This window comes from Eubacterium limosum (assembly GCF_000807675.2).
GTDB lineage: Bacteria > Bacillota > Clostridia > Eubacteriales > Eubacteriaceae > Eubacterium > Eubacterium limosum.
Genome location: NZ_CP019962.1, coordinates 1,787,386 through 2,248,758, shown reverse-complemented (window position 1 = coordinate 2,248,758; position 461,373 = coordinate 1,787,386). Strand labels below are relative to the sequence as shown.

Sequence of the window (461,373 nt, the reverse complement as noted above, 5' to 3'; positions counted from 1 at the left end):
TAAAGACTGGTGATCAAAAAGCTTGTTTTCATTCAAATCAATATATTTAAAAACAACACTGACCTGCTCATAATACCTTTTCAGCAGTACCAGCTTCTTTCTGTAGCCGATAATATTGTTCACATAGTTTTTATTTCTCTTGTCATCAATGATCTTTTTCTCAAGAGCCATAACTTTCTCTTCAAATTTATCCAGATAGCTGTTGTCATCCTCCAGAAGTTTATCGAAAAGATGAAACAGCAAACGGCCAAAGCTCACCTCGAGCTTATCGTACGCTGAAATCCGCTTAAGAATTCTGCTGACAAATTTCCTATCCTCACAGACTATAAAAAAAGCATTTTCCCGGATAAACAAATGCATTGTCGGGACATCCAGCTTCATTACCGCCAGATCGACCACAGCAATACAGAGCATATCCAGCCGGTCATAGCTTTCAAAGCGGATCGAGTCATTGGACAGTGTCCGCTTTAGAAGCCCGGAGTGAAGTCCAAATTTATCCCCCAGCGCGCCGGCCGCCTCGTAGGTGTAGACACCAATATATTTCTTATCGGGTTCCAGCGCTGTTTCATCTTCGATAGGGTAAATCCCTGATTTTTCCATCAAATATAACATTTCATCATCCATTCCTGATTCTGTATTTTTATGGGAGATTAATCATTAGCACACCGTAAGCTCGCTCGTTGACCCAAACGGACAGGGCGGCCAGCGAAACCTTAAAAATACCATAGCCCTCTGTATCTATGACAACCGGCTCTGAAAAGTGACGGGTACAGTCCCTGAAAGACTGGCCCGCGCAGGCTGCTCCAATATACATCCGTTTTTCCCCCTCCGGGCCGTTGGACAGTAAAACACCAATGCCGGAATCCGGATGCTCAACGTCCCCTTCTCTGGTCCATCCCACAATATTCGCATCGTCAAAATAATCATGCTGCTGTCCGTAGGCGTAAAGGCTCCGGACCCTCAAAAGCATTTCCAGTCCAATGACTGCTGGCAGATTGTCGTGGGGCATGGCATAATAATCCCCGTAAAAAATACAGGGATAGCCGCTTTCCCTCAGCAGGATCACCGCGTAGGCCTGGGGCTTGAACCATTCCTGCACCCAGGATTCCAGGGATTGTCCTGGCTGTGTGTCATGGTTATCCACAAAGGTTACGGCCTTATCCGGAAAGGCGGCAACCAGCGTGTTTTCCAGCAGGCTGCCCATATCAAAGGCCTGCCCCTCACAGGAGGCCTGATGAAACTTAAAATGCAGCGGCACATCAAAGAGTGACATACTCCAGTTACAGACTTTAAAGTAATGCTCCAGCGTTTCGACCTCCGCACTCCAGTATTCGCCCACTGAAAAAAGCTCTTTACCCGTTGTCTCTCTGAGATAGGAGAGCCATTCATCAAAAAACTCGAAACGGATATGCTTAACCGCATCCAGGCGGAAACCGTCCATATTGGCAGTTTCGAGGTACCATTTTCCCCACTGCTTAAGCTCCTCGACCACCTCCCGATTGGTCATATCAACATCTGCGCCCATCAGGTAATCATAATTACCATTTTCCGGGTCCACTTCGCTGTCCCATCCCTTGTCATGAAACCTGTAAATACCGCCTCTGTTGCTTTTATTATCCCAGTCTGTCCCGTCAAAATAACGCCAATTCCAGGTAAAATCCGAATATTTTCCGTTTCTTCCCGGAAAGGTAAACCTTGTCCAGGCTGTAATGACACTCTTTTCGCCGATTTGCTCATTGCGGTCCGTTTCCCTGTTCTGGATTGCTTCCGTTTCCTCACATTCATCCGCTCCGATCCGGTGGTTTAACACAATATCGGCTAAAACCTGAATTCCCTCATTGTGAAAAGCGTCAATGGCCATTAAATATTCTTCACGGGTGCCGTATTTGGTGGCAATGTCGCCTTTCTGGTCAAATTCTCCCAGGTCATATGTATCATAAACCGCGTAACCCACATCGTAAATACCATCCGCGCCCTTATAAGCGGGAGGGAGCCACACAGCGGTAATTCCAGCTTTTTTCAGATTTCCCGCCTGAGCGGCGCACCGCTTCCACAACAGCTTATCTGCCGGAAGGTACCATTCAAAATACTGCATCATTGTTCCGTTATTCATTTTATCACCTTCTCATAACGATTATAGGTATTGGTTTTTATTATATCACGCAGAGATTATAAAAACATTAAACCATAATGAAAACGACGCTACATTTTCACAAAATAAAAGACACGCCCTCAGACGTGCCCGGATTTGCTTAATCGTGTTTATTCAACATCTGCCGCTGCATCGGGCTTCGGTGATTCCGAATCAATACATCCCTGCGGAAATTCGGCGGAGCAAATGGTTTCCTCGTAGACATACTCACCGCACTTGCCTGTGTTATCAGCTGTCAAGGCGGCACCTCTTTTATCCTTTAAAAATGCGCTTGTATCTTTTTCCATCATAAATACCTCCTTTTAGTGTTATTTAGTTTTTACCCAAAGACCTGTTGAAAATAACACTTCCCCCTAAATTTCAGAAAAACATAAAATCAGTGGTTCAATGTTGTATTTTTTTATTTGAACAAGTATAATAGCACTGAGCCAAAACGTTCAACTAACAAAAGAAAAGGAGAAAAATATGGGCTTTCAATTTGGTAAGAGAGGCTATACCTTTGGCGTGATAGCCATTATTCTGTGGGCGCTTAATATTCTCTTAAGCTTCCAAAACAACACCAATCCGATTTCACTTGTTTTAAGCGGCATCATCATCATCTGCGGCGCTGTAGCCTTTTTTATGGGGAAAAAGGAGCTGGCGGCCGACCCGAAAAATGATAACGCAAAAACCGGACGGACCATTGGCCTTATGGTGGTCGTCTTTAAGGTGGCCAGCCTGCTGTTCTTTATATTCGGCGGCGGACGTCTTTTCTAATTACCTTATGCCTGGTTTACCAGGCTTTTTTTAATACAAAAAGAGGCTTCCGCCAAAACAGCGGAAGTCTCAGAGAGAAATGAAAAGTTTTCTGGTGTCTAATTTAATTATAGCTGTTTTCTGCCCAGAGCACCAGTTAAAAGCTTGTTAAATTATATTGACATTAAGCTTTCGATTTCGTCGTCTGAGCAGCCCAGTGCTTTCAGCACCTCTTTGGTGTGATAACCGACCGGATAACCGCCGAACCGGTATTGGGCAGGGCTTTCGGACAGCTTGACCGCAGTGCCGTACTGGGGGATCTTCTTCCCATCCGACAGCGGCAGCTCTACCTCTACCACCATTTCACGCGCGCGAATATGCGCATCCTCTGCCAGAGCCTCCTGCACTGACAGCACTGGCTCCACACACACATCGTGGCTGTCAAAAACAGCCATCCACTCATCCCTTGTTTTTTCCTTGAGAATCCCTCTTATGACCTCCTTGACTGTCTTTACGTCCTCAGGCCATACTGATCCCTCGATCAAATCCTCACGCCCGATACAACGGCAAAATTCTGCCCAGAATTTTGGTTCAAGGGCGCCAACGCTCAGGTACTGCCCATCTTTTGTCTCATAAAAATCATACATACAGCCGCCATTCAGGCGTTCACCCTCGCGCTTCGGAACTTTTCCATCCGCCAGAAAAGCTGTGCCGTCCATACCGTTAAAAGGAATAAGACCGTCCAGCATGGCAATATCCACACGCTGTCCCTTCCCTGTCCGATTCCGGTACTGGACCGCTGACAGAATCCCAATGACTGAATTCATTGAGCCCACCGCCACATCGGCAACCTGCATATTGGTCAGAACCGGTCCTGTTTCTGTACGGCCAGCCTGGGCCATGTTGCCGCTTCTTGCCAGGTAATTAATATCATGTCCTGCCCTATGACTCAGAGGCCCAGTCTGTCCATAGCCGGTTAAGGAACAGTAGATCAGGCGCGGGTTGATCTCGGCAAGGGTTTCATAGCCCAGCCCAAGCTTCTCCATAACCCCAGGCCTGAACTGTTCCATAACAATATCATATTCCATGATCAGCCTTTTAACGATACCGATGGCTTCCGGCTTTTTCAAGTTCAGCAGCATGGTCTTTTTATTTCGCCCAAGCCAGGCCTGGTTCGCCGATACCGTGGTCCCCTCAACAAAGGGCGGATAGTCTAAAACAATATCTGGCTTGCCTGGTCCGCTTATTTTCAACACCTCTGCCCCTAAATCTGCCAGCATGGTTGTGGCAAAGGGGCCTGGTAAAAGTGTTGAGAAATCCAGTATTTTCAGGCCCTCCAGAGCTCCTTCTTTTCTTTTATCTGCCATTGTCATGATTCCTCCCCATTTTTTAGCTTCATTTTAACAGAATGACCGCTATTATGCAAAAAACAAAAATGCCTCCGGCGAACCGGAGACAAAAAATGAGGGGAAAAGAATCGTTCAATTCTTTTCATTTGCTTTTGCGTTTAAAGGCAAAAGCTCTTTGGAATTCCTCATTATTTTATTCTTTTAGCGTTAATGTTTCAATGCATTTTGTCTCTGTTTACTGCTAAAATCTTGACAGAAAAAAGTCCAATCGAATCTAAAACTGACAACTATTTTTAGCTAAAGCCCGTTTTAAACTCTAAAAGAGTAAAATTTTGTCTTTTTTTATGCTTTCTCTTTCATTGCTTTAAATAAAGGCTCAAAAAGCTCTCGAATAATGACCTCAACAGAAAAATATTCATCAATAGCACTAAAGGCTTCGATCATACTCTCTGGAATTGACTGTCTTTGAAGCTTTATGCCGCAACACTGATCTACTCCCTCGGCAACCTCTCTCGCCAACCCATCGGCATTCTCTATCTTACCTGTCAGATATTTTAAACAACAACGGTGGATAAGCCTGAGGGTTTTATACCAAAGGGGACGCTCGGGCACTAAGTCCATTCTTAATCCCAGACGCTCAACTCTTTTTCCAATGTCAAATCCAAAATTACACAAAATATGGTTTACTGCAATTTCCTTTTTAAGCACAGTCTTACGGATATCCAGATCTACACTGATACCATCTGTATAGTTTAAGATTAAAATTCCTTTTGGTTTTTCCGTATAATTAGTCATGGCTAAAGAACCATAGCCTGATATTATTTTTTCCAGTTGTCTTGCCGTTATATTTCCTGTTAAGATCAAGTCAATATCCGAAAAACAGCCTGCCTTTCCTGCCGCCAGAGACCCCTCTAAAACAAGGGAAAGTCGCTGTTCATTGCATATAGACTGCATATAATCGATATACTTTCTGTGTTTTGGTGTCGGATAATTTATTCTTTACTCTCTCAATTTTTAAATAAAACCGATTTTTCTTAAGGGTTTATTACTACTCCAGCAGGTATCCGCTAAAAGCGTTATTCGTTATGCCCTTTGGATATATTTGTTCTATACAAAATACAAAGACCTTTAATCTTGAAAGGAGTGATTTCTATGATGTCAGAACTCGTAAACCCTGGTACAGACAACCAGACACCGGGTACCTATAAGGAAGTAGGCCCACGCGGCGGCGAAATTAAAAACGGCCGCGTTGTCACAATCGCCAAGGGCGACCGGCTTCCCCCTACTCAGGAAGCCGGCCATAAATGGAAAAAGCAATAATCCTACAAGCCACTGCCAGTGATCTGAACCCAAAAAGTTAGACAAAAGAATTAAATCAAGCAACTTCGAGGGCTTGCTTCCTGTGAACAGCAGGAGGTAAGCCCTTTAGCTTGGGTTTGATACGACGGTTATTGTAGTAGTCAAGGTACTCGATCAGCTCGGCTTTGAACTGATCCATAGAGTCAAACTCTTTCATGTATAGGAGCTCGCTCTTCACTAGTCCAAAGAAGTTCTCTATCACAGCATTGTCAAGACAGTTGCTCTTTCTGCTCATGCTCTGCTTGATACTATGATCTTTAAGCAACTTCTGATACTGCTTGTGTTGGTACTGCCAGCCCTGATCGGAGTGGAGGATCGGTGAGAGATAGAGTTTCCGTCCGAAGAGAGAGAACTTCGTGACGTCCGTTACCCACTTCTCGTTCGGCGCCGAGGTGCTGAAATCTCTCTCAAGCAGGTTCGGTGCTACCTTCCCGACTTCGCCCTTGTAGGAGCGATATTTCTTAATGCGTACCATGCATTTTATCTTCTCTTCATTCATCAATCGCAAAACGGTTTTGTGATTGATGACGTAACCACGGTTGTGCATTTCCATGGTTATCCTTCGATAGCCATATCGTCCCTTGTTCTCATGGAATATGTCACTGATCTGTTTCCTTATCTCGTTGTCCTTGTCCTCGTCCTTCATGTGCTTGATTTAGTAATAGTACGTAGAACGGGGAAGCTCTGCTATCTCCAACAGCAGCGACAGCTTGAATTCATGCCTTAATTCCCAGATCACTTGCGCCCTTTGCCTTGGCGTTCCTCTTCCTGAATTAAGGCTCGCAATTTTTTTAAGTATACATTCTCCGATCGAAGCCTTTGTACTTCGGCGATGAGATCCTCTTCGACCTCCGGCTTGAGCTGCTTTCGCGGTCTGCCGCCGCCTTTACTGCCGCGGCCTCGCCGTTCTACATACAGCCCTTCCGGGCCTTCCTCGAGATAGATGCGCTCCCAAAGCTGCAGAGAATATCGACTAACACCCTATTGTGTTGACACTTCCCTTTGGCTAAGTCCGCCATTACGCACTAATTCAACCAGCTTCTGCTTTAATTCACCGGTGTATTTCTTGTTTGGTATTCCTTTTGGCCTATAAAATTACCCCACTTGTTAGTATTATACCACATGTCTAACAAATGGGGTTCACTTCACAGTCAGTGGCTTTTTCCATATTCACATGTTATAATGAGAAAAAAGGGCGTGAATCCTATGTCAATGCATTTTGTCACCTCTACTCTGGTCGATTCCATCGGCTACCACAACGGAAATTTATATATTCAGTTTAAAAACGGGAATTTATACGAATATTTTAATGTCCCATTTCGCCACTACCAGGGCATACTGGCTGCGGAATCTGTGGGCAAGTATTATGGCAGGTACGTCCGCGGGCAGTACCCGCGCAAAAAAATCGCCTATAACTTATAGATAGCAGTTCATCAAATTGGCCGGGGCGTACTGATCTCCGATTTTAAAGAATTTTTCATAAACACCGATGGTTCTAAAACCAAACTTCTCATAAAGGTGGATAGCGGCCTTATTATCAGAACGAACCTCCAGCTCGACGATCTCACAGCTTACACTTTCCTTTGCAAACGCCATCAGAGCCTGCATCATTTTTGTGGCGATCCCCTGATTCCAGTAAGACTGCCGTACGGTCAGGCCCAGCTCTCCCCGATGGAAGATACGCGGCTTATCATAGGCTGTGATTGAGCCCAGAGCTACGATTTCGCCATTGATTTTTCCCACATACATGACCGATCCCCCAGATTCTTTCGCTCTTTGTATAAAAGCCTTCTGGGCGTCCAGCGTCATGCCGGAGCCTTCTCTTCCAAAGGTTAGATTGTCACTCTCCGCACCGATTGCGTCGCGGTATTTTAAGAGTGCCCCTGCGTCCTCCTTTTCAGCCTGCATAATGGTTAGATGATTCATTCTGTACCCTTCCTTTTCTTTTCAATCATTAGCGTTATATTATAATCTAAATTCCATTTTTTGACAAATAAAAAGCGGCCCTCTTGGGAGCCGGTTTTTAACTCTTTACTGAACGACCACTAAAAACATTTTAAATGCTTCAAGGGCGTCCACACTGTGGGGAATGCCTTTTGGCATAATAATCATTTCGCCTGTGCTGACAGCCTTCTGCGGATCGTCACCAATGGTGATTCCTGCTTTTCCGTCCATGACATAGAGCAACGCGTCACCGCCCGCCACATGGGTACTCAATCCCTCGCCCTTGGGAAATGAAAAAGCTGTAATACTCAAAGCATCATTCTGGGCAAGAGTTCTACTTTCCACTCTTCCCTTGGCATAATCAACCAAATCTGCCAGGGCATGCACTGTTCTTAAATCTATATTTTTAAAACGTTCCTTCATCGTAAGTACCTCCATTTGTTTTACTGTTTTTAATATACACCCTTTTTCACAATAAATCCGTGACATTCGCAACATTTAAGCGAAGCTTAAACAGAAAAACCCCCGGATCACGGCGACCCGGGGATTTTAAAAAAAGGAAAAGTTGGGGGAGTAAGTTTTATTAATTTAAGTAAGAGGTATGTGTGTACAAAAATAATTATACCCCTGTCAGAATGTTTTAATCATATCCGTAATCTAAATAATTAAATTTTTCTTCTTTTTAAAATGAACGCTTTCTTCCGGCGTCAGGTTATCGACCTCTTTCAGCATTTGCTCAAGGATATTGTCAATCAGTCCGTCTACATAAAAAATATCCAGATTACGTCTCTTTTGTTCCTCTGTTATCTTCATTTTTTCTCCTTTTATCCAAAAATCCTGTTCTGGCTTGTCTCAGATGTACTGGTAAACAAGCTGAACATAGAACATATTCCCATATTTATAGCGCCATCCGCCATTTGCTTTCAGGGCAATAGGGTTTAGATAGGTCACTTCTTCACCACCTGATTTCTGTCTGGCGTATTCCTCTGCCAGCTCAACGGTGTAGGTACCTCCGTTTTCCGCGACAAAGTCAAGAAATTCATCGCCGAAATTGTAAGCCTGCACGACGGTATTAAAATCGCAGCCCTTTTCCGCAGCAAGCCTCACCAGCTTTGCAAAATAGCGGCAGCCCTGGTTGATAGACTCCTCTGTTTCAAGGCTATTTGGCGGCAGCCCCAGTGACTCGCTGGACTGCATCACGTCCTCGTGGTTACCTCCGGATTCTACCTGCATGACCGCCAGCAGATAATCCGTATATTCTTCAATCCCATACTCGGCAGCGTACTGCGCGACCACAGGCCTGTATTCAACAACCGCTGACGAAAGCACCTCTTCCTGGGCCGCGTCATTGTTTTTATTTCCTCTTCCAGCCATAAAGCTGCAGTTAAGAAGAAGGACCCCTGTGATCACCACGATCCCCCAGATAAGCGGTCTGAACCGTTTTTTCTTTCTGGCACGCCTTCTTTTCTTCATAAATTTAAAGTCCCTTTCAAAATAATGTTCAGACACTATTCTAATCTTTAAATCTTATATAAGAATTAATTTAAGCCTTCTATTAAATGTAAATTTAATAAAATTGTGCTGAGTACTTTACTCCTAGGCTGCCAGGTGCAAATAAAAAAACCCGAACCCCAATCAGACACTGGGTTTCAGGCATCTTCTTTACTATAATGGAGCGGAAGACGGGATTCGAACCCGCGGTCCCCGGCTTGGGAAGCCAGTGCTCTACCACTGAGCCACTTCCGCTTATACTACTGTTACTGTCTTTTCTTATACTTATATCACTGAAATACGTCGCACATGAGCAACTGCATATAATATTACTCTTTTACCTTGAAAATGTCAATAATATTTCAAAAAAATTTATGGACGGGCATAAGTAAAACCGATGTTTCATTATTTTCTTTTAGGATATATTAATGCAAAGGTGTGCTATAATGCCATTAAGAATTTAATAAGGAAGTGATTTTTTATGAATGGGCAAATCTTTAACCCGGTTCCCTTCGAAATAACCATGGAGACTTTAAACGACGCTTTGAAGCTTCGGAATCGCAAACGGCTTTTAAATCAGGCGCAGCTCCTGCTGGATCAGACCAATGCTGCCGCAGTGCCTAAGGCGCTGGTCATTCCCGGCTCTGTCGATAAAAAAACGGAAACGCAGATTGTGATCAACGGCGCAGCCTTTACCAGTCCAAAGCTTATGGCAAACCTGGATGAGGGTGATGCCCTCTACGCGTACATTGCGACCTGCGGCACTGAGATTGACGCTTATGCTGCTTCCTTAACGGATCAGATGGATCTTTTTATGATTGATGGCATCATGAACCTTCTGGTTGGCGCCGGAAAGGCTTTTGTATCGGAGCAGGTAAGCCGTGCTGTCGGCTGGCCCAACATTTACGACTATGTTCCTGGCATGGGTGAAGCATGGCCAAAGGATGAACAGGTTAAACTTTTCAACCTATTTGGCAGTTATCCGGCCGAAATCGGGGTTTCAATGGAGGACGCGGCCTTTGTCCTGCCCAGAAGATCCACCATCGGTATTCTGTCAAAAACGAAGTAATTTGCCAAGAGCCTGTGAAGGCTCTTTTTTAAATCTTGAATTGTCAAGTCAAGTGCAACGTTATCGAATAATAGATCTCATAAGGAGTTTTAAACCCTAGACACTTTCGGGGGCGTTTGTTGAGCTCATCCACTTTGTTTTGTATAGACGAATCGGTTACTTTACGTAGGTCAATTCCCTTAGGAAAGTATTCACGAAGAAGCCCATTCGTGTTTTCATTTGTTTCACGCTGCCAAGGGTGGTGTGGCAATGGAAAATAAAACGGAACCTGATTCAACGCCTCCGATATTTCACCGTGTCTGGCAAATTCCTTACCTCTGTCGGGTGTAATGGAAAAACAAGGCTGTCCGGTCAAGCATTGAATCATTGTATCACGCACCTCAACAGAAGCTTTCTTTTCGGCCTTTTGACTAAGCAGAAAACGACTTTTCCGGTCGGCAAGGGTTACCAGGCAAGGGCCGGCTTTCTTACCAATGACGGTATCGGCTTCCCAGTCGCCTAATCGGCATCGGGTGTTCGCTTCTGCCGGTCTGTCTGCAATCGCATGGCTGATGGGGATTTTACCGCGTTTTTCAAGATGATCTTTTGTTTGCCGTGTTTTGCCTCGATGCCTGAGTTGACGGATGGCCCTGCGATTCCCATGAGACGCACGTTGCTCTTTGGTGTCGAACATTCCTGCATAAATCGCCCGATAGATTGTCGTATAACTGACCGGTCGATCCGCGTTTTCCAATGAAAATCTTCCTGCAATTTGTTCGGGTGACCACTGATGCTTAAGAAACCGATCACGGACATATTCATACAAGGCAGGATCAGATAGTTTTAATTGAGGTTTACATTGCTTTCTTCGACGGACATAAGCCGCCTGCGCGGCACTTGGAGAATAGCTGCCTTTGTTAGAATTGCGAGCCAACTCACGCGAAACCGTTGACTTGTTTCGTCCAATATTGTTTGCGATAAAGCTTAACGAATAATTTTGAGCGTAAAGAAGATATATCTTTTCGCGCTCAGATGGTGTAAGATGTTTATAATGACTCATAGCGCCTCCTGGTATTTGGATGTCTTTGCAAACTCCATTTTACCAGAAGCTATGGGTCATTATTTATTCGTTGCACTTAGATTGTATATTCAAGACAAAAAAGCCGCTGTATCAGCGACTAAAATTCAAGGTTGGAGGTGCTACCCAGAATCGAACTGGGGATAGAGGTGTTGCAGACCTTTGCCTTACCGCTTGGCTATAGCACCTTAAAAATGGAGCGGAAGACGAGATTTGAACTCGCGACCCTCGCCTTGGCAAGGCGATGCTCTACCACTGAGCCACTTCCGCTTATTAATCTATTAACACTGTCTGACCACTTAGTGATTAAAGTGGTGCCCAGAGGCGGAATCGAACCACCGACACGAGGATTTTCAGTCCTCTGCTCTACCGACTGAGCTATCTGGGCCTACTGTTTATCATACAGCTGTCAATGCTTCCCACTTATAAAATCCTTTATTCTGCCTGACTAAGCGATTCGCACCAAATCAAAGATTTGGACTCTCTGCTTATACCGACTGAGCTATCTGGGCTTGCATAAACTTGCAGCGACGAGTATTAATTATACTGTCTCAAGTTAATGTTGTCAAGTACTTTTTCAGAAAAAAATAAATACTTTTACGTTTATGTACTATAAAAATGGCGACCTGGAAGAGACTCGAACTCTCGACCTCCAGCGTGACAGGCTGGCATTCTAACCAACTGAACTACCAGGCCGCAGTACATAAAAAATGGTGGTCGCTATAGGGCTCGAACCTATGACCCCCTGCTTGTAAGGCAGGTGCTCTCCCAGCTGAGCTAAGCGACCATCAACTTGAGTACGTGCATTATTATACGGCAGCACGCACTCTTTGTCAACACTTTTTTCACACAAATTTTAAAAAATTTGAAATTATTTTTTTTCGGCCACAAACTGGACGCGGTCGCATTCGTTGCTTCCCTGCAGGAAAGTGCCAAAAGCGTAGATTTTAATATTGATAAAGCCCGCGTTCTTGAGCATGTGGTAAATTTCTTCTACTGTATAAATATACTGGCTCTGGCTTTCATCGTAACGGGAGTAGCGGCCGTCCTCCTCTTTTATGAAGAAGGAGAGGTCATAGTCCATACGCCCGGCTTCAAAGTCCGGCGAATTTTCCCATACACAGTAGACATTGTCCAGGTCATAGACATAGGTATTGTCCTTAATAACCTCTTTAAACTTAACTGGGGTGTTGATGTCAAAAAGGAGCAGTCCGCCGCTTTTAAGGGCATCCTGGCTGCAATAAATGAAGTTCTGAACCCCGTCCTTGTCGGGCAGGTAGTTGACGCTGTCACAGCAGGAAACTACCGCGTCAAATTCTTCGCCGATCTGAAAATTACTCATATCTCCCATAAAGAACCGGACATCTCCCAGGTTCTGTTCGGCGATTTTTTCATCCGCGACGGTCAGCATTTCCTCAGACAAATCCACAGCGGTTACTGCATAGCCCTTTTGGGCCAGCTCGCTGGTAATGTTACCGGTGCCGCATCCAAATTCCAGCACGCTTTTCACTTCATTTTTCGCATTGAGCAGCAGGCGGAACACGTAATCCCCCCACTGCTTATAGTCGATTTCGCGCATCAGGTCGTCATAGACCTGTGCAAATTTCTCATACATTCTGTTTTCTCCTCACACTCTTTTTAAAGGGTGTATTCTCCCGCTTTGGTAAGAATATTCATATAAACCTGAAGTCCTCTCAGAAGAACCTTTTCGTCAAAATTAAATCCGTGGGTATGGAGGTTCTGGGTATAGCCCTTCTCCTTACTGCCGGAGCCAAGGCCCATAAAAACACCGGGAATGGCTTTCCGATACATGGCGAAATCCTCAGCCAGCATCACTTTTTTAAACAGCTTCTTTTCATCTGCCTCACCGCACAGGGGCCAGATCTGGTCGAACAGGGCCTCACTATTGATCACCGGGGGGTACATATCGACAAACCTGATCTCAATCCTGCAATGGTACATCTGCTCAATACCCCTGGCCATATCCACCATACGCTTTTTCATGGCCTCCTGGACATCCTCTGAGAATGAGCGCACTGTACCGGAAAGGCTGACCTTATCGGCAATAATATTCATTCGGGTACCGCCGTTTATGGTGCCGATGGACAGCAGGGCGCTGTCATTGGGGCTCACCGTCCGGCTCACGATTTTCTGAAGGCCCGAAACGTAGTCAGCAGTAGCTACAATGGCGTCAATCCCCTGGTCCGGGTCGGCCGCGTGGCCGCTTTTTCCCAGAATATCAATATAAAATTCCGAGGTCATTGCCATCATCGGCCCTGGGGTGGTGCTGATGAGCCCTTCCTCTACAAAGGGGAACAGGTGGTAGCCAAAAACAGCTTTGACTTTGTACTTTTCAAGCACGCCGCTCTCAACAATGGGGCCGGCCCCTCCCGGTCCCTCCTCGGCGGGCTGGAACACCAGCAGCGTGTTGCGTACTCTGGCTTCTGGGTGCTCCTTTAAATACCTGGCGACCAGGAGCACCATGCTCATATGGCCGTCGTGGCCGCAGGCATGCATCATCCCCTCATGCTCGGAGGCAAAATCCACCCCGGTTTCTTCCACTACGCCCAGACCGTCCATATCGGTACGGATAGCGATGGTCTCATCCAGCCCGTTCAGGCTTGGGATAAACAGGACAACGCCGGTATCGCAGACCTTCTCAGGGCTATAACCCAGCTTTTCAAGATAGTCCATAATAAACGCCTGGGTTTCACGCTCATTAAAGCCCGTTTCCGGGATTTTATGTAAAGCCCGCCGGAGGCTGACGGCTTCCGGCTCACAGGCTTTGATGGCTTCAGGAAGTTTTTGATAAAAGTCAACTGCCATAAAATCACTCCTTTTTTTAAAGATTAAGCATAATTATATATTAAAGGCCGGGATAACACAAGCGCACACCGCCCCCCTCGGCCATTAAAAAAGATGACGTGTCAAAACGGTACGTCATCTTTTCTGTTAAGCGCTTCGGATACGCTCGATGTGCAGGGCCAGGTAGCTGACCTCCTTTTCGGTAAACTGCTCGCCCAGCTCATGGGACAGCTTTTCACAGATTTCTCCGGCCACCTCAAAAGCATAAGCGCATTTTTCCTTTGTAAACTCAATCATATCGCTGTTGAGCTTCTCATTATTGTGCACCCGGGCCAGCATACATTTAATATGGTATAAAAGCCGGTTGTAGGCAAAGGAGCCCATGTCGATCCTGACGCCGCATTCCTTCTCAATCCGCTCGATGCTCTCCCGGATGATCACCGGAATTTTGAGCGACTGGGAAACCTGTGTGTCGCTGAGGGCCGAGTGAATGTACAGGGTAATGTAGCTGACCTCGTCGTCGGGAATGCTGTAGCCGGTACGCTCGCGGATGATCTCCCGGCCCTTTTCGGCTATGGCATACTCTTCCTCAAAAAGCAGGCGGATATCCTCCGAAAAAGGGTTGGACAGATCCATCCGGCTGTTCATTCGGACAATGGAAAAGGCGATATGGTCGGCCAGCGGCAGCAGAATATTGGTATCCACAGCTTTGAATTTCTCCTCGGACAGGCGGATAATATCATTGGCGATTTCCAGATAAACCGGATTGACTGCGCTGATGAGCTTGTCTGAGGGGCCTTTGCTGGTTTCCTTTTGCAGATGGTATTTTTTAACGCTTTTCGGGTCCTCAAAGGGCTGGTTGACTTTTTTATTAAAGCCCACGCCTTTCCCCAGAAAGATGACCTCCTCCTTGCGTCTGAGGTCAACGGCCAGAACCGCGTTGTTATTTAAAACTTTTTTGACACAGTACACTCGGTGTGTCCCCCCTTCTGTATCTTCTCACAGAGCTGTAAAAAGGAAGGCCTTTCCTATTATAAAGAGCCTTCCTTTTGTCGTTCGCTGATGGTCTTGTTTTAGCTTTCTATCCTATTATACACTTATCCGTCAATTTCGACAACATCCATATCAGTGGTCACGTCGCCTTTTGCCAGAATCTTCATATCCTTGCCTGCCGGCAGGCCGGTAAAGATCATGGGCACCGCCGCGGACGGGACGTTGGCCTCGATAAAGGGCAGGTCGATGGTCAGGAGCAGATCGCCGCGCTTGACCGTATCGCCCTGCTCAACGTGCGGGGTAAAGCCTTTGCCGTCAAGATTGACGGTGTCAATGCCCACATGGATAAGCAGCTCTGTACCGTCGGCGGATTTCATCCCGATGGCGTGGCCTGTTGGGAACAGCACCTCGATGGAGCCGTCACAGGGCGCGTGTACCTCGGAGCCGGTCGGGAATACCACAATGCCGTCGCCCAGCATTTTCTGGCTGAAGGCGTCGTCCGGGGTTTCCTCGATACTGGCAACGCGGCCGTCGATGGGGCTTGAGAAAAATTCGACAGTGCCGTTCTTTTCGGCGGCTTCTGGTGTTTCTCCGGCCTTTGGCGCTTCGGCTTTGGCCACATCCAGTGACAGGTTATCCGCTTCCGGCGTTTCCAGGAATTCTTCAAGGTTTGACTTGATATTCGGTACGGTCGGGCCGTAAATGACCTGAACGCCCTGGCCCTTGATAACCACGCCGGCCGCGCCGCTCTGTTTTAAAAGGTCTTCCTTAACAAGAGATGAATCCTTGACCGTTGTACGCAGACGGGTGATACAATTATCCAGATCCTCGATATTTTCCTTACCCCCAAGGCCCACTGTGATCATGGCTGAAACAGGGTCGCTGACGCCTGCGCCAGGGCTGCTTTCTGCGCCGCCGCTGTTCTTTCTGGCGTCGACGTCGGCCCGGGTGTAAAGCTTGGTTTCTTCATCGTCATCCTCACGGCCTGGTGTTTTCAGGTTGAACTTCTTGATCAGGGTTCTGAACAGTATCCAGTAAATAAAGAAGTAAGCCACGCCCACCAGCACAATATTGACCCAGTGGGTCTTGTCATTGCCCTGGAGAATACCGAACAGGAACATATCAATGAGGCCGCCGGAGAAGGTCATCCCAACCCCAACGTTTAAAATGTGCATGAGCATATAGGAGAGCCCGCAGAGCACACAGTGAATAATGTATAAGAACGGCGCCACAAACAGGAAGGTGAACTCAATGGGCTCGGTAATCCCTGTCAGGACAGCCGTCAGCGCTGCGGACAACAGCAGGCCGCCAACGAGTTTGCGTTTTTCTGGTTTGGCGCACTGGTACATCGCCAGAGCTGCGCCTGGAAGCCCAAAGATCATGAACGGGAATTTACCGGACATAAAGCGTGTGGCCTCTACGCTAAACTGGGTCACGTTGCCGCTGGCCAGCTGGGCGAAGAAAATATTCTGGGCTCCTTCGATCATCTGCCCGTCCACGTTCATCACACCGCCGACGCTGGTCTGCCAGAACGGGATATAAAATACATGGTGCAGGCCAAAGGGAATGAGGGCACGCTCGATAAAGCCGTAGATAAAAGTGCCGATGTAGCCGGAGTTGATGACCACATTGCCGATGGCGTTGATGCCGATCTGGATATAGGGCCATACAAAGAACATTAAAACGCCCACCACCAGGTAAACCAACGCAGTGATGATTGGGACAAAGCGGGTGCCGCCGAAGAAGGAGATCACAGACGGCAGCTTAATGTTATAAAATTTGTTGGTTAAAGCCGCTGCGCCAAGCCCAACGATGATCCCGCCGAATACCCCCATCTGCAGGGATTCGATCCCGACGGTGCTCGAGATGGAGCCAGACGGCAGCAGGCGGCTGGCCACAATTTCCGTAAAGGGCTGGTTCGCGGCTAAGGCGGCGGCCCGGGCGGTTTCGTTAGCGGCCGCCAGGGTTTCCGGCGAATAGGTGCCGGTCAGGCCGATCAGGGTGCTGATAACTGTGTGCATGATGAAGAAGCCGATAACCCCTGCCAGCGCGGCAACAGCCTTTTCCTTCTTCGCCATGCCGATGGCCACGCCGATGGCAAAAATAATGGGCAGGTTGGCAAAAATAACATTCCCCGCCTCACTCATGACCGTTAAAATGGTATAGGCAACGGTTCCCTCGCCCATGACACTAGTGAGCCCATAGGACTCCAGCATCACTTCATTTGTAAAGGAGCCCCCGATCCCCAGCAGCAGGCCCGCTACGGGAAGAAGGGCAATTGGCAGCATGAAGGCGCGGCCTACACGCTGCAGAACACCAAAAATCTTGTCTTTCATTTGTTTCCTCCTCATTTTGTAATGGTGTCAGGATTTGTACATGTTGGAAATAAAGACCTAATGCTATCGGATAAAACGATAACAAGCTTCTCAGGTTATATACCCAATTTTATAAGCTGGTCTCATTTCGGGCAACAAAAAAGTCATTAACTCTCAAAAAACTGTAACAAACAGTTCTTTGACAGTTAATGCCTGCATAACCAGTAACACACCATCGGTACAAATTATTTAACTACCACTATCATACGGCACTGTTAAGAATCTGTCAAGCTTTTTTTATGAAAATAATGTCTGCAAATTTTACATTATTTTAAATTTTTCTGTTTCTTTTCCTGTATACATCTGGTACAATAGGGATTACAAACTAATAAGTAAAGATAGAGGCGCGTTTTTAAAGAGTAACTGCCAGGATTACGACAGGGTAAGAGGAATGGCGGCCAAAGGGAAAAACGCCGAAGGGTCCGGTACTGTCAGCCGGCTTCCTGGGGTTATTGTGAAGAACAATAATACTGTCATCGAAAGATGGAGTGCTGTCAAAACTGCAAACTCGATACATTTTAGTCCTTCCGGACTCTGGCCCCCAGGGCTTTTGCGTTTTCCGGAATCTGTAACTTTTTGCAATTTTATAGCTGGTATCTTTACTGGCTTTTTTTATTATATTTAATCAAAGGAGGATTTCTCGATGAAATCATACAACGTTGCTGTGGTCGGCGCCACTGGCATGGTCGGTCAAAAAATGCTTCAGGTACTGGAAGAAATGAAATTTCCAGTGAATAATTTATATCCTATGGCTTCTGCCCGCTCCAAGGGTAAAACCGTCAAATTCGGCGATAAAGAATACGTGGTTGAGGAGCTCTGCGACGAGGCCTTTGACAAGGATATTGATATTGCCCTGTTCTCTGCCGGCGGCAGCACCAGCGAACGCTTTGCCCCTGCCGCTGCCAAGAGAGGCGTTATTGTCATTGACAACAGCTCTGCTTGGCGCATGGACCCGGAAGTGCCGCTGGTTGTGCCGGAGGTAAATCCAGAGGACTTAAAAGGACATAAAAACATCATTGCCAACCCAAACTGCTCTACCATCCAGGCCATGGTCGCCTTAAAGCCCATCTATGACAAATACGGGATCGACCGTATCGTCTACTCTACCTACCAGGCCGTTTCCGGCTCTGGCGTCAAGGGCTACAAGGATCTGGAGGAAGGCGTAAAGGGCGCCGAAAACCAGTTTTACCCACACCCCATCGCCTACAACTGCCTGCCCCATATCGACGATTTTCTGGACAACGGCTATACCAAGGAAGAAATGAAAATGGTCAACGAAACCCACAAGATCATGCATGACGACAATATCCGGGTGACCGCTACCACAGTGCGTGTTCCGGTTTACTACGGCCATTCCGAAAGCATTAACGTTGAAACCAAAAAGTCTTTTGAAATCGAGGATGTCAAGGCCCTTTTCAAGGACGCACCAGGCTGTGTCCTGAGAGATGACCCTGCCAACAATGTTTACCCGCTGGCCCGTGAAGCCGAAGGCACCAATGACGTCTATATCGGCCGTATCCGCCGCGATTTCAGCATCGACAACGGCATCAACTTCTGGTGTGTTGCCGACAACATCCGCAAGGGCGCAGCTGCCAACGCGGTACAGATCGCTTTCGCCTTAATCGAAGAAGGCTTAATTTAACACTTTCCGGCCCCGCGCCGGATAAAATACTGAGGAGGAACTATTATGTCCACTATTTTTACAGGAAGCTGTGTGGCTCTGGTCACACCATTCAGGGACAACAAGATTGATTTTGACCGGTTCAGAGAGCTCATTGACTGGCACATCGAAAATGGCACCGACGCCATTCTGGTGGCCGGAACCACCGGCGAGACCTCAACCCTCACCGATCAGGAGCATCTTGATCTGCTGCGGGTTGCCGGCGAACATATCGCCGGACGCGTTCCCTACATTGCCGGTACCGGCAGTAATGATACCGCCTACTCCATCATGCTCTCAAAATACGCTGAGGAGCAGGGTGCGGACGCGGTTTTAGTCATTAACCCCTACTACAACAAATCCACCCAGAAGGGGATTTACGTACACATTAAGGCCATTGCCGACGCCATCAAGGTGCCGATCATTGTCTACAATGTGCCCAGCCGCACCGGGGCCAACATCAGTGTGTCCACCATGCAGAAGCTGGCCGAGATCCCCAATGTCCAGGCGGTCAAGGAAGCCAGCGGCGATATCAGCCAGATCACAGAAATTGCCCGCACCTGCGGCGACAAGCTGGATGTTTACAGCGGCAACGACGACCAGACCCTGCCTATCCTTTCTGTGGGCGGCAAGGGTATTATCTCCGTTTCTGCCAACATCATTCCAAGGGATATGCACGACCTGGTAGCCACCTTTATGGACGGCGATGTGGACAAGGCGCGGAAAATGCAATTTGACACCAACCTGATTAACCTGGCCATGTTCTATGAAACCAACCCGATCCCGGTTAAAACCGCCATGCGGCTGCTGGGCACCGATACCGGCGAAATGCGCCTGCCCCTGGTTGAAATGGAAGAGGCCAATAAGGCGCGTTTGGTTGAAGCCCTGAAGGAATACGGACTGCTTTAATAAGGCGGTGCATAAAATTTAATAAAAGAGGTACTCCCCTATGCTAAATATACTCTTATCCGGCGTCGGCGGCGCCATGGGGCATATGCTCCAGACCATTATCGGTGAAGATCCGGACTGCCAGATTGTGGCAGGTTTTGACATCAACACCGATCAGGATACCCCCTTCCCTGTCTATTCCGATTTAAGCCAGTGTGCGGAAAAGGCGGATGTCATCATTGACTTTTCCCACTACAAGGCCTTTGACAGCGTCTTTGGCTATGCCAGAGACACCAGAACCCCCATCGTCATCGCCACCACCGGCCTCTCCGAAGCGAACCTGGCCGATATTGAAGCCGGCTCAAAGGAATTTCCGGTTTTCAGAACAGCCAACATGAGCCTGGGCATCAACCTTCTGGCAAAAGCCCTGCGGGATATGGCCGGTGCTCTGGAGGACGGCTTTGACATTGAGATTATCGAGAAACACCACAATAAAAAAGCCGACGCCCCCAGCGGCACCGCGCTGCTCCTTGCCGACGCGGTAAACGACGGCCTTGAAAATAAAAAGGACTATACCTTTGGCCGCCACGGCAGAGACTGTAAGCGGAAACCCCAGGAGCTGGGCATCCACGCCGTCCGCGGCGGCACCATCCCCGGCGAGCACACGGTGTTATTTGCCGGCAACGATGAACTGATCGAAATCCGCCACACTGCCCTCTCCAAAAAAGTCTTTGCAAGCGGCGCAGTGACCGCGGCCAAATACCTTGTAGACCAGGCTCCTGGCCTTTTCAATATGGAAATGCTGATTGACAATTAAACCACACGAAAGGATTTAACATGACAAACGAAGAACTGAAAAAACAATTTGATTTAAACGACCCATACCAGATCGCAAAATACATTAAGGCCGTCGAGAAATCCACGCCGGTAAAGGCCTATGTCCGCGGCTACCTGAGATCGAGCGACCTGGCTGGCTACGAATATTATGGCGATCCTTCCGCCTGCATGATCATCGGTGAGGCCGGTGAGATCAGCGCCCTTCTGGACGCCAAGGCAGGCTCAATCTCTTCTGTCCGCATCGAATGTGACCGCCGCAACTCGGCCATTCCGCTGCTGGACTTAACCGAGGTGGACGCCCGCATCGAGCCCGGCTCCTTTATCCGCGAGGGCGCGCACATTCACAAAAACGCTGTGGTCATGATGGGTGCCGTGATCAATATCGGCGCGGTTGTGGGCGAGGGCACCATGATTGATATGAACGCTGTGCTGGGCGCGCGTGCTACCATTGGCAAGAACTGCCATATCGGGGCGGGTGCTGTGGTTGCCGGCGTGCTTGAGCCACCGTCAAAACAGCCGGTCATCATTGAGGACGAAGTTCTGATCGGGGCCAACGCCGTTATCCTTGAGGGCGTCAAAATCGGTAAGGGCGCTGTGGTTGCCGCTGGTTCGGTAGTGACAGAGGATATCCCTGCCGGCGTTGTGGCCGCAGGCTCCCCTGCCAAGGTCATTAAAGACAAGGACGAAAAAACCGAGGATAAAACCGAATTACTCGACGATTTGAGAGGTTAGGTTTCCGATGAGCATCATTGTCCAAAAATACGGCGGTACCTCCATGGGGACCATCGACCGTATTAAAAATGTCGCAAGACGTATTATTAAAAAAAGAGAAGAAGGCAATCAGATGGTCGTGGTGGTTTCTGCCATGGGCAAAAGCACCGACGAGCTCATCAAAATGGCTTACTCCATCAGCGACGCGCCGCCGAGACGTGAGCTGGATATGCTGTTAGCGACCGGCGAGCAGGTCTCGATCTCCATGCTGTCCATGGCCCTCAACGCCATGGGCTACGACGCAATCTCCTTTACCGGCCCCCAGGTGGGCGTCCACACTATGGGCCACCACGGGAAATCCCGGATCATGGATATTGAAACCCGGAAAATCGAGGATGCCCTAAACGACGGCAAGATCGTTATTATCGCAGGTTTCCAGGGGGTTAATGAAAATGACGATATCACCACCCTGGGCCGGGGCGGCTCTGACACCAGCGCGGTTGCCCTGTCCTGTGTGTTGGAATGCCCCTGCGAAATCTACACCGATGTGGACGGCATCTACGGTGTGGACCCGCGGCTGTACCCGCCGGCTAAAAAGCTGAGCACAGTAAGCTTTGACGAAATGCTGGAAATGGCCAGCCTGGGCGCAGGCGTCATGCACGCCCGCGCCATCGAGCTGGGCAGCAAGTACAACGCGGAAATCTATGTGGCATCCAGTATTCACGACGTGCCCGGTACTCTCATTAAGGAAGGTGACAGCAACATGAGCCCTATGGAACAGCAGGCCATTACCGGCCTCGCCATCGACAACGACGAGCTGATGGTGTCTCTCAAGAACGTTCCCTTTGATATGAACATTACAGCCCAGTTCTTCTCAGACCTGGCTAAAAAAAGCATCAACATCGACATGATCAGCCAGACCGCTCCGGTCTACGGCGCGATCAACATTTCCTTTTCCGCCCCCATCGAGGATCTGTCCGAGCTGCGGAAGATCCTGTATGATTTCATGGAAAAATACCCTCAGGTGGAAATGGACATCAACAAGGAAATCTCCAAGCTTTCTGTTGTGGGCATCGGCATGCGCAGCCAGTCCGGCGTTGCGGCCAAATTCTTCCAGCTTTTGGCCGACAACAATATCCCCATGCTCATGATCACAACCTCTGAAATCCGCATTTCCTGCGTGATTCCATCCGAACTGCGGGATACGGCTGTCATGGCCACCGCCGACGCGTTCGACCTGTAGGAGGCCCTTATGACGACCACCTATATGGAGAGCCACAGTGTTGACGGCCTGACCGTTGACCACAAAAACCTCATGATCTCGCTGAAGAAAGTGCCGGTCAATTCCATTATCCTGACCCGCTGCCTCAGCGAGCTGTCAGACGCCGACGTCAATGTCGATATCATCACCCAGACCGCGCCGGTCAAAAACGCCTTTGACGTTTCCTTTATTGTCCTCGAGCGCGACCTGGAGAAGGTCAAGGACATCGTAAACGCCCTTGGCGAGGAATACCCTGAAATTAAAATCACCATCAATAAGGATATTACACGCCTGTCCGTCTCAGGCATTGGCATGCGCACCCAGTCCGGGGTCGCCGCCAAATTCTTCCAGGTGCTGGCCGACAATGACGTCCAGATTCTAATGATCACCACCTCCGAAATCCGTATCTCCTGCATCATCAAGATCGAGGATACCGAGAAAGCGGTCGCGGCCACGAAAGAGGCCTTTGACCTGGAGGACTGAAACAGCTTTGAGATGGCGTTCCAAAACGACACGCCGTCTCAAAGTGTCAGAAAACCTAAGAGACGAAGCCTTTTACCTAAGAAAGAAAAAAGCGTCCTGCAGGCACTGCCCCAACACCTGTATCTTCTTCACTAAGGTTGATGTTTTATATCGGCAATGTCCGGCTGCTCGAGTAAATCGTTATGAATCCCGGCCGTTTACTCAGCGCCTGGACCTTTTTTCTTGTCTGGATAAAAGACGCAGTATCGGGGCTGCGTCACTTCCTCAACAGCCTGAGATGGCGTGCCAAAACGACACGCCGTCTTTTTTTATGCTCTCTGGACCAGTCCCTGTTTTTTTAAACAAAAGCGGGTTTTATCCCCGATTATTTAAGTTTTCCATTGTATAATAAAAAGCACTGTGAAATATTCAATAAAATCAGAGGTGAAAATAAATGCGTGAAAATTTATCTGCCAGAGGCAGTCTGGACGACTGGATTGACGCTTCTGAGGAGGCACTCTGGAACGCGGGCTTTGAGCGCGTGGAGGTGGATGAACATTTTGACCGCCTCGCCGCTGATATCGGCGAGAACGGTTATCTCGATATTAATTTTCTGATACAGAACGACGGACGGGTACGACTGGAAATCGACGCCTCCGACAAGGCGCTGATCGACCAGTTTAAATCCTCGGTGGCCCGGGTTATGCAGGGCGGTGGCAATGGTGAAAGCCGTTCCGGCAGACGTGACAGCCGCGCAGGGAGCAGCCGCTATGCGGACGAGGGAGAAGCCGAGGCGGATGACGGTAATTCCGGCAGCCAGGGCAACAAGGGCAAGCGCGGTAAAAAGGGCCGTTCCGGCGGGCGCGGGCTTCGTATGCCCGGCGGCAGACGTTCGGGTGATCCCTTTTATGCCCGCACCTGGTTCATCCTGCTCATGCTGGTGCTTGTACCCCCGCTCGGCATTTTCCTAATGTACTGCTATAAAAAGTTTGGGCTGATTCCAAGAATCCTTTTAACCTTGATCGCCGTACTCTACACACTGCTGATCTGGCTCGGACTTTTTGGCATCAACACAGGGATCAACCAGGAGACCATTAACAGCTGGCTCCAAAATGGGCAGTCCCAGATTACAAGGCTCATCAACAATCAGAAAAACAGCAGTCCCAGCCCGTCTGCCACGCCGTCTGCAACCCCCAGCACGAACTCGGACAGCAGCACCACGACCTCTCCGGGAAGTGGCACAGACAGTGGCTCTGACGCCGGCGGCGGCTCCAACTTCATCAAAGACGCCATCAATTCCATTCTCCCCTCACCCACTGCGGACGGAGAAAGCGAATAAAAAACAGGGCCTCAGGGCGGCATTTATAAAACAGTATGGGTATTGTTTTCGGGAAACGGCGCAGCTTTGTCTGCGCTGTTTTTTCGTTTTACATGTTTGTTTGGCTTGTCATGCGCGACAGCCTGCTAGCCTTCATATATCATCGCTATCTCCTGTATTCTGCGCTTCATTTCCGCGCGGACATGCGGCGGCTCTAAGCACTCGCATTTATCCCCAAAGCTAAACAGAATACCGTAGTGGTATTCGTTCTCTATGAAAGGGAAGCTGACAATATAGTGCGCGTCACCATCTGGTAAAAAATCTTCATAGGCGCAAAAATCAAGTACCCTGTCCATCACAGATTTATGAATACGGATTTTGATTTTTGTTTGCATATTCGTCAGAATATTATCAAAATCCAGCTGTGGTTTTTGATACTTTCGTGGTGTAAAAGTTTCCTCCTGCATTTGCAGGTTTGACATGCGGGATAGCCTGAATAAGCGGTAAGCCTCTCTTTTGTGGCAATACCCTTGTAAATATCAATGACTGCTTTTTAATACAAGCTGATATGGCTCGGCGGTTCGAGCGGTTTTGTTTCCATGATGCGCTATATATTCAAAGGTCAGAAGCCTGCTTTCCTGCATAGCGGCTTTGATAATTTCCAGGTTTGACTGTATGTTCCCGTTCCCCATCCACAGACTCAGGTCTATGTTTATTTGATTTGCTTTTAATTCAATGTCTTTCGCTCTGTCGGCTGGGATAAAACTTCTGACTTTGGCAAGCGCGTGTACCAGCTCATCCCCCCGTACCATACCCGAAAGACTGGAAAGCCCCATCAGGAGGGCCGAAAGGTCATCAGCCGAAAAAACCTTTTTATCAACCTTGTATTCCGGCATGATTTCAAAGCCGCCGCCCACTCCTGATGTCGAACGAACAGGAATACCCGCCATGTTGATCGCGTCGACGTCGCGGTAGATTGTGCGGGGGGAAACCTCAAACATATCTGCCAACGCCTGGGCGCCGATACGCTTTTTATCAAGAAGTATCATAATAATGCTAACAAGTCTGTCCACTTTCATTGGTTAGCCGCCTTTCAATTCGATTGTTGCCACACTGTTGTCAACAATGACATGGTACAATAAAAAAGCAGACAAATCAATAAGACAATGAAATTGGAGGAAATTTATGTTTACAATTTATGTTTATGTTCTTGATACTTTGGCGGACTGGGAATTAGGGCATGTTATTTCGGAGCTGAATTCCGGTCGGTTTTTTAAAAAGGACGCACGACGTATATCGCTCAAAACGGTAAGCTATTCTAAAGCGCCAATCCATACAATGGGCGGGCTCACAATCCTGCCCGACTGCTTAATCGAGGACATTGTTGTGGGTAAAACAAGCCTGCTACTGTTGCCGGGCGCAGACACCTGGAACGACCCAAAGCATGGGGCTATCCTCGAAAAAGCAAGCGAATTTCTCGCTTCAGGCGCTATGGTGTGCGCCATCTGTGGTGCTACCGCTGCCCTTGCCAGCTTTGGCTTATTGGATAAGCGCCCGCATACCAGCAATGGGCCGGGATTTCTCGAAATGGTTTCTCCCGGCTATAAGGGGCAAAGCTATTACATCGACAAACCCTCTGTATCGGAGGGCAATCTTATTACTGCCGCCCCTACCGGCGCTTTGCTGTGGGCAAAACAAATCATTGAGCATTTAGGCGTTTTTCAATCAAACACGCTGGAAGCCTGGTATGAATACTTTAGCACCGGGGAGCCTGAGCATTTCTTTGCCCTCATGCAAACTTTGCCGTCTGGCGATGGAAATGGAAGCCTATAAAAAACAGCTTAATTGCCTGTAGAAATGGCAATAAGCCTTCACAAAAATAAAAAAAGCAGGCGTATCGCTGTATCGCTAAAACAATACGCCTGCTTTTTCCGCCCTGTATGGCAGCTGCTCTGTTTCAGGCTCCTTTTGTGAGGGCTTTTTTTACTCCTCAGCCCTTTCCATACGTTTATCGTAGATCAGGCGGATAATGGCAGCGATAAAAATCGTCAGAAAACAGACGGCCAGAACCGCGTGCTCGCCGTAATCGGTAATGGCGCCTGCTTTAAAAGGGGGCTCGTTGTGACTGATGAGGAGAACCACATTGGCCAGGGCCACCAGCCCAAAGACGACCACAAAGAAAACCTGGCGGTCCTTACTCAGATAAACGCCCCGGATGTTCATCTCAACCGTACCGATGGTAATGGGCACCATGATCAGGATAATGCCAGCGATGAATTTGTCCGGCCAGGCAAAGCCCGCGTCCTCAATGATGCCATTGATAAAAACACAGATCCCCATGATCACCATAATATGCTTGCAGATGCTTCCCCGGATAATCTGCTGCCGCTCGTCGTATTCCTTACACAAATTAAACATTTTATAATCCTCCTGTCGTTAAATCCTTTATGCTCACTCCGCTTCTTCCCAGAAAAGCTCGTCCAGTGTTTTCCCAAGCACCCTGCAGATCGCAACGCACAGCTTGATGGTAGGGTTATAGTCCCCTTTCTCAATGGCGTTCATGGTCTGCCGGGTAACGCCGACCGCCTCGGCCAGGTCTTTCTGGGTCATATCGAGGGCGGCCCTGGCAGCTTTGATCTTTAAGTTCTTCCCCATTGTGTCACCATCCTTTACACCCTTATTCTAAACCTCGCCCGACAAAAAGTCAAATATATTTTACTTTTTATCTTGTAAATTTTAATTACATACCTCCTATTCATCAGAGATCTTTATTTGCATAAGAGACATCATAGGACGACGCAATTTTTTATGTAATTCTTTCTTATTTTTATGCCTCCTTCAGAAAATATAACGGATTACAGCTATTTTTTTCACACCACCACCACCCCGGCAAACACCTGCCTCATCACAAATCCGATAAACTGGTCGATGGTCATATCGCCCGGAGTCTCAAGCCAGCGGGTTATGGCTGCCAAAAGTCCAGAAAGGTAAAACTCCGACAGGAGGGACTGCTCCTGGATAGTAAGGGTGCTGGTATCAAGAACATAGCGGTTAAGCAAAGGCCAGATAAGCTCCTTAAGCCGTGTAACGAAGGTAGGGTCACCGTGATCGCTGAGAAGTACAGACATATAGGCCGAGTACTGCTGGGACAGCTTGACAATTAATCCCATATGCCCCGCGAAATCCAGGCCCTCTTTCTGGGGCAGATTATCATGGATGAGAATGCGTATAGCCTCCAGCAGTTCCTCCTCGATCTTGCTAAAAAGGTCGTAGACATCTTTATAATAAAGGTAAAAGGTACCTCTGTTATACCCGGCGGCATCGGTTATCTCCTTGATAGTTATCTTTTCAATAGGCTTTTCTTTATAAAGACCCCAGAACGCTATTCTGAGTTTTGCTTTGGTCTGTTCAGTAACTTCGGGTTGTTTTCTCATGGAATCGTCTCCTTTTTTCGTAATCATAGCACAACAACATGTTGTGTTCAACATTTCCGCTTATTTTGTTTATTGATGCCGCCTGGTTTAAGCTCTATAATAAAGATAAAGCACTAAACACTATGTTGTGCATACCGGAGGCAGACAACCATGAAAAACGCATTTCTTAAAGATATTTGGCGGACCATCCAGAAAAGCCGCAAACGCTTTTTTTCCATCCTCATGATCACAGCCCTTGGCGTCACCATGCTCACAGGCCTTAAAGCCGCCTGTGATGACCTGCGCTATTCGGCAGACCGTTTTTTTGATACTCAAAAGCTCTATGACATCTCGGTCATGTCCACCCTGGGGCTGACAGATGAGGATGTGGCAGCGCTCTCGCAGCTGGACGGCGTTGAAACGGCCGAGGGAGCCTACAGCGAGACCGTCTACACCCAGGTGGATGACAAGCGCCAGAACGCCGAGGTCAAGGTGCTGAGCGCCAAGGGCCTGAACGAGCCTTATCTGCTGGAGGGCGCTCTTCCGCAAAAGGCAGATGAGATCGCCGTGACGCAGAAATACATGAAGGACACCGGCAAAGCCCTTGGCGACTCGCTCACCATCCTGGAGGATCTGGCGACCGCTGAACCAGTGGACAGTGCCAGGGATACCGATGAATGGGCCGCAGACTTTGAGGACGAGGCCGAAGCGCCTACCTTTGCGAATACCACCTATAAGATCACTGGTGTGGTACTGGACCCCATGGATATCAGCAACAATGAGGGCGCCTCTGCCTTCCGTTCTGCCTCCACCACTGATTTCACCTTTTTTGTGACTCCCAGGGCTGTTAGCAGCGATGTCTTTACTGCTGTTTACCTGACGCTCGCGGACAGCCGCGACTTAATCTGCTACTCCGACGCGTATAAGGACAGTGTGCAGCAGGTTATTCAAGCCATTGAGGCTAAGATCAAAACGGACCGTGAGCAGGTGCGCACCCAGTTCGTTACTGGTGAGGCGGCCAACAAAATCGCCGATGCTGAGCAAAAAATGAACACGCAGTTTGCGGAGGCAGACGCCGAGTTCGCAGACGCCGAACAGGAGCTGGCCGATGGGCGGCAGAAGCTTACAGACGGTTTTCGGGAACTGGAAAACGGAGCGTGGGAGCTGGCTGGCCAGGAGCAGACAGCAAATGCCCAGTTTGAGGCAGCCCGGCAGCAGATAAACGACGGCTACGCTGCGCTTATCGCCAATGCCGCCAGGCTTGAGGATTCCAGCGCTTTGCTGGATGAGGGTGAGGCACAGCTGAGCCAGGGACGTGAGCTTCTGGCCCAAAAGCAGGCTGAGGTGAATGCCCAGCTGCAAAGCGCTCGTGCCCTGCTCGACGAGGAGCAGGCAAAGCTGGAGGACTCCCAGGCCGATTTAAACGCCCAGGAGGAAGCCCTGTCTGGTCTGTTTGGTCCAGCCTGGCCCAATGATCTCTGGGACGCCTGGCTCGCAGCGCCCCCGGAATCGGAAGCAGAGGCCCAGTCTGCCTTTATGGCTGCCTTTACGCCGGTGCTGAACGGCGCTGTTCAGGCCATCGACGCGCAGATTGCCGCTCTGGACCCGGCCGATCCGGATGCTGCTGCCCGGCTGGAAGCGCTTCAGGCCCAAAAGGCTCAGCTTCAGGCTCTGCCAGAGGCCATTCCTCAGCTGGCCGGCGGTCTGCGCCAGCTGACAGAGGGCCGTAAAACTCTGGATGAAAACCGCGTGAAGCTGGAACAGCAGCAGACCGAAGCCGACACCCAATTTAAGGCCACCGCCGAGACATTGGAGGCGAACGCCACGCAGCTCGCAGCTGCCCGGGCTCAGCTGACTGAGGGACGCACCCAGCTGCTGAACGGACAAAACCAGCTGGACGCTGGCGCGGCTGAGCTCTCCTCCCAGGAGGACAACGCCCGCAGGCAGCTGGCTGAGGGACGCCAAACCCTGGAAAACGGCCGTCAGGAGCTGGTGGACGGAGAAACCGAGCTAAACGAAGGACAGGCAGAGCTTACCGAAAAGCGTCAGGAATATGAGGATGCCAAAGCAAAGGCCGAGCAAAAGCTGGCAGACGCCCGGACCGAGCTGTCCGATGTCGACACGGCCAAATGGTATGTTCAGGACCGCAGCGCCCTGGGCGGCTACGCCAGTATTGAGAGCGACGCGGGCTCTATCGAGGCGGTCGGGACTGCGTTCCCCATTGTCTTTCTGGTGGTGGCGGTGCTCATCAGCCTGACCACCATCACCCGCATGGTTGAGGAGGAACGTGGGCTCATCGGTACCTACAAGGCACTGGGCTACCGGGATGCCGCCATTTACAGCAAGTACCTGCTTTACTCCTTGGCGGCCTGTCTGGCCGGCGGTATTCTGGGCGACGTCTGCGGCTTTATCCTGCTGCCCAAATTTGTGTTTACCATCTTCCAGATCCTTTATATGCTGCCGGAATACCTGTTCCGGTTTAACCTGCTCTATGGCCTGGGCGGTGTGCTGCTGTTCACCGTCAGTATTTCGGGTGCGGCGGCCATCGCCTGCCGCACCGAGCTCATTCATATGCCCGATGTGCTCATGTGCCCTAAGGCCCCGCGCGGCGGCTCACGGGTTCTGCTGGAACGTATTCCGGCGCTCTGGAACCGTCTCTCTTTTTTAAACAAGGTGACCATGCGAAACCTGTTCCGCTACAAAAAAAGGCTGTTTATGACCGTGGCGGGCATCATGGGCTGCACTGCCCTGGTGCTCTGCGGCTTTGCCATTAAAAACTCGGTCAACGACCTTATGCCCAAGCAGTATGAGCATATCTACCAGTATGACCTCATGGCTGTCACCTCTGCGGATGACAACACCGAGGTCATGGAGCGCCTGTCTGGGGATGATAACATTGCAAATTATATAAACGTGCTGACTGGCAATGTCAAGCTCAAAAAAACTGCCGAGGGCAAAGAGGAAAAGGTACAGCTCATCGTGGTGCCTGAGGGGCATTCCCTCGAAGGCTATATCCATCTCGAAAACACCGATGGCTCCACGGCTTCTCTGCCGGACAACGGTGTGCTGATCACGGAAAACGCCTCCCGTATGCTGGACCTCGGCACAGGGGATGCGCTCTTTATCCAGGATGACCAGCTGGTTCAGCAGGAATCAACCGTCTCGGGGATCGTGCGCAACTATCTTGGCAACGCGGTTTATATGCGCCAGAGCGTTTATGACGCGATGTTTGGCGCCTACGAGCCTAACGCTGCTCTCGCCCATCTTTCAGACGCCTGTACCGATCACAAGGCTTATGCCGATACTTTGGGCCGCCAGGATAAAATACTGTCGGTCACCAGCATTGCCCAGCTTAAGGAAAGCTTTTCCTCTGCCTTTTCCCTGGTGAACTCCGTCGTTTACCTGATTACGGCCATGGCGGCGGGTCTGGCCTTTATCGTGCTGTTTTCCCTGTCCTCTACCAATATATCGGAGCGGACGCGGGAGCTGGCCTCCATGAAGGTGCTTGGCTTCTATGACAAGGAGGTTCACCTCTATGTAAATAAGGAAACACTCATTCTCACCCTTATCGGCATCCTGCTGGGTCTGCCGGTCGGCCGTGCCCTGGGCGGCAGCCTGACCTATGTGCTCAACATGCCCTCGGTCCATTTTGCCGTCTATGTCGAGCCCATCAGCTACGCCATCACAGCGCTGATCTCTTTCAGCTTCGCGCTGATCGTCAACCTCATGACCAACAAGACCCTGGATCATATTGATATGATTGATTCCCTTAAGAGTGTGGAATAGAAACATGACGCCAGTGCACCTTTTTATTCTGTATTCTTCCTTAAATGCACCTAAAATGTATCTATTTTGTATCAAAAGTGTGCTATACTTAACAAATCCTAATACATCGGTGTTTGGACTTGCGTGCAGTCAATACAAGCAGGTACAAAGGAGGTACTGGTATGCAATTAAGGAAAAAGGTGCTCAGTGTCGTTTTAGTTTGTCTGGTGATTTTGATTGCAAGCGGTGCGGTTTACTGCTTCAGCATTTTACAGGGGATCTCCAGCGACCGGCTGGATTCAAGCCAGCTCCATATTAACCAAAAGCTGGACAAGGATGTTGCCAATATTGCTGTTTTCGGTCTCGACGGCCGCAATGATGTTGAAGGTGACCGCTCCGACACCATCATGCTGGTCACAGTCAATTACAAAACCGGCAATGTCAAGGTCACCTCTCTTATGCGGGACCTGATGGTCAAAATTCCCGAGAGCAGGGAAAACAGCGTAAGCTATGAAAAGGTCAATGCCGCTTACGATTACGGCGGCCCTGAACTTGCTGTCCAAACCTTGAATGAAAACCTGGACTTAAATATTTCGGACTATGTTTCCATTGACTTTAAATGCCTGGTGGATGTGGTCGACGCCCTGGGCGGGGTTGAGATCAATATTCCCAATGAGTCTGTGCTCCACTGGACAAACCAGTACATCATGGATGACAACGATAAGGTCGGAAAATCCGACCCGTTTCTTACACAGACGGGTGTCCAGACTGTTACCGGAATCCAAGCCCTGTCCTTCTGCCGTGAGCGTTACAGCGACAACGACTATATGCGTACCAAACGCCAGCGGGAGGTCTTTGAGCAGATTGCCCAAAAGCTTTTCAACAGCGATATTTTCACAGATCTTAGTCTTCTCGGCAAGGTTTACCCCTATGTGCAGACCTCTCTGCCGCTTAAGGATATGACAGGCTACGCCAAGACTTTTATGTCCCTGGATAATAAGACCTTTGACGGCTACAGAGTCCCCCTTGATGATTACTCCTATGGCGATATGATCGACGGGGTCTGGTACCTTGTCCCTGACACGCTGGCCGATAACGCCATTGTACTGCACAAGATTTTATATGGCAATGATTCAGATTACACGCCCTCGGACGACCTCATGAAGATCAGCGATACTATCGCCGGGCAGACTGATGGTAAAACTGGTATTACCATTGATACCAGCGCTCCCTTTGAAAGCTATCTAAAGGATTCTGCCAATGAAAATGTGGTGGTGCCTGTTGAGGACGCACCGTAAAAAAAGGTATCCCAAAGCACTTAATCTGCTTTGCGGATACCTTTTTATTTTATGACTCTTACTGCTTAAATGTCTTTTTACGGATTGTTTCTGCGCCTCCGGTAAACGACTCCCAGACCTGCGGCCAGCAGCAGTAACGCAGCTGTTCCCAGAGCTGCGGCTGTTCTGTTTTCATGGATTCCGGTGCCTGCGTTTTTATCGGCGTGGCTATTTTTTTCTTCCTCTGAGCCGTTTGTGCCTGTGCCGGCTTCTTCCCCGGTACTCTGCGCTGTTTTTATCTCAAAGCTCAGACGATAGGTGCTAACCTCAGTATTATTTCCTCTGGGCCCGGTGGCCTGGATGGTAAAAACAAAGCCCTCCTGTAAAAACTGATCCTTTGGTATCGGGGCTTCCGCGCTCACGTTCTGGCCAGCGGCGGTGATCGTCAGGGTTCCTTCTCCTTCTACTGCGGGTTTCAGGCGAATCGCCTCTGTGCCCTCTGGCAGCGTTACCTTTGAAAATTCGGTAACCTGCTGGCTGCCAAGACTCTGTCCTTCGGCGTTCAGCGTCTCAATGGACAGGCCTGCCAGTGTACAGCTGTCCAGATTGGTGGTAAAGGCCTTGATCATGGCGTTGCCGGTCTTCAGGGCATGGCCCTCTTTATCCACACCGTCGGTTCCATCCTTAGCCAGATCGACCCAGGCACCTTCTTTATACAGAAAGCTCTGGCCCTCGGCGACATCTGCAATGTAACGGATGGTGGTTTCTCCAGTTGGTTCAGTGGCTTCTTCATCCTCCACATCCACCACTTCACCGCTTCCACGCTCGATGGGCGCATAGCCGTTTCCGTCTCTGTTTTTGATGGTTTCCACCACCGCAAAACTTTCACCTGCTTTTAATGGGATCGCCTCTTTTAGTGCGATGGTATGGTAGCCCGCGTAAGGTACACTCACGCTTTCCTTTTCTGCCACAAGCTCGCCCGATGTGGGGTCGGTGGTTCCTGCGGCCACCTTATAGATCTTGATATCGGCTGTACAGTCAGGCTCGACGGTCGTCACTGAGACTGCCTGAAGCAGCTCGTCCGAGGCTGCTGTAAACACATTGGCGGTCTTGCCGCTGCATCCCGCTTCTGACGGCTTACGGCTGTCCGGCGATTTAAGCCCCAGATAGTCGTATTGGTAGTTGTTGTCGTAGGTAAACAGGCCGTCTGTATCTGCATCGACCTGATAGGAGGTAAAATCGCAGACAGACTGGTCGTAGTAGGAGAGATAGAAGTAGCCATGGCGGTCCACGGGCAATTTGTCCTTATTGGATTCCCAGCCTTCGTCTGATTTATCCTCATAGTTTCCCCAGCTGTTTTTGACAATCCACGCGCCATTCTTTGCAGGGCGATGCTCTTCCTTAAAGTTTTCAGCCAGGTAATTGTCATCCCACCCCACAATGCTGACCGCATGGTTTGCGGCGGCGTACTCATAAGTATAGTGGGCCTTGGTTTTCATATTCAGGTAACGCAGATCTGTCGCCCCTCCCGGCATTGAAACAGCCGCACAATAGGAAATCTCTACCACGCCGTTGTCCACGATTGCCTGCTTGATGGCTGCGGTAGCTGCCTCCGAATACTGGTAGTCTTGGTGGTTCTCCTGATCTGTGAAAGTGGCTGTGCCTGGAAGGAAATTGATGTTCTGCACCCGCGCGCCGGACATGGCTTCCGAATCTCTGATGAGACTGTCCGGCAGGCTCCAGTCCGTTTCTTTCGATTCGGTGTCCCCGTCGTTTGCCTCATAGGGCGCTGCGCTTTCCTCTGCAGGCCCGGACCAGCTGGACAGTACGGTTGCGCTGATATTGCGGTTTCCGCCGTAATCGAGACGCTTATCGGCGTTTTTAACTGGCTCGATCCCTTCGCCGTGGTCGGGCGTATAACCAAACCAGGCGTGGTACCGCTCCGAAAAATCAACATCGGCGGCGGCGCTGCCCGTGGTTTTGATATAATTCGACTCCACGGCCGACAGGGCTCCGAAGGCCCAGCAGGTTCCCCAAGGGGATTGCAGCTTTGTGCTGGTAACATAAGATGGATCTGTAACCCCATCCCCATCCAGATCAGCTTCCCGAAGGTCCAGTTTTTCCGGCAGTGCGCTTCTCGGCGCGATCCGGTTCTCGCCTGCGGGGTAGTTGCTGTAGCCAGCCCCTGCGGTATCGCTGCTGTAGCCGCCAATGGCCGGTTGATCCGTCAGAGGCCCTGCTGCGGCCACACTGCCCATTAAGAGCGGCAGCGTGACTAAGGTTGTGAGGAGGGCTTTTTTAAAACGCCTGGGTTGTCTGCTTGTTTTTTTCTGCATTTTCTTCTCCTCAGTTCTGGTCTGGGTTTCCCTTGTATTCTGCGCTGCCGAAGCCAAGGATCAGTATAAAAACAGGTCTCAGCAAAAGCAGGCCGACGGTATAGCCTCCCCCATGCCCAAAGGCCTTGGACAGCTTGTAGGTCTGGATGATCATCAGAATAAAGGATACTAAAGAAAGCAGGCTGCTAATGGTGAGCAGTGCGCTGTTTTCAGAAGCCCCCATAAAGCCGCCGACCACGATACAGGCCAGGTAAACCCAGAACATGCTCGTTTTCCAGCTGATTTTATACAGGATGTAACTGCCATAAATTGGAATCAGTGATTTCCAGCCAGGCTCTCCTGCTTTTTCAAACAGCTTCCAGCCTGCTACCAGAATAAAAACATACCAGGCCAGGGCTAAAAGCAGCCCGACCATGCCAGTTGTCTCATAGAAATAATTGTAGGTCATTTTTTAACTCTCTTTCTAATTAAAATACATCCGCCTGTGGCCAGAAGCAGGAGCGCTGCAGCTGCCAGGATGGTTTGCGTCTGTGTACCCGCAATGCCAGTGCCCGCGTTTTTGCCTGAGCCAGTGGGGTTTGCGCCATCGGCATTTTTGTCGGTGGTGGTGCCTTCTCCTGTGCCAGCCGGCGCTTCGGTTTTCACTTTATAGTTAAAAGCTGCCACGTCGGAGGTACCGTACGCATCGGTTACGATGGCCTTGATGGTCATATCCTGATCCACAGTGACAGGTCCTTCGTAGACAGTGCCCGTTTCAGCGGCAGGGTCGCTACCATCTGTGGTGTAGCGCAGGGTGACGTCGGTATCCGTTGTGCTCAGAGCTACCGGGGTACCCTTATCCACAGTCATGGCGCCGTCAACCGGGCTGTAGCCCTCAGCGGTCACGCCGTCGTAATTGATGGTAATGCCGAGGTGGCGGATATGTTCGCCCGCTGCCGCCTCATCGACGGTGATACTGCCGTTTTCAATTTTGGTGAAGGTGGCTGTGCCTGCACCGATCAGCTTCTGTGGTGCGTCTACTGCGCTGGTGATGGTTGGTCTGGCTGCCTGAGAAAGGGAAAAGTTCCCCAGATTGTCGCCAAAGCTGTAAATGCCGTCTTTCTGTTGGAAGAAATTGGCTAAAGTATAGTTTCGGATAAGTGCGTCAAAGTCCTTGACCTGGTTGCCTTCGCCCATATAACCCATTTTGGTCAACGCATCTGTCACTGCTTCTTTATCGCAGGTTCCAAGACTAATTTGTTCATCACTTACAGGGCTTTTTCTGGTCTCGCGGTTGGTATTTAGTATGGTTTTATATATTTCATCACCGCCGCCTTTCAGTCCTTCGGTCTGGCTGGCCAGATAACGCCCGAAAAGGTACCAGTTTATATAAGCGCCTGTACCGGCTGTATCCACCCTTCCTTGGGGCACATACAGACCTGAGAAAACCATGGGAACTGTAGTGTTATAAGCATCGACATAGGTATTGTAGGCCGTCAGCTGTACATTTGGTACATCACCGCTCACGCCGCAGACAGCTACAGCGTTCTGGGCAAATGTTTCATTCAGCCAGGTTTCACTATAGATGTAGGATTTTTTTTCTTCTTCTGGTGTGAACACTTCCCCGCCGCCGGTCTGCGCATAATTGATCAAATGCTGCCACTCATGGGTTAAAATTCCCATTCCCAGATTTTCCCCATAGGTTTCGTCGTCCATTGTTGCGGCGCTGTTAATGTTGAGCATATCCATTTGATTGTCTTGCAGATCGCTTGGCGCAAAAAGTCCGCCTAAATGTGGGTCTGGCATGGGATAAAAAACAAATGCCACCTTGCCGTCACCATCGACGTCAATACTGTCAGAACCTCCAAAAGAACTGGTGAGCTGTCGATAAATCTCTGTATCAATTTTATCCTTCAGACCAAGGATAATGTCCTCAGTCGCGAAGCCATCTTTATTTTCTGTGTCCAGCCAGAAGGTTGTGTGGTCTCCGACAGCAATACACTTTGCAGCAAAAGAAGGACCAGTCACATGGATGCTTGATGTAAAAGTTCTGGTATCCCCCACTTTATAAGGCACTGTTGCTGCCTGGGTCTGCGCTTCCAGCGATGCCTGAGCCGTATCCTCACTGTTTTCTGCGAGGGCTTTTGCCTGTGTTATTTCCTCACCGGCTGTTTCCGCCGTATTTGCCGGAATCACCTGTCCGTCATTTCCTGTCGCCTCCCAGCTTTCATAAAAATCCTTATTCGTATCCAGATCTCCTGGATGATTTGGATCATAATATTTAAGTACATCAAAATCATACCTTGTGTTCTGTGTCATCAAGATATCGCCGCTATACACGCCGTCCTTCCCTTCATCAACAGTGATGGTCTGCGCAAAAGCAGGCGACGCTGTGGCCAGGCACAGCAGCAGGGAAATGAATACTGCCAAAATCCGTTTCTTTTTCATATAATTACCTCTCTTTATTTTTATTCCATCCTTTCGGCCTGAAAGCTAAGCCTGTGCGCTCCGGTCAATGGGTTTTACCAAAAGCACAATAATGATCAAGACCATTGCGGTAAGCGTTGTAAAAATACCGGCCTCCAGTCCAAAGCTGCCGCCGGTCAGTATGGGGTTTCCCTCTGCGATCTGGGCGGAGAGGATGGCAGCGCTCTTTTCGTGACCGCTCACTGAAAAGCCGAATAGGTTTCCCTGGGTAAAGTTCCAGGCTGTGTGAAAGCCTGCGGCCATCCAGATGCTGCCCCTCCTCAGAATGACCAGGGCCAAAAAAACGCCGATGATAAAAATATTGAACAGGGGCAGAAAGCTGAGCCCTGTTGCTTTGATATGAGCCAATGAGAAGAATGCGGCGCTGATGCCTGCGCTGGCCCAGATGGGCAGCTTTTGGGACAAGGTCACCATCAAATAACCTCTCGTGATGACTTCCTCGGTCATCCCCTGCACCATATAGCTGACAAAAAGGAACAGAATACCGCCCCACGCGATGTCGGGCATCAAGCCGTTAATTTTGACCACGCCCGCCAGCATCCCAAAGCCCACGCAGGCCACAAATCCGATAAAGCCAGTGGCTATTCCCACCAGATATTCACCGCCCAGACCGGCTTTTACATAGCCCAGCCCGCGGGGACGCCGCTTTTCGATAAACCAGCAACAGGCAATGGCGCCGGCGATGCCGATGAAATTTAGAAAATTTATGACTGCTTCGGGGCTTCCCACAGGCCATGCCGTGGTATCCATCGTTTTAATATAAGCGCCACCCATTTTTGTCAGCTTGAAATAAACCAGAAAAAACACAATGAATGACGCAATTTCAATGATAAAACGCTGGTTCGTCTCTGCCTTCCGGACCTCTTTCATAAAAGCCGGACGAGGAAACAGCCGATCTATTCTTTTTTCATACATATTGTCGATCCCCTCCTTTTTCTCTGTTATGTTTCATAATATCCATCGTAAACGTTATTATTATTATATCACGATTATCCACTAAAAAAAGTGCAACTCATCACGTTTACACGCAGTTCGTCACACTTTAAAGGGCTATTAAACACAAACTGATCTTTGTTACATAAAAGTTGCCTTCTGAGCCAGCGTTCACCTGGCCGTCGTGGGCCTGGACAATGGCGGCCACACTTTTCATCCCCACTCCGCTGCCGTTTTCTGAAGCTGACACTTTAGGCTTCTGGCTGTTTTCCATGACAATCACGAGGGAAGTACCAATACATTCGGCGCGAAGGTCAATAAAGGGTGTTCCCTCTGTTACCTGCCTGCAGGCGTTCAGGGCGTTTTCTAAAATATTTGAAAAGAGAACGGTCAAATCCACTGGGCTGATCCCCGGGAGCTCTGGAAGCACAATACGGTGTCTTAGTTCAATGCCATCCTTCTGGCACAAATCCAGGTAGTAGAGCACAATATTATTGACCAGATAATTCTGACATACCATGATCTGCGCATGGGCGTCCATACGCTCCATATAGGCCTGGGTGTAGGCCTCTGCGCCTTCGTGGTCGCCCTTTTGCAGCATGCTGCCGATCTGCCGCATATGATGGCGTACATCATGCCGGGCTGCCCGGGCCTGTTCAATGCTGCTTATCATCTTACGGTAGCTGAGGGCGTCGATTTCGACCTGCTGAGCCAGGCGCTGGGCCTCCTCCTCTGCCTTCATGGTCTGGGCGCTCTGGCGCACAATGGAAAAGAAAAGGGCAAAGGAAAAAAATACGCAAAGCGTCAGGCTGAAAAAGACGATAAGCATCGGCGGGGTATAAAAGGTTCTGGCGCCTGTAACCGTCGCAAAACTGACGCCGTAGATCATCATGAGTAGTATGATCCCTGCGCCGATTTTACGCGTGATCGCGGGCTCCATATTTTTGAGGGCAGGCCGCACCTGCCTGCGCATAAACACTGCTGCTGCCGGCACTAACAAAACATCGAGCACCATATAAAAATACAGCGACCCATCCTGTAACAGCACGCCGGCTTCCTCGACCTGCCAGGGATTTACATTGCTGTAAAGCGTGCCCAGGGCCGTCGTAAAAGCCGCGTAGGTAAAACCCATGGCATAGACCAGGATTTTTTTCATCGCGGTGCTCCGCACACAGTAGAAATAGAGCGCCAGACAGACGAGCATGGTTACAAAACGGACCAGATTATCCGCTGTCGCGATGGCGTTATCTCCTGTAAACAGGGTCTCATTTCTGACCAACACTGCAGTCTCTGCAAGCGAAAGGAGCGCCATGCTACCAATCCCCAGAAATACCAGTCTTTTGAGCGGCAGGCGGTAGTCTTCCCTGTCAAAGGGTAGCAGACAGATAAAAGCAACGGGTACCACCTGAAACCAGAAACCCAGCAGATAGCGCGCAAACAGATTGGCATTGAGAAAATCATTCATGGAGTGTCCTTCCGTACCAGATCATACTGATAATTGTAATATTTATCACGGATTATCTTAGCATGCTGACGGCTGAGCATGATTTCTTCGCCGGATTTCATCCTGCAGGTTCCATTTTTTATTGTCTGCACCGCGCGCATATTAACCACTACGCCCCGCCTGAGCATAAGCATGTCCGCACTCAGCTGTTCCTGAACATTCTTAAGCGGACAGCGTGTTCTGATGACCTTACCACTGCCCATATAAATAAGTAACCAATTGCCCTGGGATTCCAGCTTTTCAATTTTTCGCTGATCAAACTTCAAAATTTCCCGATTCTGATGAATGATAAGTGGTACTAATGCTTCGTTTCGCTGTCTTACGCACCGCCGCAGGGCCTCGTCAACCTGTTTTTTCCCAGCAGGCTTTAGCAGATAATCCACTGCCCTGACCCGGTAGGATTCTGAAGCAAACTCATTTGAAGTGGTCAGAAAAATAATCGCTGCCTCTGGATTAAGCTTCCGGACAGTCTCTGCCAGCTCAATCCCGTTCTTTTCTTTTAGGAATATATCAATGAACGCAATGTCTGGCGGCCGTTTTCTGATGGCCTTCAGACAGCTTTCTGCGTCCTCAAACACCCGAAGGCAGTAATCTGGAAAGATTCCACTCACAGCCGCTTCAATCAATCGGGTTGCGTGTTCTCTGTCCACGGTATTGTCTTCGCATAAAATAATGAGCATAGCCATCTCACCTCTCATTGACGCCACATAAAACAGGCGGTTTATTTATACTATAAGTATAGCATTAAATTCTAGTATTTTATAAACCGTTTGCCATAAATTTTAACCATTTGTTCTATTTAAAAACCCCGCTCTCATAAAGAAAGCAGGGCTTTGTTTTTAATAATAGTAGTAATTTCCAAAGGCCAGAATCATGGCGACAATGGAACCGAAAAACATAAAGGAAATGACCACACCAATGGCCATAATGATCAGCTGTGCCCTCGCGTAATTTTTCTTGTTTGGGTCGATGTCGTTGGCTGCGCTCCAATAGATCAGCATAATAAGGTTGACGATTGGAATGCAGACGAGAAACAAAGTGAGCAACCACTCGCCAAGGCCCATTATTTTCGCTGCCGGGCCTTCTGCTGCCGGACGCACGGGCTCTGGGCGTTCGGGCTCATTCTCAAAGGCATTTTTATAATCCGCCGTTGCCGGTGCCAGCTCTGCTGTTTCCGGCTCTGCGTTCTCATCGCAGCTATTATCGTCAATCATGGATGCAATGACCACATCGGCTGCGTCGGATGAATTTTCTTCTTCTCCGGTTCCGGCTGTTTTTTCATCCTCCAGCGTATCACAGTTTGTGTTTTCAATCTTGGCGGCAAATACATCTGCCGCATCGCCCGGGTCTTCTGCCGGGAATGCTTCGGCCATTTTTGTTTCGTCTGGTTTCAGCTCTGTTCCACAATTGGAACATACCTTATCCTCCGGGTCAATACCGACATAACAATTTGGGCAGTACTTGGTCATAAGATCACTTCCTTTTCGTTTATTTGAACACGGTGTTTACTCTTCGATCACGTAAACCCGTTTCATTACCTGGTCTTCATAAGGTTTATCCATGTAGTCACGGTCTGCATTGACGATTTCGTCCGCTGCTTCCATGCCTTCTGTCACAGCGCCAAAGGCTGCGTACTGGCCGTCGAGGTGTGGTGCGTTCTCGACCATGATAAAGAACTGAGAGCCGGCAGAATCCGGGCTCGCTGAGCGCGCCATGGACAGCACACCTCTTTTGTGCTTCAGGTTATTTTCAACGCCGTTGGCTGCGAATTCACCCTTGATGGTATGTCCCGGGCCACCGGTGCCGGTGCCGCTTGGGCAGCCGCCCTGAATCATAAAGCCGGGGATCACGCGGTGGAAAATCAGGCCATCGTAAAAGCCGTCCTTTACCAGATTTAAAAAGTTTTCAACACTGATCGGAGCAACGTCCGGATACAGCTCTACCTTGATGGTCTTTCCGTTTGCCAGTTCAATGCCGACTACAGGATTTTTTTCACTCATAATTTCCTCCAAATGGTTGATATAAGATTAATACCCTAATGATACACTAAAATACCAAAAAAGAAAAGCACAGCTTAGCGGTCACTCACCAGTTCTTTCACAAAGTCTGTGGCCGGCTGATTGCGGATGTTCTCAGGCGTATCTATCTGTACCAGACCGCCGTGGTCCATAACAGCCACACGGGTACCCAGCTTTAATGCCTCCCGGATATCGTGGGTAATGAACACAATGGTCACGCCCAGCTCACGGTGAATACGCAGTATCTCATCCTGGAGCATGCGCCTGGTGATCTCATCGACAGCTCCGAAGGGCTCGTCCATGAGCAGGATCTCCGGTGCCGCGGCCAGTGAGCGGGCAATGCCCACCCTTTGCTGCTGCCCACCGGACAGCTCGCTGGGGTAACGGTCCAGCAAGCTCTCATCAAGCCCCACAACTTTTACCAAGCGTGCCACGGCCGCTTCCGTTTTCTGCCGGTTCTGCTTGTTTAAAAGGCTGGGAACATAGGCGATGTTCTTCCGCACAGTCATGTGTGGGAACAGTCCTACTCCCTGAATGGCGTAGCCAATATTCCGGCGCAAAGCAATGAGATCGGTTTTTGAGATGTCCTGTCCCTGCACAAAGACTGTGCCTGTGTCGGGAATCAGCAGCCCGTTGATCATCTTGAGCAGGGTGGTCTTACCACAGCCGGAGCTGCCGATAATGGTCAGAAACTCTCCCCTTCCGATATCCAGGCTGAATCGCTCCAGAATGGCTTCGTCATCGTATGCCTTGGTGACGTCAACAAACTGGATAATGGGATCATTCATTGATCAGACCCTTGCTCCTAAGGAATTCCATAGCGACGTCGTGCTCGTCCCTGTTGTTAACCTCCAGATCATAGTTCATTTTGGACATCTCCTCATTGGTGATGATACCATCCATTTTCTTAAGCACGTTTTCTAACTCTGGATATTTTTCCAGCGTCTCCTCACGCACAACGGTACCGCAGTAATAATTCTTAAAAAAGCCCTTGTCATCAGTCAGGGAGACTGCGTCTGCAACTGACAGCTGCCCATCGGTAGTATAGGCGTTAATGACATCCACCTCACCAGAGTTCAGTGCATTGTATTTTAAGCCAATGTCCATGTCCATATGATCCTTAAAGCTAAAACCATAGGCATCACAAAGTGCCTGGTAGCCATCTTCACGTTCATAAAAGTCCGGGTTAGCCCCAAAGGTGATCTCTGGGGTATACTTGGCCATATCGGAGAAGGTTTTGATGTTGTATTTATCCGCGATCTCCTTGCGAAGAGCCAGGGTGTAGGTGTTGTTAAAACCGTACATACCCACCCATTTAAGGCCGAACTGTGCATCGTATTCGTCGGTCAGGGTATTCCACAGGGTCGCGTCATCCGGGTACTCTGTTTTTTTCAGGATGTTATTCCAGGCTGTGCCGGTGTACTCAGGGTACAAGTCAAAATCTCCCTTGACAAGCGCAGGGTGAATATTACTGGTACCGCCGCCTACACCTTTGGTAATCTCCACGTTCAGGTCTGTGTTTTCCTGAATCAGGATGGACAGCATTTCTCCCAGGATCAGCTGTTCGGTCATGGGCTTTGTAGCGATCTTAACCGTGCCGCTTTCCTTTTGTCCGCCTGCGCTGCACCCGGTGATCATGGTCACGCCAAGCACCAGAGCCAGCGCCAGGACTCCGATCATTTTTGTTTTCTTTTTCATGCAATCAATCTCCTCTTCCTGTTGATTATTTTAACAATCAGCCCAATCCCAAAATCTAAGATCAGAGCCAAGAGCGCGATAAGAATACTTCCGGCCACAGTCATGGCCATGTTACTGGTGGTAATGCCCCGGTAAATAGCGACTCCTAACCCGCCGGCGCCGATGAAGGAGGCGATCCCGGTCAGGGCAATCGTCATGACTACCATGTTTCTGAACCCAGTCAGAATGACGGGCAGGGCCAGGGGCAGCTTGATTTTATAAAGGATCTGAAAATCCGTACTGCCCATGCCTCGGGCCGCCTCGATCACTGCCGGGCTGATACCGGTGATACCGGTCACTGTGTTCCGTACCATAGGCAGCAGGGCGTACACAGTCAAGGCGATGATCGCCGTAGTGTTTCCAATGCCGGTAAACGGGATCAAAAACCCGAGAAGGGCAATGGACGGGATAGTGTAGATTACGTTGGTTGTCCCCAGAACCACAGGCGATACCCTGGGGTGCTCACTCACGACCACCCCCAGCACCAGACCAATCACTGCCGCGATGGCAATGGCTGTACCCGAGATTCGCAGATGCTGAAGGGTCAATTGTAGGAAAAAGCCCCCGCGTTCTGCATATAAACTTAATACTTCCTCTAGCAAAATTTCACTCCTTTTTAATTGCCGAATAATGATACCATTATTATAACATAAAGAAAAACAATAAAAAACCGCCGCATTGCCGCGACGGCTTTACCTTGCCTGCCTTAGGCAGACTGTGAATACAAAGCGATATCCAAATGATCAAGTGTAACGTCCTCGGGAAGTTTATCCTTCAGATAATCCTTCAGAAGTACTTCCAGGTCATTGTCAAAATAATCTTCAATCTGATTGGTCTTCTTGTTAAAGATATGAACGTGAAAACCCGTGCGCGCATCAAAACGCATAACCTCGTTATGATCGTGCAACTTCAAAATCAATCCTTTTTCCTCGAACGTTTCAAGAATGTTATAGATGGTTCCAACAGACATGATGCTACCTTCATTTTTCAGTTTATCCATGAGCATCTCAGCGCTGGGATGTTCATCCGTTTCTGAAAGAACTTTTAATACGCTTATTCTCTGTGGCGTTGCTTTCAAACCCACACTCTTAATTCGTTCTCTGTATTCTTGTAAATCTGCATTCATCTTTAGAACCACTCCTAGATAATAATTGATGACTTAATTATACTGAATCTCCTGAAATTTGTCAACCTTTGTTAACTTTTCTTTATAAAGATAAAGACTTTTTCCGAAAAAACAGACCTTATTCCATACTCACCATTTTTTATTCTAACATGTTTTCATCCATAAAGCATTAGGAATACTGATGTATTTAAAAAAATACATCCTACGAACTACAGTTCAACAACCGTTACACCAGAGCCGCCCTCGTTTGGCGCACCCAAACGGAAGTCTTTAATCAGGCTGTTATCCTTAAGGTAGGCGTGTATGACCTGCCGCAGCTTGCCGGTGCCCTTGCCGTGGACAATCATAAGCTGGTGGGTTCCTGAGACTACCGCATCGCTGATCATCTTATCCACCAGATACAGAGATTCCTCCCCGTTTTTACCCCGAAGGTCAAGCTTGGTGTCCATAGTGTGACGGTCTGCGCTTTTGTAGCTGACCTTCTTTTCCTTTGGCTTGGCAATGGCCTTGGATTTGGTTAAATCTGCCAGCCCCACTTTAAGCTTCATATTGTCGGTCTGAACCATGACGCTGCTGTCCTTTGGCATGATCTTAACCACCTCGCCCTCTTTGTGGAGGCTCTGGACATGAACCTTCATGCCCATTTTGATATCGTCGATATCCAGCTCCTCGTCCTCCTCGGGCCGGGCGATTTTATACATATCAAAGATATTTTTTTCCTGATCCTTGATCTTTCTTCTCAGGGCCTCCAGCTTTTTATTATCCTTGACACTCTTGGCAGTGGTTTCCTGAATATAGCGGATCTCCTTATAGATTTCCTCTGTCTCTTGACGGGTGTCCCGCACAATGGCACTGGCCTCTTCCTGGGCGCGCTCGATCAGTTCGGCGCTCGCCGCCCTGGCTTTTTCCCGTTCATCTGCCATTTCGGCCTTCATGTCCTCAATCTGACGTCTCAGGCGCAGGATCTCCTCATGCTCGGCCTCGGTCTTTTTCCGTTTTTCCTCAATTTTGATCAGGGTTTCCTCAAAACGGATGGCTTCATTCTCAATGAGCTTTTTAGACGCTTCGATGATGTCCTCACTCAAGCCAAGCCGCCTCGCGATCTCGAAAGCGTTGGATTTTCCCGGTACACCAATGAGCAGCTTAAAGGTTGGCCGCAATGTAGCCACATCGAACTCAACCGATGCGTTGACAACGCCTCGGGTGACCAGAGCGTATTCCTTGAGCTCGCTGTAATGTGTGGTGGATACACTGGTCACACCCCGCTCATGCAGGGTATTCAGAATAGAGATCGCCAGCGCCGCTCCCTCGGTGGGGTCGGTGCCTGCGCCCAGCTCATCAAAAAGCACCAGGGCGTCAGCATCTGCGTTCTTCATAATGTCCACAATGTTCGTCATATGGGAGGAGAAGGTGCTGAGACTCTGCTCAATGCTCTGTTCATCCCCAATGTCGGCGTAGATATTCTTATATACCCGGGTAGCGCTGCCCTCTCTGACCGGGACAAACAGCCCGGACTGCACCATGAGGTTCAGCAGGCCGATGGTTTTCAGGGTAACCGTCTTACCGCCCGTATTGGGCCCGGTAATGATCATAGTGTCAATGTCTTCGTCCATGTAAATATCCGAAGCCACCACTACCTTGGGGTCAATGAGAGGATGGCGTCCTTTGATAAAATGGATTTTTCCTTCCTCACTCACATGGGTTAGCACGCCGCCAATAGCCAGGCCATATTTGCCCTTTGCAAACTGAAAGTCCAGCTCAACCAACAGGTTGTAATCCTCGATGACCTCTTCTTTATAGTTCGCGACCTTTTCGGACAGCTCCTTGAGGATGCGTATCATTTCCTTTTCCTCCTCAGCTGCCAGCACCTTGAGGTCGTTATTGAGCTCGACTACGGCCAGGGGCTCAATGTAAAGGGTAGCGCCGCTGGCCGACCGATCCAGCACAATGCCGGGAATCTGGCCCCGGTACTCCTGCTTGACGGGAACCACATACCGGTTGTTACGGATAGTAATGATGCGTTCCTGCAGATATTTTTCATTCTGCGACGCAGAGATAATGCCGTTAAGCTTGTCGGAAATACGTGTGTTTTTAAAGTTGATCTCGCGCCGGATGCGTGAGAGCTCCCGTGATGCGTTGTCTGCCATCTCACCCTCGGATAAGATTTTATGGCTGATCTCCTTTTCCAGCTCCTCACAGGGGGTCAGCAGTGTAAACAGGTTTTTCAGCTGGTCCAGGGTTTCGAGCTGAGTATCATTGTAATAATAGTTTTCCATATCCTTGACAATGCGCAGCAGGGATGCGACGGCCAGCAGCTCCTTCATGGAGAGCATGGCTCCGATGGATGCCCGGTGCACATAGTCGCTGGTATTTTTGATTTCGGAAAGCGGCGGTCGCCCGTTGCGCAGCATCATATTGAGTGCTTCACCGGTGACGCCAAGTGCCCTTTCCACCTCGTAGACGGTCTCGTTGGGAACCAGAGCGGCTGCCCGCTCCTTTGCTCCCTCACTGACACAGTGTCCCTTGAGTATTTCCAATATTTTGGGGTATTCCAGTACCTTCAGACTTCGTTTGTCCATTTTATTACTATTCGACTCCTCGTTTAAAATTTCCTTTTGTATAGCGGACTCCGGCACGGCCGGGCATAGGACCGAAAGCACCCTTATCAAGCGCGTTTCGGTAGTAGCTTACCACATTCTCCAGCTCTTCTGATCCTTCGTCTGTAGCGTAAATCCGCCATTTATCAATATGCTTCTGGCGCTTCAGCTCCTCTTTTAAGAGAAGCACATCGCCGTTGTAGATATGAATAATGTTGTCTGTGTCCTTGCGCAGCGGAAAGGAGGCGCCCCGCTCGTCGGTCAGGGCTGCCCAGCCCTGGTATCTCTGACAACCTTCGCATTGCTTGTCCGCACAGTTGTACACACAGTTGGCGCTCACCATAATCTCCTGACGGCCATATACGGGCAGCACACAGCTGATGGCTGAGCGCTTTGCCAGCCCAGCAGCCTCCGCGGCACTCAGCTCTGGTGACAGCACACCGCCGTCCACCTGCCATTCTTTTAGCTGCTTCATAGCCAGAGCGTTAAGCAGGTTAAAAGGCTGGTCTGCTTCTTTATAAACCGGTCTGTTCTGAAACAGGTTCAGTACCTCATAATTCTTTATAAGTATGCCATCGTGGTGCAGGCCGCAGAAATCTTCAAGACGAGCCTTTAGCCGTGCGGACGCTGCGGTGTCCATGATCCTTGGAAAGGCGAGCAGCACGCGCTTACCGCATTCGTGGGCGCATGCAATGGGTCTCTCACAGTCCTGGGGCCTGCTGAGGTCTTGTACCGGAAGCACCAGCTCATCCACAGCCAGGCCGCAGAGCGCTTCAAAATCTGCCCTGCCAACGGGCTCCAGCGACAGGAGCGGCTTTTTAACCTCCCGCTTGACTGGCAGCTCATGGCTGAGTGAAAAGACCACCGGCACAGGCTTTTCTTCTTTCTGTTCTGCGTCCAGAGCTTCCACGATCTCCCGGCGCAGCGCGTTCAGCTCGCCCTTTGATAAGAAAATTCCCGGCTCGATGTCTGCGTCCAAACCACCAAACTGATAGCCCGTATCTCCCAGCCGTTCAAACTGCCCGGACAGCATCTCACAGGTCAGCGGCAGCTTCTGGGCCGCTGTTGGCGTGATATCTGAAACTCTGGTCACCACCTGCTCTCCCGCCTCCGCGGTAACCTCTGCCGGTTCACCGAGGGCCAGCCTCAGCCTGAAGCGCACAGGCTGCTGCCCGGCTGGCTCCGCCGCCCGGCTCGCACGCTTCAGCCGTCTGGTCAGGCGGGCGTCGTGGTTACGGTAGACAGGTGTGTCAACAGGTACCTTAAACCGGCTCGGCACCTTAACCTTTATACCCGGTTTTTCTGCGGTTAACGGGCGTCCCTTTAAATCGAAAAGCGCATCAATCCGCATTCCCATTTCAGAGCCCTCCCCAAAAGACAGGCCGTCGCCCACTGAAAAGACTGTATCCGGCAGAGCCTCGATCAAAAGCCTGCCACTCTCACAGCCAATAATATGGCCTGCCAAAGTCCCCCGGTTGCGCCCCACCACATCACCAATGACTTGCGGGTCACTAAAAAGACGGCCCTCTGTGAAGGAACGGTTAAACACCTGAGCCAGCTCTTTTTCCGTGATGGACGGTGTCTTTCCTTTTTCGTCCACAGCGTCCAGAGCTTCACGGTAGGCCCGGGTCACAGCGTACACGTACTCGGGACTTTTCATCCGCCCCTCAATCTTCAGCGAGTCAATGCCCGCCTGTGCCACCTCATTAAGCCTGTCTCTAATGTTCAAGTCCTTCATACTGAGCAGATAGCCCTCCTTAATCAGGTGCTTATCTGCGTCTCTCAGCTGATATTTTTTACGGCAGGGCTGGGCACAGAGTCCTCGGTTACCGCTTCTGCCACCGATCATGCTGCTCATCAGACACTGACCTGAGTAGGCATAACAGAGCGCACCATGACAGAAAAGCTTGACCTCTACCCGGGTTTGACCAGCGACCATGTCTGCTTCTGAAATGGGCATCTCCCTTGGAAGCACCACCCGCATAAAGCCCAGCTTTTCAAAGAACAGGGTACCCTCAAGGCCGTACACAGATCCCTGGGTACTGGTCTGGAGCCTGAACTCCGGAAAATATTTTTGCAGCAGAAAGATCAGCCCTGGGTCCTGGACAATAAGGCCGTCAATGCCCAGACCTGCCAGAAAGTTCAGATAATGTACCAGATCTTCAAACTCTTCATCCTTGATGAGAATGTTGAGTGTCACATAGACTTTTACGCCATACTGCCTGCACAGCGCCACAGCTTCTGTCATTTCCATCTCGTCCATATTGCCCGCGTTGCGTCTGGCGTTAAAGGCCTTGCCGCCAAAATAGACCGCGTCTGCCCCACCGTTTATGGCCGCGCGGATGCTCTCCAGGGTGCCGGCCGGCGCCAGCAGCTCAGGTATTTTGTACATTGTCCCCGCCTCCTTTATTTTATCGTATAAACCATTGGTCTATTATAACCTTTTTAACGGCAAAACAAAATATGTAATCATGAACAGAATCAATAAATCGCAAATCTTTCGCACACACAAAGCCCCGGACAGCGCTTGTCCGGGGCTTTGTGTGTATTTATTCAGTTTTTATCGCTTTTTTGTGCCTGTTCGCGGGCCTTGCTGCGAGCGGCTGCCCGACTGCCCAGAGGTTGGGCGTTTTTTCTTTTGTACCGGCCGTGCGGTAGCATTGCGCTCCACAGGTCTTCCCGGTGAAGCTGAGCCTGAGGTTTTTTTCCTTGGCGCGCTGCCAGATGGGCGTTTTTGCTGGGGCCTGCGCGGCGGCTCACCGGTGGTGGTTTTTCGCGGAGGTGTCTCTGATCCGGTATAGCCCTGAGATTCATAGAGTTTCCGTTTCGCCCTTCTTCGGGCCCGGGCCTGTTTTTCCCGCATGATTCTCCGTTTGCGGTAAACATAAAAACGGAAAAAGATAAACAGAATCACCAGCAGTGGAATGCCGATAAAGGCTGCAATTCTCAGATAATCCCAGAAATTTCTGGGACGAATCTGATTCTGGGCGTATAGCGGTGTCGATTTTACCGAGTCGGTGCCCTCGTAGATGGTCAGTGTCCCGACCTGAGCGTCGGGCTCAATGTCCCCCACTACTTTCAGCCCTTTGTCGGTATCAGCCAGAAGGCTGGTGTCCCAGGAGACCTTGGCAGTATATTTGTCTTCCTGACCCTTGGGGATCATGGAGCTGTAGGCTTCCTTTGTCTTAACCGACAGATTTTTGCCGTCCTTATAGTGGGCATTGATCACCGTAAAATCTTTATAATGGCCGGAATCATCGGTCCAGTCCAGCAAGCGGTTGTCATCAAAGGCAGCGTTGATGGTATTGCTGGCCTCGGCAAAAATCCCCTTTTCGTCGCCTTTCATGATCACCCCGACAATCTTGGCGTCACCATCCTCGGCGTTATAGACAAAGCAGCGGCCGGCTTCATCGGTGTTGCCGGTCTTGCCGCCCTTTGCCTTGGCATTGTAGTAAGGATTATCGGTTCTTCCCTCCTCGATGGTTCCGCCGTAGTCGGCGGCGTCCTTGTAGAGAAGCATGTCGGTATTTTTCCATTTCTGCGGTTCGCCGCGGTTGGTGGTCATTTCATAGACTTTGGTTCCCTCCACCTTTGAGATGGTCTCATTGGAAAAGGCGGTCTTCCCGATCACCGCCATATCCGCTGGCGTGGTGTAATGGTCGGGATCGTGAAGGCCGTGGGCATTTTTAAAATGTGTATTCTTAAGGCCCATCTGCTGTGCCTTAGCGTTCATTTGATCCACAAAAACCGTCATGGCCTGGTTATAATCCATCTTTTCATTTCCGCTGATCTTACGCCCGATATTGGCCGCGATCACGTTGGCCGCGTCATTGCCCGACGGCAGCAGCAGCGCGTACAGCAGCTGTTCCCAGGTATAGATTTCTCCAACCTCAAGATGGGCTACGCTGCTCTCGTAGCCGATGAGCTTAACCTCATCGCCAACGGTTACCTTATCATTCAGGCTTGAGCCCACATAATCCAGAGCCGTTAAAGCGGTCATAAGCTTTGTCGTGCTGGCCGGGTAGTAGCGTTCGTCTGCGTTTTGTTCCACCAGAACATCGCCGCTGTTTACCTCAAAGACAACAACTCCCTCGTCGGGGCCAAAGGACGGCATCGCCGCCCACGCACTGCTGCCAAAGACCCCAAAGGCCAGCAGCAAAGCCCCTAAAACTGAAATAATTTTCCTCTTCATTGATCCCCGCCACACTATTTAATGTATTTTATTTCTTTAAACTCATCCTCGGCTGCGCGCACTGCTTCCTCGCTCCCAATGACGCAGAGCACATTTTTATCCATAGCCTCACGAATCATGGCCGCGGTGCCGCGCAGGCTTTCATTCGTCGTCCCCAGAATTTCATCTCGTTCCTTCTGGAGATCCTCCTGGGTGGTCTTGTTAAAATACATGGTATCAGCCGAGTCTGCTTTCAAGGCTGTCGATAAAGGCACATCCTTGCTGCTGATGGTTCCGATAATGTATTTTTCCATTTCACGTCTGGAAACATCCAGATTTTCGACGTATTCAAAGGCTTCGTTATAGGCGTCCAGTGTTTTGGACAGGTTCGGGTCACGGAAAGAGGCAAAGTAAAGCTCACCGGCCCGGTTGATGCCAAAATGTGCGCCATAGGCCCCTCCCTGGACACGGATACGGTTCCAGAGGTAGTCCATAGCCAGGATGGATTTAAGCACCAGCATACTGCCATTGTAGGTGTAGCCCAGATCACGAATGTTAAAGCCTTTGGAAACATACTGGATCTTGGCGGCTGTCATAAAGCCCTCATCCTTAACCTCCAGATCAAAATGGTAACGATAGGTTTCCAGATCACGGTCCGGCAGGTTTTCTAAAAAACTGCCCACAGCTTCAAGCACTGGCTCTTTCAGATCCTTGTCACCAGTGATGCTGATGATCATGCCTTTTTTATTAAAGATCGTATTCGCAACTTCCTTCAGTTTAGCAGACAGCTCTTCCCAGCGTTCGTCAAAATGATCGTCGAGATCTGCCAGGAACTGGTAAAACTCAACACCGCCAAGTTCTTCAAACATTCTGGCTGACTGGGAATAGTAGGACTGAAGACGCTGGACACTCACTGTGTGGCCGCCCATCAGGAACTGGTTTTCCTTATTCATACGGATTTCACCGACAATGTCCTCAATCAGATGGCGCTCGTCAAAGCGGCTCCGTAAAATCGTGGATTCGATGAGCTCCAGCAGACGCTTGACATTGGCAACTACGGCCTTGCCCTTGATGGCAAATTTACTCTCGTAGCGTCCGCTCTCTTTGATGTTATCGTAGGTTTCAACACTGGAAGAGATGCCGCCAGTACTGATCTCAATCTCCTGGTTCAGGCGTTCATAGTCATAATCCTCAGTACTGACCCGGCCAATGATTTTATTGACCAGAGACAGATATTTCAGATCCTCCTGGGGGACGGTGTGCGTGTCAAAGTAGAACTTGACATAAGCGATACCTCCGGTATACCCCGGATGATAAAGCAGCTTATGCCCTTTGAATTCTTCTTCATAAAGTACCACCTTGCGGGCCTTTTTATTGATTTCATCAAGGCTCAGCTTCGGAATACTCTCGAGGGCTTCAGGACTGTCCTCGGTGTTCTGACGTTCTAAAAGCGCCTGTGTATCCGCCACCAGGTCATCCAGTTCTTCTGGTGACAGGGATTTCTTATAGGCTTCCAGCTTATCGCTGAAGGCCTTTTCTTTCTTTTCAGCCAGACTGCTGTCCGGGTGAATGCTCACAAATGCCTGGTGCGGGTTGCCCAGCAGATAACGCGCGATCAGAGCTTCAAAACCCCGGTTTTCACTGCTCATACGAAGCTTGGAAATCGCATCGCGATACTTCAGATGTGAAAGCGGGTCGCCGCCATAAAGCCAGGTATCGAACATTTCCAGTCCGTACATCAGACCTTTGGGGTAGGAGCCATACTCACCCTCGATGAGCATAAATTCATTGATGTTGATGCCAGCTTCCACGCTGCGCTTATCAAGACCGTTTTTCACCAGATCTTCCAGGGTCTTTTCCACTGTCTCAATAAACAGCTCCTTATATTTTTCATCCGTATGTTTGAGCACAATGGAAAAATAGGGCTGCTTCATAGAGCTGGAATAAGCGTAATCCACCTCTTTACAAATGTTAAGATCTAAGAGCGCCTTCTTGAGCGGTGCGGAGTTTGCACCAAGCAGAATGTGGCCCAGCACGTCAAAGGCCAGTATATCCTCAAAGGTCGGCTCATTTTCCAGCACATAGCTCAGAGAGAGATAGTCCTTGTTTTTCTGGTCCTCATCCGACGGAATCGGGTAGCTGTCTGAAGCCACGGCCATTTCTTCAAAAGGTACCTGAATCGGAATCTCGCTGTCAATATCGGCACGGTCAAACTGGCTCAGATAGGCCTCATCCAGATATTTTAAATGGGCGTCCATATCGCCGTCACCGTAAAGGTAAATATAGGAATTGGACGGATGGTACAACTTTTTATGGAATGCGGCAAAGTCTTCAAATGTAAGGTCCGGAATATTTTCCGGGTAGCCGCCAGACTCCTCACCATAGATAGAATCTGGATAAAGGGTCTGGAAGATTTTACGCTGCAGCACTTCCTCGGGGCTTGAATAAACGCCCTTCATCTCATTGTAGACCACGCCGTTATAGGTAATGGGGTCCTCCTTGTTTTCAAGATGGTAGTGCCATCCCTCCTGATGGAAGATATGCGGCGTATTGTAAATGTCTGGATAAAACACCGCATCCAGATAGACGTCCATCAGATTCATAAAATCCTTGTCGTTGGTGCTGGCAATGGGATAGACCGTCTTGTCCGGGTAGGTCATAGCGTTTAAAAAAGTGTTCATGGAACCCTTGGCCAGCTCTACAAAAGGCTCCTTGACCGGGTATTTTCTAGAGCCGCATAAAACGGAATGCTCCATAATATGGGCTACACCGGTACTGTTGTCCGAGGGTGTTCTGAACCCAATGTGGAACACCTTGTTATCATCATCGTTGGATATATAGATGAGGCGGGCCCCGGTTTTGTCATGCTCAAAAACCCGGGCAACGCCGTTTACTTCTTCGATATTTTCCTCCCTCAAAAGGGTGAATCCATGGTGGTTGTCGTGTACTTTCAATCTGTTTCTCCTTATTTTCATATTTTGATGCGGTTCATCGCGTACTTTTATCTATATTATTTTTATTTTGTTTTTACTTCCCAGTTTTTCAGGTGCTCCAGGCGGTCTTTGATCTTTCGTTCATAGCCGTTCTCTGTCGGCTCGTAAAACCGTATTCCGGTCAAATCATCCGGCAGGTACTGCTGGGGATAGTAGTTGCCCGGATGGCTGTGGGGGTAAACGTAGTTCAGCCCTCTGCCCAGCTTCTCACTGCCCGGGTAATGGGAGTCTCTCAGGTGCCCCGGCACCTCAGAATTGGACTGATGCCTCACCGCGGACGCTGCGGCGTCCAGACCAGCGTAGGAGGCGTTACTCTTTGGCGCAGAGGCCAGAAAGGTTACCGCCTGAGCCAGGTTGATGCGCGCCTCGGGCAGCCCGATCATTTCGACAGCCCTGGCGGCAGCTATGGCCACCATCAGCGCCATGGGCTCTGCGTTTCCGATGTCCTCGGAGGCGGAGATCACAATCCGTCTTGCGATGAATTTAGGGTCTTCCCCGGCTTCCAGCATCTTGGCCAGCCAGTAAAGGGCCGCATCAGGGTCTGAGCCCCGAATGCTTTTAATAAAGGCCGAGATGGTGTCGTAGTGGTTGTCACCTTTTTTATCATACTGCACAGCCTTTTTCTGGATACACTCCTGGGCTGTTTCAAGGTCAATATGGATATAACCCTGATCGCCCTTCTCCTTGGTCAGTATCCCGAGCTCCAGCGCATTGAGCGCGCGTCGCACGTCCCCGTTGGAGACGGCTGTCAGATGATCAAGGGCTTCCTCGTCCACCTTGACCTTCATACTGCCGTAGCCCTTCTTCTTGTCAGAAACGGCCCGTCGCAGCAGCCCCTTGATCTCATCGTCTGTCAGGGTCTTAAATTCAAAGATCGTCGACCGTGACAAAAGCGGCGAATTAATTTCAAAATAAGGGTTCTCCGTCGTCGCACCGATCAGCACCACCAGTCCGCCTTCCACGCTTGGCAGTAATGCATCCTGCTGCGCCTTATTAAAGCGATGGATTTCGTCGATAAAAAGAATCGACTTACGGTTATAGATACCCAAATTATCCTTCGCCTTGTCTAAAATTTCTGTAATTTCTTTTTTACCGGAGGTTACGGCGTTCAGCTCGTAAAAAGCAGCCTGTGTCCGGTGGGCTATAATCTTGGCCAATGTGGTCTTGCCGGTTCCCGGAGGACCATAAAAAACCACCGACGAAAGCTTGTCCGCCTCAATAAGACGATAAAGCAGCTTACCTTTTCCAATAATATGGGACTGTCCGACAAACTCATCCAGTGTGGTTGGACGCATCCTCACCGACAGCGGTGCGTTGTCCTCGATCTGGTTTTCATAGTTCATGTCAAAAAAAGATGCCTGCACGATGCCTCACCCCGTTTCTATCATTTGTTTTTACTGTTTTTCAATCCAGTTGATTTCTTCTTCATTTATGTCAAAATACCCGTAAAGCCAGCGGTCAACCTCAAAAAGTAAGGATTCCCGATCTTTCTTCTGGGTAGTCTCAGTCAAGTTTATAATTTTATCATAAAAACCCTTAAATTTGTCCGAAATTTCCATGCTTACGTCAGGAATTTTCAACTTTAGCACAGTATTGGGATAATACTCATATAAGTCAACGCCAAGCTTTTTAGCAAAAGACTTAAAGTAAAAGTTATAAAGGCGGCTGTTGAGCAGCAGCACTAAAAACTCCTCATTCACCTGGCTGTACAGGCGGTTCTTCAGTGTAAGACCATAAATGTCTGCACTGAAGAAATAGCGATTCTTATCAATGGCAAAACGGTTGTCCTTTGCCTTATATGGGAAGATGATCTTTTTTTTCATAAAACACTCGAGGTTTCTTCCCCATTGGATAGCATACCAGGGCAGGCGGCCGCTTTTACATTCCCGCCGGCTGGTCAGCTTTTCCCTGAACTGCTTCAGGTAAACTTCCTCATAGGGGTGTTTCTCGATGGCCTCGATCTCATTGGTATACAAAATTTGCTTGCCCGGCGGAGTAATCTCAAAGGCATGCACGTTCCGATTTTTTATCCAGGGATGCAGAAACTGCGGGTTGAAGTTATACGCATCCAGCTCATCATTGTCAAAGATAAAGGCTTTGTCATTGCCTGTGATGATCCCCTGAAAGCTGTCCACCAGATTTTCCAGGGTAAAAGGTGCGTGCTTCTCAATTTTTTCCACGACCATTTTTGTCCTGGGGCCGTACAGCCGCCACAGGCCATCATCCAGCTGGCTCTGGCGCGTCTTAAAGTCCTCGTGAAGCTTTGGCTGGCCGCTCTCCAGATCCTCGATATAGACGGGCGTTTCCCGCAGTTTACCTTTCTGTACAAAAAAACGGGAAACCCGTGCCGCATGCCGCGCTGGTGCCCTGCCCTTTACCAGAAGGCTCAACGCCGGGTCAATGCCGATGCCGCCTATGACACGCAGGCCGTTAAAATCAATGAGTCGTTTGATGGTGAAATGCTCGCGGATAAACCGCCGGAGGGCCTGTGCATTGTAGGCTTCCATAAAATACCGGGAAGTCAGGAATAAAAGCCTTCCTTTGTCCTTCAGAAGCTCATAGCCGCGTTTGAAAAAGCAATAGGATAGATCACCCTTGTTCTGATAAACATCGCTGTAAAAGGCCTTCAGGCGTTTCATGTATTCCGAGTCGATTTCCTTATGCCCAACGTAGGGCGGGTTGCCAATCACCACATCAAAGGAGCTGTCCTTAAAGTCGGCCGCGGCCTTATCCAGGCAGTCCCCCACCATGATACCGGCCGGATAGCAGTATTTTGGGCCTTTTAATGCCAGCGTGACCCGGGTTACCAGCACTGCCAGAGGGTCTTTATCCACACCGCACAATGATTTCTGGAGCAGCCGCTTGTGCACGGCCTCCTTTTCCAGATCCTTGGTGTTCTTCAGGATATAGTCATAAGCAGCGCTGAGCAGCGACCCGCTGCCACAGGCAGGGTCCAGAATTTTTTCTTTTTTCACTAGGCTCACACACAGCGAAACCATATACTCTGCCAAAACATCCGGCGTGTAGAAAATCCCCTGGTTCTTTTTATGACTGCGGTGCAGACACTCCTCATACAGCTCTCCGATGACGCCGGCATTTTTATTCTCAAAACTGTCCGTGTCCTCGATAAAGCGCTTCACATCTTCCCAAATCAGCCCGCTCAGGATCAGTTTTCCCTCATCGGTCCAGTGATGGGCATTTGAGACGCCGCGGCTCCACACCCGCATGATGCCGCCAACAGTAAAGTCTGTCCTCAGCTTCTGGGCGTTTTTCCTGTCTAAAGCGACGCGGCCATTATCCACCAAAAACTTCAGCGTCAATATTTTAATGAGAAAGAGCAAAAGCTCGCCCTTATTCTCAACATAATCGTAACGTTTATAGACCTCATCGATCTTCTGTATTATTTCCTTCATCCCGGGAATCACTCCTTAGTCATACTCAGACCATTATAACAAAAAAAGATGCTGATGGACAGCATCTTCATAAATTCTCTTTTATTCATACAAAGGATATTTTTGGGTCAGATAAGCCACCTTTTCTTTTGCCAGCTCCAGGTCTTTTTTGATCAGTGCTGCCTCGAAAGCGTCTGCAATGACTGACATATCTTCTTCCTTCATGCCGCGGGTAGTGACAGCCGGGGTTCCCACACGCACACCGCTTGTCACGGTCGGCTTCTGCTTATCGTAAGGGATGGCGTTTTTATTGGCGGTAATGTTAACACTGCCCAGGATATCGTCAGCCTCCTTGCCTGTCAGTCCAACAGTGCTGACGTCCACCAGCATCAGATGATTATCGGTCCCGCCGGACACGATCCGAAAGCCCTTATCGGTGAGTGCGTCGCACAGTGCCTTGGCATTCTTGATGATCTGCTTCTGATATTCTGTAAACTCCGGACTGGCGGCTTCCTTAAAAGCCACTGCTTTTCCGGCGATAATGTGCATCAGCGGTCCCCCCTGGATACCCGGGAACACAGCCTTGTCAATTTTTTCAGCAAAGGCCTCCTTGCACAGGATAAGACCGCCCCTTGGGCCGCGCAGGGTTTTATGGGTCGTGGTAGTGACAAAATCCGCGTAGGGTACCGGGTTCTGGTGCAGTCCCGCTGCCACCAGGCCCGCAATATGCGCCATATCAACCATCATCAGCGCATCATTGGCCTTACAGACCTTTGAGATACGTTCAAAATCAATGGCTCTCGGATAAGAGCTGGCGCCCACAACCACCAGCTTCGGCTTCTTTTGGGCGATCAGCCGTTCCAGTTCTTCATAGTCGATGGTCTCAGAGTCCGGGCTGACGCCGTAAGAAATAAAATTAAAGTATTTTCCTGAAAGGTTTACCTTGCTGCCATGGGTCAGATGACCCCCCTGGTCCAAACGCATCCCCAGTACCAGATCTCCGGGCTCCAGCACGGCAAAGTACACTGCTGTATTGGCCTGTGCGCCGGAATGGGGCTGGACATTGGCGTGGTCAGCGCCAAACAGTGCTTTGGCGCGTTCTCTCGCGATCCGTTCTATCTCATCCACAAATGCACACCCGCCATAATAACGGGCTCCTGGTACGCCCTCGGCATATTTATTGGTCAGATGGCTGCCCATGGCCTCCATCACAGCCTCTGAAACAAAGTTTTCGGAAGCGATGAGCTCGATATGGCTTTGCTGCCTTTTGAGCTCCTTTTCCATAAACTCATAGATCTCCGGGTCTTCTCTTTTTACGTGTTCAAAATTCATTCTTTCTCCTCCACATACGCTCTTTTTCTGTTTATTTTAAATATTGGTTATCATTTTGCCGGTTAGACAGTTTTTCTAACGAGATGGCGATGCTCTTCACATAGGCCATCATTTCTTCCATTTTTGCTTTAAAGTAAAAAACAAACATAATTCCGGCCATCAAAAACAAAATTAAGATGATCGGAACAATGGTCCAGGCCGTACTGGCTAGGCTATTCATAAAAGTATTCATATTTTCTCCTAAGTTTGTCAATTTGAATTGTCCTCAACACAAAGACTATCGTCTGCAAATTAGTTACATACTATTTTAACATGAAAATACATTATTGCAAGCAGATTTTAATTTTTTCCTGTTCCTTTTTAATGCTTAAATAAAAAAACTATAAAATGTTTAGAAATTCTGCGTAAAGGTATATATGTATAAAATTACTATAAAGGAGTGACAATTATGTTCCACCTGATTTGGGTTTTAATTATCGGCGGCATCATCGGTGCCATTGCCGGAGCTATAACAAGCAGAAGACTACCGGCCGGCTGGGTCGGCAACATCGTTGCCGGGATCATCGGCTCATATCTCGGTGAATTACTTTTAGGTAACTGGGGACCGCAGATTGCTGGTATGGCGGTTTTTCCGTCCATCATTGGAGCAATCATCCTCGTTGTCATCGTATCCCTTATTCTTGGTTTGGGAAGAAAAGAAAGCTGAACACAGCATAAATAAAGGAGGAATCACCCATGGCACGTTTATTACGCGCAGCTGCCGCCATTGGCGCAGCTGTTTTAATCTTTAGTCTTTTGAAAAACAAAAGTGCTGAAAAAGCATCTGATGGCGAAAGCCTGAGAGATAAGGCAGAAGAAGCTGTTGAAGAGACAGCCTCAGCCATTTCTGAATAATTGACCGAGTCCGGCGCCGCCGGACTTTTTTTATGTAAAAAACATCCCGGGGTGCAGCCAGGATGTTCGTTTGGGGAAAATACTAAGCGCTCTTGTTCACTAAAAAAGAGGCGATGTTCTTGGAAACAAGCTCATTCTACACCACCTCTGCGTTAAGATTCAAGCCAGACAGTCTAAAAATTTCGTTAAAATTCTGCAAAGCTCTGTTCTTTGGCTTTCACCTGGCTTTTAAACTTTTCAATGACCTCGCCAACCGTCAGGCCGTCCACCACCTCGCCTGTCTCGTTGATAATGCCCTGTATCCGTTCATCACTGTAGATTACATCCATATAGTGCCCCTGGTATTCTTTTGCTAGCTTCATTTCAGGTTCCTCTTTCGTAGATTGATACCATTGTATCTACCCAATCTTCCCGTAAAAAAATCATAAAAGGAGATGTATTTTCCAATACACCTCCCCTCTGATTCTATTGAATTTTTCCCTTGCCACCCATGTACATACGCAGCGGTTCTGGAATATTAATGGTACCGTCCTCGTTAATATTATTTTCAAGGAAGGCGATGAGCATACGCGGAGGCGCAACCACAGTATTGTTCAGCGTATGGGCAAAGTATTTTCCTTTTTCCTTGCTGCGGACGCGGATGCCCAGACGCCGTGCCTGCGCGTCGCCCAGATTAGAGCAGCTGCCCACTTCAAAATATTTCTGCTGACGCGGTGACCACGCCTCAACATCAATACTCTTGACTTTCAGGTCTGCCAGATCTCCTGAGCAGCATTCCAGTGTGCGCACAGGAATATCCAGTGAACGGAAGAAATCAACCGTGTTGGTATACAGTCTCTCAAACCACATCATGCTGTCTTCCGGCTCGCACACCACGACCATTTCCTGTTTTTCAAACTGATGGATACGGTAAACACCGCGTTCCTCAATCCCATGTGAGCCCACTTCTTTTCTGAAGCATGGTGAGTAGCTTGTAAGGGTCTGCGGCAGCTGATTTTCATCTAAAATAGTGTCGATGAATTTACCAATCATAGAGTGCTCGCTGGTACCGATCAGGTAGAGATCTTCACCCTCGATTTTATACATCATGTTTTCCATTTCAGAAAAGCTCATAACACCGGTGACCACATCGCTGCGGATCATGAACGGGGGGATGTAGTAAGTAAAGCCGCGGTCGATCATAAAATCACGGGCATAAGATAAAATACCTGAGTGCAGTCTCGCGATGTCGCCGCTCAGATAATAGAAGCCGTTGCCGCTGGTCTTGCGGGCGCTGTCAAGATCCACACCGTTGAATTTTTCCATAATGTCAATGTGGTAGGGCACCTCGTATTCTGGTACCACTGGCTCCCCAAAGCGTTCAACCTCAACATTTTCGCTGTCATCGCGGCCAATGGGCACTGAGGAATCAATGATGTTCGGAATCACCAGCATTCTTTCCCGGATTTCTCCCTCAAGCTTTGCCTCCTGAGCTTCCAGCTCCTCCAGTTGTTTGTTGATCTCCACAACCTGTGCTTTAGCCTTCTCAGCTTCATCCTTCTGTCCCTTGGACATAAAGCCGCCGATTTGCTTGCTGATGGTATTACGCTGTGCTCTCAGGGTATCTCCCTCAGTTTTGGAGTCACGGTACTTTTTGTCCATTTCGACAACTTCATCAACCAAAACCAGCTTCTCATCCTGGAATTTTTTTCGGATATTTTCCTTCACAAGTTCCGGATCGGTACGCAGTAATTTAATATCTAACATGTTTCCTCCTTGAATCTATGGGTGCCTCTTCGCTGCCTAATGACAATCGAAAATCCCTCTTGCTCATTATTATTTTACAGATACCACCAATTATAACAAATCTAAAACAAAATAGCCATTCTCTCATAGCCGAAATACCATTAATTCAAAAATTTTTTCTTCTCCATCAAAAAACACAAAGCAGCGTGTTCTACAATGCTTTGTGCCTCTATCCATTTCTTTTATTTCATTTCACCTTCAACCTGAGTCAGTACAGATTGAAAAGGCAGGCTGGTACAGCTTTCATTATAAAACTGATATCCGTCTTTTCCTGACCTTTTCAAGTGATAAAGAGCCTGGTCTGCTTTACAGAAAAGGACACCGTAACAGTCTCCATCTTGAGGATACCGCGCCACTCCGATACTCCCTGTAATCTGCCCCTCAGCTGTATAGCATCTGAAGTTCTCACAAATGCCAGCGATTTTTTGTTTCAGACGCTCCTCAGAAGGATAATTTCTGAAAAAGATCATAAACTCATCCCCACCGATTCGTCCTACCACATCTCCCGGCAAGGCACAGTTCTTTAAATTTTCAGCCATCTGCTTCAGCACTTCGTCGCCATACAGATGTCCGAAGCTATCGTTGATGGTCTTAAAATTATCAACATCAATGAAGCACAAGGCCCCGCATCGGGTCTCTGAATTGGTCAGTATATCTCCAATGCGATTCTCCATTGCCTTTCGGTTAAAGATCCCTGTCAAGGCATCATTTTCCGCCTCATTTTTTAATTTTTTAAATTCCTTTTTACGGCTTCCCAGCTCAATGATGTTCTCTACCCGCTTTTTTATCACAACAGGATCAAAGGGTTTTGTCAAAATGTCAAGTGCACCAAGCGCATACCCTCTGCGCGCCGCTATCCCAGGCTCCTCTGCGGTTATGAGCACCACAGGCAGCACTTCTGTTATAGCCTCGTCCCGCATATGCTCAAGAACCTCGAACCCGTCCATCTCTGGCATCACAACATCCAATAGCACTGCTGCCAGCATATCGTGATTTTCGCGTATACAGCACATAGCCTCATATCCGTTTTCAGCCTCTAAAATCTCGAAGGTGTCCTGAAACATCATCCCCAAAATCTCCCGGTTTTGTTTCATATCATCAACAATTAATATTCTCTGACGCATACTGTCCACCCCCTTACCTGTTCTCCGCCCGGAGAGTCTTTCTAAAAAATACCACCCGGCCGAGCCAGCAGCTGACCAGGTGGCGAAACACAGGAAACATCATAAAAAAAGCCGTGCAGGGACACGACACCCATACACAGCTAAAAGTCATCAAAGCGAAAAAATGCTTACACAAATAAGCCTACCAAAAAATATAGGTCTTCTCTTGTTTTTGGAAGAAAAATAGCCTATAATAATCAGTATGCGGTACGGCCCCCACGGGACGTTGTGTATGGTGGTAGTGTCACCCTGCGCAAGCCGGACAGTGCTCCCAACACTTTCCGGATGCCGCATTTGTTTATTTAGTTTTCCTTATGCATTATTATACGTCTTTATTCCTTTTTAAGCAATCATTTTATATTATTTTTCTTCCAATTTCTGCTGTTTACTGCAATAAAAAAAGGCAGTACGTCTCTTTTCAAAACGTCTGCCGCAGGCTGTATTTATTTGAAATATGCCCTTATTGCTTCCACCACGCCGTTTTCATCATTGGATTTTGCCGTGTAATTGCAGATTTCCTTAAGCTGTGGATGGGCATTTTCCATAGCATAGCTGTATCTTCCGGTTTTCATCATCTCATAATCATTAAGGTAATCGCCAAAGAGCATGGTCTCTTCATAACTGATCCCGTATTTTTCCTGAATTTTGCTGATGGCTGTCCCTTTGTTGCAGCCTGGGTTAGAAAGATCCACCCAGTGTTCACCCGAAACAGCGATCTCCATCTGTTTTCCAAAGGCCTCCACAAGTGGAATATGGCTGTTGGTTTCGGCATTCACATAGTCATAAACAGCAATTTTGCAGATGTCATCTTCTGTCTTCAGAATATCGTCCATTATCTCATACCGGCGGTAATACATCTTTATGTTTTCCAAAAGCTCCGGCTCATCGCTTTCAGCGTAAGCACCTCTCAGTCCACAGATAACAGGGCTGGCTCCGGTTATCTTTCGGATCTCTTCTACAATTTCACAAACAGTCTCCCTGTCAATCACATTGGCAAAACTGTTCACATTATTCTCAAAAACCACTGAACCATTTTCAGCGATGAAGATCATCTTATCCTTTATCGGCTCAAAAATGTGTTCCAGATTATAATATTGTCTGCCGCTGGCTGCTGCAAAGCGGACACCCTGTTCTGCGAGCGACTCAATCAATGGGAAAAGCTCTGGTGAGAGCTCTTTATTACTGTCTAAAAGCGTACCGTCCATATCTGCCGAAATCAATTTAACCATTTTTAGCAAACCTTTCAATTCAGTATTTCTTTTTTGTATTTTTTATCTTATAATACCTAATAATAACACTAAAAGAACGGTATGACCAGATGGTAAGCCATTGTTTACCATTTCAATTTTTACCGGCAGCCTTTGTGGTTAAGGGATGAGGGGAATTATGCTTAGAAAAAAGTCGTCTTCCAATATAATACTGATTGCCATCGTGATTGTACTCGTTTTATTGTCTGTTGTCAGCTTTGTTTTGTATCAAAACAATACTCGAAATATTCTGGCAGAAAAATCAAAAGCCGACATGAAAAAATCCACTGACCAGAGCATCATACTGACTAACAGCCTGATCGACAATTACTTCAGCGAGCTTGACACCATCGCTATTTTCTGTGGCGTCAACACCGGCATTAATGACCATGAAATATTTGAGCTTCTCCAGCAGAAAAATCTGGGAAACACTTATTCCCAGATCGGCGTTGCCGGCCTTGACGGCTCCATTTATACCGGCAGCGGCTCAAAACAAAATGTATCGGATCAGGATTATTTTCAGCGTGCCATTAAAGGCGAACGCGTAGTTTCAAATGTTGTCACGGACCCCTCTACAGGGCGAGATATCATTGTCCTCGCCATTCCCATTGAGCGTGACGGTGTTATCACAGGCGCTGCCTGTGCCCAATATGATGTCCAGTCCTTCACCGACCTGCTCAGCAGTTCTCAGTTCAAGGGCGCTGGCGCAACCATGATCATGCAGAAAAACGGAAAAATGGTCTCGAGCTATGTCGGTATGGAGGATTTTGATACGTTTTATGACGCTCTCGAACAACAGATGGAATTCAGAGGAGAAAATACTCTAGAAAGCTTCAAATCCCGCGTGAAAAACGAAGAATCCGGCTTGTTCACTTATTTTCGCAATAACAATGAGCGCTATGTCTATTTTGAGCCCGTCGGCATTAACGACTGGACCATGATCTCTCTGGTGATGGCTGAGACCATTGACAAGCAGACAACCCCCATTAACGCCGGAGCCTTTGTTTTGATGATTTTCAACATTCTGCTTTACGTCGTTATCCTGGCCACGGTTCTCGCCATTATCAAACGCTTCGGAAAGCAGATGGAAGCTAACCAGCGCGACCCGCTCACACGTCTTTACAATAAAGACATTGCGCATACCATCATTGAGCGCCATTTGAAAAAGGAGGGACAAAAGCAGCGTCATGCCTGTTTTTTTCTCGACATTGATGATTTTAAATGCATCAATGACACTTACGGACATCAGACCGGCGACGACGTCCTTTTTTCTGTGGCTCAGATACTCCTACACTGCTTCCGGGAGACAGACATTATCGCCCGCTTTGGCGGCGACGAATTTATCGTCTGGATCAAGGATCTGCCGACCGCAGATATTGTAAGACAAAAGGCCGAAATGCTCTGCAACATTACCGCTGCCGGTCCTAATATACCTATTTCACTGAGTATTGGCATCGCCTGGTATCCCGGCGACGGCACCTCTTACACAGAGGTCATGCAACATGCCGACGAGGCCCTTTACCGGGCCAAAAACTCCGGTAAAGGCAACTACCAGTTTTACAGCGATCCGCAATAAAAAAGACGGACATGTCCGTCTTTTTTATTTCTCATAGGCCTCGATCAATCGCTCAATATTTGCGATGGTCTCTTTCTCAAACAAAGGGCAGAAGAGCTCTATCTCCGTCCTCACCCGTACCTCGTCATAAAAACGGTTCAACTTGTCTTCCATCACATATTCATCCATCATTTCAGGGTTAATGTCTTTAAAAAAGCCTTCGCCCATCTCTATGATAAGATCTGCTTCATCCGGCGACATGGGTGCCAGTGTAATGAACTCCAGAGGGTACTCCTCCAGTCCAAGATAGATTGTAATGCGTCTTATTTCTTCCATCTTATTACCTCTCCTCTATGCTTGCTCATCGTTAAAAAAATCCAGAGCATTTTTGGCCGTTCGCTCTACCATTGTACATAAGAGCGCGCGTTCTTCCTCTGTAAAGTCCTTGGTCAGGACCTTCATCCAGTTTTTCTGTATCGCCTTTATTTTCTGATAACAAGCTTCTGCCTTCTCTGTAGGATACAGACAGCTGGTTCGTTTGTCACGGCTGTTTGTTTCCTTGGTTACAAATCCTTTTTGGGCCAGCTGGGCGATGCCCCTAGTAATATTGCTGGGATTTAAATAAATCAGAGACTGCAGCTTATCCTGGGTAATCCCTGGTTCCTCGCAGATTTTTACCACAAAAAAATGCTGGCTTGAGTTGAGCCCCATCTCGGCCAACTCCTTATCCAAAGCCATGCCTGTAAAACGATTTGCCACCGACAGCCACTTCATCAGACTTCTTGAAGATTCAAGTTTATTCATAACATCCTCTTTAATCTCATGCATCCGCAAACAATTCGTTGCGGCTGCGTTTATTATAGCCTACTGTTCCCTGCTTGTCAAAACCAATCTTAGCTTAAATCTCTTCCTGCCCCTTGACAAAATATGTTAGAGTGTTTAAACTATAGTTATAAGTTAAATGCAACTTACTTTTATGAATCCAATCGATAAGGAAGTGACGATATGAATTTTGCAACTTTTATTATTGCTGCCATTGTCTTTATTCCAATGGCACTGATTATCTATAACCAGATAAAAAAAGCCCGAAGCGGCCAGACAGGCTGTGGCTGTGGCTGCAGCGGCTGCTCTCATGCCAGCCAGTGCCGTCCGGCTCAGGAACCTGAACTAAAAAAAGACAGGAATTGATTCCTGTCTTTTTTTATTAAAAGCTTGCAAAGGCCTTTCCAAACTCGACACAGGCATGGCGACCAGCATCGTCTGGGAATTCCTTGATCATCAGTCCTTCGTCAAACAGACGGGCTCCGGTATGACCAATCCGATCTTCCCAATCACGCATCCATTCGCCGTTGCCCCACCCATAGGAACCAAAAAGGGCTACTTTTTTTCCTTTGAGATTGGACTCGATTTCTTCAAAAAATGGTTCAAAGGTATTCTTTTCAAGCGCTTCACCGTCCATCGACGGACATCCAAGGGCTACTTTATCATAGTCTGCAATCCGTTCGATCGGAAACTGACTTACATTATAAAGATCTGCTTTCTGACCGGCTTCATCAATGCCATTGGAAATTTTTTCGGCCATAATCTCTGTATTTTCACTATTGCTCCAATAAATAACAGCAATATTCTTATTGTTTTCATTTTTTCTCATCATCGTTCTCCTTAGCGGTTCATAAATCATCGAATATCTTAGTAAGAGGTATACCCCTGTGTTTAAAAATTATTCATCTCTCAGACCAATATATCCGTTTTTTTCACTCTCAGCCAGGATAGATTGATTTTATCTTTACCGTCCGGTCAAACGCCACCACAAGCTCTGCTGTTCCCTTTTCAAAGGAACACATCACCGTAATTTTCAACTCCTTATCCCAGTTATCGTCCTCAAGGCCGGATACTTCTCTAAAATTACCTTTTCCTTCAGACAATCCCTCCCAGAGCGTTTCAAGTGATTGAGCATTTATTTCTTCCTTCGCCTTAGTGGTATATGAGAAATCGTCAGCCGCTTTTGCATAATCTCCCTCAGCCAGAGCCTGTACCAGCGAACGGGTGATTTCTTCTGATTTCATCTTAGTGTCCTCACCATATTTTCCCTTGTTGCAACCGGTAAACAGAAGCATGGCCGATACCGCAATCAAAAAAAGTGCCAGATATTTTTTCTTTTTCATTAATTCCTCACTTTCCTTAGCGTATTATATCTTCTATTGGGAATAATATCAAGTAAAAGACTTTTGCACAAATTCAAAAAGCTTTTGCTTTTCGTCTCTATTTATATTAAACTAGAAAGTAACCACGAATTCTCAAATAATAAAGGGGTATCTGATGAAACTTAAGATTAACTCGCGGGGAATTGGAAATGTTTTACTGATTGCCCTTTTGGTTTTACTGATCATTCATATTTTGGTATTATTTGGAGTGGTATCACCCGACATTATCTGGGACACCACCATCACTGATAAAGCGTCAGTCGTAATTTCTGAATGGATTGCTATTTTCTTCATTCTGCTGTTTATTTTTGGTATACTGCTCAAGCTAAACTATCTTCCCATGAAAGGCTTACGAAAAAGCGCGGACAGCATTCTCTGGATCATGAGCCTCTATTATCTGCTAAATATCATCGGCAACTTCATGTCTGACAATCCCATCGAAAAGCTTGTATATGCCCCTTTAACGCTGATAATGATCCTTATGGCGCTCCGCCTTATCTTTGCAAAGGATCTTAATTCAAAACACAGACGCAGGCCCCAGAAACGGCCTCAAAAAATACGAAGAGCTTCCTGAAACAGGAAGCTCTTCTTTTTTATTTGCGTGTTACTTTTTTAATTTCACCGGTGATTTCATTCATCAGGAAGTCCGTATATGGGATTTCTTCAAACAGGAAGCCATCCTTTTTCATCGGTACCAGATGAGCTGAGCCTTCACATCTGCCGCTATGGATCTGACTGCCAATCTCAACATTCATCAGCTCAGGTATCTCTGCCTGGAGCGTTCTGCGGATCAGGCCGGTACAGGTAGAACCAGGCTTTTCACCCAGGATTTTTCCAATTTCCACTACCATACCAATGTTGGTATAGGGCAGTGCGCGAGAGACCGCCGGTGTGACACGCTGCATTCTGCCTTCAGTATTGATAAAGGTTCCTGCAACTTCAGGGAACGCCAGTGCCGGAAGAACAACGTCTGCCTTTTGGGCAGCTAGGGTCAGGTGTGTATCCTGAACCATGATAAAATCATAACCGGATAAATCCGCGTTGGGGTCTTCGCCAAAAATCATAATCCCTTTTGCATTGTCCAGTACTTCAGGTGTCTGAGTAACACCCAGCAGACCAAGTGCCTTGCTGTTATTTTTCTGTTCAACTCTGAAAACGCCGCGTCTCGGTCCATCGCTCTTTCCTAAGAGGACCGCAATATCTGCTGCCAGAGCAGAAGCTTCTTCCGTGATATATTTACCGCCAAGAACCACCATCGGGTGTTTCGCGTTCACCAGTGCATTCCCGATCATTTCAGATTCTTCGCTGATCTCAAGCGCTGCCAGAGAATCCTTCAAATCTTCTAAACCATCGGGGGTGTCTGCTGCCTTCCGATTTTCAAGGACATATTTTGTAATTTCGCCCAGGAAATCCAAGTCGTCATATTCGGTTGTAAATTCATCCCCAATGCGATTCATCCCATCTTCAGCTGCATTGATGAAGAAGATTGAGGCACCGCGTTTAGAAGCCTGGCTGAGCTTATAGCGCAGCACAGGGTTGTTTATCCGCAGGCACCCCAGCACCAGTATAGCGTCTGCTGAAAGAACTTCATCCATACTGTGGATTTCGCCGCTGCACGGCAGTACGGAATCTTCGCCGTGAGCGGTGTTGCTGAAGGAGAATGTTTCTGCTCTCAGACTATCTGCCAGCTTTTTAATCATGGCAATCTCTTCAGTAGTATATTTGGGTGAAACAGCAACTTTTAAAGCCTCTGCTCCATTTCTTGCAGAAATGGTCTGTGCTTTTTTGGCGATTGCGACAAAAGCGTCATACCAGTCTGTTTCCTCCAGTTGTCCCTTTGCATTTCGGATTAACGGCTTGGTCAGGCGATCGCCCAACTGAACCTGGTTAGTTCCAAAACGTCCGCGTCCACACATCACGCCTTCATTATTCGCAGCAGTGATATCGGTTGGCACTGCTTTCACGATGGTGTCGCCCATGGTCTCAACTACCATTTGGCAGCCGGCGCCACAGTATCCGCAGGTTGTTAGTGTCTTCTTTGTATCGGTCGGCACGTTCTTGAAGCCTCTCGCCCGTTCTCCCAGCGCTCCGGTTGGGCATACAGAAATACAGGTTCCACAGGAAATACAGCCGGAATCAGCCAGTTTTCCGCCAAGGGACGGTACAACGACAGTATCAAAGCCACGATTCATCAGGCCAAGAGCGGTCACTCCAACAACCTCATCACAGGCACGTACACAGCGGCCACAGAGAATACATTTATTAGGGTTGCGTACAATAAATGGATGGTCGTCTTCAAAAATCAGTTCTTCATTTTCACCGTCAAAGCGTTCAGGTGCCACATCATACTGATTGGCGTAATCTACCAGCTTACATTCAAAGTAATCGTGACAGCCGCATTCCAGACAGCGTGACGCTTCTTCTCTGGCCTGTTCAGGTGTATAACCCTTGACGATTTCTTCAAAGGTATTTTTACGTTCCTCTGGTGTAAGATGCGCCATTGGAGGCCGCTTATATTTCTTTTTGCCTTCCAGATAATCTGCGTCGATATCATCTCTGGTGACATAATAGGGTTTGCGATAACGAATTTCATGTCCCTGCAGATATCCGTTAATAAAGCTGACTGCCTTTTTAGCTTCTCCAATGGCACGGATCGCAATAGAAGCGCCGTCATTGGCACAGTCACCGCCTGCAAAGACGCCCTCAAGGTTCGTCGTAAAGGTTTCTTCATCTGCGACAACTGTATTGAACTTCGTCAGTTCAAGCCCGTCCATACCTTCAGGGTCTATTCCCTGGCCAATGGCCAGAATAACAGTGTCCACATCAATCCGTTCCGTTTCTCCTTCAATGGGAACAGGACGGCGGCGGCCACTGGCATCCGGTTCACCCAGTTCCATTTTCTGAAGCAGCATCTGCTTGACATGTCCATTTTCATCTTTAATAATTTCTATCGGATTGCACAGGTTCTTAAAGACAACGCCTTCTTCCTGCGCTTCCTCGATCTCTTCCTGTTCAGCCGGCATTTCCGCTACTGTACGGCGATACACATTATAAACTTCCTTTGCACCTAAGCGTACTGCGCTTCTGCAGGCATCCATAGCAGTATTCCCGCCGCCGACAATGGCGACTCTGTCACCCAGGTTTGCCGGTTCATTGTTGACAATCTGTCTGAGCAGTTCAATCCCGCCAATGACCCCATCAGCGTCGACGCCTTCACAGCGCAGTCCGCTGCTGGTCCAGGCGCCAATGGCAACATACATGGCGTCATGCTGTTTTCTCAGGGTCTCAAAGGGCAGATCCGCGCCAATGCGTACCCCTGTCTTAATGGTGACGCCCATATCTTCTATCAGCTTGATTTCCTCATCCAGAACGGTTTTGGGCAGACGATATTCAGGAATCCCATAGCGCAGCATTCCACCGGCTTTAGGCATCGCTTCATATATGGTGACCGCATGTCCCGCTTTTCTCAGAAAATAAGCTGCAGTCAGTCCGCCAGGGCCGCCGCCGATAACGCCAATGCTTTTGTGGGTATCCGGTGCGATTTCAGGCATAAACATTCCTTTGTCGATGTCCAGATCCGCCGCAAATCGCTTGAGCCATAAAATCGAAACAGGCTCATCTACTAAGCCGCGTCGGCAGGCCTTTTCGCAGGGGTGCGGACAAACACGTCCAATAGATGCCGGCAAAGGCAGACGATCCTTGATCAGCTTGATGGCTTCTTCATATTCCCCGTTTGCTATAAGCCCAACGTATCCCTGACAGTCTGTCTGTCCCGGACATTCCAGCTGACACGGTGCCACACAATCGCCGATATGCTTGGATAACAGAAGCTCCAGGTTTGTTTTTCTGGATTCCAACACTCTGTCAGATTTAGTCGTGATAACCATTCCCTCAGCAATGGGCGTTGCGCAGGCTTTCAAGAGCTTTGGATTACCTTCAACTTCTACCATGCAGAGGCCGCAGGAGCCATAAATCTCGGTGCGTTCGTCATAGCAAAGAGTCGGGATATCAATACCGTTTTCGCGGGCAACATCTAAAATGGTCTGTTCTGCAAAACCCGTTACTTCTTTTCCGTTAATGTTAATTCTTAATTTCTTCATGTCCCTCACTCCTTCCTAATCCACGATTACCGCATCAAATTTACAAACGCTGGCACATTTGCCGCACTTAATACATTTTTCCTGATCGATAACATGAACTTTCTTAGGTGCGCCTGAAATGGCCTCAACAGGGCAGTTTTTAGCACATCGGGTACAGCCAACGCATTTTTCTTCATCAATGCTGTAGGTAATCAGGGCCTTACAGCTGTGAGCTGTACACTTATGCTTGTAAATATGATCTTCATACTCGTTTCTGAAATAACGTAGTGTGGTGAGAACAGGGTTCGGTGCTGTCTGGCCAAGACCACACATAGAACCCTCCTTAACCTTGAGGCAGAGCTCTTCGAGAAGCTCGATGTCACCGTCGCGTCCATCGCCTTCTGTGATACGTGTCAAAATTTCCAGCATACGCATGGTCCCAATGCGGCAGTAGTTGCATTTACCACAGGATTCTTTCCGGGTGAAATCCAGGAAGAAACGCGCCATATCAACCATACAGGTGGTTTCATCCATAACAACCATCCCGCCGGAGCCCATGATCGCGCCGGTTTTAATAATGGAAGGGTAGTCGATAACCGTATCCACCAGCTCAGCCGGAACACATCCTCCGGATGGCCCGCCCATCTGAACAGCCTTAAAGGCCTTATCGTTTTTAATGCCGCCGCCAATATCATAAATAACATCACGAAGGGTTAATCCCATTGGAATTTCAACCAGGCCGCCCTTTTTGATTTTACCGGTTAAGGCAAATACTTTGGTCCCCTTGGAGTTTTCATTTCCGAGCTGCCCATAGGTTTCACCGGAGTTTCTGAAGATCCACGGCACGTTTGCATAGGTTTCTACGTTATTAATATTGGTCGGTTTTGCCCAGTAGCCCTTCTGTGCCGGGAATGGCGGCTTGAGGCGGGGCATCCCGCGTTCGCCTTCAAGTGATGCGATTAACGCGGTTTCTTCACCGCAGACAAAAGCACCGGCGCCGGCTTTTATTCTCAGATCAAAGCTGAAGGCTGAACCAAAAATATTTTCGCCCAGGTATCCTTTTTCTCTAGCCTGTCCAATGGCATTTTCAAGACGCTTGATGGCCAGCGGATACTCGGCGCGGACATAGACAACCCCCTGGCTGGCCCCAATAGCCTTAGCGGCAATGATCATGCCTTCAATAAGCGCATGAGGATCACTTTCGAGAACGGACCGGTCCATAAATGCGCCAGGGTCACCTTCGTCAGCGTTACAGATCAAATATTTGACATCCCCCTTTGCCTTATGAGCCTCGTTCCATTTAAACCAGGTTGGGAATCCTGCACCACCACGGCCCCCTAATCCAGCGATTTTGACCGTTTCAATGATTTCCTCAGGCGTCATCTTAATGGCCTTCTCAGCGGCTTTATAGCCCTCTACAGCCAGATAATCCTCAATACGTTCAGGATCAATGATACCACAGTTCTGAAGTACCACGCGCTTTTGCTTGGCAATCATTTCTCTGTCCTGAGCAGCCATCTGCAGATCTGTAATATTTTTCTGACCAAGGATATGTTCATCCACAATGCGTTCAACATCAGCGGTATTTACATTGACATAGGTAATCTTACTGCCGGAAGGATCAACCACATCCACAATGGGTTCCAGATAACAGGTGCCGATACAGCCTGTTTTTTCAAGATCAATGCTCAGACTCTTTGCAGCAATCTGATCTTTAAAGGCTTCTTCCACCTTTGCGGCGCCAGCAGCGATCCCGCAGCTTCCCTGTCCAATGATTACTTTATAGTTTTCCATCGCCTACGCCTCCTGTTCCTTCAGTTCTGTTAAAATGTTAACTACCTTATCTTTTGTAAGCTGCCCATAGGTTTCTCCGTCAATCATCATAACCGGCGATAAAGAGCAGCAGCCCAGGCATGCAACATTCTCTAAAGTGAAAAGGCCATCCTCAGTGGTTTCCCCTTCGTTAATTCCAAGATACTCTACTACGGCCTCCTCAATCATCGAAGATCCATTAACATGGCAGGCTGTTCCCTGACATAGCATGATCAGATGCTTACCGACAGGATTCATACGGAATTGGGCATAAAAAGTTGCAACACCGTATATCTTCGCTACTGGAATGTCTGTTTCACGAGAAATATACAACATTAAGTCCGGAGACAAATAGCCGTAAGTTTCCTGAGCCTTCTGCAGAATGGTAATCAGGCTTCCTGCCACATCGGCGTACGCGTCCAGAACTGCATCTAATTCTGGAAATTTGGGTTCATCCTGACAGCCGCAGCCACAGTGATGATCATGATGGTGTTCGTGATTCATAATTACTCCTTACTTTTTTCTTCCTGATTTAACAAGCTTTCTCAATTTCTTCCACTTGCACAATGTATCCAATTTTTTTAAAGAAATTTTCCCGTTTTAAGGATAAAACGGGAATGTTTTGCGGTAATATTTTCTTATTCTATAGTATAAATCCTTATTGATTTTATTATACTACTATTTTAAAATTTTGCAAGCTTTTCTTGCGAATTTTTTCACTTTTATTCTAATAATTTTTTCTTTTGTTCTTCAGTCTCGGTGACTTCTTCCATTCCCAATGCCACCACAGTTGCCTTTTTATTGGGAATAAGTGTCAGCATAATCCCACATAAAATGGCCGCAAATCCGCAAATTGTGTAAGTACTCGGAACCTCGCCCACAAATAAAAAGACAAAGACAGGGTTAAGTATCGGCTCCAGCAACGAGAGAATCGACGCTTCAAATGCCGATACCAACCGGACCCCTTTGAGAAAAAACAGGTAAGAGATACCAATTTGAAAGACGCCGAGTAATACAAGGTACAGCCAGTTTATCGCGGGGATACCCGAAAAAGATATCTGGCTGTGCATAAACACAAGCATTACCCCAGCCATGATAAAATTGATAAATCCAATGATGGTGATGTCATCCATCGGATACTTTTTCTCCATAAAATACTGTTCAAGCGCATAAGCAATACCGGCTGATAAGGCTAAAATATTTCCAGCCATGGCGGTCACATTGCCAGAGGCGTTCAGCGGGTCGCAAAAAATAATGATAATTCCGGCTAAGATCGTAACCCTTGGAATAAACTCCCGCACGACCAGTTTCTTCTTTCCTCCGATAAGATAGGCCAGATAGAGCCACAGAGGTGCTGTACACTGTAGTATAATCGCATTGGCAGCAGTTGTCAGCTTAGTGGCAATGACAAAACTAATGGTCAGATAAGTATAAGAAATAATAAGACCTATATAATTTTTGCTGAACTTAATTTTTTTCCATTTTATAAACGGCAGAAAAACGCACCCTGCAATCAAGCTTCTCCCAAACGCAATGCTGATCGCACTCGCCTCAATGCTTTTAATTAAAAGGCCGCCTGTACTCATCAGTGTGACGGCCAGTAAAATAAAGCATACTCCTCTATTTTTTGAATTCATTCCCCGCAGCACCTAAATCATCCGGTGGCCTCTCTGAAGGCCAGTATCGCCGGAGCGCACAAATTCTAAAATTCCATAGGGCTCAATCATATTAAAAAACGCATCGACCTTATCCCGGGTACCGGTAATCTCCAGCACCAGGCTTTCGCGTGCCACATCTACAACATTGGCTCTGAATAAATTGGAGATTTCTACAATGTTTGAGCGGGTTTCATCATTGGCTTTGACCTTAATAAACACCAGCTCCCTGCGAATGGAGTCCTCAGGCTTAAGTTCAATGACCTTGATGACATCGATAAGCTTATTGAGCTGTTTTTTTATCTGAGCAAGGATATGCTCATCACCCGTAACCGTGATGGTGATACGGGATACCTTGGCATCCTCTGTTGTGCCGACAGTCAGGCTGTCAATATTATAGCCGCGCCGTGCAAAAAGCCCTGCAATACGGCTTAAAACCCCAAAGTTATTTTCAACCAAGAGGGATAAACAATAGTTTTCCATGGCTTCTCTCCTAAATCTTTATAAAGTCTTCATGAACCTGACATTCGATCAGAGTCGGCCCTTTATGAGCGACGGCATCATTTAAGGCAGCTTCAGCCTCTACATTTGTGCTTGCCCGATACCCTTTAATACCGTATGCCTCAGCCAGCTTCATAAAATCAATGCTGAAGTTAATGTCTGTGCCGCTGTAATGATTTTTGCCATAAATATCGTGCTGGAGCTGCCGAACCATTCCAAGCTTATGATTGTTGATCATAATCATATTGATATCCAGATTGTGCTCTGCGATAACTCCCAGCTCACCCATGGACATCTGGAAGCTGCCGTCACCGCAAATCGCGAAAATCTGCTTCGGATTTTCCCGCGTCGCAAAAGCAGCGCCACCAGCTGCCGGGATACTGTAGCCCATCGTTCCCAAACCACCTGAAGTAAAGTAATGCCGATCCTTACAAACCTTGAAATACAGCGCCGACCAAATCTGATTCAGCCCAACATCAGCAACAACGGTTGCGTTATCCGAAGCGATCTCCCCTAACTTTTCAAACAAAAGCTTGGGATTCACCAGGCCTAAATCCAGATGTGTGTCGTACAGGAGCGGATGGTTTTCCTTGATGATCTCAATGGTTTTCAGCCAGTCTCTGGTATCCTTTTTTAAATCCTTCTGGATCAGGTCGAGTAAAACCGTACGCGCATCGCCTACAATGGGCACATTGGTATCATCAATGTTTTTTCCGATTTCCGCAGGGTCAATGTCAATATGGATAAGCTCCATATCATTGATCATATCCATCAGGTTATTGGTTCCCCTGTCCGACATCCGGGCCCCTACACAGATGCAAAGATCCGCTGCCTCTAAAATTTTATTCGAGTATTCGAAACCGTGGCTGCCGGCAATACCGCAATACAGCGGATTGTCTTCCGGGAAGCATCCAATCCCCATCAGTGTGGTGATAACAGGAATACCGTTCTGTTCGGCAAAGGTAAGGAGTTCTTTTTCGGCATAGCTTAAAACAACGCCGCCGCCAGCATAAACAATCGGACGCTTGGCTGCTTTCATCTTTCTGATCGCTCTCCGTATCTGACCGGTATGTCCCTCGTAGGTTGGTTTATATCCCCGTATCTCTACCTTCTCACAGTATTTTACACTTTTGAGATTTGTGTTCTGCACATCTCTTGGAATGTCAATCAAAACAGGGCCCGGTCGGCCTGTGGAAGCAATGTGAAATGCTTCTCTTATAATCCTTGGAATATCTGCGGCGTCCTGAACCAGATAAGAATGCTTGGTAAACGGCTCGGTGGCACCGGTAATATCTGCTTCCTGAAAAGCATCCGTTCCAATAAGATCTCTGTTAACCTGCCCTGTAATGGCGACAAGTGGAATAGAATCCAAATAAGCGGTAGCGATTCCAGTGACCATATTGGTTGCTCCTGGACCAGAGGTTGCCAGACAGACGCCTACCTTGCCGGACTCTCTTGAATAACCGCTGGCGTAATGTGGTCCTGCCTGTTCATTCCGGACCAGCACATGCTGGATGGGGGATTCACGAAACGCTTCGTACAAGGGCAGCAGCGCACCGCCCGGATAACCGAAGACGACCTCCACATTCTCTTTCTCCAAACACTTTAAAATCAACTTTGCTGCTAACAGTGGAATCACTCCCTTTACTTTAGTATAATTTAGTAATTCAGTCTATGATATTATTTTTAAAATAAACTGTCAAGACTATTTTAAAAGATAAAAATTTAACGATATATCAACAATTTACCTAAAAGCGGTGTTTTAACTGTAATGGCCTTTTTAGGACACATTTCCTGGCAACAATAACAGCGAATGCATTTATGGTAATTGTAATGCGGTATGCGGCCATTGCGTGTTTCTTTCCATGTCAGCGCTTTATCCTCCAGAGGACAGGAGGCTACGCAGATGCCGCAGCGTACACAGCGTTCTTCGATAATAACAGGCTTTCTGGTAATCAGTCCTCTGATTTTAGACAGCTGGCCAATAGTGCTGTTTACCTCGGAACGGACCGGAATCCGCTCAACATTAAAGTTGCGGTTGATGTGGTCCTCGAGCTTTTCACCAAGAATCTCAATTTTATCAGCGTCACCAGTGCCAAGGCCCATTTCTTCACCTGAAGCAATGGTTGGCACATAAGACGGCTCCAGATCCACCAGACGGGCAAAGGTAGCGTCCAGGGCGACAGGATCATCTGAGACCAGGAGCAGATTCATGGCGACAGGTGTTCCTGACGCCGGACCATTCCCCTCCATTGCGATGATTCCATCCATCACGAAAAGGCGAGGCTTTATGCACAGATTCAGATCGACCAGCATTTTTCCAAATTGCAGACTGTCAGGGTAGCGCGCGTGGCATGCTCCTTTATTAAATCCATAAACACAGCCAAGCTGGTTCTTTACCGCACCGGTAATCCGTGTGAGACCATGAGTTTTCATCTTACAGATGCTGATAATAGCATCGCTTTCCAAGACACCCTCAGCCAGTTCAAATTTTTTGGTTGTCACCCCTTCAGGGTAGGCGACCGTTTTTCCCTTTGAAAACTCCAGCAGCGAGATGCTATGCCGGTCAGCCACTTCCTTGATTCCCGCTTCCTCTGCAACCTTTTCAGGATTTCCGATTCCCGGGGAATCACCATAGCACAGATTCTTACACGCCGCCTCGTCCAGAATACGAACCATTGCTTCAAATACTGCCGGATGGGTCGTTACAGCACTTTCCTTTTTCTTCCCACGAAGCAGATTAGGCTTCAGTAAAATCTTTTCCGCCGGGCGGACAAAACACTCGATTCCCCCCAACGCCGCCACACCCTGCTTTAGGGCTTTATAGACAGCTTCTGTGTCATAGGAATCGCATTGAATTAAAGCTACCTGAGACATTCCTTACCTCTTTATTTACCAATCAGCTCGATGCCGTTGGCCGTTTGTTTTATTTTCTTTTCTTTCATCAGCTTGCCCAATGCGCGTTTAAAGGAGCTCTTGCTCATTTTAAACTCTTTGCTGACGATTGAAGGATTGGTTTTATCATTGTATGGCAGCATTCCGCCGTTTTTCTTCAGCTTATCCAGAATTAGAAGCGCATCCTTTGGTATTTCCTTATAAGCTTTTTTATTGGGGCTTAAAACAAGCTTGCCATCCTTACGAATCTCCGTCACTCTGGCTTTAATCTTATCGCCACAATGAAAATCGGTTGTCATTTCCTTTTTCAGGATCATACCATGATAGGCGTTATCTACCGCGACAAAGCCCCCGAGCTCTGGATTAATCTGATAAATGTAACCCTCGACCCAGTCGCCATCCTTATAGGGTGATTGGGCTTTAAGCAGCGGATAAACCTTCATGGTCGCACAGAGACGGTTGCTTTTGTCAATGTAAAGATTCACAAGGTATTCGCGTCCCTTCTGTACTCTTGTAATCTGCTCATGGTAAGGCAGTAAAAGATCTTTCTCCAGACCCCAGTCCAAAAAAGCGCCGACCTTAGTAATGTCCACCACCTTTAAAGGTGCAAACTCACCCAACATGATTTTGGGCTTTCTTGTTGTCGCGATGAGCCGGTCCTGAGAATCCCGGTAAACAAACACCTCGATTTCATCGCCAACCTTACAATTTTGAGGGACTTCTTTCTGCGGCAACAGAACACTGTCCTTCTTTTTATCTCCACTATCGCCCGCTGTTAAATATAAACCTACTGATGTCTGACGGTCAACCGTCAGACGCTGTGTTTTTCCTATTTCGATCACTTTACTTTTCCACTTATTCCTTTTTTTAATTTTGTATACAGATTTATCTTATTGCAAAAAATAGGACTTAAAAAGTCCTATTCAGCCATTACTTAATTTCTTTAATTTCTTTGCGGTTCGCTTCGATTTTATCGTTCAGTTCTTTCAGCTGTACCTGGAGGTTGTAGAGTATTTTATCCGAATAATGCTGTGTCCCTATGCGGAGCTCCTTAGCGCTTGCCTGGGCGTTTTTAATAATCGTTTCCGCCTGAGCAGTCGCGGTTCTGGTAATTTCATTGGTATCAATCATTTCCTTCAGCTTTTTCTCAGCTTCATTTTTGATCCGCTCCGCATCTCCTTCTGCTTCAACCATTATTTTTTTCTTTTGCTCTACTATTTCCCGAGCTTGTACCAGCTCTGTCGGCAGCTCTTCCCGAATTTCATCAATGATTTCCATTATTTCTTCAGGACTGACCAAAGCCTTTGACGAAAATGGCAGGGTATTTCCCTTTTCCACAAGTTCTTCCAATTCAGTTAGCAGTTCTAAAACCTTCATTCTCTAGCATCCTTCCCATATTTTATCCGTATCGCTTTTTCAACATGTGGAGGTATGAAATCTGACACATCCCCATCGAATTCCATAAGCTCCCGCACAACGCTTGAGCTTAAATAGGAATATTGATTGTTTGTCACCATAAAAAAAGTTTCAACATCATTGTCCAGTTTTTTATTTGTCAGAGCCATCTGCAGTTCAAATTCAAAGTCCTGCACTGTCCGGAGGCCTTTCAGTATCACCTGGGCTCCTTTTGATTTTGCATAATCCACCAGCAGCGAGGACGAAACCTCAACCTCTACATTTTCCAAGTGCGCCACACTCTCTCGGATCATCGCGCACCTTTCCTCACTGGAAAACAGGTAATTCTTTTTATAATTTACCATCACGCACACAATGACCCTGTCAAAATGCTTTGAGGCTCTTTCTATAATGTCCAAATGACCAAAGGTAACTGGGTCAAAGCTTCCGGGATACACAGCACTTCTCATTAACCAAAATTCTCCCAACTATAAAAACTGACGAATGTCGTTCCATACTTTTTTTCTTTATATTTTGCAAATGATTTAATCGTTATTGGCATTATAACAGATTTTTCGTGTTCCATCATTATAATTCCATCAGAATTCAAGATTTTTTTCTCACAGATTTTTTCCACGATCGAAATCATGCTAATCCCATCCTTATACGGTGGATCCATGTATATCATATCACATTTTACTGAATTTTTGCATAAAAAACCAATTCCTTCTTCTGCTGAACAATTTTTTACAATCGCCTTGCCTTCGAAACCAGTCAATTTTAAATTTTTCTTAATAATACCGATGCTGTCTCTGGAAATATCAAAAAAATAGGCCTGCGGAACCCCACGACTAAGAGCTTCTATCCCCATGGCGCCGCTCCCTCCGAAAAGATCAATAAAAACCTGCGCTTCTCTCAGCTCGATCTGAACGCTGCTAAAGACAGCCCCCTTAACCTTATCGGTCGTCGGTCTTATAGAGTCGCCGCCAATGGATACGAGCTTTGTTCCTCTTTTTTCTCCTGCTATTACGCGCATTTCATTCTCCCTCTAATTCATAGAAATTTCCGATAAATTTTTGTAGAATGTTTCAATAATCCGGGCCCGATAGGCCATTGTTTCTTTATCGCCGGAATTGTAGATTTCCTGCGCCACCTTTTTGGTTTCATTAATAAGATCAAAATCCTCGTAAGGATTCAAGGCCCTGAACTCAGGAAACCCGTGCTGTTTTAGCCCAAAATAATCGCCCGGCCCACGCAGGCGGTAATCTTCATCAGCTATTTTTTTACCGCTGTGGTTGTTGACGATCACGCGCATACGTTCAATGGTCTGGTCATTTCTGGAATTAGAAACTAAAAAGCAATAGGACTGATGCATTCCGCGTCCCACACGCCCTCGAAGCTGATGGAGCTGGGACAAGCCAAAACGGTCTGCACTGAGAATCGTAATCACTGAAACATTAGGCACATCAATCCCAACTTCAATAATACTGGTCGCTACCAGCAGATCAATTTCGCAGCGATTAAAGGCGCCGATAATCTGCTTTTTATCCTCAGCGGGCATCCGGCTGTAGAGGCAGGCAATGCGGTAACGGCTTCCGTAAAACTGTTTTACCTCAGCAAACACATTTTGAATGTCTTTAACCTCACTCATTTCCTCCGACTCTTCAATAAACGGACAAATAACAAAAGCCTGCCGCCCCTTATCCATTTCGTTCGCCATAAAATTCAAAATCTTCGGATAAGATTTCTCATTGTAAAAGTAAGTCTTAATTTTTTTTCGCCCTTTTGGCAGCTCATCAATATAAGAAACATCCAGGTCACCATAAAGGATTAAAGCCAACGTTCTGGGAATTGGGGTAGCGCTCATAACCAGTGTGTGGGGCGTTTCTCCCTTCAAACTAAGCTTTCCGCGCTGCTTGACGCCAAAACGGTGCTGCTCATCTGTGATAACCAGACCCAGATTATAATAGTCCACGCTGTCCTGTATAAGCGCATGGGTCCCGATGATCACCTGCGCTTCACCGCTGGCAATGGTCTCCATTACCGCGTTCCGTTCTTTGGCCTTCTGTGAGCCAGTCAGCAATTCAACATGTATGCCATAAGATTCAAGATACTGTCTGAAATTTGCGGCGTGCTGGCTGGCCAGTATCTCCGTCGGCGCCATATAGGCGGTCTGGTAACCATTAAGCGCCATGAGATAAGCGCACGCAACCGCGATAATCGTCTTACCGGAGCCTACATCCCCCTGAACCAGACGGTTCATAATAATTCCTTTTTTCATATCACCCACAATGTCATCGAGCACCTTTAGCTGGCTGGCTGTCAGTTCAAAAGGCAGGCCTTTGGTGAAACGCCTGAATGCCTCAAAATTGTCAAGGCTGATCTTTGATATACCGTTTAAGGCCCGGCTGTTCATAATGCCGATGTTGATCTTCAACGCTTCCTCAAACTTTATCCGTCCTTTCCCCTCAGCTACATCCTGGGGCGTATCCGGAAAATGTATTTTTTTAAGAGCATCCTTCTTTGACAATAAGTGATACCTTTCCCGATAGCATTCCGGCAAATCATCCTTAATGAGTAGATGCTGCTTAAAAACAGCACCCATGTATTTTTTAAGCGATTCCCCCGGAACACCTTCAATCTTGGGGTAAACGGGGGTAAGAATAAAGAAATCCTCTAGCTTACTCTCATGAGCAAACTGGGGATTATAGATTTGACGCCGATTATTTTTTATGACAACCTTTCCGAAAAAATAATAGGTCTCATTTTCGAAAAAAATATCCCTGAGGTAGGGCTGGTTAAACCAAACGATCTCGCCTCTTACCGATTCACCATTTGCAAGTGTCTCCACAACTGGCAGCACAAAAAGAGACATATTTCTGCGGACACGCCGCAGTGTTCCTTTTTTGGCCGCAACAGCCTTTACGGTTACAGCTTCCTCCGTTTCTGTTTGAAGCGAACCCATTATTTTTCGATTAAGGTATTTTCGGGGATAAAAATCGAGAAGCTCTTCAATTGTTGTAATACCGTATTCCCCAAATGCCTCAGCTCTCTTGGGACCGATACCCGATATGCTTCTAATTGAATCCGACACTTTCATTTTATCCCCTCTAAATTTATTCTACCGACACAATGTAATAATACAGCGGCTGTCCGCCTTCGTTGATTTCCACATCGCAGTCTTCAAATTTTTCTTCCAGATCTTCAACAAGGGCTTCCGCATCGTCCTCAGCCACATCCGAGCCGTAGTAAACAGAAACCAGCTCACTGTCCGCATCGACCATTTTATCCAGAAGTTCCTTGGTCACCTCGGCTACATCATCACCCTTCACAACGATTTCGCCGCCAAAGATACCAATGATATCATTTTTAGCAATCTTCAGACCGTTGATCTTCGTATCGCGGACCGCAAAGGTAACCTCTCCTGTTTTGACTGTTGGAATAACTTCCAGCATGTTCTTTTCATTTTCTTCCCAGTCAACCTCCGGCTGGAAGGTCAGCATCGCTGTTACGCACTGCGGGATTGTCTTGGTCGGAATAACATGCACATGCTTTTCTGAAATGGCCTGTGCCTGATTGGCAGCCATGATAATGTTACTGTTATTCGGGAAAAGAAAAATTTCTTCCGCGTTGGTCTTTTCAATTTCATCCAGAAAATCCTGAGTGCTTGGATTCATGGTCTGTCCGCCGGAGATCACACGGCTAATCCCCAGATCCTTAAATAAATTAGTAAGGCCCGCCCCTGGGGATACAGCTACAAAGCCATAGGGTTTAGCCGGTTCTTTATCTTCTGCTTCCTCTTCAGATACACCGAGCATTTCGCGCATATTGTCAACCTTCATACGGATCAGAGCGCCATAGGTCAGCCCTTTTTCAAAAGCCTTGCCTGGGTGGTCGGTGTGCACATGCACCTTGATGATGTCGTCATCCTTGATGACAAGCACGCAGTCCCCGATCGTATTAAGATACTCACGCAGCTCATTATCGTTCGCTTCGGCAGCGTCCTTAACGATAAATTCAGTACAGTAGCCAAAGGTAATATCCTCGGGACGCATGTTTGAATCATCCACAAAGCGCTCGCGGTCACTTATATTCAGGTGTACTTCCTGGCTCAACTCCTGATTGGTCATTCCCTTATAGGCGCCTTCCATAATAAAAATCAAGCCCTGTCCGCCGGCATCTACCACACCGGCTTCTTTTAATACCGGCAGCAATTCCGGTGTCTTTGCCAGTGATTTTTTGCCATAGGAAATGATGTTTTCAAGATAATCGTCCAGATTGTCGTAACGGTCATAGTTATCCATGGCAAATTCAGCCATTTCTCGCGCAACCGTCAGAATTGTACCTTCGGTAGGCTTCATGACTGCTTTATACGCAGCATCTGCGGCGGCGCGAATCGCCTGCCCGAGGCCCTTGATATCCAATTCTTCCTTGTCCTTGCAGCCTTCGGCCAAACCGCGGAGCAACTGGGACAGGATAACGCCTGAGTTACCGCGCGCACCGATTAAAGCGCCGCTGGAGGCGGTTTTTGCCACACTGTATAGGCTGATACCCGTCATTTTTTCCAACTCGCTTACCGAATGTGAGAAGGTTAAAGACATATTGGTTCCCGTATCACCATCCGGTACCGGAAACACATTAAGCTCATCCACCGTTTTTTTATAAATTTCGAGATTTTTCGCACCATACTCGAACATTTTTTTTAGCAAATTTCCATCAATAATTTGGGTCTTCATTCCTTCCTCCACCTACACTCTTACGCTTACGACATTAACACTGATGCGTTTTACCTTCAGTGAAGTTTGTTTTTCAACGCTATATTTTACGGCTGAAATAATATTTTCAGCAACAACAGATATCTTTATTGCCTGCTCTACGATCACGTACAGATCGATAATCAGCTTTCCGTCGTCGTCGATTTTAACGCCGACGCCTTTGCTGGCCTGCTCTCCGGACATTATTTCAATCAAACCGTCCTTACCGCGCTGATGTGCCATACCGACTAAGCCGTAGCATCCCATAGCAGCGTTTCCGGCAATATCCGCAACCGCTTTACGCGAGATATCAATATATCCTAATTCATTTTCTATTTTCATTGGTAAATACTCCTTTATCTTCTTTACTCAACTATATCATATCTATTTTACATAAATATTTCAAGAAAGTCAAAATTCTTATTGCATTATTTTTAAATTTTGTGATATAATAACCTCTGTTTTAGTAGAAGAATAGCGCAAGGGAGGTTGGACAAATGGCTAAAGAATGTTTTGTATGTAAAAAAAGCGTTGTGTCTGGCAACAATGTCACTCACTCTAATAAACATAATAAAAGAGTATGGAGACCTAATTTACAAAAAGTTAAAATTGTACTTGATGGTACTCCACAAAGAGTTAATGTTTGCACCAGATGCTTACGTTCCGGTAAAGTTGAAAGAGCATAGTTCTCGCTTTAACTTATAAAAACGTGCAGGTATAATACTTGCACGTTTTTATTTTACTCATTTACAATGTCAACCATCAAAATCCCCTGCTCAACCGATATTTCGGGACACTTTTCTACTGTTACATTACTGATGCCATACCCTGGAAGAAAATGCGCCATCACACCATTCTTTACCGGATATTCAAACCCTTCAAGGTTAATTCCGCTTGCCTGATCAGTAAATGCCAGAATCGAAACAGTGGTTCCTGCTGGCACATCCAGAACGGTCCTGTCCTTCACCAGAAAAATCCGATTATTTTCATTGACAATCTCACCATGAATCCCTTCTTTTAAAAGGCGGTTCAGTAAATAAAGATTCCCAAAGCTGTGGTCAAACCGGCTTCCCAGGGCGCCGAAGATCACCACCTCGTCAAAGCCTTTTTTTATACAGTACTCGACGGCCAGCTCAGTATCCGTTTCGTCCTTATGGGTCGAATGGGGGTCTATGGTCACACCCTTTTCCGAATAATTTGTGAGCAGCTCTGCATGGATCGAATCCATATCTCCAACTAACAGCTGCGGCGTTATGCCCAGGGATTGGGCGGCGTTTGCACCGCCGTCGGCACAGATCACCTGAAAATCCTCCCAGTTCTCCAGATAATTTTTATAAAAAGTTAAATTTTCGTACTGTCCATTTGTAAAGACGACCGCTTTCATTTTAATAGTCACTTCTCTTATTTTTTATTTCATCCAAAAGATAGCTGTAATGCTCATAGCGCACCGAACTAATTTCACCCTTTTCAAGCTGTTCCTTCACCGCACACCCAGGCTCACTCTGATGCAGGCAGCTCGCAAATCGACAGGAGCCTTCCTCAAATTCCGGAAAATAAAACCGAAGATCTTCCTTCTCAATTTCGCCATCGAGCTTAAGAGATGAAAAACCCGGGGTATCCAGCAAATACCCGCCAACCTTTAAATCCAGCAGTTCAACATGGCGCGTCGTGTGCTTGCCGCGGTTAAGCTTCTGGCTGAGCTCCCCGGTTTCCATGGCACCTGCCTCACACAGTCTATTGGCCAGCGTTGACTTACCAACTCCTGAGGGACCTGCGAGAAAGGCTGTTTTTCCCGCTATTTCGCTTTCAATTTTCTGCAGGGCAATGTTGTCTGTCTGATCAAAAGCAAAGCATTTATAGGGCGTTTTAGCGTAAATATCCATAATCCTCTGCAATTCATCCGCGTCCACGAGGTCTGTTTTTGTAATACAGATGACAGGTTCAACCGCTTTCATTTCCGATGCGATCAAAAGCTTATCCAAAAGCAGCAGGTTCGGGCTCGGATTTTCTCCGGCAAACACAATTAACGCCACGTCTACATTGGATACAGGCGGGCGTACAAATTCGTTTTTTCTCGGTTTTATTTTATCAATGGCCAGTTCGTCGCTGTCATTTTCGACTACCTCTACAAAATCACCGACCATGGGTTTGATTTTCTGGTGTCTGAAAATACCGCGGGCCTTACATTCTAATAAAGAAGTGGAACCGTCGGGTCTTACATAGTAAAACCCTCCGATTCCTTTTATAATTCTTCCTGAGATTCTATTTTGTTTCATGCTGCATCACTTACTGTTCTCCAGGCCCCGTTGAAGGATCTGGTTTTGGCGTCGGTGTCGGTGTCGGGTTTGGTGTCGGCGTTGGGCTTGGCGTCGGCTTACCACTGCTGACCACAAAATTGATTGAAGTGCCCCGCTCTGTTTGAGTTCCCTCTGTTGGAGACTGACTGATAACCAGGCCAGCGCTTACCGTATCACTTTCGCTGGTCGTTACCCTGCCAACACTCAATCCGCTGTCCTCAATTTGCGCCTCTGCGGCTGATTCGCTCAATCCCACAATTCCAGGAACAGTTACGAGATCCTGTCCCTTGCTGACGTAAAGGGTAATACTGGTGCCCTCGGCAACACTGACCCCTTCGCCAGGATCAACCGAATAGACAATGCCCGTGGCAACATCGCTGTTGTATTCACGTTTGACATTTTTGACCAGCTTTAGCTTGTCGATGGCCGCAGTCGCTTCTGCCTCACTCAGCCCGATGACCTTTGGCACCGTGACATTCTGAGTTCCCTTGCTCACGGTTACCTTAACAGTCTGTCCTTTTTTCATTTCTCTTCCCTCTTCGGGATTTTGAGAAACAATTTTTCCAGATTCAACATCTGAACTGTATACCTGGTTTTCAACCTCAAGCTTTAATCCGGCCTTTTCCAGCTCTTGAGTTGCCTGTTCCTGGGTCATATTCTTAACGTTTGGAACCATGACCGCCTTTGTCGTCAATGTATTCATCAGAATAACGATCAGGATAATCGCCAAGATACCGCCTGCGATGGAAAAAGCAATGATTTTTTTCTTTTTCTTCCGCTGGGCCTGCGCCAGATCGTCTTCTTCCTCATCATCTTCGTGATAACCGCTTTCGATCGGGCCTGTCACCGGCTCGATTTTGAAGAGTCCTTCATCGCCGATAATCTGTGTTTCATCACTGACCGCAGAACCATTATCACCCACCGCCGCATTGGCATCCACCATGATCTTTTCAAGATCATCGATCAGCTCATCCATATTTTGGTAACGGTCTTCAGGCTTTTTATGGGTCAGCTTAACCACAATATCATTGACACTGGCCGGTATATCCGGCAAGATTTCTTTTGGAGGCACCAGTTCCTCCTGGATATGCTTAATGGCAATGGTGACCGTATTCTCTTCATCAAAAGGAAGCTGTCCGGTCAGCAGCTCATAATACATAATGCCAAGGGAATAAAGGTCGGAGCGCTCATCCACAAATCCGCCTCTCGCCTGCTCCGGTGAAATATAGTGGACAGAGCCCATGGTCTGGTTGGTCATGGTTACCGTAGAGCTGGTGATGGCTCTCGCAATACCAAAATCCGCAACCTTTGGTACCAAATCGCGGGTTAAAAGAATATTGTGAGGTTTTATATCTCTGTGAATAATTTTATGCTCATGGGCGCATTTAAGCGCAGCCGCCACGTCAATGATAAAACGGGTAGCTTCTTTATAATCGAGATGTCCTTTTTTATTCAAGTACTGCTTCAGGGTAATGCCGTCCACATATTCCATAATGATATAATAAATATCCCCTTCCACACCCACATCGTAAACTGAAACGATATTCGGATGGGAAAGTCCCGCAGCCGCTTGGGACTCGCGGTCAAATTTCTTGATGAATTGTTCGTTTTCTGTGTACTCTTCACGCAAAACCTTAACCGCTACATAACGGTTAAGCTTACGGTCCTTGGCTTTGTAAACATAGGCCATGCCTCCGCGCCCGATCAATTCAATTATCTCGTAGCGATTGTTCAAGACCTTACTAATCATTGGCAGTTACCTCTTCCTTTGGGTTAAACAGTACAACGGTAATGTTATCATTGCCACCGTTGTGGTTTGCTAAGTTAATCAATTCCTTGGTCGCGTCTTCCAGAGAATGCGTTAATACAATTTCCCGAATAGCCCCTTCGTCAACCATATTGTAAAGACCGTCGGAGCAAATCAAAATGACATCCTCCGAGGTTACCTGATAATCATACAGATCCGGCTGAACAATATCGTCTGTCCCGAGAGCCCGGGTAATGACGTTTTTCTGAGGATGGACACTAGCTTCCACCGAAGTGATTTTCCCCTCATCCACCAGCACCTGAACCAATGAGTGGTCCTTTGTTAACTGCTCCATTCCATCTTTGTTAATGCGGTAAGCCCTGCTGTCGCCCACGTGAATAACACCCAGACGGCTGCCATCCAATATGCACATGGTGAGAGTGGTTGCCATACCAAGACACTCTTCACAATTGCGGCTTACATCAATAATCTCATGATTGATTGCATTGACAAAATGGTACATCTCGTCATAGTCAAAATAGTTTTCGACATCTGACAGCTTTTCTTTTATATAATCAACAGCCATCTGACTGGCGACTTCACCGGAACGGTGACCGCCAAGACCATCGGCTACTGCGAAGACATAGTATTTTCTTCCACTGTTTTCAATGGTAGCTGCCAGGCAAGCGTCCTGATTCACTTTCCGCTTGGCACCTATGTTTGAAGAATACGCGCACTTCATCTCATCACCTCTTCATCCCGTCTGCTTTCTGGCGCAGCTGTCCACAGGCCGCGTCGATATTATCGCCTATTTTCCTTCTAATTGTACAAGTAATACCGCGCTTTTTCAACTCATTGCTAAAAAAATTTACATTTCGGCTTCCTTTGTACACACTTTCCGTAACCGGATTCAGGCCGATCAAGTTGATATGACAAGGCATTTTTCCCAGTATTTCAGCAAGCTCAGCTACATCTTCGGGACGATCATTAAATCCTTCGATCAATGCATATTCAAAAGTGATTCTTCTCTTTGTTTTTGTAAAATAATTGTTACAAACCTTAAGAAGTTCTTCAATCCGGTATTTTTTTGCCACAGGCATCAATGTTTCCCGGCGGTCCTGGAAGGGAGAATGCAACGAAATGGCCAGATTAATCTGAAGATCCAGTTCTGCCAGCACTTCAATCTGAGGGACAAGGCCGCAGGTAGACAGGGTGATTTTGCGCTGGCCGATTCCCCAGCCCTCGTTCACGATATTTAAGAATTTCAATATATTTTCGTAATTGTCCAGTGGTTCACCGATCCCCATGATCACGACATTGGAAATCCGGATTTCAGCTTCCTGCTCTACCAGATAAATCTGATCCAGAATCTCTCCTGCTTCAAGGTCTCGGATTTTCCCACCTTTTGTGGATGCGCAGAACGCGCAGCCCATCCTGCAACCTACCTGGCTGGAAACACACAGAGAATAGCCATGATGGTAGGACATCAGTACCGTCTCAATACTGTTGCCGTCCGGCAGACGGATCAGGTATTTTCTTGTCCCATCCACAGGGTCTTCCTGTGTTTTTTCAATAATTCCATGTTCAATATCGTATTGGGTTTTCAATTTTTCACGAAGGCCTTTCGAAAGATTCGTGCATTCGTCAAGATGCGCCGCCTTCTTTTCATACAGCCATTGATAAAGCTGTTTTCCCCTGAAGGATGGCTCTCCGGCCTCTTCCATCAGCGTTTTACACTCATTTAATGTTTTTCCAAATATATTTTCCATCAGAAAATGGATTACCTTTCTATCCAATTAAAAATCCGGCATAAAGCCGGATTTTTAATTGAGTCAATACACTTTTTATTATTATAACACAAATTCTAACAAAATTAACAATCTTTTTTCAATTTTGCCATAAAAAAGCAGTCACAGCCATCATCAAGAGGGCTGGTATGAATACTGTTTACCCCTTCAGAGACGGCTTCAATACTCATAAAAGGATAATCCTTCAGCACCCGCTCGATCTGCTTTTCATTTTCATCGCTGTTGACTGTGCAGGTACAATAGACCAGCGTCCCGCCCGGCTTCAGGTATTGAACCGCATGATCCAGAAGCTGGCTCTGAATACGGACCAGCTCCTTTCGGGCTTTCTTTGTGATGGTGTAACGTATCTCAGGCTTTCTGCGGATGATGCCAAGGCCTGAGCACGGCGCATCCAGCAGTACCCTGTCAAAGGCTTCACGATCCTCCGGCCTGAAAATACAGCCATCTGTTTTCTGCGTTTCAATATTACAGATACCAAGGCGAGCGGCTGTTTCCTCAATCAGCTTAAGACGGCTGTCGAAAATATCGCGGGCGATAACAGCGCCTTCATTTTCCATTATCTGACTTAAATGGGTCGTTTTTCCACCCGGCGCAGCACACATATCCAGTACTCGATCTGTTTTTTCGGGCCCTAAAAGACGGGCGGCTTTCATTGCCCCCTGATCCTGAATCATAAAATAACCAGCTGTGAACAGCGGGTCACACTGCACCTGATTCTCAAAGCTCCCCAAGTGGCTTAAATGGAGAGCGTCGCAGTCCAACGCTCCTTTTTCACAGTAAATCCCCTGATCCGATAGTTTTTCTTCCAAAGTGTTTCTGTCGAACTTAAGGGTGTTTGCTCTTATGGTAAAGGGAGGCTTTTCATTGAGCAGAGGAATGATTTTCTCTGCCTTTTCAGCGCCAAAAGTTTCATAATATTTATGGATGATCCAGACTGGTATAGAGTATCGAACGGACAGCGCCTCTTTCTCATTGCTGAAGGAAGAAAAATCAAAAGTCTCATCCGTCTCCTTACTCCGGAGTATGTTTCTGAGCACACCATTGACAAAACCTCTGGCCTTCGGCTTGAGCCTTCCGGTAATCTCAACCGATTCATTCACCGCTGCATAGGCTGGAATTTTGTCTAAAAAATAAATCTGATAAACCGCAATCCTGAGTATTTCCAACACCTCGGGGTCCAGCTTATTCAGATCCTTTGAAATATGCTTTTTTAAAAGGTAATCCAGATACAGCTTATATTGGAGAGTCCCGTAGACAATATTAAGATAAAGTCCACGGTCCTCTTCCTTGTAATAATTTTCTCCAAGCACCTTTTTAGTTTCCAAATTGGAATAAGCGCCTTCCCTGCTGACTCTGAGAAGCGTTTTTACGGCTTGTTCACGAATTTTCATAAGCGGCTAGTTCCTGTTCCGAAGCGCTAGCAGACGCAGCAGGTTTAAAAATGCCATAAGCGTACTGGCAACATAGGTTAACGCAGCTGCCCGAAGCACCTTCTTAACCCCCTGTTCTTCACCCGGAGCAATGAGCTGGTACTCTTCCAGAGCCGCCACAGCCCGTCGGCTCGCATTAAATTCCACCGGCAGTGTGATAATATAGAACACCAGTGAAACACAGAATAAAATAATCCCAATATTCATCAATGTCACGCCGAAGCCAGTGTTGCCTCTGCCAAAAATCAGGCCGATAAAAAACAACGGCCACGCAGCATTAGATGCGAAGTTACAGACCGGTACAATGGCATTACGGAAGCGCAAAGGAAAGTAGCCCTCCTTGTCCTGAATGGCATGGCCGGTTTCATGCGCCGCGACACCGACAGCCGCAATGCTGTCCTGGCCGCCAACGCCGCCGGACAAGCGCATGACCTTGTGTCTGGGGTCATAATGATCTGTCAGGTTCCCGGTAATGCTCTCGATGCCAATGTTGCTGAGTCCGTTGATATCCAGCAGCTTTCGCGCTGCTTCAGCCCCGGTCAGACCATTCCTTGTCCGCACACGGCTATAGGTTTTATAAGCACTGCTGACCTGATACTGCGCATAGGCGGCTAATATAAGCCCTGGTATCAATATCAGCATTGAGCTATAGTAACTTAAAAACATTTTATTTTCCTCACAATTTTATTTATTTGTGACCTATTATACAAAAGCACTCTAAAATCAAGCTTAATCTATTCAAACCGCGAGCCCAAGGCAATACTGTTTCCATTGAAATAAACCTTTGACGGCATTCTTTTCTTACCTGGCATCTGGATTTCTCCAACCGCCAGCGCGCCATCACCGGTTTTTACGACTAAACCATGCTTTGTATCCGCCTGCAGGACGGTTCCAGGAAGTTCTCCACCAGAATAATTTAAGCCTTCCGGCACAAAACATTTTATTTTTTCACCGTTTAATTCAGTATAAGCGCTGGGAAAAGGATCCGTTCCGTTAATACGCCGCAAAATTTTAAAGCTTGTTTGATTCCAGTCAAGCTTTCCAGTGGTTTTTTCAACCTTATCTGCATAGGTCGCCAGATCTTCGTTCTGCTTTTCAGGAACAACTGACCCATCGCTAAGGGATTCCAGCGTATCAATCAGCAGTTCCGCCCCCTTTTCTGCCAAAAGGTCATGAAGGTAGCCTACGGTTGTTTTCGCATCAATGGGCACACGCACCTTTGAGAGCATATCCCCTGTATCCATGCCAATATCCATCTTCATGATCGTAACACCCGACTCTGTTTCGCCGTCGATAATGGCATGGTGCACCGGAGCCGCGCCCCGGTATTTTGGCAGCAATGAACCGTGAATGTTCACAGAACCCAAAGGCGGCATAAAGAGAATCTCTTCAGACAGAATCTGACCATAAGCAGCTACCACAAAGACGTCTGCTTTCAGCGAGCGCAGCTCTTCGACCGTTTCCGGTGTCTTAATCTTTTCAGGCTGCAGGACAGGTATCCCCAGTTCCAGTGCGCGCTGCTTTACAGGCAGGAACTTTATTTTTTTCCCCCGCTGGTTTGGACGGTCGGGCTGGGCGACCACAGCCGCCACATCATGCCCGGCTTCCACCAGCTTATTGAGGGCGGGAACCGCAAAATCGGTAGTTCCCATCAACACTATACGTAATTTTGTCATTTAATTACCCTATCCAGAAATACAATGCCGTTCAGATGGTCAACCTCATGGCATACCGCACGGGCCATCAGTCCCTGGCATTCCATTTCATAGCGGTCACCGTTTAGATCGGTGTATTCAACCGTGACAAATTCCGGCCGTTCCACCTTACCGGAACGGTCTGGAAAACTTAAACAGGCTTCTTCCTCAACGACTGAGCCCTCCTGCTTTGTAATCTCCGGATTAATCAAGGTCACCGGACCCTCACCGATATCAATGACGATCAGCTGTTTCAGCACCCCAACCTGGGGCGCTGCCAGGCCAACGCCTTCCTCAGCATACATCGTATCCAGCATATCTTTTTGCAGTTCAATGATCCGATCATTTATTTCAGTAATCTCGCGGGTTTTTTTTCTGAGAATCGGATCGTCATTTACCCGCATTTTTCTTATGGCCATTCTATTCTCCTTTCTACAAGGTGGCAGGAGGATCAATTTCGATTGACACCTTTGATGCCAACCGCTCAATTTCCCCCGCCGCCGTTACTTCTTCAATAATATGTTTAAAGGCATTCAAATCCTTTGTTTTCAACAAAATTTTCCAACGAATCTGCCCATTTCCACGGATGATGCCAGATAAAAAGGGCTCATAAATTTCCACAGCTGCCCCAGTTTCGCAGACTTTCTTTAACGCATGGAAAAATGCGTGGCTGTCATTTGCCACCTGTGCTTCATCCACATGAAACAAACTGAACAATACAAGATGCTTTTCCGGCGGATAACCCATGAGACGCCGATATTCGAATTCCTGTCTATAAAAATCCGTCGGATTTTCTGAAATCAATGCCTCGTTTGTTATATTGTCTGGTTCATAGGTCTGAATCAGACAGGGTGTATTCTCAGTCATACGGTTGAAAAAACGCTTATAAAGTTGATAAGCGTTTTCCGATGAACTGTAGTCCCCATGATTTAAATCGCTATCAATGAGCAGTGCAGCCGCTAAACCGATATTTTGAAAACCAAAATTTCTCAGCAGCATCCGTGTACCCAAGATAATATCCCAGTGTTTCTCTGAGAGCTCATGATTGACCCTTTTAAAATCATCATAGGAAGCAATGGTTTCACCATCCAGTTTTAAAACATGTCTGTCTGGGTAACGCTCTTTGATCAGCTCATAGACCTGGTCAATGCCCAGCCCCAGCGCCTTGATTTTTTTCTCTCCGCATTCAGGACAGGTCGTGCTTCTTTTTTTAGTATACCCGCAGTAATGGCATTTTAAAACATCACCTCCTGCATAGTATTTCAGAGCGACACCGCAGGTAGGACACTTTTCCACATAACCGCAGCTCCTGCAAAAGACATAGGAGGCGTAGCCCCGCTTATTGATCAGCAACAAGGCCGTCTTTTTTTCCGCCAGTGTTTTTTCAAGACACTCTCTGAGGCGATAGCTCATAAAGTCAAAATTTCCCGACTTCATTTCACTCTGCATATCCACGATGGCAGGTACAGGCTTCTTTCTTACAAAACAGGGTGCGTTGTGAATCCCTGTCCACTCCCCGGTTTCCGTCTTTTTTACCGCCGCAACGGATGGAATCTCGTCGCTGATGATCAGATCTGCATCGCTGAGGTCCGCGTATTTCTGAGCAATGGTAATGGTGTTATACCGGGGCATTGCAGCTGAATAATAAGATGGATCACGCTCTTCATCCACAATGATGAGCCCAAGCTTTCTGAAGGGCATGAATAATGCTGCCCTCGAACCCACCAATACCTTTATCTCGCCACAGCTCACCCGTTTAAAAATCTGATACCGCTCCTTCTGGCTGAGCTTTCCGTGACAAACCGCCACAGCGTTGCCAAAGTATTGGTAAAGTAATGCCCGCATCTCAAGGGAAAGTCCAATTTCAGGGAACAGCATCAACGCTGTCTCTCCCCTGCTCAGGCACTCTTCCACCGCCTTGCAGTAGAGCATGAGCCTGGTTTCTGAGTTTTCCTCAAAAATAAAGCTGGGGGTTCCCTTTCGTCGTTTTTCTGAAAGCTGGCGATACAAACAATTGCCGCTCTCCGAGAGCACAATCTCTTCCGGCCTTACTTTTCCACCTGTCACTGCACAGCTTGTATCCCGTTCATAAGCTGAAACCAGCCCCTTTTTCTCCAGGGCTCGAAGGCTGCTGCCAACCTCTCCCAAAAGCTCACAGATCTCTCTTCTGGTGAAATCCCTTGTCTCAAGCAGCTCAAGAATTTGTTTCTGCACCGATCCGCGGACCGTTTCCTTTCGCTCAAGCCGATAGATTTTTTCAGTGGACTCATAGGGCTCAAAGGCGATCCGGTTCTCATGGGGGTCTTCCTCAGAGATCACCAGCCGCTTGACAACCTTCACAGGGCTTGTAAAATGATAAAGGCCCTCATAAAACAAAGAGCAGTAGGTGCTTTTCATCCAGAGACATAAAGCGATCTGTTCCTTTGTTAAAATCGGGCTTTCATCAATAACTGCTTCAAGTTCTTTGATTTTATCCGGATAAGCTGTTTCCTCTTTTACGCGGACCACAAAGCCCTCTAGCTGACGGTTTCCGTTCCCGAAGGTTACGCCGACGCGCACTCCGGGAACAATGACCGACTCAAACCTTTCCGGTATTTTATAATCGTAAGGATGATCAATTCGCTTATTCGTCTGATTTAAATAAATCTCAGCAAATTTCACAACTGTTCCTATAAATCTTCAGCCATATCAGCGGTTGTCTCCGCTTCACTACAAAGATCGTCTTCCGGAAAAACCGCATCTTCAAAAACATCGTCAACCTCTGATGTTTCTACAGGCTGTACAGGACGTACGAGATCCTGTGCAATTTCCGCAGTCGCAATAGAGACCGGATTATCAATGGTAATCTTGACCAATGGCTCGTCACCATCAATGATTTCTCTTGCTCTTTTAGCGGTTGCCAGCACCAGCTCATATTTATTGCTCGCCTTGGAAATTAAATCGTTGATGGCTGGATAGCGCATCCCTTTGCTTGTATAATTATCTGTAATATTTGGTTTCATTTCTACCTCCCTAGAATATCATTTACTTTATTTTTCAAACGTTCGGTTCTGCATTTTTCAGCAGTGATAATGGATTCGACCTGATATGCCGCCACATTTTTATCCTGATTAATGACAATATAGCTGTAATCATCCGCATTGGTCATCTCATCATAAGCACAGCTCAGACGCATTTCCATCTGCTCTGCACTTTCTGTTCCGCGCATTTCAATTCTTCTGCGCAGCTCCTTCATGGATGGGGGCGCTATGAAGATATAAATACCTTCCTTGTAATTCTCCCGAACCTTTGCGGCACCCTGAATATCGATCTCCAATATAACATCATACCCTTCTTCGAGCAAATTTTCAACATAATCCTTTGGAGTTCCATAATAATTATCATAAACCGTCGCATATTCCAGGTACTTTCCCTGCTCAATACGCTGTTTGAACGCTTCTTTGGTGACAAAGAAGTAATCCTTCCCCGGCACTTCATAATTTCTTGGTGAACGGGTTGTCTCAGAAATGGAAAGCCGTATCTCCGGGCGGTTTTCACGTACAATTCTACACACCGTACCCTTACCGGCACAGGAAGGCCCTGAAATAACAATCAAAATTCCTTTTTCCCGTTCAAAAAATTTTTCTTCACTGCTCATATTTGCTTAAACTCCTCCAATTTGCTGACGTTTTTTATATTATTCGATATTCTGTATCTGTTCGCGGATTTTTTCAATTTCACTTTTGACATCTACCACCAAATTGGCAATGCCGATGTCGTTGGCCTTTGATCCGATGGTATTGATCTCACGGTTTAATTCCTGAACCAGAAAATCCAGCTTACGGCCAACCGGCTCATCCTCTTCTCCGAGAATCTCTTCCAAACGACCGTTATGGCTTTTAAGCCGCGTCAGCTCCTCGCTGACGTCCAGCTTATCCGCCATAATGGCCACCTCAGTTAAAACGCGTTTTTCATCCACTTCCATGGAATCCGTGTAGGCTTCCACTTTCGCGCGGAGCTCTTCATGATATTTTTTCAGCATCTCAGGACTTTTATCCTCAATGGCTGAAACAGCCCTTTCAATGGTGGCACAGCGGGCCGCAACGTCCTTTTTGAGGGCTTCTCCTTCACGGCTTCGGCTGGAATCCACCTGTTCCAGGGCTTCCTCCAGCACAGGGGCCATTTTACGCCAGACCGCGTCATAATCCACGCTTTCATCCTCCAGGCTTACGACATCTGGGAATTTGGCGATCAGGCCCGGGCTCAAATCATCGTCGATCATAGAGTCCAAGGTTTTAATTTCATTCAGAACATTGATATACGCTTTAGCGAGATCGCGGTTAAATACAATCCGTTTATTCTGAGCGTCCAGCTCGTTATATTTAATAAAAACCTCAATACGGCCACGAGCGATTTTTTCACTGATGGCCTTGCGGATGTTTTCCTCAATGGGATTTAATGACCGCGGCAGCTTCAGAAAAAAATCTCTGAAACGATGATTAATGGTTTTTATTTCAATTGATATCTCCAGTGCTTCATCTCTGTAATCCTTTCGGCCAAAACCTGTCATACTTTTCATTTTTGTTGCCTCCGTTCTTTTCAGGCTTACAATTCTCTTAAAGCTGCAAATAACGCTTCTTCTTCATTAGGAACCTGCATTTCATAGGTACCTGTAAAAACAACCTTTGCCGGTCCTGTCATAAAGACAGTCTTCCCGTCAAGCTCAATCACCAGATCCCCGCCGGATAAACAGGCGTGAACTTTATTACCAACCAGGCCCATACGGTGCAGCACCGCAACTGTTGCACAGGTACCAGTACCGCAGGCCAGCGTACGGCCGACACCGCGTTCCCATGTGTCCATAGCAATGCTGTCAGGGCTGATAACCTCCGCAAAGCTAATATTACATTTATTGGGGAACATAGGGTGGTTCTCAAAATATGGGCCAACCTCCTCTATGGGGAAGCTGTCCACATTTTCAACTAAAACAGCCATATGCGGATTTCCCATAGACGCGCAGCCATAGATAAGCTCCTGATCCTTATAGGCAATCTTCTCACCAAGGAGCGTCGTTTTATCCGAAATGACCGGGATCTCCTGTGTCTCAAAGCTGACATTGCCCATGCTTACCCTGATGGTTGATACCCCCCGGTAGGATTCTAAAACCTGGACGCCGATTTTCCCGGCTCTGGTCTCAACCTCAAAAGGCTTTGAAGCGTCCACAATACCAGCATCGGCGGCATATTTGGCAAGACAGCGGACACCATTACCACACATTTCCGCGATGGAGCCGTCCTGGTTGTAATAATTCATTCGCACATCACAGGACTCCGAAGGCTCGACCAGAATCAAACCGTCTGCACCGATTCCAAAATGCGGCCTGCACATTGCCTCTATTAACGGCGCCGGTAGTTCGATGGAATTGTCCATATTGTCAATGACGATAAAGTCATTTCCGGCACCCTGCATTTTTGTAAAATTCATTCTTAAGCCTATCTTTCCATTTTGAATTATTTATCTTCTATCATATCCAAAAAACTTCCAAAAAACAACAGGAAATGCTAGAATTATTTGAAAAGATTAAATAAAGAAATAAAAATCTTTAAAATAGATGAAGGGAATTGAACCAATGGCATTTGACGGCATTACTACCAAACATTTAATAAAAGAATTACAGGCGACCATCATGGGCGGCCGTATCCGCAAAATATACCAGCCCGAAAACGATGAAATCCGCATGACGATTAACAGAGAAAAGGAAAACTATAACCTTTTGATCTCAGCCAACGCGAACAATCCGCGCGTCTACCTGACCGAAAAGCTCAAGGAAAACCCAAACACGCCCCCCAGCTTCTGCATGGTACTGAGAAAACACCTTCTTAACGGCATTATCGTGGATATTGTACAGCATGAAACTGACCGAGTGATCGAGTTCAGTATCTCCGGCAAAAATGAATTCAACGATGTGGTGATCAAAAAGCTGGTGGTCGAGATCATGGGCCGAAACAGCAATGTTATTTTAATCGACGATAAGACAGACGCCTCCGGTGAACCCCAGGACGGTGAAGATATTATTCTGGACGCCATGAAAAAAGTAGGCTCCGGCTCCAACCGCTACCGCCAGATCCTGCCTGGCAAGGCCTATATTTACCCGCCTGAAAGCGGCCGTCAGAATTTTTTATCCCTAACAGAGGCCCGGTTCCACGAAATGGTAGCAGAAAACCCAGAAACTGTTACCGAACGTTTCTGGGTGCAGTGCTTTCTGGGTCTGAGTCCTATTATCGCCCGGGAATTCTGTTTCAGAGCTGGTCTTAACCCTGAACTCAAACTCAAAGAATTTTCAAAAAAGCAGCTTGGCTATTTATATCAAGCTTTCAGAGAGGTCATGGAGGAAATTGAAAAAGGGCCCGACTGCGGCATTTATTACTTCCGACGTGAAATCATTGATTTTTCAACGGTCAACCTCCACCATATGACCGATAACGAGCGCAGTGCCTACACAAGCGTCTCAAAAATGCTGGAGGCCTTTTACTATATCAAGGATAAAAAAATCCGCTTCAAGGCAAAAAGCGCCAATCTGCGGCATCAGCTGGACACTCTGCTGAAAAAAAACTATAAAAAGCTCCAGAACCTGCATCAGGATATGGACAACTCCAAAAAAAATGAGAAAAACAAGCTCTATGGCGACCTGATTACCGCCAACATCTACAGGATTGAAAAGGGCATGGCGACGGTTGATCTGGTAGACTATACCGACCCGGAAATGAAAACCGTCACGGTTCATCTCAAGGTTAATGAAACACCCTCCCAAAATGCCCAGCGCTTCTATAAAAAATACAACAAGGGCAAACGAGCCCAGATACAGCTGGCCGAACAAATAAAGACCACCGAGGAACAGGTCTACTATCTTGAGAGCCTCACAGGCGGTCTGGACCAATCCACAGAGCTTAACGAGCTGGACGAAATCCGCCACGAATTCATGCATTCTGAATTCAACAAAAAAGGCCTGACCCCTAAAGAAGCCAAGAAACATATCGCGGCTTCCAAGCCTCTGCACTTCATATCCTCCGAGGGCTTTGATATTTATGTTGGAAAAAACAATTACCAGAACGATTATATTTCTACACGTCTGGGCGTAGCTGAGGACTGCTGGCTTCATGTCAAAGATATTCCTGGCTCACATGTCCTGATCGTAGCAAACGGACGTTTCATTACAGAGGATACGCTTCTGGAGGCAGGAATGCTGGCAGCCTGGCACAGCAAGGCTAAAAACTCTGAAAATGTCCCGGTGGACTACGTTGAGTTCAAATATTTAAAAAAGCCCAAAAAATCAAAACCGGGCATGGTTATTTTCACCAACCAAAACACAATGTATGTTACACCCAATCAGGATAAAATCGCCGCGATCCGGCAGGTTTTGAACAGCAATGAGCAAATATAGTTTAAAAAGCGCGTTAAAAACATCTTACCACCTCTAGCTTTCATACGACACATACGTCAAAGCGCAGCGTCATGTGACATAAAAAATATGAGGGGCTAGTAAGCATTTTTCAATATAGTTTATTTATTTTACTATTATGTTGTATTACAGAAAACAAAAGCGGTCTGCTTAAAAATGAAACAGACCGCTAACACTGCCCGCGCATTGTCATATGTGTCACATGAAAATGCACGGCTTTATTTTTCGGATTTTATATTTTTTAAGAACCAAAGCTTTTACTCAATTTCCTTCAACCCGTCCAGAATCGCCTGAAAGGCTTCGGGTAAGGGCGCTGAAAACTCCATATATTCGCCGGTGCGTGGGTGCTTGAAACCCAGCAGTTCAGCGTGAAGGCACTGCCCTTCAGTCTTGAAGGGATTTTTTTTGTCCCCTTTGTATAATAGATCGCCCGCGATGGGGTAGCCAATGGCCTGCATGTGCACCCTGATCTGATGTGTTCTGCCGGTTTCCAGCCGAAACTGCATCAGTGTATATCCCTCTGCATAGCGCTTGAGGGTCTCGAAATGCGTGACCGCCTCCTTAGAATTTTCTTTAACCACCGCCATACGGATACGATCCTTTGGATGCCTGCCGATAGGCATATCAATGGTGCCGCGATTATTTTCCATAATGCCTTTTACCAGTGCTTTATACTGACGTGTAATGGTGTGCGCCTTCAGCTGATCCGTCAGGTTTTGATGGGCTGTATTATTTTTCGCCACCATCAAAAGTCCGGAGGTATCCTTATCGATCCGGTGAATGATCCCCGGCCTGTAAACGCCATTGATGTTTGACAGCGCGCCGGTATGGTGCATCAGGGCATTGACCAGCGTGCCGGACGGGCTGCCCGGGGCCGGATGCACCACCATTCCCTTTGGCTTATTGACCACGATCACATCCTCATCCTCATAGATGATCTCCAGAGGGATATTCTCCGGCTCAATCGTGCTTTCCACCGGCTCAGGAATCTCCATGGTAATGATCTCTCCGCCTTTTAGCTTATAGCTGGCCTTTTTCTGGCTTCCATCCACCTTTACAGCGGCTTCAATCAATAAATTCTTAATATAGCCCCGGGAAAAATCCGGCTCCTGCTCAGCGCAGTAAGCGTCCAGACGCACACCAGCCTTTTCTTCCGGGACATGGTATTCTTTTATTTCCATTTATTTATTCCTCAATTTCTTCTAAATATATTTATCAACAACCAAACGCAGATTTCCCTTTTTAGTGACACCGCCAAGCTCTGTAATGACTGCTTTTCCCTTGCCTCTGAGCGAAATAATATCTCCAGTCCTGATCCGATAATCATTTTTAGTGATCTCTTCATAATTAACCCGGACGCGGCGCTGCTTAATATAGGTAATGCTGTCTTGTCTTGAAAAGCCCCATATTTTGTTGATCACACCGTCCAGACGGTCTGAGGCGGCTACCAGCTCCAGCCGCTTAAACCGCAGCTCAAAGGTTTTGATCTGGTCAAGCTCCAGTATTTCAGGCTTAATGCTCCTGCCCTTCACCTTTGTAAAATTCAAGGTGATAAAATCCCTCAGACGCTCCGCAAAAATCACCTGCACTTCTTCATCGTTCAAATTAATATCGCCTACACATTCACGCGTAATGCCCAGATGCATCAGCTCTCCGAGCACATTACGGTGATCCATTGGAAATTCCTTTGGGAAAGCGACTGCCAGCATAGGCCATTCGAGTGTGTCGGCTTCTAAATAATCCGGATAGATACACAGCATTCTCCTACCAGCATTTTCCATTCCTCCCCAGAAAAGATAGGGCTCTCCAGAATATTTTAAAATATTTTCCATTTTCAACTGCATGGCCTCATCCTGAAAATCAAAAAACTGGGGGGCGTAATTATTCTGACAAGCTTCCTCCACCCTGGCCAGCAAAAATTCATCTTTTTTATCCATTTCTATACCTCATACCACTGGGGTTTTCCAACGTCCCAGCCTTAAATAAATGATCTCTGCCACAACAGAAACCAAAGTGGCCGCCGGCGCCGCCAGGCCGATTGCCATCAGACTGCCGGACAGTGTCATACTCAAAATCCATGCCAGCGGCAAGCGGACAAGCAAGGATGCGGCCACACCATTAACCATTGAAAAAGTCGTTCGTCCACAGCCGTTAAAAAAACCAAGAAAGCAAAATCCAAAGGCAACAAGCATAAAATCAATACTGAAGGTTCTCAGATACGCCGTTCCGGCCAAAATAACTGCCGGTTCTGCTCTGAAAATCTGTAAAATTGACACCGGAAAAGCCTGCGCCCAGATAAAAAAAGGGATTGAACAGAGCAGTGACATAACAATACTGGCAAAAAGAGACTTCTTCGCCCGGTCAGGCTGCCCCGCTCCAATATTCTGAGCTGCAATGGCCGCGATAGCACCCGAAAAGGCGCCAGCTGGAAGCATGGCAAAAGCGTCAAATTTTCCCGCAATACCAACCGCTGCGGCTGCAACGACTCCCATCGTATTGATGATGGCTGTAATAAACAAAAAGGAAATCTGCAGCAAAGTCTCCTGCAGCGATACTGGAACCCCTACTTTCAGAAGCCGTATTGCCTTATCTTTGTAAATCCTGAAGTTGTCTCTTTTAAACTCAAAAACAAAGCTTTTCCGGTTCAGATAAACAATGGCCAGGATCATACTGACTCCCTGTGAACCGGCTGTTGCCAGTGCGGCTCCTGCGGCACCCATTTTCAGGACGCCGACCAGCAGCAAATCAAAAACGACATTAAACACACAGGCTGCCGCAATAAAATACAATAGACTTTTAGCGTCGCCCAGACCTCTGAGCATTGCCGCTAAAGCATTATAGCCAAAGATAAAAAAGATTCCACAGGCACAGATCAGAACATAATCCATGGCCGAAGCAAAGGATTCCGCCGGTGTCTTCAGCAAGCCCAGAAACGGCGCGGCCAATAAAAGCAGCACCACAGTCATTAAAAACGCAGCGATGGCAAAAAGCGTCAGCATGGTACTGATGGTCTCAACGGTATCTTTTTCTCTGCCGCCGCCATAATACTGGGCAATGATGATGGTGCCTCCCATGGTCAGACCGGCTACAAAGCTTATGACAATCTGCATCATCTGTGTTCCAATGGAAACTGCCGCAACCACAGCCGCGTCGTTAAACCAGCCAACAACCATCATGTCCACCGCGCCGTAAAGCGCCTGGATAAAATTGGCCATTAGATAGGGCAGCGCAAAGACTGCCAGCGTTTTATAGATATTACCTTTTGTCAGATTTTGTACTCGCTGTTCCAAATGCCTTCTCCCTGAACAATTCATAAACAATCTTTTCTATTATAGCTAAAAACGCAAATGTTCTCAAGCTAAAACACACGACAAAAAAACCGGTGTTCAGTCACCGGCTTTTCACATTAAACCTTCTTCCTTTAGCTCACTCCATATATTCAAGGATCTCATAGGAATCTGACTTTGACAACTCGAGAACGAACTCTCCCCTTCCGTTCTCTGTCATCCCCAAACGAAAACCAATGCGCTTATCTGCCGTTGTGACGATAAGCTTTCCCTCATCTTCATCCATGAGTATAAGATTTTCATTCCGGTAGACGATCATGGTCTTAATCTGCATTACTTTTTCCAAATCTTCATAACGGACCATCTTAGTAAAATTACCATAGCTGCTTTGCCTGAAGCCCGGCGGCGCCTTATTACCGTCCACAATTAATTTAAAGGTGTCCGACATAATCTCCTGACACTTAAAGGTTTCTCCATGATACAAAGCATATTGTCCTGAGCGCATATTTTGTTCACCTCCTTTCATGTATAATAGAAGATTTTTATGTATTCGTTTTCTGCCAAGTTTTAAATGAAACCGTCTGTCCATGGCGGCAGACGGTCACAGGCTAAAAAATCGCTTTAATCAGCATTTGATACAGAGGATAAATGATAAATTGAAGCAGCACCACGGCCGCAATCCCAGAAAAATCAATGGGACCAATGACTGCAAAACGGCGCAGCGGCGACAAAATCGGCTCGGTTAAGCCGTAAATCAGTTTTACGATCGGATTATCCGGACTGGGATTAAACCAGCTCATCAGAATATTCGCTACAATCAGGAGCGTGATCAGCTCAACAAGATAATGACCGGCAACAATTAAAACGCTTTCGATCATTCTTATTTATCATCATCCCAGTTTAAAATAGGGGTAATTGTATCACTCTCGTCTTTTTCCATGCTTGTAGAAACAGAAACCTGTTTTGGCGCAAGGATAAAAACATTATCGGCTATACGGTTGATGGAACCTTCCAGAGCAAAAACCGCTCCGTTAAGGAAATCAAAAATTTTCTGTCCATCTTCGTACTCTGTATTTTTGAGATTGACAACAACCGTCTTGTCTGCTTTGATTTTATTGACGATCCCAGGTGCGTCTTCAAAACGTTCAGGATCTAAAACCAAAACCTCCGGACCATCGCCAATACCGACAAGACCTGTACGTTTCGGGGCAGGCGTTGTTTTCTTTGGCTGAGGTGCATAAGTGTTTCTCGGCTCTTCGACAACTTCTTCTACTTCATCATCATAGTATTCATCATCGTAGTATTGATCGTCATCATCCATTTCCATACCGAAAACCTTTATGATTTTATCTTTGAATTTTTCGTTTGCCATGCTGTTTCTCCTAACGATTAAATATTTTTCTTCCGATCCTTACAATCGTAGCCCCTTCTTCTATGGCGATGGGGTAATCATCCGTCATTCCCATAGACAGATATTGCATCTTAATATTCTCTCCATGGTATTCTTTCTCTATTGTATCATATAATTCTTTTAAATGCTTAAAAACTTTATGAATTTCATCAGAATTTTTTGTCATAGGCCCTATACACATAAGCCCCTGGACCTCAAGATGCGGGCAGTTTTCAGCTTCTTCCATAACCATCTTGTATTCCTCAGCCATAAAACCCGATTTACTGTCCTCTTTCGCAAGGTTAAACTGGATTAAAACATTTGTTTTAAGACCGTGCTTGGCGCTTTCCTTTTCAATGGTTTTTAACAACGGGACAGAGTGAACCGAATGGATCAGACTGACCTTTCCCATCAGATATTTAACCTTATTGCGCTGCAAATGACCGATAAAATGCCAGCGCACCGGTCCTATAACCTCATCCACCTTGGCCAGAAATTCCTGAACCTTATTTTCTCCAAGATCATAAACACCGGCGTCAACAACTGCCTGTGTTTCTTCCACACTTCGGTGTTTGGTCACCCCCACCAGCGTTACGTTTTCCGGAATATCTTTTTTAATTGCCGCAATGTTTTCTGCAATGATATTCTCTGCCATTCTATTTCACTTCTTTCTCTGAAAATTTATGGATAAACCTTAATGGTCGTGCCGGAGGACAATGCCTTATTATTTTCGTCATCCAGCTTTAAAATAGCCATACCCTTATCATATTTATATACCGTTACGGGTGTCAGTTCCTCAAAATAGCCCTTTTCGAGCGTTTTTACATAGGTTGCGCCGTCTTTTTTGATAATGGCACTCTGCGGTACCTGAAAACAGCTGAACCGCTCGATATTAACGTCGGTATTAATCATGATTTCATTGGCAAAAACATTGACATAGTCCTTGACAAGCATGACAATTATTTTGTTATCGCCGTCGTCAATAACATCGACCAGATAGCCTTTGTAGGTATTCTGTCCATTTTCAAAGGAAAGGGTCGGATAATAACGGAGCTGATCTACCCGCTTGACCAGAAATTTATAGTATTCCGTGTTCTTTTCTGAACCACGGGTCCCCATATATTCTTCCTTATTGGCAAGCGCTTCCTCTTCACCTTCCACGGCTTCACTTTTCGGAATCGAAAAAGCAGTGAAGATATGGTCGTTATTAATAATTTTCAGGGCTGTCTGATTCTCCTTGTCAATTTTACTGGCTGTCTTGAGGAAATTCGTATTGATATAGGGCAGCGCGCTTTCACTGACAACTTTTTCCATGGCATTAAGGGTAGTATAAACATACCCTGAGCCCATCATCTGTAAACCACTTAATGTAATGTCTCTTGGCTGACCGTCATTTAGGCTCTCGTATACAGCCTTTTGCTGGTTAAGCTCATCCTGGTTTTCACCCATAAACTGGACAGAATCCACCAGAAATTCTTTTCGCTGCCGGTCGGCCTGGCCAAATTGTGTGGTAATCTTTGCCATTCCCACATAGTTAGCCGTAATTTCATTAATGACTGAAGGCCAGTCATTATAATACTTATCCGCCATAATCTGATCAATGGTATCTGTCTGGTACTTCAGAAAATTCTGATTGATTACCTTTGGAGATTGTGTCAGTGTTTTGTAGCCATTGGTTTTTTCTCCTTCGGGCAAGGTTAAATCCGCCGCAGAGAAGTCGTCCAGCTCAATATAATCAATGTCTTTAAAAAAGAAAAAATTGGTTTTATAGGCATTGGTATATTCAGAGGTCTCCAACAGCATCCGCTGGTTATTCCGGTAAATACCTGCAACGATTATGACGGCAATTAAAAAAAAACGACGCCAATAATCAATTTTCTCCGTTTATTGACCCGTCTCTTCCATTCCCGTGTAGCTTGACTCATCTTATTCACCTGTTAGTTTACTTATTTTATAAAAATCCATGATTTTGAATAAAAAAAATGGTCTGAGTGAGAGGATTCGAACCTCCGGCCTCGTGAACCCCATTCACGCGCGCTACCAAACTGTGCTACACCCAGACATCGAAGATTATTATAGCGGTTTTCATGAAAAAATTCAAGAGGAAATCTCAATATTTAATAAAAAAACAAGAAAATTATCCAAAAAAGCCTAAAATTGTGGTTCCGAGCCGTTTCTTAGCCTTTGTTGCACTTTTGGGTGAACAAGATAAAGCGCTACTTATTCAGATCAAAACTTTCATTTTTATCAATCGACTTATTTTCTTTATCCGTTAACTCGCTTTCCATCTGGGTATTTAACTATTAGCACTCCAAAAGATAAGGAATGGTATCTGTCTAAAATGAAAAATCAACTACTTAACGATACATCAAAAACTTCAAAGCTGACGCTTTTCAGTTTTTTCGCAATGACAGCTTCAATGGTTATGACAGCGGATAAATACGCGACTTTTGCCTCCTCAGGCTTCTCACTGGCATTTTTTCTGGTTGCAGGCGGTTTTTTATGGTTTATACCCGTCTCGCTCTGCGCTGCAGAAATGGCCACTGTTGAAGGCTGGGAGGAAGGCGGCGTGTTTACCTGGGTCGGCAAGACCATTGGTGAACGCTTTGGCTTTGCAGCCATATTTTTTCAGTGGTTTCAGATTACCATCGGATTCATATCAATGATTTACTTTATCCTTGGCTCATTCTCCTATGTCTTTAATATACCTGCTTTGGAACAAAATCCTTTCATTAAATTCATTGGTGTTCTGGTGGTTTTCTGGACCCTGAGCCTATCACAGCTTGGCGGCACAAAATACACTGCCATGATCTCAAAAGTTGGCTTTATCGCTGGTATTCTCTTTCCAGTGCTGCTACTTTTTGGCTTAACCGGCGCCTACGTTTCCTCTGGCGGACCCATTCATCTGGAGATGAACGTACATACCCTGATCCCTGATTTTAAGGATATGGACGACCTCGTTATCTTCGCTTCGTTTATTCTGTCCTTTATGGGGATTGAGGTTTCAGCCACTCATGTTAACCAATTAAAAAGCCCCAGCCGAAATTACCCGCTGACCATGATTATCCTGGTTGTACTGGCGATCATCTTAAACACCGTAGGCGGCATTTCCGTCGCGATGGTTGTTCCTGCCCAGAACCTGAGCTACAGCTCCGGAGTCGTACAGACTTTTGAAAATCTGTTCCGTTACTTTAATCCAGATCTGCTCTGGATGGTTCGTATTCTCGGTGCTATGATTGCCATTGGCGTTATGGCTGAGGTCAGCTCGTGGGTGGTCGGCCCGTCACGTGGCCTTTATGTGGCGGCCAAGGATAACCTGCTACCCAAAATTTTTAAAAAGACCAACAGCCGCGGCATTCCCACAAACCTGATTTTAGGACAGGGGATCATTGTAACGATCTGGGCTGCTGTCCTGACCTTTGGCGGCGGTGGAAACAACCTTTCCTTTTTAACCGCTATTTCACTGTCTGTTGTGATTTATCTGATCACTTACTTTTTATTCTTCGGAGCTTATTTTATTCTACTCTACAAGCATCCCGAATATAAACGTGCATATCAGATACCTGGCGGACGCCTTGTTAAAACCATTATAGCTAGTGTTGGACTGTTGATGTCCATTTTCACCTTTGTGGTAACTTTTTTTCCGCCCGACCAGCTGGCGCCTGCCAATGATATCCGGTACGATATGATCCTGATTATCAGCTTTTTAATCGTACTGGCTCTTCCCTTTCTGCTCTATCATATTGAACGGAAAAAACATAAAAACTAAAGAAAGAAGGCATTTAAATGAAAATTGCTTTTTATGATACAAGACCCTACGACAAACTCTGGTTTGACCCTCTTCTGAAGGACGCAGGCCACGAACCACGCTATATTGAAAACCGGCTGGACATTCATACTCTGGAGTATGCCCAGGGCGCTGACGCTATCTGTGTCTTTGTCAACGACAAGGTCACAAAGGAAATCGTAGACCGGCTGTCAGAAATGAATATACACCTCATTCTTCTGCGGAGCGCTGGTTATAATAACGTCGACATGAAGGAAGCTTATGAAAAACAGATCCGTATTCTCAGGGTTCCGGCTTACTCCCCAGCTGCTGTTGCAGAATACGCTACCTCGCTGCTACTGGCCGTTAACCGTAAAACCCATAAAGCCTATGCCCGAACACGTGACTTCAATTTTAATATTGACGGTCTGACCGGAATGGACCTCTACGGCAAAACCGCCGGTGTCATCGGTACCGGACGCATTGGTCAAATGATGATTGATATTTTAAAGGGCTTCCACATGAACGTCATCGCTTACGATGTTTTTCCGAATTCCAAACTGGACATCCAGTATGTACCACTGAAAGAGCTGATGGAAAAATCCGATATCATCTCACTACACTGCCCCCTGACAGAAGAGACACGGCATATCATCAATGACCAGACCATTGAAATGATGAAAGATGGTGTCATCTTAATCAATACCTCACGCGGGGCGCTGATTGATACCCAGGCCTTGATTAAGGGGATTAACGCCCATAAAATCGGAGGCGTCGGCATGGACGTCTATGAAGAAGAGGACAGTTACTTTTTTGAAGACTGGTCTAATAAAATTATGGATGACCGCGACCTCGCAAGAATCATCACCTTCCCCAACGTTTTACTGACCAGCCATCAGGCCTTTTTGACAACAGAAGCGCTGCATCAGATTGCGGCTACTACCCTTGAAAACATAAAGGCCTATGAAGATAATGTATTCACCCCCAACGAAATCTGTTATCAATGTGAAGAAAAAGGGGACTGCCACCGCCGGGAAAACCATCAAAAATGTTTCTAAACCCGCTGATTACACAAACCGAAGGACAGATGATCCTATCGTCCTTCGGCTTGTTGCGTTTTAGATAATCTGTGTTATAATGGGTGCAACCTTCATCAAGGAGATTTTATATGGACAACACAAACAGGGAGCTATCCATCCCTTTTAAAATAATGATTGCCCTGATCATGGCCTTTGTTTACGCGGCGCTGAACATTCTTCTGGCCGATTTCAGCCTGGTCGAAGTGCCCTATGTATCCATCCGGCCCCAGCTCATTCTTCCCTTGCTTTCAGGGTATCTTCTGGGGCCTTTTTATGGTTTTACCGTCGGCTTTCTTGGCAACGCCATGAGCGATATGGTTACCGGCTACGGCATAGAATTTTTGCTGAACTGGAGCATCGCCAATGGCTTGTACGGCTTAATCATGGGATTTTTTCCTAAAAATGAGGATAAAATCCGAACCAACCGATCTTTTACCATCTTTTTTTTATATATCCTACTGGTTAATATTGTCCCCGCCGCCTATGCCCTGCTGACGCGTGTTGTAGAACCTGGGATTAATGCCCTGCAAAAATTTGTTGGACTGGGACTGCCCATCGTTGTCTCAAATACCCTTGTCTGCACACTGCTTTTCCCAATAGTTCTGATGTTTTTGAAAAAAATCGAACTAAACTTTGAGATCAAAATTACACTCCTGGTGTATTATTTTTCCCTGATCTCTGTAATGGCGGTTTTTGCAGCGACCATTGGTATCTTGTACAGCATGAACCTGCTCAACACTGACAACCACACCTTTGCTCTGATTATTTATGACTTGTCCATTATACCGCTGGTCGCCATCAATCTGATCGGTTTTGGCATTTCCAACGCCATCAGCCAAAAGCTTTTAAACCCTTTGCTGATCATGACAGAAGACATTAAACAGATGGATGGGAAAAGCTGGAATAAAAAGCTGGATATCCACACAGGTGATGAGCTTGAGGTTCTCGCCACAGCCTTTAATGAGATGGTTGATAAGATCAATGATACCATGCACAAGCTCTGGGATAATATCGCAGAAAAAGAGCGCCTGGCGGCCGAGAAGGAAAGAACTTCTACTGAATTAAACATTGCTCAGCAGATTCAGACAGCCATGCTGCCTGCCCGATCCTTTTCCAACTTTCCCGGACCGGACAGAATTCAGCGTCAGCGGCCGCATGACTCCAGCCAAGGAAATCGGCGGTGACTTTTATGATTTCTTTTTAATGGATGATGACAAGCTCGTTTTTATCATCGCGGATGTATCCGGCAAGGGCGTCCCTGCCGCTCTTTTCATGATGAGCTCAAAAGAGCATATTATTGACCAGGTGCTAACCGGTCTGGATGTTGATGAAATCTTCACAAGAGCCAACCATCATTTATATAAAAACACAGCAGAAGGTGTTTTCCTGACCACCTTTCTTGGTATATTAAACCTGAAAACGGGCATTCTGTCTTTTGTTAACGCAGGGCACAATCCCCCACTTTTAAGGCGCCGAAATGGAAAATTTGAGCCTCTTAATATGGACTCGGGTTTTGTCATGTCTATTCTTCCCGATGTGCATTACAAGCGCCAAACACTCAAGCTCAATCCTGGTGACACCCTCTTTCTATATACGGATGGTGTCACCGAAGCCGTGGATAAAAACGGCGCTTTTTTTCAGGAATATCGTTTAAAAAGGGCGCTGAACGATCTTCCCCATTATGATGATCACTCTTCAGAGTATATTCTTCATCAGATTCGTGATTTCCTGTCCGAATTCACGCAGGATGCCGAACAGCATGATGACATCACCATGCTCTGCCTCAAATTCCGCCATCCGATGGTCTGTAAAAATTAAAAAACCGGACTCCTGTACAAGGGTCCGGCTTTTTAAAAGCTACTGATATTTTTTTCAACAAAAACAAAAAATGCTCTGGCCTCTGCCTGGCCAGCACTCAGTCGGCGCAGAATGTAGCTTCCCTCTTTTTTTACAATTATATCTTCCGGTTCCTGACTGGATGTATCCTCTCTTTTCAGACACTGCTGTATCATTTCAAACCAGCTTCCCAGCCGCTTAACGGCTTCCTTGACAATCCGTTCTTCCTTATTTTCAACTCCTTGCAGCGCAATCAGATAATATACGTCAATCAAAACCGTCATCAGCTGACGGTTCTCTGCTAAAAAGCCTTCTACAAGCCCGCCGCAAGAGCCAAAGGCCGATGCATGATAATTCATCTCAATCTGATCGCTGATAAGATAGGATTTAAGGATAACTTCCCGAACGATGTCTCGGTGCGGTTCTCCATCCAACAGCTCCTCTATACATCTAACCATCGCCCGATCCAGCAGGACCAGACGATTCATGTCTATTTTAAACTGGTCATAATACCGCATGGGCAATATAAATTTACTGGCGAGTATGGACACAAGGACCGCACCCGTGGTAAAAAGCAGACGCAGTTCCAAAGCGTAGGTAGACTGCATGGACAGTGTTGTCTGCGAAAGGGCAAAGCAGGTGGCAAAAACCACAAGAGTTGAATAATCATCCGCCGCGTAAATGCAGAAAGCGGCAATAACCGCCAAAACCATATGTTCGGGATACGTGGTAAAAATCGAAAAGAGAAAAAAAGCGGCTACCAGTCCAATAACAGTTCCTTTTATTCGGTCCAGGCTTTTGCTTACACTCTCATCATAAAAAGGACGTGTGAGTAAATAGGCGGCCAGTGGCAGCCAGTAACCATGTGTTACCGGCAAAAGCCTGGATACTAAAAACGTAAATGTCAAAACCAACGATAGCCTGACTCCAAAACGAAATTTAAAAGATGACCTTGAAAGATGGGCATAGATACGCCACAACTTTCTCGATTTTCTTGGCACCATCCATTCCCTGTAAATACCCTTTCCGGCTGGTTTCGAAATACCTTCCAAAGCGTTGATCAAAAGATTGATATCCAGCAGCATACTATCATTAATATCCGCCTGATCCATTAAACAGTGGTCAGAAAAATCGATTAACTCCTGAATAACTTCGCTGTATTCACGGCTGTCAAAAACCCTGTTCAGGTGCTCCAGAACTTTTACAAGATTTTCAAGATAAAGCCTGTTGGCGTCAGTCATCAGCTCTGGCTTTCTAAAAAATATCAGTATCAAATTTTCCATCCGCTGAAAAATCATCACCAGCCGAAAATAGCAGGCGCCCTCTATGGTTGTAAAATAACGAAACCGCCTTGTTTTATAAATCCGACCGCACAGATTCTGGTTGATATTCAAAAGTGCGCGCTGTGCCTCCTGGGCTTCTTTATGGTTGCCCCGAGCCAGGGCTGAAAGCGACTCGGTTATTTTAACAAAAGCGTTTTTTGAAATATCATGAATGGCCGGCACCTGTTTAAAATGTTTCCATATCCTCAAGCCAATATAAACCAGAAGAAAAGAGTAGACCAACGCCAGAAGACGCATAGGAATATCAGTCAGCTGGATGGGGATCAGCTGCATAAAAACAAAACTCATACCAAAAGGAAAGTAGCTGCCTGGTGTATACTCATCCGTCATAAAATAAACGAGTAAAAACGGAACCGCTAAATTGATGATAAGCGTCATCGCAAGGTTAAGCCCTGCTGCAAAGGCACAAAAGGCAAGAATAACGTTAATGCCCAGTGCTCTCAGGATATGCCACTCCACCCCGTTCTCATCGCGTGTTCTGAGAAAAAGAACGGTTACCGGTGACGCCAGCATGGCGTTAGCCGCACCAAAAAAAACCTGGTTGGAAAAGAAAATAGATAGAAGGATCAGCGCCGGCGGAAAGGCTTTGATGAAATGCTCTTTAATTTTCAGGGCCTTTATAGACTCTCGCATACTGCTTTCACCTCTTTATCCCCTGTTTTTAAAATCTTAACATGAAAAATGAAGACCCACTTCCTGGCTAAACGCCTGTGTCCGTAAACCAAAAGAACATAACAGAAGGTCTTCATTTTTTAGAATATCACAAAATTCTTTAAATATTATTATTTTATAAACTTGTCGATGGCGTCATTTAATTCCTTCAGAACCTCCAGATCATTCTCCTCCACGGCATCAACGACACAATGGCTGATATGATCTTTCAAGATCAACTTGCCGATATTATTGATAGCAGATTTCACCGCAGATACCTGTATCAGAATTTCACTGCAATCTCTTTCTTCCTCCACCATCCTTTTTACAGATTCCATATGGCCGATGGCCCGTGACATCCGGTTGAGGACTGCCCTGCGGTTTTCATGCTCATGTTCATGCTTAGCTGCCATTTTATTTCTCCTGTTCACCTTGTTCTTTTATCTGTATTATATAGCAACCGTCTGCCATTTACCACCATTAAAACGCCGAAGCAGTAAAAAGCCACGCACTGATATATCAATAATATAAGCTGTCCACACCCCTACCAGGCCAAAACCGCAGATAACGCCGAGAAAATAGCCAATACAGACCCTTATCCCCCAGATGCCAAACAGCGTCAAAAACATAGGATACCGCGTATCGCCAGCCCCCTGCAAGGCACTCTCAACGACCTGGGTCAGAGCGCTGCAGGGCTGAAAAAGCGCAATCATCCGCAGGACGGTTACCGTAAGCGCCTGTACCTCCGGAGTTGAACTAAAGGCCGCTGCGAAGAACGGCGCGAAAATAAAAATTACGATCCCCATTGACACCATAAAGATTGTTGAAAGTGTATTTGAGGCCAGCGCCATCCGTCGCGCCTTCTCCGGATTATTCTCTCCCAGACCAATACCAACCAGCGTTGCCGCCGCTACGCCAAACCCCATAGAAGGGATATAGGTATAGTTTTCAATGGTCCCCGCAATGTTATGAGCCACGTAGGCGTTTGACCCGATGGATAAAATCATGGCGCCATATACCAACTGGCCGGCACGCATAATAAGCTTTTCTCCACCAGCTGGGACGCCGATGTGCAAAATTGACCGGATCATTTCCACATCAATGCCCCAGCCCTTAAGCGGCAGCCTTAAAAAACCGTTTCCTTTCGCCAGGCGGGCAAACAGTAAGCCGACGCCAATGGCACGCGACAGCGTGGTCGCAAAAGCCAGTCCCATAATACCAAGTCCAAGCTTTATAAAAAGAAGGTTTAAAAGAAGGTTCAATACATTGGCTAATCCTGTAGCGACCATTGGTGTAACATTGTCCTTAGTGGCTCTCAGGCAGCTGGATAAAACCAACGAAAGACATAAGAACACAATGGGAACGACCACAACCATGTAATATGGTATGGCGTAAACCAAAATGCTCTCGCCGGCACCAGCAATTTCAAGAATTGGCCTGTAAAACAATAAATTCAACCCCCCGATACTGATACCGATAAAAAGGCTGAGCAAAACAGATTGCTGAAGCGCCCTGTTACCTCTTTCTGTATTACCACATCCAACGTACCTGCCGATAACTGCCAGCGTACCAACGCTGGCTGCTGTAAAAAAAGCAATAAAGATATTGACGATCAAGTTCGTTACACCGACTGCCGCAATGGCGTCGTCTGAGATCTGTCCCGCAAAAAAGGTATCGACTGTTCCCAAAAATGTCTGCAGAATAGTCTCCACCATTACTGGCAATGCTAATACACCAATGACCTTCAGGTCGTTTCTGTTCATTTTCAAATGAAACATGATGCACCTCCATAACCCCTATAGGGGGTTATTTCAGTATAGCATCCCTTATGTGATTTTACAAGCAAATTAAGAAACCCCCTAAGGGGGTTAAATAAAGTTATTTTTTCAATTGATACAAATGATTCAGCGGTCCGTTTCCCTTTCCAAGGTCAAGACCATCCAGTATCGCTCCGTGCACATAGGCTTTTGCATTTTTAACAGCATCTATCATAGTGGTGCCCTTTGCCAGATTTGCGGCAATCGCAGAAGATAGCGTACAGCCTGTACCATGTGTATTGGGATTATCGACCTTTTTTTCGGGAAGCCAGTAACCAAAGCCTTCATAATAAAACAAATCGTCTGCCCGGTCCTCTAAATGTCCGCCTTTTACCAATATTGCGCCTTTATAATAGCCTGCAATATCACGGGCAGCGCGAATCATATCATTTTTGGATTTTATGGGAATACCTGACAAAATTTCAGCTTCCGAAATATTCGGAGTGATCAAATCCGCCAATGGCATCAGTTCATTAATTAAAACCGACTGAGCGGCTCTGTCAAAAAGCGCGTCACCGCTCGTGGCAACCATAACCGGGTCCAACACAATATTTTGGGGCATATATTCCTTCAGCTTTTTGGAAATGGCATGGATAATCGCTTCAGACGAAACCATGCCTATTTTTACCGCATCTGGCTCAATATCCGTAAAGACTGCATCCATCTGGGCTTCTACCATCTTTCCAGAGATATTTTCTACAGCGAATACACCGGTTGTATTCTGTGCTGTTATGGCGGTAATGACACTCATACCATAAATACCATAAGCCGTAAAAGTTTTGAGATCTGCCTGTATACCTGCACCTCCGCTGCAATCGGAGCCTGCAATTGTCAATGCCTTAATCATTTGATTTCACCATCTTTTCAGATAATTTTCGAATTTTCTGTGCCGCGGCCCGTGTATCCGGCTGGGCAAATACAGCAGAGATAACTGCAACGCCGTCAACCTTTGAGCCAGAGAGCTCTAACAGATTTTTTTCACTGATACCACCAATGGCAACCACAGGGATTTTCACACTGCTGCAGATGCTCTTAAGCGTTTCAAAAGAAACCTCCTTGGCATCTGCTTTCGTAGAAGTTGAGAAAACTGCACCCACACCAAGATAATCCGCTCCATCCTTTTCTGCGGCCAACGCCTGCTCAAGTGTTTGTGCAGACACGCCCAAAATCTTATCAGGACCAATCTTCTTACGGGTTTCCACCACAGCACCATCGCTTTGACCAATGTGCACCCCGTCTGCATCTACCTCTAAAGCGATCTCCACATCATCATTGATTACATAGGGAATACCCGCCGCCTTTGCCAGTCCCTTCAGGCTCCGGGCTTCGCAGACAAAATCTTGATGTGGCATGTCCTTTTCCCTGATTTGAAGAAAAGTCGCACCGCCTTCTATCGCAGCACGAACCTCTTCCTCAAGGGTACTTTCACCAAGCCACGAACGGTCTGTAACGATGTAGAGCAACATGTCTTCTTTTTTCACATTGTTTTTCATAATTCTCCTAATTTGACAGTCAAATTTCAACTTTCACTTTTCCTGTTTATTTTATACCCGATTGAAATATTTTATAACATTATTTTAGCTTTTTCACCTCTTGGAATCAAGGTAATTTTTGCATAGGTTTCAATGGTATTTCCTGTCATCGTGCTGATATTATCAATGATAAAAGTTCTCAAGCTTCCCGTCCCCAGCTGATTATTTATGATCTGACGCGAAGCCATCTCGCCGGCAATTCCCATGCTGGCCACCGCGCAGACCACCGCTTCTAATACTTTCTCCGGATTGGCCGCCACGTAGGCGGCAGTCATGGCGCTGAGCATACATCCCGTACCGGTAATCTTAGACATATCGCGATGTCCGTTTCTGACCACATAAGCGTTCATCGCATCAACGATAATATCCATAGCTCCTGTAACCGCAATGACCGCGCCTGTTCTTTCCGCCAGCTCTTTAGCCAGAGCAATGGTAGCGTCCAGCGTCTCAGCAGTCACTGCATCTTTAACATCGGCATCGACGCCCTTTGTGGTACCCGCTCCGGCGTAAACTGTTTTAATCTCTGAAACATTGCCCCTGATAACAGAAAATTTCACTTCTTTTAACAGCCGGTGGGTTATTTCTGTTCTGAATTTTGAAGCGCCGGCCCCCACGGGGTCCAGTACCACAGGATGTCCCAGTTCATTGGCTTTTTTTCCCGCAACAATCATCGATTCAACGGTCCGGCTATTCAGTGTTCCGATATTGAGTACCAAAGCGTTGCAAATCGTGGTAATTTCCTCTACCTCTTCAATATCATCTGCCATGATCGGGGAGGACCCCATCGCCAGAAGAATATTCGCACAATCATTGACTGTGACATAATTGGTAATATTATGTACTAATTGTGGATTCCTCTGGGTCTTTTCAAAAATATCGACAAAATTTTCGTTTAAACGGATCATCTTTTCTCCTTTAAAATTAAAGCGCAGGTGACCGCCAGTCTTTTAAACCGTACCAGTCATCTGCGCACTCTGTTTATTTATCGGAAGGGCACGCCATTGTGTCTTCCATAATATCCACATGCTCACCGTTTAAGACCTTGTTCATATTTCTTACTGAGCACATCTTTCCGCACATAGTACAGGTATCCTGGTTCTCTGGTGTTGATTCCGCACGGTAACGTTTTGCTTTTTCGGGATCAATGGCCAGATCAAACATTTTATCCCAGTCAAGCTCGCGTCTGGCAACTCCCATCTGATAGTCCCAGTCGGCTGCCCCTGGCAGTCCTTTGGCAATATCCGCTGCGTGAGCTGCAATTTTCGACGCGATAATTCCTTCCTTAACGTCATCGACATCCGGCAGTCTCAAATGCTCAGCCGGCGTGACATAGCACAGGAAGGATGCCCCGTAGGTAGCTGCAATAGCACCACCAATGGCCGAAGTAATGTGGTCATAACCCGGCGCAATGTCAGTTACTAGTGGTCCCAGCACATAGAAAGGGGCGCCCTTACAGATTGTCTGCTGAATTTCCATATTGGCCTGAATCTGGTTAAGTGGCATATGACCAGGACCTTCAACAATGATCTGGACATTCTTATCCCATGCACGCTGTGTCAGCTCTCCAAGAGTCACCAGCTCAGAAATCTGTGAAATATCACCGGCGTCTGCAATACATCCAGGTCTGCAGGCATCACCAAGGCTGATGGTAACATCATACTCCTGGCAGATTTCCAAAATCTCGTCATAAAACTCAAAGAACGGGTTTTCATTGCCGGTCATTTCCATCCAGGCAAAAATCAACGAACCTCCGCGGGATACGATGTTCATCAAACGGCCGTTATTCTTGAAGCGGTCTGCCGTTGAACGATTGATTCCACAATGCAGCGTCAAAAAATCAACACCATCCTCTGCGTGCATACGCACAACATCAATCCACTCCTGAGAAGTAATCTCTTGAAGCGGCTTATTGTAATAAACCACCGCGTCATAGATCGGCACCGTTCCGAGCATCGACGGACAGCTCTCTGTCAGTTTGCGTCTGAATTTACGTGTATCTCCAAAAGAGCTCAGATCCATGATGGCTTCTGCGCCCATGTCAACAGCGTTTTTTACTTTTTCCATTTCTACATCCAGATTCAGGCAGTCTCTGGATGTTCCAAGATTGACATTGATCTTTGTCTTCAATGCACTGCCGACCCCATAAGGCGTCAGACAGCGGTGATTCTTGTTGGCAGGTATAGCAACCTGTCCCTTTGCCACCAGACCCATTAAATTACTTAAAGGCATGTTTTCATATTCCGCGACACGCTTCATCGCTTCCGTTTCAATGCCACGGCGTGCGGCATCCATTTGAGTTGTGTACAGCTCCATATTTTCTCCTTAACTTTTTCAGTTTTTCAACAAAAAAAGCGCACCCACGGGTACGCTGCTTAGCTCAACTTGTCCTCCCTACGACGGCGTTACACCGCATCAGGTAAAACGGGTTTAGGATTCAATCCAATCTCAGCAAAAGCTCCCCGGGCATCAACTCATTTGTCTTACTTATTCTATCCTAAGTGCACCAAAATGACAAGGAGTTTATTCATATTTACCAAAACATTTCAATTAAACCTAAGATAACCAACAATATACCCGAAACGGCTGGCGCATAGTCCCCTAAAAGAGGACCAACCACTCGTCCTCCAAGTTTAGAGCCAAACCATAAGGCGATAAGACTTATAACAAAAGTACACATTGCAGTCAGACCAATATTTACACCAGTGATACTGGCTGCTATCCCTGTTCCCAAATTATTAAAGGTCAGTCCAAATGCAACTACCACTATTTCACGGTATCGAATATGAGCCTTATCCTGGACTGATGCATCTATCTCTTCTGCCATTTCATTAGTACTTTTCATGGCATAGCTGCCTGATTTTTTTTCTTTTAAAAGTTTGACAATCCCCTGTATGGAAAAATAAACGCCCAACAGTATTATAATTCCAGCACCCAGATCGTTTCCTATCCGGTTTGGAATATAGCCAGACAGCCATCTGCCAAAAAGCATGGCAATGACGGTTCCTGTTGTCGTGATAATAGCCACCGTCAGATTTGAGACCGCGTCAAGATGAATTTTTTTAATGCCAAAGGCCAAACCGACCACAATATTGTCAAGATTAGATGAAAGACTAAATAACAAAGCGGATACAATTAAAACAAGCATTTTATCATGCTCCCAGTTTATTTTATGTGTTCTTTTTATATTATACCCTTTCTATTCGTGTGAATTATCGTTGTCCTCTGGTAAATTTTATCAAAAAACAAAGACACCTGGTACCCCCTTGTACCAGGTGTCTAACTCCCCTTCATTTTCCCCATTAAGAAAACGCTCATTCAGATATCATTTCCGAAGATGTTATCCCCCTTGATTCCATCTTATATCCTGCGTTTCAAAAACGTTTTCATTAACTGTCAATAATGATAACATTTCCATCAATAATTGTCAAGTTATTTTATTGACAATTTGGCTGTGAAAGCGCTCAAACTCAATTAAATACAGAAAAAGGCGCCGCATTTCGCAGCACCTCCCCTGTTTACTCTTTGGAGTCGATTCCGGAATTTTTCAACTTATTAATTGTTTCCAATTCCGTATTTTCTTCCGATTGTTTCTTTTTGAGCTTTGGCATAAAACGTTTGACAAATGTTCCTTTCCCACGGCCTCTAATGTAAAACAAACCAAAAATTGAAAAGACAACCGCACCGATAAAGTTAACGAATAAATCAGACATCGTGTCAATCAGTCCAATGTCAATATAGCCGCCATAATTCCAGGTCTGTCCATTAACTACAATACTTTCGATGGGGATAGTTACCGCAACATTTTTACCTTCAGGATTAAAAATCACTGAGCTGATACTTTGAATGATCGTATCCTTTTGCATATCAGTTTGGAAAAACCAATCAGCTCCAAACTCAAAAAATTCCCAAAGCACACCAATGGTCATTGAAAAGCAAAATGCAAAAACAGCTACAAAAACCGGTGATAGGCTCATACTGAAATTTTCATTTTGATTTAAAATATCAATCAATGAAAAGCCGATGGCCGCCATCAAAAAACCGTTTATAGTATGCAGCATTGCATCCCAATGGTCAAAAATCAGATAATATTCCTGAATCTCACCTAAAATTTCTGCTGAAAAAATAAATAATATGATAATAATTTCAAGCGTTGTCGGCATTTCAATATGAAGCTGCTTGTCCACAAAGCTGGGAATCATGAATAAAATCAATGTCAGTACACATAAAAAAACATTGTTCCAGTTTTGATTCCAGATCTGGGCAATCATAACCGCAACGACTAAAACACGAAGCAGTATATACAAAAAAACCTTGCCACGGCTTTTTTTCGTTGGCTCACCTGTATTTTTTTCTCTCTTTTCCTTTTTCAAAAACTAGCTCCCTTCTAAATTTTTCACCACTTTTCTGAACCATTATAACACAGACGCGAAAAAATCGTTTTTTATTTAAGAATTTTGGGTAATTGTTATTATATCTTATGTAAAATTAAGGAGTCGCTACAATGAAAAATAATTGTTTAAAAACAAGTCTTACTATGATTCTGTCCATCCTGCTGATGAGCAGTTTCAGCCCAATTTTGGCTGAAACACCGGTTGGAGATCCAGCACTTAACGAGGGGGCGGTGAACAGTCCTCTCACCCTAACCTCCAGCGTCCCACAGGACGGCGCCACAGATGTACAAGCCTTCACAGAAATTTCGGTATCGTTCAACCAAAATGTGGTCAATACAGCCGTAAGGGAGACAAATGAGAAAGCCGTAACCCTTTGGAACAAGGGCAAACAGGTGGACGCAGACATTGTCCTGTCTGATGATCTGATTGACCCTGAAGACTGGGGAACAATCCGCATTAATCAAAAGGATAGTTTAAAAAACAATCAGGAATACATCATAAAAGTAGATACCACCTTGACTTCAACAACCGGAGAACATTTACAGTCTCCTGTGGAAATTCATTTTACCACTATAAAATCTGCTTCTTCCATTACCGGAACTTCAATTGCAGTGGTTACTGCCATTGTCATCATTGCCGCCATTATCATTGGTGTTCTCTACAAAAGACACAACCGTTAATTTAAAAGACGCACCCGGTAACGGATGCGTCTTTTTATTATGCCCGCTTTTTTGCTGCCTCCACAAAGGCCTTAAATAAATCATGTTCGTATGCACGCTTAGGCCACAGAAATTCAGGATGCCACTGAATTGCCAGACCATAGGTCATATCTGGTATTTCAACGGCTTCCACCAGTCCATCTTTTGCACGGGCTGTCGCCTCTAGCTGTGGGGAAAGCTCAGCAATTCCCTGATGGTGCATACTGTTGACACGAATTGTTTTTTCACCGATAATTTCAAACAGCTTACTGCCTTCTTTAATCTCGATATCATGCACCGGAAAAATAAACTCTGTTTTCTGGGCATGCTGCACAGGGTTTGCATCTTTTTTCTGCGCGACTAAATCCTGGTAAAGAGTACCGCCCAGAGCCACGTTAAAAAACTGAAGGCCGCGGCAAACACCAAAAAGGGCTTTATCCTGTTTTCGGACTTCATCAAACAAAATCGCTTCCATATAATCTCGTTCTGGCGAAACTTCATTGCAGTATTCAGTCATTTCCTGATTGTAAAGCGCTGGGTCCACATCCTGTCCGCCGGTAAACAAAAATCCATCAAACTCATTTACAAGTGGACGGATATCCGATTCGTCCTCTAAAAGCGGCAAAACGAAAGGCATTCCGGAGACCTCCAGAAGACCATTTAAGTATCCCGGAAAAATCCAAATGCTGTTCCATTTACTTGCCTGCTTTGTATCATAAAGGGGTAATACCCCTATTTTAGGTTTTTTTCCCATTCTGTTTTCCTCCAACAAAATATAAAAAAAGTATTTCCTCAAGCTTTCGCTATTGAAATACTTTAAAATAATATTACCCCAAAATTTTTAAAATAACAAGTTTTTTCTTTATCAATCAATTCCAAAAGCGGTCATGCGCTTGTCCAGTTCGGCCAAGACATCATCATCCAAATCATAACGATCCAGCAAATTCAAGAGGTCTTCACACTTTTCACGAATAGCATCTGCTGTGGCCTCATCGTCTTCCGCTTTAAAAACCTCGCCGTCCTCTTTTAAAAGATCCACAAGTGTCAGTATCTTTTTGGGCTCAATTTCTCCAAAATTTCCTAACAGATCAAAAACGGTTTCCGACGGCAGACTGAGAATCATATCGAGCGACATGCCCAGAAGGCTCTGATACTGGTCATTGGCCAGCGCGTGGCACTCTGCATATTCTTTTTTTGACCGCTTGAAAATTATTTCGCTGACCGCTCGGCACATCGCTCCGATCATTTCCATCAAATAGTCATTTTTCAGCATCGTTTTCTCCTGTCTGTTTATACCTGAAAAAATCCCGGCGAACCGGGACCTCTTTTATTCGGTTGTTGTATCTTCTACTACCTGAACTTCACCATTTTCCATGTCTACGGTTATGCTGACAAACTGTGTTTCATTCTTTTCGTCGCCTGCTGTCAAAACCTCGTCGGCGTTCACATCATCCATTGTCCAGGTAATTTTAAAAATATTTCCTATCGTTTCAGAGCTGGAAGTCATGTTCTTCGTATTCTGACGAAGAAACTCCTGTCCTATATGCTCTATAAACTTTCTTGTCGCGATTTTCTCTGCTGCATAAGCATCCATCCTTTTTCCACCTCATTCTATATCATTCAATACATTCATAGACTTATTTTACCACTTTAGCCGCTCTTTATCAATAAAAAGACCGGAATCTCTCTATAAATATTTATCCAGAACGACCTCGAATATGCTGTAGGGAATTAAAATTATTGACTTTAATCCTTTTATGCCTTTATTGGTTTTATAACTAACAAATTTTTGATTTATTCACTTGACTTGCCCCATTCATTTCGCTATACTATGTTTCGATTCTAGTTCAATGGATCTCGATGTTCAATAACAGAGAGTTCTATCCGACCTTCACTTGATATAGCTTTTGTTCAAGGCATAAAACTACATTCAAGTGAAGCGCCGTTTTCTTTCAGCCATCTTCTGGATTTTTCTCTTTGTTCAAGGCTGGCGTCTCTTACCTGCAAAATAGCTTTATGAACACTTTCTAAAAAAGCATTATCACTATCTGGAATAAATAGCCCGAATTTTATACAATAAACCTTAATTCGGTTCAGATCCAAAGACAGAAGCGCATCATTTCTTTCTTTTTCTGAGTGCTCCAGCAACTGTAAGTAATTCATTTTTAAACTCCTTTTCCATTTTTTCACTTTATCCTTTAAGCATATACCCAGACACTGCCGACGGATTCATATTTTTTTAAAGCATCTCAGAGATTGAAAATAAAGGATTGCCAAAACAGCTTCATTATGTTATCATATGGGAGTTGAAATCTTAAGCTGAAGTGGCACAGATGGTAGCGCAATTGATTCGTAATCAATAGGTCAGGGGTTCGATTCCCCTCTTCAGCTCCATTAAAAAACAGGGCGGGTTTACCATACTGGTAGACCCGCTTTTTTTCAGTTATTATACTTTTATCATCCTGACAGGTCCGCAGTCTTTTCTCTACCTGTCTGAAAACCGCATAAATAGCCGTTTTTTCCCCACCGTAAATGTTTAAATAATACCCTTAAAAATCATTGCACAATATATAAACCTGTGCTATGATGGGGCTAATCAATACAAAGAGTAGACAAGGTGCGTAAAGTGTTAAAGGATGGGAAGTTGCCTTTAAACGAAAATAGGTCATTGCGGTACCTTGTCGCTTCCGCTTGTACAAATCAACAACCCTGTCCGCAGGGAGCCTGGCTGTCCTACAGATGCAGGCAAGTCTTATCCTCCGGGATACAATAGTTGTAGGCGTGCGGAAGCATTACTTTCAGAAATTGAAGGAGGTTCTCATGAAAAGTAATGCTTTATCCCGTGGCACCACCCGTACGAAACTGGTCGTCAACTGTGGTTTGCTCATTGCCATCAGCATTGTGCTGAAAATTTTATTCGAGATGTATATTCCACTGGGTGGTTTTCCATCTCTCAGAATCAATCTGACATCTCTCCCAATCATGCTTTCCGGCATTTTATTGGGGCCACTCGCCGGTTTTATCGTCGGCTTTATTTCCGATTTGCTGTGCTTCTTTATTAAGCCCGGCGGTCCATTTTTTCTCGGTTTCACGGTTGCCAGCGGTCTGACAGGGCTGATTCCCGGCCTGCTGTGGATGCTGTTAAGAAAAAAGGAAATCAAGCATCTGGAATGGTTTAACCTTGGTTTTATCGTGTTGTCTGTTGGTGTTTTAGTACTAACCGGATTGTTCAGCTTTGAAAACAGCACAATCTACTATGCCGGTGAACCGCTAAATCCATTTGTTTTAGTGTTATTTATTGCTCTAATGGTCGGCTTTGTAATCTTCCCCATCATCACAGTCAGGCGTTCTGAGGTGCTTGGCGAATACCGAAGCGACTATATTCTGTTCATCGTCAGTGTGACCCAACTGATAACTTCCATTATTTTAAACACCTGGTTTTTAACCATTCTGTATGGTCAGGCAGTGACTGTGCTTTTACCCGCGCGGATCATTACCAATATCTTCTTGATACCACTTTACACAATCGCCTTGGTGGGATTATTGAAGGTATTGCCAAAATTTGTAAAAAAATAGGTTTCAGGAGCTGTGTAAAAACAGCTCTTTTTATATTTTTAAATCTTATCATTGAAAACCTATTGCAGTAGTGGTAAGATAGACACAATTAATGATAAACAGAGTAGATAAGACGCGTGAAGTGTTAAAGGATGGGAAGTTGCCTTTAAACGAAAATAGGTCATTGCGGTGTCTTATCGCTTCCGCTGTGCCCTACGATGGGGATTGTAGGTTGCGGAAGCACTGCTCTTTTTACCGAGCAGTGCTTTTTGTGTTTATTTTTAATAATCTTATAGCGTTCAATATTGGAGGAACACAAATGAACAAAGAAAAAATTATGAAAGCTGTTACCATGCTGATTGAAGCCATCGGCGAAGATCCCCAGCGTGAGGGCCTTGTAGACACACCCGACCGCATTGCGAGAATGTATGAAGAAATCTTTGCCGGTATCGGGAAGACGGCCGAAGAACACCTGTCAAAATCCTTTACCATTGAGTCCAATGATCTTGTCATTGAACGGGACATTCCTTTTTATTCCATGTGTGAACATCATTTCCTGCCCTTCTACGGAAAGGCGCATATTGCCTATGTACCAAACGGCAAGGTTGCCGGCCTCTCTAAGCTGGTGAGGACCGTGGATGTTTACGCAAAGAAACCTCAGCTTCAGGAAAAGCTGACCTCAGAAATCGGCAATGCCATCATGGAATATTTAGACGCCCAGGGCGTAATGGTCATCATTGAGGCTGAACACCTCTGCATGAACATGCGCGGTGTCAAACGTCCCGGTACAAAGACCGTAACCGCCATGAGCGATGGTATCTTAAAAACAGACGCCAGCCTTAAAAATGACGTCTATAATCTTTTAGGAATAAGAGCATGAGTTCAAAACTCACCCAAACCAACCGACTGTTGAATCTTCCGGAATACCAGGATTATTTACACCGAATCGAGGCTCACGAAAAAGATCGCCGTCTCTGCCGCCATAACCTGGCCCACTTTCTGGACGTTGCCAGAATCGCCGCCATTATTGCGAATGAAGAGGGACTTAACCTAAACCGTGATCTCATTTATACTACCGCACTGCTGCATGATATCGGACGTTTCGTCCAGTATGAAAACGGCACTCCTCACGAGCGGGCTTCCCACAAGCTCGCCATCGTCCTTCTCAAACATCTGGACTTTTCACCAAAAGAGCAGTCGGTCATTTTAGAAGCGATCCTGTCTCACCGCACTGCCGGCAATCGGGGTTTTAATGCTGTTTTTTATCAGGCCGATAAGAAATCCCGGGCCTGTTATGGCTGTGCTGCCCAGGACGCGTGTAACTGGAACGATGAAAAGAAAAACTTAGAAATCACCTATTAACCCCAAGGAGACAAAATGAAAATTGGCAATAAAGATTTTGATTTAAAGAACCATGTATATATAATGGGGATTCTAAACGTTACGCCCGATTCTTTTTCAGACGGCGGACGTTTTGATTCTCAGGATCAGGCCCTGCGCCACGCGGAGGAAATGATTGAAGCCGGTGCCGATATTATCGACATTGGCGGCGAATCCACAAGACCTTCCCATACCCCTCTTGGTGAAGATGATGAATTAAAACGCGTCATCCCCATGATTGAAGCCATCAGAAAACGCTTTGACATTCCCATATCAATCGACACTTACAAAGCAAAGGTCGGCGAAGCCTCCATTGAAGCTGGAGCAGACCTTATCAATGATGTCTGGGGGTTTAAACGGGAACCACGCTTGGCTGAAGTAGCAGCAAAACACCAGATTCCCTGTTGCCTGATGCATAACCGCACAGATATGGATTACACAAATTTAATGGCTGATATTCTTGACGATCTTCAGGAATCCATTGACATTGCTCTGGAGGCCGGCGTTTCAAAAGACGCCATCATGCTGGACCCCGGAATTGGTTTTGCCAAAACCAGCGATAACAATCTGACCGTCATGCACCATCTGGAGGCGCTTCAAAAACTGGGCTATCCTGTACTTCTCGGCACTTCACGAAAGAGCTTTATCGGCAATACTCTTGACCTGCCGGTGGATGAACGTCTGGAAGGAACCATGGCCACCACCGTTATAGGGGTGATGAAGGGATGTTCCATTATCCGTGTGCATGATGTCCTTGAGAACAGACGCGCTGCATTGATGACCGCAGCTATCATGAGAGGCTAGTCATGGATAAGCTTTATATTAAAGACCTGGAAGTCTTTGCCAACCATGGTGTATTTGAGGAAGAAAAAAGACTTGGACAAAAATTTGTTATCTCCGTTACCTTAGAATTAGATATGCATGCTGCCGCGATTACCGGCGACCTGTCCAAATCCGTGAACTATGGTGAGCTCTGTGCGGAAATCGAAACGGAATTCCAACGGGAAAGCTATGACCTCATCGAAACTGCCGGTGAAAAGCTGGCAGACTTTATTCTAAGCCGCTATAATCTGATAAAGGGCGTAACCGTTTTGGTGAAAAAGCCCTGGGCGCCCATTCATAAGCCCCTTGATTACGCCGCCATCGAAATTAACAGAAGCTGGCACCGCGCCTTCATTGCCTTCGGCTCAAATCTCGGTGACCGTGAAAAAAATATTCAAACCTCCATTAATTCATTAGTTACCCGAAACGATATCCGCCTGATTAATCAATCCAGCAGCATCGAAACAGAACCATGGGGATATACCGAACAGGATGCCTTTTTAAATGGCGTAATGGAAATAGAAACTACTCTGTCCCCCGCAGATCTCATGACCCTGCTGTTAGACACTGAAAAACTTTTGAAACGCGAACGCGTTATTCACTGGGGACCCCGTACACTGGATCTTGACATTCTGTTCTATGACAGACTGGTATATGATCACCCGCACATTACCCTACCACATCCCAGAATACAGGACCGGCTTTTTGTACTGGAGCCTATGGCGGAGATCGCTCCCTGGTACATTCATCCTGTGCTTGGTAAAAGCATAACTGAGCTTATGGAGCAATTAAAAAAGTCTGAGTCTTAGGAACCTTATGCGCTCTTTCAATCCCGATACGGACAAAAACGTTCCCGATAAAAGCAGTCATTTTTTCCTGCTTTTATCGGGTTTTTTATTAAAATTTCATTAATTTAAAAGTTTTGTATTGTTAAAATGACCCAACAAGAGTATACTAGTAAGTGAAATAAATCAAACAAATTTAAACGAGCTACGACTCAGGAGGTTTGAAATGGGATTAGTAACATCTACTGATATGTTTAAGAAAGCATATGAAGGCAAATACGCAGTAGGCGCTTTTAATGTAAACGATATGGAGATCATCCAGGGCATCGTTGAAGCTGCACAGGAAGAAAAGGCCCCTTTGATTTTACAGGTATCCGCCGGCGCCAGAAAATACGCCAATCCAGTTTATCTAAAAAAGCTGGTTGAAGCAGCGGTCGAAACCACTGATCTGGATATCTGCCTGCATCTGGACCACGGCGCAGATTTTGAAATCTGTAAATCCTGTGTTGATGGTGGCTTTACCTCTGTCATGATCGACGGCTCCAAGTATCCCTTTGAAGAAAATATCGCATTGACTAAAAAAGTAGCCGACTATGCCCACGATCACGGTGTAGTCGTGGAAGCTGAGCTTGGAAAACTGGCAGGTATTGAAGACGCTGTAAGCGTAGGTGACCATGAAGCCTCCTTTACTGACCCGGATGAAGCAGTCGAGTTTGTCGAAAGAACAGGTTGCGACTCCTTAGCCATTACCATCGGCACCAGCCACGGTGCGTTTAAATTCAAAGGCACTCCAAAGCTGGATTTCCCAAGACTGGAAAAAATTTCCGGCCTGCTGCCCGGCTATCCACTGGTGCTCCACGGATCTTCCAGCGTCCCCAAAGAATTTGTCGATTTGTGCAACCAGTACGGCGGCGCCATCCCGGGTGCACAGGGCGTCCCGGAAAATATGCTGCGCGAAGCTGCCAAATGGGGCGTCTGTAAGATCAATATCGACACAGACTTGAGACTGGCCATGACAGCCTCTATCCGCAAGGTTTTTGTAGAACAGCCACAGGTTTTTGACCCAAGAGAGTACCTTGGACCAGGTCGAAACGCCATTAAAGCCATGGTTGCTCATAAGCTAAAGGATGTCCTGGGCTGCTCAGGCAAGCTCTAAACAAAATGAATATCCAATCCGGAATGCCCGACATTCCGGATTTTTTTATGGTATAATCATTTTATAATCTATAAAAAACAAGGAAGTTTAATGAAACAATATACCATTGATGAAAACTCAGGAAACCAGCGCCTTGACCGTTACCTGTCGAAGCTGATGCCCCTGGCAGACAGAAATTTTCTGCAAAAGATGCTGCGCAAAAAAAGAATCAAGCTTAACGGCGGCCGGGCCGAGCCCAAAGACACAATCCACAGCGGCGACACCATCCAAGTCTATTTTTCCGAAGAAACCATCACGGGCTTTCAGGAAAAAAAGATACCGCGGCATTTTGACCTGACGCCGCAAATCAAAAAAATATTTGAACCGCCGGTTTATGAGGATGACCATCTGCTGGTCATCAACAAGCCCGCCGGCCTTTTAAGCCAGGCAGATGCTTCCGGCGATATTTCATTGATCGATGCGGCGCGGACCTACCTGAAAAAAAACACGACCGATGGCACCGAAGCTTTTGAAATCGTCATTTCCAACCGGTTGGACCGCAACACCAGCGGCATTATCCTCATGCCAAAGGATTACCCAACCTTACAGACTGTGAATGCCGCTATCCGGGAGCGCCATGCTTTAAAGGAATATCATACCATTGTGTTCGGCGTAATAAAAAAGCCTGGTACTCTTACTGGCTTTTTAACCAAGGACACCGCTGAAAATAAATCAGCAATCCAGAGCCAGTCTGAAAAGGGCGCCAAAGAGGTTCGTCTGGATTACTGCCCTCTCGCAGATAATGGTAAATTCACGCTTCTGGAAATAACCCTTCACACCGGACGTTCACACCAGATTCGCTCACAGCTTGCCGACTATGGTTTTCCCGTCATCGGAGACTACAAGTATGGTGACACCTCTATCAACCGGCAGTTCAATCAGAAATATGGATTAAAGCACCATTTGCTGCACAGCCGGCACTATGCCATAAAAGACCTGGGATACGACTTTACAGCCCCCTATCCGGCACTTTTTAAGCAGCTTTTAAGAGAACTGAAACTGGATAGGGAGGCGCTTTAATATGGGATACTGGCACAGCCGCGGTCTGCGCGGCAGCTATCTTGAAGAATGTATTAACCAGACCAACAAAATTTATCTTGAGCAGGGGCTTGCCGTTGTCCAGAAGCTTCCAACCGCCATTAAGCCCATAGAGCTGGACCCGGGCAAAGGGACCATTAAGCTGGCTTATTTTGAAGAAAAGAGCACCGTCGACTATATGGGCAACGTTCAGGGTATTCCCATCTGCTTTGACGCCAAGGAGACCAACCAGAAACGGCTTCCCATCGCCAATATTCACGAGCATCAAATCGAGTTTATGGATGCCTTTAACCGGCAGGAGGGCTTGTCTTTTCTCATCGTTTGGTTTAAACTATTTGATGAACACTACTTATTGCCCTATGAGACTTTAAAGGCTTACTGGGACGCAGCCAAAAAGGATGGCCGCAAGTCCATTCCCTACGCCGCCTTTGATAAAAAATATCAGATTCATCCCTGCGGCAATATTCTGGTGCACTACCTTGAGACGCTTAACGTCTACTTAAATGATAAAGGAGAAACATCATGAAAAAAATCGCAAGCTTTACCGTTAACCATATTGATTTATTGCGTGGAATCTACGTTTCACGTAAGGATTACTGCGGCGATGACTGTATCACCACCTTTGATATCCGCATGAAGGAGCCGAACCGCGAGCCGGTTATCAACACTGCTGAACTCCATACCATCGAACATCTCGGTGCTACTTACCTGCGCAATGACCCTGAACTCAGTGAAAAAATTGTCTATTTTGGACCCATGGGCTGCCGCACCGGCTATTACTTGCTAATGAAAGGCGAACTGACCTCAAAGGATGTGGCACCTCTGGTAACCGATCTTTTTAAGTTTATGGCTGATTTTGAAGGAGAGGTTCCGGGCGCTGCCCCGAGAGACTGCGGCAATTACCTGGATATGAATCTGGGCATGGCAAAATATGAATCCAAGAAATTTCTCGATGAAATTTTAATGAACCTGACCGATGCCAATCTGATTTATCCCGAATAGACTTAGAATGACTGCTTCTGCGAGCTGCCAACTTTATATTGGCAGCTCGCTTTTTAAATCGGCGCTTGACAAAAAAGAATATTTGGATTAATATACTTAGTAAGCTAAGTATATTGTTTGAAGTTATATTTCAGGAGGGTTTTAGACGAATGCAAGGAGATAATTTTTATTATACAGAGATTTTCAAAAAAATCGCCAACAGGCAAAAGGTACTGCTGAACCTTGGAACCTCTGAATACGGCGTAACCTATACCCAGTCCATGGTGATTCTTTTTCTTTTTGAAACGCAAAAATTCTATGGTGACGACCATGAAATCAGCCAAAAAGACGTTGAAAACTACCTGTACGTAAAGGGATCAACCGTGACACGCCTGCTTGCCCGTATGGAAGAAAACGGATTGATCACCCGCGAAAAAAGCCAGCGGGACAGCCGCTCTAACTGCCTTCATCTCACTGAAAAGGGTGAATCCTGCCATAAGCTGTTCTTCGATGTTCTTGACAATATTGAGGAGATGATGATAAAGGGCTTAACAACATCCGAGAAAGAACAGCTTCAAATACTTTTGCAAAAAGTACTGGCTAATATCAACAAATAAAAGGAGATGATATGTTTTGAAGAAAAAAAACACGGCTTCTTCCGAACATTCTAAGGTAACCCGCAGAGAAATTCTTGTTCTGGCAATCGTCATCACTGGCGCTTTTATTGCCATTTTAAACCAAACAGTTTTATCTCCGGCACTACCCAAATTAATGGAAGATTTTCAAATTACTGCCGGAACAGCACAGTGGGTAACCACCATCTATTTATTGGTAAATGGTATCATGGTCCCTATTACGGCCTTTTTAATCGACCGCTACCCCACACGTAAGCTGTTTATTATTTCACTACTTTCCTTTATTGCGGGTACAGCCCTAACCGGCAGCGCCCCAAACTTTGGACTGTTAATTATCGGCCGGATTCTTCAGGCCATCGGCGCTGGTATACAGCTTCCTCTGGTGGCGGTTATACCGATGATTATTTTCCCAGTCGAAAAGCGCGGCACCGCCATGGGGATGGCAGGCATTGTCATGAGCTGCGCACCGGCTGTAGGGCCAGTTGTGGCGGGTTGGATTATCGATGCCTTTGGCTGGCGGATGATGTTTTGGTCCATCCTTCCTCTGGCCGTCATCCTGTTGGTTGTCAGTTTTATTTTCCTGACCAATGTCGGAGAACTAAAACACCCTCATCTAGATATTTTTTCTGTCGTTTTGTCTACACTGGCTTTTGGCGGTCTACTTTACGGCTTTTCAAACGCCAGCAATATGGGCTGGGTAAGCCCGCTTGTTATTTTACCGCTGATTATCGGTGCTGTTGCGCTGGTATGGTTTATCCGCAGACAGTTTCATATCAAAGAACCCTTACTTGAGCTCCGGGTTTTAAAGACACCCAAATTTGCTTATTCAGCCATTATTGTGACGGTTATTAACTCAGCCCTTTCTGCCGGAAGCATTGTGCTTCCCCTTTATCTGCAAAATGTATTAGGGCTGTCTGCTTTCCAGACAGGTATGCTCATGATGCCCGGCGCTGCTGCCAGTATTATTGTGAGCCCTTTGAGCGGCATGCTTTTTGACAAATTTGGCCCTCGGGTTATTTCTATTGTCGGCCTTTTAGGTTTAACCGGCGCTTTAACCGGACTTGCTTTCATCGGACCTGCGACACCAATCCCTTATCTGGTCTGTATTTATGTACTTCAGTCTGCCGGTCTGACCCTGGCCAATATGCCGGTAAACACCTGGGGGCTTAATGCTCTGAAAAATGAATACATTGCCCATGGCAACGCCATCAGCAATACCGGCCGACAGGTTGGCGGTTCCATCAGCACCGCTATTATTGTTACCATTATGACAATGGTAACCACAGCGCACCAATCTGCCAGTCCTGTTCTATCTACGGCCAGCGGTATACGTGCTGCCTACGGCGTATCGGCCGGCGTAGCCGCCGTCGCCCTTGTTGTCGCGATCTTAAAAGTTCGCCCGGATAAATCCAAAATTGGGTTAGAAACAGAAACGGAGGCCGTCTAATGAACCGACCAATCAGTGATATTATGGATAAAGATGTCTATACCTGCCATTATTCCCAGACGCTTGAGGAAGCTGTGAAAATTCTGGTTGATAAAAAGGTAGGCGGCTTAACGGTCATCGACGATAATCGCCATGTGATCGGCTTCATCAGCGACGGTGATATTATGAAAGCCGTTGCCAAACAGAAAACCCGATCCATCGCCGGCTGGAACTATTCCTCAATGGTTTTATATGACAATGAATCCTTTGAAGAAAAGGTCGAAGATCTGAAAAAGCGCAACGTTATGGAGCTGGCGACTAAAAGAGTTTTCTGTGTCACACTGGTTCAGCCTATCGGCGAGGTTGCCGAGATTCTCTCAAGCAAAAAGATTAAAAAGATACCAATCGTTACTGCTGATGGCGCTCTGGTGGGCGTTGTACGGCGCTCTACAATCATGCGCTATATTTTCAACATGCTTTTTAACAGTGACAACGCCCGTATATCAAACGTCTAAATTGAAATTTTCAATAAAATATTTTAATAGAAGTAAAATTTTGCTCTTTAATTAAAAAATATTGCAACCGATTGAAAACTGTGCTATAGTAAATTCATACCAGCAGTCAGGCTGTCAGAGAGGCTTCGCGCCAATCCTAAGCAACGCTGCCAGTTTTACAAAAGTATCGTGCTGAAGGTAAGGGATTTCCCAAACTGCGAAGGCGGGCCAATAACCACAGGTTGCCAGTGTGTTCATTTCTCAATGAAATCGGGCAAGCCTTATTTTGTTATGATCGCTCCCTGAGCCTTTTTCGGCACAGGGAGCTTTTTGCATTTTGATACTTTTACATAACTAAGAAAGGAAGATGCTATGGAAACACGAATCGCATTAATTGGAATTATTGTTGAAAGCCCAGAATCGGTGGAAAGCCTTAATGCCATTTTACATGACTACTCCGAATTTATTATCGGCAGAATGGGCATTCCCTACAAGCAGCGCAACATATCCGTTATCAGTGTTATTGTCGACGCTCCGACGGATGTAATCAGTGCCTTATCAGGTAAGCTGGGCATGCTGCCCAATATTAATGCCAAAACCGTTTATTCAAAATTGCCATCACAGTAAACAATGAAAGACCTAATCTGTAAACTGGAACAAAATGAGTCGCTGGAAAAAGCAGAATGGATTCAACTGATTACCGGACAGACACCGGAGCTTTCGGACTTTCTCTTTGAAAGGGCTCGATATCAGGCTCAAAAATATTATGGAAACCGTATTTATACCCGCGGACTCATCGAATTCTCAAACTACTGTAAAAACGACTGCTATTACTGCGGTATCCGCAGAAGTAATGACTGCGTAAAACGCTACCGCCTTTCCAAGGATGACATCATGGAGTGCTGTACCACAGGCTACAAACTGGGTTTCAGGACTTTTGTACTCCAGGGCGGTGAGGATCCCTGGTTTAATGACGACCGGATGTGCCGCATCGTCGGACATATCCGCCGAACCTATCCTGACTGTGCCATTACCCTGTCATTGGGCGAACGCAGCATCGAATCCTATAAACGTCTTTACAATGCTGGTGCGAACCGTTATCTTTTAAGGCATGAAACAGCAGATTTCTCACATTATCATACCCTGCATCCCGAAGCGCTTTCTCCCGAAACGCGCCAAAGCTGTCTTTATAATCTTAAAGCGATTGGCTATCAGGTAGGCACTGGCATGATGGTCGGTTCACCTGGACAAACAGCCGAGCATTTGACTGAGGATCTTCTATTCATGAAAGCACTGGAACCCTCCATGGTAGGCATAGGACCTTTTATTCCCCAGAAGGATACCCCTTTTGGCAATGAAAGGCCAGGTACTGTGGAGCAAACCCTTTTCTTAATCGGTCTGATCCGCCTCATGCTGCCAAACGCCTTGATACCAGCGACCACTGCCCTTGGAACCATTGACCCCATCGGCCGTGAAAAAGGTGTACTGGCAGGCGCCAATGTGGTCATGCCGAACCTGTCCCCTCTTTCAGTTCGAAAAAAATATGCCCTGTATGACAATAAAATATGTACCGGAGACGAAGCGGCCGAGTGCCGTTCCTGCCTTCAGAAGCGTATGCACCGGATCGGCTATGATCTGGCTGTGGACCGCGGTGACGCGGCCGAAAAATAAGTTTAGCTAAGGAAGTATCAAAATGTACAATAAGGAATCATTAACCGCAACTGAATTCATCAACCATGAAGAAATTTTAGAAACCCTTGAATATGCGAAAGCCAACAGAAATAACAGAGCGCTCATCGACAGCCTCATCGAACGCGCAAAAGACTGCAAAGGCCTGAGTCATCGAGAAGCCGCTGTTCTACTGGAATGTGACCTTGAGGATGAAAATGAAAAAATGTATACCCTCGCCAAAGAAATCAAACAGAAATTTTACGGCAACCGCATCGTTATGTTCGCCCCGCTTTATCTGTCAAACTACTGTATTAACGGGTGTGTCTATTGCCCTTATCACCGTCAGAACAAGCATATCCGGCGAAAAAAACTGACACAGGAAGAAATACGTGACGAAGTTATTGCTCTTCAGGATATGGGTCATAAGCGCCTGGCGCTGGAAACAGGTGAAGATCCAGCCAACAATCCCATTGAGTACGTACTGGAAAGTATCCAGACCATTTACGGCATCAAACATAAAAACGGTGCGATCCGCCGTGTCAATGTCAACATTGCCGCCACCACCGTAGAAAACTATAAAAAGCTTAAGGACGCTGGTATTGGTACTTATATTTTATTCCAGGAAACCTACCATAAAGAAAACTATGAAAAACTGCATCCTACCGGACCAAAGCATGACTACGCTTATCATACTGAAGCCATGGACCGCGCCATGGACGGCGGTATTGATGATGTGGGCATCGGCGTTTTATTCGGGCTCAACATGTACCGCTACGACTTTGTAGGGCTTTTAATGCATGCTGAGCATCTGGAAGCAGCAAAGGGTGTTGGGCCACACACCATCTCTGTGCCGCGTATCCGCCCTGCAGACGATATTGACCCAGACTCCTTTTCCGACGCTATTTCTGACGAAATCTTTCAGAAAATTGTCGCTGTTCTGCGCATTGCCGTACCTTACACCGGTATGATCATCTCGACTCGAGAATCCCAGAAAACCCGTGAAAAGGTTCTGGATCTGGGTATTTCCCAGATCAGCGGAGGCTCCAGCACTTCCGTCGGCGGCTACGTCGAGCCTGAAAAGGAAGAAGATAACTCTGCCCAGTTTGACGTCAGCGATACCCGAACCCTTGATGAAGTGGTCAACTGGCTGTTGCAGCTTGGCTATATTCCAAGCTTCTGCACCGCCTGTTACCGTGAGGGGCGTACTGGCGACCGGTTCATGAGCCTGGTAAAGGCCGGTCAAATTGCCAACTGCTGCCAGCCCAATGCACTGATGACCCTCAAGGAATATCTTGAGGATTATGCCAGCCCCGATACCAAAGCCAAAGGTGACTTTGTCATTAATGAAGAATTAAAGGACATTCCAAAAGATAAGGTGCGAAATATTGCCATTGAAAACCTCAAGGCTATTTCTCAGGGCCAGCGGGATTTCCGCTTCTGATTGCTTTGCCAGACATTAAAAAGGAGTACTTATGAGTTTAACATCCACCCCTCGTTCGAACCGGCTTCATATTGGTATTTACGGAAAACGCAACAGTGGCAAATCCTCATTGATCAATGCCTTGACCGGTCAGAAAATCGCGCTGGTATCGGACGTGGCCGGTACCACCGCTGACCCCGTTTACAAATATATGGAGATCCATGGTATTGGGCCCTGTATGTTCATCGACACTGCCGGCTTTGACGACGTCGGCGAGCTTGGCGAAATGCGCGTTGGACAGACTCGCAAGGCCATGGATAAAACCGATATTGCCCTTGTAGTCTGGGGCGATACCCATACTGAAGAAGAATATGACTGGATTGATGCCTTTAAAAAACGAAATACACCTGTTATCCCCATCATTAACAAATCCGATATTCTAACAGATATTGAACCGCTTGTCTGTGAAATCAAAACCCAACTTGGAGTGCCACCTCTGATTGTCAGCGCAAAAACAAGGGAGGGAATGGATCGTATAAGAGAAGCGTTGATCCGCTCACTTCCCAAGGATTATGAGGCCGAGAGCATTACCGGCAGCCTTTGCGCAGACGGCGATCTGGTTATGCTGGTCATGCCGCAGGATACTCAGGCGCCTAAGGGACGGCTTATCCTGCCACAGGTACAGACTATCCGCGAGCTTTTGGATAAAAAGTGTATTGTCCACAGTGCCACTGCCGACCGTTTTGCTGAAGCCATCGCCTGCCTGACAGCCCCGCCAAAGCTCATCATCACCGATTCCCAAGTCTTTAAAACCGTTTATGATAAAAAACCCCTTGAAAGCAAGCTCACTTCTTTTTCAGTGCTATTTGCCGCCTACAAAGGAGACCTGGATTACTTTGTTTCAGGCGCCAGAGCCCTTGACCATTTGACCGAGAGCTCCCGGATTCTTATTGCGGAGGCCTGTACTCATGCACCTCTCGAAGAGGATATCGGCCGCGAAAAAATCCCGAATATGCTCAGGAAGCGTGTCGGAAAAGGGCTGAACATAGACATCGTAGCCGGAAATGATTTCCCTCAGGACCTGACGCCATATGACCTGGTGATTCACTGTGGCGGCTGTATGTTTAACCGCAAGCATGTGCTCTCCCGAGTCGAACGAGCCAGGAGCCAGGGCGTACCCATGTGTAACTACGGAGTCACCATTGCCCACTTGTCTGGTATTTTGGATAAAATCGACCTGGTATAAATCAAAGGAGGCATCGCGAAACGCGATACCTCCTTTATATTTTACTTAACTTTTCTTTTTAACCAGCTCCCAAAAGGCCTTTTCTTCAAGAGGTTTGGAATAGTAGTAACCCTGAACATAATCTGCTCCGCAGCGAATCATCCAGTTCAGGTCTTCTTCGGTTTCGACCCTTTCGGCAACGACCTTAACCTCTTTGATCTTGATCATCTCAACCATTTTTCGGACAAACTCAAACTGTTCTTGATTCTGCTGTACCTGCTGCACTAAACGATGATCCAGCTTAACCAGAGCAAAGGGAACCTGAGAAAAATAGGAAATACTGCCTTCACCTGATCCAAAATTGTCCATAACAATACGAATTCCAGCTGCGTGCATCTGGTTCAAAACGTCAATGGCAGCCGGGAAAGACTGCAATAACAGGGCTTCTGTAATTTCCACACAAATCTGGTCTGGCGTAATACCAGATTCATGAATAATATTCAGCGTTTTCTTCCCATAATTCTGATCCACTAGCTGCTGTACCGACAAGTTGACGGTAATGTTTTCAATGCTTGTGCCTTGGTTTGACAAAAACTTCATGGTTTGACAGGCCTTTGTTAACACCAGTTCTCCGACCTCTGTTATCAGATTATTCTTTTCAGCCACCCGTATGGCCTCGTAAGGTGGAATATATTGGCCATTTTCATCCTGGAGCCGCATCAGGGCCTCTGCGGTGGTATAACGTTTCTTCCTGTAATCATAAACCGGCTGATACCAGACGTCAAAATCCTGGAGCTCGATCTGTCTGTTTAACAGCTCAAGTATTTTATTCTCACGATTCACATCGTTGAGCACCGTCTGATTATAGATGACGACACTTTCCTCGCTGTACTTTTTCGCAAAATTCAACGTCTGCCAAAGCTTCATCACCAAATCTTTGGCATTGTCACCATGTTCAGGATAGCGGCAGATACCAACCTTATATTTAAGCTGAAAGCTGGCGGCTCCAACGGCTATCTCTGAATCCATCAGCTTTTGCAGCTCCAGCTGAATCCCATCGTCACCATCCTGCATAGCATTTATGCCCATAAACCGGTCGCCGTAGACATGGTATATCTGATCGCCAAAAATCTTTTGAAGACCACTGCTGATACATAAAAGAATCTCATTACCCGTCTCAATCGAAAAAATCCGATTGTATTTTCCAAAATTCGCCACGTCAAGCATATAGACTGTAAAAGGTTCCTTTTTTTGAATGAATCGAAAAATATCCTGATATCCTTTTGAAAAATTAGCCAAGTTCAGATGAAAGTCTACAAACGCAGCCTTTTCAAGTTTTTTACAATAGCTTAGCAGGGTATCAGACAGGACATTTAAGTCTTCATCGTTATAATGTCCAAAATCGAGTCCTTCCTCTCCTTCAGACATACGCTCGCATCGTTCGTTCATTTCCCGAACCGGACGTTTCATCCGACTGTAAAAATAGTAAAGCACAAGGCCAAAAACAATTAGTAAAATGATGGTCAAAACAATTTGATAGGCCGAGTACTTCAGAACAGTCTGAAAAATCGCACGGCTGCTTACAGAGGTCATAAGAGCCATGGGGTATTGCGCATCCCTGGCCACAAAGCCCATCATCCTTTGCCCATCCGAATCGACATAAGTAAAAGAATCGCGTGTATTTTCTGTTTCGATCATCCCTTCCAAAAGTCCAGAACAATTGACCACTTCGTCATTGGCATCACCAAGACTGAGATCTCCTTTTGTTGCCACCGGCATCCAGCTGTCACTGTCGAACAGAATTGTACTCCGTTCATTTTCATTATCGGGCAGACTTATAAAATCATTGTCATAATATAAACTGATACAGCCAAGGTACTCGCCGCCGGCAGACCAGACCGGCGCGCACACCTCTACCACCGCTTCATCTTTATATGTGGTAAAATCTACCCGGTATGGATCACCCTGAAAATAATCCGGTGTATTATCCATTATACTGCTCTCCAGTCCATCAATGACTTGAAGCACTGTATTCTTAAGATAAATCTGATTATCTTTTCCCAGAATGCGCATACCAACATAATTCGGCATCAGCTTCACAGCCTCTTCGACCACATGGATTGCTTCCTTTTCTTTATCTCCTCCATCAGCGATACCGTCCCCACCTTCCAGCAGTGTACTGATACTGGTACTATTGCTGAGATAAAGGGTTTCATCGCCCAGGTGGTCAATGGTATCTGCTAGCATCTCTTCTGCGGTTTCTGTTTGGTGCCTGAGATTATTTCGATAAGTATCCAAGTTGAAAAAATACGTTAAAATCATGGATCCAATCAGCATCGCCACAAATACCAAAATTAAAATTCGCAGAAGTGTGAAATAAAAAAGATTGTTTTTCTGCTCTTTGGGTGAGCTTTTTTTAAAAATTTGACGCTTCATTTTATATCCTTAAAACCTTCTACTTTGGGGGTATGGTTTATTATACCATATGGATATACTTATGTCTACCACAGAAAACGGTATGGAATATTTTTATTCAACAAAACTTGCGTATCCTAAGCATTTCAAACAAAAAAACATTCCGGTAAATTTACCGGAATGTTTAAGATTTTTTCATCAAGACTCTTTTTTCTTACTTTTTTTATCATCCTTGTCATCATCTGAACGGCCGAGCATTTTATCAAAAAGACGCTCTAAGATGTCTTTCTTTTTACCTTTACCCTCGAATTCCTTAGTACGGCGATTTATTTTATTGGCCAGCCCCTTGGCGATCTGAATGGTTTCAGAGTTTTCATTGGGCAACAGAGCGTTCCATTCTCTAAAAAGCTTACCATTGACTGTCATGGCTTCATAATTGATAGCCAACACACGGTAAACATGATGTCCATTGTCATGCTCCTTAACCTTGGCTCTTGCACGTTTCCAGGAATGATAACGGCCCATCATATAAGCTTGATCCACACCGATAATGGAGCAATAGGGTTTATTTGTCGCTCTCAAGCGGAAAGAGTTTGGCGCAATAAGCACAAATATTACCGCAGTGACTGCAAAGAACACCCCAAAAGCTACAGCCAGCATCTTGCTTTCCTCACTCAACAGGAAGAACAGGACAACTGATAAAACAACGATAACCGCCAGAAGAATAAAAAATTTCTTTTTACTGGCTTTTTTCTGGATTTCATTGAGCTCGCCAATAAAGCTTTCATATAAAGCATCATCGTACTCCCAACAGATTTTTTCTTCATCGCTCTTTATAAAGTTTTCAAATGCCTTGTAGCGTTTGAAATAAAACAGCGCAAAGAGAATGCCTCCGACAATCAGGATAATTCCAAAATAATTGCAATAGAACTGGTATGGGCCGATATCCGCCATCATACCAGGTACAAAGACCACCAGAACGCCCAAAACCGATGCGATCAGAGATAAAATAATGTTCAGCTTTAATGGATTTTGAATGTCATTCATACTTTTTCCAACCTTTTTAAATTTTTATACACACCTGTCCTTTATAAAGCTTTAAAGGTTTCTCGAACTTCATTGATCTTGCCACAGCTCATTGCACCTTCGGGGCAAGGGCCTTCCACACAGCGTGGACCAGCATTTTTAAATAAGATCGGTGCAACCTTGCGGCATTCCACCAGCATGGCAATGGCACAGGCTCGGATTTCCCACTGTGCACGCATGCAGCAACGCTGATTAAAGAAATGCAGCAGCTCACGGACATTCATAGTGACCACAATTTTTGTTTCACAGGCATTTGGCAATACAAAACGGGCATCCTCGATTCCCTGTTTTTCTGCCATATTTGCAGCCTGCTTTTCAGATTTTCCTTCTGCCATCAATTCCTGCTTATGCTTTTGAATGAGTTTTTCAGCAATCACATCATAGGAATGCTGGGCATTTTCCATGGCTCGGATATACTCTTCTTTCGCCTCTGGAATGTTTGCAATTTCGTAAGGTACAACGTAATTAAACTGCCCCTCCGTAACATAGCGCTGGGATTTCTGGCTAAAGCTTGCCATCCGGTGTCGTACCAGCTGGTGAGTCAGGGCACGGCTCACACCTTCAATCGCAAAGGTAAAACTGGCATGTTCAATGGGGGAAGCATGTCCCATGTCCATTAAACGGTTTAAAAATTTATTTACATTTTCCGGTGTCAGATCCTCCATGATTTCCGCAGCACCAGCATGCGAATAACAGAGTTTAGCAGCAGCAGCCACAAGCTTTTCCGGTTCGGGGGTATGCTCGATTAACGTAACACTGAGTTTGGTTTCCATTGTTTTCTCTCCTTTGTTATGAGCGTCGTAATTTTGTCCTAAACAGACAATGTTATTATTATACCATTTATGAGAGTTCCCGCAAATCGAAATATGAATATAAATTTCATAAGTTAAGATAAATTTTTATATCCACAAATTATTCCCTTTTCCCGCCAACTATTTATTAACCCCATACTGCTGAAAACGTGTATAATAAATAAAGATTTGGAGGTAGCATTATGTTTAAAGGACAAAAAATTACGCCGGAGCACAATAAAGTATATCGCTACGAAACCGGCGAACGACATAAATACTTAGGGCATTTCTACACCCTCTCTGTTATGCAGACAACCGCAGAGCCCAGCGTACGTATACAGGGCGAAAATATGATTATGGAGGTTATCGATCCGGGCAACCGCAAGCAAAAAGAGCTGGCACTGGATATGTGGTACCGCGAACAGGCCCGCGAGGTTTTTGTGCCCATTCTGGCCGAAGCCATTGTAAAGGCAGCGAAATACTGCCTTCAGATGCCGCAGCTCAGAATCTACCGCATGCTGGACCGATGGGGTTCCTGTTCTCCCAAAAGCAAAATTCTGATCTTAAATCTGGAACTCATCAAGGTTCCTGTTCCTTGTATCGAGTATATTGCATTGCATGAGATGATTCATTTTAAATATCCCAGTCATGACTTTGGCTTTAACTCTGCCCTCGGCAATCTGATGCCGGACTGGAAGCAGCGTGAAGACTTTTTGAATACCTATTATCCGATTTAAGATGACCGCTTTTGCGGTCTTTTTTATTGCTTAAGATTTTTTTAAGATTTATTAAAAATCACTTCATTTCGACCACTTTGGCACTTTATCGGGTCAGCACAAATTATTTCAACAAATGCACTTTTTTACATTCATCTTGAAAGAATTATTTTTAAATTAAATTCCATTTTAATTGCTAAAAAGACCTGTAAAAATGGCATTTTTGCAAGTTTTCAAATTTTCTTTTCATGCATTTTATGTATACAGTATTTTTAAATTAAAGTGAATTTTAAGGTTTATTTTTGATTTGAAAAGTGCTACACTGTAGGCACAGGAAGCCGAAAGGAAGTATTATTATGAGTACCAAGGAAAAATCAGAAAAAAAATCTGTTATTAGTAGAGACGTTTTAGCGGCAATGTTTAATACCAGTGAGTTTAAGCAGTATTCCCATGACTGTCGTCAGGAAGTTGTGGAATCCCTCGAAGGGCACGAATTTAAAACGTTGCTTGACCTTGACTGCGGCGGCGGAAAAATGCTTGAGCAGCTTTTTGAAACCTTTCCGGACATGGAAGCCTGCGGCTTCGACTATTCTCTGGACCGTCTGAATGGCGCAAAAGAACGTCTGGAAGGCAAAAATGTATCTTTCAAATTTGGGAACGCACAGTGTCTCCCTTATGAAGATAATCAGTTTGACGTTGTGGTCAGCACCTCAACTTTTCACCACTACCCCTACCCAGACAATGTTTTAAAGGAAGTACACCGGGTACTTAAACCAAAGGGAATCCTGGTTATCTGTGACACCTATCTTGGTGCTACACTGCGCTATCTCAACAATTTCTGTAAGCCTATCAATGAAGTTACAGAAATCCGCATGTATTCTGAAAAAGAAATCTGGCAAATGCTTGGCGGAGCTGGCTTTAACGGTATCACCTGGCGCCGTCTCAATAAACACGCTTACCTGGCTAAAGCTGTTGCTTCCGGAATTCCACTCATTGCTTAAACAGATTTTAATTAATACTGAGTTAATATATACCCCTTCGGGTCTGCCGAAGGGGTTTCTATTTATTTATTCTGCCTATAATAAAGAGACTGACTCTTATGGCAGTTTCACGCACTTCCTAGTCATCCATTGACCCTCTAAAGTTTATCTGATATAATTTAAAAGTTGGACTTATTTAAAAAGAAAACTTTTGCAAAGGAGGTATGTATTGTGCAAAAAAGAGAAACCTTCTCATCTCGCTTGGGCTTTCTGCTGATTTCGGCAGGCTGTGCCATCGGCTTGGGAAATGTCTGGCGCTTTCCATATATTGTTGGAAAATACGGCGGCGCTGCTTTTGTTTTACTGTATTTATTGTTTTTAATCATCATGGGGCTGCCGATCATGGTCATGGAATTTTCTGTCGGCCGTGCCAGCCAGAAAAGTATTGCCCGTTCTTTTGATGAATTAGAACCAAAGGGGACAAAATGGCATCTATACAGCTTTTTTGGTATCGCGGGAAATTATCTGCTGATGATGTTTTACACCACCATTGCCGGTTGGCTGCTGCTTTACTTCATTAAAATGGCCAAGGGCGATTTTGTCGGCTTAAACGCCGATGGTGTTTCTGCAGAATTCGGGAACCTGATGGGGCAGCCTGTCCTGATGACCGTTTTTATGATTATCGTAGTACTGATCTGTATGGGGGTTTGCTCCCGAGGGCTTCAAAACGGGGTTGAAAAGATCACAAAGGTTATGATGATTTGCCTGTTGGCAGTCATGATCATTCTGGTTGGACGTGCGGTCACACTGGAAGGAGGGGCAGAAGGCCTGAAATTTTATCTGATGCCGGATTTCAATAATCTGATGTATGACGCTCAGGGAAATATGATTTTAGGTGAAGCGATTTTTGCGGCTATGGGCCAGGCGTTTTTTACCCTGTCCCTTGGAATCGGCGCATTGGCAATATTTGGAAGCTATATCGGAAAAGACCACACACTGGGCGGCGAAGCCCTCCGTGTCACACTGCTTGATACGGCTGTCGCCATTATGTCCGGGTTGATTATTTTTCCAGCCTGTTTTGCTTTTAACGTTGCGCCTAACGAAGGCCCTGCCCTTATTTTTGTGACACTTCCCAACATTTTTAACGAAATGCCCATGGGCCAGGTCTGGGGTGCTCTGTTCTTTGTGTTCATGAGCTTTGCCGCACTGTCAACCGTTATCGCTGTGTTTGAAAACATTATTTCATTCGCCATTGACCGCTGGGGTTTTAGCCGAAAAAAATCCGTTTTGATTAACCTGGTTGCCATTATCCTTTTGTCCATGCCTTGTATTCTGGGCTTTAATGTACTTTCAGGCTTTCAGCCGCTGGGCCAGGGTACCGGTATTCTCGATCTTGAGGACTTTATCGTCAGTAATAATCTTCTGCCGCTGGGCTCTCTTATTTATCTGCTGTTCTGTGTATCTAAGAAAGGCTGGGGCTGGGACGCTTTTATTAATGAGGCCAATACCGGCAACGGCTTAAAATTTCCAAAAGGTATCCGTTTTTATGTAACTTGGATTTTACCTTTTGTCATTCTCTTTATCTTTATTATGGGTTACCTAAATAAATTTGGCGTTGCACTGTAAAAAACAAGACCACTCTTTATCACAAGAGAGTGGTCTTTTATTTGATTAGTTGGATTTTTGATCCATCCATTTTTCCAACACTTCAAGCAGACGATCCATTTCGATGGGTTTTGCCACATGGTCATTCATACCGACACTTCTTGCTTTTGCGGCGTCTGAAGTGAATGCATTGGCTGTCAATGCAATAATTGGAATGGTCTTTGCATCCTTACGTTTTAAATGACGGATTGCCAGGGTCGCTTCATAACCGTTCATAACCGGCATTTGAATGTCCATTAATATGGCACTGTAATCCTCCGGCGCTGACTTCTCAAAAGTCTCCACTGCTTCCTCCCCATTGGTAACAGCATTAACCTCTATACCGTACATTTTAAGCAGCTCCACAGCAATCTCACGATTAATCTCATTGTCCTCTGCCAGAAGTACTTTCTTCCCATAAATTTCATCTGTAAAAACCGTATCTTTTTCATGGTTTTTGCGTCTGCCGCCATCTCCAGATTCAGACGGTCCAGCCAATGTGTCATGGTAAGTTTCATCCTTCACACACACTTCAAAGGGAACAGACACAGTAAATATACTTCCCTTTCCCTTAACGCTTTCCACACTGACCGTACCATTCATCATGCGGACTATATTTTCTGTAATCGCCATTCCAAGGCCAGTCCCCTGCATCTTACTGATCTGGTGATCCTCAGCCCGAGCAAAAGGATCAAATACCTGGGGTAAAAACCCTTCAGATATCCCAATGCCGTTATCAGTACAGACAAACTCATACTGGCTTTTTTTAGGATTTGGTGAGTATTGTTCACTGATTTTCAGTGATATCTTCCCACCTTCGGGCGTATACTTGATGGCATTGGAAAGGAGATTCATCAAAACCTGCCGCAAGCGGTCGCCATCTGCAATGATATTTTCATGCTTAACATTTTCAAGGCTGATCTCAAAATGCTGTTTTTTTTCATTAACCAGAGGCCGGCACATATCTGCTACTATATCGGTAAGTCCTTGTAAATTAATGGGCTCTAATGTCATGTTAACTTTGCCACTTTCAATTTTTGACATATCCAGTACTTCATTAATCAGGCTGAGCAGATGCTGGCTCGATGAACTGATTTTATTCAGGCAGTCTCGGATCTTGTCTGGAGCATCAAGATTCGCCTGCGCAATTTCCGTCATCCCCATAACCGCATTCATTGGCGTCCGGATGTCATGAGACATAGCTGAAAGAAAATTAGTCTTTGCCGCATTGGCCACCCTTGCTGTCTGATAGGCTTCATTCAATACCCTGCGCTGTATCTCCTGTTCCTCCCGTTCCTTTGTAATGTCAATGCCAACACTGTAAAAGGACTCAATGCCATCCCAACTTTCTTCGCCGCTGACATAACTGTAGGTCATTGTAAGAATTTTAATTTTCCCATCATGGGTTATAACCCGCCCTTCAACAGCCGTAGACATACCGCTTTCTTTCGAATTGTTCATGATTCTGGCCGCACGCCCAATATCATCTGGATGTACATAATTGCACGGGAGTGCATCTCATCTTCAAACTGCTCCTTCGTATAGCCGATCAATTCCAAAAAATTACCGCCATACCATAAGACGGTTCGCATATCTCGGGCGTCTACCCGGGCGAACCCTCCTGGAATAGTTCTCAGAATGGCTTCCCGCTCCCGTTCTTTTTTCTCGAGCTTATACTCTGTACTAAAATTATCATGAGATAGCTCGAGACGGCATCTGCGCCCCTCCCAATCAACAATCCGATCCTTGAGCATAAATTTACGCCCTAAAGACGGATTATAAAAATCCCATTCATAAAATTCATCTTCCGTCAGATAGGCATTAGTACAAAATGGACAGGGACTGGTCCTGCACTGTATAACCTCGTAACATTTACGTCCAATCACTTTCTCATTCGGAGCCCCAAGTGTCTCATAGGAAGTCTTATTAATATACAACAGCTCATAAGTCTCCATATCCGCAATATATGCATTGCCGGCATATTCATCCAGCATCCATCTAAAATACCCGGCTTTTTTCTCTAACAACCGATTTTCTTCCATTATTCGGTGATACTCATCAGGTGATAACAACACTTCAGCACTTGTAGCTTCTTCAGTTTTCTGATCCTTCATAAGTTTTCCTCTCCCTTTTCCTTGTACATCTATACTATCGAAATCAGCGTTTTACGCTGCACTATTTTACAAACGCATGATCATATTATATCATATTTTCAAGATAAGACCCAGAGAGGCAATAATTTTATTCACAAAGCCGCACTGCGTTGACACACGTTCTAAAACGTGCTAAAATTAAAATAACTAAATAAATATTCAATTTCAAGGTGCTTATACACGTAAGAGAATAGGGAAACCGGTGAAAATCCGGTACGAACCCATCACTGTAAGCAGAGACAACGCCCATCAGGCCACTGAAAATATTCGGGAAGGCGGGCCGCGGAGGATCTGTAAGTCAGGAGACCTGCCTTGAAAGCTGTTTTGCCTGGGGTATCGCGTAAAAACAGTACCGTTGATCACTGGTTAAATGGGAACCGGTCAGCAAATGCTGACCGGTTCTTTTTTAATACTTTTCATTAATTTAAAAGGAGACAAAGAGATGAAAAAATCACTAAAAACCAACCTTTTGAGCCTGACACTTTCCTTACTCCTGGCAGCTTCCCTGCTTGGCGGCTGTACCCAAAGCAGCACAGACAACGCCTCAAAGACAAACAGCAGCAGCACCGGTTTCCCGGTAACCGTAACAAACTACGACGGTACTGAGCTGACTATCAGTCAAAAGCCCGAACGCATTGCTTCTCTGACCCTGGGTATGGATGAAATGTTATTGGAAATGGCGGATGAAAGCCGCGTTGTTGGCCTCTCCGGCAAAAATGCTGACAATGAGGCTGTGTCCAACGTTGCAGACAAAGCCTCTAAATTCCCAAAAATCGAAAACAACATCGAAACTCTTTTAGCTGCCAAACCCGATCTGGTCATTGGCTCAAGCTGGATCAAAGATGAATTTTTGCAGCAGCTCAAGGATAACAACATCCCCTACTATGGCTATAAAACACCTGTTACTGTTGAAGAACAGGAAGCTATTATCCTGGACCTCTCCAAGGTGCTCGGCGAGAGCGATAAAGGCCAGTCCATTGTAGATGACATGAACAAACGCATGGATGAAGTTATCCGCAAATCTGAAACGTCAAAGGATAAAGATGTAAAGGTCATGGCCTACAACATGCATGGCAGTACCAATGCCAACAATACCATTTTTAACGACATTGTTCAAAAAATAGGGGCTGTCAATGTTTCTGCCGATGCTGGACTGGACGGCGTTGCCAAAATTTCCAAGGAAAAAATCATTGAGCTGAACCCACAGGTACTGATCCTTATGGCCTGGGAACAGGACGATCTTCAGGAATTCCAAGCCTTCGCCGATTCTCTGAAAACTGACGAAAGCTTAAAAAATGTAGATGCCATCAAAAATGGTCGCGTGTATACTGCCTCCAATCGCTATATGACTTCAGTCTCGCACCATATCATCGAGGGCATTGAATTCATGGGAGCGTCCGTATATCCTGATGTTTTCTAAAAGCAGAAAGACCTTATATGGACTTCTCATCCTTTTCCTCACAACAGCTTTTATCCTTTCCGTTGCCCTCGGCGCTGTCAGGGTCCCCATTGGAGAATCTATCCGGATTCTCATCAATGGCATAACACAGCATTCCTTTTTTGAAGTGGATAAAAGTTATGAAAGCATCATTTTCAGCGTTCGCCTTCCCCGGGTTATCATCGCAATCCTGGTGGGGGCTGCGCTGGCCATCTCCGGAACAGCCATTCAGAGCCTGTTCCGGAATCCTATGGCCGATCCTGGCGTTATCGGAATATCCAGCGGCGCAAGCTTCGGCGCCATTGTCGTCATCGCTTTGGGACTCAGCTCTGTCAGCCTTTATTTTACACCGATTTTTGCTTCTCTCGGAGCCCTTTTAATCGCCTATGTAATCTATCGACTTTCCTGCCGGGATCGGAGTGTATCCATGCTGACGATGATTCTGTCCGGCATGGCGGTCAGCACCTTTATTCGTGGAATGATCGCCTTTATCCTGACAGGACTAAACAATGACCAAATGAAAGATTACATGTTCTGGTCTGTTGGCAGCCTGGCGGACAGGCGTTGGGAACATGTTTTTTTAATCATTGTTCCTATTCTTCTCGGCATGATCCTCTTATGCCTGCGCGCTTCGGATTTGAACATCCTGTTGCTGGGCGATGAGGAAGCCCATTCTGTCGGTCTGAATCCTGGAAAAAGCCGAAAAATTATTTTGTTTTTATCCGCTCTTACCACAGCCATGGCTGTTTCAGTCAGCGGAAGCATCAGCTTTGTAGGACTTATTGTCCCTCATATGATGCGTTTACTGGTAGGCGCAGATAACCGGGTTCTGCTTCCTGTCAGCGCCTTTGCTGGCGCCATTTTCCTATTACTCAGTGATTTACTGGCCCGACTCATCTTTGCGCCTTCCGAAATCAGCGTCGGAGTCGTTACTTCCATATTAGGTGCTCCGTATTTTCTGTATTTGCTGAATAAAAGCCGAAAGGATGGAATCGCACTGTGAATTTATCATTATCCGTCAAGGACCTGTGCTTCAGCATTGGTCAACGTGAAATTCTGCACGATATTAATCTGGATTTTTTCAGCGGCGAATTTGTAGGGCTTATCGGCCCTAATGGTTCAGGAAAAAGCACCTTTCTCAAATGCCTTAATGGGATCAATACCTTTGAAGGACAGGTGCTGGTAAACGGCCAGTCTCTACATACCTTTGAAAGCAAGGCACTGGCCCGTGAAATCTCCCTGATGAATCAGGAAACCAGCATTACTTTTCCCTTCAGCTGCCGCGATGTGGTGTTAATGGGGCGATATCCTTACAGTAAAACTGCGCTGACAACACCGGAAAAGGATGCTGCAGCCGCGGACCAGTACATGAAAAAGATCGGGATCAACCATCTCCGAGACCAAAAAATCAATGCAATTTCCGGTGGTGAACGACAGCGGGTTCTTCTGGCAAAGCTTCTGGCACAGGAAACCGGCATCCTTCTGTTGGATGAGCCTATTTCCAGCTTGGACATTAAATATCAGGAAGAAACCTTTGGTCTGTTACGGGAGTTAAGTCAAAACGGAAAGCTAGTCATCTGCTCGGTTCATGACCTGCACATTGCCATTAAGTACTGCACCCGACTAGTATTATTGCACCATGGGCAAGTCATGGCCTCAGGAGACTGTACCGCCGTTATACGGCCAGCGTTTATTCACGAAGCCTTTGAAGTCAATATTCAAACTTATACAAACCCTGTCAACGGTACCCTTGATTTTTTAATTGACGAAAATTAGGGATTAAGCGAGAGATCTGTATCCAAAACACCGCTTTAGGACGTACCACACGCAAAGAGCCGGAAGTTCCTGTTTGAACTTCCGGCTTTCAAAGCTTTTCGTTTTCTCATTTTTCTGTTCTCAACGAATAAAATTGGTGTATACTGTTTCCTCTCTTAGAGGCACTCCATACTGCTCCTTTCCAAGGGCGATACATTTTATGAGAAACGCCATATTTTCAGCCAAAGTTCTCATGATCTGCAGGCCTTCCAGGTCTTCAGCCGCTTCGTCTGCATTTCTGCCGTGCAGGCTGTTCCAATACTGTCCCGATGCCACTGGCATCCCGCTGATGGTAAAATACTTATTTAATTCGTCAAAGGTTGCTGACAGGCCGCCGCGCCGGGCGGTGACAACACTCGCACCCACCTTCATGGTTTTATCAAAGGGCGTACTGTAAAAGAGACGATCCAGAAGCGCAATCATCGTCGCATTGGCTGATGCGTAATAGACCGGGCTGGAAACGACCAATCCATCCGCTTTTTCAAATTTTGGGGCAATTTCGTTTACCAGATCATCAAAGGTGCATTTGTCATGCTCCTTGCAGTAATTGCAGGCAATACAGCCTCTGATCGCTTTATTCCCCACCTGGATCAGTTCTGTTTCAATCCCATTCTTTTCAAATACTCCATCCATTACCTCCAGGGCCGTATAACCTGCGCCGCTTGGGTGAGGGCTGCCGTTAAGCAATAACACGTTCATTTAACTAGCCTCCTTGTTTTTAAGAACTTCCCAGTCCTTGATTCTTCTTACTTTAGTATAAAACAATACCCGCTGTGCAGCAAATAGATTTCAAAAAATCTTTCTTAATCAGGTCATATCATCCCGAAGAGCGTCTATAATATTTTCTTTTTTTATACTTCGGGTCGCATACAGCATGGTGATGAATACCAAAAAGAACACGCCGAGTACGCTGATAATGAGACTGGCCCAGGGGAATATAAAACCGATCTCTGCGCCGCCAGCAGCCATGCCCTTATAAATCAGCCATGAGAGCAATACCGCTATCGGTACGCCAAACAGCAATGTCTTCATGCCGAAAAAGGCACACTCAAAATTCATCATTTTATTGAAATCGCGGTCAGACATTCCCACGGAACGCAGCATGGCAAATTCCCGTCTGCGAAGCTTGATATTTGTGGAGATCGTATTGAACACATTGGCTGTGGCAATCAGCGAAATCATAAAGACAAAAACATAGGTAAATACATCCACAACAAATACGATATTGCGGTTTTGCTCGAATATTTCGTTCGCATTGTAGAGGCTATAATTCGAGGTAACCCCTTCACTCTGGATAATTGTTTTCATCTCAGCCACCGACTGTGCTGAGTTTTCCGACCGAAAGGTCAGGCCCGTTACAGCGTCACTTCCAGGCGCAAAATCACTTTTTAACTGATAGGGAGCGACAATCATAAAGGTGGCAGTCTTTACCTTAGAGGATTGTCTTGGGATTCCGTCAACTGGTATCGTATCGACAATGGTCAGGCTCACAGCCTTGCCCGGCCCTTCCGCCGCCCCGTCATCTGATCCAGGTACGACAGTGAAATCCATGGATGAGCGGTCAAACATATTGTACAGCGAGCTCTTTCCCGCTTGTTCGCTGCTGCCCTTTGCTTTGGCAACAGCGGTCATTTTCGCGTTCTGTCCGGTGTATTCCTCTGCGGGTAAACCCAGGTCTTTGATAAAATCCAGATAAACGCTGTCCTCAACAAACTGGATATCCAGTGGCAGATCGACCATTTCCTCCGGAGAAGTCAGGCCTAGAGATTCACGATAGCGCTCCGAAAAATCGCTGGCCTTGGCCTCGCATGAATAGGTTGATACTGCCTGGTATGAGCTTTCATAGACACCGTCCACCGTTTTCAATTTGTCATAAAGCTGGAACAGCTCGCTTTCATCCATATTCTGTGTGGTAAAACAGATGTCATAGTCTGAATCGACGACAGACTGCTTGGCAGCTTGTTTGAGGCTTTCTCCAAAGGCATTCGCTGACACAAACAGCACCACGCTCAGGGTAAGAGACAGCACAATACTGCGATAGCGCTTTTTATTTCTCTTGAAGTTTTTCAGGGCAAGCATTCCCTCTAAACCGTAAGCACGCTGCGCGAAATCGGATGTTTTCACAGACTTAGATTCAATCCGGACCTCGTTTGTTTGGCGTATACTCTCCAAAACAGGTCTTTTTGCGGCCTTTCGCGCCGGAATATAAGCCGAAATCAAAATCGTGATCATACTGATCACCGCAGAGGCAATAAGGGCTGGTACAGATATCGTTAGGGTCAAAGGCACATCGGTCGAGAGAATATTTTTAAAATTGCCAGCGATAAGGGCAATCACAAGGGTGATGCTGCCGATACCAACAGCCAGACCGATGGGTATCCCAACCGCACCGATACAGACCCCCTCGAACAATACAGAATTCCGCAGCTGTTTTGATGTGGCTCCCACAGATGCCAGTATCCCAAACTGGCGTGTACGCTCATTAAGCGAAATATTAAAGGCGTTATAGATCAGAAAAACCGAGCCAAGCATGATCAGAACAACCAGAATACTGCCAACGGAATACAATAATGTGTTGAACAGCGTATCATCCGAAAGTCCCATAAAACGCAGCACATAATCATTAAAAATGGTGCTGTAGCCCCCGGCTTTATCCTTTGCGTAACTCTGAACCTCCCGCGGATTATCAAGGGTGACAAAGATGTTAAAGCGATCCGCCTGATCGGCAGAGTCCGATGCCGTGATCAGGGTATATCCTGGCGCTGCGGCTTCCTCAAAACTGGGCCTTTCACAGATTCCGACAACCGTGTAGGTTTTCTCAACTTTTGGCTCAAGTATTTCTTCACCTTCTATCGCGCCCTCTGCATTGTAAGGGATGTGCTGCGTGAGCTTTCCGTTTCCGCCCACGCGGTCTCCGATTGAAAGGGAAATAGTATCTCCCACAGCATAGTTGACGCCGCCATTTGCCGAGAGGTGTGCGGGGATAAGAACCTCGCTGCTGTTCTGCGGCAGCCTGCCGGAAATCATGTTAACAGGCAGATCTTCAAAGGCTTTTTCGTTAAATCCTGTTACAAAGAGATACGGCTTATCTGGATTTTTCCCATCATTGAGCGCTGCGTAGCCAATATTTTCAATGGTCGCAGTGTTTTTGACCCCTTTGTCATGGCTTCGCTCCTGTACAAATGCAGAGTCCACATCCAGAAACTCGACATGCCAGCTGCCATATTTCACTGCCGAACTGTTTACCAGATAGTTTTGCAGAGAAACAGCAAAAGTAGCAACCGCCGTGATCATAGCGGCTGATAAAACCACTCCGATAATCGTTACGATCGTCCGTGTACGGCTCTTTTTCAGGCTTTGCAGGGTGACTTTGTTAAAAATGTTCATGGCCGCACCCTTTCATCCCGCACTACCTTGCCGTCAGATATGCCAATAATGCGGTCCGCCTGAAGGGCGATATTTTCATCATGGGTGACGAGGATAAGGGTCTGCCCATATTTTTTATTGCTCAGCTTTAACAGATTGACAATTTCATGGCCATTCCGGCTGTCCAGACTGCCTGTGGGTTCATCGGCCAGCATGACCGCCGGGGCGTTCATCAGAGCGCGGCCAATGGAAACACGCTGCTGCTGGCCGCCTGAGAGCTGATTGGGCAAATGCGTCTGGCGGTCTTTCAGGCCAAGCAGTGACAACAGGTTGTTCAATCTTTTCTGGTTGACCTTCCGCTTGTCCATCAAAACCGGCAGAGTGATGTTCTCCACCACATTGAGCGTGGGAATAAGGTTGTGAAACTGATAAATGAGCCCGACCTGCCGCCTGCGGAAGATCGCCAGCTTATCATTGCTCTGGGCATATACATCCTGTCCGTCCAAGAATACCTTTCCGCTGGTGGGCACGTCCACACCGCCAATCATATGAAGCAGAGTGGATTTTCCTGAACCGGACGACCCGATAATCGCGGTGAAATCCCCCTTTTCGATTGTAAGTGAAACATGGTCGAGGGCAGTAACCTGGTTTTCTTCTGTCCCATAGACCTTGCATAAATTTTCAATTCTTAACAGCTCCATTATGTGAGCCTCCTCTCTCTTGGTATACCCATATAATAAAGCTTCTCTCTAACATCCCGGTGACTTTCAGGTGAGAGATCTGTCACTTTGGGAAGCGAAGGGTAAAGGCCGCACCGCCCTGGGGTCGGTTTCTGGCTGTGATGGACCCTCCCTGCCCTGTTATAATCATCTTACAGAGTGCCAGACCAATGCCGTAGCCCGACGCGTTTGTGCTTTTTCCCCGGTAAAACCGGTCGAACAGGCACGGTATATCCTCTTTTTTAAAGCCTGGGCCGCTGTCATAGATGGCGATCTCGGTAAACAGCGGATTATCGGTACATACAATCTCAATGCTCCCATTTTCACCTACGCTCTCCATACAATTTTTGAGAATGTTTTGAATGGCCTCTGAAAGCCAGCCGGAATCCCCTTGAATCCTCGCTCCCTTCGGCACATCAAGCTGTACTCTGACAGCGTGCAGCTCCATCGGGATTTGAAGCGGGCGCAGCGCAGTGTATATCAGACTTTCTGCATCAATCAGCTCGCTCTGGAATACCACGACGCCCGCATCCAGACGGGATAATTTTAAAAGGGATGTGAGCAGCCAGTCCATACGCATGAGCAGTTCTTCAGCCTCACGCACAAAGGTCTTCCGTTCATTTTCATCAGTGCTGTTCGAAAGCAGGGACAGAAGAAGGTTCACGGATGTGAGGGGTGTGCGGAGCTGATGGGCAATATCTGCCAGCGAATCGGCCAAATGTGTTTTTTCCCTTTTCAGCGCATCGTTTTGCTCTCGAATGCGCAGTGTCATTTTTTTTACCTCGCTGTACAAAATGGAGAGCTCACCCTCATCCAATTCGTCAATATCCAGATGGTCGAAATTGTGAAGCACAAGATCAATTTGATCAGAAATTTTCGCAATGCTTCTGTACCGGGCTCTGGTATGCGTGTAAAAGGCAATGCCAAAGGCGGCGGCGGACATAAGCACCAGTACTCCGGCCGCACGGCTGATAGCAAATCCCAGCGCGGTAAAAGCAGCGGCCATCATTAAAAACAGAACCGCAAACCGCTTAAATTCTCTATTCCGGAGCATGGCCGTCACCCAGACGATAGCCTGTCCCACGGACAGTCCGAATAATTTTCGGTTTTGCAGGATCATCCTCTATCTTTTCCCGCAGCCGTTTGATATAGACGGTTAAGGTATTGTCATTGACAAACTCGCCCGCCGCATCCCACAGCTCATCCAACAGCCGGTCTCTTGTGATAATGTTTTTAGGGTTGCTCACAAACATCAATAGCAGCCGGTATTCCAAAGCTGAAAGAAAAACCTCGCTACCATTTTTCTTCACCACACCGCTCGCTGTATCGACCTGGAGCCCGCACACTTCAAAAGCTGATACAGAACGTCCGCTTTTTCGCAGAGCGGTCCCGATCCGCGCAATCAGTTCACGGGGGCGGAAGGGCTTTGTAATATAGTCATCCGCACCCATATTCAGTCCGGTAACAACACTCGCCTCATCGCCAGAGGCTGTCAGAAAAATGACGGGAATATCCTGAATTTCTTTGACCTCTGTGCAAACGGTAAAGCCATTCCCGTCAGGCAGGGATATGTCAATAAGTGCCAGATCAAATTGATTGGCAGCGAGCATATCTGAGGCTTTCCTCCGGGTGGCAGCATGGGTGACGTTAAACCCTTCCGACTTGAGTAAAAGCATCAGATTTCTCGCGATGGCCTGATCGTCCTCAACCAAAAATATGCGTTTCATCTATTTTCATTCTCCTTTGCTGCTTCTTTTGTCATAACCTTATTCTATTATACGACATCTCTCTGTAGCCCTATTGTATTTCTTTTGAATAAAACATGCAAGATGGACAGAACATTTCTCACAAAAAGCAAAAATGGCTGCGATAATAAAATTCGCAATACAGCTTCAATCACGAACACCTATTCTCATCTTCCTGCACGGCTTTATTTTTAAATAAGCATACATATTAAATCAAATTCAGCCCTTGACAATTCCTGGATATCGTTATAATATATCATTATTAAAACTTATGTTCGTTTATAGATAAACAAAAGTTCTCTCTCGGTATTGTATTAAACGCCTGTATCTTTGAAATGATGTTGTAAGAAAGGTCTATGATGATGAATGCTTCTTCAAAAAATACTCCGCTTTACAGCTCAGGAAAGCTTGATTCCACTTATCTCTGCATTGATTTAAAGTCATTTTATGCGTCGGTAGAGTGTGTCGAACGCGGTCTTGACCCTATCACAAGCAATCTTGTTGTCGCTGACGTCACCCGCACTCAGAAAACCATCTGCCTGGCGGTTTCCCCCGCCCTGAAAGCCTACGGTATTCCCGGACGTCCCAGACTTTTTGAAGTTGAGCAAAAACTGAAAGCTGTCCGTCTGCGAACGGGAAAGGATGTTGCCTATATTGCCGCGACTCCCAGAATGCAGCTTTATATTGATTACAGCGCCCGAATATATGAGATATACCTTAAATATGTTTCGGAAGAGGATATCCATGTATACAGCATTGATGAAGTTTTTATGGATGTAACCCACTATCTTTCAGTCAACCAAAATAAGGACGGACAACCTATGACGGCGCGTGCGCTGGCAAAGATGATCATTCAGGACATTTGGACAACCACAGGCATCACGGCCACTGCCGGTATTGGAACCAACCTTTATCTGGCCAAGATTGCCATGGATATTGTCGCCAAGCATGTAAAGGCGGATGCGGACGGCGCTCGTATTGCCGAGCTGGATGAAATGAGCTATCGAAAGCTTCTGTGGAACCACCGCCCAATCACGGATTTCTGGCGCGTGGGCCGGGGAATCGCCAGAAGGCTTGAGAAAAACGGGATGGTTACAATGGGTGACGTGGCCAGAATGAGCTTGCAGAGAGGCGCTGATAACCGATATGGCGAAAACCTGCTTTATAATGAGTTTGGTATCGACGCGGAATTGCTCATTGACCACGCCTGGGGAATTGAGCCCTGCACCATGGCCGATATCAAAAACTATAAACCCAGCAACCACTCCCTCTCCTCAGGCCAGGTGCTCCCACACGCTTATGATTCTGTACAGGGAAGACTGATCGTCCAGGAAATGGTGGATTTACTGGTGTACGATCTGATCGAAAAGGGGTTGTCTACATCCAGCATAACTCTGCATATCGGTTATGACAAGGATGGGCTGAACGATCGCCGCTACAGCGGCGGCATTCACATTGACCATTTTGGCCGCGCAGTGCCGAAACCGGCGCACGGGACAGAAAAACTGACCGATGCAGGCGGCCGCCCGGTTTACAGCAACTCGGCAAAAAAAATCCTGCATGCCGCCCTGGCACTCTATGATCGGATCATTGACAAGGAGCTTATGCTGCGTAGGGTATCTCTGACTTTCAATGATGTCGAAGGGACTGCGGACCGAAACATAGTATACCGGCAGCTCAGCCTGTTTGAAGAGGATTTCCTGGAAGAAGAAGCGGAAAAACAAGAGCAAAAGATACAGCAGACGCTGCTCAAAATAAAGCGGAGATATGGAAACAACGCTATTTTCAAAGGTATGAACCTTCAGGATGGCGCAACGACCTTGGTGCGCAACAATCAAATTGGCGGCCATAAGGCGTAAAAGGAGGCTTTACTTCATGAGTAACTACGATGATATCATGGATCAAATCCGTCCAGTTTCCGACTGGCGGTCTCACATGTCCAACGCAGACCGGGCAAAACAGTTCAGCCCTTTTGCCGCGCTTAAGGGTTATGAGGAAGCGCTCAAGCTAAAACAGATAAGCTATGAAAAAAGAATCGAATTGACAGAATACGTTCAAAACATACTTGACCGTAAGCTCCATATCCTGGCTAAGCGGCTGTCTGAGGGACAAAAGATCAATATTACTGTCAGATATTTTGTGGCAAAAACAAAATCAAAGGAAACTAATGAACCGCTCGGTTCTTATGCCGAGGTCACCGGCAATATTGAAAAAATCACCCCAGTGGCTCAGACCCTTCAGGTATCCGGAAAAACGCTCTTCATTGGTGATGTTGTGGACATCCAGGTGCCTTCTTCTTTTTAAATATACACGTTTTGGCCAAATACTTTAATAAAAATATTGGTGGGAAGGCTGTTCAAAAAGTTTGCATCCCAAGGGTTTTTGTCGTGCCTTTCCATTGCGCTCAAGCTGCAGAACACTTGAATATGACCGGACAATAAACTCAAAATCGTGTGAAACCACAAAAATTATAGCGCCCATACCAGACCGCCTTTGAATCAGTCGGCTAACCCGAACCATTGAGTCATAATCGAGTCCACTTGTATGTTCATCGAAACAGATCAGCGGACTGCCCTTCGGAATTGCCGCCGCAATGGTTACCCGCTGTTTCTGGCCTCCGGATAACGCGGCAGCGGAAAATCAACACTGGCCAAACTGCTTGTCCATTTTTATGATGTGTGTGACGGTGCCATAAAAAGTGGTGGCCAGGATATTCGCAATATGAGCAAAGACAGCGTATTTCAATCGCGCGCTGTATCTTAAAAGACGCCCCGATTGTTATTTTTGATGAGGCGACGGCCAATGTGGACACTAATAATGAAAGGTATATTCAAGAAGCTATTTCAGAATTGTGCAAAGGTAAAACACTGCTTGTCATCGCTCACCGTCTGAATACCATTCAAAACCCGGATGAGGTTCTTGTTATCGCGGAGGGCCGGATCGCACAATCCGGCACCCACAATACACTGATACACAAAGAAGGGATTTACAAAAATTTTGTAAACGCCAGAGAACAAACGCAGGTCTGGAATTAACTCTTAGTGGAATATTATTCTACTTCATGTTTTTCGGATATGGTTCTGACAATAAAGATAAAATAAATTAAATGTGCTGCCCAGACAACAGCCAAAATAATCCTGCCTATGGGCACACGTCCCATTAAGGCAAACCCAATCGCCATAAGGATGGTTACCGGAATAATAATACCGAGCTTTGTTTTCACGGTCATGCCTTCTTTTTTGACATAGGTTGCCAGATGATTTTTGTAAAGTTTTGTGTTCATAAACCAGCGATGGAGCTTTTCTGAACTTTTTGCAAAACAAAACATTGCCAGCAGCAGAAAAGGGACTGTCGGCAGAATCGGGAGTACAACACCGACAGCTCCAAGTCCCATGGCTAAAAAGCCAACGCCCATCCACAGATACTTTATTGGATTTTTCATGATTCACCTCCTGTTTTTCATCATACGGTCAATACAAATTTCTGTCCTTCTACCTGTGTCACCTCAAGGCTTATCCCATACAGCTCTTTGAGACTTTCAGTCGTGATAACCTCATCTGGGCTTCCTTCGACTGTGATGCAGCCGTTTTGAAGCCCAATAATGTTGTCGGAAAAATAGATGGCCTGATTAATATCATGGAGCACCATCACAATGGTCATACCAAATTCATCGTTTAGTTTTTTTACTAACTCAAGTATTTCAATCTGGTAACGGATATCCAGATAAGTAGTGGGTTCATCTAAAAAAAGAATTTTTGTATTTTGAGCCAGCGCCATCGCAATCCAAACCCGCTGACGTTGGCCGCCAGACAGGCGGCTGACTTCCCGATCACGGTAAGCCTGGAGATTTGTAACTTCCAATGCCCATTCAATCATTTGTTCGTCCCGGTCACTTCTCCCCTGCATCATTTTCATATGGGGAATCCTGCCGTAGGACACCAGCCGTTCAACCGTAATATCATCATTGGCTGTGTTATACTGATGGACAATAGATACCCGCCGGGCAAAATCCTTTAGGCCCAGATGGTAAATATTCTTACCATAAAGAAATATTTTGCCCCGCCGAGGATCTAAGTTTTTTGTCATCAGTGAAAACAAAGTGGATTTACCACAACCATTGGCGCCCATTAGTGTAGTGATTTTTCCTTCCTCAATTTTAAAAGAAATCCCCCGAAGCACAACATTGCGACCGTAGGCAAAAACCAAATTTCGGACCTCCATGGCTGTTTTTTTCTCATTCACCGCATCTCCTCGTATAAATAAGGTTTCTTTGTTGGTTTCCTTAAGCGTTCGCATACTTTTTTGACCTCCTGAGAAGAATGATGAAGAATGGCCCGCCAATAACACTCATGATAATGGACGCTGAGACCTCATAAGGCGCTGCGATTGTTCTTCCGATTGTATCAGCCAGTAAAAAAGTAAAAGCGCCAAAAAGCATTGAAAATGGAATGAGTGCTTTATGGTCACTCCCAACCAAAATTCTGCCGATGTGCGGTACAATCAATCCTAGAAAACTGATAACTCCCGCTACTGCCGTAGAAATACTGGCTAGCAGCACCGCAATGAGTGAAATCATGATGCGCATTGCATTAACATTTACACCCAGGCTTCGAGCCGTTTTATCTTCGAGTGTCAACAAATTACATTTTCCCGAAAAAATAATGGAGAGAAGCAGGCCGATCAAAGCATAGGGAACCAGCGTCCCGACATCATCCCAGGTTTTCATGGTGATGTTTCCATTGACAATGGCTGCAACACCCGACATATCACCGCCGTTCATAGCATTTAAACCGCTTGAAAGGCCGGAAAACATAGCGTTGACCGCAACCCCGACCAGAATGATCCGCAAGGGGCTCAGACCGCCTTTCCATGAAAGGCTGTACACTAAAAAGAACGCGATTACGCCCCCCAAAAATGCGATAAACGGGGTAAAGAAAAACAAAGCCGGTGCAAAAGCCGTTACCAGCACTGCGGCAAAGCTTGCACCACTGGAAATACCAATAATACCAGGATCCGCTAGAGGATTCTTGAGCACAGCCTGAAAAAGCACACCAGAAACAGCAATAGCCGCTCCCGCAAGCATTGAAATAATGATCCTCGGAAAGCGCAAATCAAAAATAGTCACAACATCATCATTACGTTCAATAAATAACCCACTTAACAGCTGCCCAAAGCTTACTTTTAGACTGCCAATATTGATGGCCGCGAAAAAAAGGGCTAAAAGCAATATTGCCATGACTATAAAGGAAAGCACACTTTTCAACGCTTTCCGCCGGCACCGGCTCATATCTAATTTATGGTGATCTTCCTGTTGGATGTTTTCTGCGGGAAGCACCATCTGTTCATTACTTTTCATTTTACTGACCTCCCTCAGCTTCTTTTATAAGATTTGGATCGGTATTATCTGTTGCATTGGAATTTTCAGCTGCTTTCGCCGCATTGTCACTGTTCTCTTTTGCCTTTGCGGCATCGTCGTCACTTTCTGGATAAAGCATTGGCTGTAATGTATTTAGAGCGTCTGGATAAGCAAAGGTAGCGCTCATGCCAAACTGGCTATAAGGCAGATCATAAACCCGTCCTTCCTGTACCGCTTTAAAGTGCTTCCAGATATCATTGGTTTCAAAATCCTGTTTGAACATTTCCACCACCTGATCCGGTAGTGCGTGTGCGGCCCGAAGGATAATATCCGGCTCTTTAGTTTTCATATCCTCAGTATTGACGGTTAAAAATTCCTGATTACTTCCGGCATAAACATTTTCTCCCCCGGCCAATTCTACTAAGCTTCCAACATATGAATTCTCTGTTGCAATAATATAACTGCCTGGAAGCCCCATCAAAATCAAGACTTTTGGTTTTTCCTTATCTTTATTTTTATCTTTATAGTCATTATAGAAGCTTGTGAATTCATCCACGAGCTTCTGAGCTTCCTCTTGACGTCCAAAGATATCACCGAGCTCCTGAATAGATCGGTACATTCCCTGGACACTACGAAGGTTTAAAAATGCCCAATCGGTGTTGACTGCCTCATATTTTGGCTGTAAATCACTCTGAAGCGATGCAGGGCTTAAAATCCAATCCGGATCTAATGATGAAATCACCTCCATATCTGGACTCATGGCGGTTCCAACAGTCGTTACATCCTTATACCGGTCTGGTATCTTTGAGATTGCACTGCTGCACACCCCCACCAGATCAAGGCCTAAACGGTCGCAGATGTCGGCGGTTGCCGGAGACGTGGCTACCAGACGGGGTTCACTGTTCATTCCAGCTACTTTTTTTTTCGCAGACTCTACCGCGGCTTTCTCCTGTGGGTCGCTGATTTCCAGCATGGTTTTAACGTCGCCTTGTATTCCTGTATCTTTCGACTCCCCGCCTCCACTTTGATCCACACAGCCAGTCATACTTAACAGCATCAGGACAATCAGGAAAAAACTCAGAAAATACTTAGTCATTTTAACGAATTTGCCATTCATCATCGTCACTATATCCTCCACCGCTCCATCGATACCAGTTTTTACGGAACAAATAGACAATTCCAGCACCTGCTCCCAGGAAGATCAAACCTGAAATAGTAATGGCCGTAAAAAGTACGACGATTTTTTTCTCCGAAGCGCCCCAAAAACCGCTTTCTTCCTCTGTCTCTTCTTCTGTGGAAAGCCCCAGACCTTTTTCCTTATTGAGGCTGGTTTCTCCTTCACTTTCCTGCCCCTGTTGTGCGGTGGGCTGAGCGGCCTGAGTAATACTGCTTTGAAGCTGCGCTGCATTTCCAGCGGTATTACCGGCAGCGTTACTCTGCAACGCACCAGCGCCTGAACTCAACGACCCGCCTGCCGCCGACTGACCGGAGGATGCATTCCCTGGTGCGGCTGCGCCTGACGAAGTTACCATCGTTGCATTCATGTCTGTATTGTTGCCAGCTGCATAGTCGCTGGGGTACAGGTAAAAAACCACATCCCGTCCCATTGGCGTAACATACATGGACCCACGGACAACGCAGTTTTCACTGGGAACCTGAATACAAATATCCGCGGTTGACCCATTATTGTCAGATCCATTACCTGTAACACCCATGGACGGAGAGGACCAGCCGGAATCGCCGACATTTTGAACCATGAAGCTGTGATTAGATGTGTAGTCCATCAGGCTCATACGGATGGTCAGATAATATTCCCCGCTGTCTGTTACTTCTAAAATCCCGCTGGTATAAACAGCACCATCGACCATCCCCTGTCCTGTTGCGTAGGATGCCTCGCCCCCTGAATCCTCAATGGCACCTGTGACTGGATGCGCATAACAGGGATGAATAACAGCCGTATAAACCGTTCCGCTAGCGGCATTCACAGGCAATGCTTTGATACCCGTACCTAATATGGTAAATATAAGTACCAGGATGCCTGTCAGAAATTTCGTTAAACGCTTTGGCTTTTTCATATATTTTCCTTTCTGAAGACACAGCATTATTTACTGTCCAATTCTTTTCTTTTTTTGGCAATAAAGCCAACAGCACCTGCCAAAGCGGTCACACATAAAGTGGCGGCAGTGGCCATCCCCTGTTGACCTGGAATTCCGGTGGCTGCATTTTTTCCTGCGGCTGTGTTTTTATTTAGGTTTGATCCCGATCCGCTTAAACCGCTACTCAGCGAACTGCTTTTTCCCAGCGAATTGCTTTTGAGCGTATTGCCAATGCCTGTATCCGTTTTGTTGCCTGATCCTTCTGTTTCTCCAGGCGTACTGGTATCGGTGAATCCAAGATCATCAGCCGTTGCTTTTTTAAGACTGTTCCAATCCAAATGTAAAAAGACAGATTGCGTTCCGGTTCCTGCAGAAATATTTTCCATAATCGGCACAAACACTTGGAGTGGTACATAGCCATCTTCTCTGGCTTCAGAAATCATTTCAAAGCTGATAATATCCGGATAGTTCGTTCCGAATGTGTCTGAAATAAGGGTACCGTCTTCATTTGTCTGGTAAGATTCAGCCGTGACATCTGCCAGTTCGCCAATGGGATTTCCGTATTGATCCATGCTGTATCCTGTTTTATAGTATTTTAGCGCTCCGAGATATCCAAATTGGCTGCTGATTTTCAGCCCTTTAAAATCCATGGATAGCGTATATTTTCCATCCTCTACGGTCAGCTTTAACGTATGGTTAATAGCCTCGTTGGACATAGATGGTGTCACCTTATCCACTTTCTGCATATCTCCTGTTACTGCATAGATGCCATCAGCCAAATGGTTGATATCCAGTGGCCTTTCCACGAGATTGCTTAGGGCTGACTCCAGCGCAGTTACCTGTTCATTGACCTGTTCCTGTGTGGCGGCCGCACTGTCATAAATACCTTTGGCGCTCTTAATGGTTTCTTTAAGCGCATTGTAGGTGTCATCGGTGTACTGAGAGCCCTCGATGGCTTCCGCTTCCGCTATTTTTTCTGCCAATTTGGCTTTATCTGCCTCTTTAACAGCCAAGCCGGAGATGGCTGCCCGAATCAGCTCAATCTGTTTTTCAACCTCTGCCTCTGTTGCATCGGGATTATCGTACATATTTTCCGCACTTACAATGGCCGCTTGCAGCGCCTGATAAGACGTTTCGGAGTAATCATCCCTTCCGATAGCCCTGGCAGATGTAATCTGGGCTGAAAGAATGCTTTTATCGACAACAACTGCTTTTGGCATGGCGTCAATGGCGCTTTGAAGCGCGATTACCGTTGCGTCCACTGCTTTTTGGTCTACATTCATATTCATATTAACCGATTTTGCAGAGGCGATGGCTTGGGTTAGCACTTGATAAACAGTGTCAGAGGCGGCTCCCTGAGTTTGCTGCTCTGCCTGGTTAATCAAATCCGTTAAAGCCGTTTTATCTGTTTTGGTGCCCCTGGTCTGGGAAAGTGTATCCCAATCCAGCTGCAGCCGCGCGAGTTGCGTCCCACTCCCGGCAGAAACGCTTTCCATGACAGGGACATAGACCTGCACCCATATTTCTTCATCATTCAAATCAACCGGCATACTCACATACTCTGGATAAAGCACTCCTTTAATGTTTTTATCCGTTCCTTTATTGGGGTCATTGAAAGAATCATAAAAATCATACTGGCTTTCAACCGTCACAGGCACTGCATCGGATGCATTAGGAACTGTTTCTTTATCCACATTTGGAAAATAACTCAATTTCGCAAGATTTCCGGTCAAATTGCCAATAACTGTCAATGATTGAAATTTTATCCGCAGAGATGTTTTTCCATCTTTTACCGTCAACTCCATGGGTTGTGCCAGCGCGTTATTTCCCATAGAAGGCTGATCCTGAGTTGCGTGCCACATACGTCCTGAAATACTGTAGACACCATCGTAAATTTTCCCATCTTCAGGCTTTTCTACCAATGCAGCGGATGATGTCTCCAAAAGCTTAACTTGCTGATCAATCGTTTCCTGAGTAGCTTCCACATCTGAAGCGACCGCTTCAGCCGAAGCGATAACCGCATTAAAAAAAGCCACGCCAGCGTCAGAAAAGGGACTGGTATCCAGCCCCTCTGCCTGGGTAATTAAATCCTTTAAAATACTTTTGTCTACTGTGTTTGAGCACGCTTGTATCTGCACACTCTCTGCACTGGCATCAGAATAGGTTGCTGACGGCAATTCCCGGGCATTTGCGATACCTGGCAAGGCCATGGTGACAGCAACGGCTGCCGAAACCGTTGTTTTTATTTTTTGGCTTACTTTTTTACTCTTCATAATTCCACCTTTTCATTCTTTTATCAAATTTCTTTTTTGAACTGTGCTTCAAATCTTATGTACAAACCACTTCAAACTGTCCTCCTGATTGTCGGTATTAAGTTTAAGCTAACTATGTTAGTTTATTTTTACCACGGACCTAAAGCTCTGTCAAGTTGCTTGAATTTGCGTTTCAACGCGTTTCGTGCTTAATGAGCACCGCATTAAAAAAACAAAAGACACGATTCCTCTAACTTTTTTATGTGCCTGTAAGGCACCAGCTTCGGGCTTTTTATGTAAAAAAATTTTTTATAAATTTATTTTGCAACAAAAAAACTTTCTAAAAAGAGTATTCACTCTTTTTAGAAAGCCTTATGATTATATCCAAAAAATCATCTGCGCAGTGCTTTCAGGCATATGCCTTTCCCCAACACTACAGGATAATGCCGCGTACAAAACGCCGATAAACTGTCCCGTTTGCAGACATATAAAGCGAAATGCTTCAAAAGGAATTTTGACCTTCCCATTCTTTATGGATAACTCCTTAAGCGTGCTTTCCGATTCGTACTTCATACTTTTCAAGTGCCCTGAAAGCACTTTCCCAGTCTGTCTTGAAGTCTCTTTCATTTCCCGCGTCGTTAATTCCAGCCATATCCCCCGGCGGTTACGGCGTAAAAGCGCAGGCTTCTCAAATCCCCGATCGGCCATTGAACGACTTTTTCCTCGGCTGCTGGCTTTCAAAAACAAGAAGTTAACCGGATATTTTCCAATTGGGATAAATTCTTTGACATTCTGGGCAGAAACCTTTACGCCTCCCTTTTGATGATACAATAAATAGTTTTGTTTCTGTTGTATTTTTTCCTGAAGTAAAATTGTATTAAGTGTTGAAAGTGACATGTTCTCGATCATATCACGTATATTATCTTCAATTTCGCTTTCTTCTATTCCAACGCGTATTAAATAATCTCTGAGATCTTCTCGTATATTGATGTAATTTGTCAGCCATGTTTCACCCTTTTCAGTCAAACGGTACTCCTCTGTCAAATACCCATTTTGCATACATTCTTTTAAAAAGCGGCTAACAGGTCCATGTGTGACATTATTTTTCTGGGCAATTTTCACCACCGAACATTTTTCGCCACTGTCCTGCAGATGCTTAAGTTCTTCCAGATAACGAATTTGTAAAACCGTCGGATTTTTCATGCTACTGCCCCTATATCTGCCACAAATGAACAATCAATTCACGAATATCCAACGTTTTTTCGCACCAGTTTTTCTGATCTGTGATTGCAATCTTAAGCTCAGCCTCCGTTACCGGCGCTTTCCGGCAAATACGGTAAGCAAAAACATCACTTGGAATCGCATAGCCCTTTACGCCCAGAGAAGCCTCTTTCCAGGTTCCATCCTGTTCGTAAAGAAATCTTCCCGCTTCAGCCGATACCGGCATTAATGGAGAAGGTTTTAAAAACAGGGTGCTTTTCTCATCTATTTCTGCCAACACATCATGCTCGAACCAATAAAACTCTGGTGTCAGCAACCTTGGATAACGTTTGTTCTGATCATAAATGGACATAAAAAACTGATATGTTCCGTTTGCATATAAAAAACTGAGATCATTGCCATGCATCACTCGGTCATAGGTATCGCCACGCTGCATAAAAGCACAGATTCCCATAAAGACATCTTCCGTGATAACATGCTCCAGACTGCAGGCGTTTTTTTCAGCGCTTTTCTCATCAACACCACAGGCATATTTTAAAAATTCTGTCAAATAGCGATGTTTTTTTAAACACAGTTCCCCTTTAATCCGTCTAAAGGGTGTAAGTACAATGCTGCCAGATTCCTCAGTATATAAATATCCCTCGCTTTCCAGTTTTTCACTCCATCGTTTCGCGTTTGTTTTTTCTATTTTCAGTTGATCGCATATCTGCGTCAATGATGTTATCTTTTGCTTTCGCTGCAGGATACATACCGCTTCGAGAAAATCTTCCTCAGATTCTTTTTCTTTTATAAAACATCTTTTTGACAAACCATCACAAACTGTCTGCCATTGCTCAAAATTGTCATAATAGCCACTTGCTTGCATTCATACTCTCCAAAGATATATTTTTAACATAGTTATGCTCAACTAACTCAATGATACCACTTTCTGATTTTTTTACAATCCCTTATCTTAAAATGATTGATAAAAAAAGCCTTGTTTTTTAACATGTTGCTTTTAAAATATTTTTAATACAATTTTCTTGCAACGTATGATGATCCACTTCAAATAACCTGTTTTCTTTTTTTAAGCAATGTACTAAAAAAAGAACAAGCAAATTAAAATTTCAAAAATAAAAATCCTTGCTTGGCGGGCACGAAAAAAATGGTATAATACGGATCTTTTCACCATTAAAAACACGTGCTTATAAAGCACGAAACGCTTTTTGCGTTAAAAAATCAGTTGTTGACAATTCGCGAAAGATATTTTATAACTATAGAGGATATTAGTTAGGCACACCTAATTCCTATGGCCCAAATGTATTAAAAAAGTAAGGAGAAATGTGAAGTGAAATTCAAAAAACTACTACAGCATGGTATGACTACCGTTCTAACAGTGTCAATGCTTGCACCGACAGCGGTCGTTCCATTGACAACCGTGGCGGCACAAGAGTCGATCACAAATTTTATTCAGACCGTTAATGCCGAAACCTCGGCTGCGGCCGAGCATGATGATGGCAGCCCGTCTGGTTGTTATAATCCGGATTATGAAAATATACCAGAGGAAGCCAAACGTCCAACACAGGCTATTGATTTTAGTCAGTACCGTACGGATTACTATAACACCATTCTGGAAGTACCGGTCTATCTGTATAATTCGGATCAAGATAATACTTACTCAATGGGAAACCCCGCACTCACACACACCGCTTATATTGTTGTTGACAAGAATGGAGAGGCAACCGTTAAGCTCCAGTTCCATGGAATGGATTATGCTGGGCAGTATGGTCATCTGCAGCGAATGACCTATTTTAACACAACACAAGATATGTATGACTGGGCTGCCCGTAAACCAGGCTATGAAAATCTTCCGCAGCAAGTTGAAGTGGAACGCAAAAGGGGGGCAAACTACGAACAGGTTTCTTTCAAGCTTCCCTCCGGCGATCCACTGGTTGGCATCAGCCCTTATGTTGACATGATGGGGACCGTTGTCACAGCGCTGGTTGGCTTTGACTACAGTAATGTCAAAGTGCTTAATGGCAGCGTCGGAGATTTCTCCGGGACAGAAATGACTGAATGGTATATTGAACAGTTTGAAAACAATATTAACTGGGAGCATTACAGCGACTCCTATGCAGACACTTTCCAGCAAGACCTGATGGATGCAAAAAACTATATTAATTATGGCATTAATCCAGATAATTCTAACATCGAATATATCAATAAAGGTCTGAGCAGCGATTATAATCAACGCTCATACCATCTGCGCAAAAACAAAGTGATCAATAAAATGAAAGGTTATCAGGAAGAAACGCAAGGCGATTTTACCGATGAAAGCTGGGCCGCATTAACAGATTGCTATGGTTACTTCGACTTTATGAACAGCGCGGACTGTACAGATGCAGATGTCGTTGATATTGAGAATGAATGGAATGAAGCGCTCAATGGGCTGATAACCAAGGATGGCGTTGCCTCTTACTCTGAACAACTGATGAAAGTGGTCGAAGAATGTGAAGCATTGGAATCAGAAAAAGATAATTATCTGACTGGCGCCTGGAATGCATTTTCCCGTCTCGTTGCCAATGGGCGTGAGACGGCAGAAACTGGCGATGCAATTCAGTGCCGCCGTGTACTAAACGAATCCGCCACCTGGAAAGACGAGCTTTATCCTAAACGAAAAGTCGTTGAAGATGGGATCTATGAAGTAACGGTCACACCAAAACAAATGGATGAAAACAATAACCTTGTAGAGAGCACCGCTTTAAATGATCAAATTGATTTTTCTCAAAAGATGAAAGTAAAAATCTACAATGGAAAAGCAACGTTAACTCTTTCGGTTAAAGATAAAGATACATTCCCATATTTGGTCATCTCCAACGGAAATGGTCAGCATATCGGTGATAATGACAGTTACTGGGTTGAAGGCTCAAACATGAAAGAGGTCACTTTAGCAAACGGTGAAACCAAGGAAGTTCCTCTGGAAGTTGTTCTTCAACTTCCTTCCCAGCCTGAAGCGAAGGATACCACTTTTAGATATCATATGATCGATGAAAACGGAAAATCTACCGACGGCACCTACTACCAAAACACCGCTTATCTCGACGTAGATTATGAACATGCTACAAAGACCAGCGATATTCAGGTCGATAAAACCGATTTAAGAACCTTGCTGGACCGCTGCGAAGAAATCGGGAGAAATGACTATAATGGCCTGCTCAAATCCGGTTACACCGAAGAATCTGCCAGAGCAATGGTCGATGCCTACGACGCAGCCAATAAAACTTATAAAAAATCTAACTCTCAGTATGAAATTGACGCCGCACTGAATTCGATCTATGACGCTGATGACCATCTGGTTACCTACACGGATCTGTTCAAAAATCTTGCTGACGAAGCAGGCCTTATTTTAAACAATCCAATTAGCCGCGCTGAATACACCGAAGATTCTATCAATAATCTGAGCAGTGTGTACGATGAAACCTACAAAATTGTCGTATCTGACAAAGTGAGCAACCAAGAAATCAAAGCTGCTACTGAAAAATTACAATCCGCCTATGATAATCTCAAAAAAGCTGATGGCAGTGATGAAGTTCAGGTCGATAAAACTGCATTAAATGATAAATTAAATGAAGCTAAAGCGATCACAGCCGACGGATATACCGAAGCATCCTTCAAGTCTCTACAGGATGCAATCACAGCCGCACAGGCTGTTGCCGACAATAAAGACGCTACTCAGGCCGATGTCGATGCACAGGTGCTTGCCTTGGATAATGCTGTAAAGGCATTGGTTAAGGAAGACGAACAGGAAAAAACAGATAAAACAGCTCTAACCGAAAAGCTCAATGAAGCTAAAGCGATCACAGCAGAAGGTTACACAGATGAAAGCTATCAGGCGTTACAAGCTGCAATCCAGAAAGCTGAAGAAGTGTTAAACAATGATAAAGCCTCCCAGGCTGATGTTGACACACAGGTTAACGCCTTGGATGTTGCCATCGCCTCTCTGGTTGACGATGGCACGGTCTTAAGAGACGGCGTATATACCCTGCCGGTAACCTTAATGCACGCCACCACTCCCGGACAGGATTCCATGGGCAACAAAGCCATCAAGGATAACAGCGGTACCTTGTCCATTAAAGATGGTAAGGGCACCCTACAATTAGAAATGGTTCCGCTTCCAATTGCAAATCTTAATGGATATCTGTTAAGTATGGAAGTTGCAGATCCAGAAAATACAGTCATGACATCGACAAATATCCTCGACTGGAAAAATTCAAAATTCCTGGAAACAAATTATATCGAATACTATGATGTCGTCGATGATTTTAATAAACCTGAGGGTGCTGCCGACCCGAACGCTGCCGGCAAGCCTTATCCAAAAATTTTAGAACTTCAGGTCGTTCCAAATCAAACTGAAACCTGGGTTCATGTTTATGTACCGGCAATGGGAACCCTCTCTTCCGGTGACCAGGTCGCTCGGTTAACCCTGGATTATGAAAATATCGAGGTTAAATCTGAAAAAACAGACTTACAGAACAAAATTACAGAAGCAGAGACATTGCTTACTCAGACAGACAAATACACAGCTGAAAGCCTCAAAGCTCTTCAAAATGCTCTTGATTTAGCAAACGCAGTTGCCAACAATCCATCTGCCTCTCAAGATGACATTAACGCTCAGATAGAAGCCCTCCAGGCAGCTATCGACGCACTGGAAGAAATTCAAGCGCCAGTAAGTGTCGACAAGACCGCATTAAACACCAAACTGACCGAAGCAAAAGAATTGGCAGCACAGACGGATAAATACACAGAAGACAGCTTAAAAGCCTTACAAACTGCCATTGATGCCGCCCAGGCCATCATCGACAAAACCGATGCGACACAAAGCGATGTTGATACTCAGGTAACAAACCTGGATAACGCCATTAAGGCTCTGGTCGAAAAAGATCAGACACCAAATGGTGGCGAAGATAATAACAAGCCCAACACCACACCGGGCGGAAACGCTGGATCAAACAATAATTCTGGAACAAATAATAATCTCGGCAACAACACATTAAATGGAAATGCCGCATCTGGATCAAATTCGTCCCAAAAAGGTGCTAATACCAAAACTGGCATTGAAAACAATGAAACCAATCTCGGTGTCGCCGCAGCCTTCCTTGCCGCAGCGGGCGCCTTAACCGGTGGATTCATATTTAAACGCAAAAAATCTTCCAATAAGTAGTCTTAAATGGTAAAATCCACGTTTTAAAATGATTTAAAGCCAGAATGTTTAAGAACATTCTGGCTTTTTTGTTTATAAAAAACGATGTTTTTTCATCACAAAATCATTTGAAAACACACAACTTTACCTCGCTGATTTACATGAAGCTTTCTATAACCTTTTCTGCTGCCAGTAATTTTGACCAGTCCCTTTCACACTTCTCAAAGATACTCAAGTTTTCGCTCTACAGCTTTTCCATTTTAATTAAGCCCATGTTAATGCCCTGTACCACTGCGCCGGTCGCATTGTCTACATCCATTTTGATGTAAATTCGCTGGAGCAAAGCATCCACAGTCCTTCGGCTTATCCCAAGATTATCCGCAATTTCATTATGTTTCTTCCCTTTACTTAAAAGCTTTAGCAGTTCTACTTCTCGTTCTGTAAAAGGGGGTTTTTTCGGTTTTATTTTGTCACGCATTACGGATGGATTATTGATAACGTCATTAATCGTTTGATAAAGTTCTTCCGGTGGAATTCCTTTATCTATAAAAGCCTCTGCCCCTATTTCGTATGCCTGATACTTATAATCCATTAAATCAAAGCCGGTTAAAAAGATCAGGGGCATTTCAGGGTATTTCTTTTTCAAATCTTTTCCAATCTCTAAGCCATTCTCATCTTTTAAATGTATATCCAGCATTACCAACGTAATGTTTTCACATGCCAGTATCCCAAGTAAATTGCTTGAATCTTTTAATGTTATGACCTTTTCAATATTGTCATATTGCTCTAAAACAGTCTTCAATGACATTGAAAAAAGCTCGTGATCATCGACTAAAATTAATTTCATAGCTACTCCTCACTGATATACGGAATTGATATTTCAATGCCTAATCCCTGATTCTTTAAATTTTTAATCTCAAAGAAGCCATTCAGAAAAAAAACCTCTTGTTTGATGGACGCCAGGCCTAAATGGTTTTGAAGGACATCAATTAGTTGAAACGTTGTTTGGTTGATACCAACCCCATTATCCTGAACAGTGATGTCAATCATCTCTTTATCTTTTAATATTTCAACAACAATGCTCGTTGCTCCAGCGTGTTTATACACATTGATAACGAGTTCCTTAACCATTCGAAAGATCATATGTCTTTGTTTCTGGCCTAATTGTAAATTGGGTTCTACCAAAAGATCCATCTGAATGTTTTTATGGTAGAATTGATTGCTTTTTTCGACTAAATTCATGATGGCTTCTTCCAAAGTTGTCACATTCAGAAAGGCTGGATACATCTCAGTCATTCGTTTGCGCAGCGAAACATTTATTTCTTCTAACGTATCCATCATCAATCTTTTTGTCTCATCCGGGCCTTGGAGCGTACTTAGTAAATTTTTAATACCAAAAATCTTTTGCAAGATTTCATCATGCAAATAAGTCGCCAATCTTTTTTTATCTTGTTCAGCCAAGTCGGCAGTTTTAAGATAAATCAACCGCTCTTCAGCCGTGAATCCTGTTTTAACACTATTCCTTTCGTATTCAGCCATCCTCAGGCTTGTCACTAACATTTCTGACAAGATCTGTGTATATTTTTCTAAAACTTCTAACTCTTCTGAGGTAAAGAAGGAAAACGAGGCTCTTGATAAGGTAATGCTTCCAATTCGATCATTTAAATAATTTAGCGGTAACGAAATACAATTGACGTTTTTGAAAGGGAATGTCTTCAGTTCATGAACGTATCCGGCTTTCCCCTCTATATTTCCTAAAGTCAGATCTTCCAAATCACCTGAGCGCACAATGTATACTTCGTTTTTGCGGTTTTTGGCAATCGTAATTGCGCCGCCAGTAAAGGGAATACTGCTCTTCACAAGATCCAGCATTAGAATCCCAATTTTTTCCAACTGGTCATCTGCAAACAGCTGCCTGAAAATGTCCAATCGCTCTTCCTGAAAATTATTCAACACTTTTTTTAGTTTTTCTTGTCGGATTTTAACGTTGTTAGCTGCAATAGCATAGTAAATCACATATAAAATGACAAAAAAGTAATTCATGATAATCACTGACAAAACAGGTATTTCTAAAATAAAAACAGCTAATAAGTTAAGGCTCGCAATACCGACCGTCAAAATCAAAAGATTTACAGGGTATCGAAATATGCCAATTTGTTCAATGCTGAGATTCCGCTTGTTCAGGATCACGCTAAATACAATGGGCAGAATTAGTAGAAAATACAAAGTCCAATTTCCAATAGTTGGTAGATTGAAGGATGTCAGCAAAAAAGTCGGCACAAATGTAAGCAGCAGATATGGCAAAACAGAGCACAATAATCCGGCAATGATCAAGCTGACCAATCGTTTTGAAGTCTGATCCAACAAGTGTGTATATGAGTAATAAATACACAATGCAATGGCGCCGACAATATTGATAAAAAACAGGAACGCATTAAGGTGATCTGCAAACCTGCCGTAAAATATCAGGCAAGCAATTGAAAGAATCCCTTGTATGATCATTAATTTAATGACATTCTTCGACCGAATATCCTCAAAAAGACTAATATAGAACGCAACTAATAGTAATGAAAAGAAGAACATCAGAAAATATCGCAGTTCGGTAAATATCGGAGGACTAAACCAGGAAAATTCAAATATCCAGCCAAACCAAAAAAGTAACAGACCGAAAAGGTATACCGATATATTTTCATGTGTATTCAGAACACAATGAACCGCCAGGAAATTCAAAAAAAAGACAAAGTATAAATCAAAAGATATTTTGTTGAAAGAGTCTGCAATGGTAAGCTGCATTTCCGATAAAAGAAAAAGACAAAAAAGAGATATTGATAAAACAATCAATAGAAATGAACCTTTTTTAATATTGCTCATTGTATCACCTCTTTACAAAATAATCGTCAAATTCTTTTATCATTCTCTCAGATCCTGGATATAGATCTGAAAGAATTTTTAAGGCTTTCAGATAACACTTATTTGAAAGCATTCTTGAATATTCAATGGCGCCAGAGTTGAGAATGTATTTTGCGATATTCTGAGTTTCTTTTTTATCAGAGCCAATAATGTACGAAAAATAAACGTCATAAAAGGCATTGTCTGACGATATGCTCTCAAAAGCTTTTATTATCGGCAGTGTTGGTTTTCGTTCTAATACATCGCTGAAACTGCCTTTTTCGATATTATTAATATCATTTTCGATTTGACCGTAAGCCCCCCAGAAATATGAAAATTGTAATACTTCTTTTTGCGCTGTTTTCAAAATTGCTATAACCATAGCGTAAATCAGATAGACAGAGCGCTCAATGGTGTGCCGAAAATAAAACGCTTCAGATGTCGAAAAATAAAGCTGATATTTCGATTCCAGCACCTGATGCGTTAATGATGATTCAAGATTGCTCATAAAATGCCTTTTTATATTCGCTGGCAGTAATTCCAGCAGCTGCTCCAATGCATAGTTTAATAATTGGATCGTAATTCGCCGACGATCCTGAATATCATTAAAAGCCTCATTGTCACCATCCATATAGTCATCCACAAAATCCGTCGCTATAATAAATAATTCAATAAAAAAGGCGCTTTTCATCATTTGCTTTGAAGGACTTTTTCTAATTTGGACCTGCATTAACAATGACGAAAAGACGCCCCAGCTTCCTGTTTTGAGTATTTTTTTCTGAAAAATATGTTTTACATATAAATACCCTTCGAGGCCAAGCCTCTCGACTAATTCCGCCTCACTATCTTCGAGCTGCTCATTCAATGAATCTTTTGCCAATTCGACAGAAGACATCGTTTACTCCCAAAGCGGTTTTTTACTGGTCTTTTCAAAGCTCGCTTTCAGTTCCTGATAATCTTCAGCATCAAGATATCTTTCCCAATCGCTTAATACCGTCTCTCCGGCTTTAACTGACTTAATGATTTCCCACATTGTAAGATCTTGTCTTAAAGTAATATCCATGTTTTTCCTCCTTAAAATACTTTTTTATTATGTTTAAATTATAAACCTTCTTACAGATTAATTCAACTAATTTGTTGAATTTGCACAAATCACCTACGGAAATCTTTTTTATCGCTAGCGTAAAGTATCTTATAAAAATGTAAAGCTGAAAAAAATAAAGAGCCCATTGGAAATCTCCAATGGGCTGTAAGGTTTTTAACTTCTTATTTCTTATGCCTAGTTCCTTTTTTAATGAATGCTTTCGCGACCCACTTAAAACAAAACACTGCTGTTCAGGCATAAATTATTGTTATTTTTACTTTCTTACTCTAATAGCAAGGACAATCCCAGAAGCCATGACTACAAGGGCAATAACCCATATAGAGGTTTCTGAAAAAATACCTGTCGCAGGAGAGCCTGTAAGCTTATTCTCCGTTTCTATCTTTTCATTTGCATCTTTATTTGGATTATTCGTTGGATCCGCAGTCCATTTTGCATATAGGGTCATATTTCCATTGACATGATCTGCATCGAAATTCCAGGCTATCAATGTTTCTGCCTCAAGAAACCATCCGCCAAATTTATAACCGGTTCGTACAGGCTCTGCTGGCATGTTAATCGTTGCGCCGGCTGAAATATCCTTAATTGCTTCGACATTCGACCCCCCCTGCGAATCAAAGATTACGGTATAAGTTTCTGAAATCGGAATCGCGTACCATTTTGCATATAAAGTGGTATCTTCATTTACGGTATGGTTATCAAAATCCCAGGGATTTATGCATTCCGGCTCTTTGTGCCACCCATTAAACACAAATCCTTCCATCTTTGGCGCTTCAGGCTCCAGAATGTTCGATCCAGCATTAACATTCTGGATAGGATCAACAGAGGAGCCCCCCTGCGAATCAAAAGTTACTGTATATAGGGTTAGAACAGCGGGCTGCCAACCTGCATATAGAGTGATATTATTATTAACCATATCTTGGGTGAAATTCCACGGTGTCAAACATTCTGCCTCCCTATACCAGCCTTTAAATATAAAGTTTTCATAGGTTGGATTTTCTGGCTCAGTAATAGCATTCCCCGGCACAATGCCAGTGATCGGAGCCACTGGCGAGCCGCCCTGCGAATCAAAGGTCACTGTATAACTCAAAATCTTTGACCATTTGGCGTACAGCGTTATATTCTCTGTGACTGTGTCGGCCGCAAAATTCCACGGGGTTGTGGTTTCGGCCTCTTTATACCAGCCTTCAAAAAACCAGTCTTCGTAATTTGGCTCCTCTGGTTCGGTTATCAGCGCGCCGGATGCGACATTGGTCATCGGGGCCACTGCTGAGCCGCCCTGGGCGTCAAAGGTCACTGTATAGCGCGGCACCGGGGTCCATTTGGCGTACAATGTCACATTCCCGGTCACTGTGTCGGACGCAAAATCCCACGGGGTTGTGGTTTCGGCCTCTTTATACCAGCCTTCAAAGGTTTGACCTTCCCAGGTCGGCTCTTCTGGTTCGGTTATCAGCGCGCCGGATGCGACGTTAGTCATCGGGGCCACTGCTGAGCCGCCCTGGGCGTCAAAGGTCACTGTATAGCGCGGCACCGGCGTCCATTTGGCGTACAATGTCACATTCCCGGTCACTGTGTCGGACGCAAAATCCCACGGGGTTGTGGTTTCGGCCTCTTTATACCAGCCCCCAAAGATTTGACCTTCCCAGGTCGGCTCTTCTGGTTCGGTTACCAGCGCGCCGGATGCGACGTTAGTCATCGGGGCCACTGCTGAGCCGCCCTGAGAGTCAAAGGTCACTGTATATTCAACGGGTGTCCATTGCGCTTCAAAGGTTATGTTGTCACCTAATACAAAAGGCCACTCCTTCTGTATGATTCCAGTCTCCTGGTTTTTCCATCCTTCAAAAATATAATCATCTCTAACTGGATTTTCAGGTGGTGTGACGGTTCCATCTTTATAGCATACCATAAAATAATTTTCGACGGCACCCTCACTATCTTTTTCATAATATTCATCTCCCTGATAGACTATATCCGGCAAATTTTTCCATTCTCCGCCATTTGCGTTATATTTTGCCCAGGACATTTCTACGGCGCCGTTATCTTTATACCGTTCAAAGCTTCGTTGATCTTCAATCGGCAAATCTGAACTTGTATTGGTGTTATCCGCAATCCCTTCTGGTTTAATCGGTATGGTTTTTACAACTTCTTCGTCTACACCTGCCGTTATTTGAGACAAATTATCTGTCAAACGAGGCGTATCGACACCAAGAATCATTTTTGTTGTATACTTTGGCGCTGCACCTTTATCTGCATTCAAGACATTAGACGCGCCTTCTTGAAGCGTGCTGGTGCTTGAAACATCTTTGTAATTACTGGCATTGTTTATTTGCCCGGTGGCGTCATATACTTTATTTCCTAAAAATAAACAGTCCTTGTTCGTTACAGTAGCTGTTGCGAGTACTCCAGCCCCTGAAAGGCCTATCGCTCCACCTCTTTGTTCTACTGTGGTCTTTTCGTTTCCGGATTGATTTCCCACAAACGTACAGCCTGTAACCGTATTAGTCATTTTACTGGAGCCGCCATTTTTAAAAAACTGAATCGCTCCGCCGCTTCGATTACCTCCGTTTAATCCATAGGCTCTATTATTAAAAAACGTAGAATTCGTAATTGTCGTTGTCAAACCTGGGTTGCCTGTCCCCTGGACAAGCAGGGCTCCACCGTCATCATAGGCCAGATTGCTATCAAAAGTAGATTGATCGACTGTAAAGGTTGCGCCGTCCCGTCCATCAAAGATATAAATGGCGCCTCCGTCATAAGTACTTGCTGCTGACGCTTCGGTACCATTGGTTTTATTCCCTTGAAAATAGGATTCATCAATCGCTATATTTCCACGAAGATAGTGAAAGGACATGGCTCCGCCACCGCCGCCGGTAACGCCCGAATTCGCACAGTTATTAACATTATTCCTAAAAACGGTATTGTTTATGCGGAGATTACCGCTGTAAAATTTTCCGGCAATCGCACCGCATTCATACCCAGCTCCATTGCCAGTATTATTTTCGATCGTTGCATTGTTTATTTCAATTGGCGTAGTGTTATTTCCACTTATATTAATCGCAGCACCAATATTATTCGATTCATTATTATAAATCTTAGTATATGAAATAACCGTTTTTGCATTTCCCGTTGCAGCAATGCCGATCGCTCCTGTTGACGCATTGAAAATTTCTGTATGATCAATTAGCAGGGTTCCATTTCCCGTTTTATTCGTTAAACAGGTACCTGCAATGTTACTCCCATCAAACTTAAAATCCTTTATCGTTAAACTTCCGTTACCATTCCCGGAAACAGTAAAAGTACTCATACTCCAGATTAATCCTCTGCCGTCAATAACCACATTTTTATCAGGCATATTAATGGCAGCATCGGAAAACACAAAGTCATCGGAAAGTACAATCGTTTGGTTATCCTCCGCTTGATCAACAGCCTGCTGCAAAGCACTCACTGTAGATACTGAAACATTGTCTTCTGCTAAAACAGTTATAGGTGCTATTATACTTATAAATAACAGGCCTATGGCAGACAATACTGTGATCATTGTCCTTGCTTTCAGGGATTTGCTTCTCATTTCTTTCTCCTTTACCATCTATAAAATTATTCTTATGTCATAATTATAATGATTTAGGAATCCTAAAAATAGAAGCGTTATGATTATTCACGCCAACAACGTGACACAAAAGTGACAGGGAAAATAATCGGCCACCTTACTCCTAGTTCTTCCAGATGGTAAAAACCCATTGACACCGGGAGGCTCTTGATAAGTTTTTTATTTTTCGCTATTTTGCAGTGCCTCCTTTGAGAATCGTCCTTGCTTCTTTCGCTTGCCAGTACTTTCTTTAAATTGAACCAGCCCCTCCATGTATCATGAGCGGCTCACTGTAAAGATAAAAAAAGGAATACATTTTGCGTATTCCTTCCTGTGCTGTAAACTGAAAATTAATTTTGTATTTGACTGATGATTAAATTAATATTTTCTTCAACAGGCTTTCTAACATCTACCCGTATGACAGGACAGTCCATAGATTGCACCCACTCCTCAACAGTGTACTCTGTTCGGGATTTAACAAAATCAAAGGAACCTTCTTCCTTTCTATGTAAATCTCCTCCTGACAGTATTCTATTACCGAATTTTTGAAAAGATCGGTTTCTTACTCGTTGTAATCGAATATCTCTTGGAACATCAATCAATACAATGTATTGAAAAAAGGAATATATAACTTCTCCATAATCCCCTTTTACAGAAGCAAGGACAAAATTGCCATGTGCTCTAATCTCGTTAAGAAGAATTTTTTGGACTTCTTCATGCGTGCGTTGAGATGAATAGATATAATACTGGTCTGTCATGTAAAAAGATAGTTTTTCAATATCAATAAAATAAAATTTTAGTTTTTCAGCAAGCGCCTTCCCAAGTGCACTCTTTCCAGTTCCATTTAAACCACAGATAATAATTCCTGTTCCCACAGATCCCCCCTGTTAGTTTTAATTGCTGCCAGATCCAAATTTTCAAATACATTGAGACGGTAGGTCTGCCTGTTGACCATAGTATATCATTATTTAATGATTTTTACTGTACCGGTCACATCATTTTTCAAGTGTCCGTTATCATTAAACTACAAAGAAAAAACAGTCCGGTTGGTATGCTTAATTATAATCGTTTTGAAGCGATTTATTTTATATTTTTTAGTCATTTTTTAAATTAACACCATTTGATAATAAATGTATTAAACTTGTATATCTGATACTTATTCGTAACTTATTACAAATTTTTAACCATATAGCAAAAAAAGTAAAATAATTATGTTGGCTTACATAATTTTTTCAGGCGATAACCAATTATCATTACAGTCTGTTCAATCGTTGAGCTTCTGCGTTCTTCTGATCTTTAGTTTCGTGAATATAAGTATCATATGTTGTTGATATGTTTCCATGTCCTAGTCACTGACTTATAATATTTATATCCACTCCTATCTTTAATGCTCTATTAGCAAAAGTATATCTTAACTGGTGTAATGTCATATTTTTATTTATCACGGCTTTTTTAGCATTGATCCTATAGCTCAATTCCCACTTGAGCGCAAACAGTTCTCCTCGTCTCAGTCCTGTATGAACTAAAAAAAGATTAAGTATCCATATAAATGAATTGGATTTCTAGTCTTGTTCCTTTGATCTACAAGCTTCTCTATTCTCAAACTCTCATCTTCTTCTAGCATCTCTATTTTTTCAACTGGTTTGAAATGACTTTTTTGGTAATCTAACGTTTGTTATTGGACTTTTATCGACATCACCTTCCATATAAGCATATTTGAAAACTTCATCTAACAATTGCTTTATTTTTTACCGTTGAAAATGATAATATTTCGTTCTCCTGGTTAATTAAATCTTGTATTTGCCGTAAAGCAACTTCATTTATTGAGGCATTTTCAAATTTTCTTTTTAGATGCGTTAGATATATAATTTCAACACGATCAAAAAAGCCTGAATTTAATGTGCAGTATCTTGCATTAAAAAGACAATCTTATAGATCATTATTAAATAAATTTTTTTTATAAACTTAGAATTGGATTTAATTTTTAGTTCTTTAAATTTTTTCTTTGCTTCAGCTCGCGTTTTTTCTTGGTTTATTTGCATAAAATCACTTTCTTTACATAAATAAAGAGATACCTTTTATTTGATAACATAATTATTTGCTATTTTGAGGTTAATAAAGAATCTGTTTTCCCTCATTTTTCTTAAACCGTTGGTCAAGACATTCTGGGTTTGTTACGTAACCTCTCCCCAATTTAACTACTGGTAATATTCCTGCATTAAGCAATTTGTTTAACTTAGTTTCACCAAATGAAAAAATCTTCAAAAATTCTTTTTAGTAATTATAGAATATTCCATTTTTTACACCTCACACTTAAATCGCTAACAAATCCTAAAAAGGATATCGATGAATAACTTCAATGTATATTTCGATCTTCTCCAATAAAAAGACAGATTAACTTTTAGGATAAAAAGCTAATCTGTCAACTCTATTTACGATTTAGTTTTTAATAAAATATTTTTCTAACAAATGGATAAAAAATGGTCAATTTTTGTATTTCGCGTATTATAAATAACTGTGGTTTAAAAAGCGTTTCAAATCCTTTATTTATGCAGGTTTAAGCGATACAGATGAAAATTGCTTAATACCCATTAATTCAGTATTTTTGTTCGACTCCACCGTCTCCACACTTCTGTTTTTAATTACCCGATCCACTGCTCCAAAATGTTGGTGAGCTTCTCCATATCAATGGGCTTTGAGATATGGTCGTTCATACCCACGCGCTGGGCCTTACCAATATCACTCACAAAAGCATTAGCTGTGAGCGCAAAAATCGGTATATCTGAGTCCGCCCGGTGCATCGCCCGTATTTTGCCTGTCGCCTCATAGCCGTCCATGACCGGCATTTGAATATCCATCAAAATCGCTTGGTAGTATCCAGGTTCTGACGCTTCAAACATCTCCATCGCCTGCTTTCCATTTTCCGCAGCTTCCACTAAAATTCCTTGCATTCCAAGGAGCTCGACGGCAATCTCACGGTTGAGGTCATTATCCTCGGCCAGTAAAACTCGTTTTCCCAAAAGCCCAGTATAGGTATCTTCTTCTCCGACATCCTCAATATCTGTCTTACCCGTACAGCAGAACAGCTGGAGCACATGCAGCATCTTAGATTTAAACAGTGGCTTGGTGATAAAGGCATCTGCTCCTGCGCGCAGAAATTCCTCTTCAATATCCGAAAAATCATAGGCGGAAATTATAATAATAGGCACCTCTTCTCCCATTTCCTCCCGGATCACTTTGACTGTCTCAAGGCCATCCATCTCAGGCATTTTCCAGTCTAAGATAACGGCAAAATAATCCTCGCCCCGGCCATGGGCGTCCTGAACGCTCTCAACCGCCTCGGCGCCGGATAAAACCCAGTATCCCCGCATTCCCAGCTCATTCAGCAGCAGCGCGGCATTTTCACATACGATCTGGTCATCATCCACCACCAGTACTGGCAGGCCTGCCAGCGCGACATCACTCTGCTCTTCCTCAATCTGCAGCTCCAGCGGCACCGTCACAATAAACTGGCTGCCCTTTCCTGGCTCGCTTTTCACATCAATGGTTCCATTCATCATATGAACGACATTCTCGGTAATGGCCATTCCAAGACCGGTTCCCTGGATTTTGCTGATACGCGAATCCTCAGCACGAGAGAAGGGCTCAAATACATGTGTAAGAAATTCCTGCTCCATACCGATACCATTATCTGAAAAAATAAATTCATACTGACCTTTTTTAGGAATAATCGAAGGCTTCTCATTAATCAACAGGGTGATCTTCCCGCCCTCCGGTGTATACTTGATGGCATTGGACAGCAGATTCAAAAAGACCTGCTGCAGGCGGTCGCCATCGGTGATAACCTTTTCGTGCTGCACCTGTCCGACAATCACTCTGAAATCATGCTTTTTCTCAGTCAGCAGCGCTTTACACATATCCGATGCTCCCTCAACAATCTCGGAGAGGTCAACGGCTTCAAGCGACAGATCAAGCTTCCCGCTCTCAATTTTTGACATGTCCAAAACCTCATTAATCAGGCTGAGAAGATGTCGGCTAGAGACATTAATCTTATTCAGGCAGTCCCCTACCCTTTCCGGGCTTTCCATGTTTACCCTGGCAATAGCCGTCATGCCCATGATCGCATTCATCGGCGTACGAATATCGTGAGACATGGACGACAGAAAGTCAGTTTTGGCCGAGTTGGCCACACGCACTGCCTGATAGGCGTCCTCAAGAGCTATACGCTGCCGTTGCTGTTCCTGTCTTTCCTCTGTAATATCCAGTCCTATACTGTAAAAGGAAGGGATACCATCCCAGCTATCCAAACCATCCACATAACACATGGTAATGGTCAGGATACGCTGTTCCCCTGACCTTCTTTTTATCCGAACCTCAAACACGGTATTCTTTCCTGTCGTTTGCGGCCCAGTAATAGCTTTTTTAACCCGGGCATGGTCATCTGGATGTATGTAGGTGCACTGGGAATGCAGCTCTTTTTCAAACTGCTCTTTGGTATAGCCAATCATGTCTAAAAAATCTGCCCCATACCAGAGAATGGTTTTGAAATCTCGGGCGTCCAGACGCACAAAGCCCCCGGGAATTGTTCTGAGCAGAGCTTCCCGCTCCCGGTCCTTTTTCGCAAGCTTATACTCTGCACTATACATATCGTGGGACAGCTCAATCCGGGCTTTATGTCCATACCAGTTCACAATCCGGTTTTTAATCATAAAGGTCCTATCCAAAACCGGGTTAAAAAATTCCCATTCATAAAAGGAATCCTCGGTTAAATAATCATTGGTACAGAATGGACAGGGTGCTGACCGCCCCTGTATCACCTCGTAGCATTTTCTTCCAATAATTTTTTCCATTGGCTGCTGCAGCGTTTCACAGGATACTCTGTTCACGTACAAAAGCTCGTAGGTAGACATATCACTGATATAAATATTGCCGACATATTCATCCATCATTAATTCAAAATAACGCATTCTCTGCTCCTGCAAAGAATACATATCTGTAACATCGACAAATACAGCGTTGATCACCGGTATATCTCCTTGACAGGTCTCTGCCATTGTCGCGGTTACCTGAAACCAGTTTTCTCTCATTGGAACAGGCATCCGACAGGTTGTCCTTACCCAGGTCTCACCCGCATCAAAAGCCTGAAACAATGTATTTTTAAGCATGCAAAAATCTTCAGGGTAGGCCTGATAGTAGTGCCTGAGGTTTGAAAACCGCGCCTGATATATTTCTTCTGTATAACCGGTAATGCAGTAAAACTCTGTGTTTGCCCAGAGCAGTGGAAGCTCTTCCCTTAAAAGGAGCCTGCATATTCCGATGCCCATGCTGTCCAACATCAGCTGCTCTCCTGATAACTCCGGCTTTATTTCATTTTTATCCTTCATAAAAATCATTCACTCCTTCATGGTCGCTCTTAATCATAATATCATCACTTGTTCATATTATATCTTAATAACTTTTTAAAATCAATCAATAGTCCAGTGTTACCGCTATTCTTTTGTGGATTTCCAACCCTCGGCTTTGCTTCCTACTATTTTTAAGAATAGAGCTTTTAGCGTGACCAATTTCAAAACTTCAATTTACATCTGTACAGCATTATGGTATAATCAATACGGTAAATTATTGTATAAAATTTGCTGTAATACGGTTGAATCGGCACCAAACAGGCTTTGGATTTATCCCGCCTGTTTTTTATTGCCGGAAGTTTCATTTTTTATTACTTTACAGGCGTATTTTTACTTGTATTTACACTGTTTTATGCTATAATAATAACCGTTTAAAATTTTGAAATTATTGTTAATCAAGGGAAGGTAACCATGGGAAAATATTACGAAAAAAAGACACTCATTGAGCAATTACAAAAGAAGGCCGTTGAATTAGGACGTGTACCAGCTTCTGAAGATATGATCGACCCACCGGCAAAAGCTTATCTTGGCTTTTTCAAAAAATGGGAAAAGGCCGTAAAAGCTGCCGGTATCAGCACTTCTGGCCTTAATCCAGCACCAGTCAAGGCGGAATCTCCTGTCATTCCCGAAATTGCTGAACCCGCCGAAGCCGTCGCCAATGACCCTGAACCTGTTGAAGATACTCCTTCCCAGGGTCGCCGCCGTTACTCTAAGAGCATCATCACTCAGATGCTGCTGGATGAGTTTAAACGCCTTGGCAAAAAGCCAACCCGTAAGGAAATAGACGCAAACAAAAATCTTCCAACAGTTTCGACCTGTCTCAACTATTTTGGCACGACCCGGATCGGTGATGTGTGGGATGAAATTTTAAAGGATCTCTAAAAAAGATGGTGTGCCAAAAGGACACACCATCTTTTTCCAGATAAAAACCCCTCCGCTGTATATGCGGAAGGGTTTTTTTAAATAAATTCAAAATCCTTCTGTCCAAATTCCTGGATCTCGTATTTTGTGGATTTTACATTTCTTTCCTGCTCAGCCTCCTCCTGGTTTTCCCAAGGAAGGACATCCCCCGGCTCCTTCAGGTATTCTAAAAGCTGCCAGATCCCCTCTCCGGTATAAGAGCTCACCGGAAAGATCGGGTCAGCGCCGGTCAGTTTAAGCCATTCGATGGCCTGCTCTGTATTGGCACAGGGATGGTCGATCTGCGTAACAATCCCAATCACCGGCCTGTTTGCCACAGGTGCAACGTTTGGCGGATATAAGGAATAGGGTTCAGTCGCATTAATTAAAAGTGCTACCACGTCCGCCTCGTAAGAATAGAGGGCCAGCGCCCGCGCTAGTGTATTGGTTTCGGCGTATTCGCCTGGTGTATCAATAATTACATCGAAGTGATTGACATACTGCGTTTTTTCATACTGAATGGTGTCACCCTTCAGTGCCTGGCGCAGCGTGGTTTTTCCGCATTCACTCCTGCCAACCAAAATCATCTTTTTCATAAAGTCGCCTTCATTCTATGTTGTTGTAATTTCGCAGATGGTAAAGCCCAATGTCCCCTGAAGGTAGCTCAAAATTGCATTGACTGCTGACTTAACATCGGAAATACGGCCTGTAAAGATTAAGGTGCCGCTGAAACGGTCAATAAAGCCCATATCAATCGGGGCGGTCTTGATGGCCATATCCCCTGCGATAACAGCAATTTCCGCCGGTGTCATGCTCAAAATACCAATGGCCGCCTTATTATAATCCACGCTTGGGTTTAAGCCCAGCTTCTGGTAAACGATCGGGTCTGGACCAGCGATAATATGTGCCAGCGTAACCTGTTTGCCCGGTACGGTTTCCTGTATGATACGAAGCTTGCCTTCGTTTGATCCCAGTATATTGTTCACATCCATTGAAGTCCCTCCTAAAAATCCCCATAACTTTTCATTCTTTTTTATTGTATTACTATGTATTGTAACATTTAATCTTTAAGCAAAACATGGAAATACTTGTTTGATAAAGCTATTTTTTGTATTTTAACCAAAAAAACACCCCCTGCTCAGGAGTGTTTTAAAGTCTTATTCGCCACCATTTAAATGCTCGCCGCCAAATTTTTTCCTCAGGACAATGATACCGCCAAATCCGACGATCACAAGGGCCAGACTGATCAGCTGGGCCACGCGCATGTTCATAAACATCAGGCTGTCCGTCCGCAGCCCTTCAATAAAGAAGCGGCCTACAGAATACAATGCGAGGTACAAAAACAGCAGCTCGCCGTTAACTTTTTTGAATTTCTTTTCATAAAAGAACAGGAATCCAAAAACGAGCAAATCCCAGATGGATTCATACAAAAAGGTGGGATGGACACGAATCATGCCCAAAATCGGGTCGTTCACCGTAATGGCCCAGGGCAGATCGGTAATAGTTCCGTGAGCTTCCTGGTTAAGGTAATTGCCCCAGCGCCCAATGGCCTGCCCCAGCGGCAATGCCGGAATCACCGTGTCCGCCAGCGCAAAGAAATTGATCTTTTTTACCCGGCACAGAATAATCCCGACGATCACTCCGGCAATAATACCGCCATGTATGGCCAGCCCGCCGGAGCGCGTCATGATAATTTCATTAAGGTGTTTTGAATAGTAGCCCCATTCAAAAATAACATAATAAAGCCGCGCGCCCACTATAATGGATGGAACTAGGAACAGAAAGAAATCCATGATGTCATCACTCTTAATGCCGTATTTCGCACTGCGCTTGACCGCAATCACCATCCCGATTACCAGGGCTGCGGCAATGAGGATTCCGTACCATTTCACCTCAATATTGAAAATCGTAAACGCTGTAGGGTTCGGTGTTGGCATGGCATTCCTCCAATAATTTTAATTTATTCTTTTTCCGGAAGGTCTCCAACCATCGGAAGCGGGCTTCCGTCGTCACAGATGGTCAGGTAATCAATCGTAGCGGTTTCCTTATCAACGATACAGGCCAGCTGTCCGTTGCGCGCACCGGCCGCGTTGCCTTCTTCAATGTCAATGTGCATTTCCATTTTGTGTTTATCCCCAACACGCACCAGCACATTATTGAAAATCAGGCCGCGAGGTCCCTTCAGACGAACCGAAACAATATCGCCGTCCTTCAGATTGTAGTTAGCGCCTTCTTCGGTGGATAAGTGGATATGTCTTTCAGCGACGATCATCCCTTTTTCCTTAACCACTTTGCCCTTTGGCCCGATAATGGTAAAGCCCGGTGTACCTTCCAGGTCACCAGATAAACGGATCGGAACCTGGTGGATTCCTAATTTAACACCGTCTGCGATGTTTAATTCCAGCTGTGTTTCTGGACGAACCGGACCCAGCACACGTACCCCTGCCAGTGTGTTCTTTGGCCCTACAATGTCGACCTTTTCGACCGCTGCAAACTGTCCAGGCTGAACCAGAAATTTTTTCGGTGTCAGTTCGTAGCCTTCACCGAATAAAGCTTCTAAATCCTCCTGGGACAAATGAATGTGTTTGTTTGATAATCCCAATGGTACTCTGCGTTCCATAAATACTAATCTCCTTTTCATTAACCATTAATTTTTAAGTTTCTCTACCTTGCTTTATTCTACCTAAAAATTATTCACTTGTTAATGCACTATTTTGTTCATTTTGCGCATTTCGCATTTTAAGGACTGCTACTATTTTGTCTTTTTTAACTTTTTGGTCATTTCCAGCATTTCGGCAGCATGATCAAGGGTCGTTTGGGTCACCTCTGCGCCGCTAAGCATCCGGGCCAGCTCATTCTGGCGTTCCCGTTCTCCAAGCGGTCCAAAATTCACCTCAACACTGTCGTCGGCCGATTTTTTCTCGACCAGAAAATGCTTATCCGCCATCGAGGCAATCTGTGGCAGATGGGTGATACAGATAATCTGGTGGGTCTTGCTGAGCTCAAAAACCTTCTCAGCCACTGCCTGAGCCGTCCTCCCGCTGATACCTGTGTCAATCTCGTCAAAAATCATGGTCTGGATCCGGTCGCGGTCGCCAAAAATACTTTTAATGCTGAGCATGATGCGGGAGATTTCCCCTCCCGAAGCAATTTTGCGCAGCGGCTTGGGCGGCACCCCGGGGTTAACTGAGATCAAAAATTCAACCTGATCCTGTCCCTTGGGTGAGATCAGCTTCTTTTCCTGGATGATCTGCACCTGTACTACGGTTTTTTCCATAGCCAGATCCTTCAATTCATGTTCAAGGGCTTCCTTAAATACCTGCCCGGATTTTTTGCGCATTTCATGAAGTGCGTTGGCCCTGCTTTCATAGTCTCTCAGAATTTTTTTATACTGCTTCTGAAATTTTTCGATCTGCTCATCGCGGTTCATGAGGCCAGAAAGCCGTTCTTCCAGCAGCGCGCCATAATCCAGAATCTCCTTGATCGAGCTTCCGTATTTTCGTTTGAGCCCGGTAATCACGCCCAGGCGTTTCTCCACTTCATCCAGATTATTCATGTCAAAGTCAATACCGTCAATATAGCTGCGGATTTCAAAAGACAGGTTCTCAAGCTCCTGATAAGCCGATTCCACCACAGTCTCATAGACCTTAAAGCCGCTGTCAATCTCCGAAATATTGCGTATACGGTCGCCCAGCTCGGTCAGCAACGCCAGGAGGGCGGTCTGGTAGGCGTTTTCGTCACCGTTTAAAACCTGGTAGGCTTCGTTGGCGCTTCTGAAAAGCTGCTCACTGTTGACAAGAATCTTTTTGTCACTCTCCAGGCTTTCCTCTTCACCGTCGATCAGCTTGGCGGCCCGAATTTCCTTAAGCTCATATAAGAACATTTCCTTCTGACGTTCCATTTCCCGCTCATCTTTTTCAAGTCCGCGGATTTTCTGGCTGAGCTCCTTAAGTCTCGCAGCGTCTTCCACCACAGCGCCCAGCAGTTCCCTGGCCAGATCCCCGCCAAAGTCATCCAGAAGATGCCGGTGGTTTTCCCGCTGAAACAGCGACTGATGCTCATGCTGTCCGTGGATATCAATCAGGTTGTCGCCGATGGCCCGGAGCTGTGTTACAGTAATGATCATCCCATCTGCCCGACATACATTTTTCCCCTTGGTATCTATCTCACGGGTCAAAATGAGGCGCCCATCCTCTGGCTCAATACCGAATTCGGCCAGCTTGGCGGCAACTGCCTGATTTCCGTCAATATCAAACAATCCCTGCACCACCATTTTATCCGCACCGTGGCGGATATTAGACTTGTTGCCCCGCTGCCCCAACAGTAGTGTAAGCGCGTCGATAACAATGGATTTACCGGCCCCGGTTTCCCCAGTGATCACATTGAGCCCCGGATCCAGGTCGATATTCAAAGCCTCGATCAGGGCATAATTTTTAATGACGATATTTAACAGCATAAAAACCTCTCCTGTGCTTTAAGTCTGTCGGCTATTTTATCCGACGCCATCAGGGCTTCATCAATTTTTTAAAGCGGCTTACGATTTCATTGACATCATCTTGTTCCCGGACGGCGACAAAAATGGTATCGTCTCCGGCTACAGTGCCAACTACTTCATTCCACTCCATGGAGTCAATGGCCAGAGCCGCCGCCTGGGCCATGGCAGGCAGTGTATGAATCACTACTAAAAAGGTCGCTGTATCTACTGTTAAAACAGATTCCCTGAAAACAGCTACCACACGCTCATCGTATATGGTACCCATATCTTTTAAGGAGGAATAATACTGGCGTCCGTCCTGCCCCATGACCTTAATAAGCTTAAGCTCCTTAATATCCCTCGAAATCGTAGCCTGAGTCACCTTGTAGCCACTCTGCTTTAAGTGCTCGGCCAGCTCCTCCTGGGTTTCAATCTGATTATTTTCAATAATTTCAATGATTTTAGTCTGTCTTGCTACTTTCACGGCAGCTACCTCCTGTCTTTATTGCTGATATTGCTGAGCACATCGTCAGAAAGCTTTTTCCTCAGACGATCGTAGAAATTCACATTGTTGAGCCGGACTAAATTGGCGGTATAGGGTGCTTTTTTCACCACAACCTCATCCCTCGCGCCAATGGGGATAATATTCTGTCCGTCAAAGCTCACAATAATATCCCGCTCGCGCTCATCAAAACGAATAGTGATATCTTCCTCTGCGGCTATCACATAAGCACGATCGTGGAGCCGGTGCGGACAGATGGGATTGACGATCATGACATCTGTTCCCGGAGCCACAACCGGTCCGCCGGCCGCCAGCGAATAGGCGGTTGAACCGGTCGGGCTGGCAATAATCAGCCCATCCGCTCTGAAAAAGTCGATCATGTTCTCGCCGTTCTTCCCTGCGTAGGCTTTAATGTCCATCATGCGAAACCCGGTATTTTTTACCAGAACATCGTTAAGGGCCAGAAAGGTCTCACTCTCACCATTCGGCCGATGAATACAGGAGGACAGCATCATACGCTTTTCAAGGAAGAACTCACCGTCGCACAGCGCCTCTAACAGATGCTCATAGTTAGAGGCTTCACCTTCTGTCAGAAATCCCAGCTTTCCAAGGTTAATGCCAAAAAGGGGCATATCGTAAATGCAGGAAGCCCTGGCAACAGACAGCAGTGTTCCGTCTCCGCCCAATACCACAATACAGTCCGGCTTTTTATAAAATTCATCCTTAGGATAGATGTGCACCCCAGGGTCTCCATCCGGCTCCATCTGATGATTGAGCAGAGCGACATGTATTCCCCGCCCTCTTAGATAGCGGATGCACTTCGCGGCCATTTCCACACTGTCGCTTTTATCGCAATTGAGATAGATGCCGACTTCATTCATCATTGCTTTCCCCATCCTTCTTACTGTACGCACTGTGAGCTGCATTAACCACCTGCTCAATCAATTGTTCCCGGTTTTCAAGCCCGGCAGTCTCAGTCTCTGTCAATTTCTCAACATAGCAGAGAAATTCGATGTTCCCTTTAGGCCCCTGTATTGGTGAATAATCCAATCCTAAAATCTTAAAATGCTTTTCCATAATCTGCATAAGCGTCCGATCCAGTACCTCTCGATGGATCTTTTTATCCCGGACAACACCGTTCTTACCCACCTTATCGCGCCCCGCCTCAAACTGCGGCTTAATAAGCCAGATACCTTTTCCGCCATCTTTTAAAAACAAACGGATCGCGTCCAGAAGCTTCGTAATGGAAATAAAGGAGACATCCATAACCGTTCCGTCCACATTATCCGGGATCGCATCCTTTTCCAGATTCCTGAAATTCGTGCGCTCCATGGACACTACTCGTTCATCTCCGCGGAGACGCCAGTCAAGCTGCCCGTATCCCACATCCACCGAGTATACTTTTGCCGCGCCATTTTGCAGCAGACAGTCTGTAAAGCCCCCGGTCGACGCGCCGATATCAAGGAAAATACCATCCTTTACCGGAAACGAAAAAACCGCAAGCCCTTTTTCGAGCTTGAGTCCTCCCCGGCTCACGTAAGGGATGGGATTGCCCTTGATCTCGATGACGGATGGGTCTAAGTCCACTGCCAGCTGTTCTCCCGCTTTATCCTTGACCTGGCCGCTCACCATGACCAACCCGGCCATAATTGCTTTTTTAGCCTTTTCCCGAGAATCAAAAAAGCCGTGATCAACGAGATATTTATCAAATCGTTCTTTTTTCATACATTCTACTTTCTATTTATAAAATGATACCGGTCTACCGGCATAATACTCCCAGCAAAACCGGGCTGTTATTCACAGCCCTTGAATAAAATCTTAACGGTCGCCACAGGCACCGAAAAGCCATGGATAATAGAGGTGCTGTTCTTCATTGCCAGGTCCTTGCCAAGAGCCTTACCGCCAACCGTCAGGCAGGCAATGCAGCCACTCATTACCAGACTCAAAATAACCGCGTTAAAGAGCGGATAAAAGCGCAGAAGCTGTGTAGCGATGCTGACGCCCGTAGCGCCACTGACAATGCCGCAGATATCGCCGATGACATCGTTGCAGACATTAGATACCCTCGGGGCATTCCTGACAAGTGAGACCGCGGTCTTAGCGCCCTTTAGTTTTTTGGCGGCCATAGCATTAAAGGGCTCAATATTAACGGCTGTCACGGCCACACCTACAATATCTGCCAATATCCCAAAAGCAATAATGGCAAATAAAATAAGAAAAGAAATCAGAAGGCCCGTATGGGCTAAAAGCGTATCTGAAATATAAGTGACCAGCATGGTCGAAAAGAAGGTTCCAATGGAAACTCCAATCACCCAATGGCGGTGCTTGCGCTCTTTTAATTCCTTTTTAGACAAATTTTTCTTGTTTGTTTTCATCAATTCTCCAGTTTTAAACTAAAAAGAAAGGAATTATGCGACGCATAATTCCTTCACATTCTTTCATGGGGTGGTAGCATAATGAGTAAACTTTGCGACATAGGTTCAGTAGGATTTCCCAAAACATGACTAAGACGTCGCCGTCAAAGCGGTTTCCCTTTACATGTAGTCTGCAGCGTCACCGGATGCAGGACTGAATTACCACTAAGTGTGCACTATAATCCCCACTATACCTCTTGCGAGCAGTCTAGGAGTTTTCCTCGACAACACCCATTGATCCTTAGCCTCTTTTGCAGATTAGGTTTCGAACGCAATATCTTATACTCTCCGGGCCCTGGAAATTATAAAACTGTCAGTCCATCCACCTAAGCCACTCAAGGCAGGCTACACTGTTTCAGCACTCCATTCCACTACAGAATGAAACACATTCACAGGTTTTCCCTATCATTAGACAGGTCTCCACGGAAGCAGGGTCAGAAGCCCACATGCCATTGCAGGTTGCCCCATCTTCCTTAACCCCCAGTGAACACCCCCAACTGGGCGTCAAAAGCATTCACAAGGGACTTCATCGATATGCCCTTCGACGGATTTTTAGGCCCGCCCTGGTGATCAACAGTGCCGACTAGAATACTGCACCACCTGTATAAGATTATATCACCTTCCTTTCTTTATCACAAGTGAAAAACTGTATAAATATGTAAAGATTAAACAATATTTAAGCTGCATTTCCCAAAAATCGTGAATATTGAGTGAATATGCGCCAGAGCATCTTCTAAAATCACATTCCTAATTAAAGGGAGCAGCTATGCTAAAGATGGCGGCGCTTTTTTACGGCCTTGTTTTCCAAAGCAGGGGCGCTTCCTTCATAAGGCACGAAGCCACAATGCCCAGAACACCTACTGCCACACAAAGCAGAAAAACATGATCTACCGACAGTGCAATGACTGCTTTGGCCTGCCCCAGCAGTATATTAAAACCATCGCCAAGGGCTGCCGGTATACCTGCGCGAATCTGGTCAACCGCATCTGCGTTGATGATAACCTGAGGGTTTTTCAGGAGAGCAGCAACGGTATCTGGAAGGCTGCCTGCATCCAGATTTGACATCCCCTTTGCCAGGCCTTCGTTCATGATGGCCCCGCACAGCGAAGATCCTACTGTCCCGCCAATATTTCTAAAAAACAGTACCGACGAGGTCACCGTTCCTATCTGAGGCGGTGGGCAGGCATTTTGAGCGTTGACATTTGCAATGGGCATGCTCATACCAATGCCAAACCCCAGGATCGACATATACGCGACCACTAGCACGTAAGGCGTGCCCGACCCAATACGCGAAAGCAGAAACGTCCCAAACAAAAGAATGACAAAGGATACGACCGACAATCTTGGCGCTTTTCCATATTTCGAAATCATTCTGCCTGTAAAATTACTGGCAATCAACAGGGCCAGCATCATAGGAATAGTCATAATGCCCGATACCGTTGCTGAAATTCCCATAACACCCTGGGCATAATATGGCAGATAAACAATGGCGGCAAGCATGACAAACTGAGCTAAAAAAGCGACCGCAAAAGAAAAGCTGATGGCCCGGTTAGTCAAAAATGATGGTGGTATAATGGGGTTTACAGCCTTTTTCTCATAAAAACCGAATCCGACCATCGCCAATGTCGAGAATAAAAGCGCCAGATTCATGGGAAGTGAAAACCAGCTAATTTCCTTACCTGCCAGGCTCAAAACCAGCAGCAGCGGAACCACTCCCACAGCTAACAAAAGGATTCCCGATACATCCAATTTTCCACGGTTGTTTTTAACTCCTGGAAGTGCTATACCAATCAGTACAGCGGCTGCAATACCAATGGGCAAATTCATATAAAAAATCCACCGCCATCCCAAATGATCTGCAAAAAAACCTCCGGCCAGAGGTCCTATGACACTGGCCAGTCCATACATTGATGAAACCATCCCCATATATTTCCCTCGTTTTTGAGGTGGAAATACATCTGCCACCACAGTAAATACGCTGGCTGCGATTAAACCTCCGCCAATCCCCTGAAGACCTCTGAATGTAATGAGCTGAAAAATATTCTGGGATATCCCGCAAATCATTGAAAACAGACTAAAAGCAATGATACCACCCATAAAAAGTGGCTTATGACCATAAATATCCGCAATACCGCCGCAGACTAACGTCGCCATGGTTGAGCAGAGCATGTAAGCTGTAAAGGGCCATGCGTAATAGGCCATGCCGCCTAAATCCTCAATAATAGGCTTCATCGCTGTGCTGACAACTGTCGAGTCAAGGGCCGCCAGCAAAAGGCTGACCATTACACCGATCAAAATCAGTGTGGTTGATGTATTTTCTGCTTTTTTCATTAAAATAAAATCCTTTCTTCATCTATTTAATACTAGTCTCAATGATACTAAAATTTCAAAAGAAAACCGCATCATAGGCGGATCAATCTCTTCTATACTACTATCAAATATACTATTCAGTTGAAAATAAACGGATAAACGGTAATGCCGGTCATCCGTAATAATTCTCTTTAAATTCTTTGATCCAGTCACAAAACAGCAGGTACATTCTCCGGTTCAAATCAATGACCGAAGTTCCCTGATAGACCAGAGGCGCCTTTGCTACTGCTTCCAGTCGGTGCGCTTTGTCAAAAAATGTCTGATATAATCGATCAAGCATTGCTTTTCCAGTCGCATCATCAAGTTTTTCGATGTTCGCGATAAACGCCGTAAAGGGCAGATAGACTGTTTCAGGCTTATCTATACATTTCTCCATCAAATCGAAAAAGTAGTCCTTTCCCTTTTCGTTTATGGTATAAATGGTTTTCTGCGGCATTTCCCCTTCCTTAACCACCTCTCCATCAATATATCCCCGATCGCAGAGCGTCACAAGATTTCGATAAATAGAAGGCGTACTGATCTTAGTCCACCGTTTGATATAGCGGCTGTCCATGACTTTTTGCATTTCATAAGCATTCATGGGCTGTTCCATTAAGACACCCAGAATCAATAAATTAACTGTTGACATCGCTTCTCCTTTGACGACTAGTATAGTTGAGACTAGTATCAGTATAGAGCTTTTTTTCACAAAAGTCAATACCCAATTCAGAGTGTGTCCTTCTACAAACATACTTAAATAGCTTCACCAATTTCATACAATGTGTTATAATAAGACTATAAAACATAATCGGAGGTGTAGCAAATGCGAATTTGTCCACATTGTCAATATGAAATGAATGAAAGCTTTGACATTAAAATTGACAGCTCAGGAAATGGCTTGAAAGTTACAAAAGAGGGTACTTTTGGCGAAATGATCGGAAAGCCAAAAGCTGCGGTCTGCCCAAAATGTGGCGAAATTTCAATCTATTTAGATGAATCTGACCTGGCCGGCATTGCACCTCAGAAAATAGAATACTGACATAAAATAAAAAGCAAATAAAGGCTTTTTCCCAAAAATCCTTATTTGCTTTTATTATCATGCTGTTTAATTTATTGTTCGTATTCGTGACTCAGAAGGAAGATCAAAATTATTTCCTCAGCATAGTTGATCATTTCTTCGGGGCACTGAGTTAGCGTATCCAGCAGATTTGTCTTTTTACTGCCATTTTCTGATCCATATAAAATGGCCTCTGCTGACATTTTAAGCACCTGAGAAAAACGGTTCAGACTCTTAAGCGAAAATCCCTTTGTTCCCAATTCTATATCTGTCAAAAATGTAGTGGAAACTCCTATTTTGCATGCCAGTTCTTCACGGCTCATTTTTAGAAGCGTCCGCTGCTTTCGGATTCTCAAACCAATGGCTTTATGGTTAAGTTCTTTCATTTCTGCGCTCCTTTCTTTCCTTAAAAGCTGTATCATCGGGATCCGAGGTCGCCTTTAGTTCTGTTACCACCGAAAGAATTTCCTTTTGAAATTCAGGTGTGGCCTGACTTAAATGCTCGAGAATTTCCTCAACAACTGCATTTTCTTTACTCACTGGAATCTCCTCCATTCATCAGGTCTAAGTATATGTATTTTATATTCTTTTTCGTTTATTAAATTCATTTTATATTAATTCACTCTGAATGTCAACTAAGTATTTAAAACACTGGTAACGGCAAAGCTTATATCGCCTAATTCCCTGATTGACAGCGGGTCTCAAGTATGGTAAATTTAAAAAACAAATACGATAAAAGGGGGTTGACTATTGAGTATCGGAGAACGGTTGAAAGAAGCGCGCAAAGCAAAAGGATTTTCTCAGGATAAACTGGCTGAAGCAATAGGCACCTCACGTACGGTTATCACAGATATTGAACGCGACAAAACAGAACATCCGAGGGTCTCTTATGTCGATACGATCTGTAAAACACTGGAAATTAGCAAAGAGTGGCTGCTCCGTGATGAGGGGCCGATGGCCTATCCACTCCCCGAGTGGAATGCTAATGAGATTTTAACACAGATTCATGAAATTTTGGTTGATCTCCGCCCTGAGGAACAAATCTATGTGCTGGACATGATAAAAACTTATGAAAAGCACCGGATTGCCCTTGATAAAGAGACTTAAATTCTGTCCTCTCCCCAAAAGGGGAGTTTTTTTATTTTCTTACTGCCGAGTAAAGCAAATGGGGCATGTCCATTTCATAATAGTGCTTGACGATTTTGCCTTTCAACGTCATTCCGTTACGTTTTGCGACGGCCTGTGAGGCGATGTTTGTATCTCGGATAATGGAATAGACCTCGTCGATGTCTAAAACCTCAAAAGCATACTGCTTGCAGACTGTGGCTGCCTCGGTCGCATAACCCTTATGCCAGAAATCTTTCTTAAACAGATAGCCAATCTCTAAAACACTGTTTTCCCCCACACACTGCCAGGTCAGGCCACACTGCCCGATCATTTCTCCGGTTTCTTTGAGCAGTACGGCCCATAAGCCAAAACCATCTTCACGGTAACGTCTTTTTTGATTTTCCAGCCACCGTCTTGCTTCCTCATCCTCAAAAGCATGCTCATAGGCAGTCATAACAACAGGATCCTGAAGCATCTGACAGAGGTCTTCAAAATCACCATCGTTCATTTCTCTGAGTGATAATCGTTCTGTTTCTAAAATCATATTCATTCCATCTCCTCGTTCAATAAAACCATGTGGATATGGTCCTCCCACACACCATTAATCTTTAAGTATTTAGAGGATAAGCCCTCATTCCTAAAATTAAGCTTTTCAACTACCCGCAGAGACGCCCTGTTTCTAGGAATAATATTGGCCTCAATTCGGTGAAGCCCCAGCGGTCCAAAGGCTGTTTCAATCCCTTTCCTCAGCGCTTCTGTCATAAGCCCTCTGCCCTGCCTTTTTTCATCCAACCGGTAACCGAGAAAGCATGAACAAAATGGTCCCATAACGATATTGTTAAAAGAAATATTACCAATAACCTCGCTTTCATCTTCTGGCATCAGCCAATATCTTAAACCTTGCCCTTGCAAAAATTTTTTTTCATCCTGTTCCAAGGCTTTTTTCTGACAGGCTTCTGTAAAAAACTCTGAGTCGTGCGCTGCATCCCAGGCTTTCAAAAAATCTGCGTTTCGTATAAAATAGTTGGCTACCAGTCCCGAAAGTACTGCCTCTGAACGTCTAAGCACCAGTCGATCCGTAAAAAGTATTTTCTCAATCATACACTATCCTCCAATCTCATAAATAGGGCCTTTAATATTACCACCTTTTCTGGAAAAAGAAAAGCCTTTTTACCTTCTATACTTCGGTTAAATCTTATGCACTGTGGTATAATCATTAAAAGACATCAAGGAGGAAACAGAATGCCAAACGCAAATAAAATGTATCCGCGAAAGGGCGATACAAACAGTATTTATCTCAAAAACGCCATAACAACTCCCGCAATTGAAGTCGGGGACTTTACCGTTTATAACGACTTTGTCAATGATCCCCGCAATTTTGAAAAGAACAATGTTCTTTATCACTATCCCATCAACCATGACCGCTTAATTATCGGAAAATATGGGTCGATTGCCTGTGGGGCCAAGTTTATTATGAACGGTGCCAACCACGCGATGGACTCGTTATCCACCTTTGTTTTCCCTCTCTTTTCCGACGACTGGTACACGCCGCTTCAAATGCAGGATGGCTGGGAAAACAAAGGCGACACTGTTGTCGGAAGTGACGTATGGATCGGCTATGAGGCCATTATTCTTCCCGGTGTCCATATTGGACATGGCGCCATTGTAGGCTCCAGAGCTGTAGTCGCAAAAGATGTCGAACCTTTCACCATTGTCGGCGGTATTGCAGCTAAAGCGATAAAAAAACGTTTTGATGAAAAAACAATTGATAAACTGCTTAAAATAAGCTGGTGGGACTGGCCTGCTGAGAAGGTACAGAGACACCTGACAGACATTACATCTGGAAATATTGACGCCCTTATGAAGAATGCTTAAATTATAACGATTGGCTTGACAATAAAAAAACATGATGGTATTATTTTTACATACCAACCGAATGTATCTAAAAAGGAAGTAGCTATGGCTAGAAACAAACATCCCGAGGTAACAATTAACCGTATTCTGGACACCTCCTGGGAATTATTTATGGAAAAAGGCTATGAAGCCACCACGATTCAAGATATCGTCAATGCGCTCGGAAACCTGAGCAAAGGCGCAATCTACCACCATTTTAAAAGTAAAGAAGAAATTCTCGACGCTGTGACTGACAGATTTTACAAGGAACAGGGTCTTTCGGATGTAATGACTCAAAACCCGACAAATAAAACTGGGTTGGAACGCCTGCAGCAGTGTATGATTATATCGCTGGAAAGCCCCTTTAATCACGCTGTCTATCATATGGTCCCAGACCTGTTAAAAAACGCGCGGATGCTTGTCATGCAGGTTAAAACCTCAATGGAGGACACCGCTCCAGCCATTCAAGTCTTAATTGAACAGGGGGTCGCGGACGGCTCGATTCATACCCAATATCCGAAAGAACTGGCAGAAACCCTGATTCTGCTGTCGAATCTCTGGATTACGCCTGCGCTGTTTACTAAAACGCGGGATGAGTTTTATGAAAAAATCAAATTTCTTGATGCTCTTCTTTCTTCTCAGGGATTGAATCTTATCAATGAAGCTGTTAAAAAGGCCATCGATGTATTTGCCGATGCCGTTTACTCAGAAAAGTAAATTCAAACATCACCGCATACCCAGTGCCCGGTTAATGCATTGGGTATGCGGTATTGATACTGCTCCTTAAGGAGCATCATTTTTTAGTTTTTTACATACCATCGGTCGGTATTAAAATTCTTTTGGAGGTTCTTACTTTGAATAGCAACTCAAAACTTTTTAACCGGGATTTTACCCTGGTCGTTATCGGGCAGATTATTTCACTGTTCGGGAACGCGATTTTACGTTTTGCCCTGCCGCTTTACCTGCTTAACCTTACGGGTTCTTCGGCTGTTTTTGGCTCGATCATGGCCATATCAATGATCCCGATGGCCCTGCTGTCCCCTATCGGCGGTATTATTGCAGACCGTGTGAACCGCCGGAATATTATGGTCGTTTTGGATTTTATCACCTCGGGAATTGTCATTGTCTTCGGACTTGTTTTTGTCCCTGATCAGGCGGTGGTTCTAATTGGTATTATGATGGTGTTACTGTCCATTATTCAGTCCTTTTACAGCCCCTCGGTTCAGTCCAGCATCCCTATGCTTTCCTCACCTGAAAACCTTATGAAATCCAACGCTGTCGTCAATCAGGTACAGTCCCTCTCCTCACTTCTGGGACCTGTTTTCGGCGGTATGCTCTATGGTTTTTTTGGCCTTACCCCCATTATCTTTATCGGCGGGATCAGCTTCTTCCTTTCCGCAGTCATGGAAATTTTTATTCATATGCCCTATAAAAAACGGCCGGCTGAGAGCTCTGTTTTTTCTATTGTCAAAGGCGATATGCGAGACAGTCTTGACTTTATTCTGCATCGACAGCCCGTTATTTTTAAAGCCCTGCTTGTCGTCTGTGCCTTTAACCTTTTTATCACCTCCATGTTTATTATTGGGATGCCTACAGTCATCACTATCAACCTTGCCCTTTCCAGCCAGCTTTACGGTATCGCCCAAGGGATCATGATGGCCGGAGCGCTGCTTGGCGGCATTCTTGTCAGCCTTCTTTCAAACAAGCTCACCCAGGATAAAGCACACCTCATTCTGGCTGGTTCTGCTCTCTGTGTTCTTCCAATGGGCCTGGTGCTTCTGCTCGGATTGCCGTCAATGATCAGCTACGCGGTCATCACCTTTTTTGGAATGTCGCTGATGGCCCTGGCCTCTATTTTTACTGTTATGATGATGTCTTATGTGCAGATCATTACACCGGAAAGCCTAATCGGAAAGGTGATGTCTTTTATTATGGCAATTTCGGTCTGTTCACAGCCCATCGGACAAGCCCTGTATGGTTTTCTGTTTAAAATATTTGGCAGTACTCCCTGGACAGTCATTTTTGGCACTGGTCTTATTGCCATTGCCATCACTCTGGCTTCGCGCAAAATTTTTCAAAGCATTGAACTGATTCCAGCAGAGGAACATTAGAACATTAAAAAGAGATGGTGTGGCAAAACGACACATCATCTCTTTTACTCTTTGTTAATCTAAATAAGCGTTCCCTTAAGCACAACGACCGCCGTACCACCAACCCGGATGCGCGGTTCTTCCTCTTTCTCATCAAAAATTGTTTTAATCACCGAAGGCTTTCCCATAGCCTCGCCCTGAATAAAATGATTGATCTCACCGGGCTTTATAATGCTATGCTGCCTGAGGTACCAGGTCAGCGCGCCATTGGAGGTGCCTGTGGCGGATTCCTCATCAATCCCACAGGCTGGCGCAAAGTTACGACAGCGGGCAGTGATTTCCTGATCCTCTTCCAGACAGAAAAGATGAATCCCTGTCACATCATAAACAGCAGATAATCGAGAAACCTCCCGAGCGTTTAATACCGCTGTTTCCAAAGCCCTTTGGTTTTTTACCGGCAGCATAATATCACTGAGGCCTGTGTTTATTATCTGGGGCGCCATCGCTTCTGCTTCGTCAGATTTGTCAAGCGCCAGAGAAGCATAAAGAACGATGCTTTCTTCCCGCTCAAAGGTTTTAATGGTTTTTGGCGCAGCCATTTCCATCCAAATATCTTTACCGGATACTTCGATCTCAAGGGAGCCGGCCATTGTCTCAGCCCTGTAGCTTCCAGCTTTTATGACGCCCTCCTCACGCAAAACAGTAAAGGCCGCAATCGTTGCGTGCCCACAGAGCTCAACCTCCTGCACTGGTGTAAAATACCTCAGATTAAAGGCTTCTCTTTCCAGTTTCTTTACAAAGGCTGTTTCAGAATAACGCAGCTCTGCGGCCAGCAGACGCATAAAATCCGGATTCGGGAAATCCTCTCCGTTTTCAAGAAGAACGACCCCCGCCTGATTACCAAAGAAACGCTTTTCTGTAAATGAATCAACAATGTATATTTTCATTTTTCAACTCCTTACCATCCCCCATAAAGCATTATCAGAAACTCCCGGAACGGCGCCCACATTCCTGTAAATTCCTGCTTGATGGCTGATATCATCCTCTCACTGTCAATGACTGTGCCGCTGCCGCTGATCTGCCGCTCAACAATCCGCACTCCTCTGGCGATGTCGCCACAGGCAATATGCCCTCTTGCATAACCGCCCACTGCTATATGGGAAGCGATGGCACAGCCGCCGCTGGCAAACATCCCTACCGCCAGTCCGCCGAGCGCAAAGACTCCCAGAGCAACGCCGCCGATTGCGATGCCCCCTGCGGCCATGCCGCCACAGGCGAGCACCAGCCCAAGAGCTAACCCTCCTATCGCCAGCAGACCAAAACTCAACGCCCCAAAAGAAAAGAGTCCCAATGAAATCAAACCAATGGAGATAAGTCCTGTCGCAATGTTTCCAACGGCGATAATGCCTTTTGCCTTGAAATGCGTCTTGAAACGTCCGCCGCGCCATCCAACATTTATGTGAACCAGGGGAATACCGCCAATATGACGCCGGCTTTTGTATTCATAGTGCCGACTCCAAGGGACTTCCACAACTTTTATAGTCTCCTCTTTCTCAGAATCGCGCGGCGCCTCACCCTTTATGAGCTCATCTAAAGAAACCTCGAAAATTTCACTTAAAAGAACAAGATTATTGATATCCGGATTGGATAATCCCGATTCCCATTTAGAAACGGCCTGTCTGGAAACACCCATACGCTCTGCGAGCGTTTCCTGGGAAAACCCCTTTTGCTTTCTAAGCTGAAGCAGCCTTTCTTGAAATGCCATTTTTTCCACCTCCGTCTCCTATTTTAGCAAAGGCATGGTTTATCGTGCCACCACCCCTTCTTTACATTTTGTCAACCAGCAGTTGCATTCTTTATTTTCAGCCTGTTTCCAGACATTTTATCATTTAACGCGCCCGGAGACAACCGCTGTGACTCTGATATAAAAAGAACCTGTACAGGACATTTCGCCTGCACAGGTTTCCAGTACGCTCAAAGCAGCTCGCCATAGCGGCGGACAAAAATTTTTTTCAGCATTGTAACCAGGGCCATATACAACAGCACTGTAACAATAAGGAACGGAAAATACATTCCCGGAATCGGCACCATGTCCAGAGCCACGCCAATAAAGGTAAAGGGAAGAATTGTACCAACAGCAATCCCCAGGGTGGTTAATCCTGTCAGCTGCCAGGAAGCATGACTTCCGATAAAAGGCAGCTTTGGCGAACGAATCATATGAATGACCAGTGTTTGAGTCCAGAGGGACTCTACAAACCACCCAGCATGGAACAGCGCAATAAAACCTATCTGAGCTGTTTGGCCAAGGGTATGGAAGGCACCGCCGAAAACCATAGGGCAAATGTAGAAGAACAGGAACAAATAGGTGGTAATATCGAACACAGAGCTGGCAGGCCCCATCCACAGCATAAATTTGACAATGGAGGAGGCGTCCCATTTTCTTGGCATTTTCAAATATTCCGGATCGACATTGTCCCACGGGATAGCCGTGCAGGAAATGTCATAAATCAGGTTGAGCACTAAAAGCTGCATGGGCAGCATTGGCAACATTGGCAGAAAAATGCTGGCCGCCAAAACAGAAAACATATTGCCAAAATTTGAGCTCGCGGTCATTTTAATATATTTAATGATGTTGGCATAGGTTTTACGGCCCTCTACCACACCTTCTTCCAGCACCATCAGATCTTTTTCCAGCAGAATAATATCCGCGGATTCTCTTGCGATATCCACAGCCGTATCGACCGAAATCCCTACATCAGCGGCTTTCATGGCACCGGCGTCATTGATCCCATCACCCAGAAACCCAGTGGTGTGCCCATTATTTTTTAAGGCCTCCACAATCCGCACCTTTTGCAGCGGTGAGAGCTTTGCAAAGATATCGGTCCTTTCCACAGCTTTTTTCAGGGCGTTATCCTCCATTTTTTCAATGTCTGAGCCTAACAGTATCTCCCGGGCCGGCATACCGACCTGGCGGCAGATTGCTTTTGTCACTACTTCATTGTCACCTGTCAGCACTTTAACACCCACACCATATTCTTTAAGAACCTTCAGGGCCGCTTCGGTGCTTTCTTTTGGCGGATCGAGAAAAGCCAGGTAGCCAATCAGCACCATGTCGGATTCATCCGCGACCGAGAACACCCCCACCGGTGCCGGATTTGTCTTTTGCGCTACACCCAAAACCCGCATACCAGCGTCATTATAACGCCGTACCTGCTCGAGGATTTCATTCCAGACCTCCTCGGTGATGGGCTCTACCTTTCCCTTATACTCCGCATAGCTGCACACACTCAGCATTTCCTCAATGGCACCTTTTGTGATCATCTGGGTCTTGCCGGTGCCGTCTGCTACAACCACACTCATACGGCGGCGGTTGAAATCAAATGGGATTTCATCCACTTTCCGGTATTCTTCTTTTAAAACAGCTGCAGTTCCCAGATCCACATGATTGATGACGGCCTGATCCATTAAATTTTTAAGTCCTGTCTGGTGCCAGCTGTTCAGAAAAGCGTGGCGCATGACACGGTCGTCCTCATTACCATGAATATCCAGCGGGTATTCAAGAACCACCTTATCCTGCGTGAGGGTCCCCGTTTTATCGGTACATAAAACATCCATGGCGCCAAAATTCTGAATCGCACTCAGATTTTTGACAATGACCTTTTTCTTTGACATGGCCACAGCGCTTTTCGCGAGATTTGCCGAGACGATCATCGGCAGCATCTCTGGTGTCAGCCCGACAGCGACTGAGATCGCGAATAAGAAGGCTTCAGGCCAGTCTCCTTTTGTCAGTCCATTGGCTAAAAATACCAGAGGTACCATGACCAGCATAAAGCGGATCAAAACCCATGAAACAGAATTGACCCCTTTATCAAAACTTGTATCCTGACGCTTTGGACTCAGCTGGCTGGCAAGAGAACCAAAAATAGTATCATCGCCCACTGCCAGTACTAAAGCTTTTGCAGACCCGCTGACGACATTCGTACCCATAAAAGCCAGATTATTGCAGGACAGCGGATCGTTCTCCGCATTTTCCACCGGGTTTCCATACTTTTCGACCGCTTCGCTTTCTCCTGTCAGGGAGGACTGGCTGATAAAAAGATCGCGCGCGTTCAGGATTCTCACATCGGCCGGAACCATATCCCCAGCCGCCAGATAGATAATATCCCCCACCACAATTTCATCCAGGGGGATCTCTGCTTTTCCGGCCGGACTCCTGTCGACTGCGGCGGTTGTTTCAACCATTTCGCCAAGCCGTTCGGCTGCCCGGTCTGATTTCTGTTCCTGAAAAAAACGCAGTGATCCGCTGATCAGCACCATGACTCCAACAATCATCACAAACACAGGATCTTTTTCTTCCGGGGCTGCCAGCATGACATCTGTCACAAATGAGACCAGTGCCAGCACAATCAGAATAACCGTAAAGGGATTGACAAAAGCCTCAAAAATCCGCTTCAGGACAGAATCATTCTGATGGCGGCTCAGTTTATTTTCGCCAAAGGCCTCACGCATTTCAGCGGCCTTTTCTTCATTGTAGCTTCCGGCACCATAAGCCTTTACAAGAGCGTTTTGCTCTGTAACGGCGGCCTCCAGCAATCTGTCTTTTACATTATTTAAAATCATTTTCATTGTCTTAACCTCCTGAATTTTTGTTTATCAGTTCTGTTAAGACACAAGCCTCAGTAAAGGCAGCTGCCGGAGGTGGAAAAACAGACCCATTTCTTTTGTCTGCACGGTTCCTCCACTGCTTCCTCTGCCCTTCCGGGACCTATGCCTTTCTCTCGTCCAATGTCCATTTCTCTCACCTGCCTTTTCAACTTTATACTTATTTTGTTGCAATAAAAAACCTCTGCCAAAGCCCAAGCAATGACAGAGGACAACATATCAAAAAAATCGTCTCTTATCCGTTCACCGTTCAAGCTTTAGCTTCACAGGGCGGTGAAATTACATTAGTCAATGCCTTGTTTTCGACATAAACTGTTGACCCTCTTGTAGTGTCTCCACTAGTTTGCGGCAGTAATCCATATCCCTGTGGTAGCCTCACCTACCGAAATATTTATTTCAGTGCTATTTTACTTTCTCTGTTTCAATTTGTCAAGCTTTTGCTGATTTCTTAAGTTTATCAACAGAAACATCCTTCCCTCCTCCCTATTATTTTATTTAAGCGTGCTTTGTGTCAAATTGGGTATAATCAAATCATCTTATGCAAGGAGGTTTTCCTATGAAACAACATACCCCAAAATCAGCTAAAGTACCAGATACATATAAAAAGCCTGACGACCAGTCCTTAAAAGAGACACTATCACCCGAAGCCTATGAGGTGACACAAAACAGCATGACGGAACACGCCTTTACCGGTGAATACTGGGACCAGTTTGAACCTGGAATTTATGTGGACATCACCACTGGTGAACCTCTCTTTTCCTCATCTGATAAATTCGACGCCGGATGTGGCTGGCCTTCTTTTTCGAAACCCATTGATCCGGATACGATCCGTGAGCACAAAGATACCAGCTACGGCATGGTCCGGACAGAGGTACGCAGCCGGACGGGCGACGCACACCTTGGTCATGTCTTTGATGACGGACCCACTGCCCTTGGCGGTGAACGCTACTGCATCAACAGTGCCGCGCTCCGGTTTATCCCAAAGGATCAAATGGAGGCGGAGGGCTACGGCTGGCTTCTTCCTGTTTTATCATAATTTCAGACTATAATTCTTCTCTCAGTTGTTTTATTCTTTACTCAAAAGGGTATTTATAAAGCAAGCTAAGGAGTTGATTAAATGTCTTCAGTTAATTTAGAAATTTTAAAGATAGATCCTTATTTGGAATCCTATAAGTCTGCAATCGAATGGCGAAATAAACGGTTTAATATGAAAAAAAAGGCTCTTTTGAAAAATAAAAAGAGCCTTTCTGATTTTGCAGACGGTGACCTTTACTTCGGCTTTCACCGAAAAAAAGATGGTTGGGTATACCGTGAGTGGGCTCCGAACGCCAAATCTGTTTTTCTCATTGGTGATTTTAACGGATGGAATAGAGCCACTACCCCTTTAAAGCCTTTGGGCAGCGGCAGATGGGAAGTCTTTCTCCCAGGAAAAAAAGCGCTGGCACATGGCTCACGGGTTAAAGTACATATTAATACCAAGGAACAGTCCTTTGACCGGATTCCGCTCTATTGTAAGCGTGTAATACAAAATAAAGACACCTTTGCCTTTGACGGGCAGATCTGGAATCCCGAACAGCCCTACAAATGGCATGATAAGGCCTTTCACCCCGATCAATCCGTGCCGCCGCTCATCTATGAAGCTCACATCGGCATTGCCGGAGAGGCTCCGGAGGTCTCAACCTTCAGCGAGTTTACACAAAACATGCTGCCACACATTGCCGGACTTGGCTACAACGCTGTCCAGCTTATGGCTGTTATGGAGCACCCTTATTACGCCTCCTTTGGCTATCAGGTTTCTAATTTCTTTGCGGTTTCCTCCCGCTTTGGTACTCCCGAGGACTTAAAGGTACTCATTGACACAGCGCACCGCCTGGGTATCGCGGTTATCCTCGATTTAGTACACTCCCACGCCTCACGCAATGTTCTGGACGGTATTGGAGCATTTGACGGAACAGAGTATCAGTTTTTTCATGCCGGCCCGGAGGGTGATCATCCTGCCTGGGGTTCAAAGGTTTTTAATTACGATAAGCCCGAGGTTCTCCATTTTCTCTTGTCCAATATAAAATTCTGGCTGGACGAATACCATTTTGACGGCTTCCGTTTTGACGGTGTTACCTCTATGCTGTACCATAACCATGGCCTGGGCGTAAACTTTAATTCATACGATCAGTACTTTTCATCCAATACGGATATGTCCGGCCTTACCTATCTCCAGATGGCTTCTGCCCTTGCAAAGGAAATAAAGCCGGATTGTTTCCTTATCGCTGAAGATATGAGCGGACTTCCCGGCATGGCGCTTCCCGTCTCTCAGGGCGGGCTTGGCTTTGACTACCGGCTGGGCATGGGCCTCCCCGATTTCTGGATTCATACATTAAGGGATTTAAGAGACGAGGACTGGGATTTAAACGCACTCTGGCATGAGCTTACACAGCGCCGGCCAGGTGAAAAGGTCATTGGCTATGCCGAATCCCACGATCAGGCCATTGTCGGTGACAAAACCATCATGTTCTGGCTGGCCGACCAGGACATGTACAGTGATATGAATGTTTTTAACCAGAACCCTGTTATTGAACGCGCCATGTCTTTGCATAAAATGATCCGGCTGATCACCTGTACCTGCGCCGGCGAGGGCTATATGAACTTTATGGGTAACGAGTTTGGTCATCCCGAATGGATTGATCTCCCGCGTGAGGATAACGGCTGGAGCTACCAGTATGCCCGCCGGCAGTGGCATCTGGCAGAGGACACAAACCTTCGATACCGCTATTTGCAGGATTTTGACAAAGCCATGATCCATTTTGTCAAGGAGACAAAGCTGCTTGAATATCCGTCTGAACTTCTGCTCATTGACACCTGGGCAAAACTGCTGCTCTATTCAAAGGGACCTTATCTCTTCGCCTTTAATTTCCATCCCACAAGAGATTTCAGCGGCTTCATCCCACTTCCTGACAACAACGGCTATCAGCCCATTCTCAACACAGAATCCCGCCATTTTGGCGGCTGGATGGACACAGAGCCTGACCCCATTGACGCTAAGGCAGACTGCCCCGGTCAGCTTACCACCCTGTATATTCCAAAACGCTCAGCCGCCGTATACGCCCCGGCACGTTAAAAAAGAAAAGGCGGATATTACAATGCGTAATCCGCCCTTTCTTGTATTTTGGCCCCGCACATGTTATAGTTGCAGGAGAGAATACGGCGTTACGCCGCATCATCTCCTTATTGTGAAAGGAGCGCTTTTATGGAAACTCTTAGTTTATCTTCCAATGAGAAAAACATGTTCAAGGAAAAAATCATCGCTGCGATTGATCCTAAGCTTTCGTTAATGCAGGAAGGCGTGGACTTTATTCTGTACCCCGGCATGCAGAAAGAGGGTTATGCCCTGATGCTGGAGGAAGACGGTGGCTGTGACTCTCTCAGCGCTTTGCAAAAAGGCACTGAACAGCTTATCGCTGCTGGCACCATCGTCCTTACCCCATATGGCATACTCGAATACCTCTAAATAACCAAAGCTAACGTTGATAAGGTGTCACTGCCCATTTAATGCAGTGATCCAGCTTCTTCTCAAATATACGGTAGCCCTCTAGAATATCATTGAGAGGGGCCTCGTGCGTTATGAGGAATTCTGTATTGATCCGTCCGGCCTCAATGAGCTTCATAAGGCGCTCACAATGCACAGCGTCTACGCCGCCGGTCTTGAAGATCAGATTTTTTCCATACATCTTTTCAAGCGGAAGTGTCTGAGCCTTTTCGTACATGGCAATCAGGGCGACGACAGCGTTGGGCCGCGCCAGTTTCCAAGCCAGCTCAAAGGTGTTCTCGCCGCCGGCCGCCTCGATCACGCCGTCTGCCCCGCGGCCATCTGTTAAGGCTGCAACCGCCTTCTCAGCGTCCTCTGAAGACGGGTTGACTGTCTCATCTGCCAATCCCTGTTCTACCGCCAATTTCAGACGTTCATCCTGAATATCCAATGCGATGATCCGGGCCGCGCCAAACATCCGCGCACAGCTCATGGCACAGAGCCCCACCGGTCCGGCTCCGATAACCGCAATGGTATCACCAGGTTTTATCTCACAGAGCTCCGCCCCGAAGTAGCCGCTTGACAAAATATCTCCAAGTAGCAACGCCTCTTTGTCTGTGACAGTATCTGGTATTTCAGTCAGTCCCATATCTGCAAAGGGGACTCTTACATATTCGGCCTGGCAGCCGTCAATCCGGCATCCCAGCTCCCAGCCTCCTTTTTCACAGTTGTTGATAAAGCCCTGCCGGCAGTACGCACACTCTCCACAGAAAGTGATACAGTTGGCCGCAACGCGCGCTCCCGGTTTTAACTTTTTAACACTTCTCCCCACCTCAGCAACTTCACCCACAAACTCGTGGCCAAGCACCTTTTCGGGAACAGCCCTTGGAACTGCTCCGTGCATGATGTGAAGGTCGCTGGTGCAAATGGTTGAGAGTGTCACACGGACAATGGCGTCGGTGTCTTCCTCAAGCTTTGGACGCGGCATATCCAAAAGCTCGATGGCGCCGGACTCGTGACAGACAAGCCCTTTCATCATTTTTTCTGACTTCATTTCATTTCTCCCTTATATGTCTTCTGGTAGGCCATGTAAAATCATATTAAGAGCATCCTCATTTGTTTCGAGAGCCTTTATGGTGGCAGGCGCCGGACTGACATAGATTTCTGGATAGTCTTTCTCACCACACTCTGGTCGGACAGGAAAAGCCAACTGCTCCCTTTCTAAATGCTCTTTACTAAACTGAGCATTTTTTCCAAAGGTATTTCCCCGTGCGTCAATACGTATCCACAGCTTTTCTCCCTCCAGATACACACTGTTCAGGCAGTGTATACAATGGCCGGTATCCGGTGTGTCCCCAATGGTCAGACGCTGATAACAAAAGCCGGCCGGAACAACCGTTCTTTTGCTTTAATCTTTTTTATTGGGCTGGCAGTTTGGACAATAATAAACACTGCCGCCCAGATAGGCTTCCTTGATAATGGCACCACCGCAGACCGGACAGGGCGTTTTATAAGTATTTTTGGATAAAATGCTTTTATAGCCGCCCTTCATGCCAAAAATATCTTTCTCGGTATCCCGGCCTCCTTTTACAGTCATCTGATGCAGGGTACCCTTAACGGAATCAAACAGGCGGCTGAGCTCTTCCTCCGTCAGATATTCCAGCTTTGTTCTGGGGTTCACTCGAGCGTTAAAAAGAATATCCTGCAGGCAGCCATTGCCCAGGCCTGGAATCCGCTGTTCCGTCGCCAGAAGAGCCTTTGCGCTGGTATTCTTCTTAGCCGCAGCCACAATGCCATCAAACCATTCCCGGTCAAATTCTCCGCTTAGGGGCGATGGCTTTTCTCTGGCAACCCGATGATAATAATTGTCATTTTCTCCCTCTGCATATGCCCAGATTGCCCCGTACATCGCCACTGAAAAGACCAGGGCGCTCTCATCCTCAAAGGTCAGCAGCAACTGATGCTTCTTAGGCTTTTTTTCCTTTGCCTCCAGATAGCGTATATTGACACCGTCCCCCAGCAAAAGCCGCTTATCCCCAAATTCAATTTCAACATAGCCGCCGTACGACGTGGCCCTGTCTACTCTCATCCCCAGAAGTATCTCGCGGCAGGCTTCCGGCTCGCCATTAAAAAAGGCAAATTTATGTAGTGATGCTCCCGCAACCACCTGCTCAATCTGTTTTCCTTTAACGATCTCGTCTAATTGTCCAGCTATGGTATAGCTTTCTGGTAATTCCAGCATAATGTACCTCCTCTTTTCCTGTATTATACCCTATAAACACTGACAGGTTTTGTCATATTTCACTGCAATTTGCCTTTTTTGCAGTAAACAATGCCCAAAGCCGATGAAATTAACGGCGGCAGAGCATCTCTCATCCCCGGACTCTGTTTTAAACCATTAAAAAGACCGCGGACAGATAATGTCCACGGCCTTACATCACTCTTATTTTTCTGCTTTTATCATAGAAAGGCCAGGCTTCCCTGTCAATGCCCCCAAAAATCCGAACATTCTGCCATAATCTCAGCGGCTGGTTTCAGGGTTGCTTCCACAATAGGGACGCCTGTTTTTTTGAGATAATGGCGGATCATATGATAACCGCAGGCATACCCTGCGCAATAAGGCATCCCCACCGGGAAGAAATGCTGTATCTCTGCTATCTCGTCGCCGTAGAGCCAGGGCGTGATGCCATCAAAGCCGGTTACATCAAAAACTTCAACAATCCTTGGTTTTATAACCGCTTCCAAAACTGACGCATCTGTTTTAGTTACCCACGGACCAACGGCTTTCTCCCCGTAGAGAGCCGCGGCAAAATTTTCGGCCAGCCCCTCACTTACCATCATTTCGGCCAGCGTAATATCCGTCCGCCATTTCTGGAATTGAAACCGCACATTATGATTGCACTCATGGGCCAGGGCCGCAGGCATCCTGGCGACCGTCGCTTCACTCGGCACCAGTGAGCCCAAAATATAGCCTGGAATGCCGCCGTCCCCGCAGTAACCCTCACTCATCTGTGTATATGGATTATCCGGATTGGCCAGAAGAAGGGTAAAAAAGTATTCCTGAACCGGCAGTTCGATACCCGCCTTTACAAAACAATCCAAAGATTTCTTTATAGCCGCCTCGCTGGCAGACCAAAGACTTTCTTTTTTAAGCCACTCCACCGCTTCTTTCTGTGAATGATCCACCCTTTCTGGTGGGAAAAGCCCCATCATTTCAGAGGCCATCACCACATCGTAGCCGCCTTTCCGGGCAGCCTTAATCGGCACATTGATACATGCCCACTTGTACTCAAAAGGCTTCATCATCTCATAACGGTAAAGGTCATCTCTTTTTCCAGCAGAAGCGTTCATCATCTTTTCATAAATTTTGCCAGAATAAATGGCATTGATTTTCATAAAACGTCATCTCCTCTCGTGTCTTAATCACAGTTTAAGGGATAACGCCGCGTAAAGGTCAAGCTTTATTTAAAAGCCTGAGGGCATTTTTTCATTAAAAAGCTTTTGAAATCAGCTGCACCGCCGGCCGTAAAGCCATCCTTATCAAGAATATGCATTTTTCCGCCAGCCACGATCACGAAGGTATGCCCTGTTTCATAGATTTTTTCAATCTGTTTGTAAAAAACAGGCCGCTCTGCCTCAGCCGTTTTCCAAACCATCTTATCCTTGGTGATAGTCCATTTAAAGCCACTGGCCGGAAAAATATCTTTTTGCTCATTGTAGGCTCTCTCTGCCGAAAAGCGGTATCCCTGAAAATAGACAAGCACCAGCAGTATTCCCATCACTATAAATATCACGCCTGCCGGCCATGACGCTCTCGACAGATAATAGTAGGCGCAAACAAAACAAAAAGCAGCCATGAGTAAATAGAACCAGCGTTTTTTCAGAGCGTTTTTCTGATACCATTTTCCCTGTGCCTCAAGATAAATTTTTTTGCCGTAAATGGTTGTGTTTTCAAATAATGTTTTCATTTTGCTTCCTTTTATTTTTTCGATAATGGCTCTATTATACACCAATTGTACCGCAAATGGTAAATTTAATTTTTATCTGGGCATTCCGTCCTAAATTCGTTATAATGGGTATAAGTTTTGCATCATCAATTTCAGAAAGGAAAGATCATGGATAACAACAATACCATTAATTTGAACTCTGAATACTCCGCGGGCTTTCAGATTGAACTCCTGGATTTAGATATGGATAAGCTGGAAGACCCCATTTTAGTTGTGGGCTCCGGCGCTACAGGTAATCTCGTTTTCTTTTTAAACGCACAGGGCCACCGCGCCTGCGGCATTGACCCCAGCGCCGAAGATACAGATGTTACGCGCGCATCCGATTTTTTACACGTCGATTACGGTAAGGACTACTGGGGCAGTATTCTCTCCCCCCTGGCCTTTATTAAAGAAATGTCTGCTGCCATGTCCGCACAGGACGGCAGTGACCTGGAATGGGTAAAGTGCTATAAATCTATTCTGACAGCGCTTAAAAAGGGCGGCTCCTTTATTTATGCTCCTTCTCTCCCCTATATCGAGGATATTCTGCCAAAAGAGCAGTTTGAAATAACCCGCAGCACCATTCGTGAAAATCTGTCCCGCACAAAGATCACCAGAAAATAATAAAAGAGATGATTCGGCAAAACGCCGTATCATCTCTTTTTACTTTTTGAACCGGCTGCCGCAACCGCCGCCCTCTGCCAATGACTGTTTTTCTGCACATGCTTATCGGTTCTCAGCACCATCACAATGGATAAAAGCAGTGTCAGCGCCAGCACCGTACAGCATTGGGGCAAGTTATAGGTAAAGCCTTCTGAAAAAGCACCTGGATCAATTCTGTAATTGATAAGGGCAAAGCCAGCCGTGAGCGGATACACATTTCCAAGTCCGTGGCCTGCCACCAGACCGCCGCAGACCCCGTAAAAGAAAGCAAACCCCACCCCCGCGACAAAGCCGCCCGGCTTTTTACTGGTAAAAACAATGATGGGCAGTACCGCAATATACACGCACAGGTTCATGACCACCATCTGCACAAGCGACTGAACTGCCAGATTTGCTGTAAAGCCTTCCAGCCCTGATATTCCAGCAAACAGTATGGTTGCCAGGAAACTGCCGACTCCCGACAGCGCCACCAGAGCCGTGATAACCAAAAGCTTAGCGGTCAGCAGCTTACTGAAAGGGACGGGTATGGTCAGCAGGTTTTTAAGGGTATCATCTGTCCACTCTCTTGAAATGATGTAGCCTGCCAGCAGCGTAAAAACCAGAGGATTGACCGCGTCAAAATTTGTCCAGATCGTATTGTCCGAAAATTCCGTGAACGTATAGCTGCCGCTGGTATCCATGGAGATGGTAAACCAGGACAGCAGCGGCCCGCAGAGCATGGCGGCTGCCGCCACCCATACAATGGAATAGCGCTTGAGCTTGAATATTTCTGTCTTGATCAGTTTAAGCATTTTTCTTTTCCCTCCCGCTGGTAATATAGATAAGTTTAAAAACCGCCGCAATACTCAAAATCCACTTTAACTTTTTCACAGTGCACCTCAGCTTTCACGTTTACTGTAGATAAACAAAATACCAGCAATAGACAGCGCCGCGATCAACCCGACAATCCCGGCCGCCATTGGCAGGGATACGGCTGTTTTTTTAACGGCTTCCGCGGCCGCATCACCCTGAATCGCCATATTCTGCCAGCGCCAGATAAGCGGGACAGGCAGAATGGTAAGCAGCGGATTGGTGATATTACCGCTGGTAAAGCTGGTACTCGCCACGCCAAAGCCCCCCACCGAGTAAACCAGGGACAGAAGAATCGAAAAAATATAGCTCCGATTGAAAAAGACGATGGCAATGACCACTGGCAGGGTTCCGGCAGTCAGGAGAATACCAGTCATAATGCTGATCCACAGCTTATAGCCCACCCCATTGATGCCGCCGCCGATCAGTCCACCCACCATGGATGAGGCCATGAGCGCAACGGAATAGAAAATGCCTAATATAAACAATGTAATGATCTTGGCCGCAATAATCTGATTACTGCTGAGGGGAATGGTCCGCAAATTTTTTAGTGTGTCGTTATCCCTTTCCATGTAAAACAGCATGGCTGCCACGATCCCAATAATGCAGGGCATAGAGATAAAATTTCCAAAGCCCACAATCATACCGAACAGGCCGTCGTACATTTCTTCAGGCGGCATAAGCTGACCCGCACTCTGTCCGATGCCGGTTTTCAGGACAATGGCCGTGAGCGGAATGGGCATGATACAAGCCGCCAGCATGATAAAAAGCACAAATTTTTTGCGCTTCAGTTTTAAAAACTCACAGTGTACAAGCTTAAGCAATGCCGACACCCCCTGTGACCTTTTTGAAATAATCCTCCAGGGTATCTTCACAGATGTGGGCGTCGTCCACCGTCAGCTCATTCTCCACGAAACATTTTGTCAGTGTGCCGACCCTAAAGGTCGTATCGAACAGCCGCAGTGTCTGTCCGTCGTCAATACTGAAATCATTGGTTTTAAAGACCTTTTCCAGAATACGCGCCGCTTTAGCCGTATCGGACAAAACAAAACGGATATACATCTGGTTTTTATCCCTGAGCACAGACATACTCTCTTCCTCCAAAAGCACACCGTTATCAATAATGCCCACATCGTCGGCCAGAAGCTCAATTTCTGAAAGAATGTGGCTGGATACCAGGATGGTTTTTCCCTTTTTCGCAAATGCTTTGAGCAGATCACGGATCTCTGCGATACCGATGGGGTCCAGGCCATTGATGGGCTCATCCAGAATTAAAAGCTCGGGGTCGTGCATGACGGCCAGGGCAATGGCCAGGCGCTGTTTCATACCCAGCGAATACTTGGAAAAGAGCTTTTTGTCTTTGTATGGAAGCCCCACAAGCTCAAGGGATTCCCGGACTGCATCCTTTCTCGGAATGCCACGAAGCGTGGCAAAAATGTTCAAATTTTCTGTTCCAGTCAGGTTGGGATAAAAGCCTGGTGACTCGATCAGGTTTCCAATCCTGGGATACAGGGTTTTACCGTCCTTAATCGGGTCTTTCCCAAAGATACGGATAGCGCCCTGGGTGGGCTCGGTTAATCCCAGGAGCATTCGCATGGTGGTGGTTTTTCCTGCGCCGTTGCGGCCCAGCAGGCCATATATCTTTCCTCTGCGCACATGCAGATCAAGAGACGAAACACTGACTTGATCGCCATAAACCTTTGTCAGATTTTTTGTAGCGATAACATATTTTTCCTTCATAGTTCAGATCCTCCTCTGTTGATACTGCTATGATACCACCTGTGTCCTGCCCCAACCTTGCCTCAACCTTGCTTTAACCTTGTCTTTCATCAAACCGGCTTAAAATCCAGAAGAAAGCTCGTCCCCTTTCCCACTTCGCTCGTCACACGGATGCCGCCATTCTGCAGCCGGACCAGCTGCTCCACAATGGAGAGCCCAAGGCCGCTGCCCTTGCCCATTCTGGCAGGATCACATTTATAAAGACGATCAAAAATATGGTCTAGTTCCCTCGCCGGTATCCCCCTTCCGTTATCCTTTACCCATATCTCCACACAGTCCTTCTTTTCCTCTACGCCAACAGAAATCGCAGAAGCGCTGCTGTGGCTCACCACGTTTTGTATCAGATTATTTAAAATCCTTCTGTAAGCCGCTGTATCCAGAGAGACGGTGATGCACTTTTCCGGGATAAAAAAAGCATAATCAATTTTATTTTGCTCAAAAACCGGAAGCCAGTCACTCAGAACGGTCTGGGTCATTTCCGTCACATTCACCGGAGCGATTTCCAGAACCCGCTCGTTGGAGTTCAGCTTAAACCATTCAAAAAGATCATCCACATACATCTGGAGACTGTGGGCCTTTTCACGGGCTGTCTCAATATACGCCTCCCGCTCCCCGCCCTCAACCAGATGACTGTGGACAGCGTCCAGATAGCCGATAAGGGTGGTGAGCGGCGTCCGGACGTCGTGAGAAAGACTGGTCATCATCTGTCTGTTGGCCTGATCGCGTTCATTGAGCTCCGCGATTGTATCGCGATAGCCCTCCATAATATCGTTGATTTTATAAAAAAAGGGCGCCAAAATGTTATCCGGAGCTGCCAGAATACGGCGGTTCAGATTGCCGTTTCGGATATCTTCGAGTGCTTCATTCATATCCCGGACGCTTTTGCGTGCCTGATAGAGTTTTCCTGCCAAAACAAGAATCGCACCGCCGACAAGGAACAAAAGCGCTGTCAGCAGCATTTCCAATCCTTTCATGATCACACCTCCGCGTTAAAACGGTAGCCTACGCCCTTGATGGTCTGGATATAGATCGGCTTTTTGGAATCCGGTTCAATAAGTCGGCGTATTTTGCTGATATGCGCCATGATATTGCTGTCATCATACAGGTATTCTTCCTGCCAGACCTCCTCATAGATCTGCTTTTTAGTCAGGGCGCGCCCTTTGTTTTTAGCCAAATAATATAAAATATCAAACTCCTTTGTCTGGAGCTCAATCCCTTTGCCGCAAACTGTAACCAGCCGCCTGTCCGGGTCGATTTCAAGATTTTTAAAGCTCAGCCGCTGGCTGTTTTCCGCCTCGCTGCCGTTAAGAATCGTATAGCGTCTCACCAACGAATGAACCCTGGCGCTGAACTCGTTAATATCGAAGGGCTTTGTGAGATAATCATCAGCCCCGAGCCGGAGCCCGTATACCTTGTCGATATTATCGTCCCGGGCTGTCAGCATCAATACTGGCACCGCGCTGGTTTCACGGATTTTCCTGAGCACCTCGAATCCGTCCAGACCAGGCATCATTACATCCAGCACCACGAGTACCGGGCTGCCCTCCTCCAGCTTTTCAAGCCCTTCATGGCCGTCGCCGGCGCAGACCGCTTCAAATCCATCGCAGGTGACGCATTTTTCGAGCAGGGCGCAAAGCTTAGGATCATCGTCAATGATTATAATTCTATTTTTCATTTTGCTCCTCTTTTGTCCATGATTGTCTTTTCATTCTAACATCTTCTGCTGAAAAAAAGAACAAAAAATAAAAAAGGGCCTGAAAATTCAGGCCGTTGTTCAGCGTTATTCGATGGCGTTTTCCAAAGAGTCGCGCATTCTTTTCATGCGCCGCATTTCACCCAAAACCATGATCATGGCAACCGCGAAGGCTGCGAAATCGGCGATCGGTCCCGCATACATGCTGCCGTTAATGCCGAAGCAAAAGGATCAGCGGCAGAAGGAAAATGATCTGTCGTGTCATTGAAATAAAAATTCCTTTAGCCGGCTTACCAATAGCGATAAAAAAGTTTCCAGTAACAGGCTGGACGCTGTTGACCAGCGTGTCAAACATAAAGATCCGAAAATAAAGCTCTGTAAATTCAAAGTAGACCCCGCTCCCTGTTCCAAAAATGCTGATAATCTGTCTTGGAAAAATTTGAAAGCACAAAAATGACACCACCAAGACCACTGAGGCGCTGAGAATCGCCAGCTTATAGGTCCTCTCGAAGCTTGAAATCGGAACGGTTAAACCGGATGTTTCTAAAACGGGTTGTATACCAGAGCGCACAGGCGCAGGAAACCATCTGTGAAAATGTAGTGGCAATGGATGCCCCTGCAATGCTCATGCCAAAGCCAAACATCAACAGGGGGCCCGGATGGTATTGAGCACTGTGCGGGCTGCCATCTGATTTATGATATTGCTGGTTCCGTTGGCGAAATCAGCAATGGAATGGCGAACGGGTATAGGTCATGGCATAGCCCAAAACATCCTGTGCCACACCGAATGCCAGCATCAGCGGCTGCGAAACGCCGTATCATCTCAGAAATGACAGTTGTTCACATTGATATCGGCCTTTGTAGTCTTTGATAATATCCTTCATTCTGAAACTGAGGCCCGCCTGACCGCAGCTAGTTTTTAAAAACGTGTAAAGTTCGTGCGCTCTGGAAGCCCCGCAGCTGTAGGCGTTGCCGTATTGACGCATATACTTTTGCCGGAATCCGGGAAAATGCTGGTCCAGCTGATTAAAATAATAGTCTCTCTGGACATCTCTCAGAGTAACGCCAAAACCGGGATAAATAAAACGTGCGCCGCACTTTTCCCCCTGTTCCACAATCGACCGAATATTTTCTGTGCTGTCCTCAATAAAGGGAAGGACCGGCATCAGCAAAATGCCGGTATAGATACCGGCGTCTGAGAGGGCCTTCACTGCCTCAAACCGCTCGCTGCTTGGCGGCGCCCCAGGCTCGACAATACCGCTCAACACATCGTCCGCTGCTGTGATTGTAACCTTACAGATAACCGGGGAATGGCTCTGGATACAGGACAGCAGATCAATATCCCGTGTGACAAGGCTCCCTTTGGTCGCGATGGCCACGCCAAAGCCATAGTGGTCAATGAGCTTGAGCGCTTCCCTGGTCAGGCACTCCCTTCTCTCAAAAGGGTTGTAGGGATCGCTCATGGCGCCGGTACCTACCACGCCTTTTTTCTTTTTACTTTTAAGGTCACGGGCGATGAGCCTGAGGGCATCCTGCTTTTTCTTTACCGTGTCAAAATCCGTATTCTGGTAGCATTCGCTGCGGCTGTCACAGTAAATGCAGCCGTGGCAGCAGCCCCTGTAAATATTCATGCTGTATTCTGTTCCGAACCAGGCAGTATTTTTATTCTTGGTGACCAGTGTTTTGGCCGGTATTGTTTCCATTGATGTCTCCTCTTTTTTTCTGTCTATATTATATCAGATATAACCTGACAGGTTGTGTCATATTTGAATAACGGCGCTTCTTCTTGCATTTTGCTGCTTTTCTGGTTATACTGAACTGCGTACAAGGAGGTACCTATGACTGACAAACCATCAAAAATACTCATCGTTGAGGATGATCTCGCCCTGAACCAGGGACTTGTGCTGTCCTTAAAAAACGATTCTTATACCACGCTTCCGGTCTTTTCTATTAAGGAGGCCAGAGAACAGCTGGCGAATAGTATCTTTGACCTGATCGTTCTGGATGTAAACCTGCCTGACGGCAATGGGCTGGAGCTGTGCCAGGAGATACGGCGCCGTTCTGCTGTTCCCATTATCTTTCTGACCGCCAACGATATGGAAATGGACGTGGTCGTCGGCCTTGAAAGCGGTGGAGACGACTATATCACAAAACCCTTCAGCCTGGCGATTCTGCGTGCCCGCATCGCCGCCCTACTGCGCCGCAGCCTGAGCGAAAGCCCAGATCGCATAAAAATTGACGCCTTTACTTTTGATTTTGACCAAATGGTCTTTTTAAAGGGCGAAGATGAGCTGACGCTCAGCAAAACAGAGCAGAAGCTGTTAAAGCTGCTGCTGACAAACCGCGGCAGCACAGTTACCAGAGCGCTGCTGCTGGAAAAGGTCTGGGGCGACAGCATGGACTTTGTGGATGAAAACGCCCTTTCTGTAACCATACGCCGTCTGCGCCGCAAGCTCGAGGACAATTCCTCAAAGCCAGTGTATATCCAGACGGTCTACGGCCTAGGGTATACCTGGGCGGTGAAGTAAAATGAACACAGCCGCTATCCTTATTTCAATATCGGCCATTCTCCTCGGTGGGTTCTTTATTCTTTGCCTGTTCCGCTTAAACCGGACGCTTACCCGTCTGGACCAAATGCTTGACAGCGCTCTTGAGGGCACCTTTGAGGAAAATGCTTTTGACGAAAGCCGCCTCTCAGCCATTGAAACAAAGCTCCATCATTTCCTAAGCGCCAGCCGTGCCCGCAGCAGCCGCACTGTATCTGAGCGGGATCAGGTCCAGACCCTTATCGGCGATATTTCCCACCAGACAAAAACGCCCATTGCCAACCTGAGGCTTTATTCAGACTTGCTGGCAGAACAGACAGACCTTCCAGAATCTGCCCAGCCGCTGGCAGATGAGATTGGCCGGCAGAGCGCAAAGCTTGATTTTCTGATCCAGTCACTGATCAAGGCCTCCCGGCTTGAAAACGGCATCGTACAGGTTTCACCCGAAGCCTCAGCCATTGATACGCTTTCAGAAAACGTCGCGCTAGGGGTGTTAAAAAAAGCTCAAAACCGTTCTGTCGCACTTACTGTAGATGTTCCGCAAGGCCTGTCCGCCTGTTTTGATCCAAAATGGACAGCAGAGGCTCTTTATAATATTATGGACAACGCAATCAAGTACACCCCGCAAGGCGGAAAGGTCCGCGTCACCGTGCAGGCCTATGAATTGTTCTGCCGAATCGACATCTCGGATACTGGAATCGGTATTTCCGAAGACGAAATACCCAAGATTTTCAGCCGCTTCTACCGTTCCTCCGCAGTCAGCCAGGAAGAGGGCGTCGGCATTGGCCTTTACCTCTCCCGGGAGATTATCACCATGCAGGGCGGCTATATCAAGGTTTCCTCCGAACATGATAAAGGTTCCTGCTTCTCTGTTTTTCTGCCACGCTCTTTTCAGAACGAAAATGAATCTTCTGTCTTTTAATGAAATCTGTCAAAACTGTAAGATTCCGGAAAGAACATGGAAAGAAGTTTTTGTTATAGTTTGTTTATGGTGTTCTTACCCCATACAGACTATCATTTACGGAGGTCATTATGATCATTTTACAGACAAAACAGCTAAAAAAATATTACGGTACAGGTGAAACCAATGTGAAGGCCCTTGACGGTGTGTCCCTTGAAATAGAAGAGGGCTCATTTTCAGCCATTGTCGGCACCTCAGGCAGTGGGAAATCCACACTTTTACATATGCTTGGCGGACTGGACCGCCCTACATCAGGCTCTGTAATGGTAGATGGCAAAAACATCTTTGATTTGAAGGATGATGCCCTGACCATTTTCAGACGCCGCAAAATTGGATTTGTATTTCAAAACTACAACCTGGTGCCAGTCCTCAATGTTTATGAAAATATCGTCCTGCCCATCGAGCTGGACGGCCATACAGTTGACAAAAAATACGTAAGCAGAATCATTGATATCCTCGGGCTTAAAAGCAAGCTTTACAGCCTTCCGAGCCAGCTTTCCGGCGGCCAGCAGCAGCGCATCGCCATTGCCCGGGCCCTTGCCTCTAAGCCGGCCATTATCCTGGCCGACGAACCCACCGGTAATCTGGATTCCAAAACCAGTCTGGATGTTCTGGGTCTTTTAAAAATCACCAGCGAGCACTTTCATCAGACCATTGTGATGATCACTCACAATGAGGAAATCGCTCAGACGGCAGACCGGATCATCCACATCGAGGATGGTCAGATCACAGGTGGTGGCCGCTATGCTTAAGGTCAAAAATAAAAAAGCCGTGGGCAGGATCGCTCTCAAGAGCTTTAAAGCCAATAAGCTCCGCAATCTCATCGCCATTGTGGCCATTGCCCTGACCACCATCCTGTTCACCACGCTTTTCACCATGGGCACCGGCGTAGTAGAAACCTTTCAGCAGCAGACCATCCGTCAGGCCGGCGGGGACGGGCACGCGGTTTTAAAGTACCTGAACGATGAAGAATTTGACAAAATCAAAAAACATCCTCTGATTAAAGAGATCAGCTACGACCGCCTGATGGCAGACTCAGTAGACAATCCAGAACTGCTGAAACGCCGGTCTGAGATGTGGTATAAAGACGATACAGGCCTAAAATTTGCAGGCATCCACCTGACAGAAGGACAGAAGCCCCAGTCTGCCAACGAGATCATCACCGATACTAAAACCCTCGACATGTTGGGCCTGCCTCACGAGATTGGCACCACTGTTCCCTTGACTTACACCATCCAAGACCAGGTTTTTACCCGAAACTTTATTCTTTCCGGTTACTGGGAAAGTGACCCGGTTTTTAATGTCGGGCAGATTTATGTCTCCCAGGCTTTTGTCTCTGAAAATGCTGATATTCTCAGCCAGGCTGACCCGGGAGACGGCCAAATGGCCGGAGTGGTAAATGCCTATATCCTATTTAGAAACAGCTTTAATCTCGATGCCAAGCTTCATCAGGTGATCACCGAGAGTGGCTTCAACGCTTCGGATTCCGAAGCGCCTGACTACATTGCCTCCAATGTCAACTGGGCTTACCTGTCCTCAAACTTCTCATTAAGCCCTGCCACTGTTCTGGCCGCTTCATCTGCCATTATCCTCATTGTGTTCACAGGCTATCTGATTATCTACAATATTTTTCAGATATCCGTTATCCGGGATATTCGTTTTTATGGCCTGTTAAAAACCATTGGAACGACTGGGCGGCAGATTCGGCATATCCTTAACCGGCAGGCTGTTCTGCTTTCAGCCATCGGTATTCCCATTGGTCTGATTATTGGCTTTTTCACCGGGAAAGCACTGATTCCCATTCTTTTATCGGCCAGTAACTACAGCGCGGATAACGGTGTTTATGTCTCACTGAACCCGCTGATTTTTGTCGGCTCTGCCCTGTTTGCCATTGTGACAGTTTTCATCAGCACACGCAAGCCTGGGCGTGTTGCCTCCAGAGTATCCCCCATTGAGGCGGTTCGTTATACCGAAGGTGGAAAAGAACGAAAAAAACAGAAAAAATCAACAGACGGCGGCAGGCTTTACCGCATGGCCTTGTCCAATCTCGGCCGCAGCCGGGGAAGAACGATCCTTGTAATCATTTCACTGTCTCTGAGCCTCGTGCTCCTGAACACAGTATTCACGCTGTCTAGAGGGCTGGACATGGAAAAATACGTAAGCCGATGGGCCAACACAGACTTTGTTATTGCCCACGCTGATTATTTTAATTATGACTATACAGGCCCTGAGAACACTCTGTCTGACAGCTTTATCCAATTGGTCGAATCTCAGCCAGGCTTTGAAGCGGGCGGACGGGTCTTTGGCGGAAAAAGCCAGAACATCAAAATGGACAATCCTCCCGGAGAAACCGAATACAGCAAAAATGGTGAGCAGGTTTTCGCCTCTGTATACGGTGTGGACCCTTTCGTACTGGATAAACTCACGGTCTTAGAGGGAACTGCAGACGCTGAAAAGCTTGCTAGCGGAAACTACATCATTGCCGCTTATGAGTGTGACGATTACGGCAATCCCTATCCTTACAGTGCTCCTTTCAGCCTTGGCCAGTCCGTTACCCTGTATGACAAGAATGGTACGCCGCATACTTACGAGGTGCTGGCAAAATCCAAAGTAAACCTGAACGTGGCATCGGACCGAAGCAGCTGGGGCTACAACTTCTATCTCCCATCCGAGGTGTACAGCAGTCTTGACCCCGACCAGCCTCTGATGGAGTACACCTTTGACGTATCTGACAGCCTGGAGGGTGAAATGGAAGCCTTCCTGAAAAATTATACTGAAAAGAGTGAGCCCACAATGGACTACGAATCCCGCGAGCTCATTATCAACGAATTTGAGAGCATGCGGCAGATGATTCTGGTCATCGGCGGTATTCTGACTTTTATCATCGGTCTCATTGGTATCCTGAATTTTGTCAATTCCATTCTGACCAGTATTATTACCAGACGGCGGGAGTTCGCCATGCTTCAGAGCATCGGTATGACCGGAAGCCAGTTGACAAAAATGCTCTGTCTGGAGGGGCTTTATTATGCCCTTGGAACTATGCTGTTTTCCCTGGTTCTTGGCATTCTGTTCTCTTCCATTATCCTTCGTGGAGTTACCGCGTCCCTGTGGTTTTTCTCCTACCACTTTATCATTACACCGCTGCTCATCACCTACCCCATCCTTTTAGCCTTATCTGTGCTGATTCCGGTTATTTCCTACCGGAGCACCGTTAAACAGAGCATTGTGGAGCGGCTGCGCGAAGCAGAATAAGATGCACCGGCTAACGCCGGGCATCTTTTTTTATAATAGAATTTTACAGGCTACAGGAATCCATGCAGCTAAGATAAAGGCAAGCAATATTAATACTGGAATTCCCACCTTTCCAATATCAGACATGGCATAATAGCCTTTTGAAAAAGTCATCATCGGAACGGCTGAAAGTGGTAAAATCATTGTCCAGCTTGAAAAGATACATAAAGGTACGACCAGTACAGCCGCATTAATTCCCAATTCTGCTGCTACAATTGTAACGGGAAGTGTTGTGGAGGTAATGACTGCAGGCGCATTTGGAAGAATGAGCTGCATTAAATACATAAACGCCGCCAATTGAAGGATTAAAAGAAAAATATTTGTCCCGGCTTCAATTTTAAACATTATCTCTGCAAACCAAGCCGCGACGCCATTTTTTAAAATCAGGTTGCCAATACAGAGCACACATCCAACCATTAAAATAACATCCCAGCTTACCTCATCCTTAAAATCTTTCCAACTGAGGATATCAATCCCCGGTAAAAACATGACTGCCAACCCACAAATTGCAATAACCGTTACATTTAAATTTGGAAACCAGGAACTGAGTATCCATAAGATTACCATTACAAAAATAATCACAACCACCAGCTTTTCTTTCAGCTCAGGCTTTTCAATCTGTTTAAGCTTGAGAACAAAGCTGTCAATTTTCACCTTTTCAATGGACGCTGGCTTAAAAATCTTTATAATCAAAATCCAGGCAACCGGTAAAAGAATGATGGCAACCGGCAGACAAATACCTATCCAGTCTACAAAGCGGATGGAAATATTCGCATATTCTTTCAAAAGCTCCAACGCCAGAATATTGTTAGAGCTGCCAGCTGGTGTAATAATACCACCAATCATCCCCGCAACAGGTAAAGCGATCATTACGGCTCTGCCTGTTCGCTGTTTCTCTGCTTCTGTATCATACAATGTCAAAAAACTGAGTGCAATTGTCATAAACATGACTGTAGCAGGAATATTTGACATAATTGATGAAATGAATGCTGTTGCAATCATAATGGCCAAAATAAACCGATTGATATTGCCCCCCAGCTTCTTTAGTAAAAATAACAGTATTCTTTTTGTTGTCGGTACTCTGGAAATGGCGGCTGCTATCCCAAAAGTAGCCAATACAAAGAAGATCGTAGGATTTGGAAAAGCCGTCAATGTCTCCTTTAATGTGGACACCCCCATCATTAAGGGCAAAACAAGTAAAAAAATACTGCTTATTCCAAGCGGAATCACCTCTGTTATCCAAAGCAGCACTGCTATCACCAGCAAAACCAATGTTTTAACGCCAATTATTCCCAAGCCCTCCGGAACAGGCAGTGAAGGATAAAATAAAAGCACTGCTAAACAGAGAAATAAACCAATGACTCTTTTTCGCATTTTTGTTCTCCATTATCTCAGAATTTTTAATTTAAAAAGGCTCCAGACGATGTACAAAACCGTTGAAGCCTCTGAAAAATTATTTAAAAGGGATTCCCTTTATTAACTCAACTATAAACCTCGTTGCAGAATTCTACACCATCCATTGCCTGGGTCGCAAATGCGTCTGCACCAGTAAATTCTCTGACTGCTTCCGTACAGATCCGTACAGATCGTTCCTCCGATGATCACTTTAACCTGATCTCTCACACCGGCCTCTTTTAAAGCATCAATGACACTTTTCATCTCAGGATAGGTGGTATTTAACAATGCGCTTAATCCCAGCACTTTTGTATCTGTATCCCTTACAGCATCTACAAAATCTCCAGTCGATACATCAATCCCCAGATCAATCACTTCAAAACCTGAGCTTCTCAACAGACTGATAACAATATTTTTTCCGACATCATGAATATCGCCGTGAACTGTTCCAATGACGATTTTCCCCTTATTACCCTGGCCTTCCCCTGAAGATTCTAATAGTGGAGTAAGTTTTTTCATAATAGATTCCATAATCTCAACAGAAAACATTAGCTCACCAAGATAGTAGGTTTCTTCTCCAAACAGGTCTCCAACCATCACCAGTCCTTCATTGGCTTCCGCTACAATATCCAATGGATTTCTCCCCTGTGCAATTTCTTCTTCGACAATCTGCAATGCTAATTCGTCTTCAAGATCTCTGATCGCTTCTGCTAATTTGCTCATAATTTTACTCCTCCTTATGATCTGATAATCCAGGAATATGCCATACGTTCTAACTTATTCCAGTTACTCTCAATTAACTCCTCGTCTCCCGTTATTTTCCAGCCGTGGTCATCTCTATACATATCCCAAGGAGTAACAACATTTTTAACTGAAGGGAGTTCAAGTTTTTTATCCTGATTATAAGCTTCTTCCGGCATTGGGGCAGGACCGTCTGTATAGCGACCGTACTCATTGACGGCGTCGATGAGTGCCTGGAAGTTTTCTGGTTTACAATCTTCCGGAATATGACCGCCCCCCTGTGGTATCCATCCTCCATCTTTTCCAACCGTTTCACAGAGCAGTTTAACTCTTTCTTTAATGTCATCTGGCGTCCCCAAAATCATCATATCCGTTGGTATTCCTCCCGAAATACAATTCTTATAGCCAAAGGCCTCTTTGGCCTTAAAGATATCCGCTTCATTGTCAACATCAAACAAAACACTCCCTTTGGGAAAATCAGCCAAATGATCCCAATGTGGCTCCCAGTTGCCTTCAAGAAAAATTCTAAAGGTATAGCCAGCTTCAATCATCGTCATAATGCCTTTATAGAAGGTAGGCCAGTAGAATTTATCAAATTGTTTGGGTGACATAAAGCATGGTTTATGTGTCGCTATGAAAATTGGCATCTGCTTTTTAGGATCAACAAGCGCAGCGCAGTTATTTAAATTAATTTCCATCAGTTTTTCACAGGCATCTATAATTTCATCCTGTTTTTTAAACATATCCCGCATAATACCACGGAGCCCACGATAATTATCTGAAAGGATATCAAAGGGCGCTGTCAGTTGGCTTTGAGTTGTTCCGGGGAAACCGTAATCATATTTTAATCTTGAAGCTCTGCTTTTATTGATTGTTCCGATAATCCCCTGCAGAAAACCTGATTTCAGAAAAGCCATATAGGAACGGATTGATCCTTTTTCCTTATACTCCCCAAAAATTCTTGGAAAATAGACTTCCATTTTATATTTAACAGGGTCGTCAATAAACTGTTGATATTCATCTTCCTTCATCCAGTCCGATTCCACAAACTGTTGTAATGAGTTAGGGCTGATCTCTCTTCCGGGTATACGATAAAGTTGGTAGTCTAAAACATCCCAGGTTGGTGCATAAGCGATATTACTTCTAAATGTATCCACCTCAGGATATTTTTCTGCAAATTTAAATTCACAGTCCGCCCATTTTTCCGGATCATAAAGGATTTCCTGAAAATTATAGCCTGAATTCTTTTCCGCGTAATAGCATGTATTAAAGGCAAGTGGTACACGGTCAACAGACTCCATACGAATCGCTGCCATATATCTTCCCAGTCGCCTGTTATAGGCCGCCTCAACTTCTTTTGATTTGAACATTAAATTTTCCTCCTCATTTTATTTGAAAAATATTATTTTTCCTGAATCTCATCACTGGTCTTGCCATAGGTTTCCTTCATACACGCGGCTGAAACCGCTGCGATAAGATAGGAACCCGCGATTACCATGAGTACCGCAAAGAAGCTTCCACCGGCAATATCAAGAAGCATCCCCAGCAAAGCTGGAAATACAACAGAGCCCAATTGACACAAGGCATTATAAATTCCCATTACAGTCCCTGCAAAGGGGCCCTTAGCTGTTTCTGTGGCCATAGTGTTGACAGGATTCCCTAAACCTGATGAGAACAGTCCATAAATCAACATAATTACCCAGAGAATCGCGGTATCTTTGAACTGTGTCAGACAAACTACTGTAATACAGGTAATGACCCCACACAGAATCGCTACTTTTTTCCTGGATTTCAGTAGGTCTGACGCAATTCCTGAGAGCGTACCGCTAAACAATTTCATTGCTGAAGATGCGGCAAAAATTCCTCCGGCGGCTGCCAGTGTAAATCCCTGCGTATCGACAAAGAATTTCATAATCCATGTTGTGAAGCCATTATTTGCACCAATGGCCAAAAACTGTGCCAGTGTGGCCAGCATTAATGTTCGGGTTGTCAAAATACGAAAAGCCCCCTGCCGGTCTTTTTGTTTTTCCTCCGGCGTTTTCTGTACACTTGATCCCGATGCCTTTGCGACCCCTCTCTCTTTTGCAAAGATAAAAAACAAAACAGCAACGACCAAAGCGATAATACCGCCATAGGTAAAAGCCATCTGCCATCCCTGGCCGGTTATAACACTTGGAAATACACCTGATGCAATAACATTCCCCAAAGCTGGACCTGTCATAATGAATCCCATGGCCGTAGCTCTGCGTTTATCATCAAACCATCCCAAATTCATCTTGGCACAGCCTGAAAACAGTGGCCCGCTGGCCATACCAGCTAAAACTCTTAAAATAAATAAGATCGTGTAGCTTCTTGAAAAAGGTATTGCCAAAGTGAATACTGCCGTCAGTAATGAAGATACCGCCAAGGATTTTCGCGGCCCAAATTTGTCTACAAAGAACCCTGAGAAAAAGTTCATTGCAACATAACCGACATAGTATGCTGTTACTAAGCCCCCCGCCTGAGTCATTGATATCCCTAAATCTGGAGCTGCTACCGGAATAGCGGTACTCCAGATATTTCTGGATATAAACGAAACGGCATAGGTGCACAAGCAGAGCAGGGCAACCACCCAGCTGTACCAACCAATTTTTTCCTGTTTATTTTGGTCGTTTGAATTCATTTCTTGGTTTGTCATTTTTTACCCCCTGTTATTCCTCCCTATTAGTTTTGCTCTGGTAAGTAGCTACTTTACCTGAGTTTCATTTAATCAGCACGTACTGGATGAACACGTTCTAATGAATGCTTCCTCATTTTTGTAATCGTGTTCTTTTTTCACAGTATAATCCCATTTACCGTAAATATCAAGTATTTACTGTTATTTTCCGTATATTTTATTTATAACTTAATTTTTATTGTATTTTATATTTTATTTTAAATAAAAATTCGTATTTTTTATTATATATATATATATTATTCGTATAAGGCATTATCACATACAACTATATTACAAATTTGTATCAGTAAAAACGATTTATAAAAAATACTCCTACTTATTTTCTTTTATTTTAGTATCGTTTACTTTTCATTATCTGTTATAATAAGTCAAACAGGAAAAATACAGTTAATTAGGAGAAGATTATGGCTGGACAAAAAAAGGGAGAAATCACTAAAAGAAAAATAATTGAAAGTTCCAAAAAATTGTTTTATACAAAGGGCTATAATAAAACACTTATGCAGAATATTGCAGATGATGCAGAAATAGCATTAGGAACACTGACGTATCATTACTCAAAAAAAGAGTCAATCGCATCAACCATTTTGTATAATTATATTACAAATATCAATGCCTACATTGATCAGCATTCTGAAAGTAATCTTAATGCTTTCCAAACCCATTTTATTGCCAGTATTCCATATTATAAAAACTTGTTAGAGGATCAACATTCCCGACAGTTTTATTGTGAAGTCATCATGTCTGAGACACTGTATTCAGGCGATGTCACTGAAGATCCCCTCGCTCTTTTTTTTAAGGGAATGAAAGCACAGTGTTTACGAGATTACCGTATTCCCAAAATGGGTTACCAATTAGAACTGGCTTCAATTTTTGAAGTGGGTGGTAGAAATCGGTTAATCAAAAAATACACAGAGGGCAAGCTGAAAAACATATCAATTGAGAATATCGCAAACTATTTATCCTCAAATATGGGAAAACTGCTTCATATACCAGAAGATGAAATTATTGCCAGTCAGGAATTGGCAATACAATTCAATAACGAACATGACCTTTCGCAAATTCATGCTTTACTTTAACAAAAAAACTACCGTCAGCTATAACGGTAGTTTTTTTATTTTTCGCTTTACTCCTGAATCCCCGGGATTTTCGGCAGGCTGTCAAAGCCTTTCTGCAGATCCTTATCGCTTGGGATATAGTCGTTCATTCTGCCTTCAAGATAGACTGAGTAGGCGGTCATATCAAAATAGCCGGTGCCGGTCAGGCCAAAGAGGATGGTCTTGGCTTCGCCGGTTTCCTTGCAGCGCAGGGCTTCATCCATGGCGGCGCGGATGGCGTGGGCAGATTCGGGCGCTGGCAGAATAGTTTCTTTTTTTGCAAAATAAATCGCTGCTTCAAACACGCGGGTCTGCTCTACAGAGGTCGCTTCCATATAGCCGTCGTGGTACAGCTTGGATAAAATCGGAGACATCCCGTGGTAGCGCAGGCCGCCGGCATGGTTGGCCGATGGAATAAAACCGCTGCCCAGGGTATACATCTTGGCCATCGGGGTGATCTTGCCTGTATCGCAGAAATCATAGGCGTAGCGGCCGCGGGTCAGTGACGGACAGGACGCGGGCTCGACGGCAATGATTCTGGGATCGGCTTTACCTGTGAGCTTATCCTGCATAAACGGCGCAATGAGACCGCCGAGGTTCGAACCACCGCCAGCACAGCCAATGACAATATCAGGGTATTCTCCCAGGATCTCCATTGCTTTTTTACTCTCAAGACCTATGATGGACTGATGCAGCAGCACCTGATTGAGGACAGAGCCCAGCACATAACGGCAGCCTTCGGTTTTAACTGCGGTTTCTACAGCTTCGGAGATAGCGCAGCCAAGACTCCCGGTCGTTCCCGGGTTTTCTGCTAAAATTTTGCGACCAATGTCTGTGGTTTCACTGGGGCTCGGCACTACCTTCCCGTCAAAGACCTGCATCACAGCCTTCCTGAAGGGCTTTTGTTCATAGGAAACCTTCACCATATACACGGTCAGCGGGATATCGAAATAAGAGCTTGCCTCTGAGAGGGCTGTCCCCCACTGGCCGGCCCCGGTCTCTGTTGTCAGACTGGTCATGCCCTGTTCCTTGGCATAATACACCTGGGCGATAGCTGAGTTGAGCTTGTGGCTGCCGGAGGTATTGTTACCTTCAAATTTATAGTAGATTTTGGCCGGGGTATCCAGGGCTTTTTCCAGGTTGTAGGCCCGGATCAGCGGGGATGGACGATAGATTCTGTACATTTCCTGAACGGGCTCTGGGATATCGAAATACCGGGTTTCACCATCCATTTCCTGGTGTGCCAGCTTTTCACAGAATACGGGATACAGGTCGGACTCCACCGCGGGCTGCATGGTGCCTGGGTTAATCAGGGGATCTGGCTGCTCTTTCATATCTGCCCGCAGGTTATACCACTGCTTTGGCAGATCCTCTTCACTTAAATAGAAACGGTAGGGTATTTTTGCCATAATTTTTTCTCCTTCTGTATGTTAAATTTGCCCAAATAATCAAAAAAGACTTTTGCCCCCCGCTAAGGGACAAAAGTCTGTAACTTCTGCGATACCACCCAAATTGATGTGCTACTTTACAGCACACCCACTCATTTTACATACCATCATATGCACCCCGCTGATAACGGATGGGGCTCCCGTCGGTGCCTACTTCCTAATGGTTTCAGACCGCACTCCCAAGTCCATTCAGTAATTTCTGTGCTGCCGCATTTCCACCTGCCGCGGCTCTCTGGATACACCCGTCATTACCTACTTCTCTCGTTCGTCGTTTTGATTATTCTGGATTGGTGCTATTCTATAATAAATCTAAGCTTCTGTCAAGCTAAATTTAGGCTTATTTGCCGTTCCTACTTTTATGGTTTATAATAGAATCACTTCATCGGAAAGGAAAATGATTATGTACACACTTCACGAAGACGAAAAAGCGTATCGTCACGGCGATCACGGGCCAAAATACCTGATGATGGGCCCCACCTCAAATTTTGGTATTGTCAAACTGCTGTCTGGCAATGTGGTGTCCCCCCATTACCATGAGATCATGGAAGAAAACTTTTATATACTGGAGGGGACTGTCTCCATGACGGTAAATGATGCCGAAAGTACCTACTCGGCTGGTGATTTTATCCATCTGGAGCCGGGAGAAATCCACTGCCTTGAAAATAAGGGCACTGAAACAGTTCGGTTTGTGGTCACCACCAGCCCCTGGATGGATCATGCCGACAAAATTGAAGTATAGAGAGTCCAGAAGAACGTTTAAAGAGAAGATACGGTGAAACGCCGCATCTTCTCTTTTTGCTTACTGCAGCTTTTCCACTGGAAATAAAATCCCTGTTTCCAGCTCTTCCTCATTTTTAACCATATCCACATCCTTCAGGTAGCGTTCAACCGAGGGGCCGGTTACCCTATATTCAGGGTGCTCGGCCAGCCACGAACAGATCGCGTCATAAGCGTTGTGCAGGCCCTCAAAGGGGCCGATATGGGTAGTGGCAACACACAGGCGCGCCGGTATGATTTTGACGTCCGGGTGTTCGCCGCTTACTTCTACCTGAGCCTCAATATCCATACTTTCATAGCTGAATTCCTCACCCAGATAAACCTGCTGTGCTGCGCCGCAACGCGTCAGGCCCAGTTCATCGACTTTTTTATACAGTTCATCAAACAAGTCCCCGGTTTCGCTGATGTTAATTTTCCGGCGAATACCGTAAACCCGCTGCGCTGGTGTTTCCATTACAATAACGTGATACTGATCCTTTAACAAATTACATTTTTCCATTTTCATCATGGCGTCCTCCATCTGACGGAGCTTTTTCCTAAGGGTATATATTTCATCATAGGCCGCCAGTCTCCTCCGATGGAGCCTTACAGCCAGCTCCTGCTCGGACAGCGTGAGTAGCTCGCCGATTTCTGACAGGGCGAAGCCGTAGTCCTTCAGTGTCTCGATCTCCGCCAGAGTTTCCAGCTGCGCAGCATCGTAATAACGGTAGCCATTTTCACCAATACGGGTGGGCCGAAGCAATCCCATGGCGTCATAATACCGGAGCATACGCGGCGAGATACGCCCCAACTTTGAAAATTCTCCAATGGTGAACATCCTTACCTCCTGTGTCATTTATTTTCTGAACCGGTTCATTTGTAGTTTATACCTTGACATGATGACAAGGTCAAGCCGTTTTTTATTTTATCATCGAACACTTAAGTTATTTCAGGTATAATGGACTCACTACAACAGGAGGAATACCATGCAGCAGCCTGAAAAACGGTCGGAATTATCCATTCTGGCCCACACCCCCACACATCTGTATATCGCGCCCCATCCACTGTTAAGGCCTTATATTGCGCATTACACCTTTTGCGCCCAGGGAGCAAAACCCGAAAGCCACCTTCCTGAAAAACTGACGCTGATCCCCGATGCCAGCGGCTGTGTTGTTTTTTCTTATAATGGCAGAAATCTGTCCGGCTGCTTCTGGGGCCCTACCACCAAAACGGTGGTGGTTTTCGGCGACGCTGAAAGCATTCCCCTGCGTTTTTTTATCGAGTTCCTTCCCGGCGGCGCGAACCGGCTTCTGGGGCTGAACCTCAAGGATTTTACAGACCGCAGAGAACCGCTTGAGCTCGTATGCTCTTCCCTGAGCATTGGGATAAAGAACGCCTTTGAGCAAAACCAAAAGGCTGCTTACCTCAGCAATGCGATTGACACACTGCTCCTGACCGCCTTAGCGGAAATGCCCGGCAATCCCAGGCCCCTTTCGACCATTCTGAAGCATGTCAACTGCCAGGCCACGGTCAGCACAGCGGCTGAAAAAATCGGATATTCTGAACGCCACCTTCAGCGCCTCATAACCGAGGCCTTGGGAATGCGTTACAAAACCTTTACCCGGCTGACCCGCATCAACCTCGCCATGCAACGTATGGAAAAAGACCCCATCGCTTTCACAAAGCTCGCGCACGCGCTGGGCTACTATGACCAATCGCATTTCAACCACGATTTTAAGATGGTCTGCGGCGAATCCCCGACAAAATACTATGCCCACATGTCGGATTTTTACAATGAATTCTACAAATTTTAGTTTATAGTGACAGGACAAGGAGGTTTTGCTCGTGAAAAGTGATTTACAAACCATTCCCGGCGTTGGCTCAAATATGGAGAGGCATCTCCTGGAGCTTGGTTACAGCACGGTCGATTCTCTGAAAGGGGCAGACCCTGAAGAGATGTATATCCGGGAATGCCGGCAGAGGGGTGAGCAGCTGGATCGGTGCGTTCTCTATGTTTACCGGCTGGCGGTTTACTTCGCTGAAAACACCGAGCATGAGCCTGAAAAACTAAAATGGTGGAACTGGAAAGACGGACGCCACCGGTAAAGGAGATCATATGAAATATAATGCATTCATGCTTGTCGTATCCGATATGGAAAAATCTCGCGCTTTTTATGAAAAGCTACTAGGACTCAAGGTTGCCATGGATCTGGGCGTCAATGTCAGCTATGACTGCGGCGTGGCTCTCCAGACAAAGGAAACCTGGCTTGAATTCATCGACAAACCGGAAAATGCTGTCTGCTTTGGCGGCAATGATAAGGAGCTGTACTTTGAAGAGGATGATCTGGACGGATTTCTCAAGGTTCTGGAAAGCTGGGGCGCCGCGCTGGTACGGCCAATGTTTACCCAAGCGTGGGGACAGCGGGTGATCCGCTTTTATGACCCTGATCACCACATTATCGAGGTTGGAGAGCCTCTCTCATTGGTGATCAAGCGGTTTTTATCCCAGGGGTTAAGCATTGAGGCGACCGCCGAGCGCACCATGTGCCCGCTTCCCTATGTTCGGTTCCTGGCCAAAGAGCTGGTGGAGGAAACAAATGAATAATGCTTCCTGGATCGACGCCTATTGTCTGGATAAAAAAGGTGTCGAGAAGGTTTGGCAGACCGAATGGGAGGCGATGAAATATCTGCTTCACGGAAAAATGTTCGCCTATATGGGGGAGCATAAAAACGGCGATCCCATCATCACCATGAAGCTGCCGCCCGAGGAAGGGCAGGTCCTCCGGGCCGCCTATCCCGACGCGGTTATTCCAGGCTATTATATGAATAAAGTCCACTGGAACACGCTCTACCTCGAAGGCGGCGTGCCAGAGGACACGGTCCGAAAAATGCTCGACAACGCCTACGAGGCAGTCCTGCAGAGCTTTCCCAAAAAAGTACAGCGCGAAATCATAGAAGCTTAAAAAAAGGAGAGGCTGCGGCGTTTTGCCGTAGCCTCTCCTTCTTGATCTCTAAAACAATTCATTTAACCTACAGGGTCTCATCCACTGGCTTAAACAGGTGGATGGTGCCTGTGTCGTTCAGATGGCACAGCAGTGAGAGCACAATCGGAAAGCCGAAAAGCCCTACAACGCCAAAGAGCTGCAGCCCCACAAACATACTAGCCAACGTAATCACCGGATGAAGACCTATCTGGCTTCCCACAATTTTCGGTTCAATAATGTTTCGCACCACTGTGACCACCAGATAGACCAGCAGCAGCCCCAATGCCAGCGGATAGTTCCCCTGCAGGGCTGTGATCACCGTCCAGGGGATCATGATACCGCCTGTGCCCAGTACCGGAAGAATATCGAACACCGCGATGACAAAGGCGATGATCAGAGCATTGTCGACGCCGATGAGGGTCAGACCAATGACAAGCTCGACAAAGGTAATGCTCATGATGAGCGCGTAGGAGCGGATACACACAAAGAGCGTCCCCACCACGTATTCCTTGATCTGAACAAAAACCGTCCTGGTCTTTCCGTTTAACTGGTGCATGACAAAGCCCGTCAGACGGTCATAGTCGATAGCAATAAAAAAGGTGGAAATAATGAGTAACAGCAGCTTGATAAAAAGCCCGGGCAGCGAGGACGCAATATCCGATACGGCGCCCATGGCCCCCATGGACAAGCTGGAAACCATCTGCCCCAGAGACTGTACCAGGCGGTTAAACATCTCCTCAAGAGCTGCTACCAGGGCGGGGTCCATCCTGAGCACAGACTGCTCCACCCCGTCAAAAATCCCCATAAGCACTGGCTCCACATGGAGGGCATAAATCTGGGGCAGATTAAAAATCAACTCTCTGGAGGCCGTAAAGGCCTTAACCCCAAGGAGCGAAATGAGCATACCAATGGTGCAGTAAAAGACAAGCACCACCACAATCGCCGAAATTTTCCGGTTCAGGCGCAGCTTTCCGGACATCAGGCGGATCGGCCCTTTCAGCAGATAGGCCAGAGCGAAGCCAATGATAAAAGGAGCCAGCAACGGCATGGCATATTTGAGTACCGCAAAGCACAGAAGCGCAAGAATGGCAAAATACATAAAATTAATGATAAAAGCCCGCCGTTTTTCAGTTTCCATATTAATCCTTACCTCGCATAAGCTTCCTGTTCCATATCGACCGTTGTTTTGGAGGCGCTGGCCTGTACCAGCACCTCGCCGATGCTCAGGATATGATCGCCGATGCTCTCAATATCCATAAGTATTTCGGAATAAACCACACAGGCTTCGTCTGAACAGAGGCCTTTTCGCATACGGGCAATCTGGTTTCTCTGGTAATCAAGTGTCAAATCATCCATTCTCTGTTCATAGTCGGCAATTTCAGTCAGCCTCTTTTCAGTAATGGCCTCCAGCCGGCTGAGTGAGTCCAGCACGCCGATGCTGACCTGCTGAAGCGACCGCATTTCTTCCTGGGCTTCCTCTGTAAATCCGATATGTTTTTCCTCCAAAAGCCTGGCCTGTTCACTGATATTGACCGCATGGTCCCCCACGCGCTCAAGGCTGCCGCAGATTTTGAAAAATGCGGAAACCAGAACCCCATCTTCTTCATTGAGCTCATAGGTTATGACATGGGAAATGTACCTGGAAATCTCGGTATTCAGATAATTGACATACTTTTCTGATTTTGCCACATCCTCTGTATAGCGGCTGCTCTTTTCCAAAACCCCTTGAAATGCCTGTTCCAGGTTCTCTGTGACCATTTTCGCCATGCGCCGCAGTTCACGCCACACACCGTTCACGATAATGGCAGAGGTACCCATCTGGTATTCCAGCGAAGCCTCAACAGGCTTGATGTATAAAAGCTGGTGCTCGCCGCTTTTTTCTGAAGGGCGCTCGGGCAGAATTCTGACCGCCGCCTTTGCCAGAAGCGTGCCAAAGGGCAGCAGCATCAGCGTTGTCGCAATATTGAACAGTGTGTGCATATTAGCGATCTGGGCTGCTGGATTTGCCGGAGACAGGGACTCGACAAAGGCCGTAAGCGGCGTCAGCATGCAAATGACTGTAAAAACAACCGTTCCAATGATGTTAAACAGTAAATGGATGACTGTGGTGCGCTTGGCGTTGCGGCTGGTGCCAATGGACGCCAGAACCGCGGTAATACAGGTTCCGATATTCTGTCCAAACAGCACATACACCGCACTTGGCAGGCCGATTACGCCGCTGACGGCCAGCGCCTGCAAAATTCCGACTGAAGCGGATGAAGACTGAATCGCAGCGGTAAAAACAGCCCCCGCCAGAATCCCGAGGGCCGGGTTCGAAAACCGGGTCATCAGATTGACAAAGGCCGGTGAGTCACGAAGCGGCATCATCGCTGTACTCATCATATCCATACCGATGAACAAAATCCCCAGTCCGGCGACAATCAGGCCCCAGTGGTGCAGCTTAACCTTTTTGGTAAAAACCACCAATGCCACGCCGCAAAAAGCGAACAGCGGCGCCAGCGCCCCCACATCGAGCGCGATGAGCTGGCCCGTAATCGTCGTACCAATATTGGCGCCCATAATGATCCAGACCGCCTGAATCAGAGTCATCATCCCTGAGTTCACAAAGCCAACAACCATGACGGTTGTGGCGGATGAAGACTGAATGACCGCCGTGATGGCCGCCCCAACGGCCACTCCCAAAAACCGGTTGGCGGTCAGCCGCTCCAGTATCTGCTTCATACGATTGCCCGCAGCCGCTTCAAGACCCGAGCTCATCATCTGCATTCCGTACAGAAACAGGGCTAACCCTCCGAGTAAACCCAAAACATCAGTAACACCCATAACTTTTCACTTTCCTCCTACCAGATGAACCACCGTCACGCAAAAAGACACACCCCGTATCCCTGAGGGTACAGGCTGCGTCTCACCTATTCTCAATGCGGATATTGTCTATAAAGACAAGGGCAACAACGGCATTGTTCATCATCATTTCTCCAAACAATCTGTTGATGTCATTATAAAAGAGTGACTGCCAAAACACAATAGACTGCCGAAGATTTAACAAACATTTAACAATTCACGCTTGACATTCATATAAGAGGACCGCGGCATTCTGGTTTTGCTTTTTGTCCTTTAACTGGTACAATAAAGACAACCGATACATCGAGGAGGTATCCCATGTTCAGCACCCTTTATCTCAGTGGCTTTTCCATTGACCGGAACGATCCGGCCTACACTCAGAGCTATCTTTCCGACCTGCCAGTCATTCAGCAGCTTGAGCCCTTTTTCTTTGAAAAGAACGTCACTTTTTTCTGCGGCGAAAACGGTAACGGCAAATCTACCCTGCTGGAGGCTCTGGCGGTGAGGTATGGCTTTAACCCAGAGGGTGGGTCAAAGAATTTTGATTTTCATTCCCACGATACCCACTCTTTCCTGTACCAGTTCATTAATCTGACCAAGGGCCTCTCCCTTCCCAAAGACAATTTCTTTCTAAGAGCTGAGAGCTTTTACAATGTTGCGACAGAAATTGACCGGATGGAGAATGAACCCGGAGGGACTGGCCTGTACAAAAGCTACGGCGGTCTCTCTCTTCATGCCCAGTCCCACGGCGAAAGCTTTCTGGCACTGGTCCAGAGCCGCTTCCGCGGCAAGGGACTTTATATTCTAGACGAGCCCGAGGCCGCACTGTCCGCCTCACGCCAGATGACACTGTTATCCCTGATCCACAACCTGGCACGGGACGGCTCCCAGTTTATTGTCGCGACCCACTCTCCCATTCTGCTGGCCTGCCCCGATGCAGATATTTATGTTTTATCCCCCGATGGCCGTCTGTCCCTGACCCCCTACAGGGATACCGAGCCATATTGCCTGACCAAAATGTTCCTCGATGACCCTGAACGGTTGCTGCACTATTTACTGGACTGAAAAACTTTATTTTCTTCCTTGACTCTGCCATTATGTGAGGGATTATACTAAGGATGAGCTCACGAAAACCAACTTTGAAAGGAGATGGGAATATGCTGAAAATTGGAGAATTTTCTAAACTTTGCCACGTCAGCGTCCGAATGCTGCGCCATTTTGAGGAGATGGGGCTTCTGCTTCCAGAACGGGTTGACCCCTTTACCGGCTACCGTTACTACACAGCTTCTCAGCTGACGACTGTCAGCACCATTGTCTCTCTGCAGCGCATGGGCCTGAGCCTGACAGCCATCGGTGAAATTCTTGAAAGCAGCAGCACTTCCCAGGCTCTTGAAACGCACATTGAAGCCTGCTACCAGAAGAAGCTGAAGGAAGCTGAAAAACTGCAGGTTCAGCTCTGGCAGCTGAAAGCCGCTGGCGAAAGGCTTCGCAGAAAGGAAGAAATCATGAAAAATTATATCGTCGTTGCAAAAGAATTACCCTCCTGTCAGGTTGCAAGCCTGCGTGATACCCTGAGTACCTACACTGAAGAAGGCCGACTCTGGGAAAAGTTGCACGCTGAAATCGCACCCCAGCATCCCAAGTTCGCCAACCCGCCCTTCAGCACCGCGACCTACCACGATGCAGAATACAATGAAGCCAACCCGGATGTAGAGGTTCAGGTGTCTGTCATTGGCAGCTACCAGAATACCGGGCACGTCTTTTTCAAAAAACTGCCCGCCCGCCTGGTGGCAAGCGTCACTTTCACTGGCGCCTATGACCAAATCACCGATGTCAACATCACAGCCATGAGGTGGATTGAGGAAAACGGCTACCGGACCAACGGCACCATGTTCAATGTCTACCATGTGGGGCCTGGCGATACCAGCGAGCCTGAAAAATGGGTAACAGAATGCTGCTTCCCCATTGCCGCCAAATAAGCGAAACGCCATCTGACGGAGAAATCCGTCAGATGGCATTTTAAATTTAGATAATAATTTGCTTTTGAAGATAGAGCAAATCCAAATGATAGACATCCTCTGAGACAATATGCTGCTGGCTGCACCATTTTTCGAGATCCTCTGCGCTTAAAAGCAACAAATTAGGCAGCTGCGGATCAAACTCTATTTTTAACTGGGTGCCGAGCGTGACAGCAAAATGAAATTTCTTAAAGCGCTCCGGCTTTTTCTTCCGCGTCATGCGGGCTGTCTGAAGTTCTGCGTAAATCCACGGTGTTTCTTCAACGGCTCCCTCCTTCTTCAGCGAATGATATGGGTTCAGGAAAATCACACACTCACACTGGGCGATCATCTTGCCCAAGGCCATGTGCAGGACAGGGTAGACATGGCCGGGCGCAAATCCCCCGGCTACCAGCTCGTCTGCTGCCTGCCAGATCCACGAATCCACAAAGACTGAAACTCCCAGCTCTTTCTGAAGCCAGCGCTCAAGCCTGGACGCCAAAGGCTCATCTGCCAGAGCGTGGGATAAAAACACCTGGAATTTGAGCTCTGGAAACCACTCGGAAAGCAGAGCCTCGCCGTCAAAAGCTGCCCCCATTCCAAGGTATTTTTTCAGTTCCTCCACAACTTTCGCCTGATTCACACTTTCATCCGCATCTGAGCATGGCGCTCCCTTTTCCAGCCGGGCCATCTCTTTTTCATCCATTGTTAAGTTAAACGCTGTAAACATCTCGTACCTCATTTCAAAATAAAATCGCTTGAATTTTTGTTAAAACAAAATATCCGGTGCCGTTGCAATGGTTTACGTTTCTTGTAAATCAATTATATCGGATTCATTTCCTTTTGTAAAATAGATTTGCAGATATATTTTGATAAAAAAATCCCGGTTTTGTTGCCCCATTCGCATACAAAACCGGGTAAATCATATCGAATTATTCCTCTTCTTGTTCTTCATTAAGAACATCCAGTACAATTTTATCCTCTTCCTCTGCTTCTGGATGGCGCGGAGGCTGCGGATGCTCTGGATCATGGGGGCCGGGGCCGTGATGAGGACCGTGCGGGCCGCCAAAGTGCTCATGATGAGGTCCATGATGCGGGCCATGGGGACCTCCGTGCGGTAAATGAGGATGCGGCGGGGCAAACGGTGGCATTTCTTCATCCATATCCGCTACTTTATCTTCCAGTGAGGTGATCAGCTTATCGAAAAGCACCGTGAGGGTTTCCTTTTCTTCTTCCGATAAAGCATCAAAGAGAAAATCTGCGGATTCATCCTTTCGGCTTTTGATGGTTTCTGCCAGCGCTCTTCCATCATCTGTCAGATAAACGTTCCTGTTTCGCTTGTCCTCTTCATTTCTTTGGCGTTCCACCAGCCCGTTCCGTTCAAGCTTGATGATCAGCTCGCTCAGAGACGCCGGGCGTATGCCGGACTGCTCAGTCAGCAGCTTCTGGCTGACGCCGTCATTTTCAGCCAGCATCACAAGCACTTTTCCCTGTCCGTGGTGTGGGTCTTCCTTTGGCCCCCTCGGCGCAAAGCGGCGCATTCCCTGGTGCATTAAAACCTGGTATTTTCTGAACTGTTCCATTAATTTTTCATTGAGTTCGTTCATTTTTTATCTCCTTTTCGATTCGTGAAGCGGGGGCGTTCCGCCGCCGCTTCTTTTATTCAGGTACCTTATAATTGAATTTTACACCCTTTTCACAGATTTGTCAAGGTACCTTATTAATTTTTTTAAAGTTTTGTTGCATGGCACCGTTCCAAAGTGTAAAATAAGGGTATTCCATTAAGAAAAGTAAGAAAAGTAAGAAAAGGAGCAAATGATGTTACAGCAAGGTACCAAGGCCCCGGATTTCTCACTGCCTGATAAAGACAACCATCCGGTCAGCCTTTCTGATTTTAAAGGAAAAAAGGTTATTCTTTATTTTTATCCCAAGGACAATACAAAGGGCTGCACCACCCAGGCCTGCACTTTCCGGGACGCGTATTCTGAATTTGAGGCTCTGGGCGCGGTTGTCATTGGCGTCAGCAAGGACAGCACCCGCTCGCACACCAATTTTGCCTCGAAGTATGAGCTGCCCTTTCTGCTGCTCTCCGACCCGGAAACCCAGGTTATCCAGGCCTATGATGTATGGAAGGAAAAGAAAATGTACGGCAAAACCTATATGGGCATTGTGCGCACCACCTACATCATTGACGAAGCTGGTATGATCGAAAAGGTTTATGAAAAAGTAAAGCCCGCGGAAAACGCCGACCAGATTCTGGAGCATTTAAAGGGCGAGGCATAATCAAATAAAGGCAGCCTTGAGGATTATTTATAGTCCAGGCTGCCTTTATCTTTTTTTAAGTGGGATGGGACAGTGTTCAGCCTGTATCCGGACAAGGGTGCCGCCATCAAAAAAACAAGAGACAGCTCCGCTGCTGCGATGCTGTCTCAACACTCAGACTGCCATATTTTCTCACTCTCAAGCAGTTTCCTGACATCCCGGCTGTTCTGGCAGAAAAGAACCTTTTCGGGGTAGGCTTTCTGAAGACTGCGGTACCAGTCCCTGTGGCGTTTACTGCGCCCGTCTTTTAAAATCCACTTGGCGAAGGCATAGTCAACTTTTTCCTCACAGCCCTCCGCCATGCTCTCCCGGACCTGGTTCCTGCATTTGAGGTAGCGCAGACAGGCTCTCGGAAAGCAGACCCGCCTCGGCATGCAGAGCATCATGATCTTATCCGCCGCAGCCATGCGAAGTCCACAGTGGAGATCACCGTAGTTGCCGTCGATGATCCAGTCGTCCTGAGCCATAAAGGCTGTGACCACCGCCCTCGCTTCTGCGCGGTCCCGCTCCTGCCAGCCTGGAAGGAAGTTGACCTTATCCAGATGGAGCACCGGATACCCGGTCTCCTCCCCCAGATGTTTAGCAAGCGTCGACTTGCCTGATCCGCTGTAACCAATCACTGCGATTTTCATCGTGCTTTATTCTTAAACAGCACCATGGAGGACAGCGCCATGGACAGCATCAGCAGCATGGGCAGCGCGGCTGTCAGGGCATCCTCCACCATCCCTGTTTCTGGTGTTTCCTCGGCCGCTTCGCTGGGCTTGGCAGGCGCCGCCAGAGTGCGGAACTCAATTTCGAGGCCATAGTGCACGCCCGATTCGGTCTTGATATAGGCCATGGCGGTGTAAGCCGTATCCGGAATCAGCGTATCCAGCGTATAGCCGAACTTGGTGACACTGTTGTCGCCATGCATTACCACTTTTTTATAGTCTTCATCGCCAGTTTCGGCTGGCTTATAGGCAAAGCCGCGTTCGGTAATGTCTGCACCATCGGTATAATATACCCCTCTCAAAATAGCGGAGGTATCGGTAATGGTATCAGCCGGGCTCGTGGTCACGGTGATGGTCTCCTCGGCAAAAACTGATACGCAAAAGCAGGCCATCAAAACCAGCAGTGTGCATAAAAATGAAACGCTCTTTTCTCGCATCCTCGATTCTCCTCTGTAAAATTTTATATCTTAATTATAGCATAAAACAAGGCTTCTGTCCTTAGCCGATGTGCATAGCTGCGATCAGTGTTACCATAATCACAATGCTGATCAGAATGGACACCGAGCCCGCAAAACTGGAAAGGCCCGCGTCGCCCCCGCATTTTTCTGTGAATACCGGCGATAGTACTGTGATCGGCGAAAAGAGCAGAATGACCAGCACCTGCCGCATCAGCAGCGGCAGTGGTAGGTAGAAATAGGCCGCCCAGGCCAGAACCGCCGCCACCGTATAGCGGATCGCCAAAATCAGCGCTATGGACTTCAAATATTCGGGTTTTGCCTTGAACTCAAACATCATTCCAATGACCAGCATGGCCATAAAGCCGTTGGACGCTGCAACGGGGCTGAGCAGCGTATTAACCGCCTCTGGTATCCTGACGCCCAGGCCGGCCAGAAGGAGCATCACCACATAGGTGTCAAAGGGCGTGGAGGATAGTAACCGCTTAAAAAAGGACTTCACCGTTACCGGGCTGCCGTCGCAGTTGCCCACCAGGCAGGCCGTCACAGCATAGGAACCACCCGTACACATAATGGCGTTGCCGGTATCAAACATGCAGGTTGCCACTACGCCGGAGGGGCCCATAAAATTCTGAATAAAGGGCAGCGTAAAGGCGCCGATATTATACCCCGGCATATTCAAGGTATACAGCGCCTTTTTTGCCCTGCCCTTGCGTATACTGATCACAAAGCCCACAAGATACATCCCTACATTGCAGAAAAACCCAAACAGCACCAGGGCAAAGAGTGTGCCGTTTTTTTCAAAACCGCAGAAGCCTGTCACGATGGCGGCAGGCAGGGTAATATTCAGCATAATTTTAGTGACGGTATCCGTTGCGCCTTCCCCGAAAAGCCCTGCCCTTTTCAGCCCATAGCCGAGAATAATCACCAGAACGAATGCGGCTGCTTTTAGTAATATGGATGTCATTAACGCTGCCTCCGGCCTCGAACGGTGCTCACATTGATCGTGTGGCTCAGAGACTCGTAAAAGATCTGAGTCTCACGGGTAAAGACTGAGATGAGCAGCTGGACGATGAAAACGGCAAAGACCAAGCCAAAGGCCAGGGCGATCACCATAAGGACGGTGTGGGCTGTCCCGGTATACAGGGGCAGGAACTCGTAGACCTTCATGGCGATAAAGGGGGCTGGTATGACAAGGAGGTACTGCAGGCCATAGCGTACAATGTATTGGAAAAGCTTGGGCGGGCGTTTGTTTTCGGACATGAGCCGGATGCCGACCATAAACTTCCCGATGGTTCTTCCCCGGGTCAGCCACGGTATCAGAATAAAATACAGCACGATGACGATGATGTAAAGCACCACTGAGCGTTTGCCGTCCATTGCCAGCATATCGCTTAAGGTCGGGCTTCCAAGCACCCGCCCGGCAAGGTGCAGAGCACCAGTGAGAATGGCCCAGTCAAAGAGAAAGGCAAAGCCCCGCCGCATATAGGTAACGGTGCGGCCCCGCTTGTAGGAAACCTCGTCCAGCCGGTCACGCGAGGGCAGGAAAAAGCTGAATACCGGTGTGATCCAGAAGCCCACCAGGGCGCCAAGGGTATTATTGATCAGGTCATCCACCTGGAACAGGCGGTAAGGCCTCGGATAGATCCCAAACAGGGCGCTCAGCTGGATCAGCTCAAAGGACAGGCTCACCAGAAAACCGATGAGGATGGTCTGCCACCAGCTTCTCCTAAAATAATATCGCAGGTAAACGCCCAAGGGCACCAGCAGCAGGATATTAAAAAAGGGCTCGTAAAAGCACTGCTCTTTCATCGCCTTGAGATAGGTGCTGGAGTCTGAAAGGACAAGGCTGGTGTTTTCCCAGAAATTTGTCCAGGCATGGAAGGGCACTAGGTCCATGGTGGGGCTGGTGTAGCGGGATACCTCCGCGATGGGCGGCAGCGGCAGCATGGTCAGAAAATAAGCGCAGGTCATATATAAAATGAACGAGTAGACGATCACTACCCTAAGCACCAGCAGAGACCCGTATTTCCGGTATTGGTAAATGGCATAGGGAATGGTAAAAAACGCTGCCAAGACCGGAAACACCAGACAGGCGAATTTTATGGGAAGTGTGTATGCACTCAGCAATTAAATCACCTCTTTTTTACTTTTTAGCATTTTTTTCAATTTTATCGGTTATCCTGTTTAGTATAGCATAATTTCTTAAAAAATTGCATAGAATCTTATTTTTATCACTATGAAAACGCCTGCGAATCTTTTCATTGACAAATTTAACTTTACACTATAATATATGTACTGTAAACATATTTTAGACTACAACAAAAGAAAGGGCGGACGTTGCCATGTATATTGACCAGGTATTGAAATTCGCAGATATTTTAATCGACTATGTGAGGCATGTGACCACTGAAATTGACGCTCTGTTCGCCGATGTACTGAGCGATAACGGGCTGACAATCCTGCAAAGCCGTGTTCTGACAGAGGTCAAGCACGCGAATACCATCACCATCGGTGCCTTGGCCGATACCCTGAAGCTCAATAAAGCAAATGTTTCCAACATGTGTAAAAAACTGGCCCAGGCCGGCTTTCTGAACCGCTTCAGGGATAAAAATGACGAACGTGTCGTCCTTGTCTCGCTGACGGAGAAGGGACAGAAAACGCTGAAAGAAATTGACCGGGTAATCCAGGACCGCTATGCTCAGGTAATGGAAAATACACCGCCGGAGGATTTTGATGCCCTGCAAACCGGAATGGACACCATCGAGGCCCTGCTTGCGCGCATGCACGAGGCCAATCAGAATAGTAAAAAAGAGGAGCATGCAGATGAATAGAGAAAAAATTGCCGTGCTGACGGATTCCTGTGCGGATATCCCAGAGACACTGATTAAAAAGCACGACTTGCACATTCTGCCGCTGAAAATCATTTTCAGCGACAAAGCCTACACTGACGGGGTGGACATCACAGCTGCCCAGGTTTATGACAAACTCCCATTGGAGATCCCAAAGACCTCTCTCCCGGCTCCCGAGGAGGTTCGCACACTTTTTCAGAAAATTTACGACAAAGGCTATCGCAAGGTTTTCGCCATTATTTTTTCTAGCGGTCTGAGCGGTACCTTTAACCTCGTGCGGCTGATCGGCGGAGAGTTTGAGGGCCTGAGCGTGCACGCGGTGGATACCCTGAGCGGAAGCCTGGGCACTGGCGCCATCGCCGTACACACTGCGGAGCTCATTGAAGAGGGCCGGAGCTTTGAGGAAATCAAGACCATCCTGCCCCGCCTCATCGCCAACACCAAGGTCTTTTTCAGCATTGACACCCTGGAGTACCTGCAAAAAGGCGGCCGCATCGGCCTGATTACAGCGGTGACCGGCACTTTACTCAATGTGAAGCCCATTATCACCTTCAGCGATGGCGGCCAGCTGATGAGCGTGGCCAAAGTGCGTGGGCGCCGGAAATCCATCCAGAAGATGATCGACCTGGCGAAATCCCACGCTCCGGAGGGGGCGCGTTATATCCTCATGGTCGCAAACGGCGGCTGTCCGGATGAGATGGACGCCGTCAAGGCCCACTACACCAGAGTGCTTCCGGATTTTGAAAACCTGTATGAGGGCGAAGTCGACTGTACCCTGGGCACCCATGTCGGCCCTAACCTGCTGGGCGCCGGGATATTGGTGCTGGGAGAAAATGATTAAGGTATCACAAAACCGACAGGAGCCACAGCGATGAAAATCAGCATTCCAATACTCGCAGAATCCTTAAAAATATACCCCCACCATTACGAAACCGCGGATACCATGGACATTTCCCTTGTAAATATCCGCTATTACAGAGAAGGAATTGTTTTTAAGGATTCCATTCTCTATCTGGCAAGCTATGCAGAAATTCAGAGCTGTACGCAGGCTCTCCCCAGGAATCTGATGGTGGTTTTTACCAAAAATGAGTTTAAAAAGGACAGTGAGTTCAGCCCTTCCTGTCCCAATTATCTGTTCATCTCGGGTATGGATAAGGAGACTGCCTTTGAAAAAATTCAGGACATATTCGAAAAGTATAACCGCCTCTACGATACACTCATGGCGGCGGGGCTCAACTACGGAAGCCGTTCCTTAAAAGAGCTTCTCAACCTTATCGTGCGGGTTATGGGGAATCCTTTGTTCATCATGGACGCCAAGCACACTCTTTACAATTACGGCCCTCTCTTTTTTAACAACTGCGACGCCTGCTGGCGTGAAATCATCGACACTGGTGTTCTTAATCGAAACATCAGTGCCTATTTGGAGAACATTAAAACCCATCAAAAGGAAAACAGCTGTGATTTCATCTCCATCCCGGGAGACAGCAGCCGCTGTCCGGGCTTTGCGCTTTATGTGTACGAAAACGCGCGGCAAAGCGAGCCTTTTTTTATTATGGTCGTCATTGAAAACCAACAGCCCTTTCAATTGTTCCACCAGCAGATACTTATCTGTTTTTCCCAAATTATCCGCGCCCTGTTCAAGCGTGATTTTATGCTGAATTTCAGCAAGGTTGATTTGCTGGAGCGGCTGATTTTCCGCTCGCTGAACAACCGAAATATCGACGCGGATTTTTTAGATAACGCTCTGAGCAAAAATCGTTGGAAAAATGGAGAGGGCTTTCTTCTCAGCCGGATCAAGACAACATCACCCACAGACGAGAGAATGAAAAACCAGGTACTTCGATCTCTGAAAACCACCTTTACAGACAGCATCGCTGTAATTCCCGCCTTCAACAAGATTAAAGGCACTGTTTATAAGGTGGAAGACGAGCTCATCCTGCTGACCTTCACTGGCGCTAAGAATTTTCAGGTAAAACTTTTCCTGGACCGCCTCGGCCAATTCTTGGAGCTGCACCACTGTCAGGCTGTGGTCTCTGATAGATTTTATTACTTTGAGGAATTAAGTCGCCATTACCAAAACATGGAGTTCATTATCACTGCCTATTTTGAAAGAACAAAAACCAAACATCTTTTTCTTTACAGTGACTACTACAACTCCCATATTCTCAGACTGCTGGCAGAGCATGGGGAAATCGAAAGCCTCTGCCATCCAGACGCCATCAAATTGAAACAATATGACCAAAAACATCAAAGCCAGCTTTTACACACGCTCTACATTTACTGGCACACCAACCATTCCTTAGTCGATTCTGCGAAAACCCTATGTGTTCACCGAAATACCTTGGTCTACCGCCTGGAGCGTATCAGCAAGCTTCTGGGGATCGAGGCCTTTGACCACAGCTATACTACGCGCATGGCTTTTTCCTACGAAATCCTTAATTATCTGGAAAATTTTTAATTATTTCAAACATACAAAGCGTAAATGAAAAAGGTCTTAAAAAAAGTAAATATATTACAATTATAAAAATTTTATTGTTTAACAGGCAAATTTCAGAACAAAAGCGCAGGCTGAAATCGCATTCATTTGTGGTTTCAGCTTTTTTAATGTTTCGAAGCCGGTTTTTTATCACTGTACGAATCATACAAAAATCAATTAAACTTTTTTGATTTTATGAATAATGACTTCATCTGCAAAAGCCCGTATAATGAACTTAGAAAACATAAATCGATTTATTTTTCCGAAAATTTAAAAAACAAGGGGTAATACAATGGCTGAAAATCTAAAAAACAACTCAATATCCTATTATATTCACAGTATTGTTGCAATTGTAATCATGATTTGCTTCAAGTTTATTCCTGCCGTCGATCCCATTACGCCTCTGGGCATGGAGATCGTGGGAATTATGATTGGGCTGATTTACGCATACTGCACCGTTGATAATATTTGGCCGAGTATTCTCGCGCTAGTCCTTCTTGGACTGAGTGGGTACTGTAAAGTCAGCGAGGCTTTTATCAAGGCTGCCGGGAACGATACAATTTTATTTATTCTGTTTCTTTTATTTTTCGGCGGAATAATTGCCTGCACAGGTATTGGCAAGGAAATTGCGGAACGGGTGACGCTCTGGAAAATTTTTAAGGGAAGACCCTGGTTTTTAACGGTTGGTATTTTAGTTGCGGCTTTCCTGTTGTCCTCAATCATCGGCAGCATTCCAATCATTCTTATTTTCTGGAGCATTATCTATGGTATATGCGAAACCGTTGGTTTCTCAAAACATGACAAATGGCCAACCTATATCATCTTTGGGATGGCCCTCATCTGTGCTCAGGGCGGGCTTTTTCTCCCGTTTCAGGTTCCTGTAACGGGGCAACTTGCTGTTTACAAAGCTTTAGATCCAGGTTTCAGTCTTTCCTATCCACACTATTTATGTTTTTCAAGCATCATGGGTATGTGTCTGATCGCCGCCTACACAATGGTGGGAAAATTTATTGTCCGCCCAAAAATGGACCCGATTCTCAATTATCAAAGCGAGCCTAAAAAGGACCATCTGAATTTTGAGCACAAAATCGCCATTGTGTTGATTATTTCCTTGGTCATTCTCTTAATGCTACCAGGCCTGTTACCACAATGCGGTTTTAAAACCTTTTTACAATCCATCGGCAATACCGGAATGACTGCTCTGGTTGTCGGCGCCGCCCTGCTCATTCGGAAAAATGGTAAACCTGTATTCAATATTAAGACAATCTCTGACCGCGGTGTCCTCTGGGGAATGTTGTTTATGGTTGCCACGGCAGTTACCATCTCAACAGCCATGACCTCTAAAGAAACCGGCGTCACACAATTTATCAATCAACTGTTGGCTCCTGTCCTTTCTAACACGAGTCCTTATATATTCCTGGTATTGATTACTGTCACCTCCATTATACTAACGAACTTTATCAACAATTCCGTTGTCGGCATCATGATGCTGACCATTTTGTTCAGCTTCGGCGACGGCCTAGGCGTCAACAGCACCGTTGGCTTTATTCTTATCTCCTACGCCTCCTGCCTGGGCTTCATGCTGCCCTCTGCATCGCCGTCGGCCGCTTTACTTTACGGAAACCGGGATTGGCTGGATAGTAAAAGCATCATAAAAATGGCTTTAATTGTCATGTTGATGATGGGATTAATTTTCTCACTTATCGGAATACCGCTGGGTAACATTATTTTTTAAAAGGAGCCTCGAAATGGAAAATGTAAAAACACTTCAAGAAGAACGCAAACAGCTTTTCAATGATTTTTATAACAATCGACTGCCTAAACGAATGCCTATTCAGATTCAGGTCCCTCACACCATTATGGGCGCTGTGGGCAAAATCAGCGCTTTCGAATATCAATATAACTTTGGATTGCTCCGGGACGCGGCCGATAATATCTGCATGTCCTTAAACAGCGATACCTGCCCCATTATCGGTGTAGGGCACAATGCCCGGGTGCCCGCTTACTATCACTTTATGGCCTCTAATAATTTTCAGATGGGCGCCAACGGACAGATGCAGCATCCCGAGGTTTCTGGAATGACCGCTGAGGAATATGGGGCCCTTATCGCGGACCCTTACGCCTTTATGCTAGAAACCGCCATTCCCAGACATTATGAAAAACTCAGCCTAGACAAGCCTATCGAGCGCACCTTGGCCTTAAACGCCGCTCAGAGCGCTGTTCAAAAATTAACCGGACAAATGGGACAGACGCTCAGGTACTTAATCGAAAGGTATGGTTATTATCCTGGCGCCCCTCTGGGCTCAGGAGGATTTGTCGCCGCCCCCTTCGATTTTCTGAGCGACCAGCTACGCGGATTTAGCGGCATCAGCATGGATTTAAGACGCCATAAGTCTCAGATCAAAGAAGCCTGCGAAGCACTTCTTCCTCTGATGTACCGCTTTGCGCTTCCTCCTAACCCGCATCCCGAGGGCTTTATCGGCAATCCGCTTCACATGCCGCCTTTCATGCGCCCCAAGGATGTAGAGGAGCTTTGGTTCCCAACCTACAAAAAATTACTGGAGCAGTTGGCTGCCAGAGGCGCTCGAGTCCGTGCTTTCTGTGAGGGCGACTGGACCCGCTACCTGGATCTTCTAAGAGAATTGCCTGCGGGAACTATTCTCGCCTTTGAGTACGGCGATCCCAAACTGTTTAAGGAAAAGCTGGGCGATAAATTTATCCTCGTCGGTTTTTATCCTCTCGCCCTCCTGAAAACTGGAACCCCGCAGCAATGTATCGACAAGGCTAAGGAGCTTCTGGATATTATGCTCCCTGGCGGCGGCTATCTCTTTAACTTCGACAAAGCGCCGATGGCTGCTGAGGATATGAATCTTGACAACCTCTATGCTCTGACCGATTTCCTCCGGGATTACGCGGTTTACGACAATGCCGGTACCCCTTACGGTATGGCCCTGAACACCGAAAACTATTGTGTTGATCCCTCCATCGAGACATTTGACTCCAAATACGCTTTTGACTGGAAGGCGCACAAAGAGAAATATCCGCTCACTCCCGAAGGCGCGCGCTCATTTTTAGATACGACTTACAATCAGAGCTTCAGAGACAATATTCTTTTACTAGTCTGAAATTGAGAAGATGCGGCAATACGCCGCATCTTCTTTTTTCGTTCTTTTTTATTTTCTGTGGTAAATTTCGTGCAGCCTGCCATAGAGCCCTGACAGGCAGCCGTAGATGTTTTTAAACACCTCGGTATAGAGCTCGCTATATATTTTATACTGCTCCATATCCGGGGTAAAAACATCCTTTTTGTGCACCATGGCGTCCACAGCCTCATGGTAGTCCTTAAAGGCGCCAAGGCCCACAAAGGCGGCTTCGGCGCAGCCGATGCCTGCCACCTCATGGGTCTGGGTACGGACTGCGGGGAGGCCAAACATATCGGCTGTGATCTGGCAGATCTCATCGCTCTGAGAACCGCCGCCACCCAGATAGATTTCCTCAAAGCAGTGACCCGCCCGTCTTTCCATGAGGCGCATGCCGTCCATAAGCGCGAAGTTTATGCCCTCGATAATGGCTCTGTAAATATGAATACGGGTATGGCAGTCTGAAAAGCCAATGACAGCACCACGGGCGGTGGGCATGGTGACATTGGGGGTAAAATAGGGCTGGAACAGCAGGCCCTCACAGCCGGCCGTTATCTCTTTGAGGCGCTGGTTCAGCAGTTCCTCGGCCGGGACGCCCAGCTCTCTGGCCTGGCGTACCTCCTTTTCGGCAAATTCCTGCTTAAACCAGGAGATGAGCCAGTAGCCCCGGAATATCTCGATCTCTGGGGTGAAATTCCCCGGGATAATGGAAGGATAGGGCGGGATAAACCGCTCCGGCTCCAGATAACGGTCGATGGTAAAGGTAATCATGGCGGTGGTGCCCAGACCGATAGCGGCCTTTTCCTTAGTGGTGCAGCCCATGCCCAGCACCTCGCAGGCCTTGTCAGATCCGGAGGCAATGAGTGGCAGTCCCTCCGCCAGGCCGGTGTCCTCAGCGGCCTCCGGGGTAATTTTCCCCAACACTTCGCCGGATTCCACGATGGGGCAGAGCTTTTCGGTTTCGACATCAAAGATGGGACGGGTCAGGGCGCCCTTTTTCTGCCACCCCCGCTGCTGAGTATCAAAGGGGATATGCCCCACCTGGCTGGCCGCCGTGTCGGCCATGTTACCGGTGAGGCGGTAGATCAGGTAGCCGCTGAGCAGCAGGTACTGGTGGGTCTTTTCCCAGATTTCCGGCTCATTCTCGGCTATCCAGTTGCAGTGGGATTTCTGGTATTGGAGTTTGGCGGTGGCATCCATCCCAACGGCCTTAAAAAGCACCTTTGAGAGCTGAGGCAGATTGGGCGCGCCGCTCGCCAGGCGTTTGTCCATCCACAGGATGGCCGGCCGCAGGGGCTTTCCCTCTCTGTCCACACACACCACGGTATCCCGGATGGTGGTGATGGAAACGCCCTCGATCCGGTTCCACAAAGCCGGGCAGCTCTCCTTGAGCTGCCTTGCCGCCTCACAGATATTCTGGTAATACAGCTCCGGGTCCCGCTCGGCAAAGCCGGGCTCCTTTGAGACATAGGGCGGCTCGTGCCGGATCTGGCTTTTCCCCAGGATTTCGCCCCGGTCACTTACAAGCTCCGCTCTGGAGCTCTGGGTGCCAACGTCAAACACAAGTACAATTCGGTCATTCATGCTTGCCTCCCCCTTTCAATTCAGTGGATAGTTATTGGCGCAAATTTGCCTTTGGCAAATTTGTTCTTAAACTATCAACTCTTGATTCTCCATTTTCAATTCTCAATTTCTTTTAAGAACCGTTTCTCCCCTTCTTCCAAATCCAGCCCCAGTGTGCCGCCGGGGTTCATGTTGTAGCCGGGGTCGAAATAATTTTTCAGCGCCCGGTAGACACCGTACTCCTTACGCCCGATCTGGCCTTCCAGCCAGGGTGCGAACATTTTGCCGATGCCGTGGTGGTGGCTCATGGCTGCGCCGGATTTCTGAATCGCGTCCAGAATGGTGGCGTGGTAGGCCTTAAAGGCCTCAGCGTCGGACATTCTGGTGATGAAGATAAAGTACAGGTTGGCGCCCTGTGGATAGCAGTGAGACATATGCGTGGTGACAATGGTGTTTGGCAGGGCGTGGCACACAGCGCGCACCTCTTTATGGACTTTGCCCATATTAGACCAGTTGACTGAGCATTCCAGGGTGTCGGTCATCACGCCGAAGTCCAGCATGGTGTCCCGCAGATAAGGGTCGTTAAAGCGTCCCTTTTCCCAGCTTTTGGTCACGTAGGAGGTCAGGCTCATACCTCCGTAGCGGTGGGCGATGCGCCAAATATTTTTCGCCACATTTTTGGAAAAGCCTTTCTCGCCGTCGGTAAAGCCCAAGAACAGGCACCGCCGCATGTTTTCGTAACCCCGGAGGTCCAGGAGCTTCCACAGCGGGGTCTCGTCTACATTGTAGAGCCGCAGCATGAGGTTTGTTTCCTCGGCATCGGACAGGCGGAAGACGGAAGAATAACCAGCCTCGCACTGCATCATCTCACGGGCAGCCTTTCTGGCAGTTTCCCAGTCCTTAAAAATATAGGAGAAGCGTTTTCTGTTTTCCGGCATATAGCGGAATACCTTGAGGGTGACCTCGGTGAGCACGCCAAAAGCGCCTTCGCCGCCCATCATGATCTGGTTGAGATCAGGCCCGGTGGCCTCTCTGGGGTAGTGGCTGGTCTGGATGACGCCGATGGGCGTGGCGTATTTCTGGGACAGCACAATATCGGTGATACAGCCGTAGTAGGTGCTGTTCTGGCCCGCGCCGCGGGTGACAACCCAGCCGCCAACACTGCTGTACTCAAAGGACTGCGGAAAGTGGCCGCAGGTATAGGCACGCCTGGCCCCAAAGCGCGCCGGGGCGTTTTCAAGGGCGTCCTCCAGCTGCGGGCCGGAGATGCCGCTCTGCACCGTGATGGTCTGGTCGGTCTCGTTGAAGGACAGCACTCTATTAAAATTTTTGCGCATATCCAGCGAAACGCCGCCCTTGATGGGCTCCACGCCCCGGGTCACGCTGCTGCCCCCGCCGTACACGTACAGGGGGATGCTATGCTCTGTACAATAGGCCACTATTTTCTCAATTTCTTCGGTCTCGCTGGGGTAGAGCACCACATCAGGCAGGCTGTCGACCCGCTTCTCACGCAGGCGGGCTGCGTCGTAGCCGGTTTTACCGTAGGCCACGGCCAGCCTTGGGTAGTCCTCAGTGGTCACGTTTTTGGGCCCCACAATGGCCCTGAAGGCCTCCAGATGGGTCTCAGAAAGTTGACAGGGCCTGTCGAGCTTTACGCTGTCCATGCCAATGTCTCCCGCATAGGTTTTGAAATCCTCATCGGTCACCTGGAATTTTTCCTTCATCATCTTAAACAGGGATTCCTTGGGATATTTTACAAACTCAGGATCGCCCCATCTGAAGATTGAGCGGTAGCTGTCCGCTGGAGCCGGGGTTTTAACCCACTTGGGCTCAAAGCCTTTATAGGGTTTATGACTCATTTTTTTCTCCTTTCAAGCCTGTGATCAGCACATCGCTGGTCACGATCACATCCACGCCCAGACCCAGCACATCGGCAGCCAGGACGGCGCCGCGGCCAACTGGCGCGGTAACAGTAAGGCGGTTGATTGCCTCCATCACATCGAAAATCCGGCCCTTCGGGATCTCGCCGGATACCCTCACCGGGACGACGGGCACAGCCGGATCCCCGGTTCTGACGGTGGTGCTGATGGTCCGCATGGGGTTTGTCAGCTCGCTTTTGGCAAAGGCTTCCCCCTTGGGGCACTGGTTGCCCGTCACCACAATGCGGCCGTCTTTTTCCTCAACCGACAGGATACAGCCGTTGGGGCAGGTGATACAGGTCATTTCTCGCATTTTACGCTTCCCCCTTTTCGATGGCGACGGTCAGCCGGACGCCCTCGTCCAGGCTAAGGTCGCCAAAATCAATGACCAGGCGCTCCATTTCCGGGGGCTTCAGGTTTTTGAGCTTTTTCTCAAACACTGGCTGGCCATCTGCCCTCAGGGTAAAGGTGCCGCGCTTCAGGATCTCGCGGCTCCTGAAATAAAAGACGGCAGGCTCAAGCGCGCCTGTCCGGCAGATACGCTGGGGCACCAGATAGCCGAGGGAATCCCCGGGTGTAATTTCGAGACTCCGCTCGCGCTGGCCCGGGCGGTAGGCCGCGGCGGCCCTGCCGGCCAGCTCGCCGCTCTCGGATACATAGTCCACCAGATCGTTGACGTGAAGGGCGTTCCCGCAGGAGAATACCCCGTCCACGCTTGTCATCAGCCGGTCATCGCAGACCGGGCCCTTGGTTCGCGGATCAAGGGCGACTCCGAGATGCTCGGCCATCTCATTTTCGGGTATAAGGCCCACGGACAGGATCAGTGCGTCGCAGGCAATGGTTTCCTCTGTGCCGGGGATGGGGTTCAGCTTTTCATCTACCCGGGCGACTGCCACGCCCTCCAGCCGCTCCTGCCCAAAGACGCGGGTGACGGTGTGCGAGAGGTACAGGGGAATTTCATAGTCCTCCAGACACTGAACGATATTGCGGGTAAGGCCCGACGGTGTGGGCTTGACCTCGTACACACCCAGCACCTCGGCGCCCTCCAGCGTCAGCCGCCTGGCCATGATGAGGCCAATGTCACCGCTGCCCAGAATCACGCAGCGCCTGGTGGGCATCTGGCCCATAAGGTTGACAAAATGCTGGGCGGTGCCGGCGGTAAAGACGCCAGCCGGCCTTGTGCCGTGGATAAAGACCTGGCGGGCGGTGCGCTCCCGGCAGCCGGTGGCCAGAATCATGGCGCGGGCCGAGATCTCGGCCATGCCCTCTCTGGTGACCGCGGTCACGCCAAAGCCGTCCTCATTCTCACAGACCGCGGTGACAAAGGTCTGAAGCAAGGCTGGGATGCCCAGGGCGTAAAATTCATCCATAAAGCGCTCCACGTACTCTGGCCCTGACAGCTTTTCGCCAAAGCGGATCAGGCCAAAGCCATCGTGGATACACTGTTTCATAATGCCGCCCAGACGGGCTTCACGCTCAATGAGCAGCACCGAAGCGCCCTCCTTTTTCGCGGCGATGGCGGCCGCCAGACCGGCTGGCCCGCCGCCGATGACTAAAACATCAACGCTTTTCACTGGCTTCCCTCCTTTGTCTTTCCATAGCTGATGACCGCGCCGTCACCGGCCTTGCGTACCGCCTCGACGGGCATACCGGTGGCCTCGCTGATGATCTGTGTGACCAGCGGCATACAGAATCCGCCCTGGCAGCGGCCCATGCCGGGTCGCACGCGCTTTTTCACGCCGTCCACGGTGGGTACCGAAAGCGGCGCCTTGAGAGCGTCCAAAATCTCACCCTTGCTGATCTCCTCACACCGACACACAATCACGCCATAATCGGGGTTTTCCCGGATCATACGGTCCCGCTCCTCCCTGGGCAGTTCCCTCAGAACGGGAATGCCCTTCCGCCTGGGGTTAAAACGATTGTTGGGCAGAACAGCGCGCGCCTGTCCCAGAAGGCCAACCGCCGTCTTAGCCACATCCACCGCCACAGCCGGCGCGGTCGTGAGGCCCGGGGACTGGATGCCCGCGCAGTGGATCAGGTTCTTTGTCTGCCGGCCCTGCTCGATGACAAAATCCTCCTCAAAGGTCGCTGGGCGCACACCGGTAAAATAAGTGATGATGTCCCGTTCCCGGAGGTCGGGGGCGGTCATTTTCTGCTTTTCAAACACCGCGTCGATGGCGGACTGCTCAGTGGCGAAGTTTTCCTTCTCCCAGGTTTCTACCGCGTTGGGGCCTACCAGCAGATTGTCGTGAACGGTGTGCAGAATGCCGCCTCCCTTGGTGTGGGCAACGTTCTTTGCCAGTGTCTTGATAGAGGCGATGCCAGAGAGCAGGCCCCTGGCCTTTTTATCCAGAATCGAGTTCGTCCCCTTGCGGGGATGAATGGAATAAAAACAATCCCCGGCCATCCGGGCGATGTCCTCGGCAAAGGCCCCGGCCGCGTTGATGACAAGCCCTGGGTACAGCGTCCCCCGGTTCGTCTCCACCGCAGTGATGGCTTCGTTTTCAACTTTCATGCCAAGCACGGCTGTGTTCAGGCTGATTCGCGCGCCGTTCTGCACTGCATTCTCGCCATAGGCGATGGTGAGGCCATAGGGGCACACACACCCGGCGCTTGGGTTAAACAGCGCAAATTCAAAATCCCGGTTGAGGCGCGGCTCCCGCTCCCGCAGCTCCTGGCGCCCCATGAGTCGGGTATCTGCCACACCACACACATGGCGGCGCTGCCAGGCATAGGCCCAGATAAAAGGGTACAGGGCCTTGCTTGTAAAGCCCACATACTGCCCGCACCGCTCAAAGGGCACGTCCAGCTCGTCACAGACCGTATCAAACATCTGGTTGCCCAGAAGCACGTAGTGCTGCTTCAGCGACCCTTTGTTTAAATCGACTCCGGGGTGCACCTCGCCGTCATTTCTGCCTGAGGCGTGCATGGCCAGATCAGCCTCCTTGTCCACCAACAATACATCAAGCTGCCATCTGGTCAGCTCCCTGGCGATGCTGGCCCCTGAGATGCCGCCCCCGATGATGAGCACATCTGGCCGGGCCCCATCAAGGGCCTTGTCTTTCGGCGTGGGCACACGCATTTTGGGCATATGGGCTCCCGTAAAAATAATATCATTGACCACGTGCACGCCTGGCTTTTTACTGACGCACATGCTGCAGGCCGAGACGATGTCCTCCCAGTTTGAAAGCTGCCCGATTACACGGATAACGCGGCCCTCAAGCCGCACAGAGAGCGTCTCTCCAAAGCGGGCGCGCAGTTTGCGGGTCATTTTTTCTGCATTCACTTAATCACCCCTTTATCTAGTGAATAATGGATAATGGATAGTTGATAGTTAATCATCAACTATCAAGTCGGTTATACGACCGACTTTTCTTAAGCTAATAGTATCAAATTCCCTCAGCCTCTGTCAAGGTTTACTTTCCTTCTCTTAAAAACGGCTCGACAAAAAAGAAATTACAGGCTATACTGTAAAAAATGAAGGGAGCGATAAACATGGCAGCACCGAGAAAGGACGACGTCCGGGAACTGATCATAAAGGCGACCGAGGACCTCCTGCAAACCAAGAAAATATCCGACATCTCCCTGGCCGAAATCGCCGAGTATGCGGGGATCTCCAAGGGAACACTTTACTACCATTACAAGAACAAAAATGACATTCTGTTTGACATCACAGACCGCTATCTGGATGAACAGTACGAAAACCTGGTGACCTGGGTCGAAAATCCTGAAAAGGACACCTCCCTGCACCGGCTCATAAAATTTGTTCTGGAGGGTGATGTGGGTACCGCGGGGATGCGGCTCCACTTTTTCTACGACGCCATGCTGGGCAACGCACGCATCCGAGAAAAACTCCTGTCACGCTACCGCGAATTCGCCGAATACATCGCGGCGCGCATCAGTGAGCGCACCAGCGAGGTGCCCGCCGATTATCTGGCCTGGCTGCTTCTATTCCTGTCTGACGGGCTCTTTATCCACCAGACACTGGGCAACGAGCACCTCGATACCCGTCTTTTCATTGAGCAGACCGAGGAAATTTTCAAAAGAATCGAGTGAGCAACAGGCATAAAAAAACCCGGCCGACATGAGACCGGGGCACACTGGATACAGCTCCCCTGGGGATGCCGTTCCACGGATCATTTGTTTTAACAGTATTTATTTTAGCACCCCGGCGGCCTTTAAAAAAGGCAGAAATTGTTAAATCCAGGGGGCATTTATTTTACATTTCGTCCAGATGCTTTTCTTGCCCGGGCAGCGTGGCCTCGCCGCCGATCCGGTATTTTTCCTCCGGAACCCGCCGTCTGCTCAGGCGCTTGCCGGTGGCCTCACGCAGAAGCGTGTAGCAGACCGAGCACAGCGGAATGGTGATGATCATCCCTGTGATGCCCATGGCGCCGCCGCCGATGGTGACCGCCACCAGCACCCAGATGGACGGCAGCCCCACGGAGCCGCCCACCACATGGGGGTAGATCAGGTTTCCCTCGATCTGCTGGATGATCAGGAAAATGACGATAAACCAGAACGCCTGCATGGGGTTTACCATGAGGATCAAAAACGCCCCCACGAAGCAGCCGATAAAGGCCCCAAAAATCGGAATCAGAGACAGGAAGCCAATGAGCACGCCAATCATCAGCGCGTAGGGAAGCCTGAAAATCAGCATGACCGCCACAAACATGGCGCCCAGGATCACCGCTTCGGTGCACTGGCCGGTCACAAAGCTGCTGAAGGTACTGTTGGACAGGCGGCAGACCTCTAAAAGCTTATCCGTCACCCTTTCCGGCAGGTAGGCGTAGAAAAGCTTTCTGAACTGTGAGCCCAGCTTTTCCTTCTGCAAAAGCACATACAGGGCAAAGATGAAGCCCAGCGAAAAGTTAACTACCCCGCTGGCGATGCTGCTGGCCACGTTAAAGGTGGAGCCCACAAAGCTCGTGACGCCCTTTTGGAGAAAATCAATGATTTCTGCTCCAAATTTTCCCCAATCAATGGATAAGTTCGTGATCTGTTTGGCAATATCCGGGTAGCTGCCCGCAAGGCCAGCGCTCCACTTCTGCACCTGATCTATAAAGCCCGGCACACTGTTGGTCAGTGTCACTACCGTATCTGCAATGGCAGGGACGATGATAAAGATCACGATCACAATGATCATAAGCACCAGCAAAAGCGCCAGCACCAGGCTTAGGGGCCGCGCCAGCTTGCGCATTTTAGGCCCTTTCACGCGATTTTCACTAAAGAGATGGCGTTCGATCACACTCATGGGGATGTTTAAAAGAAAAGCCAGACAGGCGCCAAGAATAAAGGGAAACACCAGGCCTATTACAAAATTAAAGGCCCCCCATACTGATTCGATTTTTTGCAATCCCGCGGCGAGCAGCAAGGTGAGAACGATGAGGCCGATGATCGTACGGACCGTTTTCTTACTTAACTCCATAGATTCCTCCAGTCTAAAATCTGTCATGTTTTATGCATACTTTACCATACTTAGGCTTTAAAATCAACGCTTCTAAGTGATCTTGTCTTTTATTATAACCGCTTCTAAACAACATGCAATCAAACCGTACAAATAGCCCTTTTCTCCGCTTTGCAGCCAGATTTCCACATGGTCGAACTGCTGGTAAGGGTACTCGATGACGCCAAGCCCGTGGGCGCGTGCAACAGCGGCCACCTCACCATAGGGTACCCCTGGGCAGTACAAATCCGCAGCGTGGCCGTACAGGTGCCAGTAATTCTCAATGTTGCCTACTTCAGCGTTGCGTCTTTCACAGCGAACGCCATCCCTTGTTTAAGGCGCTTTTGGCTATCTGACTGTCTGTTTTTTGATAGAATCAAATCAAAATCTCCAGGAGATGAGAGTGAATGCTGGAGACGCCTGAAAGAAACGGACATTTTGACATCTACCTGCTCGATATCCCCATGCCAGAGCTGGACAGACTGAGTGTGGGTCGCCTGCTCATGTGGACAAAGGAGGGCAAACAGACCATTTCTTTTTATCAGATTACTTATGTGGAATCCTACAAACACCACTTTTTTGCGGTCTGACAGACGGCCGGATCATCGAGAGCAAAACGTAGCGGCTGCCCTTTAGCCGTTTTATCGAGCCCTTGCTCAAGGATGGGCGCTTTATGCAGACCTCAGCATCCTACGTGGTCAATATGCAGCATATCCTAACCGTCGCCGGCGATAGCAGATGCATGGCGGACAGCACCATTATCCCCATCACCAGAGCCTATGCGGCTGGCCGGAGAGCCTGTCACAATTACCTGTTGGAAAGGCCGTAGCCCCATACACCTGTCTTTTCAAATTCTGCTCCGGTCATTAGTAGGGGGTGCCTGCCACGCAACACGGCTGGGGCATTTTTTGCCTTCTATTCATAAAACGTGAAGCTGTTCTTTCCTCGTTCCTTGGTAGCGTACAAAGCTCTGTCGGCGGTTTTATAAAAATTGGTGTAGTCATTGCCCCGGGCGCTGGAAAAGGCGACCCCCAGGCTGGCGGAGATATGCCAGCTTCTGTCGCCCGAAAGGCAGGGCTTGTTCAGGGCAGTCACAAGCTGGCGTGCCTTTGCCCTGGCCCAGTCCTGGTCTGGCGCTTGGACAAAAACCACAAATTCGTCCCCGCCTATACGCCCGATAATGTCATTCTTCCGGAACTGCCGGCTCAGTGTCTGGGTAAAATTCCTGATGATTTCATCGCCAAAGGCGTGGCCATACTGGTCGTTCACCTGCTTAAAATCATCAATATCCAGTATAAAGAAAGCATAAAAACAGACTTGGTCCTCCCTCAGCATCTGGCTGATCCGCCGCTCGGTGGCCGTTTTGGTGAGTAGGCCGGTCATCTCATCGGTCTGAACCAGCTTCTGGATTTCCCGCTCCCGCCGTTTCTCGGCATCGATGTTCTGACGGTAAGTGAGCATATGCAGACTGCCGTCGCTCTCCCACCTCACGATCCGTGCAGTGATGCGCATCCAGTAGTAATGTTCGCCGTCCTGGGAGATCATAAACTCATAGCTCAGCATTTCCCGGCCCTTCTCATAGGCGCGCAGGACGTTTTCGGGTAAAAAGGTATCGAGATAGCCTTGGCGGAACTCCTTCTTAATCTGTTTCTCGGCCACTAGGGCCAGTGCCGCGCTGAAGGGTGCGCCATTGGGAACGCCCAGGCTCTCAAAATAATCCTCTGTCGCGCGGTTGGCTGGCCGGTCCCTGGTCACATTGAGCTCATAGATATCATCGTAAAGCTCCTTGGTGGCTTTCTCAAACAGTGTCTGGTGCTCCCGGGCCCAGTTTTGCGCCAAAGTGATGACCTGTCGGTTGTAGCTGTAGACTGTGTGTATGAGCACCGTCAGGGTCACTGCCAACACAACGGACAGCAGGCCTGCCGCTACAGCCAGCCCATGCATTTCCAACACGTCGGCGGCCTGCCCGCTATCTACCTTAGCTGCCATAAAGCCTGCGTACCCACTAAGCGCTGTGGCCAACAAAAAAGCCACCGCGGCCACACCGCAGATCATGACATTTGTTTTAAACACGATTTTCTTTTTCATTAAAAAGGACTCCCTGCTATTTTTTTAACTGTACTTGACCAATTATATATTATAACAAACCAAAATCCTCAAAAGCACCTCAGATTGACAGGGTTTTAACGGCCTCAAACCCTTTACATTTATTTTTTTACTTTTTTCTTGACCTTTTCCTTCAGGTCTTGCATAATAGACAAGGAATCCAAGTTATATAATTGCATAAAAAGGAGTATTCTTTATGAAAAATCAACTCGAGACGCAACCTGTTGAAAAGAGAATGAGCTGGTACACCCTGGCGCTCATGGCCTTCACAGCTGTCTGGGGCTTCGGGAATGTCATCAACGGCTTTTCGGAATACAATGGTTTAAAGGCCATTGTGGCCTGGATCATCATTTTCGCCCTGTATTTTGTGCCCTACGCCCTCATGGTTGGGGAGCTGGGGTCTGCCTTCAAAGACGCTGAGGGCGGCGTGAGCTCTTGGATCATGCAGACCATTGGGCCGCGCATGGCCTACTACGCAGGCTGGACTTACTGGGTAGTGCACATGCCCTACATTTCCCAGAAGCCAAACTCGGTGATGATCGCGAGCAGCTGGGCCATCTTCCAGGACGCGCGCATCAGTGACATGAACCCCCTTGTCATGCAGTTTGCCGGGCTGGCCATTTTCCTGGTCGCTCTGGCGCTGGCCTCCAGAGGGCTCAGCATCCTCAAGAAGCTGGCCTCTGTGGCTGGTATGGCCTCCTTTGTCATGTCCATCCTCTACATTCTGCTCATGATGGCCGCTCCGGCCATCACCGGCGCCAAAACCCTTCAGATCGACTGGTCGCTCCAGACCTTTATGCCCACCTTTGATTTGAAATTTTTCACCGGCCTGTCCATCCTCATTTTTGCCGTGGGCGGCTGCGAAAAGCTGTCCCCCTATGTCAACCGGATGAAAAACCCGTCAAAGGATTTCTCGACCGGGATGATCGCCCTGGCGGTCATGGTTTGCGTCTGCGCCGTTTTGGGTACGATTGCTATGGGCATGATGTTTGACTCGAACAATATCCCCAAAGACCTGATGACCAACGGCGCTTACTATGCCTTTGCCACTCTTGGCGAATACTACCACGTGGGCAACGTTTTTGTCATCGCCTTTGCCCTCACCAACGCCATCAGTCAGTTTACGGTCATGATCCTCTCCATTGATGCACCGCTGTGCATTTTACTGGGCAGCGCGGATAAGGAGTACATCCCCAAATCGCTGTTTGTCCAGAACAAGTACGGCGCTTACACTAAGGGCCATAAAATGGTCTTAGTCATTGTGGGGATTCTCATTGTGGTGCCGGCCTTTGGCATTGGCAGCGTAGACGAGCTGGTCCGATGGCTGGTCAAGGTGAACTCGGTCTGTATGCCGCTGCGGTACCTGTGGGTGTTTGTGGCCTATATCGCCCTGAAAAAAGCCGGCAATGCGTTCCCGTCAGCCTATCACTTTGTCAAGAATAAAACCGTCGGCATCATTTTTGGCGCCTGGTGCTTTATCGTCACCGCCATTGCCTGCATTGGCGGCATCTATTCCGATGAGCCCTTTGAGCTGATCTTAAACATTCTGACCCCGGTTGTGCTGGTTCTGCTGGGCTTTATCATGCCCTACATCGCAAAACATCAGAACGCCAGGGATCTGTCGTAAAACAAGGAGGTCACCATGAACGAACCATTAAATCACGAACTGTTATCCTTTATTGGAAAAAGCCCCACCGTCTTTCACGCGGTGGACACCATGAAAGCCCAGCTTGCAGAAGCAGGCTTTATCCCGCTGGAAGAGAGCAGCGCCTGGCAGCTGGCGCCTGGCCGAGGCTACTACGTCACCCGCAATGCCTCGGCTCTCATCGGCTTCAGAATTCCGGAGGGGGCCTATACCGGCTTTCAGATTGTCGCCAGCCACGGCGACTCTCCGTCCTTTAAAATCAAGGATAACCCCGAGATTACCGTGGAGGACCACTACACCAAGCTGAACGTGGAGGGCTATGGCGGCATGCTCCGCGCGCCCTGGCTGGACCGGCCCCTGTCCGCGGCCGGACGGGTGGTCGTTAAGCACAGCAGCCAGATCTTTACCCGCCTGGTGAACCTGGACCAGGACCTGTTCCTCATTCCAAACCTCGCCATTCACATGGACCGCAAGTCTGGCAGCGGCCATGAATATAACATCCAGAAGGATATGCTGCCCCTTGTGGGCGACGGCGCTTCCAGGGGGCGGCTTATAGAGCTTGTGGCAGAGGCTGCCGGTGTGGCCGGAGCGGACATCACCGGCGCGGAGCTGTTCCTTTATAACCGGGACCCTGGCCGCATCTGGGGCGCGAACCATGATTTTATCTCCACCCCGCGGCTGGATGACCTCCAGTGCGCCTTTGCATCGCTGAAAGGCTTTCTGGCCGCGGTCCACCCGCGAAACGTGGCGGTGCACTGCGTCTTTGACAACGAGGAGGTGGGCAGCGGCACCAAGCAGGGCGCTGGCTCCACCTTCCTGAAGGACACCCTGGCCCGCATCGTAGAAGCCACCGGAGGCACCCGGGAGGATACCTTCCGCGCCATGGCCGGCAGCTTTATGGTCTCCGCCGACAACGCCCACGCTGTCCACCCCAATTTCCCGGAAAAAACGGACGACACCAACCGCCCTTACATGAACGAGGGCATTGTCATCAAGCACAGCGCCAACCAGAAATATACCACCGACGCGGTCTCCGCCGGCATTTTCAGGGCCATCTGTCAAAAGGCCGGCGTCCCAGTCCAGAACTATGTCAACCGGTCCGATATGGCCGGCGGCTCCACCCTTGGCAATATCGCAAGCACCCACACCCCCATGAACACTGTAGACATTGGCCTGGCCCAGCTGGCCATGCACTCCCCCTACGAAACCGGCGGCGCAAGAGACACTGAACACCTTGTAAAAGCGTTAAAATATTTTTATGAAACCCCAATCCGGTGCGAGGGCGACGGGCGGTATGTGGTTGAATAGACACCCCTATGCCAAAAGAGAGGATGCGGCGTCTTGCCGCATCCTCTCCTGCTGCCCTGTGACAGCCGGGAAATGGCGCTTTCCCTGGATCATTCCTTTTTTAAATGCTCACTTCACTCTCCCGTGAGCTGTTCACACATCTACAAAACCTTTTATTTCCACTGGCCCTTTCCACCAGTCTTTCTCCAATCTCTTCAGACGGCCAGCCTGCTCCGCTCCACTGAAGCATTCCGGCCATCTCTCGCGCGCTTTTTTAACGTTTTTTTCGTTTAACCATAACGCCTGAAACGCTTAATAATGCCAGCAAAACCAACAGATAGGCAGCACCCATACTGTCAAGCTGTCCAAACAGCCCTGTAGACGGCGCGCCGCCAGACCCCTCGGTTTTTGAACCACTCTGCGCAACATCACAGATAAAGACCCAGTGCACCCGTCCCAGGGCTTCCTGGTATTTATTCTCAAGATCCCCCGGAACCGTCAGTGTCGCGTCGATAATTCCCTGGTCATTTTTGGTGTACTCGCCAATGAAAATATCATCCTTTAAGGTCCCCTGGCCGCTGGTTTCCGGCAGCCCGGAGGCCGGCCCGTCATAGATGGTCCGGACGTTTCCGTCAGCGGTTGTCAGGTCCAGATGCAGGCTCAGGCGGTTTAACAATTCGTCGGAAAGCGCTTTTTCTTCTGGTGTGTCAAAACCTTCCGCCTCCGCTGCCTCGGCGTGCAGGTACATCTTCACATTGTTAAAGTCCTTATTGTTGAGCCAGATTCTCTGCTCCTGAACCTCGCCGGGCACCAGCTCCTTATAATTAAAGAACAGATCATCGTCTGGCAGGCTCACAATTTTTTTAGCCTCACCGTCATAAATGACGTTGCGCTCATTCTCAGCCCTGACGCCCACGCCGCTTATTGCCAGCAGGATCAGGACCGCCAGAAGCAAAACGGCTGCTTTTCTGGAAAATGTCATCACACTCATTCAATCACCCCTTTCCTCTGGTAATCAGGCTTATTTTAAGGTTCATTTATTCTCCCGGATAGGGCTCCACATGCGTGTCTCCCCAGCCGTCAATGACGCTCTCTGTCCTGTGGGGTGTAAAATGGTCGGACTGGACCGCTTCTGCCTGCACATTCACTGTAAAGGTTTTGTCCACAATTTCATTTCCCCAGGTTTCCGGGATGCTTAGCTCTGTGAACAGTGCTGGCGTGCTCTGCCCAACTGGCAGAACCGCCTGATAGTAGTAGCAGCCGTCTTCTGATTTCACCCAGTCTTTCTGAATTTCCAGCGCCTGCTCAATGTCATCCATCTGGGCGTCGCTCAGCCCCTCGTCGTGGGTCAGGCGGATGCGTACATAGGCACTGTTTTTACCGGTATTGATCACTGTTGGATCCTTGGGGTAAACGCCGCCGGGCACAACGCCTGTTGGCGCTTTCCATTCCGGCTCGGTCAGATCAATCCGCACGTTTCCCATGGTGATAATATTTTCAGTTTTCTTGGCATCTGTGAACCACGCCAGTGTCCCAGCTGCGATTAACAGCACAGTGCACAGAACAGCCGTGATTCCGATGGCTCTTTTTTTATTCATGTTTCGCTCCTTTCAGGTTACTCGCACTCATGGCTAAACTAAATCCGGAAAAGCTGCCTTAATGCAGTCCGCCGCTGTTTTGCCGCTCTGAACCTGTGCCAGGTAACCGGCCGCGTCGATTTGGAAATCCTTAATGTCCGCCGCGTTCGCGTTATCGTGCACGTTTACCGATTTAAAGACATCGCTGGTTTCGCTTCCAGCTTCGACTGCGGTATTATACACATAGACCACTGCCTTCCCATCCTTTGAGGTACCCAGCGCTGTCCATTCTCCGGTGTTAAAGCGGATGTCTGCAAACGCACTGACGGCGTCCAGCGCTGCCTGGCCCTCCGCGCCGTCACAGCTTATATCCAGACGGACAGCGATATAGGCCGGCTCCTTTTGCGAGGTGTTTTTCACCTGTGGATTTTTGGGAATGACCATGCCTGGCAGCATATCCTTTGCCATATCTCTGCCAAGGGGGGATGGCTGCGGGGTTACAGGGTTGTTACCATAGTCAAGCCCATCCCAGTTAACCTCCTGTATGGCGCCTGAAAGGCCGGCCGTCGCCACAAAGGTGTTTTTCTTTGTGGCTGTCTGCGCGGTCAGCCAGGCCAGCACGCCGCCAACGGCAAGAATCCCTGCCAGTGCAATCGCACTTAATCCAATTGTCCATTTCTTTTTGTTCATTTTAAACCTCTCTTTCACTTTAAGGCCATTCCTAACGACCGGCCATTACTGAATGGGGATATCTGCACCCCATGTATCTTTTACAGCGCCCAGATCCGCCGCGTCCAGCGCGTCGGCCAGCACCTGTATTTCCAGATGACATCCCTCGGGCATTACAAATCCCGGAGCCAGTAAAACACTCTCCAACAGCTGTGTGGTGGTATCTCCTGGCGCTACCGGCGTTTTGTAGTAAAAATAGTCGCCCTGCTGCTGCCAGCCGCTGTCAGCCGTTCCCGGGCCAGACGCCGCAAAATTATAGCTTATCTGCCCCTCCAGGCTGATGCCGGTTCCCGCGTTATCGCTGTCAAAGACAATTCTGGGCACCAGCCGGACGCGGATATAAGCGTCTGTGACCTTTCCCTCCGGGTTATCATAATTCTCAATCCATACCTTTTTAGGGACGGTGGCGCCACCCTGGATCGCTGCATAATTTTGCGGCGTTTTTTCACCAGTCTCCTGCCGGTCCCTGCCGCTAGCCGGGTCTTGTTCTAAGACTGTGATATTCACAATTTTTTTAGGGCTGAAAAGATTTTCCTTCACATTTGTGGTCGCGTTTAAAAACGCGTAGGTTCCAGCTACCGCCGCTAGCATAATACCAATGATACCGGCTGTAATGACACGGACTTTTTTTCGTTTCACGCATTCTCACCTCCTCATTTTCGTTTGGATGCATTTGTTTTCATCAGGCGTCCGGGCAAAAAGGCCAGAAGCATCAGGACCAGAAGGGCTGCCCCCAGAATCATTTTTCCCTGGGCCGACCCTGCCAAAATACTGACGTAGCCGGCAAGGGGAACACAGAACTGCGGGCTGCCCACCAGCCGGTCAAAGGACACAGGTCCCTGATCCTCGACGGCGTTGGCGTCCCCCTTTGTTTTAAAACTCTGGCTGGCCTCGTCCACCTGGGTCACCCGGTGTGTGGCCAGGGTTCTGCCGTCTGCCATATAAAAAGTAATGGGATCTCCCAACTTTACATCTTCCGCGGCGACAGGCCTGACAAAGATCAGGCTTCCCGCCGGGTATTGCGGCTCCATGCTGCCGCTCAGCACCGCTAAAGGGATCCACCCCAGCAGGCGAAGGCCTGAAAGCAGCAGGATCATCAGACAGAGCAGTACTGTTAGGATGGTGGATAATATTTTTCGGATAACCATGGACTTCATTTAATTCACAAACCGGTTCAGAGCGTTAGCAGCATCCCCCAGAATACGAGTGTTCTGGTTTAAGGCATTGCTGGCTCTTATCACTGAGGGGGCCTTGCCTTCCTGTCCCTGATAAGGCGCTGTGCCGTTAAGCTGGGCCTCTGTCGCAGTGCCGTTATCCCCTGAACCGCCCAAATAAAATCCTTCTGATGGCTTATACACCGGGGCTGGAACAGGCTCAAAGCCCTGGGTTAAATCCGTTAAATTGTATTTCCACGACCAGCCGCTCTCTTCCTTTACGGTGTAGTAGCCTTTTCTAAGGCCCCGAACGGTGTTTGTTTTCACCTTTGTATCCTCATTGGCCGCGAAGCTGATTACCTCATAGAAAGTATCCTGAACCGGCCCGGACAGCTCGTCCCGCCGCTCAATTTTAAAAACAAAGCTCTGGTTGGTGTTCGGCCGCGTATCAGATGTATATTGGGCGTCGATCTCTTTAGTAATATCAAGCTGCCCTTTTACCACATGCACTGTGTACTGCCCAGACAGGCTATCACCCGCCACACTGACGTTTCCAGACGAGCTGTTGGTTGACGCCTCTGTTGGAGGGTTGACGGACTGCGTGACACTCAGCTTATAGACGATGCCGCTGTCCGGTATTTTGTCCAGCTCTTCTGGTGTGCAGGGTTCAGGCTGCCAGGCCTTTTTAATGAGCCCCTGATTGTAGGGCGCATCAAAAACATCGCCGATGGATGGACGGATGTTCTCAGCGTCGTCCCAGCCCAGCATCATGGCTTCCAGTCCGGCTTCATCTGTGACGCCGGTCTGCCTAAGCGAATCACCATAAAAAATGGCTTTGTCAACATCCTGGCTCTTCAGCTTCAGCCGCCGCACATTCACCGTCGGCGAAGCAAAGGGCGCCACAAGCACCCCGTCGACACTTACCCCTGAGCCGGCAGCGTTGGTGAGCACATTGTTATCCCCGATAAAGCTGTCTTTTGCCTTCACCTCAACAGAGTCCTGCCAGCCGTTTCCGGACAAGTCTTTATCCGGCCATACGATGGTGGTGGTACCATCCCCGTTTTCGGTATATGTGACGCCTGCGGTGTCAAAGGCGGCTTTCTGCTCAGCGGTCAGCTCAAACCGGCTGTCCAGTACATCACTTACCGTTGCTGTCACCGCGATCTGGTGTGTGATGGCGTCAAAAATATCCTGCAGAGCCTGCGCAGTATCCGCGAGAGCCGCGCTGTGCTGTGAGTCAATATAGTTCAGGTAATCGTGAACTCTTTGAAACGACCAGCTTTTTAAGATCCCAATCGAGAAGATTTCAGCGCTTAAAGGGTCTCCTTCAAATTCCCAGTACGGGTTATGGCTGGAGCCATCATCGAGGCTGCCGTCATAATCTCCAAATATTCTTCCGTCTCTTTTAATTAAGTCCTCCCCTTTAATAATCGAGGCGGTACTCTCCGCTCTCGCCGCGATCTCTCTGTCAAATCCCGAGTAACTGTTTGGTTCCCCATCGGTCAAAAAGATGACAAACTGCTTGTTTCCTGAATCCGCTGCGCCCAGCACGCTGTACGCATCCTCCAGCCCTAAATCTGACCGTGTGGCGCCACTGACCCAAAGCTTATCAATGGCCCGGTTAAGGCTTTGGATATTTTCCTGTGTGTCTAGAGACGTCAGGCCTATATTGGTTTTGGAGTCGCTTGCGTAGCTCACGACAGAAACCTGGCTGGCCGGGGACTGCGCGCTCAGCTGGGTAATGAAATCCTTAGCGGTATCCTTCAGCACCTCCATTTTAGTCTGCCGGCTTCCATCGTAGCGCTCGCCCATGCTCCCGGACCGGTCGATAACCAGCACCACATCCGCAGCGCCGACCGCTGAAGAACTGGCCTTTGCGCCAAGGTTGATCTGGTAGGTTCTGCTTTCCCAGTCCTTAAGCTCGGCCGTCTTGGTGACCTCGATGTCGGGGGATGACGGCTCCGCGGACTCCGGCGCTGCCAAAACAGAAAAGCCGCTGCTCCACAGCATGCCCAGCAGAGTGATGACTGCAATAATTTGTTTTCCTGTTTTTTTCATATTCAGCATACATCCTTTCCTCCAGAACACTTTGAAAACGTTTATTATTGTCGTTTGACGGATTGCGTTTTTTTATTCTGGATTTTTAAAATTTTTTAGACAGCACCGTTATCTTGAGTATTTCTTAAAATGTTCAATATCCTCTTTTAAAAAATACAAATTGGTTATAAAATATAGGTCAGCTAACATAAAACATTCGTGAAATATTTAAATTTCACGAGCTTTTATCAGCCATCAAATATTAAAATACGGATACTATCTATTTCATGTAAACATTATAACACAATAATTGAATAAATCCAGACTTTTTTTAAGATAATTAAAGAGGGAAATGGATAATGATAGTAAATAGAGCTTTATTCATCTGTTTAATTATAAAAAAAATGGTCAGAATATGGTCAGAAATCAGAAAAGGAGTAGAATCATCATGAAACGTTATCGAAAAAATGTCTATAAACGCAAGGATGGCCGTTACGAAGGCCGCTATATAATAAGATATGAAAATGTCTATGGAAAGGCTGTCTACCGTTCCGTTTATGCTAAAACCTACAAGGAAATAATTTTAAAGCTTGAGGAGGCAGAAAATAAAGTTTTTGAGGAGGTCCAGCTTCAGCGTCTGTTGCGGGAAGAAAAGGAAAAAAGCAATCAAAGGGGTATCATTGAAAATGTTTTGAACATTCAGTTTGACGAAAACCAGAAAGACAAGGCCAAAACGCTGCTGGCGGAGTGGCTGAGGAAGTGGCTTGAGTCATACAAAAAATATACGATCAAACAGTCCTCCTATACAAGGTACAGCAATGTCGTCAACCGGCACCTCGTGCCACGGCTGGGGCACTGCGAACTGGAAAATCTGAAGCCAGATGCCATACAGGATTATATAAAAGCAACCTTAGAAGAAAATAAAATAGCGGTCTCAACGGTTCGCGGGCACATTGTCATTCTCTCGGCCGCCCTCAAGCAGGCACAAAAAGAGGGATTAATCCATAAAAACCCTTGTGACGATATTGTTTTACCTAAAAGGCTCATAAAAAAGCCAGTTTTTCTTGATGTGAAAGAAGCCCAAAAGCTCGAAGCTGTGTTGAAAAATTCTCGGGACCATAAAAAATCAACAGCTGTGCTTTTCGCCCTTAAGACAGGCATTCGTCTAGGGGAGTTGGCTGCTTTAAAGTGGAAGGATGTTGATTTTGATGAGCAGGTCATCCAAATCAGGGATTCGGTTCAGCGTGTGAAAAACAGTGAGAAGAGTGGCATGAAAACCAAGATGGTGTTTGAAGGGACAAAGTCCTACAGCTCTAACCGGACAATCCCCATGAATCCGGAAATCCATGAGCTGCTGTATCAGTATTATGAAACCATGAAACACAGGGAAAATTTTTCAGAAACATTCGTCTTTACAAATCGAAAAAATTCTTTCATCGACCCTAGGGTTTATCAGCTTTACTTTAGGCGTATTCTAAAAAAAGCCGGAATTCGCCACGTCAATTTTCATGCACTGCGCCATACTTTCGCGACACATGCGGCAAGTAAAAATATGCAGATTTCTGTTCTGAGCAGGATTTTGGGACATTCAAACGTCGGTTTGACGCTGCAGCTTTATGTTCATGTACTGAGCGGCCAGGATCAGCAGGAAATGCTGAAGCTGTCTGCAAGCTGACCGTTTTGGTCAAAAACATGGTCATAAATACGCCAAGCGCCTGAAATAGAAGGTTTAGGACAAAAGCTCGTGAAATTTAAATATTTCACGAGCTTTTTTAATGCTTTTGTTTCTTTTCTGTTTTTCTGTAAACCTTTTGAAGGCCGGTACTGTGCCATGGCGCGCACCACCCAAAAAAAGATAATGCGGCAAAACGCCGCATTATCTTTTAGAGAAGGATCTTTATTTTAGGACAGTATTTTCATTTTTCGCGCTTCTGCTTTTAACGCCTCCCTGAAATCAGGATGGGCGATGGCGATCAGCGCTCTGGTTCTTTCGGACAGGGTCTTTCCCCTCATCTCCGCGATACCGTATTCCGTCACGATACGGTCCACGTCGTTCTTGCTGGTTGTGACGACCGCACCCTGCGTAAGCGTGGATTTGATCCGGCTGACCTTGCCGTTGATGGCAGTGGAGGGGAAAGCGATAAAGCTTTTGCCGCCGGGGGACAGCCGGGCGCCTCTCACGTAATCGCTCTGGCCGCCGGTCCCCGAGATATGCCTGTTCCCCACAGATTCCGCGCACACCTGGCCCCAGAAATCAAGCTCCAGAGCCGAATTAACCGATATAAAATCCGAATGCTCTGCGATCACCAGGGGGTTATTCACATAGTCCACTGGCAGGATTTCGATGGCAGGATTGTCATTGACAAAATCATACATATTCTGGCTGCCATAGGCAAATGTAGCCACAGAGCGTCCGGGGTGGATGGCTTTCCGGCTGTTGTCCACTGCTCCAGAGGCAATCAGCTCCATCATGCTGTCTGTAAAAAGCTCAGTGTGGATACCCAGGTGATGCTTTTTCTTCAGGGCCTGGCCCACTGCCTCGGGGATCCCGCCAATCCCCAGCTGAATGGTGGCCCCGTCAGGGATCTCCGCCGCGATCAATTTGCCAATGATCTGGCTGACAGCGTCAGGCTCTGAGGGCTCTGTGGCGGGCAGGGGGACATTGTTCTCGCACAGCGCGGTAACCTGAGATATATGGATTACGGGGCTGCTGAGCGATCTCGGCATATTTTCGTTGACTTCCAGAAAGATATGTTCTGCCTTTTTAAGCATGGCAAGGCTGTTGGAAGCAGTACAGCCGGTAGAGAAGTAGCCGTGCCGGTCCATTGGCGACACCGTCGCGCAAAAGGCATCCATATCAATATAGTTTTCAAATAATTCGGGCATATCCCGGTAGTAGCAGGGCATCACATCCCCCACTCCGGCTGCCACGCCCTGGCGCGCATATTTTCCCGAAAACCAGGACACCCCTAACTTGCCCATAAGCCCTTCGTCGTAACAGGGCATGGGCTGCACATCCAGGATGGTGTGCAACTGGACGGTAAAATCCGCTTCCTGCTGAATCCGATTCATCACCGCGCTGTAAATGGCCGGCGGGTAGCCCAGCGCGATGTCGGAGCAGCACACCCAGCCGCATTCCATGAGGGCTGCGATTTCCTCTGGCCGCTTAAGCTTTTGCTTATATTGACTGATCACTGTTTTCATTCACACACATTCCTCTTACCCTTATGCCTTCGGTTACGCCAAGGCTCTGGCATAATTCTTTCCCTTTTCAAGCGCCTGCCGGTTAACGGGGATAAACTTCGCTTTACCTTCGCCGAACACCTTGGTAAAGGCTTCCAAAACCGCCTCCTCCGAGATGGTATGATCCACTTCCAGCAGGGCCCCAAGCAACACCATATTCATGAGCTTCGGGTTACCCAGCTCCTTTGCAATATCGCTAGCTGGAACATAGATCGTCCGGATATCCGTCCGCTCCGGTTTTAAAGAGATAAGGTTCGCATTGATGATCATGGCGCCGCCCGGAGCGACCACATTCTCAAACTTACGGAAAGACGGCTCATTCATGACGACCGCGGACGAGGCGTTTTTCGTGACGACCGGAGAACCGATGGGTTCATCCGAAATGATCACCGTACAGTTGGCTGTTCCGCCCCGCATCTCAGGGCCATAGGAGGGACACCAGGAAACCTCCTTGTCCTTTATCATCGCCGCATAGGCGAGCAGCTTGCCAACACTCAGAACCCCCTGTCCTCCAAAGCCTGCAAAACAAATTTTCTGTGTTTCCATTTTATGCCTCTGCCTCCCTTGTAATGTCTTTATAAACCCCCAGCGGGTAGTAAGGGATCATTTCTTTTTCGATAAACTGCATAGCCTTGACCGGCGGCAGCCCCCAGTTGGTCGGGCAGCTCGAAACCACCTCGATGAGTGAAAAGCCAAGCCCTTTTTTCTGAACCTCGAAGGCCTTTTGAATCGCCTTTCTGGTTTTCATCACATTGAATGGCGAATTGACCGCAACACGCTGAACATAGGCGGCTCCCTCAAGGGTGCTCAGCATCTCCGACACACGTATGGGGTTCCCGTCGAGTTTGGGGTCACGCCCACTCTGGCAGGTGGTTGCCTTCATGCCTGGCAGGGTCGTTGGCGCCATCTGGCCGCCCGTCATCCCGTAGATGCCATTGTTGATAAAAATGGTCGTGATCTTCTCACCCCGGGCAGCCGCGTGAATGATTTCCGCGGTGCCAATGGAGGCCAGATCTCCGTCCCCCTGGTAGGTAAAAACCGTATTATCCGGGTGTACCCGTTTAACCCCGGTAGCCGTAGCCGGCGCACGGCCATGGGCCGCCTGGATGCCATCAGTATTGAAATAGCTGGTCGCCATGACCGCACAGCCAACCGGGACCACCGCAATGGCTTCTTCCAGCAGCCCCATCTCCTCAAGAACCTCACCGACAAGCCGGTGGACAATACCGTGGGTACATCCTGGGCAGTAGTGGGTCTTTGCCTCGGTCAGCCCCTGGGTGCGTTTAAATACAGTGGTCATTTTTTTCCACCTCCATCACAGATTTCGCAAATTCAACAATTTCCTCTGGCGTCAGGATCACACCGCCGGTGCGGCCGTAAAACTCGACTTTATGGACATCCCCGCAGGCCAGTTTAACGTCGTCCACCATTTGGCCAAGGCTCATCTCAACATCCATGATCTTCTTGACCGAAAGGTTTTTAAATGCCTTTTCCGGGAAGGGCCACAGAGTCTTTGGCCTTATCAGCCCCACGCGGTAACCTTCCTCACGCAGGCGCTTAATGGCTGTCTTGACAATCCGGGCAGCGGTGCCGTATGCGGCAAAGGCGTACTCGGCGTCTTCCATCATAAAGCTTTCCGCCTGCTGCTCATTTTCCTGGATCTGCTCATATTTTTGCTGCAATTCAAAATTGGCGGTTTCCAGCCCCTCGGCTTCCAGGTCCAGGTTAATGACGAGGTGGCGCTCGCCCTTCCCTTTTCCGGTCATGGCCCAGTCCTTGGGCTTCAGTTCTTTGGATGGCCTGTAATTGAACTCCACAGGCTCCATCATCTGGCCGATCATTCCGTCGGACAGAATGATCACCGGTGTACGGTAATAGTCCGCAAGGTCAAACCCCTCCATGACCATATCCGCAACCTCCTGTACCGTCGACGGCGCCAGGACAATATTATGGTAATCCCCATTGCTGCCGCCCTTTACACACATGTGGTAATCGGCCTGGCTTGGCTGTATGCCGCCTAAGCCAGGGCCGCCGCGCATCATATTAACAATCACTGCCGGCAGCTCCGCCCGGGTGATATAACCGATCCCCTCCTGCTTCAAGGCGATTCCAGGTGAGGATGAGCTGGTCATAACCCGTGCGCCTGCTCCTGCCGCACCGTAGACCATATTAATAGCTGCCACCTCGGATTCGGACTGCACAAACGTCCCCCCGATTTTAGGCAGCTCTCTGGACAGATACTCTGGAACCTCGCTCTGCGGCGTGATCGGGTAGCCAAAAAAGAACCGGCATCCCGCCTCCATCGCCGCCTTGCCAACTGCTTCATTCCCCTTCATTAAAACCTTTGTCACTGCTATCCCTCCCTAATTGCATTTTTCTACTGTGATGGCCGCTTCCGGACACATCTTAGCGCAGTTCGCACAGGCGATACATTCGCCCATATCGGTGACCATACAGGGGTTATACCCGCTGATGTTCAGGCGTGTTTCATCCAGCGCTAAGATATCCTTTGGGCAGACGGACACACATAGTTCACACCCTTTACAATAAAATTCATCAATGATGACGTTTCCTTTGGCTCTTGCCATGTCTACTCCTCCATATTTGGTTTATTACATCCATTCTTCCCGCATGAAAAACTTCAGCGGCAGCCGGTCGCCAGACAGCTTCCCTGGTACCCTGCCAATGATTTCTTCCATATAAGACGTATACCGGATGGGAATCCCCGTCCGCTTCGAGGCTTCCCTCAACACCGCGTCGCCAGCGACCAGATTTTCAAGGGTACTCTCTCTCACAAGGTTTGTATTGTTAATGAACCCCGTTACCTGAAAGCCTGAAGCGTACTCAAGACATTCTTTCTGAAAGAGGATTCCCTCCACACTCGCGGTATCCGGCCGGTTTACATTAACGACCATGAAAAAATCAATCTCGTCCCGGCTCAGAAGCGGCCTCAGGCGGGACAGCGTGGTGGTACCCACACTGTTTCCACCGAGGTCGATGATATAGTCACACGCTTTATCCTTTGCCGGTGTCCCAATTTCCGCTGAAACGGCCGGAAGATCACAGTTATCCTGCTTAATGGAGGACCCGATTACCCTCACGCCGTATTCCTCCAGCTCCTTACGCCTTTCCCTGGACCTGAAAAAAACATTGACAATGTCCAGATCTGCCAGTACAACCCTTGGTGCGTTTTTGCTCAGGGCAACTGCGTAATTGACCGCAAACTCTGTTTTTCCGCTTCCGTAATGGCCGGCAATGATTCGTACTCTTTTGTCTTTTTCCAACATTTTTTCACCTCCGCAGCGGCTTCAGCACAATGACCGGCTGCCCTTTTGCAAAACTAATGATTTTTATCCGGCAGGCCAGTAAAATTAACTGCTTCACAGGCCTGCCGTCAAGGCTTTTTAATAAGAATCAGGCGCGTCCTGCCTTGATGATATCCATTGCGTAGTGGTCTGCGGCCTCATAGGTTGTAATGCCCTTGTCTTTGGCATAATGGATGATGTTGAGGGTGGTGTCATAAATTTTATCAACCTTTTCTGCTACCTTGCTGGCGTCGTAGGGCTTTGTCACAATTTCTTCACCACAGTTGATAACACCGCCAGCGTTAATGATATAATCCGGTAAATAGAGGATGCCTCTTTCTTCCAGCTCCTCGCCGGTCTGTGGGTCAACCAGCACATTGTTGGCGCATCCGCCTACAATTTTACACTTCAAAGCCTTGGCGTTACCGCAGTTGATCACCGCGCCCAGAGCGCATGGGGCAAAAATATCACACTCTGCTGTCAGTACCTCGTCTGCGTTCAGCGGGGTGGCGCCAAATTCTTCAACAGCCCGCTTTACAGCGTCTGGATTAATGTCATAAACCTTCAAGATAGCGCCCTCATCGTGCAGCAGCTTTGCGACCATATAACCAACACTGCCGAGCCCCTGAACCACAACGGTTAATCCTTCGGCCGTGTCCGCGCCAAACTTTTCCTTGATTCCGGCTTTAATCCCCATAAAGGTTCCTCTGGCTGTATAGGGTGACGGGTTGCCGCCAATTTCCCGGGTGCCGGTAACATACTTGGTTGTCTCCTGCATGTAGGCAATATCCTGCGTATTGATATTGACGTCCTCAGCAGTATAATATCTCCCGGCAAGGGATTCGATAAAGCGGCCATAGGCCTTAAAAAACGCTTCATTTTTAAGCTTTCTCGGATCGCCGATGATTACGGCTTTTCCGCCGCCGTTCTTTAATCCACAGCCCGCATTTTTAAGGCTCATGCCTCTGGACAGCCTCAGGACATCATAGAGAGCATCCTCCTCGCTCTCATAGTTCCACATCCGGGTGCCGCCGAGCGCCGGGCCCAGGGTCGTGTCGTGAATGGCGATAATAGCCTTTAAACCTGTTTCCTCATCCCGTGCGAATACCAGTTCTTCGTGTCCATAGAAATCCATCTTTTCAAAAATACTCATTTTTTCATACCTCCAAAACATAATTTTTAATAATAATATATAGATACCAGCGGCTCTTAATCCGACCGGCATAGATATCCCTTATATTTTTCCCTTTCGCGCTGTCTCTACGGGATCAGACTCCGGGACAGATACTTCTGGGCTTACTTTTTTCTTGTCGCCCTTGATAAAATACCCGGCCACGCCGCAGATCACGGTTGGCAGCAGCCATCCGAACCCAAAGTGGTGAAGCGGTAAATAGTTGACGAACTGGAAGCCCAGGCCATGATTGGCGGCTGTCTCCAAAACGCTGATCAAAAACGCGCCCAGAGCGGCCGCTTTAAAGACATTGTCATTTTTGATCTTGTCACCCACAATGGTTAAAATGATCAGTGTAAGGGCCGGCGCGTAGACAATGGACAGGACCGGCTCTGAAATGGCGATGATCTCATCCAGGCCGATATTGGCGATGACCGGTGAAATCACGCACACAATGGTGACAATGACTTTATAACTGACACGCCCTTTGCTTAACCGGGAGAAATAAGCCCCACTGGAGCTGACCAGCGCCACTGCTGTGGTGATACAGGCCAGCGCTACCACAATCCCAAAGATAACCATGCCGACATTTCCAAGAAGGTTTTTAATGATCTCAAGAATCAGTGTTGACCTGGAAACATCCACCCCATACATGGTCGAGGCTGTCGCCCCAAGGTGGGCCAGACCAAAATAAACAATCAGGAGCCCTGCCCCGGCAACCAGCCCAGCGCCTCCGATTACAGCGTTCTTGGCTTTGATCTCCGTATAGCCCTTTTCCTTGACCGTTTTTACAATAATAACCCCAAAAATCAGCGCTGCCAGCACATCCATTGTCTGGTATCCCGAGATGATGCCGCTGCTGATAATATTTGAGACCTTTGGCTCAGCCGCAATTGGCCCCAGTGGATCAATGATCCCCTTTATGATGACAATCATCAGCCCGATAAACAGAGCCGGCGTCAGGAATTTACCGACAATGTCCACCACCGATGCCTCCTTCACGCACAGCACCCAGATAAGCACGAAAAATGCGATCGAAGCAACCAGTGGATTTACCCCCGGAAAGATGGGCGAAACGCCCATTTCAAAGGTTGTCGCCGCAGTCCTGGGAATGGCCAGCATCGGGCCAACGCACAGCACCACCAGCGTCGACAGCAGCACAGCGGGTATCCTCCCAATGCGGCAGGTAATTCCTTCGATATCGCTGTCACATTTCAGCATGGCCAGGATGGCCAGCATCGCCAGTCCAATATCTGCGATGTAGTAGCAGATAAAGGCCGGCACCCACATAGACGCTGCCGTCATTCCAAGATAAGGCGGAAAGATCACATTCCCGGCACCGAAAAACATCGAAAACAACGCAAGACCAACAATCCACTTGTCTTTTCTTTGACTCATTTTACACTCTCCTCTTTAATCAGCGTTACAGGTCCGAATCTCAGGTGATTAAGGCTGCCTCTTTGCAGCACTGTGTACGTCCGCTCCTCTTTTCTGATGATGGTTTTATTATATTCTCAGTATGTTTTTTCTGCAAAGTTGCTTAATATTCTTTAGAATCTCAATTTTTACCTCAAAAACTTCTTTATACGAAACTTTTAACCTGTTTTAATCTGTTTTTTGTATTTTTTGCTTTCTCAAGAAATCATTTTCACAAAAAAACAGATTTATATGAAAACGTATTATTTCCCTGACCTTTTTAAAAATCATCCAAAAAAATGAAAAAACCCAGTTAAAATAACACTTTTACCGGGTTTGTTAAATATTAAACATTTTACTAATTTTTACACTTTTCCCTTTTAAGGGTCAATCACAAAACAATGATCCTCTTTCAAACGTTTTATCTCCTCTTTCGACACGACAAAAAATTCCTCCAATTCCTTGCTGGTCATCAGCTCCTTTGAAAGAATCACTTTAATGGCGGTTGGACGCATGCTGTAATTGTCCATTCCCGTCAGAATTCCCGGAATCGCGGAAAGCTTTTTCATGGGGATGAAAAAAGATAAATACGCAATTTCCGCCTCACAGTAAAGGTTCTGCATGATGAAAATAATAAAATTATCCCGGATGTTCATGGAACCGTGATAAATCCCCTCGCATTTTTTATAGTTTTTAATATCTTCCGGCTGATAATAAAAGGTCGCGTAAATCTGACCGTTTGCCCGCTCTTCCCCAAGACGGATGTAAGAACAAAAATTTTTATGACGCGACTGCTGGTAAAGATAAAAGTGGTCAATATTTCCCAGCTGGCTTTGAGTTACTTCCGTCGTCTTGTCTTCTTTCGGTATATCCAGAAGATGAGAGACCCCAATGTTTAATGTCGAGGCAATTTCAAACAAAGTTGAAACATCCATACCAATCGCTCCTGTCTCATATTTTGAGATTGTCGCCCGGCTCTTACCAATGGTTCGAGCCATTTCATCAATGCTGATCTTTGCCATTTTTCGATACATCCGAACCTGAGCCCCAATTTGCGCATTCAATGAATCCCCTGTCATAATCTGCTCGCCCCCTATTTCTAAAAATAAAAAAACCAAAACAAACAAGGTGTTTATTTCTAGTTGAATTCTACACGATTAAAAGAAGGACTGTCAACCTTTATTTAGAAAAACAAAAAATATCAGTAATTTTAACAAAACTTTAAGCATTCACATATTTTGCGAAAAATAAATTAAAATAAGAGGATATGGCATTTTGCCGTATCCTCTCTGCATTGTCATTTTCCGGTTATTTCACTCCACAGCTTTTTCTAAAATATCCACACATTTTCCAATTCCAAGCCTGCCCGAATCCAGAATCATGTGGTAGCCTTCGGGGTCACTCCACTTTTTGCCCGTATTCGCATTATAGTAACAGGCGCGGCGTTTATCAAACTTTTTCAGCACAACTTCTGCGTTGGCCGCGTCCACGCCGTAGGTCTCCACCGCCCGTTTTACACGGGCCTCCCAGCTGCTGTGGATAAAAACATTCAGGACATCCTTTCGTCTTCTCAGGGCGTGGCAGGCGCACCGGCCAATGATGACACAGGAGCCTTCCGCTGCCAGATCATTGATAATTTCAGCTTCTGCCAGCCGCAGCGCATCGTTCTCCGGCAGGCTGGGCGTATCGCCTATCAGGTTTTTAGACAGCATGTAGACAGAGTAGAAGAAGCTGTTGGTTGGTGTTTCTTCCAGCTCTTCAAGATATTCGGGGGAAACGCCCTTCTTTTTCGCAGCCATCTCCAGTATTTCTTTCCCGTAGTAAGGAATCCCCAGCTTTTCTGCTGTCCGGTAGCCGATTTCCCGGCCGCCGCTGGCATATTCCCGTTCAATGGTGACAATATTGTATTTCATAATTGTTTTTTTACGCCTCCTCTTCCACTTCAAACTGGCTATTATACAGGTCTGCGTAGAAGCCATTTCGGGCAAGCAGTTCTTCATGGGTTCCCTGTTCAATGATATCGCCGTCCTTCATCACGAAGATACAGTCTGCGTTCTTGATGGTGGACAGGCGGTGGGCAATGACAAAGCTGGTCCGCCCGTGCATCAGGTTATCCATGGCCTTCTGAATGAGGATTTCGGTACGTGTATCGACAGAGCTGGTCGCTTCGTCGAGAATCAAAATTTTAGGATCTGCGAGGATCGCACGCGCAATGGTCAGAAGCTGTTTCTGCCCCTGGGACACATTGTTGGCTTCCTCGTTCAGCACCATACTGTAGCCATCGGGCAGTGTTCTTACAAAGTGGTCCACCTGGGCGGCCACAGCGGCCTGCTGAACCTCCTCATCGGTAGCGTCCAGACGCCCATAGCGGATATTGTCGGCAATGGTGCCGTTATACAGCCAGGTGTCCTGGAGAACCATCCCAAACTGGCTTCTCAGATCGTTTCTTCTAAAGTCCTTAATGTTGTGGCCATCCACCAGAATCGCGCCGGAGTCTACATCGTAGAAACGCATGAGCAGCTTGATAATCGTGGTTTTGCCCGCGCCGGTAGGCCCTACAATGGCGATCTTCTGGCCTTTCTTTACCTGTGCGGAGAAATCATTGATAATGATTTTGTTCGGGTTGTAGCCAAAATGAACGTGATCAAAAGTGACATTCCCCTGGACATCTGCAGGTGACACCGGATTCTGCGGGTCCGGCACCTCTTCTTCCTCAGCCAGGAATGTAAAGACACGCTCAGCCGCAGCCATAGTCATCTGCATGATATTGGACATATTGGCAATCTGTGAGATCGGCTGGTTGAACTGACGGACATACTGGATGAACGCCTGAATATCCCCGACGGAGATGCGGCCGTTAACGGCCAGATAACCGCCCAAAATACACACAGCCACATAGCCCAGGTTTCCAATAAAGGCCATAATAGGCTGCATCAGGCTCGAGAGGAACTGCGATTTCCAGGCCGACCCATACAAGTTGTTGTTAAGGCCCTCAAAGGTTTTGTATGCTTCCTCTTCGTTGTTAAAGGCCTGAACCACTGAATGGCCGCCATAAATTTCCTCAATATGGCCATTGATGTGTCCAAGATATTCCTGCTGGCTGCTGAAATATTTCTGGGACCGCTTGACCACCAGTACGATGAACACAAAGGACAGTGGAATAATACACAGCGTTACCAGGGTCATCTGCCAGCTGATGGAGAACATCATGACCAGAATACCAATAACGGTTGCCACAGAGGTAATAATCTGGGTCAAACTCTGGTTAAGGGTCTGGTTGACCGTTTCAATATCGTTGGTTAAAAACGACAAAACTTCGCCGTAACTTGTTTTATCAAAATACTTAAAAGGGAGACGGTTTATTTTCGCAAAGGTATTTTCACGCAGCTTGTAGGTGACTTTCATCGACACGCCTGTCATCAAAAATCCCTGGAGCACTGAGAAAACAGCCGAGATAATATACAGTCCTACCAAAAACAGTAAAATCTTTGCGATACCTTCAAAATCAATGCCACTGCCGGTATTGGCGATCATATCCATCACGCCTTCAAAAATTTTCGTGGTTGCCTGTCCCAGAATTTTAGGTCCAACAATGTTAAAAACAGTTGAAGCGATGGCGAAGATCACGACAAAGGTCACGGCAACCCGATGGGGTTTCAGATAAGCTAAAAGTTTTTTAAGGGTCCCCTTAAAGTCTTTTGCCTTTTCACCGCTCGCCATCACCGGCCCACGGCCCATGGGGCCACGGCGTTTTGGAGGCGTTGGAGTCGTTGCTTTCGTTACTTTATCAGACATTTCCTAATTCCTCCTTTGACAGCTGTGAGCTTGCGATTTCCTGATAGGTACTGCAGCTTCTCAATAATTCTTCATGGGTTCCCTTGCCGACAACACGGCCTTCGTCAAGAACGATAATCTGTTCAGCGTTCATAATGGTATTAATACGCTGGGCAACAATCAGCACGGTAGCCTCCTCAGTATAATTCTTGAGGGCCGAACGCAGGGCTGCATCTGTTTTAAAGTCAAGAGCCGAAAAGCTGTCATCAAAAATATAGACATCCGGTTTTTTAACAAGGGCTCTGGCAATGGATAAACGCTGCTTCTGCCCACCGGAGACATTGTCGCCGCCCTGGGCGATTTCACGCTCAAAACCATCAGAATTCGCGTTAATAAATTCCATAGCCTGGGCGATTTCCGCCCCCTGGCGCACTTCCTCCTCGGTGGCCTCTTTGCGGCCATAGCGAAGATTGGAATCAATGGTTCCTGAGAACAGAACCCCCTTTTGAGGGACATAACCCACCTTGTCACGCAGGTCATGGAGAGAGGCGTCTCTTATATCCACACCATCCAGCGTAATAGCGCCGTCGGTCACATCATAAAAACGGGGAATGAGGTTAATCAGTGTTGATTTACCTGAGCCGGTAGAGCCGATAAAGGCTGTTGTCTGTCCTGGATCAGCCTCAAAACTAATATCATGGAGCACGTCCTCGTCTGCGCCCTCGTAGTGGAAGGAAACATGGTCAAACACTAGTCGTCCCGGCATATTCTGAGGGAAGGGCTTTGGATTTTTGGGATTTTTGATCACCGGGTCCACTGCCAGCACTTCTGCGATACGTTCGCCGGAAACAGCGGCTCTCGGCACCATGATAAACATCATGGAAATCATCAGGAAAGACATGATGATCTGCATGGCGTACTGCATAAAGGCCATCATATTACCAACCTGCATGGTTGAGTCCGCGATCTGATGTGCGCCAACCCAGATAACCAGCAGGGTGATACAGTTCATAATCAGCATCATGACCGGCATCAGAAAAACCATGGCCCTGTTGACAAAGAGGTTGTTATTCGTCACCTTTGTATTTTCAGTTTTAAAGCGTTCACGTTCAAAATTCTGGTTCCCAAAGGCGCGGATCACCGACATCCCATTAAGGTTTTCACGCATGACCAGGTTCAGGCGGTCCACCAGCTTCTGCACAATTTTAAAACGCGGCAGCACCAGTGAGAAAGCGATCAGAATAACACCGATCAGCACAATAACTGCCACTGCGATAATCCAGCTCATGGAGGTGCTTTCGCGAAGCGCCATAATGATCCCGCCGATGCCCATGATAGGGGCGTAGCAGATCATTCGTATCCCCATGATCAGTAGTGTCTGCATCTGGGTGATATCGTTGGTGCTCCTCGTGATGAGCGAGGCAGTTGAAAACCGGTTGAATTCGGTGTTTGAGAAGGACTCAACCTTCTTAAAAATATCTCTACGCACCACCTGTGAAAAACCAGCGGCCACCTTGGCGGCCAGCAGGCCAACACAAATGGCTGCGATAACACCAAGCAGCGATAATCCCAGCATGATGCCGCCAATCTTAAGGATATACATGGTCTGTATATGGCTGGTGTCGGCGCCTAATTCTTTATAGAATTCCCTGACAAAAATGGCGCCTGTCTGCTGCTGGGTGGACTCTGGCGTCTGCATGGCCTTTTCTCTGGCGCTGTCGAACTGTTCCTTTGGCACCATTTTCAGCATAGGTGTCATTTCATACAGCTTGGATAAATCCATGTCGTCAACGTTGGCCGTCATGTCCTCCTGGCTGGCTGTGCTTCCCTTCTGTTCGGCCATATCCTCTACGAAATTAATAAAAGTCCAGTCGGCCTCACCAAAGATGGCATCCAGCTTCGTGTAGGTATCCTCATCTGTGTTCCTGAGCACATAAGCACGCTCATTCTTCATTTCAGGATATTTTTTAATCTGTTTATCGGTCGCTACCGAGGGCGTTACTTCCTCATAGGCCTCTGATACGGTTTTTTTCTGCTCATCGGTCATAAAGCTGGTGATAAAATCATATCCCTGCTCGCTGATGGCGTCTGGCGCGGCATGCTCGATCCCATTCTGCTGAATCCCCACATTGACAATATCGGACATGAAATTTGGCAGATTCAAATCCGACATTGCCTGGACAAACAGCAGAATAAAAGCCAGCAAAATCGAACCGATATAGGGTTTGAGATACTTTGCTAATTTTGTCATATTTGCTTCCTTTCTTTAATGTCTTACTCCGTTTTAGTTGCTTTCGCGGTTCAGCCGCTCGATGGTCTCGGAAAACTCATCCATCAAAGCGATAAACTGCCTGGTTTTTTCTTCTCCCATTTCCTCAGTTGTGCGAGTCAGCAGGTTGAGCATGGGTCTTGGTGCTGTTTTCAGCATGACCCTTCCGGCCTCGGTCAAATTGACATAAACAACGCGGCGGTCTTTCTTGGTGGTGATACGCTCCACGTATCCAGCGTTCTCGAGGACGTTAATCATCTGAGAAACACCGGGCATCGAGCTGTTTGTCGCCTTGCTCAGCGTTGAGATACGCACCCCGGGTAGTGGTGCTGTTCCATTTTTCAAATGCTCATTTTCCTGCTCCTTACAGTGATTGGCAATACGCATCAGCATAAAAAATTCACTTTGGCGCAGGCCGTCAATGCGCTGCTTGCTCATGGTGTGAAACAGATTCTTTTTTACCTTGTTTAAACTGGCCAGAAACGTTTCCCCAAGGCTTTTCTCATGATCCATGATAAACTCCTTCCCTTTTGGGAACCAGACCTTCCGAAGCCAACGGAATCGCGGTCTCCATTTTTCTTTTGCTATCTTAATTATTACCCAACATAATAGTTAAGTAACTTAAATATTATTATAGACCTTTTTTGAAAGACTTCAAGAGAAAAGTAAAATCCGCAAACGATTTTCATGATCTTTTTGTTCAAAACAGGCTTTTTAAGCGGCTTTAAAAACCTGTAGCCTTTCTTAAAATAAAAAAAGACCAGATTCAGGAATCTGATCCCATATTTTGTGCCACAAGGTACTGGTCGGTATCTAACAGCTGCGGATAACGCTCGAAAAGCTGATCGACCATCCGATTTGACCGCTCAATCATGTCCTGAATCTCCACCTCGGTAAAATTCAGGTTGAGAGCAAAATTAAAGCTACGCACAACATAATCAAAGCATTCTGCGTAGGTCAGATCAAAGCCCTGATTAATTTTCCATTGCAGCGAACGCTGTATGCCGAAAATTGTCCCCAGAGCAAGCTTATAATTTTTTTCAAAGCTATAACCATTGGCCGGCATCTCACGGACAAGAGCTTCAAAAATTTCAGCCTGATTGCCTTCGTAAATGGATTCCTCCAGTAAGTCCTCCTTCATCACACCTGTAATAAAAGAAGCCATTCGCGGGTCGTGCTCACGGATGCGCATGGTCATATTTTGGAAATTGATAATAAAAAACAGGGGTTCCTCCTTCGGATCGACAAAATACTTCAGGTATGAGGCCTGCACCTGATAATCCTCCTTAAGGACCTGAATACCTATGTTTCGCTTGCTGCCAAAATGATAGGTAATGAGCGCCTGGCTGACACCTGCCTCCTTTGCGATCTGGCGGCTTCCGACCTCATACCCTTTTTCAAAGAATAAACGCTTTGCTGTTTCATAAATAATCTGCTTCGCTTTTTTTTTATCCAATTTCTCTTTCACGTTTTTTCTCCCATCGCTGTCTTTTGTACTATTTAACCACAAAAAAAAAGATATTTCAAGCAATCCTTAAGAAAAACTATTCGCGAACAGTTTTTTCCTGTTCGCGAATAGTTTTTACTTGACTTTGAATTTGAAACCTGTTATTCTTAAGTCAACGTTAAAACCTGTTCGCGATCAGTTATTACTGGGAGGTAGTATGAATATATCTTTAAATGAAAAAACCCATGCGGTAAATAAAGTTTTTGAGGCTGTTTTTGATGGAAAAATGCCCTCACGCGTTCCAATTCTCACAAATGTTGACAATGCTTTCTGTCTTGAGTATGCCGGCTATAGCCTCAAAAAAGAACAGTACAGTATCGAAAAAACCCTGGAAGCCATTGACGTCACCACCCGCGATTTTGACGGGGACACGGTTCTTGGCATTACCATCCGTCTTCCACAGCTTTATAAAATTCTAGGAGCAAAAAACTTTAAAATGGGCGCCGATGGATTTTTACAGCATCCGGAGGTCCGCGGTATGGAGGTTGAGGATTACGACGCCTTTATTGCCGATCCGGTAAAAACACTCTGGCAAACCATTCTTCCAAGAATTTATGAAGAACTCAACCGCCCCGGATTTGAGGGGCAGAAGGTTCTGGCCAAGGCCTTCTTTACCTTTGCGAGCAGTATGGCCGCACTGGGTGAGGGCTATCAGAAAATTGCCGAAAAATATGGACGGAGCACCTATACCATGGCCTCAGCCGCTTCAGCCGAGCCGCTGGATACGCTTTCCGACCAGCTGCGCTCTTTCTCAGGCATCAGCAAGGATATCCGCCGCTGTCCGGACAAAGTCATTGCCGCCTGTGAGGCATTACTGCCGGTCTGCCTGAAGGCTGGTGTAAATCCTGCTTCAAGCCGCTATAACCGAACCTTTATCCCGCTCCACATGGCGCCGTACATGCGCGAAAAGGACTTCCTAAAATTCTACTGGCCAACCTTTAAAGCTTATGTCGAAGGGCTGAACGCCGCGGGAGCCGGCGCCAATCTTTTTGTGGAAGAAGACTGGTCCCGCTACCTGGTCTATTTAAATGAGCTGCCTGAAAACACTTTGATGGTTTTTGAATATGGCGACCCTAAGGAAATAAAAGCAAAGGTAGGCAGCCGGCATATCGTCAGCGGCCTTTACCCCATCGGTCTCTTAAAATCGGGCACTGAGCAGGCATGTATCGACAAGGCAAAAGAATTAATCGACATCTTCGCCCCGGACGGCGGATATATTTTTGGCTTTGACAAAGCCATTCTCCGCCTCAATGATATTAATCCAGCGAACTTAAAAGCAGTATTCAATTTCGTACATGAATACGGAATCTATTAACAGGAGGCACCAATGACTGTAAAATCCGAATATTACACTGATTTTGAAGAAACCATGAATAAATATGATATTCCCGAGGAAGCCGCTCCCTTTGCGGCCGAAAGCCTGCAATCGGTCGAGGAACTTCTCTTTGGGTTTATGATCTACCTGATCTCCTGAGTGATGAGCAGTAAACAATATCTGAAATAAAAAAAGACCGTATCTGAATCTTACAGATACGGTCTTTTGCGTTGAATGCTATTTAATTGAGGCATCATAGATGCTCTTGATCGACTCTGCCAGCATGGCGTTAAATTCCGCGTCGCTCTGGCTCGCGTTCAGCCCTTCGGACAGCGCTCTGGAAAAGCTGGCGATAAGGCCCGGGTTCTGTGCCAGCAGGGCGTTTGATTCCTCACGGGTATAGCCGCCGGATAGCGCGACCACGCGCACCACATGCTTATCGGCGATAATGTCGCTGTAGAATCCGTTTTCAGATGGAAGGCTGAGCTTAAACATCAGACGGACATTGTCGTCCAGGGTATTCAGGCGGTCTAAAATTTCCGTTTTCAGTATTTTTTCGCATTCTGCTTTATCATCGCTTTTGATATTGACTTCCGGTTCCAGTATTGGCACAAAGCCGGCTGCCGCAATTTGCAGACCCACTTCAAACTGCTGGTCAACAATCTGTTTAATGCCAGCCGCATTGGCAGATTGAATGACTGAGCGCATTTTTGTACCAAAGATATGGCGGTCTGCCGCCCGCTTGAGTAAGCCGTCCAGATCCGGGATCGGCTTCATGAGCTGAACGCCGTCCTTTTCCTCGGCCAAACCCTTATCGACCTTTAAAATCGGCAGTATTCCCTTTTTCTCCCAGAGGTAATCGGCTGTGTAAACATCGTCAATGGTACGGTCCATGGTCTTTTCAAAGAGAATCGCCCCCAGAATATATTCTGATGTAAAGGCTGGGCTTTTGATGATCCGCGCCCGCATGGCGTGAACCAAATCAAACATCTCATCATCGCCCTGATAGCTGTCCTCAGCGATGCCGTACAATCTCAGTGCCTTTGGCGTGCTGCCGCCGCTCTGGTCCAGGGCCGCGATAAAGCCTTTGCCATTCGCCATTCTTTCCAGTTGCTCTTTCTTCATTGTATAACCTCCTGATCGGATCGTTTTGCCGGTCCTGTTTAAGTTTAAGATCGGGAGCGATACGCTCCCACTCTCTTTAGTGTATACCTTTTCTCATTAAATATCAAGTGTTGTTTTTAATCCCTATGGGTCAAAAAAGCTCCAATATTGCACTGGAGCTTTTTTTCATTCCTGTTTTTATCCCAAGTATTCCTTACCGAGGCTGTCCGCTACCATAATCGCCGCGTAAACAGAATCAGCGGTTACTTCAAATGGCATATTGTGAATGGATTCGTCCGGGACAGTAGAAGCTTCAGCCACTGCACGGATCTTTTCTTCTGTGACTTCTTCAACGCCGAGTTCCTTGAGCGTTACCGGCAGTCCTACCGACAGGCAGAATTCCAATACTTCCTCCATTTCTTCTACTGGCGCGTCTTCCAGAACAAGCTGAACCAGTGTGCCAAAGGCTACTTTTTCGCCATGATACATATGGTGGCATTCCGGCAATACGGTAAAGCCGTTGTGGATCGCGTGGGCGCCTGCCAGGCCGCCGCTTTCAAACCCGATACCGCTGAGCAGTGTGTTTGCTTCGATAATTTTTTCAAGCGACTTGGTACAGCAGTTATTATCGGCTGCCAGTTTGGCCATAAAGCCCTCTTCAATCAGCGTGTCATAGCAAAGCTCTGCCAGATTCTGTGCCGCCATTGTCGTGGTGCCAGCCGCACAGGTAGAAGCGTTGCTGGCTTCGCAGGCGCGCGCTTCAAAATAGGTCGCCAGTGCGTCGCCCATTCCGGCAACAACCAGACGCGACGGTGATTTCGCGATAATGTCGGTATCAACCAGAACAAGATTTGGGTTTTGTTTTAAGAACAAATAGCTTTCAAACACGCCGTCTTCGGTGTAAATAACCGACAGGGCGCTGCACGGCGCATCGGTGGAGGCAATGGTCGGGACAATCACAACCGGCAGGTCGTGATAATAGCCTACGGCCTTGATGGTATCAAAGGTCTTTCCGCCCCCTACACCAATCACAACATCAATCCCTTTTTCCTTACAGACCGCGCCGATCCGGTCGATTTCTTTCTTACAGCATTCCCGGTTAAAAGCTTCATAATCAACGGATACGCCGCTTCCCTCAAAGCTTTTGTCGAGCACAGCCTGATTTCGTTTCAGGCCGCTGTCTGTAATCAGGCAGAGTGCCTTTTTCCCCAATGCAGAAACATACTCTCCTAAACGGTACAATTCACCGGACCCCTGAACATATTTGCTTGGTGAAATTAAAATCTGAGCCATAATTACCTCCTCATGTTTGTAAAATTAGAGAACGAGCTGTCTTATTAACACCAGCCATTCTTTACTTAATATTATAAAAGATTTTTCTTAATACTTCCATGCTGTTTCTCTCAATAACCTTTTTTTACTATTTATCCTCTAATTTTTACAGGTAAATAAAAGCACAACCTGTAAAAAAGGTCATTGTTCTATTTTTCCTTCTGCTGACGGTAGTCACTCTCATGTTTAAACACCGCCGCTCCCAGTATCAGCACAGCCAGGGCTGCCGCGGCAAAAATAGCCGCTCCAGCCTTGTTGTCAAAGACTCCGGTTGGGGCATTCTCACCTGTTCCGGTTATATTCTGGGTACCTGACGTTTGTTTTTGCTCCTCCTCAGAGGGGTCCGTCATGGGATTCTGATTCTCAACCGCTTCATTTCCGGGCTGTGTTCCGGTATCCCCGCTGCCCCCCACGGCTTTCAGATTTTTTTCACTCATCAAGGCTACCCACTCCTCCTTGCCCGAATGGTTTGTGATATAGCGCATCACCGCCTCCTCAGAAGCACCGTATTGGTTAAGCTCTGGCTTGACCGCCAGCTCAGGGTATTTGGAGGCGTTTGAAGCCACAAACTGGTTGGTCACCACGGTATAGGTACTGTCAAGATCAAGGGGAGCGCCGCCGATATCTACTGATACCAGCCGATTGTCCAAAGACCTGGCTGGGTCATAGGCCACCTTCATACCGCCAATCTGCAGATAGGAACCGCCGCCGTTTGCAGGCCATTCGTGTTTTCCTTCCTGATAAGCCTTTAGGTTATTCGCCCCCATTTCAAGAGACTTTTCCAGAATGCTTTTCAGATCAGCCCCAGTAATTTTTTTGGTCACCAGATAATTGCCAAAGGGTGAAACGCCAATAACGCTGCCCTTGGTGATATCCCCTGCTGCAATGGACGCTCGAATCCCTCCGCAGTTCTCAAAGGCAATATCAGCTCCCGTCGTCTCCAGATAAGCCGAGGTAATCACCCTCCCCAGGTTTGTTTCTTCAGTATAGGTTTTAATCGCGCTGCCCTCCAGCGGTACGTCGGTTTTCCCAACAACCTGGTTTAAAACAGGCTTCTGCCGCGCTTCAATGTCTTCAATGATTTTTGAGACTTCCCAGTTTGATTCATACGCCTCAGCATCCGTCGGCGAAATAACGCGGCCGACTGTGTTGACGATTTTCCTGCTATCAGGCTCGTAAAAAATTTTCACAATACCGGCATTGCTGAAATAGGCGCCAGTCTGGGCAATCAATGTGTTTCCCACCACTTCGTCATACTGCGCATGCGTATGTCCGTCAATGATGACATTGATTTCCGGCACTGCCTTCGCAATGTCCCGGCTGCTCAGCATGCCTTCCTTTTCAGTCATTCCAATATGGGTAAGTGCGATAATAACATCACATTTTTCATCGTTTTTCAGTTTACTAACGGTCTTTTTCGCCGCTTCCACAGCATCGTCAAATCGGACATCCTTTACATTTTCCGGCGCGGTTGAGCTGTAAACATCCGGGCTGATCAGTCCGAAAACACCAACCTTTACCGAGACTTCCTCACCACGCGTTACGGTTTTTGTCATGTAAGGCTGAAAATAATTCTGACCATCGGAGGCATTAACGACATTGGCGTTAAGCAGCTTAAAATTCTTTTGCGCCTTATCGGCCCTGCCCTCTGAATCCTCCGTTTTAACAGCTGGTTCTTCCGTTCCCAGCGCCTTCAACGCTGCTGCGCCGTAATTAAAATCATGATTCCCAGGACATACCGCATCATATCCAACTGCACGGAGCAGCTCCGCAGTGCTTTTCCCCTGTTCAATCGTCGCAAAAGGCAGGCCGTGGAATGCATCCCCCGCATCCAGTATCAAATCTGCATTCTCCTTATCGGCAATGGCCTTGACCTTTTCAAAGCCAACCGTACTGGCGCTGTTTTTATATTGTCCATGCGTATCGTTGGTGTGCACGATGGTCAGCGCGATGGTTCCATCTGGCGGATTATCGTTACCATCCTGGGTAAAGGCGGGGTTCACGCCGGCCAGAAACAGTAGGGCCGCCAAAGTAATGGCTAATATTTTTTTATACATTATAATCTCCTCATCATTCGGGTGCTTTATTCTAATCTATCAAGGTATTATATCATGTTTTCCCATTAAAATAAATTTAAAAAAGATGATACGGCGTTCTGCCGCATCATCTTTCCGTATTATTCTTCTTCAGTATGGCCATTGAAGGCGTCCAGCTCAGCCTGGGTTTCAGGTACCCTGACGCTTCCGTCAGAAATCGCCTTCTGCCATGTATCATATATGGATTGAAGCTCCGGTGTAATATTGCCGCCTGCGCTGCCAAGGGTAATTCCCCCGTTTCCCACACCATACTCGTAAATGCCGCCCTTAAAACTGCCGTCCATCTGCATTTTTACAGCGTCGTAAGCTGCGTTGTCAACATTTTTGACCATTGAGCACAGGATCGTCGGCGCAAACTGCGGATAGACAACAGCCTGGTCCTGATCAACGCCGATAAACCAGTAACCGCCAGACGCGGCGTTCTCTATGACGCCGATATTCGAGCCGCCCGCAAAGCCGAAAATAACGCCGGCTCCCTGATTGTGCTGTTCTCCGGCCACCTGCCCCGCCTTTTCGGCATCATTAAAGCTGCCGATATTGCTGCTCACCACAACATTTTCCGGAGAAACGGCTTTAATGCCGGCGCGGTAGCCAATCTCCGCGCTCTTTACCACAGGAATATCCATACCACCGATGAACCCCTGAACCCCTGAAGTGTCATTGGCCGATGCCGCCAGAACGCCCATCAGAAAAGCACCCTGGGCATTGTCAAAATTCATCGAAACAAAATTTGCCGGCAAATCAGCTCCTGCGTTTTTTGGGGTGGTTCCGTCAATCAACGCAAAATGGATATCTGGATTTTGAGCCGCCGCTGCCAGCAGCTGATCACTGTGGCCTGTCACACTGATGATCATCGCCGGTTTTGCCTGAATCGCAGCCTTAAGATTCTCATCATATTGATCATCCGTCTCACTCTGAAGAATTTTCAGGTCATACTTCAGCTCACGGGCGCCCTTTCGCAAGCCATTGATAATACTGCTGTTAAAAGAGCCATCCTCGACACCTCCGACACCGGCTGCGAACATGATAACGGGTTCCTCATAAGCCTTTTCACCGCCTTTTGTCTGACATCCACCAAAGCTGAGGGCAGTCAGCAGAATGAGGATAACCGCTGCCAGCCGTTTCATGATTCTGCCACTTCCGAGTAATCCTCAATGTATTTGATGGCGCTGACAGCCGCAATCGCTCCGTCTCCCGCCGCTGTCACCACCTGCCGCAGAGATTTACGGCGCACATCGCCAGCCGCAAAGACGCCTGGAATGTTGGTGCACATATCTTCATCGGTGATCAGGTAGTCGCGTGCATCCTTTTCTAAAGTGCCAACAAAGTACTGAGTGTGCGGGATCTGGCCGACATAGACAAACACCCCCTGTACCGGGATCTCTGTAAGAGCGCCGTCCTTAACATTTTTAACCACAATGCTCTGGACCAGCCCATCGCCTTTAATCTCCTCAACCACGCTGTCCCATACAAAACGGATTTTTTCATTTTCCATGGCGCGCTCCTGAAGAACCTTAGCGGCACGCAGCTTGTCTCTGCGGTGGATAACCGTTACTTTAGACGCAAATTTGGTCAGATAAATGGCTTCCTCAATGGCGGTGTCGCCGCCACCGACAACAGCAATTTCAAGGTTCCTGAAAAAATTGGCGTCGCAGGTAGCGCAGTAGGAGACGCCCAGTCCACGAAACTCAAGCTCTCCCGGGCAGCCAAGCAGTTTTGGCTGGGCGCCCGTTGCAACGATAATCGCCTTTGTCTGATAGACAGTACTGCTTGTGGTTACCTCAAAGGTCTGTCCGGTTTTTTCAAAATATTTAAACTCTTCCGTTTGAAATTCAACACCAAAATCCACACACTGTTCCCTCATTCTCTCAGTAAGAGAAGGGCCAGTGGTATCTGCCGGCGCTCCGGGATAATTCTCGACCTCCCAGCTGGTAGCAATCTGACCGCCAAGGCCGCCCTTTTCAAGAATGAGTGTGCGCATCTGCCCTCTGGCGGCATATAAACCCGCTGACAGCCCGGCAGGGCCACTCCCGATAATGATAATATCATAATGCATTAGTAAATTACCTCCTCAATTTTGTTGACGCCGCGCTGCTCCTTAAGCTCCAATATGTCATTGGCAATATTGGACGCATGGTCGCCGACACGCTCAATGTTCGCCAGCAGATCAAGATATACAACACCCGCGTAGGCGTTACACTGTCCTTTATTCAGGCGGCGGATATGTTCATTTTTGAGCTTATCGGTCAGCGCGTCAATCTGGTCTTCTTCATTTAAGACACGTTCGCAGAGACTTCTGTCCTCTGTCTCAATCATCTGGCTCACATCGTTCAATGTTCTGTTTGTAAACTCAATGAGATTTTCCAGATCTGTTGTCGCAACATCACTCAGGGCGATTTTTTCACGATTTTTCATTTCAGCCAGCTCACTGATATTTTCAGCGTGATCACCGATACGTTCCAGGTCATGGCTTCCCTTCAGATAAAAGGCCAGACGGTCATTTTCCTGTTCCGATACATTCATGTTTGAAAGCCTGACCGTAAAGTCCATAATACCATGCTCAAATTCGTCAATGCGTTCTTCACGCTCAATAATCTTTTCAATCAGTTTTTCATCACCTGTCATGACTGCATCACAGGCAGTTTTAAAGTTTTTCTTTGCCATTTCGCTCAGGCGGATAACCTCCTTGCCAACCTGGCCAAGGGCAACCGACGGGTTATTGAGAAGACGTTCGTCCAGCTGCAGCCCCTTTTCCTCTTCGGCTGTGGGAAACATTTTTTCCAGCAGCGTTACAAACCGGTCGATAATCGGCAGCAGCACAATGGTATTGGCTACATTAAAGAAGGTATGTGACATGGCGATCTGGCGCGCGACATTGGGCAGTACCTGACCCGTCTCTGTGATCGTCGTTCCTGAAATATTGACAATCAACTCATAAATCGGATTGACAACCGCAACTGCATCAATAATACCCAGTACTATCATTACCCATACCGCTCCGAAAATATTCACAAAAAGGTGGATGAAGGCCGCGTTTCTGGCCGCGGTGGATGTTCCGATGCTGGATAAGAGCGCGGTGACACAGGTCCCAATGTTTGTACCGATCATAATCGGAATACAGATCTGGATCGCGTCTGTTCCGCCGACGCCAGCGAAAACACCGGAAATAGCCAGAGCCTGAAGCAGACCGAGTGTCGCGCCGGAGCTCTGCATAATGCCCGTGATGATTGTGCCCAGCAGCAGACCGAAAATCGGGTTTTTGCCATAGGTCGTTAACAGATGTATAAACTCCGGGCTGTCATTTAATGGCTCCATGGTTGAAGACATCAGATTGACGCCGAAGAACAAAATCCCAAAGCCCAGCAGAATACTCCCCAGATCCCGCGCGCTTTTCTTTTTGGCAAAAAGAGCCATAAAGGTACCCACACCGATAAAAAAGGGTGCGACCGCTGTGACGTTGAAGGCAATGAGCTGTGCCATTACGGTGGTCCCAATATTGGCTCCCAGAATAATCCCAGCCGCCTGAGTAAGCGTCATCAGTGATGCATTAACAAAACCAACCACCATAACCGTCGTGGTGCTGGAGCTCTGAACCATAATGGTGACAATGATCCCACACAGCACAGCTTTAAAGCGATTGTTTGTCAAAATCTCCAAAAGATGCTTCATCTTATTACCGGCAACAATCTTTAAGCCCTCACTCATCAGATGCATCCCGTAGATAAACATCCCCAGACTGTGTCAAAACACAGTCTCTTGTTGGTGACTCCGTCCCCAAACCCCTGGGTAAAGGTTGAACTTTGAAAAAAGAGCAAAAAAAGAAGCGCTATGCTCGGATTGCTTGGATTAATGGCTGGATTCCCATGATATGGATGGCTCTTTTAAGATTAAAGGCAAGAAAAGCAAGCGCAATCTCACCTTCTACCTTTTGCTTGCCTTTCAGTAAAAGATAGGAGATGCCCATTGCGCGTTTTACGGTTCCAAAGGGGTGCTCAACAATGGCCTTTCTTTGTCGAACGATCTCTTTATTTTGAAAGATGTGAACTTTTCGAAGGAATAAGTCGGAATCATCGAAGGCCTTGGTGTATTCTGACGGTTTCATGACACGCTCGGCGCGGTAATAGCGCATTTTTGTACATTTTTTAGGACAGTGTCTACAGGCTTGTGTATTATCGTATTTGGCAACATGTTTATTTTTATTATAAGTACAGGGCCTTAACACTTTTCCTAGTGGACAGATGAAAATATTACGCTCTGGAAGATAAATCGCGCGTGCAACGTTCGAATCATAGTCGGTAATCTTTTCAGTATTTGCCGCATCTGTAGGAATACAAAATTCATAATCCCCTCCAGCAACAACAGGACGATGACCACTGAGATAAAGTTGAGCCACATCACTTACACTGTCGTAGCCGTTATCTGCAACGACGGTCATGGCGGGCACTTCCAATAAATCTGCCGCTTTTTGAGCTAAAGGACCCATTAAATTTTTATCCTGAGCTTGATTTTCAACCGTGAATTCAACAATCATTTTGTTTTTACTGTCGACAGCGGTTTGAATATTCAAACAGACATCAAGCCCGTTTTTAGTTTTCATCAGACGGCTATCGGGATCGGTAAGCGAAATTTGGGTTTCGTCGCTTTCAGCGAGCTCCGCTAAAAAAGATTCATAAAGTGTTTTGCGGTCAGTGAGCTGATGAATAACTTCGCTTATATCGCTGGATATTTCAGAAGTGCTTTGATTTTCAAGTGCATCATTCTGATTTAAAGCATCAAGATAGCTTTCGATTTTTTCTTCGATATGCTGAATCCGATCCTTTAGTTTGTTTTTGGTGAAGTTGCGGTCTTTGGTATTCCAGGCTTTAAATTTGCTGCCATCAATCGCAAGCAGTTCTTTACCGTAAAGCTCCCATTGGGTACAGAGCTGTACAAAGTTTTTAAAGACATTCTTAAGTGCCGTTGGATTTTGCTGGCGAAAGCGGGCAATGGTTTTATGATCCGGGGAAAGTTTTTGAAGCAGCCAAATCACTTCGAGGTTTCGTTTGGTCTCAATTTCCAGACGCCTGGAAGAACGCACGTGATTCATATAGCCATAAATATAAAGTTTTAGAAGATCACGTGGCGAGTACATCGGGCGGCCTGTTTGATTGGGTTTCCACTTATTAAATCCGAGATTTTCGAAATCTAAGGTATCAACATAAGCATCAATGACACGTACAGGATTATTTTCATCGACATAATCCTCGATACAGTCTGGAAGTAACATCCCTTGATGACGATTATTTCCAATAATGAAATCCATAAGAATACCCTCCCGATTATTTTAAGATTATGTATTAATTATACCACGATTTTGGGGATTTAGGTGGACTTTTGACACAAACTCTCCCCAGGCCCCCAAAAAGACCAATAAACATCGATAATGTCATACTTTCCTCCACATAAGCATAATCTCGTTTTCTGTACTTTTTCTTAAACACACTTATAGGTATTTTAACACTAATCGCTCTGTTTTTTAACAACAAATTTACTTTTTTATAAATTATTTTTAGGCACTGTTTTTTGATAGAAACTGTGGTAAAATAGTAGGATAAACGAAATTTGTAGGAGGATACTATGTCTGCATTCACGATGAATGAAATTGTCAGCCTGGCAAAAATGAGAGGAATCGTTTTTCCAGGATCTGAAATTTATGATGGTCTCGCCAACAGCTGGGACTACGGCCCGATCGGGGTCGAAATGAAGAATAATGTAAAAAGAGCCTGGTGGAAGAAATTCGTCCAGGAATCACCTTATAATGTCGGCCTTGACGCTGCGATTCTGATGAATCCGAAAACCTGGGTTGCTTCCGGCCATGTCGGCGGCTTTAATGATCCGCTCATGGACTGCAAGTCCTGTAAAACACGTTTTCGCGCCGATAAGCTGATCGAAGACTTTTTTCACGCAAGGGGTGAGGAAGCGGTTGTTGACGGCTGGTCCAATGAAAAAATGATGGATTTTATCCGCGAAAACCACATCAAGTGTCCCGAATGCGGCGCTGAAGACTTCACCGATATCCGCCAGTTTAACCTGATGTTTAAAACCTTCCAGGGTGTCACAGAGGACAGCTCATCCGAAATTTATCTGAGACCTGAAACCGCCCAGGGGATTTTCGTCAATTTTAAAAACGTACAGCGCACGACCCGTAAAAAAATTCCTTTTGGTATTGGACAGATTGGTAAATCCTTCCGTAACGAAATCACGCCGGGTAACTTTATTTTCAGAACACGTGAATTTGAACAGATGGAGCTTGAATTTTTTTGCGAGCCCGGTACTGATCTCGAATGGTTTACCTACTGGAAGGACTTCTGCCGCAACTGGTTGTTCTCCCTTGGCATGAAAGAGGAAAATGTCCGTTTCAGAGATCACGAAAAAGAGGAACTGTCCCACTACTCCAATGCCACTACCGATGTTGAGTTCCTGTTTCCCTTTGGCTGGGGTGAGCTCTGGGGCATCGCGGACCGTACCGATTTTGATCTCACACAGCATCAGAATGTTTCGGGCAAGGATATGCAGTACCAGGATCCGGTAACCAACGAAAAATACCTTCCCTACGTCATTGAACCTTCTCTTGGGGCTGACCGTATGTTTTTAGCATTCCTGTGTAACGCCATGGAAAAGGAAACCCTTGAAAACGGCGAAGAACGAAATGTAATGAAGATACACCCCGCGCTTTCTGCCTATAAAGCCGCTGTCCTCCCGCTGTCTAAAAAGCTCAGCGAAAAAGCAACGGAAGTATATGCCCAGCTCGCTAAGCACTTCATGGTCGATTACGATGAAGCTGGCAGCATCGGCAAGCGTTACCGCCGTCAGGATGAAATTGGCACGCCAATTTGTATAACGGTAGATTTCGATACTCAGGAAGACAATGCCGTCACCCTGCGTGACCGTGATACCATGGAACAGGTCCGCCTGCCCATTGATGAAGTGGTCGGCTATATTGAAAAGAAAATGGACTTCTAGAACAAAAAAGAAGATACGGCAAGACGCCGTATCTTCTTTTTTTAAAGCTCATAAGTCATGTAAAACTCTTCCATGTCCTCTCTGGTCGATTCGTCCAGAGCATATTTTTTAACGTTCCGTATTGCACCCTCGAGGGCGGCCAGCTTGTTAAGATTCAGATTCTGGACACCGCCTCGTTTAAGCCGGAGAAAGGCCTCTTTGCTGCCAACCTTGCGCAGTTCGTCCGGAGTGTTGATCCCAACTTTTTTCAGGTCCTTTTCAAACCCAAGACCTATGTTTAACATGTCGTGCAATTCTTTAATCTGATCCAGTTCGTTCATTTTTGTTCCTCCATTTATATCATCGATTATTCAAATTTCATTATGCGTTCGGCTGATAGGTGCCATCGCAATAGGTGGCGTATCCGCCTGATAAAAGATAAAGGTTATTATATCCGCATCCCCGCAAAAGGCGGACCGCCGTATAGGCCCTCTGGCCGGTACCGCTGCAGATATAAAGCGGCAGCCCTCTCTCCTGAGGCAGCTCATCCAGCCGCTCGCGAAGACTATCTAACTCAATATTAACCGCACCGCTGATATGACCTTTATCAAATTCTTCCGGTGGCATGACATCAAGCAGAAATCCGCCATCTGCTACAATACCCTCTATCTCATCCCAGGAAATGGTTTTATAAACCCCTTCACTAATATTCCCCGCAATGGTACCGAGAACATTAACAGGGTCCTTGACCGTAGAATAAGGTGGTGCGTAACAGAGCTCCAGACAGGCAAGATTCCTTATAGTAGCCCCCAGGCGCATAGCCGTTGAGATTACATCGATCCGTTTGTCTACCCCTTCCTTCCCCACTGCCTGTGCACCAAGAATTTTAAGGGTTTTGGGATCATAGATAAGCTTCAGATCAATAAGCGAAGCTCCGGGATAATTGTCTGCGTGGCACAGCCGGTGTGCGTGTACCTCCTGATAAGAAATACCCATTTTTTTAAGACGGGCAACATTATTTCCTGTCGTTGCAGCTGTTTTACCGAATATTTTGAGGATAGAAGTTCTCTGGAGACCGTTGTTAACAGTCGGTAAACCCGCCAGATGATCTGCGAGCACACGCCCCTGCCTTGTGGCCGGTCCCGCAAGCCCTGCCGCATCCGGCTGCTTGTCAACAAAATTTTGTACCTGAACCACGTCTCCAATGGCATATATACCATCCACCGGGGTCAGCAGATCCGCATCCAGCGCAGCGTAGGTCTGGGTTGTAACAACATAACCCGCTTCGTTTACCCGCAGTCCTGCCCTTTGGGCCAGCCCGCTTTCTGGCTTCACGCCCATTGTCAGGATCGACAGATCACAGTCCAGTGTGCGTCCCGACTCTAAAACCAGCGTTTTTCCTTTGTTCTCGAAACGGCTGACACCGTCATCCAGGACAAGGCCTACGCCATGCTCATTGAGCTCACGATGAAGAATCTGGGCTATTTCAAAATCAAAGGCTCTCACAACCTGCCGCTTTTTTTCGACAATGGTAACCGTCAGCCCCAGTCGCTGCAGATTTTCAGCCATCGCAAGGCCGCCAAAACCACCGCCGATCACAACAGCATGCTTTGGAGTAAGGGTCATAAGCGCTTTTTTAAGAACATCGGCATCCTGAACGTCTTTTAGTGTAAAGGCATTTTCAGCTTCATCCATTCCCGGCAAATCCGGCACAGAAGGTCTGGACCCTGTCGAGAGAACCAGCTTGTCATAGCTTTCCTCGTAGGTTTCGCCCGTCTCTTTTTCTCTGACCGTAATGCTTTTATCATCGCGATTGATGGACAGCACCTCACTGCCGCAGCGGATATCCAGACGATAGCGCTTTGCCAGTCCAGAAACCGTTTGAAGCAGCTTCCGGCGTTCCTCTATGACGCCTCCAATATAATACGGAAGACCACAGCCGGCGCAGCTGGTATGCTCACTGCGTTCAAACAAAATGATCTCATCTTCTTCGTTCAAACGCCTCAGCCTTGCCGCAGCCGACGCACCACCGGTTACACCGCCGACGATCAGTATTTTCTTCATCTAGCTTCCTCCTCAGAAGTGCGCTCCCATGTCGAGATTTTGACATGGTTATTGAACTTATGACACTTTTATACCCAACTTTACTGCAAATAAAAACAAGTTGCTATTTTTTCATAATATGCCCATTATACGTTTAAAAGAAACATCTGTCAATGTGAGCAGTCACTTTTCCAAAGTAATTTAAAAAAGTTAATGAAAACCCTTTGGTGTTCGTGTTAATATAAAAGTATCAATGATTATAAGGAGGCTCTCCATGAGAATAATGATCATCGAAGATGATCCCAAAATCCGTCAGGAACTCAGTGAATTTCTGAACCGCTACGGCTATGATCCCGTTTTCCCAGACAGCTTTGAACACATTACCACATCCATTCTGGCCAATCCGCCGGACCTCATTCTTCTGGATATTAACCTGCCAATTTATGACGGGTATTATATCTGCCGGGAAATCCGAAAACAATCGGATGTTCCCATTATTATTGTCACCAGCCGGGACAGTGAATTTGACGAACTGATGAGCATGAACCTTGGCGCAGATGATTATATTACGAAACCCTACAATACTCAAATCCTTCTGGCGCGGATCGCTTCTGTGCTCAAACGGGCCAATCCCTCTGCCGGTTCCACTACCATGTCTCATAACGGACTGACCCTTGACTTATCCCGAAGCGTGATTCAGTCCGCCAGAGGGGAGACCGAACTGACCAAAAATGAAGTTGGTATTCTCCGCCTTCTGCTGTCCCATCAAAACGAAATCGTCTCCCGCGAGGCCATCATGAATGCCCTCTGGCAGTCCGATGCATTTGTGGACGACAATACCCTCACCGTCAATATCAACCGCCTGCGCCGCAAAATCAGCGAAATCGGCCTGAAGGATTACCTCGTCACCAAACGTGGCCAGGGCTATATGGTGTAACGCATGCGGTTTCTGGATTACGTAAAAGATAAGCTTCTGTTTTTGTCGGTTTCAACAGTGCTGCTGGTTTTTATGGGCTTAAGTCTGGAACTCCTGCACGTCGATAAAGGCTCCCGTTTTTACCTCCTGCTCGTGCTTTTCTTGGCTTTGTCTCTTGTCTTCTGGGTTGAGTTTTTTATGAAAGCCCACTTTTATAATGATGTCTGTAAAAAGCTCAGCCGGCTTGACAAAAAATATCTTCTATCTGAGCTCATCAACCGGCCCTCGCTCAATGAATGCCGCATTCTGTACGAGGTGCTGAAAGCCGCCAGCAAGAGCATGAACGATGAAATTGCCGTCTACCGGCGCAGCTCCAATGAATACCGGGAGTACATTGAAACCTGGGTTCACGAGGTCAAGACCCCCATTGCTTCAGCCGAGCTTATCATCGAAAATCATCAGACACCTGTAACACTCTCACTCGGTGAGGAAATCGACCAGATTGAGCGTTATGTGAATCAGGCTCTTTTTTATTCGCGCAGCAGCGGCGTCGAAAAGGACTATGTTATCAAAAAAACGTGTCTTCAGAACCTGGTAAACCCTGTCATACGAAAAACCGCTAAAACTTTCATCCGTCAAAAAATCAAACTTTCCACCAGCGGGCTGGAACATGAAGTATTTACCGATTCCAAATGGACTGATTTTATCCTTGGCCAGCTTTTGGACAATTCGCTGAAATACCTGGACTACAGCTCGTCCACCCCGGCCGAGATCACTGTTTCCGGCGCCTGTAACGGCGCTGAGATTCTTCTCTCCATTGCTGACAACGGGATCGGCATCCCGCCGGAGGACATTGACCGGATCTTTGATAAGGGCTTTACAGGCAGCAACGGCCGCCGCGGCAGCGCCAAGGCGACGGGCATTGGCCTCTATCTCTGCAAAAAGCTCTGCCAGAAACTGGGACTTGGCCTGAGTGTCGAATCCGTGTCCGGACGCGGAACAACAGCCACCATTCATTTCCCCGTCCTGGAGCAAACGTGACAAAAATGTAAGCTTTCCGTAAGCAATTTCGATGGTTTGTCATGCGGCACAGCGGTATACTATGACCATAAAAGACAAACACAACTAAAGTGCTTTAAGGAGGTTACTTATGGAAAAAACAACACCGATACTGTCTGTACAGCATATCGAAAAATATTATGGAAATAACGGAAATATCACAAAAGCCGTTGACGACATCAGCTTTAATGTGAATAAAGGCGAATACATTGGTATTATGGGCGCTTCAGGAAGCGGTAAAACCACATTGCTGAACTGTGTGTCTACCATCGACTCTGTGACCGCAGGCCATATTCTGATCCAGGACCGGGATATCACCGAGCTGCGCTCACGTCAACTTTCACAATTCCGGCGGGAACAGCTTGGCTTTATTTTTCAGGATTTCAATCTTTTAGACACTCTGACTGCCTATGAAAATATTGCCCTTGCGCTGACGATTCTCAAAGTACCGGCAGCAACCATCGACAAGCGGGTACGCAGTGTGGCCAAGCGCCTGCAGATTAGCGATATTCTGGAAAAGTACCCCTATCAGATCTCCGGTGGGCAGAAGCAGCGTGTTGCCAGTGCAAGAGCCATCATCACCAAGCCTGCGCTTATTTTAGCTGACGAGCCCACCGGGGCACTGGATTCTAAATCTGCCCGGATGCTGCTCGAGGCTTTTGACACCCTCAACGAACAGCTTCACGCCACAATCCTTATGGTTACCCACGATGCCTTCACCGCCAGCTACTGCAAGCGCATCCTCTTCATAAAGGACGGCAAAATCTTTAATGAACTGATTCGGGGCGATGACAGCCGCAAGGTTTTTTTTAAACGCATTATTGATGTTGTCAGCCTTTTGGGAGGAGGGAACAGCGATGTACTTTAAGCTTGCCTTCCGCAATGTACGGCGCAGCGTCCGGGATTATACCATCTATTTTCTGACTCTGACCTTTGGCGTCTGCGTCTTTTATGTTTTTAATTCCATTGAGTCTCAACAGGCGATGATGAGCATCAGTTCAAGCGACGAGCAGGCTCTCCAAAGCCTGACAATGATCATGGGTTATGTCTCGGTATTCATTTCGATTATTCTCGGCTTTCTGATCCTCTACGCCAATAAATTCCTTATTAAACGGCGTAAAAAAGAGCTCGGCATCTACATGACCCTGGGAATGGACAAAAGTAAAATGTCTTGGATTTTGATGATTGAGACCCTCCTGATCGGTATTGTCTCGCTGACGGCAGGGCTGATTCTGGGATTTTTCCTCTCCGAAGGCCTGGCAGTTGTAACGGCCAAAATGTTTGAAGCGGCCTTTACGGAATTTAAATTTGTCTTTTCACCCGCTGCCTGCGGCAAGACTGTTCTTTATTTCAGTCTGATTTTTATCATGGTCATGCTGTTTAACACACTGTCCATTTCAAAATACAAACTCATCGACCTGCTGAGCGCCGATAAGAAAAATGAAACCTTTAAGGTCAAAAAGCTCTGGCATTCTGTCGTTATTTTTATCGCCGCCGTCATTTTTATCAGTGTCGCCTACTACCTGATCATTGACAATGGCCTTATGGACATAGGCCCCCAGTTTGCAGCAGCGCTGGTCTGTGGCTCTGTCGGAACACTGCTGTTCTTCATGTCCTTATCTGGTTTCCTGCTCCGCCTGGTCCAGTCCAATAAAAAGCTGTACCTTAAAGGGCTTAATATGTTCGTGCTCCGCCAACTCAACAGCAAGATCAATACCACCTTTATTTCAATGACGATTATCTGCATTATGCTGCTGTTCACCATCGGCACCCTGTCAAGCGGTATCAGCCTGGCCGATGTACTCACAAGCTCAGCCGAAAAGACCACTCCTTTTGACGCGACCATTACCAGCGGTCCGGAAACCCCTTACATGGATGACCAGCCAATTTATACAGATATCGCCGCCGAACTGGCTGCTCAGGGTGTCGACTTGAACCGTTTTGCCGGAGAAACGAGCCAGATCACCTACCACCTCAGTGATGTTCCAAATGCGGTCTTATTTGAATATTCTACAGAAGGCATAAAAAACATGCTGACCGGTGAAGCCTTCGAGCGCTTCAAAAAATACCCGATGCAGGCCGTTTCTCAGTCCGATTTTAACGCCCAAATGACTGCGCTCGGAAAAGACACTATTACACTAGCCGATGGACAATTCCGTATTTTTTATGATATGCCCCAGATCACCCCTTCTGTGGATACTTTCCTCGAAAACAACGGAAAAATTACTCTAAACGGAGAAACGCTGGAAAGTGCAGGACCGGCCATTGACTGTACCATTGGCACAAACTTTTCATTCAGCAACAGCGGTACACTCATTGTGTCGGATGCCCTGGCACAAAGTCTCCCTTTTGACAGCGCACAGCTTAATATTAATTACAAAGCGCCTGCAGAGGCTTCAAGCGAAATTTTAAACCAGTATGCCGACCTTCTGACGCCACAAAATGGCTTCTTAACTATCACCCGGGAAGAAATGTATGCACAGGGTACCGCCATGAAAATCACCACCTCCTATGTAGGGATTTACGTGGGCATTATCTTCCTCATTGCCAGCGCTGCTATACTGGCGCTCCAGCAGCTCTCCGAGGCATCGGACAACTCTGAACGCTACGCCCTGCTCCGCAAGATCGGTGCGGAGGATAAAATGATCCGCCATGCACTGTTTGTTCAGATTGCCATCTATTTCCTGATGCCCCTGGCGCTTGCCGTCATTCACTCCATTGTAGGGCTCAAAGTCGCCAATGATTTTATCGCTTTCTTTGGTCATGTGAATGTCGCGGAAAATACGGGCGTCACTGCACTGATTCTTGTACTCATTTACGGCGGCTACTTCCTCGCTACCTATTTCGGCAGCAAAAATATGATCAAGGCATAACCAAAAAGAGATGATGCAGCGAAATGCTGCATCATCTCTTTTTCTTAGTTTTCTCTCTGACAGATATATTTTGCCATATCCTCCAAAAATGAAGTGTCATGGTCAATGGTTGCCAATGCGTCCAGCGCACCGTTTTCCAGTTCTCGGATCTTTTCCTGTGAGGAAGCCATTCCATAAAGGGACACAAAGGTTGATTTGTGGTTCTTTTCATCGCTGCCTACTGGTTTACCAAGGGTTTTTTCATCCCCGGTTACATCCAGAATATCATCGACGATCTGGAAAGCCAAGCCGATTTTTTCACTGTATGTCTCCAATGCTTCGCGTTCCTCACCCGTCACCTTTGCCACGAACCCACCACACAGCACCGCCGCTTTCAGCAGAGCGCCTGTCTTATGAGCGTGAATGTAATACATTTTTTCCTCATTGATCGCCTCGTTCTCACTGAGAATGTCACCTGTCTGGCCGCCGATCATACCATTTACGCCAGACGAATGCGCCAGATAACTGAGTGCCCGTGTATAATGGAAAGTTTTTGACGGGTCTACCGGGATACCGGCAATGGCTGTTTCCATCGCATAATTCAAAAGCGCGTCTCCAGCCAGAATGGCCATATTTTCACCATATACCTTATGGTTAGTGGGCTTTCCGCGGCGCAGATCATCATTATCCATAGCCGGCAGGTCGTCGTGTATCAATGAGTAGGTATGAATCATCTCAATGGCACAGGCCAGCGGCTTAACATCTGCGGGATCGCCCCCCAGACAGCGGCAGGTTTCCTTCATCAAAATAGGTCTCAGGCGCTTTCCGCCTGCAAAAAGACTGTATTTCATGGCACTGACAATAATATCCGGCGTATCAAACTTCCGGTCGAAGCAAGCCAACAGCTCATGATCTGTTGCCTTTACTTTTTCCAATAGGGTTTCTTTAAATGGTTTCATTCCTCTGTTTCTCCTTCATAAGGCATTTCCTGATTGTCGGCTGTCAAAATAGTGACCTTTTCTTCAATGCCGTCCAAATCACTGCCGCACTCTTTTACCAGCTTCATGCCCTCCTCAAAAAGGGCCAGTGACTTCTCAAGATCCAGATCATTCTGCTCTAAGGCCTCTGCAATGGTCTCGAGCCGGGTGATTTTTGTTTTTAACTTTTTAGTTGCCATTCAGGCTCCTCCTTTATCACAGAAACGATGACCTCGCCATCGTGGAATTTTAATTTCATGGTTCCCGCGGCCTCTGCTTCAGTGGCTGAGCGTACAAGCTCACCGGATTTATCCTCAGCCAGAACATAACCACGTTTCAGCACTCCCAGCGGATTCAAATCATCCAGCCTCCTGGATACCGATTCCACCCTGCTGCGCTGCCGCTCAATTTCAAACCGCATGCCTCTCAGCATACGGTCCTGGAGCGCGTCCAGGTATAAGCGCATATCCGCCACCTGGTTTTCTGGCCCGCTTCTCAAAAGCCGGGCAGCAGCCTGTGTCAGTGCCATACGGTTTTTTTCAATATAGTGGTTCATCGCTTTGAGCAGACGGGATTTCAGCTGGGTTAACGTCCCTGCCCATTCTAACAGGTTCTCAGCTACCAGTTCACCGGCTACAGACGGTGTTGGCGCACGCATGTCCGCCACAAAATCCGCAATGGTAAAATCCGTTTCGTGCCCTACTGCTGAAATAACGGGGAGCTGCGAGGCATGTATCGCTTCGCCCACAATTTCCTCATTAAAGGCCCACAGATCTTCCATGGACCCGCCGCCGCGTCCGATAATAACCACATCTGCGTTGCCAAGACGATTAAAGGTTTCGATACCTCTCGCAATCTCTTCTGCCGCGCCATCTCCCTGCACAAGCGCCCCGTAGATGACAATATGAATCTGAGGATTTCTCCGCCGGATGACTGAGATCATATCGCGGATCGCCGCCCCAGTAGGCGAGGTAACAATCCCCACTCTGCGTATATACTCTGGCAAGGGCTTTTTCTGCTCTGTATCCAGCCACCCCAACGCCTGATATTTTTCCTTCAACTGCTCAAAGGCCTTGTAAAGCGCGCCAACTCCCTGGGGTTCCATAGAGCGAACGTAAATCTGGTACTGGCCGTTGCGTTCAAAAACAGAAATACCACCTTTAATTGTGATCTTCATCCCTTCCTCTGGCCGGAATTTGAGATTCTGCACGTTATTGCGGAACATAACACAGGCAATACGGCTTTGACTGTCTTTTAAAGAAAAATATACATGACCTGAGGAATGAAACTTCAGATTGGAAATTTCCCCTTCTACCATAAGGTTTTTCAGCACGCTATTTCCATCCAGCATGGTTTTAATAAAATGATTGACTTCTGTAACGCTAAGCGCCCGGGTAATCATAGGAACCCCCTTTATGTCATGGTTTCAATCCCCAGCAACGCGTTTCCGGCAGCATTGTCGGTCGCGTAGCATGGTTTTGTAAAGTGCAAGCGAAGACGCCTGCGGCTTAATTCTTTTTCGATAAGCCCTCGGATGATCTGATTTGACATAACACCGCCTGAAAACAGAACATCCCCTACACCATAAGTTGCAGCCGCCAGCGCTATGGCCTTCGATAATGTCTTGGCGATACATCGGTGGAGCCCATAGGCTACCTCCGCCGGCTCTGTCCCCGAGTCCAGCAGTGCTGCCGCTTTGTTTTCCTGCCCTGAGAAGTGAAAGTCCATTTTATCAACGTTTGACGGTATCACACAGCTGCGTTCCACTGCTTGTGACGCCAGCTGCTCCAGTGCCTTGCCGGCTGGAAAAGCGTAGCCCAGCCGCACGCCCACCCGGTCGATGAGCTGTCCGGCATTAAGGTCCAGGGTCGCCCCTGCTATTTTACAATCATACCCGCTTTCCCTTGAGTTTACCAACAGTATCTCAGAGGTGCCTCCGGAAAAATGCGTTGCCAAAAGCGGAAAGTGGAGTTCTTCCGGTTTCATTCCACTGCCATAGATGGCGCTGCGGATATGATTCTCCTGATGGCTCACCGCAAAGGCGGGAATCGCAAACAGACTGCCAATGGTTTTTCCGCATCCAATACCTGCGCGAAAAACCGGCATGTACGAATCCTCCAGAGGACGTGGCCGGTCCGAGTAACACACCACCTGTAACCGCTCTCGTATTTTTAAGTTTTCAGGAATACTCTCAAAAAGTACTGGCAAGTTTTTAACATGCTGATACAGGGCTTCTGACTGACGCAGCCCGCGTTCGCCTGGCTTTACCTGAAGCAGAATACCTTTTTCATAAACCACTTCGCCATTAGCACCGGCTAAGGCAATGGAGGTTGTGTAATTACTGGTGTCAATTCCCAGAGATAAACCATCCATGCTCCATCAATCCTTTGAAAGCTCGTCTGCGTGCTCAACCGCCACTTTATTGAGAATACCGTTAATATAGGTTTTGCTTTCTTCCGAGGCGTATTTTTTTGCCAGCTCTACTGCCTCGTTAATCGCTACCTCCTTTGGCACCTTTGTGTATAAAAGCTCGGTGACACCCAGACGTAGAATGGCCTTTTCCATTTTGGGAACACGGCTGAAATCCCAGGTTTCCTTTAAATGGCTGGCAATCAACGCGTCAATAGCCGCTTGATTTTCAAGGGCAGCGTCAATGACCTTCTTTGCATAGCCGCCTGTCATACCTGCCACTTCATCCTCAGGGTCACCCTGTCCTGCCAACTCAAAAAAATTTTTGAGGCTGGTGTCCAGCTCTGCATCTTCGGCGTGAAAATCAATCTGGAAAATCCCACGCAGAGCCAGCTCTCTCTCTTCTTTTCGATTCATTTTTCGACTCATAGTTACCTCTATCTCACAGTATAAAAGGCCGCAAGAATACTCTCACAGCCTTTTGAATGCTCTTTTAATATTTTCCGCTGCCTTCCACGTGTACATTAACCTGCGCCACCTGATTGCCAGTCATAATCTCAACAGATTCCTTGACCTTAATCTGGGTTTTTCTGGCGATCTGAGGAATATCAATTCCCATCTCTGTAATCACATGCACGTCGATATGATAGCCATCTTCCTGGCGCACAACCTTTACACCCTTTGAAACAGCAGAAGGATAGATCATATCCAATATTTCATCAGACATACGCATAAACATTTTGTCGATGCCGTCCACCCCTAACGCAGCCAGATTCGCAATCGAACAGACCATTTCGTTAGAGATTTCCTGAGGGTTTAATTTTTGGTTTTCATCCATTTTATACACCACCTATTCGTGATGATGTCCGCACTGACACCCTTCGCCATGGGTTAATTCTTCAACGACTTTTTCTTCCAGATGAAACTGTTCGCCACATTCAGGGCAGAACACATCATCATCGTCAAAGGCTTCGAAATCGGTAATATAGACCGTTCCGCACTTTGGACATACAACTTCATAATAGTCGTCGTCATCGTCGAAGTCTACATCATCAAAATCATCGTATTCCTCATCCCAGTCTTCATCCAGAATGAATTCCTCAAGCTCGGTCAGGTCGTCATCAATCATTTCCGCGTAATCTTCCAGCTCATCCTGAGCCTCTGCCAGACCTTCCAGCGCATCGGTCATATCGCCCAATACGTCGATAATCCGGTCAAGCACCTTACCTTCCTTTGTCGTAAGGTCTAACTCAAGGCCTTCTACTAGGCCTTCAATAAAGGCTACCTTTTCACGGATATATTTCATATGCATTATACACGTTCCATGTATTCACCGGTTCTGGTGTCTACACGAATCGTATCTCCTTCTTCTACAAATAAAGGAACGGTAATAACCGCACCCGTTTCCAAAGTTGCCGGTTTATTGGCGCCGGTAGCGGTATCGCCCTTGAAGCCCGGTTCGGTTTTAGTAATAAGCAGTTCAACAAAGTTCGGAGCTGCTACTGAGAAAGCTTCTCCTTTGAAGAAACGAATAGTTGCGTTGTCGTTTTCTTTTAAAAACTTCAGAGCATCTTCAACCTGATCATAATTCAATGGAATCTGTTCATAGGTTTCGAGATCCATAAAATAGTACAGATCGCCATCTGCGTACAGATACTGCATTTCCTTTGTGTCGATATGGGCTTTCGGGAATTTTTCAGTTGGGTTGAACGTTTTTTCTACAACAGCTCCGGTCAGAACATTTCTGATTTTAGTACGAACGAAGGCGGCACCTTTTCCTGGTTTTACATGTTGGAATTCCACAATCATGAAAACACTTCCGTCCATTTCAAAGGTTACGCCTTTTTTAAATTCTCCTGCTGATATCATCTATAAAATACCTCCAAATATTAAATCCTGTTTCTTAGTCATATAGCTTCTTTTATTCTATCATAAAAGTTTTTGAACTTCAAATTCAACTTCAATTTTTTGTTTTTATTCTTTCCACGCGACCACACCGCGCACTGCACCTGTCAGATCAGGGATCATTGTTATGGCGCCAAAGCCCTGTTCTTCAAGAAGCTCCGCAACTTTTATCTCCTGGTCGTTGCCGACCTCCAGAACAATCGCACCGCCTTTTCTTAAGTAAGGGCCCGCTTCCCGTGCAATACGCTCATAGAGATCATATCCTGTCACACCGCCTGAAAGCGCCAGTATTGGCTCATAATCCACAATATCCCTTTGCAGCGTTGGGATAATGCCATCAGGAATGTAAGGCGGATTAGACACAATCAGGTCAAAATGCTCTGCTGTCGAAAGGCCTTCAAAAAGGTCGCTCTCTATCATTGTAATGTTTGAAAAACCTAAATTCCAGGCGTTTTCTGCCGCCACCTTCAATGCCTTTCCCGAAATATCCGTGAGGGTAACCGCCGCACTCGAGACAAAAAATTTCAGAGAGAGACCGATCGCACCGCTTCCTGTACACAAATCAAGAACATGTGGATGCTCGGTATTCTGCTTAATCTGTGGGATAACCTTTTCGAGAATCGCCTCTACCAGCGATTCCGTATCCGGCCTAGGGATAAGCACATCTTGCGAAACCTGAAAAACCAGTCCCATAAATTCTTTTTCACCTGTAATATAGGCCACCGGCTCAAGGGCCGCCCGACGGTCAATGCATCTGCGATACTCTTCGGCATCTTCAAAGCTTACAGTCCTGCCAGGGTCACTGTAAAAAGTGATACGTGGGCAGTTCAACACCGATGCCAGAAGCACCTCGGCATCCAGTCTTGGACTTACAGACCCACACTTCGCAAGCCTTGTACTCCCCACTTCTATGAGTTCTTTAATAGTATTCATCCTGTTTTTCACAATAAAAAAGTCGGTTACCAGGAACCGACTTTCATTCATTATTCGCCTTTTTTGCCGTATTTTCTGTTGAATCGTTCTACACGACCACCTGTATCTACTAATTTCTGTTTACCAGTAAAGAAAGGATGGCAAGCTGAACAGATTTCAACCTTCAGCTCCGGTTTAACAGAACCTGTTTCAAATGTATTACCACATGCGCATTTAACAACGGATTTTCCGTATTCTGGGTGGATACCTTTTTTCATCGAATTCACCTCATTTCGTTCTCGTATTTATATATATTGATACATATATTTTTTTCAACTAAGTTAGTATAACAGATTCTCTGTAAAAGTGCAAGTTTATTTTCTCAGGATTTGGATTTCTGAAGGATCTTTTTAAGAAAATCCTCATTATCGGTTGTGCGTTCAAGGGTATTGATAATTTTGTCTGTCAGCTGCACAGGGCTGTTGCCTGCATACAGTTTACGGATCTGATAACTGACCTTCAGCTCATCGGGTGTCAGCAGCTTTTCTTCGCGGCGTGTACCGGATTTGTTCAGGTTGATAGCCGGGAATATCCGGCGTTCAGCCAGCTCACGTTCAAGATGCAGTTCCATATTGCCCGTACCCTTGAACTCTTCAAAAATAATGTCATCCATCCGACTTCCTGTATCCACCAGAGCTGTTGCCAGTATGGTCAGGCTGCCGCCGCCCTCAATATTTCTGGCAGAGCCAAAAAACTTTTTAGGAAAGTACAGCGATTCCGGATCAAGACCACCGGTCAGGGTTCTCCCTGACGGCTCGACGACCAGATTGTTACCGCGAGTCAAGCGCGTCAGGCTGTCCACCAGCACGACAACATCCTTTCCCTGTTCAACAAGCCTTTTACCTCGCTCCAGCACAATTTCCGCCACACGGATATGATTTTCAGGCGGCTGGTCAAAGGTAGAGTAAGCAATATCCGCATCGATGGAACGTTTCATGTCGGTTACCTCCTCAGGGCGTTCATCAACCAGTAAAATAATCAGTTCAATCTCTGGATGGTTGGAACGAATTCCCTGGGCAATCTCCTTAAGCAGCGTTGTTTTCCCGGCCTTCGGCGGCGCAACGATCATCCCTCTCTGCCCTTTTCCCATAGGTGAAAAGATATCAATGATGCGGGTTGAAACGATGTCTCTGTCTGTTTCAAGGGTAATCCGTTCCTCTGGAAATACTGGTGTCAGGCGTTCAAACCTAGGACGACTTGCAATCTTTTCAGGAATATCGCCGTTGACTGTTTCGACATACAACAGCGCGTCAAACTTTTCCCCTTCGTTGGGCATACGGATTTTACCCACAATTTTATCGCCGGTCCGCAGATTAAAACGACGGATCTGGTTAGGCGCAACATAGATATCATTGTCACCGGAGGTGTAGTTGTTCATTCTCAAAAAACCAAAACCATCAGAATTTAAATCTAAAATCCCTTCCTGCGAGTTTTTAAAACGATCAAGATTTTTTTTATCATCAGCATAGAGCATACTGTTGATTTTATTGATGATGTCTGAGGTCTGTGTTCCGTTAACCATCTCTAAAAAGAGCATAGCCGCGTATTTCTCACCCGGTTTTGCCTTCCGCACCTTTCCCCCGACAATATCGCCCGTTTCCAGCTTAAACTTCTGGATCTGCGAGCCTGAAACATAGACCCATTCCTGCTGGGATTTCATTTCCGGAGTCTTTATAAAACCAAAACCCTCAGGCAGTACTTCCAGAGGGCCGGCCATTTCAATACTGTCTTCAATATTGTCCTTGATTTTCGCATAGCGGTGGTTGTTGTAATTGTTATGGTTGTTATGATGCTGTTTTTCCACCGGCTGGGGCAACGCACTTCGCTCCTGTTTAGACTTATCTACCAGAGCCCGGTCATTCGCTTTTGTTTCATTCTTTTCCTTAACAGCCGTTTTTCCTTCATTCTTTTTATCGGCAGATTTCCGTTCGTCTGCCTTTTTATCGCTGTTTTTCGGCGTTTGTTTTTCGGCCTTTTCCGCTTCGTTCTTCTTTTGAGCCGCTTCTTTTTGGGATGGCTCCTCTGTCTTTTTAACCGTTTCTGATTTTTGACTGGCTGCTGTGATCATATCGATGAGCTCCTGCTTTTTCTTTTTGCTCAGTCCGGTAAAGCCTAAACGCTCCGCCTCTTTGCGCAGATCGGCCACAGTCAGCTTTTCAAGGTTTGTCGTATCCAATAGATTCCTCCAGAATGTGAAATTTGATTGCAAAACTTATAAATGTAGATTTAAAAGTAAAGATAGATAGTTATGATTACTAATTTTAGCATATCTGTCATAAAAATACAATAAAAATAAAAACCGCCGGCAATGCCGTAAAAATCGGCTTTGCAGCAGCGGTATAACCATTATTTTTTCGCCTATGAATCCAGTTTCAGCACTGCCATAAAGGCCTCCTGCGGTACCTCTACGCTGCCCACCTGACGCATACGCTTTTTCCCCTCTTTCTGCTTTTCAAGAAGCTTGCGCTTACGGCTGATATCCCCGCCGTAACATTTGGCTAAAACGTCCTTGCGCAGCGCGCTCAGAGTTTCCCGGGCAATAATTTTATTGCCGATGGCGGCCTGAATTGGAATTTCAAACATCTGTCTTGGGATGGACTCCTTTAGTTTTTTGGTAATGGCCCGTCCACGGCCTACAGCTTTTTCCTCATGAACGATAAAGGATAAAGCGTCCACCAGCTCGCCGTTTAACAGGATATCCAGTTTTACCAGCTTCGCCGGGCGGTATTCCTTGATCTCATAATCCAGAGAAGCATAGCCACGGGTTCTTGATTTAAGGGCGTCGAAAAAATCATAAATAATTTCATTGAGCGGCAGCTCATAATGCAGGGACACACGTGTTTCCTCGATGTAATCCATATTGATATAGGTTCCCCGCCGTTCCTGGCAAAGCTCCATCACGGCGCCTAGATATTCAGACGGCACCATGATCGTCGCGTCCACAATTGGCTCTTCCATAGTGTCAATTTCAACCGGATCCGGCAGATTGGTAGGATTGTCCACCCAAAGCTCTGTGCCGTCTGTTTTGATAACTTTATAGATAACACTTGGCGCAGTGGTAACCAGATCCAAGTTAAATTCGCGTTCCAGCCGCTCCTGAATGATCTCCATGTGCAAAAGCCCCAGGAAGCCGCACCGGAACCCAAAACCAAGCGCAATGGAGGTTTCCGGCTCATAGAGCAGCGATGCGTCATTGAGCTGCAGCTTGGCTAAAGCTTCCTTCAGGTCCTCATAACGGGCACCATCCGCAGGATAAATGCCGCAGAATACCATTGACGTTACTTTTTTATAGCCTGGAAGAGGCTCGGTCGCAGGGCGGTCTGCTGCGGTAATGGTATCCCCGACACGGGTATCGCGCACATTTTTAATCCCGGCGTTCACGTATCCGACATCGCCTGCGGACAGCTCGTCCACTGGCAGCAATCCTTTGGCGAAAATACCGACCTCGTCCACCTCAAAATCCTTGCCAATGGCCATCATTCGGATCTTCATGCCGGCCTTGATCTTTCCCTGGACCACGCGCACTGAAGCGATAACCCCACGGTACTGGTCATAGTAAGAGTCAAAAATCAATGCCTGGAGCGGTGCGTCCGAATCCCCGCCTGGCGCTGGAACATCGCTGACAATGGCCTCCAGCACATCCTGAATATTAATTCCTGCCTTTGCAGAAATAAGCGGCGCATTCTCTGCGTCCAATCCAATTACATTTTCAATTTCTGCCTTTACCTCATCGGGACGGGCACTTGCCAGATCAATTTTGTTGATAACAGGCACCACTTCTAAATCGTTATCCAGTGCCAGATACACATTCGCAATAGTCTGGGCTTCAATCCCCTGGGACGCGTCCACCACCAGAATAGCCCCCTCACAGGCTGCCAGGCTTCGGGATACCTCATAGTTGAAATCCACATGACCCGGTGTGTCAATGAGATTTAAGATATACTCCTCGCCATCCTTGGCATTATAAATAAGCCGTACTGCCTGCAGCTTGATGGTAATTCCGCGTTCTCTCTCAATATCCATGTTATCGAGAATCTGATCTTCCATATCTCTTTTGCTTAAAAGTCCCGTTTCTTCAATCAAACGGTCGGCCAGTGTGGATTTGCCGTGGTCGATATGGGCAATAATCGAAAAGTTTCGGGTTCTTTCCTGTTTTGTTAACAAAGTAATTCCTCCAATGTGTAAGTCTATTCGATAAAACACGCTATGTGTCCATTATTTTTATGCTACAGATTATTCTATCAAGAAAAAAATTTTTTGTCACGTTTTTTGTTGTAAATTTATTTTTCATGTGTTACAATCAATACGTTATAAATAAATGAGGAGGTACTCCATGGCTAACATTAAATCAGCTATTAAGAGAGCTAAAACAAACGAAAAGGCAAGATTGCGCAACAAGGCGGTAAAAACAAATTTAAAGACAACAATCAAAAAATTTGATGCTGCAGTTGCAGAAGGCGATCAGGCCAAAGCAGAAGAAGCTTTCCGCTCAGCAGTTAAGAAACTGGATATGGCCGTTACTAAACATGTCATCCACAAAAATGCTGCTTCCAGAAAGAAAAGCACTTTAGCAAGAACCTTAAACGGAATGGCCGAATAACCTCATTGTTTATATATTCCCAAATTTAAACCCGTGTCTCAAGGGTGGGCGCACAGTTGTTAGTGCGCTTTTTTATTTTTTGAAAACTCAAGAGGTAGACACAGCAGAACGCCGTACCTTCTTCCCCAGCGCATTACAGCTTGAGTACAAACCACTCCAGACCAAACTCAGGGTCGATCTGTCCTGTTTTCATTTTAAGGTCCAGCTCTGCCGCCTCGATCATGGTACGCTTAAGGCCTGCCACCCGGTAGCGCCGGCCATTCTGCAACACCTTTTTGACCACAAAGGGCGCCAGCTTTGCCTCCTTGGCAATGGTATCCGGGGACATACGTTTTTCTGAGAGCAGCTTGACCATCAGCATAATACGAATTTGTCTCAGTAAGAGTCCAAAAACGCCAAAGGGACCTTCCCCTTCAAGATAAAACTGATTAAGCATTTTAAGCGCCGCGCCCTTATTGCCTCCCATGGCATAATCGACCATCTTAAACACATTGTCTTCAACCGATTTTGGCATAACGGTTTCGACGTCCTCCAGGGTGATGGCGTCACGCTCACCTACATAGTCAATAATTTTATTCAACTCATTATCAACCATTTCCATATTTTTATTATCATTTTCGAGGTAAAGGGTATCCATAACAAACTGTTCTACCACCTTCTGACTTGTCCGTTTGCCTGCCAGTTTAAGCCGGCGGCCAATCCATTTTTCCAGATCAATTTTGTTCAGCTTGTCATAATCCACAATGGCTCCCTGTTCCTTAAGGGTTTTATATATCTTCTTACGCTTGTCCGGACTGCTGTCACAGAGAATAAGCACAGTGCTGCCGGATGGTCTTTCAATGTATTTGTTCAAGGCCTCCACGATCTTCTTATCGCTTGTCTTCGTCAGGCCTGCGCTTTCGCGCACAATGACTACCCTTTTTTCACTCATAAGCGGCAACGTTTCGCACACAGACAATATCTCAGATATATCTGGATTTTTGTCCTCAAACACCGCCAGATTCAGCTGCTCCAGTCCTGGCGCGATCATTGTTTCTACCAGAGTGTGCTCAACCATATTCCCGATGTACTGCTCCGGACCCGCAAAAAGATACACTGGCCGCACCTGTTTCTGCTTGATGGCCTTCATTAGTTCCTGATATTTCATGATAACCTCTTATCCATTATTTTAATCTTTATCGATATAGCTTCGTACGCTTAAATCTTTTCCATTTGTCCATACTTCAACTGCGCCGTTTTTATCAGTTCTTTTACAGACTGCGCCGGAGGCCTCAATATTTTCAAGCACCTCGTAGGTCGGATGTCCAAAACTATTATAACGGCCAACCGAGATTACAGCAAGAGATGGATTAAGCTTTTTTAAAAACTCCGGCGATGTGGAGAACCGGCTGCCGTGATGGCCGACCTTCAAGACATCCGCTTCAGGCAGACTGCGAACAATGGCCTCCTCAACCGGAAAACCGGCGTCACCTGTAAAGAGGAAGGATCGGCTTCCATAGCATAATCGCAGCAGCATGGACGCGTCATTTTGCTCCTCGTCTGCCATCATCTCTCTTTTACTCTCCGGCCAGAGTACCTCAAAGGATAAGCCATCGCCGCTTTCCAGCGCACTGCCCTTTGCGAGAACCTCTACGGGTATTTTATTCTGGCTCAACAGGGTTTCGTTATTGTATTTACTGGAAACATAAATCCGCCCCACAGGAATTTCGGCGAGAAGCTCCTCAATACCCTGTGCATGGTCAGCATGGTTATGTGAGATAAAAACCCCATCAATCCGCCGGATGCTTTTGGCGTACAACACAGGCAGCAGAACACTTTCAGAGATAGGTGTCCGTTCCTTCCGGAGTGCATTGCCATAGGTTTCGTATCCCCCTCCGTCAATAAGGTACGCACCTCCAGATGGTGTCTCAACGAGCGCACTGTCCCCCTGCCCCACATCTAAAAATGTTATCCTCAAAGGCTGCCGGACCAGCGATGTGCCAAAAATGACCAGAAGCAGCAACGGTAAAGATACCCCAGCAAAATACCGGGCAGATTTTTTGTTTAAATTAAAATACCCGGAGATCAGAAAGGCAACAAGCACCATTATCAGAAGTTCTGCCAGCGTCATGGCTCCTCGATGCAGAACCAGCCAGCTGAATTTTGAAAAAAGATTAGTTAAAAACAAAATGCCGTCCGCTAAAAAGGCTGCCGGCAGACAAAGAAGCCCGCCTGCTGCCGGAATAAAAGCCGTAAGAGGCACTGTAATCAGGGCAAAAACCAACAAAACACCCACCAGAGGGACGACCAGCAAATTAGAAATCAGTGCTACCAGATTCAAGGTATGAAAATGGTAAAGGCTGGCCGGCATAGTACCCAGGGTAGCACAAAAAGTCAAAAGCAAACTGGACGCCACCGCTCCCGGTGTTTTAATATGCCGTTCATATTCGTACAGCAATGGTTTATAAAATAAAACAATCGCCAGCACCGCGGAAAAGGAAAGCTGAAAGCCCGCCATAAAGAGCTGGGCTGGCTGAAATAATAATATAACGACACCGGCCAGACACAGTCCGTTTAACGCATCATAGGTTTCAGTTATTCCTCTGCCGCCAACCAGCGCCAGGCACATCAGCGCAGCCCGGATGACCGACGGGCTGAAGCCCGTCAGTGTAATATAAAACAGCAGGCAGGCCGCCAAAACCGGTAAGTGGTAACGGCGCCGTACACCGAGCCGAGCCAGCAGCCAAAGCACCAGAGCGTACACATAGCCTACATGCAGGCCGGATATGGCCAGCACATGGGAAACTCCCGCCTCCCGAAAGGATGCCTTTACCTCGCCATCCATGGTGCTGTCGCCCAGCAGGATTCCCTTGATTAAGCCGCTCTGGGACGGTGTGAAAAACTGATCACAAATTTCTGACAAACGCTGTCTCATCCCATAAACAGCATATATTGGGCTGAATGAACCCGGTTTCGCTGTAACGGCCTCTCCGTTTTTCAGATAAACCTGTCCGTCAATCCCCTTTGCCTTTAAATAAAGTGCATAATCAAAACCACCCGGATTTCGCCTTCCAGCCGGTTCACTGATTTCACCGTCAAAGCTTAAAACATCTCCTGGCGTGTAATTTACACTGTTCTCCGCTACTGTAACCATCACCTTTCCTGAAACAGACATATGATTAATTTCCTGAAGCTTCAGCACAAATCGGGTTTTCTCCCCTTCCTGTGAAGGGACACTGTCCACCACACCCGAAAGCGATGCCGGGTGCTCCCAAAAACCCTCAAATGGATTTTCATTTCCGAATACCGGAATGGCGACGGCACATCCCAGCATATAAACAGCCAGTATCAGTACTGCGCTTACAGGCCTTACTTTTTTGAATATCAACGGTATAGGCATCAATCCTACAGGCAAAAGGACGTAAAGAAAAAAGGGCGCCCCAAAAGCGGCCAGCAGGATTGCGCAGCACAGTACTGCGAATGCATAGATCAGCGGTCGTTTCATTGGGCCCCCTTGTCGGTTTATTTATTTTGCTGCTCGCAGCAAACGATCAAATTGTAAAATTCGCCATGATTTCAGCTTTGGATAAACGTCCGTTAAAGCGTCCGTTTCCAATCTCATAATAACGCTGCGGTGAAATCTCTGGGCTGAAATGCGTGAGGATAAGCCGGCGGACTCCAGCACTGTTCGCGTTTTGAATCGCTTTCTCCATAGACAGGTGAATCGCGGAATCCACATCATCCAGAAAAGCGGAATCGCACAGCAAAACATCCACACCCTTTGTAAATTCTTCCAGCGCCTGGCACATCGCCGTATCGCCAGTATACATAAAAGTAGACTTTCCGTCATAGGCCTTGATCGCAAAATCCTTAAGCGGATGGCGCATTTCCATAAAGCTGAAGGCCATACCTCCAATTTCGAGTTTCAGATCTTCAGTGATCGGCGTAAGATCAAATACATTTTTATAGAGCAGCCGGTCAAATTCCTTATCGGGGCTGTCGGGGGCATAAAGCGGAATTGTCATTCCCCGCATCTCAAGGGCATAGCGCAGCACAAACAAATCCGAAATGTGATCGGGGTGAAGATGTGAACAGATTACCGCGGTAATATCCTCAATGTCACAGATTGTCCGAAGGTTGGCCAGTGTACCATTGCCCATGTCAAGCACTACCTTGGCATCACCGTTTTCAAGTAAGTAGCCTGAGCAGGCACCTCCTGCTTTTGGGTAGGGTCCGGTATTGCCTAATACGGTTAATTTCATTTCAAAAAACCTCCATTTTTTCGTTGATTAAAGTTCATTTTAATGGTTAAATGATATAGTAATATAGTTATTATACACCATATTTACAGATTATCCCACGATAATCCAATCTTTTTAAATACATTGACATCAAAAGGAGGTTCGTCATGAATAAACCAGGTTTGGTTTTGTCCGGCGGCGGAAGCCGCGGCTCCTATCAGATCGGAGCTTATCGGGCATTGAGAGATAACGATATCGAAATCTGCGCCGTTGTGGGTACCTCCATCGGAGCTATAAACGGGGCCTATATTGCTCAGGGCGATCTTAATCTCGCCTGCGATGTCTGGGAGCATATTGACTACCACACCGTTTTTGCCGAAACCAGAGGTTTGCTGATGGATGTAGAGCCCCTGCGCACACTTCTAAATGAAACCATCGACGAAGACGCCGTAAGACACTCCCCCATCCGTTATGGGCTCACCACCTACAATTTAAGTGATATGAAAATGGAATACCTTTTTATCGAGGATATTCCACAGGGCAAGCTGGTTGACTTTATTATGGCCAGCTCCAATGTACCCATTTTTAAGAGAGTGGTTATTGACAATAAGCGTTACCTCGACGGCGGTGTCTACGACCCGCTGCCGCGCAAAATGCTTTACGACGCAGGCTGCCATGACATGATCACAATCATGATTGATATCAATCCCATAAGTGCATCGGACCGTATAAAATACGAAAATCTCGAGGAGCTCCGTATTACACACTCTGCCGACCTCGGCCATTTTTTGAGCGTGGACCCGGTTGTCATCAGGCAAAACTACGACATGGGCTACTATGATGCTCTGCGGGCCCTGAGCCAGTATGAGGGAGGTTATTATTACCTTATTCCTAAAAACTACCGATCGGTCCCTCTGGCCCGGGCTTTTAATAAAAAGGATATCCGTCCGCTGGTACAGGACAGAACAGCCCGTTCCATTTTAAATGGCAATATGACCCTAAGGCGGCTTCTTATCCATCTTACTCTAACCCGATATTGGAAATCTAATTACACAATGACCTGGAATGAGCTTTTTACAGCCTGCGCCGAGCTTACAGGCGAGCTTTTATCCATTCCAAGGTATAATGCCCTTACACTATACGAGCTCATCAAACAAATACTCGACAGTACGGATTTTATAGAAGCCTCTGACAGCTTTCAGAAGCATGATCATGCATCCCTGGGTGAGCTCATTCTCACAGGCCAGGCAGACTTCATCCGCAAGGAATACGCAGCAGTGGCTCTGGCCGAAAATCTTCCGGCGATTACGGCGCTGCTGCCAGCGCTTATTCTGGCAGTACCCGACGTGGTCATTGCAGCTCTATTCCTAAAAGTCATTAAAAACAGAAGGAGAACCCAATGATAAGACTCGACCCCAAAAATTTTGAAGCCTCTGACGGCGCACGGATATACTATTACAGCACTCCACGCAATTTGGATACCAAAGCCGTCCTTTTAATTGTGCACGGAATGGCTGAGCATGCCATCCGCTATACCGAATTCGCTGATTTTCTTTACCGGCGCGGCGTTATTGTCTACGCCATCGACCAACGTGGTCACGGTATGACTGGAACCTTCGACGGCACCCTGGGTTATTTTGACGATGTGGACGGCTGGCAGCGCATTGTCGAAGATATTCACGAGCTTACCGACCATGTCCGTGAGGAAAACCCGGATTTGCCCCTGTTCATTCTCGGACACAGCATGGGCTCCGTCGTAACACGCACCTGTCTCATTGATTTTGGCGGCCTGTTTAAGGGCGGTATTATTGTCGGAACCACCATGGGAGTAAGCAAGGCTGTTCGGTCATTTGGCAAGACCATTGCCAAGGCAGAAATCGCCAAATACGGACCTACCCACCCTTCTGAGCTGCTGACAAGAATATCCTTTGGTGGCTATAATAAAAAATTTGCCCCCAACCGTACCGAGTATGACTGGCTCTCCGTCAATGCGCTGAATGTGGATGCTTACTTAAAAGATCCGCTATGTGGCTTTACCTGCACTTCGGCTTTTTTCTATGACCTTTTTACTGGTCTGGATTACGCCAATGATCCCCGCAATATTTTCAGAATGCCTGCCGATCTTCCCATCTATATGATTTCCGGCGACAGCGACCCTGTCAGCAATATGGGTAAGGAGGTCCGTACACTATACCAGCGTTTTAAAAAAGCGGATATGAAAGATGTTTCCATAACGCTTTATCCTGGCAAACGGCACGAAATCCTGAACGAAACTAATCGGCACGAGGTTTACCAGGATATCCTGAACTTTATACAAAAACATTTTTAAGAGGCTCCGGCCTCTTTTTTATTACTCTTCAGCTAAACCAGCTTGACATTTCCATTCATTCATACTATAATACATATTAATCATATTTATTTTATATGATTAATATGTATTCAGAAAGGACAATACCATGTGTGAACTCTATGGAATTACCGGAGACAGCCCCGTACGTGCTAATGACATGCTTAAAGAATTTTACACCCACAGCCATAGGCACCCTCACGGATGGGGCATGCGCTATTTTAACAAGGACGGCACAGACTCCATGTGTAAAGAAGCTGTCAGCGCGCACGACAGCCTGGTGCTTCCAGAACTGCTGAATCATGACATCAAAACCTCTGTGCTCATTGCCCACATTCGCTTTGCCACCATCGGTTCCATTGCCAAAAGCAACAGCCATCCTTTTACTACCCGGGATAGCAGTGGACGGGAGTGGACGATGGCTCACAATGGTAATATCTACTCCGGTATGGAGTTGCTTCCTTATCTGGATACCCAGGCCGGTGAAACCGACAGCGAGCGCGTGCTTCTCTATCTGACCGATGCCATGAGCAAAGCCATCAGCGATACCGGCCGTTCACTGGATGCGGTACATCGGGCAGCTTTGCTTGATGAGAAAATTGCCGCTATCGCCAAACGCAACAAGCTTAACCTGCTCATCTATGACGGTGAGGTTTATTACATACATACAAACATTATTGACACTCTGTACTCCTCTAAAAAATCCAGTCATGTCTGCTTTTCCACCCATCCTCTTTCTCAAGATGGTTATCTCTGGAAAAAGGTGCCCATGGCCCGCCTCTTTGCCTATAAGGGAAGCCAGCTAATCTATTCCGGACAAAGCCATGGACACGTGTTTGAACCCGCAAAGCTTCCAGAACATGATCGGGGAAACTTTGTAATTTAAAAAGCCTGCCAAACTTAAATTCGGCAGGCTTTTGTATTTTTATCTTTTATTCGCCGGCTGGCGGCAATTCCTGTGCTTCAGCTTCGATCTCTGTAATCACCGGCTCATATTTTGAGTTGAATTTTCCTTTTTTATCGAAAACCCGGATGACCAGATAAGAGATGACCGTCAGCAGTATCCCGGTAAAAAAGGGAACAAGTACTAAATCCAGAGTCAGGGCAACAGCGGCAAAATAGCCAGCCGCGCAACCCACAACAAAGGCGATAAGAGGGATACCGTACATAATCGAGGTCGCCTTGATAACATTGGCAAACTCCATTTCCACAGATACGGTGTCGCCTACCTGAGCGCCAGCCGCATTTCTGGCAGTAGCTTCCATAGTCATTTTTTCCTTACCGACCTGGCAGGCTCCGCAATCGCCGCAGGCGGCATGGCGCTTAATCAGCACCTTTGCGTTCTTTCCCTTTAGTTCTTCGACGATTCCAATTTCTTTCATCGTATATCACTTCCTTATATGGTTGCTTTTCCCTTTTATACCCTGTCCGGCACTCTTAAAACCTACAGTATTTCATCGATGCTGATGCCCAGATCAATGAGCTGGTCAAGCTGCGCTTCGGCCGGCGCATCGGTCATCAGGCAACTGTGGTTTTGTGTTTTCGGGAACGCAATAACATCGCGGATATTATCGATATCCATGAGCATCATGATGAGACGGTCAAGGCCAAACGCCAAACCTCCGTGCGGTGGTGTTCCATACTTCAGTGCTTCCAGCAGGAACCCAAACTGTTTCCATGCATCCTCCATGGTAAACCCAAGGGCCTTAAACATTTTTTCCTGTACATCCTGATTATGGATACGGATAGAACCGCCCCCCAGCTCAACGCCGTTTACAACCATATCGTATGCGTCGGCGTGTACCTGCGACGGGTCGGTTTCCAGAAGCGGCAAATCCTTATCCAGCGGCGCAGTAAACGGGTGGTGCTTGGCTACATAGCGCCCTGCCTCCGTGTCGTACTCGAGCAGTGGGAAATCAATCACCCAGAGGAAATTAAACTTGCCGCTCAGATCAAATTCAAGCTTCTTAGCCAGTTCCAAACGAAGCTGGCCAAGGGCAGTACAGACAATCTCATCCGTATCAGCAACAATGAAGATCATATCCCCAGATTCTGCGCCCATACGTTCAAAGATAGCATTCTTTTCTTCTTCAGAAATAAACTTGAGAATCGGCGATTTCATTTCTCCGTCAGATACGTCGATCCAGGCCAGCCCCTTTGCTTTATAGATAGCCGCAAATTTCTCAAGGTTTTTAATGGTCTTTTTGCTGAGTTTTCCCTGGGCGTCCTTAGCGTTAATGGCACGGACAGAGCCGCCCTTTTTAACTGCACCCGAGAATACTTTGAATTCGCTGTTTTCAACAATATCGGAAATATTTGTGAGTTCCATGCCAAAACGCGTATCCGGCTTGTCTGAACCGAAACGGTCCATTGCTTCCTGATAGGTCATTCGGATAAACGGGGTTTCCAGTTCAATACCGCGGACTTCTTTGAAAATTTTAGCGATCATGTTTTCCATGATGGGCAGAATATCGTCTTTTGTGATAAAGGACATTTCCATATCGATCTGGGTGAACTCTGGCTGACGATCCTGACGAAGGTCCTCGTCACGGAAGCATTTTGCAACCTGATAGTAACGGTCTACGCCGGAGATCATCAGTATCTGCTTAAAGAGCTGCGGACTCTGGGGCAGTCCGAAAAATTTCCCCTTCTGAACGCGGGAGGGTACCAGAAAGTCACGGGCGCCTTCCGGAGTCGGCTTACCTAAAATCGGTGTTTCAATTTCCAGAAAGCCTTCATCGTTTAAGAAGTTGCGGGCAATACTTGCAACCTGGGCTCTGGTTTTTAACATTTTCTGATTCTTAGGCTTGCGAAGGTCTAAATATCGGTATTTCAGCCGGACAGCCTCGTTGCTCTTGTCGTCGTCTTCCACATAAATTGGCGGAGTATCGGCAGTATCGAGAATGGTCAGGCTTTTAACCATAACCTCAATTTCACCGGTTGCCATTTTAGGGTTGACGTTTTCCGCATCGCGGTTAACAACTTCCCCTTCAATACAAAGCACATATTCATTACGTACCTTTTCGGCTTCTGCAAAGGCTTCTGCGCTGACTTCTTCATTGACGACCAGCTGTACCTTGCCGCTGCGGTCTCTTAAATCAATAAAGAGAACCCCTCCAAGATTTCTTCTGGTGTCTGTCCAGCCGCACAATTTGACGGTCTGTCCTACAAATTCCGTATTCAGTTCGCCGCAGAGGGCGTTTCTATAGGTGGTTTTCATCTTTCCTCCTGTTATGTTATCTATGCGTATTTTAACTTTTTCATATCTTATTATTATATAAAAGGCATCCCCTTTATGTCAAGTGTCTGGGCTGTTTTTCTGGGCTTTATCCAACAACTTTACACAGCAGCATTAAACAGCAATATTAAGCAATTATGAATAAAGTTATGCTATACTAATTTAAATCAGGATTGAGAGGAACTTTCAATGCATCTGCAATATTATTTTGGCGATGACTTCAAACAATTTGAAGAATATCTTTCGTCCATAGAGCACACGGTTTTTGAATGTAAAAAGGATACGCCGCTCAGCGGTGTGGGCGCGCCGCTGGATAAAGAGTATTATGTGCTGGAGGGTATGATCCGCACCTCCTTTATACATGAAAGCGGGCATATCAAGGCTTTTGCTTTTTACGGTCCCTATACCTTCGCGCCGCTTTACTATCCCGGCGACTATAAAATCGAAAGCTCTCTTATCTTTACAGCTGACACAGATCTCAAGGCTCTGGCCTTTGACCGAAAACTTCTGGGGCGCTATCTCAATAAAAATCCAGAGCTTAATCAGGCCATGTATGACGCCTATATGCGGCTGGTGGTGCTGCTTATCGAGGATAACATCAACCAGCTTTTTTCAACAGGGCTTGAAAAAATTTCGCATTTCCTCTACAGCGCTGTCACTAACAGTAACAACCCGGTGGTTCTGATATCACAGGACGATCTTGCCAACTTTGTAGGCATGAACCGGGCCAATGTGGCTAAATATCTGAAACAGCTGCGTGAGGAGAAAATTATCGAAACGGCCAGAAACCGGATCATCGTAAAAAACATTAAAAAGCTACAGGAATACAGCCAATACACTGGCTGATTCTTTTATTTTTCCTTAAAAACTTATTATTTTAATGTTTTTCATGGCTGTTATGTCTTTTAAAAGATATACAGCCTTTTTTATTGTGCTATAATTGATACATATTTGAAAACGTTACAGGCCTGTTTTTCAAACGAATATAAGAGAGGTGTTTTTCAATGAGTGATAACAAGAAACTACAGGAAAATCGGATCAAAAATTTCCATGATTTTTACAACAACCGGATTCCAGATCATGTGCCTACCGGCTATATGATTTCTCACTATCTGGTAGCAGAATACGGCGGACAGAATCTTTTTGACTACCAGTATGATTACGGACGTCTGCGTGAGCCTGCGCTGGCACTGGATAAACGGATTATCTCAGATGTGACTCCTATTCTTCCGTGCAGCCAGGTACTTAACCGTCCGGCAGAATTCTACCAGATCCTGGGCTCTCAGTCTTTTGTGATGGGAAAGAACGGAGTCGTCCAGCACCCTGAGGTCGTTGGTATGCAGTCTGACGAGTACCGTGCCCTGATTGACGATCCTTTTACCTTTTTAATGGAGACTGTTATTCCACGCCAGTACAAAAATCTTGATCCCGCCGACGGGCTTAAAACCGCTGCAACGATTATGAAGGCCCGGTCCAGTCTGGATAAATCAATCAACGCTTCCTTGCCCTGGTTCATGGAAATCACAGAACAAAGCGGACACTATCCCGGCGCTCCGGCCGGCTCTTCCGGCATGACAGAAGCCCCCTTTGATTTTATCGCCGACCAGCTCAGAAGCTTCAGCGGGGTGAGTATAGACATACGCCGCCACCGCAGTGAGCTTAAGGAAGCCTGTGAAGCGCTGCTGCCTGTACTGTTTGAATGGGGACGCCCACCGGTTCCAAACGCAGAAGGCTCTGTCTTTATTCCGCTGCACATGCCAACCTTTATGCGCGAAAAGGATTTTCTTGACCTGTGGCTGCCAACTTTTAAAACCATGATTGAGCAGTACGCAGCGCTTGGCATACGCTGCAATATCTTCTGTGAGGATGACTGGACACGCTACCTGGACGTTTTGCAGGACTTCCCTGCCGGAACACAGATGTGGTTTGAATTCGGCGATCCTCAGCTGATTAAGGATAAGCTGGGCGACAAGATGATTATCCAGGGACTTTTCCCTGTTTCCGCCCTTCGCGGTACCAAAGAAGCGGTCATGAGCAAAGCCAGAGAGCTGCTCGACATTATGATGCCCGGCGGCGGATACTATTTTCACTTTGACAAAAATCCATTCCTTCTGAATGAAGTTAACATTGATAACTGGGCTGCCTTATCCGAAACCGTTGCAAAATACGGTGTCTATAAAAACGCAGGAGAAGCCTGCGGCACGCCGCTGAATGCAGAAGGATTTACCTTTGACCCAGCCAAATTCAGACCCATCGAATCTAAATATCTGACCACCTGGGAAGCTTTTAAAACTGAAAACCCACTGGTTCCTGAAATTGCTAAAGGGAACCTGGCACAGCTCAATAACGAGCTCATCAATTTCTTCATGTACCTTCTTGTCTAAGACGGAAAAGAGCCGCGGAACGAAATCCCGCGGCTCTTATTTTTATGTTTTAAACAGATACCCTAAAGGCTGTTAAACCAATCCTTAAGCTCTTGCTTTACCTCATTAGGCAAATCGTATTTTCGAACGCCCTGAATCGCGCCTTCCAAACCCATAAGCTTATGGAGACAGGAGCCGGGATCATTCTGCTTTAATCTTAAAAAAGCCTCCTTTGTTCCAGCTGCACGTAACTTTTCCGGAGTGTCAATTCCGACTGCCTCCAGCTCTCTGGCAACCACCTTTCCAATATTTGGCAGTTTTTCCAATTGTGACATATCTACACTTCCTTTCTTATCCAGGACATAGTATAGAACCCATTTTCCGGGGTATGCGCAACGGCCTCCGGCATTACTTCCAGCCCACCATCAATACCAAGCTCCTGACAGGCCAGATCAAAATGGCACAGGGCAATGCCCAGATCAATACGGTTCATGCTGCGCGGTGCCATACGGTAAAAGTGCGCGCCCTCAGGCCCAATGAGCACCTGCCACGGCTGACAGTTTCTTGAGGATGGGGCCAGACGCACCATCTCAAGAGGAAGGCCAAAATCCCCCGCGCTTTTTTGGGTGAGCGGGATATTCCAGTTATCTGTAAAAAAGATGGTCTCAAAAGACTTCCTGGAGCGCTGTTTGGTTACCCTGCTCATGGTTTTAGACACCATGGACGGTTTGGCAGACGCCTGACCGACCGGCGATACAATGGGCAGCATTTCGTCTGCCTTCAGCTGAACTGCGTCGGCAAAGGCCCCCTTGTTAAAAGTTCCACCAATCCAGCAAGTACCCAGTCCCAGCTGTGTGCTTTTAAGCACGACCTTCTCAAAGGCATATCCCAAGGCTTCCTCCGCAAAATTGCTCCGGTCGCAGCAAACAGCAAAAAATGCCTGCGCATTTTTAATGACTCCATAGGTGCCCAGTCGGTGTTTCCCAGGGTATTCACCGGTTTTAATTAACTCTACTCTTATTCGTGCATCAAAGGGATGCTCTATATGCCGCAGATAGTCCTGAAGCTGCCCTTCTGCTGCGTGGTGCATGGGACGCTTGCTATAGCTGCGTATCGAACGGCGGGCTTTCATTGCCTCGATTACCGATTTTTTCATCCTTACCACCTCTCCTTGGCATCCGTTTTTTATGTGATACCAAGTGTTGCTCTTAGGATACCACCAACCAGCAAAAATTTCAAGTTTTAACCTTCTGAACTAGGTCAGCTTTAACGAAAAACGGCGCCACAACACAAAAAACCAGAGGACCGATGTCGCTGTAAATAAGAGGATGGCACAAATGCCCGGCGTTATGGCCCACTGAGCAATCCAGAAAGATGGCAATAAGCCGAACACATACTTCTCACCCCCTCTGAGCACAAAAGGGATCACCATTCCAAACAAAATAAGACCAGAAAGCTTGCTGATTGCCATCCCCTCCACTTTGTTGGAGGACAGGCTGACAATAAGCATGGCTGCTAGCATCCCCAGAACCGCAGACTGCAGGGACAGACTGACCATGATAAAGACCGAATTAACTGATAGCCTGAAAACTGCCAGAACACAAAAGGACATCAGTCCTGAAAGTGCGGCGGGGAAAACCAGCCGAGACACCAGATATCCCTTTTTACCAATTGGTGTAACACAGAGGTAAGCGCTCATATGACTGTCAGCCTCGGCCAAAATAACCATGGCCGAGACAAAGCACAGCATGTAAGGAGTGATACCGGAAAGGAACAGGTCCAGCAATAAATAGTAGGACCTAAGTCCAAAGCCAAACCATTTAACGAACAACGGCTCCAGTGCCGGAATACCGAATCGAAAAAACATACCGCAAAGCAGCGGGGCTGCACATACCATAACCAGCATCCTATCTGCCGCAATCTGACGAATAAAATAACAAAACGAACGATTCAGTGCTCTCATAACGTCACACCTCCAAGATGACTGGTCATTTTTATATAAGCAGCCCGCGCTGTAAAGAATGCTGCTGCCAGCCACAGAATCAGGCTGAGAGCCGTCCAGTTAATACTTCCGCTTATGAGCTGATAAACCGCCACACCGGGATGCAGAGCGAGTATCCAAGGCCGGTAACCGGCTACCCACAAAATCGCGGGGCCAAAGATCAGCAGTTCAATGGGCACAGTTACCAGTATAAACTGGTTAAGCGTAGAAATTCCGGTACCTGCTGCCAAGCCTACCATGCTGAAAAGCATCGCGCCAGTAAATGTGCCGGCACATAAGAGGGGCAGGCTTGGGCTGCCGCCTACCACACCCAGCACCGCTGCGGCCAGAGTGCTGATCAAGGACAGAGACAAGGCTTTTGAAACGATATACTCCTCCGGACGCACCGGTGAAACGGCAAGGGATTCCAGTACACGCTGGCTCCGCTCCAGGAGAAGAACAGCTCCCATGAAGAACAGCCCCAGGGCTGCCGGATCGGAGAAGATAATTAATGCAGTGCCGGGTGCCTTCCAGTCCGGCGGCATTATGGAGACAGTACGCCCGCATAAATCACGGTCAGAATCAGGTATAGCCCATAAAAACCGTATTTCCACTGCTGACGGATATCGCCTTTTAACAGACCAGCGATTCTCATTGCAGCGCCCTCCCAGTCACTTCGATAAAAATATCGTTAAGAGTTGGTTCGCTGCTGTGTATGGATAACAGTCGGTTGCTCCTGATCAGCCCGGCAAGCAAAGAATCATCGGACAGGGAACCGAGAGGGCAGGATGCACTTTTCTCAACGTCATCCATATAGGAATATGTAACCCTGGCGGCTCCCTTTGACATTATCAGGTGGTGCGGTGTATCCACTGCTTTCATCTCGCCATCGACAATAAAGGCAACACGATCACAGAGCTCTGTGGCATCCTGCATATTGTGGGTAGTCAGAATAATTGCCTTTCCCTGACTGCGCTGTTCTTTGATCAGGGTCTTCATATGACTGCTGCTCACAGGGTCAAGGCCGCTTGTGGGCTCGTCCAAAAACAGAATATCGGGATTGTGGCGAATGGCTTTGACGAAATTGAGGCGGGACTTCATCCCCTTTGAATAAGCTGCCACCTTTTTATTTCCATCGTTCTCCAGACCAACACTTTCTAAAAGCTCCCCAATTGGCAGGAGGGGACCTTTATAAAGCGAACCAAAAAAGTCAAGGTTCTCATGTGCAGTCATTTTTTCATAAAAGCTTGGAAACTCAAAATCTACACCAATCTGCTCATAAAAGCTGTTGCTGTGATCCCGGACTTCTTTCCCGTTGACCACAGCGCTGCCGCCATAGCCGGGCAGTATACCTGTCAGAATTTTCTGCAGGGTGCTTTTTCCTGCCCCAGAAGGCCCTAAAAAACCAAAAATCTCACCTCGCTCCACTTCAAAACTAATCGACTTGATAAAGGGCTTATGGGTATAGCTGAAACTCAAATTTTCTGCTTTAATCATTTTTCACCTCAAAAAGCTGAATGGCCACACCGTGCAGCAGCATTTTCAGCACATCGTCAAATATCGGGGCGCCAATCTCTCTTTTATGAAGGAGCAGTAAAAAAACTGCTCTTAGTGCAGCGCTGAACAACTCGAGCTTTTTTCCCTCTACTCCCGGCAGCATAGCTGCCAGCTGTTCGACACTGAAATCATCCTGAGCCTGATGTGCTGCTACCACTTCGTCGGGTAGTCTGCGCATGAGCAGCTCCAGGTCACCGCTCACAATCATTGGCATAAGAATACTGTCGTCCGCCATTTTACAAAAACTGAAAAGCAGACCCGTCAATGTATCCGGGGTCATATTGCCTTTTAATGCTCCAACGGCTTTCAAAACCTCTTTCTGTACAGTATCATGAAAGTCCATCATCACCTCAAAAAAGAGCATTTCCTTGGAGGGATAAAACAGATAAAAGGTCCCCTTGGGAATATTGACCCGGCGCACCAGCTCATCGACCGATGTCTTGCGCATTCCATACTGTTTAATACATAAAATTGCCTCCTCATGGAGCCTCTGGCGAATATAAGCCCGCTCCTGATCCGAATAAGCCCTTGGCATTTTCAATCCTCTTTTCTTTTATTTGACCATTTTCGTTTTATTAGTCAAATAATATCATTCATTATGGATTGAGTCAAGCGAATAAAAAAAGACCTGCCGCTTTACCAGAGACAGGCCGTATAATAATTACAGCTCTTTATGCATCATCAGCCATTCGTCTACATCAGAATAGCCGAGACTTTTATAAAACTCATGTGTTTCCGGCGCTCTCAGGGTCATTAAAATAATTTCCTCCACACCGTTCTTTTTTACATGCTCGGTCATTTCATCTAAGAGCCGGGTGCCTATGCCCTCGCCCTTATGATCGACATCTACGCAGAATTCCTTGACCTGGAAGGCCATCTTAGTATCTTCATACTCGTAATCCCCCAGAATCATTCCGACTATATACTCATGGTCATCGAGAGCTACCATGGCACTGGCACTGTTATTGGAAAGCATAAGCTCCAGACGCTTTTCCGCACGTTCAGGTGTCCAGCTGTCCTTCCAGGGTAATGTATTAAAAGCCTTGGCAAAAAGCTTTGAGGCTTCCTTTAAGTGTTTTTCCGTCATTTCAATAAAAATCATATCTATCACTTCCATTTTTATTTGTTTTATACCCTCTCATCAAAAAAAGCTTCATACTGGGCCATCTTTTTTCCCACGATCTCTTTGGTTCGGTCATTGTAAGTCTTAACGTCTTTCACAGTAAATATTCGATCAAAACGATCAATGTCCGGTACATAAAGCTTACCGGAGGAACCCGCCCCGATACCGATAATGGACTGCTTCTCGGCCATCATGAGAATATTGTAAATGCCTTCCCTGCCCTCCAGACAGTAACCGATATTTTCGCCGTTTCCCTGCGTGTATTTTTGACGGTACAGGTAGTAGGGCTGATACCCCCTGCGTCCCAGTTCCTCTTGAACACTGGCACAGAAAGCCTTTGAATAAGGATTTTCTACCTGCCGTCCAGTGGCTGTTTTAATGGCAGATCCTTTTTTAACAGCCAGGCAGTGTACGGTAATATTTTCAGGTCTCAAAACGATAACCTGATCTAATGAGCGCATAAAAGCCTCCTCGCTTTCGCGGTTCAGGCCTAAAATCAAATCCATGTTCACACTCTCAAAGCCCACATCACGGATAGCTTCATAAGTATCTAAAATAGCCTGCGGCGGATAATTCCGGTTTACAGCCGCCAGTGTGTCTGCGTTCATGGTCTGGGGGTTGAGACAGATACGGTTTACTCCATGTGCCCTGAGTATTTCCAGCTTTCGGAGATTTGTGGTCTCGGGCCGGCCGGCTTCGAAGGTGTACTCTCTGAGATTGCCCAGCTCCAGTTCCTCATCAAGGGCTGTCAGCAGTGCTTCGAGCTGCCTCTCATCCAAAATTGAAGGGGTGCCGCCGCCAATATACAGGGTATCCGTCGCAATTCCCCTTTCTTTGAGGTAACGCCCAGTCAGACGCACCTCGTACAACAGGTTTTTCAGATACTCTTCTACAATGGTTCGTTTTTTATCCGCTACGGTTGAGATAAAGGAGCAGTAAGAGCATTTGGCAATACACAGGGGAATTCCCACATATACGCTCACTTTCTTTTGGCTCAGGGGATAAATAATCCCCATCTCTCTCTGCGCAATACCGGTTATCAACTCAATTTTGCCTTCTGAAGCCTGGTATTTTTCCATTAGGCTCTGTTTTACCTGTAAAGGCGTCTGCCCTTCTTTTAGCAGGTTATGGGCCATTTTGACTGGCTTAATACCAGTCATTGTTCCCCAATCCAGAGTATATCCAAATAATTCACACAAAAATAGATAAAGAAACCCTTTGAAGGATTGTTTATCCATGGGTTTCTTTTCATAGTCATATTCTTTTTGCAGAACCACTTCGCCCTTCTCCACCGCCGTAAGCACCAGTATCTCGCCGCTTAAATCGACGTCGATACGGTCCTCGAGCGCCTCGTTAAAAACAACGGGAATCTCAGGCCTGAATTGCTGGTAAAGCTCAAAGCAGGGATATTCATAAAGTCGGTCTGCCAACGTAAAACTTAGTTTTTCCAAGGGTTAACCTCTGGCAATAAAAGGATTCCGCGCTCTTTCGTAGGCAATATCTGTATTTTCGCCATGGCCTGGCAATACGGTCATATCGTCATCATAGGTCATGAGGCGGCTCAGAGACTTCATCATATCCTCATAGCTTCCGCCAGGAAAATCGGTTCGTCCGATGGAGCCCTCAAACAGAGTATCTCCTGAAAAAATCACATCCTCGCCCACAAAGCAACAGCTTCCTACCGTATGTCCTGGTGTATGGATGGTGGTCAGCTTAATATTCGGGCTGATTTCCACTTCGTCCCCGTCGTGAAGCAGTACATCCGCCGGCCCAGGATTCATAGGCTGCCCCACCATGGTAGACAGATTCTTACCGGCCGAAGTCAGGGTATCCGCATCATCGGCGTAAATATAGACCTTTGATCCAGTCTGAGCCTTTGTTTTTTCCAGACCGCCTATGTGGTCAAAATGGCCGTGAGTCAGCAGAATTTTATCAACCTTTAAACCATGTTTTTCCACGGTTTCCATAATACGGTCATCCTCGAAGCCCGGGTCGATAATAACTGCGTCTTTTGTGTCCTCATCCCAGGCGATATAGCAGTTGGAGGCCATTGGACCCACCATTAATTTTACTATTTTCATCATTATTATTTCTCCTAAAACTGTTTTTCACTGTCTAACAGAAGGGTTACCGGACCGTCGTTGACGATGGATACTTCCATTTCTGCCTGAAACTCTCCAGTCTCTATTTTGGCAACGGGTTCCTTCTTCAGTTTTTCCAGAAAGAGCTCGTACTTGGCCTTTGCCGTGTCCACAGGGCCGCTTTTCGAAAAGCTCGGTCTGCGCCCTTTTCGGCAGTCGCCGTAAAGAGTAAACTGTGAGACGACCAACAGTTCTCCCCCCACATCCATAAGAGAGAGGTTCATTTTTCCCTCCTCATCCTCAAATACACGCAGGTTTACGGTCTTCTGGATAATATAGTCCATATCCTTTTCTGTATCGTCTTCCTTTATACCCAACAAGAGGTTAAAGCCACGGCCAATGGAGCCGATTACCCGGTCTCCCACTTTGACTTCTGATGCTTTTACACGCTGAATAACTGCTCTCATGTTCGCTCCTATACACGGTGAATACTGATGATTTCCGGTATTTTATTTAAATTTTTTATAAGGAGATTGAGTTCTCTCCTGGTCTTGACCTCAAAGGTCGCGGAGAAATAATCAAACTCTCCCTTTTCATTTCTGGCCGTTAAGGCTGTAAGCGGGATATTCATCTCAAGGAAAATCTTAGAGATTTCAATGAGCAGTCCCTGTTTTTCACGGGCCTTAATCTGAATTTCAGCCGTAAAACTGCCGCCTATACCAAACTTGTTCCATTCGACATCGACAATACGACTGGGGTCTGTCATTCCCAGCACGTTGGGGCAGTCGGTCCGGTGAACAGAGATTCCTCTGCCAACCGTGATATAACCCACAATTTTGTCTCCTGGTACAGGGTTACAGCACTTGGAAAAACGCACGTCAATTTCGTTGTGTCCTGCCACGATAACACTGCTGTTGGATTTCTTGAGTTTTGCGGTTTTTTTAATAACTACTTCCTCTTCGGGTTCTGGGAACTCCTTGGGGAAAAGCAGCCGCATTTTCTGCAGGACTGTACCGATTTTCACACCGCTGTAGCCAATGGCGGCATAAAAATCACTGAGGGTCTTGTAACCCATTTTGTCACTGACTACTTCCAGTTCACTTGTACTCAGGAGCTTGGTATCCTGAAGGCCTTCGCGCTTGATCTCACGCTCCAGCATGGTCTTGCCTTTGGCAATATTTTCTTCTTTTTCTTCTTTTTTGAAATACTGCCGTATTTTGTTGCGGGCATGAGCACTCTTGGTAAAGTTGAGCCAGTCACGGCTTGGACCGTTGGAGTTTTTGGAAGTCATAATCTCCACAATGTCCCCGTTATTCAGTGTATAGTTGAGAGGTACGATTTTACCATTGACTTTAGCGCCCACACAGGAGTTTCCCACATCGCTGTGGATGCGGTAGGCAAAATCCAGCGGACAGGAGCCCATTGGCAGCTCAACTACCTTGCCCTGTGGGGTAAATACATAAACCTCCTCATTGAGCAGATCAACCTTGATGGTCTCCACCAGATCGTTGGCGTTATCCAGCTCCTTCTGCCACTCGAGAATCTGGCGGAGCCAGGACATTTTGTTTTCATACCGAAGCTCCTTGTTGTTGCTGTCGGTAATGCCTTCTTTGTATTTCCAGTGTGCTGCAATCCCGTACTCTGCTGTCTCATGCATTTCTTTTGTCCGGATCTGGATCTCAAAAGGATCGCCGTTTGGCCCGATGACCGTGGTGTGAATGGACTGGTACATATTGGGCTTCGGCATTGCGATATAATCCTTGAAGCGTCCGGGAATAGGTTTCCACTGTGTATGAACAATACCCAAAACGCCGTAACAGTCCTTTACACTATCCACAATCACACGCACCGCGATGAGGTCATAGATTTCGTCAAAGTTGCGGTTCTGAGCCTTCATTTTTCTGTAAATGGAATAAAAATGCTTAGAACGGCCATAAATTTTAGCTTCAATCCCAACTTCATCAATCTTTTTCTCTAAAATCTTAATAACCTTATTGATGTATTCCTCTCGGGACTGCTTTTTCATTTTGACCTTTTTTACAAGGTCGTAATAGCCGTCAGGGTCCAGATATTTTAACGCAAGGTCTTCAAGCTCTGCCTTGATGGTCTGTATCCCCAGACGGTTCGCTATGGGCGCGTATATATCCAGCGTTTCTCTGGATTTTTCAATCTGCTTGGACTCCTTCATATACTCCAGAGTCCGCATATTGTGCAGACGGTCCACTAGCTTGATCAGGATAACACGGATGTCCTTGGACATTGCAAGAACCATTTTTCGGAGGTTCTCAGCCTGGCTTTCTTCCTTTGACTGATACTCAATCTTGCCAATTTTGGTAACGCCCTCGACCAGGTCGGCTACCTGTTCGTTAAACATTTCCTTAATATCATCGTAAGTATACGAGGTGTCCTCGATCACATCATGCAGAATGGCAGCAACTATGGTTTCCGTATCCATCTTATACTCTGCTAAAATATACGCAACCGAAACAGGATGGATGATATAGGCCTCTCCTGACAAGCGCTTCTGGTCCTTATGGGCCCCGTCTGCCAGGTGGTACGCCTTTAGAATCATCTCAGTATCTGCGTTCGGATTGTTCTTTTTCACAAGTTCGATTAAACTATCAATTTTATGTTCTATTGCTTCGTTCGCCATGGTTCTGCCCACCTTTATTTCTATGAGTGCCTACACTGGATAAAGAATGACCGAAGCTAAAAAGCCCCGGTCATTTTCAGTGTTTTATACCGGATACTGTACTAAGCTGGATACAAAATAATCCTTGAGATTTTCCCGACCCTTCAGCTCAGTCAGTTCTATTAAAAACAATGCACCGCAGACTTCGCCGCCGAGCTTTTCTACCAGGTCGATCGCCGCCTTCATGGTTCCGCCGGTTGCCAACAGGTCGTCAATGATAACCACACGATCCCCGGGCTTAATGGCACTTTTCTGAATTTCGACTGTGTTGGTGCCGTATTCAAGGTCGTATTCCTCTGCCACAACCTCGCCAGGAAGCTTGCCAGGCTTACGCACCGGAACCAGTCCCACATTCAGGAGATAGGCCAGCGGCGTACCAAAAATATAGCCTCTCGCCTCTGGAATACAAACCAGATTAACGTCAAGCGCCTTGGCAATTTTATGAAATTCGTCAATGACAAACTTAAATGCCTCCGGATCGCGGATCAGACTGTTAATATCTTTAAAACTGATTCCTTCCTTTGGAAAACCTTCAAAAATATCGATTTTGCTCTTAATATCCATTTCGTATCCTTCTCTTTTCTTATTAATCATTCATAATCAAGATATGTTCTTAATTTTACCATTAACGGTGCCTTTTGAATATCTTTTTTTCCATTTGACGCAAGAATTTCACAAAAAACCATGCCCTTTTTAAGGCGAAACCGAATGAGCTCAGACTCCTGAAGAATATTCAGACCTGCCAGCAGCTTAAAGACATTGAGCGTCTCAAATTTCCGAACAATCCGATCGACTGCCGCTCCCTTTAATTGCACTTGGCGCATCAAGGTATAGATCAGCTTCAGATCCTCCCGCGTAAGGTTCATGGCTTCACGGTCAAGGGCTGTCAATCCAAGCTCCGGCAGTTCTGCCACCGGTGCGTTTTTGATCCGCTCAACCAGGTTGTAGGCGGACTGGTTGTGGTAAAAAGGCGACCGTTTAATATCTTTTAATAATAATTGTACGCTTTTTTTGTCTCGAAAGCAATTAATTTCTGGTTTACATAGGATAGAAAATTGACCATCGGTTCCATCGTCCAGAGCGGCCCCCATTCCAAAGCCCACACAGCGGTAGGGCGGTACCAAAAACATGAGATGTGTTTTATCACTCCCCATTTTCCGGGCGTCCTGTGGCTTCAGCCCCTCCATTAAAAATACCGGCCCGGGATTTCCCACACCATAGGGCTCAAACTGATCCAGCTCCTCGACCAGAGCTTCACTCACATCGCCTATTCCCATAACACTGTCATAGTACATTGTCTTGGTCAAAAGACGGTTAATCCCCTTTTCTGACGCATAGGTATTGACCTTTTCGGCAAATCTGGGAATATCTTCCGCAGGAATGCTCAGACCAGCCGCCTGCTCATGCCCTCCGAAAGTTGTAAAAAGCTCTGAGCAACTCTGGAGTGCCTCGAAAATATTAAAGCCCTCCACACTCCGACAGGAGCCTTTGCCCATTCCCTTTTCATCAATGCCGATGACAACGACAGGGTGATACCAGGTTTCCTGAAGCTTACTGGCTACAATACCAATGACACCGGGGTGCCAGCCGTCCCCGGCCACTACCATAACACCCTGTTCGTCAAGATGCTGCTGCTCTACCTGCGCCTTAGCCAGCTCTAAAATCTCCTGCTCAATATCCTGTCGTTTTCGGTTTTCCATGCTCAGATATGCCGCGATTTCTGCCGCCTGTGCTTCATCCTGTGTCAGGTAAAGCTCAACTACCTTACCGGCCTCACCTAAACGGCCTGCCGCATTGATCTTCGGCGCTATGACAAAGCCGATGTTTCCAGCATTTACCCGCTTAAGCTCACTGACCTCAATCAACGCTCGAATTCCAAGATTGACTGGGCTGGTATTCAGATAATCGATTCCCAGAGAGGCAATGATACGGTTCTCGCTCTTCAACGGCACAATATCGGCTACAGTAGCGATGGCCGCGCATTCAATATACTCCTGCAAATCTGAATCCAGTTCCAGAACACTGTCCAGAGCCATCACCATCTTCAGCGCAATTCCTGCGCCGCAGAGCTCTGAAAAGGGGTAGGACGAATCCTCCCGCTTTGCGTCTACAACTGCCAGTGCCCGGGGGACTTCTCCCTGGCACTCATGGTGGTCTGTCACAATTACATCAACATCCTGTTCATTACAGTAGTCCACCTGTTCGTGCGCCGCAATGCCGTTGTCCACACTTACGATCAGACTGGCCCCTGCCTTAATGACTGCCTCAAGGGCTGGAATATTCATACCATAGCCCTCCTCCAAGCGGTTAGGGATCTGGTAAAAGGCTTCGATTCCAATGGCTTTAAAATAGCGCATCAGGATGGATACAGCAGTGGTACCGTCAGCGTCATAATCGCCGTAGATACAGACCTTTTCTCCCTGTTCCCTGGCCTTTAGCAATCTGTCGACAGCTTTCTGCATGTCCGGCAATCCAAAGGGATCATAAAAATCCGAGAAGTCCGGGTCCATGTAGGCCATGGCCTTATCAGCAGTGTCATATCCTCGCTTAACCAGCAATCTGGCCGACAAAGGCGTCAGACCGCATTCCTCTATCAGTTCCTCAACCGCCTCAATGTTGGCTTCTGTTTTGCTTTTTCGTTCTTTCCAAATTGTGTTTACCATATGCTTCCTCTATACAAAGAAACCGGCTGCTCAACCGTGCAGCCGGCTCCTGGTTTTTACTTTTATACCTGCGGTTGTTTATTTCTACCCTTATTGGTATTTGAAACCGCTTTTTTCTTATTCTTTTTATTGCTCTTGGAATTAGGGAACCGCTTCTGAAACTGTACCCACAGCGGGCTGGCTACAAATATTGATGAGTAGCAGCCACTGACAATCCCGACGATCAACGGCAGGGCAAAGCTTCTGATAGCCTCAACGCCAAAGATATACAGAGCCAAAATGGCCAGAAGTGTTGTCACAACCGTGTTAATGCTTCGCTTCAGGGTCTGTGAGACACTCACATTGACCAGCTCGTTAATGTCGCGCATGCCGATCCGGGTTTCATTTTCGCGGATACGGTCAAACACAACGATGGTATCATTGATAGAATACCCCAAAATAGTCAGAATAGCCGCAATAAAGGGCGCGTTGACCTGGATCTGGAACAGAGCGTAAACTCCGATGACAATGGTAATATCATAGAGCAGCGCAATGATCGCTGAGAGCCCAAAATAGAACTCAAACCGGAAGGTGATGTAGATCAGCATGAGCAGAACCGCTACAGCTGATGCGATCACCGCGTTGCGCGCTGTTTCAGAGCCGACTGTAGCTGTAACAGTATCGACTGATACCAGATCGCTGTCCTGGAGGCTGTATTTATCCCTGAACTGATTAAACAGCTCCTTGCGCTGGTCAGTGTCAAGGCTTTCCTTGGTACTGATCACAATGCGGTCCTGTCCGTCACCGGCGTATGTTATCTCCGCACTTTTGTCGTATTGATCTGTAATCTGACGTGCGTCGTCGGTATTAAACTGCGTATGCAGATCAATAGTGACAATGGTACCGCCTACAAAGTCGATCCCAAAATTCAAGCCTCTTATAAGCAGGGAACCTACGCTGATAAGAACCAGAACGATTGCGATGCTGAACCAGATTTTACTTTTTTCAACTAGTTTTAATGTCTTCATCCTTCTGCTCCTTCCTTAGATCCCATAGAACTTGCCGCTGCCAAACAGATGCGTACCGATGACCAGCTTGGTCAGATGTTTTGTAATAATAACGGCTGTCAGCAAGCTCACAATAATACCGAGAATCAATGTTACAGCAAAGCCCTGAACACTGCCGCTGCCCATGAAGAACAGCACAAAGCCTGCAATCAGTGTCGTAACATTGGAGTCGATAATAGTACCCATAGCACGTTTAAAGCCCGCGTCAATGGCGGCATTGATGGATTTTCCGGAGCGTGACTCGTCTTTAATACGTTCAAAAATGATAACATTGGCATCGACAGCCATCCCCACAGAAAGAATAATCCCGGCAATCCCTGGCAGGGTAAGTGTAACATTGGCAAAAACCATCAGAATTAAATCGAGCATAATATAGATGATCAGAGCCAGATCGGCAATAAAACCAAGGCCTCTGTACATAACAAGCATAAACAGCAGTACAGCCGCGATACCGATGGCACCGGCGATCAGACTCTGGTTCAGGGAATCCTGGCCTAGTGTCGGCCCGATGGTTGTTACTTCGATTGGGCTCAGCTTGACTGGCAGCGCGCCGCCGCGGATAAGCTCAGCCAGATTTCCTGCCTCTTCCATATCTGCCATCCCCTCGATAACGGCCTCACCATTGGTGATTGCCACGTTAACCTTTGGGCTGCTGATAACCTCCTCATCCAGCTTGATGGATATCTGCTGGTTTAGATATTTTTGCGTCGCGTCGGCAAAAAGCTGAGTGCCTTCTTCGTTGAATTTCAGGGTAACAACAGCTTCTTCCAATCCGCTGCTCGATTTCTGCTGGACTGCTTTGGAGTCCACAACGTCTTTACCGGTCAGAATAACCTCGCCGTCCGGGCCCACAAATTCCAGCTGAGCGGTTTTGCCGATCATATCCAGAGCCTGCTGCTGATCCTGTACCGACGGAATAGACACACGGATACGGTCTTCACCCTGTTTCGAAACCTGGGCTTCACTGACGCCCATGGAGTCCACACGTTTTTTTATGGCGGCGACGGTACTGTCCATTTTTTCAGACGTAATACCGCTGTCGTCTGTCGCTTCAGCCTGAAGCACCACATTTACCCCACCGGTCAGGTCCAGACCATAGTGCACATGATCTCCGATTTTTCCAATATCATAAATTCCCACACTGAGGCCATGAAACAGGGTGTAGCCGCAAAACGCAAGAATCGCAATAAAAATAACCAGTGTGATGGTCTTTTTGGTATTAACCTTTTCTTTCACACACTTTCCTCCTCTACTTAACCATTAGAGATTTCTAATGAATCATGCTGCGCATTCTTTCAAGACGCAGTAACAGCTCTTCCTTGCCGAGTACATCCATAATCAGTGTTAAATCTGGTCCGTGCATTTCGCCGGTCAACATGATACGGGTAGGCATGTAAAGCATTTTTCCTTTTATTTTTTCTGCCTTGTATTCCTTCTGTATTTCCTTCAGAATCGCTTTGGCACGTTCAGTATCCACCACGTCACTCTCTGTGATCTTTTCAACCAAAGCATTAAAAAGCACTGGAACGGTTTCTTCTTTCAGAATATCAAGGCTTTCCGGATCTGTAATCTCAAAATTGCGATCAAAGAGCATTTTTGTTTCTTCTGGAACCTGTGCAAAGTAATTGAGACGCTCACGCATAAGCTCACCAACCTTTTCAAGCCATGGCATACGGTTTTGAACATCCACTTCCGTGATATAGCCAGCGTCCAGAAGATATGGAATCATCCGCCCTGTCAGTTCCTCGATGGGAAGCTCCTTGATATAGTGGGCATTCATCCAATCCAGCTTTGCCCGGTCAAACACTGCTCCAGATTTATTGATTCTGGACAGATCAAAGGCCTCGATCAACTCGTCCATTGAAAAGATTTCCTGCTCATTCTCAGGACTCCAGCCTAAAAGCGCAAGGAAATTAATGAGCGCTTCCGGCAGATAGCCTTTTTTCAGGAAATCACCGACAGACACATCGCCCTGGCGTTTGCTGAGCTTTTTGTGGTCGTCATTCAGGATATTGGATAAATGAACGTACTGAGGCTGTTCCCAGCCAAAGCATTCATATAAATATACATGCTTAGGTGTAGAAGGCAGCCATTCCTCGCCCCGTATAACATGGGTAATGCCCATGAGATGGTCGTCAACAACAACGGCAAAATGGTAGGTTGGAAAGCCGTCGGTTTTAATTAACACCTGATCATCCAGATCGTTGGTGTTGATCTCTATCCTGCCGCGGACTGCATCGTCAAAGGCGACAACGTGGTCTTCCGGCAGCTTCAGACGGATGACGCAGGGTTCTCCCGCTGCGACACGCGCTTCCACTTCTTCCCTGGGCAGATTACGGCAATGCCCGTCATAGCGCGGTGTCTCACCGGCTGCTTTCTGCTTTTCACGCACCTCGTCCAGACGCTCCTTCGTACAAAAGCAGTAGTAAGCCTGCCCGTCTTCCAGCAGCTGGTCAATGTACTTTTTATAAATATCCAGACGTTCTGACTGGATATAAGGACCACAGTCTCCCTTTTGGATAATTTTGCCGTCCTCCTCAAAAAGGCCTTCGTCCGGCACCACGCCGGTTACCATCAAGGCATCCAGCAGATTCTCAACCGCACCTTCTTCATAACGGGTGCGGTCCGTATCTTCAAGGCGCAGCAAAAACTGTCCATTATTCTTTTGGGCAAATAAATAATTGTATAAGGCGGTTCGCAAGCTGCCCACATGCACGTTGCCAGTGGGGCTTGGAGCAAAACGATCTCTAATCATTCAATTCTCCTTCTAACTGATATCGATAATCATGGTTCTATAATTATTACACGCTAACTATTATAGCATTAATTCTTGTCTTTAGCATGATTTTTTAGGTTATTTTTAATAATTCTTGCATTTCGGGCAATGACATCTCTCCCGCGCCAGGCGGCGGCTGTCTTTCCAAACTTTTCTTCAAAATCCAGTCCGCTGATCGCTTCGGTTTCATCCAGTCCCGGATAAACGCTTTCTGGCCCTATGCCTGGCCAGTCCGGCCTGCTGTCTGATCGTCTTATATTCCAGGGACAAACCCGCTGACAGTCGTCACAGCCGTACAGGTAAGTGATCCCCAATAGTCGCTCTTCCTCTGCAGTCAGCTTTTTCTTCTGGGTCAGATAAGAAATACATCGCTCTGGCTCCAGCGTATATCCCTCTCCCAGGGCATGGTTCGGACAGGCCACGAGACAGCGTCGGCAGGTGCCGCAGCGGCTTTTAAGCGTCTCGGCAGGCTCGAAGTCGATGGAGCTATTTACCAATATTTGCCCAATAAAAAAGAAACTGCCGTATTCTGGATTGATGAGGGTGTTGTTTTTACCAAAAAAGCCCAGACCAGCCCGCCATGCTGTGGCCCGGTCCAAAAGGCGGCTGTTGTCCACATATCCTCTGTAGTCAAGGGACGGATCTGTTTCTTTCAGCAGCGCCATAAGAGCATCCATTTTTCCTGTAACCACCTCATGATAGTCCTGGCCCCAGGCCACCGAAGCAATCTTTCCGCGGGGAGTGTTATCTTCCGGCTTTGGCAGCTCAGAGCAGTAAGGCACACCGATAACGATGATCCCCTTTACCTCTGGAAAGGCCTGGCTGTAGTCAACACGTCTGGCAGGCGGTGTGCGCTCAAAACTTGTGACCCTTCCCTGCTCCCGGCGTTTTTCCAACGGCTCCAGCCACTCTGTCAGAGGGTGCGGCTCTCCGAAGCCGATCATCTTTATTCCGGCCGCCCTGGCGGCCTCTCTGATTTTTTCTTCCTTCAACATATTCTTCCTCTGGCTGTTAAAATAAAAAGCAGGCTTATCATTTGCAAGCCTGCTTTATTTGAAAATTTACAGCCGTCCTTCAATTACTTCCCAGGCTTCGTCTTTTCCCATCTTAGTGGCTGCTGAAAACAGAATAACATCACTCCGCTTTCTTGGCCGCAATGTATTGAAAATGTTGTCGACTGCCTTTTTCTGCCGTACCTTTGAAATTTTATCGGCCTTTGTCGCAATGATAACTGGATCAAGGCCGTAATAAGTCAGCCAGTCGTACATGAGCCGGTCGTCCTCGGTGGGCTCGTGGCGGCTGTCTACCAGCAGCAGTACCAGCACCATGTTCTCACGCTTCTGGAGGTACTCCTCGATCATCACGCCCCATTTTTCACGTTCCTTTTTAGAAACCTTGGCATAGCCATAGCCTGGCATATCCACAAAATAGAAAGCGTCATTGATCTTGTAAAAGTTCATGGTCTGTGTTTTTCCAGGCTGGGAGCTGGTGCGGGCCAGCCCCTTTCTCTGGATCAGTGTGTTGATAAAGGAGGATTTACCGACATTTGAGCGCCCCAGCAGGACGATCTCCGGCAGATTATCCTCAGGATATTGAGATTGCTGGACCGCGCTGATGACGATCTCTGCTTGGGTTACTTTCATTTGAGCTCCTCAAATACAATTTTTGTAACTTCTTCCATTTTGCTGACCGGGTGAATATTGAGGGCATCCAGCACCATATCCGGCACTTCCTCAAGATCCTTCTGGTTTTCCTTTGGCAGGATAATTTCCTTGATGCCTGCACGGTGCGCAGCTGTCAGCTTTTCACGCAGTCCTCCGATCGGCAGTACGCGGCCTCTCAGGGTGATTTCACCAGTCATGGCGAGATTCTGAGGCACTGGCTTACCTGTAAGAGCCGAAATCAGCGCGGTAGTCATGGTAATACCTGCTGAGGGGCCGTCCTTTGGCACTGCGCCCTCGGGTACATGCAGATGGATATCGTTCTTTTCATAGAAATCCTCGGCAATACCCAACTCCGATATCTTGGAACGGATATAGCTGATGGCTGCCTTGGCAGATTCCTGCATGACGTCTCCAAGCTGACCGGTAATTACGATCTTGCCGGTTCCCTTGACAACAACCACTTCAATCTGAAGCGTCTCGCCACCGACCGAGGTCCAGGCAAGCCCGTTGACCAGGCCCACCTCCTTGACATTGTTCATGGTGTCAAAGGAATAGCGTTCCATACCCAGGAATTTGTCAAGATTCTTCTGGGTAACAGAAACACTCTGCTTGCCGTTTTCCACAATTTCCTTGGCTGCCACACGGCACACGCGGGCAATCTGGCGCTCCAGCTCACGCACTCCGGATTCGCGGGTATAGTAGCTTATAATGTTTTGCAGCGCCTTCTGACTGATCTTACAGCTGCTGGCTTTTAATCCGTGGATTTCCAGCTGCTTTGGAATCAGGTAGCGTTTGGCAATTTCCAATTTTTCTGTTTCCACATAACCATTGACCTCAATGATCTCCATGCGGTCGAGCAGCGGTCTCGGAATGGTTGAAAGGGAGTTCGCTGTTGTCAGGAACATGACATGGGACAGGTCAAAAGGAAGCTCCAGATAATTGTCTGTAAAGGTACTGTTCTGTTCCGGGTCTAAAACCTCCAGAAGTGCGGAGGCCGGGTCCCCCCGGAAATCCTGGCTGAGCTTGTCAATTTCGTCCAGCAGGAACAATGGGTTCATGGCTTCCGCCTGCTTCAAGTGGTAGATAATCCGTCCCGGAATCGCACCCACATAGGTTCTGCGGTGTCCACGAATCTCTGCCTCGTCCCGCATTCCGCCTAAAGACATGCGCACGTAAGGGCGGTTCAATGCCCGGGCAATGGACTTGGCAATGGAGGTTTTACCAACCCCCGGCGGCCCCACCAGGCATAAAATCGGTGATTTCAGCGATTTAGACAGCTGAAGGACAGAAATATATTCCAGGATACGTTCCTTGACCTTCTCCAATGCGTAATGATCGTGATCAAGGATCTTTCTCGCCTCCACTACGTTGAGAGTCTCCTCTGTCATAATATTCCATGGCAGGTCGAGAACCCACTCAATATAGCTTTCGATTACGCCAGCCTCCGAGGACCCTGCCGGGATTTTGTTCAGACGGTTAATCTCATTGGTAACCTTCTCCCGAACCTCATCGCTGACGTCAAGCGCATCTAGGCGCTCACGGTAATCTTCAATCTCGTCAATAACGTCACCTTCGCCAAGCTCTTCCTGGATAACCTTAATCTGTTCTCTGAGAACATACTCGCGCTGATTTTTATCCAGTTCCGATTTCACCTTGGCGTCAATGTTCTGCTCAATGCGGAGCATCTCCAGCTCGCTGACCAGCACCTCATAGGTGATCATCAGGCGTTTTTCCACATCGGTTTCCTGAAGAATACGCTGGGCATCCTTGCTCTCCAGCACCAGGTTGGCGCAGATCAGGTCAATGAGATTGTCCGGATTGTCCACAAGGTCCAGCGAGGCCAGCAGGTCTGTCGCCATTTTCCGGGTCATGGTCATATAGGTCGCAAAGGCTGAGCGGATCATACGGATCAGCGCCTGATTTTCCTTAGTATCGTAATAAATACTCTGAACCGGCTCATAAAGCACTTCAAAAAAGGGCTCATACTGAATGTACTCGGTAATTTTCGCTCTCTCCTGAACCTCTACAAGAATTCTGGTCAGGTTGTCTGGCATTTTAAGCATCTGCTTAACCTTGGCCACACAACCCACACTGTAGATGTCTTCCGGTTCCGGATCTTCTATTTTTATATCCTTCTGTTCGGTCAAAAACACAATCTGATCCCTTGTCATAGCTGTTTCAAGAGCCTGAATGGATTTATCCCGTCCAATGTCGAAATGAACTACCATTCCCGGAAACACGCTCATACCGCGCATGGGAATCATGGGCAGGCCTTTCTGTTCATCCTTGATATCTTCGGAAAGACCCGCAGGATTCTGGATATGATTATTTAAAGTCATTTCATCATTCTCAATATTCATTTTATTGCTCCTTTCTAAGAGATAAAAGGGGATGTCTTTCAGTTAGTTATAAAAAAAGCAATCCCATAAGATTGCTTTTTTACAGGTATTCTAAGATACACTGGTCGTCTTTTCTTCACTGGCTTTCGGCTGTGATTCCACTACGGGCGCTTCCAGCTGTTCGACCACATCCTTAGTGATAATAACCTTTGATACGCCTTCTTCTGAAGGAATATCAAACATAATGTCTGTCATGATATTTTCAATAATACCGCGAAGACCTCTGGCGCCAGTGCCATTCTGCAACGCCTTCTCGGCAATGGCCTTCAAAGCGTCCTTTTCAAACTCCAGCGCTACACCCTCAATTTCAAACATTTTTTTATACTGCTTAACCAGGGCGTTTTTAGGCTCGGTAAGAATATTGATCAATGCCTCTTCATCTAAATTCTGAAGGGTCGCAATGACCGGAATACGGCCTATAAATTCAGGAATAAGGCCATATTTCAGCAGATCCTGAGGCTCAATATTATCGAGAAGCTCTTCCTTGGCTTTTTCATCAGAGGTTTTAATAGTCGCACTGAAGCCCATGGAGCCCTTTTCCATTCTCCGCTCAATCACGCCGTCCATACCGTCAAAGGCACCGCCGCAGATAAAGAGGATATTGGAGGTATCCAGCTGAATAAACTCCTGGTGCGGATGCTTTCTGCCGCCCTGCGGCGGAACATTAGCAACGGTTCCTTCGAGAATTTTCAGCAGAGCCTGCTGTACACCTTCACCGCTGACATCACGGGTAATGGACGGATTATCACTCTTTCGGGAGATTTTATCAATTTCATCAATATAGATAATCCCCTTCTGGGCGCGCTCAACGTCCATATCTGCTGCCTGCAGCAGCTTCAGTAGAATATTTTCAACATCTTCGCCTACATAGCCGGCTTCTGTCAGAGAGGTAGCGTCTGCAATGGCAAAGGGTACATCCAGTACCCGAGCCAGCGTCTGAGCTAAAAGGGTCTTACCAGAGCCTGTAGGTCCGATTAAAATAATATTACTTTTCTGTAATTCAACGTCATCATCAGTATCCAGCATTGCGTTGATACGCTTATAGTGATTGTATACCGCTACTGCCAGCGCACGTTTTGCGCGGTGCTGGGAGATAACATATTCGTCAAGTTTTGCTTTAATCTCACGAGGCGTCGGCACATTTTCAAAATCAATTTCCTTTGGCACAAAGTCGTTGGCAATGATTTCTTCACACAGGGCCACACATTCATCACAAATGTAGACGCCTGGTCCCGCAACCATCCGCTTTACCTGAGACTGGCTCTTTCCGCAGAAAGAACAGCAAACCTGTTTGATTCCATCTTTTTCGTTTGACATATTAATTCCTCTTATCTGGAACTGACGATTTGATCAATCAGACCATATTCTAACGCTTCCTCAGCAGACATAAAATTGTCCCGGTCCGTATCCCTTGCGATAACGTCAATGGGCTGACCCGTTTTTTCACTGAGGATTTCATTGAGCTTTTCACGCGTTTTAATCAAACGTTTGGCATATATTTCCACATCGACACTCTGACCCTGGGCGCCGCCCAGAGGCTGGTGAATCATGATCTCGCTGTTCGGAAGCGCCTTGCGCTTGCCCTTGGCACCGGCCGCCAGCAAAAAGGCGCCCATGGATGCCGCCATGCCTACACACATGGTGGAGACATCGCATTTGATAAAGTTCATGGTATCATAAATGGCAAACCCGGAGGTAATTGAGCCACCGGGGCTGTTAATATACATCTCAATATCTTTGTCTGGATTATCCGCTTCTAAAAAGATTAACTGTGCTACGATCAGACTGGATGTTGTATCATTTATTTCCCCGTCAAGGAAAATAATCCGCTCTTTCAGCAAACGTGAATAAATGTCAAAAGAACGTTCCCCCCGTCCCGTCTGTTCAATAACCATAGGGACAAGATTCATATTCATTGTTATACCCCTATTATTTAACCTGAGCGGCGTCGACTAAGAAATCGATGGCTTTTCTGCGTTTGATATCGGTCTTCATATAACCTTCCATCGTTTCGTTCACTGTCTTTTTAAATTCTTCAAAATCCTGCTGCATGGAAGCGGCATATCTTTTGATTTCTTCTTCCAGTTCTTCTTCTGTTGGTTCCAGCTTTTCAGCCTCTGCAATCTCAGTTAAAACAAAATCTGCCTTAAGATTGCGTGCAACATCTTCTTTCATACCTTCTCTGAACTGTTCAACGGTTGAACCCATGTAACCCAGATAATCGTTCAGGCCTAAACCCTGGCCCTTTAGCTGACGGTCATAGGTATCTAAGGTGCGATCCAGCTCTTCTTCCACCATCAGATAAGGAATTTCAATTTCTGCATTCTGAACAGCAAAGTCGATGACTTTATTTTCAGCATTTCTGCGCAGTTCAGTTGTTTTCTTTTCTTTTAATTTTTCAGCGACGCTGGCTTTCAGTTCGTCTAAGGTATCAAATTCACTGACGTCTTTTGCAAATTCGTCGTCGATTTCCGGCAGTTCCTTAACCTGTACTTCCTTAACCATTGTCTTGAAGACCGCATCTTTACCGGCAACATCTTCCTGCTGATAATCTTCTGGGAAAGCAACCTTTACTTCAACTTCTTCGCCAGTCTTTGCACCGATAAGCTGTTCTTCATAGCCAGGGATAAAGGTATTGCTGCCCAGTTCCAGAGGATAGTCATGGCCTGCTCCGCCTTCGAACGGTACATCGTCAATGTAACCTACAAAATCAAGGATAACGGTGTCGCCCTTTTTAGCTTCAGCGTTTTCGTCTGTGATCATGCGTGCGTTCATGCCAGCCATACGTGTGATTTCTTCATCGATATCTTCATCGGAAATGACCGCTTCAAGGGATTCAATCTCTGCGCCCTTGTATTCGCCAAGTGTTGCAGCTGGTTTTAAGCCAATATTTACAATAAATACTGCGCCATCTTCGCTGGCTTCTTTTACTTCCTGTAATTCTGGACGGGTTACAGGTTCAATTTTCAGTTCTTCCAGTGCGTCTTTGTAAGCACCTGGAAACGCGAAATCAATGGCGTCTTCATAGAATACGCCTTTACCGTAGTGAGCTTCGATCAGCTTTCTGGGCGCTTTGCCCTTTCTGAAGCCCTGAATCGTGAAATGTTTTTTATTTTTGTTGTAAGACTGTTTAATTGCTTTTTGAAAGTCTTCAGCTGATACTGTAATCTCAACTGATACTATATTTTTTTCATTACTTAATTCTTTTGCGCTCATATTATCCTCCACATAGCTCTAATTATAAACATTCTCAATTTCCTAAGTATAACATAGGAATTATGCCATATCAAGCGTAGAAACGCTTTGTTTTAAAAATTTTCGGCTTTTACAGCTCGTTTTTAAGGTAAACTTCAAAAATTTTGGCCCGAATTGCAAAAAATCAGGTCCAAGTTGCTGATTTTGCCTGTCATATAAAAACCCGGGATCACGAAATCCCGGGATTCTATGGTGAATTATTATTTTATTCAGGCTGTATCAGCCGCCCAGATAAGCTGTGCGTACCTCGTCATTGGTAAGCAGTTCCTCTGACGTACCGTGCAGCTTGATCTTGCCGGTTTCCAGTACATAGCCGCGATTCGCGATCCGCAGGGCTTTATTGGCATTCTGCTCGACCAGCAGAATGGTAGTCCCGGCGCTGTTGATGGTCTGGATCATACTGAAAATTTCATCAACCAGAATCGGCGCGAGCCCCATGGATGGCTCATCCAGTAGCAAAAGCTTCGGTCTGGTCATCAGCGCACGGCCAATGGCCAGCATCTGCTGCTCGCCACCGCTCAGGGTACCCGCAATCTGCTTGGACCGTTCCTTCAGGCGCGGAAAATAATTAAAGACCATTTCCATATCCTGAGCGATCTCCCGCTTGTCTTTTCTGATAAAAGCACCCATCACGAGATTCTCGTAAACGGTCATTTCAGCAAAGACCTGACGGCCTTCCGGTACATGGGCAATGCCGAGATCCGGAATCTGGTACGGTTTTACCTTACTGATGTCTTCTCCCTGAAAAGAAATGATGCCCTTTTCCGCCCTCAGCAATCCTGAAACGGTCTGGAGGGTTGTGGTTTTACCTGCGCCATTAGCGCCGATCAGGGTAACAATTTCACCGTCATTTACCTCAAAGGTAATACCCTTGATGGCATGGATTTTTCCATAATATACATTAAGATCTTTTACTTTTAACATCAAACCCCTCCTAATCTCCGAGATAAGCCCGGATTACATCAGGATTGTTCTTAATCTCGTCCGGTGTTCCCTCTGCAATGGTACGGCCGTAGTCGACAACCACAATCCGTTCGCAGATCCCCATAACCAGTTTCATGTCATGCTCGATCAGTAAAACTGTGATATTAAACTTGTTCCGGATAAAATGGATGGTCTCCATCAGCTCTTCGGTCTCGTTGGGGTTCATCCCTGCCGCTGGTTCATCCAGCATCAGGACCTTGGGGTCTGATGCGAGAGCTCTTGCAATTTCAAGCTTACGCTGCTGACCGTAAGGCAGGTTTTTTGCCTTGGTCTGTTCATATTCGCCCATATCAAAAATTTCAAGAAGCTTCTTACATTCTTCATAGGCCTTCTGCTCTTCCTTCCAGAACTTTCTGGTGCGGAAGAGGCCCTGGGCCAGATTGTAATTCACAAAATTGTGGTAGGCGATTTCAACATTTTCAATGGCGGTTAAATCCTTAAACAGACGGATATTCTGGAAGGTACGGGCAGCACCCATTTTAACCACCTCATGGGGAGATTTGCCCACAATGCTTTTGCCTTCAATTTTTATATCCCCTTCGGTTGGGACATAGACACCGGTCAGAGTATTAAAAATCGTCGTTTTACCAGCGCCGTTGGGGCCGATCAGCCCTACCAGTTCGTTGGAACCCAAGGTGAGATTGAATTTATCGACAGCAGTCAGACCGCCAAAACGCATGGTTACATCCTTTGCTTCAAGAATTGGCATTATGCGTCACCTCCGTCCACTGAATTCTTTGTTGTATTCTTACGGTTTTTCAGATTTTCAAAGAAACGCGTGAGTGAGAACTCATAGCGTCCCAGCATGCCCTGAGGTCTGAAAATCATCATAATTACCAGAGCCAGAGAATATACCAGCAGACGATATTCCGAGAACTGCCGCAGAAGCTCCGGCAGAACCGTCAGTACAATAGCTGAAAGAATAGAGCCCGTTACGCTGCCCAGACCGCCGAGTACGACGATGACAAATATTTCAATTGAAAACATGAACTGAAATTTATTCGGGTCCAGATAGCCCTGATAGTGCGCGTACAGGGAGCCGCCGACTCCTGCAAAGAACGAGGAGATGGTAAAGGCCATAACCTTGTATTTGGTGGTCGGAATCCCGGCTGCTTCAGAGGCAATCTCATCCTCGCGGATAGACATAATGGCCCGTCCGAACTTGGAGCGCCCAAGCGTAAAGATCAGTAAAATAACAACGATCATAATCCAGTAAACATAGCCCAGGGTCGCAATACGCGGAATCCCCTTAAGACCCTGCGCACCGCCGGTAGGCTGGAAGTTTACAAAGAAAATACGAATGATTTCCGCAAAGCCGATGGTAACAATCCCAAGGTAGTCACCGCGTAGACGCAAGCTCGGTGTCCCGATCACAATCCCGACAATCCCCGCCGCAACCCCGCCGGCCAGAGACGCGATGATCAAGACCAGAAGCGCAGGCAGCGAGTCATTTCCGTTGGTGATAGCGATGGATACACTGGCCGCTGTATAAGCCCCGATGGCCATAAAGCCTGCGTGGCCCAGCGCCATTTCACCCAGAAAGCCCGCCACAATATTTAAGCTTGTCGCCATAATGATCATGATACAGGTCAGAATGACAATACCGCCAAAATAGTTGGTAACAATCTTAAAGGTCACCAGTGAGTAAATCACTGCAAAAATTACGATCATTGAGATTGCGTTGACAATGTATGATTTTTTGAGTCCTTTTGTCATGTCTTACACCTTCTCTCTCGTATTCTTGCCGAGGATACCTGTCGGCTTAAACAGAAGCACAACGATCAGCACTAAAAACACAATGGCATCTGCCCAGGTTGAGGAAATATAAGCCTTGGTCATGGTTTCAATCATACCGATGATAAAACCGCCCAGCATAGCGCCCGGCACACTGCCGATACCGCCAAGCACAGCGGCAACAAAAGCCTTAAGGCCCGGCATGGTCCCCATGGTCGGCGCGATGTTCAGATAGGCGGTACTGTATAAAATCCCCCCTAAGGCGCCCAGGGCAGAGCCGATCAAAAATGTCAGTGAAATAGTTCTATTCACATTAATTCCCATTAAAATAGCGGCATTCTGATTTTCTGAAACGGCGCGCATGGCACGGCCCTGTTTCGTCTTCTGTATAAATAATTCCAATAAAATCATAAAAAGCACAGAAAGACCAATAGTAATTAATGTAATAGAATTAATTTCCAGACCTCCCACATGGAATACTACCTGAGGGAAAATCTTCGGCATAACCTTTGGATCAGCTCCAAAGATCATAAGTGCCAGGTTCTGTAAAAACATACTCACGCCTATGGCTGTGATGAGCGCGGATAATCTCGGCGCGTTTCTCAATGGCCGGTAGGCGATAAATTCGATGACTACACCCATCACTGCGGTTAAAATCATTGAAAATGCAATAACCGCCCAGAAGGGCCAGTTCAATGTCGTTGCGGCAATAAATGCAAAATAGGCTCCAAACATCATGATCTCGCCGTGGGCGAAGTTGATGAGCTTGAGGATACCGTATACCAACGTATAACCGATGGCGATCAATGCATAAATGCTGCCTGAATTCAGTCCGTTAATGAACTGCTGCAAAAAGACCACAAACAGTTACCTCCCTTTCAAATATTTTAATTCACCATATTGTATAAACAGATATAGAAGAGCCGAGGCTCTTCTATATCTGTTATTTTAATCCATTTGTGATTTTGATTTAGTTGTCACCCTGTACAGTGGTCACAAATTTCAATTCGCCATTATCAACCTGAATGATTGTAATGTCTTTGCCCTTTGGATTACCTTCTTCGTCAAATGTGAAATGACCAGTTACACCGTCAAAATCAATCTTCTGCAGTGCATCAACAATTGCCTGTGAGTCTGTGCTGCCTGCATTTTTGATTGCTTCAGCCATAACGTTCATGCCATCGTAGCCTAAAGCTGCGAAAGAATTGGCTGCTTCACTGTATTTGTCTTTGTAGGATTTGATAAAGTTCTGTACCGCTTCCTTCGGGGAATCTGCAGCATAGTGGTTTGCAAAATACTGGCCCTGTGCAGCGTCAGCGTAGTCTACCTGAACACTGTCCCATCCGTCGCCGCCGATGAATTTGGACGTAATGCCCATTTCTTTAGCTTTCTGCATGATCGGACCGGCTACATTGTAGTAATCTGGAATATAGACAACTTCTGGGTTCAGCTCTTTGATTTTGGTCAGCTGAGCGCTGAAGTCTTTATCTTTATCTGCGTAGGATTCACTGCCGACAACCTTGCCGCCCTTAGCTTCAAAGGTAGCTTTGAAAGCGTCTGCCAGCCCTTGAGAGTAAGCGCTGCCTGAATTCACCAGCATTGCAGCTGTTTTAGCGCCTAACCCGCCGTTTTCAGTGCTCACTGCAAAGTTCGCACCGGCGTTGCCCTGGTATTCATCCAGATAGCATACACGGAAGCTGTTTGGAGCGCCCGCTGTAACGTCCGCCGCGGTGGAAGTCGGAGTTAAGATCGGCATATTATCATCATGTGCCATTTCTTTAATAGCCATACTTTCGCCTGTCAGTACAGAGCCGACAATTGCGACGACGCCGTCCTGGTCACGCAGACGATTGTACGCGTTGACTGCTTCGGTTGAGTCACCTTTGGTATCGTAAGAAACGACTTCGACATTCTTTCCGTTGATGCCGCCGTTTGCATTGATCTGTTCTGCGGCCAGCTCGATCCCGTTTTTAGCTGCTACACCGTACATTGCGGTATCGCCAGTATAAGGACCTAAAGCACCGATTTTAATGGTATCTCCGCTGCTTCCGCTTCCGGATGAGCTGCAGCCAGCAAAGGCGAAAACGGATACACACATAACACCAACCATTAGAGCACTAATGATTTTTTTCTTCATTTTCTCTTCCTCCTGTGAAAAATAATTTTAAACTTTTACTCATTTTAATATATCCCAGAGAAAATATCAAGGAATATCTGGGTTTTGTATACAATTTTTTATTTTTTCTTGTTTCGCTTTTTATAATCGTCACAGTAAGGATTGATCGCGCAGCTCTCACACTTGGGGTTTCTGGCCGTACACAGCCGCCTTCCGTGCCAGATCAGCCAGTGGTGCGCCCGGGACCAGTAGTCTCTGGGAATATTTTTCATCAGCTCTTTCTCGACCTGGAGAACATTGTTTCCCTTTGCCAGCCCGATACGCCGGGATACCCGGAACACATGCGTATCCACCGCAATGGCTGGTACGTCAAAAGCGTTGCTCATAACCACATTGGCGGTTTTCCGTCCAACACCTGGAAGCTTTATAAGCTCCTCCATGGTCTCGGGCACAACACCGTCGTATTCTGAGAGCAGCATGTGGCAGGTCAGAAGGATGTTCTTCGCCTTTGTGTTGGAAAGACCGCAGGATTTGATTTTTTCCCTGAGCTCTCCCTCATTTAAGGTCAGCAGCTTTTCCGGGGTATTGTACTCTTTGAACAGCTCGCCGGTTACAATATTTACCCGCACGTCCGTACACTGGGCAGACAGCATGGTTGCGATCAGCAATTCAAAAGGGCTGGTAAAATCCAGCCCGCATTTTTCTCCGCCGTAGAGCTTTTCAAGCTCCTCCAACACTTTTTTTCGATTTTCTTTATTCATGCTTCTCATCTCCGTAAAGGATCAGCGCCATCATTTCAAGATTCACGGCTCCGGTGTTTTCAACCGCGTGGGAGCTTTCGTGTCCTGTTACCAGAACGTCCCCGGGATTCAATGTCCGCTTTACGCCGTTGTCCGTTACCTGGGCCTGACCGCTCAGGATGTAAAATATTTCTTTTTCGTTCACATGCTCGTGACTACCGATGGAGCAACCTGGCTCTACGGTAATCTGCGCATATAATCTTCCCTTATCACAGAGGATGTCCTGATCCACAACATGCTTGATGTGGATCGTTCCATTTCCTCCGCGCATTTCAAACTTATCATCAATGGTATGTTCTTTATTTTTGATCAGCATTTTGACACCTCAATTATTCTTCCTCAGTGGAAGGTTTCTCATCATCATCTGGTGTTACCGGTGTCGGTGTAGACGTTGGTTGCGGTGTCGGTTCTGCCTCTACTGTTGGTTCTGGCGTTGGAGCTGCTGTCGCTTCCGGTGTCGGCGTCGGTGTCGCAGCCGGCGTCGGTGTGGTTATAGGCGTTGTCTGTGTAGACTCAGAGGGCGCTGCAAACTCAGTGACCAGGTCATTGTTGATCAGTGACCGGACATAGGAGCCGTAGATACCTGCCGGGATATAACTCCCTGTGCCGACCGGGTCATGCTCAAGGTTACCGACCCACACCGAGGTCGTAATGTTCCCGGTCATACCGGTGAACCATAAATCTTCCTCGTTGTCCGTTGTCCCTGTCTTACCCGCTGTCGGATAAGCCTGGGCCGCACGTCCGCCGGTACCGCTGGTGACAACCTGCTGCAGGATACCCCACATGGAGCTGGCCGTATCCTCAGACATAACCTTTCTGGAAGTCAAACCAAGCTGGCTCTTATCAAAGACCTGCTTGCCGTTGGTCTGCTCAACCTTAACAATCTTGTAAGGCTCATTATAAACACCGCCGTCGTTAAAGCAATTGAAAGCAGCGGCCATTTCGATAGGCTTAATCCCATTCGTCATCCCACCCAGTGCTGTGGCAAGATTATAGTCGTCCGCGCCAGTGTCCAAATCTCCTGGGTTAACGAATGTTGTAATTCCCAGCGTTTTCATCCAGTCGATGGCATTTTCAATGCCAAAGGTATTAAAGACCTTAACCGCCGGGATATTCAGTGAATTGACGAGGGCCTGGGTAATGGTGACATTGCCGCTGTAGCCGCCGCCATAATTCTTCGGTGAGTAGCCGCCAATATTGATCGGCTCATCCTTGATAATTGAAGATGGTGAGAACACACCCTTTTCAATGGCGCCGCTGTAGTAGAGCGGTTTGATGTTAGAACCAGGCTGTCTCGGTGAGTCCGCCATGTCAATATCAGTATTTCCTGCATAGTATCCCAGTACTGCGCCATCCTTATCCACAGTAACAATGGCGCCAGTATCGCCATTTTCCTGGCTGAATCCGGCATTATCCAGTCCGTTTTCCATGGCGGAAATAGCCGCATCCTGATAACCTGTGTTAATGGTTGTATAAACACGGTAACCGCCGTTTGCGATATTTTCCCGGATCTGCTTAATAGCAGTCTCCTCGTCCACGCCTTTCTCCTTCATCACGCTTGGCGCGAGAGCCTCGGCGTATTCCTGGAGCGCCGCACTGACAAAGGAGCCATAGCCCTCTTTAATGTCATCGTTGGTCTGTTCCTCAGACCAAGGCATAATGGTAATTTCTGTGGCTGACGCCTGATCAGCCTGCTCCTGGGTAATGTAGCCCTCTTTTACCATACGGGCAAGTACCTGGGCCTGGCGGTTTTTAGCCGCCTCAAAGTTGGCGTTGGGCGCATAGGCTGACGGCGCCTGAGGCAGACCTGCCAGCATGGCAGACTCGGCCAGATTCAGGTCAGAGACATTTTTGCCAAAATAGGTCTGAGCGGCTGCCTGCACACCATAGGAGGCGGAACCAAAGTAATATTCATTCAGGTACATTTCAAGAATCTGGTCTTTGGTATATTTTTCCTCCAGCTGTCTTGAAATGGAGATTTCCTTCATCTTACGGTTGACAGAATCCATAAAGCCGGGTTCGGCAACGTCCAGGTCAAAGAGCACTCTGGCAAGCTGCTGGGTAATGGTACTGGCCCCCTGGCCTGTACTGTTGCCGCTGAACAGATTCGAAACCAGTGAACGCATAATCCCATAGTAGTCAACACCATGGTGCGAATAGAAGCGGGAGTCCTCTGTTGCGATCAGGCCGTTTTGCAGATCCTTTGGAATCTGGTCCAGAGAGACATAGGTCCTGTTCTCAGCGGCCATCTCGGCAATAACCTGATTATCCGAGGAGAAAATCTGTGTTTTTTCCTTTTGCTGATAAGTAAAATCTGAAATATCCTGTCTATTGGCCGCGTAGACTGAAAAGCCTGTCACGACACCGGCAACGACCAAAACCGCCAGTACAATCAGGACGATTTTCCAGGTTGCCATTCTTTTCTTTTTCTTCTTGGGCAGCCCTTTTCTGGGCGCCTTGGGAGCAACTTTCTTTGCTTCTTCTTTACTCATAATTCCACCTTCTTTTTATTCTTTCCTCAATGTTTCTCGAAGTGTTACTAAATCTTCAGTTAATCCTGCGGAAAGTTCCAACTCACCGCTTTTGGGTAAGGTTAAGTTCAACTTTGCAGCGTGCAGGGCCTGTCTGGCCATGCCGTAGCTCGGATTCCCATCATGATTGTACAGGCTGTCACCAATGATGGGGCAGCCAATATATTTTAAATGGACTCTGATCTGGTGGGTGCGTCCGGTTTCCAGTACCAGCTCCACCATCGCAGCATTCCTGTAGCTTTCCAGTACTCTGAAGTGTGTGACAGACTCCTTGCCATCTTCCATGACCGTTCTTTCCAGGCTGTCCTCAGACGGACGGCCAATGGGCACACGGATGCAGCCTTCCTTCTCCCTCGGAACATTGTTCACAAAGGCGATATAAGTCTTTTTAACCGCATCGGTCTTCATTCTGGATTGGATATAATGATGCACATATTTATTCTTCGCGATGACGACAAGTCCGGTAGTATCCCGGTCCAGACGATTGACAAAACGGATTTTTCCGGGAGTACCTCTCTCCTCCCAGTACCAGGCCACATGGTTGGCCAGAGTATCCAGCTGGTGGCTTTTGGTTGGATGCGTCACACAATTGGCATCCTTATTGACCACAAGCACCTCGTCGTCCTCATAAACGATATCTAAAGGTCCCTCAACGGCCTCAATGTCGAACCGCTCTTCCGGAAAGGTAATGACCACCTGGTCTCCTCTGTGCACCGGATCGGTCAGCCAACAGTCCCTGCCGTTTAAAGTAATGCTGCCGTCCCGCTTGAGCTGCCTGAGCAGCCGGCTGGAATAATCATAATGATTGGTCAGCATGTCCTTCAAAGAAGCACTTTTTACATCTCCTACTATATAATGATATACAAACTGTCCCTCTTCGGGCATAATCATTACATCACCTCTTCCAAGCATTCACAATCTCAACTATTTATTTTATTGTAAAACAAGAAAATAATCAATCTAATTTTAACACAAATTCATAAATAATGCCAAAAAACATAAAAGAACCTTAGATATAGCCGGATTCTTTAAAACTGACATAGTCTGCCCCGCCGATCACCACATGATCGAGAACAGGAATCCCGAGCAGATCGCCCGATTCCAGCAGGCGTTTGGTAATGGCCCTGTCCTCCGCGCTTGGCTTCGGATCACCTGATGGATGGTTATGGGCCAGAATGACCGCAGCGGCGTGCTGCCGGATGGCTTTTACAAACACCTCTCTCGGATGCACCAGGGACGCGTTGATGGTCCCGATAGAAATAGTTTCTGTCTTAATGACTTTATTCTTGTTGTCCAGCAGCAGAACCATAAAGTGCTCCTGCTTCAGGTAACGCAGCTCGTCTGTCAGCAGCGCGGCCACATCCTTTGGCGAACCGATTTTCGGCTGTTCGGGCGGATGGGTATTCACACGCCGTCCAAGCTCTATGGCAGCCTTTATCTGGCAGGCCTTTGCAGGGCCAATACCTTTTAGCAGCACATTGCGGTCAAGCTCCTCGATACTCATGCCAAAAAAGGCTGAGAGATCATTGTCAAAGGCCCTCAGAATTCGCTGGCCAAGCTCCACCGCAGTCGCGTCCTGGCATCCTGTCTGAATGATAATGCCGATCAGCTCTGCATTACTGAGACTTTGGACACCGTGTTTTATCAGTTTTTCACGGGGACGCTCATCTCTGGGCATCTCCCGAATTGCCATATGGTCACTATTTTCGGCCATAGGTCACCTCCTCGCACGGTTCTCTTTATTCTAACAGATTTCAAATTTCCTTTCCTAAATAAATTCCTAACATTATGTAATGTTTTGTAACTGAATAATGAACAAAACATTAAGAAAAGCCCCAAAAGGGGCTTTTCCGCTTATTTTTCTTTCAAATCCTCCAGCTGTCCGTTAAAAAAGGAAGTGAGCTGTTTTAAAGCAATTATTAAGTTTTCCAGCCCCTCCTCTGTCAGGACCTCGCCGACATTTGAGACCATATTCTCATGGAATATCCGGTGATGCATCTCGGCGCGCATGCCTTTTTCGGTTAAATAAATCCGTACCACCCTGCGGTCTTTTTCGGAACGCCTGCGGGACAGATACTCTTTTTTGACCAACACATTCACCGCTGTGGTCAGGGCGCCGACTGTAATCCCGACCTGCGCGGCTATTTCCGTCATCGTGTTTTTCTTGTCTCTCTGTAAAATACTGACTGCTTCTATAATATGTAATTCCTTGACAGAAAGATTTTCAATGCTGCTTTTTAAAAGGGTCTGTTCTTCCAACGATAGGATCTTATTGAAGGTATCGACAAAAAAGGTGTTCAAAGTATCTCTTTGTTCATCATTCATGATTTACCTCTTAAATATTGTATCTTTTTAAATTCATTTTATGTTAAAAGTATCCAAATGTCAATGAAAATACAAAGGCCACAGCAAATTTCAGCTGTGGCCTTAATTTTATGGTTGATCCGTTATCTCCGCGGCGCTGCGTGCCCGTCCCCTGTTCTGAAAATAAGTGAATAAAACGGTAAGCAGCATAATCACAATCAGAATGCCCATAAGCACCAGACTGTTCTTATCAATCCCCATAGCGCCGGTTCCGCTGATGGTGTCCTTAAACAACCCGACAGAATAGGTCATGGGCATAAATGGGTACAGAATGTTAAAAAACTTCGGTACCGTCTCCATTGGGAAGGTCCCGCCGCAGGAGGTCAGCTGAAGAATCAGCAGCGCAATGGCCAGAAATTTTCCTACGTCCTTTAAAAAGACGATCAGGAACTGGACAATGGCGATAAAGACCATGGATACCAGACAACAGGCCAGATAGAAGGCCAGCGGATGGTTAATCTGAAGCCCCAGCCCGAACTGAAGCACAAGGGCCAGAAGCACTGCCTGCATGAGCCCGATCACAAGATAGGAAAAGCTCCGGATAATGCGTTTGTCTGAGCGTCTGGACAGGAGCTGGAATTTCTCGTCCGCGTCCAGATAAATGCCAAAGAAAATAATCAGCGCGCCGACCCATAAGGATAGGGAGAGGAAGTAAGGCGCAAAGGCCGTTCCATAATTCGGTACCGGGTCAATGGCGTCTGTATTGACATTGACTGGGTCTGCTGCGTAGCTGTCCAGGCCGCTCAGGGGCGCCAGCTGATCCCGGACGTCGGTCAGGTTGTCATCCACGCCTGTCTTAGCGGTTTGCAGGCCGTCCCTGAGCTGAAGAGAGCCATCCCGCAGCTTGACAACACCAGTCCCAAATTCCTGAGCGCCGCCCACGAGGGTGGTGGTGCCGTCACTCAGTGCAGACGCGCCCGAATCCAAAGCCTGGGCGCCTGCATTTACCTGATTGACGCCATCGCTGGCCTGGGCTGTGCCGTCTGCCAGGGCTCCGGCGCCGTCACTGACCTGTCCGGCTGCCGCGTTAATTTTTCCTGCGCCGGCGTCAACGCTTTTGGCGCCACTGTCGGCCTGGCTGGCCCCGGCGGCTACCCTATTCGCCCCGCTGTTCAGCGTGTCTGCACCGCCAACCAGTTGGCCAGTCGCGGCGTCAAGGCCATCCATCCCCTGCTTCAGGCTGCTGCTGCCCGCCGCCAGATCCTGTGAGCCCGTCTGGGCTTTCTGGGCTCCGGCAATGAGGGCTGGAATCCCCTGCTGTGGGTCGTTAAGGGCTGCCTGCCCTTCTTTGATCCCGGCAGAGAGGGTATCGAGACCGTCGCCCACCGCCTTACCGCCCGCCTGTAAGGCAGCGATCTGGCTTGGATCTGTTGCCGCTGCCTGATCGTAAAGCGCTTTAAAATATGGATTGTTTAGCAGGTCTGGATCATTTTGAGCTGCCGCCACAATGCCATCCACCATCTGACTGGAGTTTGATATCAGCTGATCCACGCCGTCCTGATACCCCCCGAATCCGGTCTGAAGCTGCCCCACACCGCTGTCCAGACCTGTCATGCTGGCATTGACCTTCTGGCTCAGCAAATTCAGTCCGTCTGAAAGCTGGACAATCCCGTCGCTCAGTGAAGCAGCGCCCGCTGCAACCTGATCTGCGCCGGATTTAGCTTTCTGCTCACCCTGCTGATACTCCCTGACCTTTGTACTGAATTCGCCGGTTCCGGCAGCCAGGTCTCCTGCCCCCTGGTTCAGGGTACCTGTACCGCCCGCCAGTGCTGACGCGCCGTCTGCCAGGTCAGAGGTACCGTTTTTCAGCGCTGCTGTGCCATCGGCCAGGGTATTGGCACCGTCCTGCAGGCTCTGGGCGCCCTGAGCCAGACTGCGGGTACCATCGGCCAGGGCAGAGGCACCGTTCGCCAGGGCGCCCGCGCCGTCGTTCAGGGCTGACGCACCGCCTAAAAGGGTACCAGTGCCATTGGCCAGGGTGCCGGTGCCGTCACTCAGCGCTTTCGCGCCATCTCCCAGCTGTCCAAGACCATCCTGTAAAGTTTCCAGCTGTCCGGGCACCTCGTAAAGCTTCCCGCTGAGCTGGGCCACCAGCTCCTTGTCCACATTGGCCCGTGTTGATTTTTCAACCTCCAGCACTGCCTTGCTGAGAATCTGGCTGGCCAGATAATTCCTTTTTTCATTGGGTGAGTAATAAATTTCTGCCTCACGTTTGTTCTGGGTGCCGGCAGAGGCAATAGCGGAGGAGAAGTTCTCGGGTATACGAATCAGGGCGTAATACTGGCTGCCCTCTGTTCCCTTAACAGCGTCTTCCTCATCGGTTAACACGAATTTCAGGGTGCCGTCCTTTTCCAGCTCATCCCACATTTCCTTTCCGAGATTGCGCGATTTACCGTCAATGGCCGCACCTTTGTCCTGATTGACCACTGCCACCGGCAGGGTATCCAGCCTTGAGTACGGGTCCCAGAAGGCATCCAGATAGAAGAAACTGTACATAAGGGGAATAATGATCACGCCGAGGATCACGATCCAGGGCAGCCATTTTTTAAAAAACGATTTTTCTGACCTTTGTTTTTCCATTTTTTGATTGCTTCCTTTCTACTGCTTTACTGCGATTATAAGTTAATGGAGGATGTTATTGACATAATGTGAAAGTATAGCAAAAGATATCCTCCCTGTAACCCGACAAACCCCAGCCATTGTCCTGTTTTCATACAAAACAAAAAATCTGTCAGGTAGTCTGACAGATACGGTCTTTTGTCTATATTCAACCAGCCCCATGGCTGATATGCTTTAATTAAATATAAAATCAGTAGAAAAAACGAAAGGAACAGGCCATGAAATCCCTAGAGATCCGATTAAAAAACGCTGTGCTGGATGTAAAGCTTGACAATATCCTGAGAGGCATTACCAGATCGCCGGAGCGCTGCGCCCGCAATCTGGTCGACCTCGGTAAGAGCGTCTCTTCAAAAGAACTGACCCGTATCGAATACAGGCTGCTCTACAACGAGTTTTTAAGGCTGTGCACCTCCTCGGATATCGAGGGGACCAAAAAGAATTTTTTCAGGCATTTCACCCCAGACTAAAGCGCGCTTAAAAACCGCTTTACCGCCAGATTTTTACTGTCCAACACCAGATTTTCAAAACGCTCCTTTAAAAATTCCGGGCTTTCACGCATTCCCTCCTGCGCCCAGGCGACAATGATCCCCACTGTTCCGTAGGAAAAAAAAGAAGCAATAAAGTCCATGTCCTCAAGTTTGATTTCCTTTTCGCCACTGAGATTTGTGATAATCTCCTTAAACAGCTCCTTTGCCACCGAAAAGAGGTAGGCCTCAAACTCCTTCTGCCCCGAGGCTTTAAAGGCGTTGATGTAAAAATAATCCTCTTTCTTCATCTGCGTCAGCATCCTGTAGATACGGGAGCTCCAGTTCTCAAAGGTCAGCCCCTCCGTCATGACAGAAATGGCCTCATTATAATAAATCCAGTCCAGCAGCTCGTATTTGTCCTGGAAATGGTAGTAGAAGGTCTGCCTGTTCAGCCCGCAGCTTTTGGCGATATCTGAAATGGTGATCTTATCAAAGCTTTTAATGCGCATTAATCCCTTAAAACCGTCCGCAATGGCCTGTTTTGTTATCAATGATTCCGACATGGTTTCTCCTCCGTTATGCTGAAAAAACCGGTGCTGCAAAAGCATACACCGGTCATTTAAAAATTCTATTGAAAGGCATTCTTTACCTTGGACCAGAATTTTTTACCTTCCTGGTGATTGTCATTGCCTGTTTCTTTGTCAAAAGCTCTCAATAATTCTTTTTGTTTCTTATTCAGTTTGCGCGGTACCTCAACCCTGACAGTAATGTACTGGTCGCCGCGTCCGCGTCCGTTGACGTTCGGCACACCTTTGCCCTTGAGTCTGAAGACCTTGCCGGTCTGGGTGCCTTCTGGAACTTTCAGCTTGACCTTGCCGTCCACAGTCGGTACGACCAGCTCAGCGCCCAGGGCTGCCTGCGCAAAGGTCACAGGGATTTCCAGGTATACATCGTCCTCCTCACGCTTGAAGATCGGGTCTTCCTTCACGCTGATATAAACAAAAAGGTCGCCCTTTCCGCCGCCGCGCGCGCCGGTGTTGCCCTCGCCGCGAAGCGGAAGGATGGAGCCGTTGTCCACGCCTGCAGGAATCTTGATGTTGATGGTCCGTTCCTTTTCCTGGATGCCGGAACCGTGGCAGGTATGACATGGGTCGTCGATGATTTCGCCCTCGCCGTGGCACTTGTCACAGACCGTGGTCTGCTGGATGGTGCCAAAGGGGGTCTGCTGACGGATATAGATCTGCCCGGAGCCACCGCACTTGTCACAGGTATGGGCTTCACTGCCCGGTTCAGCGCCGGAGCCATGACAGGTCGGACATTCTTCCTGACGCTTGATTTTAATCTTCTTTTCGGTTCCAAAAACGGCTTCTTTAAATGAAAGATTAATGTTAATTTTCATATCTGAGCCGCGGCTTGGACCACGGCGTCCGCCGCCGCCTCCTCCAAAACCGCCAAAGCCGCCAAAACCGCCGCCTCCGCCGAAGGAGCTGAAAATATCGCTGAAAATATCTTCAAAGCCGCCTCCGCCGAAACCGCCGTAGGAAGCGCCGCCTCCGCCGCCAAAGCCGCCTTCCATGCCCGCGTGACCGTATTGGTCATAGGTCGCACGCTTGGTTTCGTCACTTAAGACCTCGTAGGCTTCGTTGGCTTCCTTGAATTTTTCTTCAGCCTCTTTATCGCCCGGGTTCTTATCCGGGTGATACTTCATGGCCATCTTACGATAGGCCTTTTTTATTTCATCTGCGCTGGCGCTTTTTTCAACGCCCAGCACCTCATAGTAATCTCTTTTTTCACTCATGCTTCTATTCACCTCGCCTCATATTGTAACCTAAAAGGCCCAGCCTGTAAAGAATCATTATTAAAGATGGCAGCCATTACAGCTGCCATCTCCTAAAGTCTATCTTATTGTCGGGCTCACAGCGGACGTCTTACTTGTCGTCGTCGCTGACTTCTTCGTATTCAGCTTCTACGACGTCATCGTCGCCCTTCTGGTCAGCAGACTGCTGTTCTGCGGTCTGTTCCTGAGCGGTCTGTTCGTACATTTTCTGAGCGATCGGATATAAAGCTTCGTTTAATTCTTCGATGGCTTTATTGATTGCCTCAACGTCTTCGCCTTCACCTGCGGTCTTAACCTTATCAATGGCGGCGGTTACCTTGCTCTTTTCATCGTCGGTAATCTTGCCTTCCATGTCCTTCAGAGACTGTTCTGCCTGGTAAGCAGTGGAGTCTGCGTTGTTCTTGGCTTCGATCAGGTCTTTTGCTTTTTTATCTTCAGCTGCGTGCTGTTCAGCTTCTTTTACAGCCTTGTCGATATCATCTTCACTCATGTTGGTGGTCGATTTGATCACAACATTCTGAGATTTGCCGGTGCCTAAGTCCTTGGCAGATACGTTGACAATACCGTTGGCGTCAATATCAAAGGTAACTTCGATCTGTGGAATACCACGTCTTGCAGCCGGGATACCGGTTAACTGGAAACGGCCCAGAGTCTTGTTGCCAGAAGCCATTTCACGTTCACCCTGTAATACATGGATATCTACAGCGGTCTGGTTGTCAGCAGCGGTAGAGAATACCTGGCTCTTCTTGGTCGGGATTGTGGTGTTACGTTCGATCAGTTTTGTGAATACGCCGCCCAGGGTTTCGATCCCTAAGGAAAGCGGGGTAACATCGAGTAACAGTACATCGTTGACTTCGCCGGCCAGTACACCACCCTGGATAGCGGCGCCGATGGCAACACATTCGTCAGGGTTAATGCCTTTGTAGGCATCTTCGCCGGTTAAGTTCTTAACAGCATCCTGTACTGCTGGGATTCTTGTGGAACCACCAACCAGGATCACCTTGTTCAGTTCGTTTTTGCCAAGGCCTGCGTCGCTCATCGCTTTTGAGACAGGTCCTTCGGTTTCTCTTACAAGACCAGAGGTTAATTCGTCGAATTTCGCTCTTGTCAGGGAGAGTTCCAGATGCTGCGGTCCTTCTGCGGTTGCAGTGATAAATGGCAGGTTAATGTCCGATTTCATAACGCTGGAGAGTTCAATTTTAGCTTTTTCAGCAGCTTCTTTCAAACGCTGTAACGCCATTTTATCAGATTTCAGGTCGATGCCGTGGGATTTTTTGAATTCTTCAGCCATCCAGTCAATGACCTTGTTGTCAAAGTCGTCGCCGCCCAGGTTGTTGTTACCGTTGGTCGCCTTAACTTCAAAAACGCCGTCGCCTAATTCCAGGATGGATACGTCGAAGGTACCGCCGCCAAGGTCATAAACCATAATTTTCTGATTGTCTGCCTTGTCAAGACCATAAGCCAGTGAAGCAGCGGTTGGTTCGTTGATGATACGCAGTACATCTAAACCGGCAATTTTACCGGCGTCCTTGGTTGCCTGTCTCTGAGCATCGCTGAAGTATGCAGGTACAGTGATAACAGCTTTGGTAACTGTTTCGCCAAGGTAAGCTTCTGCGTCTGATTTTAATTTCTGCAGGATCATTGCAGAGATTTCCTGCGGTGTATAGCTCTTATCGTCGATGGTTACCTTATAGTCGGTCCCCATGTGTCTCTTGATGGAAGCAACTGTACGGTCCGGATTGGTGACAGCCTGACGTTTAGCCACCTGGCCGACCAGTCTTTCACCGTCTTTAGTGAATGCGACAACGGACGGCGTTGTACGGTTCCCTTCTGCATTTGGGATAACAACCGGTTCGCCACCTTCCAAAACAGCTACGCAAGAGTTTGTAGTACCTAAGTCAATACCAATAATTTTTTCTTTACCCATAATATATGTCCTCCTATTGATTCGAAAGTTTGTTTTCCAGATTTAATTGCCGACCGGATGGCCGGACTTTGCGTCGTTTCCAAAACGCCGACGCCATGCGTTTTTTTACTTCTGATTAACCTTAACCATTGCGGGTCTTATGACCTTGTCCTTAAAAGTGTAGCCCTTCTGGAAAACCTCCAGAACAACCTGATCATCTTTTTCAGGATCTTCTCCAACGGCAACACCGTGGTGGAAGTTCGGATCAAAGGCGGTGCCCACACAGTCAATTTCCTGCAGACCCTCCTCGTTCAGAACACCAATTAACTGCTTGAAAACCATCTGAACACCCTCGCGGTATTTGTCCGTATTGTCATCATCGGCTGCCGCTTCGGCGCGGTCCAGGTTGTCAAGCACTGGTAAAAGCTTTGTGACAAAGCCTTCAAGAGCAAACTGGTAAATGTCGGTCTTTTCCTTCTGCGTTCTTTTTTTATAGTTTTCAAAATCCGCCTGAAGGCGCATAAGACGCTCCATCGCTGCTTCCTCTGCCTTGGCCGCTTCATTTACCGATTTTTCAACATCCTCTACAGCTTCCTCAGCTGTCTGTTCTTCTGTTGTCTGTTCCTCTGTAGCTTCTTCCTTAACGGTTTCGTCTACGTTTTGTTCCATCTTTTCTTCCTTAGCCATTTAACCACCTATTTCATTAATAATTTTGTTAAGTTTGTGTTCAGTTCATTTCTTATATAATCAAGAACCGAGGAAACATTATCATAATTCATCCTCGTTGGTCCTATGACCCCAAAAGCGCCTACGGTCTTTCCTTCCAGCTCGTAGGTTGTTGTAATAATACTGAATTCCTTCAGGTTCTCATTATCATTTTCATCCCCGATGCTGATGTTAATCACCTGACTGGTGTCATCACTTGACAGAATACCCGCCAGCAGCGGTTTCTCCTCGATCACATTGACCAGGTGACGGATTTTTTCCACATCACTGAATTCAGGATAATTGAAAAGATTCGTCAGACCCATGGAATGGATGTCTGAAGCCTCTTCCATCAAAGTATCCCTTAATACCGGAAGAATTTCCCGGAGTAAATTGCTTTCATCCGGAGACAATTCCTGAATCTGATCGACTAGCTCCATGTTAATTTCCTGGAAGGAAATATTTTTGAGGAAACTGTTTAAGACATTACTCAGTTTCAGGGCCAAAGTGGTGTCAATTTCCTGCGAAAGGGTCATTTCAATGTTCTTTGCCATCCCTTCATAGGTGACCACAATGAGTAAAACACGTTCCTTTATTAAAGGAACAATCTGTACGTGCTTGCAGTTAAAGCAGGAAACCCGCGGCGACAGCACCACAGAGGTGTAGTTGGTCAGCTGGGACAGCACCTTTGCCGTGTGGTTCATGGTGTTATCCAGCTCCCTTGTTATTTTTAGATACCCATTATGGATGTCATTTCTCACAACCTTAGCTAATTTTTGGATTTGCATGATCTCATCGACATAATAGCGGTATGCCAGCTGAGTCGGAATTCTTCCAGATGAGGTGTGCGGCTGCATTAAAAAGCCCAGGTCTTCGAGATCAGCCATTTCGTTCCGGATGGTCGCAGGGCTGATGCCAAGGTTATAACGCTTTGACAAGGTCCGGGACCCTACCGGTTCGGCGGTATTGATGTAATCCTTAATGATTACCTCCAATATCTTCTTCTTTCTCTCTTTCAAGTCCATTTTATTCACCTCTTTATTAGCACTCGTTACATGTGAGTGCTAATATCTTGACTATAATATACCACCGGGGTCTTACTTTGTCAATAGATTTCTATAAGATAAATGTCAAGTTTTTAAGATTTAAACATTATTTAAGCAAGACCGTCCACAGCGTATTCCACCGCAGCAGACCCGTCCTAAACAAAAGCTACAAACACCTGATTCGCCAGGTCCTGCCCCTTTGGGGTAAGCCGGATAACCTGATCCTCACGCGTGAGAAGTCCCGCCTTCACAAGGTTTTCGATTTCCTCAAAATCCTCAAAAAAACTACTGCCAAACAGCTCCCGGTAATCCGCATCATCCACCCCGCACATGCGCCGCAGTCCCAGGAACATAAAGTCGCCCTTTTTCTCCTGGGCGTCCAAAATGTGCGTCTCGAGCACCGGGGCTTTTCCCTGCGTGACCAGAGCGCAGTAGTCTTCCATATCCATCACATTGGTTCGGCGCTCTTCCTTATAATAGGAGGCTGCCCCCAGTCCAAAGCCCACATAGGGCTTCATCACCCAGTACAGGCTGTTGTGACGGCTTTCCCAGCCTTTCCTCGCAAAGTTCGATATCTCATACTGCTCAAAGCCGTTCTCAGCCAGACCGTCAATGATAGTGTGCTGCATCTGCCTTTCCAGCGCCTCGTCCGGCAGCAGCAGTTTCCCCTGGCGGTACAGCGTGTCAAAGGCTGTTCCCTCCTCGATTTTCAGACTGTAGCAGGAAATATGCTTAATGGAAGCAAGGGCAGTGAGACGGTCAATATCCTGCCGTACATCCTCCAGGGTCTGCCCCGGCAGGCCAAACATCAAATCCGCTGAGATATTCTCAAATCCCGCGCTTCCCAGCAGATCCAGAGACGTCTTAAAATCCGCGTAGGTGTGGATACGGCCCAGAGCCTTCAGCCCCCTGTCGCTTGTGGTCTGGAGGCCCATACTCACACGGTTAAGGCCCATGTTTCGGTAAGCCCGGCATTTCGCATCGGTCAGGGTTCCGGGGTTCGCCTCAATGGTCGCCTCAATGGCCTCTTCAGGCAGCTCAAAGCACTCCCGGATACAGTCCATGACCCGTCCGATATAATCGGCTGCCACATAAGAGGGCGTGCCCCCGCCAAAATAAACCGTGCCCGCGGGCACTCTTCCCTGCTCAGCCGCGAAGGCCTTTATCTCAAGGCAGACCGCCTCAAAATAACGCCCAGTCTCCGCCTCACCAAGACCCGCCCATGAGGGAAAATCACAGTAGCGGCACTTCTGCCGGCAGAAGGGGACATGCACATAAATTCCGACATTTTCCATTAAAACGCTCCTTTTTATAAAATATGCTGAAAAAACAAATTGTCACCGGGACAAATTTAAGTCTTTATGTTACAATATATTCTATATAATAAAGTAGAAAGAGTCAAAGGAGTGAACATATGAAAAAATTTGTAGGCATTGGGGCGCTTATTGCCGCGGCTGCCGCAGTCCCATATCTGATTCATAAAAAACGTCAGAAAAAGCTTCAGGCAGAAGATTTTAACCAGACCGAGAGCCTTCCGCTTCCGGAAAAAAATCCCTGGGAAACCGATTTTAAGGACGAAGACCATCTGATCTTCTGTGACGAGTCCAACCTGGGCAAGCGGCTGATCCAGCTGGAAAATTCCATCAATATCCGCGATATCGGCGGCTATACCGGCCTGGACGGACGCAAGACAAAATGGCGCAAGGTGATCCGCAGCGAAGAGCTGGCGCACCTTTCCGATAAGGATGTGGAATACTTTGAGGAGCTTGGACTCAAGCATGTCTTTGACTTCAGAGACGCGCCCAAAGCCAAAGCCCTGCCAGACAAGCTGCCCTCCACCGCAGATTACAAAAACATTCCGGTGCTCAAAAATATCCCCTTCAGCCACAACGAGATCAACTTTACAGCGCCTGACGGCATCGATCAGTTCATGCGCAAGATCTACGGCTACCAGGTCGAAAACGCCGCGCCGCTCTACGCAGAAATCCTCAAGGTCATGACCGACCCCAACCAATACCCCATCCTGTACCACTGCACCAACGGAAAGGACCGCACCGGCTTCATGACTGCCCTCATCCTGCTGATCTGCGGTGTGCCGGAGGAAACCATTATCTCGGATTACTCCCTGACCAACCTGACCTTTGATGAAGCCTTCGAGATTCTCGGCACCATCATGGCCGATGAAATGAACGAGGCCAAGGGTATTTCCAAAGACCAGCTCAAAGATTTCTTTGGCGTCAAGCCCGAATGGCTGAAGATTCAGCTGAACTACATCAAGGAAAACTACGAAAATGTCGACGCTTACCTGCTTGATAAAACCGATCTGACAAAAGAAGATCTGGATAAAATCCGCGAAAACATGCTGGAAGCGCCAAGCGTATAAAAAACAAAACGGACGGCAGATCTGCCGTCCATTTTAATTGGAGAAACATTATGCAGACCCATCGCCTGTTCGAAATTATCTACCTGCTTCTGGACAAGGGGCAGATGACCGCCAGCGAGCTGGCAAGCCATTTTGAGGTCTCTGTCCGCACCATTTACCGGGACATTGACCGCCTGAGCATTAGCGGCGTCCCCATTTACACCAACGTGGGAAAAAACGGCGGTATCGCCCTCATGGACGGCTACACCCTGGATAAGTCCATTCTGAGCGACGCTGAGCAGAATGAAATCCTCATGGCCCTTCAAAGCCTTAAAGCCGTCGAGTACCCTGACCCTGACGGCCTGCTCACCAAGCTGGGAACTTTTTTTAAAAAGAACCAGCAAAGCTGGATCGAGGTGGACTTTACGGGCTGGGGCGGCTCCATACAGGACCGGGAGCGCTCAGAGGAGCTCAAAAACGCCATTCTCAACCGGCGCACCATCCACTTTTCCTACTGGAGCGCCGACGGGAAGAAAAGCCAGCGCACCGCTGATCCCATCAAGCTGCTGTTCAAAGGCCACAACTGGTATCTTCAGGCCTACTGCCATACGAGACAGGACTACCGCGTGTTCAAGCTGTTCCGCATCCAGGATCTGCAGGTTCTGGGGGACACCTTTGAGCCCTATCCCGCCGTCCCCTTTACCGAAACAGCTAAAACCGTCATGACCCCGCTCCACTTCACCATCCTTAAAAACCGGGCCTACCGGGTTTACGACGAGTTCGCCGGTGCCCAGGTCACCCCGCTGCCCGGGGGCGATTTTGACGTGCGCACCTGTCTGCCTGTGGACAACTGGCTCATAGGCTACCTTCTTTCCTTTGGCGGCGACCTGATCCTCCATTCCCCCAAACCCCTCTGCGCCACCCTGAAAGAGGAGCTTGAAAAAGCTCTGGCCCATTACGCCCAATTCTGACACACCCTGTCATATTTCATCTGCTATACTGGTTCTATCATAAGAAAAGAGGTATAACATGCATTACGAAATAACAGAACTGAGCCCAAGAACCATCACCGGCATTACCGCCCGCAATAATAACTTCTCGCCAGGCTCCGCCGAAGTCATCGGCGGCCTCTGGCAGCAGCTGTACAACGGGGTATATTTGGGCATACCCGACAAGGTCAACAGCCGGACCATCGCCCTTTACAACCACTACGAAAGTGACGAAAAAGGCGATTATGACATTACCGTCGGCTGTGAAACAGCCCCCAGCGCACCTCTGCCCCAGGGACTATCTGTCCAGACCATCCCCGGTGGCAGATACGCCCGTTTCCGCGTTCAGGGCGACGTACAGTCCGCCGTCACAGATTTCTGGCAGGCTTTGTGGCAGCTTCCGCTTGACCGTCGCTTTGAGGCCGATTTCGAGGAGTACACTGGCACTGATCCGCAGAACATGACCATTGATATTTATATCAGTCTCAGATAATCCTCCTCCCCGAGCAGTTCCCGCTTCACCCTGTCCAGCGCACGGCTGCACTGTTTATGGACAGTGGAGCGGCTCTTCCCCCTTTCCCTGGCAATCTCGGCGTAGGTGATACCTTCCATGAAATGCCGGCAGACCGCCTCATAGGTTTTCTGCTCCATCTTTTCTCGCATCACCTCCAGCACCTTCTGCGTCATACAGCCTCTGATGGCCAGCTCCTCCGTATTCTCCTCAGACGGAAGCTGGTTCTTTTTCACGCACTCCCCTCTCTGGACTCCGGATGTTTTTTCATCCATCGAATAGACAAACCGCCTTTTCTCAAGTCCAATGCGCCAAATCCGGTTTGAAATCATAAACCGCAGACGGTTTTTAAGGTAATACCGGAAATACACATGCCGGTACTTTTCCGTATCAAAATCCTCAATGGCCTCCAATATCTGCAAGCAGGCCTCCTGGTACATTTCCTCCCGCTCCTCTTTATCATAAAAGGACCGGTAAACCATGCTGTAAGCCATGGGCTTGAAAAGATTGACCACTGCCAGCTTCATGTCCTTGTCGCCCCGCTTAGCCATCTCGATAAAGCGGAGGATCTCAGCCTGGTTATCCTGCTCATTCACCACTTGCATTTTCATCCCTCCTCTGCTCAGGCGGCAGGGTTTTCTGAGCGGCCAGCTCCCCGATCATGCCGCGCACACTTTCCGGAAGCTCCTCAAGGGCGCGTTTACGCCCCCGGCAGGCCCGGTAGCTGCGCATGAAATTGGACTGAATGACCGAGTGGAAGGTGCCCGCCTCCATCAATGCCCACTCCCGGAGGCTGGCCGGAGAGCCCACAATGCCGCGGATATCCTCCGGCAGCTTGTCGAATTCCTCCTCGGCGTACCAGGCCGAATTTTTAACCGCCCTGGAAAGCTGGTTCCAGGCCTCCATTTCCGAGAGCTCACGCGGCGCGGTGAGCAGCCTCAGCTTGTCCAGAACCATGCCCACAGAGGGCGGAAAACCCTTAGTGTCACTGGCGATAAAGGCCCGTACCGCACCGGATACCAGTCTGTACTCATACTCCTCAAACATCCCCTGCCAGAGGTTGACCACAGTTTTCAGGTCCTCCTCCGACTGGTTATTGTAATAATAGGGATAGGCTGCCTTGATGACAGCCATAATTTTCAGTGTTTCGTTTCGGTTCACATTTCCTCCTCATCGCTTAACATTTTTAAAAAAGGATTGGTGGTTTCCTTTTGTCTCTTTTTGTCTGGTTTGTTTTGTTTATAGAATGCGGTACTGCCGCCTGTCCCACTGCCCGCACCGCCGCCTGTACTCCTGCTTGTACTACTGCCTGTACTGCTGTCTTTACTGCCGCGCGCCTCCCGGACCCGCAGGGATACCGGATAAATGTGATATTTTGCCGGTATCACGCCAGACGAGCCGGGCAGGTAGTCAATGAGCTCCCTCTCTTTAAGCACCTTCCGCGCCTTATGGATTCCACTGTCCGAAAGCCCCGAAAAAGCCTGCAGCGTCATATTCGGCGCTGTAAACCAGCTCTTCCAGCCACAGAGGTTATTGATCATCATGAGCCCGTGCCACAGGGATATCTGCCCGGAGGCCAGAGGCCTCAGCAGCAGATAATCCCGCATGGCGTTGAGCTCCGCCAGGTAGTTAAGCCCCATTCTCCACCTGCTCCAGCATCTCCTCCAGCTTTTGGCATCGGCGGTGCTGATCGATCAGCACGCGGGCCAGTGTCCCGGCCTCACAGCCGTATTCCTCGGCTGGAACCGGTTCACTCCCCTCCTCATAGTGGTAAAGGATGGAGGTCTTTGCGTCCCCCTTATGCAGCATTTCCAGGGCGTGTACCTTTCGTTCAAACTGCTCCTTCGCCCATTCCATTTTCACATCGTCCTTTATAAACAGCAGCAGACCGCGCAGCCCCTGCATGTTCACCATCCACATGTGGCGGTGCCTTCCCCCAAAATACACCCGGCGCTTGCACTTGCTCCCCGGAGCGATGAGCCCGGCCAGCTTGCTGGCTGAGGTCTGGCCGAGCAGAGGCAGGATCGGGCTCAGCGCCAGCCATATCTCTGGCTCTCCGCCGTAATACATCGGCGGGTCAATGACCGCCGGTATTGTCTCAAGGCCCGGCAGCCAGAGCGCATCATAGCAGGTTGTGTCTGTAATGGTAAACTTATGCATAGCACTGTCTCCCCCAGGCCACAGCCTTTTCCTCTAACAGCTCAAACATGATGGCTACGCCCTCCGAATCCGCTTCTTTTCCCAGCAGCGCTGCCAGGCGATGAATCCCCTCGATGTCCGCCGTGGGCAGAAATTCGAGCAGCCCCAGCCTGTCCGGCGCCGCCGCAATACGCATGGTCACGCCCAGCGCATCGCCGTGCTCTGCGATAAAAGCGTCAATACCTTCTCGCTTTCCCATAAGCGCCGCTGCCTCGCGGATATTGTAGTAGGGGGTGGCGCCCGTACCATACACCACCGTCACAGGCTGCTCCGGCGACTTGCCCAGAAACAGCGTGCGGTTATAATATGCCCTTAATAATTCCTCCCGGTTCATCTGCAAATCCATGAGCTCCATGCAGAACAGCTGGTCCAGTGTAGATATAACCGGCTGATCCTTCAGCTCCTCGGGTGTGACTACCATTCTGTTTATTTTATTGTTCATTTAATCGTTCCTTTCGGAACACCGGTGTCCTTTGTTTTTCAAGCTTGTAGGTGTATTATACCGGGCGCTGGCCAATGCCGCAAACCGCGGGTTGGCCGCGTAAACCAGCAAAAAAGGGTAAAATATGGCTTTTTCGGCTGTATATCGGATATTATTTTGCACTTATGGGACAAACACACACCTTTTTCATCTTTTTTCCAGCGCAGCCGCCACCTGCCACGCCTCCTCCAGCTTGCGCCTTATGGTGGCATCCCGGTGCAGATGGCGCACGATCATGCCGTTTTTAAGCTCCAGGCATTTCGCCTCCTTTACAGGCCCGGGGCCGTTAATTAATTAAATCCAAATTTACCCAGCTATAGGCATACTTCTCCCCGGCTTTGGTCGATTTGGTCTTAATCTGGACAAAGGTACATTTTGGGCCGCGGTACATGGGCAGAAGCTGGCTGCCCGGCAGAAGCGCCCTCGCCGCCTTTTCTGCCGCCGCTGTGCTCACGATATCCCATTCCTCCAGCCATTTTATAAAGGTTGCCTTACTCCGGTAGAACTCCAGCCCCCGCCAGTCCTCAAACCAGACCCGAAGGCCATCCCCGGCTTCCGGGTCGGTAAAAACCTCCACCCAGGCTATACGGGTTTTATCTTTAAGCACTGCATACAAATCTTTTTTATTCATAATAACTCCTTCTCTCTTTATTTAGAGCAAAAAAATAACAGAAAGCAAAAGCTCTCTGTTGGCGGGTGTCAAGCATTATCCCAGTCTCAATATTTAGTTAGGGCGGGCTTAATCCCGCTTTCTCTTTTGATACAGCGCCGCCAGGGACGACAGCGCAACCGTCAGAAGCCCCAGGGCCGCTCCAGCCGGCGCCGCGTTCCAAGGCGCCAAGTACCAGCCCGTCATGATCAGAGCTGTTAAAACAACCACGGTCAGCTTTGCCAGACGGCTCAGGCGCGCGCGCTCCGCCCCGGTCAGCGGCTTGTTCTCATGGGCCACCGGCGCTGTGAGCACAATGACGGGTATACCGATGATTAAGGCCCCCAGAATAACCGGCAGATAGTAAAGCGGCGGCAGAAAAATGATCACTGCCAGAAACACCAAAAAAATGACCGTAAAGCTCAGGATACAGAAAAAATGTGAGGACGCGTGATACCCTCCCGCGGACTGCCGGAGCACCAGAAAGGCCAAAACAAAACCCACGCCACCCCACACCTGCCCGGTGAGGCATATTAAAAGCACCACCACCGCCAGATTGACGACCGCGGACAGCAGGAGCTCAAAGCTGTAAATATAAACCTCCCGGTCCTCAGCGTCAATGATGCGGTGGTGGATGAAGGTGGACGTTAGTTTTTGGGATAGGTTGTGGATCATGGGGGGGCCTCCTACTTTTTTACTGTAATTTAGTGCCAGAGATTCTGCTTTAGCTTTTCTAAGGAGTGTCAAGCAGTCTGGCAAGGATCTTCAATCTTCGAGCTAAATTTTGAATTTTTGATGAAGTCGGTGTTTTGCCAGGGAGCATTGTTAGTTGGCTTTCTCTTCATTTACTCTTCATATAAAAATTATAATTATCATACTCATAGACTTGATCACATAGAATGTCCATGTCTTCTTTATTGTGGCTTGTCATCACTAGAGTTCCCCCCTTTTTTATAAATTTTTTTAAAATTTCCCGAACGATTACAACGCTTCTTTTGTCTAATCCATTTGTAGGTTCATCAAGGATTAAAATTTTAGGTTTTTCCATAATTGCTTGTGCAATTCTTAACTTTTGCTTCATACCAAGGGAATACTTACCAACTTTCTTATCTTTATCTTTTTCTAAGTCGAGAATTTCCATTGTTTTCAGGATATCTTTATCGTCTATTACATTCCGAATTTCCGCTATAATTTTTAAATTTTTATAGCCTGTCAGGTCGTTTATAAATTCTGGAGTTTCGATAATTATCCCAGTATCTTGAATAAAATCTATATCCTTATTAATTGTCTTGTTGTTACATATAATTCTTCCTTGGTTTAGTAACGAAAATCCACAAATGCATTTCAAGAGAACGCTTTTACCGCATCCATTGTACCCAGAAAAACCTATACAACTTCCTTTTTGTATTGAAATATTAACATCCTTAAAAACGCTTTTATCTTTAAAAGTCTTTGATGCTTTTTCTATTTGAATAATTGATTGCATTGTCTTCTCCTTTAAAGGATATCTATATTTTTTATAAAAAAATATAGATATATTATTAAAACAAAAATTATGTTTGATAAGAAAACAGTTCCTCTTACCAATAGAATGATTGATCCAAAAGTTAGTATACTAATCTCTTTAATTGAAATATCTAATAATATAACAATAACTATTAAAAGAATATTCGCAGTTATTCCTTGTATATTGCTCTTTTTTAAGACAATAATTGTATTAAAAGTAATTGAAATATTTAAAAACAAAAAAATATTAATAAATAAGGACATTAATTGGTCGCCCGGTAGCGATTCTAAATTTATAAGTTTGAATTCCAATATACTATAAAATAAAACTAAACATACAAAAATAGAAATTGTTAAAATTAAACTGTTTTGAATTCCCTTTTTTTGATGCTGCATCAAAAAGCTTCTCCGACTTCTATATCTTTGGAGTATCATACTTCTATAATTTTTTGAGATATCATTTTTAATATTAATTACAAATAGTACTGAAAATATAACAAAAGCAAAACAAGTAATAAGCGATGTAATACTTATTCCTGTTTCATCATTGTCCGATAAAAAAATAATTTTTATAATATCTTCTATTTTTTTATTATCTTGTACATTTCTCCAAATATTAATTTCTAGTGTCAGCAATGTTGCACAAAAAAACGAAATACTTTTTATTTTCATAATTAAATACTTATATCCATCTTTTTATTTCTTGACAATAATATCAACATAATACTTAGGATTATAAGATATCCCATAATAGTAAACATAGGACGCATATATCCGTTAATATCCGTATATGCCGAGGCTATAAAACTGATATTATATCTTATCAATTGAACCCCACCAGTAATATAAGCCAATGTAATGATACATCCTGCAAATATCATACTAAAAATTGTGTTGTACTGAAGTTTAATTAGCAATATAATAAAGTTTAATAAAGATATATTAATAATACTTCCAGTCATAAACTTTACAATTATGTAAATTGTTACCATATCATTGTGCCTTAATATATAATTAATAAACACATATGTAAATGTACAGATCAATACATACAGAGAGCTAACTTTTAATATCTTTTTTAATGCCCAGAAGTAGAAATCTTTTTTAAACACAAAACGACTTAATATGAAGGAGTTTATTCTATTAAATGATAAATGCATGGCTATAAAGAAATAGCATAAATAGGTCACTAACATACCTGAGCCCATGTCACCAAACAGTCCACCAAAAGGTCCCATTGGATCGTAGTAAATATAAAACATCCAAAGGATTATTACAGCAAATATTTTAATCCACATATTTTTCCTTTCTTTTTAAAAACCAAATTATGATAAAAAAAGAAGTAACTACTGGTATAATCATTGGTGTAAAGGCCATCCATAAAGGCATATCAACAAATGAAGTAAAACCTTGGGTATAGACAGGTGCCAAAGGCATATACTGTAATCCAGTTGCAAATATAACTGAAAAACCAAAATAATAAATAATCGGAATTATAACCGACACATAACTTTTAGAACTAACTAATGCAATCGTATTAGAAAATAAACTGTACACAAAACCAAATACAAAAAATTTAATAAATCCATCTAAAACATAGTAGAAATACGGAGATTCAATAGAAAAATTTCTGCCAAATAAAAAATCAAAAGAAGTCCTCGCAATTTCCATATGCGCGGCATTAAACAACATGCCTAAAGATAAAAAAAGAATATATACAAAGTAAAAGGTAGTCCCATTGATAAATGCATGAATCAGTATTGTATTTATTATGACCCCTTTATAATTATTTTTCCTTGGCAACTTAAAAGCTAAGTAACCTTTTTTTTCCCAAATAAATAACAACGTATTTGCACAGATAAGTACAGGGCCTAAAATCATTGAAAACCTGAAGGTCGATGAAACAAAATGATCTATCGTTAACAATTGCCCTAAGAGGTTCTGTTTAATAGCCTGTACGTTTTCTCCTAAATCAGGAGCAGCCATATCAAAGCCCAATGTAACACCGTAAATATTTCCTAATAGGTACCAGCTTATCCAAAGTCCTAGAAAAAAAATACTTAAAACTATTATTCTATATTTATGAAACCACCTATACTTTGTAATTTCCATTTTTTCCTCTCATTTTTAATTTAGCTCATTTTCTACTTTTTCAATATATTCCTTTGTTGTTTCATCGGGCCATTTGGGTTCATCTATTTTGCCTGTAATACTACAAGCTGTTACAGATAAAAGAACCATAATCGAAATAAACAATATAAATATTTTTTTCATATTTTCAATCCTTTCTGAATTATTAAGGATTACCAAGCACTTCTTAAGAAGTGCTTGGTATCTTACTGTATTTAATAATTGTCTGGAGAAAAATAACCACTTACACTAACAGCTGGATCCCACTCAAATTCTCTCCACAAATTCCCGTGATAATAATAATATGCTGTTCCAGTACTTGCAATGGAAGCTGATGTTCCTTCCAAAACCTTTCCTTGTCCACGGGATGCATGATCCGAATTATGCATAACAGTATTTAAAATGATATTATTAGAGGCACTTGACCAATTAAATTGAACCCAGTATGGTGTATAAGTCGAATGCTTCAATGCCTCTCCTGTACATCTACCGCTTGTACCTGACACTGGAAAACTAAAAAATACATTCTCTGATCTTGGCTGGATAATTTGTTCATCGGCTTCACTTGCTGCAAATGCACTTCCCGCAAAGCTTAGCATTAACAACATAACTACAATACCTAAACTAGCTTTACTTAATACTTTTTTCATTTCTTTCTCCTTCTTTATTTGAATCCTGTGTAAAAACATCTCCAATTATCCTTCATATCACTTTCCAACGGACCCACCTCCTCCATTACACTGCATTTGAATTGTTCAATCCAAATTTCTCTTAAACTTCCTCATCCCTTCTGGCTCTTTTGGCTGATACTGCCATCCCCAACAGGCTGCACCTCCAGCGGAAACACCGATCATCAAAGCCAGGGCTGAAATCATACTGCCATACTTAAACGCATACTCCATTAATTTCTTTTTCATTTCAAATTTCCCCTTTCATAAAAAAAAGAATTGACTGTAAAGGTTTTTACAAGTCAACTCTAACATGATTTTTTATGCTTTACAATGGGGTCGGCAGTTTCTGCCGTCTGTGAATCAGTTTCTGTAAAACGGCCTAAAGAAAAAACTCAATATTCAACGTAAATTTAAGTTTTTCCGGCTTTATCTGCCACATACCGTTGTATTTCTCCACGATTTTCTGTATGGTCAACAGGCCTAATCCATGGCTTTTTTTATCAGCCTTACGGGTCGACAAACGGCCTGCCTGTTCCTCCTCGGTCAGCTTTGCGGCGTTTTCAATCCAGATCCAAAAGCGACGTTCATCAAAACCTGTTTTCAGCAGGACATACCGTCCTTCCCTTTCGATCTTTTCGCAGGCCTCAATGGCGTTATCCAAAGCTGAACCTAAAAGAATAAAAAGATCCTCCTCGCTGATTGGCAGCGTTTCGGGCAAGATCAACGTTTTCGAAAAAGGAATTTTGTCCCGTTCCATCCGGCTGGCTTTGGCAAAAACGACCGCGTCCACCGCCGGATAGCCCGTATAAACAGCTTGCTCTGTTTTTTTCAAATCCGTTACCATTGCTTCCAGCAGATCCTCGGCCTTTTCTGTCACTCCAGCTTTCAGATAGCCGGAAACGGCCGTTAAAGTATTTTTTAAGTCGTGGCGGATTTTTCGAACTTCATTTTGCGAAGTGGTCAAATTCCGGTAGGATTCCTTCTGGTATTCAAGCTGCTGGCGATACAGGGCTTCTTTTTGCTTTTGTTCGGTATAGAGCTGTTCCCGTTCAAAAAGATAAAACGCAAAGATATTTGCCATCGCCAGCCCGGCAATGATGGCAAGGTTAAATACAATGCCGCCAATTTCATAGGCACCGGCCTGTCCTAAGCCCATTTCCACTACCGCCAGAATGCTCGTTAACGGCAAAACAACGATCTGCAATATAATTCTTAAAGGTGGAAAATAAAAGGAATGACGCTGACGGACACTGATAATTCGAATAATCGTAAAGGCCACTAATTCTGAAATAATATTTGCACGCAGCCGGTACAATGGATCGAAACGCGTCGCGTTAAAATCAACATTCCCAATAAAAGCATAAAGCATCCCGCCAATAGTCTCACTGAGAAACATTAATGTCGAAAAACACAGCGTCAGCCAAAAATTAATTTTAATTCGCCGGTTCATTACCCAAAGCATAATAAAAGTACAGATAGTCGCGTTTGTTATTAATACAAACGGCTGAAAACTAATCATTGACACGCTCAATATCAATATAAAAATGACAGACGCGGCCACCACCACCTGCCAGCGCTCAGCCTTTTCATCTGAAAAGGCTTTTGCCCAAAAATAAATCAATACAACCTCAAATCCGGCAATCATCGATTCACAGATCAGTTTTAAAATCATCACTATATACTCGACTTTCTCCGCCAGCTAATATAGGCGGCATCCACAGTTTTCTGCCTATCACGGCTGACAGACAGCCAAATTTCCTCTGGTTTTTTCTGGATACATATTTCCTTATCTCGTTTGCCGCAGATAAAATTCATATTAATTAAAACACTGCGATGGATACGGAGAAAGCCATAAGGCTTCAGATCATCCTCAACATCATTTAAACTTCGTTTCGTTTTATAATTTTCCTCAATAGTATGCACCACTACATTATGGCCCTTATCTGTCTCCACATAACGAATTTTTTTTATTAGAATAAAGTATTGTTTTCCGTTCCAGTTGATTTCATAACGGCTTCTTTGGGTTTTTATATAGCGCATTGCCCTTTCAATCTCTTCAGTGATAAGCTCTGTTTTTACTGGCTTTGTTAAATATTGAAACGCATTGACACGAAACGATCTCGGAACATATTCACTGTGAGAGGTTACAAAAATAACCAGTGTGTCAGGACTTTCTTTCTGTAAACTTTCAGCTACTTTTATTCCCGTTTCTTCCGCTTCCATCTCAATATCAAGAAAAACAAGATTAAAGGCCTGATCTCCAGCCGCCTTTAAAAAATCGCTTCCATTTTCAAAAAGGCAAACTTCTGCTTTCTGTTCATAAAATTTTAAATAAGTCATCAGCTGTTTTTCTAAAACCTGTCGGAAATAAGCTTCATCATCACACACCCCAATACGGAACATTTTCAAGACCTCCTCTCTCCATCCATTGATTTACGCTTTATTTTATTATAACATTTTCAACTTATAAAAGATATCTATATATTTTTTAGACATATAAAAAAGACAGAAAGCCCGTACTTTCTGTCTTTTCTATAATTTACCCGTTGTTTATAAAAGCGTTTATGTCACTTTCTCAAAATAAGCCCGCACTCTGTTATCCTCTGGCACCAGCTCCGCGCGGTCTATACGGTATTCGATTCCCTGGTCCTTAACCGATTCATTGAGTGCTGACAAATCGTTTTTTACCTGTTCATTATACACATCCCAGGATTCATAGTATTTTAGAACATAGGTCTCCTTATTAATTCGCCTGTAGGTGGCATCGACTTTTGAATCGGAGCTGGGCGCGCCTGCTGTATAGCTGATATCGCTCAGAACGATTTCCGCTTTATTCGGGTCCACAAGCGCGTTCATTGTCTCCAGATCCTTTTGGTATTCCGACCGGAATGCCTTGATGTTGTCGTACTGTTTAAAAATCGCGTTCTGATTGTTCTCTACTTGTTCTTCCATGGTTTTTTCCGCTTTGTTTTCTTTCTGTACGTCTTCTTTATCTGGCGTGCATCCTGACAATGGCAAAGAGAAAACCAGCAATGCCAGCATCATTACAAACAATTTCTTTTTCATTTTTTCTCCTTTCTCGTGGGGTTTTATCCCTTAAAAAAATCACATTCAAAGCAAATGGTACCTTTTTAGCGCTAGATATCTACCTTTAATCTTGTTAAAAACAAATATAGCATGTTAAGCCTGCCATAAAAGATCTTTCGGCTATCTCGCAAATTTAACTGGTATAATCACAAAATATGATTATCTTGTCGTTTTTCTCTTTTAGCAATAAAGAACCGTCTGAGATGTCCACTACTGATTTTTCTTTACTCAAAACAACGGTTTCCCACTGCTTTTCGCTCAATCAATTTTTATCTCCCACAACTGGAGCCCTAACAACCCCATTTATGATAAAGTACCCCGACAGCAGTAACAGCACCTGTAAAAATGCCCGATTCGCTCCTTTGGACAGAAAGAAAAGTACCATTCTGACAAAAAACGCTGAGGATTGAAAACTATAAAAAATGTATGGGAGATAAAGAATCATATATAACGCAAACAGAATTAGCCCGATAACAATGCTGTCCTTTTTTACCTTGCTTCTTCTTTTCAGTTTAAAGTCCTTACTGATCCATACCATTGAGAGCACCAGTGCCAGGATAACCGCCGGGGAAAAAACATAATGATAAAGCACCATATTGTTTTCTAATTCAGGATTGATCAGAGCATAGGCCCTATCGGATATGCTTTCGAGTACCAGTGTGTTCAGAAGTGCGTATACTGTCAGAACCAGAAGCACCAAAATGATTTTGATTATAAGGCGGACACCCCACATACTACTGGATTCTTCCCGCAACAGTCTGTTTAAATATGCTTTCACTTTCATGGACTTTCCTCCTCGTATTCTGCAAACGCTCTTTTTTTAAAGATAAAGGTCATTTTTATCGGTTTTTCTTTTCCTCAATTTTCTTACAGAGAAAATATCCGGCCATCACAATGACAAAAAACAGAATGACGGGAATAAAGAACTGGAAAAAGACCACAAAGGGCGGCTGGCCTTTAAGGCCCAGTTCTGTAGGGCCGAAAAGTCTTTCATTAATTCTGTAAAGAGGCTTGCTCAGCCAGTGGAAAAGCTGATAGTTAAGCACGATATCCACTACAATGATGACACTGTAGACCACACAGCTCACACTGTTTTTAACGGTATCTCTCATTTTGCGCACCTCCTGTCCTCAATCCTTCTAATTTTTCAGACCACCTTCTCATAATAGGCCCGGATATTTTCCTGCTCTGGCACAAGTTCTGCCATTTTGGACTTGTAGGTGATCCCCTGCGCCTTGCCGGATTCGTTCAGGGCTGCCAGGTCGCTTTCTTTTAATTCGCCGTATTCTTCAAATGAATCGTAATACTTCAGCACATATTTATCCTTGTCAATCTTTTTATAGGTTGCCGTTACCTTTGAAGACTCCTGAATCTGTGGGTACTCATACTCAAGATTTTTCAAAACAATATCATATTTATGAGGATCTACCAGCCCGTTCATGGTTCTCAGATCATTTTGATACACGGCTCTAAAGGCCTTGATATTATCGTATTCTTTAAATATGTCGCTCCGGCCATTTTGAACCTGCTCCTCAATACTCCTTTCGGACAGAGGGATTTCCTCACTCGCCTTTTCCTTTTCTGAGCAGCCCAAAAACATTAAGCAGCAGACTGCCAGCAGCGCGAGCACTGTCAATAATTTCTTTTTCACTTTTGACCTCTCATCTTTTAATTTCGTACTTTTTTATGAGCTCAATGAACTGTACACATACTGAAACGGAAATAGCTGTGAAGAAAAAGGAGGCTGTCAGACTCCTCCACAGATCATCTCCCACAACATAGTACAGGCCTGTTAAAACAGCCAAACTAAAAATAATTAATATTACTTTTCCTTTCATTTCACTATCCTTTTTTAAAACTCATCATTAACAAAACTAGGTAATAGCCTATTAATAGAAAGGATAAGGTCGTAAATACCGGTACCTTGATAAAAAACAGCATTCTCACGCCCAGTCCGCCAAAGTCAGAGTAATAGATGGCCCAAAATGCAATTGGTACCATAAAATTGACAGCCATAATGCTTCTTGCCCATTTTGTACCATACACACTTTTGGGAATAATGTGCAGGAGAGCCAGGAGAACCCCGATGACAGGGTACATCAAAATTTTGAAAACAAACAAAAAGGGTTCAAATGCCAGCGTGGACGGGCTTGGCCTGTAATACTCATACCAGTGTACAGTGACCATCGCCAGAATAAGGTACGGAACTACCGCCAGATAGACTAAACATATCTTATTTTTCATTGTTTTCCTCTCAGGCTGAAACTTTTCCTTTACTTCCTTACCACTTATAAAAGCATGTCATCTGGTCCACAAAGAACCGGTTAATGATCACCTGATTTTCCTTTACCTGAAAATGAAAGAATTTTTGAAGCTCGCAGATATAGCGCGTGCTGTTCATATCCGGTTTAAAGTTGATAACCGACGCTTTTTCGTCAGGTATATTCTCTTTTAGACGGTTCCGGTATTCTTCAAACAGCTCACTGGCGTAATTTTTTGCAGGGTATGATAATTTTTGATATTGCATTTTATGTCCTCCTTTTTTAACAATAGAAATGACATTGGCCGCTTTTCATTACTCAGGGGAGGCACACAGCCTGTACTGCCCTCATGGCTCCTCTCCCTTCTTTTTATCCGTCTCCCTCCGGTAAGCCAGATAGATGAGCACAGTCACATTGACAGCGATGGTCCAGGCTGGTACCATTTCCACCCCACCGTTGTATCCCAGATAGGCAATGGCGGGGTTGTTTGAGATGTAAGACAGCGGCATAAAGATACGGCTGGACACCGTACCAACCATAAAATGTAAATAATAGGCGATCAGCGGCGACAGCGCGCAGATGATCATCCCGTTTCGCACATACTTTTTCATGGATTCTCACCCTTTCTCAGACTTATAACGAGCAAATACACATAGTAACCAAAGAGCAGAAAAGAAATCTGATAAAAATAGCGGACGTCAAAGAAAACAAAAATCCGAAGGAATCCCAGCAGAAAGAATCCCAGCAGAACAACAAGATTGACAATAATGATGATTCGGGCGCTTTTCTGACGATAGGTGCTCTGGGAAACATCCATTAAGCGTGCGATCGCCAGGCCGCAGAAAATAAAAAGAATATATTCCAGAAAGTAAAAGCTGTTCAGTGTTACGGCTGAGTACAGCTTCACATTCCAGTTGCAGATAACCAGCAGCAGGACAAAATACGGAATCAGCGCAATGCGGACAAGATCGGCTTTCATTTCGGTTTCCTTTCTGCCTTTCAGGCTTTAAAAACTCTTTTCTTCATTTCTTTTATCAGCTTTTATGGGACATCTGAAATCAGAATGAAAGAAAATTTGAATGAACACGTTTAAAATCAACAATAGCGCAACCGATATTTAATTTATCTCCATTATATCACCTTTATCTCTGAAAAGATATACGTAAAAAATGCAATTTTTTGTACAAAAAAACACCGCCGGTTCTGTCTAAACCGGACGGCGGATTGGGCTTTGTCTATTATTCATAAATTTGCAGCAGTATGGGGACAAACAGGATACCGATATCCTCTGGCTCATGGGCGATCCAGTCCAGCAGAATGCTTGACAGCAGCTCCTTCTGCGGTTTGGTCATGGAGGGATCGTGGATAATGCTTTCCAGGCTGTTTAATGCCATTTTACATTCGACCTCCTTTTCCTCTGGCAGCTCCAGGAGCATATTGTCAAAGCCGTCCCAGGCTGTGCCGTAGTCGGTCTCACGGGCGAGCTCTGGATCGGCGCCCTGGGTCTCGAAGGCGGCGGGATACAGGATGTTTTCTTCCCGGGCGTCGCCCTCAGCCATGCGCCCAAGGCCGGTATAACGCCTGGTTCTCCGCTTCAGAAGCTGAAGGACCATCTCATAGGAGGCTTCTCTGGCTTCGCCGGTTTCGATGACTGAGAGGCCTGTGTATTTTTTTAATAATTCTGAATACGTGTTTTCCGAGTAATCTTCCAGATATCTGGCAAAAATGCATTGCAGTATGTCCTGATAGACTGCTTTTTCCTGTGGCTGCATATCGATTCCTCCTTGTTTAGAACTATTTCTATTATACAATGGTTTTACCCATTTCTCAAGCCGCTCAACGCTCTTGGCTAAAGATTGTACAAAACCAGTGAAAAGTAGGTCACGATGTTCTGTCCGCAGTCGTAATTCAGGCCCTGCTGGGCTGCCATCTGCATAATCATAATGCCGTGGCTCTCAATGGTTTTAAAGGCCCTTTCGGGGTGGCGGCAGGGCGCGTCTGGGTAAGCGCAGTGCTCACAGGGAATGCAGCCTGTTGACAGAATGAGCGGGTTTTCGGTCTCCTGCCTGAAGATCTGGGCGACCTCGTAGGTAATGGCCTCATGGTCGCCTCTGGCTTCAACGCAGGCCTTGAGGTCAAAGGAATCTGCCACCTCGGTTACGGTCGAGAAGAGAAAGGCGTGCTCATAGGCCTGGCACTCGGCAATGCAGTCCTCAATGCTGCCGATGACCGGCGGGCAGACCCAGCGCCTGCCGTACATGCCGCAGTCGTTCATGGCGCAGATGGTGCGTACATCCTGTGTGAAAATAATATCCTTTACCGGGAAAAAGGCATAGTCGTAAAGGGGCATTTCCAGGAGACGCGCCTCGATTTTTTCTTGTCTTTTCACTTTCCGCCTCCTCTATACATGCAGTTTTTTCTTCAGGTATGCCTTGGTGCGGTCGGGCACGCCGTGGTAAATCCCCATGAGCAGGGCGATAATGCAGATGCCGGAGATCGCCACGATCAGGGACCAGGTAAAGCGCAGGTGCCCCAGAATGTTATAGGAAATCACACCGTCAATCCCCAGGCACAGTGTAGCGCTGAAAGCAATCAAAAACACTGGCGCGTAGATGAATTGATTTCGGTGACGGTTCTTTTTATAGATGATACCAAAAATGAGAATGTCGATAAAAAGAATCGTCACGATTGGCATGGCGTAATTTACAAACCAGTCTCCCGAACCGCCCACAATCACATAAATAATAGAACCCAGGAGCAGCGTGGTAAAATAACAGCCCAAAAGGTTCACCAGCGCTGGCAGATAATTAAAGCAAAACATCAGATACAGCGCCAGGGAAACGGATGATATCATAATGATCTGAGTAATGGTCGGATTAAAAGGGATAAACCAGTATAACACCATATTAATTAAAAATACTGCCGCCACAATAATTTCCAGGGCGTAAAAAATCCGGTTCTTCTTCTCCTGATGTTCCTGCGGATAGGTGTTGACCGCCAGGGGATAGCGCTTTTCGCCCTTTGGCTCCTCGCCGATATCGGGTATTGGAAAATCGCACAGCGGGCAGTTTTTGACGTTATTATCGACCTCAACACCGCATTTTGGACAATAGGCCATTAGGCATCCTCCTTTTCGACTTCGTAATAATTGATCTGGTTTCCTTCGATTCGTACCGGGATTCCCAGCTTTCGCAGCTTTCTGAAAAAAATCCGCTCGATGTCCTTTTCCCCAGTGGTCTTTCCAAAGGAGATATACAGCTTATCGCCATAGCTGGCCATCACAATTTTTAGCTTATTTCCGGCGCTGGGCGGCGGGAATATCTCGAACCCGGTAATCCTGTCCCGGACCTCCTCGGGCATCCAGATGCTTCCCAGGTTGCTGACTGAGCTGGTGTAGCTTCTTTCGCCGTAGCGCTTGTACACAATGGGCATAATCACGCGCTTTACCCACAGCGGGATCATGCGCAGCACCATGAGCTCTTCGTTCCGCACGTTTCTGGAAACATAGCGGTTGATGTTTTTCTGGTTGATATACAGGCCCATATACCCCTTGATCTGGTCGATAATCTCTTCCAGGCTGTAAACCCCCAGCTGCATATCAATGGCCGGGTTCAGGCTGATAAAAAAATTCCGCAGGGTTTTGGACGGAAAAAAGGCTCGCAGATCCACCGGCACATTGATGGCAATATTGGCCTTGGTATGGCCAGACCGGGCGCGTTTCTTTTTCTCGAGGCCCAGGATATACTCCTGGATACTCTCAAAGTAAAGGGCTGTGATAAACTGCGTCAGGGTGCATTTGTGGGCCCTTGACTGTACCAGCACCTCTTTCACTGGTACAATGCCGGTCAGCAGCAGGTACTGCCCCTTATCCAGCAGGCCAAAGGGGAAATGGTAGGCCTTCTCCCCCTTTTCCGGCGGCGGAACCCGTTTTTCATAATATTTTTTAAAGGCGTCCTCGTATTCCTCGGGGTCGACCGGGCTGTTAATATCGATGATGTCGCCCAGCTCCTTGCAGACAATGCCGTCCTTTACTTTAAAATATTCTAATACAAGCGGCTTTAAAAAAGCTAAACCACCGTAGCCGTCACAGATGGAATGGCTCATTTCCAAATGGATATAACGGCCATAGTACAGAATCCGGAATGGAAACACGCCCTTTCGCTGCCGGATGGTTTTGCAGGGATAGTGTGATTCTTTCTCGACCAGGGGGCGATTTTCGGAATGGTCGTAGTAATACCAGAAAAAGCCCCGGCGCAGCGTGACGTTAAAGTACGGAAAGCGCACCATCACGTTGTCCAGAGCTTTTTGCAGGGCCTCGGGGTCTACTTCTTCTGTGAGACCCAGTGTCATCCGAAACACGGTTGATACCCTGGAGGACGCAATGGAGGAATAAAGGGTTCCCGCATTGTCCAGCTTGTACCATCCCTTTCTGGGTTGTCTGTCTGCCATTGTCAGCTGCCGACGATCAGGCCGTAGGCACTGCGGCTGGGCTTTGGAACGCCCGCCTCGGATATGCTGAGCCCTGTCCCTTCGGTTTCCTTTGAGAATATTTTAAAGATCTGGATTCCCTGCTGCAGGTCCCAGCCCTTTTCGCCTGGAAACAGCTCGGTGCTCTCTTCCATTTTAAACTCGTCTCTGATGGCGTTAAACATAGCTTCTCGTGCCACGGCGCAGCTGAAATTGCAGAGCTCCATGGTAATGTACTGTTCCAGTACCTTTTTGCGGTCAACACAGAAGGCTTCAATCTCTGGCCCGCAGGACACAATGTTTGGAAAAACAAAGCTTTCGCGCTTTAGTATTTCCACAATCTCCCTGCTCTTAAAGGCCAGGCCGTCAATGGTGAACACGTCACTGTCCACCATCTGTATCTCAGCCCGTTTGTACATGGCCACAGGTCTTATGTAGGGGCTGGCGGTTTCGATGATCTCGAATATCCGCTTTGAACGCTTCGACTCCTTTTCCATGCGGATATGCGTGAAAAAGGCGTCGACGTCGAGTTCAAAGGGAATATCCTTTAATACTCTTGCTTTGTTCATTTTAGTATGCGCGGGCGAAGTATGCCATTTTTTTCGCTGGCTTGCCACAGCAGACGCATTTGCCCTCACCGATCACTTCCTGCTCATCGTCGAATGGAATACAGCGGACACTGGCGCCGGTTTCGTCTTTGATCTTGTCTTCGCAGGCGCGGTCTTCACACCACATGGCTTTGATGAAGCCTGGGTTTTCCTTGAGGTTTTTCTTAAACTCGTCCATATCCACTGCGGTCGAGGTTTTTTCCTCGCGCATCTTAAGGGCACGATCGAACAGGTTCTGCTGAATTTCGGCAAGCAGGGTACGTACTGCTTCTTTGATGTCATCCAAAGCTACCTGTACCTTTTCGCCGGTATCGCGGCGGGCCAGGACGCACTGTCCGTTTTCAATATCGCGCGGTCCGATTTCCAGACGGATCGGCACACCTTTCATTTCCCACTGGTTAAATTTCCAGCCTGGGGAGTTGCTGTCGTTATCGTCCAGCTCAACACGGAATTCTGCGCCTAGAATGTCCTTGAGCTCGTAGGCTTTATCCAGAACGCCTTCCTTGTGCTGGGCAACAGGGATAATGACCAGCTGTGTCGGCGCGATGCGCGGCGGCAGAACCAGTCCGTTGTCGTCGCCGTGCACCATAATGATACCCCCGATCAGACGGGTGGATACGCCCCAGGAGGTGTGGTATGGGTAAGCCTGTTCATTATTACGGTCCAGGTAGGTAATGTCAAAGGCCTTGGTAAAATGCTGTCCGAGGTTATGGGAAGTACCGGACTGCAGAGCCTGTCCGTCATGCATCAGCGCTTCCATGGTATAGGTTGCGGCAGCGCCCGCGAATTTTTCTTTTTCGCTTTTCTGTCCAACGACAACCGGAATCGCCATAACATCTTCTGCCACTTCACGGTAGATGTTTAGCATCTGCATGGTTTCTTCCTGTGCTTCCTCTGGGGTTTCATGCAGAGTATGGCCTTCCTGCCATAGGAATTCAGAGGTTCTCAGGAAGGGTCTTGTGGTTTTTTCCCAGCGCACTACAGAGCACCACTGGTTGTATAAAAATGGCAGCTGTCTGTAGGAATGCAGCCATTTTGCGTACATGCTGCAGATGATGGTTTCGGAGGTTGGGCGCACACAGAGGGGCTCTGCCAGCTCTTTGTCGCCGCCCTTAGTGACCCAGGCAACCTCAGGCGCAAAGCCCTCAACGTGCTCTGCTTCTTTTTTCAGCAGGCTTTCCGGAATCAGCAGTGGGAAGTACATATTTTTATGACCGGTCGCTTTAAAGCGTTCGTCATAGGACTTCTGAATGTTTTCCCAGATGGCGTAGCCATAAGGGCGGATGACCATAAAGCCCTTAACTGGGGAGTAATCGCACAACTCTGTTTTAGAGATAACGTCTGTATACCATTGTGGAAAATCGACTTCCATCGGTGTAATTTCTTTAACCTGATTATTCTGTTTTTTACCCATTGTAAAATCCTTTCATATTCAAACTCACATGAAACTATTATAACACAAGTGGCGTGGCTTAAAAATGCAGAAATTAAAAAAAGTGCCATGGAACAGGCCCATAGCACTTTGTTTTTTGTGTTCTATAAAAGTTAAATTATTTAACTTCTACGCTACCGCCAACTTCTTCAATTTTAGCTTTGATTTCGTCAGCTTCTTCTTTAGTAACGCCTTCTTTAAGCGGCTTTGGAGCTTCGTCAACAACTGCTTTAGCTTCTTTTAAGCCTAAGCCTGTTAATTCACGAACAACTTTGATAACTTTGATTTTCTGGTCGCCAGCAGCAGCTAAAACAACGTCGAATTCAGTTTTTTCTTCAGCAGCCGGAGCAGCGCCACCAGCAGCAGGAGCAGCAGCAACAGCTACAGGAGCAGCAGCGCTAACGCCAAATTCTTCTTCTAAAGCTTTTACTAATTCAGATAATTCTAATACGGTTAAACCTTTTACGTCTTCAATTAACTGTGTTACTTTTTCACTCATTGTAATATCCTCCAAAATTGTGTAATTATTTTTTATGATCGTATTTTTTCTTTAAAATCTTTATCCAGAAAGGATTATTTCAAAGAAAAAATGCGTTAGTTTTTGTACCGCTCGTTCACTAACGTTCAGTACTCGCTGCCAAATTTTAAATAAAATTTGGACAAAAACGTCAAGCCTCTGCGCCTTTTTGTTCTGCGATCGCGTTTAAAGCGACAACTAAACCCTTCAGGTTTGCGTTCAGTACATTTGCGAAACCAGAGATTGGTGCGTTTAAGCCGCCAAGGACTTTTGCAACCAATACTTCGCGTGGCGGTAATTCGGCTAATTCTTTAACACCAGCTACATCTAAAACCTTACCTTCGACAACACCTGCTTTAATTTCTAAAGCTTTGTGTTCTCCAGCAAAGTCGTTGATCAGTTTAGCCGGAGCAACCGGATCATCTTCACAGAATGCGATGGCTGTTGGTCCAACCAGAACATCCAGTAAGCCTTCTACGCCTGCTTCTTTCGCTGCAAAACGCATCATAGAGTTTTTATAAACTTTATAATCGATGTTGTTTTCTCTGGCTTTTTTTCTTAATTCGGTCACTTCTTCTACGTTTAAGCCACGATAGTCAACAACGACTGTACCCTGTGCATTTTTCATTTTATCGGCAATTTCCTGCACGATAGCTTGTTTTGCTTCAATATTTGGCATATTCTTTTCTGCACCTCCTTACGATGTGAATTTTAGTCATATAAAAAGCTCTCTCCACGCAGGTGAAGAGAGCCTATATCATCATGTATATAATGCTCGTGTCTCTTCAGCCTCGGCAGGATATTTAAACTACAGTCCCTGCTGTCTATGGATGAACGTTTTATAACTTTTTTACAACATCGAATATTGTATCATTAGTCTGTTTTTATGTCAAGTCAGATTTTTGCTGTATTAATTTTTACACCAGGGCTCATTGTGCTTGCAACGGTAACACTTCTGAAGTACTGACCTTTTGCAGCTGCTGGTTTTGCTTTTTTGATGGTTTCCAGAAGAGTGGTCATGTTCTGCATGAGCTGTTCTTCTGTAAAGGAAGCCTTACCGATGATGACGTGGATAATGTTTGTCTTATCCAGACGGTATTCAACTTTACCAGCTTTGGTATCCTGGACAGCTTTTGCGATATCCATGGTTACTGTACCGGATTTCGGGTTTGGCATTAAGCCTTTTGGACCTAAAACACGACCCAAACGACCAACCTTGCCCATCATATCTGGTGTAGCAATCATAACATCAAAATCAAACCAATTTTCTTTTTGGATTTTATCAATAATTTCATCTTCGCCAAAGAAATCTGCACCGGCTTCTTCCGCTTCTTTTAGTTTGTCACCTTTGGCAACAACTAAAACTTTTACGGTATTACCAGTACCATTCGGCAGTACAATGGCGCCACGAACCTGCTGGTCCGCATGACGGGAGTCAACGCCGAGTTTGATGTGCATTTCAATACTTTCATCAAAGTTAGCGGTAGCCATTTTTTTAACCTGTGCCACTGCGGCATCAAGGTCAAATAATTCAGCTTTATCAAAACTTTTTAAATTGTCCTGATATTTCTTTCCTCGTTTCATATTTCCTCCTTGTGGTTTTAGCGGTTTCCCTCCCACTTAAGGTGTTTCTACCTTCTGAATTCTTATTCTTCTACAGTGATACCCATGCTGCGTGCTGTACCAGCGATCATTCTCATAGCTGATTCAACATTGGCTGCATTAAGGTCAGGCATTTTTAAGGTTGCGATTTCGCGGACCTGGTCCTGAGAAATTTTTGCAACTTTTGTTTTGTTTGGTACGCCGGAAGCTTTATCAATCCCTGCTGCCTTCTTGAGTAAAACGGCTGCCGGTGGAGTTTTTGTGATAAATGTGAAGGAATGATCCTGATATACGGTAATTACTACCGGGATAATCATACCTGCTTCATTTGCTGTTTTAGCGTTAAATTCTTTACAGAATCCCATGATATTTACACCATGCTGACCCAGAGCCGGACCAACCGGTGGAGCTGGAGTAGCTTTACCTGCAGGAATCTGTAACTTGATGAGACCAATTACTTTTTTTGCCATGCTAACACCTCCTTCATTTTTTCATAATTGAAGAATAGTTTTCCCTTAAGTGTTCTTAATTTTTTGTATTTGTTCAAATTCCAGTTCGGTTGGGGTTTCCCGCCCAAACATGGAAATATTGACCTTAACTTTTGATTTTTCCAGATTTATCTCCTCGATAATTCCGGCAAAACCTTCAAATGGTCCATCCACAACATTGACTTCATCACCAACCTCAAGGTCGATCTGAATAGCCTGCTGCTTGATGCCCATATTTTTGAGTTCGGCTTTGGTTAATGGAACGGGCTTGGAGGCCGGGCCGACAAAGCCGGTTACACCACGCGTATTACGTACAACGTACCAGGAGTCATCGGTCATAAACATCTTGACCATTACATATCCCGGGAAGAGCTTTTTCTCTCTTATGACGCGCTTTCCGTCCTTTGTTTCGACAACTTCCTGTACAGGAACCTGTACTTCGAGGATCTGATCCTCCATATGTCTGTTTTCGACCGTTGCTTCAATACTTGCCTTTACCTTGTTCTCATATCCTGAGTAGGTGTGGGCAACGTACCATTCTGCCTGGCCACTGTTTTCATATTCCATGATTATCCCTCAGTACTATTTAAGTCCAATTAGTAGAGCGGCCAATGCACCAAGACCTGAATCAATAACCCAAATCAAAAATGTGAAGATTGCGACAAAGCCGGCTACAAAGCCAGAGCTCTTTGCCAATTCTTCTTTTGTCAGCCAGTTGACCTTTTTAAGCTCAGAGAAAACTCCCTTAACAAAGTCAAGCATGCGGACAAAGATATTTGGCTTTTTCTTTTTGTCAGATTTCTTGGTATTCTTTTTATCTTTACTGTCAGTGCTCTTTTTGTCATCCTTGGCAACACTCGTCTTTTTTGATTCAGCTACCTGTGTCTTTTGGATATTATCATTTTTAGTGTTTGTGTTTTTTGCATTTTTAGACTTTTTTTTCGTCTTAGCTGCCATGATTAATTCCTCTTAGCCAATCCTATTTCGTTTCTTTATGCAGTGTATGCTTTTTACAGAACTTGCAATATTTTTTTTCTTCTAAACGATCCGGATTGTTCTTTTTATTTTTCATTGTATCGTAGTTTCTTTGTTTACATTCCGTACATGCCAAAGTTACTTTAACTCTCAATTACAGCACCTCCTACATCCTTTATTATATACACGAATAACATCATATAGACACACGTTTCCTATTTTCATGGTCACCAGTATAGAATAGCATAAAACGGTGCCCCATGTCAATAAAACAATAAAAAAAGGCGTAACGCCTTTCACATCAAAACACTACAAGTTATTATAGCAGAGTTGGCCCAAATAATCAAGCGATAATTCTCAAAGTTTTAGGCCCATCTGATAGCAGTCCGTGGTCCTGCCGTCGATCTCAACAATCTCTGGAAAAGTCCCCCAGATCTTAAAGCCGTATTTATAGGCCAGCCGCTGTGAACCCAGGTTATCGGCGAAAATAACCGCCATGAGGTTCTTGAGTCCCCGTTTCCTGCTTTCGAGGATCACATGCTCCATAAGACTTGAGCCTATGCCGCTGCCCCGGAACTCCGGCGCGATATAATAGCTGATCTCACAGGCGTGCTTAAAGCCCTCTCTGCCGCAGCGGTAAGCGGTCACTGCCATCCAGCCAGCCACAATACCGTCCTTTTCAGCCACGTAAATGGGGTGTACGCCGTCGCTGTGCTCCTTGAACCAGCCTCTGCGGCTTTCCATGGTAACCGGAGTCAAAAGCGCGGTGACACGCCTTTCCAAAATGGCTACATTCAGAATATCCAGTATTCTCTGATAATCCTTCTCCTCCGCCAGACGCACCGCGATGCGTTTTTCGGCCGTTTCCAACGTTCTTGTCAATAACAACTCTCCTATTTTCTTCCGATTTTATTTTTATAGGCAATAAAAACCGTCACGGCAAACAGGATCAATACAAATCCGATTGTCGTAATTACAGGTGACAGGACAATGCCCAGCAGAGCGATGATCACCGGTGCCACCAAAACAGCTACCAGCGCGAGTATGGCAATAATGATATATTTTTTAAATTCATCCACAGCGTTTCACTCCTTTACCTGTAAGTCGACTTATTTTAGCACAATCCACCTGTGCCTGCAATGCAGAATTTGTTATATTTTTGTAGACTTTCAGCGCGGTATATCCTGCTTAAGCACGATTTGAAAGCCTTCGTCCTCTTTTCCTTTTTCAAAGCAGTAAACCCCTGTCCAGCTGCCGCTGCGGCCGTCAAAGAATTTATACACATAACCCGGATTTAGAATTTCCAACACACTGACCAGGACGTTAATGACCTGCACTGCGCTCCGGATATTCTCGCCGTGGACCGCGGCGCCTTTTTGCTCCTGGGCCAGCTCAAAGGTATAAGCTGACAGGTGATGGTTCAAAAGCTGTAAAATACGGTCGGCCTGAACCTGGTCCATTTTAGCGTCCGGGCTCAGCTCATACGAAAGCTCCAGAGGGTGGGCGCTGTAATCCTGAAAAAAATTCAGCATGGCGCCGGCACTTTGAAGCCGCCCTTCCAGAAAGCCTCTCTGATAATTCAGATCTGCCAGCTCTACCGCGTCGGGGTTCCCGGACATGGCTTGGTTGATCTTTTCGATTTCCTGTTTGCAGATCTTATAGGTCCGCTCCAGCTGCTTTGTTTCGCTCTTCAGCTTTTCATCCCTGATTCTCATGTTTTACCTCAAATTCTATGGTTTTACTGCTCGTAATATTTAATGAGCGCCTGAGTCCCCAGATCACCGTAGCCTTCTTTTTCAAGGCTCTCATACATTTCTAACACTTTACCCAGTACCTCTAAATGGGCGGAGGCCTCCTCGGCTTCCTCACTGGCGATTTTCATATCCTTGATATAATGCTTCACAAAAAAACCCGGAGCAAAGTCGTCTTTCAGGATTCTCGGAGCCGTGTTGCTCATCTGAAAGCTTCCGGCCGCCCCTGCGCTGATACTATCGAGCATGGTCTGTTCATCTAGTCCCACGGCCTTTGCATAGGCCAGAGCTTCACAAACGCCGGATACAGCGCCTGCAATGGCAATCTGGTTGGCCATTTTAGTGTGCTGGCCTGCTCCCGGGCCGCCCTCGTAAATAATATTGGTCCCCATGGCCTCAAAGACTGGCAGGCAGGTTTTAAACACATCCTCGTCGCCGCCGACCATAATGGACAAGGTTCCTTTTTCTGCGCCCACATCTCCACCGGACACCGGCGCGTCCAGCGCTGCGATGCCGCGCCTGGCAGCCGCTTCATAAATACGCTTGGACAGCTTTGGGCTGGTGGTGGTCATATCGATCAGCACCGCGCCTTCTCTGGCGTTTTCGACAATACCCGCACTGCCAAAATAGACTTCCTCCACATCCTTTGGGTAGCCGACAATGGTTATGACCACATCTTTATCTGCCGCGCACGCCCCTGGACTGTCACACCAGTGTGCACCTTCCTGCACTACGGCGTCTGCCTTGGCCTTTGTTCGGTTATAAACTGAAACGTCATAGCCTTTTTTCATCAGGTTTCTGACCATCGATTGTCCCATTACGCCGATTCCGATAAATCCAATCTTCATTTTTATTTCTCCTTACAAAGCGATTACCGATATAAAAACCCCGACAAGCTCTGCTTTCGGGGCTGTTTCAACTAAATGAACTGGCGTCCCTAAGAGGATTCGAACCTCCGGCACGCGGTTTAGGAAACCGCTGCTCTATCCTACTGAGCTATAGGGACGCATTTTTCTATACTATTATAATAATCTTCTATGAAAAAAGCAAGATTTAATTTAACGAAGATTTGTTTTTTACAAAACTTCCCAGCTCTGTGACCTGCTTTTCCGTATATTTTTTGAGCTGAGCGATCCCGGCTTCGGGCAGGGTAGCAACGCAGCAGGAGGCCGGGCCGCCGGACTGTCTCACGTCAAAGGGCAGGCTGTTCTCCCATTCAAACCCCAGACCATTGTCCTCCGCAATTTTTAAAACCTCATAGGCGATGCCCTTTGAACCCACCGGCACCATTTCCAGAAGACCAGGAACTTTTCGGATGGCTGTAAAATCTGGCAGCTGCAATGCCAGGTGCAGCTTTTTTGAAAAATCGTCCCCGTACAGCGGCGTTCCAAAAAGAACAGCTCTATCGCCCGGCTTTGTGATTCGATATTTCACCTGTGCCTCCTGTATAATACCGATTACGGTAATGCCTGCTCCGGTCTGAACTGTGTGCATATTGTCCTCACAGCTTCCGGTCAGGGCGATTTCATAATCCGGCAGCTCTGAAATGGCCTTTCTGACACCGTCAATCATCCGTTTCCCCGTTGGGTATGTCTCCACTGCCAACCCGTCTGAAACCGCAATAGGCGCTGCCCCGAGGGCCAGCAGTTCGCCCAGAGCCACCTTGACGGTTTCATAGGCTGTCAGCTCTGGCGTTACCTTGACCACGTCCATCTCCTTATCGCCGATGGCCCCAATAGAATCACAGGCAATGACAATGGCTTCCTCTGTGTCTCTATAGATCAGAGTACAGTCTCTGATTTTTTCTACACGCATTCTTTCCTCCTGAAATCGAAACGAGGATGTGCGTCTCAGCACATCCTCAGTTTGTTTGTCCTAAATACTCTTCAAAGGTTTCATTCTTACTGTGTATCTCTTTTGCCGCGTCTACGCCCACATAACGGATATGCCAGGGTTCATAGGAATAACCGGTAATATTGGTCTTTCCATCCGGAAAACGAATAATAAAGCCATAATTCTGAGCATTATCGGCAATCCACTGACCTTCAGCTGTATCGGCGAAACTTTCCTGAAGATCCATCCCCATGGCCTCACAGGTAACATCCATACAGAGACCAGTCTGATGCTCGCTCTGACCAGGTTTCGCGCTGATAAGGTTTGCCTGCTCCTCGCCATAGGCGGCAACGTTCTCTGCAAACAGATCCTCCTGCATACTGTAAGAACGGTAGCCGGAGGCGCAGTAAAGGGTCACGCCATCGTTGTCTGCAGCTTCAAAAAGCTTGACCAGAGCATCTGATGCCTGCTGGCGGAGCTGTGTCTCGCGGCTTCCCCTCAGTGGAACGGTCACTAAATCTGAAGGCTCGTAATCTGAGGGCAGCTCATGGGTCTTATTGACCAAAACCTGAACATCTCCCAGATTGGAGGGGTCAACGGTCGGCACTGTCGATGTCGGTGATGCTGAAGGGGTCGGCGTTGCGGCCTGAGCGGTTGCTGTCGGCTCAGGCGCAGCCTGCGGTTCATCTTTTTTTGTAAACAGACCGATGATTTTTCCCATCACTGTAAAAAAGCCAACGATGACAAAAAGCAATAAAAGCAGGGTAACGATCAATGAGATTAAAAATCGTTTTGGATTTTTAATTTTTAGCGACATTCCTTCAGCCTCCTGTGTCAAGATAATTCTATTATAACCGATTACTCTTTAATTATCAAAAGAAAAAAATAAGACCGCTTAAATTAAAGCGGTCTTATCCGGCAAACAAATAAAAAAAGACATGGTTAATAAACCTTGCCTTCAAGCAAATATTTTTCAATTTATTTTATTGTCTGCTCTCAGCTTTCCTGAAATTTGATTTTGGCTTCCATCAGCTTTCTGGCAGCCTGCTGCATATCGTCAATCGCCTTGTCTATCTCACCAGCCACCTCAGGTCTGACACCCGCCATTTTTTCGGACCATTCGCGATAGCCCTCCACATGCTCACCGTTGTGATTAATCCAATGTACCAGTAATACCTGAAAAACTTCAGCGTCCTTTTCGGATAATTTTTCCATTTCAGTCACCTTCTAAGTATCTGTATTAAAGATTCAGCTCTTTTTTAATCAATGCAACGGCTTCACGGATCTGCAATAACAATGGTTTTTCCTCGAGAGAAACGATATAGTTATTTTCCGGCAAAATCGGAATATAAATTTTAATGGCTTCACTGGCGCTTATTGCCTCCACCATTCGCATTGTCACCTCACCCATCATTTCGTTGGGCATTGTCATGGCAATAGAGCCTATAATAACATCTGCTTTTCCCGCATTTACCACAATGGCATTTTCACCGGTCGCCCCTTTGTTGGCACCTTTTTTGAGCATTGCCGCTGTTGCCAGGGCATTTGTTCCCAAACCGTACACTTCAATATAAGGTGGAATTTCTTCTTTCAGGATGCCAACAATCCGGGACCCGATGCCGCCGCCCATTCCGTCCAACACAACAATATTCATCTTATACCGCTGCATCCTCGATCAGAATCTTGTGGTTTAATAATTTTACTTCTTTTAAACGTCCGTTGACAATTTTAGTGCCTCCTAAAAGGTCTGAAAGTGTCAGGCTACCGTCATTGTTAGGCACAATGTCGATGACATAATCCATAATTTTTTCTTCTTCACCTTTTTTATTCACTAAATATGCTGAAGATTCGCACATAACAAACATCTCCTTTCAATTTGAAACTTAGATTTTCGTTCTGGTATCCGGATGGATAGTAAGAGCCCCGGATACCGAAGTTAATCATCTTTTACAATCTTAGTATATAATGTTCAGCCCGATTTATCAACCCATTTTATGGCAATAAAGAGCAGAAACTTTTCTATTTAATCAAAGCTTTTTTGGCTTCCATTAAATGCTCGTCGGCCTGGCCGATCAGGGCAATTGCCTCTTCAATGGCCTTTGACACTTCCGTCTTGCCAACTGCGTTCATTTTATCCACCCAGTTTTTATATTCTTTAGCGTGTTCCTGGTTATGGTCTGCCCAATGATCCAGCAAAAGGCCTAAAATTTCGATATCCTTGCCTTCTCCCTCGTGGGAATGCGCATGATCGTGGTCATGGTCGTGTCCATGTTCATGGTCATGAGGATGAGTGTGAGTATGTGTATGCTCATGATCGTGCATTGCGTCATGGTTGTGTCCATGTTCGTGGTCGTGGCTTCCATCGTGCGGATGGCTGTGTGTATGTGTATGTTCGTGGCTATGTTCGCTCATAATAATTCCTCCAAACTTTTATAATTTAATTATAACCTTTTTCCTTAAATTTGTCTTGCTCTTTTAGAAATATTCTTATTTAGAAAAAGAAAGCAGGACGGCAACGTCCTGCTTTCAAGCAAGTATTTATTACATAATTGGATCCATTTCCAGTGCTGGATGGCCTTTTTCTGTTAAGAATTCTAATACTGCTTCGGAGTCAACAGCAATTGTTTCATCACAAACCATGTCTGTGAAGTTTTCAATTCCGTATAATTCCTGTACAGATTTGTTTAATCTTTCTGCAACGTCGTCTTTCAATTCCTTAGGCATCCATACGATTCTTTCGATACCACCTTCAGCAGCCATAAATTTCTTGGAGCTGATGAAGTGACGTCCGTGGCCCATGAAGCCAGGAGTCTGAACCCCACCGCCTGTCATGGAAGCTAATTCACCGAAGGTCATACCAGTAGGTGTCATGCCGCCGAATTCACGGTTAACAATAACAACACCGTTGGCTTCTGGCATAATACCACAGATACATTCGAAGCAACCACAGGAGGTCATTGGATCTTCAAGGATAGAGTATAAGGTAACTTTTTCAACTGCACCCTGAGAGCACTTGGCAACAACGTCATTGACTTCTTCCCATGCGCCTAAGCGTTCGTCGATAACACCATTCTTTTCGATTGGCTGTGCAGGACCGGTTGGGTCAAGCTCTTTGGTTGCTTTGGAGTCTAACCAGGAAACAGCACCGCAGAGACCTAAACGTTCAGGTGTTACAACACAAACGTGAGAAGGAGCAAAGGACTGGCACAGTGTACAGGTGTAGAATACATCGACACTTTCATCTGTCAGTGAGTTCAGTCTGTCATCACGTACGTTGTAGATTGGTCTAACCAGTTCTTCTTCAAGACGTACAACATCTTCTTCTTTGGTGTAGATGGTAACTTCAACTTTATCAACTACTTTACCAAATTCGTCTAACATCTTAGCGTAAACTACTTCACCGAAGTGGCGCAGTCTGAAGCCAGCATCAAATGCTTCTTTGGTTAAACGAACCCAGCAGATATTTCTCTGTCCAACGTGCATTGAACCTTCAATGTAGTTTAAGAAGTAGTGTAATCTTCTTTCAAGTACAGATTCAAAGTCGGACTGCATTGCTTTACCAGCAACTTTAATTTCCAGACCAAATGGGATACGGACAACGTCAACGCCGTCAAACTGTGGATCGTCAATATCCGGGCCGACAACAGTGATCTTATGATCTTCGATATCGCCTAATTCTACAGTATGAACTAATTCCCAGGCTTTTGTTCTGTTTCCACCGAATTCAGCTTTCATGTTGTCTTTACGGACACGTTCGCCTTCGAAAGCGGAGGATACAGATACCGGACAGTCAATTTCGGTAACCTTGATCTTGATGCCACGGGCTTCAAGAGAGGTAGCGTCTGTTTTTGTCAGGTCTGGCTGGTTTAATAACAGGGTAGGAACTTCATTAATGTAGGTTTCTGTGATTGCCGGGAAGCCCATATCAATTGCGCAGGCGCCAGCAGCGATGATCTTGTCATCCCAGTCGCCAAATACATTAACAAATGCGAATACACGGTCTCTTGTGTAGATTCTGTGTTTTTCCCATTCGCCGGCTGGTGTGTTACCGAACATGATAGAAGCACGTACAGCAACAGATACAACGTTGATAACATCTTCGATTTCGTAACCGCATGGGATAACACGAAGGTCAACACCCATTTTGATTTTCTGGTCTCTTGCCTGGTCAATACATTTACCAACCAGATAGGTCTGAAGACCTTTATTCTGATAAGATTTGATTGTTTTTGCTAACTGTTCAGGATCCTTGTGTTCCCCGATGATAACAGCAACACCTGGGATATCCTGGGTAACCAGAGCAACACCGAAAGAACGGACAACCGCATCGGTCAATGCGCCGTCTACCCATTCCGGATGTGGGTTGCCGTCTAAGTATTTGCAGGCCTGGATAATTTCACATAACATTGCAGCAGCAACACCGGCTTCTAAAGCGTCAGCCAGCATGTTTGTGCGGTTGATGTGTTCTTTTGCCATTTCAATACCGCGTTCCAGATCGCCTACTGTTAATAATTTTTCGCCTGTGATTGCGTAAATTGTGGCTAAGCCATAAGCGGTATCCGGCAGTTTAGCTTCTGCATCTCTGCCTTTTTCTTCAATGGCCTTTGCTACATCTTTTTCAGCACGTTCAAGATATTTAGCAGTACCACTGTAAATTATATCAAAAAGATTATAAGTCTTACGTTCCATGTGATTTTCTTCCTCCGTATTTATATTTCAATATAAAGTTATGAATGTTTTAGGTGAATTGGACTATTTGTTACTTTTTACAGTCGCTTCAATTTTTTCCCCGAGAGCTGCAATTTTTTCTCTGGTTTCAGGAATATCGTATGGTGACTTGTTATTTCTGTCTGAACCGGAAATCTGATCGCTGTAATCTAAGAAACCAAAAATGTTTTCTGCTCCGATCCGTTCATTTAAGAAGTCAATGTCTTCCGGTTTTCGGATTTTGTTGCCAATGGCATAAACGTGTTTAACACCGATGTCACCAGCCAGTTTGCTGATTCGTTTAAAGGTCTGGATGCTTCGGATACCAGGTTCGACGACAACGATAAACGCGTCGACCGCTGATGCGGTTCCACGTCCAAGATGCTCAATCCCTGCCTCCATATCCATGATGACAATGTCCTTTTGGTATAAAACCAAATGTGTCGTCAGCATTTTTAACAGTACATGTTCCGGACAAACGCATCCGCCTCCGCCAGTATCGACTGTTCCCATTGTTAAGAGCTTAACACCGTTAAACTCGCGGCAAAATTTTTCAGGAATATCCGCAACTTCCGGATTCATTGTGAAAAAGGCGCCATAGGTTCCTTTTTTTGCATTTGTTCTCTCTTCGGCCAAGTCCTTCATTTCAGAAATAGGTGTGATGCTGTCAATCATTTCTTCGCTCATACCCAGTGCCAGGCCTAGATTTGCATCGGGGTCAGCATCAACGGCCAATACGTTAAAACCTTTATCGGCGTAATAACGGCTGAGGCAGGCTGTAATTGTCGTTTTCCCAACGCCACCTTTTCCAGTTAATGCTATTTTCATTTTATCACCTGTCCATTCTTAAAGTAATTATTCAGTATAATTAAATTCCCAGTTTTGTTCTCTTGTCTTCAATATCTGCCATGATTAATTCAGCAGCCTTGATTGGATCTGATTCAAAGACATAAGCAGCGCCAGTCCATTCTTTAACACCTTCGGTCATCAGCTTCATGAAGTTTTCACTTCCGGAAACATAAGGCATAACACCAAGATAAGTATTTAAACCACTTGATACTACGTAAGATGCGATAGCAACAGCCTTTTCAGACATGTATTCTGGTGCGGCACCTACAACTGGAAGTTCTGCAATATCAACGCCTCTTTCGTTAGCTACTAAAGTAACCAGGTGGAGGATACGGCTGATATCAACACAGGAACCCATATGTAATACTGGAGGAATATTCGCTCTTTCGCAGGCTTCTTTTAAACCACGGCCGCAAAGTTCTTTTGCTTCCAGTTTTAAAAGACCAGCTTTAGCAGCAGCCTGAGCTGCACAACCAGTAACAACGCAGATAACGTCGTTTTTAATTAATTCTTTCATCAATGTGATGTGGGCATAGTCATGTTCGACCTTAGGATTGTTACAACCAACAATACCGGCAGCGCCTCTTAAAACACCAGCCCAAACTAAGTCGCCTAAAGGTTTAACCGTACCTGTTACGTCGGTCTGAGAGTTAACAACGCGGTCTAAAGCGCCGATTGTTGTTTCTACAGAATAACCAACAATTGTTTCAGCTTTCAGTTCCGGTACATCAACCTTGGAAGCGTCTCTGTTCTTGAAGTTCATAACAGCTGTTTTGATTACTTCTTCAGCGCAGCTCAATGGATCTTCTTCATTAAATTCAATGTACATATCCCCCGCGATTTTTGCTTTTGGAGATGTACTGATAAAGCGTGTATGGTAGCTCTTAGCTAATTTAGGCAGTGCAGGGAAGATACACTGAACGTCTACAACAGCAACTTCAACGGCACCGGTGATAATGGCCATTTCCTGCTGGTAGAAGTTACCGGCGATCTTAATACCGTGACGCATGGTCATTTCATTACCAGTACAGCACATACCGACAACGTTGATACCCTTAGCGCCCTGTTCTTTTGCCATTTCAATCAGCTCAGGATTTTTGGATGCAACTGCGATCATTTCAGCCAAGTTCGGATCATGTCCGTGGAGCATGATATTTACCTGTTCAGGATCAATAACACCTAAGTTTGATTCAGAAGCTCTTTCCTTTGGTACACCGTACATGATGTCAGAGAATTCTGTACCGATCATGGAACCGCCCCAGCCATCAGACATACTTGTTCTTAAAGAACGTCTTAAGATGGATTCAGGATCACTTGCACAACCCATATGTGTGGAGTGCATTAAGGTAACAACTTCCTGGTCAATCGCTCTAGGTGCGATGTTTTCTCTTTCCCAGATTTCCTGACGGGATTTAGGCGCTCTCTTTAAGAAATTCTGTGTTCCAAAAGGTTTACCGAATTCCATTAAAGCCATTTCTGCAAGTTCATGGGCCAGAGCGTAGGTTTCTTTGGTATCTGCTTCTTCAATTCCCCATTCTGCAGCGATTTTTCTTAATTTGCCTTCTTCTCTGATTTTGAAAGGACCATCTTCAGAAGAATGATACATTGCATGTACGATATCGCGCGCATGGTCAGAGTGAGCGGATGTACCACCACAGCACATTCTTGCAAAGTTTCTGGCAACGATGGTGTCTCTGTCAGCACCACAGATACCTCTCTGAGCGCCTTTATCTGGCGATGGGCTTACACGGCAAGGTCCCATAACACAGATACGACAGCAAATACCGCCTTCACCAAAACCACACTGGGTTTTTAAAGCAGCTTTTCTGTCCCACATGGTTTCAGCGCCATCTTTTTGAGCTTTTTCGATTAAAGCTTCAGCTATAACATCAAATTCTAACAATTCATTGCTCATAATTTAATTTACCTCTCCTAGTAATTTACTCACATTGCAGCAACTTTGTAAAAATTTCCACTTTACAAAAACACTTTATTATTGTAGAATAATAAAAGCGGCAACGCAAATCAGTCATTTATTCAATATGGGCTCCTAAAGCAACGTTCCCTTCCGGGTCTCGAAATGAGCGTTACTTTAGGGGCTTATTTTTTTATTAACTTCTTTTAGAATTCCAGAACGGAGTCTGCATATAAGATATTATTTTTGATAATATCGCAGGCAACTACAGTTTCCATTAAGCGTTTGTCGCAAGGATTAATGATTGCGCTGGATAAACCGCAGCACATTGCCATTGCCATCATTGCGCTGTCAAGTAATGGTCTGATATGTTTTGGAGCACCGTTGGAAACATTACTTAAACCACAAGTTGTCAACAGACCCATGTCTGTGATCATCTTAACGGCTTCAAGCATTTCTTCCTGTTTGTCCTGCATCCCCTTGATAACAAGCGCTAATGGGTCAAACAGCATATCGGTTGGTTCCATGCCATGTTCCATCCCTCTTTCAAGGAGTTCAGAACAGTAAGCGATACGTTCGTCATTATCAGAAGGTACACCTTCTTTAGAACATAAGCAGATGCAGGCAGCATCGTTGGCAGCAGCTAAGTCCAGGTAACCGATACGGTCGCCGGCATCAGCGGAGTTAACGAGCGGCTTGCCTTTTTCACGGTTGTAAACCTGAATACCAGCTTCGATCGCTTTCATGTTAGCGGTGTCAAGTGCCAGTGGAACATTGTCAAAGTTTTCCTGTAACAATTTAACGCCCCATTGCATTAATTCTTCACCGTCTTTTTCAGCAGGTCCGATATTCAAATCCAAATAATCTGCACCAGCGTCTAACTGTTCTTTTGCTCTCTGCAGGATTGGTTCAGGATTACGAGTTTCAAATGCTTCACGCATTGCTGGAGAAATACAGTGAATTCTTTCACCGATAACCATAAATTTTGCCATAATGTTTCCCCTTTCGGATTATAAAAATATTTTTGGATAAACCGCAGCCGGAAGCCCCCGCCTCCAGCTGCGAAAAAGTTTTAATTCGGATGAATTACAGATGTACGCCGCGAAACGCAGAGCTTAAGCAATTCCCATTAAGTCACGTAAGAATTTCGGGATCTGCATCGCTTCTGTCGGTCCGACAATAACTTCCCAATCTGGAAGCGCTTCAGCAACGTCACCCTGTAATACAGCAACTTTACCTGGTAAGATAAGTTTTCTGCATTTAGTTTTGTCAGCAATGCCGCTTTCCTTAATGAAATCAGAGATAACGGAAGCACCGAATTTACCGGCAGCCCATGCTGTAAGAACGGAGTAACCGCCAGCGTCAGGAATAGCCAGGTAAGCAGGAACTTTAGAACGTTCGATTTCGCCGGAAACTACGAAGTAAGACAGAGCGAAGTCAACGGTAACCAGTACAGGTGCGTTGTCATCAGCTTTGTTGAATTCGTAGATAGTCGGTTCAACACGCATTGGTTTCTGAGGATCGGTGAAGATGTTCTGTCTTAAACCGAACAGTGGCAGTGCCTGTTTGAAGTCCATATCGCTCATTACGATGATGGAGCCATAGCGCAGAACAAAAGCAGAAGCTAAGGCAACTTCCATCTGTTCGCAGCAAGCAATTTTATTAACAAATACAACTGAAGGATAACCGAAAGTTCTGTCATCGCCCTTCAGGGTGTTTGTACGGATGGTTACAGCGTTGTTATAAGCTTCTTTAACAGAGCTGTCGCCAACGTTCAGAACCAGGTTCTTGTAACCAGCAGCTTCGATTTTTTCAACAGTGTCGTGTAATTCTTCGATAGAACCAGCGGAAACACCCAGTACAACGTCGGCAGCTTTGGCAACTTCTACCATAGCGTCTGCATTTGCAGGTGTAGCACCCATTAAGATACCCTTAGCAGCTTTGATCGCTTCAGCAGCTTCCTTAGCTACTTCAACATCTTCAACAACAGCCATTGGCACACGGCCCAGTTCGATCACTTTAGCGATCAGGTCTAAGAATTTAGCTTTGTCAGCAGCATAACGTACAGAAGCAACTTCTACGCACATTAATTCGCCGATACGGTCATATTTAACAGCTTCTAAATGAGCTACCTTCTTAGCAATTTCATCGTCAGAGTCTGCGTCTGAGAATTCAACTGCGAATAAAGCTTTGTTAACATAAGTTTTTTCATGTCTGAATAATACAGTTTCGCCGCCCAAAGCACATTCTGTATCGCCAGTTCCGATCTTGATTGTTTTCATCGGAGGAGCGGTAGCTTCAGATAACTGAGCTTTAGCTTCGTCTGTAATATACGGGCATTTATCAATTTCTGCAGCGCCAGCGGCTACTTTCATTGAGAATGCCATACATGTAGGGAATCCACATTCCTTACAGTTTTTCTTAGGAGTCAGTTTAAAAATATCTAAACCTTTTACTGCCATTTTTTTGCGCCTACCTTTCCTAACCTACTAACTCTTTGATAAAGTTTTTAATCACTTTAGCTGATTCCGGATGTTTAACAATAACAGCGTTTGAGCCGCCGATTAAGCAAGAAGCTGCAGTGGAAACTTCCATAGCGATACCACGTTCTTCCTGATTTCCCCATTCAGGAGCTTCTTCTTCTGTGAACACAGCTTCTTTTACGCCCCATGCTTCGTCGCCAACATTGGTCATGATTGGCATCTGAAGGTCTGTATCGTTCTGGCCTAAAGCGGCTAAACGGATACGGTCCATTGTGGAAGCAACATATTCGAAACCATAGCCAACAGCAGCGGTTCCAACATCCATGATGATGTTTCCACCGTCAACACCTAACTGTGTCAACAGGATATTTAACTGTTTTGCAAGGTTGATATCAACAGCAGACTGGCCGGATACTTTGTGACCGTCAGCATTACCTGCTACGCCAACAGATTTGTAGTTATCTTCAACAGCTGAGAATAAAACAGCGTTTTTGCCAGACAATGCCTGAGAAACTTTAACCAGTAAATCACCGTCTTTTTCAGCGTTGTTGCAGCCTGCAACAACCAGCGGAAGATCGATTGCTGCTTCGACAGCTTTAGCGATTTCAACACATTCTTCAGATGATTTGTTAGCACCGTTAGGATCGGCACTGATTAATTTTAATGCGATAAACTGTGCGTCTGTATTATCCTGTACATATTTTGCCCATGCTGCAGGATCCTTTACGACGTCACCATAAGCGTCAACCAGACATTTTTCCCAGTCTTCTGGGTAACTGTCTAAAATTTCGACACCAACAACCGGTGCGCTTCCTTCACCACTTAAAAATGGTAATCCTTTTTCTCCTCCGAGAGTAACTGCTGCATCTCCAACACCAATTACACACTCATTGATCTTGCCACTAAACTTTTGTTCTGCTTTTTTGAATGGCATTTCCTCGTTACCTCCTAACTCGTTCTTGTTAGTATTTTTTTATATTTCAAAGCCCGGAATCGTTTTATGAACATGACAAATTCCGGTTGCTTTAAAATTTCAATTGAAAATAAACCGGTGTACACAGACTTGTATATATAAGTATACACATATACTACTATCTTGTTATAAGTTTGTCAAACATTTTTCGACCAAAAACAAAAATTTACCCGTCTTTCTAAAGCTTTTAATTCGCAGTTATTCAGTAGGTTTAAATGATTTCATGAAACCCATGAAAACGACCCCGTAAATAAGCAAAATATTACTATATTTCACGGATGTCAGTCTGCTTTTGCCAGCCGCTTCAACGCAGGGATAAAGATGTCACCCATTACGGCGAGATCCTCCGCGTCAAAGCCTGAGGTAATATTACTGTCGAAAAGAATCTGTGATTCTGGTGGAAATTCATCGTCTCCCAGCCAGAGGATCACGGTTAGATACATATTGTTGATAAACTCAAACCGGTAGGACAGATCACCATGCTTTTTAGGTTCTGCATTCAGCTTCTCCATGGCCCGCTTCAGCCCCTCAACATCATAGTTAAAGGTGAAGGCAAACCGCTTCAGGCATCGGCCCTCAAAGCTCTTAAAATAATGATTTCCACCCGAGATATCCCGGTATGCAATGGTTGTGCCCATCGGCGGCACGCCCTGGGCGTTAAGCAGATAACGCAGGATCATAGTCATCGGCTTATAATCGTCAAAGGCAGTCCCGTCCTTTAAAAGCACATCGCCTTCAGGATATTTTACCTTGTATTCCTCACCCATCAACGTCACTGTAAACAGCTGTTTTTCCGGGTCATAAGGACAGGTAGATTTCTCCGCAATCTCCAAGGGATCCTTATTCTTTATTAAATTTTTATAATGATCATAGGGCAGCTTATCTTTTCTCTTCTCTTCAATGGCTGCTTCTATTTCAGAATTTAGCATTGGTTACCTCTATCTATTTTTGCAGGCTCGGGAACAGGCTCATATCCGTGTGCGGAATAAAGCAGGCGGATATGAAGGCGTCCATATAAGACGGGTGGACACTAAGCTCCATATAAGTCATATTCTGTCCGATTTCTGCGATTTTTTCTTTTCCTTCAGCCAGCGTAAGGGCCAGATAGCACCCCTGCATTGAGCTGTTTCCAATATAATAATATTTTTCGACCGGTATATCCGGGAGCATACCGAGAGCAATGGCGTTTTCAATACCAAGGTTGCTGCCGATTCCTCCGGCTACATACACATTTTCTAGGATCTCAATCGGCATATCCATGCTTTCCATCAAGGTGTGGATGGCTGAGAACACCGCTCCTTTTGCCTTAATAAAGCTATCGATGTCAATTTCTGTAATATAGATATCTTTAGCGGTACCGTCCAGTTCTTTTGAGCAGACAAAGTAACGCCCGATGTCGTATTCGTCGAAGGCAATCCTGGGATTGTCAATATCTTTGCTGATCCGTCCTTTACCGTCAATAATGCCGGTCCGCTTCATCTCACAGATCAGGTCAATGATCCCAGAGCCGCAGACCCCTACTGGTATTTGGCCACCGATAGTCGAAAAGCTCGCTTTTAAGGTAGCATCGTCAATCTTGACCTCTTCAATGGCTCCTGGAACCGCCCGGGTTCCGCAGCTTATTTCTCCGCCCTCAAAGGCCGGTCCTGCTGAGCAGGCGCAGGTCATCATAAAATCCTTGTTTCCGAAAACAATCTCACCGTTCGTTCCCAGGTCTACCAGCATGGTAAATTCTTCCTGCAGCCAAACAGGAACAGCGAATACGCCAGCGGTAATATCGCCGCCAACATAACTGGCCACTGAAGGCGCCAAATAGACACGGCCCTCGGGATTAATACGGATACCGATCTCGGTGCTCTTCATTTCAGGAATCGTATTGACACCCGGTATAAAAGGCTCCCGTCTCAGATGATCCGGGTTAATCCCAAGCAGCAGGTGGGTCATGGTTGTATTCCCCGCCGCACACATTTCATAAATATCGTCGGTGGTAATACCAGCCGACTGTACCATCTGTCCGATCAGCGGATTGATGGTCTCCTCAATAATCGCGTCCCGCAGCTTTTTAAGGCCTCCCGGTTTTTCTGTATAAACGATACGGTTGATAACATCGCCGCCGTATTTAACCTGGGCATTCCCCATAGATGCTTTGGAAACAATCTCATTGGTATCCATATTGACCAGGCAGGCAGAGACAGAAGTTGTACCGATATCCAAAGCTACGCCGTAAAGGGCACAGGCACATTCCAGGCAAGAACGTACATCCATAATTTCGGCGATATCGCCGCGTTTCAGATAGACAACTTTTATTTTGAAACTGTTTTCCCTGAACGCGTCCGGGAATTTTCTGAGAACATCCAGGCTCACCTGAATATCTGAGTAGCCCAATATCTGGCGGAAATAACGCTTTAACCGATCCTCATCTGCGAGGTTATCGTCATTGGTAGGCTCTGGCAGCTGAATGATCTCACAGCACAGGCGGTTGGAATCGGTCATCCCCATCTTCAGCATTTTTTTCCGCACATAGCGGATATTTTTATTTTCATTTTCAGACAAGTCCGTAATCTGCATTTCATTCTGGAACGCAGAAGCCAGATCAGGCACATTTACCTCAATATCCTCAATGATTTCTGAGCTGCAGGCCAGCACCCATCCGTCAGCAATTTCTTCTTCCGTCAGCCGGGTCAGGGACAGGGCATCCACCCTGCCCTTTGTAATCTGAACCTTGCATTTTCCGCAGGTTCCATTGCCATTACACGGTGTGTCGATCATAATTCCGGCTTTCCGCGCTGCTTCCAGGAGATTTTCTCTTTGTCCCGCTAAAAACTCTACCTGCCGTTTCCCCTTAACGACAAACACTACTTTATGCATACACGCCTCCTTGTTCTGTTAACCTTTGCAAAATAGTCATATGCATGATCTTATTTTTAAAACAGAAACCGCCACTCCTCTTCGGCGGCTTCTGTCATTGCACTTATTTAAGAAACCAGAACTACTTGATTTCCAGCTTGTCAATAATTTCACGGACAGCCTTGCGCGCCGTTGAATCCTCTGGAAGGGTAACAAGCGGCTTGCCGTATGCGTCGTATTCAAACACCTGCTGATCCATCGGGATAACCCCCAAAAGGTCCAGACCCTGTTTTTCAATTTCTTCTGCTGTGCCCTCGTTGAGTTCCCCGTTTGGCGCACGGTTTACAATCAGTTTAATGACCGGGATTCTCAGATTGAGTTCCTCTGCCAGATCACGGATTCGTGCAACCGCTTGAATCCCACGGCGTGAGCAGTCGCTAACTAGCAGTAAAATATCCATTCTCCCCATGGTTCCGCGGCTGATATGCTCCATTCCCGCCTCGTTATCCATGATGACATAGTTATAGTTTTCAGATAAACGGCCAACCTGGGTCTTTAACAGACCATTGACAAAGCAATAACAGCCTTCGCCCTGGCTTCGGCCCATGACCAGAAGGTCGTAGCCTTTTCCTTCAGAAACAGCCTGGTTTAAACGCAGTGTCAGAAAATCACCCTTAGTCATTCCCGGCGGCAGCTGATTGCCGTCCATTTCCGCATGGTTGACCTCTTCCTTGATATGTCCGATAGTCAATTCAACCTCTTCACCCAAAACCTCGTTCAGGTTTGCATTTGAATCAGCATCCACTGCCAGAATTGGTCCCTTGCCCTGTTCTACCAGATATGAAACCAGCATACCTGTAAAGGTTGTTTTCCCAACACCGCCTTTACCGGCAACTGCAATATTAAAAGCCATAATACGCTCCTCCTTTATTGAAATTTCAATTTCACTCAGCCTGCTTCACAGACTTTTTAAAGCGTGAACTGATGGATTGTTATTTTTTTAACAAGTAAAAATCCTTGACTTGTATATATAGGTATTAACATGCCTATCATAACATATTGAGAACCATAACACAATGTAATATTTTGTCCTGTAAAGCCGTGCTTAAGGCTGCGGTATCCACTAAAAAGAACAAATAAACACCTGCTTTTTAAATGAAAGCACCAGATTTAAAATACTTTTATTATCCGCTTTTAACACCTTGTAAAAACCGCTGTATATGGTATACTTTCAGTATCATTACAGCCATCGGGAGAATCATATGACTTTTTCTTTTTTTACCCTTGCCAGCCCTTTCTCGGTTTTTGTGTTTATTGTTAACATTCTGTTTAGCTTCACGATCATTTTTTTGGAGCGCAAAACGCCTCAGAGCACCTATGCCTGGCTATTGTTTCTGTGGATCATTCCGGTTTTGGGATTTGTCTTTTATCTCTTTTTTTCCCAGAATCTGACCAAACGAAAAATCTACCGCTACAACACACCGGAAAACGAACAGTACCAACTCCTGCTGCGACGGCAGAAAAAAGCGCTGGTAGACCGCCAGCGGATTGCAAAAAATAAAACCATTGCCAAAAAATACCATTACAACATCGAGTATCACCTCAATGTCAGCCATGCCCTCTACACCGACAACAACAGCATCGATATTTATACCGACGGACACGAAAAATTTGACGCCCTGCTCGAAGCCATTGAAAATGCCCGTTCCACCATTCACATTGAATATTATATCATTAAATATGACGGCCTTGGACGAAAATTCATGGAGCTTCTTACCAAAAAAGCCCGGGAGGGTGTCGAGGTCCGGCTTCTCTTTGATGAAATGGGTGGCCGCTACATTCCAAAGAGCGCTCTAAAAGAGCTGGAATCCGCCGGCGGACAGTATGGTATTTTCTTCCCCTCTAAGCTTCGTTTTGTCAACCTCCGCCTGAACTACCGCGACCACCGCAAAATTGTCATTATTGACGGCAAAACCGGTTTCATCGGAGGGTTTAACGTCGGCGACGAGTATCTGGGCCTTAAGAAAAAAATGGGTTACTGGCGGGACACCCATCTGAAGATCGAGGGTTACGCTGCCTACGAGCTCCAGATGCGTTTTTTCCTCGACTGGCGTACCAGCGGCAACAAAGCTAAGCTCAATATCAATTCCGAAAACATACACCGCTATTTTCCTTATATGGAAAATTGTGAAGGCTCGGGCATCCAGATCGTTTCAAGCGGCCCCGATGATCCCAATCAGGTCATTAAACAGGGCTTTATCCGAATGATTACCAATGCCGAGAAATACATTTTAATCCAGAGCCCTTATTTTGTTACAGATGAGAGTATCATGGAGGCACTTAAAATCGCCCTTCTGTCAGGCATCGACGTGCGGATTATGATCCCTAATAAGCCAGATCATATCTTTATTTACTGGGCGACCCTCTCCTATGTCGGCGAACTCATAAAATATGGGGCCAGAGTCTACATTTATGACAATGGCTTTCTCCACGCCAAGGTGCTGGTCGTAGACGACCAGATAGCCGCTGTCGGTTCCTGCAATTTTGACATCCGGAGCTTCAGCCTCAACTTTGAGACCAATGCCTTTATCTACGACCCGGAAATCGCCGTAAAGCTGCGCGATATCTTCTACAGAGATATTGAAAAATCCATTTACTATGACACCATGGCTTACGAAAAACGCAGCCGTGCCATCAAGGTCAAGGAATCCATTTCTCGCCTCTTTGCGCCGTTGCTGTAAAAAAACAGGATGTGCCGAACCAATCGGTACATCCTGTCTTTTTATTTTTTGCGGTAAAACACCTGCCGGTTTACCGCCTTGTCCTGTGAGGCGACAATCGTCGTGCAAACCGCGTCGCCTGTGATATTAACAGCTGTTCTGGCCATATCCAAAATGCGATCGATCCCCATAATCAGGGCAATTCCCTCAATGGGAAGCCCGACCGAATTAAAGACCATGGACAAGGTTATCAGACCGACTCCCGGCACACCTGCTGTTCCGATGGAAGCCAGCGTAGCGGTTGCAATAACGGTCACATAGTCGGGTATCCCCAGAGGAATCCCAAAGGCCTGGGCAGCAAAAACAACTGCCACGCCCTGCATAATGGCCGTACCATCCATGTTTATGGTCGCTCCCAGCGGGATGGTGAAGGAGGAAATCTTGCGCGATACTCCCATTTCCCGCTCCAGTGTCTCAATAGACAACGGGATGGTCGCATTGGACGTTGCCGTCGAAAAAGCAAAGCCCATAACCGGCAGAAATTTTTTGATAAAGGTGATGGGACTGAGTCCTGTAAATCCCTTGAGCATTCCCTGATAAACCACAAAGCACTGGATGCCAAGGGCCAGGAAAACAGCCGCCATGTATTTGAGCATGGGCAGAAAAGCGTTAAAACCGATTCCCGCAAAGGTTTTGGCAATCAGGCAAAAAACACCAATCGGCGCCACCTTCATGACCATTGTGGTCATTTCCATCATTATGTCGTTAAACTGGGAAAAGAAATTGGAGACGATATCTGCCTTTTCTCCAAGCTTAGCAAGAATGATACCAATAAGAAGGGCAAAAACAATGACCTGGAGCATATTTCCTTCAGCCAGACCCTGAATAGGGTTTTTCGGGATAATATTAAGCAGCGTGTCCGCAAAGCTTGTCTTTTCAGCGATTGTTGTCTCTGCCTGCTGGATCGAAGAAATATCCAGGCCCATTCCAGGATTGATCAGGCTGGCAACGGCGATGGCCAGAGTAACTGCCACAGCGGTAGTAAAGATATAGAAGCCAATGGTTTTAACCCCCACCTTTCCCAGGGTCTGTGTATCCCCAATGGCAGCGCTTCCGCAGATCAGCGAGCAGAACACCAAAGGAACGACTAACATCTGCATGAGCCGGAGAAAGCCATTTCCAAGCACATAAAAAACGCCGTTGATAACAACTGTATCCTTAATGTAGCCGCCGGGAACCAGATAGTGAAGAACAATCCCGGTAATGGCCCCTGCCAGCAGCGCGATAAAAATCCAGGTGGTCAGCCCAAGTTTTTTTCCTTTATTCTTTTTCATAAACGCCCTCCTTTCTTACCGTATCCCGCCTCAACGTTTCCATAAACTCACGGATAGCCTCTTCCCAACGCGGCATTTGGTACACCTCAGTCATATACATCATCATGTTTTCCAGCACTGTATAACTGGGATATGGGAAAAACTGGCTGGTCTTTTTAGAAACAGCTGCGTCGATGGGTACATTCTCCATACCTGCCAGGCGCAGGATCTCTTTGGCGAAATAAAAGCGGCTGCACACGCCTTCGCAGGCAGCGTGAAAGACGCCGTACTCTCTGGTTGAAAGCAGGCGGACAATAAATTTTGCCAGCTCAACAGCACTTGTCGGAGAGCCTACCTGGTCATTGGGAACCAGAAAAGGCTCCCCTTTTCTGGCCATTTCCAACACCCAAAACACAAAATTACTGCCAGACTGCCCGTAAATCCACGAGCTCCTGATTACCAGATGGCGCGGGTTCAGCTCCCGCACAAAGCCTTCGCCCGCCAGCTTGGATTTGCCATACACGGTCACAGGCTCAGGCGTATCAAACTCGGTATAGGTCTTTTGGCTCATTCCTCCAAAGACATCATCGGTGGATATCTGGATAATTTTAGCGCCTATTTTCCTCGAGGCAATACTCAGGTTTCGCGCGCCGAGCGCATTAACCTTATACGCCTGAATCGGCTCATCCTCACAGGTTCTGACATCGGTCATCGCCGCACAGTTAATGATCACGTCTGGCCGGTTTATATCTGCGTACTGCATAATGCCGTCCAAATCTGTAACATCTACATCCTTGTCGGTTGTTAAAATATCTCTCGCCGCATCCTCCAGCGTTTTGTAGAGCGTATGTCCCAACTGCCCCTCTGCTCCAGTTATCCATATACGATCATTTTCCAACATTGTCATGGCTCCTTATCAGATTTTTTGTTTCTTAACTATAACATATCAATCGCTCAAAAAACAAGGGAACCCGGAGAGCAAAGCCCTCCGGATTACAATGTTCACATTGATTGCGTATATCTTTTTGCTTAGCTGTAAATTTCCACCAGACGTTTTAAGAGCGCAACAACCTTTTCCATGGACTGAACCGGAATATACTCAAAACGCCCATGAAAATTATGCCCGCCGGTACAGATATTCGGGCACGGCAGCCCCATATAGGACAGGCGCGCACCATCGGTACCGCCTCTTATCGCCGTCACCTTAGGCTCTATACCAACATCCTTCATGGCTTTTTCGGCATTGCGGACAAGATGGATATGCGGCTCAATTTTTTCTTTCATATTATAGTAGGAATCTGAGAGAAGGTATTCAAAGCTTCCCACACCATACAACTCATTGAGGTAATCGCAGATTTTTACTGCCCGTTCCTTACGTTTTTCAAATTTCGCCCGATCGTGGTCACGGATAATATAGGTCATTTCCGCCTTTTCCACGGTTCCCTCAAACTGGTCCAAATGATAAAAGCCCTCATAGCCCTCTGTGTGCTCGGGCGTTTCACAGGCTGGCAGCATCTTTTGGAATTCCATTCCCATGAGCAGGGCGTTTTTCATTTTATTTTTAGCTGTTCCAGGATGAGTGCTGACGCCGTTAACGGTTAATTTTAAACTGGCTGCATTAAAGTTCTCATATTCCAACTCACCCAGCTCACCACCGTCCACAGTATAGGCAAATGCTGCGCCAAAGCCCTCCACATCAAAATAGTTAACGCCCCGTCCGACCTCCTCGTCCGGCGTAAAGGCTATTTTTATGGTTCCGTGAGTTACAGGGTTGTGCATCAGGTAATCACACAATGTCATGATCTCAGCCACGCCGGCTTTATCATCCGCGCCCAAAAGAGTGGTACCGTCTGTCACGATGATATCCTGGCCTTTGTAGTCTAAAATTTCCGGGTAATCCTCTGTCTTAAGAACAATGTTTTGCGCTTCGTTCAGTAAAATATCGCTCCCGTCATAATTTTCGACAATTCTGGGTTTAATATCCTTTCCGCTCACTGCGCTGGAGGTATCCATATGGGCGATCAGCCCAATGACGGGCAGCGCCTTATCCGTTGTTGGCGGAACGGTTGCATAGACATAACCATAGCTGTCCATGCGCGCGTCCTCCACGCCCATTTCTCTGAGCTCCTCAACCAGTATGGCCGCCAGATTTTTCTGTTTTTCGCTGCTCGGGAAACAGTCAGCTTCCGGCACAGACTCTGTATCCACCTGGACGTATCTCAAAAATCGGTCTACTACTGTTTTCATTTTTCCTCCTGCTATCATAAAATAAAAAAGGCATCACATAAGAGATGCCTGTGTTCCACTGTCTTTACTCACCCTGCTGTTTAAGTTTTTCCGCCTGATCACTGGTAATCAGTGCGTCGACCATTTCGTCAATTTCACCGTCCAGAAAAGCCTCAAGCTGATAAACAGTCATGCCAATGCGGTGATCCGTTACACGGCCCTGCGGAAAATTATAGGTACGGATACGTTCACTTCGGTCACCGGTGCCCACCTGGCTTTTACGGTTTTCAGCAATTTCGCTCTGCTGCTTCTGCATTTCAATTTCAAAAAGGCGGGCCTTCAGAACCTTCATGGCCTTTTCTTTATTTTTCAGCTGGGATTTTTCATCCTGACAGGTTACAACCATTCCGGTGGGCTCATGGGTAATACGAACCGCGGAGTCGGTGGTGTTTACACACTGGCCGCCATTTCCGGAGGAACGGTAAACGTCGATTCTCAGATCGTTCGGATTGATATCAATTTCCACATCCTCGGCTTCCGGCAGCACGGCAACTGTCGCGGTAGACGTATGGATACGCCCGCCGGATTCTGTACTTGGAATACGCTGAACGCGGTGAACCCCGCTTTCATATTTCAGACGACTGTAAGCTCCGCGCCCTTCGATAGAGAAGGTAATTTCCTTAATCCCGCCGATATCTGGAATATTGGAGTTCATAATCTCCGATTTCCAGCCCTGGCGTTCTGCGTATCGAGTGAACATTCTGAAAAGGTCACCGGCAAAAAGAGCGGCTTCGCTTCCACCTGCGCCTGCGCGGATCTCGACAATAACGTTTTTGTCATCGTTGGGGTCCTTTGGCAGCAGCAGGACCTTCAGTTCATCTTCAAGGGCTGCTTTTCTCTCTGTCAGCTCATCCAACTCAGCCTTGCACATTTCTTCAAAATCCTTGTCAATACTTTTGTCGGACAGCATCTCCTTGCTTTCCTCTATCCCCTCAAGAGCCTTCTTATATTCGTTATAACGGTTGATAATCGGTTCGATATGGGCATGCTCCTTCATGAGCTTCTGCCACTGTGCCTGATCGGCAATAATATCGGGATCTGCTATTTTTTCATTGAGCTCCTGATATTTACTTGATAAAAAATCTAACTTTTCTAACATTCTGTTTTTCTGTTTCTCCTCTATTACACTTATTTCACTTCATCGAAGAAAAATACCGCCAGTGTCCCCGGTCCCGAATGAGTACCGATAATAGGGGCCAACGGCATAATTTTAAAGTTATCGGTCTTAAAATGCTTACTGGCTATCTTTACAAAGCTTTCAACCAGGGGCATATTATCTGCATGAGTGATATAAATGGTCTGTTCGCCCAGCTTATCACCCTTTTCCTCAATGTACTCCACCATTTTTTTCAGTATCTTTTTCTCGCCGCGCGCCTTGTCAAGCTGTCTGAGCTCACCATTTTCGTCAACATCCAGCAAAGGGCTGATCTTAAGCATATTTCCGACAATGGCAGTTCCCTTGTTCAGGCGTCCGCCCCGGTACAGGTACTCCAGATCTGTTACGGTAAACACATGGCGGATATGGGCTACATAATAACTGCTCAGTTTTACCAGCTCTTCCATACTGGCACCGTTCTGAGCCGCTTCAGCTATCTCATGTACAATCAGGCCAAGACCGCCCGTTACAGCCTTTGTGTCGAGCACCTCGATATCCGCGTCAGGGTATTTTTCCAGCACATCCCGTTTCGCCAGCATTGCCGCCTGATAAGTTCCAGACAGACCGCTCGAAAAGCTGAGGTACATAAAGGGCACCGACGCCTCTGCCAACTCAGTGAACCGCTTTACAAAATCCGCATAGGGAATCTGCGATGTCTTGTAGTGGACGCCCCGGCGCATTTTACTGTATAGCACTTCAGGAGTGATCTCAATCCCGTCCAGAAAGGTTTTTTCACCCTCAATGACATATAGAGGCATCAGCTCAACATCATACTTTTCCAGCTCTTCAGCCGGCATATCGCAGGCGGAATCGGTCAATATTTTTATACTCATTACTTTCCTCTCTGCATTATCTTATTTTTACCACTGTAACTGCCAACGCTGCCCACATATTTAGACACGGCGTATCTACTTTGCGGGCAGCGGCAGGTTTTCATTATTTTCTCAATTTATTATTGTAACATAAAAACAGTAGTTTGTTAAAACAATTCTTCAGCTTCTTTCCTTGGGTCCGCAAAAAGCTTTCGTCCCTTGGCCTCCAGATAATCAGTCAGACGTTTGGTGTCCAGATTAATGATCAGCTCATCGGGAAATTCCACCTCATCCAGCGCCTTGTCGGCGTATGGGAAATAACCGATATCAGTACAAAAATGCGTGTCGGTTCCTAAAATAACCGGAATATCCAGCTCTTTACAGCGCTTTGCAATGGCGACACAGTTTGGCTTGGAGCCATGTCTTATAAAAAAGGAACCGTTATTGATCTCGATGAGGGTATTCTTCCGCTTGGCTTCCTGCAAAACAGCCTCATAGTCAAGCTCATAGGTTGGGTTACCCAGGTGGCAGATAAAATCCACCAGCGGGTTATTGATGGCACCCAGGACCGCAGAAGTATTATCTGCCTTTGAACCCGGCTCGATGCAGGGGGTATGCAGAGAGGCCGAAACAATCTCCAGCCTGTCCGCAAATTCTTCCGGCACGTCGATGGTTCCATCCTTATCCATAATGTTGGATTCCATTCCCTTCAGAACCTTCACATTGTTAATAACCGGCGGAATAATCCGGTAGTTCGCAAAAAACATGGCCGTGGCTGAACCTGGCATTTCTGGTCCATGCTCAGTCAGACAGAACATCTCAAGACCTCTTCTGGACGCGGCCTCAACCAGCTCCATCAGTGTACAGTAGGCATGGCCGCAGGCCAATGTATGTGTGTGTCCGTCAAGTACGTAATTTCTCACTTCTGTCCCTCCTTAAGCGCTTTCTTTTTTTCTTTTTCTTCCTGTTTTTTACGCGCTTCCGCAACCTCTTCATTATGCTTTGCGACCTTGTCGCAGAAAATCTGGGCAGAACGGAATCCCAGTGCCTTCATACGGTTATTGATCGCAGCGGTTTCAATAATTACAGCCAGATTTCGGCCTCCGGAAACCGGAATGGTTACCAGCGGTACCTCGATTCCAAGAATATCCTGGGTTTCCTCATCCAGACCCAGGCGGTCATAAGGGGAGGTTTCATCCCAGTTTTCAAGCTTTATGACCATATCCACCTCTACTGACTGCTTAACAGCCTTTGCGCCGTACAGGGTTCTCACATCAATAATGCCAATGCCGCGGACTTCCATGTAATACCGCAGCATTTCAGGCGCTGTACCGCTCAGCACACGGTCCTGATGATTGCTGACCTCCACCACGTCATCGGCAATAAGGGTGCTGCCCCGTTTGACGAGTTCGAGGGCTGTCTCACTCTTGCCAATGCCGCTGGGGCCTGTAATCAGAACGCCCACGCCGTGAACCTCAACCAATACACCGTGCATACTGATCATAGGCGCTGTTTTACGGTCGATATAATCAATTAAATGGTAAAAGAAAATGGATGTCTTTTCCTTGCTTCTCAGCAGAATACGCGCGTGTTTTTTAGCCGCCTCCTCAAAAATCTCTGCCTCCGGCAGATCCCAGCAGATAATCACACATGGAAAATCATAGGAGAAAAAGTCGTCGATACGTTTTTCCCTAAGCTTGGGGTCAAGACTCAGCAGATAGGAGGTCTCAACCTTCCCGATAATCTGGATACGCTTGGCGTCAAAATATTCATAATAACCATGAAGCTGGAGTCCTGGACGGTTCAGACCGCTGTCGTAAAGATCAAACTCATCAACCGGACTGTAAATCTCCTCAAGGTTCAGGTCCTTACAAAATTCTGCAAGATTCATGCATCCTAAAGATTCTTCATTCATTTATTTTCTCTCTTTTCTTCAGATTTTGTTTTATTCTCATCATCATTGAAGTAGTCAAAAACTGCCTGAGCTGTCTTATCGCTCATTCCCGGCAGGGTTTTAAGCTCCTCCAATGTTGTTTTCTTCAGATTGTTTAGGCTGCCGTAATGCCGCATAAGCAGCTCACGGCGCTTCTTTCCAATTCCCGGAATTTCTTCCAAGCGGGATTCCAGCATTCCTTTTTTTCGCAGCGTCTGATGGTAGCCAAGAGCGTAGCGGTGGACTTCCTCTGAAATATCGCTCAGGAAAGTACACAACGGTGTGGATTTTTTCAGAGGGTACTCCTCGTCCTTATAGATGATCCCGCGAATCCTATGGTGATCGTCCTTTACCATACCGCAGACCTCAATATGAACGTCCGGGTACATCTGTAAAATGCTTCGAACTGCATCGACATGGGTCTTTCCGCCGTCAATACAGAACACATCCGGGAAGGGCAAAAAGCTGCTTTTTTTAGGGTCTTTCCCCTCATTCTGTTCCTTTATACCCCGCTCGATACGCCGGAAGATCATTTCCTGCATACTGGCATAGTCATTCTGTCCATCTACTGATTTTATCTTAAACCGTCGGTATGCTTTTTTGTCTGGTTTGCCGCCCTGAAAAACGACCATCCCCCCTACATTGTCGGTGCCGCTGATGTTTGAGATGTCATAAGCCTCGATTTTCTCCGGTGTGTGGTCCATTCTGAGCAGGTCCTTGAAAGCGTCCAGTCGGCTTTTTTTCTTCTCTTCCTTCTGACGTTTTTCAAGCTCATACTGTTTGAGGGTAAGCTCTGCGTTTTCCTCTACCATCCGTGTCATTTTTGACTTCTGGCCTTTCTGGGGCCGGGTAAGAACCACCTTCGCACCGCGCAACTCTCCCAACCACTGGGCAATGGTGCTTTCTTCGTCCTTAAGCAGCGGCGCACCCAGAATAATTTCCCTGGGAATAAAAGGTTTTGAGGAATAATACTGCTTGACAAAGGTTGTCATAATATCCTCTGGCGTGGATTCCTCCACCCCCTCGAGAAAGGTGTGGTCCCTGCCCAGCATTTTTCCGTCACGGACGTTAAAAACCTGAACACAGGCCAGATCCTCGTCCTTTGCAAACGCGATAATGTCCTGATCCTGCTGGTTGCTGACAATAATTTTCTGTTTTTCCACAATATGCTGGATGCCGTAAATCTGGTCTCTCAGCTTAGCTGCCAGCTCGTAATCCATGTTTTGGGAGGCCTCACTCATTTTTTCCTCAAGGGTCGAGACCAGCTCCTTATCCTTTCCGTTAAGGATGGAAAGAATGTCGCTTATATAGGCCATATATTCTTCTTTCGGCACATTTCCCTGACAGGGGGCGCAGCACTGGCCGATATAATAATTGAGGCAGGGCCGTCCGTTCTTTTCTCCATAAGCCACCTTACGGTTACAGCGCCGCAGCGGGTACAGCTTTCCAATGGCCTCAATGGTTTTCTTTACCGCAAAGCTGCTGGTAAAGGGGCCGAAATACTTGCCGCCATCCTTTTTGTGTTCTCTGGTCATAACGACCTTGGGGTACTCATCCTCCAGCGTAACCTTGACGTAAGGATAGCTTTTATCATCCTTTAAGAGGATATTGTATTTTGGCCGGTGCTCCTTAATCAGGTTACACTCCAGAATCAGGGCTTCCAGCTCACTGTCCACCACGATGGTCTCTATATCGCAGATATGAGATACCAGTGTGACTGTCTTGGGCGTCAGGTTTTTGGAGTTTTGAAAATACTGCCGGAGCCGGTTCCTCAGATTGATGGCTTTCCCGACATATATTATATCTCCCGCAGCGTTTTTCATCAGATAAACGCCGGGATTTTGCGGTATATCTTTTAGTTTATTGCGATCATACATGTCTATTCCTGAATTTTTTTAAGATTTTTCTACTTTTTGCCAAGAAATACTTTTATTTTCCATTCCATTTGGTATAATCTATCTATAAATAATGCAGTTACTTATACACGAAAGGATGTGTTCCTATGTTTGAAACAGTTATAATTGATGGTCAAAACACCATTTTGTCAAACGGCAGCTTCGAAGTTAAGATCATTCCTAAAATATACGGCGGCTACACCTTAACCAAAACAGTCAAGGATGATCCGCTTGATATCATTGAAATCCGGGATATCCGCCTGCCGCTCTCTGAAAAAGAAATCATCAGGGAAGCCAAAGCCCTTTTAAGACAGAGCTATGATTCCGTAGACTTTAACAATTATAACATACAAACCATTTAAACAATACCCGAGAGGGTTAAATTTTAAAATCTGAAAACGTCACAGGCCGCTGCACTCAGGTGTATCGGTCTTTTATTATCGTTGCACCTGTTCTTTTTACTATGGTATAATTAAGCATCCCATAAGATAAGGAGTTCACTTATGAAAGAATACACTGCGATTATTTTCGATCTGGACGGCACTCTGCTCGATACCTCCGAAGGTATCTACAACGCTGTCCGTTCCACTGAGAAAATAATGCATTTTACCCCCGTCGATGACACGACGCTTCCAGAGTATGTAGGTCCGCCCACTCTTTTTTCCTATAAAAAACACTACGACATCGACGACGATACCGCCAAAAGAGCCGTTGTCCACCATCGCAAATACCAGAGTGAGCAGGGCGTAAAGGAAGCGCGCCCATATGACGGTATGCCGGATTTACTCGCAATGCTGAAAGAGTCCGGTCATAAACTGGGGGTCGCTACCCTCAAACGCCAGGATATTACTGAGGCGACGCTGGAAGCTGCCAATATGCTGCACTGCTTTGACTCTGTCAGGGGCATCGACATGGCTGAGTCTCTGACAAAATCTGATATCATCAATCTGGTTCTCGAGGATCTCAGTGTCAAACCGGAAAACGCTGTTTTGATCGGTGACAGCGCCTACGACGCCATCGGGGCCGGACAGAGCCGTGTGGATTTTATCGGCGTTGAGTATGGTTTTGGGTTTAAAAATGCCCGGGAAATCGAGGACTACCGCCCTGTTTTTATCGCACATTTTGTCGATGATCTCATCCAGTTTTTTGACCATTGTTAGGACTTTAAGGTTTTTACAAAAAAAGATATTCAGCTCCTCCAAAGGGTATATAAATTACCGTCATTCAACTTTATCCTTTGGAGGTTTTTATTATGAATTATTTTATGAGTATCTTTTTCAGGCTCATCCCCCTTTTAATGGGGGCAATCTGTTTTAGCTACGGTATCTATGTCACTACCCTCGGAACCGCCCTGGGATCTGGCTATCTGGTGGCCGGGCATGTGCTTATCTCACTGACTGCCATCTGTATCGCGCTGTACTGTACAGCCGCTACCATTATCCGTCAGCTCATCAACCGGTACAGTAACTTTTTCAAATGGTTTTTGCCCGTTCTCGGCTATACTGTCAGTCTCTTTACTGTCGGCATGGGCATCTATTACTGGAATCTTCATACCATCAACACTGCCTACTTTGTCTCCGGCAACATTATCTTCGGCGTTGGCCTGATCGCGTGCTGTGTCACCACTGTGGCCACCTCCTCTACCCGTTTCCTTTTCATCCCGGCTAATTCCAACAAGCTGCAGCCCGGCGACAAGCCGCAGGGCGCCTTCAGCGAAAACACAGCAAAAATTCTCATTGCCATTCCGGCTTTCTGCGCTCTTGTGGGGCTGATCCGCAGCGTCGTACTGATATCAGCTGGCCTGAGCTCTGAGTATTTTGTAGCCGGTCACGTTCTTTTTGGTACTTCCCTTGTCTGCGCCAGCCTGATCGCACTGGTAGCCTCGGTAGTACGTCAGATACAAAACACTTTCACAGACAAAGAGCGCTGGAAATGGACGATTTTTGTTTTGATTTTAGGCTCCATCAATGTTGTTCTGGGCATTGGCATACTGCTGGTTCAAAAAACACCAGCATGGATCGCTCCGGGATGGGTATTGATTGGGCTCGGCTTTATCTGCTACAGCATCTCAAGCAAGGTCATTCTCCTCGCTTCCGTCTGGCGCCAGACCTTCTCCCTGGCCAAGCGTATTCCGCTGATCCCAATCATGACCACGCTTTTCTGCCTCTTTACCGCGGCTTTCCTGTTTGAAGCAGAGCTTTTCAATTCTGCCTTTTTTGTTCCGGCTCGTGTAATGGTCGGCCTTGGCGCCGTGTGCTTTACGCTTTACTCCATTGTCTCTATCTTGGAATCCGGCACCTCCGGCTCCAGCGAGTAATAATAAGAAAAACCCAGCTGAGCATTCAGCTGGGTTTTTCTTATTATGAGGTTTAATATTAAAATTTAAAATGGGGTCGTAATTTATTATTCTCCGAAGGCAGCTTTATAGTCTGCCTGGAATTTTTCAATTCCCTGATCCGTTAAAGGGTGTTTGGTCATCTGCATAATAACGCCAAACGGCACTGTCGCAATATCTGCACCGGCTCTCGCACAGTCGATCACATGGATCGGGTTACGGACACTGGCAGAAATAATTTCTGTTTCAATTCCCTGAACCTCGAAAATTTCCGCAATGGTCTCAATCAGCTCTACACCGGGTGTGGAGATGTCGTCCAGACGGCCAAGGAATGGTGAAACATAAGCGGCACCGGCTCTCGCGGCCAATAATGCCTGCGCAGCGGTAAAGATCAAGGTGACATTAACCCTGATACCTTCGGCAGATAAAACCTTGGTAGCCTTCAGGCCTTCTGCTGTCATTGGAATTTTGACAACCATATTTTTATGAATTTTAGCAATTTCTCGGCCCTCTGCGATCATTCCCTCAGCATCGGTAGTGGTTGCTTTCACCTCGCCGCTGATCGGTCCGTCAACAATTGAAGCGATCTCTGCGATAACTTCATTAAAATCACGTCCTTCTTTTGCGATTAAGGAAGGATTGGTTGTAACACCGCAGATAACACCCATATCATTTGCATTTTTAATATCTTCTACATTAGCAGTATCCAGGAAAAATTTCATTTTAAGCCTCCATTTTTTACTTGAATTTCAAAATATATAGATATACACACAATTTCTTAAACATACATAATACTTTTACATTTTTAAAAATATTCCATATTTTTTAAGAAATCATTCCTGTATATGCATACAGTATATAACGATAAAAAGTCAATGTCAAGGTGTTTAAGCATTTTTGTTCACTTTTCATATAATTTTTACTTTTGTAAAAATTATAAGTATAAAATCTAACTTCATTATGAAAAAGTCAGGTGTGCAAACATTTACAAGCATTGACCGGTATGATAAACTATTAAAGTCTTAAATACTTATATTACTTTATAACGAGAGGATTTATCATGAGCTTTAAACGATCAAGCGGTATCTTAATGCACATTTCATCACTTCCCGGTAAATACGGTATCGGGACTTTTGGCAAAGAGGCCTGCTCTTTCATCAATCTTTTAAATAAAATGGGCTTTACCTACTGGCAGACTCTGCCACTTGGGCCGGTAGACGAGTGCCATTCGCCTTATAAAAGCCCTTCTGCCTTTGCGGGCAATCCTTTTTTTATCGATCCTGAAATCCTGGCTGAGGAAGGCCTCCTTACCCAAGACGAGTTGAACTCCAGCGAATACAGTAACCCTTACAGCGCCGCCTACGAATGGCTTGATGCAACCCGGCCCAGTCTTTTTCGAAGGGCTTTCAGCCGCATTGACGATCAGATAAAATCGGACATTAAAATTTTTGAGGACGAGGAGCGCCACTGGCTTCCAGATTATGCCCTCTATATGACTTTAAAAAAACAATTCGATGGGAAGGACTGGTATCTGTGGGAAGACGTTGGCCTCCGGGACCACCACACCGAGGCTCTGAAGAAGGCCAGGGAAACCTACGCCGAGGAAATCCTGTTCCACGAGTTCCTGCAGTACGAATTTACTAAACAATGGAATGCTGTAAAATGCTGCGCCAACGACAACGGTATCCAGATCATCGGTGACATGCCCATCTATGTCTCTCTGGAAAGCGCCGATGTCTGGGCGCACCGTGATCTCTTTGATCTCGACGCGGAGGGCCGGCCAAATCATATTGCCGGGGTGCCGCCGGATTATTTCTGCTGCGATGGCCAGCTGTGGGGTAATCCTCTGTACAACTGGACTGCCATGAAGACCTCTGCCTATAAATGGTGGATCGACCGGATTGGACGTTCCCTTGAGATCTACGACGCGGTTAGGATTGACCACTTCAGGGGTTTTTCTGCCTATTGGGCTGTGGCCGGCACTGCTAAAACTGCACGAAACGGCAAATGGCTTGAAGGTCCGGGTATGGACTTTTTCAACGCGGTCTTCAATGCATTTGACTTTAAGGAGCCACGCATCATCGCCGAAGACCTGGGCGTAATGGACGAGGGGGTCACTAATCTTCTCCATGAAACCGGCTTTCCCGGTATGCGTGTACTTCAGTTTGGCTTTATTGAGGAAGGCAATAACCAACATCTGCCTCATAATTATGTAGAAAACAGTATCGCTTATACAGGAACTCACGATAACAACACCCTGCTCGGTTTTTTGTGGGAACTTCCACCTTACAAACGGGATTATGCTTTAAAATATATCAATTACCCTTGCTTCGGCAATGAGTGGCAGGAGGGAGGCCCTCAAAGCCCATCCTGCCACCATTTCATCCGCTGTCTGTGGCAAAGCTGTGCCAGCCTTGCCATTCTGCCCATCCAGGACCTCTGCGGTTTTGGGGGTGACACAAAAATGAACTGCCCCGGCTGTGCCGACGGCAACTGGAGCTTCCGGATTACCCACGACGCTCTGGATACCATTGATATCTCCTGGATACGCTCTATGAATGAAATATACAAACGCATTCCCTGATTCACTCTCTCGACAAATAGCAGTTTTTATGGTAAAATCGTTATCATACAGGGCGTGAATTGAGCATTTTCACTTTCCTGTAAACAGTTTTCAATATTTTATAGAGGAGAGAGAATATGAAAAGTATGAAAAAACTGGCTGCTTTACTGTTGGTTTTAGCCCTTGTCTTTACCGTAGCGGGGTGCGGCGACAAAGGCGCTTCAAACAGCAGTAGCAGCAATACCCTGCGTGTTGTCATGCAGGATCCAAATGTTCCCATCGACACCAATATGGGTACTCAGGCATACCTGATTATGGTATCAGACCAGGCCTGTGAAACACTTATCGGCCTAAACAACGATACAACCCTGAACCCACAGCTGCTAAAACAGATGCCAACCGTATCAGACGATGGCCTAACTTACAGCTTTGAGCTTAAAGATGGTGTTAAATTCCATAATGGTGAAACTCTGAAGTCTTCTGATGTTAAGTATTCCTATGAACGCTTAATCACAAAAGGTCTCATGGGTTCATTGTTTGACCAGGTTGTTGGCTTTAAAGCCCTTGAAGACGGCACAGCCGATTCACTTGAAGGCTTTAAAATCAAGGATGACACACATTTCGATATCGTTCTTCAGCAGCCCTACGCACCATTCGAAGCAGCTTTATCCGCTCCATATGCTGTAATTTTCCCAGAAAAAGCCTGTGAAGAAGCTGGCGGAGACTGGGGACGTACTGTTCTGTATGGAACTGGCCCATTCAAAATGACCTCTTACACAGCAGGCCAGGGCATTGAAATGGCACGTTTTGACGATTACCACGGCGATAAAACCAAGCTTGATGGCATCAGCTTTAAATTTGTAAATGACCTGAACACTCAGGTTATGGAATTCCAGAAAGGCAACTGCGATTTCGTCATGCTGGACACCGGACAATACGAAACCGTTACAAGCAACGATGCTGTCAAAGACAAGATGCACAGCTTCAACCCGGTCGGCCTTGTCTACTTAAGCCCAAACAACGAGATCTATACCGATTCAAGAATTAAAGAAGCGCTGTCCTACGCGGTAGACCGCGAAGCTCTGTGCAACGAATTGTTATCCGGCGCCGCTACACCAGCCAAGAGCTTTATTCCTAAGGGACTGCTCGGATACAACGATTCCCTTCCTGAATATGAATATAATCCAGAAAAAGCAAAACAATTACTGGCAGAAGCTGGTTATCCGAACGGCATTACCATTCCTATCGTCGGCTCAACCAATTACCAGACACTGATTAAGGTTGCCACCGCGATTCAGGATCAGGCAAAAGCTGCCGGTATTAACATTGAACTGTCTCAGGTTGACCACGCAGGTTACAACGATATGAATAAGAGCGGTTCCCTGAACCTGTCTGTCAGCAACTGGTATACCGATTACGTTGATCCAGACGGTATGATTTACCAGCGTATGTCTGCCACAACTACACAGCAGGTATCCAACAAATACAACAATCCGGAATTCAACGACCTCATCAACCAGGCACGTCAGACAAAGGACGAAAGCAAACGCCAGGAACTGTATGAAAAAGCCGATGAAATCCTGACACACAAGGATTATGGTGCAATTCCTCTGTATAATGACACCATGTTCTACCTGTTAGGCGACAATGTTAAAAACTTCGAAGTTACCAGCATCTACCGTTATCATTTCTATGATGCCGAACTTCAATAATAATGCTCAGAAAGCTCCGCAGCCGCGGAGCTTTTTTAAGATGTTCCGCTTTTACACCCCAAACATCCAATTTCTAAAATTCTTTTTTGAAAACGGTTTTTTTATCCTTGACTTTCTTTGAAAAGCGTACTACAATAAGAACATAACTGGTAAGACCACTTACCAATAATTTTGACCGAATTTATACTTGCATCATGTTAAATCATTTAAATTGGAGGATAATTATGATTTCAAAAATTCCCTACGGCAACACAGAACTGACCCTGGAGCTTCCTGATGAACAGGTCGCCGGCGTTTTAAATTCCAATATCGGTAATCTGCAGAGCGACCAAACCGAGGATGATATCGTCAGGGCTGCGATGGCAAAGCACTTAGGCAGCGCTTCCCTAAAAGAGCTGGCAAAGGATAAAAAAACAGCCGTCATCATTATCAGCGACCATACACGTCCCGTCCCAAGCAAACACATTATTCCATTTATGCTTGAAGAGATGCGCGCAGGAAACCCGGATATCGAAATCACTTTGCTGGTTGCCACAGGCTTCCACCGCGGTACGACAAAGGAGGAGCTGGTCTCAAAGCTGGGGCAGAAAATTGTCGACGAAGAAAAAATCGCCGTACACGATTCTTCCAATGCCAATGAAAATGTCAAAATCGGGGTACTTCCCTCTGGCGCCGATTTGATCATCAACCGCCTTGCCGCCGAGGCCGACCTTCTTGTCTCTGAAGGGTTCATCGAGCCCCATTTCTTCGCTGGTTTTTCAGGCGGTCGAAAAAGTGTGCTGCCAGGCGTCTCTGACCGCGTGACCGTTTTAGGCAATCACTGCAGCAAATTCATCGCAAGCCCTTACGCGCGCACCGGCATTTTGGAAAACAATCCGATCCATACTGATATGAAATCTGCCGCAAAACAGGCAGGTCTCCAATACATTGTCAATGTGATCATCGACGAGGACAAACGTGTTGTCATGGCTTTTGCGGGTGATCCTTTCATCGCGCATGAGGCCGGCTGCGAATTTTTAAAACAATACTGCCGTGTCAAAGCTGTACCGGCCGACGTCGTCATTACAGGCAACGGTGGGGCGCCTCTTGATCAGAACATGTATCAGTGCGTTAAAAGCATGACCGCTGCCGAAGCTTCCGCTGGAGAGGACGGCGTTATTATTCTCTGCGCCGAATGTCTGGATGGTACCGGCGGAGATGGTTTTTACCACGCCATGCGGGACTGCGAATCTGCCAGAGCACTTTTTGAAAACATTATGACGATTCCACAGAACCAGACGCAGCCCGACCAGTGGGAATATCAGATTCTCGCGCGCATTCTCTCAAAACACACCGTCTTATATGTTACACGGCCGGAAATGAAAGATATTGTAACTGAAATGAAAATGACCTATGCGCCAGATCTTGACACCGCTGTCAAAATGGCAAAGGACATCAAAGGTGAAAACGCCAGCTTTACAGTTATTCCAAACGGAATTGCTGTTATCGTCGAGCAATAAAGTTCATTATCTACCTCTCTAAATAAATATACGAAAAGGGCATCCGAAAGGGTGCTTTTTTCGTGTATTGCTCAATAAACAAGGTGCTTTTCATTGATAAACTGTTCACTCCCGGGCAATTTTGTGGTATAATAGATGCGATTGGCAATTTGACAATATTCGAATGCTCAAGGAGGGCTTATGAAGACCCAGAGAACCTTATTATTGATATTATTGTGTCTGTTCTTTACCGTTATGCCGGTATGTGCCCAGACACCTGAAAATACGGCCGACAGTGCCGAAACCTTAACCTCCGCAGTCAGTGCGCTTAACGAAACCGGAGGAACCATCCACATTACAAAGGATATTATTTTAGGAACAGACAGCAGCATCGGCGGCTTTGAACCCGACAGCAGCATCACCTTGGATCTCGGTAGAAATACCCTGTACATCCAAAACAGCTGGTCCTTTAAAAACATAACCATTACTGGTCAGAGGACTTTGATCATGCTGGAAAACAATGCAGACCTTCAGCTCGATCATTCCACCCTGGCAGCTACCGCTGAGAACAGCACAGCCATTAAAATTACCGGAAACAGCCGCCTGTCAGCAGTGGCTTCAAAAATTGAAGCAACCGGTTCTGACACCTTTGGTATCAACGCAGTCAGCAACGCTGATCTGACCTTTAATTCTACCCTTGTCAGTACCATTGGCGGCAGCAGCACTGCTATTCAGACAAAGGGCTCCGTTGATGCCTATTTCAGTGAAATTACTGCTGAAGGAGCCGGAGCCACGGCTGTTGACGCAGGCGAAGTGCTTCTGAATACAAGCGCTGTCTCCCCTGAAGCAGAAAATGCTGTTATTGCAGATACCATCGCAGCCCCCAAAAACACAGGCTACCACTATACAGAACTGGACACTCTGGGCGGTTTGCCTGATAGTATGGTGTTTAAAATCACCGACAAGGATACCGGCGATATCCGCTACACCTCGTCATTACCGGTCTGTTGGGATACTGACACAGCAGATATTACAAAAGCCGGGATTTATCCGCTCAGCTATAAGCTCTGTCCCGATACCTTTACTCCTGCCGGTGCCGCCGCTTTACTGGAAAATCAAACGCAGAGGCTTGTCGTCATTGATCCTAAAAAGCCGTTTATTTATTACGATGCGCCTGTGACTGAAAACACTGGCAGCTACAGCCTGCTTCTCCGATTCCACCAGCCAATCCAAAGCTTTGGCACTCCAACACTTTGGGTGGAAAAAGACAACAGTGGTTCATGGCAGACCTGGCCGTCTGAAAAAATTACTGCGGCAGCCTCAAACCAATATAATCTGACCGGTCTGGAAGCCGGCCACAGCTATGTTTTCCAGCTTGAAGCCAAAAACGGCAGTATTAACGGCGATTCCAACGCTATCCGCATTACACTTGATCAGGAGGGAAATCCTACTGTTACTCAGAGTGATATGGACCACGGCAGCAGTGAAACAAAAGCAGTGCCGACGACAGCCCCCAAAGTTTCTGTCGAAAAAGAATCCACTGCTTCAACTGTCTCAAACCCCGGTGAGAATGTCAGAACGGGTACCAGAGAAAGCCTTAAATCCGAATCGACCCTTTATCTCCAGGAAATGGGTAATGCCTTAAAAACCGTATCCAGCTACCTGAACGGTACTACCCCCGTCTCCGAGAATGTACATACTGGAATTACCGGCGCCATAAAGAATAATATAAAAGGCGGATTACCTGCGGTGGCAGCACTCAGTCTGACACTCCTCTGTGCCGTTACCATGCTGCTTGTGCGTAAGGAAACAACGGATGTAAAAGATGAGTAAAGGCAAGTACATCAAATCTATATATTGTATACTTTGCTCTTAAAAAACCATTTTCTATCTAAATATTGCGGTACACATTAAAACAGCGTGTACCGTTTTTTTCATATGCGCAGCCATTTTTAACTGTAAAAATTTGCTCTCTTTCGCGCTTATTTATTAAAAATTTTTGTGCACATTTTTTATCCACAGGCCTCAGCCCTCTCATTCTCTCATTTTAATCATTTTCACAAAATGTTGTCCACAAATTGACAGTCAGCACAATATATAGTATGATTTTCGATATAAACAACAATAACTAAGCATCCGGAGGAATGATGTAATGATCGACAGTATTATAAAACGAAACGGGACTGTAGCACCTTTTGATACCCGTAAAATCAGCAGCGCCATCTACAAAGCGAATATCTCTGTGAGCGGCGAATCTATGACAGAAAAGCACATTGAGTTTCTGACGAATGTGGTTACCTCAGCGGCTGAGGCTTTGGGCCGCCCAACGGTAGAGCAGATACAGGATATTGTGGAGGAAACGCTGATCAAAGCTGATTACGCAAAAACGGCCAAGGCCTATATCCTGTACCGCGCCGAGCACGCCAAAACACGTCAGACTGAAAGTGACTTAATGGAAATATATAAGGATCTCACCTTCCGTTACGCTGAAGATGCAGACCTTAAACGCGAAAATGCCAATATTGACTCAGATACAGCCATGGGAACCATGCTGAAATACGGTTCTGAAGGGTCAAAATATTTTATTGATAATTACATTCTTCCGCGTGAAATTGCTGATGCACATATCTCCGGTGATATACATATTCATGATAAAGATTTCTATATGCTGACTGAAACCTGCTGTCAGATTGATTTACTCAAGCTTTTTAAAGGCGGCTTCTCAACAGGGCACGGCTACCTGCGCGAGCCGAATGACATCCGAAGCTACTCTGCCCTTGCCTGTATTGCCATTCAGGCAAATCAAAATGAAATGCACGGAGGCCAGAGCATTCCAAACTTTGACTATGCTATGGCGCCTGGTATTGTCAAAACCTTCAGCAAGCTGTACCGCAAAGCGTTGATCAATGATCTCAGTGTCTGTTCTGGTCAGGACCGTGAAGCAGTCACAGAAATGGTTGCCTCTGCCTGTGAAAAAATTGAGGCTCCGATCACTATGGATACGCAGGAAGCCTTTGGCCGGGAGCTGGCCGCATTTTTTAAGGGGTCTTCTTTTGATGCCCGGATGATTAATAAAACGCATGAGCACGCCTGCCAAACCGCTCTGCGTGAATCAGAGGAAGCTGCCTATCAGGCGATGGAGGCTTTTATCCACAACCTGAATACCATGAACTCGCGGGCCGGCGCACAGGTTCCTTTTTCCTCTGTAAACTATGGCACGGATACATCAGCCGAAGGGCGCATGGTCATCAAAAATCTGCTAAAAGCCACAATGGCTGGACTCGGTAATGGTGAGACACCTATTTTTCCGGTTCAGATTTTCAAGGTAAAGGAAGGCGTTAACTATAACGAAGCCGACCCCAACTACGATCTTTTTAAACTGGCCATCAAAACGTCCTCCATGCGCCTTTTCCCGAACTTCAGCTTCCTGGATGCACCCTTTAATCTGCAGTATTATACAGAGGGTGATTATAACACTGAGGTCGCCTACATGGGCTGCCGAACCCGGGTAATGGGGAACCATTATGACCCTCAGAACGAAACGACCTGCGGGCGCGGCAATTTAAGTTTTACCTCCATCAATTTACCAAGGATTGCCCTTGAATCTTATAGAAATCTTGATACCTTCTATAAGATTCTGGATGAGCGCGTTTCTCTGGTTGTAAATCAGCTGCTTCACCGTTTCAAAATCCAGGCCGCCAAACGAGGCAGAAATTATCCTTTCCTGATGGGACAGGGTGTCTGGATTGATTCAGAAAGTCTCGGACGCGATGACCGGGTCGAGGACGTTTTAAAACACGGAACCCTGAGCGTCGGCTTCATCGGACTTGCCGAAACGCTCAAGGCGCTTACCGGCATGCATCATGGTGAAAGTGCAGAAAGCCAGGCTCTGGGGCTTCAGATCATCTCGCATATGCGGCGTCTGATGGACGCTGAATCTGATAGAACAGGTTTGAACTTTACCCTGCTCGCCACACCGGCAGAAGGACTCAGCGGGCGCTTTGTCGCCATAGACCGTAAAAAATTCGGGACTGTCCCCGGCGTTACCGACCGTGAATTTTACACGAATTCCTTTCATGTTCCGGTCTACTACCCTATACAGGCCCATAAAAAAATTCAGCTTGAGGCGCCATACCATGAGTATACCAACGCAGGACACATCAGCTACGTCGAATTGGATGGAAATGCCAGCGCCAACCTCGCGGCCTTTGAAAAAATTGTCCGCTGCATGAAGGAAGCCGGCATTGGCTATGGTTCTATCAACCATCCTGTCGACCGAGATCCAGTCTGCGGCTACAATGGTATTATTGGCGAAGAATGTCCAAACTGCCACAGACACGAAGGGGATGGAAACCCTGATTTTGAGCGCATCCGCCGTATCACCGGCTATCTGGTAGGTACCATTGACCGCTGGAATAACGCAAAGCGCGCGGAGGAGAAAGCGAGGGTGAAACATGGCGTTTCTGCAAATCAATAATTGTATTGAAGAATCCATTGTCGACGGACCTGGGCTCCGCTTTGTCATTTTTACACAGGGCTGCCCACACCACTGTCCTGGCTGCCACAATCCTCAGACACACCAGATGACTGGAGGCACTTTTGTGGAGACAGAAATGCTTCTCGCCAGAATAGTGAAAAACCCTCTACTTCAGGGGGTTACATTCAGCGGCGGCGAACCTTTTCTGCAGTCCGCCGCCCTGGCCGACTTAGCCCAGAAGCTTCACGCAAACAGTCTAGATGTAGTCACTTACACCGGATACACACTGGAAAGGCTGAAAACCATGAAGGATGAAAGCATCAATGCCCTGCTTCGGGAAACCGATCTGCTCATCGATGGGCCATTTCAATCTGAAAATCGCGATCTGACCCTCCCCTTTCGCGGAAGCAGTAATCAGCGTATTATAGAATTACGCCATTAAAAAAACGGGTGCGTACGAAATACAGTACACACCCGCTTTTTATTTTTATTTATTCCTCAAATAAGGCGGTTGACAAGTAGCGTTCTCCGGTGTCGGGTAACAGAACCACAATATTTTTCCCTTTATTATCAGGACGCTTTGCAAGCTGTGTTGCCGCCCAAAGAGCCGCGCCGGATGAAATGCCGACCAGCAGGCCCTCCTCTTTTGCGACCTCACGGCCGGTCGCAAAAGCGTCTTCATTATCGACCTTAATGATTTCATCATAGACCCCCGTGTTCAGTGTATCCGGTACAAAGCCAGCGCCGATTCCCTGAATCTTATGCGGACCAGCCTTTCCCTCTGACAGTACTGGAGAACCCGTCGGTTCAACGGCAATCACTTTTAATTCTGGATTTTTAGATTTCAAATACTCGCCTACACCGGTAATAGTGCCGCCTGTACCGATACCTGCAACAAAATAATCCACCTTTCCATCTGTGTCTTCCCAGATTTCCGGGCCTGTCGTCGCTCTGTGCACAGCGGGATTCGCAGGATTAACAAACTGTCCTGGAATGAATGAGTCAGGCGTTTCCTTTGCCAGCTCCTCTGCCTTTGCGATAGCACCCTTCATACCTGCTGCGCCATCAGTCAGAACCAGCTCAGCCCCATAGGCCTTTAAAAGCTTTCTGCGTTCCACACTCATGGTTTCAGGCATTGTAAGGATCACACGGTAGCCTCTGGCGGCAGCGACGCTTGCCAGACCGATACCGGTATTACCGCTCGTCGGTTCAATAATAACTGAGCCTTTCTTCAGCAGCCCCTTTTCTTCCGCATCATCAATCATGGCCTTCGCAATACGATCTTTCACACTTCCCGCTGGATTAAAGTATTCAAGCTTTGCCAGCACCGCAGCATTCAATGCATTTTTCTTTTCATAATTGCTGAGTTCCAAAAGCGGTGTCTTTCCAATTAATTCAGTTAAACTCTTATAAATTTTTGCCATTTTGTTTTCCTCCGTTTAAAACATATTCAATCTTATGTTTTCATATATGATTAATATGATTTTATTATATGACGTTAAACCAATTCTGTCAAGCACTTTTGAGAAATAAATCATATTTTTCATATATGTTTTAAAAATCCATTGACTTTTCAGATTTTTCGTACTATGATTATAAAAACATATTTATTAACTATGTTTTATATCATTTATAAAGGAGACTTCCCTATGAACATTAATACCCTCTGCATTCACGGTTCTAACGTTTATCACAATGATACCGGAGCCATTTCTGTTCCTATTTTTCAAAATGCCACCTTTGCCCACCCTGGGGTTGGACAGAGCACAGGATATGATTATTCGCGCATTCAAAACCCGACACGGGAGCATCTTGAAGAAACCATTGCCAGTCTGGAACACGGGAATGAGGCGCTGGCATTCTCCTCTGGCATGGCGGCTGTTACCGCTCTTTTTGAGCTGTTTAAAAGCGGTGACCACATTATTACCTCCGACGATCTTTACGGTGGCTCACACCGGCTGTTTAACAGCATCTCCTCCCATCATGGACTGCAATTTACAGCAGTCAACACCTCAGATACCGCAGCGGTCAAGGATGCTGTCACACCTCACAGCAAAGCTATTTTTATCGAAACGCCGACCAACCCAATGATGAAGGTGACAGATATAAAAGCAATATCCAAAATCGCAAGGGCACATAATCTTTTGCTGCTGGTAGACAATACTTTTTTAACCCCTTACTATTTAAACCCGCTGGAGCTTGGGGCAGATGTGGTTATCCACAGCGGTACAAAATATTTGTCCGGGCATAACGACACGCTTGCTGGTTTTCTTGTTACCAAAAACGAAGCTTTATCCGAACGTCTCCGGTTTATTTATGGAACCACCGGCGCCTGTCTCTCTCCTTTTGACAGCTGGCTGGTCCTTCGTGGCATAAAAACTTTAGCTGTGCGTATGGACAGACAGCAGCAAAATGCGTTAGAATTATCTAAGTGGCTATCACACCACACCCGAATTAAAAAGGTTTTTTATGTTGGTCTTCCAGATCATCCTGACTACGCACTTTCAAAAAAACAGGCCCGAGGCTTTGGCGCAATGATTTCGTTTAAGGTCGATTGCCCTCAAACAGCCGCAAAGGTACTGGAACGCGTTTCCCTCATTCTGTATGCCGAAAGCCTTGGAGGTGTTGAGTCTCTCATCACCTATCCAATGCTCCAGACCCACGCCGATGTGCCCGAGAGTATAAGGGAATCCCTCGGAATTGACGACTGTTTGCTGCGTTTGTCTGTAGGACTGGAAGATATTAATGATCTCATTGCCGATCTTGATCAGGCACTGAAATAGGAGGAATTTATGTCTTACAATTTTGATGAAGTAGTAAACCGGAAAAATACCGGCTCCATTAAGTATGATTTTGCCGCAGAGCGGGGGATGCCCGAAGATATCCTGCCTCTCTGGGTAGCTGATATGGACTTCAAGACACCGCAAGCCGTTATCGACGCGCTTGTAAAAACCAGCGAACATGGTATTTATGGTTACTCTGATGTGAAATATGATTATTTTGACACGCTGCGCACCTGGTACAGCAGGCGTTTTAACTGGGAAACCGAGGCCTCCTGGCTCGTCAAGACACCTGGTGTTGTCTACGCCATCGCCACAGCCGTGCGCGGTCTGACAGAGAAGGGTGACGCTGTACTGATCCAGCGACCGGTTTATTACCCTTTTACGCGCTGCATTGAGGTTAACGACCGCCAGCTGGTAAACAACCCATTGATCTGTCAAAGCGGTCGGTATACTATTGATTTTGAGGATTTTGAGCAGAAGATTATTGATCATAACGTCAAACTGTTTATTCTCTGCAGTCCACATAACCCTGTCGGCCGCGTCTGGACAAGGGAGGAACTGACACGGATGGGCGATATCTGCCTCGCTCACAATGTCACAGTTGTCTCAGATGAAATCCATGCAGATTTTGTATATGAAGGGCAGACGCACACCATTTTTGCCAGCATAAAACCAGCTTTTGCCGACATCAGTCTCACCTGCACAGCCCCCAGCAAAACCTTTAATCTCGCCGGACTTCAGGTCTCCAATATTTTTATCCCCAACCGGTCACTCCGCCACGCATTTAAGGCGGAAATGGAGCGTTCCGGCTTCAGCCAGGTAGGCCTCATGGGGCTCGTTGCCTGTCAGGCTGCCTACGCACACGGCGCAGAGTGGCTGGACGCGCTAAAGCAATATCTTGCCTCCAATTTATCCTTTATCCGTGTTTTTCTGAAAGAAAACTTACCAGAAGTAAAACTTATTGAGCCAGAGGGAACCTATCTTGTATGGCTGGATTTCAGGGAATTGGGCTTGTCGGAAGATGCTCTGGAAAACCTGATCATCAATAATGCCAAACTGTGGCTGGACCGCGGCGCCATGTTTGGTCCTGAGGGCGAGGGCTTTGAACGTTTTAACATCGCCTGCCCAAAAGTGACGCTGGAAAAAGCCTTTTCTCAGCTTAAGGCGGCAATTGACGCCCTTTAATCCTGACGGCAGAAGCAGAAGCCTCTGCCGTTTTTTGTTGTGCTTAAATATTCCTTTTATTCCAACCACTGTAGCATAAGCTTAATTTCCTGCGTCTTATAACCTGATACCCTTTACAGTGATTATTGATGGATTTTTTCTTATTATTATGATAGTATTACAAAAAAAGGAGAGAATTCGAAACATGGCTCAAGCTATTTATGTTTTTGGACATCAAAATCCCGATACGGATTCCATTTGCGCCTCCCTTTCCTATGCCTACCTGAAACAGGCTCTCGGAAACGAAAACGTCGTGGCATGCCGTCTCGGTACTATCAATAAAGAAACAAAATATGTACTGGATTATTTTAACGTGGAGCCGCCTAAGCTGATCAAAAGTGTTAAGCCTCAGGTTTCCGACCTTCATTTCAATAATTTTTCAATGGCGACAGAACAGGATTCGGTATTAAAGACCATGAATCAGATTATTTCAAATCCCGGTCGTTCTCTGCCCGTTGTCGATGCCGATAAAAAGCTTCTCGGTATTATCTCACTTCCGGATATCATACAGGCCTACACAGACCCCTATGTTGAGTCTATTCTTAAAGACACCGAAACGCCCTATAAAAATATCATTGAGATTCTGGATGCCCGTATTATTGGGGAGATTCCATATGACTACGTCACTGGAAATGTCTATACCAATACCGAGCTGGTTGCCGGTCAAAGGCTTAACGCTGAAGATTTTGTCGTCACAGCCCTTAATGACGGCTCACTTGAAAAGGCTTTTAACGTCGGTGCAGAAAACATTATTATCTCCAATACACCGATTGGCACAATACCGCCAATTCCCGAAAATTATAAGGGACTCGTATTCCTTTCTAACCATTCTCCCTTTGAGGTTATCCGACTTTTAACCCAGGTAATCCCCATTACCAACTTTGTAAAGCGCGAAAATCTGGAGTACTTTGTCACCTACGAAACAATCGATGATGTCAAAGAAAATATGCTGACCTCTAATCATACAAGGTTTCCAGTTGTCTCTGAAGACGGTATGGTTCTCGCCTCCATTACCAAAAGTAATTTGCTGGACTATAACCGCAAACAGGTTATCCTCGTTGACCACAACGAACGCGGGCAGTCTATCCGCGGTGTGGAGGAAGCTGAAATTATCGAGGTTATCGACCACCACCGCGTCGCTGAAATCCAGACGGCCACACCGCTTTATCTGCGGATTGAGCCTGTAGGCTGCACTTGCACCATCGTAGCCAAGATGTACCATGAGCGGAATATCCCAATACCGCGCCCCATCGCTGGTTTAATGCTCTCGGCTATTATTTCAGATACACTGCTTTTCCACTCTCCTACCTGTACTGAAACTGACCGGAAAATCGCAGAAGAACTGGCCGATATTGCTGGGGTTGATCTGAAAGCCTATGGCGAAAACATGCTGGTAGCCGGCAGTAATCTGGCAGATATGTCTCCGAAAGAAATCTTATCCGCGGACCGCAAGCGCTTTACCATGGGTAATTATAAAGTTATGGTTTCTCAAATCAATACTGGCGACTTTAAAGGCATGTTTAAACAGCTCAGACCAGTATTATCCGAAATGGAAAAAGCATGCGCTGAGGAAGGTTTTGACCTTGCTGTCCTGATGGTAACTGATATTATTATGGGCGGCAGCGAGATACTGGTGGCCGGCAAATCCAGAAAACTTGCCGAAGCTGCTTTTGGTATCGGAGAGAATGACATCAGTAAATTCTTCCCTGGTGTTTACTCCAGAAAAAAACAGGTTGTGCCGCCTCTCATGAATGCTTCGGCGTTATAATTTAATAAATCTTAACAAAAGAGAAGGAGTTTCATTCTTTCTCTTTTCTTTTGTTTATATTTACTCTATAATGGTATAAAGAATTAATATGAAAGGAGACCTGCATGCAACGAATTAAACAAAATATGGTTTGTATCTTGATTCTCATTTTTGCATGTCTGCTTCTGCTTTCAGGATGCAGTAAAAAGGAACTTGTCAATAACAGTATTACCGGAGAGATCCTGGATTCGGAAAGATCCGAAGCACTAGTTGACGGTACCTACACCGCCATGTCCAAGTATTATGACCCCAGAGGCTACGGCCAGAAAATAACTGCCTCCGTGCACAAAGGCATTATCACAAAGGTCACCTATGAGGAAACCAATGTCCAGGAGACTAACCGATTGTCTGTTCCCTCTCCCAAAGAAGGCTGGACTGAATCAGATCTGAGCCTGGGCACCATTTATTCAAAGCTTTATACAAGTTTTATTGAAAAACAGAATCCTTCGGTCGATACGGTTACCGGCGCTACTCAAACCACTGAAAATTTTAAAAGCCTGGCTGCTTCTGTTTTTGATGACTGTAAAACCGGCGACACCACACCCAAGGTTGTCAATAATTTTATCTGGACCTACACGGCCGAAAGTCCTGCTGAGGATGCCTTGGGATATAAAGGCAAGCTTTCGATAACCTTTGATAATGACACCATCACCCAGGTAGTTTATGATGAATACAAAGACAATAATCTTAAATCCTCGAATGTGCTGATGAAACAGTATTTTGCATCGCTGACAAAGGAAACCTTGCAAAAGCAGACCCTGGCTCCAGTAACTGTCGACCCAGTCAACAACCCGCTGGAAGCCACTAAATACAATGAATTGCTTCAGGTTATCGCCAATCAGAGGACACCCTTTGGTTCAATATAAAAAAGAATAAATGGAAAATCCCAATGGTTTGGCGTTATTCCTTTTTGACTTGACAAAAATGCAACAAACATATATACTTGAATAAACTGGTTATGATCGCTGCGTCAAAAACTAACATATTTATTAGAGAAGGTGGAAAAATGGAGAATAATACATTTGGTTCACGTCTTAAAGCTTTAAGACTGTCTAAAAATCTAACTCAGGAGAAATTCGCAAATATTTTTTATCTTAATAAAAGTTCAATTTCTAAATATGAAAAAGATAAAAACTTGCCCGAAAATCAATTATTAATTAAAATCGCTGACTTTTTTGATGTATCTGTTGATTATTTGTTATGTAGAACATCCCAGCAAAAATTATTGCCAAGCAATCCAAAACCAATGAGCGGTGAAGAATTTTTAAGCTCTTATGTTTTCTCTGAAGAAGAAACAGAAGCTTTTGCAGCTTATTTTTCTTTCCCAGACGACTTAAAAAAAGAAGTTTTAGACTATATTCGTTTTAAACAACAATAATTCAAAGCTTGGGAACCTCTCACTTTCCAGGTCATCAGTAAAAGGTTAATTAAAAAACCCGCTGTCTGCGCAGCGGGTTTTATTTGTATTATTATTCCTTTACACCAGTAACGAAATAAATATGCCTAAGAAGCTAATCATTCCGATACCTAATAATTTGTCATATTTCATTACGGTCACCTGTCTTTCTCTGATTTTTAACTTACTGACATTATACCCGATACATGTATCAAGCCTACAACCATGAAGCTAAAAATTTTATGAATTAAGTAAACATAATGAAATCGCTTGTATCATTTTAATCCCGAATTGTTACAATCTTTACAAATCTATTTTTCAAAAATACTCTGAGCAATGTTAACACCGGCTTTTGCATCTTTGCCGTAATAATCTGCTCCGATATCGGCCGCATACTCAGCGTTGAGCACTGCACCGCCAACCATTACAGCCGTTTCCGGACAATGTTCATGAATCTGGCTCACAGTCTCCGCCATATTTTTGACAGTTGTTGTCATCAGAGCGCTCAGGCCGACCAGCTGGATATTCTCCTTTTTGACAGTCGAAACAATTTTTTCTGTCTCAACGTCCTTGCCAAGATCCAATATTTCATAGCCGTAATTTTCCAGGATAACCTTCAGGATGTTTTTCCCAATATCATGGACGTCTCCCGAGACAGTTGCCAATACAATCCGCCCTTTTGTAATCTGTTCCTCAATGCTAAGGTGATTTTTGATGATCTCAAAGGATTTCTGAACAGCTTCGGCGGCAAAAATAAGGTTTGGTAAAAATGCTTCCCCTGTCTCAAATTCCTCGCCCACCATATCAAGCCCAGGGATCAGATAGTCATTGACAATTGCCATCGGGTCCAGTATCTTCAGGAGTTCTTCCGTTGCAGCGGCGGCCTCCTCCTTCATTCCATCAACGACCATTGCTTTAAGATTGGGCAGTGCTTCGCCTTTATCCTTGGCTATCGGGGTTGCCGATTTACTGTTATATTTTGTGACATATTGGATACAGCTTTCATCATAACCCCAAAGTCCTCTGAACGCGGTGACAGCCTCCATCATTCCCTGGTCGGAAGGATTCATAATCGGGGTATTTAAGCCCGATGTAAAAGCCATGGTAAGGAAGGTGCGGTTCATCAGCTCTCGGTTTGGCAGTCCAAAGGAAATATTGCTGACACCGAGCACAGTTGGAACCTTCAATTCTGAATGAATCAGTTCAAGTGCCTTGATGGTTTCCTTCACCATTTCCTGCTGGGCCGATGCGGTCAGTACCAGACAGTCAAGCAGCACATTCTTTTTGGGAATCCCTATAGACTCTGCTCTATGAATGATTCTCTTCCCAATGGCAAGACGATCCTCAGCTTTTTCAGGAATGCCCCTCTCATCCATGGTCAGTCCGAGAACGCAGGCACCATATTTTCTGGCAATGGGCAATATCCGCTCCATAGAGCCCTGTTCCCCATTGACAGAGTTAATAATTGGCTTTCCATTATACTGCCGCAGCACCGCCTCGATAACTTCAGGGTCAGAGGAGTCAATCTGTATCGGCAGATCGACCAGATTGCTGACAGCCTCGACAGCCCTCAGCATCATTTCCTTTTCATCAATATCCGGCAGACCAAGATTGATGTCAAGAACGTGAGCCCCTTCTTTTTTCTGTTCGACAGCCAGCTTTTTAACAAGGGAAAGCTCTCCGCGGCGCAGCTCTTCTTTTAACGCCGCGTTTGTCGTTGGATTAATGCACTCTCCAATGATGCGGATATCCTGCCCCAGCGCAACAGTTCTGGTCCCTGTTGCCACAAGTGTCTGCTGTTTCTCAGGCGATAAATTCCCAAGATTCGGAAGCGGAGAAGTTTTTGTGGCGTCAATGGTCTTTTGGATATATTCCGGGGTTGTCCCACAGCATCCGCCCAGCACAGATGCTCCTTTTTGCGCGATTTCGGCCATATAAGCGGCAAATTCGTCCGACGTTATATCATAGAAGGTTTTTCCATCTGCCACCCGCGGAAGGCCCGCATTTGGCTGAACTACCACGGGAACTGACGCATACTTAAGCAGCGTTTCAATGACCGGCATCATTTTATCCGGACCGGTAGAGCAGTTGATCCCGATAGCGTCTACTCCCAAGGCTTCAAGTATGGTTACAACGGTCTGAGGATCGGAGCCTGTGAGCGTGCGTCCATTTTCCTCAAAGGTCATTGAGGCGATTACCGGCAAATCGCTGTGCTCTTTTGCCGCCAGAACAGCTGCTTTCATTTCATAGATATCGGTCACGGTTTCAATCAGCAGCACATCCGCCCCTGCTGCAGCCCCGATTTCGACCATCTGCGCAAAATACTGGTAAGCTTCGTCAAAGCTGATGTCCCCAAGGGCACCGATCAAAGCGCCCAGAGGACCAATATCCAGGGCGACATATTCAGGCTCCAGCTCTTTTGCCAGCTTCACGGCCGCTGTGATAATCGCTTTCTGATCATATTCCGTATTGTTTAGTTTATAGCCGTTTGCTCCAAAGGTACAGGTCGTGATAATATCTGATCCGGCTTTAACATAGGCTCTGTAAATATCCTGAATAATCTCTGGGTGTGTTAACGTCAGTGCCTCTGGCACAGAACCAATATTTTCAAGCTTTGCCTGAAGCAGGCTGCCCATTGCGCCGTCAAGATAAAGTCGTTTTGTTTTTAATGCTTCTGTAAATTTCATAGTCCTCACTTTAGTCCAATTCAATTTCTCCCCATGCGCCCATCCGATTGTCAACAATGATCAGAGCGCCTTTGATGCCAGCGATACCTTTAATCCACTCGATGGCACTGCGGATATCTTCGTGGGTCCTGACCCGGTTTCCCAGAGCTGTGGCCGCAGCGTCAGAGAGATAGACGTCCTCGCTGATGACAGTGGCGGCATCTGCCTTTCCAAAGCTGAGCGAATGCCCAACAGTGCCTGAGGATGTACAGATTCCCAGAGGATGGGAGGCCGGCTTTATTTTTAATGCCAGATCTTTAAAAGCAGAGCGGCCCGCATCGATGGCGACCCGCCGAAGCTTATCCGTCTTTATAAACAAGTCACCGCCGTTTTCGACGATGACTTCTTTACTCTGTTTTAAAAGCACCTCTCCAACACTGGCTGAGACAGCTCCCGCCACAGCTGCCATCGGGCCGACACCTACGACTTCCGATGCTTTTTTCATACGTTTGATCATTGTCGGATCACGCTGCAAAACCGGTATCGGCTCAAGCGCTGTAAAGAACTCAGGCACTGCCCTTCCATAATTTTCCAGTATTTTTCGGGTTTCGTGAACCTGACGCCGCATCAAATCAGTCTGGTCTGTCTCAGACGCGATCAGAAGATCTGTTTCATATTCCACAACGCGGTAATAAACCAGGCCATCAGCCTGCATTTTATCCCGATAAACACGTTTTTCGTACATTGTCCTAAATAAGGGTATGGATTGCGCGGACCGGGCAGGCTTTAATACAAAGTGCGCATTCCAGACATTTTTCCGGATGATAGGTCAGAACCCAGTTCTCATCCATTTCCAAAGCTCCCACAACACAGGCCGCAGTGCAAGCGCCGCAGTCTACACAGCGGTCCTTATCCACCTCAATGACAGAGACGACATCTTTAACGTCAACGCCGCTCTTTTTAATAAAGGTGATCCCTTTCTCGATGTTATCCTCTGAGCCGGAAACTTCAAAAAGCAAGGTGCCGTTCACGTCATCATCGACAAAAGCCTTTAAAATGTTCAGCTGTAACTCATAATCACGGATCAGCTGGCTTGCAATGGGTTTGCCGGTTGCTTCTTTTGGGAAGTTCAAAACAATTTTCTTTACCATTATTTGTTACCCCCTTCTTTTATTTTCAGGCTGTTAAGCGTGTTGTTGACCGGAAATTTCATTACAGGTTCCTGGAGGAAGAACTCACCTTTTTTGATCCAACCAGTCAGTTCATCTGCAATGGTCCTTGCTTTTGTAAGGCTGGAGAGCGGCGAGGTCCGGATCTTTTTCCCGTCGATTTCGACAGACCCGCTGCGCAGCTCTGCATAGCTGACCTTTTTAATGACTGGCCGGTCTTTATCGCTGTAGTCTATGATATTTGTATGGAGCTCTGCGTCGGTTACTGAGACAAACTGCATCATTTCTTCATCTAAAATAGGAATTGGTATCCCAATCCCCACAAACATGGATACCCCATAGCGTTCAAAGACAGCTGGCTGAATATACTTTGTGCTCATCTCACGCATTTCTCCCATCACAGCCAATGTCCCTGCTCCGCCCAGCGGATAGCCCTTTTCATCCCGGGCGCAGTCTGAATTAAACTGAGTCCCCATCCATGAGACATAGCCCTGAGCGCCGGCTAAGAAAATGCGCGTACCCATACCGATGGTTTTATACAGAGGATCATTCAGTAATGGACTGAGGGCCCCGGCAGTACTATAGGTGATGTTTCCCATATTGGGGTGTAAAATTCCCATATAAGTGTAGATACGTTTTTTTGATGCATTGATGGCCGCATTATAGTTCTGATAGCAGTTTCTCGGATTGTAAAGGTAGGCTTCGTTCATGTCCTTCAGCCCTACCCAGGTATCGATTTCCTTTCTCGGATAGCAGTCTGTCCCTGGCGAGGTGGCGTGGAGATGTACTTCCTTACCGTCAATCAAATCACAGATAACGTGTGCGCCGCCATACTCTGCACCTTTATCTGAGGATGGCTGTGTCGCTCCAATGTAGGTATCGACAGCCGCCAGTCCGCCGTAAGCCTCAACGTTGTTCAGTTCAATTTCTGCCATGCGGATCGGCGGATCGGCATGTCCAAAATTCAAAAAGGCGCCGGATGAGCACATTGGCCCAAAGGTAGCTGTTGTGACGACATCCACATACTCTGCCGCTTCTTTTGTTCCCCGTTCTTTAACGATATCAATAACTTCTTCGGCTGTGACAATGACGGCCTCGCCTCTGGCGATTTTCTCATTAATTTCCTGATAGGTCTTTGGCATATTTACTCCTTCTCTTTCTATAAAAAAACTCATTTTCACCAAATGAAAATGAGTCTGCTTTAGATTATCTTTCATTTCATGAAAAGAAATGCTGGATTTGGCACCACACTTACGCAGGTTGCCGGGCTTCATTGGGCCAGTTCCCTCTACCACTCTTGATAATTCGATTATTCAATTGTACACTATATATTATTAGTATAGCAAAAAACAAATTTAAATGCAATCTCGATTTATAATTCATTTTCTGGTATCTGTGTTCCAATAAGCAGCTACTTAAATAAATGCAGGTATACGCCAAAACGACGTATACCGCAATATATAGTGTTCTATTTCTTTTTTAATTCCATTTTGTCCATATCTCGTTTTACTGCTGTGCAGCTGTCTGCTGAAGATAGGCGTTCATAAACTGGTCTAAGTCGCCATCCATAACCGACTGGATATTGCCGACTTCCACATTGGTACGGTGATCCTTAACCATATTATATGGGTGAAACACATAAGAACGAATCTGCGATCCCCAGGCAATCTGGCTATAATCGCCTACGACGTCATCCAGCTTTTCTTTCTGTTCCTGCTCCATGATCTCAACCAGCTTACCCTTGAGCATGTTCATCGCTACCTCTTTATTCTGATGTTGGGAGCGCTCGTTCTGGCACTGCACAACAACACCAGTCGGAATATGAGTAATCCGGATAGCCGATGAGGTTTTATTGACATGCTGGCCGCCTGCACCGCTTGCGCGGTAGGTATCCACGCGGATATCATCCGGGTTGATTTCAATTTCCACACTGTCATCAACCTCTGGTGTAACATCCAGAGACGCAAAGGAAGTATGCCGGCGCCCTGAAGAGTCAAAGGGTGAGATACGGACCAGACGGTGGACTCCTCTCTCTGTTTTCAGATAGCCATAGGCGTTAATGCCTTCGATAAGCAGTGTGGCACTTTTGATACCGGCAACATCACCGGGCTGTAAATCAAGCGATTTAACCTTAAAGCCTTTACGCTCTGCCCAACGGGTATACATTCTGAGCAGCATTTCCGCCCAATCCTGGGATTCGGTACCGCCGGCGCCCGGGTGCAGTGAGATAATGGCGTTATTGCTGTCATACTCACCGGACAGGAGCGTTTCCAGCTTGAATTTCTCAAGCTCTTTTCCAAAAGCCTCAATGGTATCCGGGAGCTCGTCCATTTCTTCTCCCTCATCGATCAGTTCAAACATGACGAGGATATCGTCAAGATTATCCTTGAGCTTATCGTACTCGCCTTTTTTCTGGCGGAGGATTTTCAGCTCCTTTAAAACCTTTTGGGCTTTTTGCTGATCACTCCAGAACTCTGGTGATTCGGTCTGGGCGTTCAGTACTTCTATTCTTTCACTGACGGCTGGTAAGTCAAAGTGAATCCCTCAAATCCGTCAGTTCTTTTTCCTTTTCATTGACACTCTGTCTGCATTCATAGAGATCAATCACGACATCACATCCTTACTTTTATAAATTTGCGCCGCAGCACTTTTTATACTTTTTACCGCTGCCGCAGGGGCAGGGATCATTACGGCCAACCTTCTTATTTCTGGCTGCTGCGGGCCGGCCTTCAATTTCACTTTCGTTGGTTTTAACATCCTCCATATTGACGTTCCGCTGCTGCTGGGGCGCCTTCTGGATTTTAATATTATAAAGGTACTTGACCGTGTCTTCCTGGATTCTTAAAATCATATCCTCGAACATGGCAAAACCTTCTTTGGTGTATTCCTTAACCGGGTCATTCTGTCCGTAAGCACGCAGGCCAATCCCCTGTTTCAGCTGTTCCATATTGTCAATATGTTCCATCCAGGCAGCGTCGACGCTTCTCAAAAGAATCGCACGCTCAAGCTCCTGCATATTGGCATCGCCCAGTGTTTTTTCCTTTTCTTCGTAATTGTTCCGGCAGTACTGAAGAATCGCTTCTTTGAGAGCATCGCGGCTTTCAGGCTCTTTGGGCAGGTTCAGCGTTGCCCCTTCAGCCACCAGCGTCTTTTCAAAGTAGTTGTTCAGGCCTTCAAGATCCCAGTCATCGTAATAGTCGCCGCCGTTGGTGTACATTT

General features: G+C 46.5%; 445 protein-coding genes, 9 tRNA genes, 4 pseudogenes, 6 riboswitches and 2 other annotated features (2 of these 466 cut by a window edge). Of the genes and pseudogenes, 119 read left to right on the top strand and 339 right to left on the bottom strand.

What is annotated here, in order from left to right; genetic code table 11:
• The 3 genes from B2M23_RS10455 to B2M23_RS10445 form a co-directional block, all read right to left on the bottom strand.
• A protein-coding gene (locus B2M23_RS10455; protein ID WP_050814042.1) for a magnesium transporter CorA family protein crosses the window boundary here: on the bottom strand, positions 1 to 612 show its 5' portion. The gene continues 309 nt to the left of window position 1, outside the view; only the first 612 of its 921 coding nucleotides appear in the window; the start codon lies at positions 610 to 612; its stop codon lies off the left edge, out of view.
• Between the two features lie 28 nt (positions 613 to 640).
• Positions 641 to 2,113 carry an alpha-amylase gene (locus B2M23_RS10450; RefSeq protein WP_038352570.1) on the bottom strand — a complete coding sequence of 491 codons (1,473 nt, stop codon included), beginning with the start codon at positions 2,111 to 2,113 and terminating at the stop codon, positions 641 to 643.
• Positions 2,114 to 2,262: 149 nt separating this feature from the next.
• Positions 2,263 to 2,442: a hypothetical protein gene (locus B2M23_RS10445; RefSeq protein ID WP_038352571.1), complete on the bottom strand. Its 180-nt coding sequence runs from the start codon at positions 2,440 to 2,442 to the stop codon at positions 2,263 to 2,265.
• 175 nt (positions 2,443 to 2,617) lie between these two features.
• Between B2M23_RS10445 and B2M23_RS10440 the strand changes: the two genes are divergently transcribed.
• The gene (locus tag B2M23_RS10440; RefSeq protein ID WP_038352572.1) at positions 2,618 to 2,908 is read left to right on the top strand and encodes a hypothetical protein; all 291 of its coding nucleotides are present in this window, start codon (positions 2,618 to 2,620) and stop codon (positions 2,906 to 2,908) included.
• Positions 2,909 to 3,060: 152 nt separating this feature from the next.
• Here B2M23_RS10440 and B2M23_RS10435 read toward each other — a convergent pair whose 3' ends face one another.
• Positions 3,061 to 4,254 (bottom strand): CaiB/BaiF CoA transferase family protein, encoded by a 1,194-nt coding sequence (locus tag B2M23_RS10435; RefSeq protein ID WP_242945790.1) that lies wholly within the window; start codon positions 4,252 to 4,254, stop codon positions 3,061 to 3,063.
• Positions 4,255 to 4,578: 324 nt separating this feature from the next.
• A complete protein-coding gene (locus tag B2M23_RS10430) occupies positions 4,579 to 5,190 on the bottom strand; it encodes a hypothetical protein (RefSeq protein WP_038352574.1) in 612 nt (203 codons plus the stop codon).
• 198 nt (positions 5,191 to 5,388) lie between these two features.
• Between B2M23_RS10430 and B2M23_RS10425 the strand changes: the two genes are divergently transcribed.
• Positions 5,389 to 5,556: a YjzC family protein gene (locus B2M23_RS10425; protein WP_201261607.1), complete on the top strand. Its 168-nt coding sequence runs from the start codon at positions 5,389 to 5,391 to the stop codon at positions 5,554 to 5,556.
• Positions 5,557 to 5,611: 55 nt separating this feature from the next.
• Here the strand turns inward: B2M23_RS10425 and B2M23_RS21790 are convergent, their stop codons facing one another.
• The gene (locus B2M23_RS21790) at positions 5,612 to 6,241 is read right to left on the bottom strand and encodes an IS3 family transposase (RefSeq protein WP_038352575.1); all 630 of its coding nucleotides are present in this window, start codon (positions 6,239 to 6,241) and stop codon (positions 5,612 to 5,614) included.
• Between the two features lie 560 nt (positions 6,242 to 6,801).
• Between B2M23_RS21790 and B2M23_RS10415 the strand changes: the two genes are divergently transcribed.
• On the top strand, positions 6,802 to 7,017 hold the full coding sequence (locus B2M23_RS10415) for a KTSC domain-containing protein (protein WP_038352576.1): 216 nt from the start codon (positions 6,802 to 6,804) through the stop codon (positions 7,015 to 7,017).
• On the opposite strand, the gene B2M23_RS10410 is transcribed toward B2M23_RS10415, so the two are convergent.
• The 5 genes from B2M23_RS10410 to B2M23_RS10395 all read right to left on the bottom strand — a co-directional run bounded on the left by B2M23_RS10410 (position 7,012) and on the right by B2M23_RS10395 (position 9,285).
• Entirely contained in the window at positions 7,012 to 7,521 is a 510-nt protein-coding gene (locus B2M23_RS10410) for a GNAT family N-acetyltransferase (protein WP_038352577.1), read from the bottom strand. The two genes, B2M23_RS10415 and B2M23_RS10410, sit on opposite strands and share 6 nt — an antisense overlap.
• Before the next feature lie 105 nt (positions 7,522 to 7,626).
• The gene (locus tag B2M23_RS10405) at positions 7,627 to 7,962 is read right to left on the bottom strand and encodes a cupin domain-containing protein (RefSeq protein WP_038352578.1); all 336 of its coding nucleotides are present in this window, start codon (positions 7,960 to 7,962) and stop codon (positions 7,627 to 7,629) included.
• A gap of 234 nt (positions 7,963 to 8,196) precedes the next feature.
• Positions 8,197 to 8,352: a hypothetical protein gene (locus B2M23_RS21175; RefSeq protein WP_167617856.1), complete on the bottom strand. Its 156-nt coding sequence runs from the start codon at positions 8,350 to 8,352 to the stop codon at positions 8,197 to 8,199.
• 39 nt (positions 8,353 to 8,391) lie between these two features.
• On the bottom strand, positions 8,392 to 9,012 hold the full coding sequence (locus B2M23_RS10400) for a lysozyme family protein (RefSeq protein WP_052237277.1): 621 nt from the start codon (positions 9,010 to 9,012) through the stop codon (positions 8,392 to 8,394).
• Positions 9,013 to 9,210: 198 nt separating this feature from the next.
• A tRNA-Gly gene (locus B2M23_RS10395) sits at positions 9,211 to 9,285 on the bottom strand.
• 226 nt (positions 9,286 to 9,511) lie between these two features.
• On the opposite strand from B2M23_RS10395, the gene B2M23_RS10390 reads away from it, so the two are divergent.
• On the top strand, positions 9,512 to 10,099 hold the full coding sequence (locus tag B2M23_RS10390; RefSeq protein WP_038352579.1) for a hypothetical protein: 588 nt from the start codon (positions 9,512 to 9,514) through the stop codon (positions 10,097 to 10,099).
• A 43-nt stretch (positions 10,100 to 10,142) separates the two neighbouring features.
• Here the strand turns inward: B2M23_RS10390 and B2M23_RS10385 are convergent, their stop codons facing one another.
• The 10 genes from B2M23_RS10385 to B2M23_RS10340 form a co-directional block, all read right to left on the bottom strand.
• A complete protein-coding gene (locus B2M23_RS10385; RefSeq protein ID WP_038352580.1) occupies positions 10,143 to 11,138 on the bottom strand; it encodes an IS30 family transposase in 996 nt (331 codons plus the stop codon).
• Positions 11,139 to 11,270: 132 nt separating this feature from the next.
• Positions 11,271 to 11,344 (bottom strand) — tRNA-Cys (locus B2M23_RS10380).
• Between the two features lie 7 nt (positions 11,345 to 11,351).
• Positions 11,352 to 11,426: transfer RNA gene (locus B2M23_RS10375), tRNA-Gly, on the bottom strand.
• A 42-nt stretch (positions 11,427 to 11,468) separates the two neighbouring features.
• Positions 11,469 to 11,544: transfer RNA gene (locus tag B2M23_RS10370), tRNA-Phe, on the bottom strand.
• A gap of 231 nt (positions 11,545 to 11,775) precedes the next feature.
• Positions 11,776 to 11,852 (bottom strand) — tRNA-Asp (locus tag B2M23_RS10365).
• 15 nt (positions 11,853 to 11,867) lie between these two features.
• Positions 11,868 to 11,943, bottom strand: a tRNA-Val gene (locus B2M23_RS10360).
• 84 nt (positions 11,944 to 12,027) lie between these two features.
• The gene (locus tag B2M23_RS10355; RefSeq protein WP_038352581.1) at positions 12,028 to 12,771 is read right to left on the bottom strand and encodes a class I SAM-dependent DNA methyltransferase; all 744 of its coding nucleotides are present in this window, start codon (positions 12,769 to 12,771) and stop codon (positions 12,028 to 12,030) included.
• Positions 12,772 to 12,794: 23 nt separating this feature from the next.
• Positions 12,795 to 13,982 (bottom strand): M20 metallopeptidase family protein, encoded by a 1,188-nt coding sequence (locus B2M23_RS10350; RefSeq protein ID WP_052237278.1) that lies wholly within the window; start codon positions 13,980 to 13,982, stop codon positions 12,795 to 12,797.
• Positions 13,983 to 14,108: 126 nt separating this feature from the next.
• Positions 14,109 to 14,933 (bottom strand): PRD domain-containing protein, encoded by an 825-nt coding sequence (locus B2M23_RS10345; protein WP_038352582.1) that lies wholly within the window; start codon positions 14,931 to 14,933, stop codon positions 14,109 to 14,111.
• 125 nt (positions 14,934 to 15,058) lie between these two features.
• Complete coding sequence (locus B2M23_RS10340; protein ID WP_038352583.1) at positions 15,059 to 17,290, bottom strand: PTS sugar transporter subunit IIABC; 2,232 nt, start codon at positions 17,288 to 17,290, stop codon at positions 15,059 to 15,061.
• Between the two features lie 370 nt (positions 17,291 to 17,660).
• Positions 17,661 to 17,831: riboswitch (Lysine riboswitch) on the top strand.
• 141 nt (positions 17,832 to 17,972) lie between these two features.
• Here B2M23_RS10340 and B2M23_RS10330 point away from each other — a divergent pair.
• From B2M23_RS10330 to B2M23_RS10300, 7 genes are all read left to right on the top strand, one after another.
• Positions 17,973 to 18,971, top strand: a complete 999-nt coding sequence (locus tag B2M23_RS10330) for an aspartate-semialdehyde dehydrogenase (protein WP_038352585.1) — start codon at positions 17,973 to 17,975, stop codon at positions 18,969 to 18,971.
• A 45-nt stretch (positions 18,972 to 19,016) separates the two neighbouring features.
• Entirely contained in the window at positions 19,017 to 19,898 is an 882-nt protein-coding gene (gene dapA / locus B2M23_RS10325; protein WP_038352586.1) for a 4-hydroxy-tetrahydrodipicolinate synthase, read from the top strand.
• A gap of 40 nt (positions 19,899 to 19,938) precedes the next feature.
• Positions 19,939 to 20,694 (top strand): 4-hydroxy-tetrahydrodipicolinate reductase, encoded by a 756-nt coding sequence (gene dapB, locus B2M23_RS10320; RefSeq protein WP_038352587.1) that lies wholly within the window; start codon positions 19,939 to 19,941, stop codon positions 20,692 to 20,694.
• A gap of 20 nt (positions 20,695 to 20,714) precedes the next feature.
• A complete protein-coding gene (gene dapD / locus B2M23_RS10315; protein ID WP_038352588.1) occupies positions 20,715 to 21,446 on the top strand; it encodes a 2,3,4,5-tetrahydropyridine-2,6-dicarboxylate N-acetyltransferase in 732 nt (243 codons plus the stop codon).
• A 7-nt stretch (positions 21,447 to 21,453) separates the two neighbouring features.
• On the top strand, positions 21,454 to 22,668 hold the full coding sequence (locus B2M23_RS10310) for an aspartate kinase (RefSeq protein ID WP_038352589.1): 1,215 nt from the start codon (positions 21,454 to 21,456) through the stop codon (positions 22,666 to 22,668).
• Between the two features lie 9 nt (positions 22,669 to 22,677).
• On the top strand, positions 22,678 to 23,169 hold the full coding sequence (locus B2M23_RS10305; RefSeq protein WP_013381533.1) for an ACT domain-containing protein: 492 nt from the start codon (positions 22,678 to 22,680) through the stop codon (positions 23,167 to 23,169).
• A gap of 433 nt (positions 23,170 to 23,602) precedes the next feature.
• Positions 23,603 to 24,487 (top strand): hypothetical protein, encoded by an 885-nt coding sequence (locus B2M23_RS10300; RefSeq protein ID WP_038352590.1) that lies wholly within the window; start codon positions 23,603 to 23,605, stop codon positions 24,485 to 24,487.
• A 125-nt stretch (positions 24,488 to 24,612) separates the two neighbouring features.
• On the opposite strand, the pseudogene B2M23_RS10295 reads toward B2M23_RS10300, so the two are convergent.
• Positions 24,613 to 25,545: pseudogene (locus B2M23_RS10295) on the bottom strand (helix-turn-helix transcriptional regulator).
• Between the two features lie 106 nt (positions 25,546 to 25,651).
• On the opposite strand from B2M23_RS10295, the gene B2M23_RS10290 reads away from it, so the two are divergent.
• Entirely contained in the window at positions 25,652 to 26,299 is a 648-nt protein-coding gene (locus B2M23_RS10290; protein WP_038352591.1) for a type 1 glutamine amidotransferase family protein, read from the top strand.
• A 150-nt stretch (positions 26,300 to 26,449) separates the two neighbouring features.
• On the opposite strand, the gene B2M23_RS10285 is transcribed toward B2M23_RS10290, so the two are convergent.
• The 3 genes from B2M23_RS10285 to B2M23_RS10275 all read right to left on the bottom strand — a co-directional run bounded on the left by B2M23_RS10285 (position 26,450) and on the right by B2M23_RS10275 (position 27,900).
• Positions 26,450 to 26,884, bottom strand: a complete 435-nt coding sequence (locus B2M23_RS10285) for a hypothetical protein (protein WP_038352592.1) — start codon at positions 26,882 to 26,884, stop codon at positions 26,450 to 26,452.
• Between the two features lie 33 nt (positions 26,885 to 26,917).
• Positions 26,918 to 27,121: a helix-turn-helix transcriptional regulator gene (locus B2M23_RS10280; protein ID WP_038352593.1), complete on the bottom strand. Its 204-nt coding sequence runs from the start codon at positions 27,119 to 27,121 to the stop codon at positions 26,918 to 26,920.
• A 215-nt stretch (positions 27,122 to 27,336) separates the two neighbouring features.
• On the bottom strand, positions 27,337 to 27,900 hold the full coding sequence (locus B2M23_RS10275; RefSeq protein WP_038352594.1) for a TetR/AcrR family transcriptional regulator: 564 nt from the start codon (positions 27,898 to 27,900) through the stop codon (positions 27,337 to 27,339).
• Between the two features lie 150 nt (positions 27,901 to 28,050).
• Between B2M23_RS10275 and B2M23_RS10270 the strand changes: the two genes are divergently transcribed.
• Both B2M23_RS10270 and B2M23_RS10265 read left to right on the top strand, forming a co-directional pair.
• Positions 28,051 to 31,665 (top strand): ABC transporter permease, encoded by a 3,615-nt coding sequence (locus tag B2M23_RS10270; protein ID WP_038352595.1) that lies wholly within the window; start codon positions 28,051 to 28,053, stop codon positions 31,663 to 31,665.
• Between the two features lie 161 nt (positions 31,666 to 31,826).
• A complete protein-coding gene (locus B2M23_RS10265; RefSeq protein WP_052237279.1) occupies positions 31,827 to 32,942 on the top strand; it encodes an LCP family protein in 1,116 nt (371 codons plus the stop codon).
• Between the two features lie 77 nt (positions 32,943 to 33,019).
• Here B2M23_RS10265 and B2M23_RS10260 read toward each other — a convergent pair whose 3' ends face one another.
• From B2M23_RS10260 to B2M23_RS10170, 20 genes are all read right to left on the bottom strand, one after another.
• Positions 33,020 to 35,257 carry a C1 family peptidase gene (locus tag B2M23_RS10260; RefSeq protein WP_038352596.1) on the bottom strand — a complete coding sequence of 746 codons (2,238 nt, stop codon included), beginning with the start codon at positions 35,255 to 35,257 and terminating at the stop codon, positions 33,020 to 33,022.
• 10 nt (positions 35,258 to 35,267) lie between these two features.
• The gene (locus B2M23_RS10255) at positions 35,268 to 35,705 is read right to left on the bottom strand and encodes a DUF5684 domain-containing protein (protein ID WP_052237280.1); all 438 of its coding nucleotides are present in this window, start codon (positions 35,703 to 35,705) and stop codon (positions 35,268 to 35,270) included.
• Complete coding sequence (locus tag B2M23_RS21440; RefSeq protein WP_038352597.1) at positions 35,702 to 37,684, bottom strand: chitobiase/beta-hexosaminidase C-terminal domain-containing protein; 1,983 nt, start codon at positions 37,682 to 37,684, stop codon at positions 35,702 to 35,704. The genes B2M23_RS10255 and B2M23_RS21440 overlap by 4 nt, the downstream gene beginning before the upstream one ends.
• Before the next feature lie 45 nt (positions 37,685 to 37,729).
• Entirely contained in the window at positions 37,730 to 38,638 is a 909-nt protein-coding gene (locus tag B2M23_RS10245) for a CPBP family intramembrane glutamic endopeptidase (RefSeq protein WP_038352598.1), read from the bottom strand.
• Positions 38,639 to 38,765: 127 nt separating this feature from the next.
• Positions 38,766 to 40,121: a sensor histidine kinase gene (locus B2M23_RS10240; RefSeq protein WP_038352599.1), complete on the bottom strand. Its 1,356-nt coding sequence runs from the start codon at positions 40,119 to 40,121 to the stop codon at positions 38,766 to 38,768.
• A complete protein-coding gene (locus B2M23_RS10235; RefSeq protein ID WP_167617853.1) occupies positions 40,118 to 40,840 on the bottom strand; it encodes a LytR/AlgR family response regulator transcription factor in 723 nt (240 codons plus the stop codon). Before B2M23_RS10235 ends, B2M23_RS10240 begins: the two co-directional genes overlap by 4 nt.
• 159 nt (positions 40,841 to 40,999) lie before the next feature.
• Positions 41,000 to 41,629: a zinc-ribbon domain-containing protein gene (locus tag B2M23_RS10230; protein WP_052237281.1), complete on the bottom strand. Its 630-nt coding sequence runs from the start codon at positions 41,627 to 41,629 to the stop codon at positions 41,000 to 41,002.
• 36 nt (positions 41,630 to 41,665) lie between these two features.
• Positions 41,666 to 42,160, bottom strand: coding sequence for a peptidylprolyl isomerase (locus tag B2M23_RS10225; protein ID WP_038352601.1), 495 nt, complete (start codon positions 42,158 to 42,160; stop codon positions 41,666 to 41,668).
• A 74-nt stretch (positions 42,161 to 42,234) separates the two neighbouring features.
• Complete coding sequence (locus B2M23_RS10220; RefSeq protein WP_038352602.1) at positions 42,235 to 42,966, bottom strand: ATP-binding cassette domain-containing protein; 732 nt, start codon at positions 42,964 to 42,966, stop codon at positions 42,235 to 42,237.
• Complete coding sequence (locus tag B2M23_RS20920; RefSeq protein WP_038352603.1) at positions 42,959 to 43,876, bottom strand: glycine betaine ABC transporter substrate-binding protein; 918 nt, start codon at positions 43,874 to 43,876, stop codon at positions 42,959 to 42,961. Before B2M23_RS20920 ends, B2M23_RS10220 begins: the two co-directional genes overlap by 8 nt.
• Positions 43,873 to 44,517, bottom strand: a complete 645-nt coding sequence (locus B2M23_RS20915) for an ABC transporter permease (protein WP_038352604.1) — start codon at positions 44,515 to 44,517, stop codon at positions 43,873 to 43,875. Before B2M23_RS20915 ends, B2M23_RS20920 begins: the two co-directional genes overlap by 4 nt.
• Positions 44,518 to 44,621: 104 nt before the next feature.
• Positions 44,622 to 45,041 (bottom strand): Fur family transcriptional regulator, encoded by a 420-nt coding sequence (locus B2M23_RS10210; RefSeq protein ID WP_038352605.1) that lies wholly within the window; start codon positions 45,039 to 45,041, stop codon positions 44,622 to 44,624.
• Positions 45,042 to 45,250: 209 nt separating this feature from the next.
• Positions 45,251 to 47,620, bottom strand: coding sequence for an endonuclease MutS2 (locus B2M23_RS10205; protein ID WP_038352606.1), 2,370 nt, complete (start codon positions 47,618 to 47,620; stop codon positions 45,251 to 45,253).
• Positions 47,621 to 47,627: 7 nt separating this feature from the next.
• Positions 47,628 to 50,030, bottom strand: a complete 2,403-nt coding sequence (locus B2M23_RS10200; protein ID WP_038352607.1) for a U32 family peptidase — start codon at positions 50,028 to 50,030, stop codon at positions 47,628 to 47,630.
• Positions 50,031 to 50,198: 168 nt separating this feature from the next.
• A complete protein-coding gene (locus tag B2M23_RS10195; protein ID WP_052237282.1) occupies positions 50,199 to 51,830 on the bottom strand; it encodes a D-alanyl-D-alanine carboxypeptidase family protein in 1,632 nt (543 codons plus the stop codon).
• Positions 51,831 to 51,844: 14 nt separating this feature from the next.
• Positions 51,845 to 54,763: an insulinase family protein gene (locus tag B2M23_RS10190; protein WP_038352608.1), complete on the bottom strand. Its 2,919-nt coding sequence runs from the start codon at positions 54,761 to 54,763 to the stop codon at positions 51,845 to 51,847.
• Positions 54,764 to 54,825: 62 nt separating this feature from the next.
• Positions 54,826 to 56,166 (bottom strand): replication-associated recombination protein A, encoded by a 1,341-nt coding sequence (locus B2M23_RS10185; RefSeq protein ID WP_341455946.1) that lies wholly within the window; start codon positions 56,164 to 56,166, stop codon positions 54,826 to 54,828.
• A gap of 30 nt (positions 56,167 to 56,196) precedes the next feature.
• The gene (locus B2M23_RS10180) at positions 56,197 to 58,215 is read right to left on the bottom strand and encodes an Eco57I restriction-modification methylase domain-containing protein (RefSeq protein ID WP_038352609.1); all 2,019 of its coding nucleotides are present in this window, start codon (positions 58,213 to 58,215) and stop codon (positions 56,197 to 56,199) included.
• An 81-nt stretch (positions 58,216 to 58,296) separates the two neighbouring features.
• Positions 58,297 to 59,526 carry a serine hydroxymethyltransferase gene (locus tag B2M23_RS10175; protein WP_038352610.1) on the bottom strand — a complete coding sequence of 410 codons (1,230 nt, stop codon included), beginning with the start codon at positions 59,524 to 59,526 and terminating at the stop codon, positions 58,297 to 58,299.
• A gap of 31 nt (positions 59,527 to 59,557) precedes the next feature.
• Positions 59,558 to 59,758, bottom strand: coding sequence for a hypothetical protein (locus B2M23_RS10170; protein ID WP_038352611.1), 201 nt, complete (start codon positions 59,756 to 59,758; stop codon positions 59,558 to 59,560).
• 216 nt (positions 59,759 to 59,974) lie between these two features.
• Between B2M23_RS10170 and B2M23_RS10165 the strand changes: the two genes are divergently transcribed.
• Positions 59,975 to 60,232 carry a GlsB/YeaQ/YmgE family stress response membrane protein gene (locus B2M23_RS10165; protein ID WP_013381565.1) on the top strand — a complete coding sequence of 86 codons (258 nt, stop codon included), beginning with the start codon at positions 59,975 to 59,977 and terminating at the stop codon, positions 60,230 to 60,232.
• 29 nt (positions 60,233 to 60,261) lie between these two features.
• Positions 60,262 to 60,420, top strand: a complete 159-nt coding sequence (locus B2M23_RS21170) for a hypothetical protein (RefSeq protein ID WP_154557099.1) — start codon at positions 60,262 to 60,264, stop codon at positions 60,418 to 60,420.
• A gap of 185 nt (positions 60,421 to 60,605) precedes the next feature.
• Here B2M23_RS21170 and B2M23_RS21165 read toward each other — a convergent pair whose 3' ends face one another.
• From B2M23_RS21165 to B2M23_RS10150, 4 genes are all read right to left on the bottom strand, one after another.
• Entirely contained in the window at positions 60,606 to 60,782 is a 177-nt protein-coding gene (locus B2M23_RS21165) for a hypothetical protein (RefSeq protein WP_167617851.1), read from the bottom strand.
• 103 nt (positions 60,783 to 60,885) lie between these two features.
• Positions 60,886 to 62,166 carry a serine--tRNA ligase gene (serS, locus tag B2M23_RS10160; RefSeq protein ID WP_038352612.1) on the bottom strand — a complete coding sequence of 427 codons (1,281 nt, stop codon included), beginning with the start codon at positions 62,164 to 62,166 and terminating at the stop codon, positions 60,886 to 60,888.
• Between the two features lie 221 nt (positions 62,167 to 62,387).
• Positions 62,388 to 63,329, bottom strand: coding sequence for a GGDEF domain-containing response regulator (locus tag B2M23_RS10155; protein WP_038352613.1), 942 nt, complete (start codon positions 63,327 to 63,329; stop codon positions 62,388 to 62,390).
• A 482-nt stretch (positions 63,330 to 63,811) separates the two neighbouring features.
• The gene (locus B2M23_RS10150; RefSeq protein WP_038352614.1) at positions 63,812 to 64,597 is read right to left on the bottom strand and encodes an HAD family hydrolase; all 786 of its coding nucleotides are present in this window, start codon (positions 64,595 to 64,597) and stop codon (positions 63,812 to 63,814) included.
• A 157-nt stretch (positions 64,598 to 64,754) separates the two neighbouring features.
• On the opposite strand from B2M23_RS10150, the gene B2M23_RS10145 reads away from it, so the two are divergent.
• Positions 64,755 to 66,191 carry a sensor domain-containing diguanylate cyclase gene (locus tag B2M23_RS10145; RefSeq protein ID WP_052237285.1) on the top strand — a complete coding sequence of 479 codons (1,437 nt, stop codon included), beginning with the start codon at positions 64,755 to 64,757 and terminating at the stop codon, positions 66,189 to 66,191.
• A 24-nt stretch (positions 66,192 to 66,215) separates the two neighbouring features.
• Here the strand turns inward: B2M23_RS10145 and B2M23_RS10140 are convergent, their stop codons facing one another.
• Together B2M23_RS10140 and B2M23_RS10135 are read right to left on the bottom strand one after the other, a co-directional pair.
• Positions 66,216 to 66,506: a hypothetical protein gene (locus tag B2M23_RS10140; protein ID WP_038352615.1), complete on the bottom strand. Its 291-nt coding sequence runs from the start codon at positions 66,504 to 66,506 to the stop codon at positions 66,216 to 66,218.
• A 15-nt stretch (positions 66,507 to 66,521) separates the two neighbouring features.
• The gene (locus B2M23_RS10135) at positions 66,522 to 66,974 is read right to left on the bottom strand and encodes a MarR family winged helix-turn-helix transcriptional regulator (RefSeq protein ID WP_052237286.1); all 453 of its coding nucleotides are present in this window, start codon (positions 66,972 to 66,974) and stop codon (positions 66,522 to 66,524) included.
• Between the two features lie 201 nt (positions 66,975 to 67,175).
• On the opposite strand from B2M23_RS10135, the gene B2M23_RS10130 reads away from it, so the two are divergent.
• The gene (locus B2M23_RS10130) at positions 67,176 to 67,358 is read left to right on the top strand and encodes a FeoB-associated Cys-rich membrane protein (protein WP_038352616.1); all 183 of its coding nucleotides are present in this window, start codon (positions 67,176 to 67,178) and stop codon (positions 67,356 to 67,358) included.
• Positions 67,359 to 67,374: 16 nt separating this feature from the next.
• Here the strand turns inward: B2M23_RS10130 and B2M23_RS10125 are convergent, their stop codons facing one another.
• Positions 67,375 to 67,821, bottom strand: coding sequence for a flavodoxin (locus tag B2M23_RS10125; protein WP_038352617.1), 447 nt, complete (start codon positions 67,819 to 67,821; stop codon positions 67,375 to 67,377).
• A gap of 109 nt (positions 67,822 to 67,930) precedes the next feature.
• Positions 67,931 to 68,335 carry a DUF3887 domain-containing protein gene (locus tag B2M23_RS10120; protein ID WP_038352618.1) on the bottom strand — a complete coding sequence of 135 codons (405 nt, stop codon included), beginning with the start codon at positions 68,333 to 68,335 and terminating at the stop codon, positions 67,931 to 67,933.
• A 154-nt stretch (positions 68,336 to 68,489) separates the two neighbouring features.
• Here B2M23_RS10120 and B2M23_RS10115 point away from each other — a divergent pair, with 154 nt between their 5' ends.
• The gene (locus B2M23_RS10115) at positions 68,490 to 68,948 is read left to right on the top strand and encodes a hypothetical protein (protein ID WP_038352619.1); all 459 of its coding nucleotides are present in this window, start codon (positions 68,490 to 68,492) and stop codon (positions 68,946 to 68,948) included.
• Between the two features lie 19 nt (positions 68,949 to 68,967).
• Here the strand turns inward: B2M23_RS10115 and B2M23_RS10110 are convergent, their stop codons facing one another.
• The 14 genes from B2M23_RS10110 to B2M23_RS10045 all read right to left on the bottom strand — a co-directional run bounded on the left by B2M23_RS10110 (position 68,968) and on the right by B2M23_RS10045 (position 85,807).
• Positions 68,968 to 72,474 carry an FAD-dependent oxidoreductase gene (locus tag B2M23_RS10110; RefSeq protein ID WP_038352620.1) on the bottom strand — a complete coding sequence of 1,169 codons (3,507 nt, stop codon included), beginning with the start codon at positions 72,472 to 72,474 and terminating at the stop codon, positions 68,968 to 68,970.
• A gap of 15 nt (positions 72,475 to 72,489) precedes the next feature.
• On the bottom strand, positions 72,490 to 74,247 hold the full coding sequence (locus tag B2M23_RS10105) for an NADH-quinone oxidoreductase subunit NuoF (protein ID WP_038352621.1): 1,758 nt from the start codon (positions 74,245 to 74,247) through the stop codon (positions 72,490 to 72,492).
• A 3-nt stretch (positions 74,248 to 74,250) separates the two neighbouring features.
• On the bottom strand, positions 74,251 to 74,769 hold the full coding sequence (gene nuoE / locus B2M23_RS10100; RefSeq protein WP_038352622.1) for an NADH-quinone oxidoreductase subunit NuoE: 519 nt from the start codon (positions 74,767 to 74,769) through the stop codon (positions 74,251 to 74,253).
• 218 nt (positions 74,770 to 74,987) lie between these two features.
• Positions 74,988 to 75,902 carry a DMT family transporter gene (locus B2M23_RS10095; protein ID WP_038352623.1) on the bottom strand — a complete coding sequence of 305 codons (915 nt, stop codon included), beginning with the start codon at positions 75,900 to 75,902 and terminating at the stop codon, positions 74,988 to 74,990.
• A gap of 12 nt (positions 75,903 to 75,914) precedes the next feature.
• On the bottom strand, positions 75,915 to 76,403 hold the full coding sequence (gene ilvN / locus B2M23_RS10090; protein ID WP_013381582.1) for an acetolactate synthase small subunit: 489 nt from the start codon (positions 76,401 to 76,403) through the stop codon (positions 75,915 to 75,917).
• Positions 76,404 to 76,413: 10 nt separating this feature from the next.
• Entirely contained in the window at positions 76,414 to 78,051 is a 1,638-nt protein-coding gene (ilvB, locus tag B2M23_RS10085; protein WP_038353096.1) for a biosynthetic-type acetolactate synthase large subunit, read from the bottom strand.
• Positions 78,052 to 78,146: 95 nt separating this feature from the next.
• Positions 78,147 to 79,298, bottom strand: coding sequence for a DUF362 domain-containing protein (locus B2M23_RS10080; protein WP_038352624.1), 1,152 nt, complete (start codon positions 79,296 to 79,298; stop codon positions 78,147 to 78,149).
• An 11-nt stretch (positions 79,299 to 79,309) separates the two neighbouring features.
• Entirely contained in the window at positions 79,310 to 80,158 is an 849-nt protein-coding gene (locus B2M23_RS10075; RefSeq protein ID WP_038352625.1) for a CvfB family protein, read from the bottom strand.
• Positions 80,159 to 80,246: 88 nt separating this feature from the next.
• Positions 80,247 to 80,693, bottom strand: coding sequence for a hypothetical protein (locus B2M23_RS10070; RefSeq protein ID WP_038352626.1), 447 nt, complete (start codon positions 80,691 to 80,693; stop codon positions 80,247 to 80,249).
• A complete protein-coding gene (gene coaD, locus B2M23_RS10065; RefSeq protein ID WP_038352627.1) occupies positions 80,690 to 81,181 on the bottom strand; it encodes a pantetheine-phosphate adenylyltransferase in 492 nt (163 codons plus the stop codon). The genes B2M23_RS10070 and coaD overlap by 4 nt, the downstream gene beginning before the upstream one ends.
• Complete coding sequence (gene rsmD, locus B2M23_RS10060; protein ID WP_038352628.1) at positions 81,181 to 81,747, bottom strand: 16S rRNA (guanine(966)-N(2))-methyltransferase RsmD; 567 nt, start codon at positions 81,745 to 81,747, stop codon at positions 81,181 to 81,183. The genes coaD and rsmD overlap by 1 nt, the downstream gene beginning before the upstream one ends.
• Before the next feature lie 12 nt (positions 81,748 to 81,759).
• The gene (gene recG, locus B2M23_RS10055; RefSeq protein ID WP_038352629.1) at positions 81,760 to 83,811 is read right to left on the bottom strand and encodes an ATP-dependent DNA helicase RecG; all 2,052 of its coding nucleotides are present in this window, start codon (positions 83,809 to 83,811) and stop codon (positions 81,760 to 81,762) included.
• Positions 83,812 to 83,827: 16 nt separating this feature from the next.
• On the bottom strand, positions 83,828 to 85,447 hold the full coding sequence (locus B2M23_RS10050; RefSeq protein ID WP_038352630.1) for a DAK2 domain-containing protein: 1,620 nt from the start codon (positions 85,445 to 85,447) through the stop codon (positions 83,828 to 83,830).
• 12 nt (positions 85,448 to 85,459) lie between these two features.
• Positions 85,460 to 85,807 carry an Asp23/Gls24 family envelope stress response protein gene (locus B2M23_RS10045; protein ID WP_038352631.1) on the bottom strand — a complete coding sequence of 116 codons (348 nt, stop codon included), beginning with the start codon at positions 85,805 to 85,807 and terminating at the stop codon, positions 85,460 to 85,462.
• Positions 85,808 to 85,962: 155 nt separating this feature from the next.
• Between B2M23_RS10045 and rpmB the strand changes: the two genes are divergently transcribed.
• Positions 85,963 to 86,151 carry a 50S ribosomal protein L28 gene (gene rpmB, locus B2M23_RS10040; RefSeq protein ID WP_081571172.1) on the top strand — a complete coding sequence of 63 codons (189 nt, stop codon included), beginning with the start codon at positions 85,963 to 85,965 and terminating at the stop codon, positions 86,149 to 86,151.
• A 53-nt stretch (positions 86,152 to 86,204) separates the two neighbouring features.
• Here the strand turns inward: rpmB and B2M23_RS10035 are convergent, their stop codons facing one another.
• From B2M23_RS10035 to dapF, 14 genes are all read right to left on the bottom strand, one after another.
• Positions 86,205 to 86,849, bottom strand: coding sequence for a thiamine diphosphokinase (locus B2M23_RS10035; protein ID WP_038352633.1), 645 nt, complete (start codon positions 86,847 to 86,849; stop codon positions 86,205 to 86,207).
• A gap of 1 nt (position 86,850) precedes the next feature.
• Positions 86,851 to 87,741, bottom strand: coding sequence for a ribosome small subunit-dependent GTPase A (rsgA, locus tag B2M23_RS10030; RefSeq protein WP_052237287.1), 891 nt, complete (start codon positions 87,739 to 87,741; stop codon positions 86,851 to 86,853).
• Positions 87,742 to 87,751: 10 nt separating this feature from the next.
• Positions 87,752 to 89,512, bottom strand: a complete 1,761-nt coding sequence (gene pknB / locus B2M23_RS10025) for a Stk1 family PASTA domain-containing Ser/Thr kinase (protein WP_038352634.1) — start codon at positions 89,510 to 89,512, stop codon at positions 87,752 to 87,754.
• A complete protein-coding gene (locus tag B2M23_RS10020) occupies positions 89,505 to 90,251 on the bottom strand; it encodes a Stp1/IreP family PP2C-type Ser/Thr phosphatase (protein ID WP_038352635.1) in 747 nt (248 codons plus the stop codon). Before B2M23_RS10020 ends, pknB begins: the two co-directional genes overlap by 8 nt.
• A 4-nt stretch (positions 90,252 to 90,255) precedes the next feature.
• Complete coding sequence (rlmN, locus tag B2M23_RS10015) at positions 90,256 to 91,278, bottom strand: dual-specificity RNA methyltransferase RlmN (protein ID WP_038352636.1); 1,023 nt, start codon at positions 91,276 to 91,278, stop codon at positions 90,256 to 90,258.
• Positions 91,279 to 91,382: 104 nt separating this feature from the next.
• Complete coding sequence (rsmB, locus tag B2M23_RS10010; RefSeq protein WP_038352637.1) at positions 91,383 to 92,708, bottom strand: 16S rRNA (cytosine(967)-C(5))-methyltransferase RsmB; 1,326 nt, start codon at positions 92,706 to 92,708, stop codon at positions 91,383 to 91,385.
• Between the two features lie 6 nt (positions 92,709 to 92,714).
• Entirely contained in the window at positions 92,715 to 93,413 is a 699-nt protein-coding gene (locus B2M23_RS10005; RefSeq protein ID WP_038352638.1) for a zinc metallopeptidase, read from the bottom strand.
• Between the two features lie 68 nt (positions 93,414 to 93,481).
• Entirely contained in the window at positions 93,482 to 94,423 is a 942-nt protein-coding gene (gene fmt, locus B2M23_RS10000) for a methionyl-tRNA formyltransferase (protein ID WP_038352639.1), read from the bottom strand.
• Complete coding sequence (gene def, locus B2M23_RS09995) at positions 94,420 to 94,860, bottom strand: peptide deformylase (protein WP_013381601.1); 441 nt, start codon at positions 94,858 to 94,860, stop codon at positions 94,420 to 94,422. The genes fmt and def overlap by 4 nt, the downstream gene beginning before the upstream one ends.
• A 13-nt stretch (positions 94,861 to 94,873) precedes the next feature.
• On the bottom strand, positions 94,874 to 97,102 hold the full coding sequence (priA, locus tag B2M23_RS09990; protein ID WP_038352640.1) for a replication restart helicase PriA: 2,229 nt from the start codon (positions 97,100 to 97,102) through the stop codon (positions 94,874 to 94,876).
• An 8-nt stretch (positions 97,103 to 97,110) separates the two neighbouring features.
• Positions 97,111 to 97,443, bottom strand: a complete 333-nt coding sequence (gene rpoZ / locus B2M23_RS09985) for a DNA-directed RNA polymerase subunit omega (RefSeq protein ID WP_038352641.1) — start codon at positions 97,441 to 97,443, stop codon at positions 97,111 to 97,113.
• Between the two features lie 2 nt (positions 97,444 to 97,445).
• Positions 97,446 to 98,078 carry a guanylate kinase gene (gene gmk, locus B2M23_RS09980; RefSeq protein WP_038352642.1) on the bottom strand — a complete coding sequence of 211 codons (633 nt, stop codon included), beginning with the start codon at positions 98,076 to 98,078 and terminating at the stop codon, positions 97,446 to 97,448.
• 39 nt (positions 98,079 to 98,117) lie between these two features.
• Positions 98,118 to 98,999: a YicC/YloC family endoribonuclease gene (locus B2M23_RS09975; protein ID WP_038352643.1), complete on the bottom strand. Its 882-nt coding sequence runs from the start codon at positions 98,997 to 98,999 to the stop codon at positions 98,118 to 98,120.
• Positions 99,000 to 99,025: 26 nt separating this feature from the next.
• Positions 99,026 to 99,904: a diaminopimelate epimerase gene (dapF, locus tag B2M23_RS09970; RefSeq protein ID WP_038352644.1), complete on the bottom strand. Its 879-nt coding sequence runs from the start codon at positions 99,902 to 99,904 to the stop codon at positions 99,026 to 99,028.
• A gap of 145 nt (positions 99,905 to 100,049) precedes the next feature.
• Between dapF and B2M23_RS09965 the strand changes: the two genes are divergently transcribed.
• Positions 100,050 to 101,861, top strand: a complete 1,812-nt coding sequence (locus tag B2M23_RS09965; protein WP_038352645.1) for an Rqc2 family fibronectin-binding protein — start codon at positions 100,050 to 100,052, stop codon at positions 101,859 to 101,861.
• 275 nt (positions 101,862 to 102,136) lie between these two features.
• Here B2M23_RS09965 and B2M23_RS09960 read toward each other — a convergent pair whose 3' ends face one another.
• The 9 genes from B2M23_RS09960 to B2M23_RS09920 form a co-directional block, all read right to left on the bottom strand.
• The gene (locus tag B2M23_RS09960) at positions 102,137 to 103,060 is read right to left on the bottom strand and encodes an RluA family pseudouridine synthase (protein ID WP_038352646.1); all 924 of its coding nucleotides are present in this window, start codon (positions 103,058 to 103,060) and stop codon (positions 102,137 to 102,139) included.
• 21 nt (positions 103,061 to 103,081) lie between these two features.
• Positions 103,082 to 103,816, bottom strand: coding sequence for a YlmH family RNA-binding protein (locus B2M23_RS09955; protein ID WP_038352647.1), 735 nt, complete (start codon positions 103,814 to 103,816; stop codon positions 103,082 to 103,084).
• 9 nt (positions 103,817 to 103,825) lie between these two features.
• Positions 103,826 to 105,169, bottom strand: a complete 1,344-nt coding sequence (locus B2M23_RS09950; protein ID WP_081571171.1) for an MATE family efflux transporter — start codon at positions 105,167 to 105,169, stop codon at positions 103,826 to 103,828.
• Positions 105,170 to 105,305: 136 nt separating this feature from the next.
• Positions 105,306 to 105,671 (bottom strand): UCP033725 family protein, encoded by a 366-nt coding sequence (locus B2M23_RS09945; protein ID WP_038352649.1) that lies wholly within the window; start codon positions 105,669 to 105,671, stop codon positions 105,306 to 105,308.
• A 103-nt stretch (positions 105,672 to 105,774) separates the two neighbouring features.
• Entirely contained in the window at positions 105,775 to 106,044 is a 270-nt protein-coding gene (locus B2M23_RS09940; RefSeq protein ID WP_052237289.1) for a YggT family protein, read from the bottom strand.
• 2 nt (positions 106,045 to 106,046) lie between these two features.
• Entirely contained in the window at positions 106,047 to 106,538 is a 492-nt protein-coding gene (locus B2M23_RS09935) for a cell division protein SepF (protein WP_013381613.1), read from the bottom strand.
• A 10-nt stretch (positions 106,539 to 106,548) separates the two neighbouring features.
• Positions 106,549 to 107,211: a YggS family pyridoxal phosphate-dependent enzyme gene (locus tag B2M23_RS09930; RefSeq protein WP_038352650.1), complete on the bottom strand. Its 663-nt coding sequence runs from the start codon at positions 107,209 to 107,211 to the stop codon at positions 106,549 to 106,551.
• 26 nt (positions 107,212 to 107,237) lie between these two features.
• On the bottom strand, positions 107,238 to 108,359 hold the full coding sequence (locus B2M23_RS09925; RefSeq protein WP_038352651.1) for a hypothetical protein: 1,122 nt from the start codon (positions 108,357 to 108,359) through the stop codon (positions 107,238 to 107,240).
• Positions 108,360 to 108,539: 180 nt separating this feature from the next.
• Positions 108,540 to 108,616: transfer RNA gene (locus B2M23_RS09920), tRNA-Pro, on the bottom strand.
• Positions 108,617 to 108,897: 281 nt separating this feature from the next.
• Here B2M23_RS09920 and gadC point away from each other — a divergent pair.
• From gadC to B2M23_RS09895, 4 genes are all read left to right on the top strand, one after another.
• Entirely contained in the window at positions 108,898 to 110,325 is a 1,428-nt protein-coding gene (gene gadC, locus B2M23_RS09910) for a glutamate/gamma-aminobutyrate antiporter (protein WP_038352653.1), read from the top strand.
• 17 nt (positions 110,326 to 110,342) lie between these two features.
• Entirely contained in the window at positions 110,343 to 111,380 is a 1,038-nt protein-coding gene (locus B2M23_RS09905) for a 2-hydroxyacid dehydrogenase (protein WP_038352654.1), read from the top strand.
• A 110-nt stretch (positions 111,381 to 111,490) separates the two neighbouring features.
• Positions 111,491 to 112,585 carry an ECF transporter S component gene (locus B2M23_RS09900; RefSeq protein ID WP_052237290.1) on the top strand — a complete coding sequence of 365 codons (1,095 nt, stop codon included), beginning with the start codon at positions 111,491 to 111,493 and terminating at the stop codon, positions 112,583 to 112,585.
• On the top strand, positions 112,557 to 113,219 hold the full coding sequence (locus B2M23_RS09895) for a PP2C family protein-serine/threonine phosphatase (protein WP_052237291.1): 663 nt from the start codon (positions 112,557 to 112,559) through the stop codon (positions 113,217 to 113,219). The genes B2M23_RS09900 and B2M23_RS09895 overlap by 29 nt, the downstream gene beginning before the upstream one ends.
• 32 nt (positions 113,220 to 113,251) lie before the next feature.
• On the opposite strand, the gene B2M23_RS09890 is transcribed toward B2M23_RS09895, so the two are convergent.
• The 9 genes from B2M23_RS09890 to B2M23_RS09850 form a co-directional block, all read right to left on the bottom strand.
• On the bottom strand, positions 113,252 to 115,213 hold the full coding sequence (locus B2M23_RS09890; protein ID WP_038352655.1) for an FUSC family protein: 1,962 nt from the start codon (positions 115,211 to 115,213) through the stop codon (positions 113,252 to 113,254).
• 149 nt (positions 115,214 to 115,362) lie between these two features.
• Positions 115,363 to 115,644 carry a metal-sensing transcriptional repressor gene (locus tag B2M23_RS09885; RefSeq protein WP_038352656.1) on the bottom strand — a complete coding sequence of 94 codons (282 nt, stop codon included), beginning with the start codon at positions 115,642 to 115,644 and terminating at the stop codon, positions 115,363 to 115,365.
• Positions 115,645 to 115,680: 36 nt separating this feature from the next.
• Positions 115,681 to 117,009 carry an MATE family efflux transporter gene (locus tag B2M23_RS09880; RefSeq protein ID WP_038352657.1) on the bottom strand — a complete coding sequence of 443 codons (1,329 nt, stop codon included), beginning with the start codon at positions 117,007 to 117,009 and terminating at the stop codon, positions 115,681 to 115,683.
• A gap of 100 nt (positions 117,010 to 117,109) precedes the next feature.
• Positions 117,110 to 117,895 (bottom strand): bifunctional hydroxymethylpyrimidine kinase/phosphomethylpyrimidine kinase, encoded by a 786-nt coding sequence (gene thiD, locus B2M23_RS09875; protein ID WP_038352658.1) that lies wholly within the window; start codon positions 117,893 to 117,895, stop codon positions 117,110 to 117,112.
• On the bottom strand, positions 117,888 to 118,541 hold the full coding sequence (gene thiE / locus B2M23_RS09870; protein ID WP_038352659.1) for a thiamine phosphate synthase: 654 nt from the start codon (positions 118,539 to 118,541) through the stop codon (positions 117,888 to 117,890). The genes thiD and thiE overlap by 8 nt, the downstream gene beginning before the upstream one ends.
• A gap of 71 nt (positions 118,542 to 118,612) precedes the next feature.
• Positions 118,613 to 119,485: a hydroxyethylthiazole kinase gene (thiM, locus tag B2M23_RS09865; protein WP_052237292.1), complete on the bottom strand. Its 873-nt coding sequence runs from the start codon at positions 119,483 to 119,485 to the stop codon at positions 118,613 to 118,615.
• A 73-nt stretch (positions 119,486 to 119,558) separates the two neighbouring features.
• Positions 119,559 to 120,893 carry a phosphomethylpyrimidine synthase ThiC gene (gene thiC, locus B2M23_RS09860; protein WP_038352660.1) on the bottom strand — a complete coding sequence of 445 codons (1,335 nt, stop codon included), beginning with the start codon at positions 120,891 to 120,893 and terminating at the stop codon, positions 119,559 to 119,561.
• 217 nt (positions 120,894 to 121,110) lie between these two features.
• Positions 121,111 to 121,725, bottom strand: coding sequence for a manganese efflux pump (locus tag B2M23_RS09855; RefSeq protein ID WP_038352661.1), 615 nt, complete (start codon positions 121,723 to 121,725; stop codon positions 121,111 to 121,113).
• Between the two features lie 370 nt (positions 121,726 to 122,095).
• A complete protein-coding gene (locus B2M23_RS09850) occupies positions 122,096 to 122,950 on the bottom strand; it encodes a DUF2238 domain-containing protein (protein WP_038352662.1) in 855 nt (284 codons plus the stop codon).
• A gap of 131 nt (positions 122,951 to 123,081) precedes the next feature.
• On the opposite strand from B2M23_RS09850, the gene B2M23_RS09845 reads away from it, so the two are divergent.
• Positions 123,082 to 123,651 carry an Ig-like domain-containing domain gene (locus B2M23_RS09845; protein WP_038352663.1) on the top strand — a complete coding sequence of 190 codons (570 nt, stop codon included), beginning with the start codon at positions 123,082 to 123,084 and terminating at the stop codon, positions 123,649 to 123,651.
• A 37-nt stretch (positions 123,652 to 123,688) separates the two neighbouring features.
• Here the strand turns inward: B2M23_RS09845 and B2M23_RS09840 are convergent, their stop codons facing one another.
• The 4 genes from B2M23_RS09840 to B2M23_RS09825 form a co-directional block, all read right to left on the bottom strand.
• The gene (locus B2M23_RS09840; RefSeq protein WP_038352664.1) at positions 123,689 to 124,423 is read right to left on the bottom strand and encodes a gamma-glutamyl-gamma-aminobutyrate hydrolase family protein; all 735 of its coding nucleotides are present in this window, start codon (positions 124,421 to 124,423) and stop codon (positions 123,689 to 123,691) included.
• A gap of 111 nt (positions 124,424 to 124,534) precedes the next feature.
• Positions 124,535 to 124,942, bottom strand: coding sequence for a DUF6483 family protein (locus tag B2M23_RS09835; RefSeq protein ID WP_038352665.1), 408 nt, complete (start codon positions 124,940 to 124,942; stop codon positions 124,535 to 124,537).
• A gap of 54 nt (positions 124,943 to 124,996) precedes the next feature.
• Complete coding sequence (locus tag B2M23_RS09830; RefSeq protein WP_038352666.1) at positions 124,997 to 125,263, bottom strand: hypothetical protein; 267 nt, start codon at positions 125,261 to 125,263, stop codon at positions 124,997 to 124,999.
• 317 nt (positions 125,264 to 125,580) lie between these two features.
• The gene (locus B2M23_RS09825) at positions 125,581 to 125,832 is read right to left on the bottom strand and encodes a hypothetical protein (RefSeq protein ID WP_038352667.1); all 252 of its coding nucleotides are present in this window, start codon (positions 125,830 to 125,832) and stop codon (positions 125,581 to 125,583) included.
• Positions 125,833 to 125,987: 155 nt separating this feature from the next.
• On the opposite strand from B2M23_RS09825, the gene B2M23_RS09820 reads away from it, so the two are divergent.
• The 17 genes from B2M23_RS09820 (at position 125,988) to hydF (ending at position 140,317) form a co-directional block, all read left to right on the top strand.
• Positions 125,988 to 126,063: transfer RNA gene (locus B2M23_RS09820), tRNA-Thr, on the top strand.
• 208 nt (positions 126,064 to 126,271) lie between these two features.
• Positions 126,272 to 126,363, top strand: a riboswitch (THF riboswitch).
• 126 nt (positions 126,364 to 126,489) lie between these two features.
• Entirely contained in the window at positions 126,490 to 127,245 is a 756-nt protein-coding gene (locus B2M23_RS09815) for a folate family ECF transporter S component (RefSeq protein ID WP_038352668.1), read from the top strand.
• A gap of 97 nt (positions 127,246 to 127,342) precedes the next feature.
• A riboswitch (THF riboswitch) is annotated at positions 127,343 to 127,435 on the top strand.
• Between the two features lie 108 nt (positions 127,436 to 127,543).
• Positions 127,544 to 128,104, top strand: a complete 561-nt coding sequence (folE, locus tag B2M23_RS09810) for a GTP cyclohydrolase I FolE (RefSeq protein ID WP_038352669.1) — start codon at positions 127,544 to 127,546, stop codon at positions 128,102 to 128,104.
• Entirely contained in the window at positions 128,101 to 128,586 is a 486-nt protein-coding gene (locus B2M23_RS09805; RefSeq protein ID WP_038352670.1) for an HD domain-containing protein, read from the top strand. Before folE ends, B2M23_RS09805 begins: the two co-directional genes overlap by 4 nt.
• 15 nt (positions 128,587 to 128,601) lie before the next feature.
• Positions 128,602 to 129,408, top strand: coding sequence for a dihydropteroate synthase (gene folP, locus B2M23_RS09800; protein ID WP_038352671.1), 807 nt, complete (start codon positions 128,602 to 128,604; stop codon positions 129,406 to 129,408).
• 2 nt (positions 129,409 to 129,410) lie between these two features.
• On the top strand, positions 129,411 to 130,235 hold the full coding sequence (gene folK / locus B2M23_RS09795; RefSeq protein WP_038352672.1) for a 2-amino-4-hydroxy-6-hydroxymethyldihydropteridine diphosphokinase: 825 nt from the start codon (positions 129,411 to 129,413) through the stop codon (positions 130,233 to 130,235).
• 202 nt (positions 130,236 to 130,437) lie between these two features.
• Entirely contained in the window at positions 130,438 to 131,367 is a 930-nt protein-coding gene (gene fba / locus B2M23_RS09790; protein WP_038352673.1) for a class II fructose-1,6-bisphosphate aldolase, read from the top strand.
• A 90-nt stretch (positions 131,368 to 131,457) separates the two neighbouring features.
• Complete coding sequence (locus B2M23_RS09785; protein WP_052237293.1) at positions 131,458 to 132,426, top strand: RluA family pseudouridine synthase; 969 nt, start codon at positions 131,458 to 131,460, stop codon at positions 132,424 to 132,426.
• Position 132,427: 1 nt separating this feature from the next.
• Complete coding sequence (locus B2M23_RS09780; protein WP_038352674.1) at positions 132,428 to 132,970, top strand: Holliday junction resolvase RecU; 543 nt, start codon at positions 132,428 to 132,430, stop codon at positions 132,968 to 132,970.
• Positions 132,967 to 133,446 carry an S-ribosylhomocysteine lyase gene (locus B2M23_RS09775; protein WP_038352675.1) on the top strand — a complete coding sequence of 160 codons (480 nt, stop codon included), beginning with the start codon at positions 132,967 to 132,969 and terminating at the stop codon, positions 133,444 to 133,446. The genes B2M23_RS09780 and B2M23_RS09775 overlap by 4 nt, the downstream gene beginning before the upstream one ends.
• A 149-nt stretch (positions 133,447 to 133,595) precedes the next feature.
• Positions 133,596 to 134,042 carry a MarR family winged helix-turn-helix transcriptional regulator gene (locus tag B2M23_RS09770; RefSeq protein ID WP_038352676.1) on the top strand — a complete coding sequence of 149 codons (447 nt, stop codon included), beginning with the start codon at positions 133,596 to 133,598 and terminating at the stop codon, positions 134,040 to 134,042.
• Positions 134,043 to 134,058: 16 nt separating this feature from the next.
• Complete coding sequence (locus B2M23_RS09765) at positions 134,059 to 135,507, top strand: MDR family MFS transporter (protein ID WP_038352677.1); 1,449 nt, start codon at positions 134,059 to 134,061, stop codon at positions 135,505 to 135,507.
• Positions 135,507 to 136,001, top strand: a complete 495-nt coding sequence (locus tag B2M23_RS09760; RefSeq protein ID WP_038352678.1) for a CBS domain-containing protein — start codon at positions 135,507 to 135,509, stop codon at positions 135,999 to 136,001. The genes B2M23_RS09765 and B2M23_RS09760 overlap by 1 nt, the downstream gene beginning before the upstream one ends.
• A 351-nt stretch (positions 136,002 to 136,352) precedes the next feature.
• Positions 136,353 to 136,607, top strand: coding sequence for a TM1266 family iron-only hydrogenase system putative regulator (locus B2M23_RS09755; protein ID WP_038352679.1), 255 nt, complete (start codon positions 136,353 to 136,355; stop codon positions 136,605 to 136,607).
• A gap of 3 nt (positions 136,608 to 136,610) precedes the next feature.
• Positions 136,611 to 137,651: a [FeFe] hydrogenase H-cluster radical SAM maturase HydE gene (gene hydE, locus B2M23_RS09750; RefSeq protein ID WP_038352680.1), complete on the top strand. Its 1,041-nt coding sequence runs from the start codon at positions 136,611 to 136,613 to the stop codon at positions 137,649 to 137,651.
• A gap of 22 nt (positions 137,652 to 137,673) precedes the next feature.
• Positions 137,674 to 139,092, top strand: a complete 1,419-nt coding sequence (gene hydG / locus B2M23_RS09745) for a [FeFe] hydrogenase H-cluster radical SAM maturase HydG (RefSeq protein WP_038352681.1) — start codon at positions 137,674 to 137,676, stop codon at positions 139,090 to 139,092.
• 31 nt (positions 139,093 to 139,123) lie between these two features.
• Complete coding sequence (gene hydF / locus B2M23_RS09740) at positions 139,124 to 140,317, top strand: [FeFe] hydrogenase H-cluster maturation GTPase HydF (RefSeq protein WP_038352682.1); 1,194 nt, start codon at positions 139,124 to 139,126, stop codon at positions 140,315 to 140,317.
• A 45-nt stretch (positions 140,318 to 140,362) separates the two neighbouring features.
• Here hydF and B2M23_RS09735 read toward each other — a convergent pair whose 3' ends face one another.
• The 3 genes from B2M23_RS09735 to thyX form a co-directional block, all read right to left on the bottom strand.
• Positions 140,363 to 142,543 (bottom strand): EAL domain-containing protein, encoded by a 2,181-nt coding sequence (locus B2M23_RS09735; RefSeq protein ID WP_167617846.1) that lies wholly within the window; start codon positions 142,541 to 142,543, stop codon positions 140,363 to 140,365.
• Between the two features lie 366 nt (positions 142,544 to 142,909).
• Entirely contained in the window at positions 142,910 to 143,758 is an 849-nt protein-coding gene (locus tag B2M23_RS09730) for a hypothetical protein (protein WP_038352684.1), read from the bottom strand.
• A 41-nt stretch (positions 143,759 to 143,799) separates the two neighbouring features.
• A complete protein-coding gene (gene thyX / locus B2M23_RS09725; RefSeq protein ID WP_038352685.1) occupies positions 143,800 to 144,570 on the bottom strand; it encodes an FAD-dependent thymidylate synthase in 771 nt (256 codons plus the stop codon).
• Between the two features lie 221 nt (positions 144,571 to 144,791).
• Between thyX and B2M23_RS09720 the strand changes: the two genes are divergently transcribed.
• The 3 genes from B2M23_RS09720 to B2M23_RS09710 all read left to right on the top strand — a co-directional run bounded on the left by B2M23_RS09720 (position 144,792) and on the right by B2M23_RS09710 (position 147,910).
• Positions 144,792 to 145,325 (top strand): M48 family metallopeptidase, encoded by a 534-nt coding sequence (locus B2M23_RS09720; protein WP_038352686.1) that lies wholly within the window; start codon positions 144,792 to 144,794, stop codon positions 145,323 to 145,325.
• A gap of 335 nt (positions 145,326 to 145,660) precedes the next feature.
• Positions 145,661 to 146,305, top strand: coding sequence for a class I SAM-dependent methyltransferase (locus B2M23_RS09715; RefSeq protein ID WP_038352687.1), 645 nt, complete (start codon positions 145,661 to 145,663; stop codon positions 146,303 to 146,305).
• A gap of 210 nt (positions 146,306 to 146,515) precedes the next feature.
• Positions 146,516 to 147,910 carry a sodium-dependent transporter gene (locus B2M23_RS09710; RefSeq protein WP_038352688.1) on the top strand — a complete coding sequence of 465 codons (1,395 nt, stop codon included), beginning with the start codon at positions 146,516 to 146,518 and terminating at the stop codon, positions 147,908 to 147,910.
• Positions 147,911 to 147,955: 45 nt separating this feature from the next.
• On the opposite strand, the gene B2M23_RS09705 is transcribed toward B2M23_RS09710, so the two are convergent.
• Positions 147,956 to 149,389, bottom strand: a complete 1,434-nt coding sequence (locus B2M23_RS09705) for a hybrid sensor histidine kinase/response regulator (RefSeq protein ID WP_341455944.1) — start codon at positions 149,387 to 149,389, stop codon at positions 147,956 to 147,958.
• Positions 149,386 to 150,042, bottom strand: coding sequence for a hypothetical protein (locus B2M23_RS21750; protein WP_341455943.1), 657 nt, complete (start codon positions 150,040 to 150,042; stop codon positions 149,386 to 149,388). Before B2M23_RS21750 ends, B2M23_RS09705 begins: the two co-directional genes overlap by 4 nt.
• A gap of 190 nt (positions 150,043 to 150,232) precedes the next feature.
• Positions 150,233 to 150,410, top strand: a riboswitch (cobalamin riboswitch).
• Positions 150,411 to 150,523: 113 nt separating this feature from the next.
• On the opposite strand from B2M23_RS21750, the gene B2M23_RS09700 reads away from it, so the two are divergent.
• From B2M23_RS09700 to B2M23_RS09690, 3 genes are read left to right on the top strand one after another with little or no spacing between them, the layout of a single operon-like run.
• Positions 150,524 to 151,501: an ABC transporter substrate-binding protein gene (locus tag B2M23_RS09700; RefSeq protein WP_038352689.1), complete on the top strand. Its 978-nt coding sequence runs from the start codon at positions 150,524 to 150,526 to the stop codon at positions 151,499 to 151,501.
• Positions 151,491 to 152,522, top strand: coding sequence for a FecCD family ABC transporter permease (locus tag B2M23_RS09695; RefSeq protein ID WP_038352690.1), 1,032 nt, complete (start codon positions 151,491 to 151,493; stop codon positions 152,520 to 152,522). The genes B2M23_RS09700 and B2M23_RS09695 overlap by 11 nt, the downstream gene beginning before the upstream one ends.
• A complete protein-coding gene (locus B2M23_RS09690; RefSeq protein WP_038352691.1) occupies positions 152,519 to 153,295 on the top strand; it encodes an ABC transporter ATP-binding protein in 777 nt (258 codons plus the stop codon). Before B2M23_RS09695 ends, B2M23_RS09690 begins: the two co-directional genes overlap by 4 nt.
• 120 nt (positions 153,296 to 153,415) lie before the next feature.
• Here B2M23_RS09690 and B2M23_RS09685 read toward each other — a convergent pair whose 3' ends face one another.
• From B2M23_RS09685 to B2M23_RS09665, 5 genes are all read right to left on the bottom strand, one after another.
• On the bottom strand, positions 153,416 to 154,033 hold the full coding sequence (locus tag B2M23_RS09685; protein ID WP_038352692.1) for a flavodoxin family protein: 618 nt from the start codon (positions 154,031 to 154,033) through the stop codon (positions 153,416 to 153,418).
• A 108-nt stretch (positions 154,034 to 154,141) separates the two neighbouring features.
• Positions 154,142 to 156,721 (bottom strand): ABC transporter permease, encoded by a 2,580-nt coding sequence (locus B2M23_RS09680; RefSeq protein WP_038352693.1) that lies wholly within the window; start codon positions 156,719 to 156,721, stop codon positions 154,142 to 154,144.
• Positions 156,718 to 157,401, bottom strand: a complete 684-nt coding sequence (locus B2M23_RS09675; RefSeq protein WP_038352694.1) for an ABC transporter ATP-binding protein — start codon at positions 157,399 to 157,401, stop codon at positions 156,718 to 156,720. The genes B2M23_RS09680 and B2M23_RS09675 overlap by 4 nt, the downstream gene beginning before the upstream one ends.
• 82 nt (positions 157,402 to 157,483) lie before the next feature.
• Positions 157,484 to 158,473, bottom strand: coding sequence for a sensor histidine kinase (locus B2M23_RS09670; RefSeq protein ID WP_038352695.1), 990 nt, complete (start codon positions 158,471 to 158,473; stop codon positions 157,484 to 157,486).
• Positions 158,460 to 159,146 carry a response regulator transcription factor gene (locus tag B2M23_RS09665; protein WP_038352696.1) on the bottom strand — a complete coding sequence of 229 codons (687 nt, stop codon included), beginning with the start codon at positions 159,144 to 159,146 and terminating at the stop codon, positions 158,460 to 158,462. The genes B2M23_RS09670 and B2M23_RS09665 overlap by 14 nt, the downstream gene beginning before the upstream one ends.
• A 377-nt stretch (positions 159,147 to 159,523) precedes the next feature.
• Here B2M23_RS09665 and B2M23_RS09660 point away from each other — a divergent pair, with 377 nt between their 5' ends.
• Positions 159,524 to 161,023: a Y-family DNA polymerase gene (locus B2M23_RS09660; protein WP_242945909.1), complete on the top strand. Its 1,500-nt coding sequence runs from the start codon at positions 159,524 to 159,526 to the stop codon at positions 161,021 to 161,023.
• A 16-nt stretch (positions 161,024 to 161,039) separates the two neighbouring features.
• The gene (locus B2M23_RS09655) at positions 161,040 to 161,468 is read left to right on the top strand and encodes a hypothetical protein (protein WP_038352697.1); all 429 of its coding nucleotides are present in this window, start codon (positions 161,040 to 161,042) and stop codon (positions 161,466 to 161,468) included.
• Between the two features lie 24 nt (positions 161,469 to 161,492).
• On the opposite strand, the gene B2M23_RS21745 is transcribed toward B2M23_RS09655, so the two are convergent.
• Entirely contained in the window at positions 161,493 to 161,759 is a 267-nt protein-coding gene (locus B2M23_RS21745) for a P-loop NTPase family protein (protein WP_110060266.1), read from the bottom strand.
• A 131-nt stretch (positions 161,760 to 161,890) separates the two neighbouring features.
• Here B2M23_RS21745 and B2M23_RS09650 point away from each other — a divergent pair.
• Positions 161,891 to 162,199 (top strand): annotated as a pseudogene (locus B2M23_RS09650) (ABC transporter ATP-binding protein); the annotation flags it as partial.
• Positions 162,200 to 162,213: 14 nt separating this feature from the next.
• Here the strand turns inward: B2M23_RS09650 and B2M23_RS09645 are convergent.
• From B2M23_RS09645 to B2M23_RS09610, 8 genes are all read right to left on the bottom strand, one after another.
• The gene (locus B2M23_RS09645) at positions 162,214 to 162,606 is read right to left on the bottom strand and encodes a YbaN family protein (protein WP_038352699.1); all 393 of its coding nucleotides are present in this window, start codon (positions 162,604 to 162,606) and stop codon (positions 162,214 to 162,216) included.
• Between the two features lie 20 nt (positions 162,607 to 162,626).
• Entirely contained in the window at positions 162,627 to 163,406 is a 780-nt protein-coding gene (locus B2M23_RS09640; RefSeq protein ID WP_341455942.1) for an ABC transporter ATP-binding protein, read from the bottom strand.
• Positions 163,407 to 163,446: 40 nt separating this feature from the next.
• Positions 163,447 to 164,520 carry a FecCD family ABC transporter permease gene (locus tag B2M23_RS09635; protein WP_430735789.1) on the bottom strand — a complete coding sequence of 358 codons (1,074 nt, stop codon included), beginning with the start codon at positions 164,518 to 164,520 and terminating at the stop codon, positions 163,447 to 163,449.
• Between the two features lies 1 nt (position 164,521).
• Positions 164,522 to 165,640, bottom strand: a complete 1,119-nt coding sequence (gene isdE / locus B2M23_RS09630; RefSeq protein ID WP_038352700.1) for a heme ABC transporter substrate-binding protein IsdE — start codon at positions 165,638 to 165,640, stop codon at positions 164,522 to 164,524.
• Complete coding sequence (locus B2M23_RS09625) at positions 165,618 to 166,595, bottom strand: heme-binding Shp domain-containing protein (RefSeq protein ID WP_038353105.1); 978 nt, start codon at positions 166,593 to 166,595, stop codon at positions 165,618 to 165,620. Before B2M23_RS09625 ends, isdE begins: the two co-directional genes overlap by 23 nt.
• A 26-nt stretch (positions 166,596 to 166,621) precedes the next feature.
• Positions 166,622 to 168,889 carry an NEAT domain-containing protein gene (locus B2M23_RS09620; RefSeq protein WP_052237294.1) on the bottom strand — a complete coding sequence of 756 codons (2,268 nt, stop codon included), beginning with the start codon at positions 168,887 to 168,889 and terminating at the stop codon, positions 166,622 to 166,624.
• Between the two features lie 357 nt (positions 168,890 to 169,246).
• Positions 169,247 to 170,071, bottom strand: a complete 825-nt coding sequence (locus B2M23_RS09615; RefSeq protein WP_038352701.1) for a hypothetical protein — start codon at positions 170,069 to 170,071, stop codon at positions 169,247 to 169,249.
• Between the two features lie 10 nt (positions 170,072 to 170,081).
• On the bottom strand, positions 170,082 to 170,954 hold the full coding sequence (locus B2M23_RS09610) for a metal-dependent transcriptional regulator (protein WP_052237295.1): 873 nt from the start codon (positions 170,952 to 170,954) through the stop codon (positions 170,082 to 170,084).
• Between the two features lie 462 nt (positions 170,955 to 171,416).
• Here B2M23_RS09610 and B2M23_RS09605 point away from each other — a divergent pair, with 462 nt between their 5' ends.
• Complete coding sequence (locus tag B2M23_RS09605; RefSeq protein WP_081571169.1) at positions 171,417 to 175,289, top strand: NEAT domain-containing protein; 3,873 nt, start codon at positions 171,417 to 171,419, stop codon at positions 175,287 to 175,289.
• 223 nt (positions 175,290 to 175,512) lie between these two features.
• Here the strand turns inward: B2M23_RS09605 and B2M23_RS09600 are convergent, their stop codons facing one another.
• From B2M23_RS09600 to B2M23_RS09575, 7 genes are all read right to left on the bottom strand, one after another.
• Positions 175,513 to 176,115: a response regulator transcription factor gene (locus tag B2M23_RS09600; protein WP_038352703.1), complete on the bottom strand. Its 603-nt coding sequence runs from the start codon at positions 176,113 to 176,115 to the stop codon at positions 175,513 to 175,515.
• A gap of 2 nt (positions 176,116 to 176,117) precedes the next feature.
• A complete protein-coding gene (locus B2M23_RS09595) occupies positions 176,118 to 178,139 on the bottom strand; it encodes a sensor histidine kinase (protein WP_038352704.1) in 2,022 nt (673 codons plus the stop codon).
• A gap of 4 nt (positions 178,140 to 178,143) precedes the next feature.
• Positions 178,144 to 179,052, bottom strand: a complete 909-nt coding sequence (locus B2M23_RS09590) for a class 1 isoprenoid biosynthesis enzyme (RefSeq protein ID WP_038352705.1) — start codon at positions 179,050 to 179,052, stop codon at positions 178,144 to 178,146.
• Between the two features lie 3 nt (positions 179,053 to 179,055).
• Positions 179,056 to 179,220, bottom strand: coding sequence for a hypothetical protein (locus B2M23_RS21160; RefSeq protein ID WP_167617843.1), 165 nt, complete (start codon positions 179,218 to 179,220; stop codon positions 179,056 to 179,058).
• Between the two features lie 295 nt (positions 179,221 to 179,515).
• Complete coding sequence (locus B2M23_RS09585; protein WP_167617841.1) at positions 179,516 to 182,827, bottom strand: InlB B-repeat-containing protein; 3,312 nt, start codon at positions 182,825 to 182,827, stop codon at positions 179,516 to 179,518.
• Between the two features lie 368 nt (positions 182,828 to 183,195).
• Positions 183,196 to 183,720: an AAA family ATPase gene (locus tag B2M23_RS09580; protein WP_038352706.1), complete on the bottom strand. Its 525-nt coding sequence runs from the start codon at positions 183,718 to 183,720 to the stop codon at positions 183,196 to 183,198.
• Positions 183,721 to 185,487: 1,767 nt separating this feature from the next.
• Positions 185,488 to 188,229, bottom strand: a complete 2,742-nt coding sequence (locus tag B2M23_RS09575; protein ID WP_081571354.1) for a response regulator — start codon at positions 188,227 to 188,229, stop codon at positions 185,488 to 185,490.
• Positions 188,230 to 188,661: 432 nt separating this feature from the next.
• On the opposite strand from B2M23_RS09575, the gene B2M23_RS09570 reads away from it, so the two are divergent.
• The gene (locus B2M23_RS09570; RefSeq protein ID WP_038352707.1) at positions 188,662 to 189,132 is read left to right on the top strand and encodes a homing endonuclease associated repeat-containing protein; all 471 of its coding nucleotides are present in this window, start codon (positions 188,662 to 188,664) and stop codon (positions 189,130 to 189,132) included.
• A 77-nt stretch (positions 189,133 to 189,209) separates the two neighbouring features.
• Here B2M23_RS09570 and B2M23_RS09565 read toward each other — a convergent pair whose 3' ends face one another.
• The 11 genes from B2M23_RS09565 to B2M23_RS09515 all read right to left on the bottom strand — a co-directional run bounded on the left by B2M23_RS09565 (position 189,210) and on the right by B2M23_RS09515 (position 199,538).
• Positions 189,210 to 189,746 carry a EutP/PduV family microcompartment system protein gene (locus B2M23_RS09565; protein WP_013381239.1) on the bottom strand — a complete coding sequence of 179 codons (537 nt, stop codon included), beginning with the start codon at positions 189,744 to 189,746 and terminating at the stop codon, positions 189,210 to 189,212.
• Between the two features lie 15 nt (positions 189,747 to 189,761).
• Entirely contained in the window at positions 189,762 to 190,142 is a 381-nt protein-coding gene (locus tag B2M23_RS09560) for a BMC domain-containing protein (protein WP_013381240.1), read from the bottom strand.
• Between the two features lie 165 nt (positions 190,143 to 190,307).
• The gene (gene lgt, locus B2M23_RS09555) at positions 190,308 to 191,087 is read right to left on the bottom strand and encodes a prolipoprotein diacylglyceryl transferase (RefSeq protein WP_038352708.1); all 780 of its coding nucleotides are present in this window, start codon (positions 191,085 to 191,087) and stop codon (positions 190,308 to 190,310) included.
• Between the two features lie 23 nt (positions 191,088 to 191,110).
• Entirely contained in the window at positions 191,111 to 191,770 is a 660-nt protein-coding gene (gene pduL, locus B2M23_RS09550) for a phosphate propanoyltransferase (RefSeq protein WP_038352709.1), read from the bottom strand.
• A 132-nt stretch (positions 191,771 to 191,902) separates the two neighbouring features.
• On the bottom strand, positions 191,903 to 193,606 hold the full coding sequence (gene recN / locus B2M23_RS09545) for a DNA repair protein RecN (RefSeq protein ID WP_038352710.1): 1,704 nt from the start codon (positions 193,604 to 193,606) through the stop codon (positions 191,903 to 191,905).
• Positions 193,607 to 193,655: 49 nt separating this feature from the next.
• Positions 193,656 to 194,108: an arginine repressor gene (locus B2M23_RS09540; protein ID WP_038352711.1), complete on the bottom strand. Its 453-nt coding sequence runs from the start codon at positions 194,106 to 194,108 to the stop codon at positions 193,656 to 193,658.
• Positions 194,109 to 194,113: 5 nt separating this feature from the next.
• Positions 194,114 to 195,052, bottom strand: coding sequence for an NAD(+)/NADH kinase (locus B2M23_RS09535; RefSeq protein ID WP_227209041.1), 939 nt, complete (start codon positions 195,050 to 195,052; stop codon positions 194,114 to 194,116).
• Entirely contained in the window at positions 195,000 to 195,851 is an 852-nt protein-coding gene (locus B2M23_RS09530) for a TlyA family RNA methyltransferase (RefSeq protein WP_038352713.1), read from the bottom strand. Before B2M23_RS09530 ends, B2M23_RS09535 begins: the two co-directional genes overlap by 53 nt.
• 68 nt (positions 195,852 to 195,919) lie before the next feature.
• Positions 195,920 to 196,501, bottom strand: coding sequence for a hypothetical protein (locus B2M23_RS09525; RefSeq protein WP_038352714.1), 582 nt, complete (start codon positions 196,499 to 196,501; stop codon positions 195,920 to 195,922).
• Positions 196,502 to 197,329: 828 nt separating this feature from the next.
• Complete coding sequence (locus B2M23_RS09520; protein ID WP_038352715.1) at positions 197,330 to 198,871, bottom strand: MDR family MFS transporter; 1,542 nt, start codon at positions 198,869 to 198,871, stop codon at positions 197,330 to 197,332.
• A gap of 151 nt (positions 198,872 to 199,022) precedes the next feature.
• A complete protein-coding gene (locus B2M23_RS09515; RefSeq protein ID WP_038352716.1) occupies positions 199,023 to 199,538 on the bottom strand; it encodes a PadR family transcriptional regulator in 516 nt (171 codons plus the stop codon).
• 174 nt (positions 199,539 to 199,712) lie between these two features.
• Between B2M23_RS09515 and B2M23_RS09510 the strand changes: the two genes are divergently transcribed.
• Entirely contained in the window at positions 199,713 to 199,928 is a 216-nt protein-coding gene (locus tag B2M23_RS09510; protein WP_038352717.1) for a hypothetical protein, read from the top strand.
• A 71-nt stretch (positions 199,929 to 199,999) separates the two neighbouring features.
• On the opposite strand, the gene B2M23_RS09505 is transcribed toward B2M23_RS09510, so the two are convergent.
• Together B2M23_RS09505 and B2M23_RS21155 are read right to left on the bottom strand one after the other, a co-directional pair.
• A complete protein-coding gene (locus tag B2M23_RS09505) occupies positions 200,000 to 200,332 on the bottom strand; it encodes a helix-turn-helix domain-containing protein (RefSeq protein WP_038352718.1) in 333 nt (110 codons plus the stop codon).
• A complete protein-coding gene (locus B2M23_RS21155) occupies positions 200,319 to 200,486 on the bottom strand; it encodes a hypothetical protein (protein WP_167617838.1) in 168 nt (55 codons plus the stop codon). Before B2M23_RS21155 ends, B2M23_RS09505 begins: the two co-directional genes overlap by 14 nt.
• 210 nt (positions 200,487 to 200,696) lie before the next feature.
• Here B2M23_RS21155 and B2M23_RS09500 point away from each other — a divergent pair, with 210 nt between their 5' ends.
• Positions 200,697 to 201,053: a helix-turn-helix domain-containing protein gene (locus B2M23_RS09500; protein WP_038352719.1), complete on the top strand. Its 357-nt coding sequence runs from the start codon at positions 200,697 to 200,699 to the stop codon at positions 201,051 to 201,053.
• A gap of 31 nt (positions 201,054 to 201,084) precedes the next feature.
• Here B2M23_RS09500 and B2M23_RS09495 read toward each other — a convergent pair whose 3' ends face one another.
• A complete protein-coding gene (locus B2M23_RS09495) occupies positions 201,085 to 201,597 on the bottom strand; it encodes a GNAT family N-acetyltransferase (protein ID WP_038353111.1) in 513 nt (170 codons plus the stop codon).
• Positions 201,598 to 201,599: 2 nt separating this feature from the next.
• On the bottom strand, positions 201,600 to 202,154 hold the full coding sequence (locus B2M23_RS09490) for a GNAT family N-acetyltransferase (RefSeq protein ID WP_052237298.1): 555 nt from the start codon (positions 202,152 to 202,154) through the stop codon (positions 201,600 to 201,602).
• A 141-nt stretch (positions 202,155 to 202,295) separates the two neighbouring features.
• Here B2M23_RS09490 and B2M23_RS09485 point away from each other — a divergent pair, with 141 nt between their 5' ends.
• The 3 genes from B2M23_RS09485 (at position 202,296) to B2M23_RS09475 (ending at position 205,057) form a co-directional block, all read left to right on the top strand.
• Entirely contained in the window at positions 202,296 to 202,928 is a 633-nt protein-coding gene (locus B2M23_RS09485; RefSeq protein WP_038352720.1) for a CatB-related O-acetyltransferase, read from the top strand.
• An 84-nt stretch (positions 202,929 to 203,012) separates the two neighbouring features.
• Positions 203,013 to 203,663 (top strand): TetR/AcrR family transcriptional regulator, encoded by a 651-nt coding sequence (locus B2M23_RS09480; protein WP_038352721.1) that lies wholly within the window; start codon positions 203,013 to 203,015, stop codon positions 203,661 to 203,663.
• 137 nt (positions 203,664 to 203,800) lie between these two features.
• Positions 203,801 to 205,057, top strand: coding sequence for an MFS transporter (locus tag B2M23_RS09475; RefSeq protein ID WP_038352722.1), 1,257 nt, complete (start codon positions 203,801 to 203,803; stop codon positions 205,055 to 205,057).
• A gap of 59 nt (positions 205,058 to 205,116) precedes the next feature.
• Here B2M23_RS09475 and B2M23_RS09470 read toward each other — a convergent pair whose 3' ends face one another.
• The 3 genes from B2M23_RS09470 to mgtA all read right to left on the bottom strand — a co-directional run bounded on the left by B2M23_RS09470 (position 205,117) and on the right by mgtA (position 209,662).
• Complete coding sequence (locus B2M23_RS09470) at positions 205,117 to 205,983, bottom strand: PhzF family phenazine biosynthesis protein (RefSeq protein WP_038352723.1); 867 nt, start codon at positions 205,981 to 205,983, stop codon at positions 205,117 to 205,119.
• Between the two features lie 11 nt (positions 205,984 to 205,994).
• A complete protein-coding gene (locus tag B2M23_RS09465) occupies positions 205,995 to 206,801 on the bottom strand; it encodes a helix-turn-helix domain-containing protein (RefSeq protein WP_038353113.1) in 807 nt (268 codons plus the stop codon).
• A gap of 209 nt (positions 206,802 to 207,010) precedes the next feature.
• A complete protein-coding gene (gene mgtA / locus B2M23_RS09460) occupies positions 207,011 to 209,662 on the bottom strand; it encodes a magnesium-translocating P-type ATPase (RefSeq protein ID WP_038352724.1) in 2,652 nt (883 codons plus the stop codon).
• Positions 209,663 to 209,933: 271 nt separating this feature from the next.
• Positions 209,934 to 210,092: riboswitch (M-box (ykoK) riboswitch) on the bottom strand.
• Positions 210,093 to 210,287: 195 nt separating this feature from the next.
• On the opposite strand from mgtA, the pseudogene msrB reads away from it, so the two are divergent.
• The 3 genes and pseudogenes from msrB to B2M23_RS09440 all read left to right on the top strand — a co-directional run.
• Positions 210,288 to 210,734 (top strand): annotated as a pseudogene (msrB, locus tag B2M23_RS09450) (peptide-methionine (R)-S-oxide reductase MsrB); the annotation flags it as partial.
• Between the two features lie 81 nt (positions 210,735 to 210,815).
• Positions 210,816 to 212,810 carry an alpha-amylase family glycosyl hydrolase gene (locus B2M23_RS09445; protein WP_038352727.1) on the top strand — a complete coding sequence of 665 codons (1,995 nt, stop codon included), beginning with the start codon at positions 210,816 to 210,818 and terminating at the stop codon, positions 212,808 to 212,810.
• A gap of 129 nt (positions 212,811 to 212,939) precedes the next feature.
• Entirely contained in the window at positions 212,940 to 213,200 is a 261-nt protein-coding gene (locus tag B2M23_RS09440) for a hypothetical protein (protein WP_038352728.1), read from the top strand.
• 10 nt (positions 213,201 to 213,210) lie between these two features.
• On the opposite strand, the gene B2M23_RS09435 is transcribed toward B2M23_RS09440, so the two are convergent.
• The 4 genes from B2M23_RS09435 to B2M23_RS09415 all read right to left on the bottom strand — a co-directional run bounded on the left by B2M23_RS09435 (position 213,211) and on the right by B2M23_RS09415 (position 217,186).
• Positions 213,211 to 214,272, bottom strand: a complete 1,062-nt coding sequence (locus tag B2M23_RS09435) for an alcohol dehydrogenase (RefSeq protein ID WP_201261616.1) — start codon at positions 214,270 to 214,272, stop codon at positions 213,211 to 213,213.
• A gap of 354 nt (positions 214,273 to 214,626) precedes the next feature.
• Positions 214,627 to 215,460, bottom strand: a complete 834-nt coding sequence (locus B2M23_RS09425) for a DNA-formamidopyrimidine glycosylase family protein (protein WP_038352729.1) — start codon at positions 215,458 to 215,460, stop codon at positions 214,627 to 214,629.
• 242 nt (positions 215,461 to 215,702) lie between these two features.
• Complete coding sequence (locus B2M23_RS09420; protein WP_038352730.1) at positions 215,703 to 216,614, bottom strand: DUF2268 domain-containing putative Zn-dependent protease; 912 nt, start codon at positions 216,612 to 216,614, stop codon at positions 215,703 to 215,705.
• A gap of 65 nt (positions 216,615 to 216,679) precedes the next feature.
• The gene (locus tag B2M23_RS09415) at positions 216,680 to 217,186 is read right to left on the bottom strand and encodes a YcxB family protein (RefSeq protein WP_038352731.1); all 507 of its coding nucleotides are present in this window, start codon (positions 217,184 to 217,186) and stop codon (positions 216,680 to 216,682) included.
• Positions 217,187 to 217,333: 147 nt separating this feature from the next.
• Between B2M23_RS09415 and B2M23_RS09410 the strand changes: the two genes are divergently transcribed.
• Positions 217,334 to 217,828, top strand: a complete 495-nt coding sequence (locus B2M23_RS09410) for a class I SAM-dependent methyltransferase (protein ID WP_038352732.1) — start codon at positions 217,334 to 217,336, stop codon at positions 217,826 to 217,828.
• A gap of 29 nt (positions 217,829 to 217,857) precedes the next feature.
• On the opposite strand, the gene B2M23_RS09405 is transcribed toward B2M23_RS09410, so the two are convergent.
• The 7 genes from B2M23_RS09405 to B2M23_RS09375 all read right to left on the bottom strand — a co-directional run bounded on the left by B2M23_RS09405 (position 217,858) and on the right by B2M23_RS09375 (position 223,891).
• A complete protein-coding gene (locus B2M23_RS09405; RefSeq protein ID WP_052237299.1) occupies positions 217,858 to 218,658 on the bottom strand; it encodes an ABC transporter permease in 801 nt (266 codons plus the stop codon).
• A gap of 87 nt (positions 218,659 to 218,745) precedes the next feature.
• On the bottom strand, positions 218,746 to 219,540 hold the full coding sequence (locus B2M23_RS09400) for an ABC transporter permease (protein ID WP_038352733.1): 795 nt from the start codon (positions 219,538 to 219,540) through the stop codon (positions 218,746 to 218,748).
• Positions 219,533 to 220,456, bottom strand: a complete 924-nt coding sequence (locus tag B2M23_RS09395) for an ABC transporter ATP-binding protein (protein ID WP_038352734.1) — start codon at positions 220,454 to 220,456, stop codon at positions 219,533 to 219,535. Before B2M23_RS09395 ends, B2M23_RS09400 begins: the two co-directional genes overlap by 8 nt.
• An 89-nt stretch (positions 220,457 to 220,545) precedes the next feature.
• The gene (locus B2M23_RS09390; protein ID WP_110060267.1) at positions 220,546 to 221,469 is read right to left on the bottom strand and encodes a sensor histidine kinase; all 924 of its coding nucleotides are present in this window, start codon (positions 221,467 to 221,469) and stop codon (positions 220,546 to 220,548) included.
• A 2-nt stretch (positions 221,470 to 221,471) separates the two neighbouring features.
• The gene (locus B2M23_RS09385) at positions 221,472 to 222,170 is read right to left on the bottom strand and encodes a response regulator transcription factor (protein ID WP_038352735.1); all 699 of its coding nucleotides are present in this window, start codon (positions 222,168 to 222,170) and stop codon (positions 221,472 to 221,474) included.
• 229 nt (positions 222,171 to 222,399) lie between these two features.
• On the bottom strand, positions 222,400 to 222,639 hold the full coding sequence (locus tag B2M23_RS09380) for a hypothetical protein (RefSeq protein WP_038352736.1): 240 nt from the start codon (positions 222,637 to 222,639) through the stop codon (positions 222,400 to 222,402).
• A 367-nt stretch (positions 222,640 to 223,006) separates the two neighbouring features.
• Positions 223,007 to 223,891, bottom strand: a complete 885-nt coding sequence (locus B2M23_RS09375) for an SPL family radical SAM protein (protein WP_038352737.1) — start codon at positions 223,889 to 223,891, stop codon at positions 223,007 to 223,009.
• A gap of 135 nt (positions 223,892 to 224,026) precedes the next feature.
• Between B2M23_RS09375 and B2M23_RS09370 the strand changes: the two genes are divergently transcribed.
• The 4 genes from B2M23_RS09370 (at position 224,027) to B2M23_RS09355 (ending at position 228,947) form a co-directional block, all read left to right on the top strand.
• Positions 224,027 to 224,716 carry a response regulator transcription factor gene (locus B2M23_RS09370; protein ID WP_038352738.1) on the top strand — a complete coding sequence of 230 codons (690 nt, stop codon included), beginning with the start codon at positions 224,027 to 224,029 and terminating at the stop codon, positions 224,714 to 224,716.
• Position 224,717: 1 nt separating this feature from the next.
• Positions 224,718 to 225,656: a sensor histidine kinase gene (locus B2M23_RS09365; protein WP_052237300.1), complete on the top strand. Its 939-nt coding sequence runs from the start codon at positions 224,718 to 224,720 to the stop codon at positions 225,654 to 225,656.
• Positions 225,657 to 225,766: 110 nt separating this feature from the next.
• Positions 225,767 to 226,447 (top strand): ABC transporter ATP-binding protein, encoded by a 681-nt coding sequence (locus B2M23_RS09360; protein ID WP_038352739.1) that lies wholly within the window; start codon positions 225,767 to 225,769, stop codon positions 226,445 to 226,447.
• Complete coding sequence (locus tag B2M23_RS09355) at positions 226,440 to 228,947, top strand: ABC transporter permease (RefSeq protein WP_038352740.1); 2,508 nt, start codon at positions 226,440 to 226,442, stop codon at positions 228,945 to 228,947. The genes B2M23_RS09360 and B2M23_RS09355 overlap by 8 nt, the downstream gene beginning before the upstream one ends.
• Before the next feature lie 30 nt (positions 228,948 to 228,977).
• On the opposite strand, the gene B2M23_RS09350 is transcribed toward B2M23_RS09355, so the two are convergent.
• The 4 genes from B2M23_RS09350 to B2M23_RS09335 all read right to left on the bottom strand — a co-directional run bounded on the left by B2M23_RS09350 (position 228,978) and on the right by B2M23_RS09335 (position 233,799).
• Positions 228,978 to 230,360 (bottom strand): SLC13 family permease, encoded by a 1,383-nt coding sequence (locus B2M23_RS09350; RefSeq protein ID WP_081571164.1) that lies wholly within the window; start codon positions 230,358 to 230,360, stop codon positions 228,978 to 228,980.
• 111 nt (positions 230,361 to 230,471) lie between these two features.
• Positions 230,472 to 231,104: a cobalamin B12-binding domain-containing protein gene (locus tag B2M23_RS09345; RefSeq protein WP_242945898.1), complete on the bottom strand. Its 633-nt coding sequence runs from the start codon at positions 231,102 to 231,104 to the stop codon at positions 230,472 to 230,474.
• Positions 231,105 to 231,118: 14 nt separating this feature from the next.
• On the bottom strand, positions 231,119 to 232,492 hold the full coding sequence (locus tag B2M23_RS09340) for a uroporphyrinogen decarboxylase family protein (RefSeq protein WP_038352743.1): 1,374 nt from the start codon (positions 232,490 to 232,492) through the stop codon (positions 231,119 to 231,121).
• A 32-nt stretch (positions 232,493 to 232,524) separates the two neighbouring features.
• The gene (locus B2M23_RS09335) at positions 232,525 to 233,799 is read right to left on the bottom strand and encodes an MFS transporter (RefSeq protein ID WP_038352744.1); all 1,275 of its coding nucleotides are present in this window, start codon (positions 233,797 to 233,799) and stop codon (positions 232,525 to 232,527) included.
• A 443-nt stretch (positions 233,800 to 234,242) separates the two neighbouring features.
• Between B2M23_RS09335 and B2M23_RS09330 the strand changes: the two genes are divergently transcribed.
• Entirely contained in the window at positions 234,243 to 234,914 is a 672-nt protein-coding gene (locus B2M23_RS09330; protein ID WP_052237301.1) for a TetR/AcrR family transcriptional regulator, read from the top strand.
• A 47-nt stretch (positions 234,915 to 234,961) separates the two neighbouring features.
• On the opposite strand, the gene B2M23_RS09325 is transcribed toward B2M23_RS09330, so the two are convergent.
• Positions 234,962 to 236,341, bottom strand: a complete 1,380-nt coding sequence (locus tag B2M23_RS09325; RefSeq protein WP_038352745.1) for a TrpB-like pyridoxal phosphate-dependent enzyme — start codon at positions 236,339 to 236,341, stop codon at positions 234,962 to 234,964.
• Between the two features lie 62 nt (positions 236,342 to 236,403).
• Positions 236,404 to 236,658, bottom strand: a binding site (T-box leader).
• A 122-nt stretch (positions 236,659 to 236,780) separates the two neighbouring features.
• Between B2M23_RS09325 and B2M23_RS09320 the strand changes: the two genes are divergently transcribed.
• Positions 236,781 to 237,119, top strand: coding sequence for a cupin domain-containing protein (locus B2M23_RS09320; protein ID WP_038352746.1), 339 nt, complete (start codon positions 236,781 to 236,783; stop codon positions 237,117 to 237,119).
• Between the two features lie 60 nt (positions 237,120 to 237,179).
• On the opposite strand, the gene B2M23_RS09315 is transcribed toward B2M23_RS09320, so the two are convergent.
• The gene (locus B2M23_RS09315) at positions 237,180 to 237,974 is read right to left on the bottom strand and encodes a MerR family transcriptional regulator (protein WP_038352747.1); all 795 of its coding nucleotides are present in this window, start codon (positions 237,972 to 237,974) and stop codon (positions 237,180 to 237,182) included.
• Between the two features lie 148 nt (positions 237,975 to 238,122).
• Here B2M23_RS09315 and B2M23_RS09310 point away from each other — a divergent pair, with 148 nt between their 5' ends.
• The 4 genes from B2M23_RS09310 to B2M23_RS09295 are packed head-to-tail and all read left to right on the top strand — an operon-like array spanning position 238,123 to position 240,099.
• Positions 238,123 to 238,950, top strand: a complete 828-nt coding sequence (locus tag B2M23_RS09310) for a helix-turn-helix transcriptional regulator (protein WP_052237302.1) — start codon at positions 238,123 to 238,125, stop codon at positions 238,948 to 238,950.
• Positions 238,951 to 238,981: 31 nt separating this feature from the next.
• A complete protein-coding gene (locus B2M23_RS09305) occupies positions 238,982 to 239,242 on the top strand; it encodes a helix-hairpin-helix domain-containing protein (RefSeq protein WP_038352748.1) in 261 nt (86 codons plus the stop codon).
• A gap of 10 nt (positions 239,243 to 239,252) precedes the next feature.
• Positions 239,253 to 239,741: a VOC family protein gene (locus B2M23_RS09300; protein WP_038352749.1), complete on the top strand. Its 489-nt coding sequence runs from the start codon at positions 239,253 to 239,255 to the stop codon at positions 239,739 to 239,741.
• Positions 239,734 to 240,099 carry an MmcQ/YjbR family DNA-binding protein gene (locus B2M23_RS09295; protein ID WP_038352750.1) on the top strand — a complete coding sequence of 122 codons (366 nt, stop codon included), beginning with the start codon at positions 239,734 to 239,736 and terminating at the stop codon, positions 240,097 to 240,099. The genes B2M23_RS09300 and B2M23_RS09295 overlap by 8 nt, the downstream gene beginning before the upstream one ends.
• A 67-nt stretch (positions 240,100 to 240,166) precedes the next feature.
• Here B2M23_RS09295 and ytvI read toward each other — a convergent pair whose 3' ends face one another.
• Both ytvI and B2M23_RS09285 read right to left on the bottom strand, forming a co-directional pair.
• Positions 240,167 to 241,258: a sporulation integral membrane protein YtvI gene (gene ytvI, locus B2M23_RS09290; protein WP_038352751.1), complete on the bottom strand. Its 1,092-nt coding sequence runs from the start codon at positions 241,256 to 241,258 to the stop codon at positions 240,167 to 240,169.
• 8 nt (positions 241,259 to 241,266) lie between these two features.
• Positions 241,267 to 242,943 carry a Na/Pi cotransporter family protein gene (locus B2M23_RS09285; protein WP_038352752.1) on the bottom strand — a complete coding sequence of 559 codons (1,677 nt, stop codon included), beginning with the start codon at positions 242,941 to 242,943 and terminating at the stop codon, positions 241,267 to 241,269.
• Positions 242,944 to 243,279: 336 nt separating this feature from the next.
• On the opposite strand from B2M23_RS09285, the gene B2M23_RS09280 reads away from it, so the two are divergent.
• Both B2M23_RS09280 and B2M23_RS09275 read left to right on the top strand, forming a co-directional pair.
• Entirely contained in the window at positions 243,280 to 244,026 is a 747-nt protein-coding gene (locus B2M23_RS09280) for an AAA family ATPase (RefSeq protein WP_052237303.1), read from the top strand.
• 92 nt (positions 244,027 to 244,118) lie between these two features.
• Positions 244,119 to 244,940 (top strand): MerR family transcriptional regulator, encoded by an 822-nt coding sequence (locus tag B2M23_RS09275; RefSeq protein WP_038352753.1) that lies wholly within the window; start codon positions 244,119 to 244,121, stop codon positions 244,938 to 244,940.
• Between the two features lie 46 nt (positions 244,941 to 244,986).
• Here B2M23_RS09275 and B2M23_RS09270 read toward each other — a convergent pair whose 3' ends face one another.
• Together B2M23_RS09270 and B2M23_RS09265 are read right to left on the bottom strand one after the other, a co-directional pair.
• On the bottom strand, positions 244,987 to 245,688 hold the full coding sequence (locus B2M23_RS09270) for a toll/interleukin-1 receptor domain-containing protein (protein WP_038352754.1): 702 nt from the start codon (positions 245,686 to 245,688) through the stop codon (positions 244,987 to 244,989).
• A 202-nt stretch (positions 245,689 to 245,890) separates the two neighbouring features.
• Complete coding sequence (locus B2M23_RS09265; protein ID WP_052237304.1) at positions 245,891 to 246,565, bottom strand: MarR family winged helix-turn-helix transcriptional regulator; 675 nt, start codon at positions 246,563 to 246,565, stop codon at positions 245,891 to 245,893.
• A 211-nt stretch (positions 246,566 to 246,776) separates the two neighbouring features.
• Between B2M23_RS09265 and bcp the strand changes: the two genes are divergently transcribed.
• Complete coding sequence (gene bcp, locus B2M23_RS09260) at positions 246,777 to 247,241, top strand: thioredoxin-dependent thiol peroxidase (protein ID WP_038352755.1); 465 nt, start codon at positions 246,777 to 246,779, stop codon at positions 247,239 to 247,241.
• Positions 247,242 to 247,387: 146 nt separating this feature from the next.
• Here the strand turns inward: bcp and B2M23_RS09255 are convergent, their stop codons facing one another.
• The 4 genes from B2M23_RS09255 to B2M23_RS09240 all read right to left on the bottom strand — a co-directional run bounded on the left by B2M23_RS09255 (position 247,388) and on the right by B2M23_RS09240 (position 250,575).
• Positions 247,388 to 247,912, bottom strand: a complete 525-nt coding sequence (locus B2M23_RS09255) for a P-loop NTPase family protein (RefSeq protein ID WP_038352756.1) — start codon at positions 247,910 to 247,912, stop codon at positions 247,388 to 247,390.
• Complete coding sequence (locus tag B2M23_RS09250) at positions 247,909 to 248,427, bottom strand: hypothetical protein (RefSeq protein ID WP_038352757.1); 519 nt, start codon at positions 248,425 to 248,427, stop codon at positions 247,909 to 247,911. The genes B2M23_RS09255 and B2M23_RS09250 overlap by 4 nt, the downstream gene beginning before the upstream one ends.
• 61 nt (positions 248,428 to 248,488) lie before the next feature.
• Positions 248,489 to 249,412, bottom strand: a complete 924-nt coding sequence (locus B2M23_RS09245) for an AEC family transporter (protein WP_038352758.1) — start codon at positions 249,410 to 249,412, stop codon at positions 248,489 to 248,491.
• A complete protein-coding gene (locus B2M23_RS09240; protein ID WP_081571162.1) occupies positions 249,412 to 250,575 on the bottom strand; it encodes a VanZ family protein in 1,164 nt (387 codons plus the stop codon). The genes B2M23_RS09245 and B2M23_RS09240 overlap by 1 nt, the downstream gene beginning before the upstream one ends.
• Before the next feature lie 215 nt (positions 250,576 to 250,790).
• On the opposite strand from B2M23_RS09240, the gene B2M23_RS09235 reads away from it, so the two are divergent.
• From B2M23_RS09235 to B2M23_RS09215, 5 genes are all read left to right on the top strand, one after another.
• A complete protein-coding gene (locus tag B2M23_RS09235) occupies positions 250,791 to 251,279 on the top strand; it encodes a MarR family winged helix-turn-helix transcriptional regulator (protein ID WP_038352759.1) in 489 nt (162 codons plus the stop codon).
• Positions 251,272 to 252,138: a DegV family protein gene (locus tag B2M23_RS09230; RefSeq protein WP_038352760.1), complete on the top strand. Its 867-nt coding sequence runs from the start codon at positions 251,272 to 251,274 to the stop codon at positions 252,136 to 252,138. Before B2M23_RS09235 ends, B2M23_RS09230 begins: the two co-directional genes overlap by 8 nt.
• A 30-nt stretch (positions 252,139 to 252,168) precedes the next feature.
• Positions 252,169 to 253,755, top strand: a complete 1,587-nt coding sequence (locus B2M23_RS09225; RefSeq protein WP_038352761.1) for a PucR family transcriptional regulator — start codon at positions 252,169 to 252,171, stop codon at positions 253,753 to 253,755.
• Between the two features lie 310 nt (positions 253,756 to 254,065).
• The gene (locus B2M23_RS09220; protein ID WP_038352762.1) at positions 254,066 to 255,508 is read left to right on the top strand and encodes an SLC13 family permease; all 1,443 of its coding nucleotides are present in this window, start codon (positions 254,066 to 254,068) and stop codon (positions 255,506 to 255,508) included.
• Positions 255,509 to 255,521: 13 nt separating this feature from the next.
• Positions 255,522 to 256,898, top strand: coding sequence for a uroporphyrinogen decarboxylase family protein (locus tag B2M23_RS09215; protein WP_038352763.1), 1,377 nt, complete (start codon positions 255,522 to 255,524; stop codon positions 256,896 to 256,898).
• 48 nt (positions 256,899 to 256,946) lie between these two features.
• Here B2M23_RS09215 and B2M23_RS09210 read toward each other — a convergent pair whose 3' ends face one another.
• From B2M23_RS09210 to B2M23_RS09190, 5 genes are all read right to left on the bottom strand, one after another.
• On the bottom strand, positions 256,947 to 258,497 hold the full coding sequence (locus B2M23_RS09210; RefSeq protein WP_038352764.1) for an FGGY-family carbohydrate kinase: 1,551 nt from the start codon (positions 258,495 to 258,497) through the stop codon (positions 256,947 to 256,949).
• Between the two features lie 95 nt (positions 258,498 to 258,592).
• The gene (locus tag B2M23_RS09205; protein WP_038352765.1) at positions 258,593 to 260,335 is read right to left on the bottom strand and encodes an FAD-binding oxidoreductase; all 1,743 of its coding nucleotides are present in this window, start codon (positions 260,333 to 260,335) and stop codon (positions 258,593 to 258,595) included.
• Entirely contained in the window at positions 260,325 to 260,708 is a 384-nt protein-coding gene (locus B2M23_RS09200) for a DUF1667 domain-containing protein (protein WP_038352766.1), read from the bottom strand. The genes B2M23_RS09205 and B2M23_RS09200 overlap by 11 nt, the downstream gene beginning before the upstream one ends.
• Before the next feature lies 1 nt (position 260,709).
• Positions 260,710 to 261,969 (bottom strand): NAD(P)/FAD-dependent oxidoreductase, encoded by a 1,260-nt coding sequence (locus tag B2M23_RS09195; RefSeq protein WP_038352767.1) that lies wholly within the window; start codon positions 261,967 to 261,969, stop codon positions 260,710 to 260,712.
• A complete protein-coding gene (locus B2M23_RS09190) occupies positions 261,966 to 263,681 on the bottom strand; it encodes an NAD(P)/FAD-dependent oxidoreductase (protein WP_052237305.1) in 1,716 nt (571 codons plus the stop codon). The genes B2M23_RS09195 and B2M23_RS09190 overlap by 4 nt, the downstream gene beginning before the upstream one ends.
• 209 nt (positions 263,682 to 263,890) lie before the next feature.
• On the opposite strand from B2M23_RS09190, the gene B2M23_RS09185 reads away from it, so the two are divergent.
• The gene (locus tag B2M23_RS09185; RefSeq protein ID WP_038352768.1) at positions 263,891 to 264,451 is read left to right on the top strand and encodes a TetR/AcrR family transcriptional regulator; all 561 of its coding nucleotides are present in this window, start codon (positions 263,891 to 263,893) and stop codon (positions 264,449 to 264,451) included.
• 163 nt (positions 264,452 to 264,614) lie between these two features.
• On the opposite strand, the gene B2M23_RS09180 is transcribed toward B2M23_RS09185, so the two are convergent.
• Positions 264,615 to 265,823: an AI-2E family transporter gene (locus tag B2M23_RS09180; RefSeq protein ID WP_038352769.1), complete on the bottom strand. Its 1,209-nt coding sequence runs from the start codon at positions 265,821 to 265,823 to the stop codon at positions 264,615 to 264,617.
• 72 nt (positions 265,824 to 265,895) lie between these two features.
• Positions 265,896 to 266,153 (bottom strand): annotated as a pseudogene (locus B2M23_RS09175) (hypothetical protein); the annotation flags it as partial.
• A 95-nt stretch (positions 266,154 to 266,248) separates the two neighbouring features.
• On the opposite strand from B2M23_RS09175, the gene B2M23_RS09170 reads away from it, so the two are divergent.
• Both B2M23_RS09170 and B2M23_RS21150 read left to right on the top strand, forming a co-directional pair.
• Entirely contained in the window at positions 266,249 to 266,431 is a 183-nt protein-coding gene (locus tag B2M23_RS09170; RefSeq protein ID WP_038352770.1) for a hypothetical protein, read from the top strand.
• Positions 266,432 to 266,514: 83 nt separating this feature from the next.
• Positions 266,515 to 266,670, top strand: a complete 156-nt coding sequence (locus B2M23_RS21150) for a hypothetical protein (RefSeq protein ID WP_167617834.1) — start codon at positions 266,515 to 266,517, stop codon at positions 266,668 to 266,670.
• Between the two features lie 86 nt (positions 266,671 to 266,756).
• Here B2M23_RS21150 and B2M23_RS09165 read toward each other — a convergent pair whose 3' ends face one another.
• Positions 266,757 to 267,929: a GGDEF domain-containing protein gene (locus tag B2M23_RS09165; RefSeq protein ID WP_052237306.1), complete on the bottom strand. Its 1,173-nt coding sequence runs from the start codon at positions 267,927 to 267,929 to the stop codon at positions 266,757 to 266,759.
• Positions 267,930 to 268,143: 214 nt separating this feature from the next.
• Here B2M23_RS09165 and B2M23_RS09160 point away from each other — a divergent pair, with 214 nt between their 5' ends.
• Complete coding sequence (locus tag B2M23_RS09160; protein WP_038352771.1) at positions 268,144 to 269,574, top strand: APC family permease; 1,431 nt, start codon at positions 268,144 to 268,146, stop codon at positions 269,572 to 269,574.
• A 15-nt stretch (positions 269,575 to 269,589) separates the two neighbouring features.
• Complete coding sequence (locus tag B2M23_RS09155) at positions 269,590 to 270,900, top strand: M18 family aminopeptidase (protein WP_038352772.1); 1,311 nt, start codon at positions 269,590 to 269,592, stop codon at positions 270,898 to 270,900.
• Between the two features lie 253 nt (positions 270,901 to 271,153).
• Here the strand turns inward: B2M23_RS09155 and B2M23_RS09150 are convergent, their stop codons facing one another.
• The 6 genes from B2M23_RS09150 to B2M23_RS09125 are packed head-to-tail and all read right to left on the bottom strand — an operon-like array spanning position 271,154 to position 276,406.
• The gene (locus B2M23_RS09150) at positions 271,154 to 271,870 is read right to left on the bottom strand and encodes a hypothetical protein (RefSeq protein WP_038352773.1); all 717 of its coding nucleotides are present in this window, start codon (positions 271,868 to 271,870) and stop codon (positions 271,154 to 271,156) included.
• A gap of 46 nt (positions 271,871 to 271,916) precedes the next feature.
• Positions 271,917 to 272,477, bottom strand: a complete 561-nt coding sequence (locus B2M23_RS09145) for a SipW-dependent-type signal peptide-containing protein (RefSeq protein WP_038352774.1) — start codon at positions 272,475 to 272,477, stop codon at positions 271,917 to 271,919.
• Between the two features lie 33 nt (positions 272,478 to 272,510).
• Complete coding sequence (locus B2M23_RS09140) at positions 272,511 to 273,146, bottom strand: spore coat-associated protein (protein WP_013381712.1); 636 nt, start codon at positions 273,144 to 273,146, stop codon at positions 272,511 to 272,513.
• A 45-nt stretch (positions 273,147 to 273,191) separates the two neighbouring features.
• Positions 273,192 to 273,824 (bottom strand): hypothetical protein, encoded by a 633-nt coding sequence (locus B2M23_RS09135; RefSeq protein ID WP_038352775.1) that lies wholly within the window; start codon positions 273,822 to 273,824, stop codon positions 273,192 to 273,194.
• A gap of 14 nt (positions 273,825 to 273,838) precedes the next feature.
• A complete protein-coding gene (locus tag B2M23_RS09130; RefSeq protein WP_052237307.1) occupies positions 273,839 to 274,342 on the bottom strand; it encodes a signal peptidase I in 504 nt (167 codons plus the stop codon).
• On the bottom strand, positions 274,343 to 276,406 hold the full coding sequence (locus B2M23_RS09125) for a vWA domain-containing protein (protein WP_038352776.1): 2,064 nt from the start codon (positions 276,404 to 276,406) through the stop codon (positions 274,343 to 274,345). It abuts the gene before it with no gap.
• Positions 276,407 to 276,824: 418 nt separating this feature from the next.
• On the opposite strand from B2M23_RS09125, the gene B2M23_RS09120 reads away from it, so the two are divergent.
• Entirely contained in the window at positions 276,825 to 278,051 is a 1,227-nt protein-coding gene (locus B2M23_RS09120) for a tyrosine-type recombinase/integrase (protein WP_038352777.1), read from the top strand.
• A gap of 227 nt (positions 278,052 to 278,278) precedes the next feature.
• Here the strand turns inward: B2M23_RS09120 and B2M23_RS09110 are convergent, their stop codons facing one another.
• The 14 genes from B2M23_RS09110 to B2M23_RS09045 form a co-directional block, all read right to left on the bottom strand.
• Positions 278,279 to 279,580 (bottom strand): acetyl-CoA hydrolase/transferase family protein, encoded by a 1,302-nt coding sequence (locus B2M23_RS09110; RefSeq protein WP_038352778.1) that lies wholly within the window; start codon positions 279,578 to 279,580, stop codon positions 278,279 to 278,281.
• 33 nt (positions 279,581 to 279,613) lie between these two features.
• Positions 279,614 to 280,165: a 2-oxoacid:ferredoxin oxidoreductase subunit gamma family protein gene (locus tag B2M23_RS09105; RefSeq protein ID WP_038352779.1), complete on the bottom strand. Its 552-nt coding sequence runs from the start codon at positions 280,163 to 280,165 to the stop codon at positions 279,614 to 279,616.
• Position 280,166: 1 nt separating this feature from the next.
• Positions 280,167 to 280,919 carry a thiamine pyrophosphate-dependent enzyme gene (locus tag B2M23_RS09100; RefSeq protein WP_038352780.1) on the bottom strand — a complete coding sequence of 251 codons (753 nt, stop codon included), beginning with the start codon at positions 280,917 to 280,919 and terminating at the stop codon, positions 280,167 to 280,169.
• Positions 280,903 to 281,970, bottom strand: a complete 1,068-nt coding sequence (locus tag B2M23_RS09095) for a 3-methyl-2-oxobutanoate dehydrogenase subunit VorB (RefSeq protein WP_038352781.1) — start codon at positions 281,968 to 281,970, stop codon at positions 280,903 to 280,905. The genes B2M23_RS09100 and B2M23_RS09095 overlap by 17 nt, the downstream gene beginning before the upstream one ends.
• 12 nt (positions 281,971 to 281,982) lie before the next feature.
• Positions 281,983 to 282,207, bottom strand: a complete 225-nt coding sequence (locus B2M23_RS09090; protein ID WP_038352782.1) for a 4Fe-4S dicluster domain-containing protein — start codon at positions 282,205 to 282,207, stop codon at positions 281,983 to 281,985.
• A gap of 24 nt (positions 282,208 to 282,231) precedes the next feature.
• Positions 282,232 to 282,906 carry an ATP-binding protein gene (locus tag B2M23_RS09085; RefSeq protein WP_038352783.1) on the bottom strand — a complete coding sequence of 225 codons (675 nt, stop codon included), beginning with the start codon at positions 282,904 to 282,906 and terminating at the stop codon, positions 282,232 to 282,234.
• Positions 282,907 to 283,033: 127 nt separating this feature from the next.
• Positions 283,034 to 284,077, bottom strand: coding sequence for a Glu/Leu/Phe/Val family dehydrogenase (locus B2M23_RS09080; RefSeq protein WP_038352784.1), 1,044 nt, complete (start codon positions 284,075 to 284,077; stop codon positions 283,034 to 283,036).
• 81 nt (positions 284,078 to 284,158) lie between these two features.
• Complete coding sequence (gene brnQ / locus B2M23_RS09075) at positions 284,159 to 285,493, bottom strand: branched-chain amino acid transport system II carrier protein (protein ID WP_038352785.1); 1,335 nt, start codon at positions 285,491 to 285,493, stop codon at positions 284,159 to 284,161.
• A 398-nt stretch (positions 285,494 to 285,891) separates the two neighbouring features.
• Positions 285,892 to 286,590, bottom strand: a complete 699-nt coding sequence (locus B2M23_RS09070) for a helix-turn-helix domain-containing protein (RefSeq protein WP_038352786.1) — start codon at positions 286,588 to 286,590, stop codon at positions 285,892 to 285,894.
• Between the two features lie 234 nt (positions 286,591 to 286,824).
• Complete coding sequence (locus B2M23_RS09065; protein WP_038352787.1) at positions 286,825 to 287,424, bottom strand: cytidylate kinase-like family protein; 600 nt, start codon at positions 287,422 to 287,424, stop codon at positions 286,825 to 286,827.
• Positions 287,425 to 287,434: 10 nt separating this feature from the next.
• Positions 287,435 to 289,306, bottom strand: coding sequence for an ABC transporter ATP-binding protein (locus B2M23_RS09060; RefSeq protein ID WP_038352788.1), 1,872 nt, complete (start codon positions 289,304 to 289,306; stop codon positions 287,435 to 287,437).
• Positions 289,299 to 291,536: an ABC transporter ATP-binding protein gene (locus B2M23_RS09055; RefSeq protein ID WP_038352789.1), complete on the bottom strand. Its 2,238-nt coding sequence runs from the start codon at positions 291,534 to 291,536 to the stop codon at positions 289,299 to 289,301. The genes B2M23_RS09060 and B2M23_RS09055 overlap by 8 nt, the downstream gene beginning before the upstream one ends.
• A 33-nt stretch (positions 291,537 to 291,569) precedes the next feature.
• Positions 291,570 to 292,067, bottom strand: a complete 498-nt coding sequence (locus B2M23_RS09050) for a MarR family winged helix-turn-helix transcriptional regulator (RefSeq protein WP_013381731.1) — start codon at positions 292,065 to 292,067, stop codon at positions 291,570 to 291,572.
• A 253-nt stretch (positions 292,068 to 292,320) separates the two neighbouring features.
• Entirely contained in the window at positions 292,321 to 293,022 is a 702-nt protein-coding gene (locus B2M23_RS09045; protein WP_052237308.1) for a TetR/AcrR family transcriptional regulator, read from the bottom strand.
• Between the two features lie 196 nt (positions 293,023 to 293,218).
• Between B2M23_RS09045 and B2M23_RS09040 the strand changes: the two genes are divergently transcribed.
• Both B2M23_RS09040 and B2M23_RS21145 read left to right on the top strand, forming a co-directional pair.
• Positions 293,219 to 294,376, top strand: a complete 1,158-nt coding sequence (locus tag B2M23_RS09040; protein ID WP_038352790.1) for a uroporphyrinogen decarboxylase family protein — start codon at positions 293,219 to 293,221, stop codon at positions 294,374 to 294,376.
• 12 nt (positions 294,377 to 294,388) lie between these two features.
• On the top strand, positions 294,389 to 294,535 hold the full coding sequence (locus tag B2M23_RS21145) for a hypothetical protein (protein WP_167495274.1): 147 nt from the start codon (positions 294,389 to 294,391) through the stop codon (positions 294,533 to 294,535).
• A gap of 78 nt (positions 294,536 to 294,613) precedes the next feature.
• On the opposite strand, the gene B2M23_RS09035 is transcribed toward B2M23_RS21145, so the two are convergent.
• The 7 genes from B2M23_RS09035 to B2M23_RS09005 form a co-directional block, all read right to left on the bottom strand.
• Positions 294,614 to 295,501: a fructose bisphosphate aldolase gene (locus B2M23_RS09035; protein ID WP_038352791.1), complete on the bottom strand. Its 888-nt coding sequence runs from the start codon at positions 295,499 to 295,501 to the stop codon at positions 294,614 to 294,616.
• Positions 295,502 to 295,678: 177 nt separating this feature from the next.
• Positions 295,679 to 296,773 (bottom strand): glycerol dehydrogenase, encoded by a 1,095-nt coding sequence (locus B2M23_RS09030; protein WP_038352792.1) that lies wholly within the window; start codon positions 296,771 to 296,773, stop codon positions 295,679 to 295,681.
• 188 nt (positions 296,774 to 296,961) lie between these two features.
• Entirely contained in the window at positions 296,962 to 298,869 is a 1,908-nt protein-coding gene (locus tag B2M23_RS09025; RefSeq protein ID WP_038352793.1) for a bifunctional metallophosphatase/5'-nucleotidase, read from the bottom strand.
• Positions 298,870 to 298,988: 119 nt separating this feature from the next.
• Positions 298,989 to 300,035 carry a BMP family lipoprotein gene (locus B2M23_RS09020; protein WP_038352794.1) on the bottom strand — a complete coding sequence of 349 codons (1,047 nt, stop codon included), beginning with the start codon at positions 300,033 to 300,035 and terminating at the stop codon, positions 298,989 to 298,991.
• Positions 300,032 to 300,964 (bottom strand): thioredoxin-disulfide reductase, encoded by a 933-nt coding sequence (trxB, locus tag B2M23_RS09015; RefSeq protein ID WP_038352795.1) that lies wholly within the window; start codon positions 300,962 to 300,964, stop codon positions 300,032 to 300,034. Before trxB ends, B2M23_RS09020 begins: the two co-directional genes overlap by 4 nt.
• Complete coding sequence (locus B2M23_RS09010; RefSeq protein ID WP_081571158.1) at positions 300,964 to 302,637, bottom strand: Na/Pi cotransporter family protein; 1,674 nt, start codon at positions 302,635 to 302,637, stop codon at positions 300,964 to 300,966. Before B2M23_RS09010 ends, trxB begins: the two co-directional genes overlap by 1 nt.
• A 97-nt stretch (positions 302,638 to 302,734) precedes the next feature.
• Positions 302,735 to 304,210: an IS1182 family transposase gene (locus B2M23_RS09005; RefSeq protein WP_038354278.1), complete on the bottom strand. Its 1,476-nt coding sequence runs from the start codon at positions 304,208 to 304,210 to the stop codon at positions 302,735 to 302,737.
• A gap of 314 nt (positions 304,211 to 304,524) precedes the next feature.
• On the opposite strand from B2M23_RS09005, the gene B2M23_RS09000 reads away from it, so the two are divergent.
• Positions 304,525 to 305,910, top strand: a complete 1,386-nt coding sequence (locus tag B2M23_RS09000; protein ID WP_038352797.1) for a glycine--tRNA ligase — start codon at positions 304,525 to 304,527, stop codon at positions 305,908 to 305,910.
• A gap of 41 nt (positions 305,911 to 305,951) precedes the next feature.
• Here the strand turns inward: B2M23_RS09000 and B2M23_RS08995 are convergent, their stop codons facing one another.
• On the bottom strand, positions 305,952 to 306,230 hold the full coding sequence (locus B2M23_RS08995; RefSeq protein ID WP_013381742.1) for a TfoX/Sxy family DNA transformation protein: 279 nt from the start codon (positions 306,228 to 306,230) through the stop codon (positions 305,952 to 305,954).
• A 40-nt stretch (positions 306,231 to 306,270) separates the two neighbouring features.
• Positions 306,271 to 307,953 (bottom strand): FAD-dependent oxidoreductase, encoded by a 1,683-nt coding sequence (locus tag B2M23_RS08990; protein ID WP_038352798.1) that lies wholly within the window; start codon positions 307,951 to 307,953, stop codon positions 306,271 to 306,273.
• A 253-nt stretch (positions 307,954 to 308,206) separates the two neighbouring features.
• Here B2M23_RS08990 and B2M23_RS08985 point away from each other — a divergent pair, with 253 nt between their 5' ends.
• From B2M23_RS08985 to B2M23_RS08970, 4 genes are all read left to right on the top strand, one after another.
• Positions 308,207 to 308,869: a response regulator transcription factor gene (locus tag B2M23_RS08985; protein ID WP_038352799.1), complete on the top strand. Its 663-nt coding sequence runs from the start codon at positions 308,207 to 308,209 to the stop codon at positions 308,867 to 308,869.
• 3 nt (positions 308,870 to 308,872) lie between these two features.
• Positions 308,873 to 309,889, top strand: coding sequence for a sensor histidine kinase (locus B2M23_RS08980; RefSeq protein ID WP_038352800.1), 1,017 nt, complete (start codon positions 308,873 to 308,875; stop codon positions 309,887 to 309,889).
• A 109-nt stretch (positions 309,890 to 309,998) separates the two neighbouring features.
• Complete coding sequence (locus B2M23_RS08975; RefSeq protein ID WP_038352801.1) at positions 309,999 to 310,775, top strand: ABC transporter ATP-binding protein; 777 nt, start codon at positions 309,999 to 310,001, stop codon at positions 310,773 to 310,775.
• Positions 310,765 to 312,780, top strand: coding sequence for an FtsX-like permease family protein (locus tag B2M23_RS08970; RefSeq protein ID WP_038352802.1), 2,016 nt, complete (start codon positions 310,765 to 310,767; stop codon positions 312,778 to 312,780). The genes B2M23_RS08975 and B2M23_RS08970 overlap by 11 nt, the downstream gene beginning before the upstream one ends.
• 44 nt (positions 312,781 to 312,824) lie before the next feature.
• Here the strand turns inward: B2M23_RS08970 and B2M23_RS08965 are convergent, their stop codons facing one another.
• From B2M23_RS08965 to lepA, 12 genes are all read right to left on the bottom strand, one after another.
• Positions 312,825 to 313,718: a polyprenyl synthetase family protein gene (locus B2M23_RS08965; RefSeq protein WP_038352803.1), complete on the bottom strand. Its 894-nt coding sequence runs from the start codon at positions 313,716 to 313,718 to the stop codon at positions 312,825 to 312,827.
• A complete protein-coding gene (gene xseB, locus B2M23_RS08960; RefSeq protein ID WP_038352804.1) occupies positions 313,715 to 313,936 on the bottom strand; it encodes an exodeoxyribonuclease VII small subunit in 222 nt (73 codons plus the stop codon). Before xseB ends, B2M23_RS08965 begins: the two co-directional genes overlap by 4 nt.
• Positions 313,918 to 315,138, bottom strand: coding sequence for an exodeoxyribonuclease VII large subunit (gene xseA / locus B2M23_RS08955; RefSeq protein ID WP_038352805.1), 1,221 nt, complete (start codon positions 315,136 to 315,138; stop codon positions 313,918 to 313,920). Before xseA ends, xseB begins: the two co-directional genes overlap by 19 nt.
• A gap of 11 nt (positions 315,139 to 315,149) precedes the next feature.
• Complete coding sequence (locus B2M23_RS08950; RefSeq protein ID WP_038352806.1) at positions 315,150 to 316,109, bottom strand: Kae1-like domain-containing protein; 960 nt, start codon at positions 316,107 to 316,109, stop codon at positions 315,150 to 315,152.
• A 6-nt stretch (positions 316,110 to 316,115) separates the two neighbouring features.
• Positions 316,116 to 316,562 (bottom strand): transcription antitermination factor NusB, encoded by a 447-nt coding sequence (gene nusB, locus B2M23_RS08945; RefSeq protein WP_038352807.1) that lies wholly within the window; start codon positions 316,560 to 316,562, stop codon positions 316,116 to 316,118.
• 76 nt (positions 316,563 to 316,638) lie between these two features.
• Positions 316,639 to 316,983 (bottom strand): Asp23/Gls24 family envelope stress response protein, encoded by a 345-nt coding sequence (locus tag B2M23_RS08940; RefSeq protein WP_038352808.1) that lies wholly within the window; start codon positions 316,981 to 316,983, stop codon positions 316,639 to 316,641.
• 12 nt (positions 316,984 to 316,995) lie between these two features.
• Positions 316,996 to 317,457, bottom strand: a complete 462-nt coding sequence (locus B2M23_RS08935; RefSeq protein ID WP_081571155.1) for a CD1247 N-terminal domain-containing protein — start codon at positions 317,455 to 317,457, stop codon at positions 316,996 to 316,998.
• Positions 317,457 to 318,014, bottom strand: coding sequence for an elongation factor P (efp, locus tag B2M23_RS08930; protein ID WP_038352809.1), 558 nt, complete (start codon positions 318,012 to 318,014; stop codon positions 317,457 to 317,459). The genes B2M23_RS08935 and efp overlap by 1 nt, the downstream gene beginning before the upstream one ends.
• Positions 318,015 to 318,119: 105 nt before the next feature.
• Entirely contained in the window at positions 318,120 to 319,034 is a 915-nt protein-coding gene (gene prmC, locus B2M23_RS08925) for a peptide chain release factor N(5)-glutamine methyltransferase (protein WP_052237309.1), read from the bottom strand.
• Positions 319,034 to 319,240, bottom strand: a complete 207-nt coding sequence (rpmE, locus tag B2M23_RS08920) for a 50S ribosomal protein L31 (RefSeq protein WP_013381757.1) — start codon at positions 319,238 to 319,240, stop codon at positions 319,034 to 319,036. The genes prmC and rpmE overlap by 1 nt, the downstream gene beginning before the upstream one ends.
• A 104-nt stretch (positions 319,241 to 319,344) precedes the next feature.
• Positions 319,345 to 321,198, bottom strand: a complete 1,854-nt coding sequence (gene rho / locus B2M23_RS08915; RefSeq protein WP_038352810.1) for a transcription termination factor Rho — start codon at positions 321,196 to 321,198, stop codon at positions 319,345 to 319,347.
• A gap of 182 nt (positions 321,199 to 321,380) precedes the next feature.
• On the bottom strand, positions 321,381 to 323,186 hold the full coding sequence (gene lepA / locus B2M23_RS08910) for a translation elongation factor 4 (protein ID WP_038352811.1): 1,806 nt from the start codon (positions 323,184 to 323,186) through the stop codon (positions 321,381 to 321,383).
• A gap of 169 nt (positions 323,187 to 323,355) precedes the next feature.
• On the opposite strand from lepA, the gene rpsT reads away from it, so the two are divergent.
• Positions 323,356 to 323,622, top strand: coding sequence for a 30S ribosomal protein S20 (gene rpsT, locus B2M23_RS08905; RefSeq protein WP_038352812.1), 267 nt, complete (start codon positions 323,356 to 323,358; stop codon positions 323,620 to 323,622).
• A gap of 133 nt (positions 323,623 to 323,755) precedes the next feature.
• Here rpsT and holA read toward each other — a convergent pair whose 3' ends face one another.
• Genes holA through B2M23_RS08890 form a run of 3 tightly spaced genes read right to left on the bottom strand, consistent with a single transcriptional unit; the run spans position 323,756 to position 327,863 of the window.
• On the bottom strand, positions 323,756 to 324,769 hold the full coding sequence (holA, locus tag B2M23_RS08900) for a DNA polymerase III subunit delta (protein WP_038352813.1): 1,014 nt from the start codon (positions 324,767 to 324,769) through the stop codon (positions 323,756 to 323,758).
• A gap of 21 nt (positions 324,770 to 324,790) precedes the next feature.
• Complete coding sequence (locus tag B2M23_RS08895) at positions 324,791 to 327,106, bottom strand: DNA internalization-related competence protein ComEC/Rec2 (protein ID WP_038352814.1); 2,316 nt, start codon at positions 327,104 to 327,106, stop codon at positions 324,791 to 324,793.
• A 46-nt stretch (positions 327,107 to 327,152) separates the two neighbouring features.
• Positions 327,153 to 327,863 carry an MBL fold metallo-hydrolase gene (locus B2M23_RS08890; protein WP_038352815.1) on the bottom strand — a complete coding sequence of 237 codons (711 nt, stop codon included), beginning with the start codon at positions 327,861 to 327,863 and terminating at the stop codon, positions 327,153 to 327,155.
• A gap of 146 nt (positions 327,864 to 328,009) precedes the next feature.
• Here B2M23_RS08890 and B2M23_RS08885 point away from each other — a divergent pair, with 146 nt between their 5' ends.
• From B2M23_RS08885 to B2M23_RS08875, 3 genes are all read left to right on the top strand, one after another.
• Positions 328,010 to 329,245 (top strand): patatin-like phospholipase family protein, encoded by a 1,236-nt coding sequence (locus B2M23_RS08885; RefSeq protein ID WP_052237310.1) that lies wholly within the window; start codon positions 328,010 to 328,012, stop codon positions 329,243 to 329,245.
• Positions 329,242 to 330,171: an alpha/beta hydrolase gene (locus B2M23_RS08880; protein ID WP_038352816.1), complete on the top strand. Its 930-nt coding sequence runs from the start codon at positions 329,242 to 329,244 to the stop codon at positions 330,169 to 330,171. The genes B2M23_RS08885 and B2M23_RS08880 overlap by 4 nt, the downstream gene beginning before the upstream one ends.
• A gap of 127 nt (positions 330,172 to 330,298) precedes the next feature.
• Complete coding sequence (locus B2M23_RS08875; protein WP_052237311.1) at positions 330,299 to 331,075, top strand: class II glutamine amidotransferase; 777 nt, start codon at positions 330,299 to 330,301, stop codon at positions 331,073 to 331,075.
• Positions 331,076 to 331,121: 46 nt separating this feature from the next.
• Here the strand turns inward: B2M23_RS08875 and B2M23_RS08870 are convergent, their stop codons facing one another.
• Complete coding sequence (locus B2M23_RS08870; protein ID WP_038352817.1) at positions 331,122 to 331,571, bottom strand: SoxR reducing system RseC family protein; 450 nt, start codon at positions 331,569 to 331,571, stop codon at positions 331,122 to 331,124.
• A 62-nt stretch (positions 331,572 to 331,633) separates the two neighbouring features.
• A complete protein-coding gene (aspS, locus tag B2M23_RS08865; protein ID WP_038352818.1) occupies positions 331,634 to 333,409 on the bottom strand; it encodes an aspartate--tRNA ligase in 1,776 nt (591 codons plus the stop codon).
• A gap of 207 nt (positions 333,410 to 333,616) precedes the next feature.
• Between aspS and B2M23_RS08860 the strand changes: the two genes are divergently transcribed.
• Together B2M23_RS08860 and B2M23_RS08855 are read left to right on the top strand one after the other, a co-directional pair.
• Positions 333,617 to 334,273, top strand: a complete 657-nt coding sequence (locus B2M23_RS08860; protein WP_038352819.1) for a Crp/Fnr family transcriptional regulator — start codon at positions 333,617 to 333,619, stop codon at positions 334,271 to 334,273.
• Positions 334,274 to 334,431: 158 nt separating this feature from the next.
• Positions 334,432 to 335,811, top strand: a complete 1,380-nt coding sequence (locus tag B2M23_RS08855) for a uroporphyrinogen decarboxylase family protein (protein WP_038352820.1) — start codon at positions 334,432 to 334,434, stop codon at positions 335,809 to 335,811.
• A 62-nt stretch (positions 335,812 to 335,873) separates the two neighbouring features.
• Here B2M23_RS08855 and B2M23_RS08850 read toward each other — a convergent pair whose 3' ends face one another.
• From B2M23_RS08850 to B2M23_RS08685, 34 genes are all read right to left on the bottom strand, one after another.
• Positions 335,874 to 336,125, bottom strand: coding sequence for a TfoX/Sxy family protein (locus B2M23_RS08850; RefSeq protein WP_038352821.1), 252 nt, complete (start codon positions 336,123 to 336,125; stop codon positions 335,874 to 335,876).
• A gap of 2 nt (positions 336,126 to 336,127) precedes the next feature.
• A complete protein-coding gene (locus tag B2M23_RS08845; RefSeq protein ID WP_038352822.1) occupies positions 336,128 to 336,946 on the bottom strand; it encodes a nitroreductase family protein in 819 nt (272 codons plus the stop codon).
• Positions 336,947 to 337,045: 99 nt separating this feature from the next.
• Positions 337,046 to 337,753: an Rv2686c family ABC transporter permease subunit gene (locus tag B2M23_RS08840; protein WP_038352823.1), complete on the bottom strand. Its 708-nt coding sequence runs from the start codon at positions 337,751 to 337,753 to the stop codon at positions 337,046 to 337,048.
• Positions 337,750 to 338,316: an ABC transporter permease gene (locus B2M23_RS08835; protein WP_052237312.1), complete on the bottom strand. Its 567-nt coding sequence runs from the start codon at positions 338,314 to 338,316 to the stop codon at positions 337,750 to 337,752. The genes B2M23_RS08840 and B2M23_RS08835 overlap by 4 nt, the downstream gene beginning before the upstream one ends.
• A 106-nt stretch (positions 338,317 to 338,422) precedes the next feature.
• A complete protein-coding gene (locus B2M23_RS08830) occupies positions 338,423 to 339,268 on the bottom strand; it encodes an ABC transporter ATP-binding protein (RefSeq protein WP_038352824.1) in 846 nt (281 codons plus the stop codon).
• The gene (locus B2M23_RS08825; RefSeq protein ID WP_038352825.1) at positions 339,261 to 339,863 is read right to left on the bottom strand and encodes a TetR/AcrR family transcriptional regulator; all 603 of its coding nucleotides are present in this window, start codon (positions 339,861 to 339,863) and stop codon (positions 339,261 to 339,263) included. Before B2M23_RS08825 ends, B2M23_RS08830 begins: the two co-directional genes overlap by 8 nt.
• 126 nt (positions 339,864 to 339,989) lie before the next feature.
• Entirely contained in the window at positions 339,990 to 340,430 is a 441-nt protein-coding gene (locus tag B2M23_RS08820) for a GNAT family N-acetyltransferase (protein WP_038352826.1), read from the bottom strand.
• Positions 340,431 to 340,456: 26 nt separating this feature from the next.
• Complete coding sequence (gene hemZ / locus B2M23_RS08815) at positions 340,457 to 341,902, bottom strand: coproporphyrinogen dehydrogenase HemZ (protein ID WP_038352827.1); 1,446 nt, start codon at positions 341,900 to 341,902, stop codon at positions 340,457 to 340,459.
• Positions 341,903 to 341,905: 3 nt separating this feature from the next.
• Positions 341,906 to 342,535 (bottom strand): MBL fold metallo-hydrolase, encoded by a 630-nt coding sequence (locus B2M23_RS08810; RefSeq protein ID WP_081571153.1) that lies wholly within the window; start codon positions 342,533 to 342,535, stop codon positions 341,906 to 341,908.
• An 11-nt stretch (positions 342,536 to 342,546) separates the two neighbouring features.
• Positions 342,547 to 342,999, bottom strand: coding sequence for a D-aminoacyl-tRNA deacylase (dtd, locus tag B2M23_RS08805; protein ID WP_038352828.1), 453 nt, complete (start codon positions 342,997 to 342,999; stop codon positions 342,547 to 342,549).
• Between the two features lie 8 nt (positions 343,000 to 343,007).
• On the bottom strand, positions 343,008 to 345,185 hold the full coding sequence (locus B2M23_RS08800) for a RelA/SpoT family protein (RefSeq protein WP_038352829.1): 2,178 nt from the start codon (positions 345,183 to 345,185) through the stop codon (positions 343,008 to 343,010).
• Positions 345,186 to 345,269: 84 nt separating this feature from the next.
• A complete protein-coding gene (locus tag B2M23_RS08795; protein ID WP_013381783.1) occupies positions 345,270 to 345,788 on the bottom strand; it encodes an adenine phosphoribosyltransferase in 519 nt (172 codons plus the stop codon).
• 26 nt (positions 345,789 to 345,814) lie between these two features.
• Positions 345,815 to 347,887 carry a single-stranded-DNA-specific exonuclease RecJ gene (gene recJ, locus B2M23_RS08790; protein WP_052237313.1) on the bottom strand — a complete coding sequence of 691 codons (2,073 nt, stop codon included), beginning with the start codon at positions 347,885 to 347,887 and terminating at the stop codon, positions 345,815 to 345,817.
• 62 nt (positions 347,888 to 347,949) lie between these two features.
• Entirely contained in the window at positions 347,950 to 348,894 is a 945-nt protein-coding gene (secF, locus tag B2M23_RS08785; RefSeq protein WP_038352830.1) for a protein translocase subunit SecF, read from the bottom strand.
• Between the two features lie 15 nt (positions 348,895 to 348,909).
• Positions 348,910 to 350,169 carry a protein translocase subunit SecD gene (secD, locus tag B2M23_RS08780; RefSeq protein ID WP_038352831.1) on the bottom strand — a complete coding sequence of 420 codons (1,260 nt, stop codon included), beginning with the start codon at positions 350,167 to 350,169 and terminating at the stop codon, positions 348,910 to 348,912.
• A 34-nt stretch (positions 350,170 to 350,203) separates the two neighbouring features.
• Entirely contained in the window at positions 350,204 to 351,688 is a 1,485-nt protein-coding gene (gltX, locus tag B2M23_RS08775; RefSeq protein ID WP_038352832.1) for a glutamate--tRNA ligase, read from the bottom strand.
• A 68-nt stretch (positions 351,689 to 351,756) separates the two neighbouring features.
• Positions 351,757 to 352,704 (bottom strand): tRNA epoxyqueuosine(34) reductase QueG, encoded by a 948-nt coding sequence (gene queG / locus B2M23_RS08770; RefSeq protein ID WP_052237314.1) that lies wholly within the window; start codon positions 352,702 to 352,704, stop codon positions 351,757 to 351,759.
• A 66-nt stretch (positions 352,705 to 352,770) separates the two neighbouring features.
• Positions 352,771 to 353,352, bottom strand: coding sequence for a ribosome biogenesis GTP-binding protein YihA/YsxC (gene yihA, locus B2M23_RS08765; RefSeq protein WP_013381789.1), 582 nt, complete (start codon positions 353,350 to 353,352; stop codon positions 352,771 to 352,773).
• Positions 353,349 to 355,733 (bottom strand): endopeptidase La, encoded by a 2,385-nt coding sequence (lon, locus tag B2M23_RS08760; protein WP_081571152.1) that lies wholly within the window; start codon positions 355,731 to 355,733, stop codon positions 353,349 to 353,351. Before lon ends, yihA begins: the two co-directional genes overlap by 4 nt.
• Positions 355,734 to 355,823: 90 nt before the next feature.
• Positions 355,824 to 357,089: an ATP-dependent Clp protease ATP-binding subunit ClpX gene (gene clpX / locus B2M23_RS08755; protein ID WP_038352833.1), complete on the bottom strand. Its 1,266-nt coding sequence runs from the start codon at positions 357,087 to 357,089 to the stop codon at positions 355,824 to 355,826.
• 11 nt (positions 357,090 to 357,100) lie between these two features.
• Positions 357,101 to 357,682 carry an ATP-dependent Clp endopeptidase proteolytic subunit ClpP gene (gene clpP / locus B2M23_RS08750; protein ID WP_038353137.1) on the bottom strand — a complete coding sequence of 194 codons (582 nt, stop codon included), beginning with the start codon at positions 357,680 to 357,682 and terminating at the stop codon, positions 357,101 to 357,103.
• A 19-nt stretch (positions 357,683 to 357,701) separates the two neighbouring features.
• The gene (gene tig, locus B2M23_RS08745) at positions 357,702 to 358,988 is read right to left on the bottom strand and encodes a trigger factor (RefSeq protein WP_038352834.1); all 1,287 of its coding nucleotides are present in this window, start codon (positions 358,986 to 358,988) and stop codon (positions 357,702 to 357,704) included.
• Between the two features lie 258 nt (positions 358,989 to 359,246).
• The gene (locus B2M23_RS08740) at positions 359,247 to 359,951 is read right to left on the bottom strand and encodes an ABC transporter ATP-binding protein (RefSeq protein WP_013381794.1); all 705 of its coding nucleotides are present in this window, start codon (positions 359,949 to 359,951) and stop codon (positions 359,247 to 359,249) included.
• A 10-nt stretch (positions 359,952 to 359,961) separates the two neighbouring features.
• Positions 359,962 to 360,720 carry an ABC transporter ATP-binding protein gene (locus B2M23_RS08735; protein WP_013381795.1) on the bottom strand — a complete coding sequence of 253 codons (759 nt, stop codon included), beginning with the start codon at positions 360,718 to 360,720 and terminating at the stop codon, positions 359,962 to 359,964.
• Positions 360,720 to 361,727, bottom strand: a complete 1,008-nt coding sequence (locus tag B2M23_RS08730; RefSeq protein ID WP_038352835.1) for a branched-chain amino acid ABC transporter permease — start codon at positions 361,725 to 361,727, stop codon at positions 360,720 to 360,722. The genes B2M23_RS08735 and B2M23_RS08730 overlap by 1 nt, the downstream gene beginning before the upstream one ends.
• A 3-nt stretch (positions 361,728 to 361,730) precedes the next feature.
• The gene (locus B2M23_RS08725) at positions 361,731 to 362,606 is read right to left on the bottom strand and encodes a branched-chain amino acid ABC transporter permease (protein WP_038352836.1); all 876 of its coding nucleotides are present in this window, start codon (positions 362,604 to 362,606) and stop codon (positions 361,731 to 361,733) included.
• A gap of 109 nt (positions 362,607 to 362,715) precedes the next feature.
• Positions 362,716 to 363,882, bottom strand: a complete 1,167-nt coding sequence (locus tag B2M23_RS08720; protein WP_038352837.1) for an ABC transporter substrate-binding protein — start codon at positions 363,880 to 363,882, stop codon at positions 362,716 to 362,718.
• 98 nt (positions 363,883 to 363,980) lie between these two features.
• Entirely contained in the window at positions 363,981 to 364,622 is a 642-nt protein-coding gene (nth, locus tag B2M23_RS08715) for an endonuclease III (RefSeq protein WP_038352838.1), read from the bottom strand.
• A complete protein-coding gene (locus B2M23_RS08710; protein WP_038352839.1) occupies positions 364,615 to 364,977 on the bottom strand; it encodes a cupin domain-containing protein in 363 nt (120 codons plus the stop codon). Before B2M23_RS08710 ends, nth begins: the two co-directional genes overlap by 8 nt.
• Positions 364,978 to 364,990: 13 nt before the next feature.
• The gene (locus B2M23_RS08705; RefSeq protein WP_038352840.1) at positions 364,991 to 367,153 is read right to left on the bottom strand and encodes a transglycosylase domain-containing protein; all 2,163 of its coding nucleotides are present in this window, start codon (positions 367,151 to 367,153) and stop codon (positions 364,991 to 364,993) included.
• A 15-nt stretch (positions 367,154 to 367,168) separates the two neighbouring features.
• Positions 367,169 to 368,083 carry an RluA family pseudouridine synthase gene (locus B2M23_RS08700; protein WP_038352841.1) on the bottom strand — a complete coding sequence of 305 codons (915 nt, stop codon included), beginning with the start codon at positions 368,081 to 368,083 and terminating at the stop codon, positions 367,169 to 367,171.
• A 118-nt stretch (positions 368,084 to 368,201) separates the two neighbouring features.
• Positions 368,202 to 368,906: a RadC family protein gene (radC, locus tag B2M23_RS08695; protein WP_038352842.1), complete on the bottom strand. Its 705-nt coding sequence runs from the start codon at positions 368,904 to 368,906 to the stop codon at positions 368,202 to 368,204.
• Between the two features lie 140 nt (positions 368,907 to 369,046).
• Entirely contained in the window at positions 369,047 to 369,517 is a 471-nt protein-coding gene (locus B2M23_RS08690) for a MarR family winged helix-turn-helix transcriptional regulator (RefSeq protein WP_013381804.1), read from the bottom strand.
• A gap of 108 nt (positions 369,518 to 369,625) precedes the next feature.
• Positions 369,626 to 372,136: a YhgE/Pip domain-containing protein gene (locus B2M23_RS08685; RefSeq protein ID WP_038352843.1), complete on the bottom strand. Its 2,511-nt coding sequence runs from the start codon at positions 372,134 to 372,136 to the stop codon at positions 369,626 to 369,628.
• Positions 372,137 to 372,393: 257 nt separating this feature from the next.
• On the opposite strand from B2M23_RS08685, the gene B2M23_RS08680 reads away from it, so the two are divergent.
• Positions 372,394 to 372,642: a hypothetical protein gene (locus B2M23_RS08680; protein WP_038352844.1), complete on the top strand. Its 249-nt coding sequence runs from the start codon at positions 372,394 to 372,396 to the stop codon at positions 372,640 to 372,642.
• Here the strand turns inward: B2M23_RS08680 and dhaS are convergent.
• The 6 genes from dhaS to hemW all read right to left on the bottom strand — a co-directional run bounded on the left by dhaS (position 372,639) and on the right by hemW (position 379,431).
• Positions 372,639 to 373,205, bottom strand: a complete 567-nt coding sequence (dhaS, locus tag B2M23_RS08675; RefSeq protein ID WP_038352845.1) for a dihydroxyacetone kinase transcriptional activator DhaS — start codon at positions 373,203 to 373,205, stop codon at positions 372,639 to 372,641. The two genes, B2M23_RS08680 and dhaS, sit on opposite strands and share 4 nt — an antisense overlap.
• A 65-nt stretch (positions 373,206 to 373,270) precedes the next feature.
• On the bottom strand, positions 373,271 to 374,440 hold the full coding sequence (dnaJ, locus tag B2M23_RS08670) for a molecular chaperone DnaJ (protein WP_038352846.1): 1,170 nt from the start codon (positions 374,438 to 374,440) through the stop codon (positions 373,271 to 373,273).
• A 130-nt stretch (positions 374,441 to 374,570) separates the two neighbouring features.
• Entirely contained in the window at positions 374,571 to 376,406 is a 1,836-nt protein-coding gene (gene dnaK, locus B2M23_RS08665; protein ID WP_038352847.1) for a molecular chaperone DnaK, read from the bottom strand.
• A gap of 105 nt (positions 376,407 to 376,511) precedes the next feature.
• Positions 376,512 to 377,072, bottom strand: coding sequence for a nucleotide exchange factor GrpE (grpE, locus tag B2M23_RS08660; protein WP_038352848.1), 561 nt, complete (start codon positions 377,070 to 377,072; stop codon positions 376,512 to 376,514).
• 8 nt (positions 377,073 to 377,080) lie between these two features.
• Positions 377,081 to 378,115 carry a heat-inducible transcriptional repressor HrcA gene (gene hrcA / locus B2M23_RS08655; protein ID WP_038352849.1) on the bottom strand — a complete coding sequence of 345 codons (1,035 nt, stop codon included), beginning with the start codon at positions 378,113 to 378,115 and terminating at the stop codon, positions 377,081 to 377,083.
• 176 nt (positions 378,116 to 378,291) lie between these two features.
• Positions 378,292 to 379,431, bottom strand: coding sequence for a radical SAM family heme chaperone HemW (gene hemW, locus B2M23_RS08650; protein ID WP_038352850.1), 1,140 nt, complete (start codon positions 379,429 to 379,431; stop codon positions 378,292 to 378,294).
• Positions 379,432 to 379,550: 119 nt separating this feature from the next.
• On the opposite strand from hemW, the gene B2M23_RS08645 reads away from it, so the two are divergent.
• From B2M23_RS08645 to B2M23_RS08635, 3 genes are read left to right on the top strand one after another with little or no spacing between them, the layout of a single operon-like run.
• The gene (locus B2M23_RS08645; protein WP_038352851.1) at positions 379,551 to 380,519 is read left to right on the top strand and encodes a tyrosine-protein phosphatase; all 969 of its coding nucleotides are present in this window, start codon (positions 379,551 to 379,553) and stop codon (positions 380,517 to 380,519) included.
• A 50-nt stretch (positions 380,520 to 380,569) separates the two neighbouring features.
• Positions 380,570 to 381,469, top strand: coding sequence for a helix-turn-helix transcriptional regulator (locus B2M23_RS08640; RefSeq protein WP_038352852.1), 900 nt, complete (start codon positions 380,570 to 380,572; stop codon positions 381,467 to 381,469).
• A 58-nt stretch (positions 381,470 to 381,527) separates the two neighbouring features.
• The gene (locus B2M23_RS08635; protein ID WP_038352853.1) at positions 381,528 to 381,980 is read left to right on the top strand and encodes a GyrI-like domain-containing protein; all 453 of its coding nucleotides are present in this window, start codon (positions 381,528 to 381,530) and stop codon (positions 381,978 to 381,980) included.
• On the opposite strand, the gene B2M23_RS08630 is transcribed toward B2M23_RS08635, so the two are convergent.
• From B2M23_RS08630 to B2M23_RS08350, 57 genes are all read right to left on the bottom strand, one after another.
• Entirely contained in the window at positions 381,962 to 382,603 is a 642-nt protein-coding gene (locus tag B2M23_RS08630; RefSeq protein WP_038352854.1) for an RNA polymerase sigma factor, read from the bottom strand. The two genes, B2M23_RS08635 and B2M23_RS08630, sit on opposite strands and share 19 nt — an antisense overlap.
• Positions 382,587 to 383,159 (bottom strand): replicative helicase loader/inhibitor, encoded by a 573-nt coding sequence (locus tag B2M23_RS08625; RefSeq protein ID WP_052237315.1) that lies wholly within the window; start codon positions 383,157 to 383,159, stop codon positions 382,587 to 382,589. The genes B2M23_RS08630 and B2M23_RS08625 overlap by 17 nt, the downstream gene beginning before the upstream one ends.
• On the bottom strand, positions 383,156 to 383,638 hold the full coding sequence (locus B2M23_RS08620; protein WP_052237316.1) for a hypothetical protein: 483 nt from the start codon (positions 383,636 to 383,638) through the stop codon (positions 383,156 to 383,158). The genes B2M23_RS08625 and B2M23_RS08620 overlap by 4 nt, the downstream gene beginning before the upstream one ends.
• Entirely contained in the window at positions 383,628 to 384,158 is a 531-nt protein-coding gene (locus tag B2M23_RS08615) for a hypothetical protein (protein WP_038352855.1), read from the bottom strand. Before B2M23_RS08615 ends, B2M23_RS08620 begins: the two co-directional genes overlap by 11 nt.
• Positions 384,151 to 384,639 (bottom strand): hypothetical protein, encoded by a 489-nt coding sequence (locus B2M23_RS08610; RefSeq protein WP_038352856.1) that lies wholly within the window; start codon positions 384,637 to 384,639, stop codon positions 384,151 to 384,153. The genes B2M23_RS08615 and B2M23_RS08610 overlap by 8 nt, the downstream gene beginning before the upstream one ends.
• Before the next feature lie 325 nt (positions 384,640 to 384,964).
• Positions 384,965 to 385,309, bottom strand: a complete 345-nt coding sequence (locus B2M23_RS08605; RefSeq protein ID WP_038352857.1) for a hypothetical protein — start codon at positions 385,307 to 385,309, stop codon at positions 384,965 to 384,967.
• A 108-nt stretch (positions 385,310 to 385,417) separates the two neighbouring features.
• Positions 385,418 to 386,002 (bottom strand): accessory gene regulator ArgB-like protein, encoded by a 585-nt coding sequence (locus B2M23_RS08600; protein ID WP_038352858.1) that lies wholly within the window; start codon positions 386,000 to 386,002, stop codon positions 385,418 to 385,420.
• Between the two features lie 166 nt (positions 386,003 to 386,168).
• On the bottom strand, positions 386,169 to 386,813 hold the full coding sequence (locus tag B2M23_RS08595) for an ABC transporter ATP-binding protein (RefSeq protein WP_038352859.1): 645 nt from the start codon (positions 386,811 to 386,813) through the stop codon (positions 386,169 to 386,171).
• An 11-nt stretch (positions 386,814 to 386,824) separates the two neighbouring features.
• Positions 386,825 to 387,505, bottom strand: coding sequence for a hypothetical protein (locus B2M23_RS08590; RefSeq protein ID WP_038352860.1), 681 nt, complete (start codon positions 387,503 to 387,505; stop codon positions 386,825 to 386,827).
• A 615-nt stretch (positions 387,506 to 388,120) separates the two neighbouring features.
• Positions 388,121 to 388,945, bottom strand: a complete 825-nt coding sequence (locus tag B2M23_RS08580; RefSeq protein WP_038352862.1) for a hypothetical protein — start codon at positions 388,943 to 388,945, stop codon at positions 388,121 to 388,123.
• A gap of 15 nt (positions 388,946 to 388,960) precedes the next feature.
• The gene (locus B2M23_RS21140) at positions 388,961 to 389,107 is read right to left on the bottom strand and encodes an LptM family lipoprotein (RefSeq protein ID WP_167617826.1); all 147 of its coding nucleotides are present in this window, start codon (positions 389,105 to 389,107) and stop codon (positions 388,961 to 388,963) included.
• 71 nt (positions 389,108 to 389,178) lie between these two features.
• The gene (locus B2M23_RS08570) at positions 389,179 to 389,613 is read right to left on the bottom strand and encodes a hypothetical protein (RefSeq protein WP_146209104.1); all 435 of its coding nucleotides are present in this window, start codon (positions 389,611 to 389,613) and stop codon (positions 389,179 to 389,181) included.
• 105 nt (positions 389,614 to 389,718) lie between these two features.
• Complete coding sequence (locus tag B2M23_RS08565) at positions 389,719 to 389,880, bottom strand: cyclic lactone autoinducer peptide (RefSeq protein WP_081571149.1); 162 nt, start codon at positions 389,878 to 389,880, stop codon at positions 389,719 to 389,721.
• 133 nt (positions 389,881 to 390,013) lie between these two features.
• The gene (locus tag B2M23_RS08560) at positions 390,014 to 391,306 is read right to left on the bottom strand and encodes a sensor histidine kinase (RefSeq protein ID WP_038352865.1); all 1,293 of its coding nucleotides are present in this window, start codon (positions 391,304 to 391,306) and stop codon (positions 390,014 to 390,016) included.
• Positions 391,307 to 391,308: 2 nt separating this feature from the next.
• Positions 391,309 to 392,037, bottom strand: a complete 729-nt coding sequence (locus tag B2M23_RS08555) for a LytR/AlgR family response regulator transcription factor (RefSeq protein WP_038352866.1) — start codon at positions 392,035 to 392,037, stop codon at positions 391,309 to 391,311.
• Between the two features lie 159 nt (positions 392,038 to 392,196).
• Complete coding sequence (locus B2M23_RS08550) at positions 392,197 to 392,700, bottom strand: hypothetical protein (RefSeq protein WP_038352867.1); 504 nt, start codon at positions 392,698 to 392,700, stop codon at positions 392,197 to 392,199.
• A gap of 283 nt (positions 392,701 to 392,983) precedes the next feature.
• Positions 392,984 to 393,505 carry a hypothetical protein gene (locus tag B2M23_RS08545; protein ID WP_038352868.1) on the bottom strand — a complete coding sequence of 174 codons (522 nt, stop codon included), beginning with the start codon at positions 393,503 to 393,505 and terminating at the stop codon, positions 392,984 to 392,986.
• Positions 393,506 to 393,560: 55 nt separating this feature from the next.
• The gene (locus B2M23_RS08540; RefSeq protein WP_038352869.1) at positions 393,561 to 393,833 is read right to left on the bottom strand and encodes a hypothetical protein; all 273 of its coding nucleotides are present in this window, start codon (positions 393,831 to 393,833) and stop codon (positions 393,561 to 393,563) included.
• A gap of 35 nt (positions 393,834 to 393,868) precedes the next feature.
• Positions 393,869 to 394,372 carry a hypothetical protein gene (locus B2M23_RS08535; protein WP_038352870.1) on the bottom strand — a complete coding sequence of 168 codons (504 nt, stop codon included), beginning with the start codon at positions 394,370 to 394,372 and terminating at the stop codon, positions 393,869 to 393,871.
• A gap of 10 nt (positions 394,373 to 394,382) precedes the next feature.
• Complete coding sequence (locus B2M23_RS21135) at positions 394,383 to 394,559, bottom strand: hypothetical protein (protein ID WP_167617824.1); 177 nt, start codon at positions 394,557 to 394,559, stop codon at positions 394,383 to 394,385.
• Positions 394,560 to 394,563: 4 nt separating this feature from the next.
• On the bottom strand, positions 394,564 to 394,965 hold the full coding sequence (locus tag B2M23_RS08530; RefSeq protein WP_038352871.1) for a hypothetical protein: 402 nt from the start codon (positions 394,963 to 394,965) through the stop codon (positions 394,564 to 394,566).
• Positions 394,966 to 395,002: 37 nt separating this feature from the next.
• Entirely contained in the window at positions 395,003 to 395,248 is a 246-nt protein-coding gene (locus B2M23_RS08525; RefSeq protein WP_038352872.1) for a hypothetical protein, read from the bottom strand.
• 81 nt (positions 395,249 to 395,329) lie between these two features.
• Entirely contained in the window at positions 395,330 to 395,593 is a 264-nt protein-coding gene (locus tag B2M23_RS08520; RefSeq protein WP_038352873.1) for a hypothetical protein, read from the bottom strand.
• The gene (locus B2M23_RS08515; protein WP_038352874.1) at positions 395,590 to 395,961 is read right to left on the bottom strand and encodes a hypothetical protein; all 372 of its coding nucleotides are present in this window, start codon (positions 395,959 to 395,961) and stop codon (positions 395,590 to 395,592) included. The genes B2M23_RS08520 and B2M23_RS08515 overlap by 4 nt, the downstream gene beginning before the upstream one ends.
• A 259-nt stretch (positions 395,962 to 396,220) precedes the next feature.
• On the bottom strand, positions 396,221 to 396,754 hold the full coding sequence (locus B2M23_RS08510) for a hypothetical protein (RefSeq protein ID WP_038352875.1): 534 nt from the start codon (positions 396,752 to 396,754) through the stop codon (positions 396,221 to 396,223).
• A 77-nt stretch (positions 396,755 to 396,831) separates the two neighbouring features.
• Entirely contained in the window at positions 396,832 to 397,371 is a 540-nt protein-coding gene (locus B2M23_RS08505; RefSeq protein ID WP_052237317.1) for a DUF2284 domain-containing protein, read from the bottom strand.
• Positions 397,372 to 397,383: 12 nt separating this feature from the next.
• Complete coding sequence (locus tag B2M23_RS08500) at positions 397,384 to 398,100, bottom strand: zinc ribbon domain-containing protein (RefSeq protein ID WP_038352876.1); 717 nt, start codon at positions 398,098 to 398,100, stop codon at positions 397,384 to 397,386.
• Positions 398,100 to 399,431, bottom strand: coding sequence for a hypothetical protein (locus B2M23_RS08495; protein ID WP_038352877.1), 1,332 nt, complete (start codon positions 399,429 to 399,431; stop codon positions 398,100 to 398,102). The genes B2M23_RS08500 and B2M23_RS08495 overlap by 1 nt, the downstream gene beginning before the upstream one ends.
• Before the next feature lie 2 nt (positions 399,432 to 399,433).
• Positions 399,434 to 400,018, bottom strand: coding sequence for a hypothetical protein (locus B2M23_RS08490; protein WP_038352878.1), 585 nt, complete (start codon positions 400,016 to 400,018; stop codon positions 399,434 to 399,436).
• A gap of 1 nt (position 400,019) precedes the next feature.
• On the bottom strand, positions 400,020 to 401,471 hold the full coding sequence (gene proS, locus B2M23_RS08485) for a proline--tRNA ligase (protein ID WP_038352879.1): 1,452 nt from the start codon (positions 401,469 to 401,471) through the stop codon (positions 400,020 to 400,022).
• A 136-nt stretch (positions 401,472 to 401,607) separates the two neighbouring features.
• The gene (gene rplL, locus B2M23_RS08480; protein ID WP_013381848.1) at positions 401,608 to 401,988 is read right to left on the bottom strand and encodes a 50S ribosomal protein L7/L12; all 381 of its coding nucleotides are present in this window, start codon (positions 401,986 to 401,988) and stop codon (positions 401,608 to 401,610) included.
• Between the two features lie 169 nt (positions 401,989 to 402,157).
• Entirely contained in the window at positions 402,158 to 402,685 is a 528-nt protein-coding gene (gene rplJ / locus B2M23_RS08475; RefSeq protein ID WP_013381849.1) for a 50S ribosomal protein L10, read from the bottom strand.
• A 32-nt stretch (positions 402,686 to 402,717) separates the two neighbouring features.
• Positions 402,718 to 402,854, bottom strand: a sequence feature (ribosomal protein L10 leader region).
• Between the two features lie 46 nt (positions 402,855 to 402,900).
• Positions 402,901 to 403,590, bottom strand: a complete 690-nt coding sequence (gene rplA / locus B2M23_RS08470) for a 50S ribosomal protein L1 (protein ID WP_013381850.1) — start codon at positions 403,588 to 403,590, stop codon at positions 402,901 to 402,903.
• Between the two features lie 62 nt (positions 403,591 to 403,652).
• On the bottom strand, positions 403,653 to 404,078 hold the full coding sequence (rplK, locus tag B2M23_RS08465) for a 50S ribosomal protein L11 (RefSeq protein ID WP_038352880.1): 426 nt from the start codon (positions 404,076 to 404,078) through the stop codon (positions 403,653 to 403,655).
• A 45-nt stretch (positions 404,079 to 404,123) separates the two neighbouring features.
• Positions 404,124 to 404,663 (bottom strand): transcription termination/antitermination protein NusG, encoded by a 540-nt coding sequence (nusG, locus tag B2M23_RS08460; RefSeq protein WP_038352881.1) that lies wholly within the window; start codon positions 404,661 to 404,663, stop codon positions 404,124 to 404,126.
• A 15-nt stretch (positions 404,664 to 404,678) separates the two neighbouring features.
• Positions 404,679 to 405,053: a preprotein translocase subunit SecE gene (secE, locus tag B2M23_RS08455; protein WP_052237318.1), complete on the bottom strand. Its 375-nt coding sequence runs from the start codon at positions 405,051 to 405,053 to the stop codon at positions 404,679 to 404,681.
• Positions 405,054 to 405,075: 22 nt separating this feature from the next.
• A complete protein-coding gene (gene rpmG / locus B2M23_RS08450; RefSeq protein ID WP_013381854.1) occupies positions 405,076 to 405,225 on the bottom strand; it encodes a 50S ribosomal protein L33 in 150 nt (49 codons plus the stop codon).
• A 203-nt stretch (positions 405,226 to 405,428) separates the two neighbouring features.
• Positions 405,429 to 405,953 (bottom strand): GNAT family N-acetyltransferase, encoded by a 525-nt coding sequence (locus B2M23_RS08445; protein ID WP_052237319.1) that lies wholly within the window; start codon positions 405,951 to 405,953, stop codon positions 405,429 to 405,431.
• Positions 405,954 to 405,964: 11 nt separating this feature from the next.
• The gene (locus B2M23_RS08440; RefSeq protein WP_038352882.1) at positions 405,965 to 406,150 is read right to left on the bottom strand and encodes a hypothetical protein; all 186 of its coding nucleotides are present in this window, start codon (positions 406,148 to 406,150) and stop codon (positions 405,965 to 405,967) included.
• Between the two features lie 90 nt (positions 406,151 to 406,240).
• On the bottom strand, positions 406,241 to 406,786 hold the full coding sequence (locus tag B2M23_RS08435; RefSeq protein WP_038352883.1) for a hypothetical protein: 546 nt from the start codon (positions 406,784 to 406,786) through the stop codon (positions 406,241 to 406,243).
• A gap of 23 nt (positions 406,787 to 406,809) precedes the next feature.
• Entirely contained in the window at positions 406,810 to 407,670 is an 861-nt protein-coding gene (locus B2M23_RS08430; RefSeq protein WP_038352884.1) for an NAD(P)-dependent oxidoreductase, read from the bottom strand.
• An 81-nt stretch (positions 407,671 to 407,751) separates the two neighbouring features.
• Positions 407,752 to 407,828, bottom strand: a tRNA-Arg gene (locus B2M23_RS08425).
• A 47-nt stretch (positions 407,829 to 407,875) separates the two neighbouring features.
• Positions 407,876 to 408,637: an AIR synthase related protein gene (locus tag B2M23_RS08420; protein ID WP_052237320.1), complete on the bottom strand. Its 762-nt coding sequence runs from the start codon at positions 408,635 to 408,637 to the stop codon at positions 407,876 to 407,878.
• A 46-nt stretch (positions 408,638 to 408,683) separates the two neighbouring features.
• On the bottom strand, positions 408,684 to 409,472 hold the full coding sequence (locus tag B2M23_RS08415; RefSeq protein WP_052237321.1) for a M15 family metallopeptidase: 789 nt from the start codon (positions 409,470 to 409,472) through the stop codon (positions 408,684 to 408,686).
• 179 nt (positions 409,473 to 409,651) lie between these two features.
• Positions 409,652 to 409,870 (bottom strand): DUF8180 domain-containing protein, encoded by a 219-nt coding sequence (locus B2M23_RS08410; protein WP_038352885.1) that lies wholly within the window; start codon positions 409,868 to 409,870, stop codon positions 409,652 to 409,654.
• A gap of 25 nt (positions 409,871 to 409,895) precedes the next feature.
• Complete coding sequence (locus B2M23_RS08405) at positions 409,896 to 410,309, bottom strand: DUF3842 family protein (protein WP_038352886.1); 414 nt, start codon at positions 410,307 to 410,309, stop codon at positions 409,896 to 409,898.
• A 1-nt stretch (position 410,310) separates the two neighbouring features.
• The gene (locus tag B2M23_RS08400) at positions 410,311 to 410,511 is read right to left on the bottom strand and encodes a CooT family nickel-binding protein (protein WP_013381863.1); all 201 of its coding nucleotides are present in this window, start codon (positions 410,509 to 410,511) and stop codon (positions 410,311 to 410,313) included.
• Positions 410,512 to 410,674: 163 nt separating this feature from the next.
• Positions 410,675 to 411,067, bottom strand: a complete 393-nt coding sequence (locus tag B2M23_RS08395; protein ID WP_038352887.1) for a DUF8180 domain-containing protein — start codon at positions 411,065 to 411,067, stop codon at positions 410,675 to 410,677.
• Between the two features lie 129 nt (positions 411,068 to 411,196).
• On the bottom strand, positions 411,197 to 413,344 hold the full coding sequence (gene acsB, locus B2M23_RS08390; RefSeq protein WP_038352888.1) for an acetyl-CoA decarbonylase/synthase complex subunit alpha/beta: 2,148 nt from the start codon (positions 413,342 to 413,344) through the stop codon (positions 411,197 to 411,199).
• A 63-nt stretch (positions 413,345 to 413,407) separates the two neighbouring features.
• Positions 413,408 to 414,190 carry an ATP-binding protein gene (locus tag B2M23_RS08385; protein ID WP_038352889.1) on the bottom strand — a complete coding sequence of 261 codons (783 nt, stop codon included), beginning with the start codon at positions 414,188 to 414,190 and terminating at the stop codon, positions 413,408 to 413,410.
• Between the two features lie 40 nt (positions 414,191 to 414,230).
• The gene (gene cooS, locus B2M23_RS08380) at positions 414,231 to 416,126 is read right to left on the bottom strand and encodes an anaerobic carbon-monoxide dehydrogenase catalytic subunit (protein ID WP_038352890.1); all 1,896 of its coding nucleotides are present in this window, start codon (positions 416,124 to 416,126) and stop codon (positions 414,231 to 414,233) included.
• A gap of 206 nt (positions 416,127 to 416,332) precedes the next feature.
• A complete protein-coding gene (acsE, locus tag B2M23_RS08375; protein WP_013381869.1) occupies positions 416,333 to 417,118 on the bottom strand; it encodes a carbon monoxide dehydrogenase/acetyl-CoA synthase methytransferase subunit in 786 nt (261 codons plus the stop codon).
• A 123-nt stretch (positions 417,119 to 417,241) separates the two neighbouring features.
• A complete protein-coding gene (gene acsC, locus B2M23_RS08370) occupies positions 417,242 to 418,588 on the bottom strand; it encodes an acetyl-CoA decarbonylase/synthase complex subunit gamma (protein WP_038352891.1) in 1,347 nt (448 codons plus the stop codon).
• Between the two features lie 19 nt (positions 418,589 to 418,607).
• Positions 418,608 to 419,543, bottom strand: a complete 936-nt coding sequence (acsD, locus tag B2M23_RS08365; RefSeq protein WP_038352892.1) for an acetyl-CoA decarbonylase/synthase complex subunit delta — start codon at positions 419,541 to 419,543, stop codon at positions 418,608 to 418,610.
• A gap of 320 nt (positions 419,544 to 419,863) precedes the next feature.
• Entirely contained in the window at positions 419,864 to 420,511 is a 648-nt protein-coding gene (locus B2M23_RS08360; protein WP_052237322.1) for a DUF3786 domain-containing protein, read from the bottom strand.
• Positions 420,512 to 420,524: 13 nt separating this feature from the next.
• Complete coding sequence (gene acsV, locus B2M23_RS08355) at positions 420,525 to 422,450, bottom strand: corrinoid activation/regeneration protein AcsV (RefSeq protein WP_038352893.1); 1,926 nt, start codon at positions 422,448 to 422,450, stop codon at positions 420,525 to 420,527.
• Between the two features lie 121 nt (positions 422,451 to 422,571).
• A complete protein-coding gene (locus tag B2M23_RS08350) occupies positions 422,572 to 423,342 on the bottom strand; it encodes an ATP-binding protein (protein WP_038352894.1) in 771 nt (256 codons plus the stop codon).
• Positions 423,343 to 423,691: 349 nt separating this feature from the next.
• Between B2M23_RS08350 and cls the strand changes: the two genes are divergently transcribed.
• Positions 423,692 to 425,170 carry a cardiolipin synthase gene (gene cls, locus B2M23_RS08345; RefSeq protein ID WP_038352895.1) on the top strand — a complete coding sequence of 493 codons (1,479 nt, stop codon included), beginning with the start codon at positions 423,692 to 423,694 and terminating at the stop codon, positions 425,168 to 425,170.
• Between the two features lie 41 nt (positions 425,171 to 425,211).
• Here cls and B2M23_RS08340 read toward each other — a convergent pair whose 3' ends face one another.
• From B2M23_RS08340 to uvrC, 8 genes are all read right to left on the bottom strand, one after another.
• Complete coding sequence (locus B2M23_RS08340) at positions 425,212 to 426,483, bottom strand: dicarboxylate/amino acid:cation symporter (RefSeq protein WP_038352896.1); 1,272 nt, start codon at positions 426,481 to 426,483, stop codon at positions 425,212 to 425,214.
• Positions 426,470 to 427,363, bottom strand: coding sequence for a dTDP-4-dehydrorhamnose reductase (gene rfbD / locus B2M23_RS08335; protein ID WP_038352897.1), 894 nt, complete (start codon positions 427,361 to 427,363; stop codon positions 426,470 to 426,472). Before rfbD ends, B2M23_RS08340 begins: the two co-directional genes overlap by 14 nt.
• A 128-nt stretch (positions 427,364 to 427,491) precedes the next feature.
• Positions 427,492 to 428,709, bottom strand: a complete 1,218-nt coding sequence (gene pepT / locus B2M23_RS08330) for a peptidase T (RefSeq protein ID WP_038352898.1) — start codon at positions 428,707 to 428,709, stop codon at positions 427,492 to 427,494.
• A gap of 64 nt (positions 428,710 to 428,773) precedes the next feature.
• Positions 428,774 to 429,847: a peptide chain release factor 1 gene (gene prfA, locus B2M23_RS08325; protein WP_038352899.1), complete on the bottom strand. Its 1,074-nt coding sequence runs from the start codon at positions 429,845 to 429,847 to the stop codon at positions 428,774 to 428,776.
• Positions 429,848 to 429,876: 29 nt separating this feature from the next.
• Positions 429,877 to 430,737 carry a DegV family protein gene (locus B2M23_RS08320; protein WP_038352900.1) on the bottom strand — a complete coding sequence of 287 codons (861 nt, stop codon included), beginning with the start codon at positions 430,735 to 430,737 and terminating at the stop codon, positions 429,877 to 429,879.
• Between the two features lie 146 nt (positions 430,738 to 430,883).
• Complete coding sequence (locus B2M23_RS08315; RefSeq protein ID WP_038352901.1) at positions 430,884 to 431,639, bottom strand: phosphatase; 756 nt, start codon at positions 431,637 to 431,639, stop codon at positions 430,884 to 430,886.
• A complete protein-coding gene (hprK, locus tag B2M23_RS08310) occupies positions 431,636 to 432,631 on the bottom strand; it encodes an HPr(Ser) kinase/phosphatase (RefSeq protein ID WP_081571148.1) in 996 nt (331 codons plus the stop codon). The genes B2M23_RS08315 and hprK overlap by 4 nt, the downstream gene beginning before the upstream one ends.
• Positions 432,628 to 434,526 carry an excinuclease ABC subunit UvrC gene (gene uvrC, locus B2M23_RS08305; RefSeq protein ID WP_038352902.1) on the bottom strand — a complete coding sequence of 633 codons (1,899 nt, stop codon included), beginning with the start codon at positions 434,524 to 434,526 and terminating at the stop codon, positions 432,628 to 432,630. Before uvrC ends, hprK begins: the two co-directional genes overlap by 4 nt.
• A 125-nt stretch (positions 434,527 to 434,651) precedes the next feature.
• Here uvrC and B2M23_RS08300 point away from each other — a divergent pair, with 125 nt between their 5' ends.
• From B2M23_RS08300 to B2M23_RS08290, 3 genes are all read left to right on the top strand, one after another.
• Positions 434,652 to 434,906, top strand: a complete 255-nt coding sequence (locus B2M23_RS08300; RefSeq protein WP_038352903.1) for a hypothetical protein — start codon at positions 434,652 to 434,654, stop codon at positions 434,904 to 434,906.
• Between the two features lie 141 nt (positions 434,907 to 435,047).
• Complete coding sequence (locus B2M23_RS08295; RefSeq protein ID WP_038352904.1) at positions 435,048 to 435,704, top strand: HAD hydrolase-like protein; 657 nt, start codon at positions 435,048 to 435,050, stop codon at positions 435,702 to 435,704.
• 92 nt (positions 435,705 to 435,796) lie between these two features.
• Positions 435,797 to 436,861: a DUF2776 domain-containing protein gene (locus B2M23_RS08290; RefSeq protein ID WP_038352905.1), complete on the top strand. Its 1,065-nt coding sequence runs from the start codon at positions 435,797 to 435,799 to the stop codon at positions 436,859 to 436,861.
• An 86-nt stretch (positions 436,862 to 436,947) separates the two neighbouring features.
• Here the strand turns inward: B2M23_RS08290 and fsa are convergent, their stop codons facing one another.
• Complete coding sequence (gene fsa, locus B2M23_RS08285; RefSeq protein WP_038352906.1) at positions 436,948 to 437,601, bottom strand: fructose-6-phosphate aldolase; 654 nt, start codon at positions 437,599 to 437,601, stop codon at positions 436,948 to 436,950.
• A gap of 338 nt (positions 437,602 to 437,939) precedes the next feature.
• Between fsa and malQ the strand changes: the two genes are divergently transcribed.
• The 6 genes from malQ to nrdG all read left to right on the top strand — a co-directional run bounded on the left by malQ (position 437,940) and on the right by nrdG (position 447,551).
• Complete coding sequence (malQ, locus tag B2M23_RS08280; RefSeq protein ID WP_038352907.1) at positions 437,940 to 439,463, top strand: 4-alpha-glucanotransferase; 1,524 nt, start codon at positions 437,940 to 437,942, stop codon at positions 439,461 to 439,463.
• Between the two features lie 116 nt (positions 439,464 to 439,579).
• Entirely contained in the window at positions 439,580 to 441,154 is a 1,575-nt protein-coding gene (locus B2M23_RS08275; RefSeq protein WP_052237323.1) for an ABC transporter substrate-binding protein, read from the top strand.
• Between the two features lie 224 nt (positions 441,155 to 441,378).
• Positions 441,379 to 442,653, top strand: coding sequence for a nickel-dependent lactate racemase (gene larA / locus B2M23_RS08270; RefSeq protein ID WP_038352908.1), 1,275 nt, complete (start codon positions 441,379 to 441,381; stop codon positions 442,651 to 442,653).
• Between the two features lie 180 nt (positions 442,654 to 442,833).
• On the top strand, positions 442,834 to 444,465 hold the full coding sequence (locus B2M23_RS08265; protein ID WP_038352909.1) for a fibronectin type III domain-containing protein: 1,632 nt from the start codon (positions 442,834 to 442,836) through the stop codon (positions 444,463 to 444,465).
• A 319-nt stretch (positions 444,466 to 444,784) separates the two neighbouring features.
• Positions 444,785 to 447,109, top strand: coding sequence for an anaerobic ribonucleoside triphosphate reductase (locus tag B2M23_RS08260; protein ID WP_038352910.1), 2,325 nt, complete (start codon positions 444,785 to 444,787; stop codon positions 447,107 to 447,109).
• Complete coding sequence (nrdG, locus tag B2M23_RS08255; protein WP_038352911.1) at positions 447,087 to 447,551, top strand: anaerobic ribonucleoside-triphosphate reductase activating protein; 465 nt, start codon at positions 447,087 to 447,089, stop codon at positions 447,549 to 447,551. Before B2M23_RS08260 ends, nrdG begins: the two co-directional genes overlap by 23 nt.
• Before the next feature lie 49 nt (positions 447,552 to 447,600).
• Here the strand turns inward: nrdG and cysK are convergent, their stop codons facing one another.
• Positions 447,601 to 448,533 carry a cysteine synthase A gene (gene cysK / locus B2M23_RS08250; RefSeq protein ID WP_038352912.1) on the bottom strand — a complete coding sequence of 311 codons (933 nt, stop codon included), beginning with the start codon at positions 448,531 to 448,533 and terminating at the stop codon, positions 447,601 to 447,603.
• A gap of 225 nt (positions 448,534 to 448,758) precedes the next feature.
• Between cysK and B2M23_RS08245 the strand changes: the two genes are divergently transcribed.
• From B2M23_RS08245 to B2M23_RS08225, 5 genes are all read left to right on the top strand, one after another.
• Positions 448,759 to 449,892, top strand: a complete 1,134-nt coding sequence (locus B2M23_RS08245) for a trans-sulfuration enzyme family protein (protein ID WP_038352913.1) — start codon at positions 448,759 to 448,761, stop codon at positions 449,890 to 449,892.
• Positions 449,893 to 449,901: 9 nt separating this feature from the next.
• Positions 449,902 to 451,077 (top strand): MalY/PatB family protein, encoded by a 1,176-nt coding sequence (locus tag B2M23_RS08240; protein ID WP_038352914.1) that lies wholly within the window; start codon positions 449,902 to 449,904, stop codon positions 451,075 to 451,077.
• A 184-nt stretch (positions 451,078 to 451,261) separates the two neighbouring features.
• The gene (locus tag B2M23_RS08235) at positions 451,262 to 452,884 is read left to right on the top strand and encodes a putative manganese-dependent inorganic diphosphatase (protein WP_038352915.1); all 1,623 of its coding nucleotides are present in this window, start codon (positions 451,262 to 451,264) and stop codon (positions 452,882 to 452,884) included.
• 104 nt (positions 452,885 to 452,988) lie between these two features.
• Complete coding sequence (locus B2M23_RS08230; protein WP_038352916.1) at positions 452,989 to 453,789, top strand: hypothetical protein; 801 nt, start codon at positions 452,989 to 452,991, stop codon at positions 453,787 to 453,789.
• A gap of 140 nt (positions 453,790 to 453,929) precedes the next feature.
• Positions 453,930 to 454,301 (top strand): helix-turn-helix domain-containing protein, encoded by a 372-nt coding sequence (locus B2M23_RS08225; protein WP_013381903.1) that lies wholly within the window; start codon positions 453,930 to 453,932, stop codon positions 454,299 to 454,301.
• 329 nt (positions 454,302 to 454,630) lie between these two features.
• Here the strand turns inward: B2M23_RS08225 and B2M23_RS08220 are convergent, their stop codons facing one another.
• From B2M23_RS08220 to secA, 6 genes are all read right to left on the bottom strand, one after another.
• Positions 454,631 to 457,006 carry a homocysteine S-methyltransferase family protein gene (locus B2M23_RS08220; RefSeq protein ID WP_038352917.1) on the bottom strand — a complete coding sequence of 792 codons (2,376 nt, stop codon included), beginning with the start codon at positions 457,004 to 457,006 and terminating at the stop codon, positions 454,631 to 454,633.
• Positions 457,007 to 457,016: 10 nt separating this feature from the next.
• Complete coding sequence (locus tag B2M23_RS08215) at positions 457,017 to 457,730, bottom strand: UPF0280 family protein (protein WP_038352918.1); 714 nt, start codon at positions 457,728 to 457,730, stop codon at positions 457,017 to 457,019.
• A 4-nt stretch (positions 457,731 to 457,734) separates the two neighbouring features.
• A complete protein-coding gene (locus B2M23_RS08210) occupies positions 457,735 to 458,136 on the bottom strand; it encodes an NIL domain-containing protein (protein ID WP_038352919.1) in 402 nt (133 codons plus the stop codon).
• Positions 458,136 to 459,296 carry a homocysteine biosynthesis protein gene (locus B2M23_RS08205; RefSeq protein ID WP_038353148.1) on the bottom strand — a complete coding sequence of 387 codons (1,161 nt, stop codon included), beginning with the start codon at positions 459,294 to 459,296 and terminating at the stop codon, positions 458,136 to 458,138. The genes B2M23_RS08210 and B2M23_RS08205 overlap by 1 nt, the downstream gene beginning before the upstream one ends.
• A 61-nt stretch (positions 459,297 to 459,357) precedes the next feature.
• Positions 459,358 to 459,461, bottom strand: a riboswitch (SAM riboswitch).
• A gap of 199 nt (positions 459,462 to 459,660) precedes the next feature.
• A protein-coding gene (gene prfB / locus B2M23_RS08200) for a peptide chain release factor 2 (RefSeq protein ID WP_371720340.1) occupies positions 459,661 to 460,762 on the bottom strand; the annotation gives its coding sequence in 2 pieces (ribosomal slippage) (positions 459,661 to 460,698 and positions 460,700 to 460,762; 1,101 coding nt in all).
• Positions 460,763 to 460,780: 18 nt separating this feature from the next.
• Positions 460,781 to 461,373, bottom strand: partial view of a preprotein translocase subunit SecA gene (gene secA, locus B2M23_RS08195; RefSeq protein ID WP_038352921.1) — the final stretch only. It continues 1,963 nt past the right edge of the window; 593 of the gene's 2,556 nt are visible here — the last part of the coding sequence; its start codon lies beyond the right edge, outside the window; it ends in the stop codon at positions 460,781 to 460,783.

Coding starts and splice junctions, on each gene's coding strand:
- dnaK (WP_038352847.1), bottom strand. CDS start 376,406: ATGGGTAAAGAAAAAATTATTGGTATTGACTTAGGTACTACAAACTCT.
- B2M23_RS10260 (WP_038352596.1), bottom strand. CDS start 35,257: ATGCAGAAAAAAACAAGCAGACAACCCAGGCGTTTTAAAAAAGCCCTC.
- thiD (WP_038352658.1), bottom strand. CDS start 117,895: ATGATTAAGGCATTGACAATTGCAGGCTCCGATTGCAGCGGAGGTGCA.
- B2M23_RS09010 (WP_081571158.1), bottom strand. CDS start 302,637: ATGTTTATCTACGGGATGCATCTGATGAGTGAGGGCTTAAAGATTGTT.
- B2M23_RS21440 (WP_038352597.1), bottom strand. CDS start 37,684: ATGAAAAAGAAACGGATTTTGGCAGTATTCATTTCCCTGCTGCTGTGC.
- B2M23_RS09930 (WP_038352650.1), bottom strand. CDS start 107,211: ATGGCAGAGAATATCATTGCAGAAAACATTGCGGCAATTAAAAAAGAT.
- B2M23_RS09210 (WP_038352764.1), bottom strand. CDS start 258,497: ATGAATGACCGAATTGTACTTGTGTTTGACGTTGGCACCCAGAGCTCC.
- B2M23_RS09775 (WP_038352675.1), top strand. CDS start 132,967: ATGAAAAAAATCGCAAGCTTTACCGTTAACCATATTGATTTATTGCGT.
- B2M23_RS10120 (WP_038352618.1), bottom strand. CDS start 68,335: ATGAAAAAGAAAAAATATCTGGCACTTTTTTTGATTGCGGTATCGGCC.
- folE (WP_038352669.1), top strand. CDS start 127,544: ATGAACAAAGAAAAAATTATGAAAGCTGTTACCATGCTGATTGAAGCC.
- rsgA (WP_052237287.1), bottom strand. CDS start 87,741: ATGAAACAAAATAGAATCTCAGGAAGAATTATAAAAGGAATCGGAGGG.
- B2M23_RS09600 (WP_038352703.1), bottom strand. CDS start 176,115: ATGAAATTAATTTTAGTCGATGATCACGAGCTTTTTTCAATGTCATTG.
- B2M23_RS09355 (WP_038352740.1), top strand. CDS start 226,440: ATGCTTAAGGTCAAAAATAAAAAAGCCGTGGGCAGGATCGCTCTCAAG.
- rplA (WP_013381850.1), bottom strand. CDS start 403,590: ATGAAACGAGGAAAGAAATATCAGGACAATTTAAAAAGTTTTGATAAA.
- B2M23_RS09465 (WP_038353113.1), bottom strand. CDS start 206,801: ATGGCATTTCAAGAAAGGCTGCTTCAGCTTAGAAAGCAAAAGGGGTTT.
- B2M23_RS10350 (WP_052237278.1), bottom strand. CDS start 13,982: ATGGCAGTTGACTTTTATCAAAAACTTCCTGAAGCCATCAAAGCCTGT.
- B2M23_RS08420 (WP_052237320.1), bottom strand. CDS start 408,637: ATGCGTGTAGAAAAAATCAGAGACTGTACTCTGATCTATAGAGACACA.
- B2M23_RS10330 (WP_038352585.1), top strand. CDS start 17,973: ATGAAATCATACAACGTTGCTGTGGTCGGCGCCACTGGCATGGTCGGT.
- B2M23_RS09160 (WP_038352771.1), top strand. CDS start 268,144: ATGAAAAATCAACTCGAGACGCAACCTGTTGAAAAGAGAATGAGCTGG.
- B2M23_RS09675 (WP_038352694.1), bottom strand. CDS start 157,401: ATGGAGCTGTTAAGAATTGAAAATTTATGCAAGGTCTATGGGACAGAA.
- pduL (WP_038352709.1), bottom strand. CDS start 191,770: ATGGAACGCAGAGTACCATTGGGATTATCAAACAAACACATTCATTTG.
- thyX (WP_038352685.1), bottom strand. CDS start 144,570: ATGGAAACCAAACTCAGTGTTACGTTAATCGAGCATACCCCCGAACCG.
- B2M23_RS10265 (WP_052237279.1), top strand. CDS start 31,827: ATGCAATTAAGGAAAAAGGTGCTCAGTGTCGTTTTAGTTTGTCTGGTG.
- lon (WP_081571152.1), bottom strand. CDS start 355,733: ATGAATATTGAGAATGATGAAATGACTTTAAATAATCATATCCAGAAT.
- B2M23_RS09005 (WP_038354278.1), bottom strand. CDS start 304,210: ATGGATTTCATTATTGGAAATAATCGTCATCAAGGGATGTTACTTCCA.
- rplJ (WP_013381849.1), bottom strand. CDS start 402,685: ATGCCAAATATTGAAGCAAAACAAGCTATCGTGCAGGAAATTGCCGAT.
- B2M23_RS10280 (WP_038352593.1), bottom strand. CDS start 27,121: ATGGGGAAGAACTTAAAGATCAAAGCTGCCAGGGCCGCCCTCGATATG.
- B2M23_RS10140 (WP_038352615.1), bottom strand. CDS start 66,506: ATGGAAGAAATAAGACGCATTACAATCTATCTTGGACTGGAGGAGTAC.
- B2M23_RS09300 (WP_038352749.1), top strand. CDS start 239,253: ATGAAATATAATGCATTCATGCTTGTCGTATCCGATATGGAAAAATCT.
- B2M23_RS09785 (WP_052237293.1), top strand. CDS start 131,458: ATGAAACAATATACCATTGATGAAAACTCAGGAAACCAGCGCCTTGAC.
- B2M23_RS09235 (WP_038352759.1), top strand. CDS start 250,791: ATGTATATTGACCAGGTATTGAAATTCGCAGATATTTTAATCGACTAT.
- B2M23_RS10235 (WP_167617853.1), bottom strand. CDS start 40,840: ATGCTCATTATTTTATGCGAAGACAATACCGTGGACAGAGAACACGCA.
- B2M23_RS10410 (WP_038352577.1), bottom strand. CDS start 7,521: ATGAATCATCTAACCATTATGCAGGCTGAAAAGGAGGACGCAGGGGCA.
- B2M23_RS10405 (WP_038352578.1), bottom strand. CDS start 7,962: ATGAAGGAACGTTTTAAAAATATAGATTTAAGAACAGTGCATGCCCTG.
- rsmD (WP_038352628.1), bottom strand. CDS start 81,747: ATGCGCGTAATAGCAGGAGAAAAAAGAGGAACAAAGCTCGTATCCATT.
- B2M23_RS08540 (WP_038352869.1), bottom strand. CDS start 393,833: ATGAGAGATACCGTTAAAAACAGTGTGAGCTGTGTGGTCTACAGTGTC.
- dnaJ (WP_038352846.1), bottom strand. CDS start 374,440: ATGAGTGAAAAAAGAGATTACTATGAGGTGCTGGGCGTTGAAAAAAGC.
- B2M23_RS08385 (WP_038352889.1), bottom strand. CDS start 414,190: ATGAAAATAGCATTAACTGGAAAAGGTGGCGTTGGGAAAACGACAATT.
- B2M23_RS08935 (WP_081571155.1), bottom strand. CDS start 317,457: ATGCATATGAAATATATCCGTGAAAAGGTAGCCTTTATTGAAGGCCTA.
- B2M23_RS08875 (WP_052237311.1), top strand. CDS start 330,299: ATGTGTGAACTCTATGGAATTACCGGAGACAGCCCCGTACGTGCTAAT.
- B2M23_RS21160 (WP_167617843.1), bottom strand. CDS start 179,220: ATGGATATTACTTTAAGACAAGATCTTACAATGTGGGAAATCATTAAG.
- B2M23_RS08740 (WP_013381794.1), bottom strand. CDS start 359,951: ATGTTAAAAGTAAAAGATCTTAATGTATATTATGGAAAAATCCATGCC.
- cls (WP_038352895.1), top strand. CDS start 423,692: ATGACTTTTTCTTTTTTTACCCTTGCCAGCCCTTTCTCGGTTTTTGTG.
- B2M23_RS09515 (WP_038352716.1), bottom strand. CDS start 199,538: ATGTCAACAGTTAATTTATTGATTCTGGGTGTCTTAATGGAACAGCCC.
- rpmB (WP_081571172.1), top strand. CDS start 85,963: ATGGCTAAAGAATGTTTTGTATGTAAAAAAAGCGTTGTGTCTGGCAAC.
- B2M23_RS09215 (WP_038352763.1), top strand. CDS start 255,522: ATGGAAAATGTAAAAACACTTCAAGAAGAACGCAAACAGCTTTTCAAT.
- queG (WP_052237314.1), bottom strand. CDS start 352,704: ATGTTGAAGGAAGAAAAAATCAGAGAGGCCGCCAGGGCGGCCGGAATA.
- xseB (WP_038352804.1), bottom strand. CDS start 313,936: ATGGCAACTAAAAAGTTAAAAACAAAAATCACCCGGCTCGAGACCATT.
- B2M23_RS10005 (WP_038352638.1), bottom strand. CDS start 93,413: ATGTTTTTAAGTTACTATAGCTCAATGCTGATATTGATACCAGGGCTT.
- B2M23_RS09485 (WP_038352720.1), top strand. CDS start 202,296: ATGCCAAACGCAAATAAAATGTATCCGCGAAAGGGCGATACAAACAGT.
- B2M23_RS10175 (WP_038352610.1), bottom strand. CDS start 59,526: ATGAATTTTGAACACGTAAAAAGAGAAGACCCGGAGATCTATGAGTTT.
- B2M23_RS08410 (WP_038352885.1), bottom strand. CDS start 409,870: ATGGAAAAATTATCCGAAAAGGACGCTGAAGTTTTTCAGGTATTACTG.
- B2M23_RS09385 (WP_038352735.1), bottom strand. CDS start 222,170: ATGAAAAATAGAATTATAATCATTGACGATGATCCTAAGCTTTGCGCC.
- B2M23_RS08360 (WP_052237322.1), bottom strand. CDS start 420,511: ATGCTAAATTCTGAAATAGAAGCAGCCATTGAAGAGAAGAGAAAAGAT.
- B2M23_RS09445 (WP_038352727.1), top strand. CDS start 210,816: ATGTCTTCAGTTAATTTAGAAATTTTAAAGATAGATCCTTATTTGGAA.
- B2M23_RS09410 (WP_038352732.1), top strand. CDS start 217,334: ATGGATAACAACAATACCATTAATTTGAACTCTGAATACTCCGCGGGC.
- coaD (WP_038352627.1), bottom strand. CDS start 81,181: ATGAGAAGTGCTGTGTATCCCGGAAGCTTTGACCCAGTTACCTTTGGT.
- B2M23_RS08800 (WP_038352829.1), bottom strand. CDS start 345,185: ATGGCGAACGAAGCAATAGAACATAAAATTGATAGTTTAATCGAACTT.
- B2M23_RS08850 (WP_038352821.1), bottom strand. CDS start 336,125: ATGTCACAATTGGAAAAACTGCCAAATATTGGAAAGGTGGTTGCCAGA.
- B2M23_RS08860 (WP_038352819.1), top strand. CDS start 333,617: ATGCATCTGCAATATTATTTTGGCGATGACTTCAAACAATTTGAAGAA.
- fsa (WP_038352906.1), bottom strand. CDS start 437,601: ATGAAATTTTTCCTGGATACTGCTAATGTAGAAGATATTAAAAATGCA.
- B2M23_RS09295 (WP_038352750.1), top strand. CDS start 239,734: ATGAATAATGCTTCCTGGATCGACGCCTATTGTCTGGATAAAAAAGGT.
- clpP (WP_038353137.1), bottom strand. CDS start 357,682: ATGAATCTTGTCCCTATGGTTATTGAACAGACGGGACGGGGGGAACGT.
- B2M23_RS09825 (WP_038352667.1), bottom strand. CDS start 125,832: ATGAATTACTTACAGTTGCTGGAGCACTCAGAAAAAGAAAGAAATGAT.
- prfA (WP_038352899.1), bottom strand. CDS start 429,847: ATGTTAGAAAAGTTAGATTTTTTATCAAGTAAATATCAGGAGCTCAAT.
- B2M23_RS08290 (WP_038352905.1), top strand. CDS start 435,797: ATGAATTATTTTATGAGTATCTTTTTCAGGCTCATCCCCCTTTTAATG.
- rplL (WP_013381848.1), bottom strand. CDS start 401,988: ATGAGTGAAAAAGTAACACAGTTAATTGAAGACGTAAAAGGTTTAACC.
- B2M23_RS08350 (WP_038352894.1), bottom strand. CDS start 423,342: ATGGCTTTTAATATTGCAGTTGCCGGTAAAGGCGGTGTTGGGAAAACA.
- B2M23_RS08490 (WP_038352878.1), bottom strand. CDS start 400,018: ATGAACAAAGCAAGAGTATTAAAGGATATTCCCTTTGAACTCGACGTC.
- B2M23_RS08430 (WP_038352884.1), bottom strand. CDS start 407,670: ATGAAGATTGGATTTATCGGAATCGGCGTAATGGGACAATCGATGGTC.
- brnQ (WP_038352785.1), bottom strand. CDS start 285,493: ATGAGTCAAAGAAAAGACAAGTGGATTGTTGGTCTTGCGTTGTTTTCG.
- B2M23_RS10230 (WP_052237281.1), bottom strand. CDS start 41,629: ATGACCAAGTACTGCCCAAATTGTTATGTCGGTATTGACCCGGAGGAT.
- B2M23_RS09495 (WP_038353111.1), bottom strand. CDS start 201,597: ATGATTTTAGAAACAGAACGATTATCACTCAGAGAAATGAACGATGGT.
- larA (WP_038352908.1), top strand. CDS start 441,379: ATGATTTCAAAAATTCCCTACGGCAACACAGAACTGACCCTGGAGCTT.
- B2M23_RS10425 (WP_201261607.1), top strand. CDS start 5,389: ATGATGTCAGAACTCGTAAACCCTGGTACAGACAACCAGACACCGGGT.
- yihA (WP_013381789.1), bottom strand. CDS start 353,352: ATGAAAGTAACCCAAGCAGAGATCGTCATCAGCGCGGTCCAGCAATCT.
- B2M23_RS08415 (WP_052237321.1), bottom strand. CDS start 409,472: ATGTCGCTAAAAATTAAAAATCCAAAACGATTTTTAATCTCATTGATC.
- B2M23_RS09370 (WP_038352738.1), top strand. CDS start 224,027: ATGACTGACAAACCATCAAAAATACTCATCGTTGAGGATGATCTCGCC.
- dapF (WP_038352644.1), bottom strand. CDS start 99,904: ATGAATTTTACAAAAATGCAGGGTGCCGGAAATGACTTTATCGTCATT.
- B2M23_RS09340 (WP_038352743.1), bottom strand. CDS start 232,492: ATGTTCAAATCAAAAGAAGTTGAGGCGGCCTATAACAGGCGACTGGGA.
- B2M23_RS09125 (WP_038352776.1), bottom strand. CDS start 276,406: ATGCTGAATATGAAAAAAACAGGAAAACAAATTATTGCAGTCATCACT.
- B2M23_RS09405 (WP_052237299.1), bottom strand. CDS start 218,658: ATGCTTAAACTGATCAAGACAGAAATATTCAAGCTCAAGCGCTATTCC.
- grpE (WP_038352848.1), bottom strand. CDS start 377,072: ATGGCTAAGGAAGAAAAGATGGAACAAAACGTAGACGAAACCGTTAAG.
- pknB (WP_038352634.1), bottom strand. CDS start 89,512: ATGATTAGTAAGGTCTTGAACAATCGCTACGAGATAATTGAATTGATC.
- B2M23_RS10020 (WP_038352635.1), bottom strand. CDS start 90,251: ATGAAGTGCGCGTATTCTTCAAACATAGGTGCCAAGCGGAAAGTGAAT.
- B2M23_RS10415 (WP_038352576.1), top strand. CDS start 6,802: ATGTCAATGCATTTTGTCACCTCTACTCTGGTCGATTCCATCGGCTAC.
- B2M23_RS09470 (WP_038352723.1), bottom strand. CDS start 205,983: ATGAAAATATACATTGTTGATTCATTTACAGAAAAGCGTTTCTTTGGT.
- B2M23_RS09520 (WP_038352715.1), bottom strand. CDS start 198,871: ATGAAAAAAGCAGAAAATACATCAACCACACTGATTTTGATCGGTGTA.
- recN (WP_038352710.1), bottom strand. CDS start 193,606: ATGCTGTTAAATATCGTCATTAAAAATTATGCCCTGATCGAGGCTTTG.
- B2M23_RS08565 (WP_081571149.1), bottom strand. CDS start 389,880: ATGAAAAAGAAATTAATGGAGTATGCGTTTAAGTATGGCAGTATGATT.
- B2M23_RS09570 (WP_038352707.1), top strand. CDS start 188,662: ATGGGAAAATATTACGAAAAAAAGACACTCATTGAGCAATTACAAAAG.
- B2M23_RS21150 (WP_167617834.1), top strand. CDS start 266,515: ATGCAGACCTCAGCATCCTACGTGGTCAATATGCAGCATATCCTAACC.
- B2M23_RS09180 (WP_038352769.1), bottom strand. CDS start 265,823: ATGGAGTTAAGTAAGAAAACGGTCCGTACGATCATCGGCCTCATCGTT.
- B2M23_RS09365 (WP_052237300.1), top strand. CDS start 224,718: ATGAACACAGCCGCTATCCTTATTTCAATATCGGCCATTCTCCTCGGT.
- B2M23_RS09330 (WP_052237301.1), top strand. CDS start 234,243: ATGGCTGGACAAAAAAAGGGAGAAATCACTAAAAGAAAAATAATTGAA.
- trxB (WP_038352795.1), bottom strand. CDS start 300,964: ATGCATTATGATATTATCATTATCGGGAGTGGCCCTGCCGGGCTGTCA.
- B2M23_RS09645 (WP_038352699.1), bottom strand. CDS start 162,606: ATGAAAAATCCAATAAAGTATCTGTGGATGGGCGTTGGCTTTTTAGCC.
- B2M23_RS09360 (WP_038352739.1), top strand. CDS start 225,767: ATGATCATTTTACAGACAAAACAGCTAAAAAAATATTACGGTACAGGT.
- B2M23_RS08980 (WP_038352800.1), top strand. CDS start 308,873: ATGCGGTTTCTGGATTACGTAAAAGATAAGCTTCTGTTTTTGTCGGTT.
- B2M23_RS08555 (WP_038352866.1), bottom strand. CDS start 392,037: ATGTTCCGTATTGGGGTGTGTGATGATGAAGCTTATTTCCGACAGGTT.
- dapA (WP_038352586.1), top strand. CDS start 19,017: ATGTCCACTATTTTTACAGGAAGCTGTGTGGCTCTGGTCACACCATTC.
- B2M23_RS09595 (WP_038352704.1), bottom strand. CDS start 178,139: ATGAGCAATATTAAAAAAGGTTCATTTCTATTGATTGTTTTATCAATA.
- B2M23_RS09070 (WP_038352786.1), bottom strand. CDS start 286,590: ATGACAGGGGATTCATTGAATGCGCAAATTGGGGCTCAGGTTCGGATG.
- B2M23_RS09150 (WP_038352773.1), bottom strand. CDS start 271,870: ATGAGTGTGATGACATTTTCCAGAAAAGCAGCCGTTTTGCTTCTGGCG.
- B2M23_RS09055 (WP_038352789.1), bottom strand. CDS start 291,536: ATGACAAAATTAGCAAAGTATCTCAAACCCTATATCGGTTCGATTTTG.
- B2M23_RS09835 (WP_038352665.1), bottom strand. CDS start 124,942: ATGCTGAAAAATGACTATTTGATGGAAATGATCGGAGCGATGTGCCGA.
- B2M23_RS10210 (WP_038352605.1), bottom strand. CDS start 45,041: ATGAATGCAGATTTACAAGAATACAGAGAACGAATTAAGAGTGTGGGT.
- rpsT (WP_038352812.1), top strand. CDS start 323,356: ATGGCTAACATTAAATCAGCTATTAAGAGAGCTAAAACAAACGAAAAG.
- B2M23_RS08500 (WP_038352876.1), bottom strand. CDS start 398,100: ATGGCCTATTGTCCAAAATGCGGTGTTGAGGTCGATAATAACGTCAAA.
- B2M23_RS08520 (WP_038352873.1), bottom strand. CDS start 395,593: ATGAAAAAGTATGTGCGAAACGGGATGATCATCTGCGCGCTGTCGCCG.
- B2M23_RS09770 (WP_038352676.1), top strand. CDS start 133,596: ATGCAAGGAGATAATTTTTATTATACAGAGATTTTCAAAAAAATCGCC.
- mgtA (WP_038352724.1), bottom strand. CDS start 209,662: ATGAAAATGATTTTAAATAATGTAAAAGACAGATTGCTGGAGGCCGCC.
- B2M23_RS21750 (WP_341455943.1), bottom strand. CDS start 150,042: ATGAAGGATCAGAAAACTGAAGAAGCTACAAGTGCTGAAGTGTTGTTA.
- B2M23_RS09220 (WP_038352762.1), top strand. CDS start 254,066: ATGGCTGAAAATCTAAAAAACAACTCAATATCCTATTATATTCACAGT.
- B2M23_RS09480 (WP_038352721.1), top strand. CDS start 203,013: ATGGCTAGAAACAAACATCCCGAGGTAACAATTAACCGTATTCTGGAC.
- B2M23_RS08795 (WP_013381783.1), bottom strand. CDS start 345,788: ATGGATATTAAGAGCAAAATCGATATTTTTGAAGGTTTTCCAAAGGAA.
- B2M23_RS10125 (WP_038352617.1), bottom strand. CDS start 67,821: ATGAGAAAAAATGAAAACAATAAGAATATTGCTGTTATTTATTGGAGC.
- holA (WP_038352813.1), bottom strand. CDS start 324,769: ATGAAATATCAGGAACTAATGAAGGCCATCAAGCAGAAACAGGTGCGG.
- B2M23_RS08260 (WP_038352910.1), top strand. CDS start 444,785: ATGATCGACAGTATTATAAAACGAAACGGGACTGTAGCACCTTTTGAT.
- B2M23_RS08735 (WP_013381795.1), bottom strand. CDS start 360,720: ATGCCAATTCTTGAAGCAAAGGATGTAACCATGCGTTTTGGCGGTCTG.
- B2M23_RS09130 (WP_052237307.1), bottom strand. CDS start 274,342: ATGAAGTCCATGGTTATCCGAAAAATATTATCCACCATCCTAACAGTA.
- B2M23_RS08395 (WP_038352887.1), bottom strand. CDS start 411,067: ATGAGCGAACATAGCCACGAACATACACATACACACAGCCATCCGCAC.
- B2M23_RS09805 (WP_038352670.1), top strand. CDS start 128,101: ATGAGTTCAAAACTCACCCAAACCAACCGACTGTTGAATCTTCCGGAA.
- B2M23_RS08205 (WP_038353148.1), bottom strand. CDS start 459,296: ATGCCAAAGACCTATCAGGAAATTAATGAGAAAATCGCCAGAGGCGAG.
- B2M23_RS21135 (WP_167617824.1), bottom strand. CDS start 394,559: ATGAAAGGAAAAGTAATATTAATTATTTTTAGTTTGGCTGTTTTAACA.
- B2M23_RS08985 (WP_038352799.1), top strand. CDS start 308,207: ATGAGAATAATGATCATCGAAGATGATCCCAAAATCCGTCAGGAACTC.
- acsC (WP_038352891.1), bottom strand. CDS start 418,588: ATGGCAGTAAAAGGTTTAGATATTTTTAAACTGACTCCTAAGAAAAAC.
- B2M23_RS08880 (WP_038352816.1), top strand. CDS start 329,242: ATGATAAGACTCGACCCCAAAAATTTTGAAGCCTCTGACGGCGCACGG.
- B2M23_RS09050 (WP_013381731.1), bottom strand. CDS start 292,067: ATGGATCATGAGAAAAGCCTTGGGGAAACGTTTCTGGCCAGTTTAAAC.
- B2M23_RS09020 (WP_038352794.1), bottom strand. CDS start 300,035: ATGAAACGGCTGGCAGCGGTTATCCTCATTCTGCTGACTGCCCTCAGC.
- B2M23_RS09940 (WP_052237289.1), bottom strand. CDS start 106,044: ATGATCGAAAGCGTTTTAATTGTTGCCGGTCATTATCTTGTTGAGCTG.
- B2M23_RS08685 (WP_038352843.1), bottom strand. CDS start 372,136: ATGGAAAAACAAAGGTCAGAAAAATCGTTTTTTAAAAAATGGCTGCCC.
- B2M23_RS09080 (WP_038352784.1), bottom strand. CDS start 284,077: ATGAGTATTTTTGAAAAGATGGATTTCTATGGACACGAAGAACTGGTA.
- B2M23_RS08600 (WP_038352858.1), bottom strand. CDS start 386,002: ATGATCCACAACCTATCCCAAAAACTAACGTCCACCTTCATCCACCAC.
- B2M23_RS08545 (WP_038352868.1), bottom strand. CDS start 393,505: ATGAAAGTGAAAGCATATTTAAACAGACTGTTGCGGGAAGAATCCAGT.
- B2M23_RS09700 (WP_038352689.1), top strand. CDS start 150,524: ATGAAAAAATCACTAAAAACCAACCTTTTGAGCCTGACACTTTCCTTA.
- B2M23_RS09880 (WP_038352657.1), bottom strand. CDS start 117,009: ATGTTTCATTTGAAAATGAACAGAAACGACCTGAAGGTCATTGGTGTA.
- B2M23_RS08965 (WP_038352803.1), bottom strand. CDS start 313,718: ATGAAACCATTTAAAGAAACCCTATTGGAAAAAGTAAAGGCAACAGAT.
- rplK (WP_038352880.1), bottom strand. CDS start 404,078: ATGGCAAAAAAAGTAATTGGTCTCATCAAGTTACAGATTCCTGCAGGT.
- lgt (WP_038352708.1), bottom strand. CDS start 191,087: ATGCCAACACCGAACCCTACAGCGTTTACGATTTTCAATATTGAGGTG.
- B2M23_RS10170 (WP_038352611.1), bottom strand. CDS start 59,758: ATGAATACTTTTATGAATAGCCTAGCCAGTACGGCCTGGACCATTGTT.
- rpoZ (WP_038352641.1), bottom strand. CDS start 97,443: ATGAAACCAAATATTACAGATAATTATACAAGCAAAGGGATGCGCTAT.
- B2M23_RS08210 (WP_038352919.1), bottom strand. CDS start 458,136: ATGGTAAAGAAAATTGTTTTGAACTTCCCAAAAGAAGCAACCGGCAAA.
- acsV (WP_038352893.1), bottom strand. CDS start 422,450: ATGCATAAAGTAGTGTTTGTCGTTAAGGGGAAACGGCAGGTAGAGTTT.
- nth (WP_038352838.1), bottom strand. CDS start 364,622: ATGAATAAAGAAAATCGAAAAAAAGTGTTGGAGGAGCTTGAAAAGCTC.
- B2M23_RS09280 (WP_052237303.1), top strand. CDS start 243,280: ATGTTCAGCACCCTTTATCTCAGTGGCTTTTCCATTGACCGGAACGAT.
- B2M23_RS09830 (WP_038352666.1), bottom strand. CDS start 125,263: ATGGATGCTTATGCAGCAGAGAAAATCGCGACAAGAAAGTTTATAGAG.
- B2M23_RS09815 (WP_038352668.1), top strand. CDS start 126,490: ATGAAAAGTAATGCTTTATCCCGTGGCACCACCCGTACGAAACTGGTC.
- B2M23_RS09510 (WP_038352717.1), top strand. CDS start 199,713: ATGCGAATTTGTCCACATTGTCAATATGAAATGAATGAAAGCTTTGAC.
- xseA (WP_038352805.1), bottom strand. CDS start 315,138: ATGATTACCCGGGCGCTTAGCGTTACAGAAGTCAATCATTTTATTAAA.
- B2M23_RS09730 (WP_038352684.1), bottom strand. CDS start 143,758: ATGAATGACATTCAAAATCCATTAAAGCTGAACATTATTTTATCTCTG.
- rlmN (WP_038352636.1), bottom strand. CDS start 91,278: ATGGAAAATATATTTGGAAAAACATTAAATGAGTGTAAAACGCTGATG.
- B2M23_RS09720 (WP_038352686.1), top strand. CDS start 144,792: ATGTTTAAAGGACAAAAAATTACGCCGGAGCACAATAAAGTATATCGC.
- B2M23_RS09200 (WP_038352766.1), bottom strand. CDS start 260,708: ATGCGAGAAATGACCTGTATCACCTGCCCCAACGGCTGTATCCTGTCG.
- B2M23_RS09350 (WP_081571164.1), bottom strand. CDS start 230,360: ATGCGAAAAAGAGTCATTGGTTTATTTCTCTGTTTAGCAGTGCTTTTA.
- B2M23_RS10390 (WP_038352579.1), top strand. CDS start 9,512: ATGAATGGGCAAATCTTTAACCCGGTTCCCTTCGAAATAACCATGGAG.
- B2M23_RS10180 (WP_038352609.1), bottom strand. CDS start 58,215: ATGAAGGAAATAATACAGAAGATCGATGAGGTCTATAAACGTTACGAT.
- nuoE (WP_038352622.1), bottom strand. CDS start 74,769: ATGAATCACGAACACCATCATGATCATCACTGTGGCTGCGGCTGTCAG.
- B2M23_RS08885 (WP_052237310.1), top strand. CDS start 328,010: ATGAATAAACCAGGTTTGGTTTTGTCCGGCGGCGGAAGCCGCGGCTCC.
- B2M23_RS09375 (WP_038352737.1), bottom strand. CDS start 223,891: ATGGAAACAATACCGGCCAAAACACTGGTCACCAAGAATAAAAATACT.
- B2M23_RS21140 (WP_167617826.1), bottom strand. CDS start 389,107: ATGAAAAAAATATTTATATTGTTTATTTCGATTATGGTTCTTTTATCT.
- B2M23_RS08705 (WP_038352840.1), bottom strand. CDS start 367,153: ATGAGTAAAGAAGAAGCAAAGAAAGTTGCTCCCAAGGCGCCCAGAAAA.
- B2M23_RS09310 (WP_052237302.1), top strand. CDS start 238,123: ATGCAGCAGCCTGAAAAACGGTCGGAATTATCCATTCTGGCCCACACC.
- B2M23_RS10105 (WP_038352621.1), bottom strand. CDS start 74,247: ATGGAAAACTATAAAGTAATCATTGGACAGGGAAGCTGCGGGATCGCT.
- B2M23_RS10115 (WP_038352619.1), top strand. CDS start 68,490: ATGAAACTTAAGATTAACTCGCGGGGAATTGGAAATGTTTTACTGATT.
- B2M23_RS09315 (WP_038352747.1), bottom strand. CDS start 237,974: ATGTTCACCATTGGAGAATTTTCAAAGTTGGGGCGTATCTCGCCGCGT.
- B2M23_RS08835 (WP_052237312.1), bottom strand. CDS start 338,316: ATGCCGCCGGACTGGAAGGCACCCGGCACTGCATTAATTATCTTCTCC.
- B2M23_RS10080 (WP_038352624.1), bottom strand. CDS start 79,298: ATGTCTCAGGTAGCTTTAATTCAATGCGATTCCTATGACACAGAAGCT.
- B2M23_RS08840 (WP_038352823.1), bottom strand. CDS start 337,753: ATGAGAGCACTGAATCGTTCGTTTTGTTATTTTATTCGTCAGATTGCG.
- B2M23_RS21165 (WP_167617851.1), bottom strand. CDS start 60,782: ATGAAGCTAGCAAAAGAATACCAGGGGCACTATATGGATGTAATCTAC.
- ytvI (WP_038352751.1), bottom strand. CDS start 241,258: ATGGAAACTGAAAAACGGCGGGCTTTTATCATTAATTTTATGTATTTT.
- B2M23_RS09575 (WP_081571354.1), bottom strand. CDS start 188,229: ATGAAGGATAAAAATGAAATAAAGCCGGAGTTATCAGGAGAGCAGCTG.
- B2M23_RS08405 (WP_038352886.1), bottom strand. CDS start 410,309: ATGAATATTGTTGTGTTGGACGGAATGGGCGGCGGCATCGGGTCCCGG.
- B2M23_RS08495 (WP_038352877.1), bottom strand. CDS start 399,431: ATGGCAGACAGACAACCCAGAAAGGGATGGTACAAGCTGGACAATGCG.
- B2M23_RS09530 (WP_038352713.1), bottom strand. CDS start 195,851: ATGAAAAAAGAACGATTTGATAAATATCTCGTTGATCACGGCTTTTTT.
- hrcA (WP_038352849.1), bottom strand. CDS start 378,115: ATGGACTTGAAAGAGAGAAAGAAGAAGATATTGGAGGTAATCATTAAG.
- secE (WP_052237318.1), bottom strand. CDS start 405,053: ATGGCAGCTAAGACGAAAAAAAAGTCTAAAAATGCAAAAAACACAAAC.
- B2M23_RS08580 (WP_038352862.1), bottom strand. CDS start 388,945: ATGGAAATTACAAAGTATAGGTGGTTTCATAAATATAGAATAATAGTT.
- B2M23_RS09925 (WP_038352651.1), bottom strand. CDS start 108,359: ATGCTGTTGGAGACCTCTGAATATACCAATGCCTATAAAACCAATTTT.
- B2M23_RS09755 (WP_038352679.1), top strand. CDS start 136,353: ATGGAAACACGAATCGCATTAATTGGAATTATTGTTGAAAGCCCAGAA.
- B2M23_RS10435 (WP_242945790.1), bottom strand. CDS start 4,254: ATGGCAGATAAAAGAAAAGAAGGAGCTCTGGAGGGCCTGAAAATACTG.
- B2M23_RS21145 (WP_167495274.1), top strand. CDS start 294,389: ATGACTGTAAAATCCGAATATTACACTGATTTTGAAGAAACCATGAAT.
- B2M23_RS10400 (WP_052237277.1), bottom strand. CDS start 9,012: ATGAAGAAAAGAAGGCGTGCCAGAAAGAAAAAACGGTTCAGACCGCTT.
- dtd (WP_038352828.1), bottom strand. CDS start 342,999: ATGAGAGCAGTTATTCAGCGTGTAAAAGCATCAGAAGTCAAAGTGGGA.
- rpmE (WP_013381757.1), bottom strand. CDS start 319,240: ATGAAAAAAGGTATCCACCCAGAATACGGAAAATCCGTTGTTAAATGC.
- thiC (WP_038352660.1), bottom strand. CDS start 120,893: ATGGAGCTGTACACAACTCAAATGGATGCCGCACGCCGTGGCATTGAA.
- B2M23_RS08550 (WP_038352867.1), bottom strand. CDS start 392,700: ATGAAAAAGAAATTGTTTGTAATGATGCTGGCATTGCTGGTTTTCTCT.
- fba (WP_038352673.1), top strand. CDS start 130,438: ATGGGATTAGTAACATCTACTGATATGTTTAAGAAAGCATATGAAGGC.
- B2M23_RS09250 (WP_038352757.1), bottom strand. CDS start 248,427: ATGCGAGAAAAGAGCGTTTCATTTTTATGCACACTGCTGGTTTTGATG.
- B2M23_RS08560 (WP_038352865.1), bottom strand. CDS start 391,306: ATGATTTTAAAACTGATCTGTGAATCGATGATTGCCGGATTTGAGGTT.
- B2M23_RS10220 (WP_038352602.1), bottom strand. CDS start 42,966: ATGAATGATCCCATTATCCAGTTTGTTGACGTCACCAAGGCATACGAT.
- hydG (WP_038352681.1), top strand. CDS start 137,674: ATGTACAATAAGGAATCATTAACCGCAACTGAATTCATCAACCATGAA.
- B2M23_RS09635 (WP_430735789.1), bottom strand. CDS start 164,520: ATGAAAAGTAATGAACAGATGGTGCTTCCCGCAGAAAACATCCAACAG.
- B2M23_RS09110 (WP_038352778.1), bottom strand. CDS start 279,580: ATGAAAACAGTGATCAGTCAATATAAGCAAAAGCTTAAGCGGCCAGAG.
- B2M23_RS08870 (WP_038352817.1), bottom strand. CDS start 331,571: ATGAAAGAAATTGGAATCGTCGAAGAACTAAAGGGAAAGAACGCAAAG.
- B2M23_RS21175 (WP_167617856.1), bottom strand. CDS start 8,352: ATGAAGATAACAGAGGAACAAAAGAGACGTAATCTGGATATTTTTTAT.
- uvrC (WP_038352902.1), bottom strand. CDS start 434,526: ATGTATGATCGCAATAAACTAAAAGATATACCGCAAAATCCCGGCGTT.
- B2M23_RS10310 (WP_038352589.1), top strand. CDS start 21,454: ATGAGCATCATTGTCCAAAAATACGGCGGTACCTCCATGGGGACCATC.
- thiM (WP_052237292.1), bottom strand. CDS start 119,485: ATGATCCGTTTAAACGAAAATTTTGTCGATATTTTTGAAAAGACCCAG.
- B2M23_RS10155 (WP_038352613.1), bottom strand. CDS start 63,329: ATGCGTCAGAGAATATTAATTGTTGATGATATGAAACAAAACCGGGAG.
- malQ (WP_038352907.1), top strand. CDS start 437,940: ATGAGCTTTAAACGATCAAGCGGTATCTTAATGCACATTTCATCACTT.
- B2M23_RS09535 (WP_227209041.1), bottom strand. CDS start 195,052: ATGCAGCTCACAGTGCGTACAGTAAGAAGGATGGGGAAAGCAATGATG.
- B2M23_RS09105 (WP_038352779.1), bottom strand. CDS start 280,165: ATGGAAACACAGAAAATTTGTTTTGCAGGCTTTGGAGGACAGGGGGTT.
- B2M23_RS10450 (WP_038352570.1), bottom strand. CDS start 2,113: ATGAATAACGGAACAATGATGCAGTATTTTGAATGGTACCTTCCGGCA.
- B2M23_RS10385 (WP_038352580.1), bottom strand. CDS start 11,138: ATGAGTCATTATAAACATCTTACACCATCTGAGCGCGAAAAGATATAT.
- B2M23_RS09140 (WP_013381712.1), bottom strand. CDS start 273,146: ATGAACAAAAAGAAATGGACAATTGGATTAAGTGCGATTGCACTGGCA.
- B2M23_RS08235 (WP_038352915.1), top strand. CDS start 451,262: ATGGCTCAAGCTATTTATGTTTTTGGACATCAAAATCCCGATACGGAT.
- B2M23_RS08515 (WP_038352874.1), bottom strand. CDS start 395,961: ATGAAAGCCGATCTTGTCCGCATTGCGCTGATTCCGTATTTTGTCCTG.
- folP (WP_038352671.1), top strand. CDS start 128,602: ATGAAAATTGGCAATAAAGATTTTGATTTAAAGAACCATGTATATATA.
- B2M23_RS08855 (WP_038352820.1), top strand. CDS start 334,432: ATGAGTGATAACAAGAAACTACAGGAAAATCGGATCAAAAATTTCCAT.
- B2M23_RS08220 (WP_038352917.1), bottom strand. CDS start 457,006: ATGAAATTTACAGAAGCATTAAAAACAAAACGACTTTATCTTGACGGC.
- B2M23_RS09425 (WP_038352729.1), bottom strand. CDS start 215,460: ATGCTGGAATTACCAGAAAGCTATACCATAGCTGGACAATTAGACGAG.
- B2M23_RS08525 (WP_038352872.1), bottom strand. CDS start 395,248: ATGCAATATCAAAAATTATCATACCCTGCAAAAAATTACGCCAGTGAG.
- B2M23_RS08720 (WP_038352837.1), bottom strand. CDS start 363,882: ATGAAGAAAAAAATCATTAGTGCTCTAATGGTTGGTGTTATGTGTGTA.
- dhaS (WP_038352845.1), bottom strand. CDS start 373,205: ATGTCGGAATCATTGATAACAAAACAGGCCATTGCGGACGGTTTTAAG.
- efp (WP_038352809.1), bottom strand. CDS start 318,014: ATGATATCAGCAGGAGAATTTAAAAAAGGCGTAACCTTTGAAATGGAC.
- B2M23_RS10070 (WP_038352626.1), bottom strand. CDS start 80,693: ATGAAGGTTTTAGAACTGCTAACTGAATTGGAAGAACTTGTGGAAAAG.
- B2M23_RS08610 (WP_038352856.1), bottom strand. CDS start 384,639: ATGAACAATAAAATAAACAGAATGGTAGTCACACCCGAGGAGCTGAAG.
- B2M23_RS21170 (WP_154557099.1), top strand. CDS start 60,262: ATGGCACGTTTATTACGCGCAGCTGCCGCCATTGGCGCAGCTGTTTTA.
- B2M23_RS10110 (WP_038352620.1), bottom strand. CDS start 72,474: ATGAAGAAATTAAGAATTAACATTAACGGAAAAGAAGTAACGGGTTTT.
- aspS (WP_038352818.1), bottom strand. CDS start 333,409: ATGAAAACCACCTATAGAAACGCCCTCTGCGGCGAACTGAATACGGAA.
- B2M23_RS09085 (WP_038352783.1), bottom strand. CDS start 282,906: ATGTTGGAAAAAGACAAAAGAGTACGAATCATTGCCGGCCATTACGGA.
- serS (WP_038352612.1), bottom strand. CDS start 62,166: ATGTTAGATATTAAATTACTGCGTACCGATCCGGAACTTGTGAAGGAA.
- B2M23_RS10445 (WP_038352571.1), bottom strand. CDS start 2,442: ATGATGGAAAAAGATACAAGCGCATTTTTAAAGGATAAAAGAGGTGCC.
- B2M23_RS09955 (WP_038352647.1), bottom strand. CDS start 103,816: ATGGATAAAAAAGATGAATTTTTGCTGGCCAGGGTGGAGGAAGCTTGT.
- cooS (WP_038352890.1), bottom strand. CDS start 416,126: ATGAGCAATGAATTGTTAGAATTTGATGTTATAGCTGAAGCTTTAATC.
- B2M23_RS09390 (WP_110060267.1), bottom strand. CDS start 221,469: ATGAAAGGATTGGAAATGCTGCTGACAGCGCTTTTGTTCCTTGTCGGC.
- isdE (WP_038352700.1), bottom strand. CDS start 165,640: ATGATGAATGGCAAATTCGTTAAAATGACTAAGTATTTTCTGAGTTTT.
- B2M23_RS08295 (WP_038352904.1), top strand. CDS start 435,048: ATGAAAGAATACACTGCGATTATTTTCGATCTGGACGGCACTCTGCTC.
- B2M23_RS09170 (WP_038352770.1), top strand. CDS start 266,249: ATGCTGGAGACGCCTGAAAGAAACGGACATTTTGACATCTACCTGCTC.
- B2M23_RS09975 (WP_038352643.1), bottom strand. CDS start 98,999: ATGAAAAGTATGACAGGTTTTGGCCGAAAGGATTACAGAGATGAAGCA.
- thiE (WP_038352659.1), bottom strand. CDS start 118,541: ATGAAAAACAATGTGAAAAAAGAAGACATGTTGCTCTACATCGTTACA.
- B2M23_RS09610 (WP_052237295.1), bottom strand. CDS start 170,954: ATGCAAGCAAGTGGCTATTATGACAATTTTGAGCAATGGCAGACAGTT.
- nusG (WP_038352881.1), bottom strand. CDS start 404,663: ATGGAATATGAAAACAGTGGCCAGGCAGAATGGTACGTTGCCCACACC.
- B2M23_RS08975 (WP_038352801.1), top strand. CDS start 309,999: ATGGAAAAAACAACACCGATACTGTCTGTACAGCATATCGAAAAATAT.
- B2M23_RS08590 (WP_038352860.1), bottom strand. CDS start 387,505: ATGAAAATAAAAAGTATTTCGTTTTTTTGTGCAACATTGCTGACACTA.
- B2M23_RS10165 (WP_013381565.1), top strand. CDS start 59,975: ATGTTCCACCTGATTTGGGTTTTAATTATCGGCGGCATCATCGGTGCC.
- B2M23_RS09415 (WP_038352731.1), bottom strand. CDS start 217,186: ATGAAAACATTATTTGAAAACACAACCATTTACGGCAAAAAAATTTAT.
- acsE (WP_013381869.1), bottom strand. CDS start 417,118: ATGGCAAAATTTATGGTTATCGGTGAAAGAATTCACTGTATTTCTCCA.
- B2M23_RS08950 (WP_038352806.1), bottom strand. CDS start 316,109: ATGGATGGTTTATCTCTGGGAATTGACACCAGTAATTACACAACCTCC.
- B2M23_RS08630 (WP_038352854.1), bottom strand. CDS start 382,603: ATGCAAGTGGTGAATGAGCAGGATAACCAGGCTGAGATCCTCCGCTTT.
- dapB (WP_038352587.1), top strand. CDS start 19,939: ATGCTAAATATACTCTTATCCGGCGTCGGCGGCGCCATGGGGCATATG.
- B2M23_RS09440 (WP_038352728.1), top strand. CDS start 212,940: ATGGAAACTCTTAGTTTATCTTCCAATGAGAAAAACATGTTCAAGGAA.
- recJ (WP_052237313.1), bottom strand. CDS start 347,887: ATGGTAAACACAATTTGGAAAGAACGAAAAAGCAAAACAGAAGCCAAC.
- B2M23_RS10270 (WP_038352595.1), top strand. CDS start 28,051: ATGAAAAACGCATTTCTTAAAGATATTTGGCGGACCATCCAGAAAAGC.
- B2M23_RS09490 (WP_052237298.1), bottom strand. CDS start 202,154: ATGATTGAGAAAATACTTTTTACGGATCGACTGGTGCTTAGACGTTCA.
- B2M23_RS21790 (WP_038352575.1), bottom strand. CDS start 6,241: ATGAAGGACGAGGACAAGGACAACGAGATAAGGAAACAGATCAGTGAC.
- secF (WP_038352830.1), bottom strand. CDS start 348,894: ATGAAGACATTAAAACTAGTTGAAAAAAGTAAAATCTGGTTCAGCATC.
- B2M23_RS09100 (WP_038352780.1), bottom strand. CDS start 280,919: ATGACCACTGTATTTAAACGCACCCAGGGGCTGACCGAGGCAAAGACC.
- B2M23_RS09735 (WP_167617846.1), bottom strand. CDS start 142,543: ATGCTAGCAGATACCATTGACCACCTGGGCGATGAAACCCTTTATCTC.
- B2M23_RS09655 (WP_038352697.1), top strand. CDS start 161,040: ATGAGTAACTACGATGATATCATGGATCAAATCCGTCCAGTTTCCGAC.
- B2M23_RS10195 (WP_052237282.1), bottom strand. CDS start 51,830: ATGAAGAGGAAAATTATTTCAGTTTTAGGGGCTTTGCTGCTGGCCTTT.
- B2M23_RS09185 (WP_038352768.1), top strand. CDS start 263,891: ATGGCAGCACCGAGAAAGGACGACGTCCGGGAACTGATCATAAAGGCG.
- B2M23_RS08510 (WP_038352875.1), bottom strand. CDS start 396,754: ATGCAGCCACAGGAAAAAGCAGTCTATCAGGACATACTGCAATGCATT.
- B2M23_RS09040 (WP_038352790.1), top strand. CDS start 293,219: ATGAATATATCTTTAAATGAAAAAACCCATGCGGTAAATAAAGTTTTT.
- B2M23_RS08970 (WP_038352802.1), top strand. CDS start 310,765: ATGTACTTTAAGCTTGCCTTCCGCAATGTACGGCGCAGCGTCCGGGAT.
- B2M23_RS08730 (WP_038352835.1), bottom strand. CDS start 361,727: ATGACAAAAGGACTCAAAAAATCATACATTGTCAACGCAATCTCAATG.
- B2M23_RS09890 (WP_038352655.1), bottom strand. CDS start 115,213: ATGCGAGAGTCTATAAAGGCCCTGAAAATTAAAGAGCATTTCATCAAA.
- B2M23_RS09615 (WP_038352701.1), bottom strand. CDS start 170,071: ATGAAAAATCCGACGGTTTTACAAATTCGTTATCTGGAAGAACTTAAG.
- B2M23_RS08530 (WP_038352871.1), bottom strand. CDS start 394,965: ATGAAAAATAAGATATGTTTAGTCTATCTGGCGGTAGTTCCGTACCTT.
- B2M23_RS09030 (WP_038352792.1), bottom strand. CDS start 296,773: ATGGCTCAGATTTTAATTTCACCAAGCAAATATGTTCAGGGGTCCGGT.
- B2M23_RS08300 (WP_038352903.1), top strand. CDS start 434,652: ATGTTTGAAACAGTTATAATTGATGGTCAAAACACCATTTTGTCAAAC.
- B2M23_RS09065 (WP_038352787.1), bottom strand. CDS start 287,424: ATGAAATACAATATTGTCACCATTGAACGGGAATATGCCAGCGGCGGC.
- B2M23_RS08275 (WP_052237323.1), top strand. CDS start 439,580: ATGAAAAGTATGAAAAAACTGGCTGCTTTACTGTTGGTTTTAGCCCTT.
- B2M23_RS08245 (WP_038352913.1), top strand. CDS start 448,759: ATGAACATTAATACCCTCTGCATTCACGGTTCTAACGTTTATCACAAT.
- B2M23_RS09760 (WP_038352678.1), top strand. CDS start 135,507: ATGAACCGACCAATCAGTGATATTATGGATAAAGATGTCTATACCTGC.
- B2M23_RS08615 (WP_038352855.1), bottom strand. CDS start 384,158: ATGCATAAGTTTACCATTACAGACACAACCTGCTATGATGCGCTCTGG.
- B2M23_RS09680 (WP_038352693.1), bottom strand. CDS start 156,721: ATGAACATTTTTAACAAAGTCACCCTGCAAAGCCTGAAAAAGAGCCGT.
- B2M23_RS09665 (WP_038352696.1), bottom strand. CDS start 159,146: ATGAAACGCATATTTTTGGTTGAGGACGATCAGGCCATCGCGAGAAAT.
- nrdG (WP_038352911.1), top strand. CDS start 447,087: ATGGCGTTTCTGCAAATCAATAATTGTATTGAAGAATCCATTGTCGAC.
- acsB (WP_038352888.1), bottom strand. CDS start 413,344: ATGGAACGTAAGACTTATAATCTTTTTGATATAATTTACAGTGGTACT.
- B2M23_RS08435 (WP_038352883.1), bottom strand. CDS start 406,786: ATGAGAATCAGGGATGAAAAGCTGAAGAGCGAAACAAAGCAGCTGGAG.
- B2M23_RS09435 (WP_201261616.1), bottom strand. CDS start 214,272: ATGAAGTCAGAAAAAATGATGAAAGGGCTTGTCTGTCACGAGTCCGGC.
- B2M23_RS09230 (WP_038352760.1), top strand. CDS start 251,272: ATGAATAGAGAAAAAATTGCCGTGCTGACGGATTCCTGTGCGGATATC.
- B2M23_RS09420 (WP_038352730.1), bottom strand. CDS start 216,614: ATGAAAATCAATGCCATTTATTCTGGCAAAATTTATGAAAAGATGATG.
- folK (WP_038352672.1), top strand. CDS start 129,411: ATGGATAAGCTTTATATTAAAGACCTGGAAGTCTTTGCCAACCATGGT.
- B2M23_RS09715 (WP_038352687.1), top strand. CDS start 145,661: ATGAGTACCAAGGAAAAATCAGAAAAAAAATCTGTTATTAGTAGAGAC.
- proS (WP_038352879.1), bottom strand. CDS start 401,471: ATGGGTAAAAAACAGAATAATCAGGTTAAAGAAATTACACCGATGGAA.
- B2M23_RS08605 (WP_038352857.1), bottom strand. CDS start 385,309: ATGAATAAAAAAGATTTGTATGCAGTGCTTAAAGATAAAACCCGTATA.
- B2M23_RS09345 (WP_242945898.1), bottom strand. CDS start 231,104: ATGAGCAAATTAGCAGAAGCGATCAGAGATCTTGAAGACGAATTAGCA.
- recG (WP_038352629.1), bottom strand. CDS start 83,811: ATGAAAGTGTCGGATTCAATTAGAAGCATATCGGGTATCGGTCCCAAG.
- B2M23_RS10050 (WP_038352630.1), bottom strand. CDS start 85,447: ATGAAGACCCAAATTATTGATGGAAATTTGCTAAAAAAAATGTTCGAG.
- B2M23_RS08810 (WP_081571153.1), bottom strand. CDS start 342,535: ATGATGAAAATAGTAAAATTAATGGTGGGTCCAATGGCCTCCAACTGC.
- clpX (WP_038352833.1), bottom strand. CDS start 357,089: ATGTCAAACGAAAAAGATGGAATCAAACAGGTTTGCTGTTCTTTCTGC.
- B2M23_RS08340 (WP_038352896.1), bottom strand. CDS start 426,483: ATGAAAAAGAATAAAGGAAAAAAACTTGGGCTGACCACCTGGATTTTT.
- B2M23_RS09625 (WP_038353105.1), bottom strand. CDS start 166,595: ATGAAAAAGCCAAAGCGTTTAACGAAATTTCTGACAGGCATCCTGGTA.
- B2M23_RS08890 (WP_038352815.1), bottom strand. CDS start 327,863: ATGAAATTAACCGTATTAGGCAATACCGGACCCTACCCAAAAGCAGGA.
- B2M23_RS08635 (WP_038352853.1), top strand. CDS start 381,528: ATGCATTACGAAATAACAGAACTGAGCCCAAGAACCATCACCGGCATT.
- B2M23_RS08825 (WP_038352825.1), bottom strand. CDS start 339,863: ATGCCAAGGGCTTATTCGGATCAGGAGCGGGCTTATATTCGCCAGAGG.
- B2M23_RS10095 (WP_038352623.1), bottom strand. CDS start 75,902: ATGAATTCAAAAAATAGAGGAGTATGCTTTATTTTACTGGCCGTCACA.
- B2M23_RS09265 (WP_052237304.1), bottom strand. CDS start 246,565: ATGAACGAACTCAATGAAAAATTAATGGAACAGTTCAGAAAATACCAG.
- B2M23_RS09000 (WP_038352797.1), top strand. CDS start 304,525: ATGTCTGCATTCACGATGAATGAAATTGTCAGCCTGGCAAAAATGAGA.
- B2M23_RS09060 (WP_038352788.1), bottom strand. CDS start 289,306: ATGTCTGATAAAGTAACGAAAGCAACGACTCCAACGCCTCCAAAACGC.
- B2M23_RS10440 (WP_038352572.1), top strand. CDS start 2,618: ATGGGCTTTCAATTTGGTAAGAGAGGCTATACCTTTGGCGTGATAGCC.
- hprK (WP_081571148.1), bottom strand. CDS start 432,631: ATGAATGAAGAATCTTTAGGATGCATGAATCTTGCAGAATTTTGTAAG.
- B2M23_RS09935 (WP_013381613.1), bottom strand. CDS start 106,538: ATGGCAAACGAAAAATTCAAAGATAAAATCATAAAGGTTTTCGGTATG.
- B2M23_RS09275 (WP_038352753.1), top strand. CDS start 244,119: ATGCTGAAAATTGGAGAATTTTCTAAACTTTGCCACGTCAGCGTCCGA.
- B2M23_RS09705 (WP_341455944.1), bottom strand. CDS start 149,389: ATGAACAATTCGAAAGAAAGCGGTATGTCTACGGCTGTTGAAGGGCGG.
- B2M23_RS08710 (WP_038352839.1), bottom strand. CDS start 364,977: ATGCTGATCAAAAATAAAGAACATACCATTGATGATAAGTTTGAAATG.
- B2M23_RS08680 (WP_038352844.1), top strand. CDS start 372,394: ATGAAATCCCTAGAGATCCGATTAAAAAACGCTGTGCTGGATGTAAAG.
- fmt (WP_038352639.1), bottom strand. CDS start 94,423: ATGACAAAATTACGTATAGTGTTGATGGGAACTACCGATTTTGCGGTT.
- B2M23_RS08830 (WP_038352824.1), bottom strand. CDS start 339,268: ATGATTAAAGCAGAAAATTTGAGTTTCAGCTATACCCATAAGCCCTTT.
- B2M23_RS20920 (WP_038352603.1), bottom strand. CDS start 43,876: ATGAAAAAGAAAACAAAAATGATCGGAGTCCTGGCGCTGGCTCTGGTG.
- B2M23_RS09245 (WP_038352758.1), bottom strand. CDS start 249,412: ATGACATCCATATTACTAAAAGCAGCCGCATTCGTTCTGGTGATTATT.
- nusB (WP_038352807.1), bottom strand. CDS start 316,562: ATGAATCGAAAAGAAGAGAGAGAGCTGGCTCTGCGTGGGATTTTCCAG.
- B2M23_RS09165 (WP_052237306.1), bottom strand. CDS start 267,929: ATGAAAAAGAAAATCGTGTTTAAAACAAATGTCATGATCTGCGGTGTG.
- B2M23_RS08990 (WP_038352798.1), bottom strand. CDS start 307,953: ATGAAGAAAATACTGATCGTCGGCGGTGTAACCGGTGGTGCGTCGGCT.
- B2M23_RS09285 (WP_038352752.1), bottom strand. CDS start 242,943: ATGGGTGTTACTGATGTTTTGGGTTTACTCGGAGGGTTAGCCCTGTTT.
- B2M23_RS09505 (WP_038352718.1), bottom strand. CDS start 200,332: ATGAAAGAACTTAACCATAAAGCCATTGGTTTGAGAATCCGAAAGCAG.
- B2M23_RS10430 (WP_038352574.1), bottom strand. CDS start 5,190: ATGCAGTCTATATGCAATGAACAGCGACTTTCCCTTGTTTTAGAGGGG.
- B2M23_RS09965 (WP_038352645.1), top strand. CDS start 100,050: ATGGCATTTGACGGCATTACTACCAAACATTTAATAAAAGAATTACAG.
- B2M23_RS10135 (WP_052237286.1), bottom strand. CDS start 66,974: ATGAATAAACTTGAATCTTCAAGAAGTCTGATGAAGTGGCTGTCGGTG.
- B2M23_RS09845 (WP_038352663.1), top strand. CDS start 123,082: ATGAAAAATAATTGTTTAAAAACAAGTCTTACTATGATTCTGTCCATC.
- B2M23_RS10275 (WP_038352594.1), bottom strand. CDS start 27,900: ATGAGAAAACAACCCGAAGTTACTGAACAGACCAAAGCAAAACTCAGA.
- B2M23_RS09205 (WP_038352765.1), bottom strand. CDS start 260,335: ATGAGTCATAAACCCTATAAAGGCTTTGAGCCCAAGTGGGTTAAAACC.
- B2M23_RS09945 (WP_038352649.1), bottom strand. CDS start 105,671: ATGCGCTCAGGACAATATGCTTTGTATCATGGAGAAACCTTTAAGTGT.
- B2M23_RS10245 (WP_038352598.1), bottom strand. CDS start 38,638: ATGTATGAAAAAAGAATAGATCGGCTGTTTCCTCGTCCGGCTTTTATG.
- B2M23_RS10145 (WP_052237285.1), top strand. CDS start 64,755: ATGCTTAGAAAAAAGTCGTCTTCCAATATAATACTGATTGCCATCGTG.
- B2M23_RS09895 (WP_052237291.1), top strand. CDS start 112,557: ATGACTCCAGCCAAGGAAATCGGCGGTGACTTTTATGATTTCTTTTTA.
- B2M23_RS09225 (WP_038352761.1), top strand. CDS start 252,169: ATGAAAATCAGCATTCCAATACTCGCAGAATCCTTAAAAATATACCCC.
- hydE (WP_038352680.1), top strand. CDS start 136,611: ATGAAAGACCTAATCTGTAAACTGGAACAAAATGAGTCGCTGGAAAAA.
- tig (WP_038352834.1), bottom strand. CDS start 358,988: ATGAGCGCAAAAGAATTAAGTAATGAAAAAAATATAGTATCAGTTGAG.
- B2M23_RS10290 (WP_038352591.1), top strand. CDS start 25,652: ATGTTTACAATTTATGTTTATGTTCTTGATACTTTGGCGGACTGGGAA.
- acsD (WP_038352892.1), bottom strand. CDS start 419,543: ATGCCATTCAAAAAAGCAGAACAAAAGTTTAGTGGCAAGATCAATGAG.
- B2M23_RS08595 (WP_038352859.1), bottom strand. CDS start 386,813: ATGCAATCAATTATTCAAATAGAAAAAGCATCAAAGACTTTTAAAGAT.
- B2M23_RS08895 (WP_038352814.1), bottom strand. CDS start 327,106: ATGAAACGACCGCTGATCTATGCATTCGCAGTACTGTGCTGCGCAATC.
- B2M23_RS08240 (WP_038352914.1), top strand. CDS start 449,902: ATGTCTTACAATTTTGATGAAGTAGTAAACCGGAAAAATACCGGCTCC.
- B2M23_RS08620 (WP_052237316.1), bottom strand. CDS start 383,638: ATGGGGCTTAACTACCTGGCGGAGCTCAACGCCATGCGGGATTATCTG.
- B2M23_RS08820 (WP_038352826.1), bottom strand. CDS start 340,430: ATGATTTTTATTGAAATGACGGAAAAACACTTAAAGGAAGCCTCAAAG.
- B2M23_RS08845 (WP_038352822.1), bottom strand. CDS start 336,946: ATGAAAAAATCGGTAATCGAGGCAATGAAAGCCCGCCGTTCGATACGC.
- B2M23_RS09780 (WP_038352674.1), top strand. CDS start 132,428: ATGGGATACTGGCACAGCCGCGGTCTGCGCGGCAGCTATCTTGAAGAA.
- gltX (WP_038352832.1), bottom strand. CDS start 351,688: ATGATTAGAGATCGTTTTGCTCCAAGCCCCACTGGCAACGTGCATGTG.
- B2M23_RS09565 (WP_013381239.1), bottom strand. CDS start 189,746: ATGAAAAAGATGATTTTGGTTGGCAGGAGTGAATGCGGAAAAACCACG.
- B2M23_RS10200 (WP_038352607.1), bottom strand. CDS start 50,030: ATGTACAAAATACCTGAGCTGCTGGCGCCGGCCGGCACCCTGGAGAGC.
- radC (WP_038352842.1), bottom strand. CDS start 368,906: ATGGCCGAAAATAGTGACCATATGGCAATTCGGGAGATGCCCAGAGAT.
- B2M23_RS10305 (WP_013381533.1), top strand. CDS start 22,678: ATGACGACCACCTATATGGAGAGCCACAGTGTTGACGGCCTGACCGTT.
- B2M23_RS08640 (WP_038352852.1), top strand. CDS start 380,570: ATGCAGACCCATCGCCTGTTCGAAATTATCTACCTGCTTCTGGACAAG.
- B2M23_RS09695 (WP_038352690.1), top strand. CDS start 151,491: ATGTTTTCTAAAAGCAGAAAGACCTTATATGGACTTCTCATCCTTTTC.
- B2M23_RS09620 (WP_052237294.1), bottom strand. CDS start 168,889: ATGAAGAGTAAAAAAGTAAGCCAAAAAATAAAAACAACGGTTTCGGCA.
- rsmB (WP_038352637.1), bottom strand. CDS start 92,708: ATGAAAATTCGTGAACAAGCCGTAAAAACGCTTCTCAGAGTCAGCAGG.
- B2M23_RS09325 (WP_038352745.1), bottom strand. CDS start 236,341: ATGGCAAAAATACCCTACCGTTTCTATTTAAGTGAAGAGGATCTGCCA.
- B2M23_RS09855 (WP_038352661.1), bottom strand. CDS start 121,725: ATGCTTGTTTTAATTGTATCCGCTTTGTTATTTAGTCTTTCATCTAAT.
- B2M23_RS10035 (WP_038352633.1), bottom strand. CDS start 86,849: ATGAAAGCGGTCGTCTTTACAAATGGACAGTACGAAAATTTAACTTTT.
- B2M23_RS10355 (WP_038352581.1), bottom strand. CDS start 12,771: ATGTATGAGAAATTTGCACAGGTCTATGACGACCTGATGCGCGAAATC.
- B2M23_RS09590 (WP_038352705.1), bottom strand. CDS start 179,052: ATGTCTTCTGTCGAATTGGCAAAAGATTCATTGAATGAGCAGCTCGAA.
- hydF (WP_038352682.1), top strand. CDS start 139,124: ATGAGTTTAACATCCACCCCTCGTTCGAACCGGCTTCATATTGGTATT.
- B2M23_RS09670 (WP_038352695.1), bottom strand. CDS start 158,473: ATGCTCCGGAATAGAGAATTTAAGCGGTTTGCGGTTCTGTTTTTAATG.
- gadC (WP_038352653.1), top strand. CDS start 108,898: ATGAAAAATCAACTACTTAACGATACATCAAAAACTTCAAAGCTGACG.
- B2M23_RS10300 (WP_038352590.1), top strand. CDS start 23,603: ATGCGTGAAAATTTATCTGCCAGAGGCAGTCTGGACGACTGGATTGAC.
- dapD (WP_038352588.1), top strand. CDS start 20,715: ATGACAAACGAAGAACTGAAAAAACAATTTGATTTAAACGACCCATAC.
- ilvN (WP_013381582.1), bottom strand. CDS start 76,403: ATGGAAAACTATTGTTTATCCCTCTTGGTTGAAAATAACTTTGGGGTT.
- B2M23_RS08265 (WP_038352909.1), top strand. CDS start 442,834: ATGAAGACCCAGAGAACCTTATTATTGATATTATTGTGTCTGTTCTTT.
- B2M23_RS09025 (WP_038352793.1), bottom strand. CDS start 298,869: ATGTATAAAAAAATATTAGCCATTACTTTGGCGGCCCTACTGTTTCTG.
- B2M23_RS09560 (WP_013381240.1), bottom strand. CDS start 190,142: ATGGATGTGAACAATATACTGGGATCAAACGAAGGCAAGCTTCGTATC.
- B2M23_RS08230 (WP_038352916.1), top strand. CDS start 452,989: ATGCAACGAATTAAACAAAATATGGTTTGTATCTTGATTCTCATTTTT.
- hemW (WP_038352850.1), bottom strand. CDS start 379,431: ATGGAAAATGTCGGAATTTATGTGCATGTCCCCTTCTGCCGGCAGAAG.
- B2M23_RS09395 (WP_038352734.1), bottom strand. CDS start 220,456: ATGAAGGAAAAATATGTTATCGCTACAAAAAATCTGACAAAGGTTTAT.
- prmC (WP_052237309.1), bottom strand. CDS start 319,034: ATGAATGAAAGTCGGTTCCTGGTAACCGACTTTTTTATTGTGAAAAAC.
- B2M23_RS10340 (WP_038352583.1), bottom strand. CDS start 17,290: ATGAAAGACAAGATTTTTGGTGTTCTGCAGCGTGTAGGCCGCGCCTTC.
- B2M23_RS08645 (WP_038352851.1), top strand. CDS start 379,551: ATGAAAAAATTTGTAGGCATTGGGGCGCTTATTGCCGCGGCTGCCGCA.
- B2M23_RS08700 (WP_038352841.1), bottom strand. CDS start 368,083: ATGATTATGCCCGAAGAGGGACAGTTTGTATATCATTATATAGTAGGA.
- B2M23_RS09335 (WP_038352744.1), bottom strand. CDS start 233,799: ATGACAAACCAAGAAATGAATTCAAACGACCAAAATAAACAGGAAAAA.
- B2M23_RS09585 (WP_167617841.1), bottom strand. CDS start 182,827: ATGAGAAGCAAATCCCTGAAAGCAAGGACAATGATCACAGTATTGTCT.
- def (WP_013381601.1), bottom strand. CDS start 94,860: ATGGCCATAAGAAAAATGCGGGTAAATGACGATCCGATTCTCAGAAAA.
- B2M23_RS10130 (WP_038352616.1), top strand. CDS start 67,176: ATGAATTTTGCAACTTTTATTATTGCTGCCATTGTCTTTATTCCAATG.
- B2M23_RS09525 (WP_038352714.1), bottom strand. CDS start 196,501: ATGAAAACAAACAAGAAAAATTTGTCTAAAAAGGAATTAAAAGAGCGC.
- bcp (WP_038352755.1), top strand. CDS start 246,777: ATGTTACAGCAAGGTACCAAGGCCCCGGATTTCTCACTGCCTGATAAA.
- B2M23_RS09145 (WP_038352774.1), bottom strand. CDS start 272,477: ATGAATAAAAAAAGAGCCATCGGAATCACGGCTGTTCTGTGCACTGTG.
- B2M23_RS08215 (WP_038352918.1), bottom strand. CDS start 457,730: ATGTACGAAAAACGTGTTTATCGGGATAAAATGCAGGCTGATGGCCTG.
- B2M23_RS09320 (WP_038352746.1), top strand. CDS start 236,781: ATGTACACACTTCACGAAGACGAAAAAGCGTATCGTCACGGCGATCAC.
- cysK (WP_038352912.1), bottom strand. CDS start 448,533: ATGGCAAAAATTTATAAGAGTTTAACTGAATTAATTGGAAAGACACCG.
- B2M23_RS09255 (WP_038352756.1), bottom strand. CDS start 247,912: ATGAAAATCGCAGTGATTGGTTACAGCGGATCAGGCAAGTCGACGCTT.
- B2M23_RS09155 (WP_038352772.1), top strand. CDS start 269,590: ATGAACGAACCATTAAATCACGAACTGTTATCCTTTATTGGAAAAAGC.
- B2M23_RS09090 (WP_038352782.1), bottom strand. CDS start 282,207: ATGGCAAGAGCCAAAGGAAACGTCATCATTGATGAATTTTATTGTAAA.
- pepT (WP_038352898.1), bottom strand. CDS start 428,709: ATGAAAACAGTAGTAGACCGATTTTTGAGATACGTCCAGGTGGATACA.
- B2M23_RS10150 (WP_038352614.1), bottom strand. CDS start 64,597: ATGGTTAAATTGATTTCGGCAGATATGGACGGTACGCTTTTAGACAGT.
- B2M23_RS09960 (WP_038352646.1), bottom strand. CDS start 103,060: ATGGAAATAAAAGAATACCATGTCCCGGAAGAAAAGGCTGGTGTGCGT.
- B2M23_RS08225 (WP_013381903.1), top strand. CDS start 453,930: ATGGAGAATAATACATTTGGTTCACGTCTTAAAGCTTTAAGACTGTCT.
- B2M23_RS08940 (WP_038352808.1), bottom strand. CDS start 316,983: ATGGATGAAAACCAAAAATTAAACCCTCAGGAAATCTCTAACGAAATG.
- B2M23_RS09885 (WP_038352656.1), bottom strand. CDS start 115,644: ATGGCAGCTAAGCATGAACATGAGCATGAAAACCGCAGGGCAGTCCTC.
- B2M23_RS09685 (WP_038352692.1), bottom strand. CDS start 154,033: ATGAACGTGTTATTGCTTAACGGCAGCCCTCACCCAAGCGGCGCAGGT.
- B2M23_RS10255 (WP_052237280.1), bottom strand. CDS start 35,705: ATGACCTACAATTATTTCTATGAGACAACTGGCATGGTCGGGCTGCTT.
- B2M23_RS10240 (WP_038352599.1), bottom strand. CDS start 40,121: ATGAATGATTTTCTCAATGCCAATCTGTTTGCGCGCTATCTGCTGGGT.
- B2M23_RS09120 (WP_038352777.1), top strand. CDS start 276,825: ATGAAACGTTATCGAAAAAATGTCTATAAACGCAAGGATGGCCGTTAC.
- rfbD (WP_038352897.1), bottom strand. CDS start 427,363: ATGTTGGAAAATGATCGTATATGGATAACTGGAGCAGAGGGGCAGTTG.
- B2M23_RS08320 (WP_038352900.1), bottom strand. CDS start 430,737: ATGAGTATAAAAATATTGACCGATTCCGCCTGCGATATGCCGGCTGAA.
- B2M23_RS09900 (WP_052237290.1), top strand. CDS start 111,491: ATGGACAACACAAACAGGGAGCTATCCATCCCTTTTAAAATAATGATT.
- gmk (WP_038352642.1), bottom strand. CDS start 98,078: ATGAGCAGTGAAGAAAAATTTTTTGAACGGGAAAAAGGAATTTTGATT.
- B2M23_RS10285 (WP_038352592.1), bottom strand. CDS start 26,884: ATGTTTAATTTGTGTAAGGAATACGACGAGCGGCAGCAGATTATCCGG.
- B2M23_RS08570 (WP_146209104.1), bottom strand. CDS start 389,613: ATGAAAAAAGTATTAAGTAAAGCTAGTTTAGGTATTGTAGTTATGTTG.
- B2M23_RS09660 (WP_242945909.1), top strand. CDS start 159,524: ATGATGAATGCTTCTTCAAAAAATACTCCGCTTTACAGCTCAGGAAAG.
- B2M23_RS09035 (WP_038352791.1), bottom strand. CDS start 295,501: ATGAAGAAAGAGCAACTGGAAAGAATGGCGAATGGCAAAGGCTTTATC.
- B2M23_RS10045 (WP_038352631.1), bottom strand. CDS start 85,807: ATGAAAATAGAAAATGAATTAGGATATATTGATATCTCGCGTAAAGCG.
- B2M23_RS09270 (WP_038352754.1), bottom strand. CDS start 245,688: ATGTTTACAGCGTTTAACTTAACAATGGATGAAAAAGAGATGGCCCGG.
- B2M23_RS09840 (WP_038352664.1), bottom strand. CDS start 124,423: ATGGGAAAAAAACCTAAAATAGGGGTATTACCCCTTTATGATACAAAG.
- B2M23_RS09905 (WP_038352654.1), top strand. CDS start 110,343: ATGAAAATTGCTTTTTATGATACAAGACCCTACGACAAACTCTGGTTT.
- B2M23_RS08690 (WP_013381804.1), bottom strand. CDS start 369,517: ATGAATGATGAACAAAGAGATACTTTGAACACCTTTTTTGTCGATACC.
- B2M23_RS10225 (WP_038352601.1), bottom strand. CDS start 42,160: ATGAGTGAAAAAAATCCTGTAGTCGGCATTGAACTGGCAAACGGAAAG.
- B2M23_RS08400 (WP_013381863.1), bottom strand. CDS start 410,511: ATGTGCGAATCTTCAGCATATTTAGTGAATAAAAAAGGTGAAGAAGAA.
- B2M23_RS10205 (WP_038352606.1), bottom strand. CDS start 47,620: ATGGACAAACGAAGTCTGAAGGTACTGGAATACCCCAAAATATTGGAA.
- B2M23_RS08995 (WP_013381742.1), bottom strand. CDS start 306,230: ATGAACGAACTGGATCAGATTAAAGAATTGCACGACATGTTAAACATA.